This is a genomic window from Rhodococcus sp. UNC23MFCrub1.1, from assembly GCF_000686025.1.
In the GTDB taxonomy this organism is placed as follows: domain Bacteria; phylum Actinomycetota; class Actinomycetes; order Mycobacteriales; family Mycobacteriaceae; genus Rhodococcoides.
Window position 1 is genome coordinate 115,344 of sequence record NZ_JMLQ01000001.1, and the last position, 455,918, is coordinate 571,261.

General features: G+C 69.0%; 443 protein-coding genes, 3 tRNA genes, 1 pseudogene and 1 riboswitch (2 of these 448 cut by a window edge). Of the genes and pseudogenes, 193 read left to right on the forward strand and 254 right to left on the reverse strand.

The window, feature by feature from the left end; genetic code table 11:
- The 4 genes from BR07_RS0100495 to sigJ all read left to right on the forward strand — a co-directional run.
- Positions 1 to 109 carry the final stretch of an MMPL family transporter gene (locus BR07_RS0100495; protein ID WP_027503768.1) on the forward strand. The gene continues 2,006 nt to the left of window position 1, outside the view, so only the last 109 of its 2,115 coding nucleotides appear in the window; the start codon falls outside the window, past its left edge; the stop codon is at positions 107 to 109.
- A gap of 35 nt (positions 110 to 144) precedes the next feature.
- On the forward strand, positions 145 to 2,154 hold the full coding sequence (locus BR07_RS0100500) for an SDR family oxidoreductase (protein WP_027503769.1): 2,010 nt from the start codon (positions 145 to 147) through the stop codon (positions 2,152 to 2,154).
- A 78-nt stretch (positions 2,155 to 2,232) separates the two neighbouring features.
- The gene (locus tag BR07_RS0100505) at positions 2,233 to 2,988 is read left to right on the forward strand and encodes an SDR family oxidoreductase (protein ID WP_027503770.1); all 756 of its coding nucleotides are present in this window, start codon (positions 2,233 to 2,235) and stop codon (positions 2,986 to 2,988) included.
- Positions 2,985 to 3,878, forward strand: a complete 894-nt coding sequence (gene sigJ, locus BR07_RS22670) for an RNA polymerase sigma factor SigJ (RefSeq protein WP_051613034.1) — start codon at positions 2,985 to 2,987, stop codon at positions 3,876 to 3,878. Before BR07_RS0100505 ends, sigJ begins: the two co-directional genes overlap by 4 nt.
- On the opposite strand, the gene BR07_RS0100515 is transcribed toward sigJ, so the two are convergent.
- From BR07_RS0100515 to BR07_RS27235, 3 genes are read right to left on the reverse strand one after another with little or no spacing between them, the layout of a single operon-like run.
- Positions 3,875 to 4,315, reverse strand: coding sequence for a 6,7-dimethyl-8-ribityllumazine synthase (locus tag BR07_RS0100515; RefSeq protein ID WP_027503771.1), 441 nt, complete (start codon positions 4,313 to 4,315; stop codon positions 3,875 to 3,877). The two genes, sigJ and BR07_RS0100515, sit on opposite strands and share 4 nt — an antisense overlap.
- On the reverse strand, positions 4,312 to 4,602 hold the full coding sequence (locus BR07_RS0100520; RefSeq protein ID WP_027503772.1) for a putative quinol monooxygenase: 291 nt from the start codon (positions 4,600 to 4,602) through the stop codon (positions 4,312 to 4,314). The genes BR07_RS0100515 and BR07_RS0100520 overlap by 4 nt, the downstream gene beginning before the upstream one ends.
- 54 nt (positions 4,603 to 4,656) lie before the next feature.
- Entirely contained in the window at positions 4,657 to 5,034 is a 378-nt protein-coding gene (locus tag BR07_RS27235; protein WP_027503773.1) for a VOC family protein, read from the reverse strand.
- Positions 5,035 to 5,106: 72 nt separating this feature from the next.
- Here BR07_RS27235 and BR07_RS0100530 point away from each other — a divergent pair, with 72 nt between their 5' ends.
- Complete coding sequence (locus BR07_RS0100530) at positions 5,107 to 5,931, forward strand: helix-turn-helix domain-containing protein (protein WP_051612915.1); 825 nt, start codon at positions 5,107 to 5,109, stop codon at positions 5,929 to 5,931.
- A 1-nt stretch (position 5,932) separates the two neighbouring features.
- Here the strand turns inward: BR07_RS0100530 and BR07_RS0100535 are convergent, their stop codons facing one another.
- From BR07_RS0100535 to BR07_RS0100560, 6 genes are all read right to left on the reverse strand, one after another.
- Positions 5,933 to 6,889 (reverse strand): sensor histidine kinase, encoded by a 957-nt coding sequence (locus tag BR07_RS0100535; protein ID WP_027503775.1) that lies wholly within the window; start codon positions 6,887 to 6,889, stop codon positions 5,933 to 5,935.
- Between the two features lie 42 nt (positions 6,890 to 6,931).
- Complete coding sequence (locus tag BR07_RS22675) at positions 6,932 to 7,480, reverse strand: hypothetical protein (RefSeq protein WP_051612916.1); 549 nt, start codon at positions 7,478 to 7,480, stop codon at positions 6,932 to 6,934.
- Positions 7,481 to 7,541: 61 nt separating this feature from the next.
- Positions 7,542 to 8,321, reverse strand: coding sequence for an alpha/beta fold hydrolase (locus BR07_RS0100545; RefSeq protein ID WP_027503776.1), 780 nt, complete (start codon positions 8,319 to 8,321; stop codon positions 7,542 to 7,544).
- A 28-nt stretch (positions 8,322 to 8,349) separates the two neighbouring features.
- Entirely contained in the window at positions 8,350 to 9,585 is a 1,236-nt protein-coding gene (gene dinB / locus BR07_RS0100550) for a DNA polymerase IV (RefSeq protein WP_037183817.1), read from the reverse strand.
- A complete protein-coding gene (locus BR07_RS0100555) occupies positions 9,582 to 11,159 on the reverse strand; it encodes a DNA polymerase Y family protein (protein ID WP_027503778.1) in 1,578 nt (525 codons plus the stop codon). The genes dinB and BR07_RS0100555 overlap by 4 nt, the downstream gene beginning before the upstream one ends.
- A complete protein-coding gene (locus tag BR07_RS0100560; protein ID WP_027503779.1) occupies positions 11,156 to 11,962 on the reverse strand; it encodes a hypothetical protein in 807 nt (268 codons plus the stop codon). Before BR07_RS0100560 ends, BR07_RS0100555 begins: the two co-directional genes overlap by 4 nt.
- Before the next feature lie 186 nt (positions 11,963 to 12,148).
- Between BR07_RS0100560 and BR07_RS0100565 the strand changes: the two genes are divergently transcribed.
- A complete protein-coding gene (locus tag BR07_RS0100565) occupies positions 12,149 to 13,399 on the forward strand; it encodes a serine/threonine-protein kinase (RefSeq protein ID WP_231476091.1) in 1,251 nt (416 codons plus the stop codon).
- Between the two features lie 33 nt (positions 13,400 to 13,432).
- Here the strand turns inward: BR07_RS0100565 and BR07_RS0100570 are convergent, their stop codons facing one another.
- The 3 genes from BR07_RS0100570 to BR07_RS22680 are packed head-to-tail and all read right to left on the reverse strand — an operon-like array spanning position 13,433 to position 16,331.
- Entirely contained in the window at positions 13,433 to 14,389 is a 957-nt protein-coding gene (locus BR07_RS0100570; protein ID WP_027503781.1) for an endonuclease/exonuclease/phosphatase family protein, read from the reverse strand.
- Positions 14,386 to 15,021, reverse strand: a complete 636-nt coding sequence (locus BR07_RS0100575; protein ID WP_037184132.1) for a response regulator — start codon at positions 15,019 to 15,021, stop codon at positions 14,386 to 14,388. Before BR07_RS0100575 ends, BR07_RS0100570 begins: the two co-directional genes overlap by 4 nt.
- A gap of 2 nt (positions 15,022 to 15,023) precedes the next feature.
- Positions 15,024 to 16,331, reverse strand: coding sequence for a PspC domain-containing protein (locus tag BR07_RS22680; RefSeq protein ID WP_051613035.1), 1,308 nt, complete (start codon positions 16,329 to 16,331; stop codon positions 15,024 to 15,026).
- A gap of 149 nt (positions 16,332 to 16,480) precedes the next feature.
- Here BR07_RS22680 and BR07_RS0100590 point away from each other — a divergent pair, with 149 nt between their 5' ends.
- Together BR07_RS0100590 and BR07_RS0100595 are read left to right on the forward strand one after the other, a co-directional pair.
- The gene (locus tag BR07_RS0100590) at positions 16,481 to 17,749 is read left to right on the forward strand and encodes a PspC domain-containing protein (protein ID WP_027503783.1); all 1,269 of its coding nucleotides are present in this window, start codon (positions 16,481 to 16,483) and stop codon (positions 17,747 to 17,749) included.
- A complete protein-coding gene (locus BR07_RS0100595; protein WP_027503784.1) occupies positions 17,739 to 17,975 on the forward strand; it encodes a hypothetical protein in 237 nt (78 codons plus the stop codon). Before BR07_RS0100590 ends, BR07_RS0100595 begins: the two co-directional genes overlap by 11 nt.
- 39 nt (positions 17,976 to 18,014) lie before the next feature.
- Here the strand turns inward: BR07_RS0100595 and guaA are convergent, their stop codons facing one another.
- The 4 genes from guaA to guaB form a co-directional block, all read right to left on the reverse strand.
- Positions 18,015 to 19,613, reverse strand: a complete 1,599-nt coding sequence (gene guaA, locus BR07_RS0100600) for a glutamine-hydrolyzing GMP synthase (RefSeq protein ID WP_051613036.1) — start codon at positions 19,611 to 19,613, stop codon at positions 18,015 to 18,017.
- Between the two features lie 28 nt (positions 19,614 to 19,641).
- Positions 19,642 to 21,432: an FAD-dependent oxidoreductase gene (locus BR07_RS22685; RefSeq protein ID WP_051612917.1), complete on the reverse strand. Its 1,791-nt coding sequence runs from the start codon at positions 21,430 to 21,432 to the stop codon at positions 19,642 to 19,644.
- Between the two features lie 80 nt (positions 21,433 to 21,512).
- A complete protein-coding gene (locus BR07_RS0100610) occupies positions 21,513 to 22,655 on the reverse strand; it encodes a GuaB3 family IMP dehydrogenase-related protein (RefSeq protein WP_027503786.1) in 1,143 nt (380 codons plus the stop codon).
- A 69-nt stretch (positions 22,656 to 22,724) separates the two neighbouring features.
- Complete coding sequence (gene guaB / locus BR07_RS0100615) at positions 22,725 to 24,191, reverse strand: IMP dehydrogenase (RefSeq protein WP_027503787.1); 1,467 nt, start codon at positions 24,189 to 24,191, stop codon at positions 22,725 to 22,727.
- 287 nt (positions 24,192 to 24,478) lie between these two features.
- Here guaB and BR07_RS0100620 point away from each other — a divergent pair, with 287 nt between their 5' ends.
- Positions 24,479 to 24,883, forward strand: coding sequence for a DUF5319 domain-containing protein (locus BR07_RS0100620; protein WP_027503788.1), 405 nt, complete (start codon positions 24,479 to 24,481; stop codon positions 24,881 to 24,883).
- Positions 24,884 to 24,970: 87 nt separating this feature from the next.
- Here BR07_RS0100620 and BR07_RS22690 read toward each other — a convergent pair whose 3' ends face one another.
- From BR07_RS22690 to BR07_RS22695, 3 genes are all read right to left on the reverse strand, one after another.
- Positions 24,971 to 25,993: an anti-sigma-D factor RsdA gene (locus tag BR07_RS22690; RefSeq protein ID WP_051612918.1), complete on the reverse strand. Its 1,023-nt coding sequence runs from the start codon at positions 25,991 to 25,993 to the stop codon at positions 24,971 to 24,973.
- Positions 25,986 to 26,564 (reverse strand): sigma-70 family RNA polymerase sigma factor, encoded by a 579-nt coding sequence (locus tag BR07_RS0100630; RefSeq protein WP_027503789.1) that lies wholly within the window; start codon positions 26,562 to 26,564, stop codon positions 25,986 to 25,988. The genes BR07_RS22690 and BR07_RS0100630 overlap by 8 nt, the downstream gene beginning before the upstream one ends.
- Positions 26,565 to 26,700: 136 nt before the next feature.
- Complete coding sequence (locus BR07_RS22695; RefSeq protein WP_155956888.1) at positions 26,701 to 27,456, reverse strand: hypothetical protein; 756 nt, start codon at positions 27,454 to 27,456, stop codon at positions 26,701 to 26,703.
- Between the two features lie 298 nt (positions 27,457 to 27,754).
- Between BR07_RS22695 and BR07_RS0100640 the strand changes: the two genes are divergently transcribed.
- The gene (locus BR07_RS0100640) at positions 27,755 to 28,048 is read left to right on the forward strand and encodes a WhiB family transcriptional regulator (RefSeq protein WP_037183820.1); all 294 of its coding nucleotides are present in this window, start codon (positions 27,755 to 27,757) and stop codon (positions 28,046 to 28,048) included.
- 64 nt (positions 28,049 to 28,112) lie between these two features.
- On the opposite strand, the gene groL is transcribed toward BR07_RS0100640, so the two are convergent.
- The 3 genes and pseudogenes from groL to BR07_RS27510 form a co-directional block, all read right to left on the reverse strand.
- Positions 28,113 to 29,729: a chaperonin GroEL gene (gene groL / locus BR07_RS0100645; protein ID WP_027503791.1), complete on the reverse strand. Its 1,617-nt coding sequence runs from the start codon at positions 29,727 to 29,729 to the stop codon at positions 28,113 to 28,115.
- 87 nt (positions 29,730 to 29,816) lie between these two features.
- Positions 29,817 to 30,116, reverse strand: coding sequence for a co-chaperone GroES (gene groES / locus BR07_RS0100650; protein WP_027503792.1), 300 nt, complete (start codon positions 30,114 to 30,116; stop codon positions 29,817 to 29,819).
- 316 nt (positions 30,117 to 30,432) lie between these two features.
- Positions 30,433 to 30,675, reverse strand: a pseudogene (locus BR07_RS27510) (LLM class flavin-dependent oxidoreductase); the annotation flags it as partial.
- Between the two features lie 173 nt (positions 30,676 to 30,848).
- On the opposite strand from BR07_RS27510, the gene BR07_RS0100660 reads away from it, so the two are divergent.
- Positions 30,849 to 32,414: an Hsp70 family protein gene (locus BR07_RS0100660; RefSeq protein ID WP_197027703.1), complete on the forward strand. Its 1,566-nt coding sequence runs from the start codon at positions 30,849 to 30,851 to the stop codon at positions 32,412 to 32,414.
- 7 nt (positions 32,415 to 32,421) lie between these two features.
- Here the strand turns inward: BR07_RS0100660 and tsaD are convergent, their stop codons facing one another.
- The 7 genes from tsaD to BR07_RS0100695 are packed head-to-tail and all read right to left on the reverse strand — an operon-like array spanning position 32,422 to position 38,816.
- Positions 32,422 to 33,468 carry a tRNA (adenosine(37)-N6)-threonylcarbamoyltransferase complex transferase subunit TsaD gene (gene tsaD, locus BR07_RS0100665; protein WP_027503795.1) on the reverse strand — a complete coding sequence of 349 codons (1,047 nt, stop codon included), beginning with the start codon at positions 33,466 to 33,468 and terminating at the stop codon, positions 32,422 to 32,424.
- Entirely contained in the window at positions 33,465 to 33,947 is a 483-nt protein-coding gene (rimI, locus tag BR07_RS0100670) for a ribosomal protein S18-alanine N-acetyltransferase (RefSeq protein ID WP_027503796.1), read from the reverse strand. Before rimI ends, tsaD begins: the two co-directional genes overlap by 4 nt.
- Complete coding sequence (gene tsaB / locus BR07_RS0100675; RefSeq protein WP_027503797.1) at positions 33,944 to 34,600, reverse strand: tRNA (adenosine(37)-N6)-threonylcarbamoyltransferase complex dimerization subunit type 1 TsaB; 657 nt, start codon at positions 34,598 to 34,600, stop codon at positions 33,944 to 33,946. The genes rimI and tsaB overlap by 4 nt, the downstream gene beginning before the upstream one ends.
- 21 nt (positions 34,601 to 34,621) lie before the next feature.
- On the reverse strand, positions 34,622 to 35,092 hold the full coding sequence (tsaE, locus tag BR07_RS0100680; RefSeq protein WP_051613037.1) for a tRNA (adenosine(37)-N6)-threonylcarbamoyltransferase complex ATPase subunit type 1 TsaE: 471 nt from the start codon (positions 35,090 to 35,092) through the stop codon (positions 34,622 to 34,624).
- On the reverse strand, positions 35,085 to 36,134 hold the full coding sequence (locus BR07_RS0100685) for an alpha/beta fold hydrolase (protein ID WP_027503799.1): 1,050 nt from the start codon (positions 36,132 to 36,134) through the stop codon (positions 35,085 to 35,087). Before BR07_RS0100685 ends, tsaE begins: the two co-directional genes overlap by 8 nt.
- 20 nt (positions 36,135 to 36,154) lie before the next feature.
- The gene (gene alr, locus BR07_RS0100690; protein WP_027503800.1) at positions 36,155 to 37,345 is read right to left on the reverse strand and encodes an alanine racemase; all 1,191 of its coding nucleotides are present in this window, start codon (positions 37,343 to 37,345) and stop codon (positions 36,155 to 36,157) included.
- 40 nt (positions 37,346 to 37,385) lie between these two features.
- Positions 37,386 to 38,816 carry a bifunctional ADP-dependent NAD(P)H-hydrate dehydratase/NAD(P)H-hydrate epimerase gene (locus BR07_RS0100695; RefSeq protein WP_027503801.1) on the reverse strand — a complete coding sequence of 477 codons (1,431 nt, stop codon included), beginning with the start codon at positions 38,814 to 38,816 and terminating at the stop codon, positions 37,386 to 37,388.
- Between the two features lie 56 nt (positions 38,817 to 38,872).
- Here BR07_RS0100695 and BR07_RS0100700 point away from each other — a divergent pair, with 56 nt between their 5' ends.
- The gene (locus BR07_RS0100700) at positions 38,873 to 39,241 is read left to right on the forward strand and encodes a plastocyanin/azurin family copper-binding protein (RefSeq protein ID WP_037184149.1); all 369 of its coding nucleotides are present in this window, start codon (positions 38,873 to 38,875) and stop codon (positions 39,239 to 39,241) included.
- Here BR07_RS0100700 and glmS read toward each other — a convergent pair whose 3' ends face one another.
- Entirely contained in the window at positions 39,242 to 41,104 is a 1,863-nt protein-coding gene (glmS, locus tag BR07_RS0100705) for a glutamine--fructose-6-phosphate transaminase (isomerizing) (RefSeq protein WP_027503803.1), read from the reverse strand.
- 90 nt (positions 41,105 to 41,194) lie between these two features.
- On the opposite strand from glmS, the gene BR07_RS0100710 reads away from it, so the two are divergent.
- Positions 41,195 to 42,061 carry a dienelactone hydrolase family protein gene (locus tag BR07_RS0100710; protein WP_027503804.1) on the forward strand — a complete coding sequence of 289 codons (867 nt, stop codon included), beginning with the start codon at positions 41,195 to 41,197 and terminating at the stop codon, positions 42,059 to 42,061.
- Here the strand turns inward: BR07_RS0100710 and BR07_RS0100715 are convergent.
- Genes BR07_RS0100715 through BR07_RS22700 form a run of 3 tightly spaced genes read right to left on the reverse strand, consistent with a single transcriptional unit; the run spans position 42,034 to position 44,203 of the window.
- Complete coding sequence (locus BR07_RS0100715) at positions 42,034 to 42,270, reverse strand: hypothetical protein (RefSeq protein WP_027503805.1); 237 nt, start codon at positions 42,268 to 42,270, stop codon at positions 42,034 to 42,036. The genes BR07_RS0100710 and BR07_RS0100715 overlap by 28 nt on opposite strands.
- Positions 42,267 to 43,862 (reverse strand): hypothetical protein, encoded by a 1,596-nt coding sequence (locus tag BR07_RS0100720; protein ID WP_027503806.1) that lies wholly within the window; start codon positions 43,860 to 43,862, stop codon positions 42,267 to 42,269. Before BR07_RS0100720 ends, BR07_RS0100715 begins: the two co-directional genes overlap by 4 nt.
- The gene (locus BR07_RS22700) at positions 43,859 to 44,203 is read right to left on the reverse strand and encodes a hypothetical protein (protein WP_155956889.1); all 345 of its coding nucleotides are present in this window, start codon (positions 44,201 to 44,203) and stop codon (positions 43,859 to 43,861) included. Before BR07_RS22700 ends, BR07_RS0100720 begins: the two co-directional genes overlap by 4 nt.
- Before the next feature lie 168 nt (positions 44,204 to 44,371).
- On the opposite strand from BR07_RS22700, the gene BR07_RS0100730 reads away from it, so the two are divergent.
- The gene (locus tag BR07_RS0100730) at positions 44,372 to 45,412 is read left to right on the forward strand and encodes an LLM class F420-dependent oxidoreductase (RefSeq protein ID WP_027503807.1); all 1,041 of its coding nucleotides are present in this window, start codon (positions 44,372 to 44,374) and stop codon (positions 45,410 to 45,412) included.
- Between the two features lie 12 nt (positions 45,413 to 45,424).
- Here the strand turns inward: BR07_RS0100730 and glmM are convergent, their stop codons facing one another.
- The 8 genes from glmM to BR07_RS0100770 form a co-directional block, all read right to left on the reverse strand.
- Complete coding sequence (gene glmM / locus BR07_RS0100735; RefSeq protein ID WP_027503808.1) at positions 45,425 to 46,762, reverse strand: phosphoglucosamine mutase; 1,338 nt, start codon at positions 46,760 to 46,762, stop codon at positions 45,425 to 45,427.
- Between the two features lie 113 nt (positions 46,763 to 46,875).
- A complete protein-coding gene (gene rpsI, locus BR07_RS0100740) occupies positions 46,876 to 47,361 on the reverse strand; it encodes a 30S ribosomal protein S9 (protein WP_371831715.1) in 486 nt (161 codons plus the stop codon).
- A gap of 50 nt (positions 47,362 to 47,411) precedes the next feature.
- Positions 47,412 to 47,855 (reverse strand): 50S ribosomal protein L13, encoded by a 444-nt coding sequence (gene rplM / locus BR07_RS0100745; RefSeq protein WP_027503810.1) that lies wholly within the window; start codon positions 47,853 to 47,855, stop codon positions 47,412 to 47,414.
- Between the two features lie 172 nt (positions 47,856 to 48,027).
- The gene (locus BR07_RS0100750; RefSeq protein WP_081821019.1) at positions 48,028 to 48,426 is read right to left on the reverse strand and encodes a TraR/DksA family transcriptional regulator; all 399 of its coding nucleotides are present in this window, start codon (positions 48,424 to 48,426) and stop codon (positions 48,028 to 48,030) included.
- 102 nt (positions 48,427 to 48,528) lie between these two features.
- Positions 48,529 to 48,807, reverse strand: a complete 279-nt coding sequence (locus tag BR07_RS0100755) for a WXG100 family type VII secretion target (protein WP_027503812.1) — start codon at positions 48,805 to 48,807, stop codon at positions 48,529 to 48,531.
- 51 nt (positions 48,808 to 48,858) lie between these two features.
- A complete protein-coding gene (locus BR07_RS0100760; RefSeq protein WP_162246747.1) occupies positions 48,859 to 49,161 on the reverse strand; it encodes a WXG100 family type VII secretion target in 303 nt (100 codons plus the stop codon).
- A 114-nt stretch (positions 49,162 to 49,275) separates the two neighbouring features.
- Positions 49,276 to 50,712, reverse strand: coding sequence for a type VII secretion-associated protein (locus tag BR07_RS0100765; protein WP_155956890.1), 1,437 nt, complete (start codon positions 50,710 to 50,712; stop codon positions 49,276 to 49,278).
- Entirely contained in the window at positions 50,709 to 54,623 is a 3,915-nt protein-coding gene (locus BR07_RS0100770; RefSeq protein ID WP_037184152.1) for a type VII secretion protein EccC, read from the reverse strand. Before BR07_RS0100770 ends, BR07_RS0100765 begins: the two co-directional genes overlap by 4 nt.
- Positions 54,624 to 54,937: 314 nt before the next feature.
- Between BR07_RS0100770 and eccD the strand changes: the two genes are divergently transcribed.
- Positions 54,938 to 56,416, forward strand: a complete 1,479-nt coding sequence (eccD, locus tag BR07_RS0100775) for a type VII secretion integral membrane protein EccD (protein WP_027503816.1) — start codon at positions 54,938 to 54,940, stop codon at positions 56,414 to 56,416.
- 44 nt (positions 56,417 to 56,460) lie between these two features.
- On the forward strand, positions 56,461 to 57,780 hold the full coding sequence (gene mycP, locus BR07_RS0100780; protein WP_051612920.1) for a type VII secretion-associated serine protease mycosin: 1,320 nt from the start codon (positions 56,461 to 56,463) through the stop codon (positions 57,778 to 57,780).
- On the opposite strand, the gene eccB is transcribed toward mycP, so the two are convergent.
- Positions 57,765 to 59,153, reverse strand: coding sequence for a type VII secretion protein EccB (gene eccB, locus BR07_RS22705; RefSeq protein ID WP_037183834.1), 1,389 nt, complete (start codon positions 59,151 to 59,153; stop codon positions 57,765 to 57,767). The genes mycP and eccB overlap by 16 nt on opposite strands.
- A 119-nt stretch (positions 59,154 to 59,272) precedes the next feature.
- Here eccB and BR07_RS0100790 point away from each other — a divergent pair, with 119 nt between their 5' ends.
- A complete protein-coding gene (locus BR07_RS0100790; protein ID WP_197027704.1) occupies positions 59,273 to 60,910 on the forward strand; it encodes a type VII secretion protein EccE in 1,638 nt (545 codons plus the stop codon).
- Here BR07_RS0100790 and BR07_RS0100795 read toward each other — a convergent pair.
- The 10 genes from BR07_RS0100795 to BR07_RS0100840 all read right to left on the reverse strand — a co-directional run bounded on the left by BR07_RS0100795 (position 60,875) and on the right by BR07_RS0100840 (position 66,716).
- The gene (locus BR07_RS0100795) at positions 60,875 to 61,417 is read right to left on the reverse strand and encodes an NADPH-dependent FMN reductase (RefSeq protein WP_027503819.1); all 543 of its coding nucleotides are present in this window, start codon (positions 61,415 to 61,417) and stop codon (positions 60,875 to 60,877) included. The two genes, BR07_RS0100790 and BR07_RS0100795, sit on opposite strands and share 36 nt — an antisense overlap.
- 11 nt (positions 61,418 to 61,428) lie before the next feature.
- Positions 61,429 to 62,268 carry a tRNA pseudouridine(38-40) synthase TruA gene (gene truA / locus BR07_RS0100800; RefSeq protein ID WP_027503820.1) on the reverse strand — a complete coding sequence of 280 codons (840 nt, stop codon included), beginning with the start codon at positions 62,266 to 62,268 and terminating at the stop codon, positions 61,429 to 61,431.
- A 62-nt stretch (positions 62,269 to 62,330) separates the two neighbouring features.
- A complete protein-coding gene (rplQ, locus tag BR07_RS0100805) occupies positions 62,331 to 62,918 on the reverse strand; it encodes a 50S ribosomal protein L17 (RefSeq protein ID WP_027503821.1) in 588 nt (195 codons plus the stop codon).
- Between the two features lie 39 nt (positions 62,919 to 62,957).
- Positions 62,958 to 64,019, reverse strand: coding sequence for a DNA-directed RNA polymerase subunit alpha (locus BR07_RS0100810; RefSeq protein WP_027503822.1), 1,062 nt, complete (start codon positions 64,017 to 64,019; stop codon positions 62,958 to 62,960).
- A gap of 114 nt (positions 64,020 to 64,133) precedes the next feature.
- The gene (gene rpsD, locus BR07_RS0100815) at positions 64,134 to 64,739 is read right to left on the reverse strand and encodes a 30S ribosomal protein S4 (protein ID WP_027503823.1); all 606 of its coding nucleotides are present in this window, start codon (positions 64,737 to 64,739) and stop codon (positions 64,134 to 64,136) included.
- 20 nt (positions 64,740 to 64,759) lie between these two features.
- Positions 64,760 to 65,173, reverse strand: coding sequence for a 30S ribosomal protein S11 (rpsK, locus tag BR07_RS0100820; RefSeq protein ID WP_027503824.1), 414 nt, complete (start codon positions 65,171 to 65,173; stop codon positions 64,760 to 64,762).
- Positions 65,173 to 65,547, reverse strand: coding sequence for a 30S ribosomal protein S13 (gene rpsM, locus BR07_RS0100825; protein ID WP_027503825.1), 375 nt, complete (start codon positions 65,545 to 65,547; stop codon positions 65,173 to 65,175). The genes rpsK and rpsM overlap by 1 nt, the downstream gene beginning before the upstream one ends.
- Before the next feature lie 173 nt (positions 65,548 to 65,720).
- On the reverse strand, positions 65,721 to 65,834 hold the full coding sequence (rpmJ, locus tag BR07_RS0100830) for a 50S ribosomal protein L36 (RefSeq protein WP_009679193.1): 114 nt from the start codon (positions 65,832 to 65,834) through the stop codon (positions 65,721 to 65,723).
- Positions 65,835 to 65,933: 99 nt separating this feature from the next.
- Positions 65,934 to 66,155, reverse strand: coding sequence for a translation initiation factor IF-1 (gene infA, locus BR07_RS0100835; protein WP_005140011.1), 222 nt, complete (start codon positions 66,153 to 66,155; stop codon positions 65,934 to 65,936).
- A gap of 141 nt (positions 66,156 to 66,296) precedes the next feature.
- Positions 66,297 to 66,716: a VOC family protein gene (locus BR07_RS0100840; RefSeq protein WP_027503826.1), complete on the reverse strand. Its 420-nt coding sequence runs from the start codon at positions 66,714 to 66,716 to the stop codon at positions 66,297 to 66,299.
- Between the two features lie 918 nt (positions 66,717 to 67,634).
- Between BR07_RS0100840 and BR07_RS0100850 the strand changes: the two genes are divergently transcribed.
- Genes BR07_RS0100850 through BR07_RS0100875 form a run of 6 tightly spaced genes read left to right on the forward strand, consistent with a single transcriptional unit; the run spans position 67,635 to position 78,460 of the window.
- Positions 67,635 to 68,321 carry a hypothetical protein gene (locus BR07_RS0100850; RefSeq protein ID WP_027503828.1) on the forward strand — a complete coding sequence of 229 codons (687 nt, stop codon included), beginning with the start codon at positions 67,635 to 67,637 and terminating at the stop codon, positions 68,319 to 68,321.
- A gap of 3 nt (positions 68,322 to 68,324) precedes the next feature.
- Positions 68,325 to 69,275: an ATP-binding cassette domain-containing protein gene (locus tag BR07_RS22710; protein WP_051612922.1), complete on the forward strand. Its 951-nt coding sequence runs from the start codon at positions 68,325 to 68,327 to the stop codon at positions 69,273 to 69,275.
- On the forward strand, positions 69,272 to 70,051 hold the full coding sequence (locus tag BR07_RS0100860) for an ABC transporter permease (RefSeq protein ID WP_037183839.1): 780 nt from the start codon (positions 69,272 to 69,274) through the stop codon (positions 70,049 to 70,051). The genes BR07_RS22710 and BR07_RS0100860 overlap by 4 nt, the downstream gene beginning before the upstream one ends.
- The gene (locus BR07_RS22715; protein ID WP_231476094.1) at positions 70,048 to 73,908 is read left to right on the forward strand and encodes an ABC transporter ATP-binding protein; all 3,861 of its coding nucleotides are present in this window, start codon (positions 70,048 to 70,050) and stop codon (positions 73,906 to 73,908) included. The genes BR07_RS0100860 and BR07_RS22715 overlap by 4 nt, the downstream gene beginning before the upstream one ends.
- A 36-nt stretch (positions 73,909 to 73,944) precedes the next feature.
- Complete coding sequence (locus tag BR07_RS0100870; protein WP_081821021.1) at positions 73,945 to 77,739, forward strand: multifunctional oxoglutarate decarboxylase/oxoglutarate dehydrogenase thiamine pyrophosphate-binding subunit/dihydrolipoyllysine-residue succinyltransferase subunit; 3,795 nt, start codon at positions 73,945 to 73,947, stop codon at positions 77,737 to 77,739.
- Between the two features lie 10 nt (positions 77,740 to 77,749).
- Positions 77,750 to 78,460, forward strand: coding sequence for an AAA family ATPase (locus BR07_RS0100875; protein ID WP_231476095.1), 711 nt, complete (start codon positions 77,750 to 77,752; stop codon positions 78,458 to 78,460).
- Positions 78,461 to 78,465: 5 nt separating this feature from the next.
- Here BR07_RS0100875 and BR07_RS0100880 read toward each other — a convergent pair whose 3' ends face one another.
- Positions 78,466 to 79,497 (reverse strand): beta-ketoacyl-ACP synthase III, encoded by a 1,032-nt coding sequence (locus BR07_RS0100880; protein ID WP_027503832.1) that lies wholly within the window; start codon positions 79,495 to 79,497, stop codon positions 78,466 to 78,468.
- Between the two features lie 103 nt (positions 79,498 to 79,600).
- A complete protein-coding gene (locus BR07_RS0100885) occupies positions 79,601 to 80,227 on the reverse strand; it encodes a TetR/AcrR family transcriptional regulator (protein ID WP_027503833.1) in 627 nt (208 codons plus the stop codon).
- Between the two features lie 69 nt (positions 80,228 to 80,296).
- Between BR07_RS0100885 and BR07_RS0100890 the strand changes: the two genes are divergently transcribed.
- Genes BR07_RS0100890 through BR07_RS0100900 form a run of 3 tightly spaced genes read left to right on the forward strand, consistent with a single transcriptional unit; the run spans position 80,297 to position 83,649 of the window.
- The gene (locus BR07_RS0100890) at positions 80,297 to 81,880 is read left to right on the forward strand and encodes a flavin-containing monooxygenase (RefSeq protein WP_027503834.1); all 1,584 of its coding nucleotides are present in this window, start codon (positions 80,297 to 80,299) and stop codon (positions 81,878 to 81,880) included.
- A complete protein-coding gene (locus BR07_RS0100895; protein WP_027503835.1) occupies positions 81,877 to 82,716 on the forward strand; it encodes an SDR family NAD(P)-dependent oxidoreductase in 840 nt (279 codons plus the stop codon). The genes BR07_RS0100890 and BR07_RS0100895 overlap by 4 nt, the downstream gene beginning before the upstream one ends.
- A gap of 21 nt (positions 82,717 to 82,737) precedes the next feature.
- Positions 82,738 to 83,649, forward strand: coding sequence for an alpha/beta hydrolase (locus tag BR07_RS0100900; protein WP_027503836.1), 912 nt, complete (start codon positions 82,738 to 82,740; stop codon positions 83,647 to 83,649).
- On the opposite strand, the gene BR07_RS0100905 is transcribed toward BR07_RS0100900, so the two are convergent.
- Positions 83,629 to 84,468 (reverse strand): glycine betaine ABC transporter substrate-binding protein, encoded by an 840-nt coding sequence (locus tag BR07_RS0100905; protein ID WP_027503837.1) that lies wholly within the window; start codon positions 84,466 to 84,468, stop codon positions 83,629 to 83,631. The two genes, BR07_RS0100900 and BR07_RS0100905, sit on opposite strands and share 21 nt — an antisense overlap.
- 80 nt (positions 84,469 to 84,548) lie before the next feature.
- On the opposite strand from BR07_RS0100905, the gene BR07_RS0100910 reads away from it, so the two are divergent.
- From BR07_RS0100910 to BR07_RS0100925, 4 genes are read left to right on the forward strand one after another with little or no spacing between them, the layout of a single operon-like run.
- On the forward strand, positions 84,549 to 85,520 hold the full coding sequence (locus BR07_RS0100910) for an ABC transporter substrate-binding protein (protein WP_027503838.1): 972 nt from the start codon (positions 84,549 to 84,551) through the stop codon (positions 85,518 to 85,520).
- Complete coding sequence (locus BR07_RS0100915; RefSeq protein ID WP_027503839.1) at positions 85,517 to 86,653, forward strand: ABC transporter ATP-binding protein; 1,137 nt, start codon at positions 85,517 to 85,519, stop codon at positions 86,651 to 86,653. The genes BR07_RS0100910 and BR07_RS0100915 overlap by 4 nt, the downstream gene beginning before the upstream one ends.
- A complete protein-coding gene (locus tag BR07_RS0100920) occupies positions 86,653 to 87,330 on the forward strand; it encodes an ABC transporter permease (protein WP_027503840.1) in 678 nt (225 codons plus the stop codon). The genes BR07_RS0100915 and BR07_RS0100920 overlap by 1 nt, the downstream gene beginning before the upstream one ends.
- On the forward strand, positions 87,327 to 88,007 hold the full coding sequence (locus BR07_RS0100925) for an ABC transporter permease (protein ID WP_027503841.1): 681 nt from the start codon (positions 87,327 to 87,329) through the stop codon (positions 88,005 to 88,007). The genes BR07_RS0100920 and BR07_RS0100925 overlap by 4 nt, the downstream gene beginning before the upstream one ends.
- Before the next feature lie 6 nt (positions 88,008 to 88,013).
- Here the strand turns inward: BR07_RS0100925 and BR07_RS0100930 are convergent, their stop codons facing one another.
- The 4 genes from BR07_RS0100930 to BR07_RS0100945 form a co-directional block, all read right to left on the reverse strand.
- The gene (locus tag BR07_RS0100930) at positions 88,014 to 89,246 is read right to left on the reverse strand and encodes an NAD(P)-dependent malic enzyme (RefSeq protein WP_081821089.1); all 1,233 of its coding nucleotides are present in this window, start codon (positions 89,244 to 89,246) and stop codon (positions 88,014 to 88,016) included.
- Between the two features lie 243 nt (positions 89,247 to 89,489).
- A complete protein-coding gene (locus BR07_RS0100935; protein ID WP_027503843.1) occupies positions 89,490 to 89,747 on the reverse strand; it encodes a hypothetical protein in 258 nt (85 codons plus the stop codon).
- Complete coding sequence (locus tag BR07_RS0100940) at positions 89,744 to 90,622, reverse strand: PHP domain-containing protein (protein ID WP_027503844.1); 879 nt, start codon at positions 90,620 to 90,622, stop codon at positions 89,744 to 89,746. Before BR07_RS0100940 ends, BR07_RS0100935 begins: the two co-directional genes overlap by 4 nt.
- 28 nt (positions 90,623 to 90,650) lie before the next feature.
- Complete coding sequence (locus tag BR07_RS0100945; RefSeq protein WP_027503845.1) at positions 90,651 to 91,265, reverse strand: suppressor of fused domain protein; 615 nt, start codon at positions 91,263 to 91,265, stop codon at positions 90,651 to 90,653.
- Positions 91,266 to 91,325: 60 nt separating this feature from the next.
- Here BR07_RS0100945 and BR07_RS0100950 point away from each other — a divergent pair, with 60 nt between their 5' ends.
- Both BR07_RS0100950 and BR07_RS0100955 read left to right on the forward strand, forming a co-directional pair.
- A complete protein-coding gene (locus BR07_RS0100950) occupies positions 91,326 to 92,036 on the forward strand; it encodes a metallophosphoesterase family protein (RefSeq protein ID WP_027503846.1) in 711 nt (236 codons plus the stop codon).
- A complete protein-coding gene (locus BR07_RS0100955) occupies positions 92,026 to 92,874 on the forward strand; it encodes a hypothetical protein (RefSeq protein ID WP_027503847.1) in 849 nt (282 codons plus the stop codon). The genes BR07_RS0100950 and BR07_RS0100955 overlap by 11 nt, the downstream gene beginning before the upstream one ends.
- 67 nt (positions 92,875 to 92,941) lie before the next feature.
- Here BR07_RS0100955 and BR07_RS0100960 read toward each other — a convergent pair whose 3' ends face one another.
- The 6 genes from BR07_RS0100960 to BR07_RS22720 all read right to left on the reverse strand — a co-directional run bounded on the left by BR07_RS0100960 (position 92,942) and on the right by BR07_RS22720 (position 98,911).
- Complete coding sequence (locus tag BR07_RS0100960; RefSeq protein WP_027503848.1) at positions 92,942 to 94,102, reverse strand: ABC transporter ATP-binding protein; 1,161 nt, start codon at positions 94,100 to 94,102, stop codon at positions 92,942 to 92,944.
- A 4-nt stretch (positions 94,103 to 94,106) separates the two neighbouring features.
- A complete protein-coding gene (locus BR07_RS0100965) occupies positions 94,107 to 94,937 on the reverse strand; it encodes a carbohydrate ABC transporter permease (RefSeq protein ID WP_027503849.1) in 831 nt (276 codons plus the stop codon).
- Between the two features lie 3 nt (positions 94,938 to 94,940).
- Entirely contained in the window at positions 94,941 to 95,879 is a 939-nt protein-coding gene (locus BR07_RS0100970) for a carbohydrate ABC transporter permease (protein WP_027503850.1), read from the reverse strand.
- Positions 95,876 to 97,249 (reverse strand): extracellular solute-binding protein, encoded by a 1,374-nt coding sequence (locus BR07_RS0100975; RefSeq protein WP_231476097.1) that lies wholly within the window; start codon positions 97,247 to 97,249, stop codon positions 95,876 to 95,878. Before BR07_RS0100975 ends, BR07_RS0100970 begins: the two co-directional genes overlap by 4 nt.
- 172 nt (positions 97,250 to 97,421) lie before the next feature.
- Positions 97,422 to 97,913, reverse strand: a complete 492-nt coding sequence (locus BR07_RS0100980; protein WP_027503852.1) for a general stress protein — start codon at positions 97,911 to 97,913, stop codon at positions 97,422 to 97,424.
- Positions 97,910 to 98,911, reverse strand: coding sequence for an HpcH/HpaI aldolase/citrate lyase family protein (locus tag BR07_RS22720; RefSeq protein WP_268788555.1), 1,002 nt, complete (start codon positions 98,909 to 98,911; stop codon positions 97,910 to 97,912). The genes BR07_RS0100980 and BR07_RS22720 overlap by 4 nt, the downstream gene beginning before the upstream one ends.
- Positions 98,912 to 98,966: 55 nt before the next feature.
- Between BR07_RS22720 and BR07_RS0100990 the strand changes: the two genes are divergently transcribed.
- The 5 genes from BR07_RS0100990 (at position 98,967) to BR07_RS0101010 (ending at position 104,201) form a co-directional block, all read left to right on the forward strand.
- Positions 98,967 to 100,244: a magnesium transporter MgtE N-terminal domain-containing protein gene (locus BR07_RS0100990; protein ID WP_027503853.1), complete on the forward strand. Its 1,278-nt coding sequence runs from the start codon at positions 98,967 to 98,969 to the stop codon at positions 100,242 to 100,244.
- Positions 100,237 to 100,854 carry a DUF1003 domain-containing protein gene (locus BR07_RS22725; RefSeq protein WP_081821023.1) on the forward strand — a complete coding sequence of 206 codons (618 nt, stop codon included), beginning with the start codon at positions 100,237 to 100,239 and terminating at the stop codon, positions 100,852 to 100,854. The genes BR07_RS0100990 and BR07_RS22725 overlap by 8 nt, the downstream gene beginning before the upstream one ends.
- Positions 100,855 to 100,919: 65 nt before the next feature.
- A complete protein-coding gene (locus BR07_RS22730; protein ID WP_051612923.1) occupies positions 100,920 to 102,041 on the forward strand; it encodes a lytic transglycosylase domain-containing protein in 1,122 nt (373 codons plus the stop codon).
- A gap of 150 nt (positions 102,042 to 102,191) precedes the next feature.
- Positions 102,192 to 103,040, forward strand: a complete 849-nt coding sequence (locus BR07_RS0101005) for a lytic transglycosylase domain-containing protein (protein WP_027503854.1) — start codon at positions 102,192 to 102,194, stop codon at positions 103,038 to 103,040.
- Positions 103,041 to 103,064: 24 nt separating this feature from the next.
- Positions 103,065 to 104,201 (forward strand): Mrp/NBP35 family ATP-binding protein, encoded by a 1,137-nt coding sequence (locus BR07_RS0101010; protein WP_027503855.1) that lies wholly within the window; start codon positions 103,065 to 103,067, stop codon positions 104,199 to 104,201.
- Positions 104,202 to 104,214: 13 nt separating this feature from the next.
- Here BR07_RS0101010 and tatB read toward each other — a convergent pair whose 3' ends face one another.
- From tatB to sigE, 4 genes are all read right to left on the reverse strand, one after another.
- Complete coding sequence (tatB, locus tag BR07_RS0101015; RefSeq protein WP_027503856.1) at positions 104,215 to 104,634, reverse strand: Sec-independent protein translocase protein TatB; 420 nt, start codon at positions 104,632 to 104,634, stop codon at positions 104,215 to 104,217.
- A 9-nt stretch (positions 104,635 to 104,643) separates the two neighbouring features.
- The gene (locus tag BR07_RS0101020; protein ID WP_027503857.1) at positions 104,644 to 106,140 is read right to left on the reverse strand and encodes a trypsin-like peptidase domain-containing protein; all 1,497 of its coding nucleotides are present in this window, start codon (positions 106,138 to 106,140) and stop codon (positions 104,644 to 104,646) included.
- A 9-nt stretch (positions 106,141 to 106,149) separates the two neighbouring features.
- Positions 106,150 to 106,494 (reverse strand): hypothetical protein, encoded by a 345-nt coding sequence (locus BR07_RS22735; protein ID WP_056442598.1) that lies wholly within the window; start codon positions 106,492 to 106,494, stop codon positions 106,150 to 106,152.
- A gap of 117 nt (positions 106,495 to 106,611) precedes the next feature.
- Entirely contained in the window at positions 106,612 to 107,274 is a 663-nt protein-coding gene (gene sigE / locus BR07_RS0101030; RefSeq protein ID WP_027503858.1) for an RNA polymerase sigma factor SigE, read from the reverse strand.
- A gap of 239 nt (positions 107,275 to 107,513) precedes the next feature.
- Between sigE and BR07_RS0101035 the strand changes: the two genes are divergently transcribed.
- On the forward strand, positions 107,514 to 108,131 hold the full coding sequence (locus tag BR07_RS0101035) for an O-methyltransferase (protein WP_027503859.1): 618 nt from the start codon (positions 107,514 to 107,516) through the stop codon (positions 108,129 to 108,131).
- 1 nt (position 108,132) lies between these two features.
- Here the strand turns inward: BR07_RS0101035 and glgC are convergent, their stop codons facing one another.
- Positions 108,133 to 109,347: a glucose-1-phosphate adenylyltransferase gene (gene glgC / locus BR07_RS0101040; protein WP_027503860.1), complete on the reverse strand. Its 1,215-nt coding sequence runs from the start codon at positions 109,345 to 109,347 to the stop codon at positions 108,133 to 108,135.
- Positions 109,348 to 109,424: 77 nt separating this feature from the next.
- Between glgC and glgA the strand changes: the two genes are divergently transcribed.
- Entirely contained in the window at positions 109,425 to 110,591 is a 1,167-nt protein-coding gene (glgA, locus tag BR07_RS0101045; RefSeq protein WP_027503861.1) for a glycogen synthase, read from the forward strand.
- Here the strand turns inward: glgA and BR07_RS0101050 are convergent.
- The 10 genes from BR07_RS0101050 to dapE form a co-directional block, all read right to left on the reverse strand.
- A complete protein-coding gene (locus BR07_RS0101050; RefSeq protein ID WP_027503862.1) occupies positions 110,570 to 111,418 on the reverse strand; it encodes a methyltransferase domain-containing protein in 849 nt (282 codons plus the stop codon). The genes glgA and BR07_RS0101050 overlap by 22 nt on opposite strands.
- A 108-nt stretch (positions 111,419 to 111,526) precedes the next feature.
- Positions 111,527 to 111,694: a DUF3117 domain-containing protein gene (locus BR07_RS26485; protein WP_003406247.1), complete on the reverse strand. Its 168-nt coding sequence runs from the start codon at positions 111,692 to 111,694 to the stop codon at positions 111,527 to 111,529.
- 157 nt (positions 111,695 to 111,851) lie between these two features.
- Positions 111,852 to 112,415, reverse strand: a complete 564-nt coding sequence (locus BR07_RS0101060; RefSeq protein WP_027503863.1) for a DNA-3-methyladenine glycosylase I — start codon at positions 112,413 to 112,415, stop codon at positions 111,852 to 111,854.
- Between the two features lie 13 nt (positions 112,416 to 112,428).
- A complete protein-coding gene (locus BR07_RS22740; RefSeq protein ID WP_037183846.1) occupies positions 112,429 to 112,752 on the reverse strand; it encodes a DivIVA domain-containing protein in 324 nt (107 codons plus the stop codon).
- A gap of 85 nt (positions 112,753 to 112,837) precedes the next feature.
- Entirely contained in the window at positions 112,838 to 113,785 is a 948-nt protein-coding gene (locus BR07_RS22745; RefSeq protein ID WP_051613039.1) for a glucosyl-3-phosphoglycerate synthase, read from the reverse strand.
- A gap of 11 nt (positions 113,786 to 113,796) precedes the next feature.
- On the reverse strand, positions 113,797 to 114,609 hold the full coding sequence (gene folP, locus BR07_RS0101075) for a dihydropteroate synthase (protein ID WP_081821090.1): 813 nt from the start codon (positions 114,607 to 114,609) through the stop codon (positions 113,797 to 113,799).
- A gap of 106 nt (positions 114,610 to 114,715) precedes the next feature.
- Positions 114,716 to 116,488: a long-chain-acyl-CoA synthetase gene (locus tag BR07_RS0101080; protein ID WP_027503865.1), complete on the reverse strand. Its 1,773-nt coding sequence runs from the start codon at positions 116,486 to 116,488 to the stop codon at positions 114,716 to 114,718.
- A 57-nt stretch (positions 116,489 to 116,545) separates the two neighbouring features.
- Entirely contained in the window at positions 116,546 to 117,124 is a 579-nt protein-coding gene (locus BR07_RS22750) for a TIGR00730 family Rossman fold protein (protein WP_051612924.1), read from the reverse strand.
- The gene (locus tag BR07_RS0101090) at positions 117,121 to 117,918 is read right to left on the reverse strand and encodes a TIGR00730 family Rossman fold protein (protein ID WP_027503866.1); all 798 of its coding nucleotides are present in this window, start codon (positions 117,916 to 117,918) and stop codon (positions 117,121 to 117,123) included. Before BR07_RS0101090 ends, BR07_RS22750 begins: the two co-directional genes overlap by 4 nt.
- 10 nt (positions 117,919 to 117,928) lie before the next feature.
- Positions 117,929 to 119,041 carry a succinyl-diaminopimelate desuccinylase gene (gene dapE, locus BR07_RS0101095; protein ID WP_027503867.1) on the reverse strand — a complete coding sequence of 371 codons (1,113 nt, stop codon included), beginning with the start codon at positions 119,039 to 119,041 and terminating at the stop codon, positions 117,929 to 117,931.
- A gap of 54 nt (positions 119,042 to 119,095) precedes the next feature.
- Between dapE and dapD the strand changes: the two genes are divergently transcribed.
- The 7 genes from dapD (at position 119,096) to BR07_RS0101130 (ending at position 127,653) form a co-directional block, all read left to right on the forward strand.
- The gene (gene dapD / locus BR07_RS0101100) at positions 119,096 to 120,046 is read left to right on the forward strand and encodes a 2,3,4,5-tetrahydropyridine-2,6-dicarboxylate N-succinyltransferase (protein ID WP_081821024.1); all 951 of its coding nucleotides are present in this window, start codon (positions 119,096 to 119,098) and stop codon (positions 120,044 to 120,046) included.
- 33 nt (positions 120,047 to 120,079) lie between these two features.
- Positions 120,080 to 120,637: a GNAT family N-acetyltransferase gene (locus BR07_RS22755; RefSeq protein ID WP_051612925.1), complete on the forward strand. Its 558-nt coding sequence runs from the start codon at positions 120,080 to 120,082 to the stop codon at positions 120,635 to 120,637.
- A gap of 73 nt (positions 120,638 to 120,710) precedes the next feature.
- A complete protein-coding gene (locus BR07_RS0101110; RefSeq protein ID WP_027503869.1) occupies positions 120,711 to 121,334 on the forward strand; it encodes a TetR/AcrR family transcriptional regulator in 624 nt (207 codons plus the stop codon).
- Positions 121,331 to 122,968, forward strand: a complete 1,638-nt coding sequence (locus BR07_RS0101115; RefSeq protein ID WP_027503870.1) for an acyl-CoA dehydrogenase family protein — start codon at positions 121,331 to 121,333, stop codon at positions 122,966 to 122,968. Before BR07_RS0101110 ends, BR07_RS0101115 begins: the two co-directional genes overlap by 4 nt.
- Complete coding sequence (locus BR07_RS0101120) at positions 122,965 to 123,951, forward strand: crotonase/enoyl-CoA hydratase family protein (protein ID WP_027503871.1); 987 nt, start codon at positions 122,965 to 122,967, stop codon at positions 123,949 to 123,951. Before BR07_RS0101115 ends, BR07_RS0101120 begins: the two co-directional genes overlap by 4 nt.
- A gap of 92 nt (positions 123,952 to 124,043) precedes the next feature.
- Positions 124,044 to 125,849 carry an ABC transporter ATP-binding protein gene (locus BR07_RS0101125; RefSeq protein WP_027503872.1) on the forward strand — a complete coding sequence of 602 codons (1,806 nt, stop codon included), beginning with the start codon at positions 124,044 to 124,046 and terminating at the stop codon, positions 125,847 to 125,849.
- Positions 125,842 to 127,653: an ABC transporter ATP-binding protein gene (locus BR07_RS0101130; protein WP_027503873.1), complete on the forward strand. Its 1,812-nt coding sequence runs from the start codon at positions 125,842 to 125,844 to the stop codon at positions 127,651 to 127,653. Before BR07_RS0101125 ends, BR07_RS0101130 begins: the two co-directional genes overlap by 8 nt.
- 15 nt (positions 127,654 to 127,668) lie before the next feature.
- On the opposite strand, the gene BR07_RS22760 is transcribed toward BR07_RS0101130, so the two are convergent.
- Genes BR07_RS22760 through BR07_RS0101175 form a run of 9 tightly spaced genes read right to left on the reverse strand, consistent with a single transcriptional unit; the run spans position 127,669 to position 136,995 of the window.
- A complete protein-coding gene (locus BR07_RS22760) occupies positions 127,669 to 128,853 on the reverse strand; it encodes a lipase family alpha/beta hydrolase (protein ID WP_051612926.1) in 1,185 nt (394 codons plus the stop codon).
- Positions 128,854 to 128,869: 16 nt separating this feature from the next.
- Positions 128,870 to 129,886 (reverse strand): NADP-dependent oxidoreductase, encoded by a 1,017-nt coding sequence (locus BR07_RS0101140; RefSeq protein WP_027503874.1) that lies wholly within the window; start codon positions 129,884 to 129,886, stop codon positions 128,870 to 128,872.
- Between the two features lie 11 nt (positions 129,887 to 129,897).
- Positions 129,898 to 131,295, reverse strand: coding sequence for an acyl-CoA synthetase (locus BR07_RS0101145; protein WP_027503875.1), 1,398 nt, complete (start codon positions 131,293 to 131,295; stop codon positions 129,898 to 129,900).
- Between the two features lie 13 nt (positions 131,296 to 131,308).
- Entirely contained in the window at positions 131,309 to 131,521 is a 213-nt protein-coding gene (locus tag BR07_RS0101150; protein ID WP_037183849.1) for a hypothetical protein, read from the reverse strand.
- A 56-nt stretch (positions 131,522 to 131,577) separates the two neighbouring features.
- Positions 131,578 to 132,117, reverse strand: coding sequence for a DUF6584 family protein (locus tag BR07_RS0101155; protein WP_027503877.1), 540 nt, complete (start codon positions 132,115 to 132,117; stop codon positions 131,578 to 131,580).
- 9 nt (positions 132,118 to 132,126) lie between these two features.
- Positions 132,127 to 133,215: a succinyldiaminopimelate transaminase gene (dapC, locus tag BR07_RS0101160; protein WP_027503878.1), complete on the reverse strand. Its 1,089-nt coding sequence runs from the start codon at positions 133,213 to 133,215 to the stop codon at positions 132,127 to 132,129.
- Positions 133,216 to 133,268: 53 nt separating this feature from the next.
- The gene (fdxA, locus tag BR07_RS0101165; RefSeq protein ID WP_027503879.1) at positions 133,269 to 133,592 is read right to left on the reverse strand and encodes a ferredoxin; all 324 of its coding nucleotides are present in this window, start codon (positions 133,590 to 133,592) and stop codon (positions 133,269 to 133,271) included.
- An 11-nt stretch (positions 133,593 to 133,603) separates the two neighbouring features.
- Positions 133,604 to 134,431: a hypothetical protein gene (locus BR07_RS22765; RefSeq protein ID WP_155956891.1), complete on the reverse strand. Its 828-nt coding sequence runs from the start codon at positions 134,429 to 134,431 to the stop codon at positions 133,604 to 133,606.
- On the reverse strand, positions 134,428 to 136,995 hold the full coding sequence (locus tag BR07_RS0101175; RefSeq protein ID WP_027503880.1) for a bifunctional FO biosynthesis protein CofGH: 2,568 nt from the start codon (positions 136,993 to 136,995) through the stop codon (positions 134,428 to 134,430). The genes BR07_RS22765 and BR07_RS0101175 overlap by 4 nt, the downstream gene beginning before the upstream one ends.
- 60 nt (positions 136,996 to 137,055) lie before the next feature.
- Here BR07_RS0101175 and BR07_RS0101180 point away from each other — a divergent pair, with 60 nt between their 5' ends.
- The 3 genes from BR07_RS0101180 to BR07_RS22770 are packed head-to-tail and all read left to right on the forward strand — an operon-like array spanning position 137,056 to position 139,840.
- Positions 137,056 to 137,574 carry a PH domain-containing protein gene (locus BR07_RS0101180; RefSeq protein ID WP_027503881.1) on the forward strand — a complete coding sequence of 173 codons (519 nt, stop codon included), beginning with the start codon at positions 137,056 to 137,058 and terminating at the stop codon, positions 137,572 to 137,574.
- Between the two features lie 56 nt (positions 137,575 to 137,630).
- The gene (locus tag BR07_RS0101185) at positions 137,631 to 139,085 is read left to right on the forward strand and encodes a PH domain-containing protein (RefSeq protein WP_081821091.1); all 1,455 of its coding nucleotides are present in this window, start codon (positions 137,631 to 137,633) and stop codon (positions 139,083 to 139,085) included.
- A complete protein-coding gene (locus BR07_RS22770; RefSeq protein ID WP_037184196.1) occupies positions 139,082 to 139,840 on the forward strand; it encodes a uracil-DNA glycosylase in 759 nt (252 codons plus the stop codon). The genes BR07_RS0101185 and BR07_RS22770 overlap by 4 nt, the downstream gene beginning before the upstream one ends.
- Here the strand turns inward: BR07_RS22770 and BR07_RS0101195 are convergent.
- The 5 genes from BR07_RS0101195 to typA form a co-directional block, all read right to left on the reverse strand.
- Positions 139,813 to 140,214 (reverse strand): hypothetical protein, encoded by a 402-nt coding sequence (locus tag BR07_RS0101195; RefSeq protein WP_027503883.1) that lies wholly within the window; start codon positions 140,212 to 140,214, stop codon positions 139,813 to 139,815. The two genes, BR07_RS22770 and BR07_RS0101195, sit on opposite strands and share 28 nt — an antisense overlap.
- Positions 140,215 to 140,242: 28 nt before the next feature.
- Entirely contained in the window at positions 140,243 to 140,395 is a 153-nt protein-coding gene (locus BR07_RS27240; RefSeq protein ID WP_162246780.1) for a glycoside hydrolase family 6 protein, read from the reverse strand.
- A gap of 129 nt (positions 140,396 to 140,524) precedes the next feature.
- Positions 140,525 to 141,388 (reverse strand): N-acetyl-1-D-myo-inositol-2-amino-2-deoxy-alpha-D-glucopyranoside deacetylase, encoded by an 864-nt coding sequence (mshB, locus tag BR07_RS0101205; protein WP_081821092.1) that lies wholly within the window; start codon positions 141,386 to 141,388, stop codon positions 140,525 to 140,527.
- Positions 141,389 to 141,402: 14 nt separating this feature from the next.
- Complete coding sequence (locus tag BR07_RS0101210; protein WP_027503885.1) at positions 141,403 to 143,157, reverse strand: ABC transporter family substrate-binding protein; 1,755 nt, start codon at positions 143,155 to 143,157, stop codon at positions 141,403 to 141,405.
- Positions 143,158 to 143,159: 2 nt separating this feature from the next.
- Positions 143,160 to 145,091 carry a translational GTPase TypA gene (typA, locus tag BR07_RS0101215; protein ID WP_037183854.1) on the reverse strand — a complete coding sequence of 644 codons (1,932 nt, stop codon included), beginning with the start codon at positions 145,089 to 145,091 and terminating at the stop codon, positions 143,160 to 143,162.
- Positions 145,092 to 145,269: 178 nt separating this feature from the next.
- Here typA and BR07_RS27245 point away from each other — a divergent pair, with 178 nt between their 5' ends.
- Positions 145,270 to 145,440 carry a hypothetical protein gene (locus tag BR07_RS27245; protein ID WP_197027705.1) on the forward strand — a complete coding sequence of 57 codons (171 nt, stop codon included), beginning with the start codon at positions 145,270 to 145,272 and terminating at the stop codon, positions 145,438 to 145,440.
- Here the strand turns inward: BR07_RS27245 and BR07_RS0101225 are convergent, their stop codons facing one another.
- Entirely contained in the window at positions 145,441 to 145,833 is a 393-nt protein-coding gene (locus BR07_RS0101225) for a (deoxy)nucleoside triphosphate pyrophosphohydrolase (RefSeq protein ID WP_269320087.1), read from the reverse strand.
- A gap of 9 nt (positions 145,834 to 145,842) precedes the next feature.
- Between BR07_RS0101225 and BR07_RS0101230 the strand changes: the two genes are divergently transcribed.
- Positions 145,843 to 146,127: a 4a-hydroxytetrahydrobiopterin dehydratase gene (locus tag BR07_RS0101230; RefSeq protein WP_027503888.1), complete on the forward strand. Its 285-nt coding sequence runs from the start codon at positions 145,843 to 145,845 to the stop codon at positions 146,125 to 146,127.
- Here BR07_RS0101230 and BR07_RS22780 read toward each other — a convergent pair.
- Positions 146,075 to 147,304: a mannosyltransferase gene (locus tag BR07_RS22780; protein WP_051612927.1), complete on the reverse strand. Its 1,230-nt coding sequence runs from the start codon at positions 147,302 to 147,304 to the stop codon at positions 146,075 to 146,077. The two genes, BR07_RS0101230 and BR07_RS22780, sit on opposite strands and share 53 nt — an antisense overlap.
- A gap of 350 nt (positions 147,305 to 147,654) precedes the next feature.
- Between BR07_RS22780 and BR07_RS0101240 the strand changes: the two genes are divergently transcribed.
- Positions 147,655 to 148,422, forward strand: a complete 768-nt coding sequence (locus tag BR07_RS0101240) for an Rv1157c family protein (protein WP_155956892.1) — start codon at positions 147,655 to 147,657, stop codon at positions 148,420 to 148,422.
- Positions 148,423 to 148,580: 158 nt separating this feature from the next.
- Here BR07_RS0101240 and BR07_RS0101250 read toward each other — a convergent pair whose 3' ends face one another.
- The 8 genes from BR07_RS0101250 to BR07_RS0101285 all read right to left on the reverse strand — a co-directional run bounded on the left by BR07_RS0101250 (position 148,581) and on the right by BR07_RS0101285 (position 154,615).
- Positions 148,581 to 149,318: a DUF1906 domain-containing protein gene (locus BR07_RS0101250; protein WP_027503890.1), complete on the reverse strand. Its 738-nt coding sequence runs from the start codon at positions 149,316 to 149,318 to the stop codon at positions 148,581 to 148,583.
- 140 nt (positions 149,319 to 149,458) lie between these two features.
- The gene (locus BR07_RS0101255) at positions 149,459 to 150,232 is read right to left on the reverse strand and encodes a site-2 protease family protein (RefSeq protein ID WP_027503891.1); all 774 of its coding nucleotides are present in this window, start codon (positions 150,230 to 150,232) and stop codon (positions 149,459 to 149,461) included.
- 18 nt (positions 150,233 to 150,250) lie between these two features.
- The gene (locus BR07_RS0101260) at positions 150,251 to 151,585 is read right to left on the reverse strand and encodes a wax ester/triacylglycerol synthase domain-containing protein (protein ID WP_027503892.1); all 1,335 of its coding nucleotides are present in this window, start codon (positions 151,583 to 151,585) and stop codon (positions 150,251 to 150,253) included.
- A 1-nt stretch (position 151,586) separates the two neighbouring features.
- The gene (locus BR07_RS0101265; protein WP_027503893.1) at positions 151,587 to 152,066 is read right to left on the reverse strand and encodes an SRPBCC family protein; all 480 of its coding nucleotides are present in this window, start codon (positions 152,064 to 152,066) and stop codon (positions 151,587 to 151,589) included.
- A 23-nt stretch (positions 152,067 to 152,089) separates the two neighbouring features.
- Complete coding sequence (locus BR07_RS0101270) at positions 152,090 to 152,455, reverse strand: VOC family protein (RefSeq protein WP_027503894.1); 366 nt, start codon at positions 152,453 to 152,455, stop codon at positions 152,090 to 152,092.
- 9 nt (positions 152,456 to 152,464) lie between these two features.
- Positions 152,465 to 153,079, reverse strand: coding sequence for a class I SAM-dependent methyltransferase (locus BR07_RS0101275; RefSeq protein WP_027503895.1), 615 nt, complete (start codon positions 153,077 to 153,079; stop codon positions 152,465 to 152,467).
- Positions 153,076 to 153,366 carry a hypothetical protein gene (locus BR07_RS0101280; protein WP_027503896.1) on the reverse strand — a complete coding sequence of 97 codons (291 nt, stop codon included), beginning with the start codon at positions 153,364 to 153,366 and terminating at the stop codon, positions 153,076 to 153,078. Before BR07_RS0101280 ends, BR07_RS0101275 begins: the two co-directional genes overlap by 4 nt.
- 10 nt (positions 153,367 to 153,376) lie before the next feature.
- Complete coding sequence (locus BR07_RS0101285) at positions 153,377 to 154,615, reverse strand: acyl-CoA dehydrogenase family protein (protein ID WP_051612928.1); 1,239 nt, start codon at positions 154,613 to 154,615, stop codon at positions 153,377 to 153,379.
- A gap of 108 nt (positions 154,616 to 154,723) precedes the next feature.
- Here BR07_RS0101285 and BR07_RS0101290 point away from each other — a divergent pair, with 108 nt between their 5' ends.
- The gene (locus tag BR07_RS0101290) at positions 154,724 to 155,890 is read left to right on the forward strand and encodes a lipase family protein (RefSeq protein WP_037184205.1); all 1,167 of its coding nucleotides are present in this window, start codon (positions 154,724 to 154,726) and stop codon (positions 155,888 to 155,890) included.
- On the opposite strand, the gene BR07_RS0101295 is transcribed toward BR07_RS0101290, so the two are convergent.
- Positions 155,887 to 157,797 (reverse strand): alpha-amylase family protein, encoded by a 1,911-nt coding sequence (locus BR07_RS0101295; RefSeq protein WP_051612929.1) that lies wholly within the window; start codon positions 157,795 to 157,797, stop codon positions 155,887 to 155,889. The two genes, BR07_RS0101290 and BR07_RS0101295, sit on opposite strands and share 4 nt — an antisense overlap.
- A 73-nt stretch (positions 157,798 to 157,870) precedes the next feature.
- Between BR07_RS0101295 and BR07_RS22785 the strand changes: the two genes are divergently transcribed.
- From BR07_RS22785 to BR07_RS0101315, 3 genes are all read left to right on the forward strand, one after another.
- Positions 157,871 to 158,065 (forward strand): antitoxin, encoded by a 195-nt coding sequence (locus BR07_RS22785; protein ID WP_037183861.1) that lies wholly within the window; start codon positions 157,871 to 157,873, stop codon positions 158,063 to 158,065.
- A gap of 8 nt (positions 158,066 to 158,073) precedes the next feature.
- On the forward strand, positions 158,074 to 159,039 hold the full coding sequence (locus BR07_RS0101305; protein ID WP_231476100.1) for an SDR family NAD(P)-dependent oxidoreductase: 966 nt from the start codon (positions 158,074 to 158,076) through the stop codon (positions 159,037 to 159,039).
- A gap of 298 nt (positions 159,040 to 159,337) precedes the next feature.
- Positions 159,338 to 160,840, forward strand: a complete 1,503-nt coding sequence (locus tag BR07_RS0101315) for a DUF222 domain-containing protein (protein ID WP_027503901.1) — start codon at positions 159,338 to 159,340, stop codon at positions 160,838 to 160,840.
- 7 nt (positions 160,841 to 160,847) lie between these two features.
- On the opposite strand, the gene BR07_RS0101320 is transcribed toward BR07_RS0101315, so the two are convergent.
- Positions 160,848 to 161,282, reverse strand: a complete 435-nt coding sequence (locus BR07_RS0101320; protein WP_027503902.1) for a VOC family protein — start codon at positions 161,280 to 161,282, stop codon at positions 160,848 to 160,850.
- Between the two features lie 71 nt (positions 161,283 to 161,353).
- Here BR07_RS0101320 and BR07_RS0101325 point away from each other — a divergent pair, with 71 nt between their 5' ends.
- The gene (locus BR07_RS0101325) at positions 161,354 to 162,373 is read left to right on the forward strand and encodes an LLM class flavin-dependent oxidoreductase (RefSeq protein WP_027503903.1); all 1,020 of its coding nucleotides are present in this window, start codon (positions 161,354 to 161,356) and stop codon (positions 162,371 to 162,373) included.
- Positions 162,374 to 162,507: 134 nt separating this feature from the next.
- Here BR07_RS0101325 and BR07_RS26865 read toward each other — a convergent pair whose 3' ends face one another.
- The 9 genes from BR07_RS26865 to BR07_RS26875 all read right to left on the reverse strand — a co-directional run bounded on the left by BR07_RS26865 (position 162,508) and on the right by BR07_RS26875 (position 170,874).
- Positions 162,508 to 163,341: a hypothetical protein gene (locus tag BR07_RS26865; RefSeq protein ID WP_155956893.1), complete on the reverse strand. Its 834-nt coding sequence runs from the start codon at positions 163,339 to 163,341 to the stop codon at positions 162,508 to 162,510.
- A 68-nt stretch (positions 163,342 to 163,409) separates the two neighbouring features.
- Entirely contained in the window at positions 163,410 to 164,741 is a 1,332-nt protein-coding gene (locus tag BR07_RS0101335) for a tyrosine-type recombinase/integrase (RefSeq protein ID WP_027503904.1), read from the reverse strand.
- Position 164,742: 1 nt separating this feature from the next.
- Entirely contained in the window at positions 164,743 to 165,447 is a 705-nt protein-coding gene (locus BR07_RS0101340; protein WP_331280440.1) for a recombinase family protein, read from the reverse strand.
- Entirely contained in the window at positions 165,432 to 165,659 is a 228-nt protein-coding gene (locus BR07_RS0101345; RefSeq protein ID WP_027503906.1) for a hypothetical protein, read from the reverse strand. The genes BR07_RS0101340 and BR07_RS0101345 overlap by 16 nt, the downstream gene beginning before the upstream one ends.
- 123 nt (positions 165,660 to 165,782) lie before the next feature.
- Positions 165,783 to 166,607 (reverse strand): hypothetical protein, encoded by an 825-nt coding sequence (locus BR07_RS26870; RefSeq protein WP_155956894.1) that lies wholly within the window; start codon positions 166,605 to 166,607, stop codon positions 165,783 to 165,785.
- 346 nt (positions 166,608 to 166,953) lie between these two features.
- Complete coding sequence (locus tag BR07_RS27250; protein WP_027503907.1) at positions 166,954 to 168,348, reverse strand: AAA family ATPase; 1,395 nt, start codon at positions 168,346 to 168,348, stop codon at positions 166,954 to 166,956.
- Entirely contained in the window at positions 168,345 to 169,418 is a 1,074-nt protein-coding gene (locus BR07_RS27255; RefSeq protein ID WP_197027706.1) for a hypothetical protein, read from the reverse strand. Before BR07_RS27255 ends, BR07_RS27250 begins: the two co-directional genes overlap by 4 nt.
- Before the next feature lie 251 nt (positions 169,419 to 169,669).
- Positions 169,670 to 170,578 (reverse strand): hypothetical protein, encoded by a 909-nt coding sequence (locus BR07_RS0101360; RefSeq protein ID WP_155956895.1) that lies wholly within the window; start codon positions 170,576 to 170,578, stop codon positions 169,670 to 169,672.
- Positions 170,575 to 170,874, reverse strand: coding sequence for a helix-turn-helix domain-containing protein (locus BR07_RS26875; RefSeq protein ID WP_155956896.1), 300 nt, complete (start codon positions 170,872 to 170,874; stop codon positions 170,575 to 170,577). Before BR07_RS26875 ends, BR07_RS0101360 begins: the two co-directional genes overlap by 4 nt.
- Positions 170,875 to 171,410: 536 nt before the next feature.
- On the opposite strand from BR07_RS26875, the gene BR07_RS0101365 reads away from it, so the two are divergent.
- The 3 genes from BR07_RS0101365 to BR07_RS22790 are packed head-to-tail and all read left to right on the forward strand — an operon-like array spanning position 171,411 to position 173,334.
- Positions 171,411 to 172,649 (forward strand): hypothetical protein, encoded by a 1,239-nt coding sequence (locus tag BR07_RS0101365; protein ID WP_027503910.1) that lies wholly within the window; start codon positions 171,411 to 171,413, stop codon positions 172,647 to 172,649.
- Positions 172,649 to 172,885 (forward strand): hypothetical protein, encoded by a 237-nt coding sequence (locus BR07_RS0101370; protein ID WP_155956897.1) that lies wholly within the window; start codon positions 172,649 to 172,651, stop codon positions 172,883 to 172,885. The genes BR07_RS0101365 and BR07_RS0101370 overlap by 1 nt, the downstream gene beginning before the upstream one ends.
- A complete protein-coding gene (locus BR07_RS22790; protein ID WP_051613043.1) occupies positions 172,885 to 173,334 on the forward strand; it encodes a hypothetical protein in 450 nt (149 codons plus the stop codon). The genes BR07_RS0101370 and BR07_RS22790 overlap by 1 nt, the downstream gene beginning before the upstream one ends.
- Positions 173,335 to 173,585: 251 nt before the next feature.
- Here BR07_RS22790 and BR07_RS0101380 read toward each other — a convergent pair whose 3' ends face one another.
- From BR07_RS0101380 to BR07_RS0101390, 3 genes are all read right to left on the reverse strand, one after another.
- Positions 173,586 to 174,584: a PIN domain-containing protein gene (locus tag BR07_RS0101380; RefSeq protein WP_027503912.1), complete on the reverse strand. Its 999-nt coding sequence runs from the start codon at positions 174,582 to 174,584 to the stop codon at positions 173,586 to 173,588.
- A gap of 195 nt (positions 174,585 to 174,779) precedes the next feature.
- Positions 174,780 to 175,859, reverse strand: coding sequence for a redox-regulated ATPase YchF (gene ychF, locus BR07_RS0101385; protein ID WP_027503913.1), 1,080 nt, complete (start codon positions 175,857 to 175,859; stop codon positions 174,780 to 174,782).
- Between the two features lie 37 nt (positions 175,860 to 175,896).
- Complete coding sequence (locus BR07_RS0101390; protein ID WP_027503914.1) at positions 175,897 to 176,325, reverse strand: CD225/dispanin family protein; 429 nt, start codon at positions 176,323 to 176,325, stop codon at positions 175,897 to 175,899.
- Positions 176,326 to 176,524: 199 nt separating this feature from the next.
- Between BR07_RS0101390 and BR07_RS0101395 the strand changes: the two genes are divergently transcribed.
- From BR07_RS0101395 to BR07_RS22800, 4 genes are all read left to right on the forward strand, one after another.
- Positions 176,525 to 178,798: a carbon starvation CstA family protein gene (locus BR07_RS0101395; protein ID WP_027503915.1), complete on the forward strand. Its 2,274-nt coding sequence runs from the start codon at positions 176,525 to 176,527 to the stop codon at positions 178,796 to 178,798.
- Position 178,799: 1 nt separating this feature from the next.
- The gene (locus tag BR07_RS0101400) at positions 178,800 to 178,991 is read left to right on the forward strand and encodes a YbdD/YjiX family protein (RefSeq protein WP_051612930.1); all 192 of its coding nucleotides are present in this window, start codon (positions 178,800 to 178,802) and stop codon (positions 178,989 to 178,991) included.
- A gap of 12 nt (positions 178,992 to 179,003) precedes the next feature.
- Complete coding sequence (locus BR07_RS22795; protein WP_051612931.1) at positions 179,004 to 179,915, forward strand: DNA-3-methyladenine glycosylase family protein; 912 nt, start codon at positions 179,004 to 179,006, stop codon at positions 179,913 to 179,915.
- Positions 179,916 to 180,013: 98 nt separating this feature from the next.
- Positions 180,014 to 181,309, forward strand: coding sequence for an AI-2E family transporter (locus BR07_RS22800; RefSeq protein ID WP_081821028.1), 1,296 nt, complete (start codon positions 180,014 to 180,016; stop codon positions 181,307 to 181,309).
- A 4-nt stretch (positions 181,310 to 181,313) separates the two neighbouring features.
- Here BR07_RS22800 and BR07_RS0101415 read toward each other — a convergent pair whose 3' ends face one another.
- Together BR07_RS0101415 and BR07_RS22805 are read right to left on the reverse strand one after the other, a co-directional pair.
- The gene (locus tag BR07_RS0101415; protein WP_027503917.1) at positions 181,314 to 184,295 is read right to left on the reverse strand and encodes an AAA family ATPase; all 2,982 of its coding nucleotides are present in this window, start codon (positions 184,293 to 184,295) and stop codon (positions 181,314 to 181,316) included.
- Positions 184,292 to 185,476, reverse strand: coding sequence for an exonuclease SbcCD subunit D (locus tag BR07_RS22805; protein WP_051612932.1), 1,185 nt, complete (start codon positions 185,474 to 185,476; stop codon positions 184,292 to 184,294). Before BR07_RS22805 ends, BR07_RS0101415 begins: the two co-directional genes overlap by 4 nt.
- A gap of 79 nt (positions 185,477 to 185,555) precedes the next feature.
- On the opposite strand from BR07_RS22805, the gene BR07_RS0101425 reads away from it, so the two are divergent.
- Both BR07_RS0101425 and BR07_RS22810 read left to right on the forward strand, forming a co-directional pair.
- Complete coding sequence (locus BR07_RS0101425) at positions 185,556 to 186,734, forward strand: DNA recombination protein RmuC (RefSeq protein ID WP_027503918.1); 1,179 nt, start codon at positions 185,556 to 185,558, stop codon at positions 186,732 to 186,734.
- Positions 186,735 to 186,754: 20 nt separating this feature from the next.
- The gene (locus BR07_RS22810; protein WP_037183874.1) at positions 186,755 to 187,591 is read left to right on the forward strand and encodes a DUF6542 domain-containing protein; all 837 of its coding nucleotides are present in this window, start codon (positions 186,755 to 186,757) and stop codon (positions 187,589 to 187,591) included.
- A 19-nt stretch (positions 187,592 to 187,610) separates the two neighbouring features.
- Here the strand turns inward: BR07_RS22810 and BR07_RS0101435 are convergent, their stop codons facing one another.
- A complete protein-coding gene (locus BR07_RS0101435) occupies positions 187,611 to 188,657 on the reverse strand; it encodes a 4-hydroxy-3-methylbut-2-enyl diphosphate reductase (RefSeq protein ID WP_051612934.1) in 1,047 nt (348 codons plus the stop codon).
- Between the two features lie 87 nt (positions 188,658 to 188,744).
- Between BR07_RS0101435 and BR07_RS0101440 the strand changes: the two genes are divergently transcribed.
- From BR07_RS0101440 to BR07_RS0101450, 3 genes are read left to right on the forward strand one after another with little or no spacing between them, the layout of a single operon-like run.
- Positions 188,745 to 189,368: a lipid droplet-associated protein gene (locus tag BR07_RS0101440; RefSeq protein WP_027503920.1), complete on the forward strand. Its 624-nt coding sequence runs from the start codon at positions 188,745 to 188,747 to the stop codon at positions 189,366 to 189,368.
- Positions 189,369 to 189,381: 13 nt separating this feature from the next.
- Entirely contained in the window at positions 189,382 to 190,623 is a 1,242-nt protein-coding gene (xseA, locus tag BR07_RS0101445; RefSeq protein ID WP_027503921.1) for an exodeoxyribonuclease VII large subunit, read from the forward strand.
- 39 nt (positions 190,624 to 190,662) lie between these two features.
- Positions 190,663 to 190,872, forward strand: a complete 210-nt coding sequence (locus tag BR07_RS0101450) for an exodeoxyribonuclease VII small subunit (RefSeq protein ID WP_027503922.1) — start codon at positions 190,663 to 190,665, stop codon at positions 190,870 to 190,872.
- A gap of 9 nt (positions 190,873 to 190,881) precedes the next feature.
- Here BR07_RS0101450 and BR07_RS0101455 read toward each other — a convergent pair whose 3' ends face one another.
- Positions 190,882 to 191,454 (reverse strand): DUF4245 domain-containing protein, encoded by a 573-nt coding sequence (locus BR07_RS0101455; protein ID WP_027503923.1) that lies wholly within the window; start codon positions 191,452 to 191,454, stop codon positions 190,882 to 190,884.
- A 193-nt stretch (positions 191,455 to 191,647) separates the two neighbouring features.
- On the opposite strand from BR07_RS0101455, the gene glpX reads away from it, so the two are divergent.
- The 3 genes from glpX (at position 191,648) to BR07_RS0101470 (ending at position 194,615) form a co-directional block, all read left to right on the forward strand.
- On the forward strand, positions 191,648 to 192,688 hold the full coding sequence (gene glpX / locus BR07_RS0101460) for a class II fructose-bisphosphatase (RefSeq protein WP_027503924.1): 1,041 nt from the start codon (positions 191,648 to 191,650) through the stop codon (positions 192,686 to 192,688).
- A gap of 44 nt (positions 192,689 to 192,732) precedes the next feature.
- Positions 192,733 to 194,133: a class II fumarate hydratase gene (locus BR07_RS0101465; protein WP_027503925.1), complete on the forward strand. Its 1,401-nt coding sequence runs from the start codon at positions 192,733 to 192,735 to the stop codon at positions 194,131 to 194,133.
- A gap of 71 nt (positions 194,134 to 194,204) precedes the next feature.
- Positions 194,205 to 194,615, forward strand: a complete 411-nt coding sequence (locus tag BR07_RS0101470) for a hypothetical protein (RefSeq protein WP_155956898.1) — start codon at positions 194,205 to 194,207, stop codon at positions 194,613 to 194,615.
- Here BR07_RS0101470 and BR07_RS0101475 read toward each other — a convergent pair whose 3' ends face one another.
- Together BR07_RS0101475 and BR07_RS0101480 are read right to left on the reverse strand one after the other, a co-directional pair.
- Positions 194,616 to 195,482, reverse strand: a complete 867-nt coding sequence (locus BR07_RS0101475; protein WP_027503927.1) for an acyl-ACP desaturase — start codon at positions 195,480 to 195,482, stop codon at positions 194,616 to 194,618. It lies immediately after the preceding gene.
- 146 nt (positions 195,483 to 195,628) lie between these two features.
- Positions 195,629 to 196,945: a PhoH family protein gene (locus BR07_RS0101480; protein WP_027503928.1), complete on the reverse strand. Its 1,317-nt coding sequence runs from the start codon at positions 196,943 to 196,945 to the stop codon at positions 195,629 to 195,631.
- Positions 196,946 to 197,249: 304 nt separating this feature from the next.
- Here BR07_RS0101480 and BR07_RS0101485 point away from each other — a divergent pair, with 304 nt between their 5' ends.
- Positions 197,250 to 198,074 carry an alpha/beta hydrolase gene (locus tag BR07_RS0101485; protein ID WP_027503929.1) on the forward strand — a complete coding sequence of 275 codons (825 nt, stop codon included), beginning with the start codon at positions 197,250 to 197,252 and terminating at the stop codon, positions 198,072 to 198,074.
- Here BR07_RS0101485 and BR07_RS0101490 read toward each other — a convergent pair.
- Genes BR07_RS0101490 through BR07_RS0101500 form a run of 3 tightly spaced genes read right to left on the reverse strand, consistent with a single transcriptional unit; the run spans position 198,061 to position 201,392 of the window.
- Complete coding sequence (locus BR07_RS0101490) at positions 198,061 to 198,864, reverse strand: carbon-nitrogen hydrolase family protein (protein WP_027503930.1); 804 nt, start codon at positions 198,862 to 198,864, stop codon at positions 198,061 to 198,063. The two genes, BR07_RS0101485 and BR07_RS0101490, sit on opposite strands and share 14 nt — an antisense overlap.
- A gap of 6 nt (positions 198,865 to 198,870) precedes the next feature.
- A complete protein-coding gene (gene glyA, locus BR07_RS0101495) occupies positions 198,871 to 200,175 on the reverse strand; it encodes a serine hydroxymethyltransferase (RefSeq protein ID WP_027503931.1) in 1,305 nt (434 codons plus the stop codon).
- Positions 200,176 to 200,198: 23 nt separating this feature from the next.
- Entirely contained in the window at positions 200,199 to 201,392 is a 1,194-nt protein-coding gene (locus BR07_RS0101500) for a hypothetical protein (protein WP_027503932.1), read from the reverse strand.
- A gap of 78 nt (positions 201,393 to 201,470) precedes the next feature.
- On the opposite strand from BR07_RS0101500, the gene coaA reads away from it, so the two are divergent.
- Complete coding sequence (coaA, locus tag BR07_RS0101505; RefSeq protein WP_027503933.1) at positions 201,471 to 202,403, forward strand: type I pantothenate kinase; 933 nt, start codon at positions 201,471 to 201,473, stop codon at positions 202,401 to 202,403.
- Positions 202,404 to 202,433: 30 nt separating this feature from the next.
- Here the strand turns inward: coaA and BR07_RS0101510 are convergent, their stop codons facing one another.
- Positions 202,434 to 203,201, reverse strand: a complete 768-nt coding sequence (locus tag BR07_RS0101510; RefSeq protein WP_027503934.1) for an isoprenyl transferase — start codon at positions 203,199 to 203,201, stop codon at positions 202,434 to 202,436.
- Between the two features lie 156 nt (positions 203,202 to 203,357).
- On the opposite strand from BR07_RS0101510, the gene BR07_RS0101515 reads away from it, so the two are divergent.
- The 3 genes from BR07_RS0101515 to trhA are packed head-to-tail and all read left to right on the forward strand — an operon-like array spanning position 203,358 to position 206,107.
- On the forward strand, positions 203,358 to 203,798 hold the full coding sequence (locus BR07_RS0101515; protein WP_027503935.1) for an SRPBCC family protein: 441 nt from the start codon (positions 203,358 to 203,360) through the stop codon (positions 203,796 to 203,798).
- Positions 203,795 to 205,396, forward strand: a complete 1,602-nt coding sequence (locus tag BR07_RS0101520) for a phytoene desaturase family protein (RefSeq protein WP_027503936.1) — start codon at positions 203,795 to 203,797, stop codon at positions 205,394 to 205,396. The genes BR07_RS0101515 and BR07_RS0101520 overlap by 4 nt, the downstream gene beginning before the upstream one ends.
- Before the next feature lie 42 nt (positions 205,397 to 205,438).
- Entirely contained in the window at positions 205,439 to 206,107 is a 669-nt protein-coding gene (gene trhA / locus BR07_RS0101525; protein ID WP_027503937.1) for a PAQR family membrane homeostasis protein TrhA, read from the forward strand.
- Positions 206,108 to 206,114: 7 nt separating this feature from the next.
- Here trhA and BR07_RS0101530 read toward each other — a convergent pair whose 3' ends face one another.
- The 3 genes from BR07_RS0101530 to mca are packed head-to-tail and all read right to left on the reverse strand — an operon-like array spanning position 206,115 to position 209,268.
- Positions 206,115 to 208,124 (reverse strand): thioredoxin domain-containing protein, encoded by a 2,010-nt coding sequence (locus BR07_RS0101530; protein WP_027503938.1) that lies wholly within the window; start codon positions 208,122 to 208,124, stop codon positions 206,115 to 206,117.
- 55 nt (positions 208,125 to 208,179) lie between these two features.
- Positions 208,180 to 208,419: a hypothetical protein gene (locus BR07_RS0101535; protein ID WP_027503939.1), complete on the reverse strand. Its 240-nt coding sequence runs from the start codon at positions 208,417 to 208,419 to the stop codon at positions 208,180 to 208,182.
- A complete protein-coding gene (gene mca, locus BR07_RS0101540; protein ID WP_037184227.1) occupies positions 208,420 to 209,268 on the reverse strand; it encodes a mycothiol conjugate amidase Mca in 849 nt (282 codons plus the stop codon).
- Positions 209,269 to 209,404: 136 nt separating this feature from the next.
- Here mca and BR07_RS0101545 point away from each other — a divergent pair, with 136 nt between their 5' ends.
- From BR07_RS0101545 to BR07_RS26100, 3 genes are all read left to right on the forward strand, one after another.
- Entirely contained in the window at positions 209,405 to 209,836 is a 432-nt protein-coding gene (locus BR07_RS0101545) for a DUF4307 domain-containing protein (RefSeq protein ID WP_027503941.1), read from the forward strand.
- A gap of 288 nt (positions 209,837 to 210,124) precedes the next feature.
- The gene (greA, locus tag BR07_RS0101550) at positions 210,125 to 210,619 is read left to right on the forward strand and encodes a transcription elongation factor GreA (protein ID WP_027503942.1); all 495 of its coding nucleotides are present in this window, start codon (positions 210,125 to 210,127) and stop codon (positions 210,617 to 210,619) included.
- Between the two features lie 144 nt (positions 210,620 to 210,763).
- Positions 210,764 to 211,486 (forward strand): FAD:protein FMN transferase, encoded by a 723-nt coding sequence (locus BR07_RS26100; RefSeq protein WP_051612935.1) that lies wholly within the window; start codon positions 210,764 to 210,766, stop codon positions 211,484 to 211,486.
- A 19-nt stretch (positions 211,487 to 211,505) separates the two neighbouring features.
- Here the strand turns inward: BR07_RS26100 and ilvA are convergent, their stop codons facing one another.
- The 3 genes from ilvA to BR07_RS0101570 form a co-directional block, all read right to left on the reverse strand.
- Positions 211,506 to 212,723 carry a threonine ammonia-lyase gene (gene ilvA / locus BR07_RS0101560; protein ID WP_027503943.1) on the reverse strand — a complete coding sequence of 406 codons (1,218 nt, stop codon included), beginning with the start codon at positions 212,721 to 212,723 and terminating at the stop codon, positions 211,506 to 211,508.
- A 37-nt stretch (positions 212,724 to 212,760) separates the two neighbouring features.
- Positions 212,761 to 213,933, reverse strand: coding sequence for a cystathionine gamma-synthase (locus BR07_RS0101565; protein ID WP_027503944.1), 1,173 nt, complete (start codon positions 213,931 to 213,933; stop codon positions 212,761 to 212,763).
- Positions 213,934 to 213,996: 63 nt separating this feature from the next.
- On the reverse strand, positions 213,997 to 215,382 hold the full coding sequence (locus BR07_RS0101570; protein ID WP_027503945.1) for a cystathionine beta-synthase: 1,386 nt from the start codon (positions 215,380 to 215,382) through the stop codon (positions 213,997 to 213,999).
- A gap of 118 nt (positions 215,383 to 215,500) precedes the next feature.
- Between BR07_RS0101570 and BR07_RS22820 the strand changes: the two genes are divergently transcribed.
- The gene (locus BR07_RS22820) at positions 215,501 to 216,475 is read left to right on the forward strand and encodes an SGNH/GDSL hydrolase family protein (RefSeq protein ID WP_051613045.1); all 975 of its coding nucleotides are present in this window, start codon (positions 215,501 to 215,503) and stop codon (positions 216,473 to 216,475) included.
- A gap of 64 nt (positions 216,476 to 216,539) precedes the next feature.
- Positions 216,540 to 217,757: an acetyl-CoA C-acetyltransferase gene (locus BR07_RS0101580; protein ID WP_027503946.1), complete on the forward strand. Its 1,218-nt coding sequence runs from the start codon at positions 216,540 to 216,542 to the stop codon at positions 217,755 to 217,757.
- A 78-nt stretch (positions 217,758 to 217,835) separates the two neighbouring features.
- Here the strand turns inward: BR07_RS0101580 and BR07_RS0101585 are convergent, their stop codons facing one another.
- Complete coding sequence (locus BR07_RS0101585; RefSeq protein ID WP_027503947.1) at positions 217,836 to 218,684, reverse strand: Bax inhibitor-1/YccA family protein; 849 nt, start codon at positions 218,682 to 218,684, stop codon at positions 217,836 to 217,838.
- A gap of 200 nt (positions 218,685 to 218,884) precedes the next feature.
- On the opposite strand from BR07_RS0101585, the gene BR07_RS0101590 reads away from it, so the two are divergent.
- Complete coding sequence (locus BR07_RS0101590) at positions 218,885 to 219,340, forward strand: hypothetical protein (protein WP_027503948.1); 456 nt, start codon at positions 218,885 to 218,887, stop codon at positions 219,338 to 219,340.
- A 39-nt stretch (positions 219,341 to 219,379) separates the two neighbouring features.
- Here the strand turns inward: BR07_RS0101590 and BR07_RS0101595 are convergent, their stop codons facing one another.
- On the reverse strand, positions 219,380 to 220,501 hold the full coding sequence (locus BR07_RS0101595; protein WP_027503949.1) for a class I SAM-dependent methyltransferase: 1,122 nt from the start codon (positions 220,499 to 220,501) through the stop codon (positions 219,380 to 219,382).
- Positions 220,502 to 220,566: 65 nt separating this feature from the next.
- Here BR07_RS0101595 and BR07_RS0101600 point away from each other — a divergent pair, with 65 nt between their 5' ends.
- The 7 genes from BR07_RS0101600 (at position 220,567) to BR07_RS0101630 (ending at position 227,251) form a co-directional block, all read left to right on the forward strand.
- A complete protein-coding gene (locus BR07_RS0101600; protein WP_027503950.1) occupies positions 220,567 to 221,550 on the forward strand; it encodes an NAD-dependent epimerase/dehydratase family protein in 984 nt (327 codons plus the stop codon).
- A 106-nt stretch (positions 221,551 to 221,656) separates the two neighbouring features.
- Positions 221,657 to 222,244: a biotin transporter BioY gene (locus BR07_RS22825; protein ID WP_037183888.1), complete on the forward strand. Its 588-nt coding sequence runs from the start codon at positions 221,657 to 221,659 to the stop codon at positions 222,242 to 222,244.
- A 1-nt stretch (position 222,245) separates the two neighbouring features.
- The gene (locus BR07_RS0101610; protein WP_027503951.1) at positions 222,246 to 223,376 is read left to right on the forward strand and encodes a thiolase family protein; all 1,131 of its coding nucleotides are present in this window, start codon (positions 222,246 to 222,248) and stop codon (positions 223,374 to 223,376) included.
- Positions 223,373 to 224,053, forward strand: a complete 681-nt coding sequence (locus tag BR07_RS0101615) for an energy-coupling factor ABC transporter ATP-binding protein (RefSeq protein ID WP_027503952.1) — start codon at positions 223,373 to 223,375, stop codon at positions 224,051 to 224,053. Before BR07_RS0101610 ends, BR07_RS0101615 begins: the two co-directional genes overlap by 4 nt.
- The gene (locus tag BR07_RS0101620) at positions 224,050 to 224,667 is read left to right on the forward strand and encodes an energy-coupling factor transporter transmembrane component T family protein (protein WP_027503953.1); all 618 of its coding nucleotides are present in this window, start codon (positions 224,050 to 224,052) and stop codon (positions 224,665 to 224,667) included. The genes BR07_RS0101615 and BR07_RS0101620 overlap by 4 nt, the downstream gene beginning before the upstream one ends.
- On the forward strand, positions 224,664 to 226,073 hold the full coding sequence (locus tag BR07_RS0101625) for a class I adenylate-forming enzyme family protein (RefSeq protein WP_231476103.1): 1,410 nt from the start codon (positions 224,664 to 224,666) through the stop codon (positions 226,071 to 226,073). The genes BR07_RS0101620 and BR07_RS0101625 overlap by 4 nt, the downstream gene beginning before the upstream one ends.
- Before the next feature lie 170 nt (positions 226,074 to 226,243).
- Positions 226,244 to 227,251: a substrate-binding domain-containing protein gene (locus BR07_RS0101630; RefSeq protein WP_027503955.1), complete on the forward strand. Its 1,008-nt coding sequence runs from the start codon at positions 226,244 to 226,246 to the stop codon at positions 227,249 to 227,251.
- Between the two features lie 75 nt (positions 227,252 to 227,326).
- Here the strand turns inward: BR07_RS0101630 and BR07_RS0101635 are convergent, their stop codons facing one another.
- A complete protein-coding gene (locus BR07_RS0101635; protein WP_027503956.1) occupies positions 227,327 to 228,679 on the reverse strand; it encodes an MFS transporter in 1,353 nt (450 codons plus the stop codon).
- Positions 228,680 to 228,817: 138 nt separating this feature from the next.
- On the opposite strand from BR07_RS0101635, the gene BR07_RS0101640 reads away from it, so the two are divergent.
- On the forward strand, positions 228,818 to 230,203 hold the full coding sequence (locus BR07_RS0101640; RefSeq protein WP_027503957.1) for an FAD-binding oxidoreductase: 1,386 nt from the start codon (positions 228,818 to 228,820) through the stop codon (positions 230,201 to 230,203).
- A gap of 23 nt (positions 230,204 to 230,226) precedes the next feature.
- A complete protein-coding gene (locus tag BR07_RS0101645; protein WP_037184236.1) occupies positions 230,227 to 230,871 on the forward strand; it encodes a class I SAM-dependent methyltransferase in 645 nt (214 codons plus the stop codon).
- Here BR07_RS0101645 and BR07_RS0101650 read toward each other — a convergent pair.
- From BR07_RS0101650 to BR07_RS0101660, 3 genes are read right to left on the reverse strand one after another with little or no spacing between them, the layout of a single operon-like run.
- Positions 230,847 to 231,944 (reverse strand): prenyltransferase, encoded by a 1,098-nt coding sequence (locus BR07_RS0101650; protein ID WP_027503959.1) that lies wholly within the window; start codon positions 231,942 to 231,944, stop codon positions 230,847 to 230,849. The two genes, BR07_RS0101645 and BR07_RS0101650, sit on opposite strands and share 25 nt — an antisense overlap.
- Entirely contained in the window at positions 231,931 to 232,683 is a 753-nt protein-coding gene (locus BR07_RS0101655; RefSeq protein WP_027503960.1) for a class I SAM-dependent methyltransferase, read from the reverse strand. The genes BR07_RS0101650 and BR07_RS0101655 overlap by 14 nt, the downstream gene beginning before the upstream one ends.
- Positions 232,677 to 233,924, reverse strand: a complete 1,248-nt coding sequence (locus tag BR07_RS0101660; protein WP_027503961.1) for a glycosyltransferase family 4 protein — start codon at positions 233,922 to 233,924, stop codon at positions 232,677 to 232,679. Before BR07_RS0101660 ends, BR07_RS0101655 begins: the two co-directional genes overlap by 7 nt.
- Before the next feature lie 173 nt (positions 233,925 to 234,097).
- Between BR07_RS0101660 and BR07_RS0101665 the strand changes: the two genes are divergently transcribed.
- Positions 234,098 to 234,577 (forward strand): SRPBCC family protein, encoded by a 480-nt coding sequence (locus BR07_RS0101665; protein WP_027503962.1) that lies wholly within the window; start codon positions 234,098 to 234,100, stop codon positions 234,575 to 234,577.
- 8 nt (positions 234,578 to 234,585) lie between these two features.
- On the opposite strand, the gene BR07_RS0101670 is transcribed toward BR07_RS0101665, so the two are convergent.
- From BR07_RS0101670 to BR07_RS0101685, 4 genes are read right to left on the reverse strand one after another with little or no spacing between them, the layout of a single operon-like run.
- Complete coding sequence (locus BR07_RS0101670) at positions 234,586 to 236,679, reverse strand: xanthine dehydrogenase family protein molybdopterin-binding subunit (RefSeq protein ID WP_027503963.1); 2,094 nt, start codon at positions 236,677 to 236,679, stop codon at positions 234,586 to 234,588.
- Positions 236,676 to 237,695: an FAD binding domain-containing protein gene (locus tag BR07_RS0101675; RefSeq protein WP_027503964.1), complete on the reverse strand. Its 1,020-nt coding sequence runs from the start codon at positions 237,693 to 237,695 to the stop codon at positions 236,676 to 236,678. The genes BR07_RS0101670 and BR07_RS0101675 overlap by 4 nt, the downstream gene beginning before the upstream one ends.
- Positions 237,692 to 238,249 carry a 2Fe-2S iron-sulfur cluster-binding protein gene (locus tag BR07_RS22830; protein WP_051612936.1) on the reverse strand — a complete coding sequence of 186 codons (558 nt, stop codon included), beginning with the start codon at positions 238,247 to 238,249 and terminating at the stop codon, positions 237,692 to 237,694. The genes BR07_RS0101675 and BR07_RS22830 overlap by 4 nt, the downstream gene beginning before the upstream one ends.
- 49 nt (positions 238,250 to 238,298) lie before the next feature.
- On the reverse strand, positions 238,299 to 239,096 hold the full coding sequence (locus BR07_RS0101685) for a PIG-L family deacetylase (RefSeq protein WP_027503965.1): 798 nt from the start codon (positions 239,094 to 239,096) through the stop codon (positions 238,299 to 238,301).
- A gap of 118 nt (positions 239,097 to 239,214) precedes the next feature.
- Here BR07_RS0101685 and BR07_RS0101690 point away from each other — a divergent pair, with 118 nt between their 5' ends.
- The 5 genes from BR07_RS0101690 (at position 239,215) to BR07_RS22840 (ending at position 243,590) form a co-directional block, all read left to right on the forward strand.
- Entirely contained in the window at positions 239,215 to 239,550 is a 336-nt protein-coding gene (locus tag BR07_RS0101690; protein ID WP_027503966.1) for a DUF3140 domain-containing protein, read from the forward strand.
- A gap of 278 nt (positions 239,551 to 239,828) precedes the next feature.
- Positions 239,829 to 241,067 (forward strand): glycosyltransferase, encoded by a 1,239-nt coding sequence (locus BR07_RS0101695; RefSeq protein WP_027503967.1) that lies wholly within the window; start codon positions 239,829 to 239,831, stop codon positions 241,065 to 241,067.
- A 185-nt stretch (positions 241,068 to 241,252) separates the two neighbouring features.
- Positions 241,253 to 241,645, forward strand: coding sequence for an STAS domain-containing protein (locus BR07_RS0101700; protein ID WP_051612937.1), 393 nt, complete (start codon positions 241,253 to 241,255; stop codon positions 241,643 to 241,645).
- Between the two features lie 50 nt (positions 241,646 to 241,695).
- Complete coding sequence (locus tag BR07_RS22835; RefSeq protein WP_231476104.1) at positions 241,696 to 242,151, forward strand: ATP-binding protein; 456 nt, start codon at positions 241,696 to 241,698, stop codon at positions 242,149 to 242,151.
- Positions 242,152 to 242,240: 89 nt separating this feature from the next.
- Positions 242,241 to 243,590 (forward strand): PP2C family protein-serine/threonine phosphatase, encoded by a 1,350-nt coding sequence (locus BR07_RS22840; RefSeq protein ID WP_231476107.1) that lies wholly within the window; start codon positions 242,241 to 242,243, stop codon positions 243,588 to 243,590.
- Here the strand turns inward: BR07_RS22840 and BR07_RS22845 are convergent.
- Positions 243,570 to 244,121 carry a CinA family protein gene (locus BR07_RS22845; protein ID WP_081821031.1) on the reverse strand — a complete coding sequence of 184 codons (552 nt, stop codon included), beginning with the start codon at positions 244,119 to 244,121 and terminating at the stop codon, positions 243,570 to 243,572. The genes BR07_RS22840 and BR07_RS22845 overlap by 21 nt on opposite strands.
- 108 nt (positions 244,122 to 244,229) lie before the next feature.
- Between BR07_RS22845 and nadE the strand changes: the two genes are divergently transcribed.
- Positions 244,230 to 245,054: an ammonia-dependent NAD(+) synthetase gene (gene nadE, locus BR07_RS0101720; protein WP_027503969.1), complete on the forward strand. Its 825-nt coding sequence runs from the start codon at positions 244,230 to 244,232 to the stop codon at positions 245,052 to 245,054.
- A 343-nt stretch (positions 245,055 to 245,397) separates the two neighbouring features.
- On the opposite strand, the gene BR07_RS0101730 is transcribed toward nadE, so the two are convergent.
- Positions 245,398 to 246,372 carry a hypothetical protein gene (locus BR07_RS0101730; RefSeq protein WP_027503970.1) on the reverse strand — a complete coding sequence of 325 codons (975 nt, stop codon included), beginning with the start codon at positions 246,370 to 246,372 and terminating at the stop codon, positions 245,398 to 245,400.
- A gap of 154 nt (positions 246,373 to 246,526) precedes the next feature.
- On the opposite strand from BR07_RS0101730, the gene BR07_RS0101735 reads away from it, so the two are divergent.
- The gene (locus BR07_RS0101735; protein WP_027503971.1) at positions 246,527 to 246,781 is read left to right on the forward strand and encodes a hypothetical protein; all 255 of its coding nucleotides are present in this window, start codon (positions 246,527 to 246,529) and stop codon (positions 246,779 to 246,781) included.
- A gap of 129 nt (positions 246,782 to 246,910) precedes the next feature.
- Here BR07_RS0101735 and BR07_RS0101745 read toward each other — a convergent pair whose 3' ends face one another.
- Positions 246,911 to 247,378, reverse strand: a complete 468-nt coding sequence (locus tag BR07_RS0101745) for an NUDIX domain-containing protein (protein WP_027503972.1) — start codon at positions 247,376 to 247,378, stop codon at positions 246,911 to 246,913.
- 98 nt (positions 247,379 to 247,476) lie between these two features.
- On the opposite strand from BR07_RS0101745, the gene BR07_RS0101750 reads away from it, so the two are divergent.
- Positions 247,477 to 249,135, forward strand: coding sequence for a catalase (locus BR07_RS0101750; RefSeq protein ID WP_027503973.1), 1,659 nt, complete (start codon positions 247,477 to 247,479; stop codon positions 249,133 to 249,135).
- A gap of 253 nt (positions 249,136 to 249,388) precedes the next feature.
- Here BR07_RS0101750 and BR07_RS0101755 read toward each other — a convergent pair whose 3' ends face one another.
- On the reverse strand, positions 249,389 to 250,300 hold the full coding sequence (locus BR07_RS0101755) for a manganese catalase family protein (protein ID WP_027503974.1): 912 nt from the start codon (positions 250,298 to 250,300) through the stop codon (positions 249,389 to 249,391).
- A gap of 132 nt (positions 250,301 to 250,432) precedes the next feature.
- Here BR07_RS0101755 and BR07_RS22850 point away from each other — a divergent pair, with 132 nt between their 5' ends.
- The 10 genes from BR07_RS22850 to BR07_RS0101805 all read left to right on the forward strand — a co-directional run bounded on the left by BR07_RS22850 (position 250,433) and on the right by BR07_RS0101805 (position 260,851).
- The gene (locus BR07_RS22850) at positions 250,433 to 251,779 is read left to right on the forward strand and encodes an APC family permease (RefSeq protein WP_051612938.1); all 1,347 of its coding nucleotides are present in this window, start codon (positions 250,433 to 250,435) and stop codon (positions 251,777 to 251,779) included.
- An 84-nt stretch (positions 251,780 to 251,863) separates the two neighbouring features.
- Positions 251,864 to 252,121: a hypothetical protein gene (locus tag BR07_RS0101765; RefSeq protein WP_027503975.1), complete on the forward strand. Its 258-nt coding sequence runs from the start codon at positions 251,864 to 251,866 to the stop codon at positions 252,119 to 252,121.
- Positions 252,118 to 253,377, forward strand: a complete 1,260-nt coding sequence (locus BR07_RS0101770) for a cupin domain-containing protein (RefSeq protein WP_037183889.1) — start codon at positions 252,118 to 252,120, stop codon at positions 253,375 to 253,377. The genes BR07_RS0101765 and BR07_RS0101770 overlap by 4 nt, the downstream gene beginning before the upstream one ends.
- Before the next feature lie 8 nt (positions 253,378 to 253,385).
- On the forward strand, positions 253,386 to 254,288 hold the full coding sequence (locus BR07_RS0101775; protein WP_027503977.1) for a sucrase ferredoxin: 903 nt from the start codon (positions 253,386 to 253,388) through the stop codon (positions 254,286 to 254,288).
- A gap of 51 nt (positions 254,289 to 254,339) precedes the next feature.
- A complete protein-coding gene (gene idi, locus BR07_RS0101780) occupies positions 254,340 to 254,921 on the forward strand; it encodes an isopentenyl-diphosphate Delta-isomerase (protein WP_027503978.1) in 582 nt (193 codons plus the stop codon).
- A 59-nt stretch (positions 254,922 to 254,980) separates the two neighbouring features.
- Positions 254,981 to 256,639: a phospholipase D family protein gene (locus BR07_RS0101785; protein ID WP_037184258.1), complete on the forward strand. Its 1,659-nt coding sequence runs from the start codon at positions 254,981 to 254,983 to the stop codon at positions 256,637 to 256,639.
- Between the two features lie 51 nt (positions 256,640 to 256,690).
- Positions 256,691 to 258,670 (forward strand): RecQ family ATP-dependent DNA helicase, encoded by a 1,980-nt coding sequence (locus tag BR07_RS22855; protein WP_051612939.1) that lies wholly within the window; start codon positions 256,691 to 256,693, stop codon positions 258,668 to 258,670.
- The gene (locus BR07_RS0101795) at positions 258,615 to 259,475 is read left to right on the forward strand and encodes a cyclopropane mycolic acid synthase family methyltransferase (protein WP_027503980.1); all 861 of its coding nucleotides are present in this window, start codon (positions 258,615 to 258,617) and stop codon (positions 259,473 to 259,475) included. Before BR07_RS22855 ends, BR07_RS0101795 begins: the two co-directional genes overlap by 56 nt.
- A gap of 42 nt (positions 259,476 to 259,517) precedes the next feature.
- On the forward strand, positions 259,518 to 260,345 hold the full coding sequence (locus BR07_RS0101800) for an MBL fold metallo-hydrolase (protein WP_027503981.1): 828 nt from the start codon (positions 259,518 to 259,520) through the stop codon (positions 260,343 to 260,345).
- An 86-nt stretch (positions 260,346 to 260,431) separates the two neighbouring features.
- Positions 260,432 to 260,851, forward strand: coding sequence for a ChaB family protein (locus BR07_RS0101805; protein ID WP_027503982.1), 420 nt, complete (start codon positions 260,432 to 260,434; stop codon positions 260,849 to 260,851).
- 4 nt (positions 260,852 to 260,855) lie between these two features.
- Here the strand turns inward: BR07_RS0101805 and BR07_RS0101810 are convergent, their stop codons facing one another.
- The 3 genes from BR07_RS0101810 to BR07_RS0101820 form a co-directional block, all read right to left on the reverse strand.
- Positions 260,856 to 262,049, reverse strand: a complete 1,194-nt coding sequence (locus tag BR07_RS0101810) for an acyl-CoA dehydrogenase family protein (RefSeq protein WP_027503983.1) — start codon at positions 262,047 to 262,049, stop codon at positions 260,856 to 260,858.
- Between the two features lie 10 nt (positions 262,050 to 262,059).
- On the reverse strand, positions 262,060 to 264,174 hold the full coding sequence (locus tag BR07_RS22860; RefSeq protein WP_051613048.1) for a heavy metal translocating P-type ATPase: 2,115 nt from the start codon (positions 264,172 to 264,174) through the stop codon (positions 262,060 to 262,062).
- 101 nt (positions 264,175 to 264,275) lie between these two features.
- On the reverse strand, positions 264,276 to 264,557 hold the full coding sequence (locus tag BR07_RS0101820; protein ID WP_037184264.1) for a DUF1490 family protein: 282 nt from the start codon (positions 264,555 to 264,557) through the stop codon (positions 264,276 to 264,278).
- A 210-nt stretch (positions 264,558 to 264,767) separates the two neighbouring features.
- On the opposite strand from BR07_RS0101820, the gene BR07_RS0101825 reads away from it, so the two are divergent.
- Genes BR07_RS0101825 through BR07_RS26880 form a run of 5 tightly spaced genes read left to right on the forward strand, consistent with a single transcriptional unit; the run spans position 264,768 to position 270,945 of the window.
- Positions 264,768 to 265,553 (forward strand): ATP-binding cassette domain-containing protein, encoded by a 786-nt coding sequence (locus tag BR07_RS0101825; RefSeq protein WP_027503985.1) that lies wholly within the window; start codon positions 264,768 to 264,770, stop codon positions 265,551 to 265,553.
- Entirely contained in the window at positions 265,550 to 266,326 is a 777-nt protein-coding gene (locus BR07_RS0101830; protein ID WP_231476110.1) for an ABC transporter ATP-binding protein, read from the forward strand. Before BR07_RS0101825 ends, BR07_RS0101830 begins: the two co-directional genes overlap by 4 nt.
- Before the next feature lie 37 nt (positions 266,327 to 266,363).
- Positions 266,364 to 267,857 (forward strand): ABC transporter substrate-binding protein, encoded by a 1,494-nt coding sequence (locus tag BR07_RS0101835; protein WP_231476113.1) that lies wholly within the window; start codon positions 266,364 to 266,366, stop codon positions 267,855 to 267,857.
- Positions 267,854 to 269,632 carry an ABC transporter permease subunit gene (locus BR07_RS0101840; protein ID WP_027503988.1) on the forward strand — a complete coding sequence of 593 codons (1,779 nt, stop codon included), beginning with the start codon at positions 267,854 to 267,856 and terminating at the stop codon, positions 269,630 to 269,632. Before BR07_RS0101835 ends, BR07_RS0101840 begins: the two co-directional genes overlap by 4 nt.
- Positions 269,633 to 269,691: 59 nt before the next feature.
- Positions 269,692 to 270,945, forward strand: a complete 1,254-nt coding sequence (locus BR07_RS26880; RefSeq protein ID WP_231476115.1) for an MDR family MFS transporter — start codon at positions 269,692 to 269,694, stop codon at positions 270,943 to 270,945.
- On the opposite strand, the gene BR07_RS22870 is transcribed toward BR07_RS26880, so the two are convergent.
- The 9 genes from BR07_RS22870 to BR07_RS0101890 all read right to left on the reverse strand — a co-directional run bounded on the left by BR07_RS22870 (position 270,893) and on the right by BR07_RS0101890 (position 281,323).
- On the reverse strand, positions 270,893 to 271,522 hold the full coding sequence (locus tag BR07_RS22870) for a hypothetical protein (RefSeq protein WP_037183902.1): 630 nt from the start codon (positions 271,520 to 271,522) through the stop codon (positions 270,893 to 270,895). The two genes, BR07_RS26880 and BR07_RS22870, sit on opposite strands and share 53 nt — an antisense overlap.
- 556 nt (positions 271,523 to 272,078) lie before the next feature.
- Complete coding sequence (locus BR07_RS0101855) at positions 272,079 to 273,563, reverse strand: 4Fe-4S binding protein (RefSeq protein ID WP_027503989.1); 1,485 nt, start codon at positions 273,561 to 273,563, stop codon at positions 272,079 to 272,081.
- A gap of 7 nt (positions 273,564 to 273,570) precedes the next feature.
- Positions 273,571 to 274,479: an AurF N-oxygenase family protein gene (locus BR07_RS0101860; protein ID WP_027503990.1), complete on the reverse strand. Its 909-nt coding sequence runs from the start codon at positions 274,477 to 274,479 to the stop codon at positions 273,571 to 273,573.
- 109 nt (positions 274,480 to 274,588) lie between these two features.
- Positions 274,589 to 275,221 (reverse strand): TetR/AcrR family transcriptional regulator, encoded by a 633-nt coding sequence (locus tag BR07_RS0101865; RefSeq protein WP_027503991.1) that lies wholly within the window; start codon positions 275,219 to 275,221, stop codon positions 274,589 to 274,591.
- A 67-nt stretch (positions 275,222 to 275,288) separates the two neighbouring features.
- Positions 275,289 to 275,942 (reverse strand): TetR/AcrR family transcriptional regulator, encoded by a 654-nt coding sequence (locus tag BR07_RS0101870; protein ID WP_027503992.1) that lies wholly within the window; start codon positions 275,940 to 275,942, stop codon positions 275,289 to 275,291.
- Positions 275,939 to 277,414: an MFS transporter gene (locus BR07_RS22875; protein WP_051612940.1), complete on the reverse strand. Its 1,476-nt coding sequence runs from the start codon at positions 277,412 to 277,414 to the stop codon at positions 275,939 to 275,941. Before BR07_RS22875 ends, BR07_RS0101870 begins: the two co-directional genes overlap by 4 nt.
- 104 nt (positions 277,415 to 277,518) lie before the next feature.
- Entirely contained in the window at positions 277,519 to 279,246 is a 1,728-nt protein-coding gene (locus BR07_RS0101880) for a cholesterol oxidase substrate-binding domain-containing protein (protein ID WP_027503993.1), read from the reverse strand.
- Between the two features lie 152 nt (positions 279,247 to 279,398).
- Complete coding sequence (locus BR07_RS22880; protein WP_037183905.1) at positions 279,399 to 279,968, reverse strand: TetR/AcrR family transcriptional regulator; 570 nt, start codon at positions 279,966 to 279,968, stop codon at positions 279,399 to 279,401.
- Positions 279,947 to 281,323: an ABC1 kinase family protein gene (locus BR07_RS0101890; RefSeq protein ID WP_027503994.1), complete on the reverse strand. Its 1,377-nt coding sequence runs from the start codon at positions 281,321 to 281,323 to the stop codon at positions 279,947 to 279,949. The genes BR07_RS22880 and BR07_RS0101890 overlap by 22 nt, the downstream gene beginning before the upstream one ends.
- A 200-nt stretch (positions 281,324 to 281,523) precedes the next feature.
- On the opposite strand from BR07_RS0101890, the gene car reads away from it, so the two are divergent.
- Entirely contained in the window at positions 281,524 to 285,075 is a 3,552-nt protein-coding gene (gene car, locus BR07_RS0101895; RefSeq protein WP_027503995.1) for a carboxylic acid reductase, read from the forward strand.
- A gap of 7 nt (positions 285,076 to 285,082) precedes the next feature.
- Here car and BR07_RS22885 read toward each other — a convergent pair whose 3' ends face one another.
- Positions 285,083 to 286,438: an NADH:flavin oxidoreductase/NADH oxidase family protein gene (locus BR07_RS22885; protein ID WP_081821033.1), complete on the reverse strand. Its 1,356-nt coding sequence runs from the start codon at positions 286,436 to 286,438 to the stop codon at positions 285,083 to 285,085.
- 126 nt (positions 286,439 to 286,564) lie between these two features.
- Here BR07_RS22885 and BR07_RS0101905 point away from each other — a divergent pair, with 126 nt between their 5' ends.
- From BR07_RS0101905 to BR07_RS0101925, 5 genes are all read left to right on the forward strand, one after another.
- Positions 286,565 to 288,049 (forward strand): flavin-containing monooxygenase, encoded by a 1,485-nt coding sequence (locus BR07_RS0101905; protein ID WP_027503996.1) that lies wholly within the window; start codon positions 286,565 to 286,567, stop codon positions 288,047 to 288,049.
- Positions 288,046 to 288,924, forward strand: coding sequence for an SDR family NAD(P)-dependent oxidoreductase (locus BR07_RS0101910; protein WP_231476116.1), 879 nt, complete (start codon positions 288,046 to 288,048; stop codon positions 288,922 to 288,924). The genes BR07_RS0101905 and BR07_RS0101910 overlap by 4 nt, the downstream gene beginning before the upstream one ends.
- An 81-nt stretch (positions 288,925 to 289,005) precedes the next feature.
- A complete protein-coding gene (locus BR07_RS22890) occupies positions 289,006 to 290,157 on the forward strand; it encodes a GGDEF domain-containing protein (protein ID WP_051612941.1) in 1,152 nt (383 codons plus the stop codon).
- An 8-nt stretch (positions 290,158 to 290,165) separates the two neighbouring features.
- Positions 290,166 to 290,804 (forward strand): TetR/AcrR family transcriptional regulator, encoded by a 639-nt coding sequence (locus BR07_RS0101920; RefSeq protein ID WP_051612942.1) that lies wholly within the window; start codon positions 290,166 to 290,168, stop codon positions 290,802 to 290,804.
- A 106-nt stretch (positions 290,805 to 290,910) separates the two neighbouring features.
- The gene (locus BR07_RS0101925) at positions 290,911 to 291,129 is read left to right on the forward strand and encodes a hypothetical protein (protein WP_027503999.1); all 219 of its coding nucleotides are present in this window, start codon (positions 290,911 to 290,913) and stop codon (positions 291,127 to 291,129) included.
- A gap of 1 nt (position 291,130) precedes the next feature.
- On the opposite strand, the gene BR07_RS26105 is transcribed toward BR07_RS0101925, so the two are convergent.
- Positions 291,131 to 291,757, reverse strand: coding sequence for a TetR/AcrR family transcriptional regulator (locus tag BR07_RS26105; protein WP_155956899.1), 627 nt, complete (start codon positions 291,755 to 291,757; stop codon positions 291,131 to 291,133).
- A 253-nt stretch (positions 291,758 to 292,010) separates the two neighbouring features.
- Here BR07_RS26105 and BR07_RS0101935 point away from each other — a divergent pair, with 253 nt between their 5' ends.
- The 6 genes from BR07_RS0101935 (at position 292,011) to BR07_RS0101965 (ending at position 297,960) form a co-directional block, all read left to right on the forward strand.
- A complete protein-coding gene (locus tag BR07_RS0101935) occupies positions 292,011 to 292,682 on the forward strand; it encodes an HAD-IA family hydrolase (protein ID WP_027504000.1) in 672 nt (223 codons plus the stop codon).
- A gap of 103 nt (positions 292,683 to 292,785) precedes the next feature.
- Positions 292,786 to 294,027, forward strand: a complete 1,242-nt coding sequence (locus BR07_RS0101945; RefSeq protein WP_027504001.1) for a sedoheptulose 7-phosphate cyclase — start codon at positions 292,786 to 292,788, stop codon at positions 294,025 to 294,027.
- Entirely contained in the window at positions 294,020 to 294,814 is a 795-nt protein-coding gene (locus BR07_RS0101950; RefSeq protein ID WP_027504002.1) for an O-methyltransferase, read from the forward strand. Before BR07_RS0101945 ends, BR07_RS0101950 begins: the two co-directional genes overlap by 8 nt.
- Positions 294,811 to 296,103 (forward strand): ATP-grasp enzyme, encoded by a 1,293-nt coding sequence (locus BR07_RS0101955; RefSeq protein WP_037183908.1) that lies wholly within the window; start codon positions 294,811 to 294,813, stop codon positions 296,101 to 296,103. The genes BR07_RS0101950 and BR07_RS0101955 overlap by 4 nt, the downstream gene beginning before the upstream one ends.
- Positions 296,096 to 297,181 (forward strand): ATP-binding protein, encoded by a 1,086-nt coding sequence (locus BR07_RS0101960; protein ID WP_231476119.1) that lies wholly within the window; start codon positions 296,096 to 296,098, stop codon positions 297,179 to 297,181. Before BR07_RS0101955 ends, BR07_RS0101960 begins: the two co-directional genes overlap by 8 nt.
- Positions 297,178 to 297,960 carry a TauD/TfdA dioxygenase family protein gene (locus tag BR07_RS0101965; protein ID WP_231476121.1) on the forward strand — a complete coding sequence of 261 codons (783 nt, stop codon included), beginning with the start codon at positions 297,178 to 297,180 and terminating at the stop codon, positions 297,958 to 297,960. The genes BR07_RS0101960 and BR07_RS0101965 overlap by 4 nt, the downstream gene beginning before the upstream one ends.
- 9 nt (positions 297,961 to 297,969) lie before the next feature.
- On the opposite strand, the gene BR07_RS0101970 is transcribed toward BR07_RS0101965, so the two are convergent.
- Positions 297,970 to 298,878 carry a LysR family transcriptional regulator gene (locus tag BR07_RS0101970; protein WP_051612944.1) on the reverse strand — a complete coding sequence of 303 codons (909 nt, stop codon included), beginning with the start codon at positions 298,876 to 298,878 and terminating at the stop codon, positions 297,970 to 297,972.
- 85 nt (positions 298,879 to 298,963) lie between these two features.
- On the opposite strand from BR07_RS0101970, the gene BR07_RS0101975 reads away from it, so the two are divergent.
- On the forward strand, positions 298,964 to 300,190 hold the full coding sequence (locus tag BR07_RS0101975; protein ID WP_027504007.1) for an MFS transporter: 1,227 nt from the start codon (positions 298,964 to 298,966) through the stop codon (positions 300,188 to 300,190).
- On the opposite strand, the gene BR07_RS22900 is transcribed toward BR07_RS0101975, so the two are convergent.
- Positions 300,178 to 300,984, reverse strand: coding sequence for an SDR family NAD(P)-dependent oxidoreductase (locus BR07_RS22900; RefSeq protein ID WP_037184286.1), 807 nt, complete (start codon positions 300,982 to 300,984; stop codon positions 300,178 to 300,180). The two genes, BR07_RS0101975 and BR07_RS22900, sit on opposite strands and share 13 nt — an antisense overlap.
- An 85-nt stretch (positions 300,985 to 301,069) precedes the next feature.
- Between BR07_RS22900 and BR07_RS0101985 the strand changes: the two genes are divergently transcribed.
- Positions 301,070 to 301,798, forward strand: coding sequence for a pirin family protein (locus BR07_RS0101985; protein WP_027504008.1), 729 nt, complete (start codon positions 301,070 to 301,072; stop codon positions 301,796 to 301,798).
- A gap of 220 nt (positions 301,799 to 302,018) precedes the next feature.
- Positions 302,019 to 302,819 carry a HugZ family pyridoxamine 5'-phosphate oxidase gene (locus tag BR07_RS0101995; protein ID WP_027504009.1) on the forward strand — a complete coding sequence of 267 codons (801 nt, stop codon included), beginning with the start codon at positions 302,019 to 302,021 and terminating at the stop codon, positions 302,817 to 302,819.
- 30 nt (positions 302,820 to 302,849) lie between these two features.
- Here the strand turns inward: BR07_RS0101995 and msrA are convergent, their stop codons facing one another.
- The 3 genes from msrA to BR07_RS0102010 all read right to left on the reverse strand — a co-directional run bounded on the left by msrA (position 302,850) and on the right by BR07_RS0102010 (position 304,898).
- The gene (msrA, locus tag BR07_RS0102000) at positions 302,850 to 303,386 is read right to left on the reverse strand and encodes a peptide-methionine (S)-S-oxide reductase MsrA (RefSeq protein ID WP_027504010.1); all 537 of its coding nucleotides are present in this window, start codon (positions 303,384 to 303,386) and stop codon (positions 302,850 to 302,852) included.
- An 85-nt stretch (positions 303,387 to 303,471) separates the two neighbouring features.
- Positions 303,472 to 304,272: a GAF and ANTAR domain-containing protein gene (locus BR07_RS22905; protein ID WP_231476122.1), complete on the reverse strand. Its 801-nt coding sequence runs from the start codon at positions 304,270 to 304,272 to the stop codon at positions 303,472 to 303,474.
- 110 nt (positions 304,273 to 304,382) lie between these two features.
- Positions 304,383 to 304,898: a winged helix-turn-helix transcriptional regulator gene (locus BR07_RS0102010; RefSeq protein ID WP_027504011.1), complete on the reverse strand. Its 516-nt coding sequence runs from the start codon at positions 304,896 to 304,898 to the stop codon at positions 304,383 to 304,385.
- A gap of 80 nt (positions 304,899 to 304,978) precedes the next feature.
- On the opposite strand from BR07_RS0102010, the gene BR07_RS0102015 reads away from it, so the two are divergent.
- Entirely contained in the window at positions 304,979 to 306,352 is a 1,374-nt protein-coding gene (locus tag BR07_RS0102015; protein ID WP_027504012.1) for an MFS transporter, read from the forward strand.
- A gap of 185 nt (positions 306,353 to 306,537) precedes the next feature.
- Here BR07_RS0102015 and BR07_RS0102025 read toward each other — a convergent pair whose 3' ends face one another.
- Genes BR07_RS0102025 through BR07_RS0102060 form a run of 8 tightly spaced genes read right to left on the reverse strand, consistent with a single transcriptional unit; the run spans position 306,538 to position 314,954 of the window.
- On the reverse strand, positions 306,538 to 308,166 hold the full coding sequence (locus tag BR07_RS0102025) for a dipeptide ABC transporter ATP-binding protein (protein WP_027504013.1): 1,629 nt from the start codon (positions 308,164 to 308,166) through the stop codon (positions 306,538 to 306,540).
- Entirely contained in the window at positions 308,163 to 309,047 is an 885-nt protein-coding gene (locus BR07_RS0102030) for an ABC transporter permease (RefSeq protein WP_027504014.1), read from the reverse strand. The genes BR07_RS0102025 and BR07_RS0102030 overlap by 4 nt, the downstream gene beginning before the upstream one ends.
- Positions 309,040 to 310,011: an ABC transporter permease gene (locus BR07_RS0102035; RefSeq protein ID WP_027504015.1), complete on the reverse strand. Its 972-nt coding sequence runs from the start codon at positions 310,009 to 310,011 to the stop codon at positions 309,040 to 309,042. The genes BR07_RS0102030 and BR07_RS0102035 overlap by 8 nt, the downstream gene beginning before the upstream one ends.
- Position 310,012: 1 nt before the next feature.
- Positions 310,013 to 311,641, reverse strand: a complete 1,629-nt coding sequence (locus BR07_RS0102040; RefSeq protein ID WP_027504016.1) for an ABC transporter substrate-binding protein — start codon at positions 311,639 to 311,641, stop codon at positions 310,013 to 310,015.
- A gap of 45 nt (positions 311,642 to 311,686) precedes the next feature.
- The gene (locus BR07_RS22910) at positions 311,687 to 312,190 is read right to left on the reverse strand and encodes a GNAT family N-acetyltransferase (RefSeq protein WP_051612945.1); all 504 of its coding nucleotides are present in this window, start codon (positions 312,188 to 312,190) and stop codon (positions 311,687 to 311,689) included.
- Positions 312,191 to 312,213: 23 nt separating this feature from the next.
- Positions 312,214 to 313,182 (reverse strand): ABC transporter substrate-binding protein, encoded by a 969-nt coding sequence (locus tag BR07_RS0102050; protein ID WP_027504017.1) that lies wholly within the window; start codon positions 313,180 to 313,182, stop codon positions 312,214 to 312,216.
- Positions 313,183 to 313,218: 36 nt separating this feature from the next.
- Positions 313,219 to 314,001, reverse strand: coding sequence for an amino acid ABC transporter ATP-binding protein (locus BR07_RS0102055; protein ID WP_027504018.1), 783 nt, complete (start codon positions 313,999 to 314,001; stop codon positions 313,219 to 313,221).
- Positions 313,998 to 314,954 (reverse strand): amino acid ABC transporter permease, encoded by a 957-nt coding sequence (locus BR07_RS0102060; RefSeq protein ID WP_231476123.1) that lies wholly within the window; start codon positions 314,952 to 314,954, stop codon positions 313,998 to 314,000. The genes BR07_RS0102055 and BR07_RS0102060 overlap by 4 nt, the downstream gene beginning before the upstream one ends.
- A gap of 169 nt (positions 314,955 to 315,123) precedes the next feature.
- Positions 315,124 to 315,220, reverse strand: a riboswitch (SAM riboswitch).
- Positions 315,221 to 315,474: 254 nt separating this feature from the next.
- On the opposite strand from BR07_RS0102060, the gene BR07_RS26110 reads away from it, so the two are divergent.
- The gene (locus BR07_RS26110; RefSeq protein ID WP_155956900.1) at positions 315,475 to 317,028 is read left to right on the forward strand and encodes a GGDEF domain-containing protein; all 1,554 of its coding nucleotides are present in this window, start codon (positions 315,475 to 315,477) and stop codon (positions 317,026 to 317,028) included.
- A 117-nt stretch (positions 317,029 to 317,145) separates the two neighbouring features.
- Here the strand turns inward: BR07_RS26110 and BR07_RS0102070 are convergent, their stop codons facing one another.
- Positions 317,146 to 318,768, reverse strand: a complete 1,623-nt coding sequence (locus BR07_RS0102070; RefSeq protein WP_037184298.1) for a GMC oxidoreductase — start codon at positions 318,766 to 318,768, stop codon at positions 317,146 to 317,148.
- Between the two features lie 350 nt (positions 318,769 to 319,118).
- Here BR07_RS0102070 and BR07_RS0102080 point away from each other — a divergent pair, with 350 nt between their 5' ends.
- The gene (locus tag BR07_RS0102080) at positions 319,119 to 320,198 is read left to right on the forward strand and encodes an SDR family oxidoreductase (RefSeq protein WP_027504021.1); all 1,080 of its coding nucleotides are present in this window, start codon (positions 319,119 to 319,121) and stop codon (positions 320,196 to 320,198) included.
- A 310-nt stretch (positions 320,199 to 320,508) separates the two neighbouring features.
- Here BR07_RS0102080 and BR07_RS0102090 read toward each other — a convergent pair whose 3' ends face one another.
- Positions 320,509 to 321,591 (reverse strand): tartrate dehydrogenase, encoded by a 1,083-nt coding sequence (locus BR07_RS0102090; RefSeq protein WP_027504022.1) that lies wholly within the window; start codon positions 321,589 to 321,591, stop codon positions 320,509 to 320,511.
- 142 nt (positions 321,592 to 321,733) lie between these two features.
- Here BR07_RS0102090 and BR07_RS0102095 point away from each other — a divergent pair, with 142 nt between their 5' ends.
- Entirely contained in the window at positions 321,734 to 323,332 is a 1,599-nt protein-coding gene (locus BR07_RS0102095; RefSeq protein ID WP_027504023.1) for a GMC oxidoreductase, read from the forward strand.
- A gap of 7 nt (positions 323,333 to 323,339) precedes the next feature.
- Here the strand turns inward: BR07_RS0102095 and BR07_RS0102100 are convergent, their stop codons facing one another.
- Both BR07_RS0102100 and BR07_RS0102105 read right to left on the reverse strand, forming a co-directional pair.
- Positions 323,340 to 323,903, reverse strand: coding sequence for an ANTAR domain-containing protein (locus BR07_RS0102100; protein WP_027504024.1), 564 nt, complete (start codon positions 323,901 to 323,903; stop codon positions 323,340 to 323,342).
- A 45-nt stretch (positions 323,904 to 323,948) separates the two neighbouring features.
- Positions 323,949 to 324,926 carry a Gfo/Idh/MocA family oxidoreductase gene (locus BR07_RS0102105; RefSeq protein WP_027504025.1) on the reverse strand — a complete coding sequence of 326 codons (978 nt, stop codon included), beginning with the start codon at positions 324,924 to 324,926 and terminating at the stop codon, positions 323,949 to 323,951.
- A gap of 62 nt (positions 324,927 to 324,988) precedes the next feature.
- Here BR07_RS0102105 and BR07_RS0102110 point away from each other — a divergent pair, with 62 nt between their 5' ends.
- Positions 324,989 to 325,999, forward strand: a complete 1,011-nt coding sequence (locus BR07_RS0102110) for a Gfo/Idh/MocA family protein (RefSeq protein WP_027504026.1) — start codon at positions 324,989 to 324,991, stop codon at positions 325,997 to 325,999.
- On the opposite strand, the gene BR07_RS22920 is transcribed toward BR07_RS0102110, so the two are convergent.
- From BR07_RS22920 to BR07_RS0102125, 3 genes are all read right to left on the reverse strand, one after another.
- Positions 325,992 to 326,621 carry a class F sortase gene (locus BR07_RS22920; RefSeq protein WP_051612947.1) on the reverse strand — a complete coding sequence of 210 codons (630 nt, stop codon included), beginning with the start codon at positions 326,619 to 326,621 and terminating at the stop codon, positions 325,992 to 325,994. The two genes, BR07_RS0102110 and BR07_RS22920, sit on opposite strands and share 8 nt — an antisense overlap.
- Before the next feature lies 1 nt (position 326,622).
- A complete protein-coding gene (locus BR07_RS27520) occupies positions 326,623 to 327,897 on the reverse strand; it encodes an ice-binding family protein (RefSeq protein WP_081821035.1) in 1,275 nt (424 codons plus the stop codon).
- Positions 327,898 to 328,342: 445 nt separating this feature from the next.
- Entirely contained in the window at positions 328,343 to 329,095 is a 753-nt protein-coding gene (locus BR07_RS0102125) for an IclR family transcriptional regulator (RefSeq protein WP_027504028.1), read from the reverse strand.
- 193 nt (positions 329,096 to 329,288) lie between these two features.
- On the opposite strand from BR07_RS0102125, the gene BR07_RS0102135 reads away from it, so the two are divergent.
- Together BR07_RS0102135 and BR07_RS0102140 are read left to right on the forward strand one after the other, a co-directional pair.
- Positions 329,289 to 330,053 carry a CoA transferase subunit A gene (locus BR07_RS0102135; RefSeq protein ID WP_027504029.1) on the forward strand — a complete coding sequence of 255 codons (765 nt, stop codon included), beginning with the start codon at positions 329,289 to 329,291 and terminating at the stop codon, positions 330,051 to 330,053.
- The gene (locus BR07_RS0102140) at positions 330,050 to 330,715 is read left to right on the forward strand and encodes a 3-oxoacid CoA-transferase subunit B (RefSeq protein WP_027504030.1); all 666 of its coding nucleotides are present in this window, start codon (positions 330,050 to 330,052) and stop codon (positions 330,713 to 330,715) included. Before BR07_RS0102135 ends, BR07_RS0102140 begins: the two co-directional genes overlap by 4 nt.
- 17 nt (positions 330,716 to 330,732) lie before the next feature.
- On the opposite strand, the gene BR07_RS0102145 is transcribed toward BR07_RS0102140, so the two are convergent.
- The 3 genes from BR07_RS0102145 to BR07_RS0102155 are packed head-to-tail and all read right to left on the reverse strand — an operon-like array spanning position 330,733 to position 333,554.
- The gene (locus BR07_RS0102145; RefSeq protein WP_027504031.1) at positions 330,733 to 331,758 is read right to left on the reverse strand and encodes an NAD(P)-dependent alcohol dehydrogenase; all 1,026 of its coding nucleotides are present in this window, start codon (positions 331,756 to 331,758) and stop codon (positions 330,733 to 330,735) included.
- Positions 331,759 to 331,795: 37 nt separating this feature from the next.
- Positions 331,796 to 332,500 (reverse strand): iron-sulfur cluster assembly protein, encoded by a 705-nt coding sequence (locus BR07_RS0102150; protein WP_027504032.1) that lies wholly within the window; start codon positions 332,498 to 332,500, stop codon positions 331,796 to 331,798.
- A 1-nt stretch (position 332,501) separates the two neighbouring features.
- On the reverse strand, positions 332,502 to 333,554 hold the full coding sequence (locus BR07_RS0102155) for an amidohydrolase family protein (protein ID WP_027504033.1): 1,053 nt from the start codon (positions 333,552 to 333,554) through the stop codon (positions 332,502 to 332,504).
- 168 nt (positions 333,555 to 333,722) lie between these two features.
- Between BR07_RS0102155 and BR07_RS0102160 the strand changes: the two genes are divergently transcribed.
- Both BR07_RS0102160 and BR07_RS26115 read left to right on the forward strand, forming a co-directional pair.
- Positions 333,723 to 335,186, forward strand: a complete 1,464-nt coding sequence (locus BR07_RS0102160; RefSeq protein ID WP_231476124.1) for a helix-turn-helix domain-containing protein — start codon at positions 333,723 to 333,725, stop codon at positions 335,184 to 335,186.
- A 59-nt stretch (positions 335,187 to 335,245) separates the two neighbouring features.
- Complete coding sequence (locus BR07_RS26115; protein WP_027504035.1) at positions 335,246 to 336,013, forward strand: ANTAR domain-containing protein; 768 nt, start codon at positions 335,246 to 335,248, stop codon at positions 336,011 to 336,013.
- Between the two features lie 7 nt (positions 336,014 to 336,020).
- On the opposite strand, the gene BR07_RS0102170 is transcribed toward BR07_RS26115, so the two are convergent.
- Positions 336,021 to 336,800 (reverse strand): TIM barrel protein, encoded by a 780-nt coding sequence (locus BR07_RS0102170; RefSeq protein WP_027504036.1) that lies wholly within the window; start codon positions 336,798 to 336,800, stop codon positions 336,021 to 336,023.
- Positions 336,797 to 337,843: a Gfo/Idh/MocA family oxidoreductase gene (locus BR07_RS0102175; RefSeq protein WP_027504037.1), complete on the reverse strand. Its 1,047-nt coding sequence runs from the start codon at positions 337,841 to 337,843 to the stop codon at positions 336,797 to 336,799. Before BR07_RS0102175 ends, BR07_RS0102170 begins: the two co-directional genes overlap by 4 nt.
- Positions 337,844 to 337,969: 126 nt before the next feature.
- Here BR07_RS0102175 and BR07_RS0102180 point away from each other — a divergent pair, with 126 nt between their 5' ends.
- Positions 337,970 to 338,947, forward strand: a complete 978-nt coding sequence (locus BR07_RS0102180) for a LacI family DNA-binding transcriptional regulator (RefSeq protein ID WP_051612948.1) — start codon at positions 337,970 to 337,972, stop codon at positions 338,945 to 338,947.
- On the opposite strand, the gene BR07_RS22930 is transcribed toward BR07_RS0102180, so the two are convergent.
- Positions 338,937 to 339,593 (reverse strand): TetR/AcrR family transcriptional regulator, encoded by a 657-nt coding sequence (locus BR07_RS22930; protein WP_231476125.1) that lies wholly within the window; start codon positions 339,591 to 339,593, stop codon positions 338,937 to 338,939. The genes BR07_RS0102180 and BR07_RS22930 overlap by 11 nt on opposite strands.
- Before the next feature lie 112 nt (positions 339,594 to 339,705).
- Here BR07_RS22930 and BR07_RS0102190 point away from each other — a divergent pair, with 112 nt between their 5' ends.
- Both BR07_RS0102190 and BR07_RS22935 read left to right on the forward strand, forming a co-directional pair.
- Positions 339,706 to 341,160 (forward strand): MDR family MFS transporter, encoded by a 1,455-nt coding sequence (locus BR07_RS0102190; protein ID WP_051612949.1) that lies wholly within the window; start codon positions 339,706 to 339,708, stop codon positions 341,158 to 341,160.
- 48 nt (positions 341,161 to 341,208) lie between these two features.
- Positions 341,209 to 341,961, forward strand: coding sequence for a GAF and ANTAR domain-containing protein (locus tag BR07_RS22935; RefSeq protein WP_051612950.1), 753 nt, complete (start codon positions 341,209 to 341,211; stop codon positions 341,959 to 341,961).
- 16 nt (positions 341,962 to 341,977) lie between these two features.
- Here BR07_RS22935 and BR07_RS22940 read toward each other — a convergent pair whose 3' ends face one another.
- The 5 genes from BR07_RS22940 to BR07_RS0102220 form a co-directional block, all read right to left on the reverse strand.
- Complete coding sequence (locus BR07_RS22940) at positions 341,978 to 342,820, reverse strand: pentapeptide repeat-containing protein (RefSeq protein ID WP_037183914.1); 843 nt, start codon at positions 342,818 to 342,820, stop codon at positions 341,978 to 341,980.
- Between the two features lie 177 nt (positions 342,821 to 342,997).
- Positions 342,998 to 343,609 carry a vitamin K epoxide reductase family protein gene (locus BR07_RS0102205; protein ID WP_027504040.1) on the reverse strand — a complete coding sequence of 204 codons (612 nt, stop codon included), beginning with the start codon at positions 343,607 to 343,609 and terminating at the stop codon, positions 342,998 to 343,000.
- 81 nt (positions 343,610 to 343,690) lie between these two features.
- Positions 343,691 to 345,232 (reverse strand): AMP-binding protein, encoded by a 1,542-nt coding sequence (locus tag BR07_RS0102210; RefSeq protein WP_027504041.1) that lies wholly within the window; start codon positions 345,230 to 345,232, stop codon positions 343,691 to 343,693.
- A gap of 40 nt (positions 345,233 to 345,272) precedes the next feature.
- Entirely contained in the window at positions 345,273 to 345,857 is a 585-nt protein-coding gene (locus BR07_RS0102215) for a TetR/AcrR family transcriptional regulator (protein WP_027504042.1), read from the reverse strand.
- Positions 345,858 to 345,905: 48 nt separating this feature from the next.
- Positions 345,906 to 346,754, reverse strand: a complete 849-nt coding sequence (locus tag BR07_RS0102220; protein WP_037183923.1) for an SDR family oxidoreductase — start codon at positions 346,752 to 346,754, stop codon at positions 345,906 to 345,908.
- Positions 346,755 to 346,812: 58 nt separating this feature from the next.
- Here BR07_RS0102220 and BR07_RS0102225 point away from each other — a divergent pair, with 58 nt between their 5' ends.
- Positions 346,813 to 347,709 (forward strand): alpha/beta hydrolase fold domain-containing protein, encoded by an 897-nt coding sequence (locus tag BR07_RS0102225; RefSeq protein ID WP_027504044.1) that lies wholly within the window; start codon positions 346,813 to 346,815, stop codon positions 347,707 to 347,709.
- Positions 347,710 to 347,719: 10 nt separating this feature from the next.
- Here BR07_RS0102225 and BR07_RS0102230 read toward each other — a convergent pair whose 3' ends face one another.
- Complete coding sequence (locus BR07_RS0102230; RefSeq protein ID WP_155956902.1) at positions 347,720 to 347,953, reverse strand: hypothetical protein; 234 nt, start codon at positions 347,951 to 347,953, stop codon at positions 347,720 to 347,722.
- 156 nt (positions 347,954 to 348,109) lie between these two features.
- Between BR07_RS0102230 and BR07_RS0102235 the strand changes: the two genes are divergently transcribed.
- The 3 genes from BR07_RS0102235 to BR07_RS0102245 are packed head-to-tail and all read left to right on the forward strand — an operon-like array spanning position 348,110 to position 351,479.
- Positions 348,110 to 348,823 carry an SDR family oxidoreductase gene (locus tag BR07_RS0102235; RefSeq protein ID WP_027504046.1) on the forward strand — a complete coding sequence of 238 codons (714 nt, stop codon included), beginning with the start codon at positions 348,110 to 348,112 and terminating at the stop codon, positions 348,821 to 348,823.
- Between the two features lie 34 nt (positions 348,824 to 348,857).
- A complete protein-coding gene (locus tag BR07_RS0102240; protein ID WP_027504047.1) occupies positions 348,858 to 349,856 on the forward strand; it encodes an NADP-dependent oxidoreductase in 999 nt (332 codons plus the stop codon).
- Between the two features lie 30 nt (positions 349,857 to 349,886).
- Positions 349,887 to 351,479 (forward strand): ABC-F family ATP-binding cassette domain-containing protein, encoded by a 1,593-nt coding sequence (locus BR07_RS0102245; protein ID WP_027504048.1) that lies wholly within the window; start codon positions 349,887 to 349,889, stop codon positions 351,477 to 351,479.
- A gap of 10 nt (positions 351,480 to 351,489) precedes the next feature.
- Here BR07_RS0102245 and BR07_RS0102250 read toward each other — a convergent pair whose 3' ends face one another.
- Complete coding sequence (locus BR07_RS0102250; RefSeq protein WP_231476126.1) at positions 351,490 to 352,704, reverse strand: EAL domain-containing protein; 1,215 nt, start codon at positions 352,702 to 352,704, stop codon at positions 351,490 to 351,492.
- A 158-nt stretch (positions 352,705 to 352,862) separates the two neighbouring features.
- On the opposite strand from BR07_RS0102250, the gene BR07_RS27750 reads away from it, so the two are divergent.
- On the forward strand, positions 352,863 to 354,137 hold the full coding sequence (locus tag BR07_RS27750) for a serine/threonine-protein kinase (RefSeq protein ID WP_037183934.1): 1,275 nt from the start codon (positions 352,863 to 352,865) through the stop codon (positions 354,135 to 354,137).
- A 46-nt stretch (positions 354,138 to 354,183) separates the two neighbouring features.
- Positions 354,184 to 354,522 carry a hypothetical protein gene (locus BR07_RS0102260; RefSeq protein ID WP_027504050.1) on the forward strand — a complete coding sequence of 113 codons (339 nt, stop codon included), beginning with the start codon at positions 354,184 to 354,186 and terminating at the stop codon, positions 354,520 to 354,522.
- 22 nt (positions 354,523 to 354,544) lie between these two features.
- Here BR07_RS0102260 and BR07_RS0102265 read toward each other — a convergent pair whose 3' ends face one another.
- On the reverse strand, positions 354,545 to 354,961 hold the full coding sequence (locus tag BR07_RS0102265) for a hypothetical protein (RefSeq protein ID WP_027504051.1): 417 nt from the start codon (positions 354,959 to 354,961) through the stop codon (positions 354,545 to 354,547).
- 24 nt (positions 354,962 to 354,985) lie between these two features.
- Entirely contained in the window at positions 354,986 to 355,915 is a 930-nt protein-coding gene (locus tag BR07_RS0102270) for a glycoside hydrolase family 43 protein (protein WP_051612951.1), read from the reverse strand.
- A gap of 176 nt (positions 355,916 to 356,091) precedes the next feature.
- Between BR07_RS0102270 and BR07_RS22950 the strand changes: the two genes are divergently transcribed.
- The 3 genes from BR07_RS22950 (at position 356,092) to BR07_RS27530 (ending at position 359,065) form a co-directional block, all read left to right on the forward strand.
- Positions 356,092 to 357,321 carry a DUF3500 domain-containing protein gene (locus BR07_RS22950; protein WP_442970291.1) on the forward strand — a complete coding sequence of 410 codons (1,230 nt, stop codon included), beginning with the start codon at positions 356,092 to 356,094 and terminating at the stop codon, positions 357,319 to 357,321.
- 48 nt (positions 357,322 to 357,369) lie between these two features.
- Positions 357,370 to 358,296 (forward strand): aldo/keto reductase, encoded by a 927-nt coding sequence (locus BR07_RS0102280; RefSeq protein ID WP_027504053.1) that lies wholly within the window; start codon positions 357,370 to 357,372, stop codon positions 358,294 to 358,296.
- Between the two features lie 100 nt (positions 358,297 to 358,396).
- Complete coding sequence (locus BR07_RS27530) at positions 358,397 to 359,065, forward strand: VOC family protein (protein ID WP_231476127.1); 669 nt, start codon at positions 358,397 to 358,399, stop codon at positions 359,063 to 359,065.
- A gap of 138 nt (positions 359,066 to 359,203) precedes the next feature.
- Here BR07_RS27530 and BR07_RS22960 read toward each other — a convergent pair whose 3' ends face one another.
- From BR07_RS22960 to BR07_RS0102330, 7 genes are all read right to left on the reverse strand, one after another.
- A complete protein-coding gene (locus tag BR07_RS22960; protein ID WP_051613056.1) occupies positions 359,204 to 359,884 on the reverse strand; it encodes a haloacid dehalogenase type II in 681 nt (226 codons plus the stop codon).
- A gap of 60 nt (positions 359,885 to 359,944) precedes the next feature.
- Positions 359,945 to 360,775: a GAF and ANTAR domain-containing protein gene (locus tag BR07_RS22965; RefSeq protein ID WP_051612952.1), complete on the reverse strand. Its 831-nt coding sequence runs from the start codon at positions 360,773 to 360,775 to the stop codon at positions 359,945 to 359,947.
- 17 nt (positions 360,776 to 360,792) lie between these two features.
- A complete protein-coding gene (locus BR07_RS0102310) occupies positions 360,793 to 361,044 on the reverse strand; it encodes a hypothetical protein (RefSeq protein ID WP_027504054.1) in 252 nt (83 codons plus the stop codon).
- A complete protein-coding gene (locus BR07_RS0102315) occupies positions 361,041 to 361,238 on the reverse strand; it encodes a hypothetical protein (protein WP_155956904.1) in 198 nt (65 codons plus the stop codon). The genes BR07_RS0102310 and BR07_RS0102315 overlap by 4 nt, the downstream gene beginning before the upstream one ends.
- Before the next feature lie 199 nt (positions 361,239 to 361,437).
- Positions 361,438 to 361,511, reverse strand: a tRNA-Leu gene (locus tag BR07_RS0102320).
- Between the two features lie 29 nt (positions 361,512 to 361,540).
- A complete protein-coding gene (locus tag BR07_RS0102325) occupies positions 361,541 to 362,380 on the reverse strand; it encodes a sulfurtransferase (RefSeq protein WP_231476129.1) in 840 nt (279 codons plus the stop codon).
- 42 nt (positions 362,381 to 362,422) lie between these two features.
- Entirely contained in the window at positions 362,423 to 363,856 is a 1,434-nt protein-coding gene (locus BR07_RS0102330) for a short-chain fatty acid transporter (RefSeq protein WP_027504057.1), read from the reverse strand.
- A gap of 146 nt (positions 363,857 to 364,002) precedes the next feature.
- Between BR07_RS0102330 and BR07_RS0102335 the strand changes: the two genes are divergently transcribed.
- Positions 364,003 to 364,347, forward strand: coding sequence for an MmcQ/YjbR family DNA-binding protein (locus tag BR07_RS0102335; protein ID WP_027504058.1), 345 nt, complete (start codon positions 364,003 to 364,005; stop codon positions 364,345 to 364,347).
- Here BR07_RS0102335 and BR07_RS0102340 read toward each other — a convergent pair whose 3' ends face one another.
- The 5 genes from BR07_RS0102340 to BR07_RS0102360 all read right to left on the reverse strand — a co-directional run bounded on the left by BR07_RS0102340 (position 364,348) and on the right by BR07_RS0102360 (position 368,737).
- Positions 364,348 to 365,295, reverse strand: coding sequence for a Ppx/GppA phosphatase family protein (locus BR07_RS0102340; protein ID WP_027504059.1), 948 nt, complete (start codon positions 365,293 to 365,295; stop codon positions 364,348 to 364,350). It abuts the gene before it with no gap.
- Positions 365,292 to 365,807 (reverse strand): DUF501 domain-containing protein, encoded by a 516-nt coding sequence (locus BR07_RS0102345; RefSeq protein ID WP_027504060.1) that lies wholly within the window; start codon positions 365,805 to 365,807, stop codon positions 365,292 to 365,294. Before BR07_RS0102345 ends, BR07_RS0102340 begins: the two co-directional genes overlap by 4 nt.
- A 48-nt stretch (positions 365,808 to 365,855) precedes the next feature.
- Positions 365,856 to 366,437: an FtsB family cell division protein gene (locus BR07_RS22970; RefSeq protein ID WP_037183939.1), complete on the reverse strand. Its 582-nt coding sequence runs from the start codon at positions 366,435 to 366,437 to the stop codon at positions 365,856 to 365,858.
- A gap of 8 nt (positions 366,438 to 366,445) precedes the next feature.
- On the reverse strand, positions 366,446 to 367,741 hold the full coding sequence (gene eno, locus BR07_RS0102355; protein WP_027504061.1) for a phosphopyruvate hydratase: 1,296 nt from the start codon (positions 367,739 to 367,741) through the stop codon (positions 366,446 to 366,448).
- 240 nt (positions 367,742 to 367,981) lie between these two features.
- A complete protein-coding gene (locus BR07_RS0102360; protein ID WP_027504062.1) occupies positions 367,982 to 368,737 on the reverse strand; it encodes a lytic transglycosylase domain-containing protein in 756 nt (251 codons plus the stop codon).
- A gap of 207 nt (positions 368,738 to 368,944) precedes the next feature.
- Here BR07_RS0102360 and efeU point away from each other — a divergent pair, with 207 nt between their 5' ends.
- The 3 genes from efeU to efeB all read left to right on the forward strand — a co-directional run bounded on the left by efeU (position 368,945) and on the right by efeB (position 372,345).
- Positions 368,945 to 369,787 (forward strand): iron uptake transporter permease EfeU, encoded by an 843-nt coding sequence (gene efeU / locus BR07_RS0102365; RefSeq protein ID WP_081821100.1) that lies wholly within the window; start codon positions 368,945 to 368,947, stop codon positions 369,785 to 369,787.
- Positions 369,788 to 369,944: 157 nt separating this feature from the next.
- Positions 369,945 to 371,084, forward strand: coding sequence for an iron uptake system protein EfeO (gene efeO / locus BR07_RS0102370; RefSeq protein WP_027504064.1), 1,140 nt, complete (start codon positions 369,945 to 369,947; stop codon positions 371,082 to 371,084).
- Positions 371,065 to 372,345, forward strand: coding sequence for an iron uptake transporter deferrochelatase/peroxidase subunit (gene efeB, locus BR07_RS0102375; RefSeq protein WP_027504065.1), 1,281 nt, complete (start codon positions 371,065 to 371,067; stop codon positions 372,343 to 372,345). The genes efeO and efeB overlap by 20 nt, the downstream gene beginning before the upstream one ends.
- Before the next feature lie 4 nt (positions 372,346 to 372,349).
- On the opposite strand, the gene BR07_RS22975 is transcribed toward efeB, so the two are convergent.
- The 4 genes from BR07_RS22975 to BR07_RS0102400 form a co-directional block, all read right to left on the reverse strand.
- A complete protein-coding gene (locus BR07_RS22975; protein WP_081821037.1) occupies positions 372,350 to 373,357 on the reverse strand; it encodes a MazG family protein in 1,008 nt (335 codons plus the stop codon).
- A 7-nt stretch (positions 373,358 to 373,364) separates the two neighbouring features.
- Positions 373,365 to 376,994, reverse strand: a complete 3,630-nt coding sequence (gene mfd, locus BR07_RS0102385) for a transcription-repair coupling factor (protein ID WP_051613057.1) — start codon at positions 376,992 to 376,994, stop codon at positions 373,365 to 373,367.
- A 226-nt stretch (positions 376,995 to 377,220) separates the two neighbouring features.
- The gene (locus BR07_RS0102390; RefSeq protein WP_027504067.1) at positions 377,221 to 377,865 is read right to left on the reverse strand and encodes a ScbR family autoregulator-binding transcription factor; all 645 of its coding nucleotides are present in this window, start codon (positions 377,863 to 377,865) and stop codon (positions 377,221 to 377,223) included.
- Positions 377,866 to 378,027: 162 nt separating this feature from the next.
- Positions 378,028 to 378,618, reverse strand: coding sequence for a TetR/AcrR family transcriptional regulator (locus tag BR07_RS0102400; RefSeq protein ID WP_027504068.1), 591 nt, complete (start codon positions 378,616 to 378,618; stop codon positions 378,028 to 378,030).
- Between the two features lie 206 nt (positions 378,619 to 378,824).
- On the opposite strand from BR07_RS0102400, the gene BR07_RS0102405 reads away from it, so the two are divergent.
- From BR07_RS0102405 to BR07_RS0102415, 3 genes are all read left to right on the forward strand, one after another.
- A tRNA-Gln gene (locus tag BR07_RS0102405) sits at positions 378,825 to 378,895 on the forward strand.
- Positions 378,896 to 379,002: 107 nt separating this feature from the next.
- On the forward strand, positions 379,003 to 380,481 hold the full coding sequence (gene glmU, locus BR07_RS0102410; RefSeq protein WP_027504069.1) for a bifunctional UDP-N-acetylglucosamine diphosphorylase/glucosamine-1-phosphate N-acetyltransferase GlmU: 1,479 nt from the start codon (positions 379,003 to 379,005) through the stop codon (positions 380,479 to 380,481).
- Positions 380,482 to 380,485: 4 nt separating this feature from the next.
- Complete coding sequence (locus tag BR07_RS0102415; RefSeq protein WP_027504070.1) at positions 380,486 to 381,469, forward strand: ribose-phosphate diphosphokinase; 984 nt, start codon at positions 380,486 to 380,488, stop codon at positions 381,467 to 381,469.
- 66 nt (positions 381,470 to 381,535) lie between these two features.
- Here the strand turns inward: BR07_RS0102415 and egtD are convergent, their stop codons facing one another.
- Genes egtD through egtA form a run of 4 tightly spaced genes read right to left on the reverse strand, consistent with a single transcriptional unit; the run spans position 381,536 to position 385,885 of the window.
- Entirely contained in the window at positions 381,536 to 382,522 is a 987-nt protein-coding gene (gene egtD / locus BR07_RS0102420; protein WP_027504071.1) for an L-histidine N(alpha)-methyltransferase, read from the reverse strand.
- 49 nt (positions 382,523 to 382,571) lie between these two features.
- A complete protein-coding gene (gene egtC / locus BR07_RS0102425) occupies positions 382,572 to 383,303 on the reverse strand; it encodes an ergothioneine biosynthesis protein EgtC (RefSeq protein ID WP_027504072.1) in 732 nt (243 codons plus the stop codon).
- A gap of 3 nt (positions 383,304 to 383,306) precedes the next feature.
- Complete coding sequence (egtB, locus tag BR07_RS0102430) at positions 383,307 to 384,635, reverse strand: ergothioneine biosynthesis protein EgtB (RefSeq protein ID WP_027504073.1); 1,329 nt, start codon at positions 384,633 to 384,635, stop codon at positions 383,307 to 383,309.
- Positions 384,632 to 385,885 carry an ergothioneine biosynthesis glutamate--cysteine ligase EgtA gene (gene egtA, locus BR07_RS0102435; protein ID WP_027504074.1) on the reverse strand — a complete coding sequence of 418 codons (1,254 nt, stop codon included), beginning with the start codon at positions 385,883 to 385,885 and terminating at the stop codon, positions 384,632 to 384,634. Before egtA ends, egtB begins: the two co-directional genes overlap by 4 nt.
- A 152-nt stretch (positions 385,886 to 386,037) precedes the next feature.
- On the opposite strand from egtA, the gene BR07_RS0102440 reads away from it, so the two are divergent.
- From BR07_RS0102440 to pth, 3 genes are all read left to right on the forward strand, one after another.
- Positions 386,038 to 387,243 carry an aminotransferase class V-fold PLP-dependent enzyme gene (locus BR07_RS0102440; RefSeq protein WP_037183945.1) on the forward strand — a complete coding sequence of 402 codons (1,206 nt, stop codon included), beginning with the start codon at positions 386,038 to 386,040 and terminating at the stop codon, positions 387,241 to 387,243.
- Positions 387,244 to 387,489: 246 nt separating this feature from the next.
- Complete coding sequence (locus tag BR07_RS0102450; protein ID WP_027504076.1) at positions 387,490 to 388,149, forward strand: 50S ribosomal protein L25/general stress protein Ctc; 660 nt, start codon at positions 387,490 to 387,492, stop codon at positions 388,147 to 388,149.
- Between the two features lie 107 nt (positions 388,150 to 388,256).
- Complete coding sequence (pth, locus tag BR07_RS0102455) at positions 388,257 to 388,835, forward strand: aminoacyl-tRNA hydrolase (protein WP_027504077.1); 579 nt, start codon at positions 388,257 to 388,259, stop codon at positions 388,833 to 388,835.
- 10 nt (positions 388,836 to 388,845) lie between these two features.
- On the opposite strand, the gene BR07_RS0102460 is transcribed toward pth, so the two are convergent.
- The gene (locus tag BR07_RS0102460; RefSeq protein ID WP_027504078.1) at positions 388,846 to 390,480 is read right to left on the reverse strand and encodes a fatty acyl-AMP ligase; all 1,635 of its coding nucleotides are present in this window, start codon (positions 390,478 to 390,480) and stop codon (positions 388,846 to 388,848) included.
- 164 nt (positions 390,481 to 390,644) lie between these two features.
- Between BR07_RS0102460 and BR07_RS0102465 the strand changes: the two genes are divergently transcribed.
- Together BR07_RS0102465 and BR07_RS0102470 are read left to right on the forward strand one after the other, a co-directional pair.
- A complete protein-coding gene (locus tag BR07_RS0102465; RefSeq protein ID WP_027504079.1) occupies positions 390,645 to 392,285 on the forward strand; it encodes a peptide chain release factor 3 in 1,641 nt (546 codons plus the stop codon).
- A gap of 290 nt (positions 392,286 to 392,575) precedes the next feature.
- Positions 392,576 to 392,920, forward strand: a complete 345-nt coding sequence (locus BR07_RS0102470; protein ID WP_231476131.1) for a hypothetical protein — start codon at positions 392,576 to 392,578, stop codon at positions 392,918 to 392,920.
- Positions 392,921 to 393,114: 194 nt separating this feature from the next.
- On the opposite strand, the gene BR07_RS0102475 is transcribed toward BR07_RS0102470, so the two are convergent.
- From BR07_RS0102475 to BR07_RS0102490, 4 genes are all read right to left on the reverse strand, one after another.
- Positions 393,115 to 393,795 carry a fasciclin domain-containing protein gene (locus BR07_RS0102475; protein WP_027504081.1) on the reverse strand — a complete coding sequence of 227 codons (681 nt, stop codon included), beginning with the start codon at positions 393,793 to 393,795 and terminating at the stop codon, positions 393,115 to 393,117.
- Positions 393,796 to 393,958: 163 nt separating this feature from the next.
- Positions 393,959 to 394,633 (reverse strand): DUF4166 domain-containing protein, encoded by a 675-nt coding sequence (locus BR07_RS0102480; protein ID WP_027504082.1) that lies wholly within the window; start codon positions 394,631 to 394,633, stop codon positions 393,959 to 393,961.
- Positions 394,634 to 394,694: 61 nt separating this feature from the next.
- Complete coding sequence (locus tag BR07_RS0102485; protein WP_027504083.1) at positions 394,695 to 396,479, reverse strand: ABC-F family ATP-binding cassette domain-containing protein; 1,785 nt, start codon at positions 396,477 to 396,479, stop codon at positions 394,695 to 394,697.
- Positions 396,479 to 397,429, reverse strand: coding sequence for a 4-(cytidine 5'-diphospho)-2-C-methyl-D-erythritol kinase (locus tag BR07_RS0102490; RefSeq protein WP_027504084.1), 951 nt, complete (start codon positions 397,427 to 397,429; stop codon positions 396,479 to 396,481). Before BR07_RS0102490 ends, BR07_RS0102485 begins: the two co-directional genes overlap by 1 nt.
- A gap of 85 nt (positions 397,430 to 397,514) precedes the next feature.
- Between BR07_RS0102490 and BR07_RS0102495 the strand changes: the two genes are divergently transcribed.
- Entirely contained in the window at positions 397,515 to 398,513 is a 999-nt protein-coding gene (locus tag BR07_RS0102495) for a helix-turn-helix transcriptional regulator (RefSeq protein ID WP_027504085.1), read from the forward strand.
- Here BR07_RS0102495 and rsmA read toward each other — a convergent pair.
- Both rsmA and BR07_RS0102505 read right to left on the reverse strand, forming a co-directional pair.
- The gene (gene rsmA / locus BR07_RS0102500; RefSeq protein WP_051613059.1) at positions 398,501 to 399,358 is read right to left on the reverse strand and encodes a 16S rRNA (adenine(1518)-N(6)/adenine(1519)-N(6))-dimethyltransferase RsmA; all 858 of its coding nucleotides are present in this window, start codon (positions 399,356 to 399,358) and stop codon (positions 398,501 to 398,503) included. The genes BR07_RS0102495 and rsmA overlap by 13 nt on opposite strands.
- 92 nt (positions 399,359 to 399,450) lie before the next feature.
- Positions 399,451 to 400,578, reverse strand: a complete 1,128-nt coding sequence (locus BR07_RS0102505; RefSeq protein ID WP_027504087.1) for a resuscitation-promoting factor — start codon at positions 400,576 to 400,578, stop codon at positions 399,451 to 399,453.
- A 379-nt stretch (positions 400,579 to 400,957) separates the two neighbouring features.
- On the opposite strand from BR07_RS0102505, the gene BR07_RS0102510 reads away from it, so the two are divergent.
- The 4 genes from BR07_RS0102510 to BR07_RS22980 all read left to right on the forward strand — a co-directional run bounded on the left by BR07_RS0102510 (position 400,958) and on the right by BR07_RS22980 (position 404,172).
- Entirely contained in the window at positions 400,958 to 402,346 is a 1,389-nt protein-coding gene (locus tag BR07_RS0102510) for an amino acid ABC transporter substrate-binding protein/permease (RefSeq protein WP_373425295.1), read from the forward strand.
- Positions 402,343 to 403,110, forward strand: coding sequence for an amino acid ABC transporter ATP-binding protein (locus BR07_RS0102515; RefSeq protein WP_081821039.1), 768 nt, complete (start codon positions 402,343 to 402,345; stop codon positions 403,108 to 403,110). Before BR07_RS0102510 ends, BR07_RS0102515 begins: the two co-directional genes overlap by 4 nt.
- A gap of 49 nt (positions 403,111 to 403,159) precedes the next feature.
- Positions 403,160 to 403,420 carry a hypothetical protein gene (locus tag BR07_RS0102520; RefSeq protein WP_027504090.1) on the forward strand — a complete coding sequence of 87 codons (261 nt, stop codon included), beginning with the start codon at positions 403,160 to 403,162 and terminating at the stop codon, positions 403,418 to 403,420.
- 113 nt (positions 403,421 to 403,533) lie between these two features.
- A complete protein-coding gene (locus BR07_RS22980; RefSeq protein WP_051612954.1) occupies positions 403,534 to 404,172 on the forward strand; it encodes an LppP/LprE family lipoprotein in 639 nt (212 codons plus the stop codon).
- Here BR07_RS22980 and BR07_RS0102530 read toward each other — a convergent pair.
- The gene (locus BR07_RS0102530) at positions 404,169 to 404,996 is read right to left on the reverse strand and encodes a TatD family hydrolase (RefSeq protein WP_027504091.1); all 828 of its coding nucleotides are present in this window, start codon (positions 404,994 to 404,996) and stop codon (positions 404,169 to 404,171) included. The genes BR07_RS22980 and BR07_RS0102530 overlap by 4 nt on opposite strands.
- A 21-nt stretch (positions 404,997 to 405,017) precedes the next feature.
- On the opposite strand from BR07_RS0102530, the gene metG reads away from it, so the two are divergent.
- Entirely contained in the window at positions 405,018 to 406,571 is a 1,554-nt protein-coding gene (gene metG, locus BR07_RS0102535; RefSeq protein ID WP_027504092.1) for a methionine--tRNA ligase, read from the forward strand.
- Here metG and BR07_RS0102540 read toward each other — a convergent pair.
- Both BR07_RS0102540 and BR07_RS0102545 read right to left on the reverse strand, forming a co-directional pair.
- Positions 406,550 to 407,698 carry a low temperature requirement protein A gene (locus BR07_RS0102540; protein ID WP_037183951.1) on the reverse strand — a complete coding sequence of 383 codons (1,149 nt, stop codon included), beginning with the start codon at positions 407,696 to 407,698 and terminating at the stop codon, positions 406,550 to 406,552. The two genes, metG and BR07_RS0102540, sit on opposite strands and share 22 nt — an antisense overlap.
- A gap of 17 nt (positions 407,699 to 407,715) precedes the next feature.
- A complete protein-coding gene (locus BR07_RS0102545) occupies positions 407,716 to 409,107 on the reverse strand; it encodes a WS/DGAT/MGAT family O-acyltransferase (RefSeq protein ID WP_027504094.1) in 1,392 nt (463 codons plus the stop codon).
- Positions 409,108 to 409,443: 336 nt separating this feature from the next.
- Here BR07_RS0102545 and BR07_RS22985 point away from each other — a divergent pair, with 336 nt between their 5' ends.
- Together BR07_RS22985 and BR07_RS0102555 are read left to right on the forward strand one after the other, a co-directional pair.
- The gene (locus BR07_RS22985; protein ID WP_155956926.1) at positions 409,444 to 410,439 is read left to right on the forward strand and encodes an alpha/beta hydrolase; all 996 of its coding nucleotides are present in this window, start codon (positions 409,444 to 409,446) and stop codon (positions 410,437 to 410,439) included.
- Between the two features lie 56 nt (positions 410,440 to 410,495).
- A complete protein-coding gene (locus tag BR07_RS0102555) occupies positions 410,496 to 410,924 on the forward strand; it encodes an SRPBCC family protein (protein ID WP_027504095.1) in 429 nt (142 codons plus the stop codon).
- Positions 410,925 to 410,940: 16 nt separating this feature from the next.
- Here the strand turns inward: BR07_RS0102555 and rsmI are convergent, their stop codons facing one another.
- Complete coding sequence (gene rsmI, locus BR07_RS0102560; RefSeq protein ID WP_027504096.1) at positions 410,941 to 411,768, reverse strand: 16S rRNA (cytidine(1402)-2'-O)-methyltransferase; 828 nt, start codon at positions 411,766 to 411,768, stop codon at positions 410,941 to 410,943.
- Between the two features lie 176 nt (positions 411,769 to 411,944).
- Between rsmI and BR07_RS0102565 the strand changes: the two genes are divergently transcribed.
- Positions 411,945 to 413,426, forward strand: a complete 1,482-nt coding sequence (locus tag BR07_RS0102565) for a dolichyl-phosphate-mannose--protein mannosyltransferase (protein ID WP_081821102.1) — start codon at positions 411,945 to 411,947, stop codon at positions 413,424 to 413,426.
- A gap of 4 nt (positions 413,427 to 413,430) precedes the next feature.
- Here BR07_RS0102565 and BR07_RS22990 read toward each other — a convergent pair whose 3' ends face one another.
- From BR07_RS22990 to BR07_RS0102580, 3 genes are all read right to left on the reverse strand, one after another.
- Positions 413,431 to 415,119: a BCCT family transporter gene (locus BR07_RS22990; RefSeq protein WP_373428308.1), complete on the reverse strand. Its 1,689-nt coding sequence runs from the start codon at positions 415,117 to 415,119 to the stop codon at positions 413,431 to 413,433.
- Positions 415,120 to 415,178: 59 nt separating this feature from the next.
- Entirely contained in the window at positions 415,179 to 415,613 is a 435-nt protein-coding gene (locus BR07_RS0102575; RefSeq protein WP_027504098.1) for a DoxX family protein, read from the reverse strand.
- 76 nt (positions 415,614 to 415,689) lie between these two features.
- Positions 415,690 to 416,049 (reverse strand): GntR family transcriptional regulator, encoded by a 360-nt coding sequence (locus tag BR07_RS0102580; protein ID WP_027504099.1) that lies wholly within the window; start codon positions 416,047 to 416,049, stop codon positions 415,690 to 415,692.
- A gap of 27 nt (positions 416,050 to 416,076) precedes the next feature.
- Between BR07_RS0102580 and arsC the strand changes: the two genes are divergently transcribed.
- Entirely contained in the window at positions 416,077 to 416,418 is a 342-nt protein-coding gene (gene arsC, locus BR07_RS0102585) for an arsenate reductase (glutaredoxin) (RefSeq protein WP_027504100.1), read from the forward strand.
- A gap of 90 nt (positions 416,419 to 416,508) precedes the next feature.
- Here the strand turns inward: arsC and arcA are convergent, their stop codons facing one another.
- Both arcA and BR07_RS22995 read right to left on the reverse strand, forming a co-directional pair.
- A complete protein-coding gene (gene arcA / locus BR07_RS0102590; protein ID WP_027504489.1) occupies positions 416,509 to 417,723 on the reverse strand; it encodes an arginine deiminase in 1,215 nt (404 codons plus the stop codon).
- Between the two features lie 62 nt (positions 417,724 to 417,785).
- Positions 417,786 to 418,664: an SDR family oxidoreductase gene (locus tag BR07_RS22995; RefSeq protein ID WP_081821041.1), complete on the reverse strand. Its 879-nt coding sequence runs from the start codon at positions 418,662 to 418,664 to the stop codon at positions 417,786 to 417,788.
- A gap of 108 nt (positions 418,665 to 418,772) precedes the next feature.
- On the opposite strand from BR07_RS22995, the gene BR07_RS0102600 reads away from it, so the two are divergent.
- Positions 418,773 to 419,372: a sulfite oxidase-like oxidoreductase gene (locus BR07_RS0102600; RefSeq protein WP_027504101.1), complete on the forward strand. Its 600-nt coding sequence runs from the start codon at positions 418,773 to 418,775 to the stop codon at positions 419,370 to 419,372.
- A 1-nt stretch (position 419,373) separates the two neighbouring features.
- Positions 419,374 to 420,144, forward strand: coding sequence for a ferredoxin reductase (locus BR07_RS0102605; RefSeq protein ID WP_027504102.1), 771 nt, complete (start codon positions 419,374 to 419,376; stop codon positions 420,142 to 420,144).
- Between the two features lie 23 nt (positions 420,145 to 420,167).
- On the opposite strand, the gene BR07_RS23000 is transcribed toward BR07_RS0102605, so the two are convergent.
- The 5 genes from BR07_RS23000 to BR07_RS23010 all read right to left on the reverse strand — a co-directional run bounded on the left by BR07_RS23000 (position 420,168) and on the right by BR07_RS23010 (position 423,458).
- Positions 420,168 to 420,350, reverse strand: coding sequence for a hypothetical protein (locus BR07_RS23000; protein WP_037183956.1), 183 nt, complete (start codon positions 420,348 to 420,350; stop codon positions 420,168 to 420,170).
- An 85-nt stretch (positions 420,351 to 420,435) separates the two neighbouring features.
- Entirely contained in the window at positions 420,436 to 421,131 is a 696-nt protein-coding gene (locus BR07_RS23005; protein WP_051612955.1) for a TetR/AcrR family transcriptional regulator, read from the reverse strand.
- A 267-nt stretch (positions 421,132 to 421,398) separates the two neighbouring features.
- On the reverse strand, positions 421,399 to 421,836 hold the full coding sequence (locus tag BR07_RS0102620) for an effector binding domain-containing protein (protein ID WP_027504103.1): 438 nt from the start codon (positions 421,834 to 421,836) through the stop codon (positions 421,399 to 421,401).
- The gene (locus BR07_RS0102625; RefSeq protein WP_027504104.1) at positions 421,833 to 422,300 is read right to left on the reverse strand and encodes an effector binding domain-containing protein; all 468 of its coding nucleotides are present in this window, start codon (positions 422,298 to 422,300) and stop codon (positions 421,833 to 421,835) included. The genes BR07_RS0102620 and BR07_RS0102625 overlap by 4 nt, the downstream gene beginning before the upstream one ends.
- Before the next feature lie 135 nt (positions 422,301 to 422,435).
- Positions 422,436 to 423,458 (reverse strand): EamA family transporter, encoded by a 1,023-nt coding sequence (locus BR07_RS23010; RefSeq protein WP_081821042.1) that lies wholly within the window; start codon positions 423,456 to 423,458, stop codon positions 422,436 to 422,438.
- A gap of 59 nt (positions 423,459 to 423,517) precedes the next feature.
- Here BR07_RS23010 and BR07_RS0102635 point away from each other — a divergent pair, with 59 nt between their 5' ends.
- The 5 genes from BR07_RS0102635 (at position 423,518) to BR07_RS23025 (ending at position 428,108) form a co-directional block, all read left to right on the forward strand.
- Positions 423,518 to 424,060, forward strand: a complete 543-nt coding sequence (locus tag BR07_RS0102635) for a CGNR zinc finger domain-containing protein (RefSeq protein ID WP_027504105.1) — start codon at positions 423,518 to 423,520, stop codon at positions 424,058 to 424,060.
- 248 nt (positions 424,061 to 424,308) lie between these two features.
- The gene (locus tag BR07_RS0102640) at positions 424,309 to 425,553 is read left to right on the forward strand and encodes an aspartate aminotransferase family protein (RefSeq protein ID WP_027504106.1); all 1,245 of its coding nucleotides are present in this window, start codon (positions 424,309 to 424,311) and stop codon (positions 425,551 to 425,553) included.
- Entirely contained in the window at positions 425,550 to 426,584 is a 1,035-nt protein-coding gene (locus tag BR07_RS26120) for an SDR family oxidoreductase (RefSeq protein WP_051612956.1), read from the forward strand. Before BR07_RS0102640 ends, BR07_RS26120 begins: the two co-directional genes overlap by 4 nt.
- Positions 426,585 to 426,610: 26 nt before the next feature.
- On the forward strand, positions 426,611 to 427,105 hold the full coding sequence (locus BR07_RS23020) for a type II toxin-antitoxin system RatA family toxin (protein WP_051612957.1): 495 nt from the start codon (positions 426,611 to 426,613) through the stop codon (positions 427,103 to 427,105).
- Positions 427,106 to 427,133: 28 nt separating this feature from the next.
- Positions 427,134 to 428,108: a TAXI family TRAP transporter solute-binding subunit gene (locus BR07_RS23025; protein WP_051612958.1), complete on the forward strand. Its 975-nt coding sequence runs from the start codon at positions 427,134 to 427,136 to the stop codon at positions 428,106 to 428,108.
- Here BR07_RS23025 and BR07_RS0102660 read toward each other — a convergent pair.
- The 3 genes from BR07_RS0102660 to BR07_RS0102670 are packed head-to-tail and all read right to left on the reverse strand — an operon-like array spanning position 428,035 to position 431,467.
- On the reverse strand, positions 428,035 to 429,420 hold the full coding sequence (locus BR07_RS0102660; protein ID WP_027504107.1) for a sensor histidine kinase: 1,386 nt from the start codon (positions 429,418 to 429,420) through the stop codon (positions 428,035 to 428,037). The two genes, BR07_RS23025 and BR07_RS0102660, sit on opposite strands and share 74 nt — an antisense overlap.
- Entirely contained in the window at positions 429,417 to 430,091 is a 675-nt protein-coding gene (locus BR07_RS0102665; RefSeq protein ID WP_027504108.1) for a response regulator transcription factor, read from the reverse strand. Before BR07_RS0102665 ends, BR07_RS0102660 begins: the two co-directional genes overlap by 4 nt.
- A 44-nt stretch (positions 430,092 to 430,135) precedes the next feature.
- A complete protein-coding gene (locus BR07_RS0102670) occupies positions 430,136 to 431,467 on the reverse strand; it encodes an MFS transporter (protein WP_027504109.1) in 1,332 nt (443 codons plus the stop codon).
- Between the two features lie 149 nt (positions 431,468 to 431,616).
- Here BR07_RS0102670 and BR07_RS23030 point away from each other — a divergent pair, with 149 nt between their 5' ends.
- The gene (locus tag BR07_RS23030; RefSeq protein WP_155956905.1) at positions 431,617 to 432,366 is read left to right on the forward strand and encodes an 8-oxoguanine DNA glycosylase OGG fold protein; all 750 of its coding nucleotides are present in this window, start codon (positions 431,617 to 431,619) and stop codon (positions 432,364 to 432,366) included.
- A gap of 13 nt (positions 432,367 to 432,379) precedes the next feature.
- On the opposite strand, the gene BR07_RS0102680 is transcribed toward BR07_RS23030, so the two are convergent.
- From BR07_RS0102680 to BR07_RS0102700, 5 genes are all read right to left on the reverse strand, one after another.
- A tRNA-Ala gene (locus BR07_RS0102680) sits at positions 432,380 to 432,455 on the reverse strand.
- 62 nt (positions 432,456 to 432,517) lie between these two features.
- On the reverse strand, positions 432,518 to 433,282 hold the full coding sequence (sepX, locus tag BR07_RS0102685) for a divisome protein SepX/GlpR (protein ID WP_027504110.1): 765 nt from the start codon (positions 433,280 to 433,282) through the stop codon (positions 432,518 to 432,520).
- 207 nt (positions 433,283 to 433,489) lie between these two features.
- Positions 433,490 to 434,140 (reverse strand): GNAT family N-acetyltransferase, encoded by a 651-nt coding sequence (locus BR07_RS0102690; protein ID WP_027504111.1) that lies wholly within the window; start codon positions 434,138 to 434,140, stop codon positions 433,490 to 433,492.
- Between the two features lie 31 nt (positions 434,141 to 434,171).
- On the reverse strand, positions 434,172 to 435,428 hold the full coding sequence (gene glp, locus BR07_RS0102695; RefSeq protein ID WP_027504112.1) for a molybdotransferase-like divisome protein Glp: 1,257 nt from the start codon (positions 435,426 to 435,428) through the stop codon (positions 434,172 to 434,174).
- Between the two features lie 32 nt (positions 435,429 to 435,460).
- Complete coding sequence (locus BR07_RS0102700; RefSeq protein ID WP_051612960.1) at positions 435,461 to 436,417, reverse strand: UTP--glucose-1-phosphate uridylyltransferase; 957 nt, start codon at positions 436,415 to 436,417, stop codon at positions 435,461 to 435,463.
- A gap of 63 nt (positions 436,418 to 436,480) precedes the next feature.
- On the opposite strand from BR07_RS0102700, the gene BR07_RS0102705 reads away from it, so the two are divergent.
- The 4 genes from BR07_RS0102705 to mscL all read left to right on the forward strand — a co-directional run bounded on the left by BR07_RS0102705 (position 436,481) and on the right by mscL (position 438,802).
- Positions 436,481 to 437,080, forward strand: coding sequence for a 5-formyltetrahydrofolate cyclo-ligase (locus tag BR07_RS0102705; RefSeq protein WP_442970298.1), 600 nt, complete (start codon positions 436,481 to 436,483; stop codon positions 437,078 to 437,080).
- Positions 437,081 to 437,173: 93 nt separating this feature from the next.
- The gene (locus BR07_RS26495; protein WP_081821044.1) at positions 437,174 to 437,509 is read left to right on the forward strand and encodes an FmdB family zinc ribbon protein; all 336 of its coding nucleotides are present in this window, start codon (positions 437,174 to 437,176) and stop codon (positions 437,507 to 437,509) included.
- Between the two features lie 89 nt (positions 437,510 to 437,598).
- Positions 437,599 to 438,255: an SAF domain-containing protein gene (locus BR07_RS0102720; protein WP_027504115.1), complete on the forward strand. Its 657-nt coding sequence runs from the start codon at positions 437,599 to 437,601 to the stop codon at positions 438,253 to 438,255.
- Positions 438,256 to 438,355: 100 nt separating this feature from the next.
- Complete coding sequence (gene mscL / locus BR07_RS23035) at positions 438,356 to 438,802, forward strand: large-conductance mechanosensitive channel protein MscL (protein ID WP_037183963.1); 447 nt, start codon at positions 438,356 to 438,358, stop codon at positions 438,800 to 438,802.
- 80 nt (positions 438,803 to 438,882) lie between these two features.
- Here mscL and BR07_RS0102730 read toward each other — a convergent pair whose 3' ends face one another.
- The 7 genes from BR07_RS0102730 to BR07_RS23045 all read right to left on the reverse strand — a co-directional run bounded on the left by BR07_RS0102730 (position 438,883) and on the right by BR07_RS23045 (position 446,530).
- On the reverse strand, positions 438,883 to 439,305 hold the full coding sequence (locus tag BR07_RS0102730; RefSeq protein ID WP_037184372.1) for a hypothetical protein: 423 nt from the start codon (positions 439,303 to 439,305) through the stop codon (positions 438,883 to 438,885).
- A 247-nt stretch (positions 439,306 to 439,552) separates the two neighbouring features.
- The gene (locus tag BR07_RS0102735; protein ID WP_231476138.1) at positions 439,553 to 440,305 is read right to left on the reverse strand and encodes an MspA family porin; all 753 of its coding nucleotides are present in this window, start codon (positions 440,303 to 440,305) and stop codon (positions 439,553 to 439,555) included.
- Between the two features lie 787 nt (positions 440,306 to 441,092).
- Entirely contained in the window at positions 441,093 to 441,587 is a 495-nt protein-coding gene (locus BR07_RS0102740; protein ID WP_197027709.1) for a MogA/MoaB family molybdenum cofactor biosynthesis protein, read from the reverse strand.
- Between the two features lie 95 nt (positions 441,588 to 441,682).
- Positions 441,683 to 443,053 (reverse strand): S1C family serine protease, encoded by a 1,371-nt coding sequence (locus tag BR07_RS0102745; RefSeq protein WP_081821045.1) that lies wholly within the window; start codon positions 443,051 to 443,053, stop codon positions 441,683 to 441,685.
- A gap of 41 nt (positions 443,054 to 443,094) precedes the next feature.
- On the reverse strand, positions 443,095 to 444,567 hold the full coding sequence (locus BR07_RS23040) for a HAMP domain-containing sensor histidine kinase (protein ID WP_231476140.1): 1,473 nt from the start codon (positions 444,565 to 444,567) through the stop codon (positions 443,095 to 443,097).
- A gap of 71 nt (positions 444,568 to 444,638) precedes the next feature.
- Positions 444,639 to 445,325 (reverse strand): response regulator transcription factor, encoded by a 687-nt coding sequence (locus BR07_RS0102755; RefSeq protein ID WP_027504120.1) that lies wholly within the window; start codon positions 445,323 to 445,325, stop codon positions 444,639 to 444,641.
- Between the two features lie 59 nt (positions 445,326 to 445,384).
- The gene (locus BR07_RS23045; RefSeq protein WP_442970292.1) at positions 445,385 to 446,530 is read right to left on the reverse strand and encodes a lipase family protein; all 1,146 of its coding nucleotides are present in this window, start codon (positions 446,528 to 446,530) and stop codon (positions 445,385 to 445,387) included.
- Positions 446,531 to 446,603: 73 nt separating this feature from the next.
- On the opposite strand from BR07_RS23045, the gene BR07_RS0102765 reads away from it, so the two are divergent.
- Positions 446,604 to 446,843 carry a hypothetical protein gene (locus BR07_RS0102765; RefSeq protein WP_027504121.1) on the forward strand — a complete coding sequence of 80 codons (240 nt, stop codon included), beginning with the start codon at positions 446,604 to 446,606 and terminating at the stop codon, positions 446,841 to 446,843.
- A gap of 407 nt (positions 446,844 to 447,250) precedes the next feature.
- Positions 447,251 to 448,801: an HNH endonuclease signature motif containing protein gene (locus BR07_RS23050; protein WP_051612963.1), complete on the forward strand. Its 1,551-nt coding sequence runs from the start codon at positions 447,251 to 447,253 to the stop codon at positions 448,799 to 448,801.
- A gap of 62 nt (positions 448,802 to 448,863) precedes the next feature.
- On the opposite strand, the gene BR07_RS0102780 is transcribed toward BR07_RS23050, so the two are convergent.
- A complete protein-coding gene (locus BR07_RS0102780; protein ID WP_027504122.1) occupies positions 448,864 to 449,931 on the reverse strand; it encodes a cellulase family glycosylhydrolase in 1,068 nt (355 codons plus the stop codon).
- Between the two features lie 202 nt (positions 449,932 to 450,133).
- Here BR07_RS0102780 and BR07_RS0102785 point away from each other — a divergent pair, with 202 nt between their 5' ends.
- The 5 genes from BR07_RS0102785 to BR07_RS23055 all read left to right on the forward strand — a co-directional run.
- On the forward strand, positions 450,134 to 450,853 hold the full coding sequence (locus BR07_RS0102785) for a GAF domain-containing protein (protein WP_027504123.1): 720 nt from the start codon (positions 450,134 to 450,136) through the stop codon (positions 450,851 to 450,853).
- A gap of 271 nt (positions 450,854 to 451,124) precedes the next feature.
- Positions 451,125 to 452,495, forward strand: a complete 1,371-nt coding sequence (locus BR07_RS0102790) for a sugar transferase (RefSeq protein WP_081821047.1) — start codon at positions 451,125 to 451,127, stop codon at positions 452,493 to 452,495.
- 19 nt (positions 452,496 to 452,514) lie between these two features.
- Positions 452,515 to 453,888, forward strand: coding sequence for an O-antigen ligase family protein (locus tag BR07_RS0102795; protein ID WP_027504125.1), 1,374 nt, complete (start codon positions 452,515 to 452,517; stop codon positions 453,886 to 453,888).
- On the forward strand, positions 453,798 to 454,850 hold the full coding sequence (locus BR07_RS0102800) for a glycosyltransferase family 4 protein (protein WP_037184385.1): 1,053 nt from the start codon (positions 453,798 to 453,800) through the stop codon (positions 454,848 to 454,850). Before BR07_RS0102795 ends, BR07_RS0102800 begins: the two co-directional genes overlap by 91 nt.
- A protein-coding gene (locus tag BR07_RS23055) for a flippase (RefSeq protein WP_081821048.1) crosses the window boundary here: on the forward strand, positions 454,850 to 455,918 show its 5' portion. It continues 482 nt past the right edge of the window; the window shows 1,069 of its 1,551 coding nt (coding positions 1-1,069); its start codon is at positions 454,850 to 454,852; the stop codon falls past the right edge of the window. Before BR07_RS0102800 ends, BR07_RS23055 begins: the two co-directional genes overlap by 1 nt.

The following is a 455,918-nucleotide window of genomic DNA, read 5'->3' on the forward strand; positions in this document are numbered from 1 at the left end:
CATCCGTATGCTGCTGGTCCCGTCGCTGGTCAAGCTCATGGGCGAGGCCAACTGGTGGGCACCCGCGTGGATGAAGAAGGTGCACGAAAAAGTCGGCATCGGTCACTGATACCGCCGGTACTTACTCCGCGGTAAGGTCCGCGCATGAGTACTTACGTGGTCACCGGTGGCACAGGATTCCTCGGCCGGGCCGTGGTGCGCCGGCTGGTCGAACGCGACGCCAACGCTGTGGTCCACGTTCTCGTGCGACCGACCTCGGAACACCGCCTGAGCGGCGTCGCGGAGTCGTCCGGTCACCGCGTTCGCCCGCTGATCGGCGATCTCGAGCGACCCGGTCTCGGCATCGACGACTCAGCACTGTCCGCTCTGACAGCGGTCGACCACGTGATCCATCTCGGCGCGATCTACGACCTGACCGCCGGCGAGGACCAAGAATCGACCAACGTGCAGGGAACGGCCGCAGTCGCCGAACTCGCCCGGTCACTCGGCGCCACCCTGCATCACGTGTCGTCCATCGCGGTGGCCGGAGACCATCGAGGGGTGTTCACCGAGAACGACCTCGACCTCGGTCAGAACTTCCCGACGCCGTACCACCGCACCAAGTTCGAGGCGGAGAAGCTGGTCCGCGCGACTCCGGGCCTCACCTGGCGGGTCTACCGACCGGCAGCAGTGGTCGGTGACTCGACCACCGGCGAGATCGACAAGATCGACGGCCCGTACTACCTCTTCCGGCTCATCTCCCTCCTCGCCGAGTTGCCCTCGGCCCTGCCGATGACGGTGCCCGCACTCGGCGCGACCAACATCGTCCCGGTCGACCACGTCGCCGACGCGCTGGTCGCCCTCCTGCACGCCCCGGATCTCGACGGCCGCGTGTTCCACCTCGTCAACCCGCGTCCGCAACCGATGCGGGAGATCTACTCCGCTCTCGCCGACGCGGCCGGCGCACCCCGCGCCGTGGGGAGCATTCCCGGCTCTGTCGTCACGCCGCTGCTGCGCTCGACCAATCGTCATGTCGTCGCCGCCCGCGACGCGGTGTTCGAGAACTACGACATCCCGCCCGTCATGGCCGAGCACCTCACGCTGCCCACCCGATTCGACTCGACCCTCACCCGTGCCGCACTGAACGAGGCGATGGGCGAGAACGCGGCGCGCGTACCGGAGTTCCGCACGTACGCACCCGCACTGTGGTCGTACTGGCGTGCGCATCTCGACCCGTACCGGGCGCGACGCGACGATCCGGCCGGGCCACTGGTCGACCGACACGTCGTCATCACCGGCGGTTCCTCGGGTATCGGCAAGGCCTCTGCCTTCGCTGCGGCCCGCAAGGGCGCGCGCGTCATCATCGTCGCCCGCGACGAGGCCAAGCTGGCGGCCGTCGTGGAGGAGATTCGGGCGACCGGCGGCGACGCGCACGGCTACGTCTGCGACATCACCGACGACGCGTCCGTCGCCGAGACCGTGGCCGCGATCCTGCGCGACCACGACCACGTCGACATGCTCGTCAACAACGCGGGCAGATCGATCCGGCGCTCACTCACCCTGTCGACCGACCGTCTGCACGATTTCGAGCGGACCATGGCCGTCAACTACTTCGGGGCACTCCGCCTGATTCTCGCGCTGCTCCCCCACATGCGCGAGCGGAAGTACGGCCACATCGTCAACATCAGCAGCGCCTCGGTGCAGAGCCACCCGCCGCGCTTCGCCGCGTACGTGGCGAGCAAATCGGCGCTCGACGCCTTCACCTCGGTCGCCGCGTCGGAGACCCTGGCGGACGGTGTCTCGTTCACCACCGTGCACATGCCCCTCGTGGACACCCCGATGATCGCCCCCACCGGCAACAAGAACGTCAACAAGGTCGAGACGCCGGAGAAGGCCGCCGCGATGGTGATGCGGGCACTGATCGAGAAACCCAAGCGCATCGACGTTCCCACCGGAACCGCCGCGGAGTGGGGCAACCTGCTGATGCCTCGCTCGAAGGACCGCGTGCTGGCGTCGTACTACAAGGCGTATCCGGACAGTGCCGCCGCCAAGGGAATCACCGACACCAGCTCGTGGTCGTCCGGTCCCCGTGCACCGAAGAAGAACCGACGCGAGTTCCGGATGCCCCGGGTCGTGCGGCGGGCCGGACGATGGGTTCCCGGCGCCCACTGGTGATGTCACAGATGACGGCTCTCTCTCGTCCTACTCTCGAACGGGTTCCACCGAGGACTCGCACGAGGGAAGGATGACGCCATGCGGATCGCAGTGGCAGGCGGAACGGGCGCAGCGGGGCGGCACGTGGTGGATAAGGTGCGGGCGCGAGGACACACTCCCGTGGTACTCGCGAGATCGGCCGGAATCGATCTCGTGCGGCCGACGCCGGAGCTCGACCGGGCACTGACGGACGTCGACGCGGTGATCGACGCCGCGAACGTCACGACGATGTCGGCGCGCGCGTCCGAGAAGTTCTTCGGCGCCGTCACGTCGACGTTGCTGGCCGCCGGTGAGCGCGCGGGAATCCGTCACCACGTGGCGTTGTCCATCGTGGGGTGCGATCGTGTCGACTACGGCTACTACGCCGGTAAACGTCTGCAGGAGAAGCTCGTACGCGAGTCGACGCTGCCATGGACGATCCTCCGTGCGACGCAGTTCCACGAGTTCACCGATCAGGCTCTCGCGATGACTCCGGGTCCGGTCGCGATGGTCCCGACGATGCGGAGTCAGCCGGTCAGCACCGCCGAGGTCGCCGCCCACATCGTCGACCTGGCGGTGGGGACACCGCTCACCTCGGTCGTGGAGTACGCCGGTCCGCGCCCGGAGTACCAACCCGATCTTGCCCGGAGGCTGCTGCGCGCGCGTGGATCGAAGCGTCTCGTCCTCCCCCTGCGGCTGCCGGGCGCCGGGGGTCGCGGCATGGCGAACGGTGGGCTCCTTCCCGGTCCGGACGCTGCGCACGGTGACGAGACGTTCGATCAGTGGCTCGCGCGCGTGGGTGCCTCGACCCGGTGAGTGTCACCGACGACTTCGTCCGCGTCCGCCCACGGCTGGTCCGCATCGCCTACGCCGTCCTCGGTTCGCACGCCGACGCCGAGGACGTCGTGTCCGACTGCTGGCCGAAACTGGTCGCGGCCGATGCGACGTCACCCGTTCTCGACGTCGAGGCATGGGCCGTGGTCGCTGTCTCCCGCGCCGCACTGGACGTGCTGCGGTCGGCCCGCGTGCGACGAGAGACGTACGTGGGACCGTGGTTGCCCGAGCCGTTGGTCGGTCCGGCCGACTCGCCGCCGGACCGGGTGACGCTCGACGAGAGCGTGCGCTTCGCGCTCATGGTGGTGCTCGAGACGCTGTCCCCGGCCGAACGCACGACATGGGTCCTGCACGACGTGTTCGACGTCCCGTTCGACGAGATCGCGCGGATCGTGGGCCGCACTCCGAATGCCGTGCGGCAGCTCGCGTCTCGTGCACGACGGCACGTGACGGAGGGGGCTCCACGTTTCGCGGTGTCGCCCGAGCTGCATGCCGGCGCCGTACGTGACTTCACCCGTGCCGCCGGTACGGGAGTGCTCGCCGATCTGCTGACGACGTTGGACCCCGACGTCGTTCTCGTCAGCGACGGGGGCGGAGTCGTCTCGGCGGCACGGCGTCCCGTGATCGGCGCCGACCACGTCGCGAGATTCCTCCTCGGCATCGCGGCGAAGGCGGGAGACGGTCTGCGGGTGCGTCCGTGCCGTGTGAACGGCAGAACGGGACTCGCCCTCGTGGCGGGCGACGGGTTGATCGGCGTCGTCTCGTTCGAGGTGTCGTCGACGGGCCTGGTGTCGCGGATCGACATGATCCGGTCACCAGCCAAGCTCGCGCTCGTCGACCCCTCGGTCTGGCAGGACCGACCCGACAGCTAGCGGCCGATCGAGTCGAGGGACGCGAGCGTGCGCACCACCGCGCTCGCCGCCTCGACACCCTTCTTCTCGAGGTGCTCCGCGAAGAAGCTCGTGTGGTCGGCATGCTCGTGGAAGTGGTGCGGGGTCAGCACCACCGAGAACACGGGCACATCGGTGTCGAGCTGCACCCGCATGAGTCCGTCGATGACGGCCGTCTCGACGAAGTCGTGCCGGTAGATACCGCCGTCCACCACCAGCGCCGCCGCGACGACGGCCGAGTACCGGCCCGTGAGCGCGAGTCGCTTGGCGTGCAGGGGGATCTCGAACGCACCGGGCACCTCGAAGGTGTCCACGTCACGCCCGAACTCCCGCACGAAACCCTGGCGCACCCGGTCCACCAGTTCGCGATGCCAGGTGGCCTGGACGAAGGCCACCGAGGGAGTCGCGTCCGTCGTCATCGAACGGGCGCCAGCACGGTCAGCACCGGCGCCGCGGTGACGATCGAACCGAGTTCACTGCGACCCTCGGGCGTCGCCCGGAACGCGCGGTAGGCGGCGTCGGCCTCGACGCTGGCCCAGCTCTCGACGATGACGACGTGCGCCGGATCCTTCACGTCCGCCGTCACCTCGACACCGAGGCATCCCTCGAACGCGCGGGTGGCGACGAGGGTCTCGTCGATGATGCGGTGCGACTCCTCGAGGCGGGCGGGATCGAGACGCAGTTCGAGCAGAGCGGTGATGGCCACAGGACGTCCGTTCGGTCGGGGATCGCTGTCGATGCCAGTTCACCACGCGTGTGGTCAGCCCCAGTTGGCGGCATCCGTCAGGCAGAACGGATGGCCGGCCGGATCGAGGAGAACGCGCCACGTCTCGCCCGGCTGCGGCTCGGCGAGCATCGCCCCCAGCTCGATCGCACGGGCCTCGGCCACCGGGATGTCCTCGACTGCGATGTCGAAGTGGAACTGCTTGCTCCCGTCGGGGTTCGGCCAGGCGGGTGGGCGATAGCCGTCCACGCGGCCGAAGCCCAGCGCCGGGCCCCCGTTCGCGGGAGAGAGCATGGCGTAGTTCTCGCCGTCACCCATCGTCTGGGTCAGACCGAGGAACGCCGCCCAGAACTCGGCCACCGGAGGAACCTCGGCACAGTCCAGGGTCGTCATCGCCAGTCGCGTCGTCGTCATGACCTCAGCCTCCCTCACGATCGGCACCGTGACTTGAACAAACGCGCCAGCCCGAGCGGTACGGTTCGCTCCGTGACGGAGGATCCGTTGACCCGAGCAGGCCGACGCGCGCAGTCGGCGATCCTGCACCCCGCGCGTGCGGAGGGTCGGATCACCGTCGGCCGCTCCCGCCCTCCCGACGACCTCTCGACCCTCGTCGACTACTTCTGGTGGGTGGAGTGGCACTGCCCCGAACCGCACGTGCAGGAGGTCGTCCCGCGCCCGGTGGTCCATCTGACGGCGGAATCTCGGGACGGCGCTCCGCGGCTGCTGGTGCACGGCGTGATGCGACGTCGCTTCCAGCGCACCCTCGTCGGCGACGGGCGCACGGTCGCCGCAGCGTTCCGTCCCGCAGGTTTCCGCCCCGTTCTCGGCCGGCCCGTGAGCTCGATGACCGATCGGGTCGGGACCGTCGCGGACGTGCTGGGCACCGACGATCGCCGACTCGCCGGTCTCCTCCTCGACCCGGACGCGGACGTCACCACGTGTGTGGACCGACTGTCCTCGTGGCTGATCGAGCGGACCGCGACGGCCGACCCCGTGGCCGCCGACATCGCGGACCTCGTGGAGCTGGCCGAGACGGACACGACGGTCATCCGGGCGCAGCAGCTCGCGGATCGCGCGGGAGTGAGCCTGCGGACGCTGCAGAGACAGTTCGCCGACCATGTCGGCGTCGGGCCCAAGTGGGTGGTGCAGCGGTGCCGACTCCTGGACGTGGCGGGTGCCGCGCACACCGACGGCACGGTGGACTGGGCGGCGCTCGCCGCCGACCTCGGATACGCGGATCAGAGCCATCTGATCCGGGCGTTCACCGCCCTGGTGGGTAGTCCCCCCGCGCGCTACCGAGCGGACACCTGACTCACCCGTCCCGCGTGTGCGCCTCCCGCGCCTCGTCGACGAGGCGGTGGATACGGCGTGCGACCTCGTCCAGCTGATCGACGATGTCGCGCCGAAGTTGGTCCACCGCATCCTGATCCAGCGGCACCGCGGGCGCACGATCGGGGTCACCGATCTCGATGAGCAACTCGATGTTGGTGCGCAAGGCGGTGAGCGGCGCCAGCAGCTCGGTACCCGCGTCGACGATGAGGTGGTTCTGTGCGAGCCGCGAGCGTTGCAGGGCCGCCAGCATGTCGTTGAACCGATCGGCGAGATGCGCCAGCTCGTCGTCACCCACCACGGCCACCGGACTGAGGTCGCCGGTCTCGGTGATCCGCCGCGTGGCGCGGGTGAGTCGGCCGACCGGGCGCAGGCCCGTCCGCGCCACCAGATACCCCGACAGCCCTGCCAGCACCACCAGTGCGCCGCCCACCGTGACGAAGATGAGGAGCAGTCCACTCATCACCCCGTCGAGCGACCGGTAGGACTCTCCGACCAGCACCGTCGACCCGCTCGGCGCCTTCTCGATGGCCACCGCGTAGCCGTTCAGGTCGGTGACGACGCGGTCCGACTCCCCCGCGACCACCGACGCGACCACCGGTTCCAGCACGCCGTCGGGAGAGGCGAACGGAGTGAAACTTCCGGACGCGGAGTACACGTCACCGTCCTCGCTGACGATGCCCACCTGCAGATAGCGTCCCGCGCGAGGTCCGGCAGCGAAACCGAAGGCCGCGGGCGAGAGTCCGGAGGAGTCACTGGCGATCAACTTGTCGGCGTCCCGGCCCACCCGATCGGCGAGCTGCGCACGCAGAGCGTCCTCGGTGACCATGTAGATCACGAAGGAGCAGATCGCGACGGCCAGCGCCGCCACGCTCACCGTGAGAAGTCGGATGCGACTCCGCAGCGACAGCGTCGCCGCGCGGGGCCGGGTGACGGTCATGACACGACGGTAACCGGCGGATCGTTCGGCGGCTGTGCGGTCCTATCGACCGCGTGCGAACCGGTCCCGCACGGCTCGGCCCCAGATCGGGAGGAAGCCGACGGTCATGTAGGCCAACGGTCCCACCGTCCCGCCCCACTTGACGATGCTGAGCGCACTCGACACGGTCGCGGTCGTGTCGGTGATGCGGCGGGTGTCGCGGTGGAGGTAGAGGTTGACGACGTTCTCGGTGATGTCCGCGGTGGCCGCGACGGCCGGGGCGGCGACGAGCACCGCGCGCAACGACCGCGACATGGGAACCAGCTCGGCGAGCCGCACGGCGCCCAGCCGCAGCGCCGCCGCGTAGAGCACCGGGTGGTGGAAGTTGGCGTGGTATCCGTTGGTCAGCTCCCGCGCGGCGCGTGGACTCATCCCGTCGACGACCGACCGGTAGCGCGCACCCGACGGACACACCTGCAGTTGCGCGTAGGCGGCCCCGCCCTGGCCGGTGACCCTGATGAGGCTGAGCTCGGACACGGCGTACATCAGGGCCCGAGCAGCGAGTTCGCCGTCGGTCCGGGTCACGGTGAACTGCTGGGTGGGTGCCGTCATGCGCCGACGGTAACGACTGTGGTCGCCAGGGACGGCGAGGACGTCGTCGGTTCTGGACGCCTCACAGGGCGCGGGGAGTTTCCTGGTGCTCGGCGAGGAACGGGCCGACCGCGGCGTCGAACTCGGCGAACCGATCCCGATGCACACTGTGGCCGCTGTCCACGGCGACGACCCGGCTGCGCGGCACCAGCGCCGTCATCGCCTCGAGGCGCGCGCGGTCGACCATGCCGGTGGGACCACCCACGACCAACAGCACATCACTCTCCATGTGCGCCAGCGCCTCCCACCACAGCGGATCGGGGGCGCGGAACTGGGTGAGCGCGGACGAGGTCATCGACCGATCGAAGGCCAGCACGGCGCGGGGGTGTCGGATCACGCTGGTCGTGGCGTGCAACAGTTCGCGCGCGGACGGGAACTTCGTCGTGATCGACGGGGTCTCGTCACCAGGACGGATGGGGAGTGGGGCCTCCTCGACCACGAGCTTGCGCACCGTCGTCGGACGGCGTTGGGCGACGAGCGTCGCGGCGTGGCCTCCCAGGGAGTGGCCGACGAGGTCGACGCGAGTCAGCGAGAGATGATCCAGGAGCGCCTCGAGGTCGTCGCCGAACTCACCGAACAGGTAACTCCGTGCGCGTCCGCTGCGGCCGTGCCCGCGGAGGTCCGGGACGACGACACGGCGGCCCCGCCGAACCAGTGTGCGCGCGAACGCGTCCCAGGTGTGGCCGTCGCCGCCCATGCCGTGCACCAGCACGACGGGCGACCCCAGCACGTCGTCACCACCGGAATCTCGATAGTGCAGCCGCACGCCCTCGGCGTCCACCACACCGTCCGTCATGATCATCGAGCCATCCTCCCAGAGCCGCCGACCCTCACTCGTGGAGCATGGGCACCGATGTCTGCTCCTCTCGCCCGAGCAGCACACCGCGCGTGAGCGCGGAGGTGCCGAACCGGCGCTGCACTCCGTCGAGCGCCTCGTCCAGGGCCGTCCGGTCTATGGTCGGATGCTCGTCCTCCGGCGTCTCGAACGGCAGCTCGAGCTGCATCGCGGCGCCGTCCTCGAGATTCGACACCGCCACGCCGACAAGGGTGAGGCCCTGCATCGTGATGGTCGACATCGATGCGCCCAGCAGCGATCGGGCCGCGGTGAGCACGACGTGGGTGTCGGCCGTCGCGCGGGTCAGCGTCGTGGATCGCGTCGCTCGCGTGAAGTCGTCGAAACGCAGGCGCAGCGTGATCGTGCGACCTGCCCGGTGACCCTTCCGCATGCGGTGAGTGACACGGTCGACCAGTCCGACGAGGGCTGCGTCGATGTCCGCCGGGGTCTTGTGACGACGCCCCAGAGCATGTTGGGCGCCCACCGACCGCCGGCTCCTGCCGGTGCTCACCCGGCGCGCGTCGACACCGTTCGACAGGGCGTGCAGGTGCCGACCGGCGGCCGATCCGAGGACGGCGGCCAGCGCGCCCTCGCGGTGCGCGGCGAGGTCACCGATGGTGCGGATGCCCTGCGCGTGCAGCTTGTCGGCGGTGATCCTGCCGACGCCCCACATGCGCTCCACCGGAAGCGGATGCAGGAACTCGAGCTCACGGTCCGGCGGAACCTCCAGCAGGCCGTCGGGCTTGGCGACGGCACTGGCGATCTTGGCGAGGAACTTGGTGCGCGCCACCCCGACGGTGATGGGGAGACCGACGTCCTCCGCCACCGTGCGACGCAGGTCCCGAGCGATGTCCGACGGCGATCCGGACAGCCGCGCCAACCCGGTGACGTCGAGGAAGGCCTCGTCGATGGAGATGCCCTCGACCAGCGGGGTGACGTTCTCGAACACCTCGAAGACGTCCTTGCTCGCCTGCGAGTAGGCGGCCATCCGGGGCGGCACCACCACCGCCTGCGGGCACAGAGCGCGCGCCTGTCGGCCACCCATGGCCGTCTTCACGCCGAAGGCCTTGGCCTCGTAGCTCGCCGCCAGAACCACACCACCGCCGACGATGACGGGTCGCCCGCGCAGCGACGGGTCGTCCCGCTGCTCCACCGAGGAGTAGAAGGAGTCGAGGTCCGCATGCAGGATCGTGGCCTCGCCCGTGCGTTCCCGTGCGCGTTCCGCCGTCATTCGTAGATCCCTTCCACGAACCATCGTCCACCGTCGTGCAGGACCAGCAGGGCACGGGTGTCCTCCAGCAGCACCTGCGCCCGTGCCACCTGGCGGGCCGTGGAGGTGGCGCCGAGATCCCACCACCGCTCGTCCGCGGCCCACGGTCCCGCCCAGCCGTGCAGCACCCAGCTCCGCGATCCCCAGTCGACCCGGCCGGGCACGCGATCGAACATGCCGCGCTCGGTGACCTGCACCGCCACTCCCGACTCGTCGGTCACGGCGATCTCCGGACGCGTCGGCATCAGCGCCGAGGGCGACGGGGACGGCAACCGGCCGGGCCACGGAGCGGAGGGATCGGCATCGGGCACCGGCTCGTCGCCCCACGGCAGCATCGTCACGCGCTCACCCGGCCCCCGACCACCGCTGAGCACACCCACCTGGACGGCGTCGCCGCCCAGCAGACCCTGCACCCGCACCAGGGCACGGCGGGCCCGCTCGTCCTCGTCGCCGACTCCGCCCCACAGTCCCAGCTGCAGCGCACCCGCCGACACCACCTCCACCGGCTCGAGACGCAGCAGGACGATGCCGGCGGTCGGCTTGTTCTCACTGCGGCCGGTGAGCCAGCCGTCGAGCTGCCATCGCACGCGATCCGCGGTGCCCTCGGGAGTGAGCGGTTCCGCGCATCGCCACGTGCGGGAGAGGTGTTCACCGTTGGCCGTGGTGGCCTGCACCAGCAACCGGGTGCAGGCCACGGCCGCGGCCGACAGCGTCACGTGCAGTCTCTCGGCCAGGGCGCGACCCGCGAACGCCGCCGCGTCGACGCGATCGATCGGAGGGTCGCAGCGGTACTCGACCTCGAGATCGGGAGGAAGCACGCGCGCCGAGGGCGGCCGCTCCGGCTCACCTCGCGCGCTGCGGTGCGCGAGGACCGCGTCGGTGCCGAAGCGGGAGGCCACGTCCACCGGTGACAGTGCCCCGAAGTCCCCCACCGTGCGCAGACCCAGCCGCACCAGCAGATCCACCAGGTCCACCCGCTCCGGCGCCGCGAGAGACGGTTCCGCCGACAACTCGGCCACCGGGAGCGGAGCCAGGAACTGCGCGCCGCTCCCCCGCGGCACGATCGCGCCGTGCCGAGCCGCGACGACGGCCGTCGACACCTCGTCGGCGATCCCCACCTGGCACTCGACACCGACCGCCGCGACGGTGTCCACCAGTCGCTCCGCCGCGGCCTCCTCCGAACCGAAGTACCGCGCCGCACCGCGCGCCGACAGCAGCAACAGGCCGGGCCGCAGCACCTCGATACCGGGCACCACCTCGTCCACCGCCGAGGCGACCGGCTCGAACAGTCGCGCGTCACGATCCGGATCCGCCCGCGCCACATACAGTTCCGGACAGCGGGCCTGCGACTCACGGCGTCGGCCGCCGCGACGGACCCCCTCGGCGCGTGCCGTCGCGGAGCAGGCGACGACACGATTGGCGGAGACCACCGCCACCGGCGACGAGGCCGGGATCTCCGCCGCGGCGGCAGCGGCCACGGCCGGCCAGTCGGGGCACCACAGAGCCAGCACCCGGCTCCGACGGTCGGTGCTCACGACGGCAGCGCTTCCAGCACCGGATCCTGATGCGACACGGCGGAGTCGGCCGATCCCCACTCGACCCCGTCGCCCGTGGACGTCAGGGTCAACCGGCCGGTCCGCGGCCGGACGGCACGGCCCTGCACCTCGACGCCCAGATGCACGGCGCGCACCCGGCCGTGACCCGTACGGACCCCCGAGCCGAGCCCGCCGTACCCGCGGATGCGGGCGTCCAACCGGAGCTCGGCGCCGTCCCAGCGTCCGTCGGTGACGATCAGCGTGGCGCCCTTGTTGCGCGCCCGAGCGACCACCGCCCGCGCTCGCGACGGCGGCACCGACATGCCGCCCAGCCCCAGCACCACCAGATCGATGCCGTCGAGCAGCACGGCGGCGACCTCCACCGGGTCCGGCCCGGGATCCGGGACCAGCGCCACCCGCTGCAGATGCGCGCCCATCTCCGACGCCGCCAACAGTCCCAGCCGCGGCAGACCGATGACGGCGGCGTGCCGTCCCGATCCGGTGACCGACGCCAGGATCCCGAGGAGCAACGATCCGGCGCCGGACACCGAGACCACCGTGCCGCGGGCCAACCCACCCTCGGGGAGCAGCGCCGACAACGCCTCCGGGACCGGGAGAACCGGGCGGACCCGGGCCGGCGCAGGATCCGGGGCAGGCGCGGTGGCCGTGAGGGTGACCGGTGCGGCAGGAGCGGGGGCATCGGCCACACGCGCAGGTGAGGACCGGATACGACGCCGCAGGAACTCGATCCGCTCGGTGCGGGACAGCCCTTCGAGGCCTTCGAGATCAACGGAAACAGGCATACTCACTCCCCGGTCGGGACGGTCGAGACTGCGTTGGAGACCCGGGGGAAGACCGAGAATTCGAACATACTTTCGAACGCTCACACCAGTAAAGCCGCTGCCCGTTCGAACGTCAAGACGCCCGGAAACGTCCTGGTGACAGCCCTGCCCGGCACTCGATCGGCTCGTCCGATAACCTCGAACACCGTGACTGATCACCAGCAGCCCAGCGGAGCGGTGGCCGGCTCGGGGCGCACGCGACCGGTCATCGGACCCGACTACCTCCTCGCCGGTCGCTACCGACTCGACTCCAAGCTCGGCGGCGGCGGAATGGGCGCGGTGTGGCTCGCGAGCGACACGTTGCTCAGCCGCAAGGTGGCCGTCAAACAGGCCACCTCGACCGTGGACCTCACCCCCGAGGCCGCCCGCGAGATCCGCGAACGCGCCATGCGCGAGGGGCGGATGGCGGCCCAGCTGAACAACCCGCACGCCATCGCCATGCACGACGTCGCACTCGACAGCGGCGAGCCCTGGCTCATCATGGAGTACCTCCCCGCCCGCAGCCTCGCGATGGCCCTCAACATCGCCGAGTCGCTGCCCCCGGACGAGGTCATCCAGATCGGTGCCCAGATCGCCGACGCCCTCACCGCCGCCCACGCCGCCGGCATCGTGCACCGCGACATCAAGCCGGGCAACATCCTGGTCGCCGATCGCGGCAGCGCGCTGGGCATGGTCAAGATCAGCGACTTCGGCATCTCGCGCGCCAAGACGGACACGCATGAGGAGAACAGCGCCGTCATCACCGGCACCCCCGCGTACTTCGCACCCGAGGTGGCGCGCGGCGCGGACCCCACCGAGGCCAGCGACGTCTTCTCGCTCGGCGCCACGCTGTACACCGCGACCGAGGGACAACCACCCTTCGGCATCGACGCCGACTCCATCGCCCTGCTGCACCGCGTCGCCGGGGGGCGCATCATCCCACCGCGCAAGAGCGGACCGATGACGGCCACGTTGCTGCACATGCTCGAACCCGACCCCGCGCGCCGCCCCACCATGGCCGAGGTCCGCACCCGCTTCGTCACCCTCGCCGTGGGCAAGAACGGCAACGCCGGATCGGTGATCAACCACCCGCTGCGCGCGGCCGACGGTCAGGTCCCGTTCTGGGCGCTGCGCGGCTCCCGAGTCCCGGGCACCTCCCGGCGAGGCGAACGCATCCACGGCCGCACCATGACGGGGCTCCCGGCAGCGGACACCGCCACCCCTCTGGATCGGGTTCCACGTCCGACGGCGGCGTCCACCACGCCGGCACCCGGGCCGGCTCCGCGCCCGACGTACTCGCCGCCCGCGTTCGAGACGAAGGAACCCAAGTCCTTCAGCGCCCCCGCCGGGCTGCCGCTCTACCTCGCGATCGGCGGCGCGGTGCTGCTCCTGCTCATCGTCCTGCTCCTGGTGCTCTGACCCGCTCCCGACCCGGCGAGAGATCGAGGTGGGTCAGGGGACGTCGACGGTCGCGACGAGCCCCCGGTGATCCGATCCCACGATGTCGACGGGCTCGAGGGAGCGCACCTGCGCGTCCCGCACCACGACGTGGTCGATCCCGACCACCGGTGGGTACCACGTGTCCATCGGGTAGGTCGGGATCAGCCCGGCACCGACAGCGTCCGCGGCGTCCACGTAGCCACCGGTGAGCAGATCGCGGAACCGCTTGTGCGCGTGCGTGGAATTGAAGTCACCGCCGACGATCACCGCTCCCGGCGACGCCTGCGCCAACTCGTCACCGAGCATGTCGAGCTCCGACGCCCACACCGGGGTGGGTGTCGGCCAGGGCGGCACCGGATGCACCGCGTAGACCCGGAGCGGCTGCGCCGCACCGACATCGAGATCTGCCGTCACGCTCGCGAGCAGGTAACCGGGCAGTTCCCGGCCGTTCGACAGCGGGAACCGGCTGTAGATCGCGGCGCCCGCGCCGCCCTGATACGGCGCCACGAACCGGTAGGGCAACGCGGCGGAGAGCCCGGCCGCGTCGAACACCCCCACCGACTCCTCGGTGAGCTCCTGCACGGTCAGGACGTCGATGCGGCGCTCCCGCACCGACGCCACCAGTGCCTGTGGATCCGCCTCTCCCAGTTTGACGTTCGCCTGCATCACGCGCAGCGGCTCACCGGGGGCGGCATCGGCGACTCCCGCGGCGCCCGGTACGTACAACGGCACCACGACCACTGCGGCCGACCCCAGGAGAACGGCCGACGCCGCGGCGATCCACCACCGCCGCGCGAGCAGGCACACCAGGACTCCGACGACGGTCACGCACAACAGGATCGGCGCCGCGGAAGCGGGACCCACGACCACCATGCTGCGGGTCTCGAGCATCGACGAGACGACGGCCACCAGACCCGCGGCGAGCCCACCGAGGCCGACGACGACGGCCGCGACCGCACGGGCCCTCATTCGATGCGCCGTCGGTGTGCCCAGCGGGTGAGGGCGTTCCTGTTGGACTGCTGCGTCTTCCGCAACACGTTCGAGGCATGGGTCTCGACGGTCTTGATCGAGATGAAGAGCGTCTCGGCGATCTCGCGGTAGGTGTAGCCACGGGCGAGCAGACGCAGCACCTCCATCTCGCGCGGCGTCAGGGAGTCGAGCTCCGGATCGAGCGGCGGTTCCGGTGCCGCGGAGCGACCGGTGAACGAGTCGAGGACGAACCCCGCCAACCGCGGTCCGAACACGGCGTCACCGCCCGCGACGCGGCGCACCGCGTCGGCCAGATCGGACCCCGAGATGGTCTTGGTGACGTAACCCCGAGCACCGGCGCGGATCACGGCGATGACGTCCTCGGCGGCGTCGGACACGCTGAGCGCCAGGCACACCGGGCCCTCCGCGATGGACTGCAGAACGGCGACCCCACCGCCGTCGGGCATGTGCACGTCGAGCAGGACGACGTCGGGACGGATCTCGTCGATACCACGGACCGCGTCCGCGACGCCCCCGGCCTCACCGACCACCTCGATGTCGGTCTCGCGCCCCAGTTCCGCGCGCACCCCCGACCGGAACACTCCGTGATCGTCGACCAGGAAGACTCGCAGGGTCACGCGGACCGTTCCTCTCTCGCGGTGTCGGGCGCGGAGTCCGCGTGCCCGGTGGTACCCGTGCCGCGCACCCGCGGCACACAGATGTGGATCTCGGAACCCTGCCCGGGTGCGGACCGCACCCGCACAGAGCCGCCGCGGCGTTCGATGCGTGCCCGCACACTGCGCGCCAGGCCCTGGCGATCCTGCGGCACGCTCTCCGGATCGAATCCGCACCCGCGGTCGCGGACGAAGACCTCGACGGTGTCGCAGCCCGCCTCGGCATACAGGTCGACGGAGGTCACCCCGGAGTGCTTGGCGGCGTTGACGAGTGCCTCGCGCGTGGCTCCGAGCAGAGCGGTGGCGACCTCACGGTTCAACCCCGAACTCTCGACCGGCTCGTCCAGGGCCACGTCGCCCACGGTCACGGGATCCACGGTCACACCGTAGTGGTCCTCGACCTCACCGGCGATGGTGGCCAACGCGCGGACGAGAGACGCGTGGTCGTCCCGGTCTCCCCCGAACAGCCACTTGCGCAGCTCTCGTTCCTGGCTGCGCGCGAGGCGCATCACCTCGGCGGAGTCGGTGGACTGCTTCTGGATCAGGGCGAGGGTCTGCAGCACGGAGTCGTGCAGGTGCGACGCGATCTCCTCGCGTTCGTCGTTCCGGATGCGTGCCGCGCGCTCGTCACCGAGGGCGCGCCACAACCGCATCCAGAGCGGGACGGTGAGCAGTACCGCCCCGACCAGCGTCACGACGACGGCGAGCAGGGACGACTGCAGCGCCCGCACGTCCACGCGGGCGACGAGCACGACACAGAGCCCGATGATCACGAGCGTGACCCCGGCGACGATGCGCGCCCACCCGAGTACCGACGTGCGTGCGTGCCGAGGCCGGGTGTCCGCCGTCCGGGTCCCGGCCGCGTCGAACTCCCGCCACACCAGCGCGGCGCCGAGCGCGACGACGACGACAGGGGCGATGATCGTGGACGAGCTGCCCGTCAGCCCCGACCCCAGCGCGACGGCGCCGCCGATCCCGAGGGCGATCAGCCCGTACGCGCGACGCTTCTCCGAGCGGTCCGGCCTGCGGACGTCGGTACCCGCGGAGGTGAAGATCCACAGCAGTCCGTAGGCGACAGCACCGGCGCCGGCCGCGGCGCACAGCACCGCGAAGACGACCCGCACCCGGAACACGTCGACGTCCAGGTGATCGGCGACACCGCCCGCGACACCGCCGACGACACGTCCGGCGGCACGGCGACGGAGCGCCGGCGTCGGCAACGGCGGACGGCCGGGGGGCTCCCGCGTGTGCGGAGGCTGTGCGGGCAGGGTGGACACGCCTCGATACTGGCACGGCTCACGGCTCCGCGGTATCGGGGTTCTCCCCCATCTCGGTCGAGTCGCACGACGCGTGGACACCGGCGAAATCAGGGTTCGCCCCGATGTGCCGGGACGCCTCGGCAGCCCAGGATGTATCCATGACCCACGCCACCGCGTCCGCCCAGCTGTCCGAGATCTGGCGAACCCGACCCGTGCGCCTGCCCGATCAGGGCCCCGGTGCCGGTGTCGCCGCCGGAATCGGGCACCGCTACCGCGTCGACCCCGTTCTCGTCCGTGTCGCGTTCGTCGTCTCCACCCTCTTCGGCGGATCCGGCCTGGTCCTGTATCTCGCTGCCTGGCTGGTGCTTCCGCGCCGCGGCGATGTCGTGTCGCCGGCGGAGTCGCTGCTCGGCCGCGGCCGCACGTCGGACTCCCACACAACGGCCGTGGTGCTGTCCGTCGCTCTCGTCATCTCGGTCCTCACGGTCGGACCACTCGGAATGGGATCGGGGCTGGTGTCCACGATCGCCATGCTGGGGGCCCTGTACCTGCTGTTCCGTCGGACTCCGAACGCGCCGACACCGGCCGAGCTCGCCGGCGCTCCCCTCTCCGCGCACGATCCGGCTGCACAGCAGTGGAACGCCTACTCGACGCTCCCCGACCAGTACGTTCCGGAACCCGCCGCCCACCCCGCGCCCGTCTCGTTGTCGAAGGACGACCCGGACACACCGTCCACTCCGCCGCCGCCGAGCTGGGATCCTCTGGGAGTCGCTCCGTTCGCCTGGGACCTCCCCGAACCGGGTCGGCCCGTTCTCCCGGTCCCCGCACCGACGCGGAAGTCGCACCTGACGTCCACGGTGATCGGCCTCGCCATCATCGCCTCCGCCGTGACCATCGGCATCGGCGCCGCCACGGGCGCCGCCGTCGTGACCGCTCCCCGTGTCGGCGCGGTGGCGCTGACCGTCGTCGGCATCGGACTGATCATCGGCGCCTTCCTGCGGCGCGGCTACGGGTTGCTCGTTCTGGCGGCCCCGCTCGCCGGGTTCGTCCTCGTGTCGTCCCTGGTCGACGTGCAGGACCTGCGCGGTGTCGAGTCACCGAACATGGGCAACGTGACGATCGCGCCCACGTCGATGGCTGCGCTGGCGCCCTCGTACGAGTCCGGTGTCGGGAACTTCGTCCTCGACCTGCGCGGGCTCGACCTCACCGAGGACCGCACCGTGACCGTGGAGAAGGCCGTCGGCAACACCGAGATCCTGCTGTCGCCGACCATGAACGTCGTCACCGACTGCAACAGTGCCGTCGGCAACGCGAACTGCATCGGCGCCGGCGGGGTCGACGGCGGATCCGACGGGACGGCAGGACCGACCCTGACCATCGAGGCCAGCACTGCGCTGGGAAATCTGGAGGTGCACCGTGACCGATGAGACCGGACACGACACGAGCGGTACCGATCGCCGCGGACCCTCACCGGTCCTGCTGATCGCCGGTGCGGCGGCGCTGCTGCTGGCGATCCCGACGCTCGTCGGCGCGGACCCCACCGCGATCGTCGCCGGCGCCGCGTCGGGCTGGACCCTGGTGATCGCCGCGATCGTCGTCGGCGTGGTCCTCGTCCTGGCACCCGTCAGACGACGGAAGTCCCGCTCGCAGTAGAGCTCTCGCCGTTCTACCGCAGGCGGTCCGCCGCCGGGCTCACTCCCATTCGATGGTGCCCGGCGGCTTGCTCGTCACGTCGAGCACCACCCGGTTCACCTCGCGCACCTCGTTGGTGACCCGGGTGGAGATCCGTTCGAGCACGTCGTACGGCAGCCGGGTCCAGTCCGCGGTCATCGCGTCCTCGCTCGACACCGGACGCAGGACGATGGGATGGCCGTAGGTCCGGCCGTCGCCCTGCACACCCACACTGCGGACGTCGGCGAGCAGCACCACGGGGCACTGCCAGATCTGGGAGTCCAGACCCGCCATCGTCAGCTCCTCGCGGGCGATGGCGTCGGCGTGGCGCAGCGTCGCCAGGCGATCGGGCGTCACGGATCCGATGATGCGGATGGCCAGACCCGGGCCGGGGAACGGTTGCCGCGCCACGATCTCCTCGGGCAGGCCGAGCTCCCGGCCGACGGCGCGGACCTCGTCCTTGAACAGCAGCCGGAGCGGCTCCACGAGCGAGAACTGCAGATCCTCGGGCAGACCGCCGACGTTGTGATGACTCTTGATGTTGGCGGTACCGCTGCCGCCGCCGGACTCGACCACGTCCGGGTAGAGCGTGCCCTGGACGAGGAAGTCGATCGACTCCCCGTGCGCCGCACTGTCACCCAGTTCCGCGCTCACCGCACCCTCGAACGATCGGATGAACTCGCGGCCGATGATCTTGCGCTTGGTCTCCGGATCCGAGACGCCCTCGAGCTCGCGCAGGAAGGTGTCCACGGCGTCCACCGTCACCAACCGGGCGCCGGTGGCGGCGACGAAGTCCTGCTGGACCTGCTCGCGCTCTCCCGCTCGCAGCAGTCCGTGATCGACGAACACACACGTCAGTCGGTCACCGATCGCGCGCTGCACCAACGCCGCGGCGACCGCGGAGTCGACACCGCCGGAGAGACCACAGATGGCCCGGCCGTCGCCCACCTGCTCGCGCACCTGCTCGACCAGCGCGTCCGCGATGTTCGCCGCCGTCCACGTCGGCGCGATGCCGGCGATGTCGTGCAGGAAACGGGACAGCACCTGCTGACCGTGCGGGGAGTGCAGGACCTCCGGGTGATACTGCACCCCGGCGAGGCGTCGCGCCCGGTTCTCGAAGCCGGCGACGGGGGCGCCGGCACTGGTCGCCACGACCTCGAAACCCTCGGGAGCTTCGGTGACGGCGTCGCCGTGACTCATCCACACGGGCTGCGTCGACGGCAGCCCGTCGTGCAGCGTTCCGCCGGAGACGTCGATGTCGGTGCGCCCGTACTCGCGGGTGCCCGTGTGGGTGACCGTGCCACCCAGCGCACCCGCCATCGCCTGGAAGCCGTAGCAGATACCGAATACCGGGACGTCCAGGTCGAACAGCGCCGGATCGAGCTGCGGCGCACCTTCGGCGTAGACGCTCGACGGACCACCGGACAGCACGATCGCCGCGGGCTTCTTCGCCGCGATCTCGTCGACCGTCATCGTGTGCGACACGACCTCGGAGAACACCCGTGCCTCGCGGACGCGCCGCGCGATCAACTGGGCGTACTGCGCGCCGAAGTCGACGACGAGCACCGGATTCGCGTTCTCGAGGGGCGGGACGGGATCCTGCTGCGGGGAGTCGGTCACGCGCACAGTCTAGAGAGCGCGTCCGCCCTCATGCCGCGCCGGTGCTGCCCGCGTGGCTGGCGACCCGCGTCGAGGACGGCGGCGTACTCGTCGGCGTCCGGATCTCGACGATGGGCAGCACGAGCGCCGCCGGTGCGTGCGCGGGAACCACCGGGCTGCGGGGTGCGATGGGTTCGATGCGCTCGTACGGCAGACCCTGCGCGGGCCGAAGGTCCTTCTCCCCCTTGTTCGGCCACAGCGACGCGGCCCGCTCGGCCTGCGCGCTGATGGTCAGCGAGGGATTGACGCCCAGGTTGGCGGACACCGACGAGCCGTCGACGATGCTCAGCGTCGGGTAGTTGTGCACGCGGTGGTACGGGTCGATGACGCCGTTCTCCACGTCTTCGGAGATGACGCAGCCGCCGAGGAAGTGGGCGGTGAGCGGGATGTTGAAGACTTCTCCCCACGTCCCGCCGGCGATCCCGTCGATCTTCTTCGCGATGCGCCGGGTGGCCTCGTTGCCCATCGGGATCCACGTGGGGTTCGGCTCGCCGTGTCCCTGCCGGCTGCTGACGTGACGACGCCCGAACGGACCACGCTTGGTGAAGGTGGTGATGGAGTTGTCGAGGTTCTGCATCACCAGCGCGATGATGGTGCGCTCGCTCCAGTGCCGCGTGTTCATCATGCGCAGGAACCGGACGGGGTTCTTGACCACCTCGGCGAGGAACTTGAGCCACCGCGGGGTGCGGCCGCCGCCGTCCGTCATGAGCGTCTGCAGCAGGCCCATCGCGTTGGAGCCCTTGCCGTAGCGGCACGGTTCGATGTGCGTGTCCGCACTGGGGTGGAACGACGACGTGATCGCGACACCGCGGGTGAGGTCGATCGACGGGTCGTAGGTCAGCTTGCCCGCGCCGACGATGGACTCCGAGTTGGTGCGCGTCAGGCGCCCGACCGTGGGCGAGAGGTTCGGCAGCGAACCCGTGTCGCGGAACTTGTGCATGAGCTGCTGGGTGCCCCACGTGCCGGCGGCGAGGACGACGTGCCCCGCGGTGTAGGTGGCACGGCCCTTGCGCAGGCGCGCGCCGGTCCGCTCGGTTGACACGACCCACGAACCGTCCGGTCGCGGCGTCAGGTCGGTGACGGTGGTCATCGGCACGATGTCCGCGCCGGCCTTCTCCGCGAGGCCGAGGTAGTTCTTGAGCAGCGTGTTCTTGGCGTTGTGGCGGCAGCCCGTCATGCACTCGCCGCACTCGATGCAGCCGGTGCGGTCCGGGCCCATGCCGCCGAAGTACGGATCGGGCACCGTCTTGCCGGGCTCGTCGCCGAAGAACACGCCGACGGGCGTCTGGATGAAGGTGTGGCCGACGCCCATGTCGTCCGCGACGGACTTCATGACGTGGTCCGCCGGGGTCATGTGCGGGTTCTGCACGACACCGAGCATCTTCTGCGCCTGCTCGTAGAACGGCGTCAGCTCGGAGTGCCAGTCGGTGATGTGCGACCACTGCTGGTCCTGGAAGAACGTCCGCGGCGGCTGGTAGAGCGTGTTGGCGTAGTTCAGCGACCCGCCGCCGACACCGGCGCCGGCCAGGATGAGGCAGTCACGCAGCAGGTGGACGCGCTGGATGCCGAAACAGCCCAGCTTCGGCGCCCAGAGGAACTTCTTCAGGTCCCAGCTGGTCGCCGCGAAGTCGTCGTCCTCGAACCGACGCCCGGCCTCGAGAACGCCGACCGAGTACCCCTTCTCGACGAGCCGCAGCGCCGTGACACTGCCACCGAAGCCGGACCCCACGACGAGGACGTCGTAGTGCGGGGTGGCGCTCGTCGTGGTTGCGTCGCTCATCGAGACCTCCTGATAGACCCGGACGTGATCGGCACCACGATACCGTACGTGTGAATCCGGGTGACAGGAACTGGTCGCGACTATCCGCGGATGTTGAGGCCCACCTTCTGGAACTCCTTGAGATCGGAGTAGCCCGACTTGGCCATCGACCGTCGCAGGCCGCCGACCAGGTCCAGCGAACCGAACGGGTCCGTCGACGGACCGGACAGGACGCGGTCCAGCGACGGACGGTCCTCGCCGAACGACACGGGCAGGAACGCACCGCGCGGCATCGACGGGTGCGCCGCTGCCGACGGCCAGTACCAACCGCGGCCGGGAGCCTCGTCGGCCAAGGCGAGCGGTGCTCCGAGCACGGCGGCGTCCGCACCGCAGGCGATGGCCTTCGCGAGATGACCCGATGTCGAGATCCCGCCGTCGGCGAGCACGTGCACGTACCGGCCGCCGGTCTCGTCCAGGTAGTCACGACGGGCGGCGGCGGCGTCGGCGATCGCGGTGGCCATCGGGACACCGATACCGAGGACCTCGCCCGTGGTGGTGGCACCCTCGGTGGATCCGTAGCCGACGATGACACCCGCGGCGCCGGTCCGCATTAGGTGCAGGGCGGTGCGGTGGTCGCTCACGCCGCCGGCCACGACGGGAACGTCGAGCTCGGCGATGAACGTCTTCATGTTGAGCGGTTCCTCGCTCGGGTGCCCCACGTGCTCCGCGGAGATGATCGTGCCCTGCACGACCAACAGGTCGATGCCCGCGGCCACCAGTGCCGGAGTCAGCGACCGTGCGTTCTGGGGACTGACGCGCACGGCGACCGTGACACCGGCCTCCCGCACCTGCGCGACGGCGGCGGCCAGCAGATCCGGCTGCAGGGGTGCGGCGTGAAGCTTCTGCAGCATCTTCACCGGCGCGTCCGCGTCGACGTCCGATTCCGCGAGCTCGACGAGCTGATCGATCACCGACTCCACGTCGGCGTGGCGGCTCCACAGGCCCTCACCGTTGATGACGCCGAGGCCACCGCGCTTGCCCAGCTCGATCGCGAACGACGGAGACACCAACGCGTCGGTCGGGTGCGCGACGATCGGGATGTCGAAGCGGTAGGCGTCCAGTTGCCATGCCGTCGACACCTCCTTCGACGACCGGGTACGCCGGGACGGGACGATGTCCACGTCCTCGAGCTCGTACGTCCGTCGAGCCGTGCGGCCCATGCCAATTTCCACCAGGTCGCGCACGCGCGTCCTCTCTCGTAAGCCTCCCGGACCTCGTGGGTCGGGAGGCGCTCGACTCCGGCCGGAATCGAGTCAGCGGGCAGTGTAGTTCGGTGCCTCGACGGTCATCGTGATGTCGTGCGGGTGGCTCTCCTTGAGTCCGGCAGAGGTGATCTGCACGAACTGCGCCTCCTGCAGCTCCTCCACCGAGTTCGACCCCGTGTAGCCCATCGCGGCCCGCAGTCCGCCCGTGAGCTGATGGATGACCTGGGACAGCGGGCCTCGGAACGGCACGCGCCCCTCGATGCCCTCGGGCACCAGCTTGTCCTCGGCCAGCACGTCGTCCTGGAAGTAGCGGTCCTTGGAGAAGGACTTCGTCGCGCCGCGTCCCTGCATGGCGCCCAGCGAACCCATGCCGCGGTAGCTCTTGAACTGCTTGCCGCCCACCAGGATCAGCTCACCGGGCGACTCGGCGGTGCCCGCGAGCAGGGATCCGAGCATCGCGGTGGAAGCGCCGGCGGCGAGAGCTTTGGCGATGTCACCCGAGAACTGCAGTCCGCCGTCGGCGATGACGGGCACACCGGCGGCCTTGCACACCGCGACCGCCTCGAGGATGGCCGTGATCTGCGGGGCACCGACGCCGGCGACGACGCGGGTGGTGCAGATGGAACCGGGACCCACGCCCACCTTCACGGCGTCCGCACCCGCCTCGACCAGGGCGCGCGCTCCCGAGCGGGTGGCGATGTTGCCGCCGACGACCTGGACACGCTCGCCCACCTCGGCCTTGATCTTGCTGACCATTTCGAGGACCTGGGAGTTGTGCCCGTGCGCCGTGTCGACGACGAGCACGTCGCACCCTGCCTCCGCGAGAAGCATCGCGCGGGACCAGGAGTCGTCGCCGACGCCGACGGCGGCACCGACCAGCAGGCGACCGTCGCGGTCCTTGGTGGCGTAGGGGTGCTGCTCGGTCTTGACGAAGTCCTTGACGGTGATCAGACCGGTGAGCCGGCCGTGTCCGTCGACGATGGGTAGCTTCTCGATCTTGTGACGACGCAGCAGGCCCAGCGCGGCGTCGGCCGTGACACCCTCGCGCGCGGTGACCAGCGGAGCCTTGGTCATGACCTCCGCGACGGTGCGGTTCTGGTCGACCTCGAACCGCATGTCGCGGTTGGTGATGATGCCGACCAGTTCGCCGCGCTCGTCGGTGACGGGCAGGCCGGAGATGCGGAACTTGGCGCACAGCGCGTCGACCTCGGCGAGCGTGTCCGACGGCGAGCACGTCACCGGATCCGTGACCATGCCGGCCTCGGACCGCTTGACCACCTCGACCTGCGCCGCCTGATCGGCCGCGGACAGGTTGCGGTGCAGGACGCCCATACCGCCGGCGCGAGCCATGGCGATGGCCATGCGTGCCTCGGTGACGGTGTCCATGGCGCTGGACACCAGGGGGACGCGCAGCCGGATCTCGCGGGTGAGCTGGCTGGACGTGTCCACCTTGCTCGGAATGAGATCCGATGCGGCGGGTATGAGGAGAACGTCGTCGAAGGTGAGGCCCAGCATGGCAACCTTGTTCGGGTCGTCGCCACCGGTGCGGACACGGGTCGCCTCGACGCGGGCGGTCGAGTCCTCTGCGGCGGTCACGGGCCTGTCGGGGGTACTCATACGGATCGGGCCCTCCTGAGCTGCGGTCGATCGATGTGCGAGCCGGGGACTTCCCTCGTCCGCTCGCGGTACATCGTATCGGTCCCCCGCCCGGCGCAGGTCACCCCGTGCGCCGGAGGCAGCCGGACCCCTGCGGAGCCGTGTAGCGCTGGCGCAGACCGGCACTTGCTGCGTACCGTGGACGTGTGCGCGATCAACTGCCTCCAGGTCTGCCGCCGGATCCCTTCGCCGGCGATCCAGCCGACCCCTCGGCCGCCCTCGACGCCATCGAGCCCGGACAGCCCCTCGATCCCCAGGAACGCCTGGCGGTCGAGGAGGATCTCGCGGATCTCGCCGTCTACGAGGCACTGCTCGCCCACCGCGGCGTGCGAGGCCTCGTCGTGTGCTGCGAGGACTGCCAGCAGGACCACTACCACGACTGGGACATGCTGCGCGCGAACCTGCTGCAGCTGCTCGTCGACGGCACGGTGCGTCCCCACGAGCCCGCGTACGACCCCATTCCCGACGCGTACGTCACGTGGGACTACTGCCGCGGGTACGCGGATGCGTCCATGAACGACGCGCTCCAGGGCGACGGGTACGACTCCTAGGACGTCGGCGCGCGACACCACCTCACGACGAAGGCCCGCAGACAGTATCTGCGGGCCTTCGTCGTGCACGTGGTCGGTGACTCGAGGTCAGTTGGGCACCACGGACGTGTCCGGGGTGACCGCCGCCGTCGTCGACGGCACGGGCGCAGGGGCTCGCAGGATCTCCGGCGGGATGGTGACCGTTGTGGTGGGCGCCTGCGGGAACAATTGCAGGTCCGTCGGCAGCGGGAACGGCAGCTGGATGTCGGTCGGCAGCTGCGGGATCTCCGTCGGGAGCGGGACCTGCGGGAGCTGCAGGCTCGGATCGACGGGGATCTCCGGGATGATGTCCTGCGGCACGGTCGGCACCGTGGTGACCGGCGTGGTCGGCAACGCCGGCGGCGGAACGGCGGCCGGCGCTGTCAGCTTCGCCAACTCGTCCGACAGGCGCGTCCACCACATCTGCAGCTGGGCACGCTCGTCCTCGTCGCGGATGCTCTCCGTGCGCTGTGCGGCTTCGGCCAGACGAGTCTTGGCCGTCTCCGCGTCACCACGAGCGAGCAGATCCTCGACCTCCTGCAGCGCCGACGTGGTATCGACCTGCGCGACCGTCGAATCGGCCTGCTGGGTGAAGACGACCTCCTTCACCTTCCACAGGGGATCGCCCGGCATCGCGCTGTACGAGAACGCCGTGACACCACCCGCGAGGAACGCGACGGCGGCCGCGGCACCGGCGACGGGGCGCAGGAAACGCATCCGGCTCCGCGTGCGCTGACGGTGCAGCGCGTCCTCGGCCAGCGCGAGATCGATCGCCGCGGCGACCTGATCGAGATCGGGACTCTCGGGGAGCGGGTCGGCGAGGATGTCGGAACGCCATTCGGCCAGCAGACTGGCCAGGCGATACTCGTCGGAGTCGACGGTCGCGACGGGACCGTCGCTCGCGATCGCATCGATGAGCGCGTCGTCACGGCGCACGGCCATGATGTCGACGGGGCCGGACGACTCGAGGTCGTCGACGGCTCGGGGATCGACGCCACCTGCGCCGGAGGCGTCGGGGCGGCCGGTGGCTCCGTGTCCGGAGGCGCCGTGCCGAGAATCTCCAGCGCTGCCGCGCCACGAGTCCCTAGCCATACTTGTCACCTGCTCCCACTACTTCGTTCTTCAGCTTCGCTATTGCCCGGTGCTGCGCCACACGAACGGCGCCTGCGGTACTACCCACGGCGGCGGCCGTCTCCTCTGCCGACAACCCGACCACCAACCGGAGCACCAGGATCTCGCGGTGTTTCTCCGACAGCGTCGACAGCAGTTCGTTCATGCGGCGTCCTGCCTCCGAATCCAGCGCCCGTTGCTCGGGGCCGTCCTCGATGGACATGACATCCGGTACATCGGCCATCGGTTCGGATTTGTTACGCGACGAGCTGCGATGGGCGTCCGCGACCTTGTGCGATGCGATCCCGTACACGAACGCCATGAAGGGACGGCCCTGGTCCTCGTAGCGCGGCAGCGCTGTCATGACCGCGAGGCACACCTCCTGGGCGACGTCATCAGCAGACAGCTGACCCCTCTCACCTGCACCGACGCGCGCGCGGCAGTACCGGACCACGATCGGCCTGATGGTTTCGAGGACGACGGAGAGAGCCCTTCGGTCGCCGCGAGCAGCTGCGGCGACGGCCGAGTCCAGCCCCTCACCCGTGGCAATCATCGTCAGAGTGTTTCCCACCTCACATCGGGCCCGCTCCGGAATCGAGCGCGCTTCCTCCCGGTCCCCGACGGCCCGGTGCGGAACCTCTCAAGGATAGTCGCCGCCCGACGCGGCTCGACCGAACCGTACGGTTCGGTCACGAGAATTGCCCACCGCGTGACCGGATCGCAACCTCGAACACCCGTCGGACAGCGCCGGCGTCGCGGTCACCGCACGCTTCGGACAGGCAGGCGGAGGCCCACGCGAGCGGGAGCAGGTCGGCGGCGACGGCGTCGTCGCGCACCGCGCGCGCTGCCGTCGCGGCGCCCGCGTGATCACCCCCCACCAGCAGGGCCGCGGCGTGCACCACACGGGACTTGACGAGGTGCCGCGGCGACCGGAACTCCCGTGCCGCCCGAACGGATGCCTCCGCCGCGTCGAGGGCGCGCCGCGCGTCACCCGACGCCATCGCCACCTCCGCCCGGACCCACATCACGCGGAGTGACACTCGCTGGTGCCCCGGCCGGGTGGCGAGCACCGACTCCGCCCGGGCGAGGAGGACGTCGGCCCGCGCGAGGCGGCGGGGACCGATGGCATCGGCGGCGAGACCGACGAGGGCGTCCACGGCGGCGTCGACGTCGATCGCCCGGCGCGGACCTGTCCCACGGGAGAAGCCGCTGTCGACGAGCGCCGCGCCGTCACGCACCGCGGCGTCGGTGTGGCGGCCGAGTTGGCGCAGCAGCGACCCCTCGAGGCTCGCGCTCAGGGACCGCACGGCCGGATCGGCGTCGCGCCGCAGCGACCGGGCCCGGGTGAGCGAGGCGGCGTACCACCCGCGGGCCCCGGCGTCGACGGCCTCCGACCACCGTGTCAGGGAGTCCGGACCGGGCACGGGAGGACACGAGGACTGCACGGGAAACAGAATAGTCTTCGGGCGTTATCCAGGAATTTACACACGAAATGTCACGACATTTCCGGGCACAGTGTGTCGGTGTCTTGTCGACGATGTGACAGGGACATTACGAGGACTCCCCTACCGGCTCGACACCAGAGAAAAGTGTCGTCCGAGTTAATTAATGCCAGCTCGGAGTATGCAGATCACCACGATCGAGACTGTTGACGGTGAAACTCGCCCGGCTCTACGGTTGCGACAGATCGTGAACTGCACCAGAAGAATTCACGACCGTGCGTGAGAGTCCTAGGAGTACACAATGCCCCAGCCCAATCACCTTCCCGGACCCAATGCCGATATCTGGGATTGGCAGATGCACGGATCGTGCCGCGGCGAGGACTCGTCGATGTTCTTCCATCCCGATGGTGAACGAGGACGAGCGCGAGCGCAACGCGAGATGAAGGCCAAGGAGATGTGCCGCGCGTGCCCCGTCCTCGCCCAGTGCCGGAGCCACGCGCTCGCCGTGAGCGAGCCGTACGGCATCTGGGGCGGCATGTCCGAGACCGAGCGAGAGGTCTTCGCGCGGCGCAACCGTCGCCGTCTGGCCTCCTGACCCCACGAACGAGCGAGGCCCCACCGGACAGTGTCCGATGGGGCCTCGCTCGTCGAGAGGGTGGTCAGTGGTTGTGGCCGTGACCGTGGCCGCCCTCGTCCTCGACGACCTCGGGCTTGTCGACGACGGTCGACTCGGTCGTGAGGATCATCTTCGCGACGGACGCGGCGTTCACCACGGCCGAGCGAGTGACCTTGACCGGGTCGATGACGCCGTCGGCGACCAGGTCGCCGTACGTCAGCGTGGCGGCGTTGAAGCCGGTGCCGTCGTCCGCGTCGACGAGCTTGCCGACGACGACGGAACCGTCGATACCGGCGTTGCTCGCGATCCAGTACATCGGGGCCCGCAGCGCGAGGCGCACTGCCTCGACGCCGATGGCCTCGTCGCCCGTCAGACCGAGGTGGTCCTTCAGGCCGCGGCTGGCGTGCACGAGCGCGGCGCCTCCACCGGAGACGATGCCTTCCTCGACAGCTGCCTTGGCGGCGTTGACGGCGTCCTCCACGCGGAACTTGCGCTCCTTGAGGTCGGTCTCGGTGGCGGCACCGACCTTGATGACCGCGACTCCGCCGGCCAGCTTCGCCAGACGCTCCTCGAGCTTCTCGCGGTCCCAGTCGGACTCGGTCGCCTCGATCTCGCGACGGAGCTGTCCGACGCGGTCGGCGATGGCCTCCGCGGTGCCCGCACCCTCGACGATGGTGGTCTCGTCCTTGGTGACGACGACGCGGCGTGCGCTGCCGAGCAGGTCGAGGCCCGCATCCTTGAGGCTGAGGCCGATGTCGGAGTTGATGACGGTGGCACCGGTGACGATGGCGAGGTCCTCGAGGAACGCCTTGCGGCGGTCTCCGAAGAACGGCGCCTTCACCGCGACGGCCTTGACCGTCTTGCGGATCGAGTTCACGACGAGCGTGGACAGTGCCTCGCCCTCGATGTCCTCGGCGATGATGAGAACCGGTTTGCCCGACTCCGCGATCTTCTCCAGGAGCGGCAGGAAATCGGGAAGGGACGAGATCTTCTCGCGGTACAGCAGGATCTGCGCGTCCTCGAAGACCGCTTCCTGACTGTCCGGATCGGTGACGAAGTACGGCGAGAGGTAGCCCTTGCCGAACTGCACGCCCTCGGTGATGACGAGTTCGGAGACGAGCGAGCTCGACTCCTCGACCGTCACGACACCGTCGGCGCCGACGCGGGTGAGCGCCTCGCCGACCATCTGGCCGATGACCTCGTCGCGGGACGACACGGTGGCGACCTGCGCGATGGACTTCTCGCCCTGCACGGGAACCGCGGCGGCGAGCAGTGCCTCGGACACGTGCTCGACGGCCTTGGTGATGCCGGCGCCGAGCGCGATGGGGTTGGCACCGGCGGCGACGTTCTTGAGCCCCTGCTTGACCAGGGCCTGTGCCAGTACCGTCGCCGTCGTCGTACCGTCACCGGCGACGTCGTTGGTCTTGGTGGCGACGCTCTTGACGAGCTGTGCGCCGAGGTTCTCGAAGGGATCCTCGAGGTCGATCTCACGGGCGATGGACACGCCGTCGTTGGTGACGGTGGGACCACCGAAGGCTTTGGCCAGCACCACGTGCCGGCCGCGGGGCCCGAGGGTGACCTTGACGGCGTCGGCGAGCTTGTCGACGCCCCTCTCGAGGCTGCGTCGTGCGACCTCGTTGAATTCGATTTGCTTGGACATGTGGCCTACCAACTCCTCATCAGTACGGCGTGACGCATTCCGCCCCGGGTCCTCGAGACAAGGACACCGGGGCGGAAGGCGTGGGGCTTACTTGGAGATGACTGCCAGCACGTCGCGTGCGGACAGGATCAGGTACTCCTCGCCGGCGTACTTGATCTCGGTGCCGCCGTACTTGCTGTAGATGACGGTGTCACCCTCTTTGACGTCGACAGGGATGCGATTTCCCTTGTCGGTCACTCGGCCTTCACCCACGGCCACCACGGTGCCCTCCTGGGGCTTCTCCTTGGCGGTGTCGGGGATGACCAGGCCGGAGGCGGTCGTCGTCTCGGCCTCGACGGCCTGGACGAGGATCTTGTCCTCGAGCGGCTTGATGTTCACGCCTGCCACGATGAGCCCTCCACTTTCACGATTGTCGGTCCGGGGCTGGTCCCCGGCACGGATTGTGCTGGTGTTCGTCCTGCTGGGTACTGCTCTGGTTCACGACGCACGATTGCGGTGGCCCGTCGTCGCGGGTGCCGGGTCACTGAACCTGTCGTCGACTAGCACTCTATACACGCGAGTGCCAGCACTCAACCTTCACGAGTGCACATTCTCGTGTCGCGTCGAGGACGCCATCGCCTCGCGGACCAGAGGCGCGACCTCGCGGCCCAGAAGTTCGACGGAGCGCAGCACCGTCTCGTGGGGCAGCGTGCCGACGCTGATGCGTCAGACGGATGCGCTCGGTCCGCGCCGCGATCGCCGCGAGCACGACGGCGGGCGCGGACGCGGCGAAGTCCTCGCGGTGATGCTCACCGACGCCGTACACGTCCAGTCCCACCTCGTCGGCGAGCTGGGCCTCCTCGACCACCTCGCGCAGTCGTCGACCGTGGCCGCGCACCTCCTGGACTCCCTCCTCCGGGTAGGTCTCGGCGAGGGTGGTGATGCCGATCTCGACGCTCGCAGACACGGTGACGCGCCCCTTTCTCACTTTCGTGACGTCTCGTCATTGCACTGGTCAGGAACGGGTTCGGTGTCCTTCCGCGGGTGGAACCAGCGCGGGATGTGCACCTTTTCCGGCGGAGTTCGGTAACATTCGTATAACGGCAGCGTAGGAACGACCGCCCGAGGAGGTGCATGCACGTGTCGGACACACAGCAGGAGAGTGTGGTCCCCGAACCCACCATCGGGGTCTCGGCAGGGTCCGAGGTGGTGTGCTGCGCCGTCCTCACCACCGCTCCCGACGGTACCGAGACCTTCGACTACCGCACCGTGACCGCCGAGGGCGCCCGCTCCGACATCGGTGACCTGGTTGCCACCTCGCTCGATCTCGCGTCCCACCACCTCGTCGACGACGACACCCGCCCCGCCACGTCGGGCGGACGTATCGCCGTGGCGCATCGCGGCGGTGTCGGGTCGCGGTCCATTCTGTCGGCGACCCGTCGTCATCACGTGACGGACGACCATCTGGTGACCGATACCGACGCTCTGCTGTGCTGGCTCCGGCACACCGGCGAGGTGGCGCGGTACGGCCACGTCCTGCTCGTCGACGTCGGCGCCTCGGGCACCACCACGACGGTGATCGATCAGGTCGACGGCACCGTGCGCGCGGTCCGGCGCACCGACGAGGTCAGCGGAGCCGTCCTCGACGCGCACCTCCTCGCCCTGACCGCCGAGAGGCTGCCCGCGGTCACCACCTCGGATCGCCCGGTGGTCGCGGCACGTCTGCGCACGGCCAAGGAGCAACTGTCCTTCCACGAGTCCGTCACCGTGGATCTGCCCGGAGCCGAGACGCTCACCGTGACTCGCGCCGAGATGGTCGTCGCCATCGCCGCACCGTTGGCTGCGCTGCGCGAGCTGGTTCTCGAGGTGCTCGACGAGGCCGGCCCGACCGCACGCCCCGAGGCGGCCGCCGTGGTCGGCGGCGGCGCCCACGTGCCCGCCGTGGTCGAGACCATCACCCACGCCGCCGACGTGCCCGCGGTGCCGACGCCCGAACCCGATGCCGCCGTGGCCAAGGGCGCAGCCCTGCTGGCCCGCGACCTCGGCCACTCGGTGCTGCCCGCGTCCACCCGGCCGCCCACCTCGATCGCCGGGGGCCTGCGTACGGTCGGGCTGCTCGCCGCGGCGTGCGCGGCCATGGCCGTCGTGCTCGCGTACGGCGTCCAGGCCCTGACCCCGTCGAGCGAGCCGGCCGTCACCACGGTGGCCACCTCGGAACTCCCGAACTCGACCACGGAGGAGACGGCCACCAGCGCGTCGGCACCCGAGGCGGCGCCGCCGGCTCTGACCGGTGGGTGGGAGGACGACGCGCCGGAGCCCACGGCCGCGGAACCGTGGCCGACGACCGACTACACCTACACCCCCGAGGTGCGTCCCTACCCGACTCGCTCGTCGTCACCGTCGGCCACGGCGACGACGACCGTGGCGCCGCCGACATCCACCACCCCGACACTCCGCCCGGCTCCCGATCTTCCGGTCATCGTCCTGCCGGACGTTCCCGGAATCCCGCCGTGGTGGACGGACCTGACCAGTGTGCTGCCGACCCCGCCGGTGACGACGCCGGAGAGCACGCCCGAGTCCGGATCGACACCGGTGTCGCCCGCGCCCGGTGCCGTGGTGCCGGAGTCCGTGCTCCCCGAGGGCCTCGTTCCCGTACCGACCACGTCCGCTCCGGCGGTCACACCGTCGACTGCACCACCCGCCTGACGGGCCGTCAGACGACCTGGCTGACCGAGACGGGCAGGCCCGGATCGGTCGCCGCCGTCAGTGGTGACGGCTCGGCTCCGGATGCAGCGATGTGCGCCCCGAGCGTGGCGATCATGACGCCGTTGTCGGTGCATCGACGCGGAGTGGGCACGCGCAACGTCACCCCGGCCGCGGCGCACCGCTCCTCGGCGAGCGATCGGATACGCGAGTTCGCAGTGGCACCGCCGCCCAGGACGAGGGTGCCGATCCCCCGGTCGGTCACAGCGCGCAGCGCCTTCATCGTCAGGACATCGGCGACGGCCTCCTGGAACGACGCGGCCACGTCGGCCACCACGATCGGATGGCCGGCGCGCTGCGCCGACTCGACGTGGCGAGCCACCGCGGTCTTGAGGCCGGAGAACGAGAAGTCGTAGCGGGAGTCGCGCGGTCCGGTCATGCCGCGAGGAAACGCGACGGCGCGCGGATCACCCTCCGCGGCGAGCGCGTCGAGCACGGGACCGCCGGGATACCCGAGTCCGAGGAGCCGGGCGACCTTGTCGAAGGCCTCTCCCGCCGCATCGTCGACGGTGCTGCCCAGTTCGACGATCGGTTCGGCCAGGGAGGACACCTCGAGCAGATGCGTGTGTCCGCCCGAGACCAGCAGCGCGACACACTCCGGCATCGGGCCGTGCTCAAGGGTGTCCACCGCGACGTGACCACCGAGATGGTTGACCGCGTAGAACGGCACGTTCCACGCCGCCGCGTAGGCCTTCGCCGCCGCGACACCGACGAGGAGCGCTCCGGCGAGGCCCGGTCCGATGGTGACGGCGACGGCGTCCGGGCGACGAATACCCGCCTGCGCCAACGCTCGTCGCATCGTGGGCACGATGGCCTCGAGGTGTGCGCGCGATGCGATCTCGGGGACGACACCACCGAAGCGGGCGTGCTCGTCGACACTGGACGCGACCTCGTCGGCGAGCATCTCGCACGTGCCGGTGCCCGACGCGTCTCCGGTGTAGCGGACGATGCCGACACCGGTCTCGTCGCACGAACTCTCGATCCCCATGACGATCACGGGTGACCACCTCTCGTAGTCGGGGCGGGCCTGGTCATGGTGTACGCGTCCGCACCGCTGGGCTGGTAGTAGCGGCGGCGCGTCCCGACGATGTCGAAGCCCGCCCGGCGGTACAACTCGATGGCCGGCTCGTTGTCGGTGCGCACCTCGAGGAACACCGGACCGCCGTGCAGGTCCGCCTCGTGCAGCAACGCGTCGAGCAGTGCCCTGCCGATACCGCGACGCTGCGCGGCGGGATCGACGCCGATGGTGTGGACCTCGGACTCGGTGTCCTCGCCCTTGCCCAGCAACGCGATCCCGGCGTACCCGACGGCCCGACCGTCGTCCTCTCGCACGACGAAGTACCGCACGTGCGGGCCGCGCAGTTCCTCGACGAAGGCCGATGCGGGCCAGGGCCCGTCGGTGGGGAACAGCACGGCCTCGAGCTCCGCGCACCGGTCCGCGTCCTCGACGCGCATCGGTTCGACCGTGCCGATCATGCGCGGGTCTTCGCCGCTCGATCGGCCGTCGCGACCGCGTCGGGACGCCGGAGATACTGCGGCACCAACGACGTCGGCTCCGCGCCGGAGCGCAGCGCCTGCGCGGCCACGGCGACGAGGCATTCCGGGGACGGACTCTCGACCGGTTCCACGGGCAGGTCCACCAGATCGACGTGCAGTGCCGATCCGGCCACCACCGTCGACTCCCCCACGACGATGTCCGCGGCGGGCGAGACGAACGGTCCGGCGACGCGCTCGGCGCCGCGGAACCGTGCCCAGTACACCTCCCGGCGACGCGCATCCGTGACGACGAGGACCTCGCGATCACCGGGCACGGCCGCGGCGATGGCATCGAGACTGCCGACACCGTGCACCGGGATGCCGAGGGCGTCACCGAAGGCGGCTCCCGTCGCCATGCCCACGCGCAGGCCGGTGAACGGCCCCGGTCCGGTGCCGACGACGACAGCGGACAGGTCGTCCGCGCTGATGCCGGCGTCGGAGAGGCACTCGAGGATGTGTGGGGTGAGAACTTCGGCGTGCTTACGGGCGTCGACGGTGACGCGCGTCGCGAGCGGCTGCGGGCCGGTGTCGTCGAGCCGCACCACCCCGGCCGTCACGGCGGGAGTGGAGGTGTCCACGGCGAGTATCAGCACGGGGATCCAGATTACCCGTGCTCACCCGATCCACTGCCACGTGGCGGTGCGGACGTCGGACTCCGGCTCGCGCCGCAGCCGGATCAGCAGGTGCCGGTCGGCGAGGGCCTCCGCGATGCCCTCGCCCCACTCCACGACGACGACGGAGTCCGCCAGCTCGGTGTCGAGGTCGAGGGCGTCGAGCTCGTCCATCGCCGAGGCGCCGGTTCCGAGCCCCAGCCGGTAGGCGTCGACGTGCACGAGCCCGGGGCCGGTGTCCCCGCCGGCGCGGTGGGTGCGCGCGATCATGAACGTCGGCGAGCTCACGCGGCCGAGCACGCCGAGTCCGCGGGCGAGACCCTTCGTCAGCGTCGTCTTACCTGCGCCGAGGGGTCCGTCGAGCACCACGACGTCGCCCGCTTCGAGCTCCGCGGCGAGGCGCTCGCCCAGGAGCTCGGTGTCCTCGGCCGTCGAGAGGACGGCCTCCCCCTCGACCGGCACCGCGTCAGCCAACGGTTCGCCTCGTCGGTTCGGCGCGGACCCGTCCGTCGCGTGCACGCTGTACCAGACGGTCCAGGGCGTCGTTCACCTCGTCGGGGAACTCGAGCTGCACCAGGTGACCGGCGCGGCGGACCCGGACCATCTCGGCGTGCGGGAGCGCGTCGGCCAGCTGCTCCGACTTGTCGAACGGGATGACCCAGTCGTCGTCGCCGCACAGCACCAGGGTCGCCGTGTCCGCGATGACGGGCAGCGCCTCCAGTTCGTCGTGCAGCTCGAGCGCCTGGAGAAAGTTGACCATCGTCACCACCGAGGTGTCGTGGATCATCTGCTCGGCGAACGCCTCGAGGGCGGGACTGACCGCGGTGCCGAACGACGCCGCGCGCAGCACCGGGGCGATGACCCCGCGCACGACACCGCGGCCGAACTGGACCGCACCCGGAGCGGTCCGCACCGCGAGCCGGAACGCGTCGACGGCCGGATTCTGGAGGTTCCGTCCGAGACCGGTACGCGCGAGACCCGCTGCGGTGGTGGACATCAGCGCGACTCCGACGACCCGCTCGGCCACCGCGTCGGGGAACTGGCGAGTGGCCGCGAGCACCGACATGCCGCCCATCGAGTGGCCCACCAGCACCAGCGGCCCACGCGGTGCGACGGCCCGGATCACGTCGGCGAGATCGATGCCGAGGCGGGCGATGTCGCACTCGTCCGGCGAGACGTCGCCGGATCGGCCGTGACCGCGCTGGTCGTAGAACACCATCCGCACGTCGTCGCCCCACCGGCGGGCGAGCTCGCGGCGCTGGTAGTGCCAGCACTCCATGCGCAGGCAGTACCCGTGCACGAACACCACGGTCAGCGGCGCCTCGAGTGGACCGACCTCGCGCACCGCCAGCGGCACTCCGTCTCCGCTGGCGACGACGCACCCGCGATCGAACTCCATCGACTCGAAGTCCTCGCGCCGACCGGCGTCGGGCACCGGCGGGCCCACCCGGCGCCGCACCGCCGTGATGCCGGCCACGGCGGCCACGGCCGCGATACTGGCTGCGCCCCCGGCCATTCCGGCGAGACGGGCGCTGATCACGAGACCCCTCCGGCGAACGTCCGTCGTACTCGACCGCGGATACCGGTCACCACCTCGTAGTTGATCGTGTCGAGCGTCTCCGCCCAGTCCTGGGCCGTGGGCTCCCCGTGGTCGCCCGGTCCGAAGAGGTACGCGGTGTCCCCCTCGGCGACGTCGGGACGGCCGGGTCCGAGGTCGACGACGATCTGGTCCATGCACACCCGGCCCACCGCCGGATACCGCACGCCGTGGATCGACACCTCGTATCGGTTCTTCAGCGCACGCGTGATGCCGTCGGCGTAGCCCACGGGCAGCAACGCCACCGTCGTGTCGACGGGAGCGATCCACTCGTGGCCGTAGGAGACGCCGTCGCCGGCAGCCACCCGCTTGAGCAGGATCACCGTGGCGCGCAGCGTCATCACGGGGCGCAGTCCGAACCATCCGAGATGGGGTGCCGGGGACAGGCCGTACAGCGCGATGCCCGGTCGGACCATGTCGTAGGCCAGGTCGGGGCGGGTCAGGGCACCGGCGGAATTGGCGATGTGCCGTACCTCGGGTGCCACGCCCGCTCGGGCCATCGCGTCCGCGGCGGCGTCGAAGCGCTCCTTCTGCCGGTCGTTGATCGGATCGCCGGGCACGTCCGCATCGACCAGGTGGGAGAACAGGCCGCGCACGCGCAGCGCGCCACCACGCTGCTCCGCCACCAGGGCGTCGACGGCCGCGTCGAACTCGTCCGCACCCACCCCGTTGCGATTCATGCCGGTGTCGACCTTGAGGGACACCACGGCGGGACGGCCGACACGGCGTGCGGCGTCGGCGACCTCCGCTATCTGACGGGGCGAGGACACGCCGATCTCGACGTCCGAGTCGATCAGTCCCGTGAAGTCGGTGCCGGGGGCGTGCAACCAGCACAGCACCGGCGCCGTGAGACCCGCGGCGCGCAGTCCGAGCGCCTCCGCAGCCGTGGCGACACCGAGTTCGCGAGCACCGGCCGCGAGCGCCGCCCGAGCGACCTCCACTCCGCCGTGGTTGTAGCCGTCCGCCTTGACGACGGCCATCACCGCAGCATCGCCGGCGTGCTCGATCAGGATGCGGGTGTTGTGCGCGACGGCGTCCAGATCGATCAGCGCCTCGGCCTGCGGGCGAGAAGTCGGAGCCGGTGCGACCGGACTCGTCGGCACCTCCTGCGCGCTGTTCACCGGCGTCATTCTGCCATCGACACCCCGCACCGACATGCGGTGGCGGGTGTCAGGCCTGTGCGCGGAGGTCGCCGACCGCGTCCGCAACGGCGCGGAGCAGCGGGGAGGCGGAGATGGGAGCAGCGGTACGCCGACCTCGATCGGTGGCGGCGAGCGCGGCCGCCCGCGAGTGCGCGCGAGCGCCCATGACGGCGGCGATGCGGGCCGACACGCCCGCCGCGAGGAGCGCTCCGATCATGCCGGACAGCACGTCGCCGGACCCGGCCGTCGAGGACCAGGACGACCCCGCGTCGTCGACGGAGACGGTGCCGTCGGAATCCGCGATCACCGTCGCTCGCCCCTTGAGCAGCACCGTCACGTTCCAGTCGGCCGCGAGGGCACGGACGGACCGGACACGATCGGGTCCGGGCGCGGACCCGGTGAGTCGCTCGAACTCTCCAGCGTGCGGTGTCAGCACGGTCGCCGACGACCGTCCGCGCACCAGCTCGGGTCGCTGCGACAGCACGGTCAGTCCGTCGGCGTCGACGAGGACCGGGACGTCGGACTCCAGGACGGAGCGCAGCCGGTCGGCCGCGTCGTCGTCGGTACCGAAGCCGGGCCCTACCACCCAGGCCTGTACACGTCCTGCCTCGTCGACCGAACGGGCGGTGACCACCTCCGGGTAGTGATGCACCACCTCGGCGCCGCCCTGCCCGACGTAGCGGACCATGCCGGACGTCGCCGCCACCGCAGCGCCCGTGCACAGCACGCCCGCGCCGGGATACTTCTCGCTGCCCGCCATGATGCCGGTGACGCCCTGGGAGTACTTGTCGTCCGCAGGTCCGGGTACCGGCCACGCGCGGCCCACCTCGCCGTCGTCGGGAGACGTGATCGTCGCGGCGTCCGGAACGAGGCCGATGTCGATCAGGTGCAGCTCGCCGCACCACGCGCTCGCGAGCAGGTGCACCGGCTTGTAGGCGCCGAACGCCACCGTCACGGCGGCACGGACGGCGGGACCGTCGACGTCGCCCGTGTCCGGGTCGACACCCGACGGCAGGTCCGCAGCCACGACGGGGGCGGTGAGTCCGTCGACGATCGCGGCCGCGTCCGGTCGGAGCGATCCCCGCGCGGACAGGCCGACGATGCCGTCGATCACCAGATCGGGGTCGCCGGCCCGCGTCACCACACGTCCCGTGGCGGCCCGGAACGCCGCCAGTGCGGCGGGGTGGGCGCGATCGGGGCGGAGCAGCAGTGCCTCCACGGCGACACCGCGTCGGCGTAGTTCGGCGCCGGCGAACAGCGCGTCGCCGCCGTTGTCCCCGGCCCCGGCGAGAACGAGCACCCGTCTGCCGACCACCCCGCCGGTGCGGGCCCGGAGTTCACGAGCGACGACCGTCGCCAGTCCGTGGGCCGCGCGGCGCATCGCCGCGTACTCGGGCAGTCGGGCCAGCAGCGGGGCTTCCGCCGCTCGCACCTCGTCGGCGGTGTGGAAGTGACGCATGCGTCCCACGGTAGCGCCGACAGGCCACGATGCACGGCAGGTCTACCGTGGGAATCATGGCTCGCCTGACAACACTCGCGGCGACGATCGGAGTCACTGCCGCACTGGCACTGTCGCTCACATCGTGCACCGAGGACGCCCCCACCGCCGAACGTCCGACCGGGCCGAACGTCGTCACGGTCGCCGCGATGGCCTACTCCCCTGCCAGCGTCACCATCTCGCCCGGCGACACCGTCACGTGGTTCTTCGACGACACCGGTGTCGCGCACAACGTGATCGGCATCGACGCGGCGTCCCGTCTGCTGCACAGCCCGATGATCTCGTCGGGTCAGTTCAGTCAGACGTTCGACGACCCCGGCACGTACCCGTACTTCTGCTCGGTGCACCCGAACATGACGGGCACCGTCATCGTCCGAGAGAGCTGATCACTCGACGGTGACCGACTTCGCGAGGTTGCGCGGCTTGTCCACGTCGTAGCCGCGCGCCTGCGCGACCTCGGCGGCGAACACCTGCAGCGGCACCGTCGACAGCAGCGGCTGCAGCAGTGACGGCGCGGCCGGGATCTCGATGAGGTGATCGGCGAACGGCCGCACCGTCTCGTCGCCCTCCTCGGCGATCACGACGGTCCGGGCGCCGCGCGCCTGGATCTCACGGATGTTGCTGAGCATCTTCGAGTGCAGCACCGCTCGGCCCTTCGGCGACGGCATCACGATGATCACGGGCAGGTCGTCCTCGATGAGGGCGATCGGACCGTGCTTGAGCTCGCCGGCGGCGAAGCCCTCGGCGTGCATGTACGCGAGCTCCTTGAGCTTGAGCGCACCTTCGAGGGCGACCGGGTAACCGACGTGGCGACCCAGGAACAGCACCGTCGGTGACGACGCCAACTCGCGGGCCAGGGCGCGAACGGGCTCGACCGTCTCGAGCACCTTCCTCACCAGGTCCGGCATGGCCTCGAGATCCGCGTACTCCCGTGCGACCTCGTCCGGGTACTTGGTACCGCGAGCCTGCGCCAACGCCAGACCGACCAGGTAGTTGGCCGTCACCTGGGCGAGGAACGCCTTGGTCGACGCGACACCGATCTCCGGTCCCGCCCGCGTGTAGAGCACCGCGTCGGCCTCGCGCGGGATCTGGGAACCGTTGGTGTTGCAGACGGCCAGGACTCGGGCCTTCTGCTCCTTCGCGTGCCGGACCGCCTCCAGCGTGTCGGCGGTCTCGCCCGACTGGGAGATGGCCACCACGAGTGTCGAGCGGTCGAGAACGGGGTCGCGGTAACGGAACTCGCTGGCCAGCTCCACCTCCACGGGGAGGCGCGTCCAGTGCTCGATCGCGTACTTCGCCAGCAGCCCCGAGTGGTAAGCGCTGCCGCACGCGACGACGAACACCTTGTCGACGTCGCGCAGCTCCTGATCCGACAGTCGCTGCTCGTCGAGGACGATGCGACCGTCGGTGAAGTGTCCGAGGAGGGTGTCCGCGACCGCCGCGGGCTGCTCCTGGATCTCCTTCAACATGAAGTAGTCGTGACCACCCTTCTCGGCGGCGGCGAGGTCCCAGTCGATGCGGAACGGACGCCCCTCGGCCTCGGACCCGTCGAAGTTCATGACGTCGTAGCCGTCGGCGGTGATCACCACGACCTGGTCCTGCCCGAGCTCGACCGCGTCGCGCGTGTGCTCGATGAAGGCGGCGACATCGGACCCGACGAACATCTCGCCCTCGCCGACGCCGACGACCAACGGTGTGGAGCGACGGGCCGCGACGATGGTGTCGGGGTGATCGACGTGGGTGAACACGAGCGTGAAGGCGCCTTCGAGGCGCTGCAGCACCGCGAGGGCGCTCTGGACGAAGTCTCCGGCCGTGGGGCCCTCGTCGTAGGCGGCGGCGACCAGATGGACGGCCACCTCGGTGTCGGTGTCCGACTCGAACTCGACGCCTGCGTTCTCGAGCTCGGCGCGCAGCGGCGCGAAGTTCTCGATGATGCCGTTGTGCACGACGGCGACGCGGTCGGCGCGGTCGCGGTGCGGGTGGGCGTTGCGATCGGTGGGCCGTCCGTGGGTGGCCCACCGGGTGTGGCCGATCCCGCTGGTGCCGACGAAGGTGTCCCGCCCGAGTTCGTCCAGTTCGGCCTCGAGGTTCGCCAGTTTTCCGGCCTTGCGCTCGACGGCCATTCCCCCGGACCCGTCCAGGACGGCGATGCCGGCCGAGTCGTATCCGCGGTACTCCATCCGGCGCAACGCCTCCACCACCACCGGTAGCGCTCGACGATGTCCGACGTACCCGACGATTCCGCACATGGGACGACAGCCTACTTCGGCGCGGACGGCGCTCCGGCCGCCCGCACGTCGACGGCATGGCGAACTGCCGCGTCGACTACGGTCAGTGCTGTGCCGAAGACGCAGAAGTTGGTCGCCGACCTGACCAAGCGGGGTCCCCATCGCGTGCTGCGCGGTGACCTCGCTCTCGCGGGCCTGCCCGGTGTGATCTACACGCCCAGTGAGGGCACGGGACTGCCGGCGATCGCCTTCGCGCACGGCTGGATGACCGGCGCCTCGCACTACGACTCCACGCTGCGGCACCTCGCGTCGTGGGGCATCGTCGTCGTCGCGCCGAACACGCAGCGCGGACCGGTGCCCTCCCACAGTGCCCTGGCGCAGGATCTCCTCGTCGCGCTCGACGTGTGCACCGGCATCCGTCTCGGCACCGGCGACATCAGCGTGCATCCCGCCAAGCTCGGCCTGGTGGGCCATTCCATGGGCGCGGGCGCCGCGGTGATCGCCGCGGCTCAGCGATCGGACGTCGCCGCTCTCGGTGCGCTCTATCCGGCGCCCACCTCTCCGCGCGCCCTGTCGCCCGGCATCGCCGACGCGGTCACGGCGCCCGCTCTGGTTCTCGGCAGTCCCTCCGAACTGAACTCCCTCACCGCGGAGCCCGTCGCGCTCGCCGATGCGCTCGGTGGCCCCACCCTGCTCCGCGTGATCGACAAGTCGGAAGGTGACGGCATGGTCGAGGGCCGGAAGCTGCTCAGCTTCCTCGGCGTCGGCAACGCCCAGCCGAAAACTCGGCGCTCGGTGCAGGCACTGCTCACCGGCTTCCTCCTGCACCGCCTCGCGGGCGACGACACGTACTCTGACTTCTCCGATCCCGACGCCGTCGTCAAGGGCACCGAGGTGGTCGACCCGAACGCGCCGACCGCGGACGCCCCCAAGAAGGTCAGCGCGATCCGTCAGCTGAGCCACCTCGCCGGTCGCTGAGGCGCCGCCGGCGGAGCCTCGTCGCCGGCCACCGCCTCTGTGGGCGATCGCAGGATCACTCCGGCGCGACGCGGCGCCACCCGTGCGGCCTCCGAGCGCCTCCGAGCCTCCTCGTCGATGGCCGCGAGGCGGGTCCGCACACGTCGCGTCGCCCGCCGGTGCTCCCGGACGACGGCGTCGATGATGTCAGCGGTGTTCTGCGAGTTCACAGCGGACCGGCTTCCGCGAGCTCGGGTCGCGCCGGCTCGCCGACCGTCGCTGCCTCACCGCTCGGGTCTGTGTCCGGTTGCAGCACACCGGGTTCCGTGACACCGCCGGATTCCGCAGCAGCGGGAACGCAGTCCGGTGGCGCGACGACCGGTGGTGCGACGACCGGGGCCTCGACGACCGGGGCCTCGACGACCGGGAGCCCTTGATCCGCTGCCTCCTGTTCGACTGCCTCCTGATGCGGCTCGTCCCGTTCCGCTGTGTCCGGGGTCTCGGACGACGACTCTGCAGGCTGACCCGATTGCGGCGCCGCCTCGTCCATCACCTCGGTGAGGACGGGCAGTCCGAGAGGCCCGGCAGCGAGAGCGAAGTGATGGGACTCCCCCGCCGCGTCGTGGGTGCGGATGTCCACGGCCCCGTCCGCGCCGAGGGCGACACTCACCCCGCGACCGTCGAGCTCCGCCTCGAGGTGACCGCGCGCGACGTTCTCGGCAGGCGCAGTCAGCGCCGCCTCCGGTGAGATCTGCGCCTCGGCGGGCGGTGGGTCGCACGGCGCCGCAGTCGACACCACCTCGGTCACCGCGTCCCGCACCGCCCGCCCGATCAGTTCGGCGAGCGGTGAGCGATCCTCGACGGGAGCGACAGGCAGCGTCGCGGGCGGCTCCGCGACCACAGGAGAGGGCGCGACGGCGAGCGACGGCGGCTCGGGTGCAGCGGCCGGCGCCGTCACCGACGCCGGCGCGGTCGCTGCAGCCGGCGCGGTGCCTTCCGCCGGCACACACTCGCACGCGTCGTCCTCGACGGACCGGTGACCACTCGGCCACGGGGAGCCGTCGATGTCCACCGCAGCGGCGCAGAGTGCCGCGTAGATCTCGGACACGGCGGTCTCCGTCGAGGTGCACAGTTCCTCGAATGCGGCCACACGCTCGGTCATCGCGGGCACGAACACGGTGTCCAACCACTCTCGGCATCGGGCTGCGACCGGTTCGAGGACCTCGGCCTGCCGCCGGCCGGGATCCGACGCGGACAGCAGCATCGCCTCGAGGCCCGGGAACACCGAGGCCAGCGTCCGCACCGCGTCGGGTGCGGATGCACCTCCGGCTCCGGCGATGGTGGCCGCGACCTGCGCTGCATCGCGACCGCCCACCTCGTCGGTGCGGAACGCGGAGGCGGCGATCGACTTGTCCTCGACGATCGCGTGCAACCCCGCCGACGCGGAGGCCATCGCTGAACCAATCGCCTCGAGCTGGTCGGCGTGGGCGGCCGACCTCGCGCACTGCCGTCGAAGGAGGTCGAGCGCGGCGTCGGCGGCATCTCCCGACCAGGCCTGCCCCAACGACTCCGCTGCGTCGGACTGACGCCCGATCTCCGCGCGCGCCTCGGCCGCCGCGGCGCCGAGCCGGTCGGCGTCAGCCCGGAGAGCCTCGGTGTCGAGTCCGCGTTGCTCGTCGTAGCGAGCGCAGAGCGCGACGTGGGTCGTGGTCATCGGCGCGCCGCTCGCTCCGACCAGCGGGAGGAACGTCGCGAAGAACGCCAGGCCCTCACTCCCGAGATCCAGCAGACCGTCGATCGTCGACGGCACCGGTGCGGTCACCGGTCACCTCGCCGTGCCGGCACACCCGGCGCCGCGACGCGCAGGGCGGTGACATCGTCGAGCGACACCGAGCCGTCGATCGACGCCCGCAGGGCGGCCGACGTCGCAGCGGTGGCGTCCGACCAGGACCGCAGGCCCTCCGACAACCGCCCGAGGCTGTCCTGCAGGGCGGCCGCCTCCGCCCGGTGGTTCCGGCCCGCCGACTCGACACCGAACAGACCGCCCACACCGCGCTCGGCGGACCTTCGTACGGCTGTCGCGGACTCCTCGAGGGCCGCGATCGCCGCCCGGGCTGCCCCCTCGTCCAGCGTCGTTCCGCCTCGCGACGTTCCACTGGCCATGTCGTCCCTTCCGAAGTGATGCACGAGAGCGCGATCTCCACAGATCAGACGCACCGCCGCTCCCCCGCGTTCCCGCGAAACGGCAGCCGTCGGTGGGCACGGCCGGTAGGACCGGTAACCTCCGAATTCACAGGTGAGTAACACACACTTCGGCGATCAGGGAGCCCCATGCGCATCGGTATGCAATTGAACTACTCGGGCGGGTTCAGCGAGACGGTCGAGGAGGTCGGGGCCCTGGAGAAGGCGGGAATGGACATCGCGTTCATTCCCGAGGCGTACTCGTTCGACGCGGTGAGCCAGATCGGCTTCCTCGCGGCGAAGACCTCGACGATCCAGCTGGCATCGGGCATCTTCCAGATCTACACCCGCACGCCGTCGCTGCTCGCGATGACTGCCGCCGGTCTCGACTACGTCTCCGGCGGACGATTCGTGATGGGTATCGGCGCGTCCGGCCCCCAGGTGATCGAGGGATTCCACGGCGTCAAGTACGACGCCCCGCTCGGCCGCACCCGCGAGATCATCGAGATCTGCCGCCAGGTGTGGCGCCGCGAGAAGGTGCAGTTCGAGGGCAAGTACTACCAGATTCCGCTGCCCGCCGATCAGGGCACGGGTCTGGGCAAGCCGCTCAAGCTCATCAATCATCCTGTGCGAGCCGACATTCCGATCGTCATCGCGTCACTCGGACCCAAGAACGTCGCGCTCACCGCCGAGCTGGCCCAGGGCTGGGAGCCCATCTTCTTCCATCCGGAGAAGGCCGAGTCGGTGTGGGGCGAGTCGCTCGCGGCCGGTAAGGCGAAGCGCGACCCGTCTCTGGGTGAGCTGGACGTCTACGCCAGCCCCGCCGTGGCCATCGGCGACGACGCCGACCAGTTCCTTCCGTGGATCAAGCCCCAGCTCGCGCTCTACATCGGTGGCATGGGCGCCAAGGGCAAGAATTTCTACAACGACCTCGCGGTGCGGTACGGGTACGAGGCGGAGGCAGAGAAGATCCAGGACCTCTACCTGGTCGGCAAGAAGGAGGAGGCCACGGCCGCCGTTCCCGACGAGCTGGTCCGGTCGATCTCGCTGATCGGCACCGAGAGCTACGTCAAGGAGCGCCTCGCCGCCTTCGAGTCCGCGGGTGTGACCACACTGAACATCCACCCCATCGCAGCCGACACCGCTGGCCGCGTGGGTCAGGTGGAGCAGCTCAAGGCCCTCATCGGCTGACGGGCCGAGACGTCAGCCGACGGCGCCGACCACATCCGCGATGTGGTCGGCGAGCCGGCGGGCGGTGTCTGCAGTGTCCGCTTCCACCATCACGCGGACGAGCTGCTCGGTTCCCGAGGGACGCAACAACACTCGCCCCTCTCGTCCGAGTTCGTCCTCTGCACGGGTCACCGCGTCCTGCACGAGCGGAGCCGACGTCGCGGCGGACTTGTCCTGCACGGGCACGTTGATCAGCACCTGGGGCAGCGTGCGCATGACGGACGCGAGGTCCTCGAGGGTGCGTCCCGTCTCGGCCATCCTGGCCATGATCTGCAGGCCCGTCAGCACACCGTCACCGGTGGTGCCGAAGGCGGGCAGGACGATGTGCCCCGACTGCTCACCGCCGAGTCCGTAATTGCCGGCGCGCAGTTCTTCGAGAACGTAGCGATCGCCGACAGCGGTGGTGCGCACCGTGATTCCGGCGTCACGCATCGCGATGTGCAGTCCGAGATTGCTCATGACGGTGGCGACCAGCGTGTCGTCGGGAAGCTCGCCGCGCTGGTGCATCGCGATCGCGAGGATCGCCATGATCGCGTCCCCGTCGACCACGGCGCCGCTCGCGTCCACTGCGAGACAACGGTCCGCGTCGCCGTCGTGGGCGAGTCCGAGGTCTGCGCCCTGCTCGACGACGGCCTTCTGCACCACGTCGAGGTGAGTGGACCCGCATCCGTCGTTGATGTTGAGGCCGTCCGGGTCTGCGTTGATGGCGATCACGGTCGCTCCCGCGGCGCGGTAGGCGTCCGGCGCGGCGGTCGAGGCGGCTCCGTGAGCGCAGTCCACGACGACGGTGATGCCGTCGAGGCGTCGGGTGACGATGGTCGCGAGATGGCTCTCGTAGCGGGCGAGAGCGTCCGGGGCCTGTCGCACGCGGCCGATGGCGGCACCGACGGGGCCCGTGGCGGGCGCGTCGAGCAATGCTTCGATGCGGTCTTCCTGGTCGTCGTCCAACTTGTGGCCGCCGGCCGCGAAGAACTTGATGCCGTTGTCGGGCATCGCGTTGTGCGATGCGGAGATCATGACGCCGAGCTGCGCGTCGTAGTCGTCGGTCAAGTAGGCCAGGGCCGGGGTGGGGACGTCACCGACCGTGAGGACGTCGACTCCGGCGGAGGACAGTCCGGCCACGATCGCGGCTTCGAGCATCTCGCCGCTCGCGCGCGGGTCCCGTCCGACCACGGCCAGGGGGCGGGTGGTCGACGAGGCGACCTCGCCGAGCACCGCTGCGGCGGCACGGCCGAGTCGCAGTGCGAGGTCTGCCGTCACCTCCTCGTTCGCCAGTCCCCGAACTCCGTCGGTACCGAACAACCGGGCCATGACAGTTACCTCTTCCGAGCAGGTGGAGCGAATGCAGGTGCCGTGACGCGAAGCAGGCGCCCGCGGCGGTCCGAGGACCAGCCGGAGCGCCTGCTTCTCCAGAAGTGCTGAGATCAGCGCTTCGAGTACTGCGATGCCTTACGAGCCTTCTTCAGGCCGTACTTCTTGCGCTCCACGGCACGCGGGTCACGCGTGAGGAAGCCGGCCTTCTTGAGGGCGGGGCGATCGTCCGGGGTGACCTCGATGAGGGCACGGGCGATGGCGAGACGCAGGGCGCCTGCCTGGCCGGACGGGCCGCCACCGTGCAGGAGGGCGACGATGTCGAAGCCGTCCGCACGCTCGACGGTGACGAACGGGGACTTGATGAGCTGCTGGTGCACCTTGTTGGGGAAGTAGTCCTCGAGGGTGCGGCCGTTGAGCTTGAAGTCGCCCGAGCCGGGGGTCATGCGCACGCGCACGACGGCTTCCTTACGACGACCGACCGTGGTGACGGGGCGATCGATGTAGATGGCGGGACGAGCGGCGGCCTCGATGTCGGCGACGACCTCGGGCTCCTCGACGGAGACGAACTCGTCGGCGATCTCGACGGAGTCACCGATGGGGACGGTCTCTTCGGCCGTCTCGGTCACGACGTTCTCTTCGGGAGCGGTCACTGGGACACCTGCTTGATCTCGTACGGGACGGGCTGCTGAGCCGTGTGGGGGTGATCGGGACCTGCGTAGACCTTGAGCTTGCCGGCGATCTGGTTGCCGAGCTTGGTCTTGGGGATCATGCCCTTGATGGCCTTCTCCACGACGCGGTCGGGGTTCTTGTCCAGAACCTCACCGATGCTGCGCGCACGGAGACCGCCCGGGAAGCCCGAGTGGTGGTAGTGGAACTTGTCGGTCCGCTTGTTGCCGCTGATCGCGACCTTCTCAGCGTTGATGACGATGACGAAGTCTCCGCCGTCGAGGTTGGGGGAATACGTGGGCTTGTGCTTGCCACGCAGCAGAGTTGCTGCCTGGACTGCGAGGCGGCCGAGAACGACGTCGGTGGCGTCGATCACGTGCCAGGTCCGGGTGACATCCCCGGCCTTTTGGCTGTACGTGGACACAGAACTTCCTTGTCTCATCGCTGATGGTGCTGGCCAGGCGCGTGGTCGATCGTCTCGGCGGCCAGTGGAGACCCGAGGGACCGGTATCGGTCGTGCATGACGACTCGATGTACCGAACGCCAACGGTGTACCTTACCGGCCCACGTACTGGCAGGTCAAAACCCCTCGACCGTCATCGCCGACGAGAGGTGCAGTCGATGCAGCGGCGAGCAGTGGGCAGCGCCTCGAGGCGGGGGTCGGAGATCGCCCCGCCGCACACCTCGCACTGTCCGTAGGTGCCGCGCTCGATCCGCATCTCCGCGTCGTCGAGTTCGCGCAGTTCCTCCCGCGCCTCTCTCGACATCGATGCGATGGCGGCGCGCTCGAACGCGATGGTCGACCCCTCGGGATCGTGCTCGTCGTCGTCCGTGGTCCACCGGGACCCTTCGACGATGGCCTGGTGCTGTCGTGCGAGCGACACGATGCGGGCCTCGGTGAGCGCACGTTCCGCCGCGACCCGGCTGCGGGCGATCGCCCGAGCCGCGTGGTCGCGGTCGCTCGGGTCGGTGACGGGCTGATCCGGCTGTGTCATGACGACGTCCAGTATCCGCCCCGCGCCGACCGGAGTCGTACGGACCGTCGGAGATGGGCAACCGGACACCCCCCACGCCCCGGTTGCCCACCTCGTCCGTGATCAGGCGAACATTCCCCGGTTCGCCGCCTCGCGTGCCTGCATGTCGGCGTTGCCCTGACCGACGGCACTGCCGACCGCCTCGAGAACCTGATTGAGCTCCAGGGCCGCCGAGTCCCACTGGCGCTGCTTGTCCTGGTACGACTCCGACGCCGTGCCTTCCCATTCCGCCACCAGCGGCGAGATGATCTGGCGCAGTTCGTCGAGCTTGCTGTTGAGAGTGGCCTGCTTCGCGTCGATCTGAGCAGTGACCTGGTCGATGGCACCGAACACGTATCTCATGGTGAACGTCCTTCCTGACGTGAGTGATGGGCAGATCGGATGATCGGCGGGTCAGAGGTTGAGCGAACCGCCCGCGGCGGTGACGGTGCGCGTGTTGTCGTCGTCGGCAGCGCCGTAGGCGGTCCCGCTCGACTTGATGGCGTCCCCGATCGAACCCAGCGCGAGTTGCAACTTGTTCGCGCTGCCGTCCCAGCTCGTCATGACGTTCTGGAACGCGATCGCCGCCGCGCCTTCCCAACTCCCTCCGACGGCCTGGACGTCGCCACGCAGCTGGTCCAGCAGCGCCTTGATCTCGAGCGTCAGCTGGTCCACCTTCCCTGCGGTGACGTGCATCGTCTCGACGGTGGTCTTCATCTGCGACATGGTCTCTCGATCCCCCCTCGGTGTGGTCCGGGCCGGTACCCGGAACTTCCCCTGCACCTCCTTCGACGCGACGACTCGGCGAACGGTTCCGTCTCCGCCACCGCGTCACCCGACGACGAGGGACGCGAGGACCGCGGTGCAGACCTCCGCCATCACAGGGTTCGCGGCCTCGGTGCTCTGACAGCCGAGACTCGTCTGCTCCCCCGGTGACACGATCACCGTCCACGCCACCGTCGAGCCGTCGGACGCCTTCTCGGTGTAGACGAGCGCGGGACGATCGGATACGTCCGACCGTCGATCGAGCCCGCCGAGTCGATCGGGTGCGGCGTCGACCCCGGCCGACAGGGTGGCCTGCACGTCGGGTATTCCGACGCCCACACCGAGTTCGCGGACCACCAGCACCAGTCGCATGCCGGCGGGTGCGTCGGGACGGATCTCGACCCGCTCCGTACCCGGCTCGACATGCCACCCCACCGGCACGATCAGGTGTGTTCCGGCGATCGAGAAGTCGGTACCGGCAGGGGCGCTCGTCGTCGTCGCGGCGGCCGGCTCGGTGGTGGGCGCGGTGGGTCGAGTGGGCCCGGCCGGGACCATGGACGGTTCTGCGGCTCGTGGTCGCTCCGTCGCAGGCGCGGGCGACTGTCCGCTGGTCAGTGCCGCGACGCCGATGCTGACGCACACCACCGCGGTCGCCACCGCTGCCACCAGGACCGGCCGTCGGGTCGTGCGCCGACGGTCCACGGCCGCCGCGGCGGCTCGTTCGGCCAGCCACGCGCCCGTCCTACCGGGCGTGAGCTCGGCCGGTACGGACGATGTGACGGGCGGAACCGGGAGGGGGCTCGCGCCCGCGCTCGGGACCACGGCTGCCGCCATCTCCTCGTCGTCCACCGTCACCACCGTCAGATCGCTCATCTCGTCGAGTACGGCTCGCGGCAAGGTGTCACTCGCGCCGTGCACGACGAGTCGGCAGGCCGGCGCGGCAGCGAGAGCTCCGTCCACCGCGGCACGAGTGCGCGACACCGTCAGCTCGTCGTCCCCTCCGATCGCGGGATCGGTCAGAACACAGTCCACGACGTCGCTGCTGATGGCCGTACTCACCACGGTCGAGACCGTGGTGCGGTGCGGTGTGCGGTCGAGAACCACTGTTCGGCAGCGTGATCCACCGCACGGGCAGGGCCGGGCCGACTGCGCCGCGTCCCGCGCGACAAGCGCCGACGACACGAGGAGGACGTCACGCGCGAGGGGTCGCGCGGCCGCGGTGAGGACGCTGCAGCGCACGGCTCCCCAGTGCGGTGGGTGCACCAGCACCAGGTCGTGGTCCCCACCGTGCACCCCCGCATCGCGCAGAGCGTCGGTGAACATCTCGGACACCATCGTCGACACCTCGACCTCGCGTCCGTCGGCGAGAGTGACGACGCGGTCGTCGATGTGGCCGAGGACGTCCACGGACGCGGAACCGTCTGCGGGAGTTCTCGACAGCACCCCGAACCGTGAACACCACACCGCGTCCACGGTCGTGACGAGCCCGACGGGCGACGTCACCGCTCGTCCGGCGCGGTCTCGCACAGCGCGGTCTGCACCAGTGTCGCCGTTCCGCGCCCGACCAGCACACCGCGTCCGGGTGGGAGTTCGGACGGACGGACGGAGCCGAGCAGGACGCCCTCCTCTCGGCTCCCGCTCATCACCAGTCCCGGTGATGCCAGGTCCTTGAGCCTCGCGAGGACCGGTTCGTACAGTGCCCGAGCGGATCCGCCGCACCGACGTGCGACGACGAGATGCAGACCGACGTCCCGCGCCTGCGACAGCAGTTCCAGCAACTCGGTCAGCGGGTTTCCGTGCGGCGTGACGACGAGGTCGTAGTCGTCGACGACCACGACGATCTCGGGACCGGTCCACCAGGATCTCGCAGCGAGTTCGCGACGAGTGGTGTCCGGTCCCGGACGGCGGGCACGCAGGTAGGTCGCGAGTTCGGCGACCATCGTCGTGGCCTGCTCGGCCGTGGACGCGTGACCGGCGAGCCGATCGGACGGGATGTCGCCCAGCAGGGTTCGTCGGTAGTCGACGGCGAGGATTCTCAGCGACGTGGCGTCGTTGGCCTGCGCGAGCGAACGGCAGATCGATCGCAGCAGACTGGTCTTCCCGCAGCCCGAGTCGCCGAGGACGAGAAGGTGCGGATGCTCGGCCAGATCCAGAACGACCGGCGCGAGATCGTTCTCGTCGACACCCACCGGCACGGTGGCGACGAATGTCCCCGAGGCGGACGGTGGCCACCACGCCGACACGGACGACAGAAGGTCGTCGCGCTCGAGTCGACGCGGCAACAGTCGCACCGGGGGCGTCGGTGCGTCACCCCGCCACCGGTGGACCGACCCGGCGATCGCGCGGTCGGTCCCGTGTCCGAGATCGTCCGTGTCGGCGATGCCGTCGACACGCGGGAGCGCGACGAGCAGATGCAACCCGTCCGGGGTGATGCCTCGACCGGGCCGACGCGTCGGGACGTGCATCGCCCGTGCTCGGCCGATGTCCGAGTCCGACGGATCACCCATGCGCAGTTCGACTCTCGTGGTGACGGCATCCTTCACCGCGGGACGGAGCTCGGCCCACCGACTCGCGGCGAGGACGACGTGCACCCCGTAGGAGAGTCCGCTCGACACCAGCTGGTGCAGGGACGGTTCGAGGGCCTCGAACTCGGCTCGGATCGTGCTCCACCCGTCGACGACCAGAACGATGTCCGGCACCGGCGGTGCACTGTCTCCACCCGACTCTCGCCTGCGCCGCGCGTCGGCCATCGACCGGATCTCGCCGGTGCGGAACAACTCCTCGCGGCGTCGAACGGTTCCGACCACGTCGGCGACGATGCGTCGCACGGCGTCCGCCTCCGAGCGGACCGCGACGGATCCGACGTGAGGAAGGCCTACCAGCCGTCCGACGGATCCACCGCCGAAGTCCAGGACGTGGAACTGCACGTGGTGCGGGGAGTACCGCAGAGCCAGATCGAGGACGAGCGTGCAGAGCGCGGTGGACTTGCCGGACTGCGGTCCCCCGACGATCGCCACGTGCCCGGACGCACCGGTGAGGTCGAGTTCGAGTGCATCGCGTCGCTGGTCGTACGGCCGGTCGACCAGTGCGACCACGGCGCGCAGTGACCCCGCAGTGTCGGGCCGGTCACCGCCGAGCGCCGTGTCCGGTGACACCGAGTCGAGTGTGACGGGCCGGTCCAACGGCGGTAGCCACACCCGGTGTGCGGGACGCCCGTGACCGCGCACTCGCGCGACGACGGCGGAGAGGACGGTGCCGCCGTCCGACGACTCGGACGGAGACGGCGGTTCACCCGCCGGTTCGAGGGCGGTCTCGTCGAGCAGCGGCACCGGCGCCGCCGTGAAGAGACGGGGCCCGGTCGAGCCTGCGCCGACCGAGAGCGCTGCGGGCTCGTCGCTCCGCAGACGGGGACCCGAGACGTACATCGCGGTGAAGCGCACCAGCTCGCTGGAGTCCGTTCTGAGGAACCCCACTCCCGGACCCCCGGTCACGTGATGCGCGTCGGCGACACCCAGAACCGATCGAGATTCGGAGGCCGAGAACGTCTTCAGACCGATGCGGTAGGAGAGATGACTGTCGAGTCCGCGCAGCCGACCCTCGTCGAGCCGCTGGCTCGCCAGCAACAGATGGATGTGCAGCGAGCGCCCGAGTCGCCCGATCGCGACGAAGAGCTCGGCGAACTCCGGGAACCGGGTCAGCAGTTCGGAGAACTCGTCGACGACGACGAAGAGCGCCGGTAGAGGCGCGAGTGCGGCACCACCCTCGCGCGCACGGGTGTAATCGGAGACGTTCGCGTAATTGCCGGCGGCCCTGAGCAGTTCCTGCCGTCGAGTCATCTCGCCCGCGAGCGCGTCGCGCATCCGCTCGACCATCTGCGCTTCCTCGGACAGATTGGTGATGACGGCCGCGACGTGGGGCGCCGATTCCAGTCCGAGAAACGTGGCCCCACCCTTGAAGTCGACGAGGACGAGATTCAGGACGTCGGGCGGGTGCGTCGCGACGAGTCCGAGCACCAGCGTCCGCAACAGTTCCGACTTTCCCGATCCCGTGGCGCCGATACAGAGTCCGTGCGGTCCCATACCCCCCTCGGCGGCCTCCTTCAGGTCGAGCTCGACGACGCGACCGTCGTCGTCGAGTCCGAACGGGACGCGCAGTCGCGACCGCCCGGAACGGGAGGACCAGGCGACGCCGGGGTCGAGACTGTCGGGAGACGTCATGCCGGGCAGGTGTTCCCATGCTCGGACGCGCGGGCCACCCTCCGCCCGCACGACGGTGTCGCCCGTCCGGAATCGAGCGAGTCCCCGCGCCACCACGGCGGCGGTGACCACGTCCACACCGTCCGCGGTACCGAACATCTCGACTCCGGCCGCGCTCCGTGCGCCGAGCGCAGGCCTGTCCGCGCCGTCGCCGACGACCAGGACGAGTGTGCGATCCGCGGTGCCGTCCCGGCCCGCACCGGACACGGTCAGGACCGTCACGTCCCCGCCCCTCGTCACGGTCTCCCATGTCTCGGCATCCTCGACACCGTCCTCGGCACCGCGATCCACGACCACGATGCGATGGGGCCGCGCACCGGTCGACGAGTCTGCCGCCGGGACGGCGAGGTCCCGCGCTGCCTCCGCCGGCGATCCGAAGGTCAGCCGCCGTCGCCCGCCACCGTCCGACGCGGTCTCGTCCCCGTGGTGCGGCAACCACTTCGTCCAGTCCCACGTCGCCGCGGTGCAGTCGTCCACGACGACCACCACGCTGATGTCGTCCGGACTGTGGAAAGTGCACGCCTGCAACACCATCGAGCGCACGAGCGCTCTCGCCGCCTCGACGGGGCCGTCGACACCGATCACGGAGAACGCGCGCAACGAGACCGCGGTGGGAAGGTCCGACACGATGGCATGGGTCCGGACGAACGAGCGCAGGAGGGCGGCCGACACAGGCTCGAGACCCTCGGGCGGACCCGTGTCGGGTGTGACGAGGCGAGTGGCGAGTCGTTGGTCGCCCACGCCCACCCGCAGATGGACGAAGTCGTCGTCTGTCGACCGCCTCTCCCACATGCGTGAGGTTCCGGCGAACGAGGACAGCGTCGACGGATCAGGATGGGAGAAGGCCAGTGCCTCGTGCTGCGCCGACGCCGTCGACCGGACCCGCTCGCGCATCGCACCGAGGTACGTCAGATAGTCCTTGCGCGATTCGTCGAGTTCGGCCGTCCGTGGCCCGCCTCCGCGGCCCCCACCGGCGAACATCCCCAGCATGGACACCACCATCATGGCCGGGAACAGCAGCGTCATCGGGTTGGCGGCCGCGCCCGACGTGATCATGAGGGCAACCATGCCGACCATCGCGACCACCATGACCAGAGGCAGCATCTTCAGGAGCGGGTTCCCCGGGACCACCCGCGGAATCTCCGGTGGCGGCTCCATCTCGACGGTGCCGCCCGGCACCCGCGGCGCGTCCTCGCGCGGCGGTCGACCATGGACCACCCGCGTGTCCACCGCCGTCGCGTACTCGCCCTCACGTCCGACCACCACGTCCACCCCCCCAGTGGCTCGCCGCCCCGTTCGGCGAGTCGGGTCAGACCGTAGCGCCGGACGCCGACGACCGGGAGGGAAGACGACGAGGGTTGTGGACGAACCCTCGTGCCTGTGCATATCGCGAGGCGATGTCACCGAACTGACCTATAGTGCTCGCACGACCCGCGGTGCGACCGCGGGAAGAGAGTTCGGGGGGACTTTCGATGACCATCGCGCCGACCGCTGCGCCGCTGTCCACGACGCGCGAATCCGCGGTACGCCGGATCGAGCCGGCCGTGCTGCGCATCACCGTGATCACGGGGGACGTCGAGGTGGACGTCTCGGTTCCCGGCGGAGTCGCCGTCGCCGCGACGGTGCCCGCTCTGACGGCGCTGATCGACGAGCGCGCGGACTCGGATCGTTCGCCGGGCCCACGGTCGCTCTCGACGATGGTGGGAGTGCCGCTCGACGCGCGTCTCTCGTTGCTGGACAACGGTGTTCGGGACGGCGACGTCTTGGTTCTCCACCGCGGACGAGAGTCCTCACCGCCGGTCTTCGACGATCTGACGGAGGCGGTGGCCGTCCTCGGCAACGGCCGCTCGTGGGCCCGCTCCGACTCGGTCGTCGCAGCCACCGTCGTGTCGACGGCGGCACTGGCGACCGCGGGATGGACCGCGACGAGAACGAGCGGAGTCCCTGCGGCAGCGAGTCTCGCCGTCCTCGCGCTGCTCACCGTCGTGGCCGCGTGTGTGTGCACCGCGGCGCGCGTCCCGTCGGCCCTGAGCTTCGGTCTCAGGTCGACCGGGTGTCTCCTCGCGTTCGCCGCGGGCACGATGCTCGTTCCCGGCCAGGATGCCGCGGCCGACGCCGTGCTCGGATTCGCGCTGAGCGCGGCGGCGTCCGTCGTCACCTCGATGATCGCCGGCCGCGAGGGACGCGCCACGTTCACCGCGGTGTCGACGGTGAGCCTCGTGGGCGCCGTCGCCGCTGCTGTCGAGGCGCTGAGCGACGTGCCCACCGTGACGATCGCGGCGGTCACCGCCGGCGTGTGCACCCTGGCGCTCACCCGCGCCCCGCGACTGTCGGCCGCACGAGCCGGAATACGCCTTCCCCCGGTACCACTCGCCGATGCCGGCGCTCGTCTCGACCACCCGGGACACGAGGGACCGCCGACGCGGCCGTCGGAAGCCGCCCTCGTCGCCGCACACGAGTCCGCTCTCGCCGACGTCGACGTCGTCGCGGAACGAGCTCGCACAGCTCAGCAGTACCTCACCGGCTACACGACGGGGTTGTCCCTGCTCGCCTCGGCGGGGGCGATCGTCGTGGCCACGCACGACATCGCCGCGACCGTCGATCCCGGCAGACTCGCTGCCGCTGCCGCGATCGCCTCCGTCCTGTGCTGCCGGGGCCGCGTGGGTGTCGATCGTCTGCGCTGCGCCGTCGCTGTCACCGCGGGTGTCGCGGCCGTCCTCGTCGTCCTCGCAGTCGGTGCGTCCACACGTGCCGACCTGTGGCCGTGGTGGACCGGGGCTGCGGTGGCGGTCGGCGTCCTCGCGATCCTGATCGGTGTCGTCGCGCCGGGTCGGCGATTCTCCCCCGTCGCGCGCCGGGCGGCCGAACTGGCCGAACTGGCCGTCGTGGTCTCGATCGTTCCTCTCGTCTGTCTCGTCGTCGGGGCCTACTCGGCAGCGCGCGGCCTGTGACGGCTCAGCGACGACCAGGGGTGACCGCATGTCTCGTCGCAGCAATGGTCGTTCTGGCCCTGCCCACGGCGGGTACGGCAACCGCAGACACACCGTTGATCGATCCCGGACTGCTCCCCGAGCAGGCTGCCGCGGCCCCGTCCGAACCGACCGAGCAGCGCACCCGGTGCGCGGCCGTCTCCGAGGCGCCCGTGACGGCGGTGGTACCCGCGGCTCAGAGGACGCTCCGGTTCTCGGACGTGTGGGGCCTCACCCGAGGCGCAGGTCAGATCATCGCCGTCATCGACACCGGGGTCGCACCACATCCGCTCCTCCCGACTCTGCGAGCCGGCGGCGACTACGTCTCGACGGGCGACGGGCTCGAGGACTGCGATGCACACGGCACCGTCGTCGCCGGACTCATCGCTGCTCGGCCGGTCCCGGGATCCGGCTTCGCCGGCGGAGCGCCGGACGCCACGATCCTCTCGATTCGTCAGTCCAGTGCAGCCTTCGCCGCGACGTCCTCCGAGCGGGAGGCCGACGAGAACGGTTCCACCTCCGCGGGGTACGGCGACGTCGAGTCGATGGCCGCGGCGATCCGCACCGCTGTCGACGCGGGCGCGGACGTCGTCAACATCTCGGAGGTCGCCTGTGCGAGCGCTGGATCGTCGATGGGCGACGGCGCACTGGGAGCCGCCGTGCGGTACGCCGCGGTGGACAGGGATGCCGTGATCGTCACAGCTGCGGGGAATCTGGACGGCCGTCGGTGCCGGACGCAGAACGACCTCATCCGCGGCATCGACGGACGAGACACGGCGCTGCCGGTGACTCTCGCGTCGCCGGCGTGGTTCGACGAGTACGTCCTCACCGTGGGATCGCTGGACCCGGACGGGCGGCCGTCGTCGTTCAGCTTGAACGGGCCGTGGGTCGACGTCGCAGCTCCGGGTACCGAGGTCACGTCCCTCGGTGCCACGGGTACCGGTCTGGCCGACGGCACCCTCGACGACGAGGGGCGCCGAACAGCCTTCACGGGAACGAGTTTCGCCACACCGTTCGTCTCCGCGACGGCCGCCCTGGTGCGGGCGCGTCATCCGGAGCTGTCCGCGGCGGATGTCATCGACCGCATCGTGACGACGGCGCACTCACCGGCAGGTGACTGGGACTCGGCTGTCGGCCACGGCAGTCTGGATCCGGTGGCGGCGGTGACGGGCAGCGCGGTCGCACGGGGTGCCGACGCGTCCGTGCGACTGTCCCCGCGCACGACACCGCCGGTCGCCGACCGTCGCGACGCACTACTCGCCCTGGCGTCCTCCGTCGGGATCCTGCTGCTCGTGTCCGGCGCACTGGCGGTACGCGCGGTGGTCCGGCGTCAGGACCCGTCGTGACCCACACGGGCCGCATCGACGGTCAGCGCCGGACCGGGCGGCAGCAGTCCCACGACGGGCCACGGCGCCGGTGCCGGATCGCCGAGTCCGAGTGCCTCCGCGTCCTGCGTGAACGGGACGCCGAAGCGGGTTCCCGTGTCGGCGACGTAGAAGGCGGAATCGCGGCGCGGGTCGTCGGCGGCCTGCCCGGTGGTGGCGACGTACAGCCCGGACCCCGGTGCCACGAAGAAGGTGTCCAGCCCATCCCCTGCACCGTCCGCCCCGGCCAGCGCCACGGCGCGCGCGTCGGCAGTCGCACCGATCGTCATCCTCGTCTGCGCGCCGCGCCCCGTCGACTCGTCCGGCCCGACCCACTCCACGCAGGTGGCGTCGCCGCCCGTCACGATGATCGGTGGTCGCTCCGGAAACGTGTCGACCGCCAGAGGTGCAGCGGTTCTCGGAGCCCGAGCGATCACATCGGGCGGGACGGCGTCGACACCCACCCGGCCGGCCGAATCGGAGAAGCGCAGCAGCTGCGCGGTGGCCGCTCCGATCGCCTGCACGCCGTCCTGCAGAACGACGTAGTGCTCGCTACGATCCCCGAGATCGACCGTCACCACGGATCCGACGGGCCGACCCCCGATCGGGTACGGGGCAGCAGCGCCCGACCCGATCACCGTGGGGGTCACGATCTCCGGCGCTTCGGGCACCGCGTCGAAGAGCCCCGCCGACACCGGAGTGGGTACCGCGTCCTCCAGGCCGAGGGCTCGGGTCACGGCGGTGTTCTGCAGGTCCACCCGCGCGCGCACCTGTCCGTGCACCAGGTAGTCGACGCCGTCCCGACGCCACACCAGCGCGTCGTCGGGGTCGAGTGCGCGACGCGGTGCGACGGACTGCGTCCCCACCGGTTCGACGGTCACATCGGTCGTGCCGTTGTCCGACTCCTCGCACACGGACCAGACCATCGCACCGGTCGTGACCGGAAGCGCCTGCGGCGCACCGCCGATACCGATCGCGGCGCCTCGGGCGCGTCGAGCGATCTCGTCCGGACCGACCGCGGTGGGCTCGTCCGGCCGACCGGCGAACAACCGGGCGGACGCCAGATCGGACGCGGGGTGGAGCGTGTCGTCCTCGACGACGTACAGAGCGCCACTCTCGTCGTCCAGCACGATCACGGCATCACCGATACGTGCGGCCGGTCGGACGAAGGCGAGTGCGGCGCAACCGGCGAGGATCAGGACCGCCACGACGACGCCGACCGCGGAGGCCCGCGCCGTCGATCGCAGCGGTTCGTGCCGCATCGACGTGTCGCCCAGGACCAGTGCGTGATCGAGCCGTCTCACAGAGAACCGATGCGCACCGATCTGCCATCGCGTGGTCGGTGTTCCTGCCATCGATATCCCCTGCCCTCGGTGCCGCGGCGACGCGGCCCGGCCCCCCGCCGGACACGCCGGACCCGATGGAGGGGTCCCGCGTGAGGGCACAGTACATCGACCGCAGAGAAGGAGCCATGGTGTCCGAGACTCGCCCGGGGATGACGGCCGCACGCGACGTCGTGGTGTCGCAGGCAGTGGCGCTCGGCGTGGCCGTCGCGCTCACGACGTCGGGAGTGCCTGCGCGATGGGCGATCACGGCCGCAGTGGTCGTCGTGATCGGACTCTGCCTCCCCCGGGACGGGCGTCCTGTCGTGGGTCACCTCTCGGCGTGGCCACGGCTTCTCGCGCATCGACCGGTACCCGCGCGCACGGTGCTGTCGTTCGATCGTCCCGGCGGTCCGATCGGTGTGGTGTGGAACGGATCCGACCTGACGATCGTCGCGGAACTCCACGTCGAACCGGCTGCGGCCGGATGGTCGACGGTCGGCTCACGCGGTGCGACACCCGATGCCGTGGTGCCGCTCCGCGACCTCGTCGACCGACTGTCGCAGGGCACGGACGCGCCCACCCACCTGGGTGTCACCTCCGTCGGCACGCGTCCGGCACGGGGTCGCCGCGCCGCGGACTCCTACCTGTCCATGGCCGGACCGCTCGCGTCGGTGGCGCGGCGGCAAACCTTCCTCTCCCTCTCGACCGATGTCCACGAGGGTGAGACGGCCGCGGCGCGTCGGGGCGGAACTGCTGCGGGGTCGGTGCAGATGCTCGCCACGACCATGGCCCGACTGCAGCACGTCCTGCGCACCCACGGTCTCGTGGGCAGCCTTCTCACCTCCGATCAGATCCGTGCGGCGGATCTTCTGGTGACGAGTGGGGTTCCCCTCCGTCACGTCCGTCCGCAGTGGCGCTTCGCCCGGCTCGGCGGATCGACCTGGCGCTCCCGGCGGCTCGCACCGTCCGCCTGGACCGCGGCGGCGGTCGACTCGATCGGCGATCACGACGCGGACGTCACGAGTCTCGCCGTCCGGGCGGCTCTCTCGACCACCACCGAAGCGACGGCGACCTACGGCTACCTGTCGGCCGAATCTCCGCAGCGCCGATCGATCCGGGTCGCGGGGTCCAGCACGCTCGACGGCCTGCATCGACAGGGCCTGGAGGACGTCCTCGTGTCGACCGCCCGGCCGGCGACGCCCACGCACCCCGTCGAGGGAGCGCAGTGGAGCACCCTCGTGCTGCCGGTCGCGGGATGCGGTCAGGTCGTCGGTGTCGACTCCGACGGAACCACCGTCACCGCACGACTGTTCGGAAGGGACGTCCACACCGTCGACGTCCACGGCGAGCTGTACGTGGTCCACCAGATCGTCTTCCGCGCCGTGGCCGTCGGCGCGGTGGTCCTGGTGATGACCGACCGACCCCATGCATGGCGCCATCTCGCCGTCGCGGTGGCGGATTCGGGCACCCTCTCGGTGGTGACTCCCGTGTCGGACGTCGAGTCCGGCACCGCGGTGGATCTGGTGGTCGCCGATCATGCCGGAGACAGACCGGCTCCGGTACCGGGAACGGTGCTCCGGGTGAACCCTGCCTCGTCGACCGGCGGGACCGACATCGTGATCGACCAGTCCCCGAACGTCACCGACGAGGTAACCCTGACGATGGCGTCGCGGAGCATCACCCTGCGGCTCGTCACCACCGCGGCCGAGACCGAGGCCATCGGTCGACCGCGGGGTCTCCCACGACCGGGCTCAGCCGCGCGGGTAGGGCTGCCCGGCGCGCTCTGACCACCACAGCAACTGATCGATCATCCGCTGTGCGCCATCGATCGCGGCACCGTCGGACGTCTCGCCGTGCGCCTCGAACGCCTTCTTCACTCGGGGGAACAGCACGGCGTCGCGCACGGATGCCATGTGCAGCTCCGCGACCACCAGACGCAGCTGCTCCACGGCTCGCACTCCCCCGGCCGTGCCGCCGTAGGAGACGAAACCCACCGGCTTGCCACGCCATTCGAGCTTCACCGAGTCCAGTGCCAATTTCAGCGATGCCGGGCAACCGTGGTTGTACTCGGGAGTGACGAGCACGAAGGCATCGCAGCCGTCCACCCAGCGGATCAGCTCGTCGACACCGGGGCCACCCGAGAGATCCATCGGCAGAACGACATCCGCGAGGTCGAGTACCCGGACCTCGAATCGCCCGTCCGCCGAGGCGCGGCGCACGAACCACTGAGCCATTGTGGGGCCGACACGCCCCGTCCGGACCGAGCCGATGATCACGCCGAGAACAGGAGCCATGCCTGAAGAGGCTAGCCGCAGCAGGCACCGGGCAACGATCGCGTGGCCCGGGTCGTGCGACTGCGATCGGCCAGCTCCGCATCGACCGGGTAGTCGACACGCACCAGCGACAGGCCGTGCGCCGGGGCCACGGTGATCGAACTCGACCTCGCACCGGCTCCCAGCAGGCCGCGTACCCACGTCAGGTCACGGCGTCCTTCGCCCACAGCCAGCATCGCCCCGACCAGGGAACGCACCATCGACCAGCAGAACGCGTCCGCGCTCACGTGCGCGGTGAGATCGTCGCCGTCCCGCACCCAGTCGAAGCGCTGCAGCTCCCGCACGGTGGTGGCGCCGTCACGGCGCTTGCAGAACGCGACGAAATCGTGGAGGCCGACGAGAGTGGAGGACGCCTCCTGCATCGCCGCCACGTCGAGTGTGCGGGTCCACGGCACCACGAAACCCGCTCGGAGGGGCGGAGTTCCGTAGGGCGCGGTGGACAGTCGGTACTCGTAGTGCCGCCGCAGTGCGGAGAACCGGGCGTCGAAATCGTCGGACACCAACGTCACACGCAGGACGCGAACGTCCGTCGGCAGAAAACGCGCGAGTCGGCGCACCAGCAACGCCGGGTCGGGTGCGCGGTCGGGATCGCGAGGATCGATGCGGGCCAACGCGGTTCGCGGCACGTCGACGTGGGCGACCTGGCCCTCGGCGTGCACGCCGGCATCAGTCCGCCCGGCCACGGTGAGCTCGAGTGGGGTACCGAAGATGGCGGACAGTCGCTCCTCGAGCACACCGCACACGGTCCGTTGGTCGCGTTGTCGAGCCCAGCCGGCGAAGGCAGTGCCGTCGTAGGCGACATCGAGACGCAAACGGGCGAGCCCGCCACCCCCGGAAGGGGTGACGGGCTCGCCCAGAGAGTCCGAGGACACTCTTACTTCTTGTCTGCCTCATCGGCGTTGGCCGCGTGAGCGTCCTCTGCCTCGACACCCTCGATGACAGCGTCTGCATTCTCGACCTGAGCGTCGGTTGCCTCGGCCTCGACGGCCTCGACGACGTTCTGATCGGATGCAGCCTCGTCAGCGGCGGTCTCGTCGTTCGTGGCGGCAGGCGCGGCCTGCGATGCCTGGACACGACGAGCACGGTCCGCCTCGTTGGACACCGTCTGCTCGCGAACGAGCTCGATGATGGCCTGAGGAGCGTTGTCACCCTTGCGGGGGACGGTCTTGATGATGCGGGTGTAGCCGCCTGCGCGCTCGGCGAAATGCGGGCCGATCTCTGCGAACAGAGTGTGAACGACGTCCTTGTTGCGGATGTCCTTCATGACCTCACGACGGTGAGCCAGCGAGCCGGCCTTCGCGTGCGTGATGATCTTCTCGGCGTAGGGGCGGAGGCGCTTGGCCTTCGACTCCGTGGTGGTGATCCGTCCGTGCTCGAACAGCGCCGTCGCCAGGTTGGCGAGAATCGCCTTCTGGTGCGACGCCGATCCGCCGAGACGGCGACCCTTGGTGGGCTTGGGCATGTCAATCTCTCCTGATCAAGAGCTCGGGACGCGAGTGCGTCAGAGCTGTTCGGTCTCGGCGTAGTCCTGCTCGGCGCCGTCGGCATCGCTCACGGCGGTGTCGGTGTCGCTCCAGGTACCGGTGGCGGCGTCGTATCCGGCGACAGTGCTCGGATCGAACGTCGCGGGGCTGTCCTTGAGCGAGAGGCCGAGCGAGTGCAGCTTGACCTTGACCTCGTCGATGGACTTCTGTCCGAAGTTACGGATGTCCAGCAGATCCGACTCGGTACGGCCGACCAGCTCGCCGACGGTGTGAACACCCTCGCGCTTGAGGCAGTTGTAGGACCGGACGGTGAGGTCCAGATCCTCGATCGGCAGACCGAAGGATGCGATGTGATCGGCCTCGGCGGGCGAGGGTCCGATCTCGATGCCTTCTGCTTCGACGTTGAGCTCACGGGCAAGCCCGAACAGCTCGACCAGGGTCTTGCCCGCCGAGGCGAGCGCGTCCCGCGCGGTGATGGAGTTCTTGGTCTCCACGTCGAGAACGAGCCGATCGAAGTCGGTGCGCTGCTCGACGCGGGTGGCCTCCACCTTGTAGGTCACCTTCAGCACGGGCGAGTAGATCGAGTCGACCGGGATACGGCCGATCTCGGCGCCCGACGCCTTGTTCTGAACAGCCGGAACGTATCCGCGGCCACGCTCGACGACGAGCTCGATCTCGAGCTTGCCCTTGTCGTTCAGGGTCGCGATGTGCAGATCCGGGTTGTTCACGGTGACGCCGGCCGGAGGAACGATGTCGCCTGCAGTGACAGTGCCGGGGCCCTGCTTGCGGACGTACATGGTGACCGGCTCGTCCTCTTCCGAGGACACGACGAGACCCTTGAGGTTCAGGATGATGTCGGTGACATCCTCCTTCACGCCGGGGACCGTGGTGAATTCGTGCAGAACGCCGTCGATACGGATGCTGGTGACAGCAGCGCCGGGGATCGACGAGAGAAGCGTGCGGCGAAGCGAGTTGCCGAGGGTGTACCCGAAGCCAGGCTCGAGGGGCTCGATGACGAACTTCGAGCGGTTGTCAGCGATGACCTCTTCGGTCAGCGTGGGTCGCTGAGAAATGAGCATTGATGTCCTCCTGGGAAGAGCGTCCGCTATTTGACGCTCGGGATGTGGCCTACGGCCCCGTGCGCCTCTTGCGTATCCGGAGATACGCAAAAGGCGCACGGGGCGCGAAGCGCCCTACTTCGAGTAGTACTCGACGATGAGCTGCTCGGTCAGCGGGATGTCGATCTGCGAACGCTCCGGCTCCTGGTGGACCAGGATGCGGAGACGGTTCGGAACGACCTGCAGCCAACCGGCAACGGGACGATCGCCGTAGGTCTCACGGGCGATCTGGAAAGGCAGCGTGCTCAGCGACTTCTCGCGGACGTCGATGATGTCGTACTGCGAGACGCGGTAGCTGGGGATGTCGACCTTCTTGTTGTTGACCAAGAAGTGGCCGTGCGTGACCAACTGGCGTGCCTGACGACGCGTGCGAGCGAGGCCCGCACGGTAGACGACGTTGTCGAGACGCGTCTCGAGGATGCGGAGCAGGTTCTCACCCGTCTTGCCCTTGAGGCGGTTCGCTTCCTTGTAGTACAGCGAGAACTGCTTCTCCATGACGCCGTAGGTGAAGCGTGCCTTCTGCTTCTCCTGCAGCTGGAGCAGGTACTCGCTCTCCTTGATGCGCGCGCGGCCGTGCTGGCCGGGCGGGTACGGGCGACGCTCGAAGGCCTGATCGCCTCCGACGAGGTCGACGCGCAGTCGACGCGACTTGCGGGTGATGGGTCCGGTATAACGAGCCATGTTCTGTTACTTCCTTCCCGCTAGACGCGACGGCGCTTGGGCGGACGGCAGCCGTTGTGCGGCTGGGGGGTGACATCGGAGATGGTGCCGACCTCGAGGCCTGCCGCCTGGAGCGAACGGATCGCGGTCTCGCGGCCGGAGCCGGGACCCTTCACGAAGACGTCGACCTTCTTGACGCCGTGCTCCTGCGCCTTGCGCGCGGCACTCTCGGCAGCGAGCTGAGCGGCGAACGGAGTCGACTTGCGCGAGCCCTTGAAGCCCACGTGGCCCGAGGACGCCCACGAGATGACGTTGCCCGACGGGTCGGTGATCGACACGATCGTGTTGTTGAACGTGCTCTTGATGTGAGCGCTGCCGTGCGGGACGTTCTTCTTGTCCCTGCGGCGCGTCTTCTGGGTCTTCTTCGGACCGGAGGTGCGTGACTTCGGGGGCATTACTTCGCCTTCTTCTTGCCGGCAATGGTGCGCTTCGGTCCCTTACGGGTGCGCGCATTGGTCTTCGTGCGCTGTCCACGGACGGGCAGACCACGACGGTGGCGAAGGCCCTGGTAGCAGCCGATCTCGATCTTGCGACGGATGTCGGCCTGCACCTCGCGGCGCAGGTCGCCCTCGACCTTGAGCGACTCCTCGATGTACTCGCGGAGCTTGGTCAGGTCCTCGTCGGTGAGGTCCTTGCTCCGGAGATCGGGGCTGACGCCCGTGGCGGAGAGGATCTCCTGCGAACGGGTACGGCCGATGCCGTAGATGTAGGTGAGTGCGATCTCCATGCGCTTCTCGCGCGGAAGATCCACACCGGCTAGACGTGCCATGTGGCGTTTTCCTTCATTCGTGCGGAGGTCTGCTCCCAGTCCGTCCCCATACATGTGGTGCTCGGGGCCCCGGCCTCCGCGGCCGGGGGTGTACTACCCGCGTGTGGGCAGCTGGTGCTGGGAGGTCTTCTTCTGGCATGTGGAGCCAAGTAGATCTTCGAGAGGGGGGTTGATCAGCCCTGACGCTGCTTGTGGCGCAGGTTGTCGCAGATCACCATGACCCGGCCGTTACGGCGGATCACTTTGCACTTCTCGCAGATCGGCTTGACGCTCGGCTTGACCTTCACGTCTGTTCGATCTCCTGGTCGCGTCCGAGGATCACGCGCGAACGCGTCGAACCTCGGACATGGTTGATCCCCGGCTCGCGAGGAACCGGGGACTCTTGACTACTTGTAGCGGTAGACGATCCGCCCGCGTGTCAGGTCGTAGGGAGACAGCTCGACCACGACGCGATCCTCGGGGAGGATGCGGATGTAGTGCTGCCGCATCTTGCCGCTGATGTGAGCGAGCACCTTGTGACCGTTCTCCAGCTCGATGCGAAACATCGCATTGGGCAGGGGTTCGACTACTCGGCCCTCGACCTCGATTGCGCCGTCCTTCTTTGCCATATCCTCCGCGATCCTGGTTTGCACACCTGATTGACGTCTCGTAACCACACTTCGTGCAGGCACGCGTGAACGCACCGACGTTCCATGTTACCGGGTCGGAGCGAGCAGGCCAAACCAGCCGTCCACAGGCGCGGAGCACCCTCAGCCCGAATGGCCCCGATAGGTGCCGAAGGACCAGTGCACCCCCTCGGGATCGAGGCAGGTGAAACCCTGGCCGCCGTAGTCCTCGTCGCGCAGGGGTTCCACGATACGGGCGCCGGCCTCGCGCGCGCGATCGTGCAGTCGCGTCAGTTCGTCCTGTCCCACGGCAACGTAGACGGCGCCGACTCCGGGCGGCAGGCCCGCGATGGTGCTGTCCGGTCGCGCCGAGCCGAGCATGACGGCTCCGCCGCCGGGGCGGACGAGCTCGGCGTGGTCGACGCGCTCCCCCTCGCCGTACACGGCGGCCTCGGTGAAGCCGAGGACGTCGACGAGGAAGGCGATCGCGGCACGCGCGTCGTCGTATCGGAGTGCGGGCCAGACGACGGTCGGGGTGGTCTCGGTGTGCTGTGTCTCGGTCATGCCGTCGATCCTGTCGCCGCGGAGGTGCGCTCGTCTTGTACGGATGCGAACACCTCGTTCGCACGCCACACCGAGGGCGCCGATCCCGCCAGCGCGCGCCAGTCCCGTGCATGTGTGCCTGGTCGAAGTAGCCGCAGACCGACGCCACCTCGGCGAGCCGGGGCGGTTCGGCCACCCGCAGCATCGCGTGCGCTCGGGCGAACCGCCCCAGCCGGACCGCGTCCCGCGGCGTGACGGCGTACTCGGAGGCGAACGCGGTCTCGAGGCGTCGACGGCTCCATCCCACCTCCGCGGCGACCTGCTCCACCGACATCGCGGTGGGACCGGTGGTCCGCGCCCACGCCCGCTCCAGCCGGGCATCCGGTTGCGGGGCCCGGCCCAGTCGCGCGCACAGCGTGCGGTCCAGCAGCGCGAATGCCTCACGCCATCCGGTCGCTGCGTGCACGCCGTCGAGAAGCCGAGCGGCATCGCGCCCGAGCAGGTCCTCCAACGGCACGATGTACTGGCGCAACTCGGCGGGCGGGACGTGGAGCAGCGCGCGGCACCCCGCCGGCGTCACCGTGATCTGGACACCGTGCTGCTCGCCGTCGTGCTCGATCACGACGGGTTCGGTCCCCAGACCCGACGCGAGGGCACCGAACTCCCCCGGCCGCTGATCCGCCATCGCGGTGCGGGAGATCGTGAGCGGTGGCCCGATCGGCAGAATGATCGTCAGGTCGACGGACGGCATGCCGACGTGCGAGCCCGGCGCGAAGCCGGAGAGGCGGTACCCCTCGTAGCGACGCACGAGGCCGCGGAGGGCCCGCGACGGCACCGCGGTCGCGCCGTCCGACACGGCTGTCATGGGCACACGGTAGAACGGTACGAGCGAGGCCGCACGGCATTCGTGCACACGCTGCGGACGAGGAGGACCGATCGATGGCCGAGGATCCAGGACGCGTCGAGAAGGCGTTGGTGTCGATCCTAAACAACGGGAGCCGACTGCAGGGCCCCGCCGTCGAGAAGTACGTCTGGCGAATACGCCGCGCGCATCCCACCGAGTCGCCGGCGCAGATCATCGGTCGCCTGGAGAAGACGTTCCTGAACGCCGTGACGGGAAGCGGCGGGGCTGCCGGGGCCACCGCCGCGGTGCCCGGCATCGGCACCGTCGCGTCGGTCGCTGCCGTCGGCACCGAGACGGCCTTCTTCGTCGAGGCCTCCGCACTGCTCACCCTGTCGGTGGCCGCCGTCCACGGCATCGCCGTGCACGACCACGAACAGCGGCGTGCGCTGGTGCTGGCGGTCGCTCTCGGTGAGTCCGGCCGGGAGATCGTCGGCAGGACACTGGGCCGCGGCAACGTCGGCCGCGTGCTCACCGCCGGGATCCCCGGCGCGAACCTCGGCAGTCTGAACAAGCGGCTCGTCCGCAAGTTCGTCGCCAAGTACGCCGCGAAGCGAGGGGCGGTCATGCTCGGCACGCTGCTGCCCGCGGGCATCGGAGCCGTCATCGGCGGAGCCGGCAACCGCGCCTTGGGCAAAGGCGTCGTCACCAATGCACGGGACGCCTTCGGGCCGCCGCCGGCGCGGTGGCAGGACGCACCGGGCGTCGTCGAGCCGGACGCCTGACGCGTGCACGTCACCACCGAGACGAGCCCCGGACACGCGCTCGAGGCGCGTGACCTCACCAAGACGTACGGAACCGCGGTCGCCGCCGCGCGGATCGGGTTCGTCGTACCGCGCGGATCGGTGACCGGGTTGTTCGGACCCGTCGGTTCCGGCATGTCGACCACGCTGCGAATGCTCCTCGGGCTCGTACAGCCCGACGAGGGTGCGGCGCTGGTGGAGGGCCTGCCGTACGCGGCACTCGTCGAGCCGGGCCGCGCCGTCGGTGCCGTGCTCGGCGGCGGCGGCGCGCACCCCCGCCGCACGGCGCGCGCACACCTGCGCACTCTCGCGCCCGTCCTCGGTGTCGCCGACTCCCGTGTGGAGGAGGTGCTCGCACTCGTCGGTCTGCACGACGTCGCCGGTCGCCGCGTCGGCGAGTTCTCTCTCGGGATGCGGCAGCGCCTCGCGCTCGCGGCGGCACTGCTCGGCACACCTCGCATCCTCGTGCTGGACGAGCCGACCGACGGTCTCGACCCCGGCGGCATCGTGTGGCTCCGCGACTTCCTGCGCGGATTCGCTCGTGCGGGCGGCTCCGTTCTGGTGTCCGGCCACGTCGTTCGCGAGCTCGAGGCGGTCGTCGACCACGTCGTGATCCTCGACCGCGGCTCGGTCGTCTTCCACGGCAGTATCGGTGAGCTCCGCGGTACCCGTCCCGCCCGAATCCTGGTGCACAGTTCGAACCCCGCCGCCCTGGCACTGGGCCTCGCCGCGTCCGGCCACACCGACGCCGTGCTGGGTCCCGACGGCCGACTCGTGGTCACCGGTGTCGGCGAGGCCGTGATCCGGTCGACGGCGCACGCGTCCGGGGTGACCGTCCACGGAACCGTGGTGTCCGCCGTGGACCTCGAGCAGATCTACCTGTCCCTCACGACCCCAGTCGGTCCGCATCCAGCCCTCACCGGAGCTCGGCGATGAGCCCCACGGCAGGCGGTCTGCTCCGAGCGGAGATCCGCCGGGTCGGATCGTTGCGGTCGTGGTGGGCACTGGGTCTACCGCCCGTGCTGATCGGCGGATTCGCCAGCGCCGTGTACGCCGCCATCGCGTCGTCGGACGCGCTCACCGGCGTCGACGACGCCAATCGCGTCGCCGCTCTCATCGGGTTGTACGTCACCGTGGGCGTGTCGGTGCTGTTCGCCGCCGTGTTCGGCGCGGTGCACGCCGCGACCGACCTGCGCCACGGCGCCGCGTCCACGACCTTCCTCGCCGCGCCGCGTCGCGGTCAGGTGGTGGCCGCCAGGATTCTCGTCTCGGCCGCCGTCGGTGCCGCGTACGCCGTGGTGTCCGTCCTCGTCAGCGTGGCGTCGCTCGCACTGTTCGGGGGCAACACAGTGGTGGACGACGGACTGGTGATCGCGGTCTGTCTTCTCGGCATCGTCGTCTCCGCGCTGTGGTGTGTCCTCGGCTGCGGGCTCGGGCTGCTCACCGGCTCCCCTGCCATCGCGGCGATCGTCGTGGTCGCGTGGCTACCGATCGGAGAGCTCGTCGTGATCGCGGTGCTCAGCGGCATCGGCGCGGAGGCGGTCGCCGCCCTGCTCCCCGGAGCCACCACCGTCGCGATCATGGCGGCGGACAAGGGGACGGACGGCGACATGCTGCTTCCGTTCTCCGCTGCCGTCATCGGACTGCTGCTGTGGACCATTGGCATCGCCGGAGCCGGGTGGCTGCGCACCACTCGCCGAGACGTGACGTGAGCACTCCCGATTCGCGAGGGTGGATCCGCAGGCTGGCGTCGGACTGCTTCGCTCATCGCCGCGTCGCGGTGGGCGCACTCGCGATGACCTTCGTGGCCGCTGCCATCGACATCATGTTCCCCCTCCTCACCCGCGCCGCCGTCGACGGCGCGTCGGCCAGCCGCACCGACCACATCGCCACCATCGCCGCGGCCATCGCGGGACTGGCCGTCGTCCGCTTCGCGTGCCAGTTCGGGCGGCGCCTCCTCGCCGGCGCCCTGTCCATCGACGTGCAACACGGACTGCGCCAACGCCTGCTCGCGTCGCTGCACCGCCTCGACGGCGAGCGGCAGGACGAGGTACAGGTCGGTCAGGTGGTGTCGCGCTCGATCACCGACCTGCAGCTGGTGCAGGGTCTGCTCGCCATGGTCCCGTTGTCGGCGGGCGCCCTGCTGCAGTTCGTCCTGGCTCTCGGCGTGATGGCGTACCTGTCGCCGCTGCTCACCCTGGTGGCGCTCGCCGTCGTACCGGCCATCAGCGTGCTGGTCGTCCGCATGCGCCCCACGCTGTACGCGGCCACCTGGTCGGCCCAGCAGCAGGCCGCGGAACTGGCCGGGCACGTGGAGGAGACGGTCACCGGTGTGCGCGTGGTCAAAGGCTTCGGCCAGGAATCGCGTGCCGTGGACACGCTGGAGCGCATCGGCCGGCGGCTGTACGCCGAGCGCCTGCGCGCCGCCGTCGTGAACTCCCGATTCGCCCCCGGCATGGCGGCGCTGCCGCAGCTCGGTCTGGTGGGTGTGGTGGCCCTGGGTGGGTGGTTGGCTCTGTCCGGTTCCATCACCGTCGGCACGTTCCTGGCCTTCGCGAGTTACGTCGCCACGATGGCCGCCGTGACCCGGACACTCACGTCCGTCGTGGTCATGGCCCAGCTGTCCCGTGCCGCGGTCGAACGGGTGTACGGCGTCATCGACACCCGGCCGGCGCACGAGGAACCCGAGAATCCGGTACCGATCCCGGACGGACCGCTGGGGCTGCGTCTGCGCGACGTCCGATTCGGTTTCGACCCCGACGCCCCCGTGCTCGACGGACTGGACCTCACGGTCGCGCCGGGCGAGACGGTGGCGGTGGTGGGCCCCTCCGGCAGCGGCAAGTCGACCCTGTCCATGCTGCTGCCGCGGTTCTACCGACCGTCGTCGGGCAGCATCGTGCTCACGTCCGAGATCGGCGACGTCGACATCGCCGACCTGTCCGCCGACGACCTCCGCGCGGCGGTGTCGGTCGCGTTCGACGATCCGTTCCTGTTCTCCTCCAGCGTCGCGCGCAACATCGCCCTCGGTGCCCCCGACGCGTCGGAGGCGAGTGTCCGCGACGCGGCCACGCGCGCCATGGCCGACGACTTCGTCCGCGACCTGTCCTACGGTTACGACACCACGGTGGGTGAGCGCGGGCTCTCGCTGTCCGGTGGCCAACGCCAACGCATCGCGCTCGCGCGGGTCCTGCTGTCCTCCCCGCGCGTCCTGGTCCTCGACGACGCCACCTCGGCCGTCGATGCCCGCACGGAGGCAGCGATCTTCGACCGGCTGCGTTCCGGTCCACGCCGGACGACGGTGGTGCTCGCGCACCGCCGGTCGACGCTCGCGCTGGCCGATCGCGTCGCCGTCCTGGACCGGGGGCGCATCGTCGACATCGGCACCGAGGCCGAACTCGACGAGCGTTGCCCCCTGTTCCGCGCGCTGATGTCCGGCGCAGGCAAGAAGTCCGAGCCGGCGCAGGACGACGTGCCCGCCGACTCGCTGTGGCCGGACGACGGCGACTCCACCGAGTTCGCGTCCTCACCCGCCTCCCGCGCGAGCGCGGACGGCGCGGCTGCCGGCGGCCCTCCCGGTCCGGGCGGTCACATGGCGTCGTCACTCGGCGGCGCCGTGCCCACCGAGGCCATGACCGAGATCCTGGCCCGACTCGCCCCGGCCGACGAGGACCCGCGCGTCGATACCGCTGCCGCTCGGCGGGACGATTCGACGTTCACCCTGCGGCGCACCCTCGCCCCCGTCGCCGGACTGCTCGCGGTGGTCATGGTCTGCCTGGCGTTCGACTCGGCCGTCACCATCGCCTTCCCGTCGATCGTGCGGTTCGCCGTCGACCACGGTGTCGCCGAGAGGTCCACCGGAATCCTCGCGGCGGTGTCGGGCATCGCGCTGGCGCTGGTGATCGTCGACTGGCTCGTGGTCCGCACCATGACGGTGGTGACCGCGCGGGCCGGTGAGCGCGTGCTCTTCGGGCTCCGCGTCCGCAGCTACGCACACCTGCAGCGTCTCGGCCTCGACTACTACGAGCGAGAACTGTCCGGCCGGATCATGACCCGCATGACGACCGACGTGGACGCGTTGTCGACGTTCATGCAGACGGGTCTGTCGACGGCCGTCGTCAGCCTCCTGACGATCGTCGGCGTGTCGGCCGCATTGATCCTCACCGACGGGGTCCTCGCCGCGGTGGCCCTGTCGGTCGTCCCGATCCTGGTGGTGGCGACGCTAATGTTCCGTCGCATCTCCGCTCGCGCGTACTCGACGTCACGCGAGCGCATCTCGGCCGTCAACGCGGAGTTCCAGGAGAACGTCACCGGACTACGGGTCACGCAGGCGTACCGGCATCAGACGGCTGCGGCACGCTCGTTCCTCGCCCGCTCCGAGTCGTACCGCCGCAGCCGGATGCGGTCGCAACGGGCCATCTCGGTGTTCTTCCCGTTCATCGCGTTCCTGTCGGACCTCGCCCTCGCCGCCGTGGTCCTCTTCGGTGCGTACCGCGTGGCCGACGGTCGTACCTCGGCCGGCGCGCTCGTCGCCTTCGTGCTGTACCTGGGTCTGCTCTTCGGCCCCATCCAACAGTTGTCCCAGGTGTTCGACGGCTATCAGCAGGCGTCCGTGGGTCTCACTCGCATCGGTGACCTGTTGCGCACCCGCAGCTCGATCGAGCAGGCCGGGTCGTCGACACCGGTCTCGGTCCCACCGCGACTGCGCGGCGACATCGTGCTGAAGGACGTCACCTTCCGCTACGCCGGGGCTCCGCGGGATGCGCTGACGTCGGTCGACCTGCACGTTCCGGCGGGATCGACGGTGGCACTGGTGGGTCGCACCGGCGCCGGCAAGTCGACCATCGTGAAGTTGATGGCGCGGTTCTACGACCCGACCACCGGGGACGTCGTCGTGGACGACGTGCCCGTGCGGTCGTACCCGCTCGGCGACTACCGCCGACGTCTGGGAGTCGTTCCGCAGGAGGCGCATCTCTTCAGCGGCACCATAGCTTCCAACATCGCTTTCGGGCGTCCGGACGCGACGCGCGTCGACATCGAGAGCGCGGCCCGCGCCGTGGGGGCACTGCCCGCCATCGCCGCACTCCCCCTCGGCATGGCGACGCCCGTCGGAGAACGTGGCCGCGGCCTCGCGGCGGGAACCCGGCAGTTACTCGCGCTGGCGCGAGCCGAGCTGGTCGATCCCGACATCCTGTTGCTCGACGAGGCGACGGCGACCCTGGACCCGGCGACGGAACGAGCCGTCCTGGACGCCGGCCGCACCGTGACCACCCGTCGGACATCGGTGATCGTGGCGCACCGCCTCGCGACCGCCGCGCGGGCCGATCTCGTCGTGGTGGTCGACGACGGGCGCATCGTGGAGAGCGGAACCCACGAGAACCTGGTGCGCTCGGACGGTTTCTACGCCGAACTCTGGGAAACCACCGAAGGACGTACCACGGCTGCGAGTGGCGCGGGTCACGCACCCGGCGACGGCACGACCACGCCACACACTGGTGAAGCCGATCACAAGGGTGATCCGGACACACGGCCGCGGACCGAAAGGTCTAACCTTGATCGTGCCGTGCGCTGAGCGAGAACGAAGAAGGAAACGAGGCGAACACCTGCCGTGAGCAGCAGCTCTACAACACAGTTCGGACAGAATCAGTGGTTGGTCGACGAAATGTACCAGCGTTTCAAGACCGATCCGTCGTCGGTCGACGAGAGCTGGCACGAGTTCCTCGCCGACTACACGCCCGAGCAGAACGGTAGCGGCGATCCCGCCACCGACACCGAGACCACCACAGCCGCACCCGCTTCCGCGAAGGCAGCTGCGCCGAAGGCGGAGAAGCCTGCTGCGCCGAAGACCGAGAAGCCTGCCGCGCCGAAGGCCGACAAGCCGGCCGCCGCGAAGACCGACAAGCCGGCACCGAAGGCGGAGACCAAGCCCGTGACCACAGCTGCCCCCGCGAAGTCGACCGCCGCCGCCGGGCCGGCCGAGAAGAAGTCCGCGGCCGTGCCGCCCGCACAGCCGGAGTCGGACGCGCCGAAGGAGGACACGACCAAGGTGCTCCGCGGCGCCTCGGCCGCGGTCGCCAAGAACATGGCCGCCTCGTTGCAGATCCCGACGGCCACCAGCGTGCGCGCCATCCCCGCGAAGCTGATGATCGACAACCGTCTCGTGATCAACAACCACCTCGCGCGCACCCGCGGTGGCAAGATCTCGTTCACTCACCTGCTCGGCTACGCCATCGTGCAGGCGGTCAAGTCGTTCCCCAACATGAACCGGCACTTCGCCGAGATCGACGGCAAGCCCAACGCGGTCACCCCCGCGCACACCAACCTCGGCCTCGCCATCGACCTGCCGGGCAAGGACGGTTCGCGGTCACTTGTCGTCGCCGCGATCAAGGGGTGCGAGGAGTTCACGTTCAACCAGTTCCACACTGCCTACGAGGACATCGTCCGTCGTGCGCGCGACGGCAAGCTCACCGCCGCCGACTTCAGCGGCGTCACGATCTCGCTGACCAACCCAGGCACCATCGGCACCGTGCACTCGGTTCCACGTCTGATGAACGGCCAGGGCACCATCATCGGCGCCGGCGCCATGGAGTACCCCGCAGAGTTCCAGGGCTCCAGCGAGGAGCGCATCGCCGAGATGGGCGTCGGCAAGCTGATGACGCTCACCTCGACGTACGACCACCGCCTCATCCAGGGCGCGGAGTCGGGCGACTTCCTTCGCACGATCCACAACCTGCTGATCAGCGACGAGTTCTACGACCAGATCTTCCACGGTCTGGCCATCCCGTACGAGCCGATCCGCTGGCGTCGTGACCTGCCCACCGGCGGCGTCGACAAGAACACGCGCGTCCTCGAGCTCATCGCGGCCTACCGGAACCGTGGCCACCTCATGGCCGACACGGATCCGTTGATGTTCACCAAGGACAAGTTCCGGATGCACCCGGACCTCGACGTGATCAGCCACGACCTGACGTTGTGGGACCTCGACCGCGAGTTCCAGGTCGGCGGCTTCCACGGCCAGGACAAGATGAAGCTGCGCGACGTGCTCAGCGTGCTGCGCGACTCCTACTGCCGGCACGCCGCCATCGAGTACACGCACATCCTCGAGACCGACCAGGTGGCGTGGCTCCAGGAGCGCGTCGAGGCCAAGCACGTCAAGCCGACGGTCGCTCAGCAGAAGTACATCCTGAGCAAGCTCAACGCGGCCGAGGCGTTCGAGACGTTCCTGCAGACGAAGTACGTCGGACAGAAGCGCTTCTCGCTCGAGGGCGCAGAGTCCGTCATCCCGATGATGGACTCGGTCATCGACCAGTCCGCCGAGCACGCCCTCGACGAGGTCGTCATCGGCATGCCGCACCGTGGACGCCTGAACGTGCTCGCCAACATCGTCGGCAAGCCGTACTCGAAGATCTTCACCGAGTTCGAGGGCAACATGAACCCGGCCGCCGCACACGGGTCGGGCGACGTGAAGTACCACCTCGGTGCCGAGGGCAACTACATCCAGATGTTCGGCGAGAACGACATCAAGGTGTCGCTCACGGCCAACCCCTCGCACCTCGAGGCGGTCGACCCGGTCCTCGAGGGCCTGGTCCGCGCCAAGCAGGACATGCTGAACAAGGGCGACTCGTCCGACGGCTTCTCCGTCCTGCCGCTCATGCTGCACGGCGACGCGGCCTTTGCGGGCCAGGGCGTGGTGGCGGAGACGCTGAACCTCGCGCTGCTGCGCGGGTACCGCACCGGCGGCACCGTGCACATCGTCGTCAACAACCAGGTCGGCTTCACGACGGCGCCGGAGCACTCGCGCTCCAGCGAGTACTGCACCGACGTCGCGAAGATGATCGGCGCACCGATCTTCCACGTGAACGGCGACGACCCGGAGGCGTGCGCCTGGGTGGCTCGACTGGCGGTCGACTTCCGTCAGAAGTTCCACAAGGACGTCGTCATCGACATGATCTGCTACCGCCGTCGCGGCCACAACGAGGGTGACGATCCCTCGATGACGCAGCCGGCGATGTACGACGTGATCGACACCAAGCGCAGCGTCCGCAAGAGCTACACCGAGTCGCTCATCGGTCGTGGCGACATCAGCCTCAAGGAGGCCGAGGACGCACTCCGCGACTACCAGGGCCAGCTCGAACGCGTCTTCAACGAGGTGCGCGAACTCGAGAAGTACACCCCGGAGCCGAGCGAGTCCGTCGAGCTCGACCAGCAGCTGCCCGCCAAGCTCACCACCGCGGTCGACAAGTCGGTTCTGCACCGTATCGGCGACGCGTTCGTCAACGTCCCGGACGGTTTCACCGTGCACCCGCGCGTGCAGCCCGTCCTCGACAAGCGTCGCGAGATGGCCTACGAGGGCAAGGTCGACTGGGCGTTCGGCGAGCTGCTCGCACTCGGCACGCTGATCGACGAGGGCAAGCTCGTGCGCATGTCCGGCCAGGACACCCGTCGCGGCACGTTCACGCAGCGGCACTCGGTCATCATCGATCGCAAGACCGGTGAGGAGTACACGCCACTGCACAACCTCGGCAGCGACGATCCGGGCAAGTTCCTGGTCTACGACTCCGCGCTGAGCGAGTACGCGGCGGTCGGCTTCGAGTACGGCTACTCCGTGGGCAACCCGGACGCGCTGGTGCTGTGGGAGGCGCAGTTCGGCGACTTCGTCAACGGTGCCCAGTCCATCATCGACGAGTTCATCTCGTCCGGTGAGGCCAAGTGGGGACAGCTCTCCGACGTCGTGCTGCTGCTGCCGCACGGCCACGAGGGCCAGGGCCCCGACCACACCTCGGGACGCATCGAGCGGTTCCTGCAGCTGTGCGCCGAGGGATCGATGACGGTCGCGGTGCCGTCCACGCCGGCGAACTACTTCCACCTGCTGCGTCGTCACGCACGTGACGGCATCCAGCGGCCCCTGGTCGTGTTCACCCCGAAGTCGATGCTGCGCAACAAGGCTGCGGTCAGCAACATCGAGGACTTCACCGACGGCAAGTTCCACTCCGTCTTCGACGAGCCCACCTACGACTCGGGCGACGGTGACCGCAAGAAGGTCGAGCGGGTGCTCATGGTCAGCGGCAAGCTGTACTACGAGCTGCTCGCCTTCAAGCAGAGGAACAAGCGAGACGATGTCGCCATCGTGCGGATCGAGCAGCTCTACCCGATCCCGAGCCGCCGCATCGCGGAGGCGCTGGACGGCTACCCCAACGCCACCGAGTACCGGTGGGTCCAGGAGGAGCCGGCCAACCAGGGTGCGTGGCCGACGTTCGGTCTCGCGTTCCCGGAGCTGCTGCCCGAGCGTCTGTCCGGCATCAAGCGCGTCTCGCGGCGTCCGATGTCCGCACCGTCGTCGGGTTCGAGCAAGGTCCACGCGGTCGAGCAGGCCGAGATCATCGACACGGCCTTCAACGGGTGATCGTTCACCTGTGACGCTGCCATTGAGCCGGGTCGAGTTCACTCCACGGAGGGGATTCGACCCGGCTTCGTGGTATCTGCAGGTACCCGTGGTCGCCGAGATCGTGCGCACCGGGCTCGACTTCGACAGTCCCGTGACCGTGATCGTCGGGGAGAACGGAACCGGGAAGTCGACGCTGATGGAGGCGCTGGCCGCGTGCTGGGCCTTCGGTCTCGGTGCGGCCGACGCGATGTGGTCACCCGGCGGCGGGGCGCAGGACACCGACCTGCACAAGCACCTGACGTGCCACGGTGCCCGACCGCGGCCGCAGGGCGGGTGTTTCCTGCGCGCCGAGACGATGCACGGATTGTTCGAGTCCGCGGACGCACGGCGAGTCCGCGACACCGACGTCGTCTACAACGCGCTGTCCCACGGACAGTCGTTTCTGCGCTATGTCGCGGATCGCCCTGTCGCAGTCGGACTCTGGTTGATGGACGAGCCCGAGGCGGCCTTGTCGTTCCAGTCGTCTCTGGCGTTGATCTCGGTGATGAAGGAACTGGTCGAGGAGGGCTCACAGATTGTGATGGCGACGCACTCGCCGGTGCTCGCGGCCATGCCGGGAGCACGCCTGCTCGAACTCGGCGAGGACGGTCTGTCGTCCACGACGTGGGAGGAGGCGCAGCTCGTCCGGGACTGGTCGGCGTTCTTCGACGCCCCCGACCGGTTCCTGCGCCACCTCTGACACGACTAGGCGGTCGGGGCCTCCGGCAACGTGACGACCTGGCCGGCGAACGACAGGCCGGCACCGAAACCGAGCAGCAGAGCGGTGTCGCCCTTCTTCGCCTTGCCGGTGCGCAGCACCTCCTCCACCGCGAGCGGGATCGAGGCGGCCGAGGTGTTGCCGGCCTCGGCGATGTCGTGTGCCACCGGGATGTCCTCGGCGAGCTCGAGGCTCTTCGCCAGCAGATCGGTGATGCGGGAGTTCGCCTGGTGCGGCACGAAGACGTCCAGCTCGGAGGCCTTGACGCCCGCCTTGTCGAGGGCCTCGCGTGCCACCTTGGCCATCTCGAACGCCGCCCAGCGGAAGACCGCGATACCGGTCATCGCGATCCACGGACGATCGGCGTTCGGATCCTCCTTCAGGTCCGCGAAGTACTGCAACCAGTCCTTGTCCTGCTTGATGGCGTCGGCCTGCGAGCCGTCCGAACCCCAGACGACCGGTCCGATGCCGGGCTCCTCGGTGCGGCCGACGACCATGGCGCCGGCACCGTCGCCGAAGATCATGCGCGTGCCGCGATCGTCGGGTCGCGTCGTGACGCTCAGGTGCTCGGTGCCGATGACCAACACCTTGTCCGACGTGCCCGCGCGGACCATGTCCGAGGCGAGTGCGAGGCCGTAGCAGAAGCCCGCGCAGCCCGCGCCGAGGTCGAAGGCGCCGGGGCCACCGGTGCCGAGTGCGTCCGCGATGATCGACGCGGCGGGCGGTGTGAGCAGCAGGTGAGTGGACGTCGCGATGATGACGCAGCCGATCTCGGCGGCATCCACGCCGGAGTTCTCGAGGGCGCGGCGTCCGGCCTCGATCGACATGGAGACCACGTTCTCGTTCTCCCCGGCGAAACGGCGGGACTCGATGCCCGTACGGGTACGGATCCACTCGTCGCTCGAGTCGATGGTCTTGCAGATCTCCTCGTTGGTGACGACACGCTCGGGCCGGTAAGCCCCGATACCCAGGATTCCCGAGTGTCGCGTCTCGGTCGGGATACTGATCTGCGCGCCCATCGAAGGCCGTCCTCTCGTGCTGCCGACCGCCGCTCGTGCGCCGGTGTACGCCCTCACGTTACTGGTGCGGACCCGTCGATCGAAGGGGGTGTCGCTCGAGGTGTCATCCCGCGTCGGCACTCGCCCACGACAACTCGGTCGTGTCCGCCGTCGGCAGCGCCACGGCAGGCAGCGCGTGCACCAGCAGTTCGATCAGCTCGTCCCGGCTGAGGTCCTCCTGGTTCAGCCAGGTGATGGTGACCTCCTCGCAGAACGCCACCCAGCCGCGGATGGCCAGCGCGATCCGCGGGGTGCGCTCGACACCGAGCAGCGGGAGCTGCGACACCGTCCGTTCGACCATGACGTCGCGGGTGCGCTCGAAGACGGCCCGCATGTCGGGATCCCCGCTCGCGGTGCCGCGCAGCAGCGAGACGTAGCTGGAGCGGTGCTCGGTGACGTAGTCGACGTAGGACGCGAGTGCCACGGCGAGCGTCGTCAACGGGTCGAGCCCGACGGGCGGCTCGGTGGCGTCGAGCATCTGTCGGCTGGTGTGCTCGACGATCGCGACGTGGAAGTCGTGCTTGGACGAGAAATAGTGGAAGAGCAGCCCACGCGACACGCCCGCCTGGTCGGCGATGTCCTCGACCGAGATGGCGTCCAGCGTGCGCTCCGAGAGCATCTCGACCCCCAGGTCGATGAGCTGGGCCCGCCGCTGTTCCGGACTGAGCCGCGTTCGCTTCACGCTGTCCATGCGCTCCATACTACTGAACGTTCGTCAGTAACTGTTGACCTGCGCTCAATAAGGACCTAGTCTGGGTTCATGAGTCTTCCAGTTACAGATACCGACGCTGTCGCTGCACGCTACGTCGACACCATCATCATCGGCAGCGGTTTCGCAGGACTGGGCGCCGCGATCAAGCTGAGCCAGCAGGGAAGCACCGATTTCCTGGTCCTCGAGCGCGGCAGCGACGTCGGTGGCACGTGGCGCGACAACACCTACCCCGGTGCCGCCTGCGACGTGCCCTCGCACCTCTACTCGTACTCGTTCGCGCTGAATCCGGACTGGACCCGCTCGTTCTCCCGTCAGCCGGAGATTCAGAAGTACATCGAGAGCGTCGCGCGGCAGTACCGCGTGTACGACCGCCACGTCTTCGACTGCCACGTCGAGTCGGCCCGCTGGAACACCGCCACCTCGCAGTGGGACATCGTGACCACCCGGGGGAACTTCACGGCCAAGAAGGTCGTGTCCGCCGTCGGCGCCCTGTGCGAGCCGAACCTCCCGGACATCGCCGGCATCACCGATTTCCAGGGCGAGATCTTCCACTCGGCCCGCTGGAACCACGACGCGAGCCTCGAGGGCAAGCGCGTCGCCGTCATCGGTACCGGCGCCTCCGCGATCCAGATCGTCCCGGCCATCGCGCCGACGGTCGCCCATCTCGACGTCTACCAGCGCACCGCCCCGTGGGTCCTCCCGCGCTTCGACCGCGAGTACACCCGCATCGAGAAGCTGGCGTTCAAGTACCTCCCCGGCTACCAGCGTCTGTCACGCACCGGCATCTACGCCGCACGTGAGACCCAGGTCGTCGGCCTCACCCGCGTCCCCAAGCTCATGAAGGCGTTCGAGTTCATCGCGCGCCGACAGATCGCGAAGGGCATCCGCGACACCGAGCTGCGCCGCAAGGTGACGCCGAACTTCCGCATCGGCTGCAAGCGCATGCTGATCTCCAACAACTACTACCCGGCACTGGATCGACCGAACGTCGACCTGGTGACCGACGGTATCCGTGAGGTGCGGGCGCACTCCATCGTGACGGCCGACGGAACCGAGCGTGAGATCGACGCCCTGGTGGTCGCCACCGGATTCCACGTGACCGACTCCCCCACCTTCCAGGGCATCTTCGGCAAGGACGGCCGCTCGCTCGCCGAGGTCTTCGACGAGCGCGGACAGCAGGGATACAAGGGCGCCACGGTCGCGGGCTTCCCCAACCTGTTCTTCCTGGTCGGACCCAACACGGGCTTGGGGCACACCTCGATGGTGTTCATGATCGAGTCGCAGCTGAACTACGTGATCGACGCGCTCAACACGATCGACAAGCACGATCTCGGTGTCGTCGAGGTGCGCCGCGAGGTGCAGGACGAGTTCAACGCCGACCTGCAGACCAAGCTGAACAAGACGGTGTGGCTCAACGGCGGGTGCGCGAGCTGGTACCTCGACAAGCACGGCAACAACACGACGCTGTGGCCGGACTTCACCTTCGAGTTCCGCCGCATCACCCGCAACTTCGACCTCGAGGCATACGACGCTCTCGCGGCCGGCGACGTCACGAGGCCTGTGAGCGCCGTCGACGGCACCCCCACCCCTGCGACGACCGACAACGACGACGAGAAGGCGATCTCCCGATGAGCGAGTTCCGTGGACGAGTGGCCGTGGTGACCGGAGCCGGATCGGGGATCGGCCGTGCGCTGGCTCTCGAACTGGCGTCGCGCGGAGCACGACTCGCGCTGTCCGACGTCGACTCGGTCGGCCTGGCCGCCACCGTGGCGGCCGTGGAGCAGCGCGGCGGAGAGGTCCGCAGCGACCACCTCGACGTCAGCGAACGCGGCAGCGTGCTCGACTACGCGGAGACCGTGCGTCGGCACTTCGGTGTGGTGAACCAGGTCTACAACAACGCCGGCATCGCCTTCCACGGCGACGTCGAGAAGACCGAGTTCAAGGATCTCGAGCGCGTGATCGACGTCGACTTCTGGGGCGTCGTCAACGGTACGAAAGCATTCCTCCCGCATCTCGTCGAGTCGGGAGACGGTCACGTGGTCAACGTGTCCAGCCTGTTCGGCCTCCTGTCGATCCCGTCCCAGTCCGCGTACAACGCAGCCAAGTTCGCCGTGCGCGGCTTCACCGAGGCGTTGCGCCAGGAGATGCTGATCGCCCGCCACCCGGTGCACGTCACGTGTGTCCACCCGGGCGGCATCAAGACGGCGATCGCCCGCAACGCGACCGTCGCCGAGGGCCAGGACCAGAAGTCGGTGGCCGAGTTCTTCGACCGTCGCCTCGCGAAGACCACCTCGGAGCAGGCCGCCCTGGTGATCCTGCGCGGAGTGGAGAAGAACAAGGCCCGCGTGCTCATCGGCAACGACGCCCGCGCGCTCGACGCCCTCGCCCGCATCACGGGATCGCGGTACCAGGACATCATCGTCAGGCTGTCCTCGCGCGTCCTGCCGCGGACGACCACCCAGCGGTAGGGCTGACGGTAGGTTCGGGCGATGCGACCGATGACTCTGCCGTTGCCCGTGGTGTCCCGAGTTCTGAAGCCTGTGTTCCGGGTGATTCTGAACCCGCGCCTCCCGGTTCCGGTGCAGCGCACACTGCTCGAGGTCGCGGCCCGGTCGCTACCGCTGCCGGAGGGCACGGTGATCCGCAGCGAGACCGTGGGCGGTGTCCCGGTCGAACGGGTCACCGTCGGTGCCACCGTCCGACGCACCGCCGTGCTGTATCTGCACGGCGGTGCGTACACGCTGGGGTCGCCGCTGACGCACCGCGTCGTCACGTCGTCGCTCGCCCGCGACAGTGGCGCCGTCGTGGTGGCGGCGCACTACCGTCTGGCTCCGGAGCATCCCTGCCCGGCCGCGCTCGAGGACGCACTGGCCGTGTTCGACGGGCTGGTCGCCGACGGTGTCGCGGCCGATCACATTGCCGTGGTCGGCGATTCGGCCGGCGGCGGTCTGGCCGCGGCCACGACACAGGCGCTCGTCGACCGTGGCACATCACCGTCGTGCGTCGCGATGATCTCCCCGTGGGCCGATCCGGCGGACCAGGACTTCCCGGCGCCGCGCGACTTCCTGCTCGACGCTCGCTGGTTGCGGAACTCGGCGCGGCAGTATCTGGGCGACGGCGACCCGACCGATCCGCGCTACGCCCCCGTGCGTGGCACGTTGACCGGCTTCCCCTCGACGTTGATCCAGTACTCCGCCGACGAGATCCTGCGGCCCCAGATCCTTCGCTTCGTCGACGCATTGACCGAGGCCGGTGTCTCTGTGCGGTGCACCGAACTCACGGATCTGTGGCACGTCGCCCACCTGCAGGCCACCCTGCTGGCCGAGGCGGCGACAGCGGTCCGGGAGATCGGCGCCTTCGTCCGCGACGCGACCGCCCACTCAGAACGACTGCGTCCCTAGCCAACTCGCGGCGACCGCGCCCGGATCCTCGCCGCCGCGGACACGGTCGACCATCTCCGCGAGATCCGCGGTGGTGAGTTCGCCGGCGATGATCTGCAGCGGACGGTCCAGTGTCTCGTCCACGGAGCCCTTGCGGACGAGAGGGACGAGGACGTCGGCGGTGAGGCCGTCTCGATCGTCGGCGAGCACCACGTCGGTCGCATCGACCACGGCGACCCGGTCCGTGGCCCGGACGATCGTCACCTCGGTGGGGCCGGCAGGAGCGAACGCACAGTCGTAACTCTCGGCGAGGGCCCGTGTCACCGCGGACGCATCGACGGCCGGGTCGACGGCGGCGGACAGGCGGGAACACTGCGGAGACAGAGCCGACAGAGTGGCTTCGGGGAGAGCCGATCCCGCGGCCGCGGTGACGGACACCGTCGGCCCGTTCTCGGCGAGACCCTGGTCGGTGACCGCCAGCCACTCCGGCAGTGCACGCGCCAGATCGGCGTAGACGTCCTCCGGCGCCCGCGCGGCGGACGACGGATCCAGTTGCGCCAGAAACGATCCGGTGAAGCCGGGGACGAGCGCGACCGAGGCGTCGTCGAGGCCGGCGAGCGCGCCGGGGAGACCGTCGACCGTGTCCACCCGAGCGGCCGCTCCCCCGCGTGACAGCGCGTCGGCGTACAGGTGCGCCAGCACCGTCTGCACCGGAGTTCCGGTGTCGGCGACCACCAGCGGCTGCGAGCGCGTCGTCCCCTCGGGGCCGCCGGTACTCGAACACCCGGCCACCACCGAGGCCGCGAGCAGCGCCGCGACGGCCGACCTGCAGACCCGCATCGACCATCCTCTCGAACCCGCTACCGGCGTTCCGGCGCCGAAAGCGGGCCGGTGTCGGGGCCTATCGTTACACTCGAACAGTGAACACGACACGTCGCACCACCTCACGTTCCGTGCGCGTCGCCGCCACCGCTCTGGTGGCCGCTGCAGCACTCACCCTGTCCGCCTGCGGCGGCGACTCCGATCCACTGAGCAGCGGCGGTGAGGGTGGTAGCGGAGGCGATCCGAACACCATCGTCGTCGGTTCCGCGAACTTCACCGAGTCCGAGATCATCGCCAACATCTACGCCGACGCGTTGAAGGCCAACGGCTTCGACGCCAGCACGCGCCTGTCCATCGGCAGCCGTGAGGCCTACATCCCGGCCGTGCGCGACGGCTCCATCGACCTCATCCCGGACTACACCGGAAACCTGTTGCTGTACTTGGACCCCGAGGCCACGGCCACGGCGCCCGACGAGGTGAACACCGCCCTCACGGCGGCACTGAGCGACGATCTCCTGGCATCCACGCCGGCCCCCGGCGAGGACAAGGACGCCGTCGTCGTCACGCGGGACACCGCGACGCGCTGGAACCTGACCAACATCGCCGATCTCGCGCCGTACGCGGGTGAGGTCAAGTTCGGTGGGCCGCCCGAGTTCGCCGAGCGTCCCGTCGGCCTGCCCGGCCTGCGCGACAAGTACGGCGTCGACATCCCGGCCGCCAACTTCGTCCCGATCTCCGACGGCGGCGGCCCGGCCACCGTGGCTGCCCTCGCTGCGGGAGACATCACCGCGGCGAATCTGTTCACCACCACGCCCGCGATCGTCGAGAACGACTTCGTGGCACTGGGCGACCCGGACAACAACTTCCCGGCGCAGAACGTGGTCCCGGTCTACAACTCGTCGAAGAAGTCGGACAAGCTCACCGCCGTCCTGGACGCCGTGTCGGCCAAGCTCACGACGGTCGAGTTGCTGGCGCTGAACCAGGAGGTGTCGGGCGACGCGAAGACCGAGCCCGCCGCCGCCGCGAACGCCTGGGTCGTCGAGCAGGGTCTGGACAAGCCGGTCTCGTGATCTCGTTCGAGGGAGTCACCAAGCAGTACCCGGACGGAACGCTCGCGGTCGACTCTCTCGATCTCCGGATCGAGGACCGGTCGTTCACCGTCTTCGTCGGCCCGTCGGGCTGCGGCAAGACGACCTCGATGCGGATGATCAACCGGATGATCGAGCCCACGTCGGGCACGATCAGCGTCGACGGTCGAGACATCTCGACCGTCGACGCCGTCAAACTCCGGCTGGGCATCGGTTACGTCATCCAGAGCGCCGGCCTGCTGCCTCACCGCACCGTCGTCGACAACGTCGCCACCGTTCCGGTGCTGACGGGTCGTTCACGCAAGGAGGCCCGTCGCGACGCGATGGAGGTCCTCGAGCGCGTCGGCCTCGATCTGTCGCTGGCCACCCGGTACCCCGCTCAGCTGTCGGGCGGTCAGCAGCAGCGCGTCGGGGTCGCGCGTGCCCTGGCGGCAGATCCTCCGATCCTGCTGATGGACGAGCCGTTCAGCGCCGTCGATCCGGTGGTGCGCGAAGACCTGCAGACCGAGATGCTCAGGCTGCAGGCCGATCTGAAGAAGACCATCGTCTTCGTCACGCACGACATCGACGAGGCCATCAAACTCGGCGACCGCATCGCCGTGTTCGGCACCGGCGGAACGTTGCAGCAGTACGACACCCCGGACGTGGTGCTGTCGGCTCCCGCGACCGACTTCGTCGCGTCCTTCGTCGGTCGGGACCGCGGCTACCGTGGACTGTCGTTCCGCCACGGTGACGGGGTGTCCCTGCATCCCATCACGACGGCGTCGGAACAGGACGCGGCGTCGATCCGTCTCGACCAGGGCCAGTGGCTTCTCGTCGTCTCCGCCGAGGGCCGTCCGCGAGGCTGGATGGACGTCACCGGCCTCGAGGCGCTCAAGTCCGGCGCGAGCATCGCGGACAGCACCTCCGCGGGCGGTTCGCTGTACCCGCCGTCGGGCGATCTGCGACAGGCGCTGGACGCGGCCATCTCGTCGCCGTCCGGCGTCGGCGTGGCGGTCGACGCGAACGGCGCCGTCCTGGGCGGTATCGACGCCACCGAGGTGGTGGCGTTGCTGGCGGACCAGCGTCGAGCCGAGGACCGCGAGCGCGGCCGCCAGTACTTCGAGAAGCCCTGATGCGCTGGCTGATCGACAACATCGACATCGTCCTCGAGCTGACGCGGACCCACCTGTACCTGTCGCTGGTGCCGCTGCTCGTCGGACTGGTCGTCGCGGTGCCCGTGGGCGCGGCCGTGCGCACGGTGGGCTGGCTGCGGCGTCTGACCCTGGTGGTGGCGAGCGTCGCGTTCACGATCCCCTCGCTCGCACTGTTCGTCACCATCCCGCTCATCGCGGGACTGCGTGTCCTCGATCCGTTGAACGTGGTCATCGCGCTCACGGTGTACTCCACGGCGCTGCTCGTCCGCGCAGTGCCCGAGGCACTCGACTCGGTGTCCCCCGCCGTCGTCGACGCCGCCACCGCGGTCGGCTTCGGACGGTTCCGCCGCGCCGCGACCGTCGAACTGCCGCTGGCACTTCCCGTGCTCGTCGCGAACGTCCGCGTCGTCGCGGTCACCAACATCTCGATGGTGTCGGTCGGGTCGGTCATCGGCATCGGTGGTCTGGGGCAGCTCTTCACCCAGGGCTACCAGCGCGACTATCCCGACCAGATCCTGGCGGGCATCATCGCGATCGTCGTGTTGGCCCTGGTCTTCGACGCGCTGCTGTTCCTGCTCGGGCGTGCGTTGACGCCGTGGACCCGCGCCGGTGTGCCCTCGACTCGCCGGCGACGAGTGACGGGGGCCCGCGCATGAGCATCTTCTCCGACGCGATCGGCTACATCCTCGACGGCGCCAACTGGTCCGGCGGCACCGGCATCGCGACGCGTCTCACCGAGCACGTCTGGTACAGCTTTCTCGCCGTGCTGTTCTCCGTCGTCGTGGCGGTTCCGCTGGGACTGCTGATCGGGCACCTGCGCCGCGGCGAGGTGGCCCTGGTCGGCCTGGTGAACAGTCTGCGCTCGCTGCCGACGCTCGGCGTGCTGACGTTCCTCGTCCTGCTGCTCGGGCTGGGCCTGGTGCCACCACTGATCGCCCTCGTGCTCCTGGGCATTCCGCCGATCCTCGCCGGGACGTATGCGGGTGTGGCCAATGTCGACGCCACCGTCGTGGACGCGGCACGGGCGATGGGCATGACCGAACGCCAGGTGCTGCTGCGGGTGGAGATTCCCAACGCGCTGCCGCTGCTGCTCGGGGGCATCCGCAACGCCACCCTGCAGGTCATCGCCACCGCCACCGTCGCCGCCTTCGTCAACCTGGGCGGCTTCGGGCGGTACATCTTCGACGGTCTGGCGCTCTACAGCTACGACCGAGTGGTGGTCGGCGCGATCCTGGTGGCCGTGCTGGCTCTCGTGGCGGACGGCCTGCTGGCCCTCGCCGTGTGGGTCTCGGCGCCCGGGACGGGGCGGCTGCGCCGCGCGCCCCGTCTCTGAGACCTCTCAGGCGACGCCGTCCGCCTTCGCAGCCGCGGCCACTGCCGCCGCGACGGCCGGAGCGACCCGCGGGTCGAGTGGGCTGGGCACGATCATGTCGACGCTCAGATCGTCGCCGACCACGGACAGGATCGCGTCCGCGGCGGCGAGCTTCATGTTCTCGGTGATGCGCCGCGCGCCCGCATCGAGAGCACCGCGGAACACACCGGGGAACGCGAGCACGTTGTTGATCTGATTGGCGAAGTCGCTGCGTCCGGTGGCGACGATGCCGGCGTACTTCTTCGCGTCCTCCGGATGGATCTCCGGGTTCGGGTTGGAGAGGGCGAAGACGATGCTGTCGTCTGCCATCGAGGCGATGAGTTCGTGCCCGATCTTCCCCGCGGAGACCCCGAGGAACACGTCCGCATCGGTCAGGGCGTCGGCAGCCGTCCCGGAGAGGCCGCGCGGGTTGGTACGCGAGGCGAGGTCGACCTTCACGGGATTGAGGTCGGCGCGATCCGCACCGACGATGCCCTTCGAGTCGAGCACCACAACGTCCGAGATGCCCGCGGCGAGCAGGATGTTCGCGCACGCGACGCCCGCGGCTCCCGCACCGGAGATGACGACACGCAGACCCGCGAGCTCGCGCTTCTGCACTGCCACAGCGCCTTTCAGCGCAGCCAGGACGACAATGGCCGTACCGTGCTGGTCGTCGTGCATGACCGGGCAGTCGAGTGCCTCGACGACGCGCTTCTCGATCTCGAAGCACCGGGGTGCCGAGATGTCCTCGAGGTTCACGGCTCCGAAGCTGGGCCGCAGGCGGATCAGCGTCTCGACGATCTCGTCGACGTCGTTGGTGTCGAGCACCAGCGGAATCGAGTTGAGGCCGGCGAACTTCTTGAACAGTGCCGCCTTGCCCTCCATGACGGGCAGCGAGGCGCGCGGGCCGATGTCGCCCAGACCCAATACCGCGGAGCCGTCGCTGACCACCACCACGAGTCGCTCGGTCCAGGTGTACTTGTTCACCAGCTCCTGATCGGCGGCGATCGCACTGCTCACCTTGGCCACCCCGGGGGTGTACGCGATGGAGAGGTCGCGCTTGGTCTCGAGCGGCGCGGTGAGCTCGACGGACAGCTTGCCGCCCACGTGGCTGAGGAAGATCTCGTCGTCCGTGATGGTCGTGAGGTCGTCGCGGGCAGGCCGGAGGCCGGTCGTGTGTTCGGTCGGATCTGTTGCGGCGGTCACTGGGCGCTCCTTCATCGTCCGCACGGAGGGTGCGGATCACAGGCGTGAGGGGAAGTCGAGATGCGCGCCCGGGGGATGAGAACCGAGGGCAGGCGACATCTCGATGCGTGCGCGGCGGGTGAGCCGACTTCGCGCGCCACCGACGAGCGGTGACCGGGGTCGATCACCACGGGGTGGCGGTGATCGCGAGTGGAGCCAGTGTGCCACCGCCGGTTCCTCGGGAGCAAACAGGTGCCGGTCAGCCCCACCACTGCATCGTCAGCCCCACCACTGCGTCCACAGCAAGGCTCCCGCGACGACCAGCACGCCCAGTGAGCCGAGGAACGACACCCCACGCGAGCGATGGTCGGCGATCCGCTGGAGCAGGAGCGCCGCGACGACGGCGGCGACGTGCCACGCGATGGACGCGGTGCCGGGGCCGGGGAATCCCCGATCACCGCCGACGACGGCGGCGGCGATGACGAGCGCCGTGAGGACGACGAGACCCGCAGTGATCGATCCGCTGAGCGCCTTCACCGGCGGCCTCCGGGTACGACGAGCGGCACGCCCATCGCCCGGCTCACCAACGCGTCGAACTGGTCCTCGGCGGTGGTGCGGGCCGCGATCGGCGTCGTCTTGTTGGTGCCGTGGTAATCGGAGGATCCGGTCACGACGAGATCGTGCTCGCGCGCGATGTCGCGCAGGACGTCCGCGTCCTCGGGGCTGTGGTCGGGGTGATCGACCTCGAGTCCGCCGAGTCGCCCACCGGCGGCGAGCTCCAGAATGTGGTCGGTGTGCAGGAGTCGACCTCGCGTGCGCGCGCGGGCGTGGGCGATGACGGGCACTCCCCCGGCGTCGGCGATCAACTCGACGGCGAGGTCGAGTGGGGTGTCCGCCTTCTCGACGTAGTACGTCCCACCGGTCCGCAGCAGGTCGGTGAACGCGTCGTTCACGGTCTCGACGACTCCGGCCGCGACGAGTGCACGGGCGAGGTGCGGGCGGCCCGCCGACGGACCTGCCGCGGCGAGGATGGTGTCGGCGTCGACGTCGTAGCCGTCGGCCGCCATACGGTCGATCATGCTGCGCAGACGCACTTCCCGCTCCCCACGTAACCGGCTGCGCTCCTCGGCGAAGGCCACGTGCCCGGGGTCGAAGAGGTACGCGAGCAGATGCACCGTCACCGGGTCACCGTCGGCTCCGCGGCCCTGGCACGACATCTCCATGCCACGGACCAGGGTGGGCGCACCGGGCGTCGCGGTCACCGCGGCCACGGCCTCGTCCCAGCCGTGAGTGGTGTCGTGGTCGGTCAACGCGATCACGTCGAGGCCCGCGGCGGTCGCCGTGGCGATCAGCTCGGTGGGCGTCTCGGTTCCGTCCGACGACGTGGAATGGGTGTGGAGATCGATCAGCACGCGCCCAGTCTGTCAGGTGCGCGAGCGCTCAGGTGGGCGGGCGCAGCGACGCCGCCGAGCGCCGCGGGTCGGCGATGTCGATGCCCGCCTCGGTCCACGCGTCGCGCAACGCATCGGCTCCGCGCAGGCGCACCCACGCGGCCTCGGTGCCGGTGATCGGGACTGCCCGCAGGAACCGCACCGGATCGTACGGTTCGGGCAGCTCGAGGTCGGCCACCCCGGACTCGGCCGTCAACAGCACCGCCGTGAACGGAGCGCCGGGCCAGAGAGGCTCGCCGGCGTCCAGCAGGGCGTCGGGCACCAGCACGATGCCCTCCACCGCGGGCGACGCGGCGAAGACGGCGAGCGTGCGCCAGACCTCGGCGACGGATTCGTCGACTCCGCGCAGGGCCAGGATCAGCTCGGCGCGCGGGCCTCGGTGCGAGTCGGTGACCATGTCGGACGGGTCGGCCATCGGATGCAGCGAGCACCCGAGAGTGGTGAACCGTACGACTCCCTCGACGTCGGCAGCGAACAGCAACACCTCCAGCGGCTCGAGGCCCAGGAAGGTCACGGACGCACTGGACGGGTCGTCCTGACCGAGCACCGTCTGCAGATGGGTTCGCACCTGCGCTGTCACGTCGCTCCCACTCACACCGTCCATCCAACCCCACGACTTCCGTACCGGCTCCGACGGGACCGGCGTGCCGGTACGGTCCTGCGTGTGGTGACTGTGCTGACCGTGTCCGACGAGGTGGTCGAAGGCCTGTGGAACGCCCGCACACTCCCGTTCGACGTCGACCTGGTCCTCGGTGCGGGCGACCTGCCGTTCGAGTACCTCGAGCACCTCGCCGAGGCCGCCGACGCCCCGTGCGTCTTCGTCCCCGGCAACCACGACGCCGACCTCACCGGGTACTCGGCCGGTCGAGCCGGCTGGATGCGTGCCGGGCTGCCGTCGAGCTGGCCCGGTCCGGACGGCGCCGTCAACGCCGATCGACGGATCGTCAGCGCCGCCGGTCTGCGGATCGCGGGGCTGGGCGGGTCCATCCGCTACCGCGACGGACCCAACCAGTGGACGGAACGGCAGCAGAAGCGGCGCTCCGGCTCCCTGATCCGGACCCACACCTGGCACCCGCTGCTGCGACGCGGAGCGGACGCACACGGGGTCGACGTCCTGCTGACCCACAGCCCACCGTTCGGTGTCGGCGACGCCGAGGACGCACCACACCGCGGTTTCCGGTGTCTCGATCCGCTCACCGAGCGGTTGCGGCCTCAGCTCCTCGTCCACGGACACATCCACCCGCACGGCACGAGGCCGGCCGACCGACAGCTGCACGGAGCCACGGTGATCAACACCGTCGGCTACGCCCTGATCGACATCACCCCGGGCGGCGACACCGCGCCCATCATCGAGAGGCGACGTCATGGCTCGTGACACCGGATTCCCCGCTGCCGACGCGCAGAACGACTTCTCCCGCCAGCGCCGGCGCGCGGACGTGGCGCGGCTGGTCGGCTGGCTGCGCCGTCAACCGGACGACATCAACACGATCCTGCCGTTCGACGAGGTGGTCGCCGCCCTGGGCAAGGTGCGGGAGCGCCGCGTCGGACTCGAGGTCATCCGGGTCGACTCGATCGTGGGCAGCGTGGATCGCACCCGCGACTTCGACCGGTACTTCCGCCCGACGTCGACCCGGACACGCGAACGCTGGCAGCGCCTCGCCACCGCCTGGCGCCGCGGCGAACCGATGCCGCCCATCGAGGTGTATCGCGTCGGCGGCATGCACTTCGTCATCGACGGGCACCATCGCGTGTCCATCGCCTGCGCGATGCACAGTCTCACCATCGAGGCCTACGTCACCGAGATCATCACCCGCATCTCCCCAGACGGCATCTCCACGAGGGGCGATCTCCTGGTGAAGGATCACCGGCGCATCTTCCTCAGCCGCGTCCCCCTCACCGGGAAGTCGCGCGAGGCGATCGAGTTCACGGATCCGTGGCAGTACGCCGAACTCTCGGATGCGGTGGAGGCCTGGGGTTTCCGGCTGATGCAGGAGCTCGGCGAGTTCGTCGACCGGCGCACCGTCGCCCGCCGCTGGTTCGGTGAGGAGTTCCTGCCGGTCGTCCGGATGGTGCGGTCCGTCGGGGGCATGTTGACCCGCCACACCGACGCCGAGGCCTACATGTGGGTGGCGCGCGAGCGTTACCGCCTGGTGCGCAGTCACATCTGGAACGACGAGATCATCGCGCAGCTCAAGGAGGCCGCGCCGAACTGAGACGGGCGCCGACCGAGACGGCGACGGCCCCCACCGTGCGGTGGGGGCCGTCGTCGCGTTCGAGCGGTCAGAGCGTCAGGTTGGCACCCGACTCGACGTCGAACACCGACACGCGCTTCTGGTCGAACCACAGCTCGATGGACTCACCCATGCGAGCGGCGGACTCGGCCGAGAGTCGAGCGACAAACTGGCCGCCGTCCGCGCCGGAGTCCGCGGCCAGCTCGTCGAGTTCGCGCGAGGTGACCTTGGGGCCCTCGGCGGAGAAGTAGATGTACTTGTCCGACCCCATCGACTCCAGCACCTCGACTCGCGCCGAGAAGGTGCTGCCGTTGATCTTCTGGTACGACTCGACGAGCGAGGCGTCCTCGAGATGCTCGGGGCGGATGCCGACGACGACGTCCCCCTTCGCGTTCTTCGAGGCGATCTTCTGCCGAGCCTCGTCGCTCAACCGGATCTCGCCGAGCGAGGTGGTGACCCCGCCGTCCGTCAGACGACCCGACACGAAATTCATGGACGGCGACCCGATGAAGCCCGCCACGAACAGGTTTCGCGGGTGATCGTAGAGCTCCTGCGGCGAGCCGATCTGCTGCACCAGTCCGCCGCGGAGCACGACGACGCGGTCGCCGAGCGTCATGGCCTCGGTCTGGTCGTGCGTCACGTACACCGTGGTGGTCTCGAGACGCTTCTGCAGCTGGGCGATCTCGGTCCGCATCTGCACGCGCAGCTTGGCGTCGAGGTTCGACAGCGGCTCGTCCATGAGGAACGCCTTGGGGCTGCGGACGATCGCGCGTCCCATCGCGACGCGCTGACGCTGACCACCGGAGAGGTTGGACGGCTTGCGGTCGAGGTGCTGGCCCAGGTCGAGGATGCGGGCGGCGTCGTCGACCTTCTTCGCGATGTCCTCCTTGCTCATCTTGGCGAGTGTGAGGGGGAAGGCGATGTTGTCGCGCACCGTCATGTGGGGGTAGAGCGCGTACGACTGGAACACCATCGCGATGTCGCGATCCTTCGGTGCCCGCTCGTTCACGCGCTCACCGGCGATGCGCAGCTCGCCGCTCGAGATGTCCTCGAGGCCGGCGATCATGTTGAGCGTGGTGGACTTTCCGCAGCCGGAGGGTCCGACCAGGATGATGAACTCGCCGTCGGCGATGGTGATGTCGACGTCGCTCACCGCCGCGGCACCGTCCGGGTACAGCTTGGTCACTTTGTCGAGAACGATTTCGGCCATGGACTTATCCCTTCACTGCGCCGGACGTCAGGCCCGCCACGATACGACGTTGGAAGAACAGGACGAAGATGATGATCGGGATGGTGATGACCACGGCCGCAGCCGCGATCGAGCCCGTCGGTTCCTCGAACTGCGAACTACCGGTGAACTGTGAGATCGCTGCCGGCACCGTGACCGAACGCTCGGTGGCCGTCAACGAGATGGCGAGCAGCAGGTCGTTCCACGCGAAGATGAAGACGAGGATCGCCGCGGTGACGATGCCCGGTGCCGCGAGCGGTGCGATGACCTTGCGGAACGCCTGTCCCGGGGTGGCACCGTCCATCTTGGCGGCCTTCTCCAGCTCCCAGGGGATCTCACGGAAGAACGCCGACAGCGTGTAGATGGCGAGCGGGAGCGCGAACGTGATGTACGGGATGATCAGGCCCGGCCAGGTGTCGAACAGGCCCAGCGCACGCTCGATGTCGAACAGCGGTGTGACGAGCGAGATCTGGGGGAACATCGCGATGAGCAGCGCGGCGCCGACGAGGAGCTTCTTGCCGGGGAAGTCGAGACGAGCGACGGCGTAGGCCGCCATCGTGCCGATGACCACCGCGATGAGCGTGGTGATGAGACCGATGCCGATGGAGTTGATCAGGGCGCTGGTGAACTGGGACGTCTGGAAGATGCCCTTGTAGTTGTCCAACGTCCACGTCGTCGGGATGAACTTGCCGTCGGCGATGTTCGCCACCGGCTTGAACGACAGGCTGATGATCCACACGAGCGGGATCAGCGCGTACAGCAGGACGAGAAGGTTGACGATGGACCAGCCGGCCTTCGTCTTCGTGGTGGCTGCCATGGGTCAGCGTCCTTCCGCGTCGGAGCCGGGTGCGGAGGCCCCGAACAGTTTGATGAAGACGAAGGCGATGATGGCCACGCAGAAGAAGATCAGCACGCTGATGGCCGACCCGATACCGAGGTTGAACGCCCCGAAGAGGTTGTCGTACCCGAGGATCGACACCGAACCGGTGCTGTTGCTGCCCTTCGTCAGAACGTAGATGTTGTCGAAGATGCGGAACGCGTCGAGCGTGCGGAACAGCAGCGCCACGAGGATGGCCGGCTTCATCAACGGGATGATGATGCGGATCAGTCGGGTCCACGCGCCGGCGCCGTCCACCTGGGCCGCCTTGAGCAGATCGTCGGGAACGAGCGCGAGACCGGCGAGCAGCAGCAGTGCCATGAACGGCGTCGTCTTCCACACCTCGGCGAGCACGACGATGGCGAGCGACGGAAGCTGCTGCGTCAGAGGCGCACTGCCCTCGGGAAGCAGGTTGGCCAGGTAGCCGGTCTGCGGTGTCCACGCGTAGTACCAGCTGTACGCGGCGGCGACGGTGACGATGCCGTACGGGATCAGCACGACGGTGCGGACGACGCCGCGCCCGAAGATGGTGCGGTGCATGACCAGCGCGACCGCGAGGCCGAGGACGAACTCGATGATCACCGAGATGACGGTGATGCCCACGGTCACCGCGAACGCCGTCCACCAGTAGCCGTCGGTGAGGACGGAGACGTAGTTGGACAGGCCGACGAATTCCTTGTCGTCCGGGAATGCCAGGTTGTACTTCTGCAGACTCAGCCAGAAGGCGTAGATGATGGGATACGCGGTGACGGCGATCATCAGGATCGCGGCGGGAGCGACCAGCAGGAGCCCCAGTCGGCGCTCCGCCTTCTTGCCCTCGGACACCGCCTCGGCCGCCTTGGCGTGCTTCTGCGGGCGTCGGGGCTCGTCGGTGACGGTCATGGGATCAGCCCTTCGGAGTTCACGGCCTGGCGGACCAGATCGGCGAGCCTGTCGACGTCTCCCACGGGATCGATGTCCTGCGGGGGGTTGAGCGCGTCGGTCAGGAGGATCGAGATGGACTGGTACGCGGGCGACACCGGTCGGACCGCGGCACTCTCGATCGAGCCGAGAACGCCCTCCCATGCCGGGTAGGCGGCCTGGAACTCGGGATCGTCGTAGAGCGAGCGGATCACCGGCGGCACACCGCCGTCGACGGCGTTGTTGCGTTGGTTCTGCTCATCGGTCAGGCACGCGACGGCGGCCCACGCCTCGTCGGGATGCTCGGTGGTCTTGGCGACACCGATGTTGAACCCGCCGATGGTGACCTTGGCGGGCTCACCGGGGTTCACCGAGGGGTACGGCGCGCTGCGGAACACCTCGTTCACCGCCGCGTCCTGCTGGTCGGCGGGAACGGTGGACAGGTCGAGGAAGGACACGCCGCCCGCGGCGGCGTTCTCCTTGAGTCCGGGGAGCACGAACGGGTAGTTCACCTCGGCGAACATGGTGCCCGCCTCGACGCCGAGACGTGCTGTGCCCTCGTCACTCTGGGAGACCGAGGGGTCGGCGCCGGGAGCGGTCGCGACGCTCTTGATGATCGAGAGCGCCTTCTCGGTGGCCGCGCGGTGCTCGGGGGTGTCGTTCAGTGTCACGGTGGTGCCGTCCTCGCCGACGACGGATCCGCCGGCACTCTCGAGGAGGGTGTTGAACCAGACCATGAAGCCCTCGTACTGCTTCGCCTGCACACCGATGGCCGCGGGCTTGCCGGAGGCGGCGTTCTCGCCGGCGGTGGCGATGAGGTCGTCCCACGTCGCCGGGGGCTGGCCGTTCGGCACCATGTCCGGGCGATACCAGAGCAACTGGGTGTTGGAGTTCAGCGGGACCGCGTACAGCTTGTCCTTCTGCTCTGTCTCGGGGTCGAGCCACTCGGCGGTGGCGAGCGGGCCCTCGAGCACCGATCCGTCACGCAGCTTCGCCTCGAGATCGTCCGGAACCGGCAGTGCCCAACCGGCTTCGGCGAACTCGGCGGTCCAGACCACGTCGAGTGTCATCAGATCGAGCGTGCGGTCGTTGCCCGCCAGACGGCGAGCGAGCTGCAGGCGCTGATCGTTGGCGCTCTTGGGGAGCGTGCGCTGCTCCACCCGGTACGCGCCGCCCGACTGCTCGGTGCACGCCTGCGCCGCCGCCGCGTACTGCTCCGCGCCGTCGGCGGCGGTGTAGAAGCTCAACACGATTCCGTCGTCGGAGGATCCACACCCCGCCAACAGACTTCCGGCCACCACCGCGGCGGCCCCTGTCGCTGCGAGTTTCCTCGCCCTGTACCTCTTCGGCACGACCGCCTCCTCTGCCGCAAGAGAAGGCGCCACAGTCGGCCCGACTCCGCAGCGTGTGCTTCGTTGGACACGCATTCCCTGCGAAGTGGAACCTAGTCGAAAGCTGAGAGGAAAACGGTGGCTTGTTGCAATCCCGTGATGCTTTCGGTACCGACGGGTCGGTGGTGAGAGGTCAGATGGCGAGACGCGCCAGCAGATCGCGCGCCTTCTCGGCCGTCTTCGGCTCGCACAGGACGTCGTACCGCCCCGCGACCAACTGCATCGTCGACGCGAAGTCGCGCTGCCCCTTGGTCGCCGCGTAGGGAATGGTGGCCGAGATCAATCCGAAGACGATGCCGCCCAGCACACCGACGAGGAGCGCGCTCAGATAGTTGGTGTTCGTGATGATTCCGAGAACGAGTCCGAGGAAGACACCGAGCCAGGCGCCCGAGATGATGCCGCCGCCAATCACTTTGGCCCAGGTGAGGCGACCGATGACACGCTCGACCTGCATGAGGTCGACACCCACGATGGTGACGTCCTGGACCGAGAACTCCTGATCGGAGAGGTAGTCGACCGCGCGCTGCGCCTCGGCGTAGGTGGGATAGGAACCGATGGGCCAGCCCGACGGCGGGGTGGGGAGGCCCTGTCCGGGGCGGCCGGACTGCGACATGGGGTTCGTCATGACTCCATTGTGCCTGCTGGCGGGTCGGTCGTGGGGTCCGGTGCGGGCCGCGCACCGCTGCGCACCATGCCGGCCGCGTCGGCGGCCTCGACGAGGGCCCGAGCCATTCGATGACCCGCCTCGTCGACCATCTCGTCCCCCACCATGACAGCCCCGCGCGCTCCCCCGTCGACGGAGAGGTACCGACGGTAGGTCTCGACGATGTCGTGGGCGCGGTCGACGTCGGCCTGGCGCGGCGAGAACGTCTCGTTGGCGATGTCGATCTGCGAGGGGTGCAGCACCCACTTGCCGTCGTAGCCCAGAGCCGCGGAATGCCGGGCGGCGCGGGTGAACCCGTCGGTGTCGCGGACCTGCACCCAGGGTCCGTCGATGGCCTGGAGCCCGTGGGCCCGGGCCGACAGCAAGATCGTCATCAGCACGTGGTGGTAGGCGTCGCCGCGCTCGTAGCCGGGCGGCTGCTCCCCCACCGTGAGGGTGCGCATGCCGACGTCGGCCATGAAGTCACCCGGCCCGAACACCAGGGTCTGCACCCGCGGCGAGGCCGTCGCGACGGCGTCGATGTGGAGCAGACCCACGGCGTCCTCGATCTGCGGCTCGATCCCGATGCGGCCGACGGGCAGGTCCGACTCGCGTTCGAGTTGTGTCAGAAGCAGATCGAGCGCCTGCACCTCACCGGCCGAGCGCACCTTGGGCAGGACGAGGGCGTCGAGGTGGGCACCCGCCCGTCCGACCACCTCGAGCACATCGCGGAACGTGGCCTCCGTCGTCCAGTCGTTGACCCGGACGAGCCGGAGCTGCGTGCCCCACCCGTCCCATCCGAGCGCGTCGGCGACGTCGATGCGTGCCTGCGCCTTGGCGGCCGGCGCGACCGCGTCCTCGAGATCCAGGAAGACGGCGTCGGCGGGCAGGCTCAGAGCCTTGCGCATCATCTTCGGACTGCTGCCCGGCACGGCGAGCACGGAGCGTCGGAGGCGGGCGCGCGGCACTGTGGTGGTCACCACGGCACACTATCGGCCCGCACCGCGTGCGAGGCCCCCGTCTACTGTTGCGCCCATGGCAGCAGTGAACAAGGTGTTCGCCGCCAGGCTCGCGGGCCTCGTGGTGCTCGGACCCGACGGTGAGAGCATCGGCCGCGTCCGCGACATCGTCGTGACCGTGCGCGTCGGTCGCCAGCAACCCCGCGTCCTCGGCCTCGTGGTCGATCTGGCCACGAGGCGCAAGATCTTCGTTCCGATGCTGCGCGTGACGGCCGTCGAACCGACGTCGGTGACGCTGACCACCGGCAACGTCAGTATGCGCCGCTTCGTCCAGCGACCGGGCGAGGTACTGGCCCTGGCCCAGGTCCTGGACTCACGGGTGCGGACCGACGATCCGGACGCCGAGGATCTGCACGGCGTGGACTGCGTCGTCGTCGACCTCGGCATCGAGCAGACCCGCACGCGGGACTGGGTCATCGCGCGCGTCGCCGTGCGCCCCCACCGCACCCGGCTGGGTCGCCGCGGCAGCATCCACGTGCTCGACTGGCAGAACGTGCAGGGCCTCACCTGGTCCGATCTGTCCCTGCCGGGTCAGGGTGTGTCACAGCTTCTCGCCCAGTTCGAGGGACTCCGGCCCGCCGACGTGGCCGACGCGATCCGCGACCTCCCGGAGAAGCGGCGACTCGAGGTCGCCTTCGCCCTGGACGACCAGCGCCTCGCGGACGTCATCCAGGAGATGCCCGACGACGATCAGATCGACCTGGTGCAGGCGCTCGCCCCCGCCCGTGCCGCCGACGTGCTCGAGGCCATGGACCCCGACGATGCAGCCGACCTGCTCGGCGAGTTGCCGGAGCCGGAGGCCGAATCGCTGCTGCGCCTGATGGATCCGCAGGACTCCGAGCCGGTGCGACGTCTCCTCGAGCACTCCCCCGACACGGCGGGTGGTCTGATGACACCGGAACCGGTGGTGCTGAGCGCGTCCGCGACGGTCGCCGAGGCGCTCGCTCGTGCGCGCAACCCCGACCTCACGCCCGCCCTCGCGTCGCTGGTCTTCGTCGTGCGACCGCCGACGGCCACGCCCACGGGCCGCTACCTCGGCTGCGTCCATCTCCAGCAGTTGCTGCGCGAACCGCCGGCCAGTCTGGTCGGCGGCGTGATCGACACGACACTGTCGACGCTCTCCCCGGACGACAGTCTCGCCGCCGTCACGCGATACTTCGCGGCGTACAACCTGGTCTGCGGACCGGTCGTGGACGCCGAGGAGCATCTCATCGGCGCCGTGACCGTGGACGACGTCCTGGACCACCTTCTTCCCGACGACTGGCGCGAACAGGAGCACGTGGGACATGAGTGAGAAGTCGGCGGCGACCGCCAGACAGCGCCTCGACACTCCACGCGGATCCCGACGGTTCAAGCTCGACATCGACGTCGACTCGGTCGGCCGGACCGGCGAGAACGTCGCGCGATTCCTCGGTACGGGGCGATACCTGGCGATCCAGACGGGGATCGTCATCGTGTGGATCCTGCTCAACGTCTTCGCGGTGAGCCTGCAGTGGGACCCCTACCCCTTCATCCTGCTCAATCTGGCGTTCTCGACGCAGGCCGCCTACGCGGCCCCGCTGATCCTGCTCGCTCAGAACCGGCAGGACGACCGCGACCGGGTGTCGCTCGAGGAGGATCGCTCGCGCGCCGCGCAGACCAAGGCGGACACCGAGTTCCTCGCTCGTGAGCTCGCTGCGCTCCGGATCGCGGTCGGCGAGGTCGCCACGCGCGACTACCTCCGCCGCGAACTCGACGACCTGCGCGCGGCGCTGCTCGATCCCGCGCAGGCGGCGGCCGAGGAACAGAAGGCGCGCAAGAAGTCTCGCAAGAAGTCGGTCGACGAGGACTCCACCTCGTTCGCCGCCGCCCCTTCCGTCGAGGAAACAACTCGTTTCGACCACAGCGAGGACACGCGACGGTAACCTCGGTCACACTGCGCGTCGGGTCTCGGTGAGTGCGCAGCCGAGTGTTCGTGGGGGTTTGTCGTATGCGCGTCGGTCGAGACTCTCGACTCGGAGGTGCACTGAGTGCCTCGATTCTTCTTCTCAGCGCGGTCACGCTGGCCGCCGGCTCGGTGACGCCGAGTTCCGCGCACGGTTCCGTCGCGATGGCGGCCGCCGAATCGGTTGCGGCGCCCACACTCCCACCACGGGAGCGCGCTGTCGGCCTGGTCGAGCCCGCCGATCGGCAACCGGTCGCGTTCCGGTCCCCGAAACCAGCCGTCGCCGCGCCCGCGGGCGCCCCGGCCGCTGCTGCGGCGCCGCTGTCCGCCGTGCTCGTCGGCGCACTCGGCATTCCCGAACTCGTCCTGCAGGCCTACCGCTCCGCCGAGGCCCAGCTCGCCACCTCGACACCGGGCTGTCACCTGCCGTGGCACCTGCTCGCCGCCATCGGGCGCATCGAGTCCGGCCACGCCGGCGGCGGCCGCACCGATGCCGCCGGCACCACGATCACGTCCGTGCTGGGCCCGGTGCTCGACGGTCGATCGGCCGCGGACGCGGTCATCACCGACACCGACGGCGGCGCGCTCGACGGGGACGCGGGGCACGACCGTGCGGTCGGGCCGATGCAGTTCATCCCCGCCACCTGGGCCGGCTACGCCTCGGACGGCAACGGCGACGGTCGGAGCGATCCGAACAACGTCTTCGACGCGGCTCTCGCCGCGGGCAAGTACCTGTGCTCGGGCGGCCTGGACATGACGAATCCGGCGCAGGCGACCACCGCCGTCCTGCGCTACAACAACTCCGCCGCGTACACCGCCAACGTGCTGGCCTGGTCCGCCGCGTACTCCGGCGGCGGCACCCCTGTCGTCGGACGGATCGGCGAGGCGGCGCCCTCCCCCGCGGACGCGCTGGCCGTCGCCGCGGCGGCCGCCGCCGGTGGCGAGGTCACGGATCCCACGACCGCGGCCCCGACGACCACCGCCACGACCACCGCGATGCCGGACACCTCGCTCACTCCGGTGACACCGCCGCCGGCGTTCGGCATCCCCGGACTCCCGCCGCTCCCGGTCATCGAGCTCCCCACGATCCCGTGTCTCCTGTGCCCTCCTGCACCAGTGGCACCACCCGCCCCACCTGAGCAGGACACGTCCGTCACGACACCGTGACCGGTCGTGGCTCACATCACGGGCCGGTAACGGATCGGCAACGGATCAGGTAGCCTCGCTCCGACAGCAAAGGTCGGAAGCGCCCCGGAACGGGGCGGGAACAGTCGTCGCGGATCACGAGTCTCGCGGGGGCGAGGAGGTTGTGTATCCGTGGGTCGGCACCGCAAACGATCGTCTTCCACTCTGCGACGGAACACGGTCATCGCGCTGACCGGTCTGATCCCCGCGGGAGCGATCACCGTGGCCAGTGGCTACGGCGCCAGCGCCGACATCCCGTTCCTCCGCACGCACACCACGGCCAGCGAGTCCGCCCTCGAGCCCACCGACGTGGCCCCGGCGGTGGACGTCGCGCCCGCACCCACCACGCAGTCCGCGCCCGAGCCCGTGGCACCGCCGGCGCCGGAGCCCGCTCCCGCCCCCGCGCTGCCCGAGTCCCTCGCGGCCGGCCCGCTCGGCGTCCCGGGCATCAACGTCGCCGCCTACAAGAGCGCCGAGACCCTCCTGGCGCAGACCACCCCCGGTTGCTCGATGAACTGGGCCCTCCTCGCCGGTATCGGCCGGGTCGAGTCCACCCACGCGAACGACGGCAAGGCGGGTGCCGACGGAACGCTGTTCGAACCGATCCTCGGACCGGTCCTGGACGGCAGCCTCGCCGGCAACAACGTGATCATGGACACCGACGGCGGCGAGCTCGACGGCAACGCCACGTACGACCGCGCCGTGGGGCCGATGCAGTTCCTGCCGGCGACGTGGAAGCACTACGCCACGGACGGGAACGGGGACGGCAGGGCCGACCCGCAGAACCTGTTCGACAGCGCCGCCACCACCGGGAAGTACCTGTGCGACGGCGGCCTGAACATGGCGGATCCGATCCAGGCCACACAGGCGATCCTGCGCTACAACAACTCGATGGCCTACGTGGCCAACGTGGTCGCGTGGTCGGTCGCCTACTCCACCGGCATCGCCCCCTCCGAAGCGGACCTGCCCCGAATTCACTGACGCGGTACCGCATACCATGGAGAGATGCCCGTAGCCACCGAATCGGACGTTCGCAGCGCCCTCGCGCGCGTGAACGATCCCGAGATTCGCAAGCCCATCACCGAACTCGGCATGGTCAAGAGTGTCGCGCTCGGTAACGACGGATCCGTGGACGTCGGCATCTATCTGACCACCGCCGGGTGCCCGATGAAGACGGAGATCTCCGACCGGGTACGCAAGGCCGTGGCCGACGTCGCCGGTGTCGGTGAGATCCGCGTCGAGCTCGACGTCATGAACGACGAGCAGCGCACCGAACTGCGCAAGTCGTTGCGGGGAGATTCCGCCGAGCCGGTCATCCCGTTCGCTCAGCCCGGCTCCCTCACCCGCGTGTACGCGGTGGCGTCGGGGAAGGGCGGTGTCGGCAAGTCGTCCGTCACCGTCAACCTGGCCGCTGCGATGGCCGCCAAGGGACTGTCGGTGGGCGTCCTCGACGCCGACATCTACGGCCACTCGGTGCCCCGCATGCTCGGTACCGACGCTCGCCCCACACAGGTCGAGCGCATGATCATGCCGCCCGTGGCGCACGACGTGAAGATGATCTCGATCGCCCAGTTCACCCAGGGCAACACGCCCGTCGTCTGGCGCGGTCCCATGCTGCACCGCGCCCTGCAGCAGTTCCTCGCCGACGTGTTCTGGGGCGACCTGGACATCCTGCTGCTGGATCTGCCGCCGGGTACCGGCGACGTCGCCATCTCGGTCGCCCAGTTGATCCCCGGTGCCGAGATCCTCGTCGTGACCACTCCGCAGCAGGCCGCGGCCGAGGTCGCGGAACGTGCCGGCGCCATCGCCCTGCAGACGCGTCAGCGAGTCGTCGGGGTGGTGGAGAACATGTCGTGGCTCGAGCTGCCCGACGGATCGCGGATGGACATCTTCGGTTCCGGCGGCGGCCAGGCCGTGTCGGAGCGACTCACCACCGCGGTCGGCGCGAAGGTCCCGCTGCTGGGCCAGATCCCGCTCGACACCGCGGTGCGCGAGGGCGGCGACTCGGGCGTTCCGATCGTGCTCAGCGATCCGGAGTCGCCCGCGGCCAAGGCCATGATCGAGGTGGCCGAGAAGCTGTCGGTCCGTAGTCGCGGCCTCGCGGGCATGAGCCTGGGTATCGACACCACCCGGCACCTCTGACGGCCGGAAGGACCTAGGTCGCGTCGGGGTCGATCGGGGGACGGTCCCCGGTCGGCAACGGCGCCGACCCGCTGGACTTTGTCATGTTCGGCGTCCCGGACTGCGGGGTCGACGACTGTGTCCCGGACTGCGGCTTCTCGTCGAACTTCCCGGTGAAGATCGAGTCGTCGCCGTCGAGCAGGTGCTTGGTGATGACCGCGCGCGGGGTCATGCCGCGGAGCTGGTTCAGGTCGGCCAGGGGCTTGCGAAGATCGTCGAAGTCCGTCCCCAGCTCGTCCTTGAGCTGTTGGCTGGCGCCACTGGCGTAGTCACGGACCTGCCGGAGCGACCGGGTGGTCCACGTGATGGCCCCGGGCAGACGCTCGGGACCGAGGATGACGAGTGCGGCAACGAGAAGAACCATCATCTCGCCCCAGCCGATGTTCGAGAACACGTCTACACCTTACGCATCCGACACCGGAGTGACCGTCACGTCGACGGTCCGCCCCGAGCGGACGAGTTGCACCTGCACCGGCGTACCGATCTCCTGTTCCTGGACGGCGACCGTCAGCTCGTCGGCACCGGAGACGGTGCGGTCGCCGACGCGGACGATCACGTCGCCCTCCGCGATACCCGCCTGCTGAGCGGGGCCACCGGCGGTGACGTTGGCGATCTGCGCACCGCTGAGCGCGTCGTTGACGACGGACCGCGCGTTGACGCCGATGTCGGGATGATTCATCGCGCCGGTCCGGATGAGGGACTGCGCGACCTCGGTGACGTCGTCGATGGGGATGGCGAAGCCCAGTCCCACCGATCCCCCGCTCTCACTGCGGATCGCGGAGTTGATGCCGATGACGCGACCCTCGGCGTCGATCAGGGGACCGCCGGAGTTACCGGGGTTGATCGCCGCGTCGGTCTGGACCGCGTCGATGACGGCGTCGGTGTCCGTGCCCTCCCCGGACAGTCGCACGGGACGATCGAGCGCACTGACGATGCCGCGGGTGACCGTCTTGCTCAGTCCCAGTGGAGATCCGACGGCGACGACGTCGTCGCCGACCGCCACGTCCGACGAGCGGCCCAGTCGGGCGGCGCTGAGGTCCGCGACGTCCGTCTTCAGAACGGCCAGATCGGTCTTGGTGTCACGGCCGACGATCTGCGCGGGCACCTTGGTGCCGTCGGAGAACGTCACGTTGAGCGTCGCGCCCGGGTTGGTCGCAGCCATCGAGATGACGTGGTTGTTGGTGACGATGTAGCCGGCTCCGTCGATGACGACTCCCGAGCCGGTACCGGCGTTGCCGCCGAACGTCTCCTGGACCGACACCACGGACGGCAGGACGGCCTCGGCGACCCTGGCCACCTGGCCCTGCGGGAGTTCGCTGCCGCCTTGTTCCAGGGTCACGCGCGAGCTGGTCAGCGAGCCGCCCAGATCGGCCGCGACACTACCGACGACGCCGCCGAGCAGGCCGATGACCAGTGCGACACCCGCGAGCGAGGCGAGAGCGCCGGCGGAGACGCGGCGGCCGAACAGTACTTCCCGCGCACCCAGTCTCGTGCCGGGCGTCAGCGGCGCGGGTTCCGGTTCGTCGAGCGCGGGTGAGACCGTCGTGACAGCCGACGAGGGCACGCGCCACGGGTTCTGAGGTTCGGGTTCCTGCTCGACCTCGGGCGCCTCGGGCTCGCGCACCAGGGATTCGGCGACACCGGGCGGCCGACCGAAGGCCTCGGTGAGGACGGGATCGGGCGCCGCGACGCGGATCGACGAACTGTCCCGTCGCCGGGTCTGCGCGTCACCGAAGGAATCGCGGATGCCGTGGGGGCGACCGAACGCCCGCACCACGTGCGCGTCGATGGTGGGCCGGTAGAGCGGACGCGGAGGAAGCCGCGGCGCATCGTCGTCGGGTGCTCCCCCGTCCGCCGAAGAAGCCGTGGGGTCCGGTCGGTACTCGTCGGCTGGAGTCACCTCTGCACGCTACCGGCGCCGGAAACGTGACCCGACGACCGACCCCAGGCCATGACGCAGGCCGGAGCCGATGCCGGGTTCGGATCGGCCGGGCTCGGGAGACGTGCAGTGCGGGATCTGGTGCAGGAGACCCAGGAGCGAGGACGGCATGGACATCTCCGGCGAGCCCTGGAGGGCGACACGGGCCTGCTGCTGCGCCTGGACCTCGTCGGCACAGGAAGCGCATTCCGACACGTGCCGCGCGGCGCGCAGATAGGCGTTCATGCGCAGTTCGCCGTCGACGTAGGCGGCCACCGCCTCACTGGCGAGGTGGTCGGTGGGGCTGAACTGCCGAGGATCACGAAACCGAGTCATGCTGCCTCCACTTCATGCCGTGCCGATGTGCGGATCGTCCCGGGGTGAAACGCACGGCACCGGCCGGAAGTTCCCGGCCCGCATTCGTTCCCCACAGAACGGTACTCGCGTCGGCGGCTACTCGGCCGAGGTCAGCGACTCGCGGGTACGCCGACTGGCGGCGAGGTGGTCGCGCAGCGCCTGGCGGCCACGGTGGATACGGCTACGGACGGTGCCGAGCTTGACCCCCAGGGTCGCGCCGATCTCCTCGTAGGACAGACCCTCGATGTCGCACAGCACGATGGCTGCACGGAATTCGGGAGCGAGCGAGTCGAGCGCCGCCTGCAGATCCGGGTCGAGCCGGGCGTCGTGGTAGATCTGCTCGGGATCGGGGGTGTCGGACGGCACCCGGTCGTAATCCTCCGGCAGCGCCTCCATGCGGATGCGGTTGCGGCGACGCACCATGTCCAGGAACAGGTTCGTCGTGATGCGGTGCAACCAGCCCTCGAAGGTGCCGGGCTGGTAGTTCTGCAGCGAGCGGAACACGCGGATGAAGGTGTCCTGCGTGAGGTCCTCGGCATCCTGCGCGTTGCCGGACAGCCGGTAGGCGAGGCGGTAGACGCGGTCACCGTGCTCGCGGACGAGTTCGTCCCAGGACGGCATCGACGTCGCGTCTCCGGTCGCGTCGAACACCGCGGTGCCGGACAGCTCCTCGGGACCATCGACGGTCAGTTCGGACTCGGCGGCGGGGCGGGAGGTCGGGGACGTGAGGGCAGCGTGTTCGCGCGGGCTGGTGATCATGTGGATCGTTCAATCCTCCTACTCGGGCGATCATCGCGGCGTGGTGTCGACGTGCGATGTGGTGTTACCCGTGTTCGGCGCGACCGAAGCGTGAGGACGATCCGACGAACCCGCGTAAGGAAACTATGTCGCGGGCAGGTGTGCGACCCGTGTGAGAAGGCTGAGTGTGGGCTGAGAGTCTGGACGCGAGGAGTTCGTGGGCGGGTTAGGGTCCCTTCGTGACTGCCGACGCCGCCAAGATGCTGCACTACGCCGAAGCCTCCGTCGTGGAGGACGAGATCCTGCAGGCCGCGCGCGAGCGCGCCGTGGATCTGGGCGCCGCGCCGATACCGGCGTCCGTCGGTGCCGTGCTCAGCATGGTCGCGCAGTTGTCCGGAGCGCGCACGGTGGTGGAGGTCGGAACCGGCGCCGGTGTCAGCGGGCTGTGGCTGCTGGACGGGATGCGGCCCGACGGGGTCCTCACCACCATCGACACCGAACCGGAGCATCAGCGCGCCGCCAAGGAGGCGTTCCGTTCCGGCGGCATCGGGGCATCGCGGACCCGGTTGATCAACGGCCGCGCCCTCGACGTGCTCCCCCGCCTTGCCGACGCGTCCTACGACCTGGTGTTCGTCGACGCGACGCCGCGGGACCACGTCGGATTCGTGACGGAGGGCGTGCGGATGCTCCGCCCCGGTGGCGCCCTGATCCTGCACAACGCGTTGCTGGGTGGACGCGTCGCGGACGCCTCGTCTCGCGACGAGGCCACCGTCGCCGTCCGCGCGGCCGCCCGCGCCATCGCGGAGAACGACAGCCTGACAGCGGTCGTCCTTCCCCTCGGCGACGGCCTGCTGTGCGCCTCGCGCGTGCCGGAGTGACCTAGATCCAGACACCCTTGCCGACGGCGACCACGCCGTTGGCGCTCACGTTGAACCGCTCGCTGTCCCGCTCGCGGTCCACGCCGATGATCTCGCCGTCGTTCACCACCACGTTCTTGTCCAGGATGGCGTTGCGGACGACCGCATTACGACCGATGCGCACTCCGGGCATGATGACGCTGCCCTCCACGGTGGCGCCCGCGTCGATGATCACCGACGAGCTCAGCACCGAGTTGCGCACCGTCGCGCCGGACAGGATCGATCCCGCTCCGACGATCGACTCCTGAGCCAGACCGCCCTGCACGAACTTGGCGGGCGGCAGGTTGTCCGCGGCGCCTCGGATCGGCCACCGCTTGTTGTAGAGGTTGAAGATCGGGTGGACCGACACCAGGTCCATGTGCGCGTCGTAGAACGCGTCCAGGGTGCCGACGTCGCGCCAGTAGCCCTTGTCCCGCTCGGTCGCACCCGGGACGACGTTGTCCTTGAAGTCGTAGACCGATGCCTTCCCGGCCGCGACGAGCGCGGGAATGATGTTGCCGCCCATGTCGTGATCGGAATCAGAGTCCTCGGCGTCGGCACGGATGGCATCGACGAGCACCTTGGTGGTGAAGACGTAGTTGCCCATCGACGCGAACGTCATGGTGGGGTCGTCCGGCGTTCCGGGCGGGTCCGACGGCTTCTCGAGGAACTCGGTGATGTTGCCCGAGGCGTCGCTGTCGATGCAGCCGAATGCCGTTGCCTCGGCGCGCGGTACGCGGATGCCGGCCACCGTGACACCGGCACCGGAATCGATGTGCTGCTGCACCATCTGCTCGGGGTCCATGCGGTACACGTGGTCCGCACCGAACACGACGATGTACTCGGGATCCTCGTCGTACACGAGGTTCATGGACTGGAAGATGGCGTCGGCACTGCCGGTGTACCAGCGGGGGCCGAGCCGCTGCTGCGCGGGCACGGGGGTGATGTACTCACCCGCGAAACCCGACAGCCGCCAGGTCTGGGAGATGTGCCGGTCGAGCGAGTGCGACTTGTACTGGGTCAGAACGCACAACCGCAGATAGCCGGCGTTGACGAGATTGCTCAGCACGAAGTCGATCAGGCGGTACGCACCACCGAACGGGACCGCGGGCTTCGCGCGATCGGCTGTCATCGGATACAGGCGTTTGCCCTCACCTCCGGCGAGCACGATTCCGAGTACATGCGGCTGGGTCCTCACAACAGCCAACCTATCCGGTTGTGACGAGCAATCGCTACGTATAGGCCGAATGCACACCGACGCGTTACGTTCCTCTCATGCGAGTGGCGATGATGACGAAGGAATATCCCCCCGAGATCTACGGCGGCGCGGGCGTTCACGTGACGCAGCTGGTCGACCGTCTCCGCTCACTGTGCGAGGTCGACGTGCACTGCATCGGCGCGCCGCGCGAGACCGCCGTCGTGCACTCGCCGGACCCGGCCCTGGTCGACGCGAACCCGGCCTTGACCACGCTCTCCACGGGACTTCGGATGGCGAACGCCGCCGGCGGCGCCGACGTGGTGCACTCGCACACCTGGTACACCGGCCTCGCCGGCCACCTCGCGGCCGAGCTGTACGGGATCCCGCACGTGCTCACCGCGCACTCGCTGGAACCGCGCCGCCCCTGGAAGGCCGAGCAGCTGGGCGGCGGCTACCGCATCTCGTCGTGGTCCGAGCGCAACGCCATGGAGTACGCCGACGCCGTCGTCGCGGTCAGCGACGGCATGAAGGCCGACGTGCTGGACTGCTACCCACGCATCGATCCGGACCGAGTTCACGTGGTGCGCAACGGCATCGACACCGAGGTGTGGCACGCCGGCGGCCCCGCGGACGGCGCGCCGTCCGCGCTCGAGGCGATCGGCGTGCGCACCGACGCCCCCATCGTCGCGTTCGTCGGCCGCATCACCCGGCAGAAGGGCGTGGGGCACCTCATCGCCGCGGCCCACTCGTTCGATCCGTCCATTCAGCTGGTGCTGTGCGCGGGTGCGCCCGACACCCCGGAGATCGCGGTCGAGACCGAGCGCGCCGTCACCGCCCTGTCCGAGAGCCGCGGCAACGTGTTCTGGGTCCGCGAGATGCTGCCGACCGAGCAGATCCGCCAGATCCTCTCGGCGGCCGCCGTGTTCGTGTGCCCGTCGGTGTACGAGCCCCTCGGCATCGTCAACCTGGAGGCGATGGCCTGCGAGACGGCCGTCGTCGCGTCCGACGTGGGCGGCATCCCCGAGGTCGTGGCCGACGGCCGTACCGGGGCTCTCGTGCACTACGACGCCGCGGACACCGCCACGTTCGAGGCGGACCTGGCCGCCGCGGTCAACGACCTCGTCGCCGACGAGAGTCGAGCAGCGCGGCAGGGTGTCGCCGGTCGCGAGCGCGCCGTCGCCGAGTTCTCCTGGGAGTCGATCGCGCAGCAGACGATGGAGGTCTACGCCGCGGCCCGCGCGTAGACACCGAGGGTCACCGACACGGTGACCTCGCGCGCGGGCGGCATCTCGTCGACCCGCGCGCGCAGATCCGCCGCCGGGATGTGGCGCGCCGACGGCCCCATGCTCACGACGTCGACGATCTCGTCCCGCGTGAGCGTGGTCGAGTAGGTGATCGGGACCCGGCGCACCCGCTCGAACCGGCTGCCGAGCGTGTCGCCCAACCTCTGCGTCTTGTTCTCGTCCACCCGGACGAGACCCAGATCGTCGACCAACTCGACGAGATGGCGCTCGGTGGGGGTGAGCACCACCAGCACCCCGGCGGGTGCGAGCACGCGCGCGAGTTCCTCGGCGTTGCGCGGCGAGAACACCGACAGGGCCGCGTCGATCACGCCGGAGCGGACCGGGATGCTCTGCCAGACGTCGGCGACCACCGCGGAGGCCCGAGGGTGCGATCGTGCGGCGCGGCGCGCAGCCGCCTTGGACACGTCGAGACCGACGCCGACGGCATCGGGGACGCCCGCGTCCAGCACGCGGGCGAGGTAGTGCCCGGTGCCCACTCCGACGTCGAGCACGCGGCGCCGGTCCCCCACGGCGTCGGCCACGGCGTCCATCAGCGGGTCGTAGTGCCCGCGGTCGAGGAACTCGGCGCGCGCAGCGACCATCTCGGTGGAGTCGCCGACGATCTTGCCGCCGGACCCGGAGAGCAGGCTGACGTATCCCTGGCGCGCGACGTCGAACGTGTGCCCGCGGTCGCACAGCAGCGCGGCAGATCCCGAGTCCGGATCGTCGGCCTCGAGGTCCGACCCGCAGTGTGGGCACGCGAGCAGGGCCACCGCATCGTCGTTCACGGTTCCTCCGCTCGTCGTGGTGGGTCGCTCGTTCGGTCGGGACGAGAACAGCCCCACCGGTCAGGGTCGGCCGGTGGGGCTGTTCTCACGGTGATGACAGGAGTGGTGTCAGCTGGTGACGCCCTTGAGCTCGTCGCCCAGAGCGGCTGCCTCGTCGGGAGTCAGTTCGACGACCAAGCGTCCTCCGCCTTCGAGTGGAACCCTCATGACGATTCCTCGTCCCTCTTTGGTCGCCTCGAGCGGACCGTCCCCGGTCCGGGGCTTCATGGCCGCCATTCTCTGCTCCCTCCAGATCTGCGCTGCCCTGCATCGCGCGCTGCATCAATTCGGTCGCGCCTCGCCGGGGTCCGACGAGGCTCGTGCACTTATTGTTCCCTATCCTCCGGATCCGTGGGCAACGGACACCCTCGAACGAGCGGGACACGGGTGTGTATTAGCGCGCGGGAACCCAGCATCCGGCGAGGTGATCGTCGACCATTCCGGTCGCCTGCATCAGCGCGTACGCCGTGGTGGGGCCGACGAACGCGAAGCCGGACTTCTTGAGAGTGCGCGCGAGAGCGGTGGACTCGGGTGTCACCGCGGGAACGTCCTGCAGGCTCGTGGGGCGACCGCGGCGCGGCGGTGCGAACGACCACAGGAGCGCGTCGAGATCGAGGTCCTGATCGACGATGGCCCGCGCATTACGCACCGCCGCAACGATTTTCGCGCGGTTGCGGACGATCCCCGCGTCACCCATGAGGCGTTCGACGTCGTCGTCTCCCCACCGCGCGACGACGGTCGGATCGAAGTGCGCGAACGCCGCTCTAAAGGCGTCGCGCTTGCGCAGAATGGTGATCCACGAGAGTCCCGACTGGAACGCCTCGAGGGTGATCCGCTCGTAGAGCGCGTCGCGACCGTGGACGATGACGCCCCATTCCTCGTCGTGGTACCGGGCGTACAGCGGATCGGTCGTCGGGTCACCGGCCCAGAGGCAGCGGGCCCGTCCGTCCGAACCGATCCGGAGACCGGACTCAGACGTCGTCACCGGGCGCGTCCTCCACGACGGCTTCCGACGGCTCGGCCTCGCGCAGGCGTAGCCGCAAGCTGTCGATCTCGACCGCGAGTCGATCGAGGGCCCAGTCGACCTCGCGGGCGTCGTACCCCCGCAGCGTGAGGGAGAAGCGCAGCGCGCGCACGTCGCGCCCGGAGATGCCACGAGCGGGCAGCGCGGTGGCCGTGGTCCCCTCCGGCAACGGTTCCATCTCCTCCCCGCGGCCGAAGACGACGGACGCGAGGAAGAACAGGGCCGCGGCCACGACCGCGATCACGACGACGTACAGCAGGATCGTCACCATGACACGGATCCTGTCACGACGAGGCGACAGGATCCGCGGCGGTGGTGCGCCTCTGCCGGCCTGGACTTCTCAGCCCCCGGACTTCTCAGCCCCCCGACTTCTCGACTCCCGACTTGCCCGCCCACGGCCGCACCGTGCGCATGGGCGGCCGGTCGGCCAGCGAGACGTCGGTGATCGAGGGCACGAAGGTCTCCCCGTCGAGGACGAACTGCGTGAGACCGGCTCCCGAGTCGGCGATGCCGGCGCGCGCCAGCATGGTTCCGACGATCTGACGGCTCATGGCCCCCAGCTCCACGAGCGGCCGGTTGCGGTGACGCCGGACTCCGAGGTTCACCTGCCCGATCGCGTCCATGCCCAACCGGTCGTACGTGTCCATCAGCAGACCGATCTCCACGCCGTACCCGGGCGCGAAGGGCACCGAGGACAGCAGTTCGCGGGTGCCCGCGTACTCCCCACCCAGCGGCTGGATGACCCTTCCGAGCTCGGGACGCAGCGCGGCCAACAGCGGTCTGGCCACCAGTTCGGTCACGCGCCCACCACCGTGTGCTTCGGTCGACCCGCTCAGCGGCCGGCGGTAGTAGCCCTTGACCAGATGGATGCCGTCCCCCATGAGCAACGGCCCGAGGAGCTTGGGCACGAACTGCGGGTCGGGATCGATCAGGTCGGAGTCCACGAACGCGATGACGTCGCCCGTCGTGGCCGCGATCGCGCGCCACAACACCTCCCCCTTGCCGGGAGCGGGGGCGAGTTCGGGAACCGCCTCCTCCCGGGAGACGACGGTGGCACCGGCGGCCGTCGCACGCACGGCGGTCCGGTCGGTCGAACCGGAGTCCAGCACCACCAACTCGTCGACCAGTCGCCCGAGGAGCGGCGAGATGGTGTCGAGGACACCGGCGACGGTCTCCTCCTCGTTCAGTGCGGGAAGCACGACCGAGACGGTCCGGTCACCCTTCGCCGCCTCGAGCTCCTCGAGGGTCCAGGAGGGTGATTCCCAGCTGTTCTCGCGATCCCAGTCGGTCGCGGGGGTGAGCATGCCTGCGAGTGTCATGCCAGACCCCGTACCGTCCGGGCGGGAGCCCTGGTGCCTGCTATCGCTGCCACCATGTCGACCACCCGTCTCGTCGCTGCCACCTCGTGCACCCGGAACATCCGAGCACCCTGTGATGCCGTCAAAGCTGTCGCGGCCAATGTTCCCTCCAACCGTTCGGCAAGTCCTACACCCAGAGTCTCCCCGATGAAATCCTTGTTGCTCAGTGCCATCAGGACAGGCCATCCGGTGTTTACAAGACTGTCGATCCGACGCAACAGTTCGAGCCCGTGATAGGTGTTCTTGCCGAAATCGTGGGTCGGATCGATGATGATCCCGTCCGCTCGCACGCCCGCGGCCAGAGCGTTCTCGGCCGATCGAGTCACCTCGGAGAGCACGTCGGCGACCACGTCGGGGTAGCGAACGCGGTGCGGCCGGGTCCGGGGAACGGCTCCGCCGGTGTGCGAACAGACGATGCCGGCACCGACCTCGGCGGCGACGTGCACGAGCTCGGGGTCCGCGCCGGCCCATGTGTCGTTGATCAGATCGGCGCCCTCGGCGCACGCGAGCCGAGCGACCTCGGCCCGCCAGGTGTCCACGCTGATCACCAGATCCGGGTACGCGGCGCGGATGGCGGCGACGAACGGCACGACCCGTCGGGTCTCCTCGGCGGCGTCGACGGTGGCGCCGGGTCCGGCCTTCACACCGCCGATGTCGACGAGGTCGGCACCCTCGTCCACCGCACGGCGGACCGCGTCCATCGCGGCGTCGTCCTCGAACGTCGCACCGCGGTCGTAGAAGCTGTCGGGGGTGCGGTTGACGATGGCCATGACCAGCGCACGGTCGGTCACGACCGGTCTACCGCACAGGGTGTCGGCGGGGACGGACGTCTCGGGTGCGCTCACACCACCATGATGCCCGTCCCCGGGGGCCACCTCAGCCCTTGGGCAGCTTGCCGGCACCGACCTCGTCGACGTACTCGTCGTAGCTCTCGACGTAACCGCCGGACTTGCCCTTCAGGACGAACAGGTCGCCGTCCCCGTCGCCGTAGCCTACCTTGCGGAGCTCGACCTTCTTGCTCTTGAACGTGGACGTGGCCTCGAGCGAGTCCACGACGCGGATGAACAGCGGCACGGCGTAGCCGGGCAGGTTCTTGTAGGCGTGCTCGGCGAAGCTCGCGCCGTCGAAGCTCTTGTCGTGGCGCAGGGTCACCGCCGCCATGCCCGCCTTGCCGTCGGTACCGGGAACGTCGACACCGAAGACCACGGCCTGATCGACGTCGGGGTGCGAGTTGAGCGCGCCCTCCACCTGGGTGGTGGCGACGTTCTCGCCCTTCCACCGGAAGGTGTCGCCGAGACGGTCGACGAACGCCACGTGCCGGAAGCCCTGCTGACGCACCAGGTCTCCGGTGTCGAACCAGCAGTCGCCGTCCTTGAACCCGTCCTTGAGGAGCTTCTTGTTCGTGGCCTCCTCGTCGGAGTACCCGTCGAACGGCGCGCGGTCGGTGATCTTCGACAGCAGCAGGCCCACGCCGCCGGACCCCACCTTGCGCAGCCGACCGTTGTCGTCCCGCTTGGCCTTGCCCGTCTCGTCGTCGTACTCGACGACGGCGTACGGCAACGGGCAGAAGCCTGCGGTGCGGTCGATGTTGAAGGCGTTGATGAACGCGATGTTGCACTCGCTGGCGCCGTAGAACTCCGCCACGCGCTCGATGCCGAAGCGGGTGGTGAACTCCTCCCAGATCTCCGGGCGCAGCCCGTTGCCCACGATCAGCTTGATCGTGTTGTCGGAGTCCTGCGGGGTCTCGTCCTGCGTCAGCAGGTAGCGGCACAGCTCACCGATGTAGGTGAACGCGGTGGCCTCGTTCTCGCGGACGTCCTTCCAGAAGTTGGACACCGAGAACTGCTTGCCGATGGCGATGGTGGCGCCGGACGCCAGCACGGACGACAGGGACACCGTCAGCGCGTTGTTGTGATAGAGCGGGAGGCAGCAGTAGAGGACGTCGTTCTTGTCCAGACGCACGCCCATGCTGCCGAGACCGGACATGGACTTCATCCAGCGGAAGTGGCTCATCAGGCTGGCCTTGGGCATGCCCGTGGTGCCGGAGGTGAAGATGTAGAACGCCTTCTCCTTGGCCTGGACCTCGGCCGTGGTGGCAGGGTTCTCCGCGCTCGCCGACGCCGCCTTCTCGTCCAGCTCGTCCGCGTGCAGGATGACCTTCTCCGGGAGCGCCTCGTCGAGGGACTCGAGGGCCTCGACGCAGTCGCCGTCCACGACGAGGACGCGCGCGTCGAGGATGCCGAGACTGTGCTCGAGCACGTCGCCGCGCTGATTGAAGTTCAGCATTCCGGCCGTGGCGCCGAGCTTGACGGTGGCCAGGGCCACCAGCAGCGTGCGCATCGAGTTCTTGGCCAGCACACCGACGACGTCACCGCGCCGGACGCCGCGGTCGGTGAGCACGCTCGCGTACCGGTTCACCAGATCGTTGGCCTGGCCGTACGTGAGGGTGTCTCCCTCGAAACGTACGAACGGGTGGTCCGGCGTCTTCGCCGCGACGCGCTGGAAGATGTGGCCGATCGACTCCTTGTCGTCGGGCTTGCGCAGGAACCCGGGCACACCCCGGAGGACACTGGGCAGCGCCGCCGTCATCTTCGGAAGTGTGGCGGCGATGTCGAGCAATCCGACCTTGTGACGAGCCTCGGCACCCATGCTGTGGTTCCCTCCCCTGGCGAGCCGGCTGCGTCTCCGGCTGTGACGACGCTTACCTTACTGATTGGTAATGTTCACGGTGCGCGTGCCCTGCACGAGCCCACACGCCGTCAGAGCCGTGTCCACGTCCGCCGTGACGACCAGGCGATCGAGCGAGCGCTCGGAGACGAATCCCGTCCCGACGAGCGAGCGCATCCAGTCGAACAGCGGTGTGAAGTGGTTCACGGGATCCAAGACTACGACCGGTTTGTCGTGCATTCCCAGATATCCGGCGGTCCAGGTCTCGAACAGTTCCTCGAGCGTGCCGATCCCGCCCGGGAGCGTGATGAACGCGTCCGCCCGGTCGTCCATGATGCGTTTGCGCTCGCGCATCGTCTCGGTGACCACCAGCTCGTCGGCATCGATGTCCGCCACCTCGCGGTGCACCAGGGCCTGCGGGATGACTCCCACCGTGAATGCCCCCGCGGCGCGTGCGGCCGCCGCGACGGCGCCCATCATGGAGACGTTGCCGCCCCCGGACACCAACGTGCCGCCGCGACGTCCGATCTCGGTGCCCACGGCGGCGGCCAGATCGAGGTGATGCCGCTCCACCGGGCCGGACGCGCAGTAGACGCACACCGCGATCGACCCGGTCACTGCTCGGTCTCGCTCGCCCGCGACTCGGTCGCCGCGATCTCGGCCGCCCGGCTCTCGTCGACCCAGCGGACCACCTCCGCGACACTGTCCGTGCAGCGGATCAGCTCGAGATCCGCCTCGGACACCGTGCCGGCGGCCACCAGCGTGGTGCGGATCCAGTCGAGCAGCCCGCCCCAGAACTGCGTGCCGAACAGGATGATGGGGAACCGGGTGACCTTGCGGGTCTGCACCAGCGTGAGTGCCTCGAACAACTCGTCGAGCGTGCCGAATCCGCCCGGCATGCAGACGAAGGCCTGCGAGTACTTGACGAACATCGTCTTGCGGACGAAGAAGTAGCGGAAGTTGACGCCGAGGTCCACCCACTCGTTGAGCGACTGCTCGAAGGGCAGCTCGATACCGAGGCCGACCGAGAACCCGCCCGATTCGCAGGCCCCCTTGTTGGCGGCCTCCATCGCGCCCGGTCCCCCGCCCGTCACCACGGCGTAACCGGCGCCGGCCAACGCGGTGCCCAGCTCGACGCCGAGCGCGTACTCCGCGGACTCGCGCGACGTCCGTGCCGACCCGAACACCGTGACGGCCCGAGGCAGTTCCGCCAGTGCGCCGAAGCCCTCGACGAACTCGCTCTGGATCCGCAGCACCCGCCACGGATCGGTGTGCAGCCAGTCGGCGGAGCCCCGCGAGTCGAGGAGCCGCTGATCGGTGGTGGACCCACCGAACTCCCGTCGGTCCATGACGGGCCCGCGGTAATTCGTGGACCTCTCGCCGGCGTTCTCCCGGCTCTCGTGCGCTCCCATGACGGAGAGGCTAGTGGGCGTCGGTGGCGGTCAGATACCGGCGCAGGACGTCGGCGACATCGGTGATCTGCTGCACCGGTACACGCTCGTCGCGCTTGTGCGCGAGGTTGGGATCGCCGGGACCGTAGTTCACCGCCGGGATGCCCAGCGCGGAGAACCGGGAGACGTCGGTCCAGCCGTACTTGGCGCGGAACTCTCCCCCCGCCGCCGTGACCAGCGCCGCCGCCGCGGGTGCGGCCAGACCCGGCAGCGCGCCCGGAGACCTGTCGGTCACCTCGACGGTGAGATCGAGATGCTCCGCGTCGGTCGCCTCGCGCACGTGCTCGATCGCCTGCTCCACACTGCGGTCGGGGGCGAAGCGGAAGTTGACGTCGACGAATGCCTCGTCGGGGACCACGTTCCCGGCGACGCCGCCGCTGACACGGACCGCCTGCAGTCCCTCCCGGTACACGCAGCCGTCGATGTCCACGCTGCGCGGCATGTACGCGGCGAGCCGGTCGAACAGCGGGCCCAACTTGTGGATCGCGTTGTCCCCCAGCCACGATCGGGCCGAGTGGGCGCGCGTCCCCGTCGCGGTGAACCGCATGCGGAGCGTCCCCTGGCACCCCGCCTCGATGTAGCCACCCGACGGCTCACCGAGAATCGCGACATCTCCGCGCAGCCACTCGGGCATCTCCCGCTCGATGCGACCCAGACCGTTGGCCGACGCCTCGATCTCCTCGCAGTCGTAGAAGATCAGCGTCAGGTCCGCGGTGGGCTCCGCGACCGTCGCCGCCAGGTGCAGGAACACCGCGTCCCCCGACTTCATGTCGACGGTTCCGCATCCGTGGAGGACGTCGCCCTCGGCGTGCCCGCGCTCGCGACGACTCGGCACGTTGTCGGCGATGGGGACCGTGTCCAGGTGACCCGCGAGGATCACCCGCGTCGGGAGCCCCCGGTTCGTCCTGGCCAGCACGGCGTCGCCCGAGCGCACGATCTCGAATCCCGTGGTCTGCTCGCGCAGCGCCCGCTCCACCGCGTCGGCCAGCGTGGCCTCGTCTCGCGAGACGCTGGGAACGTCCACCAGCGCCGCCGTGAGGTCGACGGGATCGGCGTGCAGGTCCAGGGAGATCGGTGCGCTCACGCAGCCGACCTTACGTTCGCCCGGCCGTCCGGTCGTCCTCTAGGCTCGGTCCCCGTGACCACAGGAGCATCGGCAGTCGGCATCGCACACATCACCCCGTCGGGAACGGTGCTGGACACCTGGTTCCCCTCTCCCGAGCTCGCCGAGGTGGCCGACACCGGCACCGCGCGGCTCGACGCGGCGGACGTTCCCCCGGAACTGGCCGCGCTGGTCGGACACGACGACGCCCGCGACCTCGACATCGTCGCGGTGCGCACCACCATTTCCTCCCTCGACGACGCCCCGGTCGACGCGCACGACGTCTACCTGCGCCTGCACCTGCTCTCGCATCGCCTCGTCCGGCCGCACGGCCTCAACCTGGACGGCCAGTTCGGCCTGCTGTCCAACGTGGTGTGGACCAACCACGGCCCGGCGGCCGTCGACGGCTTCGAGGCGACGCGCGCCCGTCTCCGTGCACGGGGCGCCGTCACCGTCTTCAGTGTCGACAAGTTCCCGCGACTAGTCGACTACGTGCTCCCCACCGGTGTCCGCATCGGCGACGCCGGTCGCGTGCGCCTCGGCGCCCACCTCGCATCCGGCACGACGGTCATGCACGAGGGTTTCGTGAACTTCAATGCCGGCACGCTCGGCTCGTCCATGGTCGAGGGCCGCATCTCCGCCGGCGTCGTCGTCGACGACGGCTCCGACGTGGGCGGCGGCGCCTCGATCATGGGCACTCTGTCCGGCGGCGGCAAGGCCGTCATCTCGGTGGGACAGCGTTGCCTGCTCGGCGCCAACGCGGGCCTCGGCATCTCCCTCGGCGACGACTGCGTCGTCGAGGCGGGCCTCTACATCACTGCGGGCACCAAGGTCACCGGCCCGGACGGCACCGTCGTCAAGGCGGCCGATCTCAGTGGGCAGTCGAACATGCTCTTCCGTCGTAACTCCGTTTCCGGTGCCGTCGAGGTCGTGCCGTGGAAGGGTACGGGCGTCGAGCTCAACTCGATCCTGCACGCCAACGACTGAGCGATTCGGCGGCAGGCTGCGTCCGGGGGGACCGTGAGCCAGGAAGCGATACAGCAGGAACCGCGACTCGAGTCGGTGATCACCGACGATCTGGGTGACGCGGACGCCCACACGTGCGAGGGGCTGGTGCGCGGCGCATTCGGCGAGCGCTTCACCCCGCACGACTGGCAGCACGCCCTGGGCGGTACCCACGTGATCCTCCGCGACGGCGACCGCATCATCGGCCATGCCGCCGTGGTGCCGCGCCTTCTCCACCACGGCGGCGACGAGTTCGACGGCGGCTTCGTCGAGGCCGTCGCCCTGGACCCGGAGTTCCGGGGCACCGGGCTGGGTGCGCGGCTCATGGCCGCGATCGAGGAGCAGATCGAGTCGGACGACGTGGTCGGCGTGCTCAATTCCCTTCCCGACGCCGTCGGGTTCTACGAGCGGCGCGGTTGGGTGCTGTGGCGCGGACTGCTCGGCGGCATCGGCAACACGGAGGAGCCGACACCGCCCGACGAGGACGACGCCGTCATGGTGTTCCGTCCCGAGTCCCGTCTCGATCCGGACGGCACGCTGCTGGTCAACAATCGCGTCGGGTCGCGCTGGTAGTCCTGCCCTCCCGAACATGTGAATCACCGTTCCGTCCTTGACACCAGTGCGGAACGGGCGTTCACTTCTTGCCATGGTGTACCGACGGACCGCTGCGGTCCAGGAGCGGCTCGATGCCGCCCGATCTCGAATCGTCACCGCTGCACTGTCTCTCGTGGCCGAGCGGGGGTACGCCGCATGTTCGATGGCCGACGTGGCCGCCCGCGCCGGCATCGGTGTGGGCACCGTCTACCGCTACTTCCCCGGCAAGGGCGAACTGTTCGCCGAGGTCTTCCGCGACGCCTGCAGCCGCGAGGTGGCCGCCGCGACAGCGGCGGGTGTGCGCGCCGCCGCGACCGGCACCCACACCGACAGCCTGCTCGCCTCGGTCCGCACCTTCTGCGATCGCGCCTGTCGCGCACCGACTCTCGCGTACGCGCTGCTGGCCGAGCCCATCGACGCCCTCGTCGACACCGAGCGTCTCGCCTTCCGGCAGTCGTTCGCGGACGCGTTCGCCGCCGCCATCCGTGCCGCCGTCGAGGCCGGTGAGCTCCCGAACCAGGACGCGCCCCTGACGGCGGCCTGCATCGTCGGCGCCATCGGCGAGGCACTGGTCGTCCCACTCGCCCGCGGCGAGGCCGACGCTCGCGTTCTCGCCGCACTCGAGACCTTCACACTCCGCGCCCTCGGCGCCCCGACCGACAGGAGAGCGTCATGACCCCCACGCACACCGTCACCAATCAGGTTCCGCCGCTCATCGGCCACGACGTCGCCGACCACCCGGTCGTCCTGGAGGCCCTGCACCGCGAGGGCGCCGACGACGCGCTCGACGAGCTGCACCGGCTCGGTCGGCTGGCCGGGAGCGAGCAGGCGCAGCGCTGGGGCGATCTCGCCGAGGAGCATCCGCCCGTCCTGCACACGCACGACCGCTACGGGAACCGCATCGACGAGGTGGTCTACGACCCGGCGTACCACGAATTGATGAGCACGGCAGTCGAATTCGGCATGCACGGGGCGCCGTGGCGCGACCCGTCACCGCACGCACATCTGATCCGTGCCGCGAAGTTCAGCGTCTGGGGCGCGGTGGACGCGGGGCACGGGTGCCCGATCTCCATGACGTACGCCGTCGTTCCCGCACTCCGAGCGAACGCGGAACTGTCCGCGCTGTACGAACCGCTGCTCACCTCGTCGACGTACGACCCCTCGTACCGTCCTCCCGCGACCAAGACGGGTCTGATCGCGGGCATGTCCATGACCGAGAAGCAAGGGGGTTCCGACGTCCGGGCGAACCGCACGACGGCCGTGCCGCAGCCGGACGGCTCGTACCGGATCACCGGCCACAAGTGGTTCACGTCGGCGCCGATGTCGGACGTCCTGCTGGTCCTCGCGCAGGCGCCCGGCGGCCTGTCGTGCTTCTTCCTGCCCCGCGTTCTCCCGGACGGCACCCGCAACGCCATGGCGATCCAGCGCCTGAAGGACAAGCTGGGCAACCATTCCAACGCCTCGAGCGAGGTGGAGTACGACGACGCGACCGCCTGGCTCGTCGGCGACGAGGGTCGCGGCGTGCGGACCATCATCGAGATGGTCAACATGACGAGGCTCGACTGCACCCTGGGGTCGGCCACGGGAATGCGGGCGGGCACCGCTCAGGCCGTGCATCATGCGGTGCACCGGCAGGCGTTCGGGAAGAACCTCGTCGACCAGCCACTCATGCGGAACGTCCTGGCCGATCTCGCGATCGAGTCCGAGGCGTCGACGACCGTCGCCCTGTGGCTCGCCGCGCTCACCGATCAGGCAGCTGCGGGCGACGAGCGTGCCGCCGCACTGCGGCGCATCAGCCTCTCCGTCAGCAAGTACCTGGTGTGCAAGCGCGGCCCGGCGCATGCGGCGGAGGCCCTGGAATGCCTGGGCGGCAACGGGTATGCGGAGGAGTCGAGGATGCCGCGGCTCTACCGGGAGGCTCCACTTCTGTCGGTGTGGGAGGGTTCGGGCAACGTCGCGGCGCTCGACACCCTGCGCGCCGTGGCACGACAGCCGGAGTCGCTCGCCGTGTTCTTCGACGAGCTCGACGGCTGCCGCGGAGCCGATGCGGCGCTCGACGCCGCGGTGCGGTCGCTGAAGGACTCCTTCACCGACATCGCCACCCTCGAACAGCGGGCACGCCGCGTCGTCGGCGAGATGGCACTGGCACTGCAGGGCTCGCTGCTCGTGCGGCACGGCCACCCCGCGGTCGCCGACGCGTTCACGACGAGCCGACTCGGCGGCGACTGGGGCAGCGTGTACGGCACCCTGCCGACCGGGGTGGACACGGCCGCCATCATCGAGCGATCGACGCCGAAGGTTCCGGCGTGACCGACGAACCCGCCCCGTGGCGGGAGGGGTGGGACGAGGGAGCCGACTCCCCCTTCACCGGCCGGACTCCACAGCAGGACTCCCCGACGTTCCGGACGCTCACCTACGAGGTCGACGGGCGGGTCGCCCGGATCACCTTCGATCGACCGGAGCACGGCAACGCCATCACCGCGGACACCCCCGTCGAACTGGCGGCGGCCGTCGAGCGGGCGGATCTCGATCCGCGAGTACACGTCATGCTGCTGTCCGGTCGCGGCAAGGGGTTCTGCGGCGGCTACGACCTGTCGATCTACGCCGAGAATCTCGATCGGGGCGACAGCGGGGCCGTGGACACGACGGGGACGGTTCTCGACCCCGTCGTCCAGGCCCGCAACCACGATCCGTCGGGCCAGTGGGACCCGATGATCGACTACGCGATGATGAGCCGATTCAACCGCGGATTCGCCAGCCTGCTGCATGCGAACAAGCCGGTGGTGGCCAAGCTGCACGGTTTCGCCGTGGCCGGCGGAACCGACATCGCTCTGTACGCCGACCAGATCATCTGTGCGGACGACACGCGGATCGGCTACCCGCCGACCCGCGTCTGGGGCGTTCCCGCCGCCGGGATGTGGGCACACCGCCTCGGCGACCAGCGCGCCAAACGACTGCTCCTGACCGGTGACTGTCTCACCGGGGCGCAGGCGGCGGAGTGGGGTCTCGCCGTCGAATCGGTGCCCGCGGATCAGCTCGACGCCCGCACCGAGGAACTGGTCGCACGGATCGCGCGCATGCCGATCAACCAGCTGATGATGGTCAAGCTGGCGCTCAACAGCGCGTTGATCAGCTCCGGCGTGCACACCTCCACGATGATCAGCACGGTCTTCGACGGCGTCGCCCGGCACACCCGGGAGGGCTTCGCGTTCCAGACGCGCGCTGCCACCGTCGGATTCCGGCAGGCCGTCCAGGAACGCGACGAACCGTTCGGTGACGCGAAGCGGAGGTGACGTGAGAACGGGGGGGAACAGGCCCCGCGATAAATCGGTTGGCTCCGAGTACGGCTCGATGAGACAGTCGAGCGGTACGTGAGGAGTCGTGTGTGTCCACCGGAGTGCTCGATCGCGGAACGAGACGTGCGGTCGAGGCGTCCTCCGCGACGGTGACCTCGTCGCTCCGCCGCTTCGCCCCGTTCCTGGCGCCGTATCGCTGGTACTTCGTCGGGTCCATCGTGGTCTCGCTGATCGCCACGCTCACCGGCCTGGTGATCCCGCTCGTCATCCAGAGCATCATCGACGGCCCGATCACCCGCGGCGACGTCGCCGGCGTGTGGTGGCCTGCGGCGCTGGTGTTGCTGCTGGGAACGATCGATGCCGCCGGCATCTGGATCCGTCGCTACCTGGTGTCGGGGCCGTCGAGTCAGTTCGAGATCACGGCCCGCGCGCACGTGTTCGCGAAGCTGCAGCACGTGTCGGTGGCCGCGCACGACAGTTGGGAATCGGGCCAACTGCTCTCCCGCGCCATCTCCGACCTCTCCGCGCTGCGCCGCTTCGTCGCCTTCATCGGACCGTTCATCATCATCAACGCGGTGACCCTCGTCGTGGGTCTCGGTGTCCTGCTCTCCCGCGCATGGCAGTTCGGCGTCATCATGCTCGTCGTGGCGATTCCGCTGGTGTGGGCGTGCGTCCGGTTCGAGGAGCTCTATCGCGTCGTCGCACGCGACGCCCAGGACCAGGCCGGCGACGTCACCACCACCGTCGAGGAGTCCATCCACGGCATCCGGGTGCTCAAGGCGTTCGGCCGCAGCGCCCACCTGGGACGCCGCTTCCTCGCGCGGGCCGCGACGCTCCGCACGACCGAGCTCACCAAGGTCCGATACCTGGCGATCCTGTGGACCGTCATCGTCGGACTGCCACCGGTGGCCGTCGGCGGCATGCTCGCCTACGGGACGTACGCCATCGTGACGGGGACCCTGACGGCCGGAACTCTGGTGGCGACCATGGCCATCGTCGCTTTCCTGCTGTGGCCCATCGAGTCCTTCGGTTTCCTGCTCGCCGAGCTGAACAACGCGCGGACGGCGGCGGATCGGTACTGGGAGATCATGGACACCCCGGACACCATCGTGGATCCGGTCTCCCCCGTTCCCCTGCCCGACCCGGTGCGGGGGCACATCCGCGTCGACCACGTCTCCTTCGCATTCCCGGACGCATCCGACCACCTCCTGCACGACGTCACGTTCGAGGTGAGTCCGGGCGAGACGGTGGCTCTCGTCGGCAACACCGGAACGGGGAAGTCCGTCCTGACGACGCTGATCCCTCGGCTGTTCGACGTCGACGGTGGCGCCATCACTCTCGACGGTGTCGACGTCCGGTCGATGCGGCTGGCGGATCTGCGCTCGGTGGTCTCGGTCGCCTTCGAGGAGCCGGTGCTGTTCTCGGCCAGTGTGCGCGAGAACGTCGCGCTGGGCCGTCCCGACGCGACGGACGAGGACGTCGCGGAGGCACTCGAGATCGCGCACGCGACGGACTTCGTCGAGAAGCTCCCGTGGGGCCTCGACACCCGGATCGGCGAGCAGGGACTGAGCCTGTCCGGAGGTCAGCGCCAGCGTCTGGCGCTGGCGCGGGCGGTGCTCGGCCGGCCCCGCGTGCTGGTGCTGGACGATCCGCTCTCCGCGCTCGACGTGGACACCGAGGCGAAGGTCCAGCGCCGGCTGCGCACCGTGCTCGCGCACTCCACGACCGTGCTGGTGGCGCACCGCCCCTCGACGGCCGCGCTCGCGGATCGCGTCGTGCACCTCGGCCACGGCACGGTGATGGAGACCGGGACGCACGAGCACCTGCTCGCCACCTCGGCGGCGTACCGCGACGTGATGGGCTCGATGTCCGGACCGGAGCGAGACCGTGGCTGACACCGACTGGCGAGGCGTCGGCGGTGAGGACACCGACGTGGACCGGGCCGGCAACCTCGTCCTGGCCGGTCGCTCACGTCGACTGCTCTTCTCGCTGCTGCGCCCGCACCGCCGCCGCACGGTCCTCGCGATGGCGATCATCTTCCTGGACAACCTGGCGTTCGTCGCCGGACCGCTGTTCATCGCCCACGCCCTCGACACCGGCGTCGCCGCTGCCGTCGACGGACGATGGGCGCCGCTGGTGTGGACCGTGGCGGGATACGTCGTGGTCGGGTTCCTCGGCGCCGCCACGACGTACGCGTTCCTCATGGTCTCGGGGCGCCTGAGCCAGGACATCCTGTTCGATCTGCGCGAGCGGGTGTTCCGCCACACGCAGGCACTGTCGCTGTCCTTCCACGAGAAGTACACGTCCGGCAAGGTCATCTCGCGACTGACGAGCGACGTCGAATCGCTGCAGACGCTCCTCGAGAGCGCGCTCAACGATGCGTTGACCGCGATCCTGTCGATGGTCTCGATCGCCGTCATCCTGTTCTGGCTCGACGTGCCGCTTGCCCTCGTCGTGCTCGCGGGTTTCGTTCCGCTGCTGCTGATCACACGCTGGTCGCAGCGCCGTCAACGCCGTGCCTACCGACGCACCCGGGTGTCCATCGCGCGCGTCGTGGTGCACTTCGTCGAGTCGATGGTCGGCATCCGCGCCGTCCAGGTGTTCCGCCGCGAGCGCCGCAACGACGCGATCCTGCTCGCGGAGGACACCGAGTACCGGGACGCCACCACCACTGCGCTGCGCGGAATGGCGAGCTACACCGGCATCGTGCGCTGGATCGGCAACGCCACCCTCGCCGTCATCGTGGTCGTGGGCAGCATGCGGGTCATCGGCGGTGCCCTCGACATCGGCGTGCTCGCCGCCTACGTGCTGTACCTCCGCCGCTTCTACGGGCCGCTCGACGAACTCGCGCAGGTGTTCAACGCGTACCAGTCGGCCGCGGCGGCGCTCGAGAAGATCTCGGGCGTGCTCGAGGAGGAACCGACGGTGGCGCCTCCCACCACCCCGGTGCCGATCGGAATCGCAGCCGGCGACGTGGAGTTCGACCGGGTCTCGTTCGGCTACGCCGCGGACGCGCTGGTGCTGCAGCCCTTCTCGCTGCACGTGCCGGCCGGACAGGTGGTCGCCATGGTCGGCGCCACCGGTGCCGGCAAGTCGACGGTGGCCAAGCTCCTCGCGCGGTTCTACGACCCCACGGACGGCCGGATCCGTCTCGACGGCATCGATCTCCGCGACCTGGCCGACGACGACCTGCGTCGCAACGTCGTCATGGTGACGCAGGAATCGTTCCTGTTCTCCGGATCGATCGCGGACAACATCCGCCTCGGCCGACCGTCCGCGACCGACGACGAGGTGCGGGCGGCCGCCGACGCCGTGGGCCTCACCCCGTTCCTGGCCGCACTGCCGCGAGGCATCGACACCGACGTGCGCAAGCGCGGTGGACGTCTGTCCTCCGGACAGCGACAGCTGGTGGCCTTCGCGCGGGTGTTCCTCGCCGCACCGTCGGTGATCGTGCTCGACGAGGCCACGTCCAGCCTCGACATCCCCGGCGAGCGCCTGGTCCAGCGCGCCCTCGAGACGATCCTGCACGGTCGGACCGCACTGATCATCGCGCACCGCCTGTCGACGGTCGCGATCGCGGACCGCGTTCTCGTCATGGCCGACGGACGGATCGTCGAGGACGGCACCCCGGAGGCCCTCGTCGCCGGCGACGGCAGGTTCGCGCACCTGAACACGGCGTGGCAGGAGAGCCTGGTCTGACGCGGGACGGTGGTCTCAGGCCACCGTTTCGTCCGGCTCGGTGACGTCGTCGATCTCGGCCGGTGTCGCGTCCGCCATGAGTTCGGTGAGGACGTCGAGCACCCGCGGATCCGACAGCAGCGCGAGGTGCCCGGTGCCGACGAGCGTGTGCAACTCCGCCATCGGCCCCCGTGCGCTGCGCAGCGTCACCAGTCCGTCTCCCACGGCGTCGGCCCACCAGGCCGTGTCGTCGGCGGCCAGGGTGGCGGCGACCGCGACGTGCCGGATCCCGGGGGCGAGCGCCACGTCCGTGGCCAGTCTCAGGTCGTCCACGCCGCGGCTGCGGACGTCGAGCAGGTCCGCCCACACCGCCGTCTGCCGCACCTTCCGCAGAGCACGGGAGAGGTGGTACACGCCCGTCGCGAGCGGTGCGCCCTCGTGCGGGGTGCCCAGGTAGCAGGCCGTGCGCACCAGCGGCAGCCAGGTCGCCCTGCTCGCCTCGACCGCACAGGCACGCCGCACCACGAGCCCGCCCATCGAGTGCCCGACGAGGTCGATCCGCTCGACGGGGACGGGCCAGACCGCGATCAGCTCGTCGAGGAGGCCGGCCAGTGCCGCCCCGTTGTCCTCGATCCCGGCGCCCGTGTTGTACCGCAGACAGACCGCGCTGATGCCGTGCGCGGCCAGCGCCTCGCCGTAACTGCCCCGCCCGTCGTGGCGGTAGTACCAGGCCTGCTCGGTCTCCCCCAGCCCGTGCACGAGCACGGCGACGTGACCCGTGGCCTTCGGATACGCGGTGGTCAGCATCGCGGTGTCGTTCCCGACGATGCGGCGCTCGTGATGCGGCCCGAGTTCCACCGTCAGGTCGTTGCCCTCGGCGGCGAGCCGGTCGCCCAGCAGCCCGTTGACGGCGCCGACCACGACCGATCCCGCCGCGGTGGACGTGATCGCGTGGGACACGCGGTCCTCGGGCAACAGCCGGGACACCGCGGTGACGGCCTCGGCGGCCGCCACACCGCCCCCGCGCACAGCCTCGTAGACCAGGTCGGCGATGCCCTCGTTCAGGATGCGCACGGGTGCCGCGGAACGGCCCAGCACCCCGAACACCACATCGTTGATCGCGCGGTGGGTCCCCTGGACAGGGCGGCTGAGGATGTCGATGGCCGTGGCCACGACGTCGGCAGCGCCCGCTACTTCGTTCCGATCGCGATTCGAGTGCACACGTGTACTCTAACCGTCACGCCACCTTGACGACGAGCTTGCCGAAGTTCTTGCCCTCGAGCAGCCCGAAGAACGCGTCGGGAGCGTTCTCGAGACCCTCGACCACGTCCTCCCGGTAGCGGAACGACCCGTTGTCGATCCACTCGGCGACCTCGCGCAGGAAGTCCTTGTAGAGCTCCGGGACGAATTCGCTCTGGATGAAGCCGCGGATTGTCAGGCTCTTCGTCAGCACGCGCGTGAAGAAGCCGGGCAGCCGATCCGGACCCTCCGGTGCCTGCGTGTCGTTGTACTGCGCGATGAGACCGCACACCGGCACGCGTGCGTAGAGGTTGAGCCGCGGGAGCACCGCCTTCGCGACGGCGCCGCCCACGTTCTCGAAGTAGACGTCGATGCCGTCCGGAGTCGCGGCCTTCAACTGATCCTCGAAGTCCGGGGCGCGGTGATCGACGGCGGCGTCGAAGCCGAGCTCGTCGATCAGGTACGCGCACTTCTCGGGACCGCCGGCGATGCCGACGGCGCGCGCACCCTTGATCTTCGCGAACTGGCCGACGGCCGAGCCGACGGGCCCACTGGCCGCCGCGACCACGACGGTCTCCCCCGCCTTCGGCTGCCCGATCTTCGTCATGCCGGAGTACGCGGTGAAGCCCGGCATCCCCAGCACGCCCAGCGCGGTGGACACGGGCGCCTTCTCCGGATCCAGCACTCGCACGGACGACGCATCGACCACCGCGTGCGACTGCCACCCCGTGTAGCCGAGCACCACGGCGCCGACCGACACGGCGTCGCTTCGAGACTCGATCACCTCGGAGACCGTGGCGCCCACCATCGTGTCGCCCACCTCGACGGGCTCCGCGTACGACTCGGCGTCGCTCATCCGGCCGCGCATGTACGGGTCCAGCGACAGGTACAGGGTCTTCAGCGAGACCTGACCGTCACCGACCTCGGGGAGATCGACCGTCTCGGTCCGGAAGTTCTCGGCAGTGGGTGCGCCGGTGGGACGAGAGGCCAGGACGATGCGAGTGGAGGAGGTCATGTCTCCCGACGCTACTCCAACAGGTTCTTGCGGACCTTGCCCATCCCGTTCCGCGGCAACGAGTCCACCACGCGTACCTCACGCGGCCGCTTGTGCACCGAGAGCTGTTGTGCCACAGAGTCTACGACTGCTCTCGGCTCCACCTCGTCACCCACGACGAACGCCACGATGCGCTGGCCGAGATCGTCGTCGGGCAGTCCCACGACCGCCACCTCACGCACTCCGGGAACACCGAGGATCGCCGTCTCCACCTCGCCCGCGCCGACGCGGTACCCACCGGTCTTGATCAGGTCCGTCGACTCCCGGCCGACGATCCGATGAAAGCCCGCCGGGTCGATCGCCGCGACGTCTCCCGTCCGGAACCACCCGTCGTCCGTCCAGCAGGCCGCGGTGGCCTCCGGCTTGTTCAGGTAACCGTCGAAGAACCGGCCGCGCACCTCCAACGAACCGATGGACTCCCCGTCGCGTGGGACCTCCGACCCGTCCTCACCGCGCAGCCGAGTCTCGATGCCGCGCACCGGAACTCCGACCCAACCGGGTCGTCGCTCACCGTCGGCGCGCGTACTCAACGTGATGAGGGTCTCGCTCATGCCGTAGCGCTCGATCGGCTCGAGACCCGTGAGAGCGGCGATCTTCTCGAACACCGGCACCGGCAGCGGGGCACTGCCCGAGATCAACAACCGAGCGTGCGACAGCGCCGCGGCGGACTCCGGGTCGGCCGCCACTCGCGACCACACGGTGGGAACCCCGAAGTACATCGTTCCCCGCGCCGCGGCGTACCGCTCCGCGGAGGGCTTGACGGTGTGGATCACTCGACTGCCGAGTCGCAGCGGACCCAGGACTCCCAGCACGAGCCCGTGCACGTGATAGAGCGGGAGTCCGTGCACCAGAGTGTCGTTCGCCGTCCACCCCCACGCCTCGGCGAGCGCGTCGATGCCGGCGGCGAGCGCACCGCGGCTGAGGATCACGCCCTTCGGAGGGCCCGTGGTTCCCGAGGTGTAGAGCACGAGACCGGTCGCGTCGTCCGACGGCTCCGCGTAGCTGTGCCAGGACCGTGCGTGCATGCGGACCGGGACGACGGGCAGACCGCCGTCGTGCTCGGGGGCGACACCCAGCCACCCGCGGGCACCGGAATCCGCGAGGATGTGCTCGATCTCGGTGGGCCCCGAGTCCGGGGGCACCGGCACCACGGCCACTCCGGCGATGAGCGCACCGACCACGGCGACGACGGTGCGGGCGGTCGGCTCCGCGAGGACGGCCACCCGGTCGACGCCCATGATGCGCTCGGCCACCGACGTGGCGGCCCCGAGCAGATCGCTTCGAGAGAGGACGACGTCACCGACGGTGACCGCGTCGTCGACGTCGCCGCCGTGGGTGATCGCGTACGAGTTCAGTGACCGGAGCAGCACACCGAGCAGTCTCTCACGACGCCCGCAGCTGCTCCGTGACCTCGACGCACGTGCAGCCCCCGGCGACCGCGGAACAGTCGACGACGAGGGTGTGCCGGACGGCGTGCAGCAGAACACAGGCGTCGTCGGTGCACTCGACCGCACCGTGCGAGTGGACGACGAGCGTGCCGTGACAGTGGTCGAGAGCGCCGAGACACTCGACGCATCCCGTCAGCGAATCCTTCATGACTCCATCTGTACCACCGGCCCCCGACACGTCCTCGACCTCGCGGCGGCGCGTCGTCAGAAGAAGACGGTGAGAACGGTCGCGATGGACGCGGTGCCGATCATGGCGATCACCAGGACGGCCGCGACCATCTTCACACCGGACCGGGACGAGACAGGAGCGTCCGACCACTCGTCGAACGCCTCGACGTCGACGCCCTCCTGCGCGAAGTAGTGCACCTCGCCGGGCGGCTCCCACTCCTCGCCGCTGGCACGCACCCGGGACTCGAGCACCGCGAGCCGCTCGCGCACGCGAGGCGGATAGGCCCGCGACGGCGCGTTGATGGGCAGCCGACGCGCGAGCACCAACGGCGTCGGACACGCGGCGACGAACGAGTCGAGCGCGTGCCGCACCAGCGGGTCGGCGTCGTCTCGATCGGTGAGGAACCAGGCCGCACCGGCACCGGCCGGGTCGTCCATCGCCAGGCACGCGTAGCCGAGGAGGTCGAGCGCGGGTTGCGAGGCGGCGTCCTGATCCAGGAGCGCGGTCAGGCGCTTGCGCGCACTCCACGGTTCCCCGCGGGCCAGATCCTCCTGCGCGCGGTCGAGCGCTCCCACGGCGGGGCCTCAGACCGTGAGACGGGCGACGGCGGCGGCGATGCGCTCGTCGGTCGCCGTCAGCGCGATGCGGACGTGGGTGCCGCCGTCGGGACCGTAGAACTCCCCCGGAGCGACGAGGATGCCGCGTTCGGCGAACCAGCGCACGGTGTCTCGACACGGTTCACCGCGCGTGGCCCACAGGTACAGGCCGGCCTCGGAGTGATCGATGGTGAATCCGGCCGCCACCACGGCGGCGGCGAGGGCGGTCCGACGATCCCGGTAGCGCTCGCGCTGCACGTTCTCGTGGTCGTCGTCGCTCAGCGCCGCGGTCATGGCCGCCTGCACCGGAAGAGGGACCATCATGCCCGCGTGCTTGCGGACCGCCAGCAGTTCCGCGACCAGGGCGGGATCGCCGGCCACGAAGCCTGCGCGGTAGCTCGCGAGGTTCGACGTCTTGGACAGCGAGTGCACGGCCAGCAGGCCGGTGGTGTCCCCGCCGCACACCTCGTCGTCGAGGATCGAGACGGCGCGTCCCTCCCAGGTCAGTCCGAGGTAGCACTCGTCCGACACGATGATCGTGCCGCGCTCGCGGGCCCACTCGACCACCTTGCGCAGATGAGCGACACCGAGCACCCGGCCGCTGGGATTGGACGGCGAGTTGACGAACATGAGGGACGCGCGTTCGGGACCGAGGCGCGACACCCCGTCCGCGCGCAGTGTGCGGCATCCCGCGAGCAGGGCCCCGACCTCGTAGGTGGGGTACGCCAGTTCCGGGATGACGACGAGATCGTCCGGTCCGAGCGCGAGCAGGGTCGGCAACCAGGCGATGACTTCCTTGGTTCCGATCACCGGCAGGATCGAGCGTTCGTCCAACCCACCGACGCCGTAGCGACGTGCGAGCGCACTGACGGCGGCCGCCCGCAGCTCGGGTGTGCCCACTGTCGTGGGGTACCCGGGCTGCGCGGAGGCCGCCGCGAGAGCGTCACGGACGACGTCGGCGACCGGGTCCACCGGCGTACCGACGGACAGGTTCACGATGCCGTGTGGATGCGACCGCGCCAGCGCGGTGACGTCGGCCAGCGTGTCCCACGGGAACTCGGGCAACAGGCTCGCCACGGATCGACGAACAGCGGGCGACCGACGCGAGACGACGGGTGCGTCCGTCACGCTCAGTTCTCACCCATGGGGGGCAGAGCCTTGATGAACGGCGGGTCGTAGTCGGTCTTGCCGACCTTGGCCGCGCCACCGGGTGAGCCCAGTTCGTCGAAGAAGTCGACGTTGGCGCTGACGTAGGCGGACCACTGCTCGGGGACGTCGTCCTCGTAGAAGATCGCCTCGACGGGGCACACCGGCTCGCAGGCACCGCAGTCCACGCACTCGTCGGGCTGGATGTAGAGCATGCGTCCACCCTCGTAGATGCAGTCGACAGGGCATTCCTCGATGCATGCCTTGTCGAGGACATCGACGCACGGTTCAGCAATCGTGTACGGCACTGAGGTTCTCCTTAGCCTTTCCGAACTCTGAGCGTGTCGCGGCCCCGCGGGGACGCGTTCGACGCGGACGTGCTGTTCTGCTCGACCCACCGGCGCCCCAGCTTCGCAGCTCGGGACAGTGCGCCGCGCTCGCCGAAGTACCCGGCGACCGCACCGACCACGGGCAGGTTACCGAGCCATCTGTAAACGGTACGGCTGCGGGGCCGCTTGTCCAATTCGTCGGTGACGGCCTTGAGGATCTTGGTGACCGACCACAAGGTCGACAGCAACGCGAACGGGGACCGGGACAAGCGACCGGACGGCTCGGTGACACGGCTGTCGTCCGTGACGCCGTCGACGTCGGGTTCGGGCGCGTGGATGCTGGCACCCTTCGGCAGCTCGCGGTTGCACAGCACCGATGCCAGCAGGCGGACCTGCTCGTCCTGCTCGGTGATGCCGTACTCGCGGGCGACGGCCACCAGGACGATGGCCTGGTTCGCGAACCCGAGGACGTCGCCGAGCGGGAGTCGGCGAGCGAGCACACCGAAGATGCCGGGGAACGCCACCGCCACGGTGCCGATCCCGCCGACGCGGCCGACCCACCACGAGACGCGCTGGTCGACGGTCATCGACTCCCACGCCTTGGTTCCCGGTGTGTCGGCGGCGTCGAACACCGACGCGACGGCGTTCAGCGCCGCGTCGACCTTCGTGCCGCTCGCGTCCGCCTGCTCGCGGAACGTGCGCTTCTTGAGGCCGAGCGGGTCACGGTCCGCGAGCAGTTCGAGGACCGGCACGATCACGCGCACCGCGGCCTTGAGAACTCCGGCGACGCGCTCGTCGCCCAATCGATCAGCGCTCATGCTGCTTCCGTCCGGTCTGCGTAGGCGGTGGTGCGCTCGACTGCGCGTCGTCCGATTCCCTCGGCGATCGCGTGTAGTTCCTCGACGGTCTTCTCCGATCCGTGCTGCGATCCCGCCATCCGCGAGATCGTCTCCTCCATCAGCGTGCCACCCAGGTCGTTGGCGCCGCCGTTCAGCATCACCCGAGTTCCCGTCACGCCGAGTTTCACCCAGCTCGTCTGGATGTTGTCGATGCGGCCGTGCAGCATGATCCGCGCCAGTGCGTGGACGGCCCGGTTGTCGCGCTGCGTCGGTCCTGGTCGTGACGCCCCCGCCAGGTACAGCGGCGAACTCTGGTGCACGAACGGCAGCGGCACGAACTCGGTGAAACCACCGGTGCGGTCCTGGATCCGCTTGAGCACGTTCAGGTGTCCCACCCAGTGCGAGGGGTTGTCGACGTGGCCGTACATCATCGTCGAACTCGACCGCAGTCCCACCTCGTGCGCCGTGGTGACGACGTCGATCCACGTCTGGGCGGGCAGCTTGCCCTTGGTGAGCACCCAGCGGACCTCGTCGTCGAGGATCTCCGCCGCCGTCCCGGGGATGGTGTCCAGCCCGGCCTCCCGCAGTTCGGTCAGCCAGTCGCGCACCGACTGGCCACCGCGCGAGGCCCCGTTGACGATCTCCATGGGCGAGAAGGCGTGCACGTGCATCGACGGCACCCGCGCCTTCACCGCGCGCACCAGGTCGGCGTATCCGGTCACGGGCAGCTCCGGATCGATGCCGCCCTGCATGCAGACCTCGGTGGCGCCGAGGACGTGCGCCTCCCAGGCCCGGTCGGCGACCTCGCTGGTCGACAGCGAGAACGCGTCGGCGTCGCCCTTGCGCTGGGCGAAGGCGCAGAAGCGGCACCCGGTGTAGCAGATGTTGGTGAAGTTGATGTTCCGATTCACGACGTACGTGACGTCGTCACCGACGATGTCGCGGCGCAGCTGATCGGCGAAGGCGGTCACCGCGTCGAGCGCCGCACCCTCGGCGGTGGCCAGCGCCAGGTACTCCTCGTCGGTGCAGTTGCCGGGATCCTTCTCCGCGGCACGGAGGGCGGCGACCACGTCGCGGTCGACGCTGTCCAGCGTCGCGAGGTGCGCCACCTGCTCGCGGATGGACTCCCAGTCGCCGAACGCGCTGCCCATGTCGCTGCGCGTCTCGGTGTTGCGACCCTCGGTGTCGATGCCGGTGTTGAGGTCGACGCGGCCGGTGGACTCCCACACCTCGTCGGGTTCCTGCCACGGCAGACCGGACGGGATCGTCTCGGGCACCGCCAGCCCGGTCGCGTCGTCGGCGAGCGCACGCACGTGCGCCGAGATCCGCGGGTCGATCCACGGTGAGCCCGCCAGGACGTACCGCGGCTGCACCGCCGTGCGTTCGGTCAGCGTGAAGCCGGCGTCCGCGGACAGCTGCGCGAGAGTGTCGAGGTTCGGCCACGGCCGCTCGGGATTGACGTGATCGGGGGTGAGCGGCGAGACACCGCCCCAGTCGTCGACGCCCGCGGCGAGCAACGCCGCGCACTCCTGCGCGGACACCAGATTCGGCGGCGCCTGGATGCGCATGGCCGGGCCGAGAAGGATGCGGGACACGGCGATGGTGGCGAGGAACTCCTCCAGGCCGGCATCGGGTGCGGACCGCATCGCGGTGTCGTCCTTGGCCAGGAAGTTCTGCACGATCACTTCCTGCACGTGACCGAATGCCTTGTGCGACTTCCGGATCGCCATGATCGACTCGGCGCGGTCACGGATCGTCTCGCCGATGCCCACGAGGATGCCGGTGGTGAACGGAACGGTGAGACGACCGGCGTCGGTGAGCACGCGCAGACGCACCTCGGGGTCCTTGTCGGGGCTGCCGTAGTGGGCCTGCCCCTTCTCCTCGAACAGTCGACGCGAGGTGGTCTCGAGCATCATGCCCATCGACGGTGCGACCGGCTTGAGGCGCGACATCTCCTCCCAGCTCATCACTCCGGGATTGAGGTGCGGGAGCAGACCCGTCTCCTCGAGCACGCGGATCGACATCGCCCGCAGGTAGTCCAGCGTCGAGTCGTAGCCGCGCGCGTCCAACCACTCCTGCGCCTCGGGCCAGCGGGCCTCGGGGCGGTCGCCGAGCGTGAACAACGCTTCCTTGCATCCCAGTTCGGCACCGCGCCGCGCGATGTCGAGCACCTCGTCGGCCTCGAGGAACATCCCGTGCCCCTCGGCGCGCAGCTTGCCGGGGACCGTCACGAACGTGCAGTAGTGGCACGTGTCCCGGCACAGCCGGGTGAGGGGAATGAACACCTTGCGCGAGTAGGTCACCGTGCCGGGGCGGTTCTCGGCGAGCAGTCCCGCGTCCCGCACCCGCGCCGCGGACGCGCACAGATCGGTCAGGTCGTCGCCGCGGGCGTGCAGCAGCGTGGTCGCCTCGTCGACACTGATCACCACACCGTCGCGGGCACGGCGCAGCGCACGCCGCAGCGCCGATGCGGTCGGTGCCGGGCTGTCGGGAGGCGTCACTCGGGTGTCGGCGCGCGCGGGAGTACTCGGATCGGGCAACATCGTCACCGTTCGATCATGCGCCCTCCGGCCGGAGGCGTGCCACAGCAGGGGTGATGCGACGTGTCCGACAACAGTCCCGGTGTGGTCCTCACCGATCCCGCGCATCGCCCCGATCCGCGGGCGAAGATTCTGTGGGCCGTGGCAGCCGCCCTGCTGTGGCTCCCGGTGGTCGTCGCCGTGATCGTGTGGGCCGTGGTGCTCGCGGTGAACGTCGAGCGCCCGTCCTGGACGCCCGTGGTGGCCGCTGCCGTCGCCGTGGTGGTCCTCGCGGGAGCGCACGTGACCATCGCGCCGCAGTGGCGCTATCGGGTGCACCGCTGGGAACTGAGCGACACCGCCGTCCACACGCGCACCGGCTGGGTGACTCAGGAACGGCGCATCGCTCCCCTGTCCCGAGTGCAGACCGTCGACACCGAGCGCGGGCCGCTCGACCGGGCACTCGGACTGGCCACCGTGACGGTGACGACCGCGTCCTCCGCGGGAGCTCTGGAGATCGCGGGGCTCGACCTCGCGACCGCCGATCGCACCGTCGCCGCCATCACCGCGGCGGCCGCACGCTCACGAGGCGACGCCACGTGACGCAGGACGCCGGCCTGCGCGTCGACGAGTTGCCGTGGCTGCGACTCGACAAGCGCATGCTCCTGATCCACCCGGTCACCGAGCTGGTCCGCCTGCTGCCGGTGCTCCTGCTGTCCCTCGTTCTCGGATCGCAGAGCGGCACGCACGTCTGGGGCCTGATCGTCGTGGTCCTCCTCGTGGGCGCGGCCATCCTGCGCTGGTTCACCACCGGGTACCGCATCGGCTCGGACGACGTCCAGCTGCGCCGCGGGCTCTTCCAGAAGAAGGTGCTCTCCATTCCGCGTGGTCGAATCCGCAGTGTGGACGTGCGAGCCGGGCCGCTGCACCGACTGCTGGGACTGTCGATCCTCACCGTGGGCACCGGTCAGCAGAAGTCGGACAAGGCCGACTCGTTCGAGCTGAACGCCCTCGCCTCCGACCTGGTCCCCGCCCTGCGTGAGGAGTTGCTGGCGAGCACCGGCCGGACGGTGGGAGTGGATCCGGTCGCAGTGACCGAACCCGCCGTGACGCCCGAACGTGAGATCGCCCACTTCCGTACCGGCTGGGTTCGATTCGCCCCCTTCACGGCCACGGGCATCGTCGTCGTCGGTGCCGGATTCGGGCTCGTGTTCCAGTCCGGGTTCGCCGGTGACATCGCCTCTTCGCCGGCCCTCGACGACACCTATCAGGCCGTTCTGCGCCTCGGCATCGTGGTCGCGGTGGTCGTCGCCGCGGCCCTGCTGCTCGTCGTGTCGAGCATCGTCTCCGTGGTGCGCTACCTGGTCGTCTACGGCAACCTCTCCGTGACCGACGACGGCACCAGGCTCCGCGTCGGCCACGGACTGCTGTCGACGCGACACACGACGCTGGACCGCGACCGCCTCCGCGGCGCGACGTTGCGTCGACCGCTGGTCCTGCGGTGGGCGCGCGGAGCGCGCCTGGATGCCGTCATGACCGGGGTGTCCGCTTCGGAGAAGGAGTCGTCGCTGCTCCTGCCACCCGCTCCCCTGCCGGCCGCCCGCCACACGATGGACGACGTGCTGGCGGGTCTGCCGGAGAGCGCGCCGGCCACGGTGACACTGCAGAAGCACGGACCGGCGGCTTTGCGGCGCAGGCTCACCCGCGCCGTCGGGCCGGTCCTGCTGGTCGCTGTCGCACTCCTCGTGGTCCGGTCGACCGGCCGGGACGTCCCGATCGCCGCGTGGATCGGCGTCGCGCTCCTCGTGGTGGCCGCCGTCGCCCTGGCGCTCGATCGGTACGCCGCCCTGGGCCACCGTGCCCACCCGGGAGTTCTGATCACCGAGCACGGCAGCCTCGACCGGCGACGCGTCGTCCTCGACACCGACGGCGTGGTCGCCTGGGGTGTCCGGCAGACCTTCTTCCAGCGACGGGCCGGTGTCGCGACCATCGTCGCCGCCACCGCGGCCGGCACGGGCCGCTACACGGTGCTCGACGTACCCGCCGACCACGCGTGGTCGATCGTCGAGAGCGCTCAGCCCGGTGCCGGCGACGTGTGGGCGGAGCGCCCGTGACACCCGACTCCGGTACACCCCGGAGCATCCCCGAACTCGATGTGGCGGTGTCGGAGTGCCGCGCGTGTCCGCGCCTGGTGGAGTGGCGTGAGCTGGTGGCGCGCGAGAAGCGGGCCGCGTTCCGTGACGAGACCTACTGGGGCCGACCGGTTCCGGGTTTCGGCCCCGTGGACGCTCGCCTGCTGATCGTCGGCCTGGCGCCGGCGGCTCACGGCGCGAATCGCACCGGACGGATGTTCACGGGCGACCGCAGCGGCGACGTTCTCTACGCGGCCATGCACGCCGTCGGCCTCGCCACGCAGCCCACGGCGACCCACATCGCCGACGGCCTCGAGTTGATCGGCACGCGCATCACGTCGCCGGTGCACTGCGCTCCCCCGGCCAACAAGCCGACACCGGAGGAGCGCGACCGGTGCCGTCACTGGTTGGAGACGGAACTGCACATCCTGGCGCCGACCGTTCGGGCAGTGATGGTCCTGGGCGGATTCGGCTGGCAGGCACTGCTTCCGGTCCTCGACGGCGCGGGGTGGACGATCCCCCGACCGCGCCCGAAGTTCGGCCACGGTGCGCACGTCGTGCTGACGTCACCCAAGAAGGAGTTGCCGGACCTGCATCTGTTCGGGTGCTTCCACGTCAGCCAGCAGAACACCTTCACCGGACGGCTCACGCCGGCCATGGTGGAGCAGGTGCTCGCCGCGGCGGCCGACGCCGCCGGAATCGACAGGAGTCAGCCGCGTCCGAGTTCGGCGAACTGACCCATGCGCAACGCGAACAGTTGCACCACAGCGGGAAGCAACCCGCCTGCCACGAGGACCAGGGTGCGCCAGTCGGCCACGACGAGCACGTCTCCACCCGGTCCCCCCAGCATGGCCAGCACGAGACCCACGAAGAATCCCGCGACCGGGAGAGCGGCGCGGGAGACGTTGTGCGTCACCGAGAACGCGACCCGCACGAGGATCACGTTGACGATGCCGGCGAGGACACCACTGACGGGGAACGGAGTGCTTCCGAGATACAGCGGGAGGAACAGCACTGCGGTCACGGCGCACAGGAACCCGTCGAGCACCAATGCGCCGACGATCGACGCCTTGATGCCGGACACCACGCCCTCCCCGGCGTGGCCCGTCATCGCGCCGATCCTGTCGGCGCCGTGAACGTCAGCGAGGAGGGAACCCGATCGACGTGAGGTAGTTGCTCACGAACGTCGCGAAGCCGCCCACGGAGTTCAGGTAGATCTCGCGCTGCAGATCGGCTGTGGGTCGCAGGGAATCCACGAACGCCACGATGGCGTACTGAAGATCGAAATTCATGGGAAGAGCTCCTTCGAGTCGAACTCACCGGGTACGTCCGACCCCGTCCGGTGATGCCGCTCACAGCATAACCCGGCACCGAGCCCGGTTCGGACCCGCACACCGTCCCCGGGCAGACACTGGGGGCCGTCACACGATCCCCGCGAACAGGTCGGTCTCGCGCCCCGACGAGTCGACCGGTCCGAGATCGCCGCGGACGAGGATGTACTGCTCGTCCTCGAGGACTGGCTGCGCGATGTCGTTCGACAGGGCGTAGACCCGACCGGACTCCGCGACGGTGACCTGAGTTCGGTGCGCGCGCAACGCGAGTCGTTTGAGATCGAGCACCGGGCGGACGTCGACGGACGTGGTGATCGTGTCGTCGGGCACGCTCGGCAGCTCGCCCTCGACAGGCATGCGCCACTGCTGGGGGACGTCGCCGAGGTCGCTCAGGCCTGCGGTCAACTGATGCAGACCGGTGACCGTCCAGTACATCTTGTCCACCGACCAGGCCGGCCCCGTCTCGGCGAACCGGGCAGCGTCCTGCGCCGCCTCGACAGCCAGTCCTGCCAGCCGGTGCACCTGCATGTGATCAGGGTGGCCGTAGCCGCCCTCGGGGTCGTAGGCCACGAGAACCTGCGGGCGCACGTCACGGATCACCTCGACCATCGCGCCGACGGCCTCGTCCGGGTCGGCGTTGACGAAGGCACGCGGATGACGGGCCGCGGGGGTTCCGGCCATGCCGGAGTCGCGCCAGTGCCCGGCACCGCCGAGAAACCGCGGCGGCCGGCATCCGAGCGCCTCGAGTGCCACGGTCAGCTCGTGGATGCGGTACCCGCCCAACTGATCCGCGCGATCCGCGACCAGTCCGGCCCACGTCTCCCCGATCACCTCACCCTCCTCGCCGAGCGAGCAGGTCAGGACCGTCACGTCCACGCCCGCCCGCACGGCGCGGGCGATGGTGCCGCCGGTGGTGATGGTCTCGTCGTCGGGGTGCGCATGGACGACCAGCATCCGGTGCCGTTCCGTCACGGCGTCACCCGCATCCAGTCGTCCGCGTCCCCGAACACACCGAGTTCGACGGGCCCCGTGAGCGTCGCGCCGCTCACGCCGGGACCGACGGCGACGACGGAACTGTCCTGCGCGATGGGGAGCACGGTGTGCAGGTTCCACAGCTGTGGTTGCGCCGCGATGACGGCCTCGGTCGGGTTCACGTCGCCTCTCAGGCTCTGGTCCATCACCGGCTCGAGCGACGGATCGCAGACTCCGGACAGGTTGCTCGCCGCCACCGGGTCGGCGTCGGAATCGGGTGCCGTCGTCGTCGACGTCGCGAGATCGGTTGCTGCACATCCGTAGCGCGACGACCAGGCGGTGGCCACATCGGTACCCACGTGGCTCCACCCGACGACGGCGTCGACCGTGCCCTCGAGCAGCGCGGTGCCGTACAACTCCTCCGGATCGGTGGGAGCGACGCTGGCGTCGACGCCCGCGTCGCGGAGTTGATCGGCGGCCGTGTTGGCCACCGCGACCGCGACCGCGTCGTTCTCGGGAGCGCCGATCACGACGGTCAGCGCGCGCGTGCTACCCGGCACCGGCGTCGTCGTCGCGGTGGGTTGGCCCGAGGTGGGAGCCAGGGCCGGCGGCAGCGGCACCGGCACGAATCCCGCGTCGGCGAGCAGCTGCAGTGCCTCGTCCCGCGGGAGAGTCTGCGGAGCCGTGGGGACGTAGCCGGGCTGGGACGGCGAGAGAACCTGCGCGCGAACGGTGTTCGCGGCCGTGCCGGTACCCGACGCGACGGTGGACAGCAGGTCCACGTCCAGCAGACCCATGACGCCGCGGCGCACGTCGGCGTCCGCGAGTTCCGGCACCCGGCCGTTCAACGTCAGTTCGAGGGTCCGCGAACGGAACCGGGTGTCCGTACGGACGTTGGGGATGGCGCCCAGTTGCGCCAGTGTCGCCGAACCGCCACGCACCTCGGCGATCTGGGCGTCACCGGAGCGCATCGAGTCGGCGAGCTGGGCGTCGCTGCCCCCGCGTCGGAGGAGGATCTGATCGGGCGTGGAGGGTGACCCCCAGTAGCGGTCGTTGCGCTCGAGCAGGATCTCGTCGCGGCCACGATCGATCGACTCGATGCGGAAGTGTCCGCCGGAGACGGACACGTTGTCGCGCAGTCCGCGCTCGAAGCCGCCCAGCGAGTCCTTGAGCAGATGGGAGGGCAGCAGATTCTCGAAGAGCTCGCGCCACGCGGGGTACGGCGTCGCCATCGTGACGGTGACGGTCTTGCCGCCGTCCGAGGACGCGATGTCGTCGATCGCCTCGTAGCCTGCGGGATCCACCACGCCGGGCGCGTCGATCATCTGTTGCCACAGGTAGCGGAAGTCCTCGGCCGCGATGGGCGCACCGTCCGACCACTGCGACTCGTTGCGCAGCCGGTAGGTGATGGTGAACGGGGCCTGTGACGTCACCTCGGCCGACAGCACCAGCGACGCGTCGGGCAGCCACTCGACTCCTGTCCCCACCGACGCGGGGCGGAAGGGGCTGGGGAACACCAGCGTGGACACCGCGGTGTTCGCGGGCGACTGGTCGGCCAGCAGGTGCGGGTTGAATCCCGTACCGACGTCGTCGATGGCCACCACGACCGGATTACCCGTGGCCGCCGGCGCTGCGGGAGGCGTCGTCGTGGCCGTCTCGGTGCTCTGGATCGGCGGCGGCGGATCGGCCGTGCACGCGGACAGCGCGAGCAGGGCAGCGGCCAGCGCCGCACCCACCCGCGCCACCGACATGATTACAGAGCAGCCTTGTCACGCGACTTGCTGCGCGAACGCTCACGCGCACGCTCGTTCGAGTCGAGGTGCACCTTGCGCACGCGGACGACCTCCGGCGTGACCTCGACGCACTCGTCGCCGGCACAGAACTCCATCGCCATCTCGAGGTCGAGCTTCTTCGGCTTGGCGAGGGTCTCCATCACGTCGGCGGAGGACTGACGCATGTTGGTCAGCTTCTTCTCGCGGGTGACGTTGATGTCGAGGTCCTCCTGGCGGGGGTTGATGCCCACGACCATGCCCTCGTAGGTGTCCGCACCGGGCTCGACGAAGAACGTGCCGCGGTCGGCCAGCTGGATCATGGCGAACGGGGTGACGCTGCCCTGACGGTCCGAGACGAGCGAGCCGGTGTGGCGCGCGCGGATCTCGCCGGCCCACGGTGCGTAACCGTGGAAGACGGCGTTGGCGATGCCGGTGCCGCGCGTGTCGGTGAGGAAGTCCGTGCGGAAGCCGATGAGACCGCGCGAGGGGACGATGAACTCCATACGAACCCAGCCTGCGCCGTGGTTCGTCATCTGGACCATCTTTCCCTTACGGGCGGCGAGCAGCTGCGTGACGCCGCCGAGGTACTCCTCGGGAGTGTCGATGGTGAGCTCCTCGAAGGGCTCGTGCAGCTTGCCGTCGACCTGGCGGGTGACCACCTGCGGCTTGCCGACGGTGAGCTCGAAGCCTTCGCGGCGCATCTGCTCGACGAGGATGGCGAGCGCGAGCTCGCCACGACCCTGGACCTCCCACGCATCGGGGCGACCGATGTCGAGGACCTTGAGCGAGACGTTGCCGATGAGCTCCTGGTCCAGACGCGACTTGACCATGCGGGCGGTCAGCTTGTGGCCGCTCACGCGTCCCACCAGGGGGCTCGTGTTGGTACCGATGGTCACCGAGATGGCCGGCTGATCGACGGTGATGCGCGGCAGGGCGACCGGGTTCTCGAGGTCGGCCAGCGTGTCACCGATCATGATGTCCGGGAAGCCGGCGACGGCGACGATGTCACCGGCGACGCCCTTCTGACCGGGAACGCGCTCGACACCGATGGTGGTGAGCAACTCGGTGATCTTGGCCTTCTGGACGACGGGCTCGCCGTCGACCTCGCGCATCCAGCTCACGGTCTGGCCCTTGTTGAGCTCACCGTTGTGGATGCGGACCAGGGCGAGACGGCCCAGGAAGGCGGAGGCATCGAGGTTGGTGACGTGAGCCTGCAGCGGCGCCTCGACGTTGCCCTTCGGTGCCGGGATGTAGCTGAGCAGGATCTCGAACAGCTCGTCGAGGTTCTCCGCGTCGGGAGCGTGTCCGTTCTCCGGCTGCTTCGTCGACGCCTTGCCCTCACGGCCGGAGGCGTACAGGACGGGGAGGTCGAGGGCCAGCTCGGCAGCTTCGGAGGCTTCGTCGTCGAGGTCCGACGCCAGGTCGAGGAGCAGGTCGTGGCTCTCGGAGACGACCTCCTCGATGCGCGCGTCGGGACGGTCGGTCTTGTTGACCACGAGAATGACGGGCAGCGACGCGGCGAGCGCCTTGCGGAGCACGAAGCGCGTCTGCGGCAGCGGGCCCTCGGAGGCGTCGACGAGCAGCACGACACCGTCGACCATGGACAGGCCGCGCTCGACCTCGCCACCGAAGTCGGCGTGGCCGGGGGTGTCGATCACGTTGATGACGGTGGTGCTGCCGTCGGCGTTGCGCTTGTGCACGGCCGTGTTCTTGGCCAGGATCGTGATGCCCTTCTCCTTCTCCAGGTCACCCGAGTCCATCACGCGGTCGATGGCCTCGGCGCGTTCCTCGAAGGCACCGGACTGGCGCAGCATCGCGTCGACGAGCGTGGTCTTGCCGTGGTCGACGTGCGCGACGATGGCGACGTTGCGGAAGGTGGTGGGTACGGTCTGACTGGCGGTGGGGCTGGTCACGCGTGAAATCTCCTGGGTCGAATGCGGGGTGAAGAGCGAGCGGCTTCCTCTCCCAGAGAGCGCGCTGCGTCGCCGACGAGAAGCGCGACCGGATCAGTTTACTCGGTCGGCTCGGGTGACGGCGGTCACGCAGGCCGGGACGGTCGGCACGGGCTCCACCTCAGGGTACCCTCACCCGATGTCCTCGGCATCGAAGGTCGCTCGCGGCAAGGCCAAGAAGAAGTGCTGCCGCAGCAAGACTCGCTGTCTGACGTGTCCGGTGGTGATCATGCGGATGAAGAAACTGGACCAAGCAGGTGTCACGGGCAAGGACCTGAAGAAGGGTCTGAAGAAAGCCCGCGCGGCCTGACTACAGCAGCGCCGCGAGATCCGGCAGCCACGCGGCGTCCGCCGGCACCAGATCGACTCCGTGCAGATCCGCCGCGTCGACCCAGCGGAGGGCTTCGTGCTCGAGCGCCGTCGCCGTCCCGGAGAACCGTGTGACCGCGTAGGCGCGCAGTGTCAGCGACGCCGAGAGTGCGACGTCGACACCGACGGGCTCGCCGACGGTCACCTCGATACCCAGTTCCTCGCGCAGTTCCCGGACCAGTGCGTCCTCGGGGGTCTCGCCGGGGTCGACCTTGCCGCCGGGCAGTTCCCAGAGTCCCGCCAGTTCCGGTGGGAAGGCGCGACGCGCGAGCAGCAGGCGCCCGTTCTCGACGAGGGCGCCCGCGACCACCAGCGCGGGCTCGGGAACTGGCACCATCGCAGTATGGCCGACTTGCTGAACGACACGGAGATCGACGACGCACTCACCCGCCTGACCGACTGGCAGCGAGACGGGGACACCCTGGTCCGCACCGTCGAGTCGGCGAGCTTCCTCGAGGCGATCGACCTCGTCCGGCGCGTCGCGGAGGAGGCAGAATCGGCGGACCATCATCCGGACATCGACGTCCGATGGCGGTCGGTGACCTACCGGCTGTCGACGCACTCCGCGGGTGGACTCACCGGGAAGGACGTCCTGCTCGCGGCCGCGATCGACCGCCTGGCGAGGTGACGCGGCGGCCCACCACCGCGATCCAGACGAACAGTGCCAGGGTGCCGACGGCGTAGACCGATCCCGCCAGAGCGAGTGGCCACGGGCGGGAGATGTCCCAGATGGACGGTTGTTCGAAGCTGAGGATCCACGGCACGCCGATCAGGGTGACCACGAGCCAGTACCCCGCGAGCACGCGCGCTCCCGGCGCGCCCGACAACGGACCGTGCATCAGCCAGATCGACATGGGCACCACCCAGACCCAGTGGTGGGACCAGGAGATCGGCGAGATCATCAGGCCCACGAACGAGACGACGACGAGCGTCCCCAGGCGATCGTCGCGTGCCAGCGTCCGCCAGGCCAGGAATGCCGCGGCCAGCACCACGGCCGCCGCGACCAGCCACACCGGCCCCTGGCCGACGTCCTGCCCGGCCACGCGTGACAGCGCTCCGCGCAGGGACTGGTTCCACACCGAGCCGACGGGACCGATCCGGTCCGCATCGCCCAGCAGGGTGGTGAAGTACGTCGTCGCGGCGGACCCCACGAGCAGGAAGCTGATCGCGACCGTCGCCGCGAAGGCGACGGCGGAGAACGCGGCGGCCGCCCACCGACGCTGCGCCAGGAAGTAGAGGCCGGTGATGGCGGGGGTGAGCTTGACGCCTGCCGCGACGCCGACCAGGGCACCCGACAGCCACCAGCGGGCGCTGCGGGCCGCGAGCATCGCCAGCAGAACCAGGAACACGTTGACCTGGCCGTAGTCCAGGGTGGTGCGCATCGACTCGGTCCACAGGCCCACCGTCGTCCAGAGCAACGCCGCCCGGTGTCCGGACCAGAGGCCCGACCCGACCATGCCCTGTGCGAGCCGGACCACCGCGTACAGCGCGGCGATCGTGGCGATCATCCAGGCAGCGCCCACCACCGGGAACGGCAGGAAATGCAGCGGATAGAACACGAGCGCGGCGAACGGTGGGTACGTGAAGGGCAGGGGGAAGTCGGGAGTCTCCTCCGAGTAGGTGAAGTCGTAGAGGTCGCCGCTGAACAGGCGGGCCGAACCGTCGACGTACACGTGGAGATCGACCCAGTTGCTGCCGTTGGGGGTGGCGACGGTCCACACCACACGCAGGATCAGCGAGATCACGAACAGGGCCGGTGCTGCTGCCAGCAACGTGCGCCCGGCCGATCGCCGTACTTCACTCACGAGTGTTCTTCCGATCGACGGGGGTCGCAGCCAGAGCGCAGCCTATCCGCACCGTGCGACGTGACTCTTCTGCACCACGGAGCCGCCGCGTTGTCACGCGACACGGCTCACAGCAGTAACGATCGCATCACTGTTCACTCTGACAACACCAGACACTCTATTAACAGACTACCGTTCGAATCAGAGCGAGCGACACGGGTCGATCGACCGGTGAGCTGCTGTACAACCGTCACTCCGTGTACATAGAGTGACCCCGCGCCCGACTGCCTCGCACGGCGGTGACGGGCAGATAGTGCATCGTGGGTCGCCTCGGAACGGTTCGAGGCGGCCGGAGGAGAAACGGGGACATCATGCGGGACATCGGGACAACGGGAACGCGCGCCGCAGCGCGACGTGTTCTGAGCGGAGTGGCCGTCGCCGCCGCCTGCGCCTTCGTCGCACCCGCTGCGGCAGGCGCAGCACCCGCCCCCGTCCTGCCGCTGCCCGCCGAGGTTCCGGTGGTGCCGGGCTACGAGGCACTGGCCGCCCTGGCCCCCACCCTGCTCGACGCCGCGGAGCGCGACGCAGCGTCGCCGCAGAGCGATCTGCTGGTGCGCGCGAAGGCGCTGCTGGCCACGGCCCCGCTGTCGGACCAGGCGAAGCGCATCCTCACCAGCATCATCACGTTCCTCGACGGCAGCGGTGGTGGCGGCCCCGAGATCCCCCAGAACGGCCCGGTCATCTCGCAGTTCTTCTACCCCACCGTCGGCAAGGGCTGCATCTCGGCCACGGCCGACTCCGTCGCGAGCGCGCTCGCGGTACCCGGCCCGGCACAGTTGCCGCCTCCCGGACCCGCAGCCGGTCAGGCCGGCTTCGTCTTCACGGCACTCGGCACCGCACCGCTCGCCGACGTGCAGGCAGCGCCGCTGACGGCGAACTGGGTCAACGTCGACACGGGTCGCACCGGAGCGACCGTGCTCACGGGTGCCGCGGGGATCAACCCCGACGGCCCGGCCACGCTCTCGGCACTCGCGGACACCGGGACCGGTCGCGTCCTGGCCGCCGTCTCCGGGTCGATCAGCACCGAGGCCGGCATCACGTGCAGCTTCCTGCCGACCATCGGTGCCTTCGTCGTCTGACGATCGGGACGAGAACGGTGTTCAGGAACCGAACGCGGTCGAGATCTGGGTGTAGATCGCTCCGGCGATCGCGTACAGGTAGTCGATGAACTCCACGATGGTGCCTCTCCGTAGGTGTGACTGCTGTGACAGGTGTGTCGTGAGAGGCCGCCGCCGCGTTACGCGGACAGGCTCCACTGCCCGTAGTCCTCGCGCAGCACGGTGTTGACGTCCACACCCACTCCGTCGATCGCTCGCTTGTCGATCTCGATCTGATGCAGGTGGGCAGCCGGGTTCACGTAGCCCTTCGGCGTCCCCCAGTTGTGCTGCCAGTACCAGGCACCGAGTCCCGCTGCCGCCGCGAGGTCGATGGTCGGCGAGTTGGCGTACACGCCCATGTTCTCGGCCCCGACCACCGACTGCCAGCCGAGCAGGTACGGCGCGATCATCGCGGCGAACTCGACCGCGGTCGGGTTGTCGTCGATCGACGCGTAGATGGGCCGGTCCGCCGGTCCGCCTGCCTCCGTGTGCAATTCGAGGCCGCGCGTCGCGTGCTTCACGCCGGCGGCGAATCCGCCACGCCAGTCGGCCGTCGCCCCCTTGCCGAACTGGTAGCACGACACCACCTGGAGACCGGCCGCGGTGAGCTCGTCCGCCTCGGCGGCGGTCATCGGCTTGCCCGTCATCCAGGCGGCACCGGGTCGACGGTCCGAGACGTAGCGGATGGCGCCCAGATGGCCGGCGGCGGCGATGGCGGAGGCAGACGGCACTCCCCCGGCGTAGTCGACGATCGTGCCCAACGCTGCGGGTGCTGCGGGCGCGGCAGAGGCGACGCCACGAGCGGCGACACCGGTGACCCCGACCGCGACGGAACCGGCGGCGGCATAGCGGAACAATTGACGACGCGACACGTGCACTGGGGTCTACCTCTCGATTCGCCCGGCGCGCCTTCCTCGACATGACGCCCCGGGCTGGTAACTTCTCACGATTTCCGGCGCTATTGCACCACAGACCTCAGGGACCCCGCTAGTCCCGTGAGTCCCCTCGTCCCCAGCGATCAGTACCATTGCGTCCAGAACCGCGTGAGCACGCCGCCGCTCTGGGCCCACCCCGCGGGGACGCCGGACAGCTCGTACAGGGAGTACACCGCGTCGAAGAAGACGCGGTTGACCTGCGGCACGAACAGCAGGGCCACCACGATGAGAACCCCGTAGGGCCCGATCTGCGCGAACGACCGCCGCGCACCGGGCGACAGGTAGGGCTCGATCGCCCCGAAACCGTCCAGGCCCGGCATCGGGATCAGGTTCAGCACCACGGCGACCACCTGCAGGAAGGCGAGGAAGCTCATGCCGAACCAGAAGGAGGCGTGCTCGCTGCCCGGTGCCCACACCGCGACGATCGCCAGAAGGATCACCGCGAGAACGAGATTGGCGAACGGGCCGGCCAGGGACACCGTCGTCCGCTGCCGCCTGGTCATACCGCTGGTGTTCAGCCACACGGCGCCGCCCGGCAGACCGATCCCGCCCAGCGCGACGAAGATCAGCGGCAGCACGATCGACAGTCCGGGCACCGTGTACTTCAGGGGGTTCAGCGTGAGATAGCCGCGCGCGGCGGTGTCGTGATCACCGAAGCGCCAGGCCGTCACCGCGTGGGCGAACTCGTGGAGACACAGGGACACCACCCATCCACCGATGACGAGGACGAAGACACCGGCATACGACAGGACGTCGCCCGGCCTGGTCGAGTTCCAGGCCAGAACACCGCCGATCACGGCGACGGCGACGACCGCGAGGAAGACGGGGCTGGGTCGTACCGACGTGGACAGTGCCATGTCAGCAGCGTAGGCGGGTCACCTGAGCGCTTCCCGCACTCGATAGACGGCCTCCCGCAGGCAGTCGGTGTACGCGTCGGCGTCCATGACGTCGTCGCTCGTCACGATCGAGAGGGTCACCACGTCGCCGATGCCGTGCACTCCGTGCGTGACGCCGACCGTCGGCGAGAGGGCCGGGAACCCGGCGCTCAGCACGACGGGCCGACCGCTCAGCGTGAGGTCGGCGACGCCTCGGTTCACACTGGAGACCACCGTGTGACCCGCCACCGTCGTCGGCGCCACCGACAGGTCGGCGCGGTCGACGTCGCGCCGGACGATCACCGCGGGAACGGTCTCCGTCGCACGATCGCCGACCCCGAACGCGGGGTGTTCCAGCCGTCTTCGCCGATCTCGCAGGGAGTCGTCGATCGCCCGTGCCCGAGCGCGGAGATCCTGCACGGACGGGTGCAGATCCACCCCCGCGTTGTGAAAAGCGTTGGCAGCAGGGGTGGTTCGACTATCCCCCGGTATGGCGATCATGACCTCGGCCCCGAGGTCGTCCGGAACCGGCTCGCCCAGGAACGCGAGATGCCGACTCATCGCGTCCGACACCACGACGAGCGCGGCCACGGTGACACTGACGGTGTCGGTGCGGAGGTCCGACGCCGGGCACACCACGCACCGGATGCGGGTGGTTCCGCCTGCCGGGCGGGACAGCAGCGTCGGCGCTCGGGGAAGCGGCGGGCCGGGGATGACGCCGCCCGCCGTGTCGGCCGTGCGCCGACGATCGGCCACCACCGCCTCACGTGCCCGACGCACCATGCCGATCACCCGTGCGGGAAGCTCGACGGCACCACGCGCGACCGCGAGGGGCGCCGGCACCACCACCGTGCGCACCGCCGCTGACGGCTCGTCCGACAGCAACGCGCGAGCCAGCGCCGACACCCGCCCGCCGTCCCCGAGAGCGTGCGCGATCTGCAGGACGAGCACCGTCGCCGACCCCGTCGTGCCGGGCACCCCGTCGACGCACGGGTACAGATGCACGCGCCACGGCTCGCGGCGCGGCTCGACCTGATCCCCGAAGGTCTCCGCCACCCGGTCGAGGCAGTCCTGCCACGTCCCGCCGGCGTGGACGCGGACCCGGTCGCGGGTCACCCCCGTGGGCACCCAGTAGGGGTAGTCGGCCGTCCACCGCGTCTCGCGAAGACGGACCGACAGCCCGTCCACCACACGCGCCCGACGCACGAGTGCCGTGGCGACGGCGTCCGGGTCGTCGAGCACACCGTCGAACGCGTAGAGCAGGAACTGGTCGCTCGGCAGGCGCCGCGACAGCCAGTACATGCGGGCGTCGGTGGCCGTGAGCCGACCGGTCACGTCAACGGTCCTGCTGCTCCGCCTGCAACTTCAGCGCGGCGAGTCCCTTCTCGAAGTCCCTGCCGATGAACCTGTCCATCGGCACGATCCTGCCGACGAGACGCGCGACGAGGTTCTGCTGTCCCGTCATCCGCCACGTCACCTCGGTGCCGCTTCCTGCCGGCGACAGCAGGAAGATGGTCACGTTCGTGGCCTTGAACGGTTTCGTGAACAGCAGATCGAGCACGACACGATCGTCCGTCGAATCCACGATGGTCATCGACCCGGCGCCGGCCTTGCGATTACCGGACCAGGCGTAGGACGCCCCGACCCCGGACTCCGAGCCACTGTAGGTGCGGGACAGATCGGGGTCGCTGCCCTCCCACGGCGACCAGGACGTCCACCGGTGCAGATCGTCGACGAAACCGTGCACGGTCGACGCCGGAGCGTCGACGAGGACGGAACGTTCGATCACGAACTCGTGGACCCTGTCGGTGGTCATGGGGTGATGGTAGGGCGCAGCTGTCAGTCGCGCCTGCACAGGCAGAAGAGGTGACCGACGGGATCCTGCAACACGCGGAAACCCGGGTGTTCGCCGTCGTCGTCCAGCACGCGGGCACCCTGCTCCACAGCGAAGGCCTGCGCCGCCTCCATGTCGTCGACCACGAGATCGAGGTGGATGCGGATGCCCTCCCGGGGCCAGTACAGCGGGACGAAGTCGGGCGCCTTCTGGAAGGCCAGACGCGAGCCGCCGGTGCCCTCGATCACGGTCCAGTCGGGATCGTCCTGCACCACCTTCCACCCCAGCAGAGCGGTGTAGAAACGCCCGAGCGCCACCGGATCGGGACAGTCGAGAACCGTGTAGTCCATGTCGATCGTGGGTCGTGTCATGTCCGAATTCTAGCCAGGCGTGCCGATGCCCGAGAGACTTCCCGCTTGTCGGTACCCGGTCAGGACAACCCATTCCGCACCCTCGCGCCACGGTGCCACCGACCAGGTGGAGAAGCGCTGCACGGCCGTGAAGCCGGCGTCCCGGACGTCTCGTTCGGCCCGGTCGGCGGTGTACTCGCGGTCCGTCGCGAACCCCAGGATCACCACCCCGCCCGGGACCACCGCGTCGTGCCAGCGCCGGAGCACCGTCGACTCGGTGCCCGGGGCGAGGAAGACCATGACGTTGCCGGCGGCCACGATCGCGTCGAACGACTGCGGCTCCAGATCCATGGTCGCCAGGTCGCCCTCCACCACCGTGATGCCGTGCTGTCGACGCGCCTCCTCGACCAGGACCGAGTCGAGATCCACGGCGGTCACCGTGTGTCCGCGCCGCGCGAGTTCCGCGCCCAGTCGTCCGGTTCCGCATCCTGCGTCGAGGACACGCGCGGCTCGGGGCAGCACGGCGTCGACGAAGCGGGCCTCCCCGTGCATGTCCGCGCCCGACGCCTCCAGTTCCCGGAAGCGGGCGACGTAGGCGTGCGAGTCCTCGGCACTGCGCTCGGCCGACCACCGGGTAGCGGTCACCGGTCGAGGTAGAAGCGCGCGGTCTCGGTCGCCACGTCGGACACCGCGGACGCCAGCCCGGGCTCGAGATCCAGGGCATCGGCGAGTTCGCTGCCGCGCAGCCCCTGCGAGCGCAGCAGGTCCCAGGCCTTCTCCACCAGACGTACCGACGTCGCGTGGTCGAGTTCCGGCCGGTTCGAGCGCAGGGCCGTCGCCGCCCAGTCCGCGTCGAATGTGCCGTTGGGCGGACCGAACACCCGCTCCCCCGTTGAGTAGGGCTTCGGGTCGGTGCCACCGGCGTGTGTCATGCCCGTGACGCTATCCCCTGCCCGTAGCGGGCGCCGCGATGCTCGTCTTGTTCCCCGCCGACCAGGCGTAGGGCAGGTCATCGCCGTTGAGCACGTGAGCACCCACCGAGCGCAATTTGTAGAGCACCGGGTTGTGCACGGAGATGGTGCGCGCGTTGCGCCAGTGCCGGTCGAGGGCCAGGGTCTCCGACACGATCGATGCTCCGCCGACCTCGAACAACTGCGTCGTCGCGTCCAGCACGAGGTCGACGACCACGGCCTGGGCGTGCGACGTGCTCAGCTCGGCCCGGTCGAGCGATGCGTCGTCGCCCACCTCGACGGCGCTCTCGACGTCCGCGGCCGCCGACAGGACCAGGGCGCGGGAGGACCAGGCGGCAGCTTCGAGCCGCCCGATGAGCTGCTGCACCACCGGATCGTGTCGCGGCAGGTCGGCGGCGGCGTGGGTGTAGCTGCGGGTGCGGGCGCGGACCCACGCGGTGACGTCGTCGGCGGCGCGGCGCGCGATGCCGGCCAGGACCGCGAGCTGGACCAGCTGCAGGTACGACGTCGCGTACGTGCGTCCGGGTGCGCCGTACCCCGGTCCGAGCAGGCGCGACTCGTCGACGGCGACGTCGGTGAACGTGGTGGTGCCGCTGACGGTGAGCCGCTGCCCGAAGCCGTCCCAGTCGTCACGCTGCACGACGCCGGGAGCGTCCGAGTCGACGAGCACGGACACCCGCTCGCCGTCGAGGTCGGCAGCGACCAGGATGTGGTCGGAGTAGAGACTGCCCGTGCTGTAGAACTTCTCGCCGTTCAGACGCAGACCGTCCGGGCCGCGCGTGACCGTCGTGCGGTAGTGGTCCACCGCCCCGACACCCGGCTCGGTGATCGCGTTGCCGACGAGAGTGCCGTCGGCGATCGCCCGCAGCCACGCGTCGCGGTCGGGTCCCGGTTCTGCCGCCACCTGGTCCTCGACGAAGCTCCAGTGCACGCGCAGCGCCTGCGGCAGATTCGACTCGGCGGCCGCGAGATCGACCAGCAGCGAGAACAACTGCGTCACCGAGGCGCCGTAGCCACCGTGCTCGACCGGCACGCGCAGTGCGCCGAAGCCGGCCTCGCGCAGCAGCGCGATCTCGTCGTGGGCGAGCCGTCTGTCCTTCTCGCGGGCCACCGCGCCCTCGGCGATGCGGTCGAAGACGGGCTGGAAGCGGGCGCGGAGGGCCTCGTCGGTCGCCGGGCCGTCGGTCACTCGGTCGTGTGTCGTCGTCACGGGAGACGAGACTGCACGTCGGCGCCGTCGGCCGACACCGTTGGACTCGAGGAGATTCTTGCCACGGCCGCTGCCCGAGGCAGTACGGTGACCCGAACGGGGGGAACCATGGCGCTGTCGCGCAGCATGAATCGACTGATCGCGGGGCGGATCACATCGGAGATGGCGGCGGATCCACACGCGGCCATCCTGCCGACCCCCATCGCCGGCGACTCCTTCTTCGACACGCCTGATCACGACCTGTCACCGGGTGTCCTCGTGCGCCACCGCGATGCGACGGGATGGTTCCCGCGACCACGAACCCGCCTGCGCCAGTTCATGGTCGGCTCCACCGACGCTCTCGGTCGTTCGGTGCCCGTCACCGCCACGCTGATGGAACCGAGGAGGCCGTGGCGCGGGTCGGGTACCCGGCCCGTGGTCGTGCACAACGTCGCGATCGACTCGCTCGGCACCCGGTCGACACCGTCGTATCGCATCGTCCACGGCGTCGGCCAGGACTTCCCCACGGTGGTTCCGCTCTGGCTTCAGCGCGGGTACGCGGTGCTGATCCCGGACCATCAGGGACCGCGTATGGCCTACGCCGAGGGGACCATGGCAGGGCACGCCGTGCTCGACAGCATCCGCGGACTCGTCGCGCTCGACCCGTCCTACGCGACGAGCCCGACCGCCCTCTACGGCTACAGCGGCGGTGCCATCGCGACGGCCTGGGCCGCGCAACTGCACCCCTCCTACGCGCCCGAGCTCGTCCTGCGCGGCGCCGTGGCCGGAGGATCACCGGTCGACGTCGGCTTGCTGCGCGGGACCATGAACGGCACCCTCGGAGCCGGCCTCTTCGGGGCGGCGATCATCGGCATGGCTCGCGAACACCCAGCCCTGGTCGAGCAGTTCAGCCCCACCGGCATCGTTCTCGCGTCGATGATCAAGGACCTGTCCGTCGTCCCGCTGGCCTTGTCCGGGCTGGCGCGGTTGCGACTGGAACGGCTGTCCGTGGACCCGGGCGTGTTCGAGTCCGCCACCGCGCGCGCCGTCATCGAGGCGAACACTCCGGGGGCGGACGCGCCCGTCGTACCCGTGGCGTTCTATCACGGTGCTGCGGTGCCCCGGTTCGCCGATCGGTGGATCCCCGAGCAGGGCGTCCTGAACCTGGTCGACGCGTGGCGCGGACGCGGCGCGGACGTGGAGTACCGGCCCGTGTTCGGCGACCACTTCGTGGGCGCGCTGTCCGGTCTGCCGTTCGCGATGCGGTGGATCGACGCGAGGTTCCGGGACGGCTAGCCGTCCACCACCCACCAGGCGGCGTACGGCGGGAGCCAGACGGTGTCGTCGTCGACCGACCCGACGCCCGTCAGCACCTCCCGCGGAGCGACGATTCCCGAGCGGCCGAGGACGGACACCGCCACCGGGCGGTGTGTGTCGCTCACGTTGAACAGGGCGACGAGTGTGCCGCTCGGGTGCCGACGGCGGACACCCAGCACTCCGTCGTCCAGATCGCCCAGAACGTCGACCGGCGCCTCGGCATGCAGCATGGGCAGATCCGACCGCACGCGGGCGATGTGCGCGATGCCGTCGAACACCCGCTGCGCGTCGGAGCCCTGCTCGTGGCGTCGCGCCCTGTCGGCGTCGGTCACGCGCGGTCGGTGCACCCACCGGTTGTCGTCCTCGTGGCCGGGTTCCGCCGCCCAGTCGGGATCACCCGGCGAGCCGATCTCGTCCCCGCTCCACACCACGGGGATCCCGCCCCAGACCGCGACGAGGGCGTGGGCGAGGAACAGCCGGGCGAACGCGCCGTCCGGATCCCGTCGCTCCGCACCGAGGCCCGAGAGCGCCGCCGCCGTCCCGCTGATCCGACGGTCGCCGGTGTCCGGATTGTGTTGGAACACCAGACCTTCCGCCCACGACTGCGGGAACTCTCCGGAATACCAGTCGGCGAGGAAGTGTCGGTGGCCGGCGCCGGACAGACCCATCGCGGCCGCGTCGCCGTCGTCGATCGCCCATCCGATGTCGTCGTGGCACCGCACGTACGTCACCCACGTCCCGCCCGGCGGAGTCGGTGGCAGTGTCGACAGGGCGTGGCGCGCCAGCTCGGTGCTGCCCGAGGCCAGCATCGACCACACCTGGACCATGAGGCTGTTGTGGTAAGCGATGTCGGACACCCGACCGGTGTGCGATCCGGTTCCTAAGTAGGGCAACAGATCTCGTGGTCCGACGATCGCCTCGGCCTTGAACAACAGCGCAGGCGAGGCCATGCGCGCCGTCGCCCGCAGGATCTGCGTGATCGCGTGCACCTCGGGCTGATTCTGACAGTTGGTTCCCAGCCGCTTCCACAGGAAGGCGATGGCGTCGAGACGGACCACCTCGATGCCCAGGTTCGCGAGAGCGGCGACGATGTCGACGAACTCGACCAGCACCGCGGGATTGGCCCAGTTCAGATCCCACTGCCACTCGTTGAAGGTCGTCCAGACCCAGCCGTCGACGCCGTCGTCCCACGTGAAGTTCCCCGGTGCGAAGTCGGGGAACACCTCGGGCAGCGTGCGCTCGTAGGCGTCGGGCGTCGACCTGTCGGGATGGATGTGGAAGTAGTCGCGGTGGACTGCGTCGCCCTGTTGCGCCAGTTCCGCCCACTCATGTTCGCGGGCAACGTGATTGAGGACCAGGTCGATCACGGGACTGATCCCGCGCTCGCGCAGGGTGGTGGCGAGCGCCCGCAGATCGTCGACCGTCCCGAGGTCCTCCCGCACCGTGCGGTAATCCATGACCGCGTACCCGCCGTCGTTGTCGCCCGGACGCGGCGTGAGCAGCGGCATCAGGTGCAGGTAGGTGACACCGAGATCCGTCAGGTGGTCCAGCCGATCCGCCAGACCGGACAGAGTGTCACCGAAACGGTCGACGTAACAGGCGTACCCGAACATGGTGGGCTGCTGGAACCAGTCCGGCTCCAGCAGACGCCGCTCGTCGAGCCGGTGCAGCTCGTCGGGCCGGTCCGCGAACGCGTGTGCCGCACGCTCGACGAGGGTGCGCGCCACCGCATCGGGCTCCGCGTACAGGGCGGTGACGGCCTCGTGGAGATCGGGCCACCAGCGCTCGACACGGAGAGTGAAGGTGTCCCGCCGGTGCGGCGGGAGCGGGGCGAGTGCCGCACCGATGATGTCGTGGATCGCGTCGGGTACGGCGGTGCGCGGCATGGTCGGGATTCTTCCACGCCCGGCAGTGGGTAGCCTCGAACTGCAGCTCACACGATCAACGAGAGGACGACCGATGGTGAACTTCGGCGAGATCAAGCGCAAGCTCGACCAGAACGAGGAGAAGGTCGAACAGGCACTGGACAAAGCGGGCGACGCGGCCAAGAAGAAGTTCGCCGGGCACGACTCCCAGATCGACGGCGCGCTGGACAAGGCCAAGGACGCCATCGGCGAGAAGAACAGCGACCGCACCGACGGTCCTCCCGCCTAGTGGTCGCGGTGGGGAACTTTCTGACAGGAGTGCTGGACGAGGCGCTCGACCGGACGGTCGTGCCCGGCTACTCCCGTATCGGGTCGGCCGTCCGTCGTCGATTCTGGGCGGCCGATCCGGCCCCGTTCCCCGCCCCCATCGACGTGATCGTCACCGGCGGCAGCTCGGGTCTCGGCGCAGCTGCCGCCCGACAACTGGCCGTCCTCGGTGCGCGGGTGCACCTGGTCGGGCGTTCGGCGCGGCGGCTCGACGCCTCCGCGACCGAGATCCGCCACACCGTGCCCGGCGCCGAGCTCGTCGCGCACGAGTGCGACATGAGCGACCTCGATGCCGTGGCTGCGCTGGTCACCACACTGACCGCTCAGCTGACGTCGATCCACGCGGTGGTGCACTGCGCCGGCGTCATGCCGCCCGAGCGCACCGAGACGGCACAGAAGCACGAGATGGCCTTCGCGACCCACGTGCTCGGGCCCGTCGCGCTCACGGTCGGGCTACGCGAGCTGTTCGACGCGGGGTCCCGCGTGGTGTTCGTCTCCAGCGGCGGCATGTATCCGGTGCCGCTGCAGACCACCGACGTCGAGTTCGCTCACGGCGACTACTCGGGCCTCACCGCCTACGCCCGCACCAAGCGCATGCAGGTGGTGATCACCGAGCAACTGGCGGAGCGCCTCACCGGGCCCGACGATCCCGTGGTGCACAGCATGCACCCGGGGTGGGCGGCCACACCCGGTGTCACGGACTCCATTCCGATGTTCGGCTCGGTGATGAAACCCATCCTCCGCACCGCCGACGACGGAGCCGACACCATCGTGTGGCTCGCGGCCGCCGATCTGCCACTCGCGTCCACGGGGATGTTCTGGCACGACAGACGACCGCGCCCCACGCACTACCCGTCCTGGCGGCGGGACTCGCCGGAGGCACGGGACGCACTGTGGGGCGCGGTCGTGGAGGCCACGGGTATCGACCTCGGCTGACGTCTCCGTCAGAGGAGATCGGTCAGGTTCGACACGATCGAGGACCAGACCCACGGTTGATTCCAGATCCAGAGCGAAAGCATGGCGGTAGTCCTCACTGCAGGGAACATCTGTCCCCGACAGTCAAGACGCGTCGTTGCAGGCGTGCACCTCGGACGGCGGATGTCGGTGACGAGTCACTGTCACGCTCGGTGCATCACGACATTCACGACGTTTCCGTCAGGAGCGCGCACGAGGAAGTCTCGGGTGAACTACGGGCGGCCTGTTCGTGTCGGTGCCCGCTGCTACCTTCGCACACATGTTCGAACAGGGGTGGGCGACGCGCGATCCGGAGGCCATGGGCCTACCCGGACACCTCGCCGACGTCACGGTCGACGGCGTCCTCGGCGCACTGACCCACGCCACCGCCGGCGCCGCGTACCTCGAATGGACCCGCTACCGGGCCGCGGCGGAACTGCACACCCGACTGGTCGCGCCGCTGGACACCGCCGACCGCCGCCGATTCGACGCCACCACTCACTGCGCCGCCCGCATCGCCGCAGTCCTGTCGATCACCCAGGGCGCAGGCGAGGGCATCCTCACCCGTGCCGTGGCCCTGCGAGATCGTCTGCCCGACGTTGCCGCCTGCCTCCGCGACGGCCTCGTGACCCCGAAGTACATCCACACCATCATCGCCCGCACCGACCTCGTCGACGGCACCGACCATGCCCACCTGGTCGATGCCGAGATCGCGGCGGCACTACGGCGACGCGGCTCCTGGTCAGTGGCCCGGATGCGCGACATGGTCGACCGCATCGTCTACCGCCACGACCCCGACGCCGTCCGCGAGCGTCGCACTCGCGCGAAGGACGACCGCGGCTTCTGGATCGACCCCGCACCCGACGGCATGGCTTATCAGTGCGCCACCATGCCCGCCGAGAACGCCGTCCTCGTCGCCGCTGCTGTCGACGACCTCGCCGGACGCGTCTGCCCGAAAGACCCGCGCAGCGCCGGCGCCCGACGCAGCGACGCCCTCTTCGCCCTCGCCACGCGCACCCCCTTCGAATGCCAGTGTGACCGTGACAACTGCGACGCTCCCGGCTGGACCGGCGAGGACGGTCTCCTGACCACCGTCATCGTGCACGTCGTCGCCGACGCCGCCACCGTGAACGGGGACACCGCCTCCGCGCAGCAGGGCAACCCGGGTTTCCTCGCGGGCCACGGCGTCATCTCCGCCGACCACGTCGCCGACCTCGCTGCGCGCCCCGACGCGGTTCTGAGGCCGGTCGCCGCCACCAACCCCGCCTCGCAACCCGCGGATCCCTACCGCCCGTCCAGTGCCCTCGACACGTTCGTGCGCATCCGCGATCAGTACTGCACCTGGCCCGGCTGCAGCAACGCCGTCTGGACCGGCGACCTCGACCACATCACCGAGTACGACCACGACGATCCCGCGGCCGGTGGACAGACGACCGACGTCAACCTCGGCGCCAAGTGCCGCTTTCACCACAACCTGAAGACGTTCGGCGACTTCGTCGACGACCAGTACCTCGACGGAGACACCGGACGAGTCGTCTCCACCATCGCCACACCCGAGGGACGCGTGATTCCGGGCCCGGCGCACAACGGGTACGACCTGTACCCCGGACTCGCCGACATCACCTTCGAACAGCCGGCGCAGGCCCCACCGGATGCCCCGCGCACATCACCGACCAGGCGAAGAACCCGCCTGGCGGACAAGCATGCGCGGCGGCGGTCCGAACGCTCCCGAAACCGACGTAGACGAGAGTTCGCCGACAACGACGACCCACCACCGTTCTGACGGGACGTCAGTCCAGGCAGAATTCGTTGCCCTCGACGTCCTGCATCACCATGCAGGACTTTTCTCCGTCGCCCGCGGACAGGAGCCGCACTCGCGTGGCTCCGAGGTCGACGAGGCGTGCGCATTCCGCTTCCAGAGCCCCGAGGCGCTCGTCACCGACCATGCCGACGCCCACACGGACGTCGAGGTGGACGCGGTTCTTGACGGTCTTCGCCTCGGGTACGCGTTGGAAGTACAGCCGTGGGCCCACCCCGTTCGGGTCCACGCATGCGAAGGCCGACCCCTGTTTCTCGGCGGGGAGCGAACGGTCGAACTCCGCCCAGTCGGCGAAGCCCGCGGGCGCCGGCGGCACCACGTATCCGAGAACCTCGCACCAGAATCGGGCGACTCGCTCGGGGTCCGCGCAATCGAAGGTGACCTGCACCTGTCTCACCTGAGCCATGGAACCACGCTAGGCGACAGTGGCAGCCGTCGGAAGGGAAATATTCGGGCGCCCTCAGCGTTCTCCGGTGCATGAAGAACATCGGGTTCCTGTCGTTCGGGCACTGGTCACCGTCGCCGCACTCGCAGACGCGCTCCGCATCGGACGTGCTGTTGCAGTCGATCGACCTCGCGGTCGCCGCCGAGGAACTCGGTGCAGACGGCGCGTACTTCCGCGTTCACCATTTCGCGAACCAGCTCGCGTCGCCGTTCCCTCTGCTCGCGGCCGTCGGTGCCAAGACCAATCGCATCGAGATCGGCACCGGCGTCATCGACATGCGCTACGAGAACCCGTTCTACATGGCCGAGGACGCCGGGTCCGCCGACCTGATCTCCGGCGGGCGGCTGCAGCTCGGTGTGAGCCGGGGATCGCCCGAGCAGGTCATCGACGGCTTCCGCTACTTCGGCTACGCCCCGGCCGAGGGCACCGACAGCGGAGACATGGCCCGTGACCACACGCGCATCTTCCTGGACCTGTTGGAGGGCAAGGGCTTCGCGGAGCCGAACCCCTCCCCGATGTTTCCCAACCCGCCCGGCCTGTTGCGCCTCGAGCCGCACTCCGACGGGTTGCGTGAGCGCATCTGGTGGGGTGCAGGTACTCGTGCGACCGCCGAGTGGACGGCGCAGCAGGGCATGAACCTCATGAGCTCGACTCTGCTGAGCGAAGACACCGGCGTGCCGTTCCACGAACTGCAGGCCGAACAGATCGAGCGCTTCCGCAAGACGTGGTCCGACGTCGGCCACTCGTTCGAACCGCGAGTGTCGGTGAGCCGCAGCATCTTCCCGATCGTCGACGACGTCGATCGCGCCTACTTCGGCCGCGAGGGCGGCGGCGGCGATCAGGTCGGCTACATCGACGGCGGCATCGCTCGTTTCGGCAAGACCTACGCCGGCTCACCAGACAAGCTCATCGCGGAGCTGGCGAGGGACGAAGCCGTCGCCGCGGCCGACACACTCCTCCTGACCGTGCCCAACCAGCTCGGCGTCGAGTACTGCGCACACCTCATCGAGTCGGTGCTGACGCACGTGGCGCCGGAGTTGGGCTGGCGGTAGCAGTCCCGCTCAGACGTTGAAGCGGAACGCGTGAACGGGGTACCGCAACCCTACAAGCTGGGCTAATACAAGCGTCGACACCCGGCTTAGCCCCGTGCTAGCCCCAGGCGTTCATCTTCTGTGTCCAGGCGGTCTCAAGGGACCTTGTAGACGAGAGGCGTCTCCCGGTGCGCTTGGACCAGTGCGACCGTGATGCTGACTATCGTCCGAGCCTCTTCCACGGTCGGCGACCGGTTCGTCGCACTGCCATGCCGATCGACCGTATTGGGCCAGATGAGGTCCAGCGTTCCGACGAGAGGCGCGACCGCGTTATCCTCGTTTTTTCCGGGAAGGCTACTTCGCCACTTATTTCCGTTGTTCGCACGCAGGACGCCAACAACATCCCCCAAGGTTGCCTTGTCTTTCTTTGGAACAACAACGGGCGATAGTAAATGTTCTAGCGCCTTTATTGCGTGATCCCACGCATCCGACGGGTCACCGTTCCGCCCGAATGCGTTTGCCCACGCCACTGCGACGTCTTTACTAGCTAGATCGCCTGGCGATGTAGCGGATGACATCAGATCCATGAGTTCAGGCGCGACCGTGCGCGTAATTCCATCGCCCGATTGAGCAACCCGCCACACGGAAGCGCAAGTGGCGAGCACCTCGTTCAACTTCTGGCGATCTGTGGCATTTCGTGTGCAGAATCGAACAGCTGCGTCGATCACATCGAGAAAGAAGTCATGATCTTGGACAGCGGCTTGGAGTATCTCTCGCCTGGCGTCATGTGCATTACCCGCCGGGCTCAAGGGCATCCGCAGCACTGCCGCCAGCTTTCGCTGTGCCTCAAGGTCCGGATACCCGTATACGTCACGCGTCACGTGGTCGTACCAGTCAATTAAGAGTGTCACCATGTGTTCGGGCACGCCCTCGTAGGGGCCATCAGGTCCAAGACCCCTGGTACGCCTAGACAACGGTTGCCAGCTCATGCCGTGGACACTAGACCACCACACCGACAACGTCGGTCAGCGGCGCACTCATGTTCAGATCGTTGCCGCTAACCGCTGATCGGAGTCACGTTGCCTGCATGTGTCCGAATCGCAAACGCCGCGTCCATTGCATCGGTCACCGCGTCGCTGGCGTCGTCGTATAGGTGCCCGTAGATGTCCATGGTCACTTTGAAAGAGCTGTGTCCGAGGTGAGCCTGGATCGCTTTCGCCGGGACGTTGGCCGCGATGAGAAGTGCCGCGCACGAATGTCTTAAGTCGTGAGCGCGCAACGTGTTCGGCAGTCCCGCCAAGCGCGCGGCGCGCTTCCAGTACGGCAGGTAGAAGTCCCGGCCCCAGTGCATGGGCCTGGACCCGTAGGGCGCTTCGGCGGTGACGCGCTCCGTCGGCCAGACGTATGCCTCGGGCGCGAACGCGCTCCGCGCTGCTTGAGCGTGCCCGTGGGTGGCCAGGGCAGCAGCCAGGGCGGGCGGCAGTGGCACACGCCGCGTCTTGTTGGTCTTGGGCGGCACCACGTACCACTCCCCCGAGCTCAAGGTGCTGATGGACTCGCTCACGGTTATTCGGTTCCGCAGGAGATCCACATTCTCCCACCGCAAGGCGCAGATCTCGCCGGCACGCATACCGGTCTGCGCGGCGAACCTCACCAGTAAGCCCAGTGCCTCCGCATCGGGATGGTCCGCTTCGGCAGCTACCCGCGTCATGGCTTGGGCTAACTCCTCAACCTGCCCTGCGGACAAGAACGCCACTTCCTCGCGGTGATGCTTGGGCATGTCGTCCCGAGTAAGGCCGTTCGCCGGGTTGCCCCGCAGGTACCGTGCGCGCACCGCCGCGTCGAGCACTTGATTCATTACCCGGACCGCGTTGCCAACAGTGCCCGCAGCCAGTGGCGTACCGATCGGCTCGGCGACTCCGTCCCGTCGACGTTCCTCCGCCTGCCGCGCTTGGCGGCGATGGTCCTTAGCGGTGCTGGCGTTGGTGAAGTCGGGCTTGCCCTTGTTGTTGTGGTTCACCCGTTTGCCATGGAGAGACAGATCGGTAATCCAGGCCGTCAGATCCATGGTGGTGATGCTGCCGATCGGCCTGTCGGCGAACGTTGGGTAGATGCGGTGCTCCAAGATGGTCCGGTAGCTCTTCGCTGTCTTAGGTCGGAGGTTGCGGCTCTGGAACCAAAGTTCCGCGACCTCTCGGAAGGTGCGGCGCGCCTCGTTCGGATCGATGTAGTCGCCCCGGTTGCGGTCAGCCTTGATGTTGTCGAGGAACTTCTTGGCCTCGGTCCTGGTCGTGAACGTTTTCGAGCGTCGCTTACCCGCGTCGTCGTACCAGCGAGCTTGCGCGCGGCCTGTCGTTTGTTCGCGGATCGAGTATCGGTTGGCACCCATGTCAGGCTCCTGTGGTGGTGGTGAGGGCGTCGGCCTTGGCCAGCTCGACGGATTGGCAGAACCGGCGCACGGTGCTTTCGTGCCACACCGGGCGACCGGCAGGGCTGAGCACTTCGTCAGCGGTCAGGGTCCGCGCGATGGCTCCGTAGGTGTGGCCGTCGGCGCGCATCGCGACGATCCGCCGCGCCACTGCGGTGGGCATCTGCCGGGGCCGTCCCAGTGGCACGCCCTGAGCGCGCTTGGCCGCGAGCGCCGCTTTGGTCCGCTCCCCGATCAGCCGCCGCTCGAACTGAGCGAACGTGGCCAGCATGTTGGCCATGGCCTCACCGGCTGCGGTGGTGGTGTCCACCTGCACATCCAACATGACGAGGCTCCACCGCTGAGTGCGGGCGCGCTCCATGATCTCGGCCGCATGCACGACGCTGCGCGCCATGCGATCCAGCTTGGTGACCACCAGCCCGTCGGCCAGCCCAGCAGCCAACTGCTCCAACGCATTCCGCAAGCCAGGGTTCACCTGACTACCGCTCAGCCCTTCGTCACGGAGGATGGTCAGCTCCCACCCGCGACGCTCGGCCTCGGCGATGAGCGCGGCCTCTTGCGCTTCCAGGCCGAGGCCACTGTCGGCTTGCTCGTCGGTACTGCAACGGACATAACCTAGAAAGTGCTGCTGCGCTCTACTATTCATATTCATCACCGACTCCCCCACACCAGTGCTCCGCGGAAAGGTGACAGGTCCACGATGACCAGCCCCGGCGCGTAGTCGGCGTCGAGCACGGCCAGCACCTCGGCGCGAATGGTGGCGTGGTCACTGCCGCGCGGCACCGTCACGTCGATCTCCTCGTAGCCTTCTGCGTTGCCAACGCACGCTGTCCACACCTCGTGGTCGTGCGCGACGGGACCTCCGTGAAACTCGGTCATGTTGTCTCCCTGCCAGATTGAGGCGTTAACGTCCGATAGCGCCTTACGCCTCAACCTAGCCTGGCGCGGCTTGGGATGACACCCCACTTACGTTGCGATGCAACAGCATTCGCCGCAGATCACTCAGAATGCTGAGCGGCGACCGTTGTACGGGTCTCGCATCTTGGGGGTGATTGCCGCGTTCCGCTTCTTGGGCTTCGGTTCTGGGTCGGGGTGGGCCTCGTCCAAGCTGATGATGGGACTGCCCTTCGCCTTCGCCCTGCGGGGTTTGACGTCGGCACCACCACTGGGTACCCCATCCGGCCCTGCTGGGCTGCCCTGGCGAGGCTCAGCCCCGTCCAATGGCTGTTGTGGGCCTGCGCCGTGAGCCGGGGCAGGCGGTGTGGTGGCGTATGCCGCGCGGACAGGGTTGTACGAATCGTCCTCCGGCAGCCAGTCGGCGTCGATGATCTCGCCGGCGTCAGGATCCTCCACACCGCGCGCTGCACGAGACTCTGAACGGCTGCCCCCGACCAGATTCTCGAGAACGCTTTCCCAGGGAGCGGCTGGACCCACGGTCACTTCCACCGCAGTCTTGGCGGTGATGCCCGCGCGGTCGAGTGCTTGCGTGATCGACGCCAAACGCGTGGCCGGTGGTGTGTCCTCATCGGTGGCGATCCGCAGCAGTTCCTTGGCCATGCGGTCAGCCGCACGCTCAAGCCGAATACGGGCCTGGCGGCGCACCTGAGGCGCGCCACCTCCATGGGAAACACAGAGCGGAGGCTGCGTTCCCTTCAGTGCGGTCTTGCGGCAGTCCTCACCGTTGGTGCGCCGCGCCGAGCAGATGGTGGCCGGGTCCGGTCTACGTCCATCGCCCCACAGCACCTCCTTCGGTGGTCGCCTCGGAGACTCGGCCTCCACTGCTCCCGTTCCGTCGAGCTCGTCCAACTGATCGTGCTTCTCACTCATTGCGTTCCCTCTCCTAGTTCTCGACTGATTTGTGTTCTCAACTTGGCGAGGGCAACTCGTACCCAAACCAACTCGTACTTAAGGGGCGGGTACGGGTACGGGTTGCCACCCGTACACCCGCACACATGCCCACCACACCCCGGCAAATTGAACCCGTAACCACCACCGGGTACGAGTTCAAAACCGCCGTCTAGCTGGTGTTTCATGGGGTTGCGACCGCAACTCGTACCAACTCGTACCCGCACATGGGTACGAGTTGCCCAGCACCGGCAGCAACCCGTACCCGGCGCAGTACGTGTTGCCCGGCCACCGGCACCCACCGGGGCGTCCGCCCGGACGGTCCCGGTCACCGCCTGCGCCTGTTCTTGACTCCCCCACCGGACGCCGCCGACGCTGTTGGCGGTGCGGCGAGTTGCACCACCATCCCCAGGCGACTGCGCTCGACGACGCGGTTACCTTCCTGCCGCCTCGCCATCTGCTGATCCAGGACGCCAGCGGTCACTAGTGCGTCGATCACCCGCAGGGTGGCCTTGCGCTGCCCGCCGAGCTCGTCGGCCAATTTGTTGGCGGTCAGCTCGTACGGACGCTCCGTGACTATCTCCACCGCGCGGGTACGGAGGCGGTCGTCAGCGTCGACGCGGTTGACGGTCAATCCGGTGCCGCTGTCGCTGCGGCGGATGCTCCAGGACAGTTCGTCGGACGCACCCTCGCCCGACTCCAGCTGACCTTCCGGCGGGAGGTGCCAGTCCAGGTCGTACCGGCGTCCACCCCACTGCCGCGACCCGAACTCCATAGCCAGGCGGTAGTCACCCGCGTCCAGGTCGGGCTTCTCGCGGTGCTTCTGCAAGATCCAGCTGTCGGCCCACTGGCCCATCCCCGCCTGCGAGATGGAATCCAGATCGAGGTCGCTGTTGCCGGACTTTTTGAAGTGATCCGCCACCACCAGCGCGGCTTGCCCCGCCACCGACGCCGACACCTCGGCCAGCATCCGGCCGCGCTCGTACAGGTTCTGCGCCTCGATCCCGGGCGGGTGGAACGCATACAGCGGGTCGATGATCACCAGCTCGGGTTGGGCGGTGTCCAGGTTGCGCTTGAGCGCATCGGTGAACGACACCCCCGACAGCGACCCGACCTCGAACACGGCGTGCACGGGCAGGTCGCCCAGCTCCACCTTGAACGCGCGGGCAATGGCCTGGAGCCGTCGCTGAAACGGCCCCTGCCCGCCCTCACCCACGTAGTACAAAACCGGGCCGGGGCTGTGGACGGCGAACTCGCCGAACAACGCCTCGCCACTGGCCACAGCCACCGACAACGCCAGCAAGTTGTACGACTTGAGCGTCTTCTTCTCGCCGCCCATCGGCCCGAACGAATGTCGCGGCCACACGCCCTGCACCAGCCATTCCATCGGCGGGACAGGCACCGCCAGCTCCGCCGCGCCGACCATCGCGAAGGACGGTTCGCCGCCGCGCGCCTCGAGCGCACGTTCTTCCTCGCGCAGCTCTTTGGCGCGGTCATGGGCGCGCAGCCGGTTGAGCTCTTTGGCGGTCTCGGCGTCCAACGACGCCGACGGATCACTGCTCTTGCGGATCGCTTCAGCCACAACGGGATCAATATCGCCCCCGACGGACCGGACGCGGTCGTATCGGTCCACAGCTGCCGGGCCGTCGGCAGCGGCAGCGATCTGCTCGGCGGTCATCCCGTCGCCCACGAGCTCGGCAATGCTGATCGTCTTGATCGTCATCCGCGCGCCGCCATTGTGACCCGCAACGGCGCCGTGCCGTACGCCCGCTCCTCCGCGGTGAGTACCGGGCGAGCGCGCGCCTTGGACACTGCTCCTCGTACCGCCCGATAGAAGTCCGCCGTGGCGACCGACGCGGTGCGGGCTTCTCCCGGCAGCTCCCCGGCCCGGCGTCGGTCCATCACTTCCAGATACGCCAGGCGGATCATCTCGAGTGCGAGCGCCAACCCGGTACGTCCTTCGGTCGCCGCGAGCACCACGGCCAGCACCCGTTTCGTCATCGCCGCGTGCGCGGACGCGTCGTCCTCGGCTCCCCGTGCGAACATCTCGATCAACCGCGGATACACCACCAACACCTGCATGGCCGGGCTCATTTCGTCCCAGACGGCGTCGGCTCCGTGTTGCGCATTGACCCAGTCCACGGCCTCGCGGGGTGCCGTCGGTACCGACCGCATTGTCGGAGCTGTCGGTGCGACGACGATCGCACGCTCGGCTACGGCGTTGACGATGCCCAACCGGGTAAGCCCCGGCGCAGCAGGGTTCAAGGCCGTCCGCACCGCCACAGGCCGGTCTATTTGCTTGTGGTTGACAGTGCCGGGGCACCGCAGGATGTGGCTGAGGTCGAACACGCTGTCCACGCGAGCCCCGGCCTGCACATGGTCCGCAGCAGCGGCGACCAAGCCACCCCACCCGGCGCAGACCTCGCGCCACCGTTGCAGCGGCCACATCTCGCCGGCCGAACCGTCGAGCTGCCAATGCTCCGCGACGCGGTTCGGTTGGGTGCGCGAACTCCGCACACGCCACAACGGTTGCACTCCGTGGCCGCTCTCGATCAGCACCGACGGTTCCGACCCCACCCAACGGCTGAGCACCTCGACCACCGCGTAGCAGCGTTCCATCGACGCGAGTGAGCCGTCCTTGACGTCCAGGTCGCCCCATACCGCGCGGACGCGGGTGACGTCGGCCTCTGTTCCTCGTCCTCTTGCCACCGATGGTGAGATCGGATTGACGCCCCACCACACGTCGCGGTCCTGCGGAAGCTCCCGCTGCGGCAGTTCGCGGACGGTCGTCAAGCAGCTACTGAATCCGCCTCGCACCGGGTGCTTGAAGTTCACGCTGATGCGTTCGGTGGGCCCATACTGGAGGACATCGAGGGCATCCTGTAGTCGAAGGTTGTGCTGTTGCAGCAGAACCGAATTGGGCATATTGTGGGTCACGTTCAGGGCCTTTCTGGCCAGCCGAAGTGGGATTCGGCGAATGTTGTGAGTCAGAGTTCGTCAGCGAGACACGGGCCGTCACCCTGGTGGTGACGGCCCTTCGCGTGTCAGTAGTGGCGGTCGGCGCAGAATCCGACACCGCGATGCCACCCGTCGAACCCGACAACCTCAAAGGACAGGTCCTCCAGCGGCGAGAACGGCGGCTGCAGGATGCGCTTACATGCGTCGCACACCCCACCGACGTGCGTCACGGTGCCGCAGGTGACCTTCAGGTACTCGGTGCACTTCCAAGAAACGCGACGGTCGAACGCCGCACAGAACTCGCACGTGAGCGGCACCCGATCGACCGAAAGCCGCACGACGCGCTCGGAGGACCAGTGCAGCGGCACCGGGAACGCCGACAACGTCTGCTGACCGACTTCGAAACCACCGCTGCGGTGCAACGCATCCAGTCCTGCAGGCGTGAGTGGTTGTCGCGCGCCGTGTTCATCCAGGTCGCCGCGCACTACGACGCCGTCCCGATTCACCGGGACCGACGGCACGAACTGGAACGCTGCCTCGCTGTGCACAACGACAGACCGCACACCGACCGGCCCGGTTACGGCAGCAGTGAGCGCATCATCGTGCACCTGCGTCTCCTCGGCGAGGGCGCGTTCCCGGTCAGCACGTATGCCGTCGCCGGACTCGAGGTAGACATCCCTGAGCTCGTCCTCGCTGTAGCCGCCGTGTCGGAACGGCAACGGGGCACGGTCGGGTCCGTTGGAACGCAGGTAGTCGAGACCCCCAAGGAGGGCCTTCATGCCGGGATAAGTCGTCGGCGTGTCGATCCAGCGGTCCACCGTGTCCGCAATCACGGGGTATCTGCGTGCCCCTGGCGAGAACACCACCGGCCTGCCGCGCACGTCGAACTCCGGGCGTCTGGCGGCATCCATCGCATCCCCCAGCGGTGTGACAGCTCGAAAACCTTCCCTGACGCGTTGGACGAACGCGTCAAGATCCCCCAGGTACCCGGTCATCGGTGCTGTCCGTCAGCCAGGGCATCGCTGCCAGCTTGCATCCATCGCGCCAGTTCACGTCTGGAGTACAGGAACTTCTTACCGCGTCGAATACCCCGTAATTCCCCGGTAGCAATGGCACGCCTGATCATCCACCGTGTGGTGTGTGCATTCACGCGCTGGGCGAGTTCGAACATCTGCCTTTCCGACAGATCGTGAATGTCAATCGGGTCGATGCCTAATTGCTTCAGGACATCGATATCCGTTTCATCACCTGTTGCGGGCGGTTCGTGCAGGCGTCTAGCAAGAGTGCTCATATCGTCCTCCGGGGCAGTTCGGAGAAGATGGGGGCCGAAAACCAGAAAAGCTGGCGCACGACACACATCTCCCGTTGGGGATTTGTGTGTTGCTCGCCAGCTAGCGGTCATACCCGCGCGATACCTCTACTGCTCAGCCAACTTCACTGCTCGTGCATCGGTCGCTGCTGCAACATTGGAGGTCGCCACTGAGGCTCAATGGGCATTTGTGTCCAAACCATCCAAGTTGTCCAATCCCGTGGGATTGAGACGTCTCCTCGGCCTAAGCCGTGGGTGCCCCACTGCCGGGGCAATGCCAACTTTACACAACCACGCAATTGCCGCAAGGTGCCGCGCAGCAGCGTCGGTCAACCGCGCATTCCGACCCGGTTTGCAAGCAAAACGAAGTAGTACATTGGTAGGCGTACCTCAGGCATCGGCGTTGCGCGCCCCGGAGGTACACCGGACGGGTCACCGGACCCATCAGGCCAGAGGCCACCCTCGCTCCGTTGTGCGGAGGAGGAACCAGCACCCGCCTCGCACTGATGGAGTAACAAGTGACCACTACTCGACCGCTCAGCCGTCCCGTCTTCCACCGGCCCGATCCGTGGACCACCGGCCCTGGCCGCGTCCCTGCTTCTTACCTCGCGCCGATCTTCGGCAGCGACCCCGGCGGCTACTACAACTACGCCGACGTTCGGTCTGCGAAGACGCTCGACGGTGTCCCGCTGACGACGCTCTGGGACGAGGCGAATGCGTTCACGTCGGCGCTGAACGAGAAGCGTTCGAAGTTGGCCGCACTTGTCTCGTACAAGACGACTTCCATTGCCGACGCCATTGTTCAGACGCCTCACGGCACCAATTTCGAACGCGCATCGGAATTCGGAGTGCCGACGGCGGCGCGTAGCAAAATTGAGCCGTTGATGATGGGTTACACGTTCCAAGATTACGACAAGGCGACCCGATTTACGAAATTTTTCCTGCGCGATGCGACTGCGGAGCATGTTCGAGCCCATCTTGTAGAAATTGCCGAGGCAGATAATAGGCTCGTTAATGGCCTGGTGCTGCGCCGTTTATTCGACAATTCTTCGTCATTCAATGAATTCGGCCACAAAGTTTTTCCGCTGTGGACAGGATTGGACGGCTACACGCCGCCTCCCTATGCCGGAATGGTGCATCCCACGCAGACCAGCCACATGCTCGCCAGCGGTGCCCCGGTGCTCGACTCCGGCGATCTCGAGCAGCTGATTCAGGCAGTCACATCCAAGGGCTACGGCGTCTCGCAGGGTTCTCAGCTGATCATTCTGTGCAACCCGAGCGAGCTCGATCAGATCAGCACGTTCCGGCGGGGCGTACCGTCCCGCCCGCGCATGGCGGGCGAGTCCGTAGACGTGCTGCCCAAGTACGACTTCATCCAGAGCGCGACCGCCCCGGCGTACCTAACAGACGAGAACGTCGTAGGCAAGATTGCGCCGGGCGAATACGGCGGCCTCCCAGTCGCTGGAAGCTTCGGCCCGTCGTGGATCGTCGCCGATCACCTACTGCCGGTCGGATACGTCGCGTGTGTCGCGAGCTCCGGTCTTGGAAGTTCGCTCTCACCGTTGGCCGTGCGCGAGCATGTCTCCCCGGAGTACCGGGGACTGCGCATCCTGCCCGGCTCGGTGGGAGTCAGCCCCCTGGTTGAGTCCTACTTCAGCCGAGGCGTAGGTTGCGGGACCCGGCACCGTGGGGCCGCTGCCGTTCTGCAAGTGACGACCAGCAACACCTACACACCGCCGAACTGGGCGTGGTCCTGATGGCGCGGGACTCGGCTCCGCCGCCCGGCGTGCCTTCGTACGGGCGGCGGGACGCTCCGGGTGAATCCGAGTTCAGCCACGGCCCCGGTCTGACGCCCAAGGGTCTGGAGCGTGCACCTGTTGTCGACGGTGGGCGATACCACGGTCTGTCTCCGCGCATGAAGGTGCCCGACGAACTGACTGCGGTCTCGGACCTGATCGCCGAGCGGTCGGCCGGCGAGACCGGCGACGCGTGATGGCCGTCCGGCAATTCAAGCGGAAGAGAAACGGGCAGTTCGCAAAGACCGCTGGCTCGGCTGCCCGTGCCGTCAAGTCGGCCACCAAAGCGTCCGGCCGGAAAGCCACCAAGAAAGTCCGGCGGTCCTACGTCAAGGGCAGCTTCGAGAAGAACCTCGAAGTCGGCCAGGGCGGGGCGTACAAGGGCGTCAAGGTCGGCGCGGAGTTCCGCAGCCCCGCTGGACGCGGCGCGGTCGTCAAGGGAATTGTCGGATATCACGGCAAGCCCGACCGTCTGCTCGACGTCAAGCCGAAGTTAAACAAGCCCGCAAAGACGCTCACGGTCACGGTCAAGCCGAATTCGGCTCCCTCGTCTTCTTCGGCGAGCGCTAAGCGGGCCACGGCAGGGTCCAAGACGATGCGCACGCCGACCAGTGCGACCGCCGCCGGTAAGCGTGTGCGGCGCTGACCGGCCACATGCGGCCCAGTGGGCGGCGGTGCCGCACACGTCCGATGTGGCGACGCTCAGCCACCAACGACCAGCCTCTGGCGCAAGTGCGGTAGCTGCCAGCGCCACCACATCGGCCCCGAGCGCCTAGGAGAAGCCACGCTCCCAGCTCGGGGAAGACGGTCGCCGCCTTTCGGCCGTCCGCGAAGACCCTCGGGCCTACCTTCAGCCCGAGGGTCGACGTGTATGTGCTGAGCAATTACCCATGAGGGCTATGTATCCAGGAAGTCCCACTCGCTACCCAAGACCCACCTTAGGGCCGAGAGCTTCCCGTTGAGCATCCCCAATTCGAAATCGCTGTACGGCCCAAGAAGGTCCTGACCTGCGAATTTCTGTTCGATGCGCAGTCGGGCTGGTCCGGCAATTTCCCGCACTCGTTCCAGCTCGATCGTGTCGCCGTCCCGCTTGGCTCTAATGTCGGACTGGAGGCTCCGGTGGTACCACACGCGGTCGAAGAGATCGTTTTCCGCTGCGAGTATTTCGTCCAGCCGCCGTGGATCCTCAAGGAAATCCAAATGCTGATTAATATCGGACAAATAGTCGACACCGAAATACTCCTCAAGTGCCCCGAATAGACCGTCAACCCCAAGTCTGTAGTCGGATCCATTCACCTCGAATAGCTCCGCGAGGTCTGGGTGGGGGTCGCGACGATCGCCGCTTTCACTTGAGAAATCCTCGTGGTTCGTCGTGATGAAGAAATGAGGGTCTTCGGATAGATCAGCATTTGCTGCTGAAGTCGCGTACCCCTCCAGGATCAGCGCGTCGGCAACACTGTTCTTGTTCCTGTGCAGCGGGGCGCGCTTCTCAAGACCGCGTTGGACAACGCTTACTCGCTCGGCATCGGTGGGTTCGAGCTGCTTACCCGCCTTCAACAAGGCTTCTATCTCGTCAAAGTTACGAGTTGTCATTGCGCCAATGAGGGGTGCGTGGTGAGCTAGTTCGTCGAGCGCATCGCGGGTCTCTGCGTGTGCGTCTCCGCCGAAATCTCTAACTTCCCTGCGTAGGGATCGCAACCTGTCGGCCAAGCTGGTGGTGATTGAGGCCTCGACCCTCGGACGGTTCCTCGCGAACTCCTCAAGAACAACCGGTGGAACCAGCAGTTCCAATTCACCATCACGCACTAGTTCTGTCACCGTGTAGATCGTTTTTTGGCCGTCGCGTCTCTTCGCCAAGTCCAGCCAAGTTGAGGTGTCTACAAGCAATTTCAGCACGAGCCGATTCTATGCAAAGCGCGCTTCGCCGTTCGGCAATCTAGCCCCGCAGTAGCCCCATCGCGGTCCCAACACGGTTGCGGCACGCACCGCATGCGGTCCGCGCACGGTACCAACAAGCACCCACGCTGAACTGGGCTTTCTACGGATTACGTGCAGTTGCCACCTGCGGATATAGCGCCCGGACGCTTCTTGTTACACGTTGAAGCGGAACTCCACCACATCCCCGTCGGCCATGACGTATTCCTTGCCCTCGATGCGGACCTTGCCGGCCGACTTGGCGGCGGCCATGGATCCGGCGGCGACGAGGTCGTCGTAGGACACGACCTCCGCCTTGATGAAGCCCTTCTCGAAGTCGGTGTGGATGACACCGGCGGCCTGGGGTGCGGTGTCGCCCTGATGGATGGTCCACGCGCGGGACTCCTTCGGCCCCGCCGTGAGGTAGGTCTGCAGTCCGAGGGTGTGGAAGCCGGCGCGAGCCAGAGCGTGCAGGCCGGGCTCGGTCTGGCCGATGCTCTCGAGCAGCTCCATCGCGGATTCGTCGTCGAGTTCGACGAGCTCGGACTCGATCTTGGCGTCGAGGAACACGGCGTCGGCGGGTGCGACAGCAGCCTTCAGCTCGGCGACCTTCGCGTCGTCGGTGAGCACCGACTCGTCTGCGTTGAAGACGTAGAGGAACGGCTTGGTGGTGAGCAGATTGAGCTCACGCAATGACGACGCGTCGAACGTGTCCTTCACCGAGTACAGCGTCGTGCCGCTGTCGAGGATCGTCTGCGCTTCCTTGGCCGCGGCGACCATCGGCGCGCGATCCTTCTGCGTGCGAACTTCCTTCTCGAGACGCGGGATCGCCTTCTCGAGGGTCTGCATGTCCGCGATGATCAGCTCGGTCTCGATGACCTCGATGTCGGCGGCCGGATCGACCTTGCCGTCGACGTGCACCACGTCGTCGTCGGCGAACACGCGCACGACCTGGCAGATGGCGTCGGCCTCACGAATGTTCGCGAGGAACTTGTTGCCCAGGCCGGCGCCCTCGGACGCGCCCTTCACGATGCCGGCGATGTCGACGAACGTGACGGGCGCCGGAAGGATCTTCTCGGAACCGAAGATCTTGGCCAGCTCGTTCAGCCGCGGATCCGGCAACGGGACGACGCCCTCGTTCGGCTCGATGGTGGCGAACGGATAGTTCGCCGCCAGCACGTCGTTGTTGGTCAGTGCGTTGAAGAGGGTGGACTTGCCGACGTTGGGCAGTCCGACGATTCCGAGGGTGAGGCTCACAGGGAGGAGAGTCTACGTGCCGCCCCCGACCGCCCTGTCAGTACGTGTAGTCGGTGCCCGATCCCGCCGAGATCGCGAAGGCGATGAGCAGCACGTAGAAGAGGATGAACAGCGCGAAGAGCCCCACGAAGATGTAGAGCGAGTACTTGCCCAGCTGCTTCGTGCGTTCCGACGCGTAGTGCGCACCCTGATAGTCGCCCAGCGACCACCGCGGGAACACCGAGCTCGAGTGGTTGAACGCCGAGAACGCCAGCGGCCAGAAGAAGATCAGCGCGGCGGCGGCCCAGCCGGCGTTGGTCGGCGGCAGCGGCGGCGGACCGTACTGCTGCTGGGGATAACTGGGGGGCTGCTGTGGGAAGGCTCCGCTGGTCGGGAACGCTCCGGTGTCCGTCGGCCCCTTCGTCAGGTCGGGCTCGTACGACGAACCGGTGTACGGCTGCTGCGGGTACTCGGGGTGGTCTGACACACGAGCATCGTAGGCAGTCGGGGCGCGCGAGTGGGGTCTCGTTGTCATGTCGTGACGTTCGGCGACGGTCCCGGACCGCTCGGCGCAATGATCCGCACACGCCAGGCTCACAACCGCACGAAATGTCGGTCGGTCTGCTTACAGTGACTGCGATCACACGATGATCGCCGCCCCTCCACCGCATGCCAGGAGCCCGCAGATGACTGCCGTGTCCGACAGGGGGAACTCGCACGTCGAGTTCCTCAAGACCGACGACGACCTTCCCCCCGTGGGCGTCGTCGACCGCTCACCGATGACGGTGCCCAAACGCATCGTCTTCGTCATCATCGGTCTGCTGGGCGCTGTCGCCTGGACCGTGATCGCCGTGATCCGCGGCGAGCAGGTCAACGCGGTGTGGTTCGTCGTCGCGGCGGTCTGCACCTATATCTTCGCGTTCCGGTTCTACGCACGCCTCATCGAGAACCGCATCGTCCATCCGCGGGACGATCGGGCCACACCCGCCGAGATCCTGGAGAACGGCAAGGACTACATGCCGACGGACCGTCGGGTGCTGTTCGGCCACCACTTCGCCGCGATCGCGGGCGCCGGTCCCCTCGTCGGTCCCGTCCTCGCCGCGCAGATGGGATATCTGCCCGGCACCATGTGGATCATCATCGGCGTCGTCTTCGCCGGCGCGGTGCAGGACTTCCTGGTGCTCTGGATCTCGACCCGCCGACGCGGCCGCAGCCTCGGTCAGATGGCCCGCGAGGAGCTCGGCGTGGTCGGCGGTGTCGCCGCCCTCATCGGCGTCTTCGTCATCATGATCATCATCATCGCGGTGCTCGCACTCGTCGTCGTGAACGCACTCGCCGAGAGCCCGTGGGGCGTCTTCTCCATCGCACTGACCATTCCCATCGCCCTCTTCATGGGCGTCTATCTGCGGTACCTTCGCCCGGGCAAGGTCTCCGAGGTCTCCCTCATCGGCGTCGTCCTGCTGCTGCTCGCCATCATCTCCGGCGGCTGGGTCGCCGAGACCGAATGGGGCGCCGACTGGTTCACGCTGTCCAAGGTCACCGTCGCGTGGTTGCTCATCGCCTACGGTCTCGCCGCGTCGATCCTCCCCGTGTGGCTGCTGCTCGCCCCGCGTGACTACCTGTCGACGTTCATGAAGATCGGCACCATCGTGCTGCTCGCCGTCGGCATCCTCATCGCTCGACCCGTCCTGCAGATGCCGGACATGACGTCGTTCGCCAGCGAGGGCAACGGACCCGCGTTCTCCGGATCGCTCTTCCCGTTCCTCTTCATCACCATCGCCTGCGGCGCGCTCTCCGGTTTCCACGCGCTGATCTCCTCGGGCACCACGCCGAAGCTTCTCGAGAAGGAGAAGCAGATGCGGATGATCGGCTACGGCGGCATGCTCACCGAGTCCTTCGTCGCCATCATGGCTCTGGTCACCGCCTGCATCCTCGATCAGCACATCTACTTCGCGCTCAACGCACCGACCGCACTCACCGGCGGAACACCCGAGACCGCCGCGGCGTACGTCAACGGGCTCGGACTGTCGGGCGGGGACGTCAGCGCAGCCGAGCTGTCGCAGGCCGCGACGGACGTCGGCGAGGAGTCGATCATCTCGCGCACCGGCGGCGCCCCCACGCTCGCGTTCGGCATGTCCGAGGTGCTGCACCAGGTCTTCGGCGGCGAGAGCCTGAAGTCGTTCTGGTACCACTTCGCGATCATGTTCGAGGCGCTGTTCATCCTCACCACCGTCGACGCAGGCACGCGTGTCGCCCGCTTCATGCTGTCGGACTCGCTCGGCAATCTCGGTGGCGGCGCGAAGAAATTCCGCGATCCGTCGTGGCGCGTCGGTGCCTGGATCTGCTCGGTCATCGTCGTCGCGGCCTGGGGCGCCATCCTGCTCATGGGCGTCACCGATCCGCTGGGCGGCATCAACACGCTCTTCCCGCTGTTCGGCATCGCGAACCAGTTGCTGGCCGCCATCGCGCTCACGGTCGTCCTGACCGTCGTGGTGAAGAAGGGTCTGCTGAAGTGGGCCTGGATCCCCGCGCTGCCGCTGGCCTTCGATCTCGTGGTCACCATGACGGCGTCGTACCAGAAGATCTTCTCCGACGTTCCGGCCATCGGCTACTGGGCGCAGCACAGCGACTTCAGGGAAGCGAAGTCGCAGGGCCTCACCGAGTTCCGGTCCGCCGCCACACCGGAGGCCATCGACGCCGTCATCCGCAACACCTTCATCCAGGGCACGCTGTCCATCGTCTTCGCGGTACTCGTCCTCATCGTCGCACTCGCCGGATTCGCCGTCTGCTTCAAGGCGATCCGCGCCGGTGGACTGCCCAGCAGCGAGGAGGCGGACGTACCGTCGAAGCTGTTCGCGCCCAGCGGTTTCCTCCCCACCGAGGCGGAGAAGTCGGTGCAGGCGGAATGGGACGTGCTCATCGCGGACGGCACGGTGCGCCGGCCGGGAACGGGCCACTGACATGAACGCCGTCCTGAAGTCCGTTCGCGCCGCGACGTGGTGGATCACCTCCGTCATGGGTGATCACGACTACGAGCGTTTCGTCGAGCACCGGAACCGAGTCCATCCCGGGCACCCGGTGCCGTCCGAGCGCGAGTACTGGAAGGCACGTCATGCGGAGGCGGACGCGAATCCGGGCGCACGCTGCTGCTGAGATCATGACGGGGTGACGTCGCCGCGCTGGACCCTCGACACCTCCGAGCTGCCGTACTCCGCTCCGTACGACACGGGGTGGATGCGGTGGTTCCTGGCGGGTCACGCGGTTCCGGGCATGGAGACCTTCACGGACGGCGTCTACCGCCGGGCTCTGCGCCTCGATCACGGCCCCGCAGTCGTCACGTGCCGGTTCGTCCCGGGTGACGGCGGCGCGGGAGTCGTCCGGGTGGAGACGCGAGCCCGGGACGCGTCGGACGTCCCCACCGCGCTGTCCCGAGTGCGGCAGGTACTGGCCCTGGACGTCGACGCGGCTCCCGTCGACGCTGCGCTCGCGGCAGATCCTGCGCTCACCGCGTCGGTGGCCGCGGCCCCGGGGATCCGCGTTCCCGGGGCGTTCGATGCCGCGGAGGTGCTCCTTCGCACGATGATCGGTCAGCAGATCTCGCTCGGTGCCGCGGCCACGCACACCGCCCGGCTCGTCGCGGCCCTCGGGGATCCGGTGGGCGACGACGAGGGCGAAGCCGACCACGGCATCACTCGCCTGTTCCCCACTCCCGAGGCCGTGGCCACACGCGGCACCGAGATCCTCACCGGTCCGGCGCGGCGGGTCGCCGCGATCGCGTCGACGGCCGACGCTCTGGCATCGGGCGCCGTGGACGTGCGCCACGACGGCGACGCGGCCACCCAGGAGCGTGCACTGCTGGCGCTGCGCGGTGTCGGCCCGTGGACCGCCCGCTACGTGTCGATGCGGTTGCTGGGCGACCCCGACGTGCTGCTCGACACCGACCTGGTGGTCCGGCAGGGCGCGGCCCTCCTCGACATCGATCTGTCGGACACCGCCCACTGGTCACCGTGGCGGTCCTACGCCTCCATGCACCTGTGGCGTACTGCCCTTCTCGCCCGCGGGCTCACCATCGGGTAGTCCCTCCGTCGCCATGCGTGCGGAATCGGCTTCCCGGGTACAGTCACAGCGCGTTCGACTCTGCGTTCGCCGCATCATCGTCAGACGAGAGGACACACGTGAGCGAGAACGCGCCCACCACTTCCGCAGGCTCCGCGTCGGGCCGTGATCGCAGCGACCTGTTCGGCGCCGGTGGACTCTGGCTGGCCAAGTGGTCGGCCGTGCTCCTCGTCGTCTCGGCAGCGCTGTGGATCGCCGGCTGGCTGGTCGGCCAGCTGTGGGTGATCATGCTCCCGGTTCTGCTGGCACTGGTGGTCGCGACGGTGCTCTGGCCGCCCACCAGGCTGCTGCGCCGCATCGGCTTTCCGCCCGCGCTCGCCGCACTGACCACACTCCTCGGCTTCCTCGCGGTACTCGCCGGTGTGGTCGCGTTCATCGTCCCCTCCGTCATCAGCCAGGCTCCCGATCTCGCAGACAGCGCCACCCTCGGCGTCTCGCAGGTCCAGGAGTGGCTCGAGGGCCCGCCCATCAATCTGGACGACGAGCAGATCGACAGCGCCGTCGAAGCCATCGTCACGCAGCTGCAGGACAGCGGCACGGCGATCGCCTCGGGCGTCTTCGCCGGCGTCGCCACCGCCGGGTCGATCCTGGTCACGCTCGGTCTGGTGCTCGTCCTGAGCTTCTTCTTCATCAAGGACGGCCCGCGCTTCCTCCCCTGGCTGCACGGACTGGCCGGACGCAAGGCCGGTGGTCATCTCGCCGAGGTACTCCGACGAGTGTGGGACACCCTGGGTGGCTTCATCCGTACCCAGGCCATCGTCAGCGCGATCGACGCGATCTTCATCGGCATCGGCCTGGTGATCCTCGGCGTGCCGCTGACCCCGGTGCTGATGACGCTCACCTTCCTCGGTGGCTTCATCCCCATCGTGGGTGCCTTCGTCGCCGGTGCCCTCGCCGTCCTGGTCGCGCTGGTGGCCAACGGGTTCACCACCGCGGTCATCGTCCTGGCGATCATCCTGGCCGTGCAGCAGATCGAAGGCAATGTCCTGCAGCCGATCTTGCAGAGCAAGTCGATGAACCTGCATGCCGCGATCGTGCTGCTGGCCGTCACCGCCGGCGGTTCCATCTTCGGCATCATCGGGGCGTTCCTCGCGGTCCCGGTCGCTGCGGCCACCGCGGTGCTGCTGCGCTACATCAACGAGCAGATCGAACTTCGGTCCGACGAGGATCCCGGCGCGAACGACATCGCCGAACGCATCCACGACGATCTCGGCACACCCGGTGACGACGCGCCCGTCGTCGTCCACGACGAGAAGACCCGATACGCGCCGGCGCCCTCGGACCAGTCCGACGACGTGGCACCGACTCCGATCGACGTCGACACGCACGACGACGACGAGAAGAAGGACGACTGAGCGGTCACACTCCCGCGTGCACTCGTACCGTGGATCCGTGACGTTCGCGGATCACCTCGAGGCGTGAGGGGACCCGGTCACGGATCTCGTCGACGTGACTGACGATGCCCACCGTGCGCCCACCGGACCGGAGTTCGTCGAGGACTCCCATGACGGCGTCCAGTGATCCCGAGTCGAGGCTTCCGAACCCCTCGTCGATGAACATCGTGTCCAGGGTGATGCCGCCCGCCTCGGCCGCGACGACGTCGGCGAGACCCAACGCGAGCGCGAGCGACGCGCAGAACGCCTCGCCGCCCGACAGGGTGCCCGCCGACCGGACCACCCCGGTGTAGTCGTCGCGTACGTCGAGACCCAGCCCGCCGCGGGTGCCTCGGGGGCCCACGTCGTCGGAGTGCACGAACTCGAACCGGCCCTGCGACATCAACCGGAAGCGCACGGATGCCGCAGTGGCGACGTCCTCAAGCCTCGCGGCCAGCACGTAGGACCGCAGCGACATCCGGCGCGCGTTGGCGCCCTTGCCGGCCACCACCTCCGCCAGCTGCTCGAGTTCCGCGTGCTCGAGGTGGGCAGGTCCCAGACGGTCCGCAGCGGCCCACAGTTGGGCGACGAGGTCCTCGAGCATGCGTAGCCGACTGTCGGCGTCTCCGGCCGAGGCGATGGCCTCGTCCAGCAACCCCCGCAGTCGGATCTCCTCCGCATCGACGGCAGCGGTGTCGACGGTCTCCCCCACCATCGCCTCCGCCACGTCCGGCTCCGCGAGCACGGCCGCAGCCGCGGAGCGCTGCTTCTCGGCGTCGAGAACGGCGTTCTCCAGCACCGCGCACCGGGCCCTGTCACGGACCGCCGCCAGAGCGTCGGTGACCTCGGTGAATCCGTGCTCGCGCGCGCACTCCACCAGGTCGGTCTCGAGCCGCATCACCGCCTGATCGGCCGAGTCGGCGTCGCGGCGAGCGTCGCGCCACGCCACCGCGGCTGCGATGGCCGCGTCGAGTGCGGCACGCCGTTCCGCCACGGTGGACGTCGTCCCCACGGCGGCCGTGATGCGCGCGGTGGCCTCCGCGATCCGAGTCTCCAGCGCCTCCCTACGCCCGCGAGTGACGCCCAGTTCGGTCGTGATCGCATCGGCCCGCACCCGCAGACCTGCGGTCTCCTCGTCCAGCGCCGCCAGCGAGGTGTCGATCGCCGCGAGACGATCCGCGGCACGCCGCGCCTCCGCCAGTGCCGTCGTGGCCGCGTCCAGTTCGGCCGCGAGTTCCGCTGCGGTGCGATCCGCGCACCGGGTCGCGAGCTCGTCCACACGCTGTCGGCAGCGCTGCACCGCGGCGTCCGCCGTGGTGCGTTCCGCCTCGGCTGCACCGACCCGCTGTCCCGCGCGGTTCTCGTCGTCCCGGGACACCCGCCCCGCGGTCGGAGATGCGGGCGCCGGATGTTCCGTCGCGCCGCAGACTCCGCACGGGGCGCCGTCCTCGAGTCCCGCCGCGAGCTCCGCGGACATCCCCTCGAGACGGCGTTCCCGCAAGTCCAACCATTCCGTGCGCAGATCGTCGTAGCGGGTCCGGGCACGCTCGGCCGTCGTCACGGCCGCCGCGAGGCGCTCGGACTCGCGAGCCCACTCGACGTGTGCGCGTGCCGCGTCCTCGGCGCCGTGATGCCGCGCCTCCAGGCCGGCGAGACCCGCACGAGCCGCGACGGCTACTCGATGCTCGGCGTCCAGTGCCGCGCGCTCCTCGGGCACCGCGTCGAGACGTACCCGTACCGCCCGCAGGTCCGTCTCCAGACCGCGCACCCGGGCGACGGCGCGTTCCCGATCGGCCACCGCCGTCCTTCGATCGGACTCGTCGCCGGCGACACTGTCCAGCACCGCGCACTCGCCGCTCCACCGGTGCACCGCGGCATCGAGCACCTCCGCATCGGCAGGACGGGGCGGCCACGACAACGTCCCGACCAGCACGGCGGCCTCGGTCTCGGCAGCCGCCCGCTCCCGGCGCCGCATCGTCGCGGCGGCGGCGGTCGCGCGCTGACGGTGCTGGTCGAGGGTGACGGCGCGATCGCGCACCGGCAGCGCCCGCCGCGCACGGTCCAGCTCAGCGATCTGCTGCGCGCGCTCGGCGTCGCCGTCCGCCAGCACCGTGAGTCGCGCTGCTGCCGCGGCCCCCCGTTCGCGTGCCTCCCGGCGGCGGTGCGCGATCCGAGCGGTCTCACGAGACGCTGCGTGTTCGGCGCGCGCTGTCCGCAGATGCTCTGTGCGCCCACGGGCCAGCTCTCGGGCACCGCCCAGAAGATCGGTCCCCCACTCCACCACGTCGGTGCCCGTGAAGAGGTCCACGCCGGCGGCGGTGGCCACCTGGGCAGCCAGTCTGTCGACGGACTCCGATCGCCCGGCGAGACGCTCCGCGCTGGCGCGACGCTGATCCTGGAACCACGTCTCGATGTCGCGGAACCGATCGGTGTCGAACAACTGCTCGAGCAGCGCACCCCGTTCTTCGTTGCGCGCCCGCAGGAACCGCGCGAAGTCCCCCTGCGGCAGCAGGACGACCTGGAAGAACTGGTCCACCCGCATGCCGAGCAGGCGCTCGACCTCGAGCGCGATCTCGTCGATGCGCGTCAGGTTCTCGCCCCGGCCGTCGTGCCACGTCAGCGTCGCCTTGGCGTTCTGTTTCGTGGTTCCCACCCCGCGCCGCTTGGGGCGCAGGAACTCCGGCTGCCGGACGATGGTGAGGCGGCGGCCACCCAACGTCGCGTCGAGTTCGACGCGCGGAACCACACCCGGCGCAGCGTGATCCGACAACAGGCGTCGACTCTCTCGGCGCGAGCCGGGGAGAACGCCGTAGAGAGCGAAGGCGATGGCATCGAGAACGGACGTCTTTCCCGCTCCGGTGGGGCCGTGCAGGAGGAAGAGGCCGTCGGCCCCGAGATCGTCGAAGTCGACGTCGACCGTGCCGCCGAACGGCCCGAACGCGGTGACCGACAACGCATGCAGTCTCACGCCGAGCGCACCCACTCGTGCTCGACGGGCGATGCGGACGTCGAATCCCGCTGACCCGTGACGTTCTCGACCGCACGATCGAGCAGCTCGACCTCGGACGACGAGGGCGCGCTGCGCACGTCCGCGAGGAAGCTGCTGAGCACCTCACGGTCCGACCTACCCTGCACCTTCTCGCGGTAGCTCCCGGAATCGACACCGGCCGGGCGCTTCCACTCGAGGTGCACCGCGTGCGGGAAACGCTCCTGCAGACGGCGCATCGCGTCGACGGGCCGCACCGCATCGGTGAGCACAGCGGAGACGTAATGCTCTGTCGCGGAGTCGAACCGGTTCTCCGTGCAGAGCTCCTCGAGCGTTCCCTCCAGGACGGACAGGCCCCGCACCACCGGCAGATCGACGCGCGTGACGACGCGGCCACCCGAGCCGTCGATGTCGACGAGCCACGCAGCCTTGCGATGCGAACGCTCGCCGAACGAGTACGGCAGCGGCGATCCCGAGTACCGGATGTGGTCGTCGATGGTCTGCGGAGAGTGCAGGTGGCCCAGCGCGACGTAGTCGATACCGCCGAAGATCGAGGCCGGCACGGTCTCGACGCCACCGACGGAGATCGAACGCTCGGAACCCGTACCCTCGCCGCCGATCACGAAGGCATGGGCCAGCACCACCGAGCGGACCGACGAGTGCCGCGTCGCCAGATCGGCCGCGATGCGGCCCATCGCCGCCTGCAGCACCGCGGCGTGCGAACGAGCGCCGGGTACCCCGAGCTCGGCGCGGGTGGCGTCCGGCTCGAGGTACGGAATGCCGTAGAACGCCACGTCACCGTGCTCGTCCGCCAGCACGACCGGTCGGTCGACGGCGTCGACGGTGGTGAACAGATGCAGACCGCCGGCAGCGGAGAACGCCGACCCGGCACCGAGCCGGGCGGGCGAGTCGTGATTGCCCGACGTGGCGACGATGACGGCCCCCGCGTCGCGGATGGCCTCGAATGCCTTGTTGCACAGCCGGACCGCGTCCGCATTGGGCACCGCACGGTCGTAGATGTCCCCGGGGACCACGACGACGTCCACACTCTGTTCTCGGACGACGGTGGCGAGAGCCTCCAGAGCACGACGCTGATCGGCCAGCAGGTCGACACCGTGGAAGGTGCGCCCGATGTGCCAGTCCGAGGTGTGCAGGATTCTCATGTCGCCGACGCTAACGGAGACCTACGACAAAGACGCTCGGGCCGAAGGTGTGTCGGTACCCCGGTTCATAGTGAGCCTCATGACCGCCCTCACTGCCGTGACCACTCTCGTCACCCTTCTCGTCGGCCTGGGGTTGGGCTGGTGGTTGCGGGCCGCACGCGGCGACGTCGAACTCGCCCGTGCGGGTGAGCGGCTCGCGGTCTCCGCGGACAACGAGGAGACGCTGCGGCGGTCGTTGTCGCTGCTCAACGAGGACTCCGCGCGGCGCCACTCCGGCGCCATCGGTCAACAGGTCTCCCACCTGGTCGACCCGCTGCGGGAGGCGGTCGACGCACTCGAGGAACACGTACGGCTCGTCGAGCGCGACCGTGTTCACGCATACGCGGGACTGACCGAGCAGGTCGCCGGGATGCACCGCGCCTCGCGGCAGTTGGCGTCGCAGACGGACCAGCTCGTCACCGCGCTGCGGGCGCCACAGATTCGTGGCCGGTGGGGCGAGATCCAGCTCGAGCGGGTCGTGGAGCTGGCCGGCATGACGCGCCACTGCGACTTCGACACCCAGGTCGCCGCACCCGGCGTGCGCCCCGATCTGGTGGTCAAGCTCGCCGGTGGCAAGCGCATCGTCGTCGACGCCAAGGTTCCGCTGGTCGCCTTCCTCGACGCGAGCGCCGAGCAGGATCCCGAGACCATCGATCGGCATCTCGAACGCCACGCCAAACACCTGCGCACACACGTCGACCAGCTCGCCGACAAGAAGTACTGGCACGCGTTCGACCCGTCGCCGGAATTCGTCGTCCTCTTCGTTCCGGGCGACCCGTTCCTCGATGCCGCGCTGACGCGCGACCGCGGCCTGCTCGAACACGCCTTCTCCCGCAACGTGGTGCTCGCCACCCCGACCACTCTCATCGCCCTGCTGCGGACCGTCGCCTACACGTGGAAACAGGACGCACTGGCCGAGGACGCCGCTCGCGTGCGTGTGCTGGGCCGTGAGCTGTACGAGCGCCTCGGCACGGTCGGAGCCCACGTGGATCGCTTGGGATCACAGCTGGGCAAGGCCGTGGACTCGTTCAACGCGGCGGCGGGATCGTTGGACGCTCGCGTCTTCGTCACAGCACGCAAGCTGCACGAGATGTCCCTCTTCGACGGCGAACCGCCGCAGGTCACGAGTGTGGACCAGCGGCCACGAACCATGACCGCGACTGCGATGGAGGGCACCTCGTCTACGTGTCGCGGGCATGCCGACGACGCAAGTCGTTGAATCAACGCTAACCTCGCTGTGTGTCTTCCCCCCAACGCGCACGCTCGGGAGTGCCTCTCGACCAGCGCTCCGCTGTGCCGTCGGTACCCGGAATCCCCGCATGGGGCGCCGTCGCGGTGGCAGTGGGCGCAGCCGTCCTGGGCTTTCTCGTCGATGCCATGCGTGGCGACGAGCTGGGATCGACGTTCGCCGTCCTGTACGTGCTCGGTGCACTCATCGCCGTGGTCGCGGTCCGCCATCGTGGACTCTTCACCGCCATGGTGCAGCCGCCGCTCATCATGTTCCTCGGCGTCCCCATCGCATACCAGATCCTCACCGACGGAGCGGGCACCTCGATCAAGGACATCGTCCTGACCGTCGCCGTGCCGCTCGTCGATCGCTTCCCGCTCATGGCGCTGACCACGCTGTTGGTCCTCGGCGTCGGTGGCGCCCGGCTTGCGCTCGATCGTCGCCCCACTCCGGTCCGGAAGCCGGCGCGCACAGCGCGACCGGCCGCGGCAGCGCGTGACGCCGCACCCCGACGGTCGCGCTCCGAACGTCCCGCCACTCGCGAGACGGCGGGACGGGCGGAGGAACGCCGCAGGACCCGCCAGGAACCGCGGACGGACGCACCCGACGCTCGACACGACCGCACCCGGCGTGCACGGCCCGCCGCACCGCAACCGCGCGAGGAGTCACGCGCTGCTCGGCCCGCCCCGCGCGCCTACGAGGGCCAGGTCACGGCTTCCGACAACGGTCGCCCACGGGAAGCTCGCCCCCGGTACGAACCCACGCCGCCGTACGAACCCCGGCGAACCGGTGCGGAGAATCTGTCGCCTTACCCCGCACCACGGGTGCGCTACCGCGACCGGGACTGATCTCCCGGCCGCGGTCGGCTCAGACCCGGCTGGTGGTCCGCAGCTCGCGAGGAAGCGCGAAGACCAGCGTCTCGTTGGCCGTCGTCACCGACTTCACGTCGCCGAAGCCATGTGTCTCGAGCAGGTCCAGCACTCCACGCACCAGCACCTCCGGCACGGATGCGCCGGACGTGATGCCCACCGTGCGGACGCCCTCGAGCCAGGCGAGATCGATGTCCTTGGCGTAGTCGACCAGGTAGCTCGCGCGCGCGCCCGCGGCGAGCGCGACCTCGACCAGACGGACGGAGTTCGACGAGTTCGTCGACCCCACCACGATCACCAGGTCGCATTCGGGCGCCATCGCCTTGACGGCGACCTGACGGTTCTGGGTGGCGTAGCAGATGTCGTCGCTGGGCGGATCCTGCAGGTTGGGGAACTTCTCCCGCAGTCGCGCGACAGTCGTCATGGTCTCGTCGACACTCAACGTGGTCTGCGACAACCAGATGACGCGGTTCTCGTCCCGGACGGTGACGGCGTCGACGGAATCCGGCCCGTCCACGACCTGCACGTGGTCCGGGGCCTCGCCCGCGGTGCCCTCGACCTCCTCGTGACCCTCGTGGCCGATGAGCAGGATGTCGAAGTCGTCGCGAGCGAACCGCTTGGCCTCCTGGTGCACCTTCGTCACCAGTGGGCACGTCGCGTCGATGGTGCGCAGGTTCTTGGCGGCCGCGGACTCGTGGACCGCCGGTGATACACCGTGCGCGGAGAACACGAGCAGTGCGCCGTCCGGCACCTCGTCGGTCTCGTCCACGAAGATGACGCCCTGATCGGACAGCGTCTCCACCACGTGGCGGTTGTGCACGATCTCCTTGCGCACGTAGATCGGGGCGCCGTGCTTCTCGAGCGCCTTCTCGACCGTCTCCACCGCTCGATCCACACCGGCGCAGTACCCGCGCGGCTCGGCGAGCAGAACGCGCAGCGGGCCGTCGTAGACCTCACCTGTGACCGCCGGCCGGGCGATACCCAGCTCGAGCGGGATGGCGGAGGAGGTGGTGGAGGACGAGGACACCGGAAGAGCCGAAGACATACCACGAGGATACGGGTAGTCGGGTGGGCGTCGCTTCCCGCGCACGTCGACTGGGAAAAATGCGCGACGTGGGGCACTCTGTGAGACATGATCCGTCCACCCTTCGCCGCCCGCGTCGCGCTCGGAATCGCCGTGACCGTCGTCGAGGAGGCTCGGCGTCTCCCCACCACCGCCATCTCCCTGCCGATGACCGCCGTGAGCGAGGTCCTCCAGACCGCGATGCGTCTGCAACAGACCGTCACCGAGCTGGCCATCAAGGGCGACCAGGTGTTCTCCCTGATCGGCTCACGCCCGGTCGAGACCGCGGAGTGGGCGACCTTCGACGACGACGCGGACGTCGCACCCGCGCGGTACACGCAGGTGCCGCTGTCCACCGAGCCCGAGCCGGTCGGTGACCCGGCCGGAGAGATCGACGTGCCGGAGCCCGGTGCGCCCGCAGGGCGGTTCGCCCTGTACTCGACCCCGCCGTCGGAGATCGAGACGACCGAACCCGTTCCGGCCCCGGCTCTCGCGACCGCGCCGACCGCGACTCCCGAGATCGTGGAGTACCTCGACTACGACGCCCTGACGCTGGCTCAGTTGCGTGCCCGTCTGCGGTCGCTGTCGGTCGAGGACCTCACGTCACTTCTCGAGTACGAGACGTCGGCCTCGGACCGCGCGCCGTACCGGACCATGCTCGAGAACCGCATCACCACCGCCCGAGCGAAGTGATTCTCGGACCACGATGACCACGGCCGCCACCAGCACCGCCGAGAACCCGCTCCCCGTCCGCACGGTCGCGACGAAGGTCGCCGGGTGGATCGATCGCCTCGGCAGCGTGTGGGTCGAGGGCCAGATCACGCAGATCTCGGTGCGTGCAGGAACGCGCACGGCGTTCCTGACGCTCCGCGACCCGTCCGCCGACATGTCGCTGTCGGTGACGTGCTCACCGATGCTCATCCAGAACTCTCCCGTGCCGTTGACCGAGGGCGCTCGCGTCATCCTCTACGGCAAGCTCAGTTTCTTCACCGGTCGCGGCACACTGTCGTTGCGCGCCACGGAGATTCGAGCGGTGGGAGTCGGCGAGCTGCTCGCCCGCATCGAGCGCCTGCGCGGTCTTCTCGCGGCCGAGGGACTCTTCGATCCGCGACTCAAGCGGCCGCTCCCCTTCCTGCCCCGCGTCGTCGGGCTCGTCACCGCACGCGCCAGTGCTGCCGAACGCGACGTGCTCAGCGTCGCGGAACGGCGGTGGCCGGCGGTGCGCTTCGAGGTACGCAACACTCCCGTGCAGGGCCCGTCGGCGGTGCCCGGCATCCTGCGCGCGCTGGCCGAGCTGGACGAGGACCCCACGGTCGACGTGGTGATACTCGCCCGTGGCGGCGGCAGTGTCGAGGATCTGCTGCCGTTCTCCGACGAGGCGCTCTGCCGCGCGATCTCCCGTGCGACGACGCCCATAGTGAGCGCCATCGGACACGAACCGGACAGTCCGCTCAGCGATCACGTGGCGGACCTTCGTGCGGCCACCCCCACCGATGCCGCCAAGCTCGTCGTGCCCGACGCCGTGGCCGAACGGGAACTGGTCGCCGAGCTGCGGAGCCGCAGCGCCGCAGCGCTCCGCAGTTGGGTGCAGCGCGAGGCGCGCGCACTGGACGCCCTGCGGCACCGGCCCGTGCTGGCCGATCCCCTCTCCGCGGTCGCCCGCCGCGAGGAGGAGATCGCCGAGATGCGCCGCGTCGTCCGCCGCGACGTGGAGCGCGCGGTGTCGCGAGAGGCGACGACGGTGGAGCACATGCGCGCGCGTCTGACCACGCTCGGACCGGCGGCGACTCTGGCGAGGGGCTACTCGGTGGTGCAGCGCACGGTCCCCGGATCCGACCCCGAGGTGCTCCGGTCGGTCGACGACGCCGCGCCGGGTACGCAGCTCCGGGTCCGCGTCGCGGACGGCGTGGTCACGGCCGTCACGATGGGTCGCAGTTCCGCCACCTGACTCGTCCGCTGTCGGACTCTCGAGGCAGCATGGGGACTCATGAACGAGACACCGATCGCCGAGCTGGGCTACGAGGACGCGCGCGACGAGTTGGTCGACGTGGTCAAGCTGCTCGAGCAGGGCGGCCTGGATCTCGATGCCTCACTGGCGCTGTGGGAGCGCGGCGAAGCACTGGCGACGCACTGCGAGCAGCACCTGGCCGGCGCGCGCACGCGCATCGAGAAGGCGCTGGCCCGCGACGAGGAGTGAGCGAGCGCGTCAGCGCTTGTCGAGTACCGGAGCCGTCGCCGTGGCGGATGCCAGCGCGACGAACTCCTCCTGCGACCCGGAACCGGTGAGCATCGCGCGGGTGTCGCCGAGATCGGCCACCCAGTACGGTTCCGTGTCGTCGTTGCCGTAGACCACCCAGTTCAGCCCGGCGATGGCCTCCGCGCCGCCGGCGGACACCCGTGATCCCTCGGTCTTCGAGCGGACCAGCTCGTCCTCGGAGGCGTCGCTCTGGGTGAGCGAGAGGAAATTGCCGTTCTCGGTGACGAAGCCGACGGTGCTGGACTGGAACTCCGAGCCCGAGACCGGGCCACGGTTCGCCGAGTTCGGGATCCATTGATCGGGCACGTCGGGACTGCGCACCGGGAAGGTCAGCGCATTCGCGTCCGCCTGCAGGGACGCCCCCAGATCGATGCGAGGAACCTCACCCGCCTCGGGGCCGCCCACACGCAACGAACACTGACCGGCGATGGCCGCGATCACCAGGCATGCGAGAAGAAGCGGGATCAGGGACCAGGCCATGTCCTTGTTGTTCTGCAGGTACCTGGGTTTCTTGTCGGCCACCTCTCCAGTATCGCACCGAGCGCGCGGGGGCTCGCCATCCGCGCAGCTCCGCGCTTCCCCCGGCAGGCCGGGGCCGTGCGACTAGTGCGACAATCACGCCGAGTCTTTTTCGCCCGAGTCGATGTTCATTCCGTGCGGACGACGCCCGTCAGTCGGGCTGCGAACCGCGCCATGTGCAAGGAGGCACAGCCCCATGACGGCCAACACCGACGTTCCCACGCAGATGGCGCCGGATCGAAACCTCGCGCTCGAACTCGTCCGCGTCACCGAGGCCGGGGCGCTCGCGTCCGGGCGTTGGGTCGGCCGCGGCGACAAGGAGGGTGGCGACGGCGCTGCCGTGGACGCCATGCGCCAGCTGGTGAGCTCGGTGTCGATGCGCGGCGTCGTGGTCATCGGAGAGGGCGAGAAGGACGAGGCGCCCATGCTCTACAACGGCGAGCAGGTGGGCAACGGCAACGGTCCCGAGGTCGACTTCGCCGTCGATCCCGTCGACGGCACGACGCTGATGGCCAAGGGCATGCCCAACGCGATCTCCGTGCTCGCGGTGGCCGAGCGCGGTGCGATGTTCGATCCGTCGGCCGTGTTCTACATGGAGAAGATCGCCGTCGGCCCCGACTACGCCGATGCCATCGACATCACCGCTCCGGTCGCCGAGAACATCGCCCGAATCGCGAAGATCAAGAAGGGGTCGTCCTCGGACGTCACCGTGTGTGTGCTCGACCGTCCCCGCCACACCGAGCTGATGCAGCAGATCCGCGACACCGGTGCCCGCATCCGGTTGATCTCGGACGGTGACGTCGCCGGCGCCATCGCGGCCGCCCGCCCCGATTCGGGCACCGACATCCTGATCGGCACCGGCGGCACGCCCGAGGGCATCATCGCCGCGGCGGCCATGCGCTGCATGGGGGGAGCACTGCAGGGCCGGCTCGCCCCGACGGACGACGACGAGCGCCAGAAGGCCGTCGACGCAGGCCACGATCTCGATCGCATCCTGAACACCAATGATCTGGTCGCCGGGGAGAACGTCTTCTTCACCGCGACCGGCGTCACCGACGGCGATCTGCTGCGCGGAGTGCGCTACTCCGGCGGCGGTGCCCACACGCAGTCCATCGTCATGCGCTCCAAGTCGGGCACCGTGCGGATGATCGACGCGTACCACCAGCTGAACAAACTGCGGGAGTATTCGTCCGTGGACTTCGACGGTGACACCTCCGGCGCCGTCCCGTCCTTCTGACGCGCACTCCGACTTCCCGACCCATCTACCGAGGCACGAGGTACATGACAGACAACGATCAGCAGTTCCGCATCGAGCACGACACCATGGGAGAGGTTCGCGTACCCGTCGACGCGCTGTGGCGTGCGCAGACACAGCGCGCCGTCGAGAACTTCCCCATCTCGGGCCGCCCCCTCGAGCGCACCCAGATCCGCGCGATGGGGCTGCTCAAGGCCGCATGTGCACAGGTCAACAAGGACCTGGGTCTGCTCGATGCGGACAAGGCCGACGCCATCATCGCGGCGGCCGGCGAGATCGCGGACGGCAAGCACGACGATCAGTTCCCCATCGACGTGTTCCAGACCGGCTCGGGCACCAGCTCCAACATGAACGCGAACGAGGTCATCGCGAGCATCGCGAAGAACGCGGGCGTCGAGGTGCACCCCAACGACCACGTCAACATGTCGCAGTCGTCCAACGACACGTTCCCCACCGCGACGCACGTCGCCGCGACCGAGGCCGCGGTCACCAGCCTGATCCCGGCCCTCGAGTACCTGCACACCGCTCTGGCGGCCAAGGCGACCGAGTGGAAGACCGTCGTGAAGTCGGGCCGCACCCACCTCATGGACGCGGTGCCCGTCACGCTCGGCCAGGAGTTCGGCGGCTACGCACGTCAGATCGAGGCCGGCATCGAGCGCGTGCAGTCCACGCTCCCCCGCCTCGGCGAACTCCCCATCGGCGGCACCGCCGTCGGCACGGGTCTCAACGCCCCCGACGGCTTCGGCCCGAAGGTCGTGACCGAGCTGGTGAAGTCGACCGGTGTCGACGCCCTCACCGCGGCGAAGAACTCGTTCGAGGCCCAGGCGGCTCGTGACGGTCTGGTCGAGGCGTCGGGCGCGCTGCGCACCATCGCCGTCTCGTTGACCAAGATCGCCAACGACATCCGCTGGATGGGGTCGGGTCCGCTCACCGGTCTCGGCGAGATCCGGCTCCCCGACCTGCAGCCCGGCAGCTCGATCATGCCCGGCAAGGTCAACCCGGTTCTCCCCGAGGCGGCCACCCAGGTGGCGGCGCAGATCGTCGGCAACGACGCGGCGATCGCCTGGGGCGGCGCAGCCGGAGCCTTCGAGCTCAACGTCTACATCCCCATGATGGCGCGCAACCTGCTCGAGTCGTTCACGTTGCTCGCCAACGTCTCCCGCCTGTTCGCCGACAAGTGTGTCGACGGCCTCGTCGCCAACGAGGAGCACCTCAAGCAGCTCGCCGAGTCCTCGCCGTCCATCGTGACACCTCTCAACAGTGCGATCGGCTACGAGGAAGCTGCGGCCGTCGCCAAGCAGGCCTTGAAGGACAAGAAGACCATTCGCGAGGTCGTCCTCGAGCGTGGACTCGTCCCCGAGAAGTTGTCGGAAGAAGAACTCGACAAGCGCCTCGACGTCCTGGCGATGGCCAAGGTCCAGGACTGACCCAGCACTCCCCGCCCCGCATCACGGCGAAACGCTGTGGTGCGGGGCGATCAGGAGGAGTGTGATGTGTCATGACACGAACTGCAGTGGCACTCCTCGGCGGCGCCGCCGCGATCGGCGCGGCGCTGGCCGCCCCCGCACTGGCGTCCGCCGGACCCGTTCCCGACGGCGTCTACGTCGGCACCACGCCCGAAGGCGCTCCCGTCCCGCTGTGGGACGGCAAGACCATCACCGGCGACACGACGGTCAACCGACTTCTCGGCGTGAACGCGATCCCGGGCGACGTCTACCGCGCCCCGAGCATCGCGACCGGGGCCGACGTGGTCCACGTCGACTACTCGCGCCTGTCCCCCGCCTTCGGAGCCGTCTTCCACGACGAGATGACACGCGACGCCGTGAACCCGAACCGTTGGAACGGCACCGTGTACTTCGTCGGTGCCGGTCAGCCGGTGGTGGTGGGCGGGTTCGCGATCACGCGCTGATCAGGACGCGGCAGTGGCGAGTGCGCTCTCGAGCTCTGCGCGGGCCGCGAGGCCGTCCTCGCCGAGGCCGTCGAGGGTGAACACGTTCCACGCCTCGAGCAGGGGCTTGATCACCTCTTCGGTCTCGATGGTGCGGTCGTAGAGCCCGATGCCGGCGAGCAGTTCGGCGCTGCCGCCGCGGCCGGGGAGATCGACGGTGGGGACCGAGAAGGACGCGACGGTGTCGGCGATGGCGCGGACGGCGCCGTCGGCATCGACGCGGATCGCGGCGGAGACCAGGTCGGTGAAGAGCGTGGTCTGCAGCTCGTCGTCCTCGGCGATGCGGTCGAGGATGCTCGACAGGAGCGCGTCCTGCGACGACGCGGAGGCGCGACGGTGGCGCACGGCCGCTGCGCGCTCGTCGAGGGCGAACTTGGCGAGGATGTGCAGCACGTGCAGAGACGGTGCGGAGTAGCCGGTGGTCATGTGCTCGATGCGCACACGCTCGAGATCCACCGGGTCGACCGCGCGAGTCGTCATGAGGTAGTTGCGCAGCACGATGGCGTGCCGGTTCTCCTCCGCGGTCCACCGGCCGATCAGCTTCCACCAGACGTCGCTGCTCCGGAGAGCGAACGCCAGGTCGCGGTGGTACTCGGGCAGGTTGTCGGCGACCAGCACGCTGACGGTGGCACCGACGACCTCGGCGTCACCGAGCGTCACCTGCTCCGGAGACCAGTCCTCGCCGCCGAGGAACGCGAAGTTGCGACCCGAGTCCCACGGAACGTAGTCGTGGGGCTGCCAGTCCCGAGCAGCGTCGATGTGCTTCTGCAGCAGGTGCGCGGCATCGGCTTCGAGCTCGCTCAACAGGTCCTGGTCACTCTTCGGCATCACAGCAGCATAACGGCCGTAGGTGTCCACTCCGAACCTTCGGACCGCGCGACGCGGATTCCGGTGATCTCCCTGACAAAGAGGTCGGTGATAGTTCGGCGTCACACCGCGCCGGGCGGTCCGTGCCGCCCGGCGCGAACGGTGACTCAGGCCGGCCCGAACTCCTCGAGCATCTCGGTGACCAGTGCGGCGATGGGCGAGCGCTCCGAACGGGTCAGCGTGATGTGGGCGAAGAGAGGGTGCCCCTTCAACTTCTCGATCACGGCGGCGACACCGTCGTGGCGTCCGACCCGCAGGTTGTCGCGCTGTGCCACGTCGTGCGTGAGCACCACGCGTGATCCCGTGCCGAGCCGCGAGAGCACCGTCAGCAGGACGTTGCGTTCCAGCGACTGCGCCTCGTCGACGATGACGAACGAGTCGTGCAGCGACCGTCCGCGGATGTGCGTGAGCGGCAGCACCTCGAGCATGCCGCGTGCGGTGACCTCCTCGATGACCTCCGGACTCGCGAGACCGTCGAGCGTGTCGAACACCGCTTGCGCCCACGGGCCCATCTTGTCGCTCTCGCTGCCGGGGAGGTAGCCGAGCTCCTGGCCGCCGACCGCGTACAGCGGCCGGAACACGACGACCTTGCGATGGGTCCGTCGTTCGAGCACCGCGTCGAGGCCCGCGGTGAGCGCGAGCGCGGACTTGCCGGTGCCGGCCTTCCCGCCGAGCGAGACGATGCCGATGCTCTCGTCGAGCAGCAGATCCAGGGCGACGCGCTGCTCGGCGGACCGGCCGTGCAGGCCGAACGCCTCACGCTCGCCGCGCACCAGCTGCACCTGCTTGTTCGCCGTCACCCGACCCAACGCGCTGGACGTGCCGCCGAGCAGTCGAACACCGGTGTGGCACGGCAACTCTCGCGCTTCGTCGATGTCGGCGAATCCCTCGGCGAACAGGCCGTCGATGGTCGCGCGCGACGCCTCGATCTCGGCCATGCCCGTCCATCCCGACGGGACGACGTCGTGAGCGTGGTACTCGTCGGCCGGCAGACCCACCGCACCGGCCTTGACGCGCAGCGGGATGTCCTTGCTGACCAGCACCACGTCCTTGCCCTCGGCGGCGAGGTTCAGTGCGCACGCGAGGATCCGCGAGTCGTTGGAGTCGGTCCGGAAGCCGACGGGAAGAACAGCGGGGTCGGTGTGATTGAGCTCGACCTGCAGGGTGCCGTTCTCGGTGCCGATGGGCACGGGCTGATCGAGGCGCCCGTGGCGGATCCGCAGGTCGTCGAGCATCCGCAACGACTCGCGCGCGAACCACCCCAGTTCGTGATGATGCCGCTTGCCCTCGAGCTCGCTGATGACGACGAGTGGAAGGACGATCGCGTGCTCGGCGAACCGAGTCACGGCCCAGGGGTCCGAGAGCAGAACCGAGGTGTCCAGCACGTAGGTGCGGACGGAAGAACCGGAGCGAGCTGCAGTCACGTGGGGCTCCTAAGGACGCGCGGTCACCGCGCATCCGTCGATCGCTGGACCGGTCGATCCCGACACCGCAGGGACCGGGGCCGGCCCCTCCCGACCGAATGACTCAGTCATGTGTGAGGACCTCCCGTACGGACGGCTTCCCCGCCACCCGCACTGCTGACGCTAGACCGGATCGGGGGCGCAGGCTCGGCGACACGTGGGGACGTGTGGGTGAACTCTGCGTTACACGCCCGTGCGCCTTTCGCGCATCCAGGAGTACGCAAAAGGCGCACGGGGCCGAAGGCCACGGTGTTAACTTCGGCCGATGCAGAACGCGCAGGAAATGCAGCAGCTCAGGGGAACCCACGGCACCGTCGCCTACCGTTCCTGGCCGTCCACCACGCCGGGATTCGTCGCGCTGCTCGCGCACGGGTACGGCGAACACTCGGGTCGCTACGGCCACCTGGCGTCGACCCTGACGTCGGCCGGAGCGGCGGTGTACGCCCCCGACCATCACGGGCACGGGCGGTCGGACGGGACGCCCGCCGAGATCACGGACGTGGACGGCATCGTCGCCGATCTGCACTCGATCGCGGACATCGCCCGCGGCGAGCACCCCGATCTACCGGTGATGCTGCTGGGCCACTCGATGGGTGGTCTCATCGCCACGCGCTACGCGCAGACCCACCCCGGCGAGCTGGCGGCACTCGTGCTGTCCGGTCCGCTGGTCGGGCAGAACCCGGCCTTCTCGATGCTGCTGTCGATGGACGAGATCCCCGAGATCCCGATCGACCCGTCCGTGCTGTCCCGCGACCCCGAGGTCGGCGCCGCCTACCAGGCGGACCCGCTGGTCTTCCACGGCCCCTTCGCGCGCGTCACCCTCGAGACCTTCACGGCCGCGGTGGAGACGGTGGCGTCCTCCGGCACTCTCGGCGACCAGCCCACGTTGTGGCTGCACGGCGGCGACGATCAGCTGGTGCCGCTGGAGACTACGACCGAGGCGATGCGCTCGCTGCGCGGCCCGTCGTTCGAGGAGAAGGTCTACCCCGGTGCGCGGCACGAGATCCTGAACGAGACCAACCGCAGCGAGGTCGAGTCGGACATCCTCGACTTCCTGGGCCGCGCGGGACTGCCGCTCACTCGCGACTGAGGTCGCGGACGATCGACGAGTAGAGGCCGGGGCGGCGGTCCACCAGGTAGGGGTTGTCTCGATGGGCCGCCGCCACGACCTCGGTGTCCACCGTGCCGAGAATCAGGCCGGTCTCGTCGTCGAGTCGGTCGATCACCTCGGCGTCGGGGCCGACGATGCTGCTACGGCCGACGTAGGTGGTGGCGCGCTCGGTTCCGACGTGGTTGACGTACGCGACGTAGAGCTGGTTCTCCCATGCGCGCGTGCGGATGACGACGTCGGCCACGAATGTGAACGGCACCATCTGCGCGGTGGGAACGAGCAGCGCGTGCGCGCCCGCGAGGGCCGCGGCTCGGACGTTCTCGGGGAACTCGACGTCGTAACAGATCATCAGACCGAGCCGTACCCCGCGGAAGTCGACGACCGTCACCGAGTCGAGCCCGGGCGAGTACCACTCCCGGTCGAGCTCACCGTAGAGGTGCGACTTGCGGTGCTGCGCAATCACACTGCCGTCCGCATCGACGAGTGCGACCGTGTTGTACACCGCTCCCGCCTCGGTCTCCGGCAGACCCACGAGCAGCGCGATGCCGCGGCGGCGCGCCAGTGCGCACACCTCGGAGAGAAGGTCCCGTGACGTCAGCTCAGCAAGGCGGTCACCGATGTCGTACCCGGTCACGAACATCTCCGGCGTGACCAGGAGGTCGGCTCCGCGCGCCAGAGCCGCCCCCGCGGCTCCGTCGAGTTCCGCGAGGTTGGCGTCGACGTCACCGGGTGACCCCGCCGTCTGCAGACCCGCCACGGTGAGCCGCATGTCGGATCAGCCCAGCAGTCCCCAGCCCTCGAGTCCCTCGTACAGCGGGAAGTCGTGGGCGAGCGTGCTGACGCGACCACGCAGGTCGTCGGTGGCCTCGCCGGTGGCGAGCGCCGTCGCGATGATGTCGGCGACCTCGGTGAACTCGGCCTCGCCGAACCCACGGGTCGCGAGCGCCGCGGTACCGATACGCAGACCGGAGGTGACCATCGGCGGGCGCGGATCGAACGGCACCGCGTTGCGGTTCACGGTGATGCCGACCTCGTGCAGCAGATCCTCGGCCTGCTGGCCGTCGAGCTGAGAGTTGCGCAGGTCCACCAGCGCGAGGTGGACGTCGGTTCCGCCCGTCAACACCGAGACACCCTTGTCGGAGACGTCGGCGCCGGTCAGCCGCTCCGCGAGCAGCGACGCACCGAGCAGGGTGCGTTCCTGACGCTCCCGGAACTCGGGAGTGCCGGCGATCTTGAAGGCGACGGCCTTGGCCGCGATCGCGTGCATGAGCGGACCGCCCTGCTGGCCGGGGAACACCGCGGAGTTGAGCTTCTTCGCCCACTCCTTCTTGGCGAGGATGATGCCCGAGCGGGGCCCACCGAGGGTCTTGTGGACGGTGGAGGACACGACGTCCGCGTAGGGCACCGGCGACGGGTGCACACCGGCGGCGACGAGCCCGGCGAAGTGCGCCATGTCGACCCACAGAAGCGCACCGACCTCGTCGGCGATGGAGCGGAACGCGGCGAAGTCCTGGTGCCGCGGGTAGGCCGACCATCCGGCGATGAGCACCTGTGGGCGTGCGTGCAGCGCCTGCTTGCGCACCTCGTCCATGTCGATGCGGTGGTCTTCCTTGCTCACACCGTAGGACTCGACCTCGTAGAGCTTGCCCGAGAAGTTCAGCTTCATGCCGTGCGTCAGGTGGCCGCCGTGCGCCAGGTCCAGACCCATGATCTTGTCGCCCGGGTTGATCAGAGCCATGAGAACGGCGGCGTTGGCCTGGGCGCCCGCGTGCGGCTGCACGTTGGCGAACTCGGCACCGAACAGCTCCTTCGCCCTGGTCCGAGCCAGATCCTCGACGATGTCGACGTGCTCACACCCGCCGTAGTACCGACGACCGGGGTAACCCTCGGCGTACTTGTTGGTGAGGACGCTGCCCTGCGCCTGGAGCACCGCGCGGGGAACGAAGTTCTCCGACGCGATCATCTCCAGGGTGTCGCGCTGGCGTCCCAGCTCGCCGGCCATCGCCGCGGCGACCTCGGGATCCACCTCGGCGAGGGAGGCGGTGTCGATGTTGGTGGCAGAGACGGGCGCAGCAGTCATGCCGCCGAGTCTAATGCCCGTGATCAGCGCAGTTGAGACGGGATGAGGGGTTCGTCGAGCAGCCGCTCGAAGCGGTCGGCTCGGCCGTCCGCCGAGTCGGCCCGGTGCAGCCACGAGTGCAGCAGGCGATACCCCTCGACATAGGTGCTGGTGTAGGCACGCCAGAGCGGTGAGGACAGGAATCGCAACATCTGACGGGCGCGTTCCGGTGTCGCGAGCGACCACTGCCCCAGGAACGCGGCCACGTCGTCCTGGCTGCGGTGCTCGTCGTGCAGCAGCAGCGCGGCGTCCTGACGCACCCCCAGCAGCTTCGCCGACGCGGTCTGCAGCGCCTCGGCGCGTTCCCCGTCGAATCGCAGGCCGAGGTCGGCGTAGATCTCCTGCGCCCACACTCCCCAGCCCGGCCCGACGATCGACTCGAGCGCCAGGTCCGCGAGGCCCTCGGCCATCAGGCACTGCGGAGTGTTGACGACGAAGAGCGTCTGCTCCGCCTGCCCGGCACCGCGCACGAGCCCGGCCTCCTTGCGGCAGTGCTCGGTGTGGTGGCCCGGGTACGACTCGTGTGCGATGAGATGGGGCAGATGCGCCATGTGCTGCTTGAGGTCCGAGTTGATCGCGACGGTGGACCGGTAGTCGCCCAGGTAGTAGTTGAACCCGGACCACGGCTTGTCGCCCACCACCTCGTAGGTGACCTTCTCGGTGTCGGGCAGCGGGTACCGGCCGCGCACCTTGTCGCGCAACGCACTGGAGAACGCCTCGACGCACTCGGCGAGCCGCTCGGGCGGGATCTCGTCGGCCACGCGGTGAGCGCGCACCCGCTCCCCCAGTGGCCCCGCCCCGGCCAGCACCTCGCCCATCAGGCGATGTGCCTCGCGGTAGTCGTCGGTGTCGCCCGGTGCGATCGCGACGTCGAAGTAGTCGTGCACCTCGTCGACGAATCCGATCTCGTCACCGGCCAATTTCCGTGCCGACGTCTCGAGCGCGCGCAGGTGGACGTCGAGGAACGCGGCGCGGTCCTCGGAGAGCCCCGACGAGGGCAGTTCGGTCCGCAGTTCCGCCGCCCGCCGCGCCAGCGCGCGGGGTTCGGGCGGGGGCGCGTTCTCGACCTGGCGTCGCAGAGCGGGGTCGCCGGTGTAGGCGTCGACGAACCCCTCCTCGAGGCGATCGAAGGACAACCCCAGCACGAGGTAGTCGTGGACGAGAGTGTCGGCGTGCATGACGCTCGACTCTAGTCACGCACCACCCGGCTGTCGGTTCGCCGGAGCCACCCAGCACAATTCAGTCATGGAGGCAGCGTGTCCCGAGTGAGCGAGTCGAGTCCGTACGTCGAATTCGACCGTCGACAGTGGCGCACTCTCCGGAACGCGACACCCCTGGTCCTGACCGAGGACGAGCTCACCGGCCTGCGCGGTCTGGGCGAACAGATCGACCTCGACGAGGTCGCGGAGGTCTACCTCCCCCTCGCTCGACTCATCCATCTCCAGGTGGCCGCCCGCCAACGCCTGTTCGCGGCGACGGCCACGTTCCTCGGGGAGAAGACGCCGGACCGCCAGGTCCCGTTCGTCATCGGCATCGCCGGCAGCGTCGCCGTCGGCAAGTCCACGACCGCGCGCGTGCTGCAGGCACTGCTGGCGCGATGGGAGCACCACCCGCGCGTGGACCTGGTGACGACGGACGGGTTCCTCTACTCGTCGGCCGAGCTGGTGCGTCGAGGAATCATGCACCGCAAGGGTTTTCCCGAGAGCTACGACCGGCGCAAGCTTCTGCGCTTCGTCACCGAGGTGAAATCCGGCGCCGAATCCGCACGCGCACCCGTGTACTCGCACGTCTCGTACGACATCGTGCCGGGCAAGTACACCGAGGTGCGACAGCCGGACATCCTCGTCATCGAGGGACTCAACGTCCTGCAGACCGGTCCGCGCCTCATGGTCTCGGACCTCTTCGACTTCTCCATCTACGTCGACGCCCGCATCGAGGACATCGAGAAGTGGTACGTCGACCGCTTTCTCGCCCTGCGCTCCACGTCGTTCGCCGACCCGGCCTCGCACTTCCACCACTACTCGGGACTGTCCGACGAGCACGCCAGGATCGCGGCTGCGGACATCTGGCAGTCGATCAACCGGCCCAACCTGGTGGAGAACATCCTGCCGACGCGCCCCCGCGCCACCCTGGTGCTGCGCAAGGACGCCGACCACACCATCAACCGGCTACGCCTGCGCAAATTGTGACGACCGGCCTCCGGCCTGCCCGGCTCCGGCTCAGGTACCGAATCTCCGGTGCCGCGCGGCGAAGTCGCGCAGCGCGCGCAGGAAGTCGACGCGGCGGAACTCGGGCCAGTAGGCCTCGGTGAACCAGATCTCCGAGTACGCGCTCTGCCACAGCAGGAACCCGGACAACCGCTGCTCCCCCGACGTGCGGATCACCAGATCCGGATCCGGCTGGCCCGACGTGTAGAGGTGCGAGTCGATGCCCTCGACGGTGACCGAGCGGAGCAACTCGTCCCCGTCGGCACCGTCGGACAGCCGTTCCGCGATGAGCGACTGCACGGCGTCGGCGATCTCCTGACGGCCGCCGTACCCGACCGCGACGTTGACGTGCGTTCCCGAGCGGCCGGCCGTGCCGGCGGCGGCCTCCTTGAGGCGGCGGGCGGATTCGGCGGGAAGCAGATCCATCGTGCCGACGATCTTCACGGACCAGTTCTTTCCCGGTCCGCTGATCTCCTCGACGACGTCGGTGATGATCTCGAGCAGCGAGTCGAGCTCGTCCGGTGACCGGCGCAGGTTCTCGGTGGACAACAGGTAGATGGTGGCCATCTCGACGCCGGCCATGTCACACCACGTGAGCAGCTCCGCGATCTTGAGCGCGCCCATCCGGTGCCCGTGGCTGACGTCGGTGAAGCCGTTCTCCCGGGCCCAGCGACGATTGCCGTCGCACATCACGGCGACGTGCCGAGGGTGCTGAGCGCCCTCGAGCTGACGCAGCAGGCGCCTCTCGTAGAGCGTGTACAGCAGACCGCGAGCCTTCACCCAGCTCCCCACTTCGACAGAATTGTTCAGCAGGTGATCACCCTACGCCCGCAGTACGACGCGATCGGCGTGACCGACTCGTCACCGCGCCGCATGATGGTTCCGTGGCGTACGGGGTACCCGGCTCCGACCGCACACGAGAGAACAGGAGCAGTCATGACTGTTGTCCGGGACACCACGGCGAGCGTCGAAGCCGTGTGGAACGTGCTCTCCGACGGGTGGAGCTACGCGACGTGGGTGGTGGGCGCCTCGCGCATCCGCGCCGTCGACCCCGAGTTCCCCGCGCCCGGCTCGCGGATCCACCATTCGGTCGGGCTGTGGCCCGCCGTGCTGAACGACGAGACGCGGGTACTGAGCATGACGGAGGGACGCGAGGTGACACTCGAAGCGCGCGGGATGCCGGCAGGCAAGGCGACGATCGTCCTGCGCCTGACGCCGCGAGGCTCGGGGTGCCGGATCGAGATGATCGAGCACGCTCGGACCCTCCCGTTCTCGCTCGTTCCCGAGTCGGTCCAGCACGCACTCGTGTATCCCCGCAACACCGAGGCGACACGGCGACTCGCGCTGCTGGCCGAGCGTTCCGCGGTTCCCCGATGACGACCACGACGGTGGACGCCGTCGTGATCGGAGCGGGCCACAACGGACTCGTCGCGGCGTCCGTGCTCGCCGACGCAGGATGGGACGTCGTCGTCCTGGAGTCCGCCCCGGTGCCCGGCGGCGCGGTCCGCAGCGCCGAGCTCACCCCGGGATACGTGAGCGACCTGTTCAGTGCCTTCTATCCCCTCGGTGCGTCGTCCCCGGCGTTCACGGCGCTCGAGCTCGACCGCCACGGACTCCGCTGGACCCACTCACCCGTCGTCTTCGGTCACCCGCGCTCGCCCGACGACGAGGACGCCCCGGTGGTCCACCACGATCCCGAGGACACCGCCGCCATGCTGGCGGAGCACGATCCGCGCGACGGCGAGGCGTGGATGTACGTGGTGGATCAGTGGAACCGGATCCGCGATCCTCTGCTGCACTCGCTGTTCGGCAGCTCCTTCCCGCCTGTCAAGGGTGCCGCGACGCTCTTCCGGCGCCTCGGGACCGCGGAGACACTGCGGTTCCTGCGCTTCGCAGTACTCCCGGCCCGGGCGATGGCGCACGAGTTGTTCCACAGCGAGGCGGCGCGATGCCTGCTGCTCGGCAACGCCATGCATGCCGACGTCCCCACCGACGCACCCGCGAGCGGCATCATGGGCTACCTGCTGACGATGCTCGCGCAGGATGTCGGCTACCCCGTCCCGGTCGGCGGTGCGCAGGAGCTGACCAGCGCGCTCGTGCGCCGTGCCGAGAGCGCCGGGGCGCGGGTCGTCTGCGTAACCGAGGTGACCTCGATCGACGTCTCCGGCGGTGTCGCCCGCGGCGTGCGGACGGCAGGCGGCGACACGTACGTCGCACGGCGAGCCGTCGTCGCAGACGTGTCCGCTCCCGCGCTGTACAGCTCGCTGTTGCCGCGGGACGCGGTTCCCGCCCGGGTGCACAGCGATCTCGAGAAGTTCGAGTGGGACACCCCGGTGGTGAAGATCAACTACGCGCTCGACTCCCCGATCCCGTGGCGCTCGAAGAGTCTGAACGAGGCGGGCACGGTGCACGTCGGCGCAGACGACGACGGTCTGGTGCGATGGAACGCCGACCTGGTGACAGGCCGCATCCCGGAGCGGCCGTTCATGCTGTTCGGTCAGATGACGACCGCGGACGCCACCCGCTCCCCGGCCGGGACGGAGAGCGCATGGGCGTACACACACCTCCCCCGCGGTGTGACGGACGACGCCTCGGGCGACCTGCTCGCCGAGCGGGTCGACACCGTCCTCGAGGAGTACGCGCCCGGGTTCGCGGCGTCGATCGTCGGCAAGCACGTCCAGCGGCCGGGCGACCTGACAGCGGACGACGCCAACCTGTTCGGTGGCGCGGTGAACGGCGGAACGTCGCAACTGCAGCAGCAGTTGGTGTTCCGGCCCGTTCCCGGACTCGGACGTACGGAGACTCCCGTCGGTCGGTTGTTCCTCGGGAGCGCGTCCGCCCATCCGGGCGGCGGCGTGCACGGGGCACCGGGACTGGCTGCGGCGAGGGCCGCGTTGGCGAGCGACGGTGTGCGCGGATGGGTTCACCGCACGACGATCAGTGCCCTGATGGATCTGACACTCGGTGACCGCTAGTTCGGCCACGGTCGGAGCGCGAACCTACGGTACCGTAGGTTCGTGACTGTCTTCGGGCTCGACGAACTGCCGGTGAAGCCGCGCATGCGCGGATGGATCCACCTGTACGCCTTCGGGGTGTCGGTGGTCTGCGGGATCGTGCTCGTGGTGCTCGCCTACTCGGCGGTGTCCGTCCGGGCCGGTCTCGCGATCACTGTCTACGCCGTCGCGACGTGCGGTCTCTTCGGAGTGAGCGCGACATACCACCGCGTCCACTGGCAGACCGTGCGCAGCCGGACGTGGATGAAGCGCGCCGATCACTCGATGATCTTCCTGTTCATCGCCGGCAGTTACACGCCGTTCGCAGTGCTCGGGCTGCCGAGCCGCACCGGCACCATCGTGCTGATCGTGGTGTGGGCCGGTGCGCTGGCCGGAGTGACGCTGAAGATGCTGTGGCCCACGGCCCCTCGCTGGCTGGGCGTGCCCCTGTATCTCGTGCTGGGCTGGGCCATCGTGCCGGTCGCGGGCGAACTCACCCATCGTGTGGGCGTCGGACCGATGGCACTGCTGGTGGCGGGCGGCGTGTTCTACAGCATCGGCGCGATTCTGTACGCAACGAAGTGGCCCAACCCGTGGCCCACCACGTTCGGCCATCACGAGTTCTTCCACGCCGCGACGGTCGTCGCCGCGGTGTGCCACTACATCGCCGTGTGGCTGGTGCTCTTCACCTGATCCGGCGTCACCGGACCAGGAGTGCGGTCAGGTCCTCGGGGTCGGTGACCGGTCGGTCGCACACGAAGCCGTGACACACGTACGCGGCCGACTCGCCGCTCACCAGCGGGCGATCCGCGAGCAGCGGGACCGAGTCGGGCGGACCCGCGACCACCACCGTGCCGCCGGCGGCGACGCGGCGGGCGGTGCGTACGAGGTCGTCGTCGACCGACTCCGTGGCGATCGCCACCTGCACCGGTCCCGCCACCGCGGCTTCCGCGACGGTCAACCAGTGGCCGGCCGACCGGGGTGCCCGCTCGAGCAGGATCGACGCTCGCGCAAGCGACCTGTCCGCCGCCGCACCGAACCGCGAGGAGTTCTCGCTGGACGCGGCCACCGTCAGCAGACCCTCGGTGATCAGTGCCGCTCCGGACGGGGTCGCGTTGTCGAGTGGATCGCGAGGCCGGGTCACGAGCGTCTCCGCGTCGTCGGCGGTGTCGAACCAGCTGCCCGGCTGCTCAGGATCGGCGAAGTGGTCGAGCGCGACGTCGAGTACCTCCTCCGCCGCCGTCAGCCAGCGTGCCTCCCCGGTCGCCTGGTGCAGCGCGGCGAGAGCGACGGCGAGTGCGCCGTGATCCTCCGCGATAGCCGCCGCATCGCCCACGACACCGCCCAGGGACGCACGCCGTAGTCGGCCGTCGACGCGGTGCAGGTCCAGGATGCGGTCCGCGCAGCGTGCTGCCGCATCGACCCAGTTCCGGTACCCCAGCGCGGCGCCGCCCTCGGCCAGCGCCGTGATCGCGAAGCCGTTCCAGGCGGTCACCACCTTGTCGTCGCGCCCCGGCTGAGGACGCGTGGCACGCGACGCGGCCAGTGCTGCGCGCATGCGTGCGAAACGCTCGGGGTCCGTCGGTTCGGCCCGCAGCTGCAACACGGACGCCCCCTCCTCGAACGTGCCCGTGTCGGTCACCCCGAACACCTGTGCGGCCCGAGCCCCGTCCTCGTCGCCCAGCACCTCGACCAGCTGCGCGGGTGTCCACGCGTAGGTCAGACCCTCCACCCCGTCGGTGTCGGCGTCCAGGGCGGAGGCGAAGCACCCGTCGTCCGTGCCGAGATCGCGCAGGAGGAAGTCGGCGGTGTCGACGGCCACACGATGAGCGAACGCATCGCCGCGGCGCGCCAGGTGAGCGTAGAAGCGCAGCAGCAACGCGTTGTCGTAGAGCATCTTCTCGAAGTGCGGCACCACCCAGTCCGCATCGACGGAGTACCGAGCGAAACCGCCCCCGAGCTGGTCGTACATCCCGCCGCGGGCCATGGCGTCGGCGGTACGGCCCACCGCAGCGCGGGCAGGCTCCGACCCGGTGCGCTCGACGTGGCGGAGCAGCCCCTCCACGAGAGACGACGGTGGGAACTTCGGTGCTCCGCCGAAGCCGCCGCGCGGCACGTCCTCGTCCGCCAGGACGCGCGCCACCGCCTCGTCGAGCAGGGCGGCGTCGACGACGCGGTCGCCCTCCGGAATGCCCGCGGCGGTCCTGCGCAGTTCGGCGACCACCGAGGCCGACGCCTGCTGCACCTCGTCACGACGGGTGCGCCACGTCTCGGAGATGGCCTCGAGCAGCTGCGAGAACGACGGCATCCCTCGCCGAGGTGTGGGCGGGAAGTAGGTGCCGCAGTAGAACGGTTCCGCGTCGGGGGTGAGGAACGCCGTCATCGGCCAACCGCCCTGACCCGTCATCGCGACCGTCGCGTTCATGTAGACGGCGTCGATGTCGGGACGTTCCTCGCGATCGACCTTGATGCACACGAAGTTCGCGTTCATGATCTCCGCGATGGCGTCGTTCTCGAACGACTCGTGTGCCATCACGTGACACCAGTGACACGCCGAGTAGCCCACCGACAGCAGGACCGGGACGTCTCGTTCGCGAGCCCACGCCAGGGCGTCGTCACCCCACTGCTGCCAGTGCACGGGATTGTCGGCGTGCTGACGCAGGTAGGGGCTCGTCGAGTCGGACAGGGTGTTGCGCTCACGGGTGGCCACCCCTGCAGTGTCCCCCGTGACACCCGGCGCAATCACCGCTCGGGTCGCAAACCCCTCACCGCTCGGGTCGGAAGCCTCCGCGGTCCGTGCCCTCGTCCGCCGCCTGGTCCGGCGTCGGATCCTCCGGCTCGAAGGACGCCGGAAGCTTCTTGAAGTGCGCGTTCATCGACCGCACCAACAGGGCGGTACCGATGAGCAACAGCACGATGATGACGAGGCCGACGGGTGACGCCTTACCGAACTCGGGCCCGGTGTTGTTCTGCGCCAGTATGATCGACGCGCTGAGCACGGTCATCTAGGACTCGATCCCGGCGAACAGGTCGGTCTCGGGCAGCGACGTGCGCACGCGGGTCCGCGCCAGCTCGTACTCCTCGGTCGGCCACAGCTTCTTCTGCACGTCGACCGGGACCGCGAAGAAGCGGCCGTTCGGATCGATCTGGGTGCGGTGCGCACGCAGTGCGTCGTCACGCTGCTGGAAGTAGTCCGCGCACTCCACCTGGGTGGTGACGCGCTCCATGATCTCGCCGCGATCCTTCGGCCACTGCGCGAGCCATTCCGTGAACGGCCCCTCCTGACCGGAGGCGATCATCTCGTCGTCGAACAACTGCATGCGCTGGCGGATGAAGCCGTGGGAGTAGTAGAGCTTCGAGACCTCCCACGCCTCGCCCGTTCCGGGGAACTGCTCGGGATCGCCGGCCGCCTCGTACGCGGCGACCGACACCTCGTGGCAGCGGATGTGGTCGGGGTGGGGGTAGCCACCCTTCTCGTCGTAGGTCGTCATGACGTGCGGCTTGAAGTCGCGCACCACGCGCACCAGAGCCTCGGTCGACTCCTCGAGCGGCACCAGCGCGAAGCATCCCTCGGGAAGCGGCGGCAGCGGATCTCCCTCCGGCAGACCGGAGTCCACGAACCCCAGCCACGTCTGCTGCACCCCGAGAATGGCTGCGGCAGCGGCCATCTCCTCCTTGCGCACCTCGGACATGCGCTCGCGCACACCGGGGATGTCCATGGCCGGGTTGAGGATGTCGCCGCGCTCACCGCCGGTGAGTGTGACCACCAGCACCTCGTTGCCCTCGGCCGCGTAACGCGCCATGGTGGCAGCGCCCTTGGAGGACTCGTCGTCAGGATGGGCGTGCACTGCCATCAGTCGCAGTCCGCTCACGTGTGCCTCACTTCAACTATCGGTGGTGCTCCGGTTCCGGTCCGGGCACCTCCAATAGTTCCACTTCGTCCGGTACCCCGCCGAGGCGGTACCGGGTCCGCGGGTAAGTTCGACGGCGATGTCCACCACGCCGCAGAGTCTCCCCGAGGGTCGCTACCCCACCAGTCGGGGAATCGCCCCGTCCCGTGTCCTCGCCGTGGCTCTGACGCTGCTGGTCATCGCGCTGGGCGTGGCCGTCGCCTACCTCGGATACACCAAGTTCACCACCCCCGACGTCGACGGGACCATGGTGTCGTTCGACATCGTCGGCGAGGACCGCGTCGACGTACGCCTGAACGTGACCAGGGACGACCCGTCCCAGCCCGCGGTCTGCATCATCCGATCGCGATCGCGCGACGGAACCGAGACCGGGCGACGCGAAGTACTGATCCCGGCGTCCGAGAACGGCACCGAGGACGTCCGCAGCTTCGTGATCACCTCGGCCGCGCCGGGCCTCGCCGACCTCTACGGATGCAGCCTGGACGTACCGGAACATCTCACACCTCGGTGACCGTCGGGTGCCGACCAAGAAACCACGAAGTTCTTTCGTGGTAAAATCGCTTCGTACACGGCTCACCCAGTGGGGCCGTGTATTGCTGCATTGACGGGCGTAACGCGAGCACTCGAGCCAAGGGCCGTTCGCATCGACCGCGTTCCGCCCCGGCGGAACGCCCTGCTCGTGACGGAGCTCGCGCACCAGCGCGGGCTCTCTTTCACGTGTGGGCTCGGTGACACCACCGCACGCCGCCTACGAATACCGGAGCCGAACGGCTCTGAAGAACACGAGGGAGTGATCGAGATGAGCGAGACCCAGGTGACCTGGCTGACCCAGGAGTCGCACGACAGGCTCAAGGGCGAACTCGACCAGCTCATCGCCAACCGACCCGTCATCGCCGCGGAGATCAACGAGCGACGGGAAGAGGGCGACCTCAAGGAGAACGGTGGATACCACGCCGCCCGCGAGGAGCAGGGCCAGCAGGAGGCGCGTATCCGCCAGCTGCAGGAGCTGCTGAACAACGCCAAGGTCGGCGAGGCTCCCACCCAGTCGGGCGTCGCGCTCCCCGGGTCGGTCGTCAAGGTCTACTACGACGGTGACGAGTCCGATTCCGAGACGTTCCTCATCGCCACGCGTGAGGAGGGCGCACGGGACGGCAAGCTCGAGGTCTACTCCCCCAACTCGCCCCTCGGCGGCGCATTGATCGACGCCAAGGTAGGCGACACGCGCGAGTACTCGCTGCCCAACGGCAAGACCATGAAAGTCACGCTCGCGAGCGCGGAGCCGTACCACAACTGATCTCGCACGACGCATGTCGTTCGGCCCCGCACGTTCGCGTACGGGGCCGAACTGCGTTTCCCATCCGTGTGGCCGCCGGGCTCGAAGCCCTGGTGTAACAGGCACGCGCTCGCCGAGCGATGAACGCCATGGAGGTGCCACCAGATGAGTCTCGCCACGAAGGCATTCGCAGGGTTCGACATCGACGACCGCCACGTGCGGGTGGTCGTCACCGACGCGGCCGTGATCACCGATGCGGCAGCCGCGGCGCGCACCGCCCTGGACACGTGGCTCGACATCGTCTCGCTCACCCGTGCGGACTCCGAACTGCAGCGACTGAACCGCTCCTTCGGCCGGACCGTGCGCGTCTCCCCTGCTCTGGCGGACCAGGTGCGACACGCCCTCGCCGCCGCGGACCTGACGGCCGGCGCCGTCGATCCGCTCCGCAGCTCGGGCACGGACACTCACGAGGCCATCGAGGTCGACGGACTCGGCGTGCGCCTTCCCGGCTGGGCCACAGTCGATCTGGACGCGACAGCGCTCGCCGTGGTCGTGGAGCGCATCGCCGCGACGATCGCACGCCGCTTCGCCTGCGGGGCACTGGTGTCGGTGTCGGGTGCGAACTCGACCGACACCGACATCGCCGTCGCCGGGCCGGAACCCGTTCGTGGATGGCAGATCTCGGTGATCGACGGCTCGGCGGAACGCCTCGTTCCGATCGCCTCGGGAACCACGATGGTGACCACCACGGGCACCACCACGGCCACGGTGGCCGCGTCCTCCCCCCTGGTGGCAGCCGCGCTGTCGCGCGCCGCGGCAGCGGGCGCCGACGCGCTGATCGATCGCGCCGCCGACCACGCCTCCGCCGCGGTCTTCATCGCCGCCTGATCACTCCTGAACTGTCTGATCACTCCTGGACTTCGGCCTCGTATCCGGCGGCCGCGAGACCGGACAGCACGGCGGCGCGGTGGTCCGGGCCCCGGGTCTCCAGGGTCATCATGATCTCGACCTCGTCCATCGCCAGCCGCCCTGCCGTGCGCGCGTGCACCACGTCGACCACACTCGCGGCCGTATCGCGTGCCACGCCGAGCACCCCCACCAGGCCACCCGGGCGGTCGGGGATGACGATGCGCACCGTCAGATAGCGACCCGCCGCTCGCAACCCGTGCGCGACGACGTGTGTCAGCAGGAGCGGATCGATGTTGCCGCCGGACAGGACGGCGACGATCGGCCCGTCACCGTGGAACTGTTCGGGATGGTCCATGAGCGCAGCGACGGCTGCCGCTCCGGCGGCTTCGACGATGAGTTTGGCGCGCTCCATACACAGCAGCAGTGCCCGCGACAGCGCGTCCTCGCTGACGGTGATCACGCGGTCCACCATCTCGGTGACGTGTGCGAAGGGGACCGCCCCGGGACGCCCCACGGCGATACCGTCGGCCATCGTCGACATCCGTTCGGCTGAGATCGGCATACCGGCCTCGAGCGATCCGGGCCACGCGGCTGCCTGTTCCGCCTGCACCCCGACGATGCGAATGTCCTTGCCGCTCAACGCGACGGCAGCGGCGATGCCGGCGACGAGACCGCCGCCGCCGGTCGGCACCACAATGGTGCCCACATCGGGCATCTGGTCGAGAATCTCGACACCGACCGTGGCCTGGCCCGCGACCACGTCGATGTGATCGAACGGGTGGATCAGCACGGCGCCGGTCTCGTCGGCGAAGGCCATGGCCGCCAGGAGAGCCTCGTCGATGGTGGTGCCCACCTGGTGAATGGTGGCCCCGTACGCCTTGGTGGCCACCAACTTCGGCAGCGGCGCACCGTTCGGCATGAACACCGTCGACGCGGCCCCGAGTTCCGACGCCGCCCACGCGACGCCCTGCGCGTGATTGCCGGCACTGGCCGCGACCACCCCACGAGCGCGCTCCTCGTCGGTCAGACCCGCGATGCGGTTGTACGCACCCCGCGGCTTGAACGATCCGGTGCGCTGCAGGTTCTCGCACTTGAGCCACACCTGGCGGTCGGTGCGATCGGACAGGACACGGGACGCCACGAGGGGTGTGCGGCGCATGACCGGGGCGAGCAGCGCGGTGGCGCGGTCCAGCCGGTCGGCGGTGAGGAGATCCATGGCTGGAACCCTAAACCCGAATGCCCCCAGGCGAGCGTCAGGCGAGCGCCTGTTCTATGTCGCCCACCAGGTCGGCGGCGTCCTCGATGCCGACAGACAGGCGCACCAGGTCGTCCGGCACCTCGAGCAGCGAGCCGGCGGTGGAGGCGTGGGTCATGGCGCCGGGATGCTCGATCAACGACTCGACGCCGCCCAACGACTCGGCGAGAGTGAAGATCTCGGTGCGCGCGCAGAGGTCCAGCGCCGCCTGGCGGCCACCCTTCAGACGGACCGACACCATGCCGCCGAACCGACGCATCTGCTTGGCGGCGACGGCGTGGGACGGGTGGCTCTCGGATCCCGGGTAGATGACCGAGGAGACGGCGGGGTGACCCGTCAGCAGCTCGACGATCTTCTCGGCGTTGTCGCTGTGCCGCTCCATGCGCAGGGCGAGCGTCTTGATGCCGCGCAGTGTCAGGAACGCGTCGAACGGTCCGGGAACACCACCGGCGCCGTTCTGCAGGAAGGCGAACGACGCGTCCAGTTCCTCGTCGTTGCACACGAGGGCGCCGCCGACGACGTCGGAGTGTCCACCGATGTACTTGGTCGTCGAGTGCAGCACCACGTCGGCGCCGAGCGTGAGGGGCTGCTGCAGGTACGGCGACGCGAACGTGTTGTCGACGACGATCTTCGCGCCCGCCTCGTGTGCGACGCCCGACAGAGCCTCGATGTCGCCGACGTTGAGCAGCGGATTGGTGGGCGTCTCGACCCAGACCAGCTTCGTGTCGGGGCGAATGGCCTCGCGCACGGCGTCGACGTCCGACACCGCGGCCACCGAGTACTCGATGCCCCACTGGGTGAACACCTTGTCGATGAGCCGGAAGGTGCCGCCGTACGCGTCGTTCGGGATCACGAGGTGGTCGCCCGGGCGCAGCGACGCCCGCAGGAGGGCGTCCGTCGCGGCCATGCCTGAGGAGAACGCGCGACCGTAGTGGCCGTTCTCGAGGGCTGCCAGGTTGGCCTCGAGCGGACGCCGGGTCGGGTTGCCGGTGCGGGCGTACTCGAACCCGCTGCGCATACCACCCACACCGTCCTGGGCGAAGGTGGAGCTCGCGTAGATCGGGACGTTGACCGCACCGGTCAGCGGGTCGGGCTCGTACCCGGCGTGCACCGCGCGAGTGGAGAACCCCTGCCAGGACGTCGTGTCGGACTTGCTGCGCTGCTCACTCATGCGCACCAGCCTAACGAGCGGGCAGGCCGGAGGCCGGTCGGGATGGGTCAGTAGTTCCGTGTGTCAGGACGCGGTGGTGACGAATCCGAGGAGATCGTGGCGGGTGATGACGCCGACCGGCTTGCCGTCGTCGACGACCATGACGGCGTCGGTGTCGCCGAGCGTCTTCGTCGCGGCCGAGACCGGCTCACCGGCACCGATGAGCGGGAACGGCGCACTCATGTGCGTCTTCACGGCGTCGGACAGGTTCGCCCGGCCCTCGAACACGGCACTGAGCAGATCGCGCTCGCTGACACTGCCCGCGACCTCGCCCGCCATGACCGGCGGCTCGGCGCCGACGACCGGCATCTGGGAGACGCCGTACTCGCGCAGGATCTCGATGGCGTCGCGCAGCGTCTCGGACGGGTGCGTGTGCACGAGGTCGGGCAGTGCGCCGGACTTGCCGCGCAGCACGTCACCGACGGTGGGCTCGGCGGTGCCGCCGTCGAGCCGGGTGCGCAGGAAGCCGTAGGAGCTCATCCACTTGTCGTTGAAGATCTTGCCGAGGTAGCCGCGACCACCGTCGGGCAGCAGGACGACGACGAGGGCGTCCGGGCCCTCGCGCTCGGCCACCTGCAGCGCGGCGACCATGGCCATACCGCAGGATCCGCCGACCAGCAGGCCCTCCTCGCGGGCCAGGCGACGCGTCATCTCGAACGAGTCGGCGTCGGACACGGCGATGATCTCGTCCGGGATCGACGGGTCGTACGCGCTGGGCCAGAAGTCCTCGCCCACGCCCTCGACGAGGTACGGCCGGCCGGTCCCGCCCGAGTAGACGGAACCCTCGGGATCGGCACCGATGATCTTCACCGCACCGCCCGACATCTCCTTGAGGTAGCGACCGGTTCCGGTGATGGTGCCGCCGGTACCGACGCCGGCGACGAAGTGCGTGATCTTGCCGTCCGTGTCGTTCCAGATCTCGGGTCCGGTGGTCTCGTAGTGGCTCTGCGGACCACCCGGATTGGCGTACTGGTTGGGCTTCCAGGCACCGTCGATCTCGCGCACGAGGCGGTCCGAGACGCTGTAGTAGCTGTCCGGATCCTCGGGGGCGACCGCGGTGGGGCACACGACGACCTGCGCGCCGTAGGCACGTAGGACGTTGCGCTTGTCCTCGCCGACCTTGTCGGGGCACACGAAGACGCACTTGTAGCCGCGCTGCTGTGCGACGAGGGCCAGGCCGACTCCGGTGTTGCCGGAGGTGGGCTCGACGATGGTGCCGCCGGGCTTGAGTTCACCGGACGCCTCGGCCGCCTCGATCATCTTGACGGCGATGCGGTCCTTCGAACTGCCACCGGGATTGAGGTACTCCACCTTGGCGGCGAGGAGTGCGGACCCGGGGGCGACGACGGTGTTCAGCTTCACCAGCGGGGTGTTGCCGATGAGGTCGACGACGCTGTTTGCAATGCGCATGCGTCCATCCTCCCAGATGTCCGGCCGGACACCCACCGAGCCTGGTCGCGCTGCGGCGATCGCACTGCACGGCACCACCGTCGGCGCACCTAGAATCGGACAGGTGAACGGAGGTGCGATGCAGCAGGGCGGCTCGGGTCGCGGTGGGTGGCGACAGGCAGCGGTGGCGGGAGCCGCCACCGTCGTCGCGGGATCCGGCGCGGGAACGCTGTCCTGGGCCGCGTACCGGCACCTGCTGGCGCAGGCGGCCGCTGCCCGGACCGTGATCGGCCGCAGCACGGACCGGCCGCCCGAGGCCGACGGTGTGTACGCCCCGGGTGCGCGCGTCCCGCAGCGGTGGCGCCCCGGCGTGCAGTCCGACCTGCACCTGATGATCTTCGGCGACTCGACGGCGGCCGGCATGGGCTGCGTCGTCGCGGACGAGGTGCCGGGCGTGCTGATCGCGCGGGGTCTCGCCGACGAGAGCGGGAAGCGGATCCGGTTGAGCACCAAGGCCATTCCCGGCGCGACATCCAAGGGACTCGAGGGTCAGGTCGATGCGATGCTGGTCGCCCACCACGACCGGCCCGACGCTGCCGTCGTCTTCATCGGCGCCAACGACGTCACCAAGAAGCATGCGGTGGCGGCCTCGGCCGAGCGTCTGCGTACCGCGGTGCGTCGCCTGCGGGCGGAGGGCACCGTCGTGGTCGTCGGAACGTGCCCGGATCTCGGTGTCGTCACCGCCATCCCGCAGCCGCTCCGCGCTGTCGTGCGGACGTGGGGCCACCGACTCGCGCGGGCTCAGACGTCGGCGACGCTCGCCGCCGGCGGCCACCCCGTCGCGCTGGCGGATCTGCTCGCCCCGGAGTTCCTCGCGGCACCGGAGCGGATGTTCTCGGCCGACCGTTTCCATCCGTCCGCGGCCGGATACGAACTCGCTGCCCAGCAGATCCTGCCCGTGCTGGCGGCCGCGCTGGGCGAATGGGCGGGCGGCCCCCTGCCGACGCTGCCCACGGTGTCGGACGTCGCCGAGCAGCGTCGCCTCGTCTCCCGCCTCACCGCCTCGGCCAACCGCCACGTGTCGCGGCTACGGCCGCGAGACGCCCTGCAGTGACCGGGGGCCCACCGGACGAGAGTTACCCTCCAGTCATATCGTCGCCAACCCCAGGAGTCCTCCCATGCCAGAAGCAGTGATCGTGTCCGTGGCCCGTTCGCCCATCGGGCGCGCGATGAAGGGGTCGCTCGTGAGCATGCGTCCCGACGACCTCGCAGCGCAGATGGTCAAGGCAGCCCTCGACAAGGTGCCCGCCCTCGACCCCACCATGATCGACGACCTCCTCATGGGGTGCGGTCTGCCCGGCGGCGAGCAGGGCTTCAACATCGGCCGCAACGTCGCCGTCCAGCTCGGCTACGACTTCCTCCCCGGCACCACCATCACCCGCTACTGTTCCTCGTCGCTGCAGACCACCCGCATGGCACTGCACGCCATCAAGGCCGGCGAGGGCGACGTGTTCATCTCCGCCGGAGTCGAGACCGTCTCCCGCTTCGTCAAGGGCAACTCCGACTCGTACCCGGACACCCAGAACCCCATCTACGCCGACGCCCAGGCCCGCACCGAGAAGATCGCCGAGGGTGGCCAGACCTGGTCCGACCCCCGCGAGAACGGCAACCTCCCCGACGCCTACATCGCGATGGGCCAGACCGCGGAGAACGTCGCCCAGCTCACCGGCATCAGCCGTGAGGAGCAGGACCACTGGGGCGTCCGCAGCCAGAACCGCGCCGAGGAAGCCATCGCCAAGGGCCACTTCGAGAACGAGATCACCCCGGTCACGCTGCCCGACGGCACCGTCGTCAGCACCGACGACGGCCCCCGCGCCGGCACCACCTACGAGAAGATCTCGCAGCTCAAGCCGGTCTTCCGCCCGGACGGCACCATCACCGCCGGCAACGCCTGCCCGCTGAACGACGGTGCCGCGGCACTGGTGATCATGTCCGACACCAAGGCCAAGGAGCTCGGGCTGACCCCGCTCGCCCGCGTCGTGTCCACCGGCGTCTCGGGCCTCTCGCCCGAGATCATGGGCCTCGGCCCCATCGAGGCCTCGAAGAAGGCGCTCGCGCTCGCCGGCAAGACCATCGACGACATCGACCTGGTCGAGATCAACGAAGCCTTCGCCGTCCAGGTGATCGGCTCCGCACGGGAACTGAAGATCGACGAGGACAAGCTGAACGTCTCCGGCGGCGCCATCGCCCTCGGACACCCCTTCGGCATGACCGGTGCCCGCATCACCGCGACCCTGCTCAACAACCTGCGCGCCCACGACAAGCAGTTCGGTCTCGAGACCATGTGCGTCGGCGGCGGACAGGGCATGGCCATGGTGCTCGAGCGCCTCAGCTGAGTCGGTCTCGTACAGCAGACAGCCCCCGCCCTCCGAGAGGAGGACGGGGGCTGTCGGCTGTGACGACTACCGCTGGAACTAATCGTTGTTGAAGTAGCTCAGCAGTCGCAGAATCTCGACGTACAGCCAGACCAGGGTGATGGTCAGACCGAGCGCGACGCCCCAGGCAGCCTTCTCCGGTGCCTGGGCACGGATCAGCTGGTCGGCCTGGTCGAAGTCCAGCAGGAAGCTGAATGCTGCGAGGCCGATGCAGACGAGGCTGAAGATGATGGCGATCGGTCCGCCGTCGCGCAGACCGAAACCGCCGTCCATGAAGAAGCTGGCGATCAGGTTGCCGAGCATCAGTACGACCACGCCGATGAGGGCGCCGACGATCATGCGGGTCAAGCGAGGAGTCACGCGGATCGCGCCGGTCTTGTAGACGATCAGCATGCCGAAGAACACGCCGAACGTACCGAGCACAGCCTGCACGATGAGCGAGCTGCCGTTGCTCACGCCGAACATCGGACCGGTGAAGAGGAGCGACAGGGCACCGAGGAACACGCCCTCGAAGGCCGCGTACGCGAGCACCAGGGGCGCGCTGTCCATCTTGCGGCCGAACGTCGCCACGAGGACGAGGACGAAGCCGATGAGTCCGCCGCCGATGACGAACATCGGGGCCAGGCCGGGGTTGTTGCTCGCGAGCACGTAGGACGCGATGGCGAACACCGTCAGGACACCGAGGGTGGTGGCCGTCTTGGTGACGACGTCGTCGATCGTCATCGCACGCTGCTGCGGACCGGTCTGGTACGGCTGCGGCTGTCCCTGCGGGGAGCCGTACTGCTGGGTGACCGCACCGGCACCGGCGGCGGCCGAACCGAAGGAGGCATATCCGCCTCCCGCCTGCTTGGGCAGATTGCGGAACACCGGGTTGCTGGAAGTGCGCACCGTGTCTCATCCCTTTCGTGTGGTGGAGCCTGTGTATCTCTCAACGTTCGGATGCGACGGAAAAGTTCCCATCGGACAAAACGGACTGTACCGGGCGGACGTCGCCGTTCCCCCAGCGCAGTACCGCATCAGTACACACGGTCGGCGCACGTTTGTCCGCTCACGTTTGTCGCTCGGGCGATCCGGGCACCTTCTCCCTCATGAGCATCGAAGACGGACCCGGAGACACGCTGGACCAGAGTGAGAGTCTCGACTCGGACGAGATCCGAGGCACGGACGACGTCGACGACGTGGTCACCCCGCCGGACTCGTGGACCGAGGCCGACAAGTTCGGCACCACCGAACGCGAGGCGCGTGAGGGTGAGAGCCTCGACCAGAAGCTGGCCGAGGAAGTGCCGGACGTCCCGCTGGAGGAGGAACTCGACGTCCCCGTGGCGGCGACACCAGACGACGAACTGACCGAGGAACTGGTGGACCGAGTCGTCGACAGCGACGACGAGAACGACTACATCGCGGACGCCACGGAGGACGACGGCACCGACGGCGCCGCCGTGAAGGACGCGGACGTGGTGGACGGAGTCGTGGTGGAGAACTCTGCGACGCACCGCGGCCAGATCGACGGTACCCCCGAGGACGCGGGCTCCTACTTCGACTGAGTCACGTCCGCCTGACTTGTGCGGCCGACACATTCACCGTCACCTGATCGACCGGGTGACGGTGAATTTGTCGTTGCGGCCCATCACCTCCGTCGGCCCGACCATGCGCGCGAGCATGGAGCGGAACCGCAGGTGTGAGTTGTGCACCGCCCATAGTTCGCCGCCGGGGCGCAGGACGGTCCGCGCGGCCGCGAACAGTTTCTCCGCTCCCCCGGTGTGCACGGCCGCGTTCTCGTGGAACGGTGGATTGCACAGGATCACGTCGGCGCTCGCGGGCGCCTCCGACGCCATGGCGTCGTCCCGACGCGCCGTGACCCGCACGCCGGACGCCTCCGCCGTGGCCGCCGCCGAGGCCACCGCCGCGGCCGAGCGGTCTGTGGCGACCACCTCCGCGTCCGGCCGCAGGCGCGCGGCGAGGACCGCGAGAATGCCGGTCCCGCACCCCAGATCGACGATGCGGCGCGCGTCGGGCGACATCCGGTCGAGGAACGTGCACAGGTACCGGGTGCCGATGTCCAGCCGGTCCCCGGAGAAGACGGCACCGTGGGCGACCACGGTGAGGTCCAGATCGGCGAGGACGGTCGACACGGGGTACGTCGCGCTCTCGCGAGGCAGCGGCCCGGTCGCCACCAACCCGCGGGACTTCTGCGCCGCGCGGGTGGCCGCCACGTCGGTGAAGTTCGCGGCGAGCACGTCGTTCATCGACCGACTCATGTGTTTGAGTCGACCCGCCGAGATGACGCGGACCGACGGATCCGCCCAGCGGGCAACGGCTTCGGCGATCTCGGTGAGCTCGGCGAGGGCGCGGGGAAGCTGCAGCAGCACCACGGTCGCACCGTCGAGCAACTCTCGATCCAACGCGTGGTTCGTGTAGACGTCGCCGAAGCCGAGCGCGCCGGCGTTGCGGGCCAGCGCGAGCTCGGAGGTGAGGGGATCCTGGTGCACGCGAATGCCGGCGAGGCCGTGCGCGGCGGCGGTACCGAGGGTCAGCGCGCCGTACCGGTCGCCGATCACCGCGACCGACCCGGGCTCGGCGGTGGAGGTCGACTCCGCGGCCTCGGCCAGGATCAACCGGTCGGAGGCGTCGACGGCGTGGAGATTGGGCGCCTCGACATCGGGTGAGCGACGGAGCGCGCCGAGAACATGGTCCGGATCCTGCATCGTCGCAGTCTCTCACTCCCACCGAACCTTGCTTGAATCCCGACGTCAGCGGGCATCATCGACCCATGGGACTCACAGTGGCAGTGACCGGTCCGACCGGCGAGATCGGCATGTCGGCGGTGGACGCGCTCGAGCGCGATCCGGCCGTGGACCGCATCCTCGGCATGGCGCGACGACCGTTCGACGTGGACGAGCACGGCTGGACCAAGACGGAGTACCGGCAGGGCGACATACTCGATCGTGAGGCGGTGGACGCCTTCGTCGCCGAGGCGGATGTCGTGGTGCACCTCGCCTTCCTCATCATGGGATCGCGTGCCGAGAGTTCACGGATCAACCTGGCCGGGACTCGCACCGTCTTCGAGGCGACGGTGGCCGCCGCGCGGCCGACACGGCTCGTCTACACCTCGTCCGTCGCCGCGTACGGCTATCACTCGGACAACCGGGTGCCGCTGACCGAGGACACGCCGACGCGCGGATCGAAGGAGCACTACTACTCCGAGCAGAAGGCCGAACTCGAGGAGGTCCTCGACGAGGTCACCGCGGGATCGGACCTCGAGGTGTACGTCCTGCGGCCGTGCATCGTCGCCGGCCCGAAAGCGCCCGCCCTGGCCGATTCCATGCCGTGGCGCTCGATCGCCGCCCAGCTCCCCGCACCACTGGGGGCCGTGGTCGGCGCTGTGCGTCCGGTGTTCCCCGACCCGGGACACCCGCTGCAACTGGTGCACCACGACGACGTGGCGACGGCCATCGCGCTCGCCGCGACCACGGACGCACCTCCCGGCCCGTACAACATCGCGGGCGACGGGGTGGTGTCCCTGTCGCAGGTGGCGGCCGCGCTGGGCGCCTTCCCGGTGCGGGTGCCGTCCCTCCTCGGGTCTGCGGCGTCGGCGGTGATCCGCACTCTCCCGTTCGTCCCGTCGATGGTGGAGTGGGTGCACGTGGGACGGACGTCCGTCGTCATGGACACCTCGAAGGCCAAGCGCGACCTCGGGTGGCATCCTGCGTACAGCAGCTCCGCCACCCTGAACGCCCTCGTCGCGTCGCTGTGACACGACGGGGAGTTGCACCGGGTACGAGCACCCCACTAGCGTGACTCCGCGCACTTGAACACCGTTCAAGTGGTTCTCGCTCACGCCACGCACAGGAGTCCCGACCGTGTCCCCTCGTTTCTCGGCTCGTGACCTCGCTCAGGTCGCCGTCTTCGCGGCACTGATCGCGGCACTCGGCCTTCCCGGCTCCATCACGGTCGGCATCAGCGGTGTGCCCATCACCCTGCAGACCCTCGGCGTCATCGCCGCGGGCGCGGTTCTCGGCGCCCGCAAGGGTGCGGCCGCGGTACTGGTCCTGCTCGCACTCGTCGCGATCGGCCTCCCGTTGCTCGCCGGCGGACGCGGCGGTCTCGGCGTCTTCGCGGCCCCCAGCGTCGGGTACCTCGTCGGATGGGTCGTGGGCGCCTTCGTCATCGGCGCGCTCACGCGGCTGATCGTCCCGTCCTACCCGCTGTGGGCCGGTCTGCTCGTCAACGCCGTGGGCGGCATCGCCGTCATCTACGTCTTCGGCGTCCTCGGCCTCCTGCTGCGCACCGACCTCGGCGTAGGGGCGGCCATCGCGTCCACGGGCGCCTACGTTCCCGGCGACGCGGTCAAGGTCGTCGTCGCGACCGTCGTCGCGAAGGGCGTGCACCGCGCCTACCCCGGTCTCGTCGCGCCGCGGCGTCGCGCGACCGTCGGGTCCGCCGCCTGACATGGTGCGCTCGTCCCCGCGCGATCCGATCCTGCTGGCGGGACGGCGGACGGCGATCGGCACGGCGGGGCATGCGTTCGCCGACCTGACGGCCGCCGACCTCGCGGCACCCGTCCTCGCCGACGTCGCTCGCCGGGTGCACCATCTCGGCCGCATCGACGACGTCGTCCTGGGCAACTGCCTCGGTCCCGGCGGCGACCTCGCTCGGGTCGCCGCGCTGCAGGCCGGTCTCGGTCACCACGTTCCCGGCGTGACGGTCGACCGCCAGTGCGGCTCGGGCCTCGACGCCGTGGCCCTGGCCTCGTCCCGTGTCCGCGCGGGTGACGACGCCCTGATTCTCGCGGGGGGAGTCGAATCGGCGAGCACGGCGCCGTGGCGTTTCCACGCCCCGGTCGGCGACGGGGGTCCGCAGCGGTACACGCGCGCACCGTTCACCCCGCGCGGTCACCCCGACCCCGACATGGGCACGGCCGCGGACGATCTCGCCCGCACGCTCGGCATCGACCGGGAGCGACAGGACGCGTACGCCGAACGCTCGCACCGACTCGCCTCGCAGACGGACTTCTCGGCGGAGATCGTCACCGTCGCCGGGATCGATCGGGACGAGCGGGTGCGCAGCGGACTCACCACGGCGCGTCTGAGCAGGCTGCGTCCGGCGTTCTCCCCCGACGGCACCGCCACCGCGGGCAACTCGTGCGGCATCTCCGACGGCGCGGCCGTGCTCGCCGTGACGACCGCGGACCGGGCCGACGGCCCTGCCCTGCGTGTACTCGGCTGGGCCGTCGCCGGGACGGATCCCGCGCTCCCCGGACTGTCCCCCGTGCCCGCGGTCCGCGCCGTCCTCGACCGCTGCGGAGTGGACCTGTCCGACGTCGGGATCGTCGAGATCACCGAGGCCTTCGCCTCGGTGGCCCTGGCGGCCGTCGACCGGCTGGGCATCGATCCGGACATCGTGTGCCCGCACGGAGGGGCCATCGCGCTCGGACACCCGTGGGGCGCCTCCGGAGCGATTCTCCTCGTCCGGTTGGCTGAGCAGATGGCCACGACCGACTCCCCCGCTCTCGGTCTTGCGGTGTGCGCCATCGGCGGTGGTCAGGGCATCGCCATGCTCGTGGAACGAGTCGGAGCATGAGCGTGATCCGGTTCGATCACGTCTCGCACGGATACGGCGATCGGCCCGTGCTGCGCGACATCGATCTCGAGATCACCGAACACCGCGTCGGCATCGTCGGATCCAACGGCTCCGGGAAGTCGACCCTGGCCCGCATGATCAACGGTCTGGTGTCGCCGAGTTCCGGCACCGTCACCGTCGACGGTCTGAACGTCGCGCGCAAGGGTGGCCAGGTGCGACGGAAGGTCGGGTTCGTGTTCACGGACCCGGACAACCAGATCGTGATGCCGACCGTCGCCGAAGATCTGGCGTTCTCGCTGCGCCGCACCGGAGCGTCGAAGGACGAGGTGGCGGACCGCGTCGCCGACATGCTCGACCGTTTCGGGCTGGCCGGTCACGCCGATCATCCCGCGCACCTGTTGTCCGGCGGACAGAAACAGATGCTGGCGATCGGCGCAGTGCTGATCCGCCGACCCGAGGTCCTGGTGGCCGACGAACCCACCACGCTTCTCGATCTCCGCAACTCCCGCAAGGTCGGCGCGGTGTTCGACACTCTCGAGCAGCAGGTCGTCGTGGTGACACATCACCTCGATCTCCTGACGAACTTCGATCGCGTCATCGTGATCCACGACGCTCGGGTCGCCCACGACGGACGGCCCGCCGACGCCCTGCCCGCGTACGAGGCGCTGCTCGAATGATCGGCCTCTACCGACCCGGTCACTCGCTCCTGCACCGACTTCCGGCCGGGTGGAAGCTTCTGCTGCTCATGGTCGGCGTCATCGCGGTCATCGCCCTCGTTCGCCGACCGGTCGACGTCGCGGTCGCTGCCGGCGTGGTTGCCGTTCTCTTCGGGATCGGGGGCATCGGCCCGCGGACCGCACTCGCGCAGATCCGGCCGCTCTTCTGGATGATCGCGATCATCGCGGTGTTCCAGGTGATCATCACGACCCCGGCCCGCGCCGTGGTCGTGTGCGGGATTCTCGTCGTCACGGTGGCCGCGGCGAGTCTGGTCACCCTCACCACCCGGGTGACCGCGATGCTCGACGTGTGCGGCAGGGTCCTGGAACCGTTGCGGCGCTTCGGCGTCGACCCCGACCGCATCGGACTGCTGCTGGCACTGACGATCCGGCTCGTCCCCGTCCTCACCGGCATCGTGCACGAGGTCTCCGACGCACGGAAGGCCCGCGGACTGCAGTGGTCGATGACCGCGCTGGCGACACCCGTGGTGGTCCGCGCGCTGCGGACCGCGGATGCGCTGGGAGACAGTCTCGTCGCCCGCGGTGTGGACGACGACCGGGACGAGGACGCGTGATCGCGGACTCGATCGACGAGCGCATCGGTCGTCGCGCCCGGGACCGTCCGGACTCGCTCGCGGTCGTCGCCGCGGACGGCAGTCTCACCTATCGTGAGATGTGGGATCGGTCGGGACGCGTCGCCGCACGCCTGCTCGGTGCGGAGCGAGTGGCCGTACTCCCGGCGTCCGATCTCGGTTCCGTCGTCACGGTTCTCGGCGCGATCCGTGCAGGTTGCTCGCTCGTCCTCCTGCACCGCCACCTGCTTCCCGACCACCTCGCATCGGTTCTCGAGATCGGTCGCCCCGCTGCGGTGATCGCCACGGAGCGCGGGCGGACCCGGCTGCGTCGACTCTGCGTCACCGGCACGCTCACCTCGCCCGACGACCTCGCCGCCGCACCCGCGGTCCCCCTCCCGGCACCGGACGAGGCCGGAGAACTGTTGGCGGGGTTGACCTCCGGCACGTCGGGCACTCCCAAGCTCTTCGTCCGCTCGCGGCGATCGTGGTCGCGCACGCTCGATCGGTCCGACGAGGAGTTCACCGTGGACCGGCACTCCCGGGTGGCCGCACCGGGCGTCCTGGACCACACCCACTTCCTCTACGGACTGGTGCACGCGCTCACGCGAGGTGCTGCCGTGGACCTACGGCCCCTCGAGTCGTGGTCCTCCGCGGGAGACGTCGACCCGACGCACGTCTACACCGTGCCCACCCTCGCACACGACATCGCCGTGTCCAGCCGACCCGGGCTGGCGCAGGTCCGAGAAGTGTTGTCCTCGGGTGCTTTCTGGCCGCGCTCCGGTCGCGACGCCCTGTCCGCTCGCGTTCCCGGCGCTCGGCTCGTCCACTTCTACGGCGCCTCGGAACTGTCATTGGTGGCCGTGGACTCCTCCACCGAACCGGTTCCCGACGGCTCCGCCGGGCGGCTCGTCTCGGGTGTCCGCACGAGAACCGTGGACGGGGTCGTCAGCGTGCACAGCGACATGCTGTTCGACGGATACCTGACCCACCCCGATCACGCGGAACCGTCCGACGGGCCCGTGAACGGGTGGACGGCCGTGGGCGATCGAGGCGAGATCCGCGGCGGGTGGCTGTTTCTCGCGGGCCGCAGTTCCGACACCATCGTGCGCGGCGGCCTCAAGGTGGAGCCACTCGATGTGGAGACCGCCCTGCGGGGGTTTCCCGGCGTGCTCGACGCGGCGTGTGTGGGCGAGCCGGATCCGAGGATGGGGCACGTCCCGGTCGCGGCGATCACGGTCTCGGAGCCGGTCGACCGCACCGCTCTGCGGCGTCGTCTGCGGGCGCACCTCGAGGCACCGGCGATGCCCACTCGCGTGGTCACGGTGCCCGCGCTCCCCCGCACGGCCCGCGGCAAGCTCGACCGCCCTGCCGTCCTGGCGATGATCGCGACCGGGCCTGGATCCTGACGGCTCGCTGTGCTGCGGACGTATTGTCCGAACAAACTATTGACTTCCCTTGTGATGTGGATTACACATATGTCGGGCCGCGACCGAACAGGTCACCGGCTCGATCCATTCCAGTCGTACCCAGTATGTCGCCGCGTTGTTCTCTCGTCGGCGTTCGAGAAAGAGACCGAATGACACGTCATTTCACCCGTCGGGGCACTGCTGTCGCTCTCGGCGTGGCACTGAGCGTCAGCCTGGCAGCGGGCTGCTCCAGTTCGGGCGGCGCACCGGAGTCCTCCGGTGACGGCGGCGGCAACGCCGGCACGGCCGACACCCCGCGCGCCACGATCGCGATGATCACGCACGAGGTTCCCGGTGACACGTTCTGGGACCTCATCCGCAAGGGCGCCGAGGCGGCTGCGGCCAAGGACAACATCGAGCTGCGCTACTCGGCCGATCCCGAGGCACCGAACCAGGCCAACCTGGTGCAGAGCGCCATCGACTCCGACGTCGACGGCATCGCGGTCACACTGGCCAAGCCCGACGCCATGGCACCCGCCGTCGAGGCCGCCACGGCCGCCGGCATCCCGGTCGTCGCCTTCAACTCCGGTTACGACGCGTGGAAGGACCAGGGCGTCCAGCAGTACTTCGGCCAGGACGAGACCATCGCCGGCCAGGCCGTCGGTGCGCGTCTGACCACCGAGGGTGCGAAGAAGACCCTCTGCATCATCCAGGAGCAGGGCCAGGTCGCCCTCGAATCCCGTTGCGCGGGTGTGACACAGGGCTTCACCGGCGGTTCCACCGAGATCCTGAACGTCAACAGCAAGGACATGCCGTCCGTCGAGGCCACCATCACGGCCAAGCTGCAGCAGGATCCGACCATCGACCACATCGTCGCCCTGGGCGCCCCCATCGCGCTGACCGCGGTGCAGTCCAAGGCGAACGCCAACTCCGAGGCCACGGTGGTCACCTTCGACACCAACGCCGCACTCGTCGAGGCCATCCAGAGCGGCGACGTCGCGTGGGCCGTCGATCAGCAGCCGTACCTCCAGGGCTACCTGGCCGTCGACTCGCTGTGGCTGTACCTGAACAACGGCAACACCATCGGTGGCGGCACGCCCGTTCTGACCGGCCCGGCCTTCATCGACTCGACGAACATCGACGCGATCGCCGAGTACGCCAAGGGCGGCACTCGCTAGCCTCCACGCACACGAGATCCGGTGCAGAGATCCGCGTTCACCGCGGATCTCTGCACCGGATTCGTCGTCGTGGGGTCAGGTCAGGTCGTTGTTCTTCGTCTCCACCAGTGCTCGCGTGCAGATCAGACTGAGCACCGACAGGAGCGCCAGCATGACGCCCACGGCGATGCTGCCGAACTGCGCCGTCAACGGAGCCGCCAGCAGCGGTGGGATCGCACCGCCGAGCACGCCCGCCAGGTTGTAGCCGAGACCGGCACCGGTGTAGCGGAACCGGGTCTGGAAGAGCTCGGGCAGCAGCGCACCGGTGGGGCCGTAGGCGATACCGAAGATGGACAGGGTCACGCACATCGCGATCACGTACGCCGTACTCGAACCCGAGTCGAGGATCGGGAACAGGGCGAGCGACCAAGGAACGGCCACCGCGCAGGAGACCATGATGACCTTGCGCCGACCCACCCGGTCCGAGAAGGTGGCCGACAACGCGATGGTGATGCCGAAGATCACCGCGCCGACGATCCCGGTCCACAGCACGAACGGCCGGTCGAAGCCGAGGGTCTTCGTGCCGTAGCTCGTGAGATACGCGGTGCCCATGTAGAACAGCGAGAACAGCGACGCCAGCGCACCGGCCGCGAGCAGCACCTCGCGCTTCTGCACGTGCCACGCCTCAAGCACCGGGAGCCGGGTGGGAGCGGACGGCGTCGCCGCTGCGGCGGCCTGATCGGCCTTGAACACCGGCGTCTCCTCGATCGCCAGGCGCATGTAGAGACCGATCAGCACCAGCACGGCGCTGAAGAGGAACGGGATCCGCCAGCCGTAGTTCAGGAACGTGTCGTTGGTGTCGCCGAACACGGCGCCGGTCACCAGGAACGTCGCGCTGGAGAGGATGAAGGCGGCGGCCGGACCGAGCTGCGGGAACATGCCGTAGAAGCCGCGCCGCTTCGCCGGTGCGTACTCGGCGGTCAGCAGCGTCGCTCCCGCCCACTCGCCGCCGACGGCGAAGCCCTGCCCGAATCGCAACACCACCAGGATGATCGGTGCGGCGACGCCGATGGTCGCGGCACCGGGGAGCAGCCCGATGACGAAGGTGGAGACACCCATCAGCAGCAGCGTCGAGATCAGCGTCTTCTTGCGACCGATGCGGTCGCCGAAGTGGCCGAACAGCACGGCGCCCGCGGGGCGCGCGATGAAGGCGACGGCGAAAGTGGCGAACGAGGCCACGGTGCCGGCCGTCGATCCCAGTGCCGGGAAGAACACCGTCGGGAACACCAGCGCGGCCGCGGTGCCGTAGATGAAGAAGTCGTAGAACTCGATGGTCGTTCCGATGCCGCTGGCGACGGCCACCTTGCGGACGCTCGTGGCGGGCGGTGCCGCGACGGGTGGTGCCGAGGTGGCGCGCGCCGTCGCGTCGTCCGGCGAAACTGTGGTCATGGTTCTCCATCCGAGGTGAGGATCGTCCGAATCGTCGGACTCGGGAGGAACGTATGTGACCTGAACCACTCCCACCACCCTCCGAAGAGGGGGGCGGGATCCGGCGGGCGGGCGGTCGCCCGGCGCTACGCTCGACCGATGATCGTCGATGCCCTGCTCGCCGTACTCCCCGCCGATCGAGTGGTGATCGATCCCGACGTCATGGCGTCCTACCAGCACGACGAGGCCGAGTGGGCACCGTCCGCGACTCCTCTCGCGGTGGTGCGTCCCGCCACGGCCGACGAGGTCCAGGCGACGGTACGGGCGTGCCTCGCTCACGGCACCGCCGTCGTGACCCGCGGCGCCGGAACAGGGCTCTCCGGGGGTGCGAACGCCACCGCGGGGTGCATCGTCCTCGCTCTCGACCGCATGACCGCGATCACCGAGATCGATCACCTCGAGCGGTACGCCGTCGTGCAGCCGGGTGTGGTCAACGACGATCTGCGCGCTGCCGTCGCGGAGGTCGGCCTGTGGTATCCCCCGGATCCGGCGAGTTCGCCGTGGTCGACCATCGGCGGCAACGTCGCCACCAACGCCGGCGGCCTGTGCTGCGTGAAGTACGGCGTGACCCGCGACTACGTCATGGGCATGGAGGTGGTCACGGGCACCGGTGAGAAGGTCCGACTCGGCCGACGCACCGCCAAGGGCGTCGCGGGCTACGACCTCGCGGGACTGATGGTCGGCTCCGAGGGAACACTCGGCGTCATCACCGAGATCACCGTGAAGCTGCGCCCCCTGCAGGACCCGCAACGCACCGTCGCCGGGTACTTCGACTCGATCGTCGACGCGGGCCGAGCGGTCGCCGCCGTCGCCGCCGCCGGACTCACCCCCTCCGCTCTGGAACTGGTGGACAGGCAGTGCCTCCTCGCGGTGGACGCGTGGAAGAACATGGGACTGTCCGTCGACGCCGAAGTGGTGCTGCTCGGCCGCGTGGACACCCCCGGGCAGATCGGTGACCAGGAGGCGGAGAAAATGCTCGCCTGCTTCGACGAGGGCGGCGCCACCTGGTCGGCGGTGTCCACCGATCAGGAGGAGGCGGACGCGCTCTTCGCGGCGCGGCGCCTGGCCTACCCGGCCATGGAACGACTGGGCCCGGTGCTCACCGAGGACGTGTGCGTCCCCAAACGCCATGTGCCGGAAATGCTGTCGCGGATCGAGAAGATCGGCATCGCCCACGACGTCGTCATCGCCAACATCGCCCACGCCGGCGACGGCAACCTGCACCCACTGCTCATCACACCCCCGGGCGACGACGCCGCCCGAGCACGCTCGCAGGCGGCGTTCGCCGAGATCATCGACGCTGCACTCGCCCTCGGCGGCACGGTCACCGGCGAGCACGGCGTCGGCCTGCTCAAGATGCACGGACTCGTCCAGGAACTCGATCCGGTGGTCCTCGCGATGCACCGCGCGGTCAAGGACGCACTCGATCCGCAGGGCATCCTCAACCCGGGCAAGGTGTTCGACCAGCTAGGCTCGCCCGTGTGACCGACACCCCCGCACGTCCCGTCATGCCCGACGACCTGCGCGAGTTCGCCGAGGCGGCAACAGGATTCATGCCCGCCGACGAGGGACTCGCGCTCTTCGATGCCACCGCCGAGTTCCTGGGCGACGGCGTGGTGGTGGAGATCGGCACCTACTGCGGCAAGTCGACCGTGTACCTCGGCGCCGCGGCGCGCGCCACGGGCGGCCGTGTGGTCACCGTCGACCACCACCACGGATCCGAGGAGCACCAGGTCGGCTGGGAGTACCACGACACCACGCTCGTCGACCCGGCCACCGGTGCGCTGGACACTCTCGGACGATTCCGCCGCACCCTGGCGGGGGCGGGCCTCGAGGACGTCGTCGTCGCCGTCGTCGGCCGTTCCGGCGACGTCGCCACGCTGTGGAAGCATCCCGTCGACGTGCTGTTCATCGACGGCGGCCACACCGACGAGGCGGCCACCGTCGATTTCCAGGGGTGGGCGCCGTGGGTCGCGGTCGGAGGCGCCCTGCTCATCCACGACGTGTTCCCGGATCCGGCGGACGGCGGGCAGGCCCCGTACCGCATCTACCGGCGTGCCCTCGACAGCGGCATGTTCACCGAGAACCGCGTGGTCGGCTCACTGCGAGTGCTGGTGCGGACCTCGGGTCAGCCGGGCACGCTCGCCGGGTAGGACTCCCCCGCGCAGCCGCAGCTGCGATGCGCGCCGGAGAGCCCGACGGGCAGATCGTCCCCCCGGAAGATGCCGGATCCGGCACTGGACCGGGACAGGGCGTCGGCCGCCAGAATCATGGCTCCGGTGGTCCACGTCGTCCTCTCGACGGGCCACCGCTTGCCGTCCGCGTAGACCAGCCCGGTCCAGTACGACCCGTCGTCCTCCCGCAGGTGCTGCATGCTTCCGAGCAAGCCCGTCGCCACGTCGACCCGGTCCATCGCGTCGAGAGTCAGAACCAGCTCACACGTTTCGGCACCGGTGACCCACGGTCGGTCGTCGACACAGCGGATGCCGAGCCCCTCCACGACGAAGTCCGACCACCGGTCGTCGATGCGCCGCCCGGCCGCCGGTCCGCGCACGGCGCCGCCCAGGATCGGGTAGTACCAGTCCATGGAGTACGACGGCTTCGGCGTGAAAGCCGAGAGGTGATGCCGCAGAACATGACCCAACCGGCCGACGGCGACCTCCCAGTCCGGCTGCGGGTCGCCGATGTACGCCGCGAGGGCCAGCGCGCACCGCAGACTGTGGTGGATGCTGGCGTTCCCGGTGAGCAGGGCCTCGGCACGCGATCCGTTCGGCCCTGCGGCCCAGGCGATCTCGCCGCGGTCGGTCTGCAGACCGAGGACGAAGTCGACGGCGCGGCGCACGGTGGGCCACAGGGCCAGGGCGAAGTTGTCGTCGCCGGTGACGAGGAAGTGGTGCCACACTCCCACCGCGATGTACGCGCAGAAGTTGGTGTCGGCGCCGGCGTCCTCCACGACGTCGCCGCGCAGCCGGATCGGCCAGGTGCCGTCGCTGCGCTGCGTGCGCCGCGACCACTCGTACGCGGCGTCGGCCTCCTCGACTAGGCCCGCGGCGCTGAGCGCCATGGCCGATTCGACGTGGTCCCACGGGTCGAGGTGCCCGCCCTCGGACCACGGAATCGCCCCGGACCGGACCTGGACGGCGGCGATGCTGCGCGCACTGGCGAGACACTGCTCGGCGGACAGGATTCCGGGAACCGACGGCGTCACGTGATCAGTGAGCGCCACGTCCGGCCCCCGGTCCGCCGATTCCGGTCTCCGGCTTGCGCAGGTAGATCACCACGGACTTGCCGATGACGGGATTCAGGACCTGCTCGAGCACTCGGGTGGTGCGCGGGGCCTTCATCATGTCCCACACCAGCATCGAGTGATAGCCGCGCACCAGCGGGTGATCGTCGTTCCGCACCCCGACCGCGCACTTGAGCCACCAGTACGGAGCGTGCAGTGCGTGCGCGTGGTGGGTGTGCGTGACCTCGAGGCCGGCCGCGGTGAGCGACGCCGCCAACTCACTCGCACGGTAGATCCGGACGTGGCCACCCTCGTTCGCGTGGTACTCGTCGGAGAGGGACCAGCAGACCCGCTCGGGCAACCAGCGCGGGACACTCACCGCCACCGTGCCGCCGGGGCGCACCACGCGCGCGATCTCGGCGATGGCCGACGCGTCGTCCGGCACGTGCTCGAGCATCTCGGACACGATCACCCCGTCGAACCACTCGTCCGGGAACGGCAGGGACAACGCGTCGCCGACGACCGTCTCCGCCGTGGCGGACTCGGGTACCTGCTTCTCCTCGGCCATCGCGCCGAACATGACCTTGACCTCGTCGAGTTCGTCCGCGTTCTGGTCGAAGGCGGTGACATGGGCCCCGCGGCGGTACAACTCGTAGGAGTGGCGCCCCTGGCCGCACCCGATGTCGATGACGCGATCGCCCGCACCGAAGCCGAGCCGGTCGAAGTCCATCGTCAGCATGTCGTCTCTCGATTCCCTCGTCCACGGCGATCGGCGATCGCCTTCTCGTACTCCGCGACGGTCGCGGCGGCCACCGCCGGCCAGCCGTAGGTCTGCGTGGCCCGTTCCCGCCCGCGCTCGCCCATGGCGCGTCGGCGGGGCTCGTCGTCCAGCGCGCGCATCAGGGCCCGCGCCAGGGCGTCGCTGTCACCGGGAGGCACCAGATCGGCGCAGAGCCCGTCGGGGCCCACGACCTCGGGGATCGCCCCGGTGCGGCTCACCACGAGGGGGGTCGCGCAGGCCATGGCCTCGATGGTCGGGAGCGAGAAGCCCTCGTACAGCGACGGCACGCAGGCCACGTCGGCCGACGCCAGCACGCGCGCCAGTTCGGCGTCGTCGAGACCGCTCCGCGTCCGCACGATGTCGTCGATACCGAGATCGTCGATCAACGTCCGGGTCGGCCCTGCGGGGTCCACCTTCGACACCAGTTCGAGTTCGACATCCCGCTCGGTGCGCATCTTCGCGACCGCCTCGAGAAGGTGCCGCACACCCTTGAGGGCGACGTCGGCACTCGCGACGGCGACGATGCGGCCGGGAACTCGCGGCGCCGCGCCGGGGGTGAACACGGTGGTGTCGACCCCGAGCGGGACCACCGTCACCGCACCCGGAGCGACCCCGAACGCGTCCACGATGTCCACCGCGGACGAGCGGGACACGGTCAGCAACCGCGGGATCCGGCGCGCCACCCGCCGCTGCATGGTGAGGAAGCCGTACCAGCGCCGCACGGTGATCCGTCGTCGCCACGGCGCCCCCGCGAGGTCGAGGGCACGGTCGCGGGTGATGGGGTGATGAATGGTGGCCACGAGTGGCAACGGGATGCGCAGTAGTCCGTAGCTCAGCGACTGGTTGTCGTGCACCACGTCGAACTCGTCGGCTCGCGCGCGCAGCAGACGAGCGGCGCGTGCCCCGAACGTGCGGGGCTCCGGGAACCCGGCCGTCCACATGGTCAGCACCTCGGACACGTCGACCAGGTCTCGAATCTCGGAGGGCCGCGGGGTGCGGAACGGATCGTCGTCTCGATAGAGGTCGAGGCTCGGTACTCGCGTGAGCCGCACCCGCGGGTCGAGATCGGGATAGGGCTGACCGGAGAACACCTCGACCTCGTGCCCCTCGTCCACCAGCGCTCGACTCAGACGCGCGACGTAGACACCCTGACCGCCGACGTGGGGCTTGCTCCGGTAGGACAGCAGAGCGATACGCACGTGGGTCCCCCGAGCTGTCGCGGCAGTGTGATGGCAGACACCCTCGCCGCGGTGGAACCGGCGATCATGTCCCGATGTGTCTACCACCTTCCGTTCTTCTCGAATCCACACGACCGACGACCAGCACTGATTCACACTGGACCTCCCCGCCACCCGAGATCGAGGAGACGACGATGACCGGAACCGGCGACAGGGCGCTGCACATCCACTCACCGGCGGGTCTGCCGTTCATCGATGTCCGGCGCGAGTTCGACGCACCCGTGTCCGCGGTCTTCCGGGCGCACGCGGAGCCCGAACTGGTGTCCCGCTGGCTCGGTCCCGCCGGCTACGAGATGTCGGTCGAGGAGTACGACTTCCGCGGCGGTGGCCGGTACCGCTACGTCCACCGTGATCCCGGCGGTGCGGAGTACGCGTTCCACGGCGTGTTCCACACGGTGCGGACGAACGAGTTCGCCGTGCAGACCTTCGAGTACGAGGGCTTCCCCGACGTGGTGAGCATCGAGTTCCTCACGTTCGTCGACCTGGGTGACCGCTGCCGGTTGGAGGGCCACTCGGTGTACCCGACACTGGAGGCGCGGGACTCGATGGCAGCGAGCGGCATGGAGAAGGGTATGCGGGAGGGCTACGAGCGCCTGGACGATCTGCTGGGCTGACCGGGTGGTCACAGGCGCAGCGCGGGGTCCATCCGCTCGATCAGGGTGTCGAGAGTGATGGGCAGGTCTCGCACCCGGACACCGCACGCGTGGAACACCGCGTTGGCGATGGCAGCAGGCGACCCCACGATGCCGATCTCGCCGATCCCCTTGCTGCCCATCGGGTTCAGATCGTCGTCGTGCTCCTCGACCCAGATCGCCTCGATGTCGGCGACGTCGGCGTCCACCGGGACGTGGTACTCCGCGAGGTCGGCGTTGAGGAAGCCGCCGTGTCGTCGATCCACGATGCCCTCCTCCATGAGTGCCATGCCGATACCGAACACCATGCCGCCCAGGAGCTGTGACCGAGCCAACCGAGGGTTCAGCACACGTCCCACGGAGAACACGCCCAGCATCCGCGTCACGCGGACCTCCCCCGTGTCGACGTCGACGTGCACCTCGGCGAAATGGGCGCCGAACGCCTGCCGCGCCAGCGCCGCACGCTCCTCGAGGTCGTCGGTGGTGTCCGCGGTGGCCGTCGCACCCGGTGCGAGGTCTCCGTCCGCGCGCAGCGCACGACAGGCCTTGGTCACCGCCCAGCCCCACGACGAGGTACCCGAGGACCCGCCTGCGCCGGGCGCCGTGGGCAGCGCACTGTCCCCGACGTGGATGTGAACCCGGTCCAGCGCGACCTCGAGCGCGTCGGCGGCGATCTGGGCGAGCACTGTTCGTGCGCCGGTACCGATGTCCGACGCGGCGACGGACACGTCGACCGTCCCGTCGTCACGGACGGTCGCCCGCGCCGTGCTCGGCGACGTCATCGCGGGGTAGGTCGCCATCGCGACGCCGGTCCCGACGAGGGTGCGTCCTTCTCGGCGTATCGCGGGCCGCGGGTCACGACCGGCCCAACCGAAGCGCCGCGCGCCCTCCTCGAAGACGGCGCGGACGGTACGTGAGCTGTAGGTCTGCCCGTCCGCGGGATCGACCGAGGGCTCGTTCCGCAGCCGCAACTCGACGGGGTCCGTTCCGAGCGCGTGGGCCAGTTCGTCCACCGCGCACTCAAGAGCGAACATGCCGGGCGCCTCACCGGGAGCGCGCATCCAGCGCGGTGTCCCGACGTCCAGCGCGACCGCGCGATGCGTGGTCGAGACGTCGTCGATGTCGTACACGTGGCGACTGCCCTCGGACGTCTGCTCCACGAACTCCATCACGGTGGAGGTCTGCTGGAGCGAGTCGTGCAGCAACGCCGTCATCGAGCCGTCCGCGTCCGCCGACAGTCGGACCCGCTGGATCGTCGGCGTCCGGTAGCCGACGAAGTCGAAGGTCGACCGGCGTGGAACCGGAAACGAGACCGGCCGACCCACGACGGACGACGCCATGGCCGCGACGACCGCGTTCGGTCGCGTGCTCCCCTTCGATCCGAAGCCGCCGCCCACGTGCCGGGCGATGACGCGCACGGCGTCCGAGTCGACGCCGAAGAGCTCGGCGAGATCTCCGGCCACGCCGGACGGCGCCTGCGTCGAGTCCAAGACCGTGAGGGTCGACCGGTCCTCGCTCCAGGCGGCGATCGACGCGTGCGGCTCCATGGGCGCATTGTGTTCGGGCGGCGTCGTGTAGCGGACGTCGACGCGCACCGCGGACTCCTCGAAGCGCCGCTCCGGTTCCCCGGTGACGACATCGGTGTCGAAGCCCGCGTTCACCTGCTCGGGTGCGTAGATGCCCGGGTGATGCTCCCGTAATTCGTTGTCGCACTGGCGACTCTCGTACGTGACGTCCAGAACGGAGGCCGCACACGTCGCCTGCTCCGACGTCTCCGCCACGACCACGGCGACGATCTGCCCGCGGTAGGCGACGACATCGGACTGGAGCACCTGCAACTCGCCGTCCCCGGCGGACCCGAGCGTCGGAGCGTTACCGTGCCACAGCACGGCGAGGACACCCGGAAGCGTCAGCGCCGAAGCACGATCCACGTCCAGCACACGCCCCGCCGGAACGGCGGCGCCGACGATCGCCGCGTGCGCTGGTTCTCCACCGACGTCCCGGTACTCCGCCGCGTACCGGGCGGCTCCGGTGACCTTGTCGCGGCCCTCGAGCCGCTCGACCGGTGTTCCCGTGACGGTCATCGGGTGGCCACCTCGTCCGCGGCCGCGTCGGCGAGGGACATCACGGTGGAGGCCACCGTCGACGCGAGGAGTGACAACTTGTAGTCGTTGTCGGGGAACGTGTGTGCCGCGGCGAGCTCGCGCTCCATCGCAGCGATCACGCCGCTCCGGGACGGGATCGCCCCGAGCAGCTCGGACTCGGCGACCGTGGCCCGCCACGGCTTGTGAGCGGCTCCGCCCAGCGCGATGCGCGCCGTGGTGAACACCCCGTTCTCCACGACCACGACGGCGGCGACGGACACCCTCGCGAAGGCGTAGGACGCACGGTCCCGCACCTTCCGATAGGTCGAGCGCGCACCGGGTGGAAGCGGCGGTATGTCGAGGTGCGTCACCCACTCGTCCTGCCGCAGAGTCGAATCGCGTTCGGGTGCGGACTCGGGAAGCCGATGCAGATCGGCGAACCGGATCTCGCGTACTCCGTCGGTGCCGACGACGGTGACAGTGGGATCGAGCACCGCGAGGCCCACGGCCATGTCCGAGGGGTGGGTGGCGATGCAGTGCTGCGATGCGCCCAGCACCGCGGCGTTGCGCCGATCGCCGTCCAGGGCCGAACAGCCCGAGCCCGGTTCACGCTTGTTGCACGCTGTGTCGACGTTCATGAAGTACGGACAGCGGGTGCGCTGGAACAGGTTCCCGCCCGTGGTCGCCATGTTCCGCAGTTGACCGGACGCACCCGAGAGCACAGCGCGCGACAGGACGGGAAACCGCGAACGCACGACGGGGTCGGCGGCCAGATCGCTGTTGCGGACCAGGGCCCCGACACGAAGACCCGGCACCCCGCCGCCACTGCCGTCGTTCCACTCGATGTCCGCCAGGGGCAGACCCGTGATGTCGACGAGCCGGTCCGGGGTCTCGATTCCCAGCTTCATCAGATCCACGAGGTTGGTTCCGCCGGCCAGCACGCGGGTGGACCCCTCGGCGAGTGCGGACGCGATGGTCGATGCGTCGGCGGCACGGTCGTACGCGAATGTTCTCACCGGTCCGCGCCCGTCTCCGTCGTCGTTGCAGATATGCCGTCGATGTTCTCTCGCACGGCATCGACGATGTTGGGGTAGGCGCCGCACCGACAGATGTTGCCGCTCATCCGTTCTCGGATGTCCGCGTCCGAGGCCGTCGGCACGCCGTCGAGGTCCCCGGTGACGGCGCTGGGCCATCCGTTCTTCACCTCGTCGAGCACGGCGACGGCAGAGCAGATCTGACCGGGGGTGCAGTAGCCGCACTGGAATGCGTCGTGCGCGAGGAACGACGCCTGCACGGGATGCAGGTCCTCGCCGTCGGCGAGCCCCTCGACGGTGGTGATGTCGTCGTCCTGTGCCGCGACGGCCAGCGTCAGGCAGCTGACCACGCGCCGACCACCGGACAGCACCGTGCACGATCCGCACTGACCGCGGTCGCACCCCTTCTTGGCGCCGGTCAGCCCGAGCCGCTCACGCAGCGCGTCGAGGAGCGTCGTCCGGACGTCGCACTCGATCCGGTGCTCCTCGCCGTTGACCGTGAGGCGTACTCCGACATCTCCTGTGACGAGGCTCATGCTCCGGGCTACCCTGCGCTCCCGCCACCAAACCGCCCCGTTGCCGGACTTACAGAGGCAGTGCGGTCTCCCGCACGGCGCCGGGCGCGTCGACCGGGGGCACGATGCGTCGGAACCACTCGGTGCCGAACGCGGACGCGAGATCCTCGTCCGACATGGGGATGAACGGGCCGAAGTCACCGATCTGCGACTCGTGCACCACCATCGCCGCACGCTTGGCGGCCAGGACACCGGACACGTCCACCGCGGTGGTGAGTTCCGACTCGGGCAGGCCGAACGCCTCGATGTCGAGCTGCGAGGCGTCCTCGTTCTCGCCCGGATCCCAGTTGGGGTTCGCCGTCATCATCTCGCGCATGCGGTCACGGTTCATCGTCGCCTCGTAGACGAACGGCACCTCGGCGATGGCCGCGGCGCGCACCCCCACGTGGTGCACCTGCACGTGGTCGGGATGGCCGTAACCACCGTGCGAGTCGTAGACCGTCAGGACACGGGCCTGCTCCTCGACGAGAACGTCCGCGAGCCGCCGAGCGGCCTCCTCGACATCCACGTTGGCGAAGGCGTGCGGGTTCGTGTTGCCCTCGGTCCCGGCCATCCCCGAGTCCGCGTATCCCAGCACGACCACGCGCTGTGCCCCCAGCACCTCGGCCGAGCGCTCTAGTTCACGCTGCCGCCGATCGTGCAGCGACTCGCCCTCGGTCAACAGGCCGTCGGGCACCTCACCGAGCGCACCGTCCGTCGCCGTCACCAGCACCACTCGGTGGCCGGCGTCGGCCGCCGACCGCATGATCCCGCCGGTGCCGAACACCTCGTCGTCGGGATGGGCATGGAAGCACACCAACACACTCATCGGCAGATGGTCGCACGGGCGCGGTGCGCGGGCTCGATCACGTCGGGTGTCGACCCCTCACGTCGGTGCACCGCGAGATCGGGATTGCCGCCCTCGCTTCCGGGGAACGCGATGCGTCATGACGGAGAAGAACGAGACGGTGGACGACGTGTGGGACGACTGGAAGGACGCGGTCACCATGACCAGGAAGGAGCTCGAGGACTGGCTGACGACCGACGAGTCCCGCTCCGTCGGTGACTCGAAGGACGGTGAGTCGACGGGGCACGCGATGGGGCGGCGCATCACCTCGATCCTGGACACGAAGAAATCCGATCTCACGGACGACGACATCGCCGCGATGCGCAAGGTCGTCGGATACGTGCACCGACATCGCGCCCAGGGCCCCTCGAAGGACGTGGAGCACTCGCGGTGGCGCTACTCGCTGATGAACTGGGGACACGATCCGCTGAAGTGACACCCACGTCAGATGAGGAGCAGGCATTCGGAGCCGATCGGCGTTCGGATGTTTTCTTCTCTCGATTCGGGATATTCACGACCTAGCTCGTCGGCGTGTTCATCACTCACGGTGTTCGACGGCCCGCGTACTTCCGCCTGCTCTCGACATACCCGCGGGCCCGACGTTCTGTCCGATCCGGTCTCCAGCCGACCTCGACTTGCACCACCGACAGTAGCGAGACGTCGTTCAGTCACCAGCGACGACTCGGAACGCACGATCCGAGGGACGGATTCCTCATGCGCATCGCCATGGTGTCAGAACATGCAAGTCCGCTCGCCGCGCCCGGCGGTATCGACGCCGGGGGGCAGAACGTCCATGTCGGATGCCTCGCCGCCGCCCTCGTCGACCGCGGCCACGAGGTGTCTGTGTTCACACGGCGCGATTCGGGCGAGCAGCACGACCAGGTCGTCGTCAGTCAGGGCTACCGCGTCGTCCATGTTCCGGCGGGTCCGTCGGAACCGGTTTCGAGCGACGAACTCCTTCTTCACACGGGTGACTTCGCCTCTCAGCTGGCCGAGCACTGGACGCGAGACCGGCCCGACGTCGTCCACGCCCACTTCTGGATGTCCGGCCTCGCTACCCAACTCGCGGCGCGGCCGCTCGCGATTCCCACCGTGGTGACGTTCCATGCGCTCGGTGTGGTCGAACGCCGGCACCAGGGACCTCGGGACACGTCACCGCCGAGCCGGGCGAAGATGGAGCGGCTCGTCGCACGCGGAGCCGATCACGTCGTCGCGACGTGCTCGGACGAGGTCACCGAACTGGTCCGGATGGGCATACCGCGCCGACGGGTGTCTGTGGTGCCGTGCGGCGTGGACGTCGGGAGGTTTCGACCGGCCCCGGTCAGCTCTCCCGACCCCGCGCGACGGCGGCGATTGGTCGCCGTGGGCCGACTGATACCACGCAAAGGTTTCGACCTGGCCATCGCCGCGCTGGCGTCGATTCCCGACGCCGAGCTCATCGTCGCAGGCGGCGAGCGCAGCGACGTCTCGGACGACGACGAGGCCCGACGCTTGAGGCAGATCGCCGTCGCCCACGGTGTGGCCGACCGCGTCCGCCTGGTCGGTCAGGTCTCCCACGAGGCGATGCCGGACCTTCTCCGCTCCGCCGACATCGTGGTCTGCACTCCCACGTACGAGCCGTTCGGCATCGTGCCGCTCGAGGCCATGGCGTGCGGGATTCCGGTGGTGGCCACCGCGGTCGGTGGCTTCCTCGACACCGTGATCGACGGTGTCACCGGGGTTCTCGTCCACCGACGCACGCCTGCCGCCGTCGCCGACGCCGTCCGTCGCCTGCTGAACGACGAGGGTCGGCGGACCGGCTATGGCATGTCGGCCGCCGATCGCGCTCGTGCGCGGTACTCGTGGGAGCAGATCGCCGTCGACACCGATCGGGTCTACCGGTCATTGCTTCCGGAGCCGGCCGCCGCCGACACCGCGGACGTATCGGGGGACGACCAGCTGGACCGGGTGTGAGGCCCTGTCACCAGCCCGCGACGAGAACGCGTCGGCCGTCCGTACCGATGCTGCTCATCGGGGCTCGATACCCTGGAAAAACCCCGTCAAACTCCCCACCCGGCGCTCGGAGCCGGTGTGGCATCGGTCGGACTCGGCTGCTTGAATGGCCTTTCTGGACCGAACACCGAAAGGCAGGACATCCGATGTCGATCGCCGAGAACACCACGGACGCATTCCGTGTCGACACCGAATGGCACGACGACGCAGCGATCCTGACAGTCGTGGGCGAACTCGATCTGGCCACCGCGCCGATTCTTCAGGACGCGGTGGACGCCGTACGGACCACGGCGTCGAGCGCGCTGATCATCGATCTGACGGGTGTCGATTTTCTCGCGTCGGCCGGTATGACCGTGCTGGTGACCTCGCATCAGGCGGTGGGCGACGACGTCGCCTTCGCCGTCGTCGCCCGCGGTGCGGCCACCGCTCGCCCCCTGCAGTTGGTCGGTCTCGACGAGACGTTCCCCGTGCTCGACACCCGCGAGGCGGCGCTCGCGGCCGTCACCACGTCCGGTTCGCCCGTCGACGACCTCGCATGACCAGCGCTCCCGTTGTGAGGACCGGGCACGCGTGGGGTACTCCTCCCCTCGTGATCGACGACGCGACGACTGAGCACCACCAGCCCCCCACCCAGTTGTCCCTCACCGATCTCGACGCCGAACCGCAGCGCATCACCGACGCTCGCGTCCGCTTCGGTGCGTGGTTGACGCACACGCCCTTCGACACGGCGCGGACGTACGACATCGTGCTCGCCGTCTACGAGGCGATGGCCAACGTCGTCGAGCACGCCTATGCCGCCACCACCGGTCGACGCGTCTTCGACCTCCAGGCCACCTACGACTCCGCTCGGCTCGAGGTCGCCGTCCGTGATCACGGGACGTGGTCCGACTCGTCGCCGGGGCCCCTCCGTGGCCGCGGTCTTCCGCTGATCGAGACCCTGTCGGACGACGTCACGCTGTCGTCCGCCGACTCGGGCACCACCGTGACCATGGCATGGGACGTGGCACCGACATCCGGCATCGACACCGACGATCAGGTCTCGTAGACTCGTACGCGATTGCTGAGGCTCCCCGTGAGTCTCTCCTCCTCCAGCCCCGGGGAGAGCATTACCGCTCTCGTCTCACCGGAGGCTTCGTGACTGCACTCTCGCCCCACGCGTTCGACTCCCCGCGCCGTGCCACGTCGAGAACGGCGATCGATGCCCTCGATCTCGGTCCCGACCTCGCGCAGGCCGCCGAGGCGGCACGCCTGGCCGCGTTGGCCCGGTACGACGTCGAGCACACCGCCGCCGACGGCGCCTTCGACCGCATCGCCCGCCTCGCGGCCCGCTGGTTCGACGCGCCGTACGCGTCCGTGTCCATCATCGATGCCGACCTGGTGCGGTTCACCGCCACCTACGGCGACGGGCTCCCGGACCACACCGAACGTCACGACGCCCTGTGCACGATGGCGATGACGCACGACGGGCCGTTCGTCGCGTCGGACACCCTGGCGAACCCGGCCACCGCCGGTAGTGCCTTTGTCCGCGGCGATCTCGGCATCCGCTTCTACGCCGGCGCCCCCATCGTGACCGCCGACGGCTTCCGGCTCGGCACGGTCAACGTCTACGACGTGGTGCCGCGCACGGTGTCCGACGATCGCGCGGACATCCTGATGGAACTGGCCGACATCGCGATGGACGAGTTCGAGTTGCGACTGTCGGCCGCGACCACCGTGCGCGCCGAGCGGGAACTCCGCACGCGCGCCGAGGCGGACTCCGCGATCATCGGTGACTACGCCGCCGTGCTGCAGCGCACGCTGCTCCCACCCTCCCTTCCCACCATCGAGGGTCTGACGCTCGCGTCGCACTACCACGCCTCGTCACCGCTGCAGGTCGGCGGCGACTTCTACGACGTCTTCGCGCTGGGCAAGGACCGGTGGGCGTTCTTCCTCGGCGACGTCCAGGGCCACGGCGCCGGCGCCGCGGCCGTCACCTCGCTGGTCCGCTACACCCTGCGGGCCGCGGCGCTGCACCACGACGATCCGACGGAGGGGCTCGCCGAGCTCAATCGACTGTTGTTGATGGACACCTCGCATCAGCGTTTCTGCACCGTGCTGTTCGGTGTGATCACCCCGGATCCTCGTGGCGGTTTCCGCGTCACACTGGCGACGGGCGGGCACCCGCCCGCCCTGCTCCTCGATCCCGCTCGCGGCGAGGTGCACGAGATCCGTTCCAGTACAGGCATGTTCGTCGGCGCTCTGCCGAACGCGACCTTCAGTGCGTGCAGTTTCCGGTTGCAGGAGGGGCAGACACTGCTGCTCTACACGGACGGCATCACCGAGGCACGTCCCGACGGGCGCACCATGTTCGGCGAGGACGGTCTCGCGCAGTTCACGCAGGCCCGCCTCGGACTGTCCACGACGAAGATGGTCGAGGATCTGGTCGCCCTCATACCCGACCTCTCTCCGATCGACGACATCGCCCTACTCGCGCTGGGCGCCTGACCGGGCGTGGTCGCGCAGCAGGCGTAGCGCGCGTTCGATGGTCGCGGCCAGGACGTCCTTCGGGTCGCCCTCGAAGACCACGCGCTCCGCGCTGGTCGTCCCGTGGTCGGCGATGCCGAACCAGACCGTTCCGGGTTCCACGTCCTCGTTCGTCTCCGGTCCCGCCTCACCGGTGACGGCCACGGCGAGATCCGCGCCGAGCGCCGACGCCGCTCCGCTCGCCATGGCCGTGGCGGCCTCCTCGCTCACCACGGGGCCGCGGGGTACCTGCAACAGCGAGTACTTCACCTCACTGGCGTAGGCGACGATCGACCCGCGGAACCACGTTCCGGACGACGACGCGCGGCCCAGGTTGGCAGCGATGTTCCCGGCGGTGAGCGACTCGGCGGTGGCGATACGGAGGTCGCGTTCGAGTGCGAGTTCCGCGATCTCCGAACAGAGCTCGGCGAGATCCTCGTCGGTGTCGACACGCTGCTCCGGTTCGGCCGCCTCGCCCTCGATGAGTTCCTCGGTCTCGACGTGGTGAGACATGTGTCTTCCGTTTCCTCTCTCAGTGCTGCGCGGACCGGTAGTCCTTCCCGCTCCGTCCGGTGACAAACATCCCCGGCACGCGCGGAGGATCGGCGCTAGCGTTGAGTCATGCCAAGCCTTCGCGACACCATTCGAACCGAACTCGAGGTCCGTCCGACCATCGATCCCGCAGCGGAGATCGACACGCGGGTGGGCTTTCTCGCCGACTACGCCGTCGCCACCCGAACTGCCGGCTTCGTACTCGGCATCAGTGGCGGACAGGACAGCACACTCGTGGGACGCCTGTGCCAGCTCGCCGCGGAACGCGTTCGCGCCGGCGGCGGCGACGCGACGTTCATGGCCGTACGACTCCCCTACGGTGAGCAGGCGGACGAGGCCGACGCGGCGATCGCGCTCGATTTCATCCGCCCCGACACCACGGTGACGGTGGACATCAAGCCGTCCGCGGACGGCGCAGGCGTGGCAGCTGCCACGGCCCTCGGAGTCGATCGACTGCGCGACTTCGTTCGCGGCAACATCAAGGCACGCGAGCGGATGGTCGCCCAGTACGCGCTTGCGGGCGAGCGGAACCTGCTCGTCGTCGGTACCGATCACGCTGCCGAGGCCGTGACGGGGTTCTTCACCAAGTACGGCGACGGCGGTGTGGACCTCACACCGCTGACCGGCCTGACCAAGCGCCAGGGTGCGGCCCTGCTGCGCGAGCTCGGTGCCCCGGAGAGCACGTGGAAGAAAGTACCCACGGCCGACCTCGAGGACGACCGGCCGGCGCTGCCCGACGAGGAGGCACTGGGTGTGACGTACGCCCAGATCGACGCCTACCTCGAAGGCGAGGACGTGCCCGACGAGGCCGCCGCCACCATCGAGAACTGGTTCGTCAAGACCCGGCACAAGCGCACCACTCCGGTCACCCCCAGTGAGACGTGGTGGCGCTGACCGTCTCGGTCGGTCGGTGTGATCCTGCTCCGAACGGGTAATCCCCCCTCACAGCGCTCGAGAAGTGAGGCGTCGACGCATTCCGGTGTTTCGACAGGAGATGAACAGATGGACATCGACACGGTGGTCTGGACCGAGACCGGTCCGCGGCAGGAATGGTGGGAGGCCGTGATGGCACGGTGCGGAGCGGAGACTGCACGACCCGTTCCCCTCGACTCGGCACCCTCCCGCCGAGAACGACCGGACCATGCCGACACCCCGACCAGGCGTGCGGGCTGACCGGACCGACGAACGACGAAGCCCCCGAGGATCGATGATCCTCGGGGGCTTCCGTGTGAGTGGATCAGGAGATGCCGACGATGTCCTTCGCCAGCGCTGCCAGACGAGTCTGCGCGGCGGAGACCACCGAGTGGCGGTTCTTGTTGCGCTCCTCGTAGGCGACCACGGTGCGCAGATCTGCCGGATCGGTCAGTTCCTTGATCTCGGCGACTGCTGCGGCGACGTTCAGACCGTCGTAGTCGGCGATGGGAAGTTCGTGCTCCTCGAGCGTCCCGCCGGCCGCACGGGTGCGGTGGATCGCGTCGGCGACACCGGTCGCGCCGCCGTCACGAGTGACCTCCTCGGCCGTCTCGAGTGCCGCGTCGCGGCTCGCGGTGACGGTGTCGACGGCCAGTTCGGTCGCGCGCTGGCCGCGGCCGATGAGGGTGGACACCTTCGCGGGAACGTCCTTCGCCGTGCCGACGACGCGGTCGACACCTCGCGACGACCAGGTGACCGGCGTGTTGATGAGACGCACGGCAGCACCGGTGGCGGCCTGGATCGGCGTGCGACGCAGTGCGGCCGGTCCACCGAGGGCGTCCTCGGCGAGGACGGTGGTGAGCCACTCGACGGTCGCGGTGTGGGCGGTCACGAGATCGTCTGCGAGCGACACGACGCCCGGCGTGGACGCGGTCGTGGCGAGAGCCTTGACGTAACGGGCGCGGTCGAGCAGCTGGTGCTCCAGCGCGAGATCGCCGAGAAGGGCCTCGTCGAACGGCTGCGCCTGCTCGCCGATGGCCTTGAGCAGCGCGGTGAGGCGCCCGACGACGGGTGCGACGACGCCGGGGAAGCCGCCGAGTTCACGAATGGCGGCATCGATGCGAGCAGCGCGATCGCGTCCGTTCGACGCGTTCTGCAGCAGTTCCTCGCGGACAGCTTCCGTCCGAGCCTGTGCGACGCGGGTCTCGGCCACCTGAACCTCGGTGTTGGTGAGCGCGAGCAGAGCGCGAAGCTGGGCGACGAGCGTCGCCCGTTCGGTGTGTGCGGTGGTGCTGACCATGTGATGTGCCCCCTGTGATGGAAGTTGAGTCTCGGTGCAAGCGCAGCCGGAACGACCGCCCCGTGTCATTCGGTGACAGATCGTGGTTACCCGCCGGTACAACGGGGAAAACGCAGTGTGACGAGGCACATTCCCCGCGATCGAAGGAGTTCTCATGGCCGACGAACTGGACGAGACGATGCTCGACTCCGTGCAGGAGAAGATCGACGAGGCCAAGCAGGCGGCGGGAGACATCCCCGAGCGGCGTGAGGGCGGGCCGGATCAGGACGATCTCCACGATTCCTCCGACGGTGCCGCCGAACAGACCGGCGACGCGGCGGAGGCGACACTCGACGAGTTCCGCAACGCCGACGGTGACCGTGACGAGGGCATGACCGAGGGCGGCGGCGGAGGTCAGGGCGCCGCCTGAGTGGGCTGAGCGGTCCGTCTCATCACGTCGGCGACCAGTCCGCTCCGCGATGCGTCGACGGTCTGTGTGCAGAGATCCGCGTTCACCGCGGATCTCTGCACACAGTTCTCCGCCCGCGCGACGTGCGCCTCAGAGCTGCTCGAGGTGGCGGTCGAGGGCGTCGAGTAGCGGAACCTGCCCGCTCAGCAGCCGACGCCGCGCGGACGTCCGATCACACCACTCCACGCGGTCGACCTCGGGAAACACCAGCCGTCGCCCCGATCTGGGTGGCCACTCCATCTCCACACTGTTGCTCACGGCGGTCGAGGGGTCGAGTTCGCCGCGCACGGCGAACGCACGAACCGACTTGGCTCTGGACTGCGCGACCGTGCCGAGATCGATCCAGTCCCCGTCGGGCACCGGGGACCCCAGTTCCTCCGCGAACTCTCTGGCCGCCGCTGCGCGCGCATCCTCGGCGTCGGCGTCGTACTCGCCCTTCGGTATCGACCAGGCACCGGCTTCTCTGCGCGCCCAGAAGGGTCCGCCGGGATGCGCCAGCAGCACCTCCAGCTCGCCCCCACCCCCGCGGAACAGCAGCACACCGGCACTCGTCCTCATTCCAGGATTCTGTCGGATCACGTTTTCTCGCGATCGTGTCGGGTACGCGGTCCGCTGCACGAAGCCGCCGTTCCACAGAGCAGTCAAGGAGCCGACACATGACAGACGTCGCGTCGCAGGGGTCGACACCGGCAGACGACCGGGACATCCTCACCAATCGTCAAGGGCATCCCGTCTACGACAACCAGAACCAGCGCACCGTGGGCTCACGCGGTCCTGCCACCCTCGAGAACTACCAATTCCTCGAGAAGGTCAGCCATTTCGATCGCGAGCGCATCCCGGAGCGCGTCGTCCACGCCCGCGGAGCCGTCGCCTACGGCTATTTCGAGGCCACCGGGAAGTGGGGCGACGAACCCATCGAGAGGTACACCCGCGCGAAGCTGTTCGCCGAGGCCGGCAAGCGCACGGACCTCGCCGTCAGATTCTCGACCGTGATCGGCGGGCGCGATTCGTCCGAGGCCGCGCGTGACCCCCGCGGCTTCGCGATCAAGTTCTACACCGAGGACGGCAACTGGGACCTCGTCGGAAACAACCTGGGCGTCTTCTTCATCCGTGACGCCATCAAGTTCCCCGACGTCATTCACTCGCTCAAGCCGGATCCCGTGACGTTCCGGCAGGAGCCCGCGCGCATCTTCGACTTCATGTCGCAGACACCCGAGGCGACCCACATGCTCGTGAACCTGTTCTCCCCCCGCGGGATTCCGGCCAACTACCGGACGCAGCAGGGTTTCGGAGTGAACACCTACAAGTGGGTCGACGCCGAGGGCGAGACTCACCTGGTGAAGTACCACTGGATCCCGAAGGCGGGAGTCGCGTCGCTCACCGAGGCGGACGCCGCCGCGATCCAGGCGAACGATCTGGGCCATGCGAGCAAGGATCTGTACGAGCACATCGAGCGCGGCGACTTCCCCGAATGGGAACTGCGCGTGCAGATGATGAGCGACGACGAGCACCCAGAGCTGAACTTCGACCCGCTCGACGACACCAAGGTGTGGCTGGAGAACGAGTTCCCGCCGAAGGTGGTGGGCCGCATGGTGCTGGACCGCAACGTCTCGAACCACTTCGCCGAGAACGAGCAGATCTCGTTCGGCACCGGTGTGCTCGTCGACGGCCTGGACTTCTCCGACGACAAGATGCTGGTCGGCCGGACCTTCTCGTACTCGGACACCCAGCGTTACCGCGTGGGGCCGAACTACCTGCAGCTGCCCGTCAACCAGGCGAAGAACGCGCGGGTGTCCACGAACCAGCAGGGCGGCCAGATGCAGTACTCGGTGGACAACACCGGCAGCAATCCGCACGTGAACTACGAGCCCTCCATCACGGGCGGCCTCCGCGAGGCCGAGTACCCGACCCACGACGAGCAGGGTCCGGAGATCCACGGCCGCCTCACCCGCAAGCGGATCGATCGCACCAACGACTACGAGCAGGCCGGTCAGCGGTACCAGCTGATGGATCAGTGGGAGAAGGACGACCTCGTCGCAAATCTCGTCGCGAACATCTCGGAGGCGACGCGCGAGGTGCAGGAGCGGATGGTCTGGCACTTCTTCATGGCCGACGACGAACTCGGTGCCCGCGTGGGAGAGGGGCTGGGCATCTCGGCCGACGACGTCCGCGGACTCGAACCGCTCGCATCGCAGACCCTGTCGGAGGAGGAGGACCAGCGGCGCGCGAATCTCGGGAAGAACGGCCCCCGCGACGTCGCCGACCTGCAAATGACGCACTGCGTTCCGAACGAACGCGCGACGACTGCCGGATGACGTCGCCATGACGCAGGTGTGGACAGCGTCACTCCGCGGGGTTATCGTCGAAGACGCAAGCCGAACAGGTCGTAGGACGAACTCGAGGCAGGTGGTGCGTATCAACACGGTGACGACGAGACACGTGTTCATTCCGACGCGAGGACGATCACGCGGAGCCTGTTCTCCGGATCGACTCGCACCATCCACATCAACCTGACAGAACCCCGGCGCCGTATCGGCGCCGGGGTTCTTCGTCGTTCGGGTCGGCCGATCAGCCGGCGTCGGGGTCCAACGTCTCCTTGATCTTGCCCATGACGCCCTTCTCCGTGCCGAGGGCCGCGTTCGACGGTTCGCCGAGTCCGCCGTCGTAGGTGGCGTAGAGCTTCGGGTCCGGCGGCGGTCCGCTCTGCTTGTTCCCCAGCGGCTGCGGATCGGCGAGGAACCTGTTCTCGTGGCGGCCGTCCGGTGCGGTGCCGTGCGCCCACCGGCCCTTGTCCGACTCGGTGCCGTCCGACAGATGCCACAGTGTGCTCGCGTGCTCGTCGTACTCCTCGTCGAACAGGTCGTTCGGCGCCACCACACCCTCCAGACCGTCCGCCTGCAACTCCTCGATGGCCGCGAGCCACATGTTCTGGTGATACGTGTCGCGGGCGAGGTTGAACTTCAGCATGTTCTTGACACCGGGATCGTCGGTCATGTGCCACAGGCGTGCGGTCTGCACGCGGCCCTGCGCCTCGGCCGCGACGTTGGCGCGGAAATCCGCCAGCAGGTTGCCGCTGGCGACGATGAAGCGGCCGTTCCACGGGACACCGTTGCTGTCGGCGAGCGTGGGTCCGCCACCGGACACGATGGCCTGCTGCGGATCCATCCCGCCCAGCACCGCGGCGACGACGGGATCGGCGGCAGCGTTCTTGGTGGACTCGGTGGCCGGTGCGCCCTCGAGGAGCCGCGCGACCATGGTCGCGATCATCTCCACGTGACCGATCTCCTCGGTCGCGATGTCCATGATGAGGTCCTTGTACTTGCCTTTCATGCGACAGTTCCATCCCTGGAACAGGTACTGCATCGTGACGGTCATCTCGCCGTACGCGCCGCCGATCAACTCTTGCAGCTTTCGGGCGTAGACGGGATCCGGCTTCTCCGGCTTCACGTCGAACTGGAGGTGGTCGGTGTGACGGAACATGAAGGCTCCTGACAGTGCTCGGGGGTCGTGCTCTTGTCGCGCCCCGGCTACCCGGAGGCGGACCCGACAAACGACCCGGATCGCCGGATCGTGCGCGTGGGTAACGGCCCCGCGAACGGGTAACCGGCTGCGATGAGCACCGACCTGAACGACCCTGCGGCCCCGGGCGACTCCCCCGGTCTGCGTCGCGCCGTCACCGGCAAACTCCTGTTCGTCTTCATCCTGGGTGATGTTCTCGGAGCGGGTATCTACGCACTCGTGGGCGAGATCGCCGGCGAGGTCGGCGGTGCCGTGTGGGTGCCGCTGCTGGTGGCACTCGCCATGGCCATGCTCACCGCGGCCTCGTACGCCGAGCTGGTGACCAAGTACCCGCGCGCAGGTGGTGCCGCCGTGTTCGCCGAGCGAGCCTTCGGACGGCCGGTGGTGTCGTTCCTCGTCGGGTTCTCGATGCTTGCGGCGGGTGTGACGAGCGCGGCCGGGCTGTCCGTCGCCTTCGCCGGTGACTATCTGGGCGCCTTCCTCGACGTCCCGACGGTTCCTGCCGCGCTGGTGTTCCTCGCCGTCGTCGCTCTCCTGAACGCGCGTGGCATCAAGGAGTCGATGCGGGCGAACGTGGTCATGACCGTCGTCGAGGTCAGCGGACTCGTCCTCGTCGTCGTCCTCGCCTGCATCGTGCTCGGTCGCGGCGACGGCGATCTCGGCCGCACCCTCGAGTTCACCGATGCCGTGAACCCTGCCGTGGCGGTCCTCGCGGCGGCACTGCTCGCCTTCTACTCGTTCGTGGGGTTCGAGACCTCGGCCAACATGGCGGAGGAGGTCCGGGACGTGCACCGCGTCTACCCTCGCGCGCTCTTCCTCTCGCTGGCGACGGCCGGTGCGGTCTACGTCGCGGTCGGACTCGCGGTGAGCGCGGTGGTGCCCGCGAGCGACCTCGCGGACACCTCGGCGCCCCTGCTCGCCGTCGTCTCGGCGGCCGACGTCGGTGTCCCCGACAGGCTCTTCGGACTCGTGGCGTTGATCGCCGTGGCCAACGGCGCCCTGCTGACCATGATCATGGCCAGCCGACTCACCTACGGGATGGCCGGACAGCGACTACTGCCCGCTGTCGCGGGCCGGGTGTTGCCACGTCGGCAGACTCCCTGGGTGGCCATCGTCGCGACCACGGTGGTGGCGATGATTCTCGCGGCCACCGGGACCGTCGCAGCGCTCGCGGAGACCGTCGTCCTGCTGCTCCTGATCGTGTTCGTCAGCACCAACCTCGCCGTGCTGGTGCTGCGCAAGGACCAGGTAAACCACCCGCACTTCCGCACCCCGGTGATCCTTCCGGTGCTCGCTCTGATCAGCTGCGGCGTGCTCGCGACGCAGCAGACCGCGCAGACGTGGCTGCGTGCCGGCGTGCTGCTCATGGTCGGCGGCGTGCTCTACGCGGCGATGCGGTGGACACGGAGTTTGAGAAGTCCCGAAATCGTCAACACGTGACCTGTCTCCTGTAGAACGGGGACGTTCGATGTGTGTCCGACGCCGGAATTCCGGCGTCCGGTCGTGACGACTGAAAGGTAGACGATGGCTATCAACGACGACGACATCACCACTTCCGGAGCAGCAGGCGGCGAAGGCCCCGCCGACGGCGGCTCCAACCCGAACGGTCACGACGGCGGCGCCGACGGCACCGCGTCCAGCACGGAGGGCCCCGCGGACGGCGGCTCGAATCCGGGTGGACACGACGGCGGCGCGGACGGCTCCGCGGCCAGCGGCGAGGGCCCGGCCGACGGCGGCTCGAACCCCGACGGCCACGACGGCGGTGCGGACGGTACGGCTTGAGCCGACCGACCGGTGACGAGCGCGGACCGGGAGACCGGTCCGCGCTGCGTCGTCTTCTGAGCATCGAGCCCCGCGCCTTCGCCGAGGACCACTGGGGTCGCGCGCCGCTCCTGACGCGCGCGGTCGATCTACCCACTCCGTTCACCGATCTGCTGTCGACGGACGCCGTCGACGAGCTGGTGTCCGAACGCGGCGTGCGCACTCCGTTCGCCCGGATGGCCCGGAACGGCGCACTGACCGACCGCAGTCAGTTCACCGATTCGGGTGGCTTCGGGGCCGAGGTGACCGACCAGCTCGACTCCGCCGGAATTCTGGCGGCCTTCGCGGACGGCCACACCCTCGTCCTGCAGGGACTCCATCGACTGTGGCCTCCCCTCATCCACTTCACCGGCGACCTGGTCGCCGATCTCGGCCACCCGGTGCAGGTAAACTCGTACATCACCCCCGCGTCCTCGCGGGGATTCGATCCCCACTACGACGTGCACGACGTCTTCGTCCTCCAGATCGCCGGCGAGAAGCGGTGGATCCTGCACCCCCCGGTGCACGAGCATCCGCTGTCGAACCAGCCGTGGTCGGATCGCCGGGACGCCGTCGCCGCCATGGCGCGCACGGACCCGACCCTCGACGTCGTTCTGCGCGAAGGTGATTCGCTGTACGTTCCGAGGGGCTGGATCCATTCCGCCGAGGCCCTGGGTGACACCTCGATCCATCTGACCGTCGGAATGTCGGCCTTCACCCGACACGACCTCCTGCATCACGTGCTGGGCACCCTCGCGGACGACGCGAGCTTCCGGGCCCCGCTGCCCGTGGGGCTCGATCTGACCGATCCGGACGCCGTCGTACCGCACGTGCGCGCGCTGATCGCAGATCTGACCGCGACCCTCGCCGACACCGACGGCCGCGACGGTCGAGCGCGGACGGCGGCAGAGCGTGTCGGCCGTCGCTTCGTCGAGGTCACGCGGCCGGCCCCGGTGCGTCCTCTCGAGACCGTCCGCACGATGGCCGGCCTGACCGCGGCCACCGTGGTGACGTGGCGATCCGGGCTCGCCGCGCGGGTGACGCAGTCGCCCGAGTCGGTCGCCGTGACGACGCGGACCAAGACGGTCACGTTGCCCTCGATCGCGGCGGACGCCGTTCGGCAGCTGCACAGCGGAAAAGACTGTGCTGTCGGAGATCTCACCGGTCTCGATGATCAGGACGCGATCGTCGTGGTGCGTCGTCTGCTCCGCGAGGGTCTCGTCGTCGCCCGATCGTGACGACTCAGGTGAGCACCACCGCGGCGTGGCGCCCGTGCAGCGACAACGCTCGTGATCGGGGAGACACCTTGGCGGGAAGCGGTTCTCGCGGAGAACGATGGTTCCTCGTCGAGCTCGCGGGAAGCTGGGGCCCGTCGGCGTTCCTCGATTCCCCGTCCGTCCTCGATCCCGTACTGGGTAGTGCGCTCGTGCGCCGCATCGAGAGTGCCGGATTCCGCCCCCTCGCAGTCCGGGAGCCCGGCCGTCGCCGAGGCCGAGGCAGGTGGCGGTGGGCGTCGGTGGACGCACGGCCGGGGCACGAGAGCGTGCACCGGGGCGAGGTGTCCGACGCGGCCGATCTGCTCGACGTCCCGCTCGACGGATCGTCGGGAATCGCGTCGACGGAAACCATCGTGGCCGTGTGCACCCACGGCAGGCACGACCGCTGTTGCGCCGTCCGCGGTCGCACGATCCTCGCTCCGGCCGTGGCGGCGTACCCCGGCGAGGTGTGGGAGTGCTCGCACCTCGGTGGCGATCGATTCGCCGGCACGATGATCGTCCTGCCGCACGGTCTCTACTACGGCAACGTCGACGACGCGGACGTCGTCCGCATCCTGCGTCGCCACCACGACGGACTCGTCACCCCGGAGTTCCTGCGTGGCCGCAGTGCGCTCTCGGGGGCCGTGCAGGTGGCCCAGCACGCCGCACGAACCGTCCTGCAGGACTTCGCCATCGACACCCTGCATCCCCTGTCGGAGGCTCCCGGCCCGGACGGTCGGCGACACGTCCTCCTCGACCACCACGGGGACACCGTCGAGGTGGTCCTCCAGGAGTCTCGGTCGGCGCCGATCCTCACCACGTGCCACGCCCGCGTCGCCGGGCCGGTGCGCACCCACGAGGTCGTGTCCGTCCGCCCGTCTCGGCCCCGCTGAGCGACCACTACTCTGGACCGGAGGCCGGTCGTACATCCGGAAGGGACACGTGTGGAACTCGTAGTACTGCTTGATGAGGACGGCCGTGCCATCGGCACCCACGACAAGGCCACTGTGCATCACGACGCCACACCGCTGCACCTGGCGTTCTCGAGCTACGTGATCAACCGCGAGCGCGAGGTCCTGGTGACACAGCGGGCGCACGACAAGCGCACCTGGCCCGGAATCTGGACCAACACGTGCTGCGGACACCCCGCGCCGGGTGAGCGTCTCGACTCCGCGGTTCTGCGGCGCCTCGATCACGAACTGGGTATCGGTGCGGACAGCGCGGCTCCGGTGCTCCCGTCGTTCCGGTACCGCGCCGTGATGGACAACGGCGTGGTCGAGTACGAGATCTGCCCGGTGTTCCTCGTCCTGCACGACGACAGGACGGTCGATCCGCGACCGGACGAGGTGGCCGACTACCGCTGGGAACCGTGGAACGAGTTCGTCGCGACCGTGTTGGCGGGCGAGAGCGATCTGTCGCCGTGGTGTCAGGACCAGGTCCGTCAGCTGCACGCCCTGGGTTCCGACCCTCTGGCGTGGCCCACCGGCGGCACCGAGTCCCTCCCACCCGCGGCACGCGTCGCGTGACGCACGGGTCGGGACGACGCGCGGTCGAGACGGGTGCACCACCGCGCGGCAACGTGCTGATGACGGCGGTCGACCGCATCTCGAACGCTCTGGGTCGGTCGTCGATCTTCGCCGACATCGACTTCGACGACGAGACGCATCCCTGGTTCCTGTCCGCGGAGGAGCGCGCCAACCCGGACACTCGCATCCGCGCCTGGACGGAGGGCAACCGTTGCGTCGCTCTCGTGCACGGCGACACCTACTTCCGCGTGCTGAACGAGCACCTGGCCGACGCGACACCGGACGATCTGGTGTTGTTCACCGATTGGCGCGGCGACCCGGAGCAGGTGCTCACCGACCGCGGTCCGACGGTCGAGGACGCGCTGACCGGTGCCGCTTCGCGCGGTGTCGTCGTCCGAGGTCTGCTGTGGCGCTCGCACGCGGAGGGCCTCGGATACACCGGCGGCAAGAACAGTGCCCTCGCGACCGCGCTCGAGGACGCGGGCGGTGAGTGCGTTCTCGATCAGCGCGTTCTGGCCTTCGGGTCCCATCATCAGAAGCTCGTGGTGATGCGCTCCGCGTCGCGGCCCGGCGGCAACGTCGCCTTCGTGGGCGGGATCGATCTGGCCCGGTCGCGACGCGACGATGCGCACCATCACGGCGATGCCCTGAGCCGACCGTTTCCGCCGGAGTACGGGGAGACCCCCGCCTGGCACGACCTGCAACTCGAGATGCGCGGTCCGGCCGTGCGCGACGTCGAGGACACCTTCCGGGAGCGCTGGGAGGATCCGGCGGCGCTGTCGCGGCTGCCGTGGCACGTGGTGAGCGACGTCGTCCGCCGGCACCGGCGCGAGCCGTCCGAGCTGCCCGCTGCCCTCCCCGACCCGGAGGCGACGGGAACGTGCTCGGTGCAGTTGCTCCGCACCTACCCGCGTCGCCGACCGTCCTACCCGTTCGCGCAGGACGGCGAGCGCAGCGCCGCCCGTGCGTACGCCAAAGCCCTCGGTCGCGCCGAGCGCCTGATCTACATCGAGGACCAGTACCTGTGGTCCGTGGACGTCGCGCGGGTCTTCGCGCGTGCGCTGCGGCGCTCGCCCCGGCTCCGCATGATCATCGTGGTACCCCGGCACCTCGACGACGACAGTGCGATGACCATCCCGCCGTCGCTCCTGGGTCACGCCGCCGCGTTGGATCTACTACGCGACGCGGGCGCCGACCGGGTGCTCGTCCTCGACGTGGAAAACGACGACAGTGTGCCGGTCTACGTGCACTCCAAGGTCTGCATCGTCGACGACGTGTGGGCGGCCGTCGGTAGCGACAACTTCAATCGCCGCTCCTGGACGCACGATTCGGAACTCACAGCGGCCGTGGTCGACGAGGAGCGGGATGCGCGCGAGCCCGTCGATCCCGGTGGCCTGGGTGACGGTGCGCGGGTGTTCGCCCGAGATCTCCGCCTCGAGCTCCTCGCCGAACACCTGTCCCGTGGGAGCGGCGCGGACGCCGACGTCGCCGACCTCCTCGACCCGGACGACTGCTTCGACGCGGTCGCAGATCAGGTCAGTGAGCTCGACGCGTGGCACGACGGGGGCCGCGACGGTGATCGCCCGCGAGGACGATTGCGCATGCATGCCATCGAGGTGCCGCCGCTGTGGAAGCAGCGGGTGTTCTCGCTCCTCTACCGGCTGGTGGTCGACCCCGACGGCCGACCACTGCGGCTGCGGTTGACGCGCCGCTTCTGACGGTGCGGCCGCGCAGGATTCGCACGCCCACTCGCGGGTACCTGGGCGTTCGTGAGCCCCGACACCGTCCCACCGCCCGACATCGATGCGGCCGCGCGGGCGCTCGGTCATGCCGAACTGCATCCGAGACAACGTGACTCGATCGATGCCGTCGTGTCCGGACGAGACGTGCTGGCACTACTGGCGAGCGGTTTCGGCAAGTCGGCCATCTATCAGGTCGCCGCGTCGCTGCTCGACGGGCCGACCGTCGTCCTGAGCCCGCTCATCGCGTTGCAACGCGATCAGGTGAACGGTCTGCGTCGTCGGTCGACACACGTGCGGGCGGTCGCGGTGCACTCCGAGCAGAGCGACACCGAGAACGAGCGTTCGTGGGAGTCCCTCGCTCGCGGTGAGGTGACCATCGTCTACCTGACGCCGGAATCAGCCTCTCGGGACGAGGTGCAGGATCGGCTGCGCGCACTCGGCGTCGCGTGCATCGCCGTCGACGAGGCCCACTGCATCGCCGCCCGGGGCCACGATTTCCGTCCGGCCTACCTTCGTCTCGGTCACGTGGCCGAGGCGATCGGACGCCCGCCGATCATCGCCGTCACCGCGACGGCTCCCCCGCCGATCCGTGACGAGATCACGACGCGCCTCGGCATGCTCGATCCGTTGACGGTGGTCGGCTCCTTCGATCGGCCCGAGATCCGGCTGTCCGTCGTCCGGCACCACGACGCGGACATGGCACTCCGGGCGGCCGTGGACGATGTCGTCCGGCGCTCGGAGTCCGGCGGGCAGGCCGGAGGCCGGTCGGAGTCCGGCGGGCAGGCCGGAGGCCGGTCGGAATCAAACGGGCAAACCGGAACCGGTCTCGTGTACACCGCCACTCGCGTGCAGGCGGAGGAGTTCGCGGCTCTGCTGGCGGAGCGCGGCCTCCGAGCGCTCGCGTACCACGCCAGTCTGCCGCGGTCCGCGCGCGACGAGGCGCACGAGGCGTTCGCGGCCGGGACGGTCGACGTCGTCGCGGCCACGTCGGCGTTCGGGATGGGCATCGACAAGCCCGATGTCCGGTTCGTCGTCCACACTGCACCGCCCGATTCGCTGGAGCGGTACTACCAGGAGTTCGGCCGCGCCGGTCGCGACGGTGCGGACGCCGCTGCCGTCCTGCACTTTCGCGCCGAGGACCTGGGGCTGCCGTCGTTCTTCGCCACTCGCCGACCGCGCCGAGATGCGCTCGAGGCGGTGCAGGGGGCGCTGCGGTCCGCCACGGAACCGATGTCGACCGAGTCGCTCACGGGGTTGCCCGACCTGTCACCGCGCGCTGTGGAGACCGCCCTGGAGCTGCTCGATCACGTCGACGCCGTGCACCACACGGACGCCGGGTGGGTGCCCGGCAGCCTCTCGACGACCGAGGCCGTCGAGCGCGCACTGGAGGCGGCTCGCCGGCAGGAGACGGCGGCGCGATCGCGGGTGGAGATGGTGCGGACCTACGCCGAGACACGGCGATGCCGACGACAGGTGCTCCTCGAGTACCTCGGCGAGGTGACGGAGCAACTCTGTGGTCGGTGCGACACCTGCGAGTCCGGCACCGCGGCCGAGTCCGACGTCAACGGCGGTGACACGAGCTACCGGCCCGGCGACACGCTGCATCACCGCGACTGGGGCGCGGGAACGTGGTGTCGGCCGATGCGGAGCGCGTCACCGTGCACTTTCCCGAACACGGTTACCGCACCCTGGCGACCACGATCCTGGAGGAGCGCGACATCACCGAGTGACAGCCTCGAAACGGACCTTCGACAACCTGCGGGAGCCGAGAACCGGGGCCGACCACGACGGACGCGCGAGACTCGGACCGCAGGTTCGTTTAGCGCGTCGACCTGGCGGTTCCAAGCGCGGATCGACTGGGAAGACCGTAGATTCGCGCATGACAGACATCCCCGGGGGAGGGTGTGCCGTCGCTCCTTCCTGCCCGTCGAGTGTGAGGTTGCTAGACCACATGACAGACCTGAAGCCCTTCTTCAAGAACGTTCAGTCGCACTACGACCTGTCTGACGACTTCTTCGCGCTCTTCCTCGACCCCACGTGGACGTACAGCTGTGCGTACTTCGAGCGCGAGGACATGACGCTCGAGGAGGCACAGCTCGCGAAGATCGATCTGGCCCTGGACAAGTTGGGCCTCGAGTCGGGCATGCGCCTGCTCGACGTCGGCTGCGGATGGGGAACCGCGATGATCCGCGCCCGCGAGCGGTTCGATGTGGACGTGGTCGGCCTGACGCTCAGCGAGCACCAGTTCGGACGCGTCCAGTCCCGTCTGGACGACCTCACGGGCGACCGCAAGGCCGAGGTACGCCTGCAGGGCTGGGAGGAGTTCGACGAGCCGGTCGATCGGATCGTCAGCATCGGCGCCTTCGAGCACTTCCGTCGCGCGCGCCACGTCCCGTTCTTCGAGAAGGCGCACTCGCTGCTCCCCTCCGACGGAGTCATGTTGCTGCACACCATCGTCGGCTACGGACTGGACGATCTGGCGGAGAAGGGTGTCGCCGTCGACAAGCGCGACGCCGTCTTCATGCGCTTCATCCTCCGGGAGATCTTCCCCGGCGGGGAGCTCGAGCGCCCGGGCACCATCCAGGAACGCGCGACGTCCGTCGGGTTCTCGGTCGACCGGGTGCACTCGTTGCAGCAGCACTACGCCCGCACGCTGGAGATCTGGACGGAGAACCTCGAGGCCCGCAAGGACGAGGCCATCGCGATCGCCGGCGACGAGGTCTACGAGCGCTACATCAAGTACCTCGGCGGATGTGCGAAGCAGTTCCGCCGCGGAACCATCGACATCATGCAGTTCACGCTGTCCAAGTAGAACCAGGTCGTTTGGAACCATGTCGGCGGGGAAGCCGCCGGCATGGTCTCCCACGGCAGCTACACGTTCGTCGGTAACGCGACCGGGTTGGTGAGCTACGGCGACATCACGCTGCTCACCGATCCGAACTTCCTGCACGCCGGCGAGCGTGCCTATCTCGGTCACGGTCTGTTCTCCACACGCCGTCTCGATCCGGCCGTCTCGATCGACGAGTTGCCACCGCTGTCCGCGATCGTGTTGTCGCACATGCACGGAGACCACTGGGACCGGCGCGCACAGAGCGGGCTCGACCGGTCGCTGCCGGTGTTCACTACGGGTCACGCTGCCTCGAAACTGACCCGTCGCGGCTTCGAGGCGGCGACCGGACTGTCGACGTGGGAATCACGACGCCTGCGAGTCGGAGAGCAGGTCGTGACGATCACGGCGATGCCCGGTCGGCACGGCCCCGTCTGGGCACAGCGTCTGCGGGTGCTTCCGCCGGTGATGGGCACGATGCTCGAGTTCGGATCCGCGGAGTCCGACACCGTCGACCTGCGCGTGTACGTCTCCGGCGACACCCTGATGGTCGACGAGCTTCGGGAGATCCCCACGCGCTGTCCGGACATCGACACCGGTGTCGTGCACCTCGGTGGCACCACCCTGCCGTTCGGGCAGAACCCGCGCTGGGGAGCGATGGTGACGATGGACGGCCGCCAGGGCACCGACGCCATGCAGCTCGTCGACCCGGCGCAGGTACTGCCCGTGCATGTCGACGACTACGGTGTCTTCGCCTCTCCCCTGTCCGACTTCTCCCGCGAGATGCGCGCGCGAGGTCTCGGTGACCGCATCACCTACGTCGGGCGCGGCGAGACGGTGCCGCTGAGACGGTGACGTCGGCAGGGTTTTCGCGCCTCGGGACGCGGGTAGGCCACCTGGACACGAGACCCGACGTCAGGACCCGAGAGAAGGAGGCAGTCGTGCCCACCACGAACGACGACGGCAAGCCCATCGAGTCGGAGCTGCCCTCCACCCTGCAGAAATCGGACGAGAAGGCGCAGCGCACCTTCGCGAAGACACTCGACTCCGCGGAGGAGGAATACGACGACGAGCAGCGGGCGCACCGAGTCGCCTACTCCTCGCTGAAGCACAGCTACGAGAAGGTGGGCGACCACTGGGAGCCGAAGGACGAGAAAGGCCCCTCCGACGAGCGCGCCGAGAGCGGCGGCCCGAATCCGAAGGGCCGCAGCGCGGGCGGCGTCGACGCGAACGCGTCGAAGAAGCATCTCGAGGAGGTCGCTCGCGACCTCGACGTTCACGGCCGCTCGACGATGACCAAGGACGAGTTGGTCGACGCCATCGACAAGGAGAACAGGAAGCAGACCGCAAGGAAGCGGTGACAGGTCAGCGGAACGCCTGTTGTCCCGTCAGCGCCTTACCGATGGACAGCATGTGCATCTCGCTGGTCCCCTCGTACGTGAGCACGGACTCCAGGTTGTTGGCGTGCCGCAGAGGTGAGTACTCCAGAGTGATGCCGCTACCGCCCAGGATCGTGCGGCACTCGCGGGCTATGGCGATGGCCTCGCGGACGTTGTTGAGCTTGCCCAGACTCACCTGATCCGGCGTGATCTCACCGCGGTCCTTGATCCTGCCGAGGTGGACGGCGAGAAGGAACCCCTTGCCGAGCTCGAGTGTCATGTCGGCCAGCTTCTGTTGCGTCAGCTGGAAACTCGCGAGCGGCCGGTCGAACACCTCGCGAGAATTCGCGTACGCGATGGCGGTCTCGAGGCTGTCCCGCGCTGCGCCGAGAGCGCCGAACACGATGCCGAACCGCGCCTCGTTGAGGCAGGAGAGCGGAGCTCCGAGACTGGTGGCACCGGGCAGCATCGCCGACGACGGGAGCCGGATGTCGTCGAAGACGAGTTCCGCTGTCACCGAGGCGCGCAGCGACAGCTTCTTACCGATGGCGTGCGCGGCGAATCCCGGTGCGTCCGTGGGCACGACGAACCCACGGAAGCCCTCGTCGGTCCGCGCCCACACCGTCGCCACGTCGGCCAGGGTGCCGTTGGTGATCCACATCTTGGAGCCGGAGAGGATCCAGTCGTCGCCGTCCCGTCGCGCACGGGTGCGCATCCCGGACGGGTTGGAACCGAAGTCGGCCTCGGTCAGTCCGAAACACCCGATGGCCTCCCCGGTGGCGAGACGTGGGAGCCATTCCTGCTTCTGCTCCTCCGACCCGTACCGGTGGATCGAGAACATGGACAGCGAGCCCTGCACGGAGACGAAACTCCGGAACCCGCTGTCACCCGCCTCGAGTTCCATGCACGCGAGGCCGTAGCTCACCGCGTTGGTCCCGGCGCAGCCGTACCCCTCGAGGTGCATGCCCATCAGACCCATGCCGCCGAACTCGCGAGCGATCTCCCGAGGCAGCGTGCCGGCCTCGAACCAGTCCCCCACCTCGGGCTTGAGCCGCTTGTCGACGAACGCGCGGACCGTGGCCGCGATGTCCCGCTCGTCCTCGTCGAGCAGGGAGTCGGCGGCGAAGAGATCGAGTGGTCCGACGGGTGCTGCGGTGGTGCGCGGTGCGGTGGTCGTCATCCTGTCGAACCTACCCGGATCCGGGCCTGTACTCGATGAGTCTCGCGCTGTTTCCGACGACGATGACGGACGACGCGTTGTGCAGGATCGCCGCGAGTACCGGTGACAGCGCTCCGCCGGCACTCACGGCCAGCCCGATCGCGTTGACCGCGATCGACATGGCGTAGTTCTGGCGGATGACGGCCACCGAGCGCCGCCCCAGCGCGCGCACGTCGAGCAGTCGTGCCAGATCGTCCCCGGCGAGAGCGACGTCCGCGGTCTCCACCGCCACGTCGGTCCCGGCGGCGCCCATCGCGATGCCGATGTCCGCGGCCGCGAGCGCCGGCGCGTCGTTGGTGCCGTCGCCGACGACCGCGACGATGTGGCCCTCGGCCTGCAGGGCGCGGACGACGTCGAGCTTGTCCTCGGGCATGACCTCGGCGCGCCACTCGTCGATACCGAGCTCGGCCGCGACGGCGGCGGCCGTGGCCGGGTTGTCCCCGGTGAGCATCACGATGCGGTGCACACCGTCGGCCCGCAACGCGCGCAGTACCTCGGCGGCGTTGTGGCGGATCTCGTCGCGCAGACTGACCAGCCCGACCAACACGCCGTCGACCGCGAGGAGCAGAGGCGTCTCGGCACGGTGCTGCAGACGGGACACCCAGTCGGACGCCTCCTCGGAGACCTCGACGTCCTCTCTGCGCAGCAGCGACGCACTGCCCAGCAGCAGCGTCCGCCCGTCCGAGACGGTCCGCATGCCCAACCCGACGAGCACCTCGCACTCCTCGTGCGGTGGAATCTCGATGCGACGTTCCTCGGTACTGCGAATCACGGCTTCCGCCAACGGATGCCGAGAGTGGATCTCGGAGCTTGCCGCATAGGCGAGCACCTGCTCCGGCTCCCACGCGTCGTGGAACGCGATCACGTTGGTCACCACCGGGCGCCCGACCGTCAGCGTTCCCGTCTTGTCGAAGACGACGGCGTCGACACGGCCTGCCTGTTCGAGGTGGGACCCGCCCTTGATGAGGATTCCGCGCCGGGCACCGTTGCCGATGGCAGCGCTGATGGCGGTGGGGGTGGACAGACCGACCGCGCACGGGCACGCGACGAGCAGCATGGTCATGGCCCGGCGGACGTCACGGGTGACGAGCAGCGTGGCGGCCGAGAGCAGGAACGACGCGGGCACGAAGCGACGGGAGAAGTTGTCGCCCACCGTCTGGATGGGCGCGCGATCCTCCTGCGCCTCTTCGACCCGGGCGATGATGCGGCCGATCGCCGTGTCGCGACCCACGGCCGACGCGCGGACGACGACGCGGCCGCGCAACACGACGGATCCGGCCGACAGCCGGGTCCCCACGGTCACAGTGACCGGCAGCGTCTCGCCGGTGATGGCGGACTGGTCGACGACGGCGTCGCCCTCGATCACGGTGCCGTCGACCGGGACTCCGACGTGATCGTGCACCACGACCTCGTCGCCGACCTCGAGCGAGTCGATGTCCACGGAGACCTCGGCACCGTCACCGGTCCGGATCCACGCGGTGTCGTGGGTGCCGCTGAGCAGATCCGAGATGGCACGCCTGGTGCGGCGCAGCGTCAACTCCTGGAGGTACTCGCCGATGTTCAGCAGCCACAGCACGGTGAGGGCGACGACGTTCTCACGCAGGACGAGGCTCGCGACCGTCGCCGCGGACACCAGGGCGTCCGTTCCGGCGGCGCGGCCTCCCGTGAGGGACCGCACGGCGCCCTTAAGGAAGGGATAGCCGGTGAAGACGGTGACACCGGTGGCGACGAGCCGGCTGGTGGGACCCAGCACGGGAGGTCGGCGCAGCGCGTACCGGCGCAGGCCCAGCAGGACCAGAGCCGCTCCGCCCACGGTCATGCGCAGCAGTTCGCCGGTACCGACGTCTGCCGACCGCGGTGTGCGCACCGCGACCTGGCCCGGAACGAGCGCGGTCGCCGCGGGTACGGCCGTCAGCGCGGCCAGCACCGACGCGGGGTCGGTACGGGAACGGGAGTACCAGACGACGACGGACGCCGTCCGAGGGAACGCGTGCACCGCGCGGATGCCGGGAACGGCGTCGAGAAAGTCCTCGACCGCGACCGCGCGGACGTCACTGCCGGTGATCCAGTCGAGTCGGACGCGCATCCTGCCGGCGCCGTCGGAGAGGACCTCGGGTGCTGCGGGTGTCGGCGTCTCGGCGGGATCGGTGTCCGCCCGACCGGCGACCGCGGTGCTCACGTCGGCGATCAGTGGTCGTGGCCGTGACCGACGTCGGACGCGGCCGGGGGCCGCGCCTCCTCACCCATGCGATCCTTCGCCTCGGCGACCACGTCGGAGACCGCGAGACGAGCGGACTCGGCCTTGACCTCCGCCTTGCGCACCCCACGCAGGCTCACCTCGGTGACCCGGACTGCAGCCTCGCGCAGCGGTGCACGCTCGACGACCTTCTTCACACCGTTGTAGGCCGCGACGCCCACTACCCCGGTCACGACGGTGGACGCCGCCTTGGCGATGACGGGAAACATCATGATGGGACTCCCTCTGCACCGCGCTGCGAGCAGACGCGGATCGGTGACGGTGGATCGCCTGCGAGGACGACGTGCAGTGATCATAGCGTTACCGACAACCGTTGTCGGATCGGTCGATGATCGCGACCGGTTTGCCCCCGACCGTCACGAACCCCTACTCTCTCGTCGACAACGATTATCAGTATCGACAGAAGGCGGAGGGACACCACCGTGCTCGAGGTCGACGACCTGACCGTCCGAGTCGGCGCCACCACGCTCGTGACCGGAATCACGTTCGATGTCGTTGCAGGACAACGAGTCGCGCTGGTCGGCGCGTCCGGTTCCGGAAAATCGGTGATCGCGTCCGCTGTCGTCGGCGTCACCCCTCCCGACCTGATCGTCAGCGGTCACGTGCGCATCGGCGGTCACGACGTGGCGGGCACGCCCGTCCCCCGCCGCCCTCGGGACGCGCGGGCGGCGATGGTGTTCCAGGACTCGTCGTCCGCACTCGCCCCCTTCCTCACTGTCGGACGGCAGCTCGATCTCGCACTGCGCCACCGCGGCGAGACGAGTCGGCGACGTGCCGACCGAGAGGAACTGTTGCGCGGCATGGCCTTCACCGATCCCGAGCGCATCGCAGCAGCACGTCCGGCCCAGCTCTCCGGCGGGCAGCGTCAGCGTGTCTGCATCGCGATGGCACTGGCCTCGAACGCCCCGGTGATCGTGGCCGACGAGCCCACCACGGCACTCGACGTGGTCAGCCAGAGCACTGTCGTCGCGACTCTCGGCGCCGCGACCGGCGGCGACCGAGGACCCGCCCTGCTCTTCATCACGCACGATCTGGCCGTCGCCGCTGCTCTCTGCGACCGCGTGGTGGTCGCCGACCAGGGAGCAATCATCGAGACAGGTTCCGTCACAGACGTTCTCTCGGCACCGCGCCACCCCGTCACCGCGAGGCTCGTGTCGCGCGCTCGGTCGGCCGACGCGGCGCTGCACTCCGCCCCGGTCGCATCGTGACGTCGGGATCTCCCGGTCTGCACGGCCGCGCACTGACGCGCCGGTACGACGGACACACGATCGCGGTCGACGACGTCACCGTCTCCGTCGCTCCCTCCGAGCGAGTCGCACTCGTCGGCGCCTCCGGATCGGGCAAGTCCACCCTGCTCCGGATACTGTTGGCGATGGAGACAGCCGACTCCGGCGACGTGACACTCGACGGCGCCGCGATCCGGCCGGGTCCCGCCCGCTCGACCCGGTGGTTCCGCCGCGAGGTGCAGTACGTTCCGCAAGATCCCGGTTCCTCGCTCGACCCGCGTCGCACCGTGCTCGACTCGGTCGCCGCACCGCTGAACTGGCTGCGGTGCGAGGGCGATCACCGCGCTCAGGCGCTCGCGGCCCTGGACTCTGTGGAGGTGGCCGTGTCGATGGCCGGCGCCCGCACCGGTGAGCTCTCGGGCGGCCAGAGACAACGGGTGGCCATCGCTCGCGCCCTCGCGTGCCGACCCCGCTACCTCGTCGCCGACGAACCGGTCAGTGGTCTCGACCTGCCGCTGCGCGATCTCGTCCTCGACGTCCTCGAGACCGTGTGCGCCCGCGACGGCACCGCGTCGCTGCTGGTGACGCACGATCTCGCCGTGGCCGCCCGCACGAGTGATCGTCTTCTGGTCATGGCCGACGGCGTGATCGTCGAGAGTGGCTCCACCACCGGCGTTCTCAGGTCCCCGCAGCACACCCACACCCGCGCCCTGGTCGATGCGGTACCGCGTCTTCCCGTCCTCTCGCGTCCGTAGTTCGTTCCGTCCGACCCTCCCCCTCGAAAGAATGCCCATGATGCGGTCCCTCCGCCGAATGCTGCCCTTCACGACCGTTCTCACCGTGTCGGCGCTCGCGCTGTCCGGCTGTTTCGCGGCCTCACCGTCCGCCGACGACGGGAGCGGCCGAGTGCGTGTGGCGATGCTGCAGCCTCCGCGCTCCGGGCTGACCCCGCTGAGCGACGACGCCTTCAAGTTGTCCCGATGGTCGACGGCCGAGACCCTCGTCGTACTGGACGATCTCGGCGAGGCACAGCCTGCCCTCGCCACCTCATGGACTCGCGTGGACGACACGACCTGGAGCATCGACCTGCGGCCCGACGTCCGGTTCCACGACGGGACGCCGCTCGACGCCGCCGCGGTGGTCACCGCACTCACCGCGGCCACCACCGCCTCGCCGAAGCCCCGCATTCTCGACGGTGTCGACATGACCGTCGAGGCGGACGGCACGGACACCGTGACCGTGCGCACCGCGACGGTGGATCCGCTGGTACCGCAACGACTGTCGAGCCCACAGCTGGCCATCCTCTCGCCGGGCGCGTACGCGGGCGGTGGTCCCGTCGATCCCGTCGGACACGGCACCGGTGCGTTCGTGCTCACCGCCGTCGACGGCACGTCCACGGCGACACTCGATCGCAACGACGACTACTGGGGTGGTCCGGCGAAGGCCTCGGGCATCGACGTGAGTTTCGTCCCCGACGGCACGGCCCGGGCCGCGGCGCTGCGGAACGGTACCGCCGACATCGTCGAGGCGGTGCCGGTGTCGCAGGCGGCGCTGGTCGATCCGGCTCTCGTGCACGAGGTGCCGATGCCGCGCACCAACACCCTCTACCTGAACAACAGGACGGGCGCCTTCGCCGATCCGTCGATGCGCGCCGCAGCGCGGGAGGCCGTCGACGCCGATCGACTCGTCGACCAGGTGTACGAGGGCCGAGCCGACGTCGCCCGCGGACTTCTGGGACCCGCCCTGCCGTGGACGGCGGATCGGCCCGCACGCACGACCGCCCCGGCCGGCGATCCCGCGGGACGACGGATCACCCTGGGCACCTTCACCGATCGCGCGGAACTACCCGAGGTGGCGGTGCTGCTGCAGCAGGAGCTCGAGGCCCGCGGTTTCGTGGTGGAACAGGTGGTCCGGGAGTACCAGTTCATCGAAGCCGATGCTCTCGCCGGCGCGTTCGACGCGTTCATCCTGTCGCGGGCGACCGTGCTCGACTCGGGTGACCCCGTCGCCTACATGTACTCCGACTTCGCCTGTGCCGGATCCTTCACGATCGCGCAGTTCTGCGACCCTGCCGTCGATTCCGCTCTGGCCACCGCCTCGGCGACCGAGCCGGGAGCAGCGCGCCGCGCCGCCGTCCTCGAGGCGGAGCGGCTGATACTCGAGCGCGATGCGGTGGTGCCGATGCTGCACGAGCGCGTCGTGCAGGGTGAGGCCGCGTCGGTGTCGGGTGCGGCGCGCGATCCGCGGGAACGGATGTTGGTCACCACCGACACCACGGTCGGATGACGTCCGGCCGCGTCCTCGTCTCCGCCTCTCGCCTGCTGTCCGTCTCGGGCGTGATCGTGGTGGTCGCACTGCTGCCGTGGCTGTCGGGCCGCGACCCGGCGTTGTCGATCCTGCGTGCGCGCTCCGCCGACCAGGAGCCGACACCCGCCGCGCTCGCCGCGATCCGCGCCGATCTGGGACTCGATGCGGGTCCGATCACGCTGCTGCGCCAGTGGTTCGGCGGAGTCCTGCGGGGCGATCTCGGTACGTCGTGGAACACCGGCAGGCCCGTTCTACCCGGCGCCCTCGACGCGCTCGCCGTCTCGACGACCCTGATGGGCTTCGCCCTCGCGGTGGCCTGTGCGGTGGCGACGGTGATCGTGGCTCCGGCACTGCGCGCCGGGCTGCGGGGGCGGCCGTCCCGCTCGTCGGGTGTCGGCGCCTCGGTTCTCACCTCGGTGCCGGAGTTCCTGCTGGCATCCGTCGCAGTGATCGTCGGCAGTGTGTGGCTGTCGCTTCCGTCGTACGGCTGGACCGGTCCGACCTCGGCGATCCTCCCGGCTCTCGCACTCGGCCTCCCGGCCGGCGGGCTGCTGGGTCGTCTGCTCGCCGATGCCGTGTCGGTGTCGTTCACCGAGGCGTGGGTGACCACGTGGACGGTCGCCGACGTGGATCGCGGCACGCTCGCCAGTGCGGTGCTGCGCCGCGCGGCCTCGTCGCTCACCTCCCAGATGGCCCTCGTGATGGTGGGGCTCCTCGGTGGGGCCGTCGCGGTCGAACGCGTCTTCGCCATCCCGGGGATCGGACGATCGATGCTCGGAAATGCTCAGTCGCAGGACCTTCCGGCACTGCAGGCCGACATCCTGCTGCTCATGGGGGTCAGCGTCCTCATCGGTGTGGCCGCGCAGGCCGCCCGCCGGGCACTGCTCGGCCGGTCGGTGCACGATCGCGCTGTCCCGGTACCCACCGCACGAGTCGCCGCGGGTCGGTTCCCGTTCGTCGTGCCCGCCGTCGCCGCGAGCGCGCTGGGCATCATGGTGCTCGTCGGCCTGCCCCGCGACCCGTTCGCCACCACGCGAGGAAAATTCCTGCCGCCGTCCCTCGCACATCCTTTCGGCACCGACGCATCGGGACGCGACGTGCTCGCCCGCGTCGCTCACGGTGCGGCACACACCGTCACCGTGTCCGCGACGGTCGCACTGGGATGTGTGCTCGTGGGTCTGGTTCTCGGTTCGGCGGCGCGGGTGTTCACCGGTCCGATCGAGGTGACCAACGCTGCGCCTCCGGTCATCGCCGGCGTGATCGTCGCCTCCGTCGTGGGCCCCGGTGCCGCAGCAGCGGCCGTGGCCGTCCTGTCGGTCTCGTGGGCGCCCCTGGCCGCGCACACCGCAGCGCTGTCGGCCGAGGTCGCGGCCAGGCCGTACGTCGCCGTCCTCCCCACCCTCGGCGCAGGTCGACTCCGCGTGCTGTTCGGATCGGTGCTGCCGGCGGTCGGCCCCGCCGTTCTGCGTCACGGAGTGCTACGGCTGCCGGGCATCGCCCTGGCGCTCGCCGCCCTGGGCTTCCTGGGGCTCGGACCGCAACCACCCAGTCCCGACTGGGGTCTCGTGCTGGCCGACGGGGTGTCCACGGTGGAGCGGGCGCCCTGGGTGGCCCTCGCGCCCCTGGTGAGCCTCGTACTGCTGTCGGTCACGGCGGTCTCGCTGTCGAGTGCCGTCCGGTCCCGCCGTGGGCGTCGGTCGACCGACGGTCCCGCCGCGCAGGCCGACCGTCCCACCCCGGTCTCCGCGTGCTGAGGGCGTCTCGCCGCGGTCGAGTGCTCCCCTGGCACGACCTCCGTGCGGCCACGCCCACCGTGAGACTGCTCGTCCTCACGCAGATGGCCTTCAACATCGGCTTCTTCATGGTGCTGCCGTACCTGTCCGTGCACCTGACGTCCGACCTCGGTCTCGGCGCCGCGCTGGTCGGTGTCGTGCTCGGAGTCCGCACGTTCTCGCAGCAGGGACTCTTCGTCGTCGGCGGAACGCTGGCGGACCGCCTCGGCGTCAAGCCGGTGGTGCTGACGGGCTGCGTCCTGCGCGTCCTCGGATTCGTGGGACTGGCTCTGGCCCAGAGCCTTCCGGCCGTCCTCGCAGCCACGGCGCTCACCGGCGTGGCCGCGGCGCTGTTCTCGCCGGCCGTCGAGAGCGCGGTGGCGCTGGAAGCGGGCGAGGGTGAACGCGCGGGTGGCCAGTCCCGCCTGGACGCGTTCGCGTTGTTCACCGTGTTCGGCCAGATCGGCGCGTTCACCGGTCCGCTGCTGGGCTCCGCGCTGCTCGCGGTGGACTTCCGACTGACCTGCCTCGTCGCGGCCGGGGTCTTCGTCGTCATCACGCTCGCGCACGTGGTGCTGCTGCCAGCTCGACGCGCCGAGTCGACCACGGACACCTGGCTCGACGACTGGCGGGAGATCGCCCGCAACCGTCTGTTCCTCGTCTTCGCCGCCGCGATGAGCGCGCAGCTCGTCGCGTACAACCAGCTCTATCTCCTGCTGCCGCTGCGGGTCGAGCAGGTGTGGGGATCGCAGGCACCACTGGGATGGTTCTTCGCCGCGGCGTCGGCACTCGTCGTCGCCGGGCAGATGAGCGTGACCCGAGCACTGCGCCGGTTCCCGCTGGTACGTGTGCTCCCACTGGGTTTCGCCGTCATGGCGACCGCGTTCGCCGCGGCGGCCGTGGCCGCACTGCTCGGCACCGAGGGTGCCGCAGGGCTCGTGGGGCCCGCCGCGTTCGTCATGCTGCTGACGGTAGGTCAGATGATCGCCATGCCGTTCGCGCGCGACCTGGTCCCGCGGATGGCGCGGGAGCGCAGCACGGGCTCGTACTACGGTCTGCTGGCCTCGCTGGGCGGGATCGGGGTGCTCGTGGGGTCGGTCGCGCTCGGCGCGATCATCGACGCGATGCCGGACACGCCTGCAGGCGAGGCGGTTCCGTGGGCGGCCGCGGCGGTCCTGCCGCTCGCGGCGGCAGTGACGTTGCGCTCGGTGGCTCGCCGACTGGTACCGGTGACCCCGGCGATCACGCCGCCAGAACCAGATCGCGGCCCGTCAACACCTCCGTCTCGCGAGTGATGCGTGCCCACACGTCCTCGGTCACGTCGTCCATGATCGAGAACCGGTCCCACCACATCATGCGGGTCCGGTAACGCTCGTCGGGGTACGCGGCCGGGGCGATGTTCTCGGCCACGCGGCCGCCGCCGGACTCCCACCGTCGCAGCACGTGATCGGCCGCCGTGGCCATGACGTACCGGGCGCCCGTGAAGACCATGGTGGGCAGCGCCGTACGGGACAGCAGTGCGGAGAGCGCACCGGGATGCTCGGCGTCCGCGGAGACGAACGCGGTCTTCATCTCCACGACACCGGCGGGCAGTCGACCGTGGATGAGTTCCGCGACGTCGGGCCGAGCGGCGTTGCCCTCCCACTCCACCAGAGCGTGCGACTGGTCCACGCTGAGGTACGGGCCCTGGCCGCGGACGCCGGCGACGACCTGCCCCGCACGGTCCACGGCCGCGTAGAACACAGCGGTGTCCGCACCGTCGGCGACGCGCTCGACGTCGAGCGCGACGCCCACTCCGTGGCGCTCGTAGGACCGCGTGGCGCAGGCGAGGTACTCGTCCCAGAGCCCACGATCGGCGGACGGGGAACTCATCACCAGAACGGTCCCACTATCACGATCTGCAAGGCGCGTGCTCCCTTGTGTGATCAGGCGGGTGGGGGCGAGCAGAGTCGTCGACATCGGACACCTCTCGGACAGAGTTGTCGGATCGCCGTCCGGCGCCCCGACCAACAGACCACGGACTCGCCGGACGACGAATCCACACACTTATTGTCCCGCTTCCTGAGCAAAAAGTGGATTCCGCCCCGAAATCGGTGACGTGCGACGGATGTGCCCTTTTCGAGGCCCGAGAACGAACCGCAGGTCATTGACCCGTTACGACAACCTATATCCGAGTTACCCGTTCGTATTCCGGGTCGCTTTGGTGACTCCTCGTAGAACTGCACCGACGAAGCAGACTGAATTTCGTGAAAAGCCACGAACGGCGGGTCGGCGATTCGTGGCGAATTCGCGCTCCACGACGGCCACTCGGGCGCTCTCACAGCGCCACACCGACACCTCGGAACGCAGTCAGCCCCGGACCACACCTCCCGAGAGGTACGGTCCGGGGCTGCTGGAGACCCGGGAGTGGAGCGCGGGAACGGCTCGCCTATCGGCCGGCGCGGCCGAACAATGGTCGTCTGCCGGCCGTCTCGCGACGCGACGACGTGGCTGCGGAGAGGGAGTCCGCGAGCATCAGCTCGACGGTGCGCTCGGCATCGAGCTTGTTGTCGCCGATACCCCCCGTGGCGCCACGCTTGGCCCATCCCACGACGTAGGCCCCGGCCACCGGGCGGTCCTCGGAGTCCACGACGCGACCCTCGACGTTGCGCACGGTTCCGCGGTCCACGTCGAAGGGAAGTCCGGGCAGGGCGGACCCGCGATACCCGGTCGCCTGCAGCACCAGATCGGCGGGAATCGAGCTCGCGATCCCCGCGTCGGACGTGCCGGATCCGCGGACGTCGAGCGCTCCCGGGCGTACCGCCACCGGTGCGCGCCCGAACGAGAAGACGATGCGCGGCGCGCCGTCACCCGTCTCGGCCTCGTCGGCGCGCGGTGCGGCGGCGAGCGGTGCAGCGGACGCGGACAGCGGCAGCGCCGCCAAGACCGAGGAGAGATCGTCGTCGCCCGCGACCAGAACGGGCACCGATGTGCGATCGACGAGCGCCTGGCACTCGGACCGGGTGAAGGCGGCGACCTCGGGACCGCGTCGACCGAGCACGGTGACCTCCCGCACCGCACTGTCCCGTAGCGCCGCGAGCGCGTGGGCCGAGATGTCCGTGCCCACGAGGTCCTCGACGGGAGCTGTCAGAATTCGCGCCGCGTCGAGCGCCACGTTCCCGTTGCCGATCACGACGACGCGCGTCACGCCGCGCAGATCCACGGCGTCGGCGGGGACGTCGGGGTGACCGGTGTACCAGCCGACGAGGGTGCGGGCACTCATCGGGACGACCTCGGAGTCGAGGGGAAGCTGCCTGTCCTGATCGGCACCCACCGCGTAGACCACCGCGTCGAAGGTCCGCGAGAGTTCCTCCACCGTGACGTCGACCCCGACCTCGACGCCGAGGCGCATCGTCACGCGCGAGTGCACGAACAGCGACCGAAAGTGTTCACCGATGCGCCGGGTACTCGTATGATCGGGTGCCACACCGTATCTCGCGAGACCACCCGGCACGGGCAGCTTGTCGAAGAAGGTCACCGCGGCATCGGTCTGCCGCAGGAGCGCCGTCGCGGTGTAGCAGGCGGCCGGCCCGGTTCCCACCACGGCGACCCGTTTCAGCGACACGGAGCCGATGTCCGCCGGCGGGAACGTCGGTGCGCCCCATGCATGATCGACCGGCCGGTCCCGGTAGTAGTCGGCGTTCAATTCCGCGTAGATCGCCTGCGACGGCGACAGCCGCGACACCCGCGTGATCGCGTCCACCGGGCACGCGTCCGCGCAGGCGCCGCAGTCGATGCAGGACCGCGGATCGATGTACAGCAGGTCGGTCTTGCCGAAGTCCGGCTCGTCCGGCGTCGGGTGGATGCAGTTGACCGGACAGACCGACAGACACGATGCGTCGTTGCAACAGTTCTGGGTGATCGCGAAGGCCATGGGAGCGTCAGACCATGTGGATGGTGCGGTAGACGGCCGCAGCGGGCTTGGTCAGCAGTCCACAGTCGCTGAGGAACGCCATCAGGTGCTGGCTGCTCGTGCGCATCATGACGTGGTGGTGCGTGTTGTTCTTCGCCTCGCGCACGGCGCGGTCCCGGTCGAGACCGGCCGCGGCGTAGACGTCCTTGTTCACCATGTTGGACACGATGACTCGGGCGGCGATGGCGATGAGCAGGGCCGCGGACTTACGGCGGGCGGCGGAGATTCCCGCCATGTTCTCGCGCATCTGCTGACGCGCGAACGTCATGTGCCGCGACTCCTCGACGACGTGGATCTTGCTGGTGGTGCGCACCAACGGGAGCACGTTCTCGCCGCGCATCCAGTCGCGCTGCATGACGTCGAGCACTTCCTCGGCGACGAGGATGCCGCCGTAGGCGGCCTCCGACACGGCGAGGGTCTTGAAGCCACGACCGAGCTCGATGCTGAGCCGGCGCGGGACATACGCCTTGATGCCCATGGTGCGGCACGCCTTGGCGAACATCAGGGAGTGGCGGCACTCGTCGGCGATCTCGGTGAGCGCGAACTGGAAGTCCGAGGACGACGAGTCGCTGCAGTACTGATCACGCAGAACCATCTGCTGCAGGATCATCTCGAACCAGATGCCGGTGCTCATGATCGAGCAGACCTCGTGGCGGGTGAGGGTGACGCGCTGTTCGGGCGTCATCTCCTTCCACAGATCAGTGCCGTAGAGGGTGCTCCACTCAGGATTGAGGCCGAACTGCTCCGGGTCGAGGGGAGCCTCCCAGTCGACCTCCTGCATGGGGTCGTACGAGAGCGCTGCGACGGAATCGAGCAGCCGAGCAGACACGTCCTCGGCGTCCGAGACGGTGAGTTCCGGGTCGAGTGTGCTGGTCATGGCGTCGTCCTTCCGTGGGCGGGTACATCTCCGTGACTAACTGTGACAGAGGTTATCAGGTACTCGCCGTCACGGGAAGACGTCGCAGGGTCGGGACGGTCCCGAATCGTCAGGAGATCTGTGGCATCTCCAGGTCCGTGTGCGCCACTGCCCGAGCGGCGTCGGGGTCCGTTCCGAGCATCACCAGCAGCCGCTCCGCTGCGTCGTCGATCCGGCGATCGTCGACGGAGCCCGGGTCCTCGAGCCACCGGTGCACCAGGGCGAACAGCACACCCGCCGTCATTGCCGTCGCGAGAGACAGGTCCTCGATCTCGAGTCGTCCGGCGTCCACCGCCGCCGCGAGATCCCGGCGGGCCCGCGGCCCGAGACCACCGGGCGCGTCGAGCAACGCGAACCCCGACCGGTCGACGATCTCCGCGGCCTGACGATGCGAGACGGCGGCACGACCGGTCCGCCTGACGGCGTCGCAGAAGATCTGCACCGGATCGTCCGAGCGCGGCGAGACTCCGTCGAGCGTCTCCCCCATCTGCTCGAGAACCTGCTCCACGGCAGCGGCGAAGAGTGCGGGCTTGTCCTCGAAGTGGTTGTAGAAGCTCCCGAACCCGACGTCGGCGGCGGCCGTGATGTCGGCGATGCTCGCGGTGGAGGAACGCCCGTCGGCGATCATCTCGCGCGCGGCGTCCACGAGAGCCTGGCGCGTGCGCGCCTTCCGTCGCTCGAGCCTGTTCCCGGCAGTCTGCATCCGGAAAGTCTAGGTCGACGGGTGCCCGGTCGTCGCGCGGCGAGCCCGCTGACGACGCGTCGCGACGTCAGCGGGAGACAGGAGCGGACCAGATCCCCACGATGGCGTCGACGAGGTCGATGCCGCACGCCGTCCAGTACGCCGTCGGATCGGCGCCCGACGCGGCGAACTCCGACTCTCGTTCGGCCATCACGTGCGTCAGCAGAGTGCGCGCCATGGCCCCTCTGGCCGAGCGGACGTCGGCAGGAATCGGGGGCAGACACGAGGTGACGCCGGCGACCGTCTCTCGCAGCGTCGCCGAGGACAGCGCCTCGTCCACCAAGATCGGCCGCAGCACCGGATCCGTCATGACCTGGGAGGCGAACCGCGCGTACCAGGTGGGGGCGCCGAACTCGGCGAAGTACTGCGTCGACGGCAGGACCAGTGCCGACACCCACGCTCGCAGGTCGGCACCCTCTCCGATCGCCGCGACGTGGCCGGAGCGGATCCGTTCGACGTCGCCCGTCCGGCGGACGACGATCGCGCGGACGAGATCCTCCTTGCTGCCGAAGTGGTAACCGACCACGGCGCTGTTGCTCTGCCCCGCCGCGTCGCCGACCTGACGGTTCGACACCGACACGACACCGTTCTCCGCGTACAGCCGCTCAGCGGCACCCAGAATCGCCTCGCGCGTCGCCTCGGAGCGCGCGGACGGGGCTCGCGTCGACCGGGCCTGGCTCATTCCACCGTCTCGGTGGCCCGGTCGGTGACGGCACCTCCGACGACCTCCGACGCCTCGCCCTCGCCGTCCTGGTGACGCGGAAGGAAGGAGGCGAGTACGACCGAGAGGATCGCCGCGCCGGCGGCGATGGCCATGGTGATCCGGAAGGCGGCCTCGGACGGCACCGCGGTGGATCCGAACGACACGGTCATCGACGCGAGAACGACCCCCGCGACCGCACTGGCGAACGACGTTCCGAGGGACCGCATCAGCGTGTTGAAGCTGTTGGCCGCCGCTGTCTCGGAGGCGGGCACCGCCGACATGATCAGGGCGGGCATCGCTCCGTAGGCCAGTCCGATGCCCGCACCGATGACGAGCGAGACCACGATCAGCTGCCACACCGCGCCCATCATCACGATGCCCAGCAGGTAGCCGACGGCAACCGTCGCCGCGCCGGCCATGAGCGTGATCTTCGGTCCGCGCGTGGTGGTTATGCGCGAGGACACCGGCGCGACGGCCATCATGATCAGTCCGGACGGCGCCATCACCAGGCCCGCGACGAGGATCGACTGTCCCAGGCCGACACCGGTCGCGGCGGGCAACTGAAGGATCTGCGGCAGAACGAGACTGAGTGCGAACATCGCGAAACCGAGCATGATCGACGCGGCGTTGGTGAACAGCACCTGCCGCCGCAGCGAGACCCGCAGGTCCACCAGTGGCTGGGGAGTGCGCAGTTCCCACACGATCCACGCCGCGAACGCGAGGACGGACACCAGCAGCAGGCCGAGGATCGACGCGCTGCTCCACCCCCAGTCGGAACCCTTCGAGATCCCGAGCAGCAGGGTCACCAGGGCGACCGACAGCGTGAGCGCTCCACCGATGTCGAACGTGCCGCCGGTGCGCACCGTCGACTCGGGAACGACGACGACCACGGCGACCGCCACCAGTGCGCCGAGCGCAGCCGCCGTCCAGAACAGGAAATGCCAGTCCGCGTACTCGGCGATGATCGCCGCGGCCGGAAGACCCAGGGCGCCGCCCACTCCGAGCGACGCACTCATCAGCGCGATCGAACCGGGAAGCTTGTGGCGAGGCAACACGTCCCGCATCACGCTGATGCCGAGGGGAATCACACCGGCGGCGAGACCCTGCAGTGCCCGCCCCACGACGAGGGGCACGAGGCTGTTCGCGAGGGCACCGACCACCGATCCGGCGACGAGGAGCGCCAGGCTGACCAGCAGCATGCGCCGCTTGCCCACCATGTCGCCGAGTCGGCCGGTCACGGGAACGGCGACCGCACCCGCCAGCAGGGTGGCCGTGATGGCCCACGCGGTGTTCGCGGCCGAGGCGTTCACCAGAGCGGGGAGCTGGGGAACCAGCGGGATGATCAGTGTCTGCATCAAGGCGACCGTGATGCCGGCGAAGGCCAGTACCGCGACGATGCGTCCGGTTCCGGTCTCCTCCGTCTCGGCCGTGGCAGCGATGGGTGAGGACATGGGTCGCGTCTCTTCTCAGCTAGTTTGAAACAGCTGTTTTAAACTGGGCACCGATCCTTACCCACGTCAACGTTCTCGCCGCTCCTGTGGCCCGCATCACCACGTCACCGGACGAATCGGTCGAGGAAGGCATTGCCGAACACGCGGTGCGGGTCCAGTCGGTCGACGGTGCCGACGACGGAGTCCCAGTCCCGCTCGCCCGAGTACCCGTCGCGGAACGAGTCGGGGATGGTGGCCGTGAGCGCCTGCACGTCTCGGTAGGGGCGGTCGTCGTCGAACGCCCACCCCTTGGACCACTCCGGCCGGAACACCGCATCGGCACCGTCGAAACGTTCTCGCATCCACTGCTCCATCTCGCGATAGAACGCGAACATCCCGGGCGTTCCCGGAATGCCCAGCACGTTGAGCCACACCGCCGTGTCCCACTCGGGACGATCGGGTACCGGACGCATGGCCGAGATCGTCGGCGGGCCGGCCGAGTCGACGAGGACGTCCGAGCCCTGGTCGAGACCACAGCACCGGATCTCGACTGGGCCGTTGATCGGGAACTGCCCCAGGGACGCGTAGTGCTCGGTGCGCTCTCGGAACCAGCGGGTGAAGTCGTGCAGGACCGCAGCCACGTTCGCGCGAGCCGTGATCACCGCACCGCCGCCCTCCGTCAGGAGCAGTGTGCTCGGACGGATGTAGAACTGCGTGTTCTTCGGCGCTCCCCAGATGTCCGACGACCCCGTGGCCGCGAGCCCCGCCACCGTCGTCGCGAGGAACACCTGACCCAACGCGGGCGTCAGTTCCGTCCGCCCGGACACGACAGCACCGATCGCGTCGGACACCGCTTCCGGGAGGGTGTCGGAGAACGTGTAGTTGTACGGTCCGTCGACCTCGCGGGAGGACGGCGGTCGCACGGGAGTCGGCGTCCACACCTTGAGCCACGGAGTGTCGGTGAACGGGTACCAGATCGCCTCCGCGCGGCCGGACCGGTCCAGGAAATCGACGTACGTACGCCCCGGTGCCCCCGGCGCTCCGAACAACTCCGCCCAGCCGATATCGGTGATGCTCTCGCATCGCAGAGGAGTCGCCGGATGCGCCTGCATCGTCACCTCGGTGACGAACGCTCGGCCGAGATGGACCGCGAGATCCGGCGCGTCGGCCTCCGACCGGGCGACGGTCCGCAGGGCGTACCCGGTCCCGTTCCACGCGACCACCGTCATCGAGGTCACCAGATTGCTCAAGGATCCCGACGACGAACCGATCGGAACCTGTTCTCCCACTGCGCGTACCACGGCGCCGTGCGCCCCGACAGCCAGAGCGCCCGCGATGGACAGAACCCCCGGCGCGGGCACACTCGACCATCCGAGACCGTGGTCCTCCAGCGCCTGGAGGACGTCGGACAGAGTCGCGCCGGCACCGGCGGTGACGGTGGACGACGCGGTGTCCACGGTGACACCGGTCAGCGCGGTCATGGTGTCCACGAGCACGACCCGGTCCAGGTTCTCGCCGTTCTCGATGGTGAACGGGGTCCACCCGTGCATCGCGCCGCGCGGCCGCAGCCGGTGACCGGAGGCGTGAGCCCAGTTCGCGAGCATCACCACGTCGTCGGCGGATCGCGGCGAACACGTCCACACCGCGTCGACCACGATCTCCTTCGACCAATTCTGGTACCGCTGCCGGAACAGCGGGATTCCCGGCGGGAAGTCGGGTGGAACCGGCCCGGAACCGTCGGTCCCCGCCGGAACGGCGTTCACGAGAGCAGGTCGAAGCACTCCCGCGAGCGTCGCGGCCACGGCCGAGGCGGCGGATGCGGACAGGAAGGATCGACGGTCGAACGATGGCATGAGTCCCCGATGCGCGAGATGCGGATGATGTGAGCCCCACGCCTCGTGAGCGCACTGCTGGGCAGTCCGGATCTGCTTGTCCCCCCGGAGGGATTACACCTTTGACATACCCGTAAAGATTGTCAAGTCCGGGAGGGTCTCGGCCGGGTGGGTCACGCGCCGGGCAGGTCGAGGACCGGCACGAGGCGGCGGCGCAGATAGCCCCGGAGCGCGTCGTCGGAGCGGGTCGCCTCGCTGTCGAACTGCACCACGGACAGGAACATGCGGATGCAGAGGTCGGCGACTTCGTCGAGGTCGCCGCCGGCCTCGGCGGGCGCTCCCACCAGAGGCGTGAGGAAAGATCGGGTCAGGCTCAGCGCGTCGATCCCGAAGGCGGATCCGTCGTAGATCACCGTTCCACGGCCGGGATGCACCAGCGGCGCCAACGCCGGCGACGACCGGAACGCCGCACGCGCGGCGACCATGGCCTCGACGACGAACTCGGACACCGACTCCCGCTCGCCGACCGCGGACACGACGGACCCGATGACACGCGAACTCACGTCCTGCAACGCGTCCGACACCAGGGCGTCGCGGGTACCGAAGTGCGCGTACACCGTCGGGCGGGAGACACCGGCCTCGTCGGCCACGGAACTGATGGTCACGCCGTCGAAACCACCGAGCTCGAGGCGTCGCACCGCCGCCGCGAGGATGCGTTCCCTCACGCGGGCGGGGGCTGCCATGCGGCGATGTCCACACCCATGGCGGTGCTCGGCGGTTCGTCGTACAACCACTCGCGCGCGATCCGCCCCCAGTTCGCGGTGGCACGAAGTTGCCCGAGGATGCCGAACGTCAGGAAGTCCGCGCGACGGGAGAAGACGTGCTCGGGCGGCAACCACTGCTTGGTCATGGTGCCGAAACTGCCCGATCGCGGGTCGACGGCGAGGACGAAACACGCCCCCGCCATCTCTGGCGTCACGGTGACCGACCCGTCGTTCAGACTGAGTTCCGCTGCTGCGCAGACGTAGTCGAGACAATCGCTCGCCGTCACGGCGGCGCCGGGGTCGAGAATCCCCCGGGCGGACATGGCGATGAGCAGATCGTCTCCGCGCCCCTCGATCGCCGCTCGCAGGCACTCTCTCTCGAAACGGACGTCCGCCGGACTCATCCGCAGGTACAGACCGAAGTCGACGAAGGTGACGCGCCCGTCCCGAGCCAGCAGGACATTGCCCGGATGGGGGTCACCGCAGAACTCGCCGAGCGTGTGCAGAGACCCGATGTAGAAGCGGAACACCGTCTCACCCACCCGGTCTCGCACCTCCGCCGACATCGCACGGATCTCGTCGAACGGCACCGCGTCGACGAACTCGGTCGTCAGGACCGCCGCGCCGCACCGCTCCGGCACGGTGTCCGGGATGAAGAAGTGCGGGTGCTCCCGATACAGTGCCGCGACGCGGCGCTGCGTCCGCTCCTCCGCCGGGTAGTCGAGTTCCGCCTCGAGGTTTCGGCGCAACTCGTCGACGACGGCACGGGAGGACAGCATCGGGATCGACGCCGGCAACAGCTTGACGTAGAACGACAGATTCTTCAGGTCGGCCCGCACCGCGTCGTCGATACCGGGGTACTTCACCTTGACGGCCACCTCCCGGCCGTCGTGCAAGCGGGCACGATGCACCTGACCGATCGACGCGGCGGCGAACGGGCTCTCGTCGAACTCGGCGTAGAGCGACTCGATCGACTCGCCCAGATCCGCCTCGATCACAGTGCGCACGTCGTCGAACGAGACGGTGGGTGCGCGGCTCTGCAACTCGGCGAGCTTGCGGTGGAACTCGTCGCGGTGCTCGTCGGGGACGAACGACAGGTCCAGCATCGACAGCATCTGGCCCAGCTTCATCGCCGCTCCGCGGAGACCGCCCAGGACGGTCACCAGCCGTTCGGCCGAGCGGACCGCCTCCTTCGCCGTGAGGGCGGCACGCAGTTCCTCGGTGCGACCCGCCATGCGTACTCGCATGGTGGCGTTACGCGCCGTGCGACCCGCGACGAGGCGACCCACCTCGGCGCCCCGGGCCACCCTGGACGTCGGCATCTTCTCCGGCACTTCCCCAGTATCCCGCACCGTGCCTGTGCTCGATCGATCGCGGCACCGCGGACCCGGAAGTTTCTGGCGCACCGGACATCTCGGGCACGCTATGTCGCACATCACGTTTCCGGAGGTCCGCGAGGGCTTACTCTTACTTCGAGTAACGATATACCGCGCGACGGGGACCGCGTGACGTCGATCAGAGGGGGAAACACAGCATGACCAGCACCATCACATCAGGAGACACACGGACCGACGCTGTCGCCGCCCGCGCGGCACACCTGTTCGACACCGATGCCGAGGTGCGCGCCGCGGCCGCCGATCCCGCGGTGTCGGCACAGGTGGCGGACCTGACGCCCGATCTGCACGCCATGGTCGAGGTGGTCATGGACCGCTACGCAGACCGGCCCGCGCTGGGTCGCCGGGTGTACGACGTCGAGCCCGCGGACGACGGTCGCCGGGTGCGTCGGCTCCAGCAGCGCATGGACACCATCACCTATGGATCGCTGTGGTCCGATGCCCTCGATCTCGCGACCGCACTCGGCGACGTCGCCACTCCGGACACCTTCGTCGCGACCCTGGGATTCGCCGGTGCCGACTACGTCGTCGCCGAACTGGCGACGGTCCGGACCGGTGCCGTTGCCGTTCCCCTCCAGTCTGGCGCGGCTCCCGGACGCCACGCCGACATCGCCGCCGAGGTCGAACCTGTCGCACTCGTCGTCGACAACGAACAGTTGTCCACCGCCACGGCTGTGGCCGCCGCGTGCCCGAGCATCCGCCGCATCGTCGTCCTCGACCACGACGACCGTGTGAACGACGACGAGGACCGCCTCGCCGAGGCTCGACGATCCGCACCGGGCACGGTGCTCGCGATCGAGACGCTGCGGGAGGCGATCGCACGCGGTCGCACTCTCCCCCGGCTCGCCGGCCCCGAGGCCGTCGATCCCGACCGGATCGCCACGTTGATCTACACCTCCGGCAGTACCGGGACCCCGAAGGGCGCCATCCACACCCAGCGCATCGTCTCGCGCCTGTGGTCGACGTCCCACTGGTACGACCAGAGCGCGGAGTCCGACGAGGCCGGGCGACCCGGTGCGATCACGCTGGACTACCTGCCCATGAGCCATCTCGCCGGGCGCGCGGTGGTGTTCACGACCCTGGCAGCCGGCGGCATCGTGTACTTCGCGAGTTCGAGCGATCTGTCCACGCTTCTCGACGACTACGCACTCGCCCGGCCGACCGTGGCCATGCTGGTTCCCCGCGTGTGTGATCTACTGCGTCAGACAGCCCTCGGACGCATCGAGACCCGGGCGCACCGCACCGGCGAGAGCGCGGACGCCGTCCGCGCCGAGGTCCTCGAGGACATGCGATCCACCACTCTCGGTGGCCGCATCCTCTCCGCAGTGGTGGGTACCGCGCCGACCTCCCCCGAGGTCATCGACTTCGTCTCCGAACTCCTGGACACGACGGTGCAGAACAATTACGGCTCCACCGAGGCCGGCATGGTGTTGTTCGACGGCGTCGTCCAGCGGCCGCCGGTGCTCGAGTACCGCCTCGACGACGTTCCGGAGCTCGGGTACGCGGTGACCGACCGCCCCTACCCGCGCGGTGAGCTTCTCCTCAAGACCGATTCCCTCGTGCCCGGCTACTACAAGCGGCCGGACGTGACGGCCGAGATGTTCAGTGCGGACGGCTTCTACCGCACCGGCGACGTGGTCGCGGAGACGGAGCCGGACCATCTCGTGTACGTCGATCGCCGCAAGAACGTGCTGAAGCTGGCGCAGGGCGAGTTCGTCGCCCTCTCGCGCCTGGAGTCGATCTACGCGTCCGCCGACGCCGTCGACCAGATCCATCTGCACGGCAGCGGCGAGCGGTCCTACCTCCTCGCCGTGGTCGTGCCCGCCGACGGAGCCGACACCGCCACCGTGCTCGACTCCCTGCAGGCGCTCGCGCGCGAGGAGCAGCTCGAGTCCTACGAGGTCCCGCGCGACATCGTCCTGGCCGCGGAGCCCTTCACGCAGGAGAACGGTCTGCTCTCGGGAGCGAACAAGCAGCTGCGTCCCGCTCTGACGGCGCGCTACGGCGAGGCGCTCGAGGACAGGTACCGCGAGATCGACGAGGGCCAGACGGCGAAGATGAGCGAACTACGCCGCCGCGGCGCCGACGCACCCGTCCTGGAGACCGTCGGTGAGGCCGCCGCGGCGTTGCTGGGATGCGCCGGCACGGAGGTCTCACCCGATGCGCACTTCACCGACCTCGGCGGTGACTCGTTGTCCGCGTTGACGTTCGCCACCCTGCTGCAGGACATCTTCGAGGTGGACGTCCCCGTCACGGTCGTCATCGCGCCGTCGTCCGACCTCGCGGCGATCGCGACCCACATCGAGCGGCGACGCGGCGACGCGGATGCCACGGGAGCCGCGACCTTCGCCTCGGTGCACGGAGCGCACGCGACGCAGGCCCGTGCCGATCAGCTGACGCTGAGCGCCGTCCTCGGCGACGAGTTCCTCTCGTCCGCGGCTGACGTGGGACCGGTGCGCACCGACACCCGGACCGTGTTGCTCACGGGCGCCAACGGATACCTCGGGCGCTTCCTGTGCCTGGAGTGGCTCGAACGCCAGGCCGCGGTCGGCGGCACCGTCGTGTGCCTCGTGCGCGGACGCACCGCGGCGGACGCTCGTGCCCGTCTCGACACCGCGTTCGACACCGGCGACCCGGCCCTGTGGTCGCGGTGGACGACGCTGGCCGACACCGCGCTCGAGGTCGTCGTCGGCGACGTGGGCGAGGCGAACCTGGGCGTGAGCGACGAGGAGTACGCGTCGCTGGCCGAGCGGGTCGACCGCATCGTGCATCCCGCGGCGCTCGTCAATCACGCGCTGCCGTACGAGCAGTTGTTCGGCCCCAACGTGATCGGCACCGCCGAGATCGCCCGGCTCGCCCTGACGCATCACCTCAAGCCGGTGACCTACCTGTCCACCGTGGCCGTCGCGGCGGGCGTCGAGGCCTTCTCCGAGGACGGCGACATCCGCGAGATCAGTCCGGTCCGCGCCCTCGACGAGTCGTACGCCAACGGATACGGCACCTCCAAGTGGGCGGGTGAAGTGGTGCTGCGCAACGCCTTCGACGCCTTCGGACTCCCCGTGACCGTCTTCCGTTCGGACATGATCCTGGCGCACCCCCGGTGGACCGGTCAGCTCAACGTCCCGGACATCTTCACCCGCACGGTGCTGTCGCTGATCGCCACCGGAATCGCCCCGGAGACGTTCTACCGGCAGGACACGGGCGCACCCGTCGACGATGCAGGGCGGCCGCGCGCACACTACGACGGACTCCCCGCCGATTTCACCGCAGCGGCGATCACCGAGCTCGGTGGCAGCGCGACGTCGGGACACCGGACTTTCGACGTGCTCAATCCGCACGACGACGGCATCTCTCTCGACACCGTCGTCGACTGGATCATCCAGTCCGGCAGAATGATTCGGCGCATCGCCGACTACGACACGTGGTTCGCCGAGTTCTCCGACGCGCTCGAGTCCCTGCCGTCGGCGCAGCGGTCCGCCTCGGTGCTGCCGCTGCGGCACGCCTACGCGCGGCCGGACCTGCCGACCGCCGGGTCACCCCTACCGGCCGAGGTGTTCCGTGCCGCAGTCCGCGACACGTCGACACCGGGGTCGGCACTGGCGGACATCGACGACATCCCGCACCTGTCGCGCGATCTCGTCGCGAAGTACGTGCGTGATCTCGAGGCGCTGGGGTTGATCCCGACGCTCTGACAGCCGATCAGCGTCCGGTGCGTGACCGAACGAGCCGGACGGCGGGATCGAGGATCCGATGGCGTGCGAGCGCGAACACCGTCCCCACGGGGGAGCTCGCACCGCCACCGGATCCTCGCCGCGCCGCGGTGAAAGCGTCGATCCCGTTGCGCTGCACCGACGACAGCATCGTCTTCGCCACGGGCCGAGCCGGATCCGGATCCTTGCCGGCTCCCATCAGATGCAACTGATCGGTGTGCCACTGCAGATCGAGCAGTCCCCCCAGCGACCGGACCGAGCGGTGGGTCGCGAAGCGGGCTGGCACCGGAACGGAGATGGACGGGCTGGGCAGTACGCTGACGGTGCCGTCGAGAACGTCCCGTGCCGCTCCGGGCAGGACGGCGGTCGGGCGGCCGAGTCCCACCATCTGACACGCACCGGACCGCACCGCGTCCGACATTCCGTCGCGCGTGCGGAACCCACCGGTCACGGCGAGCGGGATGTGGGGAGCGAGGTCGCGCACCGTGACGGCGTAGTCGAGGAAGTACGCCTCGCGCGACGCCGTACTGGCCGACACCGCGGTGCCCATCATCGCGGGCGACTCGTAGCTGCCGCCGCTGATCTCGATGAGATCGACCGGCAGATCACCGATCATCGAGACCACCTCACGGGACTCGTCCTCGCTGAAACCGCCGCGCTGGAAGTCGGCCGAGTTGAGTTTGATGCCGACGGCGAAGCCCGGGGAGACGGCGGCCCGTACTCGTCGCACCACCTCGAGCAGGAAACGCGCGCGGCCCTCGATGTCGCCGCCCCACTCGTCGGTCCGCAGGTTCGTCAGGGGCGAGAGGAACTGGCTGACGAGATAACCGTGGGCGGCGTGGATCTGCACTCCGTCGAACCCCGCCTCCTCGGCCACCGCGGCCGTCGTCGCGAACCGCGACAGGATGTCCTCGATCTCCGCGCCGCTGGCCGCGCGGGGCGCCGGGATCCCGGGGATGTCCAGGCCCACCGCGGACGGCGCCAGGGTGCCGCCGACCGTCGTCACCGGGTTGCCCTGACGGCCGGGGTGGTTGATCTGCATCCAGATCGGACTGCCACCGTCCTGCGCCGTCTTCGCCCAGCGGGAGAGGGCGTCCAGGTCGCGTCCGTCCGCGACCGCGACGTTGCCGGGCTCGCCCAGATGCCGGTGGTCGACCATGACGTTCCCGGTGACGAGGAGCCCGTAGCCACCATCGCCCCAGCGGCGGTAGAGACGCGACAGTCTCTCGTCCGGGGCGTTGTCACGGGTACCCAGCGCTTCGCTGAGCGCGGACTTCATGATCCGGTTCGGCAGGACCTGTCCGTTGGGCAACGTCAGCGGTGCGGACAGCGACACGTCAGGCATGGAACCCCTCGTCGGGTGAATGGGTGGGTGGATCCGTTCCCCGGAGTACACCAGATGTGGTGTGATGATAGCTGTCATCACTTGCCGCGGTGTCCGTGAACGGGCGCCCCACCACTCGGGAGCGCGATGCGCAGCGTCACGGTCGTCATCATCGGCAGCGGGTTCGGTGGGCAGTGCGCCGCCATCGAACTGCTGCGTCGCGGCATCGACGACATCGTCGTCCTGGAACGACGCGAGTTCGCCGGCGGAACCTGGCGGCAGAACTCCTACCCCGGAGCGGCCGTCGACGTGCAGAGCCCGCTCTACTCGATCGCGTCCGAGCCGTACGACTGGTCGCAGATGTTCGCGGTGCAGAGCGAGCTCGAGGACTACACCCGCCACGTCGTGGACAAGCACGGTCTCGGGGATCTCACCGTGCTCGGCGCCGAGGTGAAGCGCATCGAGTGGGTCGCCGACTCCTGGCACGTCACGACCACAGCGGGTGACTATCGTGCGCAGTTCGTGGTCAACGCGACCGGGCCGCTCAGCACGCCTGTCGTTCCGCCCTTCCCGGGTCGCGAGAGTTTCGCGGGCGCCCAGTTCCACACCAACGCGTGGAACCACGACGTCCCCCTCGCCGGCGCGCGTGTCGCCATCGTCGGCAGTGGTGCGAGCGCGGCGCAGATCATCCCGGCCGTTCAGCCCGAGGTGGGCGAGCTCCACGTCTTCCAGCGGTCCCCGCACTGGGTGATGCCCCGACCCGATCGGAAGTTTCGACCCTGGGAACGCCGTGCCCTGCGGGTGGGCTTCGTGCGTCGAGCACTGCGCGCGGCCATCTACTGGAAGCTCGAGGCCCGGATCATCGGCTTCAAGTACTCGAAGGTCGGCCTCTGGCTGTTCGCCGAGCGTCACGCACGGAATCTGCTCCGCAACCAGGTGGCGGACCCCGATCTCCGGGCCAGGCTGACACCGGACTACACGATCGGGTGCAAGCGGATCATCCTGTCCAACACGCTGTATCCCGCCATCAGCTCCGCGAACACGACGCTCCACGACCGTGACGACGGCATCGCCGAAGTCACCCCCACCGGCATCACCACCGCGACGGGGCGCGAGATCCCCCTCGACGTGATCGTGTGGTCCACCGGATACGACGCCACCGACGGCGTCATCTCCTACCCGGTCATCGGCCGGAACGGCAGCGCGCTCCGCGACGTGTGGTCCGACTACCCGAGGGCCTATCTGGGCACGACCGTCCCCGACTTCCCGAACCTGTTCATCGTCACCGGGCCGAACACCGGGATCGGCCACACGAGCGCCATCTTCGTCATCGAGGCCCAGATGCGGTACATCATGTCGGCCATCGAGCACGCTCGGCGGACGTCGTCGCGCACGGTGGAGGTCACCCGCGCCGCCGAGGAGCGCTATACCGCGATGATCCACGACGAGATGACACGCACGGTGTGGCAGAACGGTGGCTGCACGAGCTGGTACAAGTCCGCGTCCGGACGCGTGATCGCCATGTTCCCCGGCTTCAGCTTCACCTACCGCAGACTGGCCGGCTCGTTCCGGGACGACGACCACGTCCTGCGGCCCGCGTCGACCGACACCGAGACAGTGGCAGCGTCATGACCTCCGGCACCCCGGGCATGTTCCGGAGATCCCCGCGGCTCCGCCTCGACGGGCGCGTGGCCGTCGTGACGGGGGCCGGCGGCGGCATCGGATCCGCCGTCGCGCGCGAACTCGTCTCCCGCGGCGCCGCGGTCGCGCTGCTCGACGTCGCTCCGTCCGTCGACGACGTCGCTCGTGCCCTGGGCGACCGGGCGATCGCCCTCCGCGTGGACGTGACGTCTCCCGACGAACTCCGTGCGGCCGTCGCCACTGTCCACGACCGGTTCGGCGGGATCGACGTGGTGCACGCCAACGCGGGCATCTCGAGCGGCGACACCGCGTACACCGTGGCGACCGTTCCCGACGGGGTCTTCGAGCGTGTCGTCTCGGTCAACCTGAACGGCGTGTGGAACACGATCCGGGCGACACTGCCGGACATCGTCGCCGCCCGCGGCCACGTGCTGATCACGTCGTCGACCTACGCCTATCTCAACGGCCTGGCGAACGCTCCGTACGCCGCGACCAAGGCCGCGGTGGAGCAGATCGGTCGCGCCCTGCGTGCCGAGCTCGCTCACACGGGCGCGACCGCGGGAGTCCTGTACCCGGGGTGGGTCGCGACCCCCATCGCGGACGTGGCCTTCGGCGCCGACGACATCGCGACCGCTCTGGTGGCGCGAGCCTTCCCCGCACCCCTTCTCACGCCCATCTCCCCCGAGGCTCTCGCGGCGGGAGCGGTGGACGGTATCGAGCGACGAGCAGCACGGATCCAGCTTCCGGGACGGTGGCGGGCCTATTCGGCGATGCGCGGGATCGCGAACCCGCTGTCCGATGTCGTACTGGAGAAGGACCGGACGATCCGGATGCTCGTCGCGCGGCTCGAACGCCGCCGGCCCTGATTCGGCTATTTCCCCGTTTGTGACCCGCACACTGGTGATTAGTACCGACAGTGTCTGTTATCACGGGTATCGTTCCGATGCATGATGCTCGCCGCCCTGCTCCGGGAATGCTGGTCCGCCCAGCGTGACACGCAGCAGTTGCGGCTCTTCGTGGAGTCGCGCGGCCTCGCGCGATGGATGCGCGGCCTGATCTCCTGCCTCACCCTCGTCGTCACGGCCATCGCTGTCCTGTCGCTCGGATCGCCGTCCGGAGCCCAGGGTCTCGCGGATCGAGCCGTCGTCGTCGTCACCATCGTGGGTGGAATCGGCTGGGCCGTGCGCTGGAACGTGGCGCACTGGCCGTCCTTCCGCGAATCGGTCGTCTTCTTCGCCTACGCCGATGTCGCCATCGCCGTGGTCTGCTTCCTCGACTCGAGCTCGCTCGCCGGCTTGAGCGGTGCCGGTCTGCTGGTGCTCCTCGGGACCTACGCGACCTTCCTGCTGGGGCCACGGGTGTTACTCGCGCACGTCGTGTGGTGCGCATTCACCATCGCGGTGCTCGCCGTCAAGGTCGCGCTCGACCCCGAGTACGACCTGGCGATCGCCGCCGCCAAGGCGATCATGCTGAGTGTCGTCGGCGTGGTGGTCCCCATCGTGATCGAACTGGGTGTCCATCTCATCCGCGTCGACGCGGACAAGTCGTTGACCGATCCGCTCACCGGCCTCAGCAACCGCCGGGGGCTCGAGTCGCGACTGATGCTTCTCGCCGACGACATGCGTTCCACGACCACCCGCGCCGCCGCTGCCCACCCGGTGGCCGCCGTGATCGTGCTCGACCTCGACAAGTTCAAGGCGATCAACGACGAATTCGGGCACAACGTCGGCGACGAGGTGCTGGTGCGCGTCGGACGGAGCCTGGTGCGCGCGGCCGGATCCGCCGCCGTGGTGACACGCCACGGCGGCGAGGAGTTTCTCGTCTTCGATCTGTACGACGACGCACTCGCGGCGTTGCGGGCCGCCCGCGCCGTCCGCGACGCGGTGGCGGAGAGGATCCCGGGGCCGGCGGTCACCGCCAGTGTCGGGCTCGCGATGGCGAGCACGACCGCCCTGCTGCACGATCGCCGGCGCCTGTCGGCCACTCTCACCGAACTCGTCGATCGGGGCGACACCGCGATGTACCGGGCGAAGCGATCGGGTGGGCACTGCGTCGCCGTGGACGGGGGAACGGCGCGCGGTCTCGCGTCGACCGGTTGAATGGTGGCGTGACCGATCCATCGCCCGCACGTACCTACGGCGGGGAGAGCGCCGAGGAGCGCACGGCTCGTCGCCGGCGCCAACTGCTCGACGCGGGGCGCGCGTCCTTCGGATCGGTGGGTTTCCGAGCGTCGACGGTGCGCGGCATCTGTCGTGACGCGCATGTCGCCGATCGCTACTTCTACGAGCTGTTCCCCACTCTCGAGGACCTCCTGGTCGAGGTGTACCGCGAGTGCATCGCCACACTGACCCGATCCACCACGGCGGCGGTCGACGACCTGCCCGCCGGGACGGACCCGCTGACGCTCTCGCGTCACGGCCTCGACGGCTTCTTCCGCGCCGTGGAGGACCGTGAGCTCGCACGGATCGTGTGGCTCGAGGTGCTGGGGGTGAGCCCGCGGGTGGACCGCACGTATCTCGACACGATGCACGGATTCGGTGAGCTGATGGTGGGGCTCCTCGGCCGCCACACGCCGGACATTGCCGTCGGTAGTTCCCTCGACAGGTTGGCCACCGCCGCTGTCGGCGGCATCAGCCACACTGCCATGACCTGGCTCATGGACGGATACCGAGCGGACAGAACCGATCTCGTTCACGGGACCGCCCGGTTCCTCGCCGCGGTGGTCGGTGCGGCAGAGCCCGAGTAATTCGGTCGACGCGGTCCCCTCTCGGGTGTTTCAGTGGTGCGAACCGACCACCGGGAAGGCCGGAGGCCGGCCGATATCGAACCGACCACGACTCGAGGACGCACGCATGTATCCCACCGATCCCGACGTGTTCCTGCTCGTCCGACGGCAGGAACACGCGACCTTCACCCGCGACGCCGAGCACCGGCGCGTGGCTCGCGCCCGCGCACGCCTCGCCCACGACGAACTCCGCGTCCAGCGCGCATGGGAGGAACTGACGGCGGCACTGGCCGAGTCCGCGCAGTCGCGGCAGTCCCTGGCCGACCTGGTGCACAGCAGCCGCTGAGTCAGCGTTCGTTGCCCCGAAGTTCGTTGCCCCGAAGTTCGATGCCCCGAAGGAGGATGTCGACGGCGGCCTCGATGGTGGCATCGTCGGGCAGCGTCCCGTACATCAGCGTCGGGCAGATAACGGAGCCGGACAGCATGGACACCGCCGCCTCGAGCTCCGGGCCCTGGATCACCGCACCGAGCATCTGCCGAGTGTGCTTCTCGCCGTCGTCGACGATGCGGCGGCGCACCCGGCCGATCTCGGCGACGGTGGCCCCCCACTGCGCCATGGCCATGAGCACGCGATCGAGGCGCTGGGTGGCGATGGCGTCACGGAGCATCCGCAGCTCACCGATCAGGTCCGTGCGGACGTCGCCGACCAGGTCGTGATGCGGCATGTCGCCGATCGCCTCGAGAGCCATGGTGAGCAGGTCGGAACGGGACGGCCAGTGCGTGTACAGCGTGGTCTTGGAGTAACCGGCCACCCGTGCGACGTGCGCGTGGGTCACCGCCTCCCACCCCTCGCCTGTCAGCACCTCGAGCGCGGCGCGCGAGACGTCCGCGCGAGTGCGAGCGACGCGGGCGTCCTCTGCCACGGCGTCGGGCTCGATTCCGATTCCATTCTCGTCCGACGGGGTATCACTCATCGCGTCACTCACCTCCTCGGTCGCTGTGCTTCGAAATTCGGGCTTCGAAATTCTGGCATCGAAGTTCGAGGGTTGAAGTTACGCGAATGTCGGGTGCAGACCTATTGAACTAAATGTTCATTACTGTACTGTTGGATCAGCTTCGTGCACGGCATTTCGACCGCGAACTCCCCCACCATCATTCGCGACGGGTCATCCGTCGCCTCGGGCCACGGCGCAGCACAGCGTCGGGCCGGTCCACGGAAGGACACCGATGTCTGCCATCCTCTTCGGCTCCATCAGCACTCTCGCCGACACGTCCGAGCTCCAGCGACGCGCCTTCAACGAGGCGTTCTCCTCGCACGGGCTCGACTGGAACTGGTCACGCGACGACTACCGGTCCATGCTCGGTTCCAACGGCGGCGCGAACCGGATCGAGGACTTCGCGGCGTCCGAGGGCGTCGAGGTCGACGCCTCCGCGGTGCACGCGACCAAGTCGGAGATCTTCCGGTCCCTCCTCTCCTCGGCCGGTGTGAGCCCGCGACCCGGCGTCGTGGACACCATCGCCGCGGCGAAGAAGTCGGGCGCCAAGCTCGGCTTCGTCACGACCACGTCGAAGGAGAACGTCGACGCCGTGCTCGAGGCGCTGTCCCCCGAGGTCACTCGCGACTCCTTCGACGTCCTCGTCGACGCGGACGACGTCGAGCAGGGCAAGCCCGACCCCGCGTCCTACGCCTTCGCCCTCGACAAGCTGGGCGAACAGCCCTCCGCCTGCGTCGCGATCGAGGACAACGCCGGTGGTGTGGCCGCCGCAGCCGCAGCCGACATCACCTGCGTCGCGTTCCCGAACGAGAACACGGCCGGCAGCGACTTCTCCTCGGCATCGGAGACGGTCGAATCCCTCGACCCCGCTCGCATCGAATCTCTGGTGACGGCTCGACAGTGACCTTCACCGGTCGACTCCACACCCTGTCGAGTCACATCCACGCCAACCCCGGTTCACCCGTCGAGCGCGATGCTCGCGAACCGTTTTCCTCGGGAGAGAAGTAGTGAGCAACCTCCAGGCACGTGTCACCGCAGACGATCGCACCTTCCACGTCGAGGGATACGAGAAGATCGAGTACGACCTCGTGTACGTCGACGGCGTCTTCGACACCGCGAACACCGAGCTCGCGGACAGCTACCGGCCGTACGGCCGCTGCCTGATGGTGGTGGACGACAGCGTCCTCGCGCTGTACGGCGACGCGATCCACACCTATTTCCGCCATCACGACATCGCGCTGACCATCGTCCCGGTGCAGATCCGCGAGACGGCGAAGTCGATCGAGACCTTCGAGCGGATCGTGGGCGAGTTCGATCGCTTCGGCCTGGTGCGCACCGAGCCCGTCCTGGTCGTCGGCGGCGGACTCACGACGGACGTCGCCGGCTTCGCGTGCGCCAGCTACCGCCGGAACACGCCGTACATCCGCATCCCCACGACGCTGATCGGTCTCATCGACGCCAGCGTCAGCATCAAGGTCGCCGTCAACTACGGCAAGCACAAGAACCGTCTGGGCGCGTACCACGCCTCGCAGAAGGTGTTGCTGGACTTCAGTTTCCTGGGCACCCTGCCGGAGGACCAGGTCCGCAACGGCATGGCGGAACTCATCAAGATCTCCGTCGTGGGCAATCTCGAGATCTTCGAGATGCTCGAGAAGCACGGCCCGGAGCTGCTCGCGACGCGTTTCGGTCACCTCGACGGCACCGCGGAACTGCGCGAGATCGCCGACCGCCTCACCTACAAGGCCATCGCGACCATGCTGGACCTGGAAGCGCCCAACCTCCACGAGATCGACCTCGATCGCGTGATCGCTTTCGGCCACACCTGGAGTCCGACGCTCGAGCTCACCCCGCCCGCGCCGTTCTTCCACGGACACGCCATCAACATCGACATGGCGCTGTCCACCACCCTCGCGGAGCAGCGCGGCCACATCACGGCCGACGACCGCGACCGCGTGCTCGGCGTCATGAGCGGGATCGGGCTCGCGCTCGACAGCTCGTACCTGACGGCCGACCTGCTCGCCGAGGCCACGTCGTCCATCCTCAAGACCCGAGACGGGATTCTCCGCGCGGCGGTGCCGGCGCCCATCGGGTCCTGCGAATTCCTGAACGACGTGACCGTCGACGAGCTGTCGGACACGCTCACCTTGCACAAGAAGATCTGCCTCGAGCACGACCGCGACGGCGACGGCGTGGACATGTTCACCGCGCCGCAACCGGAGGTCGCGGTCGGTTCGTCCCACGATGAGTGATGCACGGCCGGTCACACCGACCACCATCGCCGCGGCCGAGCTGACGGAGCTGTGCCGGGACCTCGACGACCTCGGGGTCCCGGCAGCCGTTCTCGGCCGCGCTCGGCGTGCGCGTGACGTGATCGCGGGCCTCGACCCGTACCTGGACGAGTGCACCACCCCGGAATCACCCGCTCTCGCGGATCTGGCCGCACGCACCCGATCCGCGGAATGGTCCGGCAGCGCGCTCGAGCAGGAGATGCTGTCCGGCCACGTCGAGGGACGTTTCCTCGACTTCCTCGTGCGGATGACCCGCGCCACGTCGGTCCTCGAGATCGGCATGTTCACGGGGTACTCGGCTCTCGCCATGGCCGAGGCACTTCCACCCGGCGGAAGCATCGTCGCCTGTGAACTGGACGAACCAGTCGCGGCGTTCGCCCGACAGTGCTTCGACGCGTCGCCGGCAGGTGACGCGATCGAGATTCTCGTCGGTCCTGCGGCGGAGTCCCTCACCCGTCTCGCCGACGAGGGACGCCGGTTCGACCTGGTGTTCATCGACGCCGACAAGGCCGGGTACCTCGGATACCTGACGTCGCTTCTCGACTCCGAGCTGCTGACGCCGGACGCCGTGGTCGCCGTCGACAACACACTCCTGCAGGCCGAGCCGTACCTCGGTACGGCCATGTCGGACAACGGTTCCGCCATCGCGGAGTTCAATCGCGCCGTGGCGGCGGACTCCCGCGTCGAGCAGGTCCTGGTCCCGCTGCGGGACGGACTGACGCTCATCCGTCGATCGAGCGCGTCGTGACGAGCGTCGGCCGGTCCGTGGCGGTCCTCGCCGGCTCGCTCGTCACCGCTCCGCTCGACCTCGTGCCCGTCCTGGCGGCGCTAGCCCGACCGCGCACGGCACCCGGTTCGCCTGCCGCACGGCGTAGGACGGTCGTGATCAACGGCGGCAAGATGACCAAGGCGCTGCAACTCGCGAGATCGTTCCACGGCGCCGGCCACCGGGTGGTACTGGTCGAATCGGCCAAGTACCGGTACACCGCGCATCGGTTCTCCCGAGCGGTGGACGTGTTCCACACCGTCCCCGAGGCGTCGGAACCCGGATATGCGCGCGCGATCGCCGACATCGTGCTGAGCGAGAGAGCGGACGTGTTCGTGCCGGTGTCGAGTCCGGCGTCCAGCGTGCCGGACGCCGAGGTCGGTCGTCTGCTCGACGGGCGGTGCGACGTCGTCCACGTCGACTCGGCCACCGTGCGCATGCTCGACGACAAGGTGCAGTTCTCGAAGGTCGCGGAGTCGCTCGGTCTGCGCGTGCCGGAATCACACCTCGTCACCGACCGTCGGCAGGTCGAGGACTTCGACTTCCCCGACGGCCGTACCTACATCCTCAAGCGCATCGCGTACAACCCGGTGGGTCGTATGGACCTCACGCCGTTGACGGGACGGGACCGCGCGGCGAATGCCGCGTTCGTCTCCGGGCTCGACATCTCGGACGAGGATCCGTGGATCATGCAGGAGTTCGTCACCGGTCAGGAGTACTGCACCCACTCGACTGTCCGCAACGGGCGCGTGCAGGTGTACGGGTGCTGCGAGTCGTCGGCGTTCCAGATCAACTACGCCATGGTGGACAAGCCCGAGATCCGGTCGTGGGTGGAGCATTTCGTCGGCGAGCTCGGGCTCACGGGCCAGGTGTCCTTCGACTTCATCGAGGCGGCGGACGGCCACGCCTACGCCATCGAGTGCAATCCGCGAACGCATTCGGCCATCACCATGTTCCACGATCACCCGGACGTGGCGGCTGCGTACCTCGACGACGGGCACCCCGTCATCACGCCGCTCCCGTCCGCCCGGCCGACCTACTGGATCTACCACGAGATCTGGCGGCTGCTCACCCAGCCTGGCCGCCTCGCCCGCGCACGCACCATCGCCACCGGGAAGGACGCGGTGTTCACGCGGTGGGATCCGTTGCCCTACTTCATGCTTCACCACCTTCACATGCCGTCGCTGATCTGGGCGAACCTTCGCGCCGGTCGCTCGTGGAGCCGCATCGACTTCAACATCGGCAAACTCGTGGAGGCCGGCGGTGACTGACGACACGGCTTTCGTCCACCCGACCGCACGGGTGACCGTGCTGCACCTCGCGGGGTCCGCCGAGGACGAGTTCCACTCGGACCTGTCGCGGGTGTACGCCTCGGACGCGCTGTCCGCGCTCGCCGATCCCGCACGGTACGAGTTCCACGTCGCACTGGTCTCGCCCGACCGCACGTGGCGCTTCCCGGTCGATCTCACCGACGACGCGGTGGCGGGGGCTCCGCCTCTGTCGCTCGCGGACGCGCTGCGTCACATCGAGGCTCTGGGTGTCGACGTCGTCGTGCCGCAGATGTTCTGCCTGCCCGGCATGACGTCCTACCGGGCGCTGGTCGACGTCGTGGGTCTCGCTCTGCTGGGCAACACCGCCGACGTGATGGCACTCGCGGCGGACAAGGCGCTGACCCGAGCGGTGGTCGCTGCGGCGGGCGTTCCGGTGCCGGAGGGCCACGTCGTCGTCGTGCCCCCGGACGCACCACGGTCAGGCGCGCGGTCGCCCGTCCCGTTACCGGTGGTCGTCAAGCCGGTGGACTCCGACAACTCGGTGGGGGTGTCGCTCGCGCGCACTCCTGACGAGTACACCGACGCGCTCGCGGACGCTGCGCGGTTCTCCCGCCGGGTGCTGGTGGAGCGCTACGTCGAGTTGGGACGTGAGGTGCGCTGCGGCATCGTCGTGGTGGACGGTGAACCGGTGTGCCTGCCGCTCGAGGAGTACGCCGTGGACGCGGACGATCGTCCGATCCGCACACGCGAGGACAAGTTGTCCCGCGACGAGGACGGGGCGCTGTACCTGGTGGCCAAGAACGCCACGAAGGCGTGGATCGTCCCCGAGGACGATCCGATCACCGAGCGGATCCACGCGGTGGCCCTCGAGTGCCACCGAGCGCTGGGGTGTCGGCACTACAGCCTCTTCGACTTCCGGGTGGACCCCGACGGTCGACCGTGGTTTCTCGAGGCAGGCCTGTACTGCTCCTACGCGCGGGGCAGCGTGGTCGCGGTGATGGCTGCGGCCGCGGGAATCAGTCTCGAGGACCTGTTCGCCGCAGGACTGCGCGAACTCTCGATCGAAGGAGCACGATGATGCGACACACCACCCTCGAACCCGTCGGCGCACACGTCGAGGACGTCCGGGTGGAGGACCTCGACGCGGCGGGAATCGACGAGACACGCCGCCTCGCAGCAGATCACGGCGTCGTCGTCTTCCGGGGGCAGTCGCTCGACGACGACCGTTTCACCGAGTTCCTCCGTGCGTTCGGCGACCTCGTGTTCACCGAGGGCGAGACACCGGTCCCCGGACACCCGGATCTCAACGTCATCAGCAATGTCGGCCGGACGACGACGCCGCGCTCCACCTTCCACGTGGACACGAGCTATGTGGCACACCCACCGGCGTACACCTCGCTCCGTGCGGTCACCGTGCCGTCGGAGGGAGGACAGACCGTCTTCAGCAACCAGTACCGCGCGTGGGACACACTGCCCGACGACCTTCGCGACGAGCTCGTCGACCGCACGCTCACGCACGTCGTGACCGGTCTCGATCTCGCCGACGATGCCGAGTCGTCCGCAGTGCATCCGCTCGTGACGACCCATCCGATCAGCGGACGGCGCTCGCTCTACCTGTCGACTCCCGCGCGATGCGCGTCGATCAGCGGAATGTCGCCCGACGAGACCGCCGAGACCGTCCGGTTCCTCTACGACCACTCCACCGCCGAGGACAACGTGCACCGGCACACGTGGCAGCCGGGCGACGTCGTCCTGTGGGACAACCGGTGCGTCATGCACCGGGCCGACCACAGCGGAGTGGTGGGCGACCGGGTGATGCACCGCGGGATGGCAACCGACGGTCGCGCTCGCTCCTGAGGCCGATCGTCAGCGCGCCAGGACAGCGGCCCCTCGCCGCACCACCATGTCGCGGAAGGCGAGGGCCTGCGCCGGCAGGGTGCGTGCGGGCCACACCACGCCGATGCGCCGCCGCGCCGCGGGGTCGTTCACCGCGATGTCGACCGTGGGCAGCGGGCCGACGGGAGTGGTCGTGCGAGGGAGGACGCTGACGCCGAGGCCCGCCCCGACCAGCCCGCGCACGGTGTGGATGTCCTGCCCCTCGAAGGCGATGGTCGGGGCCATTCCCGCAGCGGCCCACAGTGTCTCGCAGAGAGAACGCATGCCGTACCCGTGTTCCATCGCCACGTACGGGTCGTCCGCCGTCTCCACGAGGTCCACCGATCGGCGGCCCGCCAGTCGGTGATCGGACGGGACGACCAACACGAGCCTCTCGTCGTACAGCCCGAAGGACGTGTCGGTGCCGTGTTCGGTGCCGAGCGCCACGAATGCGAGGTCCGCGCTCCCGTCCTCCAGTCTGTCGAGGCACCGGGCCCGCGCGCCCTGGTCGAGGGTGAACGTGACGGCGGGATGATCGGCGAGGAAGCGCTTGATGAGCAGCGGGAGCACGCCCTCGCCCACCGTGTTCTGGAAGCTGACCGAGATGCGGCCACGAGTCCGGGCGTCCTGCTCGGTCATGGCGTCGAGCCCGGCCTCGAGTTCGCGGACCGCCCGGTCGAGGAAGGGCATCAGTGCACGTCCCGCAGGCGTGAGGGCGATGCCCCGACCACGACGCTCGACGACCGCCACTCCCAACGCGGCCGAGGCGCGGGCGAGCTGCCGGCTCACCGTCGGCTGTGGGAGGCCGAGCACGTGCGCCGCCTCGGTGATGTGTTCGGTCTCCGCCACGGCGAGCAGTGTCGGGATCAGAGGCAGGAGTGCCTCGGCTTCCTCACGCATGAATCGAACGATACGTCACGATCATGATTGTGCGAGATGCAATGCATTGGACGAATAGGTCGCGTCCGGCCTACCGTCGGATCCCGTGACCATCGACGAGGCGACCGACACCGACTGGGACGGACACACCCGCGGGTCCCGCGAGTACCGCAGGCTCGTCGCCGGGCTGCTTCTCGCCGGTGTCGCCACTTTCGCCCAGCTGTACTCCGTCCAGGGCATCCTCCCGCTCATCGCCTCGAACCTCGCGATCACGCCGTCGCAATCCTCGCTCGCGGTGGGCTGCGCCACGGTCGGCGTCGCGGTCGCCGTACTGCCGTGGTCCGTGGTGGCCGACCGCGTCGGCCGGGTGCGTGCCATGAGCATCTCGATCGTCACGGCCACCGTCCTGGGCCTCGTCGTCCCGCTCTCCACGTCGTTGCCGATGCTGCTGACGGTGCGGTTCGTGGAGGGCGCCGCCCTCGGCGGGCTGCCGGCCATCGCGATCGCCTACCTCAGCGAGGAGGTGCACCGCCGGAACACCGCGGTGGCCGCGGCCACCTACGTCTCGGGCACCACGCTGGGCGGGCTGCTCGGCCGCATCGTCGCCGGACCCGTCGCCGAGTACACGAACTGGCGCATCGGAACACTGACGGTCTCGATCATCGCCGCCGTGGCCGCGATCGCCTTCCTGCGCCTCGCCCCCGCACCGCGGCGCGCGCTCCCTGCGCGGGACGGCGGCCCGGGGCTGGGGAAACGCGTCACCACACACCTCCGGGACCCCGGCATGCGCGCGCTGTTCGGGCAGGCGTTCCTGCTCATGGGCGGCTTCGTCACCGTCTACAACTATCTGGGCTTCCGCCTCGAGGCAGCCCCGTTCGGACTCCCCCAGTCGCTGATCAGCCTCATCTTCATCGCCTATCTCAGCGGAACCGTCTCGTCTCGCGTCGCCGGACAGCTGGCCGGCCGGTTCGGACGCTCCGCGGTGCTCGCCGGGTCGACGGGCGTCATGATCGCCGGGGTCGCCCTGACGATCGCGCACTCGCTGATCGTCGTACTCCTCGGCCTGGTGGTGTTCACGATGGGATTCTTCGCCGCGCACGCCATCGCGTCCGGATGGACCGGGCATCGCGCGACGGACGGTCGCGCTCAGGCGGCGTCGCTCTACAACCTCTTCTACTACGGCGGTTCGAGCATCGTCGGCTGGACGGGCGGCGTCGTGTATCAGGCCTACGGCTGGTCGGCCATGGCCGCGTTCGTCATCGCACTGGCCGTCGTCGCCGCTCTGTGGGCACTGGTCCTGCGGTCGCCCGGCGCCGAGGCTCAGTCGGCGTAGTCGCCGGGGTCCAGGATGTCGTTCATGTCGCGACGGACGAGCCGGACCATGAGCGGGAGCGGCAGGAACCGGGCCCCGAAGGCGACCTGGCGCGACCGGTGTCCGGTGACGATGCGCATCCGTCCGAACTCGACGTCCCGCACCACGCGCTCGGCCACCGCCTCGGGCGAGGTGGCGTAGTACTTCGCTGCGAACTGCTGGGATCCCTCGGCCCGCGAGATGTTGGTCGCCACGCCGCCCGGATGGACCAGGTGGACCGAGACGGTGGACCCGGCGAGTTCGGTCGCGAGGGCCTCGGTGAATCCCCGCACCGCGAACTTGCTGGCGCAGTAGTCGGTGTGGTTCGGCGTCCCCTGCAGTCCGAAGATGGAGGACACGTTCACCAGCGCAGCCGCCGGCCGCGACATCAGCTGCGGCAGGAAGGCGCGCGTCCCGTGCACCACCCCACCGAGATTGACCGCCATCACCCGGTCGTAGGACGCGTCGTCGAGATGCCAGGCGGGCCGGAAACCGCCCTCGATGCCGGCGTTGTTGACGACGACGGTCGCCGGGCCCACCTCCCGGGCGACGCGGGCGGCGAAGGCCGCGACGGCGTCGCGATCGGCCACGTCGTACACCTCGGTGAGCACCGTGCCGCCAGAGGGCAGGCTCGTCACCGTCTCCGCGAGGGCGTTGCCGTCGATGTCGCCGAGCGCGAGGACCGCCCCGCGTGCGGCGTAGGCCGCCGCGTACGCGCGGCCCATGCCGGATCCGGCTCCGGTGATCACCACCACCTTGCCTGCGAGGTCCGCCAACGGTCTCCGTCGTCCCACCATCATCTGATGATAGACGTCATCACATCGCGTCGCAGTGTCGATGTGCCCGGGTACTGTGCGTGTCATGCCCGACGTCGTCGTACCCGCTGCCGATCGAATCCACTGGCGCAACGAGTGGCTGGACTCCTGGCAGTCCTTCCCCGTGGCGGGCAACTTCGATCTCGCCGCGAATGCGCACGGGTTGCTGCTCGTCCACAACGACGACACCGTCGACGCGGGCGAGGGATTCGACAGCCACCAGCACGCCGACGTCGAGATCGTGACCTGGGTGCTGGACGGATCACTGGTGCACCGTGACTCGCTCGGGAACGAGGGGACCATCACGCCCGGGTTGGCGCAGCGGATGAGTGCGGGCTCCGGCGTCGTCCACTCCGAGCGGAACGGGGCCGGATATTCCGCCGGGACACCGCTGCGGGTCGTCCAGATGTGGCTTCCGCCGGACGAGAACGGGCGGCCGCCCGGGTACGAGGAGTACGCGGCGGCAGGCGAACTGGCCTCCGGCCGCCTGGTCACGGTCGCGTCGGGACTCGACCGTGACCGCGGTGGCACGGCCGTCGGACTGGGCCAGAGCAAGGCGGCGCTCCACGTGGCGCGGCTGCGGCCGGGCACGCCCGTCACCCTCCCCACCGCGCCGTTCCTCCACCTCTTCGTCGCGCGCGGCACCGTCGAGATCGACGGCATCGGAACACTCGGTCCCGGTGACGCGCTCCGCGGTACCGACACCGGCGGACATGTCGTCCACACGACGTCGTCGGCCGAGATCCTGGTGTGGGAGATGCACGCTCATGCGTGAGTGTTTGCGGTCATACGGCCGGGGGTAGAGATCTGTCCACACGGGTCGCGATGTGGACGTACCCGCCCGGAAGACGGAGAACGAGATGGCCAACGTCGTCATGCTGCTGATGTTCATGGTGGTCGGTGTCGGTTCGGGCGCTGCCCTCCTGTTGCGACCGCCCGTCCGCTAGGGCGTTCCGGCGCCACCGGTCGGCGCCGGGCGCCGGTAGTGTTCGCCCATGGCCACTCTCGATCACGGCGACCCCGGCGACGCCCCGTCGATGCCGACGCCCACCGCTCCCGTCACCCACCCTCGCCGGCCGTCCGCGGCGGAGGAGGCGCGCACGGTGGCCGCGTCGACCAACACGGCCACGCTCGCGAGCCTCTCGGCCGACGGACATCCGTGGGCGTCCTACGTGACGTACGGCCTCCTGGGCGGGAACCCCGTGCTCTGTGTCTCCCACATGGCGGAGCACGGTCGCAATCTCGCGGCGGATCCACGGGTGAGTCTGTCCGTCGTCGCTCCGGGTGAGAACAGTGATCCGCTCGCGAGCGGACGTATCACGCTGGCGGGCACCGTGCTTCGGCCGTCGGGCTCGGACGTCGAGGCTGCGCGGGAGGCGCACCTGGCGGCCGTCCCGGCGGCGCGGTACTACATCGACTACAGCGACTTCACCGTCTGGATCCTGTCGGTGGACCGAGTCAGATGGGTGGGCGGCTACGGCCGCATGGACTCGGCCACGGCGGCGGACTACGCAGCCGCCGTACCGGATCCGGTACGGCCGGTGAGCGGGCCTGCGGTGGAGCACCTGAACGCCGACCACGCGGACGCACTCACCGCGATGACCGCGGCATTCGGCGGATTCCCCGATGCGACGTCCGCTGTGTGCACCGGCGCCGACCGCTACGGACTCGACATCACGGTCACCACACCGAGAGGCGTGTCCTACACGCGAGTCGGCTACACGTCGCCGTTGGCGTCACTCGACGATCTCCGTGCCGCGACGATCGAGCTGACGAGAAACGCCCGCCGCCCCTGAGGGGACGACGGGCGTCGATGGTCGAACGGCTCAGCTGACCGCAGCGTTCCGACGCGGCAACTTCCAGTCGGGGCGGACCCAGTGGCAGGTGTATCCGTTGGGGATCCGCTGCAGGTAGTCCTGGTGCTCGGGCTCGGCCTCCCAGAACTCGCTCGCCGCGGTGACCTCGGTGACCACCTTTCCAGGCCAGATACCGGAGGCGTCGACGTCGGCGATCGTGTCCAGCGCGACGTGCTTCTGCTCGTCGGAGGTGTAGAAGATCGCCGAGCGGTAGCTCACTCCGCGGTCGTTGCCCTGACGGTTCTTCGTCGACGGGTCGTGAATCTGGAAGAAGAACTCCAGGATGTCGCGGTAGGTCGTCCGGGTCGGGTCGAACACGATCTCGACCGCCTCGGCGTGCGTGCCGTGGTTCCGGTACGTGGCGTTCGGCACGTCTCCGCCCGAGTACCCGACGCGCGTGGAGAGCACGCCCGGCTGCTTGCGGATCAGTTCCTCGACACCCCAGAAGCATCCACCCGCCAGGATGGCCGTCTCGGTCGTGGAACCTGCCTGTGTGCTGTCCGCCATGGTGTCTCCTCTTGTCGCAGTAACACTCTGTTCCGACAACGTCCGCGCGCACCGCGTTGTTCCGACGGGCAGTTCCGGCGGGCCGTCACGCGACGGGCGGAACCTCGACGGACCTCGTGGGATGCGACTCCTCGATCAGAGACAGCGCGACCTCCCGCAGCGGGCGGTTCTCGGACTGGGAGATGTGGGCGAGCATCGTGAAGGCCTGCACGGCATCGACGTCGAATCGCTCCATGAGGATCCCCTTGGCCTGGCCGATGATGTCGCGACTCGCGAGGCCGTCCCGGAAGTTCTGGTCGTCGCGGGCACTGAGCAGCGCCACCGCGCCGTGGGCGGCGAGCGCGGATCCGACCATCTGAGCATCGGCGTCGAAGGCGTCGGCAGTCCTGCTGAACAGCAGCAACACGCCGAGATCACGCGCCGACGGATCGGTGTAGAGGCGGAACGCCGCCATCGACTCGATTCCCCTGTCGCGTGCGGCCGCGGCGAAGGAGGGCCACCGCCGCTCGCTGCCGAGATTCTCGGCCACGACGGTGTCGATCTGCCAGATCTCGTTCTCGGTGGGCCCCTCACCCAGTTCGAACTGCACACGGCAGAGATCGGCGGCGACGTCGTCGGTGCGGGCGTGGATGGTGCGCCGCGCACCGGTCATCACGGTGACGCACGCATGGTCGACGCCGGGCATGAGCTGCGTGGCCGACCGCACCAGGGCTGTCAGCGTGTCGTCCACCGATCGACGGGTTCCGCGGAGAGTGCGGGCCATCTCGGCGATTCTGCCGAGCGCCGACGCCTGCTGATCGACGGAGGTGTCCTCGTCGATGGTGCGGACGAGATCGCCGCGATCGCCGTACGGCACCGTCATGTGTTCCCCACTCTCGACGCCCATGACAACCGACCGTGTCGCGGACCTGTGTTTCCGACCCGGTCCAGAATAGAGCGAGGCCCCGGGGGCCGTCGCGCGACCGCCCCCCCTTCACCTCGCGCCGGGTGTCGCCGTCACCTGATCGGCTCGAGCAACCGACGAGGTGCGCGGAGCGCGCGGGACACGGTGTTCGGCCGCGGGGTCGCGGTCACACCCGGCCCCGGCGACATGACGACCCGACCGGCAGCGGGCACGGTCCCGCACTGCGGGCAGCTGCCGTGATCGTCGAGCTCACCGCCGCACGGTTCGTGTCGGAACACCCGACGGGGGCCGTCCTGCGCGGGCGCTGCTCGTTCACCCCACACCGTCAGCGCGTGCAGCGCGGGCCACAGGTCGACGAGGATCTCGGTGGGACGGTATTCCTCACGCCCACCGACTCGTTCCCTGCTCAGCAACCCGTGGTCCACCAGGGCCGACAGGCGCTGCGACAGCACCGCCTTCGACATGCCGAGGTGGTGCTGGAAGTCGGAGAACCGGCGCACACCGAACAGGGAGTCCCGCACGACGAGCAGTGTCCACCGCTCCCCCACGATCTCCAGGGCGCGAGCGAGCGAGCAGTCCTGCGCGGCGTAATCCGTTCCCATCGCCATGACTCGAGCCTACCTCGAACGGTCTGTTGACCGAACCATATCGGCGGGTTACGGTTCGCTCACCGAACCGAAGGACGGGCATGACTGAGCAGCGATCCGCACCACCTCTCGCCCGCCCCCTGCCCGTCGCAGCGTTCGGGACCCTCCTCGCCCTGGCTGCGTTCACGTTTCCCCTGGCGACCATCGGCAGCACCGCCGCGACGCTCGGGAGTGACGCGTCGGGCAGAACCTGGATCCTGAGCTCGATGAGCATCGGCCTCAGTGCCGCGTTGCTGGTGTCCGGCGCACTCGCCGACGACATCGGCCGTCGCCGCACCTTCGTTCTCGGTCTCGTCGTCCTCGCCCTCGCGTCCGCTGTGTGCGCGGCCGCGCCGTCCACGCTCGTGTTCGTCCTCGCCCGCGTGGTCCAGGGCGTCGGCGCGGGCGCGGTGCTGGCGTCGAGTCTCGGCGTCATCGCGCACGCCTTCGAACCCGGGCCGCTGCGCGCCCGTGCCAGCGGCATCTGGGGCGCGGCCGTCGGCGCGGGCATCACCCTCGGGCCCCTGATGTCCGCGACCTCGGATCGTCTCGCCACGTGGCGCGAGGGGTACTGGTTGCTCACCGCGCTGACACTCGTCGCCGCGGTCGTCGCAGGGCGCCTCCTCGCCGAATCCCGCACGGAGACACCGCGCGGGCTGGACCTGATCGGCGCCGTCGCCCTGTCCGGGGGTCTGTCGGCCCTCCTCGCCGCGCTCGTCGAGGGCCGTGCCGGGTGGACGCGACCCCTACCCCTCGTCCTGCTCGCCGTGGCCGCGCTGTTGCTCGCGGGTTTCGTTCTGCACGAACGCCGGACCGCCTCGCCCATGCTCGATCTCACGCTGCTGCGCCAGCCCGCCTTCCTCGCCGCCACCGTCGCCGCACTCGCCACCGGAGCCGGGGTGATCGCTCTGATGTCATACATGGCCGGATTCGTCGGCGCCGCATTCGGTCTGGACGCACTCCACAGCGCCTTCCTGCTCTTCGGCTGGTCCGCGACGAGCGTGATCACCGCCCTGCTCGCGCGGCGCATACCCGCGTCCGTCTCCGGCCGAACGCAACTGGCCCTGGGCCTCGTCGGTGTCGCCGTCGGGACGGGGCTGTTACTCGGACTGTCCGAGACGTCGTCGCCCCTGCGCCTCGTGCCGGGTCTCGTCCTGGCCGGCGCCGCGACAGGAATAGTCAACGCCGCCCTCGGCCGCGAGGCCGTCGCGAGCGTCCCAGCCGGGCGCGCCGCCATGGGAAGCGGGGCGAACAACACCGCGCGCTACCTCGGCTCGGCGATCGGCGTGACCGTGGTGTCGGTGGTGGTCCTGTCGGCCGGCACCGCGCCGTCCGCGGTGTTCGACGGCTGGAACCACGCCGTGATCGTCGTCATCGCGATCACCGCGCTGGGGGCCGCGGTCGTCGCGGCGACCCGGCCGAGAGCCGCACGCTGACAGCGTCGTCGCGCGCCCTCAGAACGAGGTGCGCACCGCGGCCTCGACGCAGCCGGCGGCAGACTCGTCGCTCCAGTCGGACACCCAGTGACGGATCGAATCGATGATCGAGTTCCAGGTCATGGCCCGACGCTAGAGCCGCGCGGCGCGCGGAGACACAGTTCTGCTCGGCGTGATCGGAAAGGTCATGACGGTCGTGCGTCGACTCCCGTTCCCGGAACGGCGTTGCGCAGTTCCCTGGTGTACTCGTGCTGCGGTCGATCGAACACGTCCTCCGCCGACCCGGACTCGACCACTCGCCCGTTGCGCATCACCAGCACCGTGTCGCTGATCTGCCGCACGACCGCGAGATCGTGGGAGATGAACAGATAGCTCAGATCCAGCTCGTCCTGCAGCCGAGTGAGGAGTTCGAGAATCTGCGCCTGCACCGAGACGTCCAGTGCGGACACCGGTTCGTCGAGCACGAGCAGCTCCGGGTGGAGAGCCAGCGCGCGGGCGATGGCGACCCGCTGGCGCTGCCCACCGGACAGCTCGGCGGGGCGCCTGTCGAGGTACTCCGGCGCCAGGGCAACCTGCTCGAGCAGTTCGGCCACCCGGGCGGGACGCGTGGAGCGTGATCCGAGCCCGAACGCGACGAGCGGTTCCGCCACGATGTCCCGCACGCGCAGTGCGGGATTCAGCGATGCGTACGGGTTCTGATACACGATCTGGAAGCGTCGCCTGAGGGTGCGCAACTCCCTGCCGCGTGCGGACGTGATGTCGTCGCCGTCGAAGACGACCGACCCCGCCGACGGGTTCTCGAGCCGTAGGGCGATGCGAGCGGTGGTGGACTTTCCCGAGCCGCTCTCCCCGACGATCGACACCGTCCGTCCGCGCTCGACGTCGAGCGACACCCCGTCCACCGCCGTCAGGTTCTGCCCACGACCGATGCGGAACGTCTTGGACACGTGTCTCAGCGACAACAGGACCGGCTGCGCCTCGCGCGTCGCACGCGGCAGCCGTACCGACGTCAGAGACGGCGCGGACGCGATCAGGCTTCTCGTGTAGTCGGCGGTCGGGTTCTCCAACACCTCTCGCGCCGGCCCGATCTCGACGATCTCACCGTCACGCATGACGGCGATCCGATCGGCGCGGTCGGCCGCGACCCCGAGGTCGTGCGTGATCAGCAGTACCGAGGTGCCGTGCTCGGCGATCCGATCCGCGAGGTGGTCGAGAATGCGGCGCTGCACGGTCACGTCCAGAGCGCTGGTCGGCTCGTCGGCGATCACCAGCTCCGGCTCGCACGCCAGCGCGACACCGATGAGCACGCGCTGACGCTGCCCGCCGGACAGGTCTTGCGGATACTGCCGAGCACGGAGCTCCGGATTGTCGATCCCCGCCTCGTCGAGTATCCGCACGACCGCCGCCGCGGCGCTGCGCCGGTCGGCCCGGCCGTGGATGCGGAGCACCTCTGCGACCTGCTCCCCCACTCGCTTCACGGGATTGAGCGACGTGGTCGGGTCCTGCGGCACCAGACCGATGTGCGCACCGCGAAGCTTCTCCCACCGACGGTGTCCCGCGTCGTCGACACGGTCACCGTCGAACGTGACGGTGCCCCCGGTGACGGTGCCCGATCCGGCGAGCAGACCGATGATCGCCTGGGCCGTGGTCGTCTTGCCGCTGCCCGACTCGCCGACCAGGGCGAGCACCTCACCCCGCGCGATCTCGAAGTCGACACCCCGCACGGCCTCTGTCGCCCCGTACGACACGCGCAGACCGTCGACCCTGAGCAGGCTCGACCGGGTCGTTCCGCCGGCTCCACTCCTGCTGCTCATGCTCGATCACCCCGATCCAGCGCGTGGCCCACTCTGTGCGCCGACAGCACGACCGCCACGATGACGAGACCGGGCAGCGTGGTGAGCCACCAGGAGGTGGCGAGGAAGTTGCGCCCCTCCGACACGAGCGAACCCCATTCCGGTGTGGGCGGTACCGCTCCGAAACCGAGGAAACTGAGCGACGACACAGCGAGCACGGCCATGCCGAACTGCACTGCCGCCAGGGCGATCACGGGTGGGTACGCGTTCCGGAGAATGTGGGTCCACAGCACGGTGTGCCACCGCGAACCCGACGCGAAGGCGGCCTCCACGTACAGCGACCGCCTTACGCGCAGCACCTCGGACCGCATCACGCGCGCGAAGCTCGCGACGAGGGTGACACCGACCGCGATCGCGACGTTCACGGTTCCGAAACCGAGAGCGGTGACCAGGGCCAGGGCCAGCAGCAGAGTCGGGATGGACAACAGCACGTCGACGAGACGCATGAGCACCGCGTCGACGATTCCGCCGACAGCGCCTCCGATCAGGCCGAGAATCGATCCCGCCACGAGCGCGATGGCCACGGCCATCAGCGTCGCGCTGAGCGACAACCCGGCACCGTGCACGACCCGGGTCCAGACGTCGCGGCCGATGTTGTCGGTGCCGAACCAGTGAGCGGCGCTGGGTCCCTGCAACTTCTCCGCCGGGACGCCGCGCAAGGGATCCCCACTGGCGAAAAGAGACGGGACGACGGCGAACCCGATGGCGACGATCAGGACGGCCACCGACACCGCCACGCCGATCCTGCCGCCGACGGCCCGCGGGGTCACTCGCCGTCGACGGGACGTCGGCTCGGGCGAGACGCTCGCGTGGACCGTCTCTCGTACCAGGACGTCAGACATGGGCCGGCTCCTTCGTGGGTCGGGTGATGCGCTGGACGATCCGGGGATCGATCAGGGGGTACACGATGTCCACGGCCAGCGTGACGACCACGAACACCAGCGACGTGAGGACCACGATTCCCTGCACCACCGGGATGTCCTGCGCGAGAACCGATGTCTGCGTCAGTCGGCCCACGCCGGCCCGGGAGAACACGGTCTCGACGACCACCGAACCGGCCAACAGTTCGCCGACGAGGACGCCGGCGATGGTGAACGCCGGCACGCTGGCCAGGCGCAGCACGTGGCGAGTCTGGATCCGCCACCGGGACGCACCCTTCGCCTCGGCCGCGGTGGTGAACGGTTGCCGCCACGTCGTGGTCAGGCTGGTCGCGAGCACCTGCGCGATGACGGCCCCGGTCGGTACCGCCAGCGTGATCGCCGGCAGCACCAGCGATCCGAACCCGCGGTCGCCGAACGCCGGGAAGATCGGCAGCCCGAACGAGAACACCTGCAGGAGCAGGAGTCCCACCCAGAACGTCGGCACCGCGACGCCCAGCGGAGGGAGGGAGAGCAGCGCGGTACGCAACCATCGTGCGCGGGTGTAGGTAGCGAGGAAGGCGAGCCCCCCACCGACACCGACGGCGAGCATCAGCGCGAGACCGGCCAGGGCGAGGGTGCTCGGAACGGCGTCCAGGATCGCGGTGGTCACCGGCTGACCCGTGGAGATGGACGTGCCGAAGTCACCGCGGATCGCGCTGGTGAGCGATGTCCAGTACTGCTCGAGGACAGGCTTGTCCAGTCCGTACCGGGCCTGCAGCTCGGCGACCGCGGCCGCGTCCACCGGGGTGCCACTGCCGCCGCCGGAATCGACCGCGATGCTCACCGGATCAGAGGGCAGCAGGAACAGCACCACGAAGGAGATGGTGAACGCGGCCCACAGGACACCGATCGCCTGCAGGACGCGCAGGCCGAGGTAGCGAAGCATGTCAGCTCCTGCTCAACCAGGTGTCGAAGAACTGCAGCCGAGCAGACGCGTCGAACCTCTGGTCCTGCACCGCCGAGCTCGCGCCGACCGCCTGCGACAGTTCGACGGTCGGGATCCACAGTCCGTTGTCGAGCACCTGCTGCTGTGCGTTCGCCAGGTACTCGCCGCGCTGCGTCGTGTCCGTCGTGCGCAGCTGATCGGTCAACGAGGCATCCAGATCGGCGATCGGGCCACGCTGGTTGAGATTTCGGCCGTCCGCCGCGAACGACGTCCGCAGGATGTCGCCGTCGGCACGCGTGCTGTTGTAGTACGTCGCGTCGAAGTCACCGGCGTTCTGTCGTGCGATCGACTCGGGCACGGACGTCAGCTCGAGCCGGGCATCGACACCGACGTCCCGCAACTGCTGCTGCAGCAACTCGAGAATCGCCTGGTTGCCCGCGAACACGGCGCTGAACAGGATCGAGAAGCTGAGCCGCTGACCGTCCTTCTCGCGGATTCCGTCCGCGGCCGGTACCCAACCCGCACGGTCGAGCTCGGTCCGCGCCGCGTCGGCGTCGAAGGTCACGTCGGGCAGCGACACGTAGCCGGGCGTCCTGCTCGCGAGAGTGCTGGTCGCCGGCAGGAAGTTCGGGCCGAGGACGGTGTCGACCAACTGCTGACGGTCGATCGCGGGGACGAGTGCGCGGCGCACGTCCGGGTCGGCCAGTACGCCTCGCGAGACATTGGGCGCTATACCGAAGGGTGTTCCGGGATTCGACGTCGTCAGCACTCGACCGCCGGCCGCCTCGATGGTCGGTGCGTCCTGCGGGAGCGCGTCGCTGACGGCGTCGAGCTGACCCGACGACAGGCTTCCGGTCCGGACGCCCGATTCCGGCACCACCGTGAACTCGATGCCGTCAAGGTAGGCCTCACCGGTGTGACCGAACGCCGGCGAACCCCAGGAGTAGCCGGCTCGCCTGGCCACACTCACCGATCGATCCTGCTGGTAGTCGGTGTACGTGAACGGGCCACTGCCGATGTTTCCGCCCTGGCAGCGCTCCTCGGCGGACAGCGACGTGGTGGCATCGGCCTGCAGTCCCAGCTGTGAGGTCGCCGATGCCTGCAGGAACTGCGCATTGGGCGACGAGAAGGTCACCTGCGCGGTCCGCGGGTCGACCACGGTCGTCCCGACGTATCCCGCGAGATAGCTGGCGGCGAGCGGCGCCTTCGCCGCCCCGAGCGTGCCCACGATGGCGTCGAAGTTGTTCTTGACCGACTGCGCGGTGACCGGTGTGCCGTCGCTGAACGACACCCCGTCCTTCAGTGTGAACGTGAACGACGTCGCATCCGCGTCGGTCTCCCACTTCTCGGCGAGCCACGGCACGATCTCGCCAGTGTCGGGATCCTGATCGGTGAGTGAGTCGACCACGGCGCGCGTGACGTAGATCGTCTGGTTGGTCCCTGCCTGCGCGGGATCCGAGCACGTCGGCGCTGTGGAGAGTCCGTAGTTCAGGGTGCCTCCCGGCTGAGCGGGGCCGGCGTCGGCGCCCGCCGAACCAGCAGCGCCGCCGCAGGCGGTGAGGGCCGTGGTCAGGGCAACGAGGCCGATCGCGGCACTGACGGCGGGTGTCCGTTGATGGCGGTCGATCACTGGGTCAACTCCAAGAGGTGTGTGTGCAGGAACGAAGAACGGGGGTCAGTTGGTGGGTCGAGTCGTCTTCCGGAACGCACGGGGCACGCCCTCGGCCGGCGGGGCCACCGGGTCGAACAGCGGTGTGTACCCCGCCGCCAGATACAGGCCGACAGCCTCCGGTTGGCGCCACCCGGTGGTGAGGTGGATGCTCTCGTAGTTTCGGACAGCGATCTCCGATTCGAGTTCGGTGAGAACGCGCCGAGCGAGTCCTCGTCGGCGGTGCGATGCGGACGTCCAGATGCGCTTCAGTTCGGCGGTCTGCTCGTCGTGACGCCGAAACGCCCCGCCAGCAACAGGTTCACCGTTCTCGAGGAGCACGATCAGCCCGCCGTGCGGCGGCGCGAAGTCCTCTGCCGGATGGGTGGACAGAGCCGAGTACATCTGGTCGGCGGTCCCGCCGTAGCGGGTGCTGTACTCGATCGCCAGCTCCGCGAGCAGGGGTCGTGCCAGCGGATCGCCCTGGTCGACTCGCGCGACCTCGAGCTGCGGGCGATCGCTGCCGGCCACGGGTGCTCCTTGTCGGACCGAGGTCACTTCTTCGGGAGCCCGGGTGGATTGATCTCCGAGGCCGACACGGCCTCGCCGCCGAGCCCCCACTTGTCCAGCACCTGCTGGTAGGTCCCGTTCTCGATGGTGTGATCGATGGCGTCCGCGAACGCCTCGGCGAGCCCGCTGTCCTTCTTCACCAGGACGGCGATCTCACCCTGGAGCGCCTCGCCCGCACCGGAGAAGGTGCCGATGATCTTCGACTCCCCTGTGCTCGACGAGTGGTACTGCGCGGACGGATTGGGTCCGAGGTACCCGTCGATGCGCTTCGAGGACAGGGCGAGGTAGTAGTCGGCGGCGTTCTGGTAGTAGACGATCTCGGCGGGCGCGATGCCCTCCGCCCCGTTCTGCGTGTTCCAGTCGACGAGCAGTTGTTCCTGGTTGGTACCGGACGAGACACCGATCTTCTTGCCGGCGATGTCCTTGCGGTCGGTGAACGTCCAGTCGGAGTCCGTCGGAACCTCGAGGGCGACGTTGTCGAGGCGGTAGGTGGCGAAGTCGTACTTCTCCTTGCGCTCCTCCGTGACCGTCACGTTCGAGATGAAGGCGTCGTTCTCGCCCGAATCGATCTTCACGAAGTTCTGGGCCCAGTCCGCGGTGCGGCGGTCGACCGAGAGACCGAGGACGTCGGCGAAGAGGCTCGCGAGATCGATCTCGGATCCGACGACGGTGGTGTCGTCGGTGGCATAGAAGCCGAGAGGCGGAGTGGCACCCGCTGTTCCGGTGACGACGAGGGTTCCGCGATCACGGATTGCCTGCGGCACCTTCGCCGCGATGTCGTCCACCTTCTCGGTGTGGATGCGCCCGGACTGCTCGGGCGAGAGATCATAGGAGACACCGGCTTCGGACACCACGGTGTTCTCGGCTGCGGGTTCGCCGCACGCGGACGCGACGAGCGCGAGGACGGCGACGGAGGACAGGACCGACGCGAGGCGACGGGACGATCGAGACATGGGAGAGGTCACTTTCGGGAGAGGTGTGCGTGGGAATCAGAGAACCCGGGAGAGGAATTCTCGAGTGCGACTGTGGGTCGGGGTGTCGAACACCTCTACAGGAGAACCCTGTTCGAGGACGACGCCGCCGTCCATGAACACCACGGTGTCGGCGACCTCGCGTGCGAAGCCGACCTCGTGCGTGACGATGACGAGCGTCGCGCCGTCTGCGGCGAGACCGCGGATGACATCGAGCACCTCGCCCACCAGCTCGGGATCGAGTGCCGACGTGGGTTCGTCGAACAGGATCACCTTCGGGCGCAGCGCCAGCGCCCGGGCGATCGCGACGCGTTGCTGTTGTCCGCCGGACAACCGCCGCGGGTAGTCGTGCGCCTTGTCAGCGACACCGACCCGCGACAGGAGTGCGAGAGCCTCGGGTTCCACCTCCGACCGCGGACGTCGCTGTGCGGACACGGGTGCCTCGACCACGTTCTCGAGCACCGTGAGGTGCGGGAACAGGGTGAAGTTCTGGAAGACGAAGCCGATCTGCGAGCGCTGGCGCCGGATCTCCTTCGGCGTCAGTTCGTGCAGTTTCCGGCCTCTGCGGCGGTATCCCACGAGGGCACCGTCCACTCGGACGGATCCGGCGTCGACCTTCTCGAGGTGGTTCACCGTGCGCAGCAGAGTGGACTTGCCCGACCCCGAGGGTCCGAGAATGGCCGTGACCTCCCCCGGCCGCACGGCCAGGTCCACGCCTTTCAGGACCTCGAGGGCACCGTAGGACTTGTGCACTCCCCGTACCTCGACCGCATACCGCGCAGTCTCGATCTCGGCGGTCATCGAGTTGCTCCCCTCGGTGACAGCGGCAGCGCGGCGATGCGCGAACGCAACTTCTGGATCGGCGTGAGCGGCACCGTGCGCAGTGCGCCCTTGGAGTAGTGCCGCTCGACGTAGAACTGCACCACGGACAGGACGGACGTCAGAATCACGTACCAGACCGTCGCGACCATGAGCATCGGGACGACACGGCCGGTCCGTCCGTAGATCACCTGGACCTGATAGAACAGCTCGGCGATGGCCATGACCGAGACGATCGAGGTGCCCTTGAAGAGACTGATCACCTCGTTGGCCGCGTTGGGGAGGATTCCCCTCATGGCCTGCGGCAGCACGATCGCGAAGAATTCGCGTCGCTTCGGGATCCCCAGCGCCGCAGCGGCTTCGAGCTGCCCCTGATCGACCGAGATGATGCCGGCGCGCACGATCTCCGCCGAGTACGCCGCCTGATGCAGGGCCAGACCGATGATCGCCGCAGTGGACCCGCTGATGACACTGTTGACGTCGAACTCGACGAAGCTCGGTCCGAACGGAATGCCCAGGGACAAACGCTGATACAGGTAGGCGATGTTGAACCAGAACAGCAGTTGCACGATCAGCGGGATCGACCGGAACGCCCAGATGTAGAACCAGGAGATGATCTGCAGGACCGGGTTCTGCGACAACCGCGCCGCCGCGAGAGCGATGCCGAGTGCGAACCCGATGAGGGTGCCCCAGAAGGTCAGCTGGATCGTGAGCCACAGAGCAGTGACGACGGACCGCGCCGTGAAGTACTGAGCGAAGGTGCCCCAGTCCCAGCCGGCGTTGGTCACCAGCCCGTGGACGAACTGTGCGAGAAGGACCAGGGTCGCGACGGCGATGATCCACCGCCACGGGTGCACCGTGCGTGCGACGACGAGGTCGTGATCCGAGACGTCACCGGCGTCGGTGGCGACCGGTCGATCGTGGAGTTGAGTCACCGGCTGCACCGGTGCGTGAGGGCAGCGAACATCGCTGTGCCTTTCGAGAGGACGAAGTGAGGGACCTGGTCAGCGCCGCGTACAGGCGCAGCAGCACTCTCGACACCACTCGAGGTGCAGGCGCAGGACGTGCGGGCGTCGGGTCGTCACAGTGTTCATCGGCGGATCTCCTCCATCGGTCCTGGCGGTAGCACCCACACACTCGAACTCGAGGCGGGTTGCTGCGACGTCGACGAGCCAGGTCTCTCGGTCGCTCTGGATGGTGAGGGAAATGTAGCGCCGACGTCTCGAGACGTCAAATCGCGCAACAGTTTTCGGCTCCGTCGAGTTCGAATCACGATGACCGGAAAGGGTGACAACCGCACCGACCGCGTGTTCGCGGTGGTCACGCGCCCGAGGTCTCACGGCCAGACGTGCGCCGGATCGCCGCGACGGAACCGTCCCGGTCGGTACATTCACGGGGTACACGGTGGAGGTCAGCCGACGACGGATCACCGGTGACGGGGACCGGGGTGCTCGCGTGACGCCACACATCGACAGAGCGCACCGCGGCGCGCGGACGTCGCCCACCGAGTCGCCTCTCGAGACACCCGCACGGCAGGTGCTCGACATCCGGTCGATCGCGATGGGAACGGCGATCACCGGTTCCGCCCTGTCACTGGGAGCGGGCTGGGTGGTGCCCGGTCTGTTCTTCCCCGGCATCGCCCCGATGCTCGCCACCGCTCTCGCCGTCGCTGCGGCCGTGGTGGGAGCCGGCATCATCTGGCGCTCGGGGCGGCTGACCGAACGCCAGTTCGTCGCCATGGGCATGGTGATGCTGTGCGGTACGACGTTCTCCGCGGTGGCGGTGACCGATCCGGCGGGTTCCCTCGCGATCGCCGCGCTGCTCACCATCGTCCCGGTGCTCTCCGCGGCCGCGTCGCCGCCCGCGATCGCGTGGTCGTTCACCGTGGCTGCCGGTGGAGCCGCCGTCGTGGTGTCGTTCGCCTCGGCAGGATCTGCGGCCATCGCGTTCATCAGTGCCGGCGCGTCCCTGACCATCGTCGTCGTCCCCGTCGTGTTGGTGTGGGGCCTGCGGCGGTCGATGGTGCGGGTGAGTCACCGATTCGACGTGCTCGCACGCACGGACGTCCTGACCGGCCTGTTGAACCGCCGGGGCGTACTCCCCCGTCTGACGGAACTGCTGGGTGCCGCGGCGTCGCGGCACGAATCGGTCACCACCCTCGTCATCGACATCGACAACTTCAAGGCCGTCAACGACACCCACGGACACACCCACGGTGATCGGACGCTGCAGTCCGTCGCGCGAGCGGTGGTGCTGGCGACTCCGGCGGGCGCCGTCGTCTCCCGTCTCGGCGGCGAGGAGTTCCTGGTCGTCGCCCGCGGTGCGAGTACGGCCGATCTCGCGGACCGTGTCCTGCGATCGGTGCGCACACGGTGCTCGGTGACGGTGAGCATCGGCACCACGACGGCCGTGGCCACGGCTCCCGACAGCGCCGCGCTCGCCCTCGGCGACGTGGAGTCGACGCTCGACTCTTTCATCTCCTGCGCGGACGATGCGATGTACCGGGCGAAGCGTCTCGGTCGTGACCGCGTCGAGCACGGCGACACGACTCGGTTCCACCCGCCGTCACTGCTGCGAGCACAGTCGTCTGAGCACCTCCGGTCCCGTCGACGGCAGGCTGTGCAGAGACGCGCGCGCACCGAGGCCGCCGCGGCGGTCGCTGCCACCCTCGTCGCGCTCCAGACCCGCGGACACGGGCCGGAACACACGGCCGTCCGACTCGCGATGCTGTCTCGGCGCCTCGAGACGGAGATCGACGTGGCGACGACGTCCCGTTCGGATCGATACTCCGCGGCACTGCGCTCCGCGGCCGCGCTCGATCAGAGCATCGGCATGGCGATGGAACACCTCGCGGTGGACCGGGACACCGCGGCGGCACTCCTGCAGTCGGCCGCGCACGCCGAGGGAACCTCACTCGGCGCACTGTGTCGAGCGCTGGCGTCACTGGCGGACGAGAACCCGGCGGCGGCCGCGAGGTATCTCACCGCGACAGCCCGAGAATCACCGTGAGCGCAACCCTGTCCCGACAGGTCCGGGTTTCCTGACGTGGGATGGCCGAGTGGTGAGGCAACGGACTGCACAGCCGTGCACACGGGTTCGATTCCCGTCATTCGCTCCACGGGGCGCTCAGCGATCGGCGATCACCGTCGCGATGTTGCGTTCGGCGAGCGCCGCGATGGTGAGCGACGGATTGACTCTGCCGGTGCTGCCCGGGATCAGCGCTCCGTCGACGACGTGCAACCGGTCGTGGCCGAGGACGCGGCCGTGCGCGTCGGTGGCTCGGCCCAGCACCACCCCTCCCAACGGGTGCGCCGTGAACGAGGTGTTCACGTCCGGAACCCGCAGGGGCGGATACCCCACACCGATTCCGGAGCGCTCCGCGATGCGGTCGTGCACCGGTCGCAGGGCGTCCGAGACGGCGATGTTGCCGGCCTCCGGCCAGTCGAGCCGTACCGACCGCGTCGACTCGTCCCACACGAACCGCCCTCTCGTCGGGTCCATGACCATGCCCAACGAGCCGATCAGCGTCAGATCGACGGGCGATCCGGGGACGAACCAGTTCTCGAGGGTGAGCGGGGCGCCCGAGTCGTCGGAGATCCTCGACGCCGAGGGCGACGCCTGCACGATGCCGTTGCCCTCCGGGCTCATGCCGCGGACGAGTGCCGCGTCACCATTGGTGCCCCATCCCTCACCGACGTGTTCGTTCAGGTCGGGGAGCAGTCCGGTGTCGCGGGCATGCACGAGAAGCCGCGACGTTCCCATCGACCCGGCTCCCAGGAACAGGTCGTCGCAGGTCACCGTGCGGGTGGAGAGGACCTCGGCGGACGGGTCGAGCAGATCCACGGTCAGCGAATAGCGACCGTCCGCCTCCCTGGTCACGGCGGTGACCTCGTGACGCGCATGGATCGTGCACCGGCCAGTGGCGCGAGCAGCGGCCAGATAGTTGCGGTTGAGGTCGAACTTGGCGCCGTTGGAGTTGCCGAGATTCGACTCCCCGATGATCGCGGACGGACGGGACCGACCGGCCATCTCTCCGCGCACCACGTCCCAGTCCCAGATACCGTCGATGCGCTGTGGTGTGTACCCGGCGCGGCGGACCTGGTGATCCCACACCCGTGAATGCGTGAACGGCAGCGACTGATAGACGTCCTCCGGCATCGGTGCGAGCCGCAGCTCGGAACGGACGAGCGGGTAGTGCAGCGCCTGCATCTCGTCGTACGAGACGAGCCCGGTGAAGAGCTGGTCGAAGAACCGTCGTTCGGGGGCGATCATCACGCCGGTGAACACCAACGAACCACCGCCGACCGCGGCACCGGACCACACGTCGATGGTGCCGTGTTCACTCACGTCGAAGATGCCGCCGAAGCGGTCGGTGGGAACCGTGGGCAGTCCGGTCAGCGGAGCAGTGCCACCGCGACGCCAGAACGCGCGCCCGTCCGGCAGGAAGTCGTTGGCGAAGATCTGTCGACGCGGATCCGTGGGCCACTGCGACCCGCGCTCCAGGACGGTGACGCGAACGCCGGCCTCGGCGAGGCGCCGCGCGGTGACCGCGGCACCGAAGCCCGACCCGACCACCACGGCCTCCGAATGCGCCGGCGCCGGATCGATCGGTGCGTAGAGCTCGGGCACCGCCGACCGGTACAGACCGTCGAGTATCGGAGCCGCGCGGGACACCGCTCCCGGTCCCGTCGACCCGATCAGGCCCGCGACGCCCATCGCGCCCAGGAACTGTCTTCTCGACCACTGCATGTCGACGCTTCTCTCCACCCGGTGCAGGTGATCGCGGTTGTCGCGGACGGGCAGCGGATGCGCTGAAGCTTCCTTACTCGCCGGTAAGTTGTCCACTTCGTCCGGGTCGATGAGAGGCGATCGGCCGTGACGTCGACGAGTGCGCCGCACCACTCGAGCTGTTCCGACGCCCGCGCGCTGCGCACGGCGTTCCGCGCACGGTGCAGCGCGCGCTCGGCATCGGGCGGTGCGCTCGGCGCCTCGTAGCGGACCAGTGCGCCGCGCCACTCGGCCCCACTGGTTGCTCCGTTGCCCCCATGGGTAGCCCATGCAGGATCGAGACACGATCACCGATCGGAGGCATCACACACATGGCAGCACGAAGTCCGGGCACGGCGCTCGTCGTCGGAGCCACCGGCATCTCGGGGCAGACCATCTGTCGACGACTCGTCGACGCGGGGTGGCGCACCTACGGGTTGTCGCGCAAGACCGAGTTGCCGGTCGACGGCGTGACACCCGTGACGGCCGACCTTCTCGACGCCGATGCGCTGCGTGAGGCACTGCGCGGAACGGCGCCCGAGCTCGTGTTCTTCACGGCGTGGATGATGCAGGACTCGGAGGCGGAGAACATCGAGGTGAACACCGCCACCCTCCGGAACACGTTCGACGCGCTGGCGCCGGAGAACTCGGTGAAGCACGTTGCTCTCATGACGGGTCTGAAGCACTACCTCGGACCGTTCGACGCCTACGGCGCCGCGGTGACGGCGGAGACCCCGTTCCACGAGAGCGAGGAGCGCCTCGACACACCGAACTTCTACTACGCCCAGGAGGACGAGTTGTTCTCGGGCGCAGAGCGACTGGGCTTCACCTGGAGCGTGCACCGGGCACACACCATCTTCGGGTTCGCCGTGGGCAACGCCATGAACATGGCACTCACCCTGTCGGTGTACGCCACTCTCTGCAAGGAGACCGGCGAGCCGTTCGTCTTCCCCGGTTCGGAGACCCAGTGGAACGGTCTGACCGATGTCACCGATGCCGATCTGCTCGCCGAGCAGATGATCTGGGCCGCCACGAACGAGAACGGCGCCGACGAGCCATTCAATGTCGCGAACGGCGACGTGTTCCGTTGGCGATGGCTGTGGCCGCGCATCGCCGACCATTTCGGTGTCGAACCCGTCGGTTTCGACACCGAACCACGACCGTTGGCGACGCGAATGGACGATGCACCCGACGCGTGGCGGCGCATCGCCGAGAAGTACGACCTCGTCGAGTCGGACGTGACTCGACTCGCATCGTGGTGGCACACCGACGGCGACCTCGGCCGCGACATGGAGTGCCTGACCGACATGACGAAGAGCCGCAAGGCGGGGTTCCTCGGATTCCGCTCGACCAGTGAGAGTTTCGCGGAGAACCTCGCTCGGTACCGGGACGCGCGGATCATTCCTCGCTGACGTCGGACGCAACGGCCGGGCGGGTGGACCCGCCCGGCCGTCGGCGTCAGGACGCGATCGAGAGGCTCTTCAGAATGTTCAGGAAATCGGTCAGAGGCAGCAGATCTCCGAACGAGAAATTGAGGAAGCTGAGGCCGTTGAGAATGCTGAGCATGATGTCTCCCGAGTGAGCGATGTCGCGATTGTTTCGCGCACACAGATCATGAAGGACCCGTCGTCACGGACGACGATGAACGGTGTGGTGACCTGTCACTGACTTGGTCGTGCTCACAGACAACGCCCCGAAACGGTGTCAATTTCGAGAACATCATCAGCGAGCGAGAGTGGTCACCTCGTCCGCGATGATGCGCCCCAACTCGTCGGTCCCCGACGTTCCGCCCATGTCCGCGGTGAGCGCGGCGCCGCCCCGTGCCAACACGTTCTCGACCGCGGTCAGGACCGTGCGCGCGGCATCGGGTTCGCCGAGGTGATCGAGCATCATGCTGCCGCTCCAGATCTGTCCGATCGGATTGGCGACGTTCTTGCCCGCGATACCCGGTGCCGATCCGTGCACCGGCTCGAACAGACTGGGAAAGAGCCCCTCCGGGTTGATGTTTCCACTCGGGGCGATGCCGATGGTGCCCGCGATCGCCGGTCCGAGATCGGACAGGATGTCCCCGAACAGATTGCTCGCGACGACCACGTCGAACCAGTCCGGGTGCAGCACGAAGTTCGCCGTGAGGATGTCGATGTGATAGCTGTCGACGTCCACCGTGGGGTGATGCGACGCCATGGCGGCGACCCGCTCGTCCCAGTACGGCATCGAGATGGAGATGCCGTTGCTCTTGGTCGCGGACGTCAGGTGGCGTTTCGGCCTGGTCTCGGCGAGTTCGAAGGCGTACTTCAGGATTCGGTCGACGCCGATGCGCGACATGACCGTCTCCTGGATCACCGTCTCACGCTCGGTCCCCGCGAACATCCGGCCGCCGAGATCGGTGTACTCCCCCTCGGTGTTCTCCCGCACCACGTAGAAGTCGATGTCGCCGACCTCGCGTCCCGCGAGCGGGCTGGTGACGCCCGGCATGAGCCGGATGGGCCGCAGATTCACGTACTGGTCGAAGTGACGTCGGAACTGGAGCAGACTGCCCCACAACGAGATGTGGTCCGGCACCACCTCCGGCCAGCCCACCGCTCCGAAGAAGATCGCGTCGAACGGTCGGAGCTCCTCGAACCAGCCGTCGGGAAGCATCTTTCCGTGCTCGACGTAGTAGTCGGCGCTGGCGTAGTCGAAGTACTCGTACTCGAGGTCGAGGTCGAACGCCGCCGCCGCGGCGTCCAGTACTTCGATACCGGCGGGAACCACCTCCTTGCCGATGCCGTCACCCGGGATCACTGCGATGCGTCTGGTAGCCATCGTTCGAGCCTAGTCGGGGCGAAACCTTGACACTCGCTGACAGAACTGTCTAGGTTCTGAGCACCCGGCATCGAGATCGGGTGTTCGCCGGGGGGTGCCCACAGGTATCGGCGGACTCCACGAACGATCCGGGGGAAGCCGCATGTCACCGTTCACTCGCCGCACGTTCCTCTCCGGCGCCGCCGCGGCCGGCGGTGCGCTGATCGCCGGCAACCATGCCGCCCGCGCCTCTGCTCACGGCATCGCCGCACGCACACAACGAGTTCCGCTCTCCCGCGAGGATCACCGCGTGGTGATCGTCGGCTCCGGGTTCGGCGGCGGCGTCGCCGCACTGCGCCTCGCACAGGCAGGCGTTCCGGTGACCGTGCTCGAGCGCGGTCTGCGATGGCCGACCGGTCCGAACGCCGAGACCTTTCCGCACGCTCGCTCACCCGACGGTCGTTTCCTCTGGTACGGATCCGCGAAGAACGTGTTCGGACGTCCGATCGACGTCCCGGCGTACACCGGCCTCGTCGAGGCGGTTCCCGGCGAGAACATGACCGCGCTGTGTGCGGCCGGGGTCGGCGGCGGGTCCCTCGTCTATCAGGGGATGACGCTGCAGCCGGCCGAGGCGGTGTTCGCGTCGCAGTTCCCCGGCGCACTGGACTGGGGCCTGCTCGATCACGTCCATTACCCGCGGGTCGCCCGGATGCTGCACCTCGCGGTCGCGCCCGACGAGTTGGTCCACAGCCCCAATTACGCTGCACCACGAGCATTCCGGGACAGTGCACGACGACTCGGACTCCCCGTGTCGAAGATCCCGATGCCCATCGACTGGAACTTCGCGCTCGACGAACTTCGTGGCGACTTGGCCCCGTCCTACACCAACGGCGACGGCGCCATCGGCGTCAACAACGGCGGCAAGTTCTCCGTGGACGTCACGTACATCGCCGAGGCGGAGGCGACCGGGCTGGCGACGGTACAGACCCTGCACCAGGTCACCGACGTCGAACGGGCGTCCGACGGCCGGTGGACGGTCTACGTCGACCGCATCGACACCTCGGGGGCGGTCGTGGAGAACAAGATCCTCACCACGCCGACCCTGATCATGGCTGCGGGCAGCATGAACACCACGCGACTGCTGATGCGGGCGGCAGCGTCCGGCCGGATCCCGGACATGCCGGACGCGCTCGGCGACGGCTGGGGCACCAACGCGGACAGGATCTACTCGTGGACGACGTTCGACCAGGACTTCGGACCCGCACAGGGCGGCCCGGTGGTCTTCGGCAGTCTCGACTGGGCGGACCCGTCCCGCGCGATGACGGTCATCCAGGCGTCGTTCCCCCCTCTCGGGGTGGATGCCCGAACCACCGTTCTGGTCGGCTACGGCGTCAGCGACGCCCGTGGGCGTTTCGTCTACGACGGTGCGCGGGACGATGCGATCCTGCGGTGGCCGCACGAGGGGGATGCGGCCATCCAGAGTCACCTCGACCCGCGCGTGCGCGCGATCGCCGGACCGAACAGCCTCGTCGTGGACACCAACGCGGTGTTCCCGTCCACCTGGCACCCGCTCGGCGGGGCCAACATGGGAACGGTCTGCGATCTGGAGGGTCGAGTCCAGGGACAGCGCGGCCTCTACGTTCTCGACGGCGCCCTGATCCCGGGCAACTGCGCCGCCTGCAATCCGTCGATGACCATCGCCGCAGTCGCGGAGCACGCTCTCGACAGCATCGTGGCCACCGACGTCGGCACCGTCATCTGAGCCGGCGTCAGTCCAGCATGGCATCGGTCAGCTCGACCCGCCGCGCGACGATGTCGTCCGCGAGCTGGGTGACGCGGACCCCGTCTGCGTAGGCGAGGGACCGGAGCCGAACCACGGCCTCGTCGGCGGTGATCCGGAACCGTGCTGCCATCATGCCGGCAGCCACGTGCACGGAGGCGCGGGACAACGGATCGTCCGCGGCGTCGTCCCCCACTCCGGCGACGTCGCGGCGGTAGAGCTCGAGCACGCCCACCGTCGGCTCCGTGCCCACCGGAAGCGCGAACACGGCACCCACGTCGAGAGCTCGAACGGCGTCGTCGAACAGCGGCCACGGCGAGCCCTCGTCGGTACCGACCATGCTGATCATCGTCTGTTCACTCCGGAAGGCATCGAGGCAGGGCCCGGTTCCCAGCGTGAACTGCAGTTCGTCGATGCGGGTCGCGACGTCGTCGCTGCTGTAGGCGAGGTCGCGGATCGCCGCGGTCACGATGACTGCCACCGCGATCCCGTCCGCACCCAGCGACGGCGCGTACCGCTCCACCACGGCGCGGGTGGCGTCGAAGGAATCCATGGATTCTGGTGCCCGAGTCGGACATGGATGAACGTACCGCCGAGATCACTCCACGACGACGGATCGGCCGCCCTCGTTCATCGAGGCGACGAGAGCGTCGGCGACGAGACCTGCACGCAGCCCCGCGTCCGCGTCGGCGAGCTCCGAGACCCGGCCGGCCTCGAGGGAATCGACCCACTCCTGGAGTTGCAGGCGATACGCGTCCGCATAGCGGGGAACCCAGTCGGCCGGGTAGGCCACGGACCGCCGGCGGTCGCGGTCGGTGACCACGTGAGTGGGCAGCACGAGCGCAGACGCTCCGATATCGCCCACCACCTCGCACCTCGTGTCGTATCCGTAGCGGGCGTTGAGGAAGATCTCGACCGTCACCAGAACGTCGGACTCGGTCCGCAACAGCATGATCTGCGGATCCTGGCGCGTTCCGGAGTGCGCGGACGTACGACCCGCGTGCCAACTCACCTCCGTGATCGGCGACGACAGCAACCACGGCACGATGTCGAGTTCGTGAATCGCGGAGTTGGTGATGGTCGACGCGGACGTGCCGCCGGGGTAGGCCTCGACGGTGCGACTCACGCAGTGGGCGACAAGGGGTTCACCCAGTTCACCGGAGGACACCACGCGCTTCAGTTCCACGTAGGCCGGATCGAACCGACGCATGAAGCCGACCGTGATCAAGGTGCGTTCGCCCTGCGCGGCGATGATCTCGCGGCACTCCGCCGCCGTGGGCGCGAGCGGCTTCTCGCACAGCACCGGCTTGCCCGCGGCCAGCGCCAGGTGCACCAGTTCGGCGTGGGTCGAATCGTGCGAGGCGATGACGACGGCGTCGACGTCGTCGCGCTCGATCAGCGCCGGGCCGTCCGCCGTGACGGTGGCGCCGCGCAGGGTGGAGGCGACTGCACTCGCCCGTGCTGCGTCGAAGTCGGCGACAGCGGTCACCGCCGCGCCCGACACCCGCCGATCGAGGGACAGGCCATGGTCCGCTCCCATGACGCCGACACCGATGATTCCAACCCGCACAGTCATGATCGAAAGTATTACATCTTAATGTCCTGACAAATGTGCTTTCGTCTGATTGGCTCTGCCGCATGACGCAGAGCGCCTCCCTCCCCCTGTCACGAGTTCCCGATCCCCGTGACGCGCCCGTTCTCCGGTGGGCAGTCCTCGGGCCGGGCTGGATCGCGCACCGGTTCGTCGAGTCACTGCACCGGCACACGACCCAGACCGTCGTCGCGGTGGGATCCCGCTCACCGGAGCGCGCACGCGCCTTCGCCGACGAGCACGGCGTCGACCGCGCGCACGGCACCTACGAGGCCGTCTTCGCCGACGACGACGTCGACATCGTGTACATCGCCACGCCGCACACCGAGCACCTCGCGAACGCCCTCGACGCCATCGCCGCGGGCAAGCACGTGCTCGTCGAGAAGCCGCTCGCCGTCGACGCGGTCGGCGCGGCCCGTATCGCGGAGGCCGCACGGTCGGCAGGAGTGTTCGCGGGAGAAGCGATGTGGACGAGATTCCTGCCGAAGTTCGACGTGATAGAGCAGGTGCTCCGCAGCGGCGTCCTCGGACCGATCCACACGGTGCTCGCGGATCACGGCGAGTTCTTCACCACCGATCACCGCATCTACGATCCGGCGCTGGCCGGTGGCCCGCTCCTGGATCTGGGAACGTACGTCGCGTCCTTCGCCTACTCGGTTCTCGGTGCACCGGAGACGGTGGATGCTCGGAGTCGACCTGCCAATGACCAGATCGACGGTCAGATCTCGGCCCTTCTCACCGGCGAGTCCGGACATGCGGTGCTCAACACCACGATCCTGACGAACACGCCGACGACGGCGGTCGTGTGCGGCCGGGACGGCACGCTCACCATCGCCGGGCCCTTCTTCATGCCGGGGCCGTTCACCGTCGCACTCCGCGACGGCATCACCCTCGCCTACGACGAGACCCCCGGCCTCCAGGTCGACGGACTGCATCTCGCCGCGGTGGAGGCTGCGAGGAGGATTTCCGTCGGCGAGGTCGAGTCCGCCGTCCATCCCCTCGCCGACGCGGTCGCGACCCTGGAGATCATCGACCGGATCCGCGAACGGATCAGCTGATCAGATCGGCGTAGACCACGATGTTGTCGTCGTAACTGGCTGCGTCGCTGTCGAATCGACCGCCACACGTGATCAGCCGGAGTCCCGGGTGGTCGATGTCGCCGTACACCGTGGTCGTCGGGAACTCGGCCTTCGGGTACTGATCGACCTCCGTGACCCGGAAGCGCGACGTGGTGCCGTCCTGCAGAGTGACGATCACGTCGTCGTCCGGGACGAGGTCACCGAGCCGGGAGAACACACCCGGCGCACCGTCCCAGTCCACGTGACCGGCGATCACGGACGGCCCCATCGCGCCGGGAATCGGTGAACCCGTGTACCACCCGGCCGGAAACGCGCCGGGTGGTACCTCCATCGTCCCGTCCTGCTGCAGACCCAGGCCCATGAGGTCGGAACTCACGGAGATCGCGGGAACGTCGATGCGGACCGGCGGCGACGAGAGGGCCACGGCATCAGGGACACCGGTGGTGCCCTCGTCGACCACGCCGACGTCCGCCGACTCGGTCGCGGCCGGCGCCGGCGGGGCGGTGCCGGCAGCAGTGGAGCATCCGGAGATCAGCGCCAGCGCGAGCAGCACCGCAGCGCACAGTGAGCGCGCCGCGGTGGTGACGGAACATGATGCCATGTCAGCTCTTTCGACGACGCAGCACCAGGGCCGACCCGATGATCGCCGCGGCCGCGAGGCCGATCGACGCGGGCCGCCAGTGGTCGGCCGACCGGACGGTGCTGCCGTCACCCGTGTCGACGCCACCACCCGGGACCTGAGTGATCTGGCTGCCCGGCGAGTACCGGCCCGGCGCGTCCGGACCCGTGGGGACACCGGGGGTTCCGGGCGTGTTCGGGGTTCCGGGCGTGTTCGGGGTTCCGGGAGTGTTCGGGGTTCCGGGAGTGTTCGGATTTCCCGGCGTGTTCGGGGTTCCCGGCGTACCGGGAGTGTTCGGGGTTCCCGGCGTACCGGGAGTGTCCGAGGTGGGCGGGATCGCCGGTGCGGTGGGCACCGACGGGGTGGGCGGTGTACCCGGCAACCCCGGAAGACCCGGGATGGTGATCACGGGCGGGACACCGGGGATCGACGGCAGTCCCGGGATCGACGGGATCGGAATCACGATGGGAGGCAACACGACTCCCCCGTCGCCGACCGGGGTGGTGGTCGTCCGCGGGGAGCAGTCGTTCGCCGTGATCACGTTGTCGTCCAGGGTCACCGCGCCGTTGCGCGCCAACACACGTCCGGAGACGGTCGCACCGTTCTGGACGCTGATCGAGGTGAGCGCCAGTACCGTTCCGACGAACGTCGTGGAGGTCCCGATGGTCGCCGAGCTTCCCACCTGCCAGAAGACGTTGCAGGGATTCACGTTGATCAGTGCCACTCTGCTGCCGGACCCCGTGATCAATGTGGACGGTGCCTGAAAGACGAAGACGGCGTCGGGATCCGATCCACCGTCCAACGTGACGGTGCCGTTCAGGGCCAGTGCGCTGGAAGCCTTGTAGACCCCCGGGGCGAGGGTGCTGCCGGTGATGTCGGCAGCGACGTTCGCCGAGATCGGCTCCGCACTCGCCTGGTCGTATGCCGTGGTGAGGTCCGACTGCGCCTGCAGCGCAACCGCGTCGGCGGCATGGATCGTGCCGTTGTTCACGAGACCGGGCGGAAACCCCGTGACGGCCGCGGTCGGACTGGTTCCGAGGTCACCCGAGATGACCGACGGGCCGGTGTTGGTCACGCCCGCACCGGCCAGGACCGCGTAACTGGCAGCGGTGCCGAGTCCCACCGGAGTGGCGGCGTCGGCGGTGCTCGCGCCGACGATCATCAGAGCCGCCGTGGCGACGGCGACGGTACCCAGTGCGGGGAGGCGGCCTCGCTTCGCGGCGTCGAAGGGAGAGCGGTCGAGGTGTGTCCTGATCATGCGGTTCCTTGCGCGATGTGGTGAATGTGCCGCATCCCTGATGCAGCACATGTGGTGCGCAGACTCTGTCCCCGACGACGCAGAGCGGTGCGATGACGCCCCGGCGACGTCGGCGCGTCGATGACCGTCCGAGAAGACGACCACGGCGCCGAGATGTGGCGGGGGCAGGTGTGAGATCGAGCCGACTCCGTCGAATGCGACGTAGATTTACGGCATAAATGAGAGTGAACAGGACGATAACGGTAATGTCAATGCATGCCGGAATTGCGACATTCTGTCGAGTCCGGAAAATCACGTGATGGACGACTGACATCTCTGTGCGACAACGATTCTCGGACTCTGATGTCGACATCGATACGATATCGGGCATGCATTCACGATATAACGGGTGAATAACTTGGATGTACCGCCCGAGTTCTGTCCGACCGGCCGCATCGACCTCCGATCACCGCAGACGCGAGGTCAACGCGTGTGCGGCCCGCAGCAGCTGTTCGCCGAGAACAGGGCGCCGGACATCGTCGAAACGGCCGGCGACGCCCGTCAGACTCAGCGCCCACGCCGGGGCGTCGCGGCGATCGAACACCGCGGCCCCGAGACCCCAGCTACCTTCCACCAACAACCCGGGATTCACCGAGTATCCCTGCACCAGAACTTGTTCCACCCGTTCGGCGATCTCGCGCGGCGCGTGACGTTCTCCCCAGCCGGCGAGCTCTGCACGGTCGAGGTACTCCACCCGCTCACGTTCGGGCAGGTGCGCGAGGATGACCAACCCGGCGGACGCGACTCCGAGGGGCATGCGCAGGCCGACGTGCAGGACGTGCGAGCGCAGCGGGAAACTGCCCTCCTCGCTCGCGATGCAGACCGTCTCGTCGCCCCGACGTGCCGACAGGAAGGCGCTCTCCCCCGTCGTTCGGGCCAGATCGCGCAGGATGTCTCCCGCGCTCGACGTGATGTCGTACCGCTCCGCTGCCATCGATCCGAGAAGGAAGGTCTCGGGCCCCAGCGCCCACCGGCCCGACTCGTGCCGATCGACGAAGCCCTCCGCCGCCAACGCGGTGACCATCCGGTGCACGGTGGGCCGCGCCAACCCGGCGGTCCTGGCGATGTCGGTGGTCGACGCGCCGTCCGGCTCGTGATCACCGACGGCACGCATCACGGCCGCGACTCGCGCGATGACCGACCTCGCTGCCTCCGCCATCACCACAGTCTAGGGCTCGCGGGGTGTCCACTCAGTGAACACCGTGCCGCCGATCGTTCCACGAGTCGAGCAGTTCGCCGTCCGGACCCCGTATCGCCTGCGAAGACGCCGTGGTCCTGATCGAATGCAGAGAGTGCGCACGTCCACTCACCGGACCGTACATCTGATCAGTACTCGATCTCAGGAGGAACTCGTGGCCACCGAAGTCCTGTCCACCCCCGCCGACGCGATACGCGGCGTCACGGACGGCGCCACCCTGGCCGTCGGCGGCTTCGGGCTCTGCGGCATCCCGGACGCACTGATCGACGCCCTCGCCGCCACCGACGTCACCGATCTGGAGGTCTTCTCCAACAACTGCGGAGTGGACGACCACGGCCTCGGCATCCTGCTCGCAGCGCACCGGATCCGTCGCGTCACCGCGTCCTACGTCGGCGAGAACAAGGAATTCGCCCGGCAGTACCTGTCCGGCGAGCTCGAGGTCGAGCTCACTCCCCAGGGCACTCTCGCCGAACGACTACGCGCCGGGGGCGCGGGCATCCCGGCGTTCTTCACCCCGGCCGGTGTCGGCAGCCCCATCGCCGACGGCGGGCTCCCGTGGCGCTACGCCGCCGACGGATCCGTCGCACTCGCGTCCCCCCCGAAGGAGACCCGCGTCTTCGGCGACAAGCGGTACGTCCTCGAGGAGGGCATCCGCGCCGACTTCGCGCTCGTGCACGCGCACCTGGGTGACACCGACGGAAACCTCGTCTTCGACAAGGCAGCCATGAACTTCAACCCGCTCGCCGCCACGGCCGGCCGCATCACCGTCGCTCAGGTCGAGCATCTCGTGCAGCCGGGCGAGATCGACCCGGCGCACGTGCACCTGCCCGGCGTGTTCGTCCAGCGCATCGTGGAGACCGGCCCACAGACACCCCGCATCGAGAAGCGCACCACCCGACCCGCAGGAGACGCACGATGAGCACCGACACCGGATGGACCCGCGAGAACATGGCTCGGCGCGCGGCGGCCGAACTGCGCGACGGTGACTACGTGAACCTCGGCATCGGGCTGCCCACACTGATTCCCGGCTTCCTCGATCCCGCGATCCGCGTCACGCTGCACTCCGAGAACGGCATCCTCGGCACCGGCCCCTACCCCACCGAGGACGAGGTCGACGCCAATCTCATCAACGCCGGCAAGGAAACCGTCACCACCCTGCCCGGCGCGGCGTTCTTCGACTCCGCGCTGTCCTTCGGCATGATCCGCGGCAGCCACATCGACACCGCCGTCCTCGGCGGCATGCAGGTCTCGGCGACCGGCGACCTCGCCAACTGGATGGTCCCGGGAAAGATGGTCAAGGGCATGGGCGGCGCCATGGACCTCGTCCACGGCGCCGCGCGCGTCATCGTCGTCATGGAGCACACCGATCGGGACGGCAACCCCAAGATCGTCGACACGTGCACGCTCCCCCTCACCGGTCAGGCCGTCGTCGACCGTGTCATCACCGACTACGCCGTCATCGACGTCGTCGGCGACGGCACCCTGGTCCTGCGGGAGACCGCGCCCGGTGTCACGGCCGCGCAGGTGCACGACGCCACCGGCGCCACCCTCACCGACGCCGACGACCTCGTCACGCACTGACCGGCGGCGGGCCGTTCTCACGGCGTGAGGATGGCCCGCCCTCGCACCGTGCCCGCGTCCAGATCGTCGATGGCGCTCTGGAAGTCGTCGAGTGCGTACTTCGCGGTGTGCAGAACGACGGACCCGCGTGCCGCGAGAGCCATGAGGTCGCACAGGTCGTTGTAGGACCCGACCAGGTTGCCGATGACGTTGATCTCCGACGACACGATGTCGATGGTGGGGACGTCGATGTTCTCGCCGTATCCGACGACGTGGTAATTGCCCGCCTGCCGCAACATCGCGATGCCCTCAGCCGTCGCGCCGCCTTCACCGACGAAATCGATGACCGCTTCGCCGCCCTGCCCGCCGGTGAGCTCGAGCACCTGCTCGATGTGGGTGCCGTCGGCGACGACGCCATGATCCGCCCCGATGGACAGGGCCAGCTTCACCGCGTCGGCGTTACGGTCGACGACCACGATCTCGGCCGCGGTCAGCGCCTTCAGCACCTGAATCCCGATGTGCCCCAGCCCACCTGCACCGATGACCACGACGCGGTCGCGCGGAGTCAGATGCCGGGAAGCCTTCGCCGCGGCGTGATAGGCCGTCAGCCCGGCATCGGCGAGGGCAGCCACGTCCGCCGGCTCCAGCGAGTCGTCCAGCTTCACCACACTGCGTGCCGACGTCTTCAGATACTCCGCGTAGCCACCGTTCGTGTCGATGCCGGGGAACTGGTTGATCTCGCAGTGCACGTCGTCGCCGGATCGGCAGGCGCGGCAGAGCCCGCACGTGATGAGCGGGTGGACGATGACCTTGTCACCCTCCTGCACGTTCGTCACGGCGGAACCGACGGCGTGGACCCAGCCGGCGTTCTCGTGACCGATCGTGTACGGCAGGGTCACGTTCGACTTCTCGGCCCACTGCCCCTCGAGGATGTGCAGATCGGTACGGCACACCCCCGCTCCACCGATCCGGACGACCACGTCGAACGGCCCCGTGGGAGTCGGAACGGGCACCTCGGTCATTCGGAGTTTCTCGTGGTACCCCACGACCTGGATTGCGCGCATGGTGCTCATGATGTGTCTCCTCGGCTTCTCGGGAAGGTCAGGCGTCGACCGTCGTGCGGTCCGGGTCGTCGTAGCGGGTACGGAGCAGTCCCCGGCAGAAGTGGGCATTGCCGTCGATCGAGATGCGGGTCGATCGAGCCCGACGCAGTGCGAGCGGCACGTCGAGCTGCGCATAGCCGGCTCCGGTGTGATCGACCATGACGATGCTGTCGGGCACGTCGTCCAGACCGAGGGACCGTCGCCGCGACCGCAGTGCCCTGGTGGTGTCGTCGTCCGGGAGATCGCCCAGCACAACGGTTCCCATGTCCTCCATGCGCCGGGACGGATCCCGCTTCAGCAGCGCGGTCAGGCACCGCTCCATCGCCGCGACGTGAGCCTTGCGCTGGAACGTCGTCCGGAGCTCCTCCAGATCGTTCTCCGCCTCGTGCGCGAAGGTGCCCCGGTACCCCGCGTCCGCGGCGAGTCCCGCGTTGATGATCGGTGAATCGTGGTGGTCGTCGAGTTCCACCGTCACGTTCCGCGTCCAGGGCAGGCCGGTGAGCACATCCTTCGCGTCGGAGGCCATGAGGTAGGCGAAGTTCGGCGCGCAGAAGGACGTCGGCAAGCGCAGGTGCACCACGACGTCACGCTCCTCGGAGACGGTGAGCGACTGCACGAAGTCGAGGTCGGTGATCGGCTCGTCGAGCTCGGGATCGATCACCACGTCCAGAGCCCGCATCGCCGAGTCGGCACGGGTGGTCATCTCACGCTCCCACGAGAACGTCGTCGGCCGCACGGTCGGCGCCGCGCGGGCCGGTGGCCGTCTCGTCGGCATCGGCGATCTGCAGCTCCGCCGGAACCGGGATGTCGTACATCTTCGCGGCGTTCAGGCCCAGCACCTTGCGCTTCTGGTCCATCGTGATCTCCGGGTACTCGCTCAGCTCCGCCGGGATCTGGAAGTCGACGAACGACTCGATCAGCCAGCGCGGTGTCCAGAGGGCGTAGTCGGACGAGAACTGGATCCGGTCCTCACCGAGCCAGTAGAGCAACTCGCCCATGATCTGGCCGAAGTACTTCGGCCGGGAGTGGATGAACGGCATCGCGACGGCGAGCCCGGCATGCACGTTCGGCTCCTGGGTGGCTATCCAGCAGAAGTCCTCGAGCCGCGGGAGACCGCAGTGCTCGACGACGAAGTTCAGATCGGTGAAGTCGGTGGCGACATGATCGACGTCCGCCACGTCGAAGGCATCGCGATCGAGCGGCCTGATGGTCGGTCCCTTGTGGACGTGGATGTTGGTGATCCCGAGCTCGCGGCAGACCTCGAGGTAACGCCGGGTCCAGTCGTCGTCGAGCTTGTAGCCGCGAGAGTCTCCGTGCCACTCCGCCGTGTAGAGCTTGACGCCCTTCAGTCCGAACCGTTCGGCATCGGCGCGGAGCTGATCGAGCCCACGCTCGCCGTTGCGCGGATCGAAGTGGTGGTTGTAGGTGAGCTTGTCGGGATTCTGCGCCGTGAGGGCCCATGCCTCCTCCGTCTGCCCGAACCCGTTCACGTAGAACTCCCCGAGGTGGGCCGGCTGGAAGATCGCATGATCGACGTACCCGTCCTCGAAGAGGTCCTTCATCAGGCGGTCGCCGCCCTGGTAGAGGTACTCGTCGTACGGCCACAGCTCGCTCTCGGGCGACAGGTTGCGGTGGTAGTCGTAGAAGCAGTCGATGAACTGCTTGCCGTGGATGTTGCGCTGGTTCTCGGGCCGCGCGTCCCACAGCGCGACGTGCGCGTCGACGATGAAGAAGCTGTTGTCGCCCTTGGTGTGCATCGAGGTCCCTTCGTCGTGTGACTGGCGTCACCTTCACTGGCTCGACGCTAGAGCGCGACGGACGGGAAGCGGGCGTCCCCGGCGTCTCAATCTGAGACGGTCGACCACCCCTCGGGCGCTGTAACCTGGATCACAACCCGACCCGCTTCGACCCACCAGGACGCCCGCGTGCCAGCACAGCTCCCCGAACACCGGACCGGCTCCGGCCGCGAGGTGGACGCGGTCGCCGGTGCGGTACCCCCTCGGCTCCGCGCCTCCTGGCTTCGGAGTCGGCGCTACGGCATCCCGGTCGATCATGTCGAGCCGGTCTTCGCCGGGACGGAACGGCAGGAGTCGCTCTTTCGGCAGTGCGGTGACGAAGTGCTCGCCGACCTGCAGCGGACGCTCACCGCCGAGCCGGTGGGCCTCATGCTCACCGACGCCGACGGCCTCGTTCTGTCCCGCCTGAGCGGGGACCACACGTTGCTCCGCGCGCTCGACGACGTCCACCTCGCGCCCGGTTTCGGCTACTCGGAACGGGAGGTGGGGACCAACGGTCTGGGTCTCGCGCTGGCAGACCTGGCACCCACCCTGGTCCGAGCGGAACAGCACTACTCCCACAGCCTCACCGGCTTCACCTGCGCAGCCGCCCCGGTGCTGGATCCCGCGACGGGTCGTCTGCAGGGTGCCGTCAATCTCACCACCTGGTCCCGGACGTCGAGCGACCTCCTACTCACACTCGCACGGTCGGCCGCGAGCACCATCTCGCTGTCGATGTCGTCCCGATCGACCGGTCGACGAGAGCGACCGACGGTGCGTCGCAGCCTCTTCCGTATCGAGCACGGGTCCACCGGCACAGGCGTTCGACTCGGCGCGGAGTGGTCACGACTGGAGGCGTACGCCCACTCCGCGATGGCCGCGGGATCGACCGTCGCGGTGATCGGCCGCCCCGGCTCCGGCCGCTCGTCGCTGGTGACGCACGCTGCGCGGCGCGCCTTCCCGCGCCACCGCATTCTCTCGGCAGCGGCCCCCGCACCCGACGACGTCGACACGTGGCTCGACCTGTGGACGTACGAGGCGGATCGCACCGACACGGTCGTCGTCCTGCGCGACGTCGACACGCTCCCCGACTTCGCCGCGCAGTCACTCGTCGACCTGCTGCGGTCCGCCGAGACCCGGATGCCCTTCGCGGTCACCGCCGAACGACTGCACGACATCCCGGCCGCACTCGCCTCCGCGGTCGCATCGGTCGTGTCGCTGCCCCCACTGTCGGACCGACCGGACGACGTCGTGCCGTTGGCTCACGAGTTCGCGCGCGCGGTGCGCGGACGCGACGTGCACATCACCCCCGCGGCGGAACGCGCTCTGCAGCACCACGACTGGCCGCAGGGCGCGGCGGAGCTCCGCGAACTCGTCACGCGAGTCGCGTCGCGTGCGGACGTCGTCGACGTCGCGATGCTCCCCGCCGAACTGCTGGCGGGCCGGACGCGCCGGTTGTCGAGCATCGAGGCGTTCGAGCACGGGGAGATAGTGCGGGTCCTCGCGTCGGGCAAGGTCACGATGAGCCAGGCGGCCCGTCAGCTGGGGATGAGCCGCGCCACGCTCTACCGCAAGACGGCCTACTACAAGATCGATCCGCGGAACCCCGGCTGACGCACGTCGGCCGCGTAGTCTCGTCCCGGACGACTCGATCTCACGGGAGGGGCGCGGACATGGACGACGAACTCACGCGACGTCTGTTCGCACTGCGCGACCTCCCCCACTTCCGTCGGGCCCGCGAACGGGACTCGACGGCGACGACCACGGTCTCCGATTTTCTGACCGGCTCGGTGGACGACGATGCCGCTCTGCTCGTCGTGCTCGAGCAGGGCGCGGCGGCGGCGGTCCGATCACTCGACGGCGTGGCGCACGCCGGCATCACCGCCACCGTGGACGGCCACCCCTTCACCGTGTCCCCCACCGACGCCGTCGTGTTCGCGCTCGACGCCCAGCAGTACGACCTCGACGACGGACCCTGCCTGCGCGCGCTGCGGACACACTCGTCGCTGCACTTCTCCCACGACGAGGTGGCCCGACTCTGGCCGCCCCTGGCCGCCCTCGCGGCGAGGGCCGGCGTGGACCGGGTGCACGCGTGCGCGCTGACCGTCGACGGGGCGGCCGCCGGATCGGTCAACCTGTACGCCGCGGGGCCTCCCCTGTCCTCCGCGCAGGTCGAGGCCGAGGACGATCTGGTGTGCGTCCTCGTGGACCACCTCGACACCGCCCTGTGGTCCTACGGCCGCGGGCGCGACCTCGTCGCCGGAGTCCGACGGATCGGTGCGGCCATGGCGGACCGCCGGGTCGTCGGCATCGCGGTCGGCATCCTCATGGTGCGGGACGATCTCGACATGGGCGAGGCCCGAGCACTACTCGAGAAAGCCGCTGCCGCAGCGGAACTGCCACTCGTCGACGTGGCCCGCCGGATCACCGAGGACAGCTGACCGACGATCACGGCGCCGTGAACGCCGCCTCGAAGGCGTCGAGTGCCTCGTCGGGATCGGCGCGTGCCCACCCCTCGAGACCGACCACACCGTCGTACCCCATCTCGCGCAGTGCGGCGGCGACGACCGGGTAGGCAATCTCCCCGGTGCCCGGTTCGCAGCGCCCCGGAACGTCGGCCACCTGGATCTCGCCGATCCAGGGAAGCGAGCGCCGCACCGTCTCGATGAGGTTCCCCTCGCCGATCTGAGCGTGGTACAGGTCCAGATTCAGGCGCAGGGCCGCACTGTCCACCGCGGACACGAGTGCGAGCGTGTCCGCCGCGGTGGCGAACGGTGTACCGGGGTGATCGACCGCGGTGTTGAGGTTCTCGAGGGTGAACACGCGACCGGCACGCTCGCCCAGCTCCGCGACCCGGCGCAGTGTGTCGGCCGCCCGGAGCCACATGTCGGGGGTCACCGTGTGCTCGGGGTGGACCGGCAACCCTTCCGAATCGAGACCTGTGCCGTGCAGATTCAGGCGCGGGCAGTCGAGCCGATCGGCCACGCGCAGCGACTCCGCGGCGGTGCGGAGCAACTCGTCGATGCCGTCCGGGTCGGTGAGGCTTCCGCTCAGGTACCCGGTCATCGAGGAGAACCGGGCACCCGTGGCCCGCAGATCGTCGATGTTCTTCGTCGACCAGTTCCAGATCTCGACCTGCAGGCCGCGGTCCGCGATCCGTCGGACCCGATCGACGAACGGCAGATCGAGGTGGAGCATCTCGGCGCTGGCCGCCAGCGTGTACGTCATCGGACACCGTCCGAGTCGAGATCCGCGACGGCGACCGCGGCGCCGGACCGCACGCTCTCGATCGCGGCGAGCGCGATCGACAGGGCGACCCGTGCGTCGGCTCCACCGACGACCGCGGGCGTCGAGTCGCGGACCGAGGACACGAACGCGGTGAACTCGCCGATGTAGGCCTCGCGCAGCAGATCGGTGTCGCGACGGGCGGTGTCCACGGTGATCCCGCGAGCGTCGTACAGGGTCATGTCGCTCGACGCCGTGGTGCCGGCAGTGATCATGCCGCCGGATCCGAACACCTCTCCGCGGACGTCGTAGCCGTACAGCGCGGAGAAGTTGGCCTCGGCCGTCGCGAGGGCGCCGTTGTCGAACGCGATGGTGACGACGGCGGTGTCGAGGAAGCCGTCGTCCCTGGCCTCGGGCCGGATCAACGCGTCGGCCATGGCGTGCACGCGCACCGGAGCGGCTCCCGGGTTGAGGAAGCAGAGCGTGTCGAAGTCGTGGATCAGCGTCTCCAGGAAGATGGTCCACGCTGGAACGCGGCTCGGATCTCCACCCCACGGGCCGGGATCACGGGTGAGCGACCGCAGCAGCTGGGGCGTACCGATCCTGCCCTCGTCGACGGCCCGACGTGCCGCCGCGAATCCCGGCGCGAAGCGTCGGTTGAACCCCACCTGGAGTGTCACTCCCGCGGCCCGTGCGGCGGCGATGGCACGGTCCGCGTCCTCGAGGGTCACGGCCATCGGCTTCTCGACGAACACGTGCTTCCCGGCCTCCGCGGCCGCGACGACGAGTTCGGTGTGACTCCGCGCGGGGGCGGAGATCACGACCGCGTCGACGTCGTCACGCCGCAGGGTCTCGTGGATGTCGGTGGACGCCGTCGGTGCACCGAGTTCCCCGGCGAGCCTCTCGGCGGCGCCGGGCACCGGATCCGCCACTGCCCGCAGTGCGGCACCCGGTACCCGGCGCGCGACGATCTCGGCGTGGTTGGCGCCGATCCTGCCCGCACCGAGCACCGCGATGCCCACCACCTCCGAACGATCGACTGCCATGACGCCTCCTACTAGTACGTTCTAGTTTGCCTGTTCGCAGAGGCTAGAACGTACTAGACGCCGGCGTCAACACCCCCGTACGATCGGTGCGTGACCACCAGGAGACGAACCGAGCGTCCCGTCACGATGTCCGACGTGGCACGGGCGGCGGGAGTCTCCACCGCCCTGGTGTCCATCGTCTTCCGCGACTCCCCCGGTGCCAGCGACGCGACCCGCGCACGGGTACGCGAGATCGCCGACGAACTGGGATACGTCCGCGATCGACGGGCGAGCAGTCTGCGGCAGTCGCACTCCCGGCTTCTCGGGGTCGTCTTCGAGCTGCAACAACCGTTCCACGGGGATCTGGTCGAACACGTCTATTCCGCCGCGGCTCGACGGGGCTACGAGGTGGCTCTCAGCGCCGTCGCACCCAGCAGAGGTGAGACAGCGGCCATCGACTCCCTCCGTCACGATCGCTGCGAGGCAACGATCCTCCTCGGCAGCCGACTGCCGGAGGACGAGCTGGCCGCGCTCGCCCGCACCGTTCCCACCGTCGTCGTCGCTCGCCGTGTCGACACCCCGGACACGGTGACGGTGCGCAGCGACGACGTCGCCGGCATCACGCTGGCGGTACGGCATCTCGAGGAGCTCGGCCATCGGCGCATCGCCTTCGTCGACGGCGACGGCGCACCGGGCAGCGAGGACCGATCCGCCGGTTTCCTGGACGCCCTGTCCCACATCGACGACTCCCGAGCCGAGGTGGTGCGGGGCGGCCTCACGGAGGACGACGGAGCGCGAGCAGTCGAGGGACTCCTCGACACAGAGCACCCTCCCACCGCCGTGATCGCCTTCAACGACCGGTGTGCCACAGGCGTTCTCGCCGCACTGGTCGCTCGCGGACTCGCCGTGCCGCGGGACATGTCGGTGATCGGGTACGACGACTCGCGCGTCGCCGGACTGGACCACGTCGCACTCACCACGGTGTCCCAGGACGCCGAGAGCCTGGCCGACGCGGCGGTGGACGCCGCACTCACCCTCACCGTCGACGACAGTGCGCCGAGCATCGTGCTGACGCCCAGCCTGGTGTCACGGTCGACCACCGGCGCACCGAGGGCTACGTCGTGACGTCCGGGGCGGCACCCTTCACGACGGTCCGCAGATCACGGCACGCGACGCGATAGATCTCCGCCAGGTCGGCGTCCTGATCCCCGTCGTCCACGCGCGCCGCCCACGAGTCGAACGCGACCCGGACGGTCATGATCGCCGTCTCGGCGGTCAGGCGGGAGGGCGATCGCGGAACTCGCGCCGCCAGCGCGTCGGCCAGGCGAGCGATGACCACTTCGTCGAGGGCGATCGCCGCGGACCGTAGGTGCGCATCCGACACGATCAGCCGACGGATGCGCATCACGCGGTCGGACGACGCCGTGTTCGCCGCACTCATGCGCCGGAGGAACCGCTCCACGATGTCCTCGATGCCGGCCAGACCGACACCCGCGAGGTCGGCCTCGGTCACCCACGCCAGGATCTCGCGCTCGAGCCCGGCATCGAAGCCGACGACGGACTGCTCCTTCGTGGGGAAGTGACGGAAGTACGTGCTCTGCGAGATGCCCGCGTCGCGAGCGATGTCGCCGACGGTGGTGGACGCGAATCCCTGACGCTCGAAGAGTTCCAGCGCCGCCAGTGAGATCTCGGAACACATGTCGCGACGCCGACGTTCCCGCAGATCGGGCACCGGTGTCGCCGCCACCTCGGTCGAGCCGTCTCCACTCACGACATCACTCCTCTCCGAATGGCCGTCACCCTACATCAACAACCAGTTTGACAGTGACTGTCATGCAGGAAGACACTGTTACCACACCGAACGACAGAGAGGCCCCACGACGATGCAGGTTCAGCAGACAGAGGTGGACGCGCCGCGCGTCACGGACGGGCCTCTGCCCCGGAGCAGTCGGCTGTTGATCGCGGTACTCGTGGTGTCGGCGTTCGTCATGATCCTCAACGAGACGATCATGAGCGTCGCGCTGCCCACCCTGATGGTCGATCTCGCCATCGACGCCGGCACCGCGCAGTGGCTCACCACCGGCTTCCTCCTGACCATGGCCATCGTCATCCCGACCACGGGCTTCCTCTTCCAGCGCTTCACTCTCCGCCAGGTCTTCTTCGCGGCGATGTCGCTGTTCTCCGTGGGCACCGTTCTCGCCGCGTCGGCGCCCGGCTTCCCGCTGCTGCTCACCGGTCGAGTCGTCCAGGCAGGCGGCACGGCGATCATGCTTCCCCTGCTGATGACGACCGTGCTGCGACTGGTTCCCGCCGATCGGCGCGGCCGCATGATGGGCGTCATCTCCATCGTCATCGCCGTGGCTCCGGCCGTGGGGCCGACCATCTCGGGTGTCATCCTCAGTGCACTCGACTGGCGGTGGATGTTCTGGCTCGTGCTCCCGATCGCGTTGCTGGCCTTCGCGATCGGATCCCGCCTGGTGGAGAACGCCACCGCGGCGAGCACGGTGGCCCCGTTCGACGCCGTCTCGGTGGTGCTGTCCGCGCTGGCGTTCGGCGGCATCGTGTACGGACTCGGCAGCCTGGGTCACGCCGCCGAGGGCACCGCGGTCCCCGTGTGGATCCCGTTGGGTGTCGGCGTCGTCGCACTGGTCGTGTTCGTCCTCCGGCAGATCGCTCGTCAGGACTCGGGCCGGGCCCTGCTCGACCTGCGTCCACTGCGCACCCCCACGTTCAGCATCGGCCTGGGCATGCTCTCCATCAGCATGATGGCGCTGTTCGGTGCCCTCATCCTGCTGCCGATGTATCTGCAGAACGTCCGCGGGCTGGACACGTTGACCACGGGCCTGATGCTCCTTCCCGGCGGTCTGATCATGGGCGGTCTCGCTCCCGTCGTCGGACGGGTCTTCGACCGGGTCGGCCCCCGCCCACTGGTGGTCCCGGGCGCCGTCGTCGTCAGCGCCGCACTGTGGTCGATGACGATCCTCACGGCCGACACCGCCCTCCCCGTGGTCGTCGCGATCCACTCGCTGCTCAGCGTCGGACTCGCTCTGATCATGACTCCGCTGATGACCTCCTCACTGGGTTCGGTTCCGCCGCAGTTGTACTCGCACGGCAGCGCGATCTTCAACACCGTGCAGCAGTTGGCGGGAGCGGCCGGCACCGCGCTGTTCGTGACCGTGATGTCCACCGCTGCGGCCTCCCGACTGGCCGGTGGCGTGGGCGACGTGGCGGCGCAGCAGTCGGGGATCCACACCGCGTTCCTGTGCGGCGGTGCCGTGTCCCTGCTGGCAGTGGGCGCCTCGTTCTTCATCCGTACGCCTGCGGCCGACCGGGGGTGACCTGGTCGTTGCCGGAAGGTTGTCGCCCCATCGTGGTGCAATGGTGCCGTGAACTCCTCTGACTCCTTGCCGCTCGCGGTCGTGATCGGTAACGCCGTCCGCTCGTTGAGCGCGGCGGGCACCGACGACGACCATGCTGCGGAGTTGATGCACCGGCTGGTCGACGCCGCCTGCGCGTGCATCCCCGACACGGACATGTGCGGAGTCACCGTCGAGCTGAACGGCGCACCCTTCGCGGCCGCGACGTCGTCGTCCACCGTCTCCGCCATCGACCTCGAGCAGTACGACGCGGACAGCGGTCCGTGCCTGCACGCCGCTCGCGAGGGCGAGACGGTGCTGGTCGACTGCGAGGCGGGAGACGCCCGGTGGCCGGAATTCGGCACCACTGCGCGCGCCGCGGGGATCGCCGCGATGATGTGCACCCCGGTGCGGGTGGGTGACCGCACCATCGGTTCGCTCACCCTCTTCGCCCACACCCCGCACTCTTTCGACGACCTGGACCGTCAGGTTCTCAGCACGCTGGTCGGCGCCGTCTCGGACGCGCTGGAACGCGACGACCAGCACCGCGACCTCTCGACCACCGTCGACGGCCTCCGCGATGCCATGGCCCACCGCGCACCCATCGAGCAGGCCAAGGGCATCCTCATGGCCCTGCGCGGCATCGACGACGCCGCGGCGTTCGAGGTGCTCTCGACCGAGTCGCAGCGCACCAACCGCCGACTGCGGGACATCGCCCGCGAATTCGTGTCGTCGGTGACGGACGTCGCGCCGGCCGAGATGACCGGCGCGCGCCCCGCCTGACGCACAGTTCGACCGGTCACCACCCGGGCGGAACCTCCAGGTCGACCGGAACTCGGGTGTCCCGGTTCCCGCTCGCGGACGCCAGTTGCGTCCGGGTGAGAAACAGCGCGTCACCCAGGTCCGCACCCCGGACGTCCGCGCCGCGCAGATCGGCCCCGAGAAGGTCGCATCCGGTGAAGTCGGAACGGCGCAGATCCGCCCCCACCAGTGACGCCCCGCGCAGGTCGGCACCGACGAGCCACACGTCACGCAGGTCCGCGCCCGCCAGGTCCGCTCGCGGGACGAGCCGTGCGTCCGTCGCCGCCCCGTCCGCGAAGTAGGCCGCGCGCACCTCGGCGCTCACGGTGTCGAGCACCTGCCTTACGCGCCCTCGAACGAACGTCACGTCCACCGCGAGAACCGAGGTGGCGCCGGCGTCGACGGCGGCAGAGATCTCCGCGCACAGCAGATCGACCTCGTCGGTCAGGTCGCTGTCGTGGGAACGCGTGCGCACCCGCGTCAGATGCCACAGCATCTCGTGCAGGTCCATCACGACCTCGAAGGCCGAGAAGACGGTGCGCGCGGTCGCGTCACCGTCGCGCCACGACGCGGCAGGGAACATCGTCGTGCTGACGCGTTGGCCGGCTCCGAAACAATCGAAGGACACGCAACCGCGGTACCCGCGTCGAGGCAGAGCGGAGTGGATCGAACACCGGAACGTCGTGTCCAGATGGGCACACGGGACGCCCGGTGGTTTGTCGGTCGCGAACTCCACCGATCGCGAGAATCCGAGGGCGGTGCAGCACAGGCCGGTGCACCGCGCGCAGTCGGCGCGCAGTGTGGACGGATGCGGGACAGGGGCCGAGAACGGCTCGTTCATGAGGTACTCCGGAGAGAAGTGACAGGGGCCGGAGGCGGCGGAGCCCTCGGAAGGGTCCGCCGACACCGGCGCACGCAGTCACCACCGAACGCACGGAGTGCGCTCGGTCGGAGCCACAGGGCCTGGTCAGGACATCATGAAGAGATCACTGCGCGCAGAGTAGCGCACCGACCCCGGTCAGCCGAGCACGAACCTCTGCACGACGAGTCCTGCCAGCACGAGATACCAGAGGACGAGGGGGACGGCGTGGTACCGCGTCAGCAGGTCTCTCGTCCGGCCCGGTCCCGCCAGAGCCGACACGTTCACCACCGTCACGTACCAGAAGACGGGCACCGTGACGGCCCACACCACCATGCAGTACGGGCAGAGCGCACCGATCTCGTACAGGCTCTGCACGATGAGCCAGTGCGCGAAGGCGACGGCCGCGGTGACCCCCACCTGCAGCCCTGCCCAGAACCACCGATCGAGACGCGTGCGCATCAGCAGGGCGACGCCCACCATGGCGACGATGGCGAAGCCGCCCACCCCCATGAAGGAGTTGGGGAATCCGAGGACGGCCGCCTGGCGTGATGCCATGACCGAGCCGCAGTTGACCACGGCGTTGAGGTTGCACGTCGGCGCGTACGACGGGTCCGCCGTCAGTCGTATCTTCTCGTAGGTCAGCACACAGGCGGCCGCGAATCCGACGACCCCGCCGATCAGCAGGACCCACGGCAGCACGCGCGCCGGGGTTCCGCGAGACGGACGGTCCACGTCGACGTCGTCGTCGGACAGCGAGGACATCGTCATCGGTGGGATCCCGTCGGAGAGTCGGAGAGTGGTCGAGTCCCCGAGTGTAAACAGCCTCCCTGAGAGATCGGCTCCGGCGAGTCAGTTGACCTCGCGGTCCATCCCGTCCCAGTAGGGCGTGCGTAACTTGAACTTCTGCAGCTTGCCGGTGGCCGTGCGCGCCAACTCGTCCCGGAACTCCACGGTGGTCGGCGCCTTGTACCCGGCCAGTCGCTGCTTGCACCACGCGATGAGGTCGACCTCCGTCTCCGGGCCGGCGTCCACGTCCGGCGCGAGCACCACCAAGGCCTTGATCGTCTCGCCCCACTTCTCGCTCGGCACCCCGATGACGGCGACCTCGCTCACCGAGGGATGGGAGAAGAGGCAGTCCTCGACCTCGATGGACGAGACGTTCTCGCCGCCGGTGATGATCACGTCCTTCTTGCGGTCGGCGATGGTGAGATAGCCGTCGTCGCCGATGAGGCCGCCGTCACCGGTGTGGAACCAGCCGCCGTCCAGCGTTCTGGCGCTCTCCTCGGGCCGCCCCCAGTAGCCCTCCATGACGACGTTGGATCGCGCCAACACCTCGCCGGTCGGGTCGACGTCGAGTCGGACACCCAGTGCGGGGGCGCCGGCCCGAGTGAGCTTCGCGGCACGCTCCTCGGGTTCCAGATCGTCCCACTCCTGGCGAGTGCGGTTGACGGTCAGCAGAGGGGACGTCTCGGTGAGCCCGTAGATCTGGATGAACTCCCACCCCAGTTCACGCTCCACGCGCGCAACGGTCTTCGTCGGTGGCGGCGCACCGGCCATGATGATGCGCACCCGATCCCGGCCGGGGATCTCGCCCTCCCACGACTGCGCGGCATCGAGCACGGCTGCCGCGACGGCGGGGGCCGCACACATCACCGTCACGCCGTGATCGCGCACGCGGCGCAGGATCTCGGCGCCGTCGACCTTGCGCAGGACGATGTGCTGCGCACCGACTCCCGTCATCGCGAACGGCTGTCCCCAGCCGTTCGCGTGGAACATGGGCAGGGTGTGGAGGTAGACGTCGCGATCGCTGACGCCGACGTGCATGCCGAAGGTGACCGCGTTGACCCAGATGTTGCGGTGCGTGATCTGGACACCCTTGGGGCGAGCCGTGGTCCCCGACGTGTAGTTGATGGCAGCGGTTGCGTTCTCGTCCGGATCCCACGGTGCCGGAGTGGATCCCGGCGGAGCGTACAGATTCTGGTCGTCACCGAGAACGACGACGTGTTCGCACTCGACGTCGCCGAGCGAGTCCTTCAGCTCCGGATCGATGTAGAGCACGCGCGCACCGGAGTCCTCGATGATGTACCGCACCTCGTCCGGCCGGAGTCTAAAATTGACGGGAACGATGACGCGGCCCCAGCCACTGATTCCGTAGAACGACGTGAGCAGACGGCCCGCGTTGTGGCTGACGATCGCCACTCGATCGCCACGCTCGATACCCAGATCGTCGAGTTTCGCGGCCTGCCGCCGGGCGAGGTCCGCCATCTCGGCATAGGTCGGCGATCCGAGGCTCGGAGCGGGCTGATCGGGCTCGTCGACGAACCCGACCCGGTCTCCGTACACGGCGGCGGCGCGGTCGAGGAAGTCGGTGACACTGAACGGGACGAACATTCGACCGACACTAACAAGGCTCCGCGCCGTGCGGCGCAGTTCACCGAGAGGCGGTGCCCAGCAGGTCGGCCATCATGCCGACGAGCCACTCCTCGACGACGTCGAGCGGCCGCGTGCTCCGTTGCGCCTTGCACATGAGGAGGGCGCCCTCGATGGCCGACAGGGCAAGGGTCGCACCGCGTTCCGCGTCGTCACGAGCGACACCGCGCTCGCACAGAGAGTCCGCGATGATCTTCTCCCACGACGTGAAGGCCGCACCTGCCGCGTCGCGGGCACCCGGGGTGTTGGGCCCCTCGACGGCCGCCGCACCGACGGGACACCCCGCGACGTGATCCGTCGCGACGAGTTGGTCACGGAACGACCCGACGATGGAGGCCATGGTGTGCTCGGGTCCCCGCGACGCGAGACCCGCCGAGATCATCGATCCCATGAAGTCACCCGCGCCCCGTGTCGCTTCCTCGACGAGCTGCGGGCGCCCTCCGGGAAAGTGGTGGTAGATCGATCCGCGCGGCGCATGGGCATGCTCGATGACGTCGGCCACCGAGGTGGCCTCGACACCCTTCTCCCGGAACAGCAGCGCCGCGCTGCGCAACATGTCGGTACGGGCGGTGCTCTGCCTGGGCATGGGATTCCTCTCGTTCTATGCAGTGCACTATACCGACCGTGCTCGTGCTCAGCCGACGGTGAGAAACTCCCGGAACGAGAGCGGTCGGCGTCCGGTGATCTCCTCCACGTCACCCGAGACGTCGGCGAGAGCTCCCGAGGCGATGGCCGTGTAGGTCGACACCCACGCGTCGTTCTGCCAGGCGGGTGCCGCCCACCGTGCCCTCGACTCGTAGGCCTCCGCCACCGTCTCGTCGTGGAACCGCACGTCGACTCCCCGGACATCGGACAGTGTGGCGGCCACCTCCGTCATCGACAGCGCCTCGGGCCCGGTCAGATCGTAGGTCCGGCCGAGGTGACGGGCCGGGTCGCTCAGCACCGCCGCAGCGGTGCGCGCTACGTCGACGCGGGCGACGAGCGCGGCACGCCCCTCCCCCGCCGGTCCGCGCAGAACACCGTCCTCCCCCACGAAGTGCTCCATGACGTCGAGGTAGAAGTTGTCCCGGAGGAACGTGAACCCGATACCCGTGGACCGGATGTGACTCTCCGTGGCGTGGTGATCTCGGGCCAGGGTGAAGACGGCGTCCGGCGCGGCGCCGACGAACGACGTGTAGACGATGTGGCGCACGCCGGCGGCGACGGCCGAGTCGACGAACGTCCTCTGCTGGTCGACACGATCGGCGCTCTCGGAGGCCGAGACCATGAACAGGACCTCGATCCCGGCGAGTGCCTGCACCGCGGCGGTCGCGTCCGAGTAGGAACACTGCGCGACGTCGGCACCCGGGTGTGACGGCGCGCGACCGGCGTTCCGCACCAGCAGACGCTGCGACGCGCCCGCGGCGGCGAGCGACGCGGCGACGGCGCCGCCGAGTGCGCCGGTCGATCCGGTGACCGCGACGGGAGTTCGGATGACGTTCACGGGCTTTCCTCTCGTGACACGATGGCCGCCGGACGATCACCGACCAGGAGACTTTTTCATGGCGACGTGGCAGATGCGCGCGGTGGCGCTGTACATGCGGGCGACGGCGAAGCGGACGATGGCGTCCGAGGCTCGTGCCGACCGCCGGATGCGGCGGCCGAAGGACTCTCCGACTCCGCCGGCGCGCATGGCGGGACGGCACGACATCGAGCGGTTCGAGGTCGCGGGACGGCCCGTCGACGTGGTGCGTCCGCGCGACCGACCCTGCGTCGGCGGCGTCCTGCATCTCCACGGCGGAGCGTTCGTCAGCGAGATCGCCGCTCAGCACTGGTCGCTCGTCGATCAGCTCACCGAGGCGGGGCTCGCTGTCGCGGTACCGCACTACGGTCTGGCTCCGGATCACACCGTGGACGACGCCTACCCCCTCCTGACGTCGGTCCACGAACGGATGGTGTCCGAGCACGGGATCGACCACACCGCGATCATGGGCGATTCCGCCGGCGGCACCCTCGCCCTCGGGCTCGCGCAACGGCTCGCGGCAGCCGGCAGACCGGGGTCTCATCTCTGCCTGATCTCCCCGTGGCTCGATCTCGCGCTGACGAACCCGGCGATCCCCGATGTCGAGGCGCGCGACCCGTGGTTGTCGAGCGTCGGCCTGCGACATGTGGCGCGGACGTGGTCGAACGGTCGAGACCTCGACGATCCCGTGGTCAGTCCACTGCGCGGGCCCACGCGCGGACTACCGCCCGTTCACGTCCTGATCGGGGATAGAGATCTGTTCCTGCCCGACGTCCGGGCGTTCGTGGACGAGGCGCGCGCAGCGGGCGTCGACATCCGCAGCACCGAGTGTCCCGGGGCGATCCACGTCTACCCCCTGCTTCCCACACCCGAGGGGGCGAGCGCGCGGCGCAGCATCGTCGACGCCCTGATACGCGATCTCACGACCGCGCCCTGACGTCGCTGCGTCAGGTGTCGCTCACCGCATCACGACGCGCGCGGAGACGCCGGAGACGAACGACGACGACCACGGCGAGCAACAACCACCCGGCGCCGATCACACTGCAGCCGACCACGACCATGGTGCGCAACGGATGATCCTGGTCGAGGCGTGCACCGACGAGCGCCCAGAACAGGCCCAGCACCGCGAACAAGGCCATCGCCTGCGCGACGGATCGCTTGAACGTCACTCGTCTCGTCACCAGCGGGGTGTACCCCGCACCGGGCGCGGACTACCCCCGAGGGGGGTGCGAGTCTCGTCACGCGGGAACGACGACGGTGCAGCAGCGCGGAACAAAACATGACCGTGCTCGGTTCTGAGTACAGTCATATAAACCCGTCACAGAATCGAGCTCGTCATGACCGCTCTCGCCGGATCCGTCGTCCTCGTCACCGGAGCCAACGGTGGCATCGGTACGCAGTTCGTCCACGACGCCCTCGCCCGCGGCGCCGCCAAGGTGTACGCCAGCGCCCGGACGCCGCGCGACTGGGACGACGACCGCATCGTTCCCGTCACCCTGGACGTGACCGACCCCGCGTCCGTCGAGGCCGCCGCCGCACAGGCCGCGGACGTCACGGTGCTGATCAACAACGCGGGCGCACTTCCGCCCGGCGCCAGCCTGCTCGACGTCGAGGTCGCCGACATCCGCGCCACCATGGAGGTGAACTTCTTCGGTCCCCTGCTCGTGGCGCGAGCTTTCGCGCCGGCACTGACAGCTCACGGCGCGGGCGTGCTGATCGACGTGCACTCGGTCGCCAGCTGGTACCACTTCGGTGGCGCGTACAGCGCGTCCAAGGCGGCCCTCTGGGCGGCCACCAATTCCCTGCGTCTCGAACTGGCGCCCCGGGGCGTGCTCGTCACCGGTGTGCACATGGGGTACGTCGACACCGCGATGGCGGCGGGCGCCGACGGGCCGAAGTTGACGACCGAGCAGCTCGTCGCGGCCGTTCTGGACGGAGTCGAGGCAGGTGAGACGGAGGTGCTCGCCGACGAGCTGACCGTCAGCACCAAGGCCGCACTGGCCGGACCACTCGACGCCCTGTACCCCGGATCCCGCCCCACCACAGTCTGATTCGACCGGCCGAAGAGAACTCAGGAGGCTCACGATGCGCGCACTCGTTCTCACCCGCTACAAGCACCCTCTCGTCGAACGGGATGTTCCGGAGCCGATCGTCGGTGATCACGACGTCCTGATCAGAGTGGAGGCGGCCGGTCTCAACGTGCTCGACGAGAAGATCCGTCTCGGCGAGTTCACGCAGATACTTCCGTACACCCTTCCCCGCACACTCGGTCACGACGTCGCCGGCACCGTTCTCGCAGTCGGCTCGGCGGTGCGGTCCTTCGCACCGGGGGACGAGGTCTGGTCGCGGCCACCGACCGATCACATCGGCACCTTCGCCGAGCGCATCGCCGTTCCCGAGTCCGACGTGGCACCGAAACCGGCCGGCATCAGCATGGCCGAGGCCGGGTCGCTGCCCCTCGTCGCGCTCACCGCGTGGCAGGCGTTGGTCGAGCGAGGCGGCCTGCAGGCAGGTCAGACGGTGCTGATCCATGCGGGGGCCGGTGGTGTGGGCACCATCGCCGTCCAGCTTGCGAAACATCTGGGAGCGACCGTGGTGACCACGGCCAGTGCCCGCAACGCCGACTTCCTGCGGGCACTGGGCGCCGACGTCGTGATCGACTACCACACCGACGATCTCGACACCCTGTCCGGCGTCGACCTCGTGCTCGACAGCGTCGGCGGTGAGACACTCGAGACCTCGCTCCGCGTGCTGAAGCGAGGTGGCAAGGCCATCGGGATCACCGGCCCGCCGGACCCCGCCTTCGCCTCCGACGCAGGCCTGAACATCGTCGTCCGCACGGCCATCGCGGTGATCAGCCGGAAGATTCGTCGACAGGCGGCGAAAGCCGATGTGTCGTACGAATTCCTGTTCATGCACGCGGACGGCGGTCAGCTACGGGAGATCGCCGCCCTGATCGAGAACGGGGCGCTCCGTCCCGTCGTCGGCCGCACCATCACCTTCGACGAGATACCCGAGGCGCTGTCGACGATGTCCGCCGGCGGCAACCGCGGAAAGATCGTGGCCACCCTTCCCGTCACCTGACCGGCGGCGGCTCCCGGTAGCGTCGTCGCGATGAGCTGGATTCGCATGAACGACGTCACCGCCGGGTACGAGCAGAAAGTCGTTCTCCGCGAGGTGTTCTTCCGTCTCTCCGACGGAGACAGGGTGGGCCTCACCGGCCGTAACGGGTCGGGCAAGACCACGCTCCTGCAACTGCTCCTGGGTCGCGTCGCGCCGGACTCCGGCACGGTGGACGTCACCGAGGGTGCTCGGATCGGCTACTTCTCCCAGTTCTCCGAGCTCGACGGCGATCGCAGCATCACCGCCGAACTCGAGTCGCTCTTCGGGGACATCAGGGCGGTGGAGACGGAACTGGCCGAGGTCGAGACGGCGCTCGGAGGCGACATCGACGAGAAGGAGATGTACCGCCTCGTCGACCGCCAGGCCGAGCTGCTCGAGCAGATGGAGGTCGGCGGTGGATGGACGTACCACCAGCAGATCGACACCGCCCTGTCGATGCTGGGTTTCGACGCCGAGCGTCGAGAACTGCCGGTGGACAAGCTGTCCGGTGGATGGCGCAACCGAGCCGCGCTGGCCCGCATCGTCCTGGAATCGCCCGACGTCCTCCTTCTGGACGAGCCGACCAACTTCCTCGACGTCGCCGGGATCACGTGGCTCGAGCGGTGGCTCCGTGACTTCCGCGGCGCACTGCTCCTCGTCTCCCACGATCGCCATTTTCTCGAGCAGGTGGTGACCACCATCGTCGAGATCGAGAACAACCGGTTGCACACCTACGACGGGAGCTACTCGGAGTACGTGCAGCAGAAGCAGTTCCGACTGAAGAACCTCGAGAAGGAGTTCAGCACCGAGCAGCAACTCCTGGCCTACGAGCAGGACGCGATCACCGACCGGAAGGAAGCCGCGAAGAATCCGAGCGGCGTACTGAAGCGGCGACTGGCGTCGATCAAGAAGAGCAAGACCCCTCGACCGGTCGATCAGATCATCACGTCGATCTACAGCGGACTGCACGTGCACGACGACCTCTGCGTCGTCGACGGCGTCACGAAGGGGCACGGCGGCGATCCACTGTTCGCGGATCTCTCCTTCGAGATCCATCGGGGCGACCGCATCGCGATCACCGGCCCCAACGGCTGCGGGAAGTCCACGCTCCTCGACGTGCTGACCGGGCTCGCACCCGCCGACTCCGGAACGGTGAAGTGGAAGGTCAAGGCGCCCGCGTTCATTCACTACAACACGGTGCTCGCGAACCTCGATCCGGACGACACCGTCACGCACGCGGTCAACGCGATGCCGGACAGTCTGGCACTGACCGCGACCCGGAAGGACGTGGCACGCTTCCTCGCTCTGCTGCAGTTCTCCGAGGCCGAACAGAAGCAGCGCATCGGAACGCTGTCCGGAGGTCAACAGGCACGCGTCGCGTTGGCCCAGTGTCTCCTGTTCGGAGCCGGCGTCATCGTGCTGGACGAGCCGACGAACCATCTCGACCTCCCGAGCGCGCACGTCCTCGAGCGAGCGCTGACGGCGTTCCCCGGGGCCGTCGTGGTGGTGAGCCACGACCGCTTCTTCATCGAGAAGGTGGCCTTCCGCCAACTCGCCTTCGACGGCCGGGGCGGAGTGCAGAAGATCGCCGGCGTGCAGATGTAGCCCGGGGTTCTCAGCGCGGCGGCACCCGGTGCAGAAGCAGCGTGGCCGCGTCGAGCACCTGATCACGGTCGCGGGTGAGTCGATACTCCACACACGGCTCCCCGTCCGCGGTGCACGGCACCGCGGTCAGCGCCGCGGCGAATTCCGGGTCCACCACCACGATCGAGTGTTCTCTCGCCAGCGGCTCGCTCTGTCCGATCACGACGATTCGATGGTGGCCGGCCAGCGATCGCGCGTCTCCCGCGGTGAACAGCACGGTCAGAGCACTTCGCTCGGACAGCTGATCGAGCAGCTGCCGCCGAGTCCCGATCATCGTCTCCGGCTCCGGGACCGTGACGAGCACCAACGATGTCGGCCCACACTCCAGGGCACGACGGAGCAGATCCGCCTCCAGGTCGGCCAGCGCGGCCGGGGTGGTCCGCACCGCGGACCCGCGGCCGTGAGTGAGCCCGAAGGGTGTCACGGCCACCGGGGCACGCACCGTCACAGCGGGGCCGGCCAGCCCTGGATGCGGTCGACGCGGCACGGCGTCGAAACTCGGTAGCGGGCCGGGCGCGCCGAAGTACCAGCCCTGCCCCCACGAGGCACCGAGCTCGAGGGCGCGGGCCTCGTGCGCAGCATTCTCGATTCCCTCGGCGACGACCACGGAGCCCGTTCGCGCGGTCTCCGCGGCCACCGCGGCGAGGAGCGCGATCGTCTCCGGCGTGGAAGGTTGCTGGACCAGGCGCATCTCCAGCTTGACGACGTCCGGTCGCAGCAACGCCAGCAGCGCGAGGCTCGACGAGTCCGCCCCCACGTCGTCGACGGCGATACGCCACCCCAGGTCTCGGGCGTGCGCGACCGCACGCAGTATTCCGGCCGGATCCGCCATCAGGTCACGCTCGGTGATCTCCACGACGATGGACTGGTCGGCGGCGTCCACGAGCGCACCGCGTGCAAAATCCGGCGGTGGGGCGTCCAGGGCGGCGGGTTCGGAGTTCACGAACAACGCCAGTTCACTCGGGAGTCCCGCTTCCGCTGCGCCACGCACTGCGGACACGCGGCAGAGCCAATCGAACTCGGCGGTCACACCCCGGCGCTCGGCCTCGGCGAACAAGTCCTCGGGTGAGCCGCCGGACGCCGGCCTGGTCAAAGCCTCGTAGCCGACGATCGAGCGATTCCTCAGATCGACGATGGGCTGATAGACGGTGTCGATCGGTCCGGGAAGAAGAGGGGGTGCGTCCACCACATGCCCTTTCCGATCCACAACTGCTCCGACGTCCCCACCCGGCCACACAGTGTGCCTCGAGTTCCGTTCGAGTCGGACATCGCGGCTCTGCGTGACCAATGGCCGACCCGCCCTAGGATCAATGCCCATGGTGAACCGGTCGACAGGTGCGATGAATGGCTGAGCAGGTGGCCGCACCCCGCATCGTCGCCGGTCGCTACCTCCTCGGACCTGTCCTGGGCCGCGGTGGCGTCTCGGACGTGTTCCGGGCGACCGATCGGACGCTGGGCCGGGCCGTGGCGGTGAAGTTGTTCCGCAGCGACGACCACACGCCGCACGACCGTCGACGCATCGACAGCGAGATGCGCACCCTCGCGTCGCTGACCCACCCCGGCCTGGTCACGCTCCACGACGCCGGCTCCGAGTCCGACGTCGTCGGCTACGACGGGCCCTACCTGGTGATGGAGTTCGTGGACGGCACCACGCTGTCCACGTTCCGCGCGGGCGGCACCCTGCCGCCCGAGGTGATCCGGCAGATAGGCCACCAGGTGGCGCAGGCACTGGCACACATCCACGCGTCGGGCATCGTCCACCGCGACGTCAAGCCTGCCAACATCCTGATCACCCGCGACGACGACGCGGGACTGCGAGCGAAGCTCACCGACTTCGGTATCGCGCGCATCGTCGACTCCGACCCGATGACCGAGCACGGCACCGCCGTCGGGACGGCGCACTACCTCAGCCCGGAGCAGGCGACCGGCGAGGCGACGGAGCCGGCCTCCGACGTCTACTCGCTGGGCCTTGTCCTGACCGAGTGCCTCACGGGACGAATGGTGTTCGAGGGCAGCGCGATCGCCGCCGCGATAGCCCGTCTGCATCGCGACCCGGTGATCCCCGTCGAACTCGGGCCTACGTGGGTGTCGCTGCTGACCGACATGACCTCCCGGACGCCGACGGCGCGCCCGACCGCCGCCGACGTGGCTCACCGGCTGCACACCCTCACCGAGGACACCGACACCGCGGTCCTCGCGACCCCGATGGCGACGCCGGCCGCCGTCGTGTCGGGCCGTCGATCCACCGTGCCGTGGGTACTCGCCGCGCTGGGAATCTGCGCGGCGCTCGTCACGGTGCTCGCGATCCGCGGAGCGGGGTCGGACGGTGAACCGACGACGGAGCCGCCGCTGCCGAGCACGTCCGTGGTGGTCGAGACGACGTCGGAGCCGACGGCCACCCCTGTCCCGGTTCCCGAGACGGTCCCGGAGGTCGCGCCACCAGTCGTCGAGACGACGACGGTCGCTCCCGCACCCGTCGTTCCGCAACCCGCAGCACCCGGCAACGGCAACTCCGGGAACGGCAACTCTGGCAACGGCAATTCCGGGAACGGCAACTCGGGCAACGGCAATCCCGGGAACGGCAACGGTAACTCCGGGAACGGTAATGGCAATCGCTGACTGATCACCCTCGTTTGTGGCGTGACAGCTCGGGTAGGCCGCACCCATGACTGCAGACGACGCGACCACACCACTACCCGACTACGACCAGCTCACGGTGGGGACCATTCAGCACCGTTGCCGATCGCTCGATCAGGATCAGATGGAGCGGCTGATCGCTCACGAGCGCGATGCGGCGAACCGCCCTCAGGTGCTTCAGATTCTCACTGCTCGTCTCGGCGAACTGCGCGCCGGAGCCGAACCCTCCGGAGGGGACCCGTCCGCCGCTCCCGAGGTGTCGGACACCCCGCGGCAGTCGAACGTCGGTCCGGAGCACTCCCCCACCGACCACACGCCGCTCCGGCACGGCGTCGCGTACCAGACCCCGGCACGCGGCAAGCCCTGACGACGCTGGGTCCGCGCGGCGTTCACCGGTCGGTGTGCGCCCAGCGTCGTGCGCCGGCGAAGGTGCTCGCGAGGACGAGCACGACGACGATCGTCAGGGCGGACCACATGGTCACGGACGCGTCGAAGGAGAACAGCAGGCCTGCTCCCAGTGCGGCCGCCGTCGCGACCACCGCGCCGAGGGGAAGCGCCACTGCCACCGCCGTCGTCGTGCGCCGGACCAGAGGATCGGAGGTCAGCCTCAGCGTCAGGAACACGGCGAGCAGCGCGAGAACGTATGCCGCCGCGACGCTCCCCACGTAGAGGATGAGCAACCCGTCCACGGGGAACGCCACGGACGCGTCGGGCGGCAGACCGACGAAGGCGGACACGATCCACAGCAGCCCGGGCAGCAGACCGAGCAGGACACCGGTGAGTCCCGCGGCGACGACTCGTCCCACGTCGTCAGCGACGTCCGGTGCGGATCACGCGGGTTCTCGCATCACACCGAAGTGCCGCGCGGTTCCGGACACCCCGGGCAGCTCCTGCACCGGGGACCATGTGGCGAGACCGTCCGTGCTGTCGGAGTACAGGTACTTCCCGTCGATGTAGGCATCGAGGTAGATGCGCCACACGTCGTTCGGCAGCTGGACCAGAGCCGGACCCTCGACCATGGAACCCCACGCGCCGGGGGCGACGAAGCGGTAGGGCCCGAGCACGGTCGGCGCGACGGCATGCTCGACGAACTTCTTCGTCTCGTTCTTGGTGAACGCGTGGTACGTGGATCCGACCTTCACGATCGTCGTGTCGATGTGGTCGGCTCCGATCCCGTCGAGTGGCACCGGAATGCTCCACGAACTCAGAGAGTCGTCGAGTGCCGTCATCAGGTACGGCACGAAGCCGCCACCGGTCGACAACGACAGGACGACGTGCACCCTGTCGCCGTCGACGAACCATTCCGGAGCCCAGGCCTTGGTGACGAACGGCGACAGCGACGGGCCGTCGGCGAAGCCTGCCGACTCGGAGAAGAACGGGATGCGTGGGCCCTTGCCGTCTCCGGTGCCGGGCATGAACGCGCAACAGAACGGCACCGGCTGGGTACCTGTGAACGTCCAGTTCACCCGGTCCGGGCTGCGAGCGAAGCCGATGTTCGCACCGTCGGCCGTCGTGTAGGTGAGGCGGTACGACCCGTCGGTGTGGCGAAAGATGCTGGGGTCCCGCATCAGTCCCGACGGCGGTCGGAACGCGGACGTACGCTCCGGCGTGAACGTGGTCCCGTCCGACGACCGATACACGTCGAGGTCACGGTCGCTGGCATTGCTGAACGCGACCATCGTGTAGGTCCATTCCGCTGGAGCGGCAGCACTGCTCGCCGGGGCGGCGACGAGCAGGCTCGCCACGGCGAGAAGCACCATCGGTAGGCCGGACAGTCGCCTGCGTCGGAGGGTCGTCACCGATGCAGTCTCCCAGTCCCATCTGTCTCATCTGCACCATGATTCACATCGGTGCGGGATCGTTACGCAGGTCGTTCACAGGAAACGTCCAGCGTCCTCGCACCGCGGGTGCAGGAAGCATTCGTAACGTCCGACCCATGATGTTCTACAGAACTCCCACACCCGCCGGTTTCCCGCGAGGCGGCCGCACGGCCCTCGCCTCTGTTCTCGTGGCCGGCAGTCTGCTGCTCGGCGGCTGCAGCGCCGCCACCGAGAACGCGGCGACACCGGCCTCCGCCACCACGAGCCAGGAGGCCGCCGTGTCCACCGCCTCCGTCACCGACGGCGCGACCACCACCGCGGCCACGATCAGCGACAGCGCCACGGCCGCCGAGGCTTTCCTGGCGACGCTCACCGACGCGCAGCGCGAGCAGGTCACCTATGCCTACGACGACGAGACCAAGACGACGTCCTGGTCCAACTTCCCCGTCACCTTCATCGACCGCGCCGGCCTGAACCTCGCCGACCTCACCGACGAGCAGCGCGCCGCCGCCATGACCGTGCTCGAGTCGCTGCTCGGCGACGACGCCTACTCGACCGTCACCGGCATCATGGGCGGCGACGAGTACCTGCACGAGAACAGCACCTCCACCGAGGACTCACTCGGCCAGTACTACATCGCCTTCTTCGGCGACCCGTCCGACACCAGCGCCTGGGAGATCCAGTTCGGCGGACACCACCTCGGCATCAACGCCACCCTCGACGGCGCCGCCGACGCCGTCACCTTCGCCCCCACCCACCTCGGCGTCCAACCCGCCGAGTACACCACTGCCGACGGCACCGACGTGCAGCCGTTCGACGGCATCTACACCGACGCCTTCGCCTTCTACGACAGCCTCACCGACGAGCAGAAGACCACCCTCTACCAGGGATCGGACGTCGCGGCCATGGTGTGCGCGCCCGGCAGCACCTGCGACTTCCCCACCGGCAGCGGACTTTCCGGCGCCGACCTCACCGACGAGCAGAAGCAACTGCTCCTGCAGGTCATCGCGAACTGGGCCGGCATGGCCGACGAGGAGACCACCGCCGACGCGCTCGCGACCATCGAGGCGACGCTCGACACGACCTACGTGAACTGGTCCGGCGCGACCACCTACGACATGAGCCAGGGCGACGGAATCCACTTCCAGATCAGCGGACCGGACGTCTACGTCGAGTTCGCAGCACAGCAGGGCTCGGCCGGGGCGGACGTCGCGGGCGTCACCACCTCGGGGTGGGGCCACGTCCACACCATCTACCGCGACCCGAGCAACGACTACGCGAACAGTGTCACGCAACAGGAATCGACCGGAATGGGCGGCGGCACGATGCCGGGTGGGGGCTTCTGACGATTCCTCGGTTGCGCCGGGCGGTTCGCGGCGGGTAGTCAGGTGCAGATGAAGACCTACGAGCTACCCGGCACCGATCTCCGCGCGTCCAGCGTCGTGCTCGGCCTCATGCGCATCGAGACGCTGAGCGACGAGGAGATCCGAACACTCGTCGGCACCGCGCGTGATGTGGGAGTGTCGGTCTTCGACCACGCGGACATCTACGGCAGCGATCGTCACGCCTGCGAGCGCAGGTTCGGCGACGCCGTGTCGTTCGCGTCGGATCGAGACGACGTCATCGTCCAGAGCAAGGTGGGCATCCGAGAAGGGTTCTACGACTTCTCGTCCGAGCACATCCTGACCACCGTCGACGAGTCTCTCGCCGCCTTGCGTACCGATCACCTCGACGTCCTGTTGCTGCACCGGCCGGACACCCTCGTGGAGCCGGCCGAAGTCGCGGCGGCCTTCGACACGCTGCACACGGCGGGCAAGGTGCGGCATTTCGGAGTCTCGAACCACACTCCCGGACAGATCGAGGTGCTGAAGACCGAGGTGCGACAGCCTCTGATCGTGAACCAGGTCCAGCTGAGCATCACGCATGCACCGCTCGTGGCGGCCGGTCTCGCGGCGAACATCGCCGGGCTCGAGCAGTCGGTCGACCGCCACAACGGTCTGCTCGATCACGCGCGACTGAACGGCGTCACTCTGCAGGCGTGGTCACCGTTCCAGAAGGGGACGTCGGGCGGCGTGTTCCTCGGTGATCGCGAGAACTACCCCGAACTGGACGACGCGCTCCGCGAGCTCGCCTCCCAGTTCGAAACCACGCCCACCGCGATCGCCACCGCGTGGATCACCCGGCACCCGGCGAACATTCAAGTGGTGCTCGGAACCACCGACCCCGGCCGCGTGCGGGAAGCTGCCGCCGGCTCGGACGTGGTTCTGAGCCGGGAGCAGTGGTACCGCCTCTTCCGCGCTGCAGGGCACACGTTGCCGTGACCCCGGTGAACCATGCACTCCCGAACACCGGGATTCCCGCGCCCGCAGGAGAGAATCGTCGTCGAACACCCCTCAGCAGCACATCGACGAGGAGCAGCGCATGCGCCCGCACGTCCACCTCAGCGGTCAGCTGATCTGTCGGGACGATGCCGAGTCGGCCGTCGTGTCGGAGTGTCTGCCCCGCCATGTCGAGCTGACGCGGGCCGAGCCCGGTTGCGTGTCCTTCGACGTCCAGCAGAGCGACGACCCCCTCGTGTGGCAGGTGGACGAGTACTTCACCGACGACGCCGCCTTCGCACGACATCAGGAGCGAGTCTCGTCGAGTGAGTGGGGCGGACGGACGGCGGGCATCGAACGGCGGTACGTCGTGGAGCGCGAGCGCGACGTCGCCCCGACGACGAGGGGGCCGTTACGCACCGCAGGCATCTCTCTGGATTGCGCCGATCCGGAGGAACTCGTTCGGTTCTATCTGGCCCTCCTCGGTGGTCGTCGACTCTGGGGTGACGACCAGGAGTCCGGGATGCGCACCGATGAGGGGCTCGTCCTGGTGGCGCAGAAGGTCGAGGAGTACACACCTCCCGAGTGGCCCGGAACCGCCGTGGTGCATCTGGACATCGACGCGGGCAACGACCTGGCCGGTGCAGTCCGGTACGCAGAAACCTGTGGCGCGCGACAGTCCGAGTCACAGGTCGATTCTCGGTGGGCTGTTCTCCTCGATCCGGCCGGACATCCGTTCTGCATCACGACGATGGTGTGGTCCGACCGATGACGAGTCCGGCGCGGTGGCCCAGCGCTCGATCGGGCGGTGGAATCCGGTGCAGCAGTCCGCGCTGTACGCGGTTCAGTGCACCGGATTCGCTCTGCGCGGCCGGCGTGCCGTTGTTCGTCGTCGATTGGCAGTGGCTGCTCACTCGTCGGTCGAGTCGAACAGTGCACGCACCACACCGTCGAGCGTCTGCGACGAGACGTCGGCCTCGCCGAAGGCGGCACTGGGCACCTTCTCCTCGCGGCGGCACCATCCGGTGCGCATTCCCGCGCGTCCTGCGCCCTGGAGATCCCAGGAGTGCACCGCCACCATCGCGCACCGGTCCGCGGTGACTCCGGCGCTCGACACCGCCAGCTCGTACGGCGCCGCTGCCGGCTTCCACGCGCGGACGTCGTCGATGCTGAGCACTCGTTCGACCCGATCGGACACACCCGCCCGGTCGAGGAACCCTGCTGTCGAGTCCGCGCTTCCATTGGACAGGGTGAACACTCGCGCACCACTGGCGACAGCGGCGTCGAGTGCCGCGACGACGTCCGGGTGCGGTGTCGTCTCGGCGAACCCTCCGACGACGTGCTCGATGTCGGCGTCGGAGACGAACCCACGGGTGTACGTCCGCAGAGCGGACGATGCCACGATGGCGAAAGGCTCGTACGCACCGGACAGGGTCAGCGCCATGCCGTCACGCAACAGGTGCGCGAACCATCCGTCGAACGAGGACGACGGCGGCGCCACCGAGATGAACCTGTCGCGGACGATGTCGAGATCGGCGAGTGTGCCGACCACATCGAACACGATGACATCAGGAGCAACGGGTTCTGCCATGCCACCGGCGTACCCGACGCGGGGAGACGCCAACCCCGAGCCCATCCGTGTCGCCGACTGTCACCCGCCCGCCGCCACCCGGGTGTGCGCGGTCATGAGGACGGTTCCCACAGTGGACTCGAGTCCCTCTCCCAGTGGTTCAGCACTGAGATCGGCGAGGATCTGTCTGCACAACAGCCGAACTGAAGTATTCGTCTCCTGCGACCGCCACCTGATCAGTGCGAAAGCCTGATCGTCCGTGATGTCGAGGACAACCATGACGATGCCCTTGCACTGATCGATGACCGCGCGTGACTCGAGCGCCGCTCGAAGACCGTCCACCTGACGTTGGGCGTCGTCGACTCGCCGGGCGATCGCGAGCAACGACTCCACCACGGTGACACAGATCGTCGACGTGTCCGCGTCCGCGTACTCGAACCCGTGATCGCTCCGGCTGTAGAGGTTGAGAGCCCCGTAGCGCTCATCGCCCACCGACACCGGTGTGGACAGGAAGCTCCGCATTCCCGTGTCCGCGTTCCGTATCCAGAACTCGGGATACCTCTGCGCGGCAACCCCGCTCGTCACACGGACCGGCGTCCGGGTCGCCGCGGCCTCCAGGCACGGGCCCTCGTCGGCGTCGTACTGAGCACGGTCGACAGCTCGGACGCACCCGTCGGTGACCACGATCGTCACCGGTCTTCCCCGTCGAATGACTGTCACGCCTGCCGCGTCGGCTCCGGGTACGGCGTCGACGAGGTTGTCGCACATCTGCTCCAACGTCGCGTCCACGTCTCCGATGGATTCGAGGAACGAGGTCATCTTCCCGACCACCTCGGCGACGGAGGTCAGAGCCGCATCCGAGGGGCTCCGAGCCATGTGCCGTGCGTCGTCCTCACAGTGCTTCTCGAGCATGAGATCACCGAGTCCTTTCAGGGCTCGTCGGTTGCCGCGTCTCCGGTGTCCGATCGGGCCACGCCCACGGTGAAGGCATTCGCCAACTCGTCGAGCACTCGCTCCGCTCGCGCGGCGCGCCAGGTGTCACCGCACTCGACCAACCTGTCGCGGTGCGATGCGAAGTGGGCGCTGAGCAACGGGATGAGGTCGACCGGGATGTACATCGATCCCCGTGACGGCCGGGCCTCGAACACCTGGTCCACCTCGACGCCGATGTCCCCGGTCATGACGCATCGCTCAGCGTCGCGGGCAGCCCGCCGCCCGTTCGACGACGCTCGGCGAGCAGTCGCTCGAGTGCCATCAATCTGAACACCTCTTCTGCGGGGGCGTTCTCTCGTACGGCAGCGCGTCGTCTCTGCATAATCGGCACCACGTCGTCGACGTCGGCCGTCCGGTCCATGTCGTCTGCTCTCGACACCATGGCGTTCTCCCTTTCCGACACCGGACGAGTCGTGGAACAGTCGGGCCGATGCCTGGTCTCCGGCCGTCGCCCGGCCGGGAACGAGCGCGCGGCTCAGAGCGTCGACCGCGCTGGGTCAGGTCGATACCCGTAGGGAGTTCTTGTAAACACGACGAGCGTATCGACGTGACGTGCCGAGAGGACGGAAGGACGGTGTCGGTGCCCCCACCGGGACTCGAACCCGGAACACAAGGATTTTAAGTCCTCTGCCTCTGCCAATTGGGCTATAGGGGCCTGCTCGAGGCCAGCTTATCGTGGGCCGTTCAGGAGACGCCTGGTCCCGTCTCGACCGGTCGCGCGGGATCCGACGACCACGCGGACCAGGATCCCGGGAACAAGGCCGCATCGATACCGGCGAGTGCGAGCGCTGCGATCTCGTGCGCCGCGGTCACACCGGAACCGCAGTAGACGGCCACCTCGTCACCGGGTCGAATACCCATGGTCGTGAACCGATCTCGCAGGACAGCAGGCGCAGCGAAGGTCCCGTCGACGGTCACGTTGTCCGACGTCGGCGCACTGAGAGCGCCCGGAATGTGGCCGGCACGGGGATCGACGGGCTCGACCTCGCCGAGGTACCGCTCCCCCGCACGTGCGTCCAGAAGACGGCCGGGGAATGTCGCGGCCTCGTCTGCCGTCACCGTCGGCAGATGGCCCTCGGACAGCGTCACGTCCCCAGCTCGCGGCGCCCTCTCCTCGCCCGACCGCATGGGTAGTTCGGCCGCCTGCCACGCGCCGAGTCCACCGTCGAGCATGCGCACGGTCTCGACGCCCGCCCAGCGCAGCAGCCACCACGCCCGAGCCGCAGCCATGTTGCCGGTGGCGTCGTAAACGACGACGGACGATTCGGCGTCGATGCCCCACTGCCGCGCATACATCTGCAGATCGTCGAGTCGGGGCAAGGGGTGCCGCCCTTCGGTGGGCTCCCCGTGACCGGCGAGTTCCGAGCCCAGGTCGACGAACACGGCGCCAGGGATGTGCGCGTCGAGATAGTGCTGGTGGTTGTCGGGATCACCGAGTGCCCATCTCACGTCGAGCAGCACGGGCGGACGCGGCGACGTCAGCGCTGCGGACAACTCCGACACGGTCACCAGGATCTCCGACATGGCGATCAGAGTACGACTCGGTGTGCCGCGCGCACCGCTCGGTCAGGCAGGGATCACGGGCGGCTCGAAGGTGAACGTCGTCCCGAGCAGCCAGACGAGCAGCAGCACCACCGGGAAGTGGAAGAGGAACTGCAGGAACGTGAATCCGATGAGATCGCGCGCCCGAAGACCCAGGACGGCGAGCAACGGCAGCATGAAGAACGGGTTGATCAGGTTGGGCAGCGCCTCGGCCACGTTGTAGATCTGCACGGTCCAGCCGAGGTTCATCTGCACGTCGGTGGCGGACTGCATGACGTACGGCGCCTCGACCAACCACTTGCCTCCGCCCGACGGGACGAAGAGTCCCAGGATCACGGTGTAGACGGCGATGACCACAGCGAAGGCTCCGCCACCGCCGACCTCGGTGAAGAACGTGGCCAGGTGCTCGGACACCGTGACTCCGCCCCGCCCTTCGGATGTGGTCAGAATCGCGGCCATCGCGGCGTACAGCGGGAACTGCACCAGAATGCCCGCCGTGGCGGGCACGGCCTTGGCGACGGCATCGAGGAACCGCCGCGGTGTGCCGTGCAGCACGAGTCCCAGCATCAGGAACACCAGCAAGTAGCCGTTGAGGCTGCTCACCACCGACAGCACGGGCTTCGAGAGCAGTTGCGACACCAGCCAACCCAGCGTCATCGCCCCGGCGAGGATCGGCAGGATGCGGCTGTACTCGAGCCACTCGCCCGGACGGGTGCGCGTCGGCGGCTCGGAGATCGTGTCGTCGAGGTCGACCTTCAAGGCCTCGGCGGTCTTGATCGCCGCACCGGTGGGCGCGGAGAAGTGCGCGATGATCACGGTCAGCACGATGATGATCACGCACATGACCAGTGACTGCCACGTGAAGATGGTGGTGCCGAAATCGAGGACTCCGGTGATCCGGAGCAGAGCCGGCGGGAGCGAGCTCGCGGTGGCCTGGAGCTGCGCCGCGGACGACGACATGCCCAGTGCCCACACCGCACCCAGGCCCATGAACGCCGCGGCGCCGAGCGCGCGGTAGTCGACGCTCAGATCGCGTCGCCGGGCGATGGCACGAGCGAGCAGTCCACCGAAGACGAGGCTGAGACCCCAGTTCAGAAACGACACCGAGCACGACATGAGCGCGACGAAGCTGACCGCCGTGCGTGGATTGTTCGGCAGCGCGGCCAGTCTCGTGATGAGCCGCGCCACGGGTGGTGACGTCGCCACCACGTATCCGGTGAGTACCACCATGGCCATCTGCAGGGTGAACGCCGTCAGGTCCCAGAAGCCGTTGCCGAACGCGTCGACCACGTTCTGCGGCGACGATCCGTTCGCGAATGCGGCGAGCGCCACCACCAGCACGCCGACCAGCGCGAAGATGTAGGCGTCGGGGAACCATTTCTCGGTACCTCGCGCCAGCGCCTGGGCCGTTCGCGCCAGACCCTTCTCCGCGGGTGCGTCGGTGTCGCGGACTGCCATGGTGACCTCCTGGTCGTCGAGCGATCGGTGTGTCGGGGACCACAACGGCCTCGATCGACCTTTCCCGTGGTCCCGCCCGATGGCAAGAGGCATCCCTGCACCCTCGATCTGCGGCGATGCAGGACCGCAGGTGGCACACTTCGTTCATGGCGACAGAGGACGACGTCAGGCGTATCGCACTCGCGTTGCGCGAGGTGACGGAGAAGCCGTCGTACGGCACTCCCGGCTTCCGCGTGAAGGACCGACTGTTCGCACGGGTCCACGAGATGCCCGATGTTCTGCTCCTCCGCAGACCGAGCGTCGAGGACCGCGAGGCCCTCATCAGCTCGAACCCGGCAGCGTTCTTCACCACAGATCACTACGAGGGTCATGCGTCGGTGCTCGTGCGATTGCCCGAAGTGGACGTCGACGAACTCCGTGAACTGATCGAGGAGGCGTGGGAGTGCCGCGCTCCGGTGACTGTCAGGAAGCTCGGCCCGAAGCCCGAGTGATCACCGCCCGGCGAGGCTGAGAGCGATCCCGTCGAGAATGTCGTGCTCACTCACGACCAGGGTGTCGATTCCGGCTTCGCCACCGATGTGCTCGGCGAGTGTGGCCGCGACGAGGGATCCGCCGCCGATGACGTCGACGCGACCGGGGTGCATCGGGCCGAGCACGGCACGGTCCGCCCTCGTCATGCCGAGCAGACGATCACAGACGTCGCGCAGATCGGTGAACGGGATGCGCGACAGGTGGATCGCGTCCGGATCGTAGGCGGGAAGATTCTGTGCCACGGCCGAGAGGGTGGTCATCGTCCCGGCAACCCCGACCCAGGTGCGCGCATCCTTCACGGGTACCGCGTCGAACGCCGGCTGGAGGCGCTCCGAGGTGAAGGCCTGCCCTGCCCTGCGCTCGGCCTCGGTGGGCGGGTCGGATCGCAGGCACCGCTCGGTGAGCCGAACGCATCCGATGTCGGCGGAGTAGGCGGCGCGTACGCCGTCGGCGTCGCCGAGAACCAGCTCGGTGGAGCCGCCGCCGAGATCGACCACCAGGAACGGCCCCTCGTCCGGATCCAGATCGCCGACCGCACCGGCGAACGACAGACGAGCCTCCTCGTCTCCCGAGATGACCTCGGCCACTGCGCCGTCCGCGACGGAGGCGAGTGTCCGGCGCGTCATGTCGAAGAACAGATCACGATTGTCGGCGTCGCGCGTGGCCGACGTCGCAACCATGCGCACCGCGTCGACACCGCCCAGCGCGGTGATGATGTCGACATACTCCCGCAGCGCCGCCTCGGTGCGGTCGATCGCCTCGAGTGCGAACGACCCGGTCGCGTCGACACCCTGCCCCAGCCGGACCACACGCATCTCACGCGCGAGGTCTCGGAGACCGTCGTCGTCCACGTCGGCCACGAGCAGACGGATCGAATTGGTGCCGCAGTCGATCGCAGCGACCCTCATGCTCGGAGCTCCTCGATGGTGGGCCAGTCCGCGGGCAGGGCCGTGCCGCGCAGAGGCCCCTCGGCGGCCAGCGCCACCGACTCGTCGCCCAGCGGATTGGCACCCGGCCCCTTGGCCAGCGAGTGCGCCATCAACACATGCAGACACTTGACCCGGTCCGGCATCCCGCCGCCGGTGAAATCGGTTCCGAGCGACTCGATCTCGTTGCGCTCGGCCAGATACGCCTCGTGGGCACGCAGGTAGGCCGCCGCGAGCTCCTCGTCCTGCTGCAGCCGCTCGGTCATCTCGCGCATGACACCGGCGGATTCCTGGCGGCTCGCCTCGGCCGTCAGACGCGGATCCGTGAGGTAGAAGAGGGTGGGGAACGGCGTTCCGTCGGGCAGCTTCGGCGCCGTCCTGACGACGGCGGGACGGCCGTCCGGGGTGCGGTAGGCGATCTCGAGCACGCCGCGCGGCTCTCGTCCGAGCTGGGCGGACACGGCGTCGAGGTCTTCGCGCGACACGTCGCTCACTGGGTCTGACTCATTTCCGGATCGGGTGGATCGGCGTGCGCCGAGGCGTCACCGTGGGCTGGTCGCCGTGGACCACAGGTCGCTGTACCAGGGTCCGGGCGGGGGCGGCGGCGGATCGTTCTCGATGTCCGATCGTGCACGCGCGCCGGGCAACTGGACTTGATAGGGGGTCTCGCCGGGCATGACGTAACCGAGGCGCTCGCGTGCCTGTGCGGTGATGTAGGCCGGATCGTCGGTCTGGTCCTTGCGGATCTGGAGCTCGGCCACGCGCTGTTCGAGCGCCACTCGCTCGGCGGCCACCTGGGCGGCGTCCCCGCGCTGGGAGATGTACGTCCGCAACGGAACTGCGAGAGTCAGGGCGAGAGCGCAGATCACCACGGCGAGGACGACGGCCTTGCCCGTGGACAGGCCGAGGAACGTGCGTTCCTTCTTCTCGCCGCCGCGGCGGCGTCCGCGCCGACCGACCAGTGCGGCACCCTCGGTGACGACGTCGTTGACCGCGCCGGCGACGGTCCGGGGCTGCGAGGCCCCGGACCCGTCGCGGCGCGTGGATCGACCGGGACGCGCGTCACGGCGCGGCGAACGGCCACCCGGCCGTGCCGCACTGCGTCGAGAGTCCCGGTCCGCCATCGGTGAGCTCAGCTGTCCTTCGAGGTGAAGTCGAGCCGCGGGAACGCCAGCTCGCCCGAGTAGCGCGCGGCGTCGCCGAGTGCCTCCTCGATGCGCAGCAGCTGGTTGTACTTGGCGACACGCTCGCTGCGAGCCGGGGCACCGGTCTTGATCTGTCCGCTGCCCACGGCGACGGCGAGATCGGCGATGGTGGTGTCCTCGGTCTCGCCGCTGCGGTGGCTCATCATCGTGCGGTAGCCACTGCGGTGCGCGAGATCGACGGCGTCGAGGGTCTCGGTCAGCGTGCCGATCTGGTTGACCTTCACCAGGAGAGCGTTGGCGGCTCCCTTGACGATGCCCTCCTCGAGGCGCTCCGGGTTGGTGACGAACAGATCGTCGCCGACGATCTGGACCCGGTCACCGATGCTGTCGGTGAGGGCGACCCAGCCGTCCCAGTCGTTCTCGTCGAGCGGATCCTCGATGGAGACGAGCGGGTACTGGTTCAGCAGGTCCGCGTAGAACGCCGACATCTCCTCCGCGGTGCGGGTGTTGCCCTCGAAGGCGTATCCCGTCCCGGCGGTGAAAAACTCGGTGGCGGCGACATCGAGCGCGAGAGCGATGTCGGAGCCCAGCGTGAGGCCGGTCTTGCCGACGGCCTCCGAGATGAGGTCGAGTGCGGCCTTGGTGCCCGCGAGGTCGGGGGCGAAACCGCCCTCGTCGCCGAGCCCGGTCGACAGGCCCTTGGCCTTGAGGACCGACTTCAGTGCGTGGTAGACCTCGGCGCCCCAGCGCAGGGCCTCCTTGAAGGTCGGCGCACCGATGGGGGCGATCATGAATTCCTGCACGTCGACGCCGCTGTCGGCGTGGGCGCCACCGTTGATGATGTTCATCATCGGCACCGGCAGGATGTGGGCGTTGGGTCCACCCAGGTAACGGAAGAGCTCCAGTCCGGCGGACTCCGCGGCACCCTTGGCCACGGCGAGCGAGACACCGAGCAGGGCGTTCGCGCCGAGGCGCGACTTGTCGGCGGTGCCGTCGAGGTCGAGCAGTGCCTGGTCGACCGTGCGCTGCTCGATGGCGTCGAGGCCGATGACGGCCGGAGCGATCTCGTCGAGCACGGCGTTGACAGCCTTCTCGACACCCTTGCCGCCGTAGCGATCGCCGCCGTCGCGGAGCTCGACGGCCTCGTGCTCACCGGTGGAGGCGCCCGAGGGCACCGCTGCACGGGTCAGCGTGCCGTCGTCGAGCGCGACCTCGACCTCGACCGTGGGGTTGCCACGTGAGTCGAGGATCTCGCGAGCTCCGACCTGTTCGATGATGGCCACGAATGAACTCCTAGTCAGGCGTTGAACACACAGCTTCGGGCGCGAACCGGTCACCCGTGGTCGGGCGCGGCTCGAAGACAGACTAGCCGCCGCAGCCGCCGCGCTCGATATTCGACGCGCAGGCGGGCAGGCCGGAGGCTGGTCGGTGATCAGGCGGGCAGGCCGGAGGCCGGTCGGTGATCAGGCGGGCAGGCCGGAGGCCGGTCGGTAGTCAGGCGGGCAGGCCGGAGGAGGTCGACGTCAGGACGGCCGGGCACCGACGGAGTAGGCGGAGGCCGCGTCGCGGACGTCCCTCAGGTAGACCCCCGACAGGTTGTAGGCCATGAGGGCGGCCTGCCATCCCTCCGCTGTGGTGAGGTCTCCCCCACGGGCGCAGAGGTAACGCCCCGCGGTGAGCGCGGCGTCGTCGAGGTTGTCGGGGTCGGCGCGGCCGTCCCCGTTCGCGTCCACGCCCCACTTGCGCCAGGTCTCGGGGATGAACTGCATCGGTCCCATGGCGCGGTCGAAGACGGTGTCGCCGTCCAGTTCTCCGCCGTCGGTGTCGGCGATCTCCGCGTTGCCGGCGGTGCCGTCGAGGGGCACTCCGCGGATGGGCGGGGTCGCGGTGCCGTCGGGACCGACGGACGATCCACCGAAGGTGCCGTGACGACTCTCGATACGGCCGATCCCGGCGAGAGTGGTCCAAGCCAGACCGCACCCTGGTGACGAGCGGGCCATGACCGCGGCCGCGTGGCCGTAGGCCTCGAGCGCGGTGCGGCCGATTCCGGTGGGGTCGACCAGCGGTTCCGCCCAGCCGGCGAGCAGGTCGGCCGAGCGACCGGGCGCGTCCACGTCGATCGGCGGCAGGGGCGCTCCGGGCCCCGGCGGGATTCCCTCCGGGATCTCCACCGCGGGTCTGCCCGGATCCAGATCGAGGGCGCCGCAGCCGGAGACGACGGCGGCCGTGGCGAGCGCAGCCGCGACGACGCGGAGGCGCCGAGAGCGCGGTGGGAGCATGCCTCCATCATCCCGAGTCAAAGTAATAGAAGGGTAAAGGTCTTCAAAAGTCCTGGTCGGCGGCTGTTTCGCACCCCGAAGCCGGTGTATGTTCACCTTTCGTATGAGGGTCGCCTTGCCTAAGACGCCCCACTCCACTCGAACCCGGGAGATCCCGCCGTGTCCACAGTCGCCGTCGTCGCGTCCGCGCCGTCCGTCGTGACGCAGATGGTCGGCAGCGGACTGATCGGGGTGCGGGAGGGACTCGAGACCGGCATCGTCGTGATGATCCTGGTCGCGTTCCTCGTGAAGTCCGACCGCCGCGACGCGCTGAAGTGGGTGTGGACGGGTGTCTCGGCCGCCGTGGGCATGGTCGCCGTCGTGTTCGCCGTCATCCACCTCGGCACCTCGACGGTCACGGGCCTCACCGCCGAGATCATCGCCGGCATCGCCTCGCTGATCGCCGTCGCGATCGTCACCGGCATGGTGTTGTGGATGCGGTCGGCCGCCGCCTCCATCTCCGGCACGTTGAAGGCCGGCATGGCCCGCGCGCTCGACGTCGGGCCGGTGGCCGTCACATCGCTCGCCTTTCTGGCGGTCGGGCGCGAAGGAATCGAGACGGCGCTCCTCATGGTCGGCTACGCGGAGAACACCAACGGCAGTTCCTGGCCGCTGCTGGGTCTGCTGGCCGGAATCGCCGTCGCTGCATTCCTCACCGTCCTCCTGTACTTCGGAGCAGTGCGCATCGACTTCGCCCGGTTCTTCCGCTGGACGGGCGTCTTCCTCGTGTTCGTCGCCGCCGGAATCCTGGCGTACGGACTGCGCGCTCTGCAGATCGGCGGAATCCTCCCCGGCGGCAGCGCGACCGCGTTCGACATCAGCGACACCTGGGACGCGGGCAGTTGGTACGGCACCGTCGTCGCCGGCATCTTCAACTTCCGCCCCGAGCCCACCGTTCTGCAGGTCGCGGCCTGGGTGCTCTACCTCGTCGTCGTCCTGCCCCTGTTCCTCCGGCGGCCGAAGGCCGTGCCACGAGTCACCGCACCGCAGCCACAACCCGCCGCGTCCTGACCTCTACACAACTCCCTGCTCCAAGAACCTCCGGCCTTCCCGCTCCACTACCGACCGGCCTCCGGCCTTCCCGCTCCACTACCGACCGGCCTCCGGCCTTCCCGCTCCACTACCGACCGGCCTCCGGCCTTCCCGCTCCCGAAAGGGCACCACTGAAATGCGCACCACCACCCGCCTCCTCTTCTGCGCCGCCGCGCTGCCGCTGGCACTCACGGCCTGCACCGAGAAGGAGGCCGCGACCTCGGCCGAGGGCGGCGACATCGTGGTCGACGCGACCGACAGCTCGTGCGACGTCGGTACGACGAGTGCACAGACGGGCAGCTCCACCTTCCAGGTGACCAACAACGGCTCCAAGGTCACCGAGTTCTACGTCTACGGCGAGGGCGACCGCGTCATGGGCGAGATCGAGAACATCGGGCCCGGCGTCTCCCGCCAGCTCATCGTCGCGCTACCCGAGCCCGCCACGTACCAGACCGCGTGCAAGCCGGGCATGGTCGGCGACGGCCTCCGCGGCGACTTCGTCGTCACGGGTGACGCCAAGGAGTCCGACGCCGACGGGACGCTCGCCGAGGCGGCCGACGGTTACAAGCGCTACGTCGTCAGCCAAGTCACGGCGTTGCAGGAGACGACGGGATCGTTCGTCACCGCGGTCACGTCCGGCGACGTCGAGGGCGCCAAGGCCCAGTTCCCGCTCGTCCGCACCTACTACGAGCGCATCGAACCCGTCGCGGAGAGCTTCCCCGACGATCTCGACCCCCGCATCGACCTGCGCGAGCCGGACGTCGAGCCGGGTGCCGAGTGGACCGGGTTCCACCGCCTGGAGAAGGACCTGTGGGCACAGGGGCTCCAGCCGGACACAAACGCGATCGCCGAGCAGTTGAAGGCGGACGTCGACGAACTGGTCGCGGGCGTGCAGTCCCCCGACTTCGTGATCGACCCGATCACGGTGGCGGGCGGCGCACAGGGCCTCCTCGACGAGGTCGCCCAGACGAAGATCACCGGTGAGGAGGACTTCTTCTCCCACACCGACCTGTACGACTTCCAGGCGAACGTCGACGGATCGCAGGCAGCGGTGGCGGCTCTCGCTCCGGTGCTGTCCGAGCGGGACCCGGAACTCGCGGCCACCATCGAGCAGCGCTTCGCGGAACTCGACACCGAGCTCGCGAAGTACCGCCAGGGTGACGGCTTCGTCTCCTACGACACGGTCACCGAGCCGCAGCGCCAGGACCTGTCGAAGAAGATCGACGCCCTGTCCGCGTCGGTGAGCCAGGTCCAGGGTGTCGTCGCAGGCGCCTGAGCGGACGTCCGACACGGACGCCGCCGCCACCCCGCCGAGTCGACGCCTCTCGCGCCGCGCGCTCTTCGGTGGCGTGGGAGCCGGCGCACTCGCGGTCGGCGCCGGTGCCGCGCTGGGCCGGTCGACCGCACCCGAACCCGCGGTCGCCGACGCGGCCGAGGCCGTGGTGCCGTTCCGCGGCGTCCACCAGGCGGGCATCGTCACGCCCGCACAGGACCGCATGCACTTCGTCACCTTCGACGTGACGACCACCTCGCGCGACGAGATCGTCGCGATGCTCACGAAGTGGACGGCGATGGCCGAACGTCTCACCGTCGGCGCCGAGTCGGTGCCCGGTGGCGTGGTAGGCGGCGGACAGTACGAGCCGCCCGGTGACACCGGCGAGGCCTACGGCCTGATGCCGTCCAACCTCACGCTGACCATCGGCTTCGGCCCGTCGTTCTTCGACAGGTTCGACTTGGGTGACCGCAGACCGGCTGCACTGAAGGATCTTCCGCGATTCCCCGGCGACGACCTCGACCCGGCGCGGAGCGGTGGCGACATCGCGGTGCAGGCCTGCGCCGACGATCCGCAGGTGGCGGTGCACGCCATCCGCAATCTCGCGCGCATCGCGTTCGGCACCGCGTCGGTGCGGTGGTCGCAGCTCGGCTTCGGTCGCACCGCGTCGACGTCGACCGCCCAGGCGACACCGCGCAACCTCTTCGGCTTCAAGGACGGCACGAACAACATCAAGGCCGAGGAAGCGGCGACCGTCGACGAGCACGTGTGGGTGAACGGCGGCGAGTCCGACTGGATGACGGGCGGCACCTACCTCGTGGCGCGGCGCATCCGGATGAAGATCGAACCGTGGGACCGCGCGGTGCTCGGCGAACAGGAACGCGTCATCGGTCGGTCCAAGGCCACCGGCGCGCCACTGGGCGGCACGGCCGAGTTCGACACCATCGACCTCGGCTCCCCGACCATCGCGAAGGACGCCCACGTACGACTGGCGTCGTCGGAGTCGTTGGGCGGCATCAAGATTCTTCGCCGCGGGTACAACTTCACCGACGGCTCCGACGGCTTCGGTCACCTCGACGCGGGGCTCTTCTTCGTCGCTTTCTGCAGCGATCCGCAGACCCAGTTCGTGCCGATGCAGCAAGCTCTCGCGCGACGAGATGCCCTGAACGAGTACATCTCCCACGTCGGCTCGGCGGTCTTCGCCTGCCCACCGGGAGTTCCGGAAGGCACCGAGGACTACTGGGGCTCGACGCTCTTCGGCTAGACGGTCAGCGGTTCTTCTCGTCCGCCTGCGGCCGATGGTGGGACGCGGCGACGCGTGCGTCGTCCGTCCCCGTCGCCGCGAGCGGTCGGCCGAACATGTCGGTTCCCGGCCAGTACTTGGACCACGCTCGTGCGTCCATCTCGGCCGATCGGACTCCGTCCATGGCGGCGCCGCGCTCCGCGGCCCGTACGTCGGCCACGAACTCGTTGACGGTACGGCGCAGCGAGTCCTCGGCGCTGGTGGCGCCGTGATCACCCGAGATGTCGATGCGCACCGAGAGCATGGACTCCGGGACGAAGTCCTGAGGGAGCCCGGCCTTGACCGCTCGGGTGATGACCTGCTGGGCGAGCGCGAGCGACGGCTGCGCCATGGCGATGCCGTCGAGACACGACGCGCGTACCTTCTCCGCGGCCTTGCGCTCCTCCCAGGCCTTCTCCTGCGCACCGATGTCGATCGGAGCGCCGGACGTGTCGGCCAGGTGCGGGCTGCGGTGGGTCAACTTGGCCACCAGGGTGGACGCCACGTCGTCGATGTCGAACGCCTCGGCGCCCGCGTCCTTGGCGATGCGCGCGTGGAAGATGACCTGCAGCAGCAGATCGCCGAGCTCCTCCCGGATGGAGTCCGCATCGCCGGTCTCGATGGCATCGAGCAGTTCGTAGGTCTCCTCGAGGAGGTACCCGCGCAGCGACTCGTGCGTCTGCTGCGCCTCCCATCCGCCGAGTGAGCGCAGTTTGTCGATGACGAAGACGGCCTCGGCGAGGTTGCCGCCGCGGGGTACCGGCACCTCGATGACGTCCTCGCCGCGCGTGATGCGTTCCTGGACGTCGGGGTTGTCGCGGCTGGTGCTGATGAGCACCTCGGGCTCGTCGTCGCCCGCGGAGGTGAACCCCGTGAGGCGCCAGCGGATGGAGACCGGCACCTCTTCGGTGAAGCCCACGGGCTTGTCCAGCAACGTCACGGCCTGCACCGGCACCATGGTGGGCCGCAGGGGATCCAGCAGCAGAATCGTCATCGCGCGCTCACACCCCGATCGGTTGCTCGACTCGTACGGAGCCCGCGGGCTGCCCGTCCATCGCGAGCAGCACGTCGGCGACGAACTGCAGAAGTTCCTCGTCGCGGACACGGGCCGAACCGACTCCACCACCTGCCACACGCGGAATCGGGATCTGCACCGTGCCGGTGGTCGCCCGATACTGTGCGCTGGGGTAGAGCCGCTTCAACCGTATCTGCTTGGAGTCGGGTAGGTCCATCGGCGCCAACTTCACCATGGTCCCCGCCATCTGCACGTCCACGATGCCGTAGGAACGGCACAGGATGCGCAGGACGGCGACGGCCACGAGCCGGGCGACCTCGGCCGGCACCGGCCCGTAGCGGTCGGTCAGCTCGTCGATGACCGCGCGGATCTCGGCGTCGTTCTGCGCCGCGGCCAGCTTGCGGTACGCCTCGAGTCGGAGCCTGTCGCTGGTGACGTAGTCCGGCGGGATGTGGGCATCGACGGGGAGGTCGATGCGCACCTCCTTGGGCGCCTCGTCGGTGGTGACGGGGCGGCCGTCGGCCACGGCGCGGTAGGCCTCCACCGCCTCGCCGACCAGTCGGACGTACAGGTCGAATCCCACACCGGCGACGTGGCCGGACTGCTCCGCGCCCAGCACGTTGCCAGCGCCGCGGATCTCGAGGTCCTTCATCGCCACCGCCATACCGGCGCCCAGGTCGGAGTTCTGCGAGATGGTGGCCAACCGGTCGTACGCCGTCTCGGTGAGCGGCTTCTCCGGCGGGTAGAGGAAGTAGGCATAGCCACGGTCCCGGCTGCGACCCACACGCCCACGCAACTGGTGGAGCTGGGACAGACCCAACGAATCGGCTCGCTCGACGATCAGCGTGTTCGCATTGGAGATGTCGAGGCCCGTCTCGATGATGGTGGTGCAGACCAGGATGTCGAACTCACGCTCCCAGAACCCCTGCACCGTCTTCTCGAGCGCGTCCTCGTTCATCTGACCGTGTGCGACCACGACGCGCGCTTCCGGCACCAGCCGTCGGATGTTCGCGGCGGCCTTGTCGATGCTGCTCACGCGGTTGTGAACGTAGAAGACCTGGCCGTCACGGAGCAGCTCACGGCGGATCGCCGCCGCCACCTGCTTCTCCTGATAGGCACCGACGTAGGTCAGGACGGGGTGACGCTCCTCGGGCGGCGTCAGGATGGTCGACATCTCGCGGATGCCCGCCATGCTCATCTCGAGCGTGCGCGGAATCGGTGTCGCCGACATCGTCAGGACGTCGACGTGCGTGCGCAGCGCCTTGATGTGCTCCTTGTGCTCGACGCCGAAGCGCTGCTCCTCGTCGACGATGACCAGCCCGAGGTCCTTCCACTGCACACCGGTCTGCAGCAATCGGTGCGTGCCCACGACGATGTCCACCGTGCCGTCCGCGAGGCCGGCGAACGTCTCCCGCGACTCGGCGGCGTCGGAGAACCGGGACAGCCCCTTGACCGTCACCGGGAAGTTGGCCATCCGCTCGGTGAAGGTCTGCAGATGCTGCTGGGCCAGCAGGGTGGTGGGAACGAGCACCGCCACCTGCTTGCCGTCCTGGACGGCCTTGAACGCCGCCCGGACGCCGACCTCGGTCTTGCCGTAACCGACGTCGCCGATGACCACTCGGTCCATCGGGACGGGCTTCTCCATGTCCGCCTTGACCTCGTCGATGACGGTCATCTGGTCGACGGTCTCGGTGAACGCGAAGGCGTCCTCCATCTCCTTCTGCCACGGGGTGTCCGGCCCGTACGCGTGACCGGGCGCCGCCTGCCGCGCCGCGTAGAGCTGGACGAGCTCCCCTGCGATCTCGCGGACGGCCTTGCGGGCCTTGCGCTTGGTGTTGGTCCAGTCGGATCCGCCCAGCTTGCTCAGGCTCGGCATCTCCCCGCCGACGTAGCGGGACAACTGGTCGAGCGACTCCATGGGAACGAAGAGGCGGTCGCCCGGGTGGCCGCGCTTGCTGGGCGCGTACTCGACGACGAGGTACTCACGGCGTGCCCCGCCGATGGTCCGCTCGACCATCTCGACGAAGCGGCCGATGCCGTGCTGGTCGTGGACCACCATGTCGCCGGCCGTCAACGCGAGCGGATCGACCTGATTGCGACGCTTGGCGGGCAAGCGTTTGCCGTCGCCGGCCGCCGCGACCCGGTTGCCGGTGAGATCGGCCTCCGTCACCACCACCAGGCCGGCATCACGCAGGACGAGACCCGAGTGCAACGACCCGCACATCACGCCGACGACGTCGGGGCCGGGCTCGGAACCGGCATCGAGAGGGAGCGCCGGCACACCGGCCTCCCGCAGGCGTTCGACCGTGCGCTGCGCCGTTCCCGCGCCCGCGACGACGACGGCCACGCGGCCGCCGGACGCGAGGTGCGCCGTGAACATCTGGAAGAGCGTCGCGAGTGCCTCCTCGGAGCCGCGCACGTCCGGGGGCGCGTCGACGTCGAGCACGATCTCCTCGTCACTGCCCGAGGCGAGCGGGCCCACGGTCCACCACGGCCGACCGGCCGCCTCCGCAGACTCTCGGACCTGCCGCAGCGACCGGTAGGCGGACGCGCTGAGATCGAGGTCGAGGACGGCGCTCTCGTCCGTCACGCTGCTGGTGTCCAGCGCTGCGGTGTCGAGCGGTGCGGCCGCACCGATGCTCGCGGCCGTCCACGACGCCTCGAGGAACTCCTTGCCGGTCCGCACCAGATCCGTCGCGCGCGTACGCACCTTCTCCGGATCGCAGACCAGCACGTGCGCGCCGTCGGGCAGCGCGTCGGTCAGCAGTTCGAGGCCGCCGGCCTTCAGCACCGGCAGCAACGCCTCCATGCCCTCGACCGGAACGCCGGCGGAGATCTTCTCGAGCATCTCCACCAGGATCGGGTCGCCGGTGTTGTCGGCGGCGAGACGCGCCGCGCGCTCCCGTACGGCCTCGTCGAGAATCATCTCCCGGCACGGCGGCGCGATGACCGTGTCGACCTCCACGTCGGGGATGGAGCGCTGGTCCGCGACCGAGAAGGCGCGCAGGTCCGTGACCTCGTCACCCCAGAACTCGACACGGACGGGGTGATCCGCCGTCGGCGAGAACAGATCGAGGATGCCGCCGCGCACCGCGAACTCACCGCGTTTGCCGACCATGTCGACACGCGTGTAGGCCAGCTCGACCAGTCGCTTCTGCAACTCCTCGAAGTCGAACTCCGCCCCCACGCGCAGGCCGACGGGCTCGATCTCGCCCAGTCCACGCGCCATCGGCTGGAGCACCGAGCGCACCGTGGTGACGATGATCTTCAGCGGGACGCCGTAGTCGGCGTCCTCCGGCCGGGCGAGGCGCCGCAGCACCTCGATACGACGACCGACGGTGTCCGCTCCGGGAGACAGACGCTCGTGCGGCAGCGTCTCCCAGGACGGGAACTGCGCCACGGCGCCGCCCACCATCTCCGTGAGCTCGGCCGTCAGATCGTCGGCCTCGCGGCCCGTCGCGGTGACGAGCAGGACCGGTGTGGTGCGGGACATGGCCGCAGCGATGAACGCCCGTGCCGGAGTGGGTGCCACAAGGGTGGCCTCGCGGCGGCCGGACAGATCGACGATCTGCGCCAGCGACGCGTCACGCAGTGCGAATTCCAGCAGGCCCGACATCCGGCCCGCACCGTCGTCCGGGGTCTGCGCTGGGGAAACATGGACGGACGGCGAGGACACCAGCAGAACTCCTGACGGAAAGACGACACGATCGTGCACCCGCAACGGCCCGACACCCCTCACGGAGATCGATCGGTCGGCGACGACTCGGTATCGATTCTAGGAGCAGTCGCCGACAGAAACGACCGTGGGCCGACCGAGGCGACCGCGACGCGGCCGCTCGTCGTCAGGCGCCGTAGCGCAGGACCCGGCGGGCGGCGAACTCACGGAAGTAGTCGAGCTTGCGACCGGGGACCAGCGACGGGAGCAGGTAGTGCCACAGCCGCTCCATGCGCGCCGACAACTCCTTGGTGCTGTCGGTGGCCACCGCGACCATGTGGGCGCCGACGATGACCTCCAGGAACAGCATTCCGGTGGTCACGGGGTCGAGGTCGGCCTCGAGGTCGCCCTCGTCGATCGCCCGACGCGCCAGGCCGGTGTGGTACTCGGCCCAGCCCTCCATGACGTTCTCACCGGTACCGCGGTAGTCGCCGATCTGATGCTTGAGCCGGAACATCGCGGCGACCATCGGATCCGTGATCGCCAGATCGACCGTGATGTACGAGACACCGATCTCGGCCTCGAGAGCGGGGATCCGGCCGTCGTCCAGGGCGCGGCACGCCGTGGTGAGCCGCCGCACGCCCTCGTCGATGACGGCGCGAGCCAGCTCCTCCTTCGACCCGAAGTGGAAGTAGAGAGCTCCCTTGGTGACCTGCGACTGCGAAATGATCTCGCTGAGGCTGGCATTGGCGTACCCGAGCCGTAGAAAGACATGGGCGGCCCCCGCGAGCACCGTGTCTCTGGTGATCTCGGCGCGTGCCTGTCTGACCATGCGATCCGCCTCGAAAGTTTGGGGCATTCAATCCGTGAACAACGCGAGAACGGTACCACTGGACCACTACACAGCACGAGCACTCGTCCCGGAGTCCGAGCGTCGTGTCGTCACGACCGACGAGGTGGCCCACCGTGACCACCTCCGGTGACACTCGCGCTTTCAGCTCCCCAACCGGGGATCGGGCTCCAGATTCGTGAGCCCGTTCCAGCACAGGTTCACGATGTGCGCGGCCACCACCTCTTTCGAGGGAGACCGTTCGTCCAGCCACCATTGCGCCGTCATCGACACCATTCCGACCAATGCCTGGGCGTACAGCTGGGCATTGGCCGGGTCGATGTCGCGGCGGGAGAAGTCACCCGCCAGGATGTGCCCCACCTGGCCGACGGCGTCGTTCAGCAGGCTCGAGTACGTTCCCTCGGCCGCGGCGACCGGGGAGTCGCGCACGAGGATGCGGAACCCGTCGCTGCGCTCCTCGACGTACGTCAACAGGGCCAGCGCCACCCGTTCGACCCGGATCCGGGACCGGTTCTCGGTCAGCGACGACGTGATCATGGACAGCAGCGTGGACATCTCGCGGTCCACCACCACGGCGTAGAGACCCTCCTTGCCGCCGAAGTGCTCGTACACGACCGGCTTGCTCACCTGCGCGCGTTGCGCGATCTCCTCGATGGACGTGGCCTCGTAGCCACGCTCGGCGAACAGCGTGCGGCCGATCTCGATCAACTGGGCCCGGCGCGCGGTCCCCGTCATCCGGACACGGGGCGCACGTTCCGGTAGGGCGGCGTCACCGGGTGCACGCGGCTGATCGGGCTCGCGGGGCGCGTCGGGCGTCGAGGTCATGGAATCACTGTGACACGCGAGCACTGCGCGGCGAGTGAGGCCTGCGGAGCGTTTTACGGAGCGGGTGCACTCGTGCGAGGATCGACGCGCTCGGCGCACGCCAGCCGAGGCTGTGATCCGCCGTGGTGTAATGGCAGCACCTCTGATTTTGGTTCAGATAGTTCAGGTTCGAATCCTGGCGGCGGAGCCGTGGCGCCACAGCGGCGGAGCTGCTGTCGTAGGGCGGCGGAGCCGTGGCGACGAGTGTGGCGGGTCCCCCGCCCGGGGCACATCCGAAGTCGGTCGAGGAGATTCATGACGTCGAAGGTCGCTGTAGTCGTGCTCGCCGCGGGGGCGGGAACCCGAATGCGATCGAAGACTCCGAAGGTTCTGCACGAACTGGCCGGTCGGTCCATGCTCGCGCACGCTCTGCACGCGGCCGACGGAGTGGACCCCGATCACCTCGTCACCGTCGTCGGGCACGACCGCGAGAAGGTCTCGGCCGCCGTCGCCGATCTGGCCGAGACGTTGGGTCGCACCATCGACATCGCGGTGCAGGCCGAACAGCACGGCACCGGTCACGCGGTGCAGTGCGGCCTCGCGTCGCTGCCCGCCGACTTCGACGGCACCGTGGTGGTCACCGCGGGGGACGTGCCACTGCTCGACGCCCACACTCTGCAGGCACTGCTGCACGATCACCACTCCTCCGCGGAGCCCGTCGCGGTGTCGGTGCTCACCTTCGTCCCCGACGACGCGAACGGCTACGGCCGCATCGTCCGCGACGGGTCCGGCCAGGTCCAGGAGATCGTCGAGCACGCCGACGCGACTCCCGATCAGCTGACCATCACCGAGGTGAACTCGGGTGTCTACGCCTTCGACGCGCAGTCGCTGCGGGTGGCTCTCGACTCGCTCGGCACCGACAACGCGCAGCACGAGCTGTACCTGACCGACGTCCTGAAGATCTCGCGCCGACGCGGCCTGCCGGTGTTCAGCACCCAGCTCACCGACCCGTCGCTGGTGCGCGGTGTGAACGACCGAGTGCAGCTGTCCGAGGTCACCCGCATCCTCAACGAGCACATCCTCGCCCGCCACATGCGCGCCGGCGTGACCGTGATCGACCCGTCGTCGACGTGGGTGGACATCGAGGTCGCCGTCGGACGCGACGCCGTGCTGCACCCCGGCACGCAGTTGCACGGACGCACCGTCATCGGTGAGGACGCGATCATCGGGCCCGACACGACACTCACCGACGTGTCGGTCGGCGAGGGCGCGACGGTGGTCCGATCGCACGGATCCGACTCGGTGATCGGTGCCGGAGCGACGGTCGGGCCCTTCACCTACCTGCGGCCGAACAGCGACCTCGGCGACCACGGCAAGCTCGGCGCCTTCGTGGAGACCAAGAACGCGACCATCGGAGCGCACTCCAAGGTGCCGCACCTGACCTACGTCGGCGACGCCAGCATCGGCGAGCACTCCAACATCGGTGCGTCCAGCGTCTTCGTCAACTACGACGGCGTCGGCAAGAGCCGGACCGAGATCGGTTCGCACGTGCGCACCGGTTCCGACACCATGTTCATCGCGCCGGTGCGCGTGGGCGACGGGGCCTACACGGGCGCCGGAACCGTCCTACGCCATGATGTACCGGCGGGAGCGCTCGCCGTCTCCGGTGGTCCGCAACGGATCATCGAGGGCTGGGTGCAGAAGAAACGTCCGGGAACGCCGGCGGCAGAGGCCGCCGAACGCGCCCGTTCGACCGAGGAATCACACGTGCACGAACCGAAGGACGGCGAGTAGAGCAGTGACCACAGCCAACTGGATCGACAACCAGAAGAACTTGATGCTCTTCTCCGGTCGCGCTCATCCCGAGCTCGCCGAGCAGGTGGCGAAGGAACTCGGGATCGAGGTCACCCCGCAGACCGCCCGCGACTTCGCGAACGGCGAGATCTTCGTCCGCTTCGAGGAGTCCGTCCGCGGCTCCGACGCGTTCGTGCTGCAGAGCCACCCGTTCCCGCTGAACACGTGGCTCATGGAACAGCTCATCATGATCGACGCGCTCAAGCGCGGATCGGCCAAGCGCATCACCGCGATCCTGCCGTTCTACCCCTACGCCCGCCAGGACAAGAAGCACCGCGGCCGCGAGCCCATCTCTGCACGCCTGGTCGCCGATCTGCTCAAGACGGCCGGCGCCGACCGCATCATCACGGTCGATCTGCACACCGATCAGATCCAGGGCTTCTTCGACGGCCCGGTCGACCACATGCACGCGCACAGCCAGCTCGCCGACCACATCCGCGAGGGCTACAACCTCGAGCACATCACCGTGGTCTCCCCCGACTCCGGCCGCGTGCGCGTCGCGGAGAAGTGGGCCGACTCGCTCGGCGGGGCGCCGCTGGCGTTCATTCACAAGACACGAGATCCGTTGGTGCCCAACCAGGTCAAGTCGAACCGAGTCGTCGGTGACGTCGAGGGACGCACCTGCATCCTGATCGACGACATGATCGACACCGGTGGCACCATCGCCGGCGCGGTGAAGGTGCTCGAGGAGGCCGGCGCGGGCGACGTCGTCATCGCCGCCACGCACGGCGTGCTGAGCCACCCGGCCGCCGAGCGCCTCGCGTCGTGCGGCGCCAAGGAGGTCGTCGTGACCAACACGCTGCCCATCAGTGACGACAAGCTGTTCCCGTCGCTGACCGTGCTCTCCATCGCACCCCTGCTCGGCAAGACCATCCGTGAGGTCTTCGAGAACGGGTCCGTCACCAGCCTGTTCAACGGCAACGCCTGAGAAACGACGTCACCGACCGACACTCCCCGCGGACCTCGTCCGCGGGGAGTGTCGTCGTCGGGCGCCCTACTTCCGGGCCAGCACCAGGGCGAAGCGCTCGTCGGAATCGGTCCAGAACTCGTCGACCGTCAGCCCCGCCGCGGCCAGTTCGCCGGTGATCGACTCGCGTCGGAACTTGGCGGAGATCTCGGTCCGCATCTCCTCGCCCGCCGCGAACTGCACGTCCAGGTCGAGGTCCGCGACGCGCACCGTGTGGTCGCGACGTGCGCGCAGCCGCATCTCGATCCACTCGTTGCGCTCGTCCCACACGGCGACGTGCTCGAAGTCGTCCACGTCGAAGTCGGCGTTCAGCTGCCCGTTCAACACGGAGAGCACATTCAGGTCGAACTGCGCCGTCACTCCCTGCGCGTCGTCGTACGCGGGCACCAGAACCGCGGGGTCGATGACCAGCCCGACCCCGAGCAACAGGAACTCCCCCGTGTCGAGGGTGTTCGAGATGGCAGAGAGGAACTCGGCGCGCTCCTGCGGCACGAGGTTCCCCAGCGTGCCGCCCAGGAACGCCAACGTCCTGCGCCCGCCGGTGGGGACCCAGAACAAACCACTGTCCGGGCCGCCGGTGCTCGTGAAATCACTCACCACACCGTGGATCTCGAGGTCCGGGTACTGTCGCGACAACTCCTCCATCGCACCGGTCAACGCCGACGGCGACACGTCCTGCGGGACGTAGCGACGCAGGGTGCCGTGTTCCAGACCCGCGGACAGCAGCACCCGGGTCTTGTCCGACGATCCGGAGCCCAACTCGACCAGCACCTCCACTCCCGTCACGCGGGCGATCTCCGCGGCCCGTTCGGTCAGCAGGGCGCGCTCGGTGCGCGTCGGGTAGTACTCGTCCAACTCGGTGATGCGCTCGAACAGTTCGCTGCCCACGGCATCGTAGAAGTACTTCGGCGGCAACCATTTCGGCGTCGCGGTGAGCCCGCGGCGGGCATCTTCCCGCAGCGATTCCTGTAGATCACCCTCGGTGATGTGGATGTCCAGTGACGGCGCTGTCATGACGAACTCCTCGGTGCTGACGAGCATGGAAGGTGCAGGGGTGGAGCGGTCAGAAGGTGGTGATGTTCACGGATCCCGGTCGGGCGGAGACGAGGCACCGATCGGGCACCTGCTGCCATCCGGGCAGATCGTCGAGCGGTTCGGACGCGAGGACGACGCTGTCCTCGTCGTACCGGACGGAGAGCGAGTGGTGGAGCGTCGTCGCCCAGAGCGACTCGCCATCGCCGAGCAGCAGGTTGACGCGCGAGTCCGGGGCGGCGGCGTCGACGTCCGCCAGCAGACCGGCGAGTGCGTCCGCCGGATCGCGGTCCAGTAGCCGCTGCTGCAGAATCGCCCACAGCACAGCGGAATCCGTGGGTGCCGCCAACCGCAGCAGCGACTCGACGGGCACCTTCTCGGCGAGCGCGGAGACCGACTGCGGCCATCCGCGCACGACACCGTTGTGGCTGAACGCCCATCGACCCTCGACGAAGGGCGCGCACGCCGACCGCTCGACGGGCATGCCGACGGTGGCGGACCGCACGGCCCCCATCACCGCCACCGAGCGGATGTGGGTGAGCGTGTCGGTGACGGCCGGGTCACCCCACATCGGCATCGCACTCCGATACGACGACGCGGTGCCGTTCGACCACCAGGCCGCACCGAAGCCGTCCGCGTTGATCGTGCCGCCGCCGCGCATCTCGCGGGGTGCGTACGACTGGGTGAGCAGCGATGTCGGGCCCGCGGTGAGCACGTCTCCGACGGTGCGTGCGGGTCCGAGATAGCCGACGTGTCGGCACATCCGCTACCGGTGTCCCACGTCGCGGGCGCACCGGAAGCCGGCGAAGATCTGGCGCCGGATCGGGTGGTCCCAGTTGCGGAACGTCGCGCGGACCGCCGTCTGGTCGGTGCCGAACGAGCCGCCGCGCAACACCTTGTAGTCGCCACCGAAGAACACCTCGGAGTACTCCGGGTAGGGGAACATCTCGAACCCGGGGTACGGCTCGAAGTCGGACGACGTCCACTCCCAGACGTCGCCCATCAGCTGTTCGACGCCGAGCGGCGAGGCTCCCTCGGGATACGCGCCGACGTCGGCGGGTTCGAGGTGGCGTTGACCGAGATTCGCGTGCCGGTCGTCGGCGTCGTCGTCGCCCCAGGGGTTGCGCCGGGAGAGCCCGGACGCGGGGTCGAAGCGTGCCGCCTTCTCCCATTCCGCCTCGGTCGGCAGGCGCTTGCCGGCCCAGCGGGCGTAGGCGTCGGCTTCGAACCAGCTGACGTGAACCACGGGCTGCGCTGCTCGAATCTGCTTCGCACGTCCGAAGACTCGACGCCACCACACACCGTCGTCGTCCTGCGACCAGAACTGCGGCGCGGTGAGACCGGCCTCGGTGCGGTGTGCCCAGCCGCGTTCGGTCCACAGCTCCTCGCGGTCGTAGCCACCGTCGGCGATGAACTGGAGGTACTCACCGTTGGTCACCGGAGCCGCGTCGATCGCGAAGGTGGGCACCTCGACAGTGTGCGCGGGCCGCTCGTTGTCGAGGGCCCACGGATCGTCGCCGGTTCCCATCTCGAACGCGCCACCGGGGACGATGACCTCGACGTCGTGGGCGGGCGGCAGCTGGGCGCGGGGAGCGTCGGGTGCGTCCAGCACGGCGTCGCCGGTGCGCAGCTGATGTGTCGCCAGCATCGTCTCGTCGTGCTGCTGTTCGTGCTGCGCGACCATCGCGAAGACGAAGCCGTTCTCCACCAGCCGACTCTCGGCGAAGGTGCAGCGCTGCAACGCATCCAGTGACAGGGCGCGCACGGTGTCGACGTAGGAACGCGCCTCGTCGGGCGACAGCAGATCCAGCCCCGGCCGGACGGACCGTGCGTGGCGGAACGCGTCGTAGAGGTCGTCGATCTCCGGGTGCACCGCGTCGCGACCGCCCACGTCGCGGACCAGCCACAGCTCTTCCTGGTTGCCGATGTGGGCGAGATCCCAGACCAGTGGGCTCATCAACGGCGACACCTGCTCGCGCAGCCCGTCCTCGTCGAGGCACCGGGTGAGCGCCAGGGTCCGGGCGCGGCTACGCACCAGCATCGATTCGAGCCGGCCGCGCAGCGCCACCGCGTCGACCGTCGTGTTCGCCGTCATCGTGAGAACTCCTTCCGAGCATCGCCTCGTGGTGGTGTCGCCGCTGTCCCTGGTGCCGTCGGCGGCTGGGCGGCGGAGCAGCGCGTCGCCGCGCGGCCCAGGGCTTCACGCGCCTCGCCGTGGCTGGAGTCGGCCGCGAGTGTCAGCAGCTCCACCGCAGCGCGCCGCAGCGCCTGGTCGGCGAGTCCGTCCCGCGCCGCGTCCTCCCACCTGGTCAGGGTGGGTTCCGCCAGGTCCAGCGCCTGATCGGCCACCGAGTCGGAGGACAGCAGGGCGTCCACCGCGTACATCGGCACCTCCCACGTCCCGTCGGGTTGGCCGTCGAGGTACCGGATCTCGAGGTGGCCGCTCGCACGCACGAGGGGAAACACCGTCGTCAGGTGGTAGTCCAGGTCGGCCGTCGTGGGGCGCCGACCCATGTCGTCGTCCAGGTCACCCTCGAGCCACTGGGCGAACGTGGCCTCGCGCGGCGGCGCGGCGAGGCGCCCGTCGCGTCGCACACACAGGAGCGGGACGTCCATCACCCAGCGTGCGTAGTCGCGGACGGGATCGACCCCGAGCGGAACACGCGTGCGGGTGCGGTCCAGTTCGAACCAGGTGCGCATGCGCTGCGAGGCCCACCGACCGTCGGGAACGCCGTACAGAGCGGGCGTGGTCGCGAACGCCGCCAGTAACGCCGGACCCACGGCATGCACTGTGGCCCAGCGCCGTCGGATCTGCTCGTCGTCGCCGCCGGCGTCCACACTGACCTGGACCGCGGCCGTGTTGCACATCATGAGCTTGCCGTACGGGCCGTACTGCTCGAAGCGCTGCTCCATCGCGCAGTAGCGCGGCAGCGTCAGCAGGCGGTCGGGAGGTCGCAGCGTGTCCGCGCCGCCTCCGGCGAGGGAGATCCCGTGCGAGTCGAGCAGGCGGGTCAACGTCTGTTCGTCGTCGCGCAACGCCTCGACGACGGAGGCGAGGGACGTGGCGGGCGAGGACGACAATTCGATCTGACCACCGGGCTCGACGGAGACGACACTTCCGGAGCGGAGGGCGAGTGCGGGGGACTCGGGCCGAAGAGACTGCGGGGTGTGGGCACCCAGTGCCTCGGCGAGCGAGTCGAGAGTGGGACGTGCACCGGACGGGGTCCGGGTGAACCATTCGAGTTCTGCGCCGATCAGAGTCGGCGGCCCCACCTTGAAACAGACCCGGGCGAGGTATGCCTCGGCGGCGGGCCGCGAACTGAGAGTGCCGGAAACGGCCGTCATGGATGCCTCCGCGGGGTGACGGTGGAGCGTGAAGTGGAACGGGCACTGCGTACGGGAAGAGGAACGGACACTGCGTGTCCGGATGACGTCTACCCCCGCCCTTCACAGACTAATCGCTCCCGCGCGCGGTCGCCGGTAGTGTCGGCGTCACTGTGAACGCCACCCCCGAGACGGACACCGTCGACGTGCTCGCCGCCCGCGCGGACACCCCTGCCGCCGAGCACGGGGTGTTCCTCGACAGCGCCGGCTCGTCGCTGCCGCCACAGCGCGTCGTCGAGACGGTCGTCGAGCACCTGCGCCGTGAGGCCGAGGTGGGCGGATACCGCGCAGCGCGTGAACGCTCGGAGGATCTCGCCGCGGTGCGCACGTCCGTGGAGATGCTGATCGGAGCCCCGACCGGCACCGTGGCACTGTCCGACAGCGCCACGCGGGCCTGGTGCGACTTCTTCTACGCGGTACCGCTCTCCCCCGGTGACCGCATCCTGGTCTCCACCGTCGAGTACGCCACCAACGCGATCGCCGCACTGCAGCGGGCGCGGGCGACCGGCGCGGTGGTCGACACCATTCCCGTGGACCCGTCCGGACGCATCGATCTCGAGGCCCTCGAGCGGATGATGGACGACCGCGTCGCGCTGGTCTCGCTCGTGCACGCGCCGACCAACGGCGGCCTGCTGAACCCGGTCCGGGAGATCGTCGACCTGGCCCACCGTCACGGGGCCCTCGTGCTGCTGGACGCCTGTCAGTCGGTGGGCCAGATCGCCCTCGACGTGGCGGAGCTCGGTGTGGACGCTCTCTCCGCGACGGGACGCAAGTGGCTGCGAGGACCGCGCGGTACCGGTTTCCTCCACGTCGCCCCGTCGGTGCTCGACACCCTGGAGCCGCGATCTCTGGATCTGCACAGTGCGTCCTGGACCGGCCCCGACTCCTACACCGTCGCCGACGACGCGCGGCGGTTCGAGACGTGGGAACACGACGTCGCGGCCCGGCTCGGTCTCGGCGCCGCCGTCGATCTCCTGCTCGAACTCGGACCGAGCGCGGTGGAGGCCGCGGTGCGTGTGCGGGCCGAGCGGCTGCGGAGCGCCCTCACCGAGGTGCACGGCATCGCGGTGCACGACCTGGGCGACCACCACACCGGCATCGTGACCTTCACCGTCGAGGGCGTCGCGCCCGCCGCGGTGAAGGACGCACTGGCGGAGCGCGACATCACCGTCTCCGTCAGCCCGGCGTCGTCGACTCTGCTCGACATGACGGCCCGCGGACTGGACTCCGTCGTCCGGGCGTCTCCCCACTACTTCCTGACTCTCGATCAGATCGATCACGCCGTGGACGAGTGCCGGGCTCTGACGTCGCAGCGGTGACCCGCCGCCAACGGTGACGAGCAGGGGCGATTCGCGGCCGATCGGCGCGTTCGGGTAGTGTTCACGCCGTTGTCTCGGCGAGGGTGACGAGTGCGCAGTGCGTACGTCACCGTGATCGACGCAGGCGCGGTCTCGCAGCCGTCCTCGTTCGTGTCCACGCCGAGCGAGTAGTACCCGCAGCAGTCACACCGGACCGCAGCCGTTTCAGACCGCAGTCACACCAGATCTTCCGAGGAGCCCCGTCCCATGGCCAACGTTCTCAACGCCACCGTCCGCACCGAGTTCGGCAAGGGCGCAGCCCGCCGCACCCGCCGCGACGGTCTCGTCCCCGCCGTCCTGTACGGACACGCCACCGAGCCCAAGCACCTCGCGCTCCCGTCTCGCGAGTTCGCCGCCGTGCTCCGCGCCGACGGCACCAACGCCGTCATCGAGCTCCAGGTCGACGGCGAGAAGCACCTCGCCCTCACCAAGTCGGTCGTGGTCCACCCGATCCGTAACTACATCGAGCACGCCGACCTCCTCGTCATCCGTCGCGGCGAGAAGGTCACCGTCGAGATCAACGTCGTCGTCACCGGCGACGCGGCGCCCGGCGCCCTCGTCACCACCGATGCCAACGTCATCGAGATCGAGGTCGACGCGACCCAGATCCCCGAGCAGTTCGAGGTCTCCGTCGAGGACGCCGAGATCGGCACCCAGATCCTCGCCTCGTCGATCGAGCTGCCGTCCGGCGCGACGCTGATCTCCGATCCCGAGCTCCTCCTCGTCAACGTCGTCGAGGCGCCCAGCGAGGCTGCACTCGAGGCCGAGGGCGCGGGCGATCTCGCCAGCAACGTCGCCGCCGAGGAAGAGGAGGCTGTCGAGGACAGCTCCGCCGCCGACGAGGCCGCAGCAGCAGACGAGAACTGATCCACCGAGCACCACCGCGGCGCGCCTCCCTCACCGGAGGCGCGCCGTTTCTCGTTCCCCCACTCCGCACGACCCCGCACGCCACGAGCTGAAAGCGACTGCCGCACATGACCGATCGCCCTGCTCTCGTCATCGGCCTGGGTAATCCCGGGCCGCAGTACGAGCGCACCCGACACAACGTCGGCGCCGTCGTCGTCGACACCCTGGCGGAGCGGATGCGAGGGTCGTTCTCGTCGCACAAGCGCAGCAACTCCGACCTGCTCCAGGCACGGCTCGGGACTCGCCCGGTCGTGCTGGGGAAGCCGCGGTCGTACATGAACGAGTCCGGGGGCCCGGTCGCCAACCTGGCCCGGTTCTTCTCCGTGGCGCCGGCGGACATCATCGTCGTGCACGACGAACTCGACGTCGATCTGGGTCAGGTGCGGCTCAAGGTCGGCGGCGGGGAGGGCGGGCACAACGGGCTGCGCTCGATCTCGAAGTCGTTGTCCACCAAGGACTACCTCCGTGTCCGGGTCGGGGTGGGGCGGCCGCCCGGCCGGATGGATCCGGCGTCGTACGTGCTCAAGCCCTTCGCCGCGTCCGAGCGCGACGAGGTGGCGGTCGTGCTGGAGGAGGCCGCGGACGCAGTGGAGCTGCTCCTGAAGGGCAGCCTCGAGGACGCGCAGAACCGCATCCACCGACCCTGATGCGGTGAGCTCAGCCGAGGAGCGACGCCGAGTTCGCGCGGCGGAGCTTGCCCGAGGACGTCTTCGGAATGGTGCCCGGACCGAGCACCGCGACCGTGCGAGGACGAACCCCCACTTCCGAGAACACCGCGTGCACGATGTCGTGCTCGATGCGCTTGACCGCATCCGGGTCGGCGATCTCGTTGGTCTCCGCCGCGACCGCGAAGCTCTCCCGCTTCTGCCCCGCGTCGAGACGGATCGCGACGGCATTGCCCGGCCGGACGCCCGCGACGGTGCCCACGGCACGTTCGATGTCGGTCGGATAGATGTTGCGGCCGCCCATGATGATGACGTCCTTGATGCGCCCGCAGACGACGACCAGGCCTTCCTCCGTGAAGTACCCGATGTCTCCGGTGTCGAGCCACCCGTCGTCGTCCTGCGCGGACACCGAGCCCTCCACCGTGATGTATCCGGGCGTCACCGCCGGCCCCCGCACGTGGATGACACCGACGCCGCGACTCGGGAGCACCTGGCCCTCGGCGTCGACGACGCGCCCCTCGAGATTCGGCACCATCCGCCCGAGCGTCGCGAGACGACGGACGTTGCCCTTGGTCGACGGAACGGCGCGGCCCATCACCTCGAGCAGGTCCGCGTCGACCACGTCGAGCACCTGGCCCTGATCGCGTACCGGGATCGACACCGCGAGCGTGGTCTCCGCCATCCCGTAGACGGGTGCGAGAGCGGTCGGGGCGAGCCCGAACCGGGCGCCCGCCTCCGCGAGGGCGAGCATCGTGTCGGGATCCACCGGCTCGGCACCGTTCCACGCGTAGCGCAGCGACGACAGATCGAGGGCCGTGTCGGCGGACGCCTGCTTCAGCCTGCGCGCGAGCAACGAGTACGCGAAGTTGGGAGCGGCGGTGACGGTGCCGCGGTACTTGTCGATCAGCTGGGCCCACAGCAGCGGAGAACGCAGGAAGTCGATCGGCGTGATGCTGACGACCTCCGCACCGACCTGCATCGGCACCGACAGGAACCCGACCATCCCCATGTCGTGGAACAGCGGGAGCCAGCTGACCATCACGTCGTCCTCGAGCGAGTACTCGATCCGATCGATCATCGCGTAGGCGTTGACGTAGAAGTTCTCGTGGGTGATGCGCACGGCCTTGGGAGATCCGGTGGACCCGGACGTGAGCTGCTGCAGCGCGATGTCGGACTCGTCGGTGGGCACGGGATCGGTGTCCTCACCGCCGCGCAGGTCGTCGATCGTCAGCACGGTGATCCCGCGTTCCTCCAGGATGGGCGCCGCGGCGTCGAACGGCGCACCGAGCACCACCGCGGCGGCGTCGATCATCCGGATGACGGTCTCGGTGTCGGCACCCCACACGGCGAGATCGGTGCGCGGCGTCGGCTGATGCAGCATGGTCACGGACGCGCCGCGCATCCACGCCGCCTGGCACGACGGCGCGATGTCCACCGGCTGACCGGCCAGGATGCCGATCGCGTCCCCGCGAGAGACGCCTGCCGCGGCGAGCCCGCCGGCCATCCGACGCGCGACCGCATGGATGTCGCCCCACGTCTGCCGCAACGGTGCGTCGGGCTCACCGGTGACGAGACCCCGCTCGGTCCTGGCCGCGGTCGCGTACATCTCCTCGGTGAACCTGCTCAACGTCACTCCCTCGTCGGTGGTGCGTGCCGGGTGCGCGCACCACTGTTACATCCGGACGACGGTGACCGCTGTTACGGACGGACGGGCTCGGCGTGTCGGCCGAGTACCCTGGGTACGTTCCGACCAGTGATCCGCACAGCTGCGGTCACCGAAGAAAGGCCTTCGTGAGCACCCCGTCCGTCGACACCGGCACCACCACCGCGGTCACCGCCGCCGGCACCACCCCGCCGAAGAACCTCCGGCGCGAGGTGGAGCGTCGTCGCACCTTCGCGGTGATCTCGCATCCCGACGCGGGCAAGTCGACGCTCACCGAGGCCCTGGCTCTGCACGCGCGGAAGATCTCCGAGGCCGGTGCGATCCACGGGAAGTCGGGTCGTCGCTCGACCGTCTCCGACTGGATGGAGATGGAGAAGGCGCGCGGTATCTCCGTGAGTTCGACGGCGCTGCAGTTCGACTACGCCGATCACACCATCAACCTGGTGGACACCCCCGGTCACGCCGACTTCTCGGAGGACACCTACCGCGTGCTGACCGCGGTGGACGCCGCCGTGATGCTGATCGACGCGGCGAAGGGACTGGAACCGCAGACGCTGAAGCTGTTCCAGGTGTGTCGGCACCGCGGCATCCCGGTCATCACCGTGGTCAACAAGTGGGACCGGCCGGGCCGCTCCCCCCTCGAGCTTCTCGACGAGATCGAGGAGCGCATCGGTCTGACGCCGACCCCGCTGTACTGGCCCGTCGGTATCGCGGGTGACTTCCGCGGACTGCTCGACGTGTCGGAGCACCAGTACATCCACTTCACCCGCACGGCCGGTGGCGCGACCATCGCACCCGAGGAGTTCATGGACTCCGAGGCGGCGCAGTCCCGTGAGGGCGACGACTGGACCACCGCCGTCGAGGAGAGCGAGTTGCTCGTCGAGAGCGGGCAGCGCCACGACGAGGACGAGTTCCTCGCGGGCCGGACGTCTCCGGTGATCTTCGCGTCGGCGATGCTGAACTTCGGCGTGCACCAGATCCTCGACACCCTCGTCTCGTTCGCTCCGGCCCCGGGCCCCCGTCCCGACGTGGCCGGTGGTGAGCGCGAGGTCACCGACCCCTTCAGCGCGGTCGTGTTCAAGGTGCAGGCCGGCATGGACACCGCACACCGCGACCGCCTCGCCTTCATGCGCGTGGTCTCCGGAGTCTTCGAGCGCGGCATGGTGGTCACCCATGCCCAGACGGGCAAACCGTTCACGACGAAGTACGCGCTGACGGTGTTCGGCCGCGAGCGCACCACGGTGGAGAACGCCTACCCCGGCGACGTCGTCGGGCTGGTCAACGCCACCGCGCTCGCTCCCGGCCACACGTTGTACGCGGATCGCAAGGTCGAGTTCCCGCCGATCCCGTCCTTCGCTCCCGAGCACTTCGCCGTCCTCCGTGCGGAGAGCGCGAGCAAGTACAAGCAGTTCCGTCGCGCCGTGGATCAGATGGATCAGGAGGGTGTCGTCCAGATCCTCCGCAACGACATCCGCGGAGACGCGTCACCCGTCCTCGCCGCCGTGGGTCCGATGCAGTTCGAGGTGGTGTCCGCGCGCATGAAGTCCGAGTTCGGCGTCGAGGCGCGCATGGAGACCCTGGGCTACTCGATCGCTCGACGCACCGACGCGGCGTCCGCCGGGGAGCTCGGTCGCCAGCGCGGCGTCGAGGTGTTCACCCGCACGGACGGCGTGATGTTGGCGCTGGTCAGTGACAAGTGGCGGCTGCAGTACATCCAGAAGGAGGTGCCGGACCTGCTGCTCGAGCCGCTGGTCGCCGCGGCCGACTGATTCTCTGGGACATCTCCACACCACCTCACCCCAAGATTGGTGTCATCTCCAATCCATAGGGTCAAAACTGTTCGCTGTTTCCTTCCCGTGGTACTTTTTCTCTGTTCGAACGTACTTCTGGTTTGTTCTTCGGAAGTACTCGAGTCACGTACCGAGACGATCGAGGAGCAGTCCGAGTAATGAGCGATGGATCAAGTGGGCCCCTCACGGGGATCAAGATCGGCAAGGCACCAGCCCACCGATCCAACGGGACACCTTCGAGCGTCACTCCGAGCAAAAGTGAGGTCGACATGACAACCAGTGATCAGATTTCCGAACACGCGTTGCCTGGCGGCAGCACGTCCACCAACGGATCGTCGAACGGCAGCAGCTTCGCTTCGGGTCGTCATCCGAGCCCCGATCGCCGCACGGCCATGGGCATCGCGTCCATCCGCATCGCGGGACGGCTGACCCAGAACGAGATCACCAGCCGCGACACGCGCCCGATGGATTCCTCCACCGGCCCCGACGAGCTGCTGCAGCTCCTCGGTGAGTACCTCACCTCCGGTGGGCTCGCGAGCCCCGAGCTGCACGTGCGTTCCAACGGCACGACGGTGGTGCTCGATCTGCAGAACCCCGCCAAGGGCTTCCGCTGATCCTCCCCTGACACACGAGAAAGGCCCCCGGCATCGCCGGGGGCCATTCTCGTGCTGTCGTCATCCGTCCCCGTGACGCACGAAGGCGACCCGAGAAGAATCTCGGGTCGCCTCGTACTACTTCACGACGGACACAGTCGGGGGACGACCGCCGCGAAGAGAGTGTTCGTCCTCATGATCCCTGTGGAAAAGGATCAGGCGGGGGGCATCATGACCGAGTCGACCAGGTAGACGGTCGCGTTGGCGGTCTTGACGCCACCGCAGACCAGGTTCGAGTCGTTGAACTTCAGCGTGTCGCCCTCACCGGTGACGTTGACTGCCTGGCCCTCGACCGAGGTCTGCTCGCCGGCGATGGCGTCGGGAGCGATCTGGCCGGGGATCACGTGGTACGTGAGGATCTTGGTCAGGAGCGCGGAATCGGTCTTCAGCGTCTCGATGGTGGCCGGGTCGATCTTCGCGAACGCGTCGTCGGTCGGGGCGATGACGGTGAACTCGGAGCCGTTCAGCGTGTCGACCAGGTTTACGCCCGGGTTCAGTCCACCGGAGACCGCTGCGGTCAGGGTGGTGAGGATCGGGTTGTTGGAGGCCGCGACGGCGACCGGATCGGCAGCCATTCCGCTCACGGAGCCGGCACCGTCCGGGACCTGCTCGGCGTAGGCGGCGCAGCCCGAGCCGACGAGGTTGGAGGCCGGATCGGCACTCGAGTTCATCGCGGTGGAGGAGGACATGGCCGACGAGGTCATCGACTCCATGCTGCTGCTCGCGGTGGTCTCGGTGGTGCTGCTGCTGTCGTCGGACGAACATGCGGACAGTCCGAGGAGTGCAACTGCTGCGAAGCCGACTGCTACTGCACTCTTGCTCTTGGTGACGCTCATGGCGAGAACCCTTCTTGTACGGATCTGATAGCCGCTCACCGCCGGTGATGATCACCGGCCGCTGTCGGTTGTGTCATCCACCATTCGGATCCGGGTCCCATGGGGGATTGGTGACGGTTGTGAGAAAAATTCCCCACCAGTCACTTCGGGGTCCGACCAGGGATCACTCCCTGGGATCGGTACGCCCCGGCCCCAATTCGGCGGGCAGATCGGTCGGAAGGCAGGTTTCCTGTGTGGCCGTGAACCATCCGGTGTAGCGGAACAACCGCCCGAGCGTGCGGCCACGCACCTCGATGTCAATGCGGTGGCGCTGCTGCTCCTCGTCCCACCACTCGCGGCCGATGGTCTCCGCCGACAGGAGACCCGGCGGCTTGATCGACCCACGCGGAGCGAGGAACCGGGGCAGACCGCTGTCGAGCCGCAGGCCACCGTCGGCGTCCGCGGAGCACTGGGTGTGCACCACCATGTCGGGGCCGGCACCGATGTAGTCGAGTGCGCCGCGCGATCCCACGACCATCACCGAGTCGAGTGCCACCTCGTGGCCGGGGAACTGGAACCGTCGGACGAACGCCAGCGTGGGCCTGCCCAGCTCGTCCGTGTACGCGTAGTTGGCGATGGTGAAGGGGATGTTCTCGCCCGAGTCGGAGGGGACCATCCGCCGCTTGCCACCGAGCCACAGGGCCGGCGGCGGCAGCAGCGGAGAGTGCGTGATGGTCTCCATGACACCGGTGCCGAACTGCGCCACATGATCGTCCGCACCGAAACCGAAGCGCCACTGCACCTTCGGGTGAAGCTTCTCGAACTCCGAGCCCATGACCTCGGACACGACGGATGTCATCGTCACTCCTCGCGCAGAACGCGGTCGCCGATCGACCGCCTGAACGCGAGGGTAGACCGTGTCAGCCCAGTTCCTCGGCCAGCTCCATCCAGCGCTCTTCGACGGAGTCCTTCTCCGCGACGACGGTGAGCAACTCGGCGTTCAGCGACTGCAACGTCGCCGGGTCCGTCGCCGCCTCGGCCAGCGAGACGTGCAGTGCGCGCACCCGATCGTCGAGCTTGACCAGGGAGCGCTCGAGCTTCGAGAGTTCCTTGCGAGCGGCGCGCTCGTCGGCACCGCCCTTGGCCGCGGCCGGCTTCGCTCCCCCGCCCGACGTCATCCCCGGAGCCGCGTCGTCGGCTGCGGCGATCCGCGCGCGACGCCGCAGGTACTCCTCGATGCCACCCGGCAGGTTGGTGAGCTTGCCGTCACCGAACAGAGCCCACGTCGAGTCGCAGACGCGCTCGATGAGGTACCGGTCGTGACTGATGACGATCATGGTGCCGGCCCAGCCGTCGAGCAGATCCTCGAGCTGCTGCAGCGTGTCGATGTCGAGGTCGTTGGTCGGCTCGTCGAGGAGCAGGACGTTCGGCTCGGACATCAGCACGCGTGTCAACTGCAGTCGACGGCGCTCGCCACCGGACAGGTCACCGACGGGCGTGCGCTGCCGTGCAGGCGTGAAGCCCAGCCGCTCGGCGAGCTGTCCGGCAGAGATCTCCCTGTCACCCAGCTGAATTCGTTCCGCGACGTCCTGGACCGCCTCGAGCACGCGCATCCCGACGGGCAGGTCGTCGAGTTCCTGGCGGAGCCAGCCGATGCGCACCGTCTTGCCCTCGATGCGGCGGCCCTTGGCGGGTTCGAGCTCGCCGGCGATGGTGCGGAGCAACGTCGTCTTGCCGGAGCCGTTGACACCGACGAGACCGATGCGCTCCCCCGGCGCGAGGCGCCACGTGAAGTCCTCCACCAGTACGCGACCGTCCGGGGTCGCCAGCGTGGCGTCCTCGAGCTCGATGACGATGCGGCCCAGCCGGGTCTGCGCGAACTTCGACAACGCGACCGAGTCGCGCGGCGGCGGCACGTCCGAGATGAGGGCCTCGGCGGCCTCGATGCGGTAGCGCGGCTTCGAGGTTCGAGCGGGCGGGCCGCGGCGCAGCCAGGCCAGCTCCTTGCGGGCGAGGTTGCGGCGACGATCCTCCGCGGCATCGGCCTGGCGAGAGCGCTCCGCGCGAGCGAAGATCCAGTCGGCGTAGCCGCCCTCGTACGTCTCGACCTGACCGTTCACCACTTCCCAGGTGCGGGTGGCGACGGTGTCGAGGAACCACCGGTCGTGGGTGACGACGACCAGTGCGGACCGCCGGTTCACCAGATGCTCGGCCAGCCACTGGACGCCCTCGACGTCGAGATGGTTGGTCGGCTCGTCGAGCACGAGCAGGTCGAGGTCCTGCACCAGCGCGGCGGCGAGCGCCGTGCGTCGGCGCTCACCGCCCGACAACTGCTCGACCGGTGCGTCGAGCCCGAGACCGGTGATGCCGATGCCGTCCAGAACGCTGCGGATCCGGGCGTCACCGGCCCACTCGTGCTCGGCGACACCGAGCGGTGCGAGGACGATGTCCCCGATGGTGGACCCGGGCGGCAGGACACCACGCTGCGTCACGACGGCCATCCGGAGTCCGCCCACGCGACTCACCCGGCCCGAGTCGGGCTGCTCGACGCCCGCGAGCACCTCGAGCATGGTGGTCTTGCCGTTGCCGTTCAGGCCCACGACGCCGATGCGCTCGTTCTCCTGGACACCGAGCGAGACGCCGTCGAGGAGCGGCTTCACGCCGAAGGATTTGGAGACCTGCTCCAGGTTGATCAGGTTGGCCATCAGTGTTGTCCCCGGTTCGTGTCGTTCTGGTCGCGTTCGGTGCGCACTCGCGCTCCGCTCACCGGTCCACGTGCCACGCGTACCGTGCGGCAGACGCCGGCGCCGGACAGTTCCGCGCCGACCTCGACCGCATGGTCGGCGGAGGCGCAGAGGAAGGCGCAGGTGGGGCCGGACCCGGAGACGATGCCGGCGATGGCACCCGCCTCGGTGCCGGCGCGCAGGGTGCGGCGAAGGCCTGGTTCGAGGGACAGCGCCGCGGCCTGGAGGTCGTTGCCCAGGAGCGGCCCGACCCGCGCCGGATCGCCCGACGCCAGGGCCTGCATCAGCTCGTCGGGTGCGCCGAGGCGCGGCGGCGCTCCCCGTTCGCGCAGCCGGTCGAGTTCGCGGTAGACCGCGGGAGTCGAGAGGCCGCCCTTCGCGAGAGCGAGCACCCAGTGGAAGGAGTTGCGTGAGAGCACCGGCAGCAGCTTCTCGCCGCGACCCGTGCCGACGGCCGTGCCACCGGCGACGGAGAACGGGACGTCGCTGCCGAGCTGCGCCGCGAAGTCCATGATCTTCTCGCGGGACAGGCCGAGGTTCCAGAGCGCGTCCAGCGCGACGACGGTCGCGGCCGCGTCGGCGCTGCCCCCGGCCATGCCCCCCGCGACGGGAATGCCCTTGTCGATGCTGATGGCGACGGCCGGCCGACGACCGGCATGGGCGGCGACGAGTTCGGCCGCCTTCCACGCCAGGTTGGTGTGGTCGGTGGGAACGATGCCCGCATCGTCCCCGTACACGCTGACGGACAGTGTCTCCGCGGCCACGACGGAGACGTCGTCGACGAGGGAGAGCGCGTGGAAGACGGTGGTGAGTTCGTGGTAGCCGTCGGGGCGCAGGTCACCCACGGCAAGGTGCAGATTGACCTTGGCGGGAGCGCGGACCGAGACCGGCCGCGGAACGACTGTGAGCACGTCTCACCACTGTAGTCGGCGTGCGCCCGAGTACCGAACCGGATCGAGGACCCGAACTGTCCGCTGTCGGGTGCATCATGTCGACATGCGCGAGACGTCCGCCCGACTGCTGGCTCTGCTGTCGTTGCTGCAGACCCGGCGCGACTGGTCCGGAGCCGATCTGGCCGAACGGCTCCAGATCACCCCGCGCACCGTGCGCCGTGACGTCGACCGGCTGCGGTCACTGGGCTATCCGGTGGACGGAACGGTCGGCGTCGGCGGCGGGTATCGGCTGGGTGCCGGCGCGGAGATGCCACCCCTGCTGCTGACGGACGACGAGGTGATCGCCGTGGCGCTCGGACTGCAGAGCGGCGCGTCCGCGTCCGTCACCGGCACCGCGGAGTCGTCGATCGGTGCCCTCACCAAGCTGCGGCAGGTGATGCCGTCACGGTTGCGTCACCGACTCGACGCACTGCAGATCGACGTCGTGCAGTCACGTCCGGTGCAGTCGAGCGTCGACGCGTCGGTACTGACGGCACTGGCGACCGTGTGTCAGAACCACGAACGCCTGCGGTTCGACTACCGCACCCACGGCGGGGACACCATGCGACGTGAGGTGGAGCCGTACCGGCTCGTGCGGTCGGGGTTGCGGTGGTACCTCGTGGGCTGGGACCTCGCCCGTGAGGACTGGCGGTCGTTCCGCGTCGACCGCCTCGATCCGAAGGTGCCGACGGGGCCTCGCTTCACTCCTCGGGCCCTGCCCGAGGGCGGCGCCGCGGAGTTCGTGTCGAGGGGCATCGATCAGGCGTTCTCGGCCGCCCGCGGACGGGTCGTGCTGCACGTGCCGTTCGAACGGATCGAGGACCGCGTCGATCCGCAGTGGGGCACCCTCGCCCGGCTCGACGACGAGCGGTGCGAGGTCTCGATCACCGCGGACACCTACCCGTCGATGGCGCGGTGGCTCGCCGCCTTCGACGTGGACTTCACCGTGTGTGGTCCGCAGGAGTTGATCGACGCCTGCGAGGTCGAATCACGGCGACTCGACCGTGTCGCCGCCCGATACGCCCGTGCCCGCGACGAGCACCGCCCGCGTCAGGACTCGTGACCACCGGTGGTCTGCGCCAGTCGGACGAACGCGGCGGCGTCGAGCGTCTCCCCGCGCGCCGACGGGTCGATCCCCGCCTCGACGAGCCGCGTCTCCGCCATGGCCGCCGATCCGGCCCACCCCGCCAGAGCCGCACGTAACGTCTTGCGCCGCTGCGCGAATGCCGCGTCCACGACGGCGAACAGAGTGCGGCGGAACGTCTCGTCCATCGGCCACTGCGGATTCTCGTGCCGATCGACGCGCACCAGACCCGACTCCACCTGCGGCACCGGCCAGAACACCGAACGGCCCACGGCGCCCGCGCGGCGGACGTCGCCGAAGTACGCGGCCTTCACACTCGGCACCCCGTAGGTCTTGCTGCCGGGAGGAGCCGCCAGCCGGTCCGCCACCTCCGACTGCACCATCACCAGCGCGGTGCGCAGGGTGGGGATCAGGGCGAGCAGGTGCAGCAGCACCGGCACCGCCACGTTGTACGGGAGGTTGGCGACCAGTGCGGTCGGCGCGCCGGGAATCTCGTCGCGGCGCACGCGCAGGGCGTCGGCACCGACCACCGCCAACCGGTCGACTCGCGACTCGGCGCGCTCGGCGACGGTCTGCGGAAGACGCTGCGCCAGTACGGGGTCGATCTCGACGGCGACCACGTCGTGCACGACGTCGAGCAACGCCAGGGTCAGCGATCCGAGTCCCGGCCCCACCTCGAGCACCGTGTCGTCCGGACCGACTCCGGCCGCGGTCACGATGCGTCGCACCGTGTTCGCGTCGTGGACGAAGTTCTGGCCGAGGGTCTTGGTGGGCCGGACGCCCAGCTCGGCCGCGAGGGTGCGCACCTCCGCGGGCCCCAGCAGGCGGACGCGTGCCGGACCGGCTGCGGAATCGGACGCCGGCGAATCGGACGTCGGCGGGGAGACGGGAGGTTCGGACACGGGTGGAGCGTATGTCAGCGCAGCCCGAGCCTGCTGGTGCAGGAGGGCCAGGCGCCCCAGCCCTGGGTGCGCTGGGTCTGCGACGCGATCGCGATCTGCTCCTCGCGGGTGGCCAGGTCGGCGCGCGCCGCGTACTTGAGCCCGCCCTGCCGCTCCCAGGTGTTCTGGTCGAACTGCACGCCGCCGAAGAAGCCGTTGCCCGTGTTGATGGCCCAGTTCCCGGTGGCCTCGCACTGCGCGAGGGCGTCCCAGACGGCGCCGTTCTCGACCGGCGGCACCTCGGTGCCGGGCTTGGCACCGACGCGCACGGTCTTGGCGACCGGCGGTGTCGTGACGTCGGCCTTCACGAGCGTGCGGGAGACCTCGACACCGTTGACCTTGTTCACCGAGTAGGTCGCGTTCTGCTCGCCCGGAGCGCCGGCGGACTCCTCGATCGTCTTGCTCATGTTCATCGTCGGGTCCTCGATGCGCTGATCCGGCGCGACGACGGGTTCGGTGACGCTGACGGTCTCCGTCCGATCGCGGGTCACCGTGACCACGGCGCCCTCGACGAGCGGCTCGTCCGCCGCGGGGGCGACCGTGTCGTTCTGTTCGAGAGGCGCACCGGCCGCGGCGAGGAACTCGCCGACGGTGGGTGCGGCGAGCCGCATCGGTGCGGGCGACGCGGCCCCGTCGGCGAGGGTCACGGACTTCGGCAGCACGACGTTGACGGAGGCACCGTCGAGCGGCAGCGGGTCGGACTCCGACTCGTCGATGTGGACGTCGGGAGCGATGCCCAACTGATCCTTGGCCTCGGCGACGGTGGAGGCGGTGGTCCACACCGTCGTCGGCGCACCGTCCACGGTGAGAGTCACCTCGCGAGCCCGCTTGAGCGTGACGGTCTCTCCGTCGGCGAGGGTCGCGTCCGCGGCGGGCGCGACCTCGTCCCGCTCGGTGGGCTGATAGCCGGCGGCCGCGAGGGCGCTGCGGACGTCGGTGGTCATCGTGGAGAGCTGGACCTGCTGCCCGTCGACGTCGATCGTGACGGTCTTGTGGCGGGCCACGGCGACGCTCGCTCCCACGACGAGTGTGGCGAGAAGCGCGGCCACCACGACGTACAGCAGGCGGGACCGGGCGGAGTTGAGTCTGGCGACGTGCGACATCGTCACCGCGCTCCCGCCCCGGTGGACACGACTGGTCGAACGGACATCACGGACGAATAACGCAACTTCGATTTCCTTGCCGGGTCGAGACGATCACGAGGCCGAGAGGCTCGCATCGGGGTCATACGATCACGATACGGTAACGAGCGGGCACAGGTTCGGCAACTTCACGGCCTCGAGCAGCCCGTCGACCGTTCCTACCTTCCGGTAAGGGTCGTCGCGAGCCCCCCGGCCGATAGGGTCCGAGCCGACTGTTCACCTGCACCAGAACGGAAGGCTCTTCGTGAATCCGACCTCCCCACCGCGATCCGAACGCGGACGGTGGCACCGACTGCGCCGCCTCCCGGCGATCACCGCCGTCGTGGCACTCGTCGCGTTGGTGCTCGCACCCGCAGCGCAGGCCCAGCCGGCGCCCCCGAGCCCGGTGGAAGGTCGCACGTTCGCCATCGCCACCGACGTGACCTTCGCACCGTTCGAGTTCCAGAACTCCGACGGCCAGTTCGTCGGCATCGACATGGACCTGATCCGAGCGATCGCGGAGGACCAGGGTTTCCAGGTCGACATCCGGCCCCTCGGGTTCGACGCGGCGTTGCAGGCAGTGCAGGCGAACCAGGCCGACGGCGTCATCGCCGGCATGACGATCACGCCGGCACGCGAGGCCGTGTTCGACTTCTCCGAGCCCTACTTCGAGTCCGGCGTGCAGATGGCCGTGCTCGAGAACTCGTCGATCACCTCGTACGACGATCTCTCCGGGCAGCAGGTCGCGGTCAAGAACGGCACCGAGGGCGCCGACTTCGCGGAGAGCATCAAGGCGCAGTACGGCTTCACGACGCGGTACTTCGCCGACTCCGCGAGCATGTACGACGAGGTGCGCACCGGGAACTCGGTCGCCGTGTTCGACGACTACCCGGTGCTGCAGTACGGCATCACCCAGGGGAACGGTCTGAAGACGGTCACGGAGAAGGAGTCGCCGAGCAACTACGGCTTCGCCGTGAACAAGGGCGCGAACCCCGAGCTGCTCGCCGCATTCGACACCGGACTGGCCAACCTGCGGTCGTCCGGCCAGTACGACGAGATCCTCGGCACCTACATCGGCGCCGCGGCGGACGAGACGGACAACTCGATCCCCGGACTGATCAAGAGCGAGTACAAGGAACTGCTGAAGGGCCTCTGGCTCACCATCGTCCTGACAGTCATCTCCATCGTGCTGGCCCTGATCCTCGGCGCCGTCTTCGGACTCTTCCGGGTGTCGACGAAGGCGTGGCTGCGCGGGATCGGCGCCACCTACGTGGCCATCTTCCGCGGCACGCCACTGCTGGTGCAGGCCTTCTTCATCTACTTCGGCATTCCCGCCGCGCTCAGCTTCCAGATGTCGGCGTTCACCGCCGGCATCATCACGCTGTCGCTCAACGCCGGTGCGTACATGGCGGAGATCGTCCGCGGCGGCATCCTGTCGGTGGACAAGGGCCAGATGGAGGCCTCGCGCAGTCTCGGTATCAGCTACCTGACGTCCATGCGCAAGGTCGTGATGCCACAGGCGATCCGGACGATGATCCCGTCGTACATCAATCAGTTCGTCATCACGCTGAAGGACACCTCGATCCTGTCGGTGATCGGCCTCGCCGAACTCACCCAGTCGGGGCGGATCATCATCGCCCGTAACTTCCAGTCGTTCAACATGTGGCTGATCATCGGCGTCATGTACTTCGTCATCATCATGGCGTTGACGATGCTGTCGAACCGTCTCGAGAAGAGGATCAACAAGTGAGCACCGAGACCACCGCGCCCGACGCCGCTGCGGCCGAGGTCAAGATCCGCGCCATCGGACTGAAGAAGTCGTTCGGCGATCTCGAGGTGCTCAAGGGCCTCGACGTCGACGTCCACTCGGGCGAGGTGGTGTGTGTCATCGGCCCGTCCGGTTCCGGCAAGAGCACCTTCCTCCGGTGCCTCAACAAGCTCGAGGACATCACGGGCGGCACGGTCGTGGTCGACGGTTTCGACCTGACCGATCCGAAGGTGAACCTCGACTCCGTGCGCCAGCACATCGGCATGGTGTTCCAGCACTTCAACCTCTTCCCCCACATGAGCGTCATCGAGAACGTGATGCTCGCGCCCGTGGAGACGAAGAAGTCGGACAAGTCGAAGGCGCGCGAGAACGCCGTTCGTCTGCTGGCCCAGGTGGGCCTCGCCGACAAGGAGAACGCGAAGCCGGCGCAGTTGTCCGGTGGGCAGAAGCAGCGCGTCGCCATCGCACGTGCACTGGCGATGGACCCGGACATCATGCTGTTCGACGAGGCCACGAGTGCGCTGGACCCCGAGATGGTCGGCGAGGTCCTGCAGGTCCTCCGCGATCTGGCGAAGGGCGGCATGACTATGGTCGTCGTCACGCACGAGATGGGCTTCGCCCGCGAGGTGTCCGACCGTGTGATCTTCATGGCGGAGGGGTACATCGTCGAGGAGGGTTCGCCGGACGACCTGTTCGGCAACCCGCAGCACGAGCGAACGAAGGACTTCCTCGACAAGGTCCTGTGAGACGCGGGCCCCGCACCGAGAAGCCGCTACACCGACGAGAGGCACGACAGTGAGCGACGACCAAGAGATCATGCAGAAGATCACGGCGAAGATCGACGCTCGATTGGGTGCGCAGACCAACGGCCTGCAGAACGAGGTGCCGCCCGGAGCGAGCACGCAGGACGACGACGAGGACGGTGAGCGCGGTCCCCTGGGCCGCGACTACCACCTCGCGGGCAAGTACGCGCAGGCTCTGGCCATCAACGAGCCCAGTGTGATCGATCGTGCCGAGTTCGATCGACTGGTGGAGACGTACGGAGACGACGACTGATCCGTCGCCGCGACCCGATCGTGACCTGAGCATCGGTAACGATCGGGTGGTGGTCGCCGACAGACCCTTCGACCGCCGAGCAGAACGCTCGGTACGGACACCCTGGAGGCCCGGTGACCACTCTCCCGCGTTCGATGGCCGTTCTCGCCGTGGCGGCCTGCGCCGCCGCCGCCGTGTCGTGCGGTTCCGCCGGTACGACCGGGACGGCGCTCCCCGCCGACGACCCGGCACCCTCGTCGTCCACTCCGGCCCCCGCACCGGCACCCGCGCCGCAGACGAGGGTGGAGACGCAGACCGAGACGGTCACCGTGCCCGCACCCGCACCGGCGCAGCCGGCGCAGGTGGTGCCATGCGTCGACCCGAGTTCGCTGAACGTGCGCACCGCCGTGGCGAACCTGGGCACCGACTCGCAGGGCGGGGCCTTCGTGATCGACGATCACACGCCCGGCACCAGCGCGGACGGGTGTCCGACGCTCGAATGGGCGCGGGCGACGGGGACCGGCATCCGGAACGGCACCGTGCAGTCGCACGTCCTGTTCTTCACCAACTCGGGTGACTACCTCGGGACCGCGACGTCCGACGCGTACAGCTACACCTCGGTGGTCGGCGCGACCGACAGCACCGTCACCGTGCGCTATCGCTGGCTGAACGAGAGCGACGCGTTCTGCTGCCCGTCGAACACCTCGTACGTCGACTTCACGCTGGACGGCGGGACCATCGTCCCGGACGGGCAGTTCCCGCCCCCGAACTAGAGGCGGTAGACCCGCTCGGCCGTCGCGGTCGCCGACGCCGCGACGTCTTCGGCGGTGCGGCCGGTCGCGTCCGCCAGAGCGCGCGCCGTGTAGGGAAGGCAGTAGGGCTCGTTCGGTGCACCGCGATACGGATGCGGTGTCAGGAACGGCGCATCGGTCTCGAGCAGGTACTGCCCGTCCGGCACCAACTGGGCCGCTTCCCGCAACTCGTGGGAATTCTTGAAGCTCACCGTCCCGGAGAAGCTGAGCACGTAGCCGGCGTCGACACACACCTGCGCCATCTCGGGACCCGACGAGAAGCAGTGGAAGATCACCGTCTCCGGCGCGCCCTCGTCGAGGAGCACCGCGAGAACGTCGTGGTCCGCGTCGCGGTTGTGGATCATCAACGGCTTGCCGACGCGCTTCGCCAGATCGATGTGCCAGCGGAAGCCCTCGACCTGCTCCTCCACCGCGGCGCAGCCGTCGAGCTTCCCCGGCCAGTAGTAATCGAGACCGGTCTCCCCCACCGCCACCGTGCGCGGGTCGCGGGCGAGACGGTCGATCTCCGCGCGGACCTCGTCGGTGAGCACGTTCGCCCGCGTCGGGTGGATCGCGGTGGCGGCGTACACCCGGGAATCCCAGTGCGCCGCAGCGACAGCGAAACGGGCCGCGTCCAGGTCGTCCGCGACGGTGACGACGCGTCCGACGCCCACCGATGCGGAGCGATCGAGGATCGCCGCGACCGACGCTGCATCGGTGGCCCCGCACGCGTCGAGGTGCGTGTGCGCGTCCACGAGCGGTGCGAGCGGAGTGGGCAAGTCGGGGGCGGGACGGTCTCTCGGCACGAAAGATAGAGTAGGCGCACCATGACTGAGACCGGTTCGACCAAGCCTGCGTTCTACATCACGACCGCTATCGCCTACCCGAACGGTGATCCCCACATCGGCCACGCGTACGAGTACATCTCCACCGATGTCCTCGCTCGGTTCAAGCGGCTCGACGGGTTCGACGTGCGGTTCCTGACGGGAACGGACGAGCACGGTCTGAAAATGGCGCAGACGGCGTCGAAGGAGGGCATCTCCACCGCCGATCTGGCGCGCCGTAACTCGGACGCGTTCCAGGCCATGCAGGAGTCGCTGAAGATCACGTTCGACCGGTTCATCCGCACCACGGACGCCGACCACCTCGAGGCCAGCCGCGACCTGTGGCAGAAGATGACCGACAACGGCGACATCTACCTCGACTCGTACAGCGGGTGGTACTCGGTGCGGGACGAGGCGTACTACGCCGAGGGCGAGACCACGCTGCAGGACGACGGTTCCCGCATCGCGACCGAGTCGGGCACACCGGTGGAGTGGACGGAGGAGTCGACGTACTTCTTCCGGCTGTCCGCGTACCAGGACAAGCTGCTCGCGCTGTACGAGGAGCGTCCCGAGTTCATTCTCCCGGCGGGTCGCCGCAACGAGGTGGCGAGCTTCGTGAAGTCCGGTCTCAAGGACCTGTCGATCTCCCGGTCCACTTTCGACTGGGGTGTCCAGGTTCCCGGCGATCCCGACCACGTCATGTACGTGTGGGTCGACGCGTTGACGAACTACCTCACCGGCGTCGGCTACCCCGACACCGACAGCGAGTCGTTCCGGAAGTTCTGGCCGGCCGACGTCCACATGATCGGCAAGGACATCGTGCGATTCCACGCCGTGTTCTGGCCGGCGTTCCTGATGTCGGCAGGTGTCGAGTTGCCGAAACGCGTTTTCGCGCACGGCTTCCTGACCAACAAGGGCGAGAAGATGTCCAAGTCGGTGGGCAACGTCGTCAGTCCGGCGGCCTTGATCGAGGAGTACGGCCTGGACTCGCTGCGCTTCTTCCTCCTGCGCGAGGTGTCGTTCGGACAGGACGGCAGCTACAGCCACGAGGCGATCGTCACCAGGATCAACGCCGACCTGGCCAACGAACTGGGGAACCTGGCTCAGCGGTCGCTGTCCATGGTGGCCAAGAACTGCGATGCGCAGGTGCCGACACCCGGCGAGTTCACCGCCGACGACGAGGCGATGCTCGCTCGCGTCGATGCCCTTCACGCCGTGGTGCGCGGCCACATGGACGCCGTCGAGATGCACCTGGCGCTCGACGCGATCTGGTCGGTACTCGCGGAGACCAACCGCTACTTCTCGTCGCAGGAACCGTGGGTTCTGCGCAAGACGGATCCGGCCCGCATGGCGACGGTGCTGTACGTGACCCTCGAGGTGCTCCGCGTGACCGTCCTGCTGACCCAGCCGTTCATGCCCGACAGCACAGCGAAGCTGCTCGACCTGCTCGGGGTGACGGAACGCGAGTTCGACTCGCTGACAACGCGTCTCACTCCCGGCGTCGCGCTGCCCAAGCCCACCGGCGTCTTCCCCCGTTACGTCGAACCGGAGGAGTGAGCGGACCGATCGGCGACCGTCGTTCCGACGACGACGAGCAGGATCAGGGCCGTCACGGCCGCACTGACGACGGCCGATCCGGGTACGGCCGTGGCCGCGAGCACAGCGACACCGCCGACCGGCGTCACGATGTTCACCAGCCGTGACGACCGGCGGCGCATCGCCACCATCCAGAACCCCAGGACGAAGACCGCCACCGGAATCGTGATCGCGGCGGAGGACTGACGGTCCGACAGCACTCCGTCACCCTCGATGTGCGCGACGGCCACCTCGATGCCCGCCGACACCGCGCCCGCCGCCGCGAACACGAAGTAGTGCGTGTAGCCGAAACTCAAGGAGCGGCCGAGTCTCGCCCCGACCGAATCCTCCTGCGACACCGAGAAGTACAGCCACCACATGCCGGCGACGACGACGAGCGTGGCCATCGCGAGGCCGACGAGTTCGACCGTGTGATCGTGTTCGTCGATGCCGCCGACGATGGCCGTCGCCGAGGCCAGCAACGACTCACCGAGCAGGATGAGCGTGAAGAGACCGTAGCGCTCGGCGATGTGCCCGCCGTGCAACGGCGTCCGTCCCGCGCGCTCCGCCAGCACGGGGACGGCGAGCTCCGCGGCCACCAGCGCGACGAACCCGAGCACGGCCACGCTGTCGGGAAGCGCGAGGCGGGCGACCCACAACACCTGCACGACGGTGATACCCACCGCGTACCGCACGGCGGTGGCGCGGAACTCGTCGTTGCGCAGCCCCGCCCGTATCCACTGACTCACCATCGCCAGACGCATCACGACGTAGCCGATGGTCACCAGCGTGAAGTCGTAGTCGATCATGGCGTCGGAGACACCACTGGCCAGGATCAGCACCCCCGCCATCTGCACGATGGTGGTGACGCGGTACAGCCAGTCGTCGGTGTCGAACGACGTGGCGAACCACGTGAAGTTCATCCACGCCCACCAGATGGCGAAGAACACCATCGCGTAGGCACCGATGCCCGACGCGATGTGGTTCTCTTCCAGCAGATGGGCCAGTTCCACTGAGGCGAACGACACCGCGACGACGAAGACCAGGTCGAAGAACAGTTCCAGCGAACTCGCCGCTCGATGTTCCTCGTTCGGGTCCCGCGGAACCATCGGCCGTAGAGCGAGACTCACCCGTCGGCCAACTTCTCGAGCTCCTCGAGTGCGGTGTCGAGATGCGTGAGCATCCGCTGCAGGGACGGCACGCTACGCCGATCTCCGACCAGTCCGAAGTTCACGTTGTCGGCATTGGTGGCCAACGTGATGTTCAGCGCCTGCCCGTCCAGCACGATCGACGCCGGGTAGACACCGTCGAGTTTCGCACCGTTCCAGTACATCTCGGTCTTCGGGCCGGGCACGTTCGAGATGATCACGTTGAACGGGGGCGGGGTGTTGCGCACGAAGCCCGGCACCGGTGTGAGCAGCAGCGGGGCCATCACGGCCGCGCCGTAGCTGAGCGCCTGCAGTGGAGACAGGGTGCCCATCATCGCCTTCGACTCGTTCATCGACGAGACGACGGCGGCGAGTCGGCGTTCCGGATCGGGTTGATCGGTACCGAGGTTGCAGAGCACCGTGGTGACGGCGTTACCGCCGTCCGCGTCCGCGCCGGCCTCCCGCATGGACACCGGCACCATCGCGATCAGCGGCTGGTCGGGCAGTGCGTTGCGGTCGATGAGATAGGACCGCAGCGCCCCGGAGCACATCGTCAGCACCACGTCGTTCAACGTGACCCCCAGCGCTGCCGCGATGTCCTTCATCCGCGACTTGGACCACTGCTGCGAGGCGAAGCGGCGTGCCCCGCCGATCGGCACGTTGAGCATCGTCCGCGGCGCGGTCAGAGGCAGCACCATCTCGTTGCCGCGCAGCTTGTTCAGACCGATCCGGGCCGCGGCGGGTCCGACCCCGGCGAGCTCACCGGCCGCCTTGACGCCCGTGGACAGCAGCGACAGGACGCCACCGTCGTCGACCTTCGCCACCTCGGTGCTCTTCTTCTTCGGCCGCTCGAACAGCGCCGGGTCCCAGATCGGGCCGCAGTCACGGGCCTCGGGATCGGTGGTCAGGGTGCGCTCGAACAACTTGAGCGCCGAGACACCGTCGACCAGCGAGTGGTGGATCTTGCTGTAGAGCGCGACGCGGCCGTCGGCCAGGCCCTCGATGATGTGCAGCTCCCACATCGGGCGATGCCGATCGAGCGGCGCACTGTGCTCGGCGGAGATGTAGCGCAGCAGCTCGCGGATGCGGCCCGGCCGCGGCAGCATGATGCGCCGGACGTGATGCTCGAAGTCGAGCTCCTCGTCGTAGATCCAGCGCACGGTGCCCATGAAGTTCACCGGCGGCGCCGGCCGCTTGCGGAACAGTTTGTAGACGTCGGTGGCGGCCTGGAACGTCTCGTAGAGCTGCATCCCGAAGTCGTCGCCGGCGTCCTCCGGGGGCACGAACAGCTGCAGTCCCCCGACGTGCATGGGGTGCTCGCGCGTCTCGGCCAGTAGGAACATCGACTCTGTGACCGGCATGAAGGGCATGGGGGCGGACCTCTCTCGAACTGCGGAACCGCGTGGTCACGGTGCGGCTCACCTGCAGGTTCACTGTGCTACCCGGAAGTAACGAACCCACAACTATTGCGACAACGTGGGGTCACGGTGTGACCCCGGCAACAACTATTCCTCGAGAAGTGTTTCGTTTCGGCCCTATCGTGCGATTCCCAGTACGAGCAAGGAAGTGGAGGGCCACCCATGAGCATCGCCTCGGCCGAGATGACCGCACCGTCGTCGCTGACACGCACGTCCGCCAGTCGCCGGGTGCGACGCGCCCTCGGCGTCGGCACCGCCGTGGACCGCCAGGAGTTCGAGGGCGGCAGCATGCAGTCCAAGCTCCTCGCCGCGTACCTGCGCCGCACGGTCCGCCCCTTCCTGGGCGTGTGGGCCCGGACCCACAGCCTGCCGTGGCCCATGTCGATGGTCGACCAGGCCGGCCGACTCCTCCCACCCGTGGGTGACACCACCGTCGCGCCCGTGCGGCTCGACGAGTGCCGGGCCGAGTGGGTCCGCACGGACAGCCCGCGTCGTGTCGGTGCCGACGGCAGGTCCGAGCGACCGACCCGCCGCGCGGACCGCGATCGCGTGATCCTGTATCTCCACGGCGGCGCGTTCGTGGTGTGCGGCCTCAACAGCCACCGCCGGCTCGTCTCGCGCATCGCTCAATCCACCGGTGCCGACGTGCTGTCGGTCGACTACCGGATGATGCCGCGCAACCCCATCTCGCACGCGGTGGAGGACGGGGTCGACGGCTTCCGCTACCTGCTCGACGCGGGGTACCTGCCCGAACAGATCTTCATCGCCGGTGACTCCGCCGGCGGTTACCTGGCCTTCATGGTGGCGCTCGCCCTGCAGAGCCAGGGTCTGCCGCCCGCGGGCGGCATCATCGCCCTGTCGCCGCTCACCGATCTCGATCCGACGCGGAAGATGTTGCATCCCAACGCGTCCCTGTGCTCGGTCTTCCCCAAGGGCGCCGTGCCGGCGCTCACCGAGCTGGCGGACGAGGTCGAGGCCCGCATCGTCGTGGACGGCAAGCGTGGTCCCCGCGTCTGTCCCGTCGACGCGGACCTGTCCGCCCTCCCGCCGGTCCTGATCCAGGTCGGATCCACCGAGATGGTCTACGCCGACTCGGAACTGATGGCGGAGCGCCTGGCGGACGCCGGAATCGAGTGCCGTCTCCAGGTGTGGCAGGACCAGGTGCACGTGTTCCACGCCGCGGACTTCGTTCCCGAGTCGGCGCGGGCGATCTCGGAGATCGCCGTCTTCGTCGACGAGCAGGTCCGCCGCGGCACAGTTCCCCTGGCCGGCACCGGGACATGATCACGACACCGACCCAAACCGCCCTGTAGGTGTGGACGGTCGGTTACATTCACGCCATGGCTGTCAGCGGAAACAGAGAAGTCGAGATCGAGGCACCACCGGCCGACGTGCTCGCGGTCATCGCGGACCTCGAGGGTCTGCCGGCCTGGTCGTCGATCCACAAGAAGGTCTCGGTGCGCGAGCGTGACGATCAGGGTCGTCCCGTCCTCGCCGAGATGACCGTCGCCGTCATGGGATTCACCGACGAGCAGGTGCTGCGCTTCACATGGTCCGACATGTCGGTGGCATGGGACGTCGTCGAGAGCACCCAGCAGAAGTCGCAGCACGCGGAGTACCGCCTCAGCGAGACCGACAAGGGCACCCACCTCGAGTTCGAGATCACGCTCGACCCGAAGATCCCTGTGCCGGGATTCATCGTCAAGCGCGGGACCAAGTCCGTCCTCGAGACGGCGACCGACGGACTGCGCCAGCAGGTCGTCGGCTGACGACGCGGCGTCGGCGTCAGCCGCGCGCGGCCAGCACCGCTTCGTACAGCGCACGCTTGGACACGTCCGCCGCCGTCGTGGTGGCCACCCGTGCGCATGCGTCCTTGAGGCCGAGCCCGGCGGACACGAGATCCTCCACCTCCGCGACGAGGTCGGCGGGATCCGCGCTGACCGGCTCGGCTCCGGCCAGGACCACCGTGATCTCGCCGCGCACGCCGTCGGCGGCCCACGCGGCCAACTCCCCCAGCGTCCCTCGCTTCACTTCCTCGTAGGTCTTGGTCAACTCCCGGCACACCGCGGCGCGCCGATCGGGGCCGAGTACCTCGGACGCGTCGGCGAGGCAGTCCGCGATGCGGTGCGGGGCCTCGAAGAACACGACGGCGCGGCTCTCCGTCGTCAGCGTGCGCATCCACGCCTGCCGGGGACCACGCTTGCGAGGGGCGAATCCGTCGAAGCAGAAGCGCTCCACCGGCAACCCCGACAGGGCCAGTGCGGTGGTCACGGCGGACGGCCCGGGCAGGCAGGTCACGCCGATCCCCGCCTCGGCGCACGCGGCGACAAGTCGGTAACCCGGGTCGCTCACGGAGGGCATACCGGCGTCGGTGACCAGCAGGACCCGCCGTCCCTCGCGCATCTCGGCGAGCAGCAGGGGAACCCGATCGACCTCGACCTGGTCGTAGAAACTGACGACCCGACCGGTGATCTGCACACCGAGTGCCGTGGCCAGGGACTTCGTGCGGCGCGTGTCCTCCGCCGCGACGACATCGGCCGTGGCCAGTGCGTCGCGCAGTCGGGGCGACGCGTCTGCGGGGTCCCCCATCGGTGTCGCACCGAGTACCAGCACGCGTCGTCCTCATCTCGCTCGTCGGTCACGACCGCGGTCGCCGTCGGCATCTAGCCTACGATCGAATCGTGACCCTCGTGACCGCGCGTATCCCCACCGGTCGCGACGGTTCCGACGAGTACCTCACCGCGCCGCGCCCGGCTCTCCCGCCCGCAGTGTTCGGGCCCACCGACCGCATGCGCGGATGGATCGTCACCGCGGTCCTCACGGTGCTCGCGGCCGTCACCCGCTTCACGATGCTCGGCTATCCGACCGACGCCGGCACCCCGGTGTTCGACGAGAAGCACTACGCCCCGCAGGGCTACCAGGTTCTCACCGGCGGCGGCGTCGAGGACAACCCGGCCTACGGCCTCGTCGTCCACCCGCCCGTCGGCAAGCAGCTGATCGCCGTCGGCGAGGCACTGTTCGGCTACACCGGATGGGGTTGGCGGCTGTCGTCGGCCGTCTTCGGTGTGATCCTCGTTCTCCTCGTCGTCCGCATCGTGCGCCGCATGACGCGCTCGACGCTGCTGGGCGCGATCGCCGGGATCCTCATGATCGTGGACGGCGTCACGTTCGTGACGTCCCGAGTCGGCATGCTCGACATCTTCATGGTGGTGTTCGTCGTCGCCGCGTTCGGCGCTCTGGTCCGCGACCGGGACGACGTCCGGGAGCGGTTGCACCGGGTCGCCGTCGAGGGCCGCATGGAGATGACCACGTGGGGCCCGCGTCTCGGCGTCCGCTGGTGGCGGTTCGGCGGCGGACTACTGCTCGGTCTGGCGTGCGGAACGAAGTGGTCGGGTATCTACTTCGTCGCGTTCTTCGGACTGCTCAGCGTCGCCTTCGACGTCGCGGCGCGTCGCCAGTACGGGGTCACCCGGCCGTGGGTCGGCACCGCCGTGCGCGACGTCGGACCCGCGCTGTACGCGCTGGTGGCTATTCCACTCGTCGTCTATCTGGCCACCTACGCCGGCTGGTTCGCGAGTGAGACCGGCGTCGACCGGAACGCCGTGGGTACCGACATCGGGACGGGCGGACCGTTCTCGTTCGTGCCCGCCGCTCTGCGCTCGCTCTGGTACTACAGCGGCAACGTCCTCGACTTCCACGCCGGACTGACCAACTCGGCCGGTAACCGCCACCCGTGGGAGTCCAAGCCGTGGACGTGGCCGATGGGTCTGCGGCCGATGCTCTACTACTTCGCCGACGGGCAGCAGATCACCGGTTGTTCGACGGGCGGCAACTGCGTCAAGGCCGTCATGCTCATCGGCACGCCTGCTCTGTGGTGGGTCGCGTTCCCGATGCTCGGCTGGGCGCTGTGGAGCACCGTGGCCCGCCGCGACTGGCGCTACGCCGCCGTGCTCGTCGGCTACGGCGCCGGCATCCTGCCGTGGTTCCTGACCCTCGACCGTCAGATGTACTTCTTCTACGCCGCGGCGCTCGCGCCCTTCCTCGTCATGGGCGTCACCCTGGTCCTCGGCGACATCCTCGGGCGAGGACTCCGCGGTGGACAGGGTCGCGGTGGGCAGGGTCGCGAGCGCCGCACGCTCGGTCTGCTGCTGGTCTCGCTGTACGTCGCCGTGGTGATCGCCAACTTCGTGTGGCTCTGGCCGATCCTCACGGGTCTGCCCATCAGTCAGGAGACGTGGCAGCAGCAGCTCTGGTTGCCGAGCTGGCGCTGACCGCTCAGAGCTCGGTGCGCCCGGCCTTCGTCAGCCGGAGACGTCGACGACGTTGCGTGAGCACCAGTGGATCGTGCGACAGGTCGCGGTAGAGCGACACCGACAGCCCGATCATGACCAGCACGAACGGCGCCGCGGCGATGATTGTCATGGTCTGCAAGCCGTTGAGCGCGTCCGCGCCGCCCGTCCACAGGATGATTGCGGCGGTGCCACCGGTGATGGCTCCCCAGAACACGACGACCCAGCGGCTGGGCTCGAGGGTTCCGCGCTGACTGAGGGTGCCCATGACCATGGACGCCGCGTCGGCACCGGAGACGAAGAAGACGGCCACGAGAATCATCACGACGACCGTCGACAGCCCGAAGAGCGGCAGGTTCTCGAGCATGCCGAACAGCTGAGACTCGCTGCTGCCGCGCGCGGCCAGGTCGATGCCGTCGCGCTGTTCGCCGATACCGGCTCCGCCGAAGATCGAGAACCACACCAGGCTCACGGCACTCGGGATCACGATGACACCGATGATGAACTCACGAACGGTGCGGCCACGGCTGATGCGGGCGAGGAACATGCCGACGAAGGGGGTCCAGGAGACCCACCAGGCCCAGTAGAAGATCGTCCACGACGACAGCCACGACGCGGTCTCCGGATCGGACGACGCCGCCGAGCGAGCCGACATGTGGAACAGCTGGCTCGCGTAGTCGCCGATGGTGGTGGGAATCAGGTTGAGGATCAACACCGTCGGGCCCAGCACGAACACGAAGAGTGCGAGGACGAGTGCCAGCACCATGTTGATGTTGGACAGCCACTGGATGCCCTTGGCGACGCCGGAGACCGCGGACGCGACGAAGGCGAGGGTCAACAGCGCGACGATGGCGACGAGCAGGAGCGTGCCGGCCTCACCGAGCCAGCCGATGACCTCGACACCCGAACCGATCTGCAGCGCACCGAGTCCGAGGGAGGCGGCGGTACCGAACAGCGTCGCGAAGATGGCGAGGATGTCGATGACCTTGCCGATCGGGCCCTCGGCGCGGCGGCCGAGCAGGGGGAGGAAGGCGGAGCTGATGAGCTGACGACGGCCGCGGCGATAGGTGCTGTACGCGACGGCGAGACCCATGACGGCGTAGATGGACCACGGATGCAGGCTCCAGTGGAACATCGTGGTGGCCATGGCCGTTCCGACACTGCTGTCGGTGCCGGGCGGCGGCGTGACGAAGTGCGTCAGCGGCTCGGAGACGCCGTAGAACATCAACCCGATGCCCATGCCGGCGCTGAACATCATGGCGATCCAGCTGACGGTCTTGAACTCCGGCTTCTCCCCGTCCTTGCCGAGCGGGATACGTCCGTACTTCGACATCGCCAGGTAGATGCAGAAGAGCACGAAACCGGTGGCGGAGATGATGAACAGCCAGCCCATGTTGGTGACGAGCCAGTCCAGCATCGAGGACGTCACGTTCTCGAGGCTCGTCGGTCCGGCCAGTCCCCAGACGATGATGCCCGTGACGACGGCTGCCGCGACGCCGAACACCACGGGGTCGAGGGTGGCGCGCCGCGGCGCCGGTTCCTGCGACCCGGGGTCCTGCGCATCGGGGTGCGCGGAGGTGGGCAGCACGGCAGATGCCGCGGACGAGGGAACGTCCGCGGCATCATCGCGTGGGGTGTCAGCCGGTCCTGTGTCCGTGTCCATACGCGATGTCATGAGACGTCACGTTGCTCGCCTCGACGCCCCGGTGCAAGTTCACAGACTGTTTTCGCAGGTCAGGACGATACGCGTGCACGTGACTTCGGACGGCGGAATGCGCGGTCGACACTGTACGTGCCCGAGCCGACTGCCGCGAGGAGAAGCGCTCCGGCGCCGAGTGCGACGACCAGTTCCCAGCCGCCCTCGCCGACGAACACGCCCTTGTCGAGGTGCACGAAGACGAGCGCGCCGACCATGTCGACGACCAGCAGCAGAGCCGCGACGGACGTCAGCACGCCCAGGATCAGAGCGGCTCCACCGATGAGCTCGACGAAGGTGGCGAAGTACGCCGACACCTGCGGGGCCGGAATGCCCATGCCCTCGAAGCCGGCGGTGGTGGCATCGAGCCCGTTGGTACGCAGTTTCTGCCACCCGTGGGCGACGAACACGACGCCCAGGGCGATGCGCGCGACGAGTGCGGCGATGTCTCGAACGACGACAGGTGTCTTCACAGTGATCCTCTGATGGGTCGGGGTGGATTCGGGATCACGATGACACACTTAGGTTGAAGCGTCAACCTTGGTGGTGTCAGGAGTCCGTGAGCGCCGTCCGGACGTAGCGCAGAGCCACCTCGTCGTCGATGCCGGCGCGACGCGCCGCGCGGACGTACTCCGTGGCCGCGAGTTGCACTGCCCCGGCCGAAGGATCGCCGCCGGCCGCCACGAAGGTGCCCGACCGCCCCCGGGTCTCGATCACGCCGTCCTTCTCGAGTTCGCGGTACGCCTTCGCCACCGTGTTGGGAGCGAGGTCCAGCGTCGCCGCGAGAGCTCGCACCGTCGGCAGTTTCGATCCCGCGATGAGCTGCCCCGACCGCACCGCGGCCACGATCTGCGACCGCACCTGGTCGAACGGCGCCGTCCCCGACGCACCGTCGATCGTGAACCTCATCGGTCCCACTCCCGCCATACTTGCTCCATGTCCGTCACGATCTATCACAACCCCCGGTGCTCGACGTCCCGCAACGTACTCGCGGCCATCCGCGACGCGGGGGTGGAGCCGACCATCGTGCCCTACCTGACCACCCCGCCGGACGAGGCGACGTTGCGAGCCCTCATCTCCGATGCCGGCCTCACCCCGCGCACCGCTGTACGCAAGCGCGAGACACTGTACAAGGAACTCGATCTCGCGAATGCCGACGACGAGACGGTCCTGCGCGCCATGCTGACGCATCCGGTACTCATCGAGCGGCCCTTCGTGGTCGGCGAGAAGGGCACCGTCCTGGCGCGCCCGGCGGCCACGGTGAGCACGGTCCTCTGACCGGCCGGACATCAGCGGGAAGGCCGGAGGCCGGCCGGACATCAGCGGGAAGGCCGGAGGCCGGCCGGACATCAGCGGGAAGGCCGGAGGTCAGACGGGATCGCGGGCGACGGGGCAGGACATGCAGCGGGGTCCGCCGCGGCCCGACCCCAGTTCCGATCCCGAGATGCGCAGCACCTCGATGCCCGACGCCTCGAGGCGCGCGTTCGTCTCGACGTTGCGTTCGTACGCGACGACGACGCCGGGAGCCAGTGCGAGCGTGTTGTTCCCGTCGTCCCACTGCTCACGTTCGGCGGTGACGTTGTCGAGTCCGGTGTCGATGACCCGCAGTTTGCCGATACCCATGGCGTCGGCCGCGGCGTCGAGGAACGGGCCCGCGCCGGTGATGGTCACACCGGTGTCCTCGCGGCGAATCGTGAACGCGGACAGCGTGTCCTGGATGATCGGGTACATCACCACCGCGTCGGTGTCGACCATCGTGCACACGGTGTCCAGGTGCATCGACGCCCGTTCCTGCGCGATGGGCACCACGAGCACGGTGTGCGCGAGGTCGTCGTCGAAGAGGCTGCGCGCGAGCGCTTCGGCACCGGCGGGCGTGGTGCGTTCACCGACTCCCACGGCGACGACGCCGGGCGCCATCAGCAGCACGTCGCCGCCCTCCACCGGCGCGGTGTGCGACTCGTAGGCCCGGCGCACACCGAGGAATCGTGGATGGAAGGCGTAGATCAGATCCGTCAGCGACGTCTCCCGAGCGCGGGCCCGCAGCGCCAGCGACGTGATCGCGACGCGTTGCTGGATCCAGAACGACGAGTCGCGGGTGAACAGCAGGTTCGGGAGCGGCTCGATGACGAAGTCGCCGCCGTGGTGCATGCGCCGGACCAGCGAGACACCCGAGTCGTCCGCTACCGGCAGTTCGTCGAAGGTCATGCCCGCCATCAGCACGGTCGCCAGTTCGGGTGCGGGCAGGCCGCGGAGGTAGGTCGCCAGGTCCCGGGCGAGCACGTGTCCGAGCCGCCGGGGTTCCACCGCGGCGGCGACACCCTGCACGCGTGCGGCACCGCTGAGGGCCAGGGTCTCGGTCAGCAGATCACCGAGCAGGAGGACCTCGACACCGCGTCCTCGCAGCAGGTCGGCGAAGGCGTCGTGCTCGTCGCGAGCGCGGTCCACCCACGGCAGCCCGTCGAACAGCAGCTGATCGTTGTTGCGGGGGGTGAGTCGGCGCAGCTCGTCGCCAGGGCGGTGCAGCATGACCGTCCGGAGCGTTCCCACCTCGGAATCCGCTCCCAGCGGAGCCGTCGCGTCCATGCCAGAACGGTAGTGCGTGAGCGCCGACTCGGCACGCGCTCCGCCGCGACACGCGCGTGAGGTCAGCGCAGCAGTCGGGAGAAGTAGTCGTTGGCCGCCTGCATGGTCATCTCGTAGGGGCGCGCGAACTTGCGCGACACCCAGTACCCCACCCGGATGTCGTTGCTCGAGTATACGAGGAAGTGCCGCTTCGCCATCCCGGTCAGGATCTTCTCCGCGACCACCTCGGGCGACACGGCGTGGGCCTCGAAGCGTGCGGTCAGCTTTCTCACGCGTGGGTCGTCGCGATCCACGCCGGCGATGTCCACCGTCTCGACGAGCGGTGTCCGCACCGCCCCGGGGACCACGAGCGAGACGTCGATGCCGTGCCGGGCGAGGTCGTAGCGCAACACCTCGGACATGCCGCGCACGCCGAACTTGCTGGCGCTGTACGCCGCGTGCCACGGATACGCGAGCAGGCCGGCCGACGACGACACGTTGACCAGGTATCCACCGCGACCCGCCGCGATCATCGGGGGAACGAAGCACTGGGTGACGTGGATCGGGCCCATCAGGTTGATGTCGATCAGCGCCTTCCACGTCTCGTGGGCCATGTTCTCGACGGTGCCCCACGCGGAGATCCCGGCCACGTTCATGACGACGTCGACGCTCCCCACCTCGGCGTGCACGGCGTCCGCGAACGAGGCGACGGCGTCGTGGTCGGAGACGTCGAACGCACGCGAGGCGACGACGCTGCCGCCGTTCTCGGCGATGGTGGCGGCCGTGGCCGCCAGTCCCGCCTCCGCGATGTCCGTGACGACCAGCCGCGCCCCACGCCGCGCGGCCTCGATCGCCGTGGCGCGACCGATGCCGCTGGCGGCGCCGGTGACCAGCACGATCGCCCCGCGCAGGTCGGTCCACGACCGTCGCGGACGTCTCCCTCTCAGCCTGCTCTGCACCATCGCGTCGCACTCCCCCCTCGCCGGCCTGCTGTGGTGCCCGACACTACCGGTCGAGTGTGCGCGCTCCGACTTGTCAGAGGCCCGACGACCGGCGCAAAATCTGCCACCATGGCGTTGATCTCGAAGGGCTTCGTGGGCCGCCGGCGCGGCGACGACGGTCGGACTCCCCCCGGCCAGTACCTGACCAACGATTTCCCGGTTCTCGCCATCGGGCCCGCGCCCGTGGTCGCGACCGACACGTGGTCGTTCTCCATCACGTCCGAGACCGGTGAGACCCGGACCTGGACGTGGGACGAGGTGGCCGCGCTGCCGCACGAGACCCCGACGGTCGACATCCACTGCGTCACCAAGTGGTCGAAGCTCGACACCAACTGGAACGGCGTGAGTCTCGACGTGCTGCTGGACGGTCTCGACACCGAGGCCGGATACGTCGTCGTGCATGGCTTCGACGGATACACCACCAATCTGCTCTTCGAGGACCTGCGAGACGGGAAGGCCTGGCTGGTCACCGAGTTCGACGGAGAGCCGCTCGCACGCGAACACGGCGGTCCCGCACGGCTTCTCGTGCCGCACCTGTATTTCTGGAAGTCGGCGAAGTGGGTCTCGCGCATCGAGCTCACCGAGGAGAACGAACAGGGATTCTGGGAGCGCGGCGGCTATCACGACTACGGCGACCCGTGGCGCGAGCAGCGATACCAAGGCGACTGACGTGACCACCGGAGCCACCGCCGGGGTCGGGGCCCGGCCCTGGCTCGTCGCGAGGGTGCTCGAGTTGCGGCGCGAGACACCGACCGCCTCGACGCTGGTGCTCGACGTCGACGGCTGGCCGGGACATCTCGCCGGACAGCACGTGGACGTGAAGCTGACCGCCGAGGACGGGTACAGCGCGCAGCGCAGCTACTCCCTCGCCTCCGCACCGGACGGCACGTCGCGCATCGAGATCGCCGTGCAGAACGTCTCCGACGGCGAGGTGTCCCCCTACCTCGTCGGCGCCGTCGAGGTGGGCGACCGGTTCGAGATCCGCGGACCCGTCGGCCGGTGGTTCGTCTGGCGGCCGTCGGCACCCACCGAGACCCCGTCACCGCCTGTCCTGCTGGTGGGCGGCGGCTCGGGCATCGTTCCGCTCCGCGCGATGGTCCGCGCGCAGGCCGCGGCGGGATCGAGCGGCGGCCGGGTGCCGTTCCGCGTGCTCTACTCGGTCCGTGAACCGGCGGAGGTGTACTTCGCCGACGAGTGGGCGCATCCGCCCGCGGGAGTCGACGTCACCACGCTCTACACGCGGCGCGCCCCCACCGGCTCCCGCAGGCCGCTCGGCCGCATCACGATCGAGGATCTCGACGCGCACGGGTGGCCCGCCGAGTTCGAGCCGCGGTGCTACATCTGCGGGCCCACGAGCTTCGTCGACACGGTCGCGGACATGCTGGTCGAGCGAGGACATGCACCGGCGAACATTCGCACGGAGCGCTTCGGACCCAGCTGACAACCGTCCCCGCCCGGCCGAGTTCAGAGGCGCGTGGTCATCTCGTCCTGGTAGTCGCGGACAGTGCGTTCGATGCGTGCGGCATCGTCGGCGTCACCGCGTTTCCGAGCGTCGTACGCGCGTGACTGCAGCACGCGGATGGCCTTGCGCAGCTCGTTGTCGGACATGCGGCGGTCGGTGCGTTCGCGCGTGGCGATGTCTTCCATGGGTCTCTCCCGACGTCACTCGTGCGGTCGACACACGAAAGCCGTGTGTCTCACGTCACAGTGTGCGCCGGGAGAGCGCCGAACGCTAGTGGTTGCTGGAGACGCCGGTGTCGCTGGTGGCGTCGGCACCCGAGCGATCGCGTACGAAGCTGGAGAGGCTTCGCGAGGCGAACTCGCGGAAGTACGGGAGCTTCGCCGGAGGCACGAGCGAGGGCAGGATGGTGTGCCAGACCTGCTCCATGCGCACGGCGGCACCGTCGAGGCGCGCAGTGCCCTCGGCGACCATCAGCACGCCACTGAGCATCTCCGAGACCAGGCAGGACGCGGTCTCGGCGTCCAGCGAGTCGATGACGTCACCGTGCTCGATGGCACGCTCGAAGAGGTGCGAGAAGATGTTCTGCCACGTACCGAAGACGCTCCCCCGCGTGGGGTCCGGTGCGTCCACCTCGAGCTGCAGGCGGTACATGATGCGCACCAGGTTGTCGGTATTGGCAAGGTCGAGAACGGAATACGTGATCCCGATGACGGATTCCAGTGCGGGAGAACGGCTGTCGACCATTCCGGTGCAGGCGGCCGCGACACGCTCACGACCCTCGTCGACGAGCGCGCGCGCCAGCTCTTCCTTGGAGGCGAAGTGGAAGTACAGCGCGCCCTTGGTCACACCCGACTCCGCCGAGACCTGGCTCAGGGTCGCCGTGGCGTGGCCGACCCGCAGGAACAGATCGGCGGCAGCCCGCAGGGCCGCGGACCGCGTTGCCTCTGCACGTAATTGCCTGACCATTGTTACTCCCCACTAGTCACGCGCGTTCGGACCGGTGCTCCGAACCGCCGGTGTGAATCCCGTGTCACACCCTTCTACTGCGCGTGATCATGATAGGCACAGGTTGGACTCGAACACCGCCACAGAAATGCACTCGAGACAAAATCACAATGACGACCAGCGCTCGAGCGAGTCCAGGCACCGCTCCGACTGCTTCTACTCGTCGGTAGGTTCTTTATCTCGACGAGAGCCGACTTCTCGTCCGCCGGCACCGGACGTCGGCGCACGTCATTGCAGCGAGACGGCGACGAAGATCTCGACGTTCCCGTCGGCTGAGAGGCACTCGAACTCCACCCCGCCGGCGCGCACGATCGAGCCGTCGGCGATGGCCTCCTCGGCCTGCGCCCACGCGTCCTCCGCCCGGTCGGGCAGCGTCATCGACGGCGTGAAGACCGCGAACGCTCCCGACGGAACCGTGACGAAGACGTCGCCGATCGGCACGTCGTCGACGTTCCCACGAGGTACGCCGACGACGACGTTGCAGACACCACGCTGATCCGGGACGTAGACGGTGTAGACGTCGGCGTCCTCCGGTTCACGTTCGCGGATACGTTCACGCAGGAACACGACGAGATCGCTGGCGCTGCCCTCGGGTCCGGGATCGACACCGGGCACGACCAGTCCGCCGAACACCATGCTCGGACGTGCCACGAGACGGAACGTCATCCCGCACCGCCGACGCCCCGCGAGCCGGGCGTCGCGACCGGAACGTACATCTCGATCTTGTACGCGTGGGGATACACCTCGAACTCACCGGTGAAGGCGCGAGTGAAGGACCCCATCTCCTCCGCGTGGGTGATCTCGTTCCACAGCGTCGTCAGGACCTGCGGAAAATTGCCGACTGCTGAGAATTTCGCATAGCGACCCGCCGGCACACGCGCCACGATGTGCCCGCGGCGCACGTCACCGTCCGCGACGCGGTACCCGACGATCTGCGTGCTGTAGGACCCGATCGCGGGAACGAAGTCGGTGTAGATCGACCCGAGCGGTTCACCGATGTCCTGGTTCAGGATTCCGGACCACGCACGTTCGAGATTGGTGTCGTAGAGAGAGCCCAACGCCCGTTTCGGGCTACGCACAGGGAGACCCGCAACCCACGTTTCCGCGAGGTCGACGAATTCGATGGTCATGACGGGCTCCCGTGCAACGGCTTCGATGTCCGCGTGGTGGTCACTGACATTCCGGCGGACCGGCACTCGCGACCCCGCCCGGAGAAGTGCCCACCCGCCGTATACCACGACGCGCCCTCACCATACAGTGCCGCGTCAGGGGAGAACGGACACCCCGTGAGATCCGTCCATTCCTGCCGAGGCCGGCAACGCCTCCACGGGCGGCGGTGCATCGGATCGCCACTGCACCACGGCGGCTCCCGTCAGAATTGCTGCACCACCTGCGATTTGAGTGAGAGACACTGTCTCGCCGAGCAGGAGCCACGCCGCAACCACCGCGCACAGCACCTCGACCAGCGCGATCACCGATGCGGTCGATGCCCCGAGAGCGCGGGACGCCATGATCCCGAAAACGTACGCGACGGCTGCGGAGACCAGGGCGAGCACTGCGACGGCAGTCCACCACGGCCACGCCCGGCCGTCGAGAGCGACGTCGTTCGTCGACACCTGCAACGGAACCATTCCCAGCATTCCGGCGACGCCGACCACAATGGCGCCCACCGCCAGTCCGGCGGCCGAGAGAACCAACGGATCGACGGCGTCGCCCTGTTTCGCGGACACCACGAAGTAGAACGCGAGACACACGGCGGCGGACAGTCCCCAGAGCACGCCGACAGGATCGAACACGGCGCCGTCGAACACGTCGAGCACGACCAGCGCACCGCCGAGCGCGAGTGCGACACCCGCCATCGTCGTCGGGCGGGGGCGCCGCCGGGTGGTGATCCAGATCCAGCCGATCACCAGGACCGGCCCGAGGTACTCGAGCATGAGTGCGACACCCACCGAGAGGTGTTGGATCGCATTGAAGAAGCAGACCTGGGCTCCTGCCACCGCGACGACGCCGTACGCGACGACGGTGACGGGAGCCGAGAGCACCCCGCGGAGTGCGCCGCGGCGCAGCAGGACGACGACGGGCAGGAGGATCACCGCACCGCCCACGATGCGAGCGAGCACCGCGGACTCGGGCGACCACCCGGTGTCGGTGAGCGCCTTCGCGAACGGGCCCGACATTCCGAACGCGATCGCGGAGGTCACGGCGAACGCGACACCGGAACGGGAGGACACCATGAGCGGCCCTTTCGAGGATCCGGCCACACCGCCGGGTACGTCGCCCGTCATGTCATGACCGTAACTGTAGATTGGTCATGACACTAGAGACCCGGAAGGTCAGGAGTCAAATGCTTTTTGCTCATGACACACGCACCGCCCTCGTCTGGGCGGCGGCGCTGATCAACACCGCCGCGAACGGCGAGGACCACCTCCCTGACGTGAGCACCCTGTCGTCGATGCTCGACGAGCACGAGTGGACGGGGCGCCGCGACGGCACACAGGAGGAACTCGACGCCGTGCGGGCCCTGCGCCCGGCCTGGCGGGCGCTGTGGGAGACGGGCGAACCCGACGCCGTCGTACCCGTCGTCAACGCGATGCTGGCCGCATCCGACGCCCGGCCGTACCTCACCCGCCACGGCGACTGGGGCTGGCACATGCACGTCAGCGACGACGACGCGCCCCTCGCCGATCGCATGACGGCCGAGACCGCCGTCGCCCTCGCCGACATGGTGCGGTCGGACGAGCTCGAGCGGCTCCGCCTGTGCGACGCACCGGACTGCGACGCGGTGCTCGTCGACCTCTCCCGCAACCGATCGAGGCGGTACTGCGACACCGGAAACTGCGGCAACCGCGCCAACGTCGCCGCGTACCGGGCCCGCAAGAAGATCTGACGACGGCTGGTCCTGGTGAACCGATATTCGCACAATTCCTGATCAGCTGAAGGTATTCCGTGGTCACCGGACCAGCCACTGGTAGCCACCCCGCTCAATAACGGTGGTTCGCGCCATCTGTTGTCGCACAACATCATACGACTCATCGGTGGCTTTGACGCCACCTGCAGCCGGGGTTACCGTCGGTGATCGCGGCGGCCCGCCGGGCCGCACGCCTCATCGCTTCTCCTCGTCTCGGGAGCCACACCATGTCGATCTCGACGTCCCTCGACGGGCGGGTGCAGAGCCACACCCGCGCGCATCTGTCCGAGTCTCGTGCACGCGTGGCCTCCATGCTGGGCGACATCGTCGAGGACCGCTCCCTCGGAGCCAGGCTGTGGTCGACCGACGACGTCGAGTACCTCAACTGTGGCGGGTACGGGACCCTCCTGCTCGGCGCCCGGCATCCCCGCGTCGTCGACGCGGTGATCGCCCAGCTCGGACGCCATCCCGTCTCCACCCGCACCCTGCTCGAACCTCGGGTGGCCGAGGCCGCGGCGGCGCTGGCGGCCCGCCTGCCGGACTCGCTGTCGAAGGTCTACTTCGGCGCCTCCGGAACCGAGGCCACCGAAGCCGCCGTCAAGATGGCCTGCAGCGCCGGCCACCATCGCCTGATCGGGGCGAGCCGCGGCTACCACGGCAAGACCCTCGGCGCGCTCGCCCTCACGGCGAATCCGTCGTATCAGAACCCGTTCCGTCGACTGTTCACCGCGGCGACCACAGTTCCGTACGGCGACGTCCAGGCACTGTCGGACGCACTCGGCGACGACGCCTCCGACGCCTGCGTGGTCCTCGAACCCGTGCAGGGCGAGGGCGGGGTCGTGCTGCCGCCCCGCAACTACCTCGCGGTCGCCTCGGCACTGTGCCGTGAACGCGGAGCCCTCCTCGTGATCGACGAGATCATGACCGGGCTCGGACGCACCGGCCTGATGTGGGAGAGCGAGCGGGACGCCGTCGACGCCGACATCGTCCTCGTGGGAAAGAGCCTGGGCGGCGGCGTGATTCCCGTGTCGGCCGCCGTCGCGACACCGCGCGCCTTTCGTGCCTTCGACATCGACTTCGGCATCCACACGTCGACCTTCTCCGGTGCGCCGCTGGGGATGGCGGCCGCGTGCGCCGCGCTCGAGGTCATCGACGACGAGAAGCTGGTGGCGCGATCCGCACGGACGGGCGGACGACTGCTCGACGAGTTGCGCATACTCACAGCGGATCTCGGGACCGTGGAGGTCCGCGGTCGAGGGTTGCTCATCGGGCTCGACTTCGGCGACGCCGGCACCGCCGGCCGCTTCCTGCTCACGCTGCTCGACCGGCGCGTCGTGGCCAACCACTCCCTGAACGCCAGTCCCGTCGTGCGTTTCACTCCCCCGGCCACGATGACCGAGGCGGACGTCGACTGGATGCTCACCGCCGTCGGCGACGCACTGCGCGAGACGTTCTCGAAAGGACACCGATGACGATTCTGCTGACCGGAGCCTCCGGCGTCGTCGGACTGCCGACGCTCCGCGCCCTCACCGAGGACCACGACGTCGTCGTGCTGGAAGGTCGACGCGCCGTGCAACACTCGGGGATCACTGTCCGCGGCGACCTCCGCGCGCCACACCTCGGACTCGACGACCGGACGTGGTCCGCCCTCACCCGCGACGTGGACACCGTCGTGCACTGCGCCGGCGTCGTGGACTTCGGGATCGACGACGCGTCCACCCGGGCCGTCAACGTCGACGGAGTCCGCCACATCGTGGAGCTCTGCCGGGACGCGTCGGCACGCCTGGTGCACGTCAGCACCGCCTTCGTCGGCCAACCCGTGATCCCGGACGTCACCGGCGGACTCGCCACCATGCACCCCGGTGCGTACATCGCCAGCAAGAGGGACGGCGAGGATCTCGTGCGGAGCAGCGGCCTCGACTGGACCATCGTCCGCCCGTCCATCGTGTGCGGCGATTCCGAGACCGGTGAGATCTCCGAGTTGCAGGGGCTGCACACCCTCGTGCGCGCCTTCCTGCGCGGGACGTTGCCGGTCGTCCTGTGCGAGGACGCGCTGCAGTACGACTTCGTGCCGTGCGACGTCGTCGCACGGTCGATCGCGACGGTGGTGAACCACCCGCGGCAGTACGACCGCGAGCACGTGTGGGTCACCAGCGGGGCCGCGGCACTGGACATCGACTCGCTCGTCGCCGTGCTGGTCGACGAGGCCACCCGCCTCGGGATCGCGGTGGACGCGCCTCGCCGGCTGCACCCGGACGTGTTCCAGCGCCTGTGGAAGCCGGCCTTCTTCGACCTGCTCGACCCCGCGTCGCAGACGAAGTTCGCCAATCTCCTCGCCTCCGTCGCGAACCTGTTCAACACCAGCCCGTTTCCCACGTCGCTCGGGTCCGGACCCCTCCCTCCCGCGCAGACGGCGGGCACCATCGAACGCTCCGCCCGCCTCACCGCCCGACATCTGGTGGAGCGCTCGCCCGGCGCCTATCCCGTCCTGCAGTCCGCCTGACCGTCGATTCCATTCGAGGAGTTCTCATGTCCCCCAGCATCATCAGTGTGATCGCCACCCTCACCGGCGTCACTCCGGACGACGTGTTCGATCGGGTCAGCGACTTCGCCTCCTTCGGCGATCACGTACCCATGGTCGACCGCATCACCGTGACGGATCCCGAGTCGCGGGACGCGGCCGGGTACGTTCGATCGTCGTCGTGGTCGACCCACTTCCGCGGCGGTCTGCTGCAGTGGGTCGAGACGGACACCGTCGACGTGCCCGGCCGCACCGTCACCTTCGAGCAGTCGAGCGGCGACCTGGGATCGTTCGACGGCCGGTGGGCGGTGCGGGAGACCGGCGACGGCGCCGTCGAGATGGCCTTCGACGCCGCCGTCGACATCGGCATCCCGTCGATGGCCGACATGCTCAATCCGGTCGCCGCACAGGAACTGGCCACCGGCGTGCACCAGATCGTCGACGGGCTCTTCGGCTCGGGCGTCGTCTCCGTCGAGACCGGGTCGCGGCTCACTCAGCGCTGACGGACCGGCCCCGGCCTATGCTGAACGCGTGCTCGGCCGACGGCAGTTCCTCCGCGGGGCCGGCGCGGCTGCGGCCGCCGCCGCCCTGGCGGGGTGTTCCCGAGATACGTGGTGGCAGGACGCTTCCGGCCGACTGCGCATCGCCACCGGCAACGTGGGTGCGGTGTTCGACGAGTACGGCGCGGCTCTGCGCACAGAGGCCACGCAGGTGCTGCCGGGTGTGCGCTCGGAGGTCGTCGTGACCGGCGGCTCCGTGGGAAACGTGCTCGACCTCTCGTCGGGCACCGCGGACGTCGCGTTCTGTCTCGGCGACACGGCGCTCGACGCGGTGCGCGGCGAGGGAGCCTTCGACTCCCCGGTCCCCCTGACCGCGCTGGCCCGGCTCTACGACAGCTTCCTGCAGATCCTCGTCCCGGTGGATTCCCCGGTCACGGGCATCCAGGATCTGACGGGCGTGCGCCTGAGCGCGGGCCAGACCGACTCGGGTACCCGGTCGGTGACCGAGAGGTGCCTGGCCGCAGCAGGAGTGGACACGGCGGACGTCGACTTCGTCGCGCAACCGCTCGGCGAGGCGACGGCGGCGCTGAGCACCGGACGCGTCGACGCGCTGGCCTTCGTCAGCGGGTTCCCGGTGCGGGCACTGGTCGAGCTGGGCGCGCGCACACCGGTCCGCGCGCTGGATCTCGGTGGACTGGTCGAGGGACTCGTGTCGACGTGGGGTCCGCAGTACGTCACCGGTCCGCTGCCGGCCGGGCCGTACCGTCTGCCCGCCGCCGTCCAGACTGTCAGCGTGAAGACCTACCTCATCGCGACGCCGACGCTCCGCGAGGACACGGCCTACGGGTTCACGTCCGTCGTCTTCGACCGTCAGGACGCGATCGCACGAACCGTCCCCGACGTCCGGCAGCCGACCGTCGCCGCCGGGATGTTCACCCAGCCGGTCCCGCTGCATCCGGGGGCGCTGCGGTGGTTCCGCGATCGAGACGCGCGGGAAGTGAGATGACCGTCCGCAGGCCGGGATCGGCGGGGTCGAAGACCACGTCCCCGTCGGCGTCGCGGATGCGGAGGACGACGATCGCGAGACCCAGTCCGGTGCCCTCGACGCCGGCGTGCCGGTCGAGTCGATGGAAGCGCCGCCCCAGCTCGGCGGCTTCGGCGGCACTGACGCCGTCACCGTGATCGCGCACCGTCACTCGCCACGCGTCGCCGGCCTGCTCCAGCGCGACGTCGACGGACCGACCCTCCGCGTACTTCAGGGCGTTGTCCAGCAGGACGTCGAGGACCGTGGGGACGAGGTCCTCCTCCAGGAACGCCGGGGCGGTGTCGACGTCGACCCGGACGGTCAGCAGATCCCCGAACAACGGCGCCCACAGCGCGACCCGCTCGCGAAGCTGCCGGGCGACGTCCACCTCGGAGGAGCGTCGGTCGAAGCCTCCCGCGCGGCTGATCTCGATCACCGCGTCGAGTGAGCGCGCCATGCGTTCGGTCTCGGCGAGCACCGGTTCGACGGCCGGATCGTCCACGGCCAGGTTCTCGAGCCGGAGCCGCAGTGCCGTCAGCGGATTGGCCAACTGATGCGACACGTCCGCGACCAGTTCGCGCTGCTGCTGCCGGGAGTGCTCCACGTTCGCCGCCATGTCGTCGAACGACTCCGCGAGCCGCCGGAGTTCGGGCGGCCCGACGTGGCGTCCCTCGGTCGGAGTGCGGCCACGGGACAGCTGCTCGACGCGGGTGGTCAGATCGTCGACCGGCCGCACCACCCAGCCGACGAGTGGCACTCCCACGAGCCAGGCGACGAGCGCGAGGACGACGGCGCCGCCCGCCGCGGCGAGCACCATCGCTCGCTGCACGTTGTCCCGCGCGGCCGACGTGTCCTCCAGCATGACGACGGCACCGAGGATCTGCGCGTCCCGGCCGATGGGCGTCGCGACGATCAACGGCTCGGTCTGCCACGGCCACAGCGCAGTCGGAGCGGAGGTCGGTGTTCCCGCGAGCGCGTCGCGTACCGCGCCCGCCAGACCCGGCACGTCGGCCGGCAGATCCGAGCCTGCCGGTGCGAGCACCGATCCGTCGATGTCGACGATCCACGTGCGGGTGCTCTCCGTGACCTCGCCGTACCGCATCAGATCGGGTCCCAGTGAGCTCGCGTCACCGACACTGTCGGCCAGGGTGGCGAACCGGGTCGCGGCGGCCAGACGCCGTTCGTGGATGGTGATCGCCCGTTCCTCCGCGTGGGCGGCCACGAGCGGCGCGACGAGTGCCGCCAGCACGGCGGCCGTCAACGTGATCGCCAGTGCGAGCAGCCGTCTCCTCACGCGTCGGGCTCGGCGGGAGCGACCAGTCGATAGCCGACACCGCGCACCGACTCGATCCGGGCGACGTCCTTCAGCTTGTTCCGCAGTGATGCGACGTGGACGTCGAGTGTGCGCGAGGCACCCACCCACGTCGTGTCCCACACCTCCTCCATGAGCGCGGCGCGGCTCACGGGGCGGTCCGGTGTGCGGGAGAGTGCCACGAGCAGTTCGCATTCCTTCGCAGTGAGCGTGCGCACGGAGCCGTCGGGTGCGGTGACCTCGCGGGTGTCCCGAGCGAGGTCGAAGCCGAGATCGACGGCCGGCTCGGTGGCGACGCGTCCGACACTGCGCCGCACGACCGCGTCCAGCCGTGCGAGCAGCACCGCGAAGCTGTACGGCTTGGTGACGTAGTCGTCGACACCCGCACGCAGAGCGCCGATCACGGAATCCTCGGTGCGCCGCGCCGTGAGCGCCACGATGGGAACGGACGAGTGCTCCCGGATCCGGCGGCAGACCCACAGGCCGTCGTGATCCGGGAGCCCCATGTCGAGCAGGACGAGATCGGCGTCGTCCACCATGTCGAGCGCCGCGGTCCCGGTCGCGGCGTGCCGCACCGCCCAGCCCTGCCGACGCAGCGACTGTGTGAGTGCGTCGGCGACTCCGAGGTCGTCCTCGACGACGAGAATCTGCATCGTCAGGCCCTCCCGTCCGGCGCGGAAAGCCTAACGCACGGACCTCAGGACACGGCCGCCTCGTTCCTGTCCGCTCGGCGTGCCTGCTCGGCGTCCAGGAAGGTCGGTGCGCGGTTCTTCAGGACGAAGACGTACACGACGAGCGAGACAGCGATGGCGATGGTGACGTAGATGCCGAAGGCGTCGAGCGCATCGTTCTCCTTGGCGGCCTCGTAGATCACCGGAGCCGTGCCGCCGAACATCGAATTGGCCAGTGCGTAGCCGAGTCCCAGTCCCAGAGCGCGCACGTGCGCCGGGAACAGTTCCGCCTTCACGATCGCGTTGATCGAGGTGTAGCCGGTGAGGATGACGTAGGTGCCGGCGAGCAGCAGGAAGGACACCATCGGCGTCTCGACGCGCGGCAGCAGGTTCAGGAAGGTCCACGACCACAGCACACCCGCGATGCCGAACCCGACGAGCAGCGGCTTGCGCCCGATCTTGTCGCTCAGCAGTCCGCCGAGTGGCTGGATCACCATGAGCAGCACCAGCGCCGCGAGGTTGATCCACGTCGCCGTCATGCCCTGATCGGCGTAGGTGCTCTTGACGATGAGCGGCCCGTTGACGCTGTAGGTGTAGAACGCGACGGTCCCGCCGAGGGTGACGAGGAAGCAGATGAGCAGCTGCTTCGGGTACGCGGTGAACAGCTCGGTCATCGAGCCGCTGCGCTTGCCGTCGACCTCGGTCTGCAGGGATTCGTCCATGCTCCGACGCAGGAACAGCACGACCACGGCGCCGAGGGCGCCGATACCGAACGCGATGCGCCATCCGAAGGAGGCGATCTGTTCGTCGGTCAGGACGCTCTGCTGGATCAGCAGTGTGACCTGGGCGAGGACGTGACCACCCACCAGGGTGACGTACTGGAACGAGGAGAAGAATCCGCGCAGCCCCGGCGTCGCCGCCTCGGACATGTACGTCGCCGACGTGCCGTACTCGCCACCCGTCGCGAAGCCCTGCAGCAGGCGGCAGAGGACGAGCATGACCACGGCGGCCGACCCGATGGACGCGGCCGTCGGGGTCAGCGCGATGAGCAGGGACGAGCCCGCCATGAGCGAGATGCTGAACACCAGAGCGGGACGACGCCCGTGCCGGTCCGCGTACCGACCGAAGAACCACGACCCGATGGGGCGCATCACGAAGGTGATCGCGAAGATGCCCATCGTGTAGATGCCCGCGTTGGGCTCACCGTCGGCGAAAAAGCTCGACTGCAGGTACGACGCGAAGACCGTGTAGACGTACACGTCGTACCACTCGACGAGGTTGCCGAGTGATCCGCGAATGGTGTTGAACACCGCCCGCTTCGTCGAGGGAGGCCCCGCGGGGATGGCTGTCGTGGCCATGGATGGTCACCTTTCGGTCCGGTGCAGGGGATGCACCGAACGAACACTAGGTGTGACCGGCGCCATATGAGGCACGGCTGCGGGCAGTCTTTACAGACACTTTGCAAACCCGACCGAGGCTGTCGGTGGGACCTGCCACCATCGCCGACATGACGACGACGCCGGCGCTACCCGAAGCGTGCCTCGCGTGGTGCAGCACCCGTTCGTACGAGTACGACGTGCTGGGTGATCTCGCGGAGATCGACCTCGACTGGTGGAACAGTCGTCTCACGAGCGCGCGCATCCCGGTGCGGGTCCGCGCCCGAGGTCTGGACGGAGACGTCGTCGAGACCGGCACCGGGTTCCTGCGGCGCGGCGATCTGCGGACCATCGGGAGCGGGTGCGATCTGACCACCGTCTACCACTGCGCCGCATGGCTCGTCGGTCATCGAGACCGAGACCGCGCTCGCCGCTTCCCCGATGCGCGGGACCTCGAGGAGCCGGCCGGCGACCGTCGGCTGCACGGTGTTCGGCAGGCACTGGACGAGTGCCGCCGCGCGCCGGCGCTCATCGATGTCGGTCCGCACCGGGACTGGTCGGGCTGGCCGAGGGCCACGGGATTCGGGCGCGTTCCGATGTCCCTGTACGTGTGGGCGATCGGGTCGGAGAACATGCTGCACCGCCCGCAACTCCTCGACCAGCAGGCGCTGTCGGAACTCGTGCACCTGGGGTGGGTGGACAATCCCTCGGTGTCGGCCATGACCGTGCGGCGCTACCTCGACTACTGCGAGGTGCTCGACGAGTGGGCGAGACTGGGCCACGTACGCCCCGAGCTCGTCGAGATGTGGCTGGTGCGGTCGTGGCGGATCCGACGCGAGACGCCGTCGCCGTTCCTGGACGAGTTCCGCGATGCGCTGTGACGAGAGTCGAACGTGGTGGAGCTGAGGGGAATCGAACCCCTGACCTTCTCGATGCGAACGAGACGCGCTACCAACTGCGCCACAGCCCCTGACCCGGCGAACCAGGATCGTCTCGAACTCTAGCAGCCCCGCGGGACTGCCAGAAATCCGGTCACTCCCCCGCTGCGCGGCGCATGCGGACGTCGAGGTGGGAGTCGCCGACGTGCTCGTCGTAGTGCTCGAGATGGTCGAACGCCGGGTCCTCGTCGTCCACCTCGAGCACCACGGCGCCGGGGCGACGCAGGCGCTCAGGAGTGAGCTTGAGCTCCGGGTCGGTGCTGGACTCGACACCGAGGCGCGAGCGCTGCAGACGCTGCATACGACGACGACGGATGTCCTCCTCGATGCGCACCTGGCGGCGGAGGTAGAACAGGTAGGACGACAGCCCGACGATGGTGACGGCGAAGACCCACCAGAAGATCGGGCTCGCAAGGAATCCCAGCGCTGCAGACATCGCGATGACGAACACGGAGCCGAGCACCGTGCGCTGACGGAACGCGTAGCGGGCGGCGCGGGCGATGGCGTCGGCCTCGGGATCGAAGCCGCCGCGGCCGCGTCGCTGCGGCACGAAGTCCTCCGAGAAGTACTCGTCGACGTGCTCGTCGCTCTCGTGGCCGTGCTGGGTCTCCATCGGATCCTCCGAAAGCGAGTCGGTCGAGTGCAGGTCGTCGTCGGACGGGCGCCAGTCGGGGTCGCTGCGGTGCCCTGCCGCGGGACCGGGATCGACGCGGAGCCGTGCTCCGCCCCGGTGCAGGACCCGTGTCGCGAGCGCGACGTCGGTGGTGCGGCGGATACGCGGGCGCGATGTGACCACCATCGGCACGAGCACGAACAGCCAGATGGCGACGAGGCCGATCCAGATCACCGAATTGGGCACACCCACCACCTCCTGACGTGAATCACATTCATGTGAGCTTGCACGTCAGCGTAGTGGGGCGCGGTCAACCGCCGACGACGACGCGCCGAACACGAGTGCACTCATGTCACTCCAGTCACAGGCCGAAATTCCCGCAGTGCTTGCGTGTTCCCGCGGACACTGCAGCACGCGCGGGAACACGGAACCCCTACGGGAATCTCGAGGCAACTACCGAGCCCACGCCGCCCGACCACTGCGCACCAGCACGTCCGCCACCGTTCCGGGCGTCTCCCCCACCGTCATGGCGACGAGGATGTGGTCGCGCCACGCACCGTCCACGTCGAGGTACCGCTGCAGCAGGCCCTCCTGGCGGAACCCGACGTTGCGCAGAACCGCTTGACTGGCAGCGTTTTCCGGCCGCACGGTGGCTTCGAGCCGGTGCAGCCCGGCCGACGAGAAGCAGTGGTCGACGCCGAGTGCAAGTGCTGCCGTGGCAACCCCTTGCCCGCCGACGTCCTTGGCCACCCAGTAGCCGATCCACGCCGATCGAAGGGCTCCGCGGACGATGTTGCCGACAGTCAGCTGCCCGACGAAGGTGCCGTTCAGTTCGATGGCGAAGGGCAGCATCATCCCGCGCCGGGCCTCGGCCTTGAGGCTCGAGAACAGGGGCGGCCACGACGACATCGCGTGCCGCATGTCCCACGGCGCCTCACCGGTGGGCTCCCACGGTTCGAGGTGCGCGCGGTTGTCGATGCGGGTCCGCGACCACACCGCAGCATCACGCAGACGCACCGGTCGGACCGTCACCTCGCCCGCGGGAACCACGAGAGGTCCCAGCTTCGCCGGCCATCCGGGATGGCTCGACCACGATCGCGGCATACTTCGAAACCTTAGCGAAGAGGACGGAGCGTCAGCCGCGCTGCGCGAGGAATGCGACGTCGACCTCTTCGCCGGTCCGCACCTCGGTCACCTCGGGGTCGACCATGACCAGGCAGTTGGCCTCCGCCAGCGTCGCCAGCAGGTGCGACGAGCTGCCGGGAGCACCGCCGAGTGCCTGCACGAGGTACTCCCCCGTGCCCTCGTCCCGCATGAGCTGACCGCGCAGGTAGGCGCGGCGCCCGGCGATGGACGTGATGGGTCCGACGGTGCGGGCGGTGACGATGCGGCGCATGGGCTGGCGTCGACCGAGCGCGATGCGCACGAGCGGCCGCACCATCACCTCGAAGACGACGAGCGCACTCACCGGGTTGGACGGCAACAGGAAGGTGGGTACCTCGTCGCGACCGAGCTGGCCGAAGCCCTGCACCGATCCGGGGTGCATGGCCACGCGGCCGACCTCGATGTCGCCGAAGTCCTCGAGCGCCTCGCGGATCTCCTCGGACGCGCTGCCGCCGACGGCTCCGGCGATGACGACGATCTCGGAGCGGATGAGCTGCCCTTCCACCACCTCGCGCAGCCGCTTCGCGTCACCGCTGACGATGCCGATGCGGTTGACGTCCGCGCCCGCGTCCCGCGCCGCGGCAGCGAGGGCGTAGCTGTTCACGTCGTACACCTGGCCCTGGCCCGGTGTGCGTTCGATGTCGACGAGTTCGCCGCCGATCGAGATGACCGAGAGTCGGGGACGGGGATGCACGAGGACCTTGTCACGGCCCACGGCTGCGAGGAGCCCGACCTGCGCTGCGCCGATGATGGTCCCGGACCGCACGGCGACGTCGCCGGGCTGCACGTCGTCACCGATGCGGCGCACGTACTCCCCGGAACGCACGGGTGCGAGCACCTCGATGCGGCCGCGCGCGAACTTCGCTCGATCCACGGGCAGAACGGCGTCCGCGAGGGTGGGCAGCGGTGCACCCGTGTCGACGCGCACCGCCTGCCGCGGCTGCAGACGGATGGGCTGACGCGACCCCGCCGCGACCTCGCCCACCACGGGCAGCGAGATGTCGACGGGTGCGCCGTCGTCGTCGGTGGCCGACCCCGCTGCAGCGATGTCCACACTGCGGACCGCGTAACCGTCGATGGCCGCCTGATCGAACCCGGGCAGCGGGCGCTCGGTCACCACTTCCTCCGCGCAGAGCAGACCCTGCGCCTCGGAGATGGCGACTCGCACCGGCCGGGGGGCAACCGCTGCAGCCGTCACTCTCGACTGCTGCTCCTCAACCGAGCGCATCCGCACCTTCCGTCATCCGTGTCGACCGGGCGTCACTCGTAGGTCGTGAGCTCCGGTGCCCAGCTGTCGCTCAAGCGCTCCTGGAGCCACTCGCGCAATGCCGGACCGTAATCTTCGCGTTCCAGTGCGAAGTCAACCGCAGCGCGGAGGTAACCCCCGGGATTTCCGAGGTCGTGTCTCACTCCGCGGTGCACCACCACATGTACCGGATGACCCTCCTCGATGAGGAGAGCGATGGCGTCGGTGAGTTGCAACTCGCCACCGGCGCCGGGCTGGATTCTTCGCAACGCATCGAAGATGGCCCGGTCCAGAAGGTATCGGCCGGCCGCCGCGTAGTTCGACGGCGCGTCCTCCTTCTTGGGCTTCTCCACCATGCCGTTGACCTTGAGCACGTTGGGGTTCACTGCGTCGGGCACGATCTCGGTGTCGAACACTCCGTACGCGGACACCGCGTCCTCGGGAACCTCGATGGCGCACAACACGGTTCCGCCGCGCTTGGCACGCACCCGCGACATCACGTCGAGCACACCCCGCGGCATCACCAGGTCGTCCGGGAGCAGCACTGCGATCGCGTCCTCGTCGTCGTCGAGCACCTCCTCGGCGCACGCGACGGCGTGTCCGAGACCCAATGGCTCCGCCTGGATCACCGACTGGACGTCGAGAAGACCGGGCGCGACACGGACCTTCTCGAGCATCTCGAGCTTGCCGCTCGCCTCGAGCTTGTTCTCCAGCACCAGATCCTCGACGAAGTGGGCGACCACACCGTCCTTGCCGGGCGAGGTGACGATGACGAGGCGCTGCGCGCCGGAATCGGCAGCTTCTCCGGCGACGAGCTCGATTCCGGGCGTATCGACCACCGGCAGTAGCTCTTTCGGTACCGTTTTCGTGGCGGGGAGGAAACGTGTTCCCATGCCTGCAGCGGGTACGACGGCCGTACGGAACGACGGCTTCTTGCCACCGGCCACGGACTCACTGTTTGCTGAGCTCATGCGCACACCCTATCCATGTAGACCGCGAATCGTCCTTCGCGAGACACTGGGGTTTCCCCCGTGATCAGTGACGACAAACTCGAGTGGAGGACACGCATACTCACTGCCCGCAAGCAGCGAGACGTCCACGCACGAGAGCGGGCATCAGAGGCACTCTCTCACGCCGTGTCGGTTTTGGCCTCCGATGCGCGGGAGCGCGGCGGCGACACTGTCGCCGCCTACGTACCGGTGGGTAGCGAGCCCGGTGATGCGAGCATGCTCGACTCCGCACTGGCCGCCGGACTGCGAGTGCTGCTGCCCGTCGCGCGTGAACCGGGGCCGCTGTCCTGGGCCGAGTACCGCGGACCCGACTCGCTCGTCGCGGCCGCGTACGGCTTGCGCGAACCGTCCGGCCCGACGCTTCCTCCCGAGACCGTCGCGGACGCGTCGATCGTGTTGGTACCCGCACTCGCCGTCGATCGCAGCGGCGGTCGCCTCGGCCGAGGCGCCGGCTTCTACGACCGCACACTCGGTGCCGTCCGGCCCGACGCGTGGCTGGTGGGCGTGGTGTACGACGACGACCTGGTCGACGAGCTGCCCACCGAGACGCACGACGTGCGCATGACCCACGTGTTGACGCCGCTGTCGGGGCTGCGGCGGCTCGGCCACGACAGCCTCTGCTGAGGAATAGCGCCACCTGCACGGACGTTGCCTCGATTGCCGACGCTGGCACTGTCGACTGTAGAGTGCCAGTCAGGGACCGACAGCGGAGGAAACGTGCCTACCTACTCTTATGCGTGCACCGAGTGTGACAACCGGTTCGACATCGTCCAGAAGTTCACGGACGACTCGTTGACGGTCTGCCCCGCGTGCTCCGGCAAGCTTCGCAAGCTGTTCAACACCGTGGGCATCGTCTTCAAGGGCAGCGGCTTCTACCGCAACGACAGCCGCGGCAGTTCGAGCAGCAGCGAGTCGGGCTCGTCCGACTCCGGCAGCTCCTCGGACAGCAAGAGCTCGAGCGAGAAGAAGAGCGACACGAAGTCCGACTCGACCTCGACCACCTCGAGTGAGAAGAAGTCGACCAGCACCTCCACCCCCGCCGCCGCAAGCTGATCGTCCGACCCGGGGAGCGTTGAACCGCTGTCCCCAAGCACCGTGAAACCTGGCGGCCTCCTGCGTCGCCCTGGTTCTACGGTCGCGTCATGTCTCCCACGGTCGATCACCCGCTGAGCGCGCGTCTGTTCGACCGCATGCCGCCTCTCCCGCCGCGTCTGCGGTCACCTGCCGCTCGACGCATCGTCGCCGCTGCTCTCGTGGGGCTCGCTGTCGTCTCGGCATATCGAACCGATCCGTCGCGGACCGAGGTCCCGGTCGTCGTGACCGCCACGGACCTCGCTCCCGGCACCTCACTCACGGCCGCCGACGTCACGCTGACCCGGGTCGACTCGTCCCTGCTCGCGGACGGAACGCTGCGGTCGGTGGACGACGCGGTGGGACGGACTGTCGCCGGACCCGTCCGATCCGGCGAGGCGCTCACCGATGTCCGATTGCTGGGGCCTCGACTGGCGTCCGCCACCCTGCCGTCCGGTGACGCCCGCATCGTGCCGATCCGCCTCGCCGATCCCGAGCTGGCGCAACTGCTTCGAGCCGGCGACGTGGTCGACGTGGTCCGGGCGGCGCCGGACGACACGTCCCCGTCCGGGGTGATCGCCGAGAGTGCCACCGTGGTGATGGTCTCCGCCCCGAGCTCCGGCGTGTCTCGACGCGACCAGCTCGTTCTGGTCGCCCTGCGCGCGGACGACGCGTCGGCCGTCGCCGCTGCGTCGCTCTCCGATGCACTGACGGTCCTGCTGCGGTGACCGTCCCGGGTCGCGGGCTTCGCCGCGCCCATCGAGACGCGCTGGTCGGTTACTCTCGTCGTGGCTCAATCCATGATCGACGAGAGTAGGGGCGGATCGCATGTTGAAGGGCTTCAAGGACTTCCTGCTGCGCGGGAACGTGGTCGACCTCGCGGTCGCAGTGGTCATCGGTGCGGCCTTCACGGCCATCGTCACCGCATTCACCACCAACATCGTGAACCCGCTGATCTCGTCCATCGGGGCGAGCAACGAGCTGGGCTGGGGCTTCCTGATCCGCTCCGGCAACGACGCGACATTCGTGAACATCGGGGCCGTCATCACCGCGGTGATCAACTTCGTCATCATCGCGGCGGTCGTCTACTTCGTGCTCATCCTCCCGGTGAACACCGCGAAGAACCGCTTCGCGACGAAGAAGGAGAAGGCTCTGAGCGATCAGGACATCCTGATCCAGATCCGGGACCTTCTGGCGGAGGGCCGTTCCGACGGCGTCAAGACCACCTCGGACGGCATCACCGGCAACACGACGCCGGGCACCACCACCACGTAGTCACCCACAGACGCGACGAAGGGCTCGTCCTCACCGCACGGTGAGGACGAGCCCTTCGTCGTCTGTTCGAACGAGCGGGATCAGTTGAACTTGACCAGCGGGAACTCGTCGAGCGTGATCGCGGTGCCGGCCGCGGAGCAGGCGTCGACGACGGCCGTCGAATTGTCGACGAACGCCTGACCGGACGAGCTGTCCGGCTCGGTGAGTTCGAGGGAATCGGCGGGTAGCGCGCCGATGAGGGTGCTGAGCGAGGACTCGACGTCACCGGTGGCGGTGTCCGCGAGCGGCTGGAACTTCTGCATCTCGGCGGTCTTCGCGTCGGTCCAGGTCTGGACGTCCGTGTCGGCCGGGCCGGCCTTGACGAGGGCGGTGAACTGGTCGTACGTGGTCTCGAAATCGGTGCAGGCGGTGGCGTTCTCGGACGAGTCGTCGGACGTCCCGGAATCCCCGCTGCTGCAGGCGGACAGGCCCACCAGGGCCGTGAAGGCGAAAGCTGCAGTCATCACACGAGTCGCGGTACCGGAGTTCATGCCGACCATTCAACAGGATGCATGGACGTCGGAACGCAGTGGGGCGGTGCACCTTCGGATGCTCGTGACATGCCACCGACCGTTGTCGCACGCCATTGTCACGCTTCACGAACACGACGAAGCCCCACCCGGATGACCCGGATGGGGCTTCGTCTGTGTTCAGATCTGCTGTGGCAGCGGACTACCGATCAGCAGGCAACTGATACTGGCTGGGCCAGGATCAGTTGAAGGTCCACACGGGGCCGTAGGCGACGGCCGTGTCGCCGGTGGCGGACACGATCGAGGCGTACGGACGAACGCGGACGTTGCCCAGGATGCCGGTGGCGGTTCCGTGGACGTTCGCGAGCTGGATGGAGCCGTCAGTGCCGGCTGCGTCCTGCTCGCCGCCGGTGATGTCGGCCGACTCGTCGACGACTGCAACGGCGCTCTCGGACTGCGTGATGCCGGGTCCGGGGGCGATGGTGACGTTTGCGGTGGCGACCGGAACGAGCTGCACCTCAGCCTTGAGGCCGTTGGTCGAGGAATTGGTTGTGCTGCCACCGGCCGCAGACGTCACGACAGACGACGTGTCGAAGCCTGCGGTAACCGACGGGGTGGCCCAGTCGATGGAAAGCTCGCCGCCGAGGCTGCCCGGGTAGCCAACCTGGTAGCCGACCTTGACCGTGCCCTCGAAGTCGTCTGCAGACGGTCCTGCGACCGACCAGGTGACGCGGCCGTTGCCGAACCACTCGCGGGTCAGCGGGTTCGCGTCCAGCGGGAACACGCTGTTCACGAAGGTGTCCTCGAGGTTGATCGTGATGGCGTTGCCATCAGCGTCAACAACGGTGTTGCTTGCGTCGACGCCCGCGTTTGCAGTGCCGGTTCCGAGAACCAGGCCGACGACCGAGGCGCCTGCCACAGCTGCAACACTCATGGACTTGAGCCCCCGGCTGCGCCGCGGCTTACGAATTACGGTCATGTACTTCCTCATCATGTTCGTCCCGCGGCGTGTTCGCCTCGGGTGCGCTGTCGGGCTCTGACGTCCTCCCGAGCGGTTCGCTTGCGAGCGAACCGTATCAGGCGGCGACTGCAAGCTCATGGCTTACGCGTCGGGAGTGCAGGAACACAAGTTGGACGCGTCCTCGTATCGATTCAGCATCCACCGTTGAACCTGAGCGAAACCTTAGAGGGTGATTCGGACCGTGACAATCCCTACGTTCGCGGCGTTGTGTCCGAAAACCGCCGTCCACGTTTCGTGCGTGTGAACGTGCGTCACAAGCGTTTTGGCCGCACGACGCGCCGCAGCTCCAATGGCGCGAAACGTCGTCGGACTGTGCTAACCGGGTACCCGGGTGCCCGTGACGTGGGCGTTATTCGACTCGACCCCGAGCGGAACCACTGATCGACGGGGGTTGCCAGTCACACCAGTCACATCTACCCTGCGGTAACTCGCACGGAGGTCGTCCGGATTCAGGCGAATTCGCGGTTAACAGACAGGCAACACCGGGTTCGCACTGTGGTAACTCCCAGTGACGTGGATCACACAAAACTAGTCGTAATGCGGAGGCCTCTGGCTCCTCAACCACTCCTCCGAGCCCGAGGACGAATCACCTCGATGTGGTTCGCCCGACGTTCCGTCGTCTCGAGTCGACTCGGGAAGAACATCGCCGAACACACGAGCGAGCCGGGCCCGTCGTGCACGGGCCCGGCTCGCAGTGTCCTCGGAGTCCGGATCGACAGGTGTTGCGTCGCCGGCTCGAGGGTCGTTCTTCTGGGGGTCGTCAGCCGTCAAGGCTGGACAACTCACCGATGACATGGGCGGCGAGGGGCGTCAGCGTCGCCATTCCGTCGCGGACGGCTGCGCGGCTCCCGGCCAGGTTGACCACCAGCGTGCTGCCGGACACTCCGGCGAGCCCGCGGGACAGGCCTGCGTCGAGCGACCCCGCCGCCAGTCCGGAGGAGCGGAGCGCCTCACTGATGCCGAGGAGTTCACGGTCGAGCACCTCGGCCGTCGCGTCCGGGGTGACGTCGCGTGGCGACGTGCCGGTGCCGCCGACGGAGACCACCAGGTCGACGCCGCCGATGACCGCGGTGTTCAGTGCGTTGCGCACGTCCACCTCGTCGTTGCTGACCACGACGACACCGTCGACGAGGAAGCCCGCCTCGGTCAGCAGTTCGTTGACCAGAGGTCCGGTCGAGTCGGCATCTCCGTGAGCCGTGCGGTCGTCGACGATCACGACGAGCGCACGTCCGGCCACGGCTGCATCCATAGTCATGTCGCTCACCGTAATGCCCGGGCCCGACGGAGACTCGATGTGCCCGACGATGGGCGTGAGGTGCCCACGGTCACGGACGATCCGGGGTCGCTTCATCAGTTGCCTCCGCTCGGGGCCGTCCCGAGCGTGACCTGCACGGTCTGCTCGTTGCCACCCTGTGTGTAGGTCACCGAGACCTGGTCGCCGGGGGCGTGCGAGCGGACCGCCGCGATGAGTGCGTCGCCGCTGGCGATGACGCGGTCGTCGACCTTGGTGACCACTGCACCGGTCGGGATGCCCGCCTGCGCGGCCGGCCCGCCGTCGGTGACGGCCATGACCGTGGCTCCGTTGGCGTCGTCGCGGCTCGGGACGCTGATGCCGATGATCGCCTGCGTCGCCTTGCCGGTCTGTACCAGCTCGTCGGCGATGCGGCGGGCCTGGTCGACGGGGATGGCGAAGCCGAGGCCGATGGACCCGCTCTGCGACTCGGACGAGCTGGCGCCCGCTCCCAACGTCGCGATGGCGCTGTTGACGCCGACCAGCTTGCCGTTCATGTCCACGAGCGCGCCGCCCGAGTTGCCCGGGTTGATGGCCGCGTCGGTCTGGATCGCGTCGATCACCGTGGTCTGGTCCGTCGACTCGCCACTGGTCGCGACCGGGCGGTTGAGCGACGAGATGATGCCGGAGGTCACCGTGCCGGCGAGGCCGAGCGGCGATCCGACGGCCACGACACCCTGACCCACCTGCAGACCGTCCGAGGTGCCGAGCTCGATGGGCGTCAGGTTGCTGCGACCCTGCGCCTTGATCACCGCGATGTCCGAGGACGCGTCCGCACCGACCACCGTCGCCGACGACGTGGATCCGTCGTTGAAGGAGACGGTCAGCTGGGCGTTCGCACCCGCGCCGGACACGACATGGTTGTTCGTCAGGATGAGGCCGTCGGAGGAGAGGATCACGCCGGACCCCTCGCCCTCGGCGGTGCGGCCCGCCACCTGGATCTGGACAACGCTGGGGAGCACCTTGCCGGCCACGGCCTGCACCGAACCGTCAGGAGCGTTGGCGGCCGGGTTCGCCTGCGTGACGGGCTGATTGAGGGCGTTGGTCACGCCGCCGTTGCCGCCGTCCGCGGCGATGGCGCCGACCGCGCCGCCGACTCCACCGCTCACCAGGGCCAGGGCGATGGCGCCTGCGACGAGGGCTGCACGCCCCGGCTTCCGCGACGTGGTCGCCGGCGCCGTCCCGCCGTAGTACTGCGGCTGCTGGTACGGGTTCTGCTGGTAGGGGTTCTGTCCCTGCTGATGAGGCTGCTGATACGGGTTGTGGGGCTGCTGGTGCTGACCGGCCTGGTGTTGACCGGACTGTAGACCGTCCCACCCGGTGTACTGGGGCTGTGTCTGTCCTCCGTACGCGGGCTGCTGCGCGGTGGGCTCCGATGCGCCGTCCCGTCCGTCGCGGCCGGTGTCACCAGTGGTGCGGTCCTCGTTCATGCGTTTCGCTCCATCTCCATGACCGGCTCGCACCGGTCACCTCACGTCGTCCTGATCGACGATGCTCCGCCGGACTGAGAGGGCGCTGAGATCATCGTGTCAGTGGCCTGTGGGTCCTGCGATCCTGTTCCCAGCAGATCCTGCGGACCGGCGGATTCCCCCGGGAGAACGATTCGAATCAGGGTGCCGCCGGTGACCGAGTCCTCGACCGCGATGGTTCCGCCGTGCTTGAGCACCACCTGGCGCACGATCGCCAGACCCAGTCCCGATCCGGGCATCGACCGCGACGCGGTGGACCGGTAGAAGCGTTCGAACACCAGCTCTCTTTCCTCGGGCGCGATACCCGGACCCGCGTCGGACACGGTGAGTTCGAGCAGGCCGTCGGGCCGGGCGATCATTGCCACGTGCACGGTGGCGCCCGACGGACTCCACTTGGCCGCGTTGTCGAGCACGTTGAGGACGGCGCGGGACAGACCTGCCTGGTCGCCGTACAGGATCCACGGTGTGGTCATCGAGTCGAAGTCGATCTCGTTGCGACGCCTGCGAACTCGCTCCAGGCTGCGTTCGACGACATCCGCCATGTCGACACGTTCGAAGACGTTCTCCGGGGCGTCCTCACGTGCCAGGTCGACCAGATCGCCGACGAGCGTGGACAGTTCCTCGATCTGCGCCACCACGTCGAGACGCAGCTCCGCCATGTCCTGCTCCGGGATGCGCGGCGCACCCGGCCGACTCGACGCGATCAGCAGTTCCATGTTGGTGCGCAACGACGTCAGCGGGGTCCGCAGTTCGTGACCCGCGTCCGCCACGAGTCGACTCTGCCGCGCCCGCGACTCGGCGAGCGCCCGCAGCATCGTGTTGAAACTGTCGGTGAGGCGGGCGAGTTCGTCGTTACCCGTCACCGGAATGGGCGTCAGGTCGTCGGTTCGGGCGACACGCTCGGCCGCCGCCGTCAGCCGTCCGATGGGTCGCAGACCGGTGCGTCCCACCGCCGTGCCGGCCACCGCCGCGAGGACGACGCCACAGCCACCCACGACGAACAGCACCCAGGCCAGTCGATCCAGGACCTGGCCGGTGGGCGCGAGCCGCTGTGCGATCACCAGCGTGCTTCCGGTCTGCGTGCGCTCCGCGAGAACGCGAGCTCCCGAGGTGGTGCGCAGCGACGAGGTCGACTGTCCCAGCGCGACGTCCATCTCGGGGTCACCGATGGGCACGATCGAACCCGGCGGGATGTACTTCGTCAGGTCCGGAAAGATCAGCGCGACACTGACATCGGTGCTGTAGAGCGTGGCGCCCGCGACGTACCGGGGATCGAAGGCGACGAGGTTGGTCTCGATCAGCGCACTCGCCCGGGTACGCAGCTGATTGTCGACGTCGCCGTACAGCGCGCGGGACACCACCGCGTACGCGGCGATCGCCATGACGGCGACCGCGATGGCCACCACGGACGCCGCGAGCAGCGTGACACGCCACCGCAGGGACACCGAGCGGGTGAGGGGCATCGGAGGACGCATGAGTCCGTCCTGTGCCGCGCGCCCCTTGTCGGTCCCGACCTCGCCCCGACGACGGCCGAAGGGAGCAACCATCACGGAGGCGTTTCCCGCAGCACGTAACCCACACCGCGGACGGTGTGGATGAGACGGGTCTCGCCGTCGGCCTCGGTCTTGCGCCGCAGATACCCGACGTACACCTCGAGGGCGTTGCCCGACGTCGGGAAGTCGTAGCCCCACACCTCCTCGAGGATGCGGCTCCGGCTGAGCACCCGTCGGGGGTTGGCGAGCAGCATCTCAAGCAACGAGAACTCGGTGCGGGTCAGGCTGATGGGCCGTTCGCCCCGTCGCACCTCGCGCGTGACGGGGTCGAGTGACAGATCGGCGAACGTCATGGCCTCGCTGTCCGGGCCCAGTTCCCCACCGGTGCGTCGCAACAGTGCACGCAGCCGTGCCAGCAGCTCCTCGAGCGCGAACGGTTTGGGCAGGTAGTCGTCCGCCCCGGCATCGAGACCCGCCACCCGCTCGGACACGGAGTCACGAGCCGTCAGGACCAGGATCGGCAGGTCGTCTCCGGTGCTGCGCAGGCGACGGCACACCTCGAGCCCGTCGAGCCGGGGCATCATGACGTCGAGGACCAGCGCGTCCGGTCGCTCGGCCGCGACCTTCTCGAGGGCGTCGAGACCGTCGGTGGCCAGGTCCACGGTGTACCCGTTGAACGTCAACGACCGTCGCAGCGATTCTCGGACGGCACGATCGTCGTCGGTCACCAGTACACGCATGGGAACAGTGTCGCCCCGACGACTGAGACGCTGCTGAGAGGACACAGGGGCGGCCGGTGTCAGCGCGCGAACAGCCGGTCGACGAACGCGATCGCATCGGGCTGCGAGTCACGGAACGTCTGACTGTGGTCGCCCGGGTAGGTCCGGAAGGTCAGCGGTTCGCCGTTGGCCGTCATGGCCGCCGCGAGCGACAGGGCGGACGGTGCCGGCACATCGACGTCCCGCAGACCCTGGCCGATGAAGACGGGACGGTCGTACCCGGAGGTGGGCACACCCATGTAGTCGTTCAGCAGTCCGTACACGTTCGGGATCTGCGCCAACGGCCGCGAGAACATGTCGCCGAGTCGCAGCCCGGACACCGCATCGTGGAACGGGTTCGCGCACTGCGTCTCGGCGGTGTCCACCCACTGCCGGCCGAGCGGAGTCAGGTACGAGTTCAGATCGATCTCGGGATGGGCGGCCCGCAACCCCGCCAGAATGTAGAAGACGTACGACGTCAGACCGTCCGGAATCGCGACGGGCGGGACTCCGGGCCCGAGCGGAAGCAGAACGAGTTCGATGTTGGCGGGCACGCCGGTCCCGACGGCGCCGAGGTAGTCCAGGCCGTCGCCGCCGTACTCGGTGGCGTACCGCGCGGTCGTCACCGCGGCGCCGCCGCCCTGGGACTGGCCGATCGCGACCCATCGATTCGACAGCGTCGGCTCCAGTTCCCTTGCAGCAGCGACACTGTCGACGACGCTGTGCGCCTGCACCTTGCCGTCCAGGTACGGCATCACTCCGGGGGTACCGAGACCCACGTAGTCCGTGGCGACGATCGCGTAGCCGCGGTTCAGCCACGTCTGGAGGTACGGGAAGTCGCGGTCCGGCAACGTGGGGCCGACGACCGACGGAGCGCAGTCGTCGCCGAGCCCGGACGTGCCGTGGGCCCACGCGATGACAGGCCAGCCACCTTCGGGCGCCTCGCCGGGCGGCAGATGGACGCCACCGGTACTCAGGGCCGGCTCGTTCTGCGAGCCCACCGACCAGTAGGTGATGCGCCGGGCGTCGACACTTCCCGGAATCGGGGCCGGTGACGCTGTCGATCCGACGAGAGTGCCCGGATCACGGTCCTGCGCCTGCGCCACACCCGTGAGGGTCAGCGCGACGGACGTCGTGGCGGTCAGGGTCACCAAGGCGCGCAGCAGGCGGCGGGAGCGGTTCGGCACGGCGTCACCGTACCGCTCCGGCACCGGATTCCGGACTAGAACATACGTTCGATCACGGCTACGCTCTTCAGTCATGGACGAGGTGGGTGCGACGCAGAGTTCGGTGAACGACAAGGTGCTCGAGCTGCGCGCGGTCGCGGACGAGCTCCGGGCGCTCGACGACCACCGAGTGGCCCTCGGCGACAAGCTGGTGGACCTCGAACACTGGTTCCGACGGGTGGGGTGCCTGGAGTTGTCCGACCACGCGCTCGACGTCTTCGTCTCCCGCTACGTGGGCCGGGTCTTCGAGCTGGCGGACGGCCTACGCGAGTAGCCGTGACCTCGCGTCACACTCAGTTGTGACCGCCGTCGCCCCGATCGGCACCACGTGGGGTGCCCCTCATTCCGGTGGAAACCACCTCGCAGCGGGCAATCATGGAGCGCGGCGGGACACGCTCCCGCCGGGGCCGGTCAGGGGAACCGACCTCAGCACGATCGGAGGAAACACATGATGATCACACTGACACTCGTCGGCGCGGCAGCACTCGCGGTCGCACTGTTGTCCGGCGGACGCGACCTGGACTTCCGGGGACGCCAGATGTCGCACAGCTACCGTTCGCGCTGACACCGACGCACATCGACGACTGCCCACCGTTCACCTGTGAACGGTGGGCAGTTCTCTGTCCATATTCGGTGACATCTACTATCGAACATATGTTCTAATCCATGTAGTCTGAGGTCATGGAATCGGGGGATCCAGGGTCGGCCTGGCAGGTGCAGATGGGCCGACGTGTCGGCGCGCTGCCTGCTGTGGCCGCACCTGTCGACGATCCCCGCGTGTGCGCGCTACTCGCCCAGCTCGGCTCCGCGGTCGAGGGCATCGCCATGCTCGACGCGTCGACGCTCACCAGCGAGGACCGACTGGCGCTGGTCTGCGGGGCCGAGAACACCCGGCGCCTGCTCACCGGCGCGTCACACACCTGGCTCAACGGCCTGGTGGCCGGCTCGGGATTCGACTCTGTGATCGGTGCGATCGGCGCGAGCGGTGTTCCGCACGCACTGGCGCACATGCTGCGCATCACCACGGCTGCCGCGGCATCCCGCCTTGCCGTGGCACGCGATCTCGGCACCGGAACGACCATGACGGGTGAGACGCTCGATCCGCCGTTGACCCACACGGCCGCGGCAGCGCGGGACGGCGCGCTGGCCGACGCACACGTCTCGATCATCCGCTCGTTCCTGAAGAAGCTCCCTCACGCCGTCGATGCCGAGACGCGCGACGCCGCCGAGCAGACTCTCGCCGACCTTGCGCGCACGGTCGGACCGGAGGAGCTCACGGCCATCGCGACGCGCCTCACCGAATACCTCGATCCCGACGGAGCGGAGCCCGACGATCGCGACCGCGCCAGGAAGCGCTTCTTCGAGATCGACCCCCAGGGCCCCGATTCGATGTCGACCGGCCGCTTCTGCGTCGACCCGGTGCTGCGCGCCCTCCTCGACGCGTTCCTCGCCAAATTCGCGGCACCCGGAACGAACGCTCCCGACGGTTCAGTCGATCTCGACGCCCCGCCCGCGAGCGATGACACGACCCCCACCGACGCTGTCCCGTCCGGCGACGCAGGACAGCCGGCCGCGGCGGAGGAGTCGGGCGACCGGGAGGCCGAGTGGGACCACCGCACCCCCGGCCAGCGCAATCACGATGCACTGACCTACCTCCTGAAGGACGTGCTGGCCTCGGGTCGACACGGACAGCATCGTGGTCTGCCCCTGTCCGTCGTCGTGTCGGTGTCACTCGACCAGCTCACCACCGCAGCGGGTCTCGGGCTCACCGCCACCGGATCCACAATGCCCGTGGCAGACGTGGTGCGCATGGCGGCCGAGGCGCACCACTACCTCCGCGTCTTCGACGGGGCCACCGGCAGCACGCTGCACTTCGCCCGAGCCCGCCGGTGCGCGAGCACCGACCAGCGGCTCGCCCTGTTCGCCCGCGACCGCGGCTGCACCGGGCCGGGATGCTCGGCGCCCGCGTCACGGTGCGAGGCCCACCATGTCGACGACTGGGCGGCGGGCGGCCTCACCGACATCGACGATCTCGCGCTGGCGTGCGACGTCCACCATCCGCTCGTCGGCGAACGTGCCGGCCAGTGGGCCACCAGCACCGCTCCCCCGAGTCATCCGTACCCGGGAACAGTGCTGTGGCATCCGCCTGCCGTCATCGACGAGGGTCGGCACGGCATCCCGAACCACCTGAACTTCCCCGAACGGCACCTCGCACCGCCGCCGGACGACTGATCGAATCCGAGACGGTGAGCCGAGGGCGACCTCAGGTTCGACACTGCGCCGGCCTGGCACCGTCAGCCGGAATGTTCCGCCGTGAATTCCGTGATCTCGGCGAGCGCAGGCTTGGGCGAGAAATCGCGGCGCACCATTCCGAAATTCTGCTCCGTGTCGGACTCGTCGCTGCCCGAGTCACGCATGCTGTAGACGTACGCGGGCCCGAGCCAGGAATTGCCGAGAAGGGCATTGAGCATGATGCCGATGGACTCGGCCTGCCCCTCCTCGCTCATGGCATTCGCGTTCGTTCCCGTGGGTGCGCCCATCTCGGTGATCCAGATCTGCTTGTCGCCGTCACCCTCGGCACTCATGACATCGTGCATCGACCACATCGCCATCGCCGTGTTCCATGCCGCCGTCGACAGATCGTTCGGAAGGAACGGCCACGTGTACGGGTGAACGTTGAAGGCATCGAAATAACGATTCGCTCCGAGGGTGTAGAGCGACGAGAGGAAAGCGGTCGGCGAGATGTTGGTGCCGTTGTTCACCGCGGGCGCCATACCGCCGGCGAGCACCAGCGCCTCCGGTTGCACCTTCTTGATGGCGCGGTACGTCGCGCGCAGCATCAGCGCGTACACCGTCGGGTCGGGCAGCGGCGTGAAGTAGGTGGTGATGTTCGGCTCGTTCCACACCTCCCACAACACGATTCGGTCGCGGTACCGCTGCGCGGCGAGTGCCGCGAAGGCCGCGAACGCGTCCGGACTCGCCGGCCGGGCGTAGGGCTGATCCCGAGCCGTCGCCACACGCGCCCAGGCAGGTGCGTAGGTCACGATGGCGTACGGGCACATACCCCGAGCGACGATGGCGTCGACCACTCTGTCCGTCGACGACCAGTCGCGCCGACCGGGCTGCGGCTCCACCACCGACCAGTCGATGTCGATGCGCACCGAGAACATGCCCGCATTCTTCGCGATGTCGAGTTCGCGTCCGAGGTCCTCGTCCGACAGGAATCCGAAGGAGCCGCCGGGTGATCCGCCCACCCGGACGCCGTCGGACTCCGCGACGCACCGCGGTACCTCGCCCGACGGAGCGCCGGATGCCGGTGCCGGCACACCGACGAGAACGAGAAGGACAGCGGCACCAGACACGCTGCATCGCCGGAGAAACCCGGCACCGGCTCCGCGCCGAGTCGGCCTCGAACGCGAAACAGACCGATCGGTGAGCACCGGCCCAGGCTAACAGCGGCGGCCGCGCGGGGCGTACCAGCGAAAACGGACACCGGCGAGGCTCCGGCTGCGATGATTCTCCACATCGCTCGATCCCGTACAAGCCTGCATTAGTATCGGCGAAATGACGACGGGAAACGACGGCTTCGACGCCCGCCTCAACGAGGTTCTGGAACAGCAGGCCGTGAGGGTGGGCGAGACGGTGCCCGCCTATGTTCGGCGCGCCGTCATGACACGCCTGGTGAAAGAACTTGCCGAGGCGGACGACACCGATCTCGGCCATCTGCTCAAGCGCCTCGAGTCGACGGCGGATCCGGTGCCCGACACGCCCGCGTCCACACCTCCGGCGGCATCCGACATGCCCGCGATCGTCACCGATCCCGATCGCGTGCGCGCCGTCGAGGCCACCGGGCTGCTCGACACCCCGTCCGAACCGGCCTACGACCGCATCGTGGCCATGGCCGCGGACGCGTTGTCCACGCCGGGCGCCTCGATCTCCTTGATCGACAAGGACCGACAGTTCATCAAGAGCGCTGTCGGTTTCGGGCCGGAGGAGGAACGACCTCGGGAGATTCCCCTCGAGGCCGGAATGTGCCGCCACACGGTGGCCCTGGGTGAACCACTGCTGGTGGAGGACGCCCGCCTCGACGAGAAGTTCATGAACCACCCCGGCGTGCTGGACAAGACCTTCATCTCCTACCTCGGCATCCCGTTGGTGGACGACGGCGGTCACGCGGTGGGCACGCTGTGCGTCTGGGACGCCGAGCCACGTCAGTGGACGACGGGGCACGTACAGGTACTGAAGGACATCGCGTGGATGGTTCGCGAGCGAATTTTCGAGTGAGCGAACCATTCCGGGCGTGATCTACATTTTCGCCTCGTTAGTCTGTCCATCGGTCGCTTTTCCGTAATGGCGCCGTGACCATTCTGAGAAGACAACTCCAAAGAATGGTCTAGTGTTGACCTCGGTCGGTCAACCACTAGGTCCGTACGGAGTGAATCCTGTGTCCGAAACACTGGAATCGCGAGATACGTTGCTACGCAACGCCCCTGCCACGAGGGTGTCCAATGAACGTGGAATAGCGGACCGTCTTCGCGTCGATCCCGCACACACGATGGTCACCATCGCGGCAGACGCGACGGCAGCGATCGTGGCTGTTGCCGTGGCGAGGTTCTGGCCGGGAACGGGCGGCATCGACTACGGCTGGGTGCCGTGGTTGTTCGTGCCGCTGGTTCTGCTCATCCTGGCGTCCCGCTCGCTCTACCGACGCGGACTCCGCCGGAACTTCCTCGACGAGATCGGTCCCGTCGAGACGTCCGTCGCGCTCGCCACTCTGCTGGTGCTGACGATCTTGCTGGTCATCGGCACGGAGTACCGGCCCGGCCTCTTCATGGTCCGGGTGTGGATCGCCGCGGCGATCCTGGTGGCGGTGGCGCGGTTCCTGCGCACCGCGATCCAGCGGTACCTGCGGGTGAACCACAAGTCGGCGGCTCCGACGCTCATCATCGGCGGCGGTCCGATCGCCCACCAGCTGGCGTCGCGCATGCACCAGTTCCCCGAGTACGGCCTCGACCCCGTGGGCGTGCTCGACAAGGCACCCGCGGTCGATCCGCAGCCTGACACTCCCGAGGCACTGACCGTCCCCTACATGGGCACACCGTCGCAGCTCGCGCAAGCCATCGAGCAGACCGGCGCCGAGGAGCTCGTCATCGGGTTCTCGGACGTTCCGACCGAGAGTCTGGTCAAGGCCATCCGCACCGCCCACTCGAACGGCATGCGAGTGTGGTTGGTACCGCGCCTGTTCGACACCGTCGGCGTGCGGACCCGCGTCGAGCATCTCGGCGGGTTGCCCCTGATGGTGCTGCCGCACACCGACCCCAAGGGCTGGCAGTTCGTCGTCAAGGGCGTCATGGACCGCACCCTGGCCGGACTGGGCGTGCTGGTCCTGTCCCCCGTCTTCCTGGTGCTCGCGCTGCTGGTCAAGACGAGCTCCCCCGGACCCATCTTCTTCTCCCAGGAGCGCATCGGCCGTGACGGAAAACCGTTCGGCTGCCTCAAGTTCCGGTCGATGCGTCCGCCGCGTGCCTCGGACGCCGAGTTCACTCGCGTCGAGGGCGCCGCTCCGGGCGGCGTCGAGGGCGTCGATCGCCGGACCCGTATCGGCAAGATCATGCGCCAGACGTCGCTGGACGAGCTGCCCCAGCTCCTCAACGTCGTTCGCGGCGACATGAGCCTCGTGGGTCCCCGACCGGAGCGCCCCGCATACGTGGATCTGTTCGAGATGCAGATCCGCCGCTACGGTGAGCGTCACCGGGTGAAGGCCGGTGTCACCGGGTGGGCGCAGGTGCACGGACTGCGCGGACAGACGTCCATCGCCGACCGCGCCGAGTGGGACAACTACTACATCGAGAACTGGTCGCTGTCCCTCGACATCAAGATCCTCTTCCTCACCATCGCCGCGGTCCTGAAGAAGGCGGAAGACTGACCGTGTCGGCGGTCCCGTCATGCTGATCGTCCTCGAGGGTCTCGCCGCGGTCGTCGTGCTGGTCGTCGCGTTCCTGGTGGCACGCGCGGTCTTTCACCGACCGCAGCTCGGGGTGCTGCTGCTGGCCGCGTTCGTCCCGCTGAACGGTCTCCTCGCCATCCTTCCGTTGCCCGGCTTCGTCGCCGGCTGGAAGGAGGGCCTGGTGATCTTCACGCTCGGCAGCGCCTGGATCGGGCGCAGTCGAGCGCTGGGCCCGCGTCGTCCGACACTGCTGATGCCCTGGTGGCCGGCCGCAGCCCTGTTCGTGGTGTTCGGGACCGCGTCGGCACTGCTGTCGTTCGGGGTCATCGGCTTCGTCGGCATCAAGGTGACGTTCTTCTACCTGCTGCTGGTGGCGATCCTGTGGCTCGCGCCGTTCGACGCCCGCGACCGGGACCACCTCGTCAGCATCCTCATGGGCATGGGCGCGTTCACGTCCCTGGTCGGCATCGCCCAGTTGCTCGCGGGACCGGCGGCGCTCGTGGCGATCGGGTACGAGTACGGCACCCAGGTCCGGACGTCGGGCGGGCTGCTCCGCACGTTCAGCACGTTCAACCTGCCCTTCCCGTTCGGGCTCTACGTGATGCTGTCGCTGCTCGTCGGCGGAGCCGTGGCGCTCGCGAACCCCATGCGCCGGCGCAACCTGCTGTTCCTGTGCGCGAGCCCGTTCATGGTGGTCGCCATGTCGAGTGCCATCGTGCGAGCGGCGCTGCTCGGACTCGCGGTCGGGCTGATCTATATGACCATCATCCGGTTCCGCGCACTCGGCGGTCTGCTCGTGATCATGGCGGCGCTCGTCGGCGCGATCCTGCCGTTCGTCCCCAAGATCACGTCGGTCTTCTTCTCGTCGAGCAGCCTGAACGAACGTGGCGGTCGATGGAACGAGGTCATCGAGAAGGTGCGCACCCACTGGCTCGGCGAGGGGCTCGGGTCGAGTGGTGCGGCAGCGGACCGGATCTCGTCGGCGCAGGGTGAGAACATCACCGGGTCGCTCGGGCTGTCCACCAACTACCAGCCCGACAACTACTACGTGAAGACGGCTCTCGAACTCGGTCCGATCGGACTGTGGGCCGTCCTCGCGCTCCTGGTGACCGCCCTGATCTGGTGCACGCGACTCTCCCGCACCCTCCCCGGTCAGGACGGCGCGCTGACACTCGGTGTCGGCGCCTCCATCGTCGCGGCGATGTTCGCGTCGCTGGTGGCCACCTATTTCGAGATCTTCCCTATCGACGTCTATTTCTGGCTCTTGTTAGGAGTTGTGGGATGCGCAGCAGCACAACACGAATCGTTTTCGGGGCCCTCGCCCTCCGTCCCGGCGGCAGCGGCGTCCAGACGTACATCCGTGAGCTCCTGAGGGAGCTGCCCGGCCGTCTCCCCGGAACGGACCTCGCCGCCGTCGTTCAGAAGGACGCGATCGGCGAGTTGCCGACGGGCGTCGACGCGCTCCCCCGGCCGGTGTCCGGCGGTGCCGTCCGCGCGGTGCTCGGTGCGCTCCCGGTCGGATCGCACGACGTGGTCCACGGGCTCGACGTCGATCTCCCCCTCGTCGGCCGGGGCGCCACCGTCGCCACGGTGCACGACATCTCGGTCATCGACATGCCGTCCGCGTCGAGTCGCTTCCGCGCCGCCGGCGAACAGCGCCTCGTGCGACGGTCGCTGCGCAAGGCCGACCTGCTCATCGCCGTCTCGCAATTCACCGCCGACCGCATCAAGGCCGTCAGCGGCCGCGACGCCGCGGTCGTCGAACTCGCCCCGGCAGCCTGGGCCGTTCCCCCGGAGGACGGCGCGGTGGAGACGGTGCGCGCGAAGTACGGTCTGCCCGAACGCTTCGTCATGCAGGTGGGCACCGTGGAGCCGCGCAAGAACGTGCAGTTGGTCGCCGACGCCGCGGAGAAGCTGGGCGTGCCCTTCTTCCTGGCGGGCGCGGGGTCCACGGGCCCGGACGCACCCCGCTACGCGACCGGGCTCGGCTACGTCGACGTGGAGGACCTGCCCGCGCTGTACGCGGCGGCGACCGTCACCGCGTACGCGTCGCGCTACGAAGGCTTCGGGCTGCCCCCGGTCGAAGCGATGGCGTGCGGCGGCGCCGTGGTCGCGAGTGCGGTGGGCGCCCTGCCCGAGGTGGTCGGCAAGGGCGCCGTGCTGCTCGACAACGAGCGGGTCGACGACTGGGCGGAGGCACTGAGCCCGTTGATGTTCGACGAGACGGCGCGCGCGGACCTGGTGACCGAGGCCCTGCACGCGATGGCCGACCTGACGTGGGCCCGGACCGCCGAGCGCACCGCGGACGCCTATCGGGACGCAGGCCTGCTCTGATGGACGACGACATCACCGTCGAGGGTGCCGTGATCCCCGAACCCGAGACCCCCGAACCTGAGACGACGGCACCTGAAACCACGGCACCCGACTATCGCGCGCTCGCCGCCGATCCGAAGGCGGCGGCGCGGGCAACCGCGGCGGTGCTGATCTCCCGCGTGATCGTGGCGGGACTCGGCTGGGTGGGCAGCGTCATCGTGGCCCGCTCGCTGAGCCCCGAGGGGTGGGGTCAGTTCAGCTTCGTCTTCGCGCTGCTCGGACTCATGTCCGTCGTCACCGACCTCGGCGTCGGCCGCGTCGTCCTGGCCCGACTGATGGACGACGACGCCGAGGAGATCGGCCGCACCGCCTCGTCGTTCCTCGCACTGCGCACCGTGCTCGGACTCGTGGGGTACGTGCTCGCCGTCGGCTACGTCGTGGTGCTGCAGTACCCGGGTGAGGTCATCGCGGCGACCGCTCTGGGCGGCCTCGTCGTGGTGTTCGCGACGCCGTCCCACGCACTCTCCGTGCTGTTCCAGGCTCGCCATCGACTGTTGCTGGTCGCGGTCATCGAGAGCCTGGGCCAGGGCCTGCAGTTGGTGCTCACGATCCTCGCCGCCGTCTTCGCGCCGGTGCTGCTGATCTTCGTGCTGCCGGCCGTGCTCAACGAGGCGTTCCGCGCGGTCGGCAAGGGTCTCGCGGTGCGGCGGCGGTCGGTGGGCTTGCGCCCGTCTCGTCACATCGACGTCCACCGGTGGGGTGCCTACCTCCGCGAGGCGATTCCCCTCGCGATCGGCTTCGCGCTGACCATCGCGATGCTGAAGATCGACGTCCTGATGCTGAGCCTTCTCGACACCTTCGACGCGGTCGGCCTGTACTCCATCGGCTACAAGTTCTCCGACATGATGGACACCATCGCGCTGGCCGCCGTGGCGCCGGTGAGCACCCTCCTCGTGGCGGCCTGGCCGAGCGAGACGGCCACGTTCCGCGCCCGATCCCGTTCCGCGGGACTGTACTTCGCGACCTTCGGCGCCGTCGCCGTCGCCGGCTTCTGGCCCTCTGCCGAGCCGCTCATCCGCCTGCTCTACG

Bases quoted from the DNA above. Each gene is read 5' to 3' on its own strand.
- BR07_RS0100500 (WP_027503769.1), top strand. From the start codon at position 145: ATGAGTACTTACGTGGTCACCGGTGGCACAGGATTCCTCGGCCGGGCC.
- BR07_RS0100505 (WP_027503770.1), top strand. From the start codon at position 2,233: ATGCGGATCGCAGTGGCAGGCGGAACGGGCGCAGCGGGGCGGCACGTG.
- BR07_RS0100515 (WP_027503771.1), bottom strand. From the start codon at position 4,315: ATGACGACGGACGCGACTCCCTCGGTGGCCTTCGTCCAGGCCACCTGG.
- BR07_RS27235 (WP_027503773.1), bottom strand. From the start codon at position 5,034: ATGACGACGACGCGACTGGCGATGACGACCCTGGACTGTGCCGAGGTT.
- BR07_RS0100535 (WP_027503775.1), bottom strand. From the start codon at position 6,889: ATGACCGTCACCCGGCCCCGCGCGGCGACGCTGTCGCTGCGGAGTCGC.
- BR07_RS22675 (WP_051612916.1), bottom strand. From the start codon at position 7,480: ATGACGGCACCCACCCAGCAGTTCACCGTGACCCGGACCGACGGCGAA.
- BR07_RS0100545 (WP_027503776.1), bottom strand. From the start codon at position 8,321: ATGATCATGACGGACGGTGTGGTGGACGCCGAGGGCGTGCGGCTGCAC.
- dinB (WP_037183817.1), bottom strand. From the start codon at position 9,585: ATGACGGCGGAACGCGCACGGGAACGCACGGGCGAGGCCACGATCCTG.
- BR07_RS0100560 (WP_027503779.1), bottom strand. From the start codon at position 11,962: ATGCCTGTTTCCGTTGATCTCGAAGGCCTCGAAGGGCTGTCCCGCACC.
- BR07_RS0100570 (WP_027503781.1), bottom strand. From the start codon at position 14,389: ATGAGGGCCCGTGCGGTCGCGGCCGTCGTCGTCGGCCTCGGTGGGCTC.
- BR07_RS0100590 (WP_027503783.1), top strand. From the start codon at position 16,481: ATGACCCACGCCACCGCGTCCGCCCAGCTGTCCGAGATCTGGCGAACC.
- BR07_RS22685 (WP_051612917.1), bottom strand. From the start codon at position 21,432: ATGAGCGACGCAACCACGACGAGCGCCACCCCGCACTACGACGTCCTC.
- guaB (WP_027503787.1), bottom strand. From the start codon at position 24,191: ATGCTGGGCCTCACCTTCGACGACGTTCTCCTCATACCCGCCGCATCG.
- BR07_RS22690 (WP_051612918.1), bottom strand. From the start codon at position 25,993: ATGGCTAGGGACTCGTGGCGCGGCAGCGCTGGAGATTCTCGGCACGGC.
- BR07_RS0100630 (WP_027503789.1), bottom strand. From the start codon at position 26,564: ATGATTGCCACGGGTGAGGGGCTGGACTCGGCCGTCGCCGCAGCTGCT.
- BR07_RS0100640 (WP_037183820.1), top strand. From the start codon at position 27,755: ATGCCCCAGCCCAATCACCTTCCCGGACCCAATGCCGATATCTGGGAT.
- groL (WP_027503791.1), bottom strand. From the start codon at position 29,729: ATGTCCAAGCAAATCGAATTCAACGAGGTCGCACGACGCAGCCTCGAG.
- rimI (WP_027503796.1), bottom strand. From the start codon at position 33,947: ATGATCGGCACGGTCGAACCGATGCGCGTCGAGGACGCGGACCGGTGC.
- BR07_RS0100685 (WP_027503799.1), bottom strand. From the start codon at position 36,134: ATGGCCGGGGGCGCAGCCAGTATCGCGGCCGTGGCCGCCGTGGCCGGC.
- alr (WP_027503800.1), bottom strand. From the start codon at position 37,345: ATGACGCCGGTGAACAGCGCGCAGGAGGTGCCGACGAGTCCGGTCGCA.
- BR07_RS0100695 (WP_027503801.1), bottom strand. From the start codon at position 38,816: ATGCGTCACTTCCACACCGCCGACGAGGTGCGAGCGGCGGAAGCCCCG.
- BR07_RS0100700 (WP_037184149.1), top strand. From the start codon at position 38,873: ATGGCTCGCCTGACAACACTCGCGGCGACGATCGGAGTCACTGCCGCA.
- glmS (WP_027503803.1), bottom strand. From the start codon at position 41,104: ATGTGCGGAATCGTCGGGTACGTCGGACATCGTCGAGCGCTACCGGTG.
- BR07_RS22700 (WP_155956889.1), bottom strand. From the start codon at position 44,203: ATGGCCAGTGGAACGTCGCGAGGCGGAACGACGCTGGACGAGGGGGCA.
- BR07_RS0100730 (WP_027503807.1), top strand. From the start codon at position 44,372: ATGCGCATCGGTATGCAATTGAACTACTCGGGCGGGTTCAGCGAGACG.
- glmM (WP_027503808.1), bottom strand. From the start codon at position 46,762: ATGGCCCGGTTGTTCGGTACCGACGGAGTTCGGGGACTGGCGAACGAG.
- BR07_RS0100750 (WP_081821019.1), bottom strand. From the start codon at position 48,426: ATGACACAGCCGGATCAGCCCGTCACCGACCCGAGCGACCGCGACCAC.
- BR07_RS0100755 (WP_027503812.1), bottom strand. From the start codon at position 48,807: ATGAGATACGTGTTCGGTGCCATCGACCAGGTCACTGCTCAGATCGAC.
- BR07_RS0100760 (WP_162246747.1), bottom strand. From the start codon at position 49,161: ATGAAGACCACCGTCGAGACGATGCACGTCACCGCAGGGAAGGTGGAC.
- BR07_RS0100770 (WP_037184152.1), bottom strand. From the start codon at position 54,623: ATGGAGCCGCCACCGGAGATTCCGCGGGTGGTCCCGGGGAACCCGCTC.
- eccD (WP_027503816.1), top strand. From the start codon at position 54,938: ATGACCATCGCGCCGACCGCTGCGCCGCTGTCCACGACGCGCGAATCC.
- mycP (WP_051612920.1), top strand. From the start codon at position 56,461: ATGGTCGTTCTGGCCCTGCCCACGGCGGGTACGGCAACCGCAGACACA.
- eccB (WP_037183834.1), bottom strand. From the start codon at position 59,153: ATGGCAGGAACACCGACCACGCGATGGCAGATCGGTGCGCATCGGTTC.
- BR07_RS0100795 (WP_027503819.1), bottom strand. From the start codon at position 61,417: ATGGCTCCTGTTCTCGGCGTGATCATCGGCTCGGTCCGGACGGGGCGT.
- rplQ (WP_027503821.1), bottom strand. From the start codon at position 62,918: ATGCCCAAGCCCACCAAGGGTCGCCGTCTCGGCGGATCGGCGTCGCAC.
- BR07_RS0100810 (WP_027503822.1), bottom strand. From the start codon at position 64,019: ATGCTCATTTCTCAGCGACCCACGCTGACCGAAGAGGTCATCGCTGAC.
- rpsD (WP_027503823.1), bottom strand. From the start codon at position 64,739: ATGGCTCGTTATACCGGACCCATCACCCGCAAGTCGCGTCGACTGCGC.
- rpsK (WP_027503824.1), bottom strand. From the start codon at position 65,173: ATGCCCCCGAAGTCACGCACCTCCGGTCCGAAGAAGACCCAGAAGACG.
- rpsM (WP_027503825.1), bottom strand. From the start codon at position 65,547: ATGGCACGTCTAGCCGGTGTGGATCTTCCGCGCGAGAAGCGCATGGAG.
- infA (WP_005140011.1), bottom strand. From the start codon at position 66,155: ATGGCAAAGAAGGACGGCGCAATCGAGGTCGAGGGCCGAGTAGTCGAA.
- BR07_RS0100840 (WP_027503826.1), bottom strand. From the start codon at position 66,716: ATGACCGAGACACAGCACACCGAGACCACCCCGACCGTCGTCTGGCCC.
- BR07_RS0100850 (WP_027503828.1), top strand. From the start codon at position 67,635: ATGGCCGAGGATCCAGGACGCGTCGAGAAGGCGTTGGTGTCGATCCTA.
- BR07_RS0100860 (WP_037183839.1), top strand. From the start codon at position 69,272: ATGAGCCCCACGGCAGGCGGTCTGCTCCGAGCGGAGATCCGCCGGGTC.
- BR07_RS0100880 (WP_027503832.1), bottom strand. From the start codon at position 79,497: ATGGGCGCGCAGATCAGTATCCCGACCGAGACGCGACACTCGGGAATC.
- BR07_RS0100885 (WP_027503833.1), bottom strand. From the start codon at position 80,227: ATGGACAGCGTGAAGCGAACGCGGCTCAGTCCGGAACAGCGGCGGGCC.
- BR07_RS0100890 (WP_027503834.1), top strand. From the start codon at position 80,297: ATGAGTCTTCCAGTTACAGATACCGACGCTGTCGCTGCACGCTACGTC.
- BR07_RS0100895 (WP_027503835.1), top strand. From the start codon at position 81,877: ATGAGCGAGTTCCGTGGACGAGTGGCCGTGGTGACCGGAGCCGGATCG.
- BR07_RS0100900 (WP_027503836.1), top strand. From the start codon at position 82,738: ATGCGACCGATGACTCTGCCGTTGCCCGTGGTGTCCCGAGTTCTGAAG.
- BR07_RS0100905 (WP_027503837.1), bottom strand. From the start codon at position 84,468: ATGCGGGTCTGCAGGTCGGCCGTCGCGGCGCTGCTCGCGGCCTCGGTG.
- BR07_RS0100920 (WP_027503840.1), top strand. From the start codon at position 86,653: ATGCGCTGGCTGATCGACAACATCGACATCGTCCTCGAGCTGACGCGG.
- BR07_RS0100925 (WP_027503841.1), top strand. From the start codon at position 87,327: ATGAGCATCTTCTCCGACGCGATCGGCTACATCCTCGACGGCGCCAAC.
- BR07_RS0100930 (WP_081821089.1), bottom strand. From the start codon at position 89,246: ATGAAGGAGCGCCCAGTGACCGCCGCAACAGATCCGACCGAACACACG.
- BR07_RS0100945 (WP_027503845.1), bottom strand. From the start codon at position 91,265: ATGGACGGTGTGAGTGGGAGCGACGTGACAGCGCAGGTGCGAACCCAT.
- BR07_RS0100955 (WP_027503847.1), top strand. From the start codon at position 92,026: ATGGCTCGTGACACCGGATTCCCCGCTGCCGACGCGCAGAACGACTTC.
- BR07_RS0100960 (WP_027503848.1), bottom strand. From the start codon at position 94,102: ATGGCCGAAATCGTTCTCGACAAAGTGACCAAGCTGTACCCGGACGGT.
- BR07_RS0100965 (WP_027503849.1), bottom strand. From the start codon at position 94,937: ATGGCAGCCACCACGAAGACGAAGGCCGGCTGGTCCATCGTCAACCTT.
- BR07_RS0100970 (WP_027503850.1), bottom strand. From the start codon at position 95,879: ATGACCGTCACCGACGAGCCCCGACGCCCGCAGAAGCACGCCAAGGCG.
- BR07_RS0100980 (WP_027503852.1), bottom strand. From the start codon at position 97,913: ATGACGAACCCCATGTCGCAGTCCGGCCGCCCCGGACAGGGCCTCCCC.
- BR07_RS0100990 (WP_027503853.1), top strand. From the start codon at position 98,967: ATGGCAGCAGTGAACAAGGTGTTCGCCGCCAGGCTCGCGGGCCTCGTG.
- BR07_RS22725 (WP_081821023.1), top strand. From the start codon at position 100,237: ATGAGTGAGAAGTCGGCGGCGACCGCCAGACAGCGCCTCGACACTCCA.
- BR07_RS22730 (WP_051612923.1), top strand. From the start codon at position 100,920: ATGCGCGTCGGTCGAGACTCTCGACTCGGAGGTGCACTGAGTGCCTCG.
- BR07_RS0101010 (WP_027503855.1), top strand. From the start codon at position 103,065: ATGCCCGTAGCCACCGAATCGGACGTTCGCAGCGCCCTCGCGCGCGTG.
- BR07_RS22735 (WP_056442598.1), bottom strand. From the start codon at position 106,494: ATGACTCGGTTTCGTGATCCTCGGCAGTTCAGCCCCACCGACCACCTC.
- sigE (WP_027503858.1), bottom strand. From the start codon at position 107,274: ATGATCACCAGCCCGCGCGAACACGCTGCCCTCACGTCCCCGACCTCC.
- BR07_RS0101035 (WP_027503859.1), top strand. From the start codon at position 107,514: ATGCTGCACTACGCCGAAGCCTCCGTCGTGGAGGACGAGATCCTGCAG.
- glgA (WP_027503861.1), top strand. From the start codon at position 109,425: ATGCGAGTGGCGATGATGACGAAGGAATATCCCCCCGAGATCTACGGC.
- BR07_RS26485 (WP_003406247.1), bottom strand. From the start codon at position 111,694: ATGGCGGCCATGAAGCCCCGGACCGGGGACGGTCCGCTCGAGGCGACC.
- BR07_RS22740 (WP_037183846.1), bottom strand. From the start codon at position 112,752: ATGGTGACGATCCTGCTGTACGTCGTCGTGATCGCGGTCGTGGCCGCG.
- BR07_RS22745 (WP_051613039.1), bottom strand. From the start codon at position 113,785: ATGCTCACCCCCGCGACCGACTGGGATCGCGAGAACAGCTGGGAATCA.
- folP (WP_081821090.1), bottom strand. From the start codon at position 114,609: ATGGCCATCGTCAACCGCACCCCCGACAGCTTCTACGACCGCGGTGCG.
- BR07_RS0101080 (WP_027503865.1), bottom strand. From the start codon at position 116,488: ATGGGTGCCGAGGCTCGTCACAAGGTCGGATTGCTCGACATCGCCGCC.
- BR07_RS0101090 (WP_027503866.1), bottom strand. From the start codon at position 117,918: ATGGGAGCGCACGAGAGCCGGGAGAACGCCGGCGAGAGGTCCACGAAT.
- BR07_RS0101110 (WP_027503869.1), top strand. From the start codon at position 120,711: ATGGTGTACCGACGGACCGCTGCGGTCCAGGAGCGGCTCGATGCCGCC.
- BR07_RS0101115 (WP_027503870.1), top strand. From the start codon at position 121,331: ATGACCCCCACGCACACCGTCACCAATCAGGTTCCGCCGCTCATCGGC.
- BR07_RS0101140 (WP_027503874.1), bottom strand. From the start codon at position 129,886: ATGACCTCCTCCACTCGCATCGTCCTGGCCTCTCGTCCCACCGGCGCA.
- BR07_RS0101150 (WP_037183849.1), bottom strand. From the start codon at position 131,521: ATGAAGGATTCGCTGACGGGATGCGTCGAGTGTCTCGGCGCTCTCGAC.
- BR07_RS22765 (WP_155956891.1), bottom strand. From the start codon at position 134,431: ATGAGCGCTGATCGATTGGGCGACGAGCGCGTCGCCGGAGTTCTCAAG.
- BR07_RS0101175 (WP_027503880.1), bottom strand. From the start codon at position 136,995: ATGTTGCCCGATCCGAGTACTCCCGCGCGCGCCGACACCCGAGTGACG.
- BR07_RS0101185 (WP_081821091.1), top strand. From the start codon at position 137,631: ATGCTCCTGATCCACCCGGTCACCGAGCTGGTCCGCCTGCTGCCGGTG.
- BR07_RS0101195 (WP_027503883.1), bottom strand. From the start codon at position 140,214: ATGACGGGCCACGCCGGGGAGGGCGTGGTGTCCGGCATCAAGGCGTCG.
- BR07_RS27240 (WP_162246780.1), bottom strand. From the start codon at position 140,395: ATGAATTTCGATCTTCAGTACGCCATCGTGGCGTTCGTGGATTCCCTG.
- mshB (WP_081821092.1), bottom strand. From the start codon at position 141,388: ATGCTGGTCGTCCATGCGCACCCCGACGACGAGACCATCACCACCGGC.
- BR07_RS0101210 (WP_027503885.1), bottom strand. From the start codon at position 143,157: ATGTCGGTGGCGCGGGTGGGTGCGGCGCTGGCCGCTGCCCTGCTCGCG.
- BR07_RS27245 (WP_197027705.1), top strand. From the start codon at position 145,270: ATGTCCTCGGCATCGAAGGTCGCTCGCGGCAAGGCCAAGAAGAAGTGC.
- BR07_RS0101230 (WP_027503888.1), top strand. From the start codon at position 145,843: ATGGCCGACTTGCTGAACGACACGGAGATCGACGACGCACTCACCCGC.
- BR07_RS0101240 (WP_155956892.1), top strand. From the start codon at position 147,655: ATGCGGGACATCGGGACAACGGGAACGCGCGCCGCAGCGCGACGTGTT.
- BR07_RS0101255 (WP_027503891.1), bottom strand. From the start codon at position 150,232: ATGGCACTGTCCACGTCGGTACGACCCAGCCCCGTCTTCCTCGCGGTC.
- BR07_RS0101265 (WP_027503893.1), bottom strand. From the start codon at position 152,066: ATGACCACCGACAGGGTCCACGAGTTCGTGATCGAACGTTCCGTCCTC.
- BR07_RS0101270 (WP_027503894.1), bottom strand. From the start codon at position 152,455: ATGACACGACCCACGATCGACATGGACTACACGGTTCTCGACTGTCCC.
- BR07_RS0101280 (WP_027503896.1), bottom strand. From the start codon at position 153,366: ATGACACACGCCGGTGGCACCGACCCGAAGCCCTACTCAACGGGGGAG.
- BR07_RS0101290 (WP_037184205.1), top strand. From the start codon at position 154,724: ATGGCGCTGTCGCGCAGCATGAATCGACTGATCGCGGGGCGGATCACA.
- BR07_RS0101295 (WP_051612929.1), bottom strand. From the start codon at position 157,797: ATGCCGCGCACCGCCGTACCCGACGCGATCCACGACATCATCGGTGCG.
- BR07_RS22785 (WP_037183861.1), top strand. From the start codon at position 157,871: ATGGTGAACTTCGGCGAGATCAAGCGCAAGCTCGACCAGAACGAGGAG.
- BR07_RS0101315 (WP_027503901.1), top strand. From the start codon at position 159,338: ATGTTCGAACAGGGGTGGGCGACGCGCGATCCGGAGGCCATGGGCCTA.
- BR07_RS0101320 (WP_027503902.1), bottom strand. From the start codon at position 161,282: ATGGCTCAGGTGAGACAGGTGCAGGTCACCTTCGATTGCGCGGACCCC.
- BR07_RS0101325 (WP_027503903.1), top strand. From the start codon at position 161,354: ATGAAGAACATCGGGTTCCTGTCGTTCGGGCACTGGTCACCGTCGCCG.
- BR07_RS26865 (WP_155956893.1), bottom strand. From the start codon at position 163,341: ATGAGCTGGCAACCGTTGTCTAGGCGTACCAGGGGTCTTGGACCTGAT.
- BR07_RS0101335 (WP_027503904.1), bottom strand. From the start codon at position 164,741: ATGGGTGCCAACCGATACTCGATCCGCGAACAAACGACAGGCCGCGCG.
- BR07_RS0101345 (WP_027503906.1), bottom strand. From the start codon at position 165,659: ATGACCGAGTTTCACGGAGGTCCCGTCGCGCACGACCACGAGGTGTGG.
- BR07_RS26870 (WP_155956894.1), bottom strand. From the start codon at position 166,607: ATGAGTGAGAAGCACGATCAGTTGGACGAGCTCGACGGAACGGGAGCA.
- BR07_RS27250 (WP_027503907.1), bottom strand. From the start codon at position 168,348: ATGACGATCAAGACGATCAGCATTGCCGAGCTCGTGGGCGACGGGATG.
- BR07_RS0101360 (WP_155956895.1), bottom strand. From the start codon at position 170,578: ATGACCGGGTACCTGGGGGATCTTGACGCGTTCGTCCAACGCGTCAGG.
- BR07_RS26875 (WP_155956896.1), bottom strand. From the start codon at position 170,874: ATGAGCACTCTTGCTAGACGCCTGCACGAACCGCCCGCAACAGGTGAT.
- BR07_RS0101370 (WP_155956897.1), top strand. From the start codon at position 172,649: ATGGCGCGGGACTCGGCTCCGCCGCCCGGCGTGCCTTCGTACGGGCGG.
- BR07_RS22790 (WP_051613043.1), top strand. From the start codon at position 172,885: ATGGCCGTCCGGCAATTCAAGCGGAAGAGAAACGGGCAGTTCGCAAAG.
- BR07_RS0101395 (WP_027503915.1), top strand. From the start codon at position 176,525: ATGACTGCCGTGTCCGACAGGGGGAACTCGCACGTCGAGTTCCTCAAG.
- BR07_RS0101400 (WP_051612930.1), top strand. From the start codon at position 178,800: ATGAACGCCGTCCTGAAGTCCGTTCGCGCCGCGACGTGGTGGATCACC.
- BR07_RS22805 (WP_051612932.1), bottom strand. From the start codon at position 185,476: ATGAGAATCCTGCACACCTCGGACTGGCACATCGGGCGCACCTTCCAC.
- BR07_RS0101425 (WP_027503918.1), top strand. From the start codon at position 185,556: ATGACCGCCCTCACTGCCGTGACCACTCTCGTCACCCTTCTCGTCGGC.
- BR07_RS0101435 (WP_051612934.1), bottom strand. From the start codon at position 188,657: ATGTCTTCGGCTCTTCCGGTGTCCTCGTCCTCCACCACCTCCTCCGCC.
- BR07_RS0101440 (WP_027503920.1), top strand. From the start codon at position 188,745: ATGATCCGTCCACCCTTCGCCGCCCGCGTCGCGCTCGGAATCGCCGTG.
- xseA (WP_027503921.1), top strand. From the start codon at position 189,382: ATGACCACGGCCGCCACCAGCACCGCCGAGAACCCGCTCCCCGTCCGC.
- BR07_RS0101450 (WP_027503922.1), top strand. From the start codon at position 190,663: ATGAACGAGACACCGATCGCCGAGCTGGGCTACGAGGACGCGCGCGAC.
- glpX (WP_027503924.1), top strand. From the start codon at position 191,648: ATGACGGCCAACACCGACGTTCCCACGCAGATGGCGCCGGATCGAAAC.
- BR07_RS0101465 (WP_027503925.1), top strand. From the start codon at position 192,733: ATGACAGACAACGATCAGCAGTTCCGCATCGAGCACGACACCATGGGA.
- BR07_RS0101470 (WP_155956898.1), top strand. From the start codon at position 194,205: ATGACACGAACTGCAGTGGCACTCCTCGGCGGCGCCGCCGCGATCGGC.
- BR07_RS0101475 (WP_027503927.1), bottom strand. From the start codon at position 195,482: ATGCCGAAGAGTGACCAGGACCTGTTGAGCGAGCTCGAAGCCGATGCC.
- BR07_RS0101485 (WP_027503929.1), top strand. From the start codon at position 197,250: ATGCAGAACGCGCAGGAAATGCAGCAGCTCAGGGGAACCCACGGCACC.
- BR07_RS0101490 (WP_027503930.1), bottom strand. From the start codon at position 198,864: ATGCGGCTCACCGTGGCGGGTCTGCAGACGGCGGGGTCACCCGGTGAC.
- glyA (WP_027503931.1), bottom strand. From the start codon at position 200,175: ATGACTGCTGCGCCCGTCTCTGCCACCAACATCGACACCGCCTCCCTC.
- BR07_RS0101500 (WP_027503932.1), bottom strand. From the start codon at position 201,392: ATGCACGCCGACACTCTCGTCCACGACTACCTCGTGCTGGGGTTGTCC.
- BR07_RS0101515 (WP_027503935.1), top strand. From the start codon at position 203,358: ATGACTGTTGTCCGGGACACCACGGCGAGCGTCGAAGCCGTGTGGAAC.
- BR07_RS0101520 (WP_027503936.1), top strand. From the start codon at position 203,795: ATGACGACCACGACGGTGGACGCCGTCGTGATCGGAGCGGGCCACAAC.
- BR07_RS0101535 (WP_027503939.1), bottom strand. From the start codon at position 208,419: ATGACCGTGCTCAGCGCGTCGATCATACTGGCGCAGAACAACACCGGG.
- mca (WP_037184227.1), bottom strand. From the start codon at position 209,268: ATGGCAGTGCACGCCCATCCTGACGACGAGTCCTCCAAGGGCGCTGCC.
- BR07_RS0101545 (WP_027503941.1), top strand. From the start codon at position 209,405: ATGTCCACCACGCCGCAGAGTCTCCCCGAGGGTCGCTACCCCACCAGT.
- greA (WP_027503942.1), top strand. From the start codon at position 210,125: ATGAGCGAGACCCAGGTGACCTGGCTGACCCAGGAGTCGCACGACAGG.
- BR07_RS26100 (WP_051612935.1), top strand. From the start codon at position 210,764: ATGAGTCTCGCCACGAAGGCATTCGCAGGGTTCGACATCGACGACCGC.
- ilvA (WP_027503943.1), bottom strand. From the start codon at position 212,723: ATGGATCTCCTCACCGCCGACCGGCTGGACCGCGCCACCGCGCTGCTC.
- BR07_RS0101565 (WP_027503944.1), bottom strand. From the start codon at position 213,933: ATGAGTGAGCAGCGCAGCAAGTCCGACACGACGTCCTGGCAGGGGTTC.
- BR07_RS0101570 (WP_027503945.1), bottom strand. From the start codon at position 215,382: ATGCGCATTGCAAACAGCGTCGTCGACCTCATCGGCAACACCCCGCTG.
- BR07_RS22820 (WP_051613045.1), top strand. From the start codon at position 215,501: ATGCAGCAGGGCGGCTCGGGTCGCGGTGGGTGGCGACAGGCAGCGGTG.
- BR07_RS0101580 (WP_027503946.1), top strand. From the start codon at position 216,540: ATGCCAGAAGCAGTGATCGTGTCCGTGGCCCGTTCGCCCATCGGGCGC.
- BR07_RS0101590 (WP_027503948.1), top strand. From the start codon at position 218,885: ATGAGCATCGAAGACGGACCCGGAGACACGCTGGACCAGAGTGAGAGT.
- BR07_RS0101595 (WP_027503949.1), bottom strand. From the start codon at position 220,501: ATGCAGGATCCGGACCATGTTCTCGGCGCGCTCCGTCGCTCACCCGAT.
- BR07_RS0101600 (WP_027503950.1), top strand. From the start codon at position 220,567: ATGGGACTCACAGTGGCAGTGACCGGTCCGACCGGCGAGATCGGCATG.
- BR07_RS0101610 (WP_027503951.1), top strand. From the start codon at position 222,246: ATGGTGCGCTCGTCCCCGCGCGATCCGATCCTGCTGGCGGGACGGCGG.
- BR07_RS0101615 (WP_027503952.1), top strand. From the start codon at position 223,373: ATGAGCGTGATCCGGTTCGATCACGTCTCGCACGGATACGGCGATCGG.
- BR07_RS0101620 (WP_027503953.1), top strand. From the start codon at position 224,050: ATGATCGGCCTCTACCGACCCGGTCACTCGCTCCTGCACCGACTTCCG.
- BR07_RS0101630 (WP_027503955.1), top strand. From the start codon at position 226,244: ATGACACGTCATTTCACCCGTCGGGGCACTGCTGTCGCTCTCGGCGTG.
- BR07_RS0101635 (WP_027503956.1), bottom strand. From the start codon at position 228,679: ATGACCACAGTTTCGCCGGACGACGCGACGGCGCGCGCCACCTCGGCA.
- BR07_RS0101640 (WP_027503957.1), top strand. From the start codon at position 228,818: ATGATCGTCGATGCCCTGCTCGCCGTACTCCCCGCCGATCGAGTGGTG.
- BR07_RS0101645 (WP_037184236.1), top strand. From the start codon at position 230,227: ATGCCCGACGACCTGCGCGAGTTCGCCGAGGCGGCAACAGGATTCATG.
- BR07_RS0101655 (WP_027503960.1), bottom strand. From the start codon at position 232,683: ATGCTGACGATGGACTTCGACCGGCTCGGCTTCGGTGCGGGCGATCGC.
- BR07_RS0101665 (WP_027503962.1), top strand. From the start codon at position 234,098: ATGACCGGAACCGGCGACAGGGCGCTGCACATCCACTCACCGGCGGGT.
- BR07_RS0101670 (WP_027503963.1), bottom strand. From the start codon at position 236,679: ATGACCGTCACGGGAACACCGGTCGAGCGGCTCGAGGGCCGCGACAAG.
- BR07_RS22830 (WP_051612936.1), bottom strand. From the start codon at position 238,249: ATGAGCCTCGTCACAGGAGATGTCGGAGTACGCCTCACGGTCAACGGC.
- BR07_RS0101685 (WP_027503965.1), bottom strand. From the start codon at position 239,096: ATGAGTGTGTTGGTGTGCTTCCATGCCCATCCCGACGACGAGGTGTTC.
- BR07_RS0101690 (WP_027503966.1), top strand. From the start codon at position 239,215: ATGACGGAGAAGAACGAGACGGTGGACGACGTGTGGGACGACTGGAAG.
- BR07_RS0101695 (WP_027503967.1), top strand. From the start codon at position 239,829: ATGCGCATCGCCATGGTGTCAGAACATGCAAGTCCGCTCGCCGCGCCC.
- BR07_RS0101700 (WP_051612937.1), top strand. From the start codon at position 241,253: ATGTCGATCGCCGAGAACACCACGGACGCATTCCGTGTCGACACCGAA.
- BR07_RS22845 (WP_081821031.1), bottom strand. From the start codon at position 244,121: ATGTCTCACCACGTCGAGACCGAGGAACTCATCGAGGGCGAGGCGGCC.
- nadE (WP_027503969.1), top strand. From the start codon at position 244,230: ATGCCAAGCCTTCGCGACACCATTCGAACCGAACTCGAGGTCCGTCCG.
- BR07_RS0101730 (WP_027503970.1), bottom strand. From the start codon at position 246,372: ATGGTCAGCACCACCGCACACACCGAACGGGCGACGCTCGTCGCCCAG.
- BR07_RS0101735 (WP_027503971.1), top strand. From the start codon at position 246,527: ATGGCCGACGAACTGGACGAGACGATGCTCGACTCCGTGCAGGAGAAG.
- BR07_RS0101745 (WP_027503972.1), bottom strand. From the start codon at position 247,378: ATGAGGACGAGTGCCGGTGTGCTGCTGTTCCGCGGGGGTGGGGGCGAG.
- BR07_RS0101750 (WP_027503973.1), top strand. From the start codon at position 247,477: ATGACAGACGTCGCGTCGCAGGGGTCGACACCGGCAGACGACCGGGAC.
- BR07_RS0101755 (WP_027503974.1), bottom strand. From the start codon at position 250,300: ATGTTCCGTCACACCGACCACCTCCAGTTCGACGTGAAGCCGGAGAAG.
- BR07_RS22850 (WP_051612938.1), top strand. From the start codon at position 250,433: ATGAGCACCGACCTGAACGACCCTGCGGCCCCGGGCGACTCCCCCGGT.
- BR07_RS0101765 (WP_027503975.1), top strand. From the start codon at position 251,864: ATGGCTATCAACGACGACGACATCACCACTTCCGGAGCAGCAGGCGGC.
- BR07_RS0101785 (WP_037184258.1), top strand. From the start codon at position 254,981: ATGACGGCGGTCGACCGCATCTCGAACGCTCTGGGTCGGTCGTCGATC.
- BR07_RS0101795 (WP_027503980.1), top strand. From the start codon at position 258,615: ATGACAGACCTGAAGCCCTTCTTCAAGAACGTTCAGTCGCACTACGAC.
- BR07_RS0101800 (WP_027503981.1), top strand. From the start codon at position 259,518: ATGGTCTCCCACGGCAGCTACACGTTCGTCGGTAACGCGACCGGGTTG.
- BR07_RS0101810 (WP_027503983.1), bottom strand. From the start codon at position 262,049: ATGACGACCACCGCACCGCGCACCACCGCAGCACCCGTCGGACCACTC.
- BR07_RS22860 (WP_051613048.1), bottom strand. From the start codon at position 264,174: ATGCGCGTCCGACTCGACTGGATCACCGGCAGTGACGTCCGCGCGGTC.
- BR07_RS0101820 (WP_037184264.1), bottom strand. From the start codon at position 264,557: ATGATGTTTCCCGTCATCGCCAAGGCGGCGTCCACCGTCGTGACCGGG.
- BR07_RS0101835 (WP_231476113.1), top strand. From the start codon at position 266,364: ATGATGCGGTCCCTCCGCCGAATGCTGCCCTTCACGACCGTTCTCACC.
- BR07_RS0101840 (WP_027503988.1), top strand. From the start codon at position 267,854: ATGACGTCCGGCCGCGTCCTCGTCTCCGCCTCTCGCCTGCTGTCCGTC.
- BR07_RS22870 (WP_037183902.1), bottom strand. From the start codon at position 271,522: ATGAGTTCCCCGTCCGCCGATCGTGGGCTCTGGGACGAGTACCTCGCC.
- BR07_RS0101855 (WP_027503989.1), bottom strand. From the start codon at position 273,563: ATGGCCTTCGCGATCACCCAGAACTGTTGCAACGACGCATCGTGTCTG.
- BR07_RS0101860 (WP_027503990.1), bottom strand. From the start codon at position 274,479: ATGACCAGCACACTCGACCCGGAACTCACCGTCTCGGACGCCGAGGAC.
- BR07_RS0101865 (WP_027503991.1), bottom strand. From the start codon at position 275,221: ATGCAGACTGCCGGGAACAGGCTCGAGCGACGGAAGGCGCGCACGCGC.
- BR07_RS0101870 (WP_027503992.1), bottom strand. From the start codon at position 275,942: ATGAGCCAGGCCCGGTCGACGCGAGCCCCGTCCGCGCGCTCCGAGGCG.
- BR07_RS22875 (WP_051612940.1), bottom strand. From the start codon at position 277,414: ATGTCCTCACCCATCGCTGCCACGGCCGAGACGGAGGAGACCGGAACC.
- BR07_RS0101880 (WP_027503993.1), bottom strand. From the start codon at position 279,246: ATGCCATCGTTCGACCGTCGATCCTTCCTGTCCGCATCCGCCGCCTCG.
- BR07_RS22880 (WP_037183905.1), bottom strand. From the start codon at position 279,968: ATGGCAGCCCCCGCCCGCGTGAGGGAACGCATCCTCGCGGCGGCGGTG.
- car (WP_027503995.1), top strand. From the start codon at position 281,524: ATGACCAGCACCATCACATCAGGAGACACACGGACCGACGCTGTCGCC.
- BR07_RS22885 (WP_081821033.1), bottom strand. From the start codon at position 286,438: ATGCCTGACGTGTCGCTGTCCGCACCGCTGACGTTGCCCAACGGACAG.
- BR07_RS0101905 (WP_027503996.1), top strand. From the start codon at position 286,565: ATGCGCAGCGTCACGGTCGTCATCATCGGCAGCGGGTTCGGTGGGCAG.
- BR07_RS0101910 (WP_231476116.1), top strand. From the start codon at position 288,046: ATGACCTCCGGCACCCCGGGCATGTTCCGGAGATCCCCGCGGCTCCGC.
- BR07_RS22890 (WP_051612941.1), top strand. From the start codon at position 289,006: ATGATGCTCGCCGCCCTGCTCCGGGAATGCTGGTCCGCCCAGCGTGAC.
- BR07_RS0101925 (WP_027503999.1), top strand. From the start codon at position 290,911: ATGTATCCCACCGATCCCGACGTGTTCCTGCTCGTCCGACGGCAGGAA.
- BR07_RS26105 (WP_155956899.1), bottom strand. From the start codon at position 291,757: ATGAGTGATACCCCGTCGGACGAGAATGGAATCGGAATCGAGCCCGAC.
- BR07_RS0101935 (WP_027504000.1), top strand. From the start codon at position 292,011: ATGTCTGCCATCCTCTTCGGCTCCATCAGCACTCTCGCCGACACGTCC.
- BR07_RS0101950 (WP_027504002.1), top strand. From the start codon at position 294,020: ATGAGTGATGCACGGCCGGTCACACCGACCACCATCGCCGCGGCCGAG.
- BR07_RS0101965 (WP_231476121.1), top strand. From the start codon at position 297,178: ATGATGCGACACACCACCCTCGAACCCGTCGGCGCACACGTCGAGGAC.
- BR07_RS0101970 (WP_051612944.1), bottom strand. From the start codon at position 298,878: ATGCGTGAGGAAGCCGAGGCACTCCTGCCTCTGATCCCGACACTGCTC.
- BR07_RS0101985 (WP_027504008.1), top strand. From the start codon at position 301,070: ATGCCCGACGTCGTCGTACCCGCTGCCGATCGAATCCACTGGCGCAAC.
- BR07_RS0101995 (WP_027504009.1), top strand. From the start codon at position 302,019: ATGGCCACTCTCGATCACGGCGACCCCGGCGACGCCCCGTCGATGCCG.
- msrA (WP_027504010.1), bottom strand. From the start codon at position 303,386: ATGGCGGACAGCACACAGGCAGGTTCCACGACCGAGACGGCCATCCTG.
- BR07_RS22905 (WP_231476122.1), bottom strand. From the start codon at position 304,272: ATGGGCGTCGAGAGTGGGGAACACATGACGGTGCCGTACGGCGATCGC.
- BR07_RS0102010 (WP_027504011.1), bottom strand. From the start codon at position 304,898: ATGGCGATGGGAACGGATTACGCCGCGCAGGACTGCTCGCTCGCTCGC.
- BR07_RS0102015 (WP_027504012.1), top strand. From the start codon at position 304,979: ATGACTGAGCAGCGATCCGCACCACCTCTCGCCCGCCCCCTGCCCGTC.
- BR07_RS0102025 (WP_027504013.1), bottom strand. From the start codon at position 308,166: ATGAGCAGCAGGAGTGGAGCCGGCGGAACGACCCGGTCGAGCCTGCTC.
- BR07_RS0102030 (WP_027504014.1), bottom strand. From the start codon at position 309,047: ATGTCTGACGTCCTGGTACGAGAGACGGTCCACGCGAGCGTCTCGCCC.
- BR07_RS0102035 (WP_027504015.1), bottom strand. From the start codon at position 310,011: ATGCTTCGCTACCTCGGCCTGCGCGTCCTGCAGGCGATCGGTGTCCTG.
- BR07_RS0102050 (WP_027504017.1), bottom strand. From the start codon at position 313,182: ATGTCTCGATCGTCCCGTCGCCTCGCGTCGGTCCTGTCCTCCGTCGCC.
- BR07_RS0102055 (WP_027504018.1), bottom strand. From the start codon at position 314,001: ATGACCGCCGAGATCGAGACTGCGCGGTATGCGGTCGAGGTACGGGGA.
- BR07_RS0102070 (WP_037184298.1), bottom strand. From the start codon at position 318,768: ATGCAGTGGTCGAGAAGACAGTTCCTGGGCGCGATGGGCGTCGCGGGC.
- BR07_RS0102080 (WP_027504021.1), top strand. From the start codon at position 319,119: ATGGCAGCACGAAGTCCGGGCACGGCGCTCGTCGTCGGAGCCACCGGC.
- BR07_RS0102090 (WP_027504022.1), bottom strand. From the start codon at position 321,591: ATGGCTACCAGACGCATCGCAGTGATCCCGGGTGACGGCATCGGCAAG.
- BR07_RS0102095 (WP_027504023.1), top strand. From the start codon at position 321,734: ATGTCACCGTTCACTCGCCGCACGTTCCTCTCCGGCGCCGCCGCGGCC.
- BR07_RS0102100 (WP_027504024.1), bottom strand. From the start codon at position 323,903: ATGGATTCCTTCGACGCCACCCGCGCCGTGGTGGAGCGGTACGCGCCG.
- BR07_RS0102105 (WP_027504025.1), bottom strand. From the start codon at position 324,926: ATGACTGTGCGGGTTGGAATCATCGGTGTCGGCGTCATGGGAGCGGAC.
- BR07_RS0102110 (WP_027504026.1), top strand. From the start codon at position 324,989: ATGACGCAGAGCGCCTCCCTCCCCCTGTCACGAGTTCCCGATCCCCGT.
- BR07_RS22920 (WP_051612947.1), bottom strand. From the start codon at position 326,621: ATGGCATCATGTTCCGTCACCACCGCGGCGCGCTCACTGTGCGCTGCG.
- BR07_RS27520 (WP_081821035.1), bottom strand. From the start codon at position 327,897: ATGATCAGGACACACCTCGACCGCTCTCCCTTCGACGCCGCGAAGCGA.
- BR07_RS0102125 (WP_027504028.1), bottom strand. From the start codon at position 329,095: ATGGCGGAGGCAGCGAGGTCGGTCATCGCGCGAGTCGCGGCCGTGATG.
- BR07_RS0102140 (WP_027504030.1), top strand. From the start codon at position 330,050: ATGAGCACCGACACCGGATGGACCCGCGAGAACATGGCTCGGCGCGCG.
- BR07_RS0102145 (WP_027504031.1), bottom strand. From the start codon at position 331,758: ATGCGCGCAATCCAGGTCGTGGGGTACCACGAGAAACTCCGAATGACC.
- BR07_RS0102150 (WP_027504032.1), bottom strand. From the start codon at position 332,500: ATGACCACCCGTGCCGACTCGGCGATGCGGGCTCTGGACGTGGTGATC.
- BR07_RS0102155 (WP_027504033.1), bottom strand. From the start codon at position 333,554: ATGCACACCAAGGGCGACAACAGCTTCTTCATCGTCGACGCGCACGTC.
- BR07_RS26115 (WP_027504035.1), top strand. From the start codon at position 335,246: ATGGACGACGAACTCACGCGACGTCTGTTCGCACTGCGCGACCTCCCC.
- BR07_RS0102170 (WP_027504036.1), bottom strand. From the start codon at position 336,800: ATGACGTACACGCTGGCGGCCAGCGCCGAGATGCTCCACCTCGATCTG.
- BR07_RS0102175 (WP_027504037.1), bottom strand. From the start codon at position 337,843: ATGGCAGTCGATCGTTCGGAGGTGGTGGGCATCGCGGTGCTCGGTGCG.
- BR07_RS0102180 (WP_051612948.1), top strand. From the start codon at position 337,970: ATGTCCGACGTGGCACGGGCGGCGGGAGTCTCCACCGCCCTGGTGTCC.
- BR07_RS0102190 (WP_051612949.1), top strand. From the start codon at position 339,706: ATGCAGGTTCAGCAGACAGAGGTGGACGCGCCGCGCGTCACGGACGGG.
- BR07_RS22940 (WP_037183914.1), bottom strand. From the start codon at position 342,820: ATGAACGAGCCGTTCTCGGCCCCTGTCCCGCATCCGTCCACACTGCGC.
- BR07_RS0102205 (WP_027504040.1), bottom strand. From the start codon at position 343,609: ATGACGATGTCCTCGCTGTCCGACGACGACGTCGACGTGGACCGTCCG.
- BR07_RS0102210 (WP_027504041.1), bottom strand. From the start codon at position 345,232: ATGTTCGTCCCGTTCAGTGTCACCGACTTCCTCGACCGCGCCGCCGCC.
- BR07_RS0102215 (WP_027504042.1), bottom strand. From the start codon at position 345,857: ATGCCCAGGCAGAGCACCGCCCGTACCGACATGTTGCGCAGCGCGGCG.
- BR07_RS0102225 (WP_027504044.1), top strand. From the start codon at position 346,813: ATGGCGACGTGGCAGATGCGCGCGGTGGCGCTGTACATGCGGGCGACG.
- BR07_RS0102235 (WP_027504046.1), top strand. From the start codon at position 348,110: ATGACCGCTCTCGCCGGATCCGTCGTCCTCGTCACCGGAGCCAACGGT.
- BR07_RS0102240 (WP_027504047.1), top strand. From the start codon at position 348,858: ATGCGCGCACTCGTTCTCACCCGCTACAAGCACCCTCTCGTCGAACGG.
- BR07_RS0102245 (WP_027504048.1), top strand. From the start codon at position 349,887: ATGAGCTGGATTCGCATGAACGACGTCACCGCCGGGTACGAGCAGAAA.
- BR07_RS27750 (WP_037183934.1), top strand. From the start codon at position 352,863: ATGGCTGAGCAGGTGGCCGCACCCCGCATCGTCGCCGGTCGCTACCTC.
- BR07_RS0102260 (WP_027504050.1), top strand. From the start codon at position 354,184: ATGACTGCAGACGACGCGACCACACCACTACCCGACTACGACCAGCTC.
- BR07_RS0102270 (WP_051612951.1), bottom strand. From the start codon at position 355,915: ATGGTGCTTCTCGCCGTGGCGAGCCTGCTCGTCGCCGCCCCGGCGAGC.
- BR07_RS22950 (WP_442970291.1), top strand. From the start codon at position 356,092: ATGATGTTCTACAGAACTCCCACACCCGCCGGTTTCCCGCGAGGCGGC.
- BR07_RS0102280 (WP_027504053.1), top strand. From the start codon at position 357,370: ATGAAGACCTACGAGCTACCCGGCACCGATCTCCGCGCGTCCAGCGTC.
- BR07_RS27530 (WP_231476127.1), top strand. From the start codon at position 358,397: ATGCGCCCGCACGTCCACCTCAGCGGTCAGCTGATCTGTCGGGACGAT.
- BR07_RS22960 (WP_051613056.1), bottom strand. From the start codon at position 359,884: ATGGCAGAACCCGTTGCTCCTGATGTCATCGTGTTCGATGTGGTCGGC.
- BR07_RS22965 (WP_051612952.1), bottom strand. From the start codon at position 360,775: ATGCTCGAGAAGCACTGTGAGGACGACGCACGGCACATGGCTCGGAGC.
- BR07_RS0102310 (WP_027504054.1), bottom strand. From the start codon at position 361,044: ATGACCGGGGACATCGGCGTCGAGGTGGACCAGGTGTTCGAGGCCCGG.
- BR07_RS0102315 (WP_155956904.1), bottom strand. From the start codon at position 361,238: ATGGTGTCGAGAGCAGACGACATGGACCGGACGGCCGACGTCGACGAC.
- BR07_RS0102325 (WP_231476129.1), bottom strand. From the start codon at position 362,380: ATGTCGGAGATCCTGGTGACCGTGTCGGAGTTGTCCGCAGCGCTGACG.
- BR07_RS0102330 (WP_027504057.1), bottom strand. From the start codon at position 363,856: ATGGCAGTCCGCGACACCGACGCACCCGCGGAGAAGGGTCTGGCGCGA.
- BR07_RS0102335 (WP_027504058.1), top strand. From the start codon at position 364,003: ATGGCGACAGAGGACGACGTCAGGCGTATCGCACTCGCGTTGCGCGAG.
- BR07_RS0102340 (WP_027504059.1), bottom strand. From the start codon at position 365,295: ATGAGGGTCGCTGCGATCGACTGCGGCACCAATTCGATCCGTCTGCTC.
- BR07_RS22970 (WP_037183939.1), bottom strand. From the start codon at position 366,437: ATGGCGGACCGGGACTCTCGACGCAGTGCGGCACGGCCGGGTGGCCGT.
- BR07_RS0102360 (WP_027504062.1), bottom strand. From the start codon at position 368,737: ATGCTCCCACCGCGCTCTCGGCGCCTCCGCGTCGTCGCGGCTGCGCTC.
- efeU (WP_081821100.1), top strand. From the start codon at position 368,945: ATGGTCGGCAGCGGACTGATCGGGGTGCGGGAGGGACTCGAGACCGGC.
- efeO (WP_027504064.1), top strand. From the start codon at position 369,945: ATGCGCACCACCACCCGCCTCCTCTTCTGCGCCGCCGCGCTGCCGCTG.
- BR07_RS22975 (WP_081821037.1), bottom strand. From the start codon at position 373,357: ATGACGATTCTGCTGCTGGATCCCCTGCGGCCCACCATGGTGCCGGTG.
- mfd (WP_051613057.1), bottom strand. From the start codon at position 376,994: ATGTCGGGCCTGCTGGAATTCGCACTGCGTGACGCGTCGCTGGCGCAG.
- BR07_RS0102390 (WP_027504067.1), bottom strand. From the start codon at position 377,865: ATGGTCAGACAGGCACGCGCCGAGATCACCAGAGACACGGTGCTCGCG.
- BR07_RS0102400 (WP_027504068.1), bottom strand. From the start codon at position 378,618: ATGACGGGGACCGCGCGCCGGGCCCAGTTGATCGAGATCGGCCGCACG.
- glmU (WP_027504069.1), top strand. From the start codon at position 379,003: ATGACGTCGAAGGTCGCTGTAGTCGTGCTCGCCGCGGGGGCGGGAACC.
- egtD (WP_027504071.1), bottom strand. From the start codon at position 382,522: ATGACAGCGCCGTCACTGGACATCCACATCACCGAGGGTGATCTACAG.
- egtC (WP_027504072.1), bottom strand. From the start codon at position 383,303: ATGTGCCGACACGTCGGCTATCTCGGACCCGCACGCACCGTCGGAGAC.
- egtB (WP_027504073.1), bottom strand. From the start codon at position 384,635: ATGACGGCGAACACGACGGTCGACGCGGTGGCGCTGCGCGGCCGGCTC.
- egtA (WP_027504074.1), bottom strand. From the start codon at position 385,885: ATGACGGCCGTTTCCGGCACTCTCAGTTCGCGGCCCGCCGCCGAGGCA.
- BR07_RS0102450 (WP_027504076.1), top strand. From the start codon at position 387,490: ATGGCCAACGTTCTCAACGCCACCGTCCGCACCGAGTTCGGCAAGGGC.
- pth (WP_027504077.1), top strand. From the start codon at position 388,257: ATGACCGATCGCCCTGCTCTCGTCATCGGCCTGGGTAATCCCGGGCCG.
- BR07_RS0102470 (WP_231476131.1), top strand. From the start codon at position 392,576: ATGACAACCAGTGATCAGATTTCCGAACACGCGTTGCCTGGCGGCAGC.
- BR07_RS0102475 (WP_027504081.1), bottom strand. From the start codon at position 393,795: ATGAGCGTCACCAAGAGCAAGAGTGCAGTAGCAGTCGGCTTCGCAGCA.
- BR07_RS0102480 (WP_027504082.1), bottom strand. From the start codon at position 394,633: ATGACATCCGTCGTGTCCGAGGTCATGGGCTCGGAGTTCGAGAAGCTT.
- BR07_RS0102485 (WP_027504083.1), bottom strand. From the start codon at position 396,479: ATGGCCAACCTGATCAACCTGGAGCAGGTCTCCAAATCCTTCGGCGTG.
- BR07_RS0102495 (WP_027504085.1), top strand. From the start codon at position 397,515: ATGCGCGAGACGTCCGCCCGACTGCTGGCTCTGCTGTCGTTGCTGCAG.
- BR07_RS0102505 (WP_027504087.1), bottom strand. From the start codon at position 400,578: ATGTCGCACGTCGCCAGACTCAACTCCGCCCGGTCCCGCCTGCTGTAC.
- metG (WP_027504092.1), top strand. From the start codon at position 405,018: ATGACTGAGACCGGTTCGACCAAGCCTGCGTTCTACATCACGACCGCT.
- BR07_RS0102540 (WP_037183951.1), bottom strand. From the start codon at position 407,698: ATGGTTCCGCGGGACCCGAACGAGGAACATCGAGCGGCGAGTTCGCTG.
- BR07_RS0102545 (WP_027504094.1), bottom strand. From the start codon at position 409,107: ATGCCCTTCATGCCGGTCACAGAGTCGATGTTCCTACTGGCCGAGACG.
- BR07_RS22985 (WP_155956926.1), top strand. From the start codon at position 409,444: ATGCAGTCCAAGCTCCTCGCCGCGTACCTGCGCCGCACGGTCCGCCCC.
- BR07_RS0102555 (WP_027504095.1), top strand. From the start codon at position 410,496: ATGGCTGTCAGCGGAAACAGAGAAGTCGAGATCGAGGCACCACCGGCC.
- BR07_RS0102565 (WP_081821102.1), top strand. From the start codon at position 411,945: ATGCGCGGATGGATCGTCACCGCGGTCCTCACGGTGCTCGCGGCCGTC.
- BR07_RS22990 (WP_373428308.1), bottom strand. From the start codon at position 415,119: ATGACATCGCGTATGGACACGGACACAGGACCGGCTGACACCCCACGC.
- BR07_RS0102580 (WP_027504099.1), bottom strand. From the start codon at position 416,049: ATGAGGTTCACGATCGACGGTGCGTCGGGGACGGCGCCGTTCGACCAG.
- arsC (WP_027504100.1), top strand. From the start codon at position 416,077: ATGTCCGTCACGATCTATCACAACCCCCGGTGCTCGACGTCCCGCAAC.
- arcA (WP_027504489.1), bottom strand. From the start codon at position 417,723: ATGGACGCGACGGCTCCGCTGGGAGCGGATTCCGAGGTGGGAACGCTC.
- BR07_RS22995 (WP_081821041.1), bottom strand. From the start codon at position 418,664: ATGGTGCAGAGCAGGCTGAGAGGGAGACGTCCGCGACGGTCGTGGACC.
- BR07_RS0102600 (WP_027504101.1), top strand. From the start codon at position 418,773: ATGGCGTTGATCTCGAAGGGCTTCGTGGGCCGCCGGCGCGGCGACGAC.
- BR07_RS23000 (WP_037183956.1), bottom strand. From the start codon at position 420,350: ATGGAAGACATCGCCACGCGCGAACGCACCGACCGCCGCATGTCCGAC.
- BR07_RS23005 (WP_051612955.1), bottom strand. From the start codon at position 421,131: ATGGTCAGGCAATTACGTGCAGAGGCAACGCGGTCCGCGGCCCTGCGG.
- BR07_RS0102620 (WP_027504103.1), bottom strand. From the start codon at position 421,836: ATGACGTTCCGTCTCGTGGCACGTCCGAGCATGGTGTTCGGCGGACTG.
- BR07_RS0102625 (WP_027504104.1), bottom strand. From the start codon at position 422,300: ATGACCATCGAATTCGTCGACCTCGCGGAAACGTGGGTTGCGGGTCTC.
- BR07_RS23010 (WP_081821042.1), bottom strand. From the start codon at position 423,458: ATGACGGGCGACGTACCCGGCGGTGTGGCCGGATCCTCGAAAGGGCCG.
- BR07_RS0102635 (WP_027504105.1), top strand. From the start codon at position 423,518: ATGCTTTTTGCTCATGACACACGCACCGCCCTCGTCTGGGCGGCGGCG.
- BR07_RS0102640 (WP_027504106.1), top strand. From the start codon at position 424,309: ATGTCGATCTCGACGTCCCTCGACGGGCGGGTGCAGAGCCACACCCGC.
- BR07_RS26120 (WP_051612956.1), top strand. From the start codon at position 425,550: ATGACGATTCTGCTGACCGGAGCCTCCGGCGTCGTCGGACTGCCGACG.
- BR07_RS23020 (WP_051612957.1), top strand. From the start codon at position 426,611: ATGTCCCCCAGCATCATCAGTGTGATCGCCACCCTCACCGGCGTCACT.
- BR07_RS0102665 (WP_027504108.1), bottom strand. From the start codon at position 430,091: ATGCAGATTCTCGTCGTCGAGGACGACCTCGGAGTCGCCGACGCACTC.
- BR07_RS0102670 (WP_027504109.1), bottom strand. From the start codon at position 431,467: ATGGCCACGACAGCCATCCCCGCGGGGCCTCCCTCGACGAAGCGGGCG.
- BR07_RS23030 (WP_155956905.1), top strand. From the start codon at position 431,617: ATGACGACGACGCCGGCGCTACCCGAAGCGTGCCTCGCGTGGTGCAGC.
- BR07_RS0102690 (WP_027504111.1), bottom strand. From the start codon at position 434,140: ATGCCGCGATCGTGGTCGAGCCATCCCGGATGGCCGGCGAAGCTGGGA.
- glp (WP_027504112.1), bottom strand. From the start codon at position 435,428: ATGCGCTCGGTTGAGGAGCAGCAGTCGAGAGTGACGGCTGCAGCGGTT.
- BR07_RS0102700 (WP_051612960.1), bottom strand. From the start codon at position 436,417: ATGAGCTCAGCAAACAGTGAGTCCGTGGCCGGTGGCAAGAAGCCGTCG.
- BR07_RS0102720 (WP_027504115.1), top strand. From the start codon at position 437,599: ATGTCTCCCACGGTCGATCACCCGCTGAGCGCGCGTCTGTTCGACCGC.
- mscL (WP_037183963.1), top strand. From the start codon at position 438,356: ATGTTGAAGGGCTTCAAGGACTTCCTGCTGCGCGGGAACGTGGTCGAC.
- BR07_RS0102730 (WP_037184372.1), bottom strand. From the start codon at position 439,305: ATGACTGCAGCTTTCGCCTTCACGGCCCTGGTGGGCCTGTCCGCCTGC.
- BR07_RS0102735 (WP_231476138.1), bottom strand. From the start codon at position 440,305: ATGATGAGGAAGTACATGACCGTAATTCGTAAGCCGCGGCGCAGCCGG.
- BR07_RS0102740 (WP_197027709.1), bottom strand. From the start codon at position 441,587: ATGACTATGGATGCAGCCGTGGCCGGACGTGCGCTCGTCGTGATCGTC.
- BR07_RS0102745 (WP_081821045.1), bottom strand. From the start codon at position 443,053: ATGAACGAGGACCGCACCACTGGTGACACCGGCCGCGACGGACGGGAC.
- BR07_RS23040 (WP_231476140.1), bottom strand. From the start codon at position 444,567: ATGCGTCCTCCGATGCCCCTCACCCGCTCGGTGTCCCTGCGGTGGCGT.
- BR07_RS0102755 (WP_027504120.1), bottom strand. From the start codon at position 445,325: ATGCGTGTACTGGTGACCGACGACGATCGTGCCGTCCGAGAATCGCTG.
- BR07_RS0102765 (WP_027504121.1), top strand. From the start codon at position 446,604: ATGGACGAGGTGGGTGCGACGCAGAGTTCGGTGAACGACAAGGTGCTC.
- BR07_RS23050 (WP_051612963.1), top strand. From the start codon at position 447,251: ATGGAATCGGGGGATCCAGGGTCGGCCTGGCAGGTGCAGATGGGCCGA.
- BR07_RS0102785 (WP_027504123.1), top strand. From the start codon at position 450,134: ATGACGACGGGAAACGACGGCTTCGACGCCCGCCTCAACGAGGTTCTG.
- BR07_RS0102790 (WP_081821047.1), top strand. From the start codon at position 451,125: ATGGTCACCATCGCGGCAGACGCGACGGCAGCGATCGTGGCTGTTGCC.
- BR07_RS0102795 (WP_027504125.1), top strand. From the start codon at position 452,515: ATGCTGATCGTCCTCGAGGGTCTCGCCGCGGTCGTCGTGCTGGTCGTC.
- BR07_RS0102800 (WP_037184385.1), top strand. From the start codon at position 453,798: ATGCGCAGCAGCACAACACGAATCGTTTTCGGGGCCCTCGCCCTCCGT.